431 protein-coding genes, 13 tRNA genes, 1 other RNA gene, 2 pseudogenes and 1 riboswitch (2 of these 448 running past the window's edge) are annotated in these 454,747 nt (G+C 66.1%); of the genes and pseudogenes, 221 read left to right on the top strand and 226 right to left on the bottom strand.

The features are described from left to right. From P0Y50_13495 to P0Y50_13440, 12 genes are all read left to right on the top strand, one after another. On the top strand, positions 1–97 hold the end of the coding sequence (locus P0Y50_13495) for a division plane positioning ATPase MipZ (protein WEK39539.1). Its footprint begins 740 nt before the window's first position; 97 of the gene's 837 nt are visible here — the last part of the coding sequence; its start codon lies beyond the left edge, outside the window; its stop codon occupies positions 95–97. A gap of 15 nt (positions 98–112) precedes the next feature. Beyond that, positions 113–541 (top strand): molecular chaperone DnaJ, encoded by a 429-nt coding sequence (locus P0Y50_13490; protein WEK39538.1) that lies wholly within the window; start codon positions 113–115, stop codon positions 539–541. Between the two features lie 94 nt (positions 542–635). Then, positions 636–1,337: a YceI family protein gene (locus P0Y50_13485; GenBank protein ID WEK39537.1), complete on the top strand. Its 702-nt coding sequence runs from the start codon at positions 636–638 to the stop codon at positions 1,335–1,337. A 68-nt stretch (positions 1,338–1,405) separates the two neighbouring features. After that, positions 1,406–2,719, top strand: a complete 1,314-nt coding sequence (locus P0Y50_13480; GenBank protein ID WEK39536.1) for a YceI family protein — start codon at positions 1,406–1,408, stop codon at positions 2,717–2,719. A 71-nt stretch (positions 2,720–2,790) separates the two neighbouring features. After that, positions 2,791–3,735 (top strand): ACP S-malonyltransferase, encoded by a 945-nt coding sequence (gene fabD / locus P0Y50_13475; protein WEK39535.1) that lies wholly within the window; start codon positions 2,791–2,793, stop codon positions 3,733–3,735. A 149-nt stretch (positions 3,736–3,884) separates the two neighbouring features. Beyond that, positions 3,885–4,625, top strand: a complete 741-nt coding sequence (gene fabG / locus P0Y50_13470; protein ID WEK39534.1) for a 3-oxoacyl-[acyl-carrier-protein] reductase — start codon at positions 3,885–3,887, stop codon at positions 4,623–4,625. A gap of 179 nt (positions 4,626–4,804) precedes the next feature. Further along, positions 4,805–5,044 (top strand): acyl carrier protein, encoded by a 240-nt coding sequence (locus P0Y50_13465; GenBank protein ID WEK39533.1) that lies wholly within the window; start codon positions 4,805–4,807, stop codon positions 5,042–5,044. Positions 5,045–5,197: 153 nt separating this feature from the next. Further along, positions 5,198–6,469, top strand: coding sequence for a beta-ketoacyl-ACP synthase II (gene fabF / locus P0Y50_13460; protein ID WEK39532.1), 1,272 nt, complete (start codon positions 5,198–5,200; stop codon positions 6,467–6,469). Then, a complete protein-coding gene (gene mltG, locus P0Y50_13455; protein ID WEK39531.1) occupies positions 6,470–7,624 on the top strand; it encodes an endolytic transglycosylase MltG in 1,155 nt (384 codons plus the stop codon). After that, a complete protein-coding gene (locus tag P0Y50_13450; GenBank protein WEK39530.1) occupies positions 7,621–8,505 on the top strand; it encodes a YicC family protein in 885 nt (294 codons plus the stop codon). Before mltG ends, P0Y50_13450 begins: the two co-directional genes overlap by 4 nt. After that, positions 8,495–9,136 carry a guanylate kinase gene (gene gmk / locus P0Y50_13445; GenBank protein ID WEK39529.1) on the top strand — a complete coding sequence of 214 codons (642 nt, stop codon included), beginning with the start codon at positions 8,495–8,497 and terminating at the stop codon, positions 9,134–9,136. Before P0Y50_13450 ends, gmk begins: the two co-directional genes overlap by 11 nt. A 174-nt stretch (positions 9,137–9,310) precedes the next feature. Continuing rightward, positions 9,311–11,089, top strand: a complete 1,779-nt coding sequence (locus tag P0Y50_13440) for an ATP-binding protein (protein WEK39528.1) — start codon at positions 9,311–9,313, stop codon at positions 11,087–11,089. On the opposite strand, the gene P0Y50_13435 is transcribed toward P0Y50_13440, so the two are convergent. The 7 genes from P0Y50_13435 to P0Y50_13405 all read right to left on the bottom strand — a co-directional run bounded on the left by P0Y50_13435 (position 11,051) and on the right by P0Y50_13405 (position 20,708). Beyond that, a complete protein-coding gene (locus tag P0Y50_13435) occupies positions 11,051–12,175 on the bottom strand; it encodes an aminotransferase class I/II-fold pyridoxal phosphate-dependent enzyme (GenBank protein WEK39527.1) in 1,125 nt (374 codons plus the stop codon). The genes P0Y50_13440 and P0Y50_13435 overlap by 39 nt on opposite strands. A gap of 471 nt (positions 12,176–12,646) precedes the next feature. Beyond that, a complete protein-coding gene (gene rsmA, locus P0Y50_13430; GenBank protein ID WEK39526.1) occupies positions 12,647–13,456 on the bottom strand; it encodes a 16S rRNA (adenine(1518)-N(6)/adenine(1519)-N(6))-dimethyltransferase RsmA in 810 nt (269 codons plus the stop codon). 9 nt (positions 13,457–13,465) lie between these two features. Beyond that, complete coding sequence (pdxA, locus tag P0Y50_13425) at positions 13,466–14,470, bottom strand: 4-hydroxythreonine-4-phosphate dehydrogenase PdxA (GenBank protein ID WEK39525.1); 1,005 nt, start codon at positions 14,468–14,470, stop codon at positions 13,466–13,468. Beyond that, a complete protein-coding gene (locus P0Y50_13420; protein ID WEK39524.1) occupies positions 14,467–15,864 on the bottom strand; it encodes a peptidylprolyl isomerase in 1,398 nt (465 codons plus the stop codon). Before P0Y50_13420 ends, pdxA begins: the two co-directional genes overlap by 4 nt. A gap of 72 nt (positions 15,865–15,936) precedes the next feature. Next, entirely contained in the window at positions 15,937–18,306 is a 2,370-nt protein-coding gene (gene lptD / locus P0Y50_13415; protein ID WEK39523.1) for an LPS assembly protein LptD, read from the bottom strand. A 117-nt stretch (positions 18,307–18,423) separates the two neighbouring features. Then, positions 18,424–19,575, bottom strand: a complete 1,152-nt coding sequence (gene lptG, locus P0Y50_13410) for an LPS export ABC transporter permease LptG (GenBank protein WEK39522.1) — start codon at positions 19,573–19,575, stop codon at positions 18,424–18,426. Further along, the gene (locus P0Y50_13405; GenBank protein ID WEK39521.1) at positions 19,572–20,708 is read right to left on the bottom strand and encodes an LptF/LptG family permease; all 1,137 of its coding nucleotides are present in this window, start codon (positions 20,706–20,708) and stop codon (positions 19,572–19,574) included. The genes lptG and P0Y50_13405 overlap by 4 nt, the downstream gene beginning before the upstream one ends. A gap of 143 nt (positions 20,709–20,851) precedes the next feature. On the opposite strand from P0Y50_13405, the gene P0Y50_13400 reads away from it, so the two are divergent. The 4 genes from P0Y50_13400 to P0Y50_13385 are packed head-to-tail and all read left to right on the top strand — an operon-like array spanning position 20,852 to position 23,438. Further along, positions 20,852–22,327, top strand: coding sequence for a leucyl aminopeptidase (locus P0Y50_13400; protein WEK39520.1), 1,476 nt, complete (start codon positions 20,852–20,854; stop codon positions 22,325–22,327). Between the two features lie 16 nt (positions 22,328–22,343). After that, positions 22,344–22,802: a DNA polymerase III subunit chi gene (locus tag P0Y50_13395; protein WEK39519.1), complete on the top strand. Its 459-nt coding sequence runs from the start codon at positions 22,344–22,346 to the stop codon at positions 22,800–22,802. Beyond that, positions 22,760–23,116 (top strand): hypothetical protein, encoded by a 357-nt coding sequence (locus tag P0Y50_13390; protein WEK39518.1) that lies wholly within the window; start codon positions 22,760–22,762, stop codon positions 23,114–23,116. The genes P0Y50_13395 and P0Y50_13390 overlap by 43 nt, the downstream gene beginning before the upstream one ends. A 22-nt stretch (positions 23,117–23,138) precedes the next feature. Further along, complete coding sequence (locus P0Y50_13385) at positions 23,139–23,438, top strand: hemolysin (GenBank protein ID WEK39517.1); 300 nt, start codon at positions 23,139–23,141, stop codon at positions 23,436–23,438. Positions 23,439–23,441: 3 nt separating this feature from the next. Here P0Y50_13385 and P0Y50_13380 read toward each other — a convergent pair whose 3' ends face one another. After that, positions 23,442–24,368: a LysR family transcriptional regulator gene (locus tag P0Y50_13380; protein WEK39516.1), complete on the bottom strand. Its 927-nt coding sequence runs from the start codon at positions 24,366–24,368 to the stop codon at positions 23,442–23,444. Between the two features lie 119 nt (positions 24,369–24,487). Between P0Y50_13380 and P0Y50_13375 the strand changes: the two genes are divergently transcribed. Together P0Y50_13375 and P0Y50_13370 are read left to right on the top strand one after the other, a co-directional pair. Then, positions 24,488–25,186, top strand: coding sequence for a pirin family protein (locus P0Y50_13375; GenBank protein ID WEK39515.1), 699 nt, complete (start codon positions 24,488–24,490; stop codon positions 25,184–25,186). A gap of 86 nt (positions 25,187–25,272) precedes the next feature. Continuing rightward, positions 25,273–25,671 carry a DoxX family protein gene (locus tag P0Y50_13370; protein ID WEK39514.1) on the top strand — a complete coding sequence of 133 codons (399 nt, stop codon included), beginning with the start codon at positions 25,273–25,275 and terminating at the stop codon, positions 25,669–25,671. Positions 25,672–25,723: 52 nt separating this feature from the next. Here P0Y50_13370 and pip read toward each other — a convergent pair whose 3' ends face one another. From pip to P0Y50_13345, 5 genes are all read right to left on the bottom strand, one after another. Next, on the bottom strand, positions 25,724–26,704 hold the full coding sequence (gene pip / locus P0Y50_13365; protein WEK39513.1) for a prolyl aminopeptidase: 981 nt from the start codon (positions 26,702–26,704) through the stop codon (positions 25,724–25,726). A 31-nt stretch (positions 26,705–26,735) separates the two neighbouring features. Beyond that, positions 26,736–27,092, bottom strand: coding sequence for a DUF423 domain-containing protein (locus tag P0Y50_13360; protein ID WEK39512.1), 357 nt, complete (start codon positions 27,090–27,092; stop codon positions 26,736–26,738). A gap of 43 nt (positions 27,093–27,135) precedes the next feature. Then, positions 27,136–27,744, bottom strand: coding sequence for a hypothetical protein (locus tag P0Y50_13355; GenBank protein WEK39511.1), 609 nt, complete (start codon positions 27,742–27,744; stop codon positions 27,136–27,138). Between the two features lie 84 nt (positions 27,745–27,828). Then, on the bottom strand, positions 27,829–30,396 hold the full coding sequence (locus P0Y50_13350) for a tipN (GenBank protein ID WEK39510.1): 2,568 nt from the start codon (positions 30,394–30,396) through the stop codon (positions 27,829–27,831). Positions 30,397–30,521: 125 nt separating this feature from the next. After that, positions 30,522–30,701, bottom strand: a complete 180-nt coding sequence (locus P0Y50_13345; GenBank protein ID WEK39509.1) for a hypothetical protein — start codon at positions 30,699–30,701, stop codon at positions 30,522–30,524. A gap of 172 nt (positions 30,702–30,873) precedes the next feature. On the opposite strand from P0Y50_13345, the gene P0Y50_13340 reads away from it, so the two are divergent. Beyond that, the gene (locus P0Y50_13340) at positions 30,874–32,352 is read left to right on the top strand and encodes a phospholipase D-like domain-containing protein (GenBank protein ID WEK39508.1); all 1,479 of its coding nucleotides are present in this window, start codon (positions 30,874–30,876) and stop codon (positions 32,350–32,352) included. Here the strand turns inward: P0Y50_13340 and P0Y50_13335 are convergent. From P0Y50_13335 to folD, 5 genes are all read right to left on the bottom strand, one after another. Beyond that, on the bottom strand, positions 32,337–33,074 hold the full coding sequence (locus P0Y50_13335) for an endonuclease/exonuclease/phosphatase family protein (protein WEK39507.1): 738 nt from the start codon (positions 33,072–33,074) through the stop codon (positions 32,337–32,339). The genes P0Y50_13340 and P0Y50_13335 overlap by 16 nt on opposite strands. A 74-nt stretch (positions 33,075–33,148) precedes the next feature. After that, positions 33,149–33,826, bottom strand: a complete 678-nt coding sequence (locus tag P0Y50_13330) for a TPM domain-containing protein (GenBank protein ID WEK39506.1) — start codon at positions 33,824–33,826, stop codon at positions 33,149–33,151. Continuing rightward, positions 33,826–34,551 carry a YgcG family protein gene (locus P0Y50_13325; protein ID WEK41580.1) on the bottom strand — a complete coding sequence of 242 codons (726 nt, stop codon included), beginning with the start codon at positions 34,549–34,551 and terminating at the stop codon, positions 33,826–33,828. Before P0Y50_13325 ends, P0Y50_13330 begins: the two co-directional genes overlap by 1 nt. Before the next feature lie 89 nt (positions 34,552–34,640). Further along, entirely contained in the window at positions 34,641–35,321 is a 681-nt protein-coding gene (locus P0Y50_13320) for a LemA family protein (GenBank protein WEK39505.1), read from the bottom strand. A gap of 61 nt (positions 35,322–35,382) precedes the next feature. Beyond that, complete coding sequence (gene folD / locus P0Y50_13315; GenBank protein WEK39504.1) at positions 35,383–36,303, bottom strand: bifunctional methylenetetrahydrofolate dehydrogenase/methenyltetrahydrofolate cyclohydrolase FolD; 921 nt, start codon at positions 36,301–36,303, stop codon at positions 35,383–35,385. Positions 36,304–36,397: 94 nt separating this feature from the next. Here folD and P0Y50_13310 point away from each other — a divergent pair, with 94 nt between their 5' ends. From P0Y50_13310 to P0Y50_13300, 3 genes are all read left to right on the top strand, one after another. Further along, complete coding sequence (locus P0Y50_13310) at positions 36,398–38,281, top strand: PPC domain-containing protein (protein WEK39503.1); 1,884 nt, start codon at positions 36,398–36,400, stop codon at positions 38,279–38,281. Positions 38,282–38,287: 6 nt separating this feature from the next. Beyond that, the gene (gene fni / locus P0Y50_13305) at positions 38,288–39,319 is read left to right on the top strand and encodes a type 2 isopentenyl-diphosphate Delta-isomerase (protein WEK39502.1); all 1,032 of its coding nucleotides are present in this window, start codon (positions 38,288–38,290) and stop codon (positions 39,317–39,319) included. A gap of 43 nt (positions 39,320–39,362) precedes the next feature. Beyond that, positions 39,363–39,506: riboswitch (yybP-ykoY riboswitch) on the top strand. A gap of 26 nt (positions 39,507–39,532) precedes the next feature. Then, on the top strand, positions 39,533–40,105 hold the full coding sequence (locus P0Y50_13300; protein WEK39501.1) for a manganese efflux pump MntP family protein: 573 nt from the start codon (positions 39,533–39,535) through the stop codon (positions 40,103–40,105). A gap of 2 nt (positions 40,106–40,107) precedes the next feature. Here the strand turns inward: P0Y50_13300 and hutH are convergent, their stop codons facing one another. The 3 genes from hutH to hutG are packed head-to-tail and all read right to left on the bottom strand — an operon-like array spanning position 40,108 to position 44,119. Next, entirely contained in the window at positions 40,108–41,637 is a 1,530-nt protein-coding gene (gene hutH, locus P0Y50_13295; GenBank protein WEK39500.1) for a histidine ammonia-lyase, read from the bottom strand. A 2-nt stretch (positions 41,638–41,639) separates the two neighbouring features. Then, positions 41,640–43,304 carry a urocanate hydratase gene (locus tag P0Y50_13290; GenBank protein WEK39499.1) on the bottom strand — a complete coding sequence of 555 codons (1,665 nt, stop codon included), beginning with the start codon at positions 43,302–43,304 and terminating at the stop codon, positions 41,640–41,642. Beyond that, the gene (gene hutG / locus P0Y50_13285; GenBank protein ID WEK39498.1) at positions 43,301–44,119 is read right to left on the bottom strand and encodes an N-formylglutamate deformylase; all 819 of its coding nucleotides are present in this window, start codon (positions 44,117–44,119) and stop codon (positions 43,301–43,303) included. Before hutG ends, P0Y50_13290 begins: the two co-directional genes overlap by 4 nt. Positions 44,120–44,218: 99 nt before the next feature. On the opposite strand from hutG, the gene P0Y50_13280 reads away from it, so the two are divergent. The 3 genes from P0Y50_13280 to hutI are packed head-to-tail and all read left to right on the top strand — an operon-like array spanning position 44,219 to position 47,492. Further along, positions 44,219–45,589: a formimidoylglutamate deiminase gene (locus P0Y50_13280; protein WEK39497.1), complete on the top strand. Its 1,371-nt coding sequence runs from the start codon at positions 44,219–44,221 to the stop codon at positions 45,587–45,589. Continuing rightward, entirely contained in the window at positions 45,586–46,299 is a 714-nt protein-coding gene (hutC, locus tag P0Y50_13275) for a histidine utilization repressor (protein ID WEK39496.1), read from the top strand. The genes P0Y50_13280 and hutC overlap by 4 nt, the downstream gene beginning before the upstream one ends. Beyond that, a complete protein-coding gene (hutI, locus tag P0Y50_13270) occupies positions 46,296–47,492 on the top strand; it encodes an imidazolonepropionase (GenBank protein WEK39495.1) in 1,197 nt (398 codons plus the stop codon). The genes hutC and hutI overlap by 4 nt, the downstream gene beginning before the upstream one ends. A gap of 5 nt (positions 47,493–47,497) precedes the next feature. On the opposite strand, the gene P0Y50_13265 is transcribed toward hutI, so the two are convergent. Next, positions 47,498–47,875 (bottom strand): response regulator, encoded by a 378-nt coding sequence (locus P0Y50_13265; protein ID WEK39494.1) that lies wholly within the window; start codon positions 47,873–47,875, stop codon positions 47,498–47,500. Next, positions 47,872–49,350, bottom strand: coding sequence for an HWE histidine kinase domain-containing protein (locus tag P0Y50_13260; protein ID WEK39493.1), 1,479 nt, complete (start codon positions 49,348–49,350; stop codon positions 47,872–47,874). The genes P0Y50_13265 and P0Y50_13260 overlap by 4 nt, the downstream gene beginning before the upstream one ends. Before the next feature lie 161 nt (positions 49,351–49,511). Here P0Y50_13260 and P0Y50_13255 point away from each other — a divergent pair, with 161 nt between their 5' ends. Beyond that, the gene (locus P0Y50_13255) at positions 49,512–51,032 is read left to right on the top strand and encodes a carboxylesterase family protein (protein ID WEK39492.1); all 1,521 of its coding nucleotides are present in this window, start codon (positions 49,512–49,514) and stop codon (positions 51,030–51,032) included. Between the two features lie 8 nt (positions 51,033–51,040). Here the strand turns inward: P0Y50_13255 and gor are convergent, their stop codons facing one another. Further along, positions 51,041–52,423: a glutathione-disulfide reductase gene (gene gor, locus P0Y50_13250; GenBank protein WEK41579.1), complete on the bottom strand. Its 1,383-nt coding sequence runs from the start codon at positions 52,421–52,423 to the stop codon at positions 51,041–51,043. 162 nt (positions 52,424–52,585) lie between these two features. Here gor and P0Y50_13245 point away from each other — a divergent pair, with 162 nt between their 5' ends. From P0Y50_13245 to P0Y50_13235, 3 genes are all read left to right on the top strand, one after another. Further along, entirely contained in the window at positions 52,586–53,050 is a 465-nt protein-coding gene (locus tag P0Y50_13245) for a hypothetical protein (protein WEK39491.1), read from the top strand. Positions 53,051–53,193: 143 nt separating this feature from the next. Next, entirely contained in the window at positions 53,194–55,548 is a 2,355-nt protein-coding gene (locus P0Y50_13240) for a TonB-dependent receptor (GenBank protein WEK39490.1), read from the top strand. A gap of 94 nt (positions 55,549–55,642) precedes the next feature. Continuing rightward, positions 55,643–56,806 carry a metallophosphoesterase gene (locus P0Y50_13235; protein ID WEK39489.1) on the top strand — a complete coding sequence of 388 codons (1,164 nt, stop codon included), beginning with the start codon at positions 55,643–55,645 and terminating at the stop codon, positions 56,804–56,806. Between the two features lie 211 nt (positions 56,807–57,017). On the opposite strand, the gene P0Y50_13230 is transcribed toward P0Y50_13235, so the two are convergent. The 3 genes from P0Y50_13230 to P0Y50_13220 form a co-directional block, all read right to left on the bottom strand. Next, positions 57,018–58,676 (bottom strand): TonB-dependent receptor, encoded by a 1,659-nt coding sequence (locus P0Y50_13230; GenBank protein WEK39488.1) that lies wholly within the window; start codon positions 58,674–58,676, stop codon positions 57,018–57,020. Positions 58,677–59,318: 642 nt separating this feature from the next. Continuing rightward, positions 59,319–59,795, bottom strand: coding sequence for a hypothetical protein (locus tag P0Y50_13225; GenBank protein WEK39487.1), 477 nt, complete (start codon positions 59,793–59,795; stop codon positions 59,319–59,321). Between the two features lie 215 nt (positions 59,796–60,010). Next, positions 60,011–62,989, bottom strand: coding sequence for a TonB-dependent receptor (locus P0Y50_13220; GenBank protein ID WEK39486.1), 2,979 nt, complete (start codon positions 62,987–62,989; stop codon positions 60,011–60,013). Between the two features lie 185 nt (positions 62,990–63,174). Here P0Y50_13220 and P0Y50_13215 point away from each other — a divergent pair, with 185 nt between their 5' ends. Then, positions 63,175–64,890, top strand: a complete 1,716-nt coding sequence (locus P0Y50_13215) for an FAD-binding dehydrogenase (protein WEK39485.1) — start codon at positions 63,175–63,177, stop codon at positions 64,888–64,890. Between the two features lie 29 nt (positions 64,891–64,919). Here the strand turns inward: P0Y50_13215 and P0Y50_13210 are convergent, their stop codons facing one another. Together P0Y50_13210 and P0Y50_13205 are read right to left on the bottom strand one after the other, a co-directional pair. Continuing rightward, complete coding sequence (locus P0Y50_13210; GenBank protein WEK39484.1) at positions 64,920–65,345, bottom strand: DUF2147 domain-containing protein; 426 nt, start codon at positions 65,343–65,345, stop codon at positions 64,920–64,922. Next, positions 65,345–66,130, bottom strand: a complete 786-nt coding sequence (locus P0Y50_13205; GenBank protein ID WEK39483.1) for a Coq4 family protein — start codon at positions 66,128–66,130, stop codon at positions 65,345–65,347. Before P0Y50_13205 ends, P0Y50_13210 begins: the two co-directional genes overlap by 1 nt. A 61-nt stretch (positions 66,131–66,191) precedes the next feature. On the opposite strand from P0Y50_13205, the gene P0Y50_13200 reads away from it, so the two are divergent. Then, positions 66,192–66,800, top strand: a complete 609-nt coding sequence (locus tag P0Y50_13200) for a TetR family transcriptional regulator (GenBank protein ID WEK39482.1) — start codon at positions 66,192–66,194, stop codon at positions 66,798–66,800. Positions 66,801–67,012: 212 nt separating this feature from the next. Here P0Y50_13200 and P0Y50_13195 read toward each other — a convergent pair whose 3' ends face one another. Both P0Y50_13195 and P0Y50_13190 read right to left on the bottom strand, forming a co-directional pair. Then, positions 67,013–68,068: a HAMP domain-containing sensor histidine kinase gene (locus tag P0Y50_13195; GenBank protein WEK39481.1), complete on the bottom strand. Its 1,056-nt coding sequence runs from the start codon at positions 68,066–68,068 to the stop codon at positions 67,013–67,015. After that, positions 68,068–68,754 carry a response regulator gene (locus tag P0Y50_13190; protein WEK39480.1) on the bottom strand — a complete coding sequence of 229 codons (687 nt, stop codon included), beginning with the start codon at positions 68,752–68,754 and terminating at the stop codon, positions 68,068–68,070. The genes P0Y50_13195 and P0Y50_13190 overlap by 1 nt, the downstream gene beginning before the upstream one ends. Positions 68,755–68,938: 184 nt before the next feature. Between P0Y50_13190 and P0Y50_13185 the strand changes: the two genes are divergently transcribed. The 5 genes from P0Y50_13185 (at position 68,939) to P0Y50_13165 (ending at position 76,459) form a co-directional block, all read left to right on the top strand. Continuing rightward, positions 68,939–70,057 (top strand): efflux RND transporter periplasmic adaptor subunit, encoded by a 1,119-nt coding sequence (locus P0Y50_13185; GenBank protein ID WEK39479.1) that lies wholly within the window; start codon positions 68,939–68,941, stop codon positions 70,055–70,057. Positions 70,058–70,069: 12 nt separating this feature from the next. Next, the gene (locus P0Y50_13180; GenBank protein ID WEK39478.1) at positions 70,070–73,207 is read left to right on the top strand and encodes a multidrug efflux RND transporter permease subunit; all 3,138 of its coding nucleotides are present in this window, start codon (positions 70,070–70,072) and stop codon (positions 73,205–73,207) included. Positions 73,208–73,209: 2 nt separating this feature from the next. Then, complete coding sequence (locus P0Y50_13175; protein WEK41578.1) at positions 73,210–74,610, top strand: efflux transporter outer membrane subunit; 1,401 nt, start codon at positions 73,210–73,212, stop codon at positions 74,608–74,610. Further along, positions 74,607–75,206 carry a TetR/AcrR family transcriptional regulator gene (locus P0Y50_13170; GenBank protein ID WEK39477.1) on the top strand — a complete coding sequence of 200 codons (600 nt, stop codon included), beginning with the start codon at positions 74,607–74,609 and terminating at the stop codon, positions 75,204–75,206. Before P0Y50_13175 ends, P0Y50_13170 begins: the two co-directional genes overlap by 4 nt. A gap of 434 nt (positions 75,207–75,640) precedes the next feature. Then, the gene (locus P0Y50_13165) at positions 75,641–76,459 is read left to right on the top strand and encodes a universal stress protein (protein ID WEK39476.1); all 819 of its coding nucleotides are present in this window, start codon (positions 75,641–75,643) and stop codon (positions 76,457–76,459) included. Between the two features lie 525 nt (positions 76,460–76,984). Here P0Y50_13165 and P0Y50_13160 read toward each other — a convergent pair. Beyond that, positions 76,985–77,060 (bottom strand) — tRNA-Lys (locus tag P0Y50_13160). 161 nt (positions 77,061–77,221) lie between these two features. Here P0Y50_13160 and P0Y50_13155 point away from each other — a divergent pair. After that, positions 77,222–78,634, top strand: coding sequence for an amino acid permease (locus tag P0Y50_13155; protein WEK39475.1), 1,413 nt, complete (start codon positions 77,222–77,224; stop codon positions 78,632–78,634). Then, complete coding sequence (locus tag P0Y50_13150) at positions 78,634–78,987, top strand: Hpt domain-containing protein (protein WEK39474.1); 354 nt, start codon at positions 78,634–78,636, stop codon at positions 78,985–78,987. Before P0Y50_13155 ends, P0Y50_13150 begins: the two co-directional genes overlap by 1 nt. Before the next feature lie 375 nt (positions 78,988–79,362). On the opposite strand, the gene P0Y50_13145 is transcribed toward P0Y50_13150, so the two are convergent. Beyond that, positions 79,363–79,695 carry a chorismate mutase gene (locus P0Y50_13145; GenBank protein ID WEK39473.1) on the bottom strand — a complete coding sequence of 111 codons (333 nt, stop codon included), beginning with the start codon at positions 79,693–79,695 and terminating at the stop codon, positions 79,363–79,365. Between the two features lie 41 nt (positions 79,696–79,736). Beyond that, on the bottom strand, positions 79,737–80,564 hold the full coding sequence (locus tag P0Y50_13140) for a ferredoxin--NADP reductase (protein ID WEK39472.1): 828 nt from the start codon (positions 80,562–80,564) through the stop codon (positions 79,737–79,739). Positions 80,565–80,673: 109 nt separating this feature from the next. Here P0Y50_13140 and P0Y50_13135 point away from each other — a divergent pair, with 109 nt between their 5' ends. From P0Y50_13135 to egtB, 5 genes are all read left to right on the top strand, one after another. After that, positions 80,674–82,911: a S9 family peptidase gene (locus P0Y50_13135; protein ID WEK39471.1), complete on the top strand. Its 2,238-nt coding sequence runs from the start codon at positions 80,674–80,676 to the stop codon at positions 82,909–82,911. A gap of 101 nt (positions 82,912–83,012) precedes the next feature. Beyond that, complete coding sequence (locus P0Y50_13130) at positions 83,013–83,291, top strand: SemiSWEET transporter (GenBank protein ID WEK39470.1); 279 nt, start codon at positions 83,013–83,015, stop codon at positions 83,289–83,291. 261 nt (positions 83,292–83,552) lie between these two features. Continuing rightward, on the top strand, positions 83,553–83,858 hold the full coding sequence (locus P0Y50_13125) for an SCP2 sterol-binding domain-containing protein (protein ID WEK39469.1): 306 nt from the start codon (positions 83,553–83,555) through the stop codon (positions 83,856–83,858). Between the two features lie 103 nt (positions 83,859–83,961). Beyond that, positions 83,962–85,173 (top strand): acyl-CoA dehydrogenase family protein, encoded by a 1,212-nt coding sequence (locus P0Y50_13120; protein ID WEK39468.1) that lies wholly within the window; start codon positions 83,962–83,964, stop codon positions 85,171–85,173. Positions 85,174–85,305: 132 nt separating this feature from the next. Next, positions 85,306–87,477, top strand: a complete 2,172-nt coding sequence (gene egtB, locus P0Y50_13115) for an ergothioneine biosynthesis protein EgtB (GenBank protein WEK39467.1) — start codon at positions 85,306–85,308, stop codon at positions 87,475–87,477. Positions 87,478–87,552: 75 nt separating this feature from the next. Here egtB and P0Y50_13110 read toward each other — a convergent pair whose 3' ends face one another. Then, a complete protein-coding gene (locus P0Y50_13110; protein WEK39466.1) occupies positions 87,553–87,771 on the bottom strand; it encodes a general stress protein in 219 nt (72 codons plus the stop codon). A gap of 126 nt (positions 87,772–87,897) precedes the next feature. After that, positions 87,898–88,056, bottom strand: a complete 159-nt coding sequence (locus tag P0Y50_13105) for a hypothetical protein (GenBank protein WEK39465.1) — start codon at positions 88,054–88,056, stop codon at positions 87,898–87,900. Between the two features lie 129 nt (positions 88,057–88,185). On the opposite strand from P0Y50_13105, the gene P0Y50_13100 reads away from it, so the two are divergent. Then, entirely contained in the window at positions 88,186–88,479 is a 294-nt protein-coding gene (locus tag P0Y50_13100; GenBank protein WEK39464.1) for a hypothetical protein, read from the top strand. Positions 88,480–88,482: 3 nt separating this feature from the next. Here P0Y50_13100 and P0Y50_13095 read toward each other — a convergent pair whose 3' ends face one another. After that, a complete protein-coding gene (locus P0Y50_13095) occupies positions 88,483–89,184 on the bottom strand; it encodes an MBL fold metallo-hydrolase (GenBank protein WEK39463.1) in 702 nt (233 codons plus the stop codon). Positions 89,185–89,375: 191 nt separating this feature from the next. On the opposite strand from P0Y50_13095, the gene tig reads away from it, so the two are divergent. The 4 genes from tig to P0Y50_13075 all read left to right on the top strand — a co-directional run bounded on the left by tig (position 89,376) and on the right by P0Y50_13075 (position 92,873). Then, positions 89,376–90,719, top strand: coding sequence for a trigger factor (gene tig / locus P0Y50_13090; GenBank protein WEK39462.1), 1,344 nt, complete (start codon positions 89,376–89,378; stop codon positions 90,717–90,719). A 140-nt stretch (positions 90,720–90,859) separates the two neighbouring features. Beyond that, entirely contained in the window at positions 90,860–91,735 is an 876-nt protein-coding gene (locus P0Y50_13085; GenBank protein WEK39461.1) for a hypothetical protein, read from the top strand. Positions 91,736–91,831: 96 nt separating this feature from the next. Further along, positions 91,832–92,479 (top strand): ATP-dependent Clp protease proteolytic subunit, encoded by a 648-nt coding sequence (locus P0Y50_13080; GenBank protein ID WEK39460.1) that lies wholly within the window; start codon positions 91,832–91,834, stop codon positions 92,477–92,479. Positions 92,480–92,552: 73 nt separating this feature from the next. Continuing rightward, a complete protein-coding gene (locus P0Y50_13075) occupies positions 92,553–92,873 on the top strand; it encodes a hypothetical protein (protein ID WEK39459.1) in 321 nt (106 codons plus the stop codon). 2 nt (positions 92,874–92,875) lie between these two features. Here P0Y50_13075 and P0Y50_13070 read toward each other — a convergent pair whose 3' ends face one another. Continuing rightward, complete coding sequence (locus P0Y50_13070; GenBank protein ID WEK39458.1) at positions 92,876–93,523, bottom strand: HAD-IB family hydrolase; 648 nt, start codon at positions 93,521–93,523, stop codon at positions 92,876–92,878. Positions 93,524–93,717: 194 nt separating this feature from the next. Here P0Y50_13070 and clpX point away from each other — a divergent pair, with 194 nt between their 5' ends. The 4 genes from clpX to P0Y50_13050 all read left to right on the top strand — a co-directional run bounded on the left by clpX (position 93,718) and on the right by P0Y50_13050 (position 98,217). Beyond that, a complete protein-coding gene (gene clpX, locus P0Y50_13065) occupies positions 93,718–94,986 on the top strand; it encodes an ATP-dependent Clp protease ATP-binding subunit ClpX (protein WEK39457.1) in 1,269 nt (422 codons plus the stop codon). A 345-nt stretch (positions 94,987–95,331) separates the two neighbouring features. Continuing rightward, positions 95,332–97,728 (top strand): endopeptidase La, encoded by a 2,397-nt coding sequence (lon, locus tag P0Y50_13060; protein WEK39456.1) that lies wholly within the window; start codon positions 95,332–95,334, stop codon positions 97,726–97,728. A 103-nt stretch (positions 97,729–97,831) separates the two neighbouring features. Then, positions 97,832–98,107 (top strand): HU family DNA-binding protein, encoded by a 276-nt coding sequence (locus tag P0Y50_13055; protein ID WEK39455.1) that lies wholly within the window; start codon positions 97,832–97,834, stop codon positions 98,105–98,107. Between the two features lie 33 nt (positions 98,108–98,140). Continuing rightward, positions 98,141–98,217 (top strand) — tRNA-Val (locus P0Y50_13050). A gap of 59 nt (positions 98,218–98,276) precedes the next feature. Here P0Y50_13050 and P0Y50_13045 read toward each other — a convergent pair. Further along, on the bottom strand, positions 98,277–101,576 hold the full coding sequence (locus P0Y50_13045) for an autotransporter outer membrane beta-barrel domain-containing protein (GenBank protein WEK39454.1): 3,300 nt from the start codon (positions 101,574–101,576) through the stop codon (positions 98,277–98,279). Positions 101,577–101,886: 310 nt separating this feature from the next. Between P0Y50_13045 and P0Y50_13040 the strand changes: the two genes are divergently transcribed. Next, positions 101,887–103,137, top strand: coding sequence for a glycosyltransferase (locus P0Y50_13040; GenBank protein WEK39453.1), 1,251 nt, complete (start codon positions 101,887–101,889; stop codon positions 103,135–103,137). 226 nt (positions 103,138–103,363) lie between these two features. Here the strand turns inward: P0Y50_13040 and P0Y50_13035 are convergent. The 3 genes from P0Y50_13035 to P0Y50_13025 all read right to left on the bottom strand — a co-directional run bounded on the left by P0Y50_13035 (position 103,364) and on the right by P0Y50_13025 (position 105,327). Further along, positions 103,364–103,440 (bottom strand) — tRNA-Asp (locus tag P0Y50_13035). Positions 103,441–103,522: 82 nt separating this feature from the next. Next, a tRNA-Asp gene (locus tag P0Y50_13030) sits at positions 103,523–103,599 on the bottom strand. 96 nt (positions 103,600–103,695) lie between these two features. Further along, entirely contained in the window at positions 103,696–105,327 is a 1,632-nt protein-coding gene (locus P0Y50_13025) for an AbgT family transporter (GenBank protein WEK39452.1), read from the bottom strand. A gap of 205 nt (positions 105,328–105,532) precedes the next feature. Between P0Y50_13025 and P0Y50_13020 the strand changes: the two genes are divergently transcribed. The 26 genes from P0Y50_13020 (at position 105,533) to P0Y50_12895 (ending at position 128,656) form a co-directional block, all read left to right on the top strand. Beyond that, positions 105,533–105,910: an NADH-quinone oxidoreductase subunit A gene (locus P0Y50_13020; protein ID WEK39451.1), complete on the top strand. Its 378-nt coding sequence runs from the start codon at positions 105,533–105,535 to the stop codon at positions 105,908–105,910. Next, positions 105,901–106,524, top strand: coding sequence for an NADH-quinone oxidoreductase subunit B (locus P0Y50_13015; GenBank protein WEK39450.1), 624 nt, complete (start codon positions 105,901–105,903; stop codon positions 106,522–106,524). The genes P0Y50_13020 and P0Y50_13015 overlap by 10 nt, the downstream gene beginning before the upstream one ends. Further along, positions 106,521–107,150, top strand: a complete 630-nt coding sequence (locus tag P0Y50_13010) for an NADH-quinone oxidoreductase subunit C (GenBank protein ID WEK39449.1) — start codon at positions 106,521–106,523, stop codon at positions 107,148–107,150. The genes P0Y50_13015 and P0Y50_13010 overlap by 4 nt, the downstream gene beginning before the upstream one ends. An 89-nt stretch (positions 107,151–107,239) precedes the next feature. Continuing rightward, positions 107,240–108,418: an NADH-quinone oxidoreductase subunit D gene (locus tag P0Y50_13005; GenBank protein ID WEK41577.1), complete on the top strand. Its 1,179-nt coding sequence runs from the start codon at positions 107,240–107,242 to the stop codon at positions 108,416–108,418. Then, positions 108,415–108,750: a nuclear transport factor 2 family protein gene (locus P0Y50_13000; GenBank protein ID WEK39448.1), complete on the top strand. Its 336-nt coding sequence runs from the start codon at positions 108,415–108,417 to the stop codon at positions 108,748–108,750. The genes P0Y50_13005 and P0Y50_13000 overlap by 4 nt, the downstream gene beginning before the upstream one ends. Positions 108,751–108,753: 3 nt before the next feature. After that, positions 108,754–109,431, top strand: coding sequence for an NADH-quinone oxidoreductase subunit NuoE (gene nuoE / locus P0Y50_12995; protein ID WEK39447.1), 678 nt, complete (start codon positions 108,754–108,756; stop codon positions 109,429–109,431). After that, a complete protein-coding gene (locus tag P0Y50_12990) occupies positions 109,431–109,694 on the top strand; it encodes a hypothetical protein (GenBank protein ID WEK39446.1) in 264 nt (87 codons plus the stop codon). The genes nuoE and P0Y50_12990 overlap by 1 nt, the downstream gene beginning before the upstream one ends. Positions 109,695–109,699: 5 nt before the next feature. Then, complete coding sequence (gene nuoF / locus P0Y50_12985; GenBank protein WEK39445.1) at positions 109,700–111,013, top strand: NADH-quinone oxidoreductase subunit NuoF; 1,314 nt, start codon at positions 109,700–109,702, stop codon at positions 111,011–111,013. A gap of 3 nt (positions 111,014–111,016) precedes the next feature. Then, a complete protein-coding gene (locus tag P0Y50_12980) occupies positions 111,017–111,502 on the top strand; it encodes a hypothetical protein (GenBank protein WEK39444.1) in 486 nt (161 codons plus the stop codon). Continuing rightward, positions 111,502–113,547 carry an NADH-quinone oxidoreductase subunit NuoG gene (gene nuoG, locus P0Y50_12975; protein WEK39443.1) on the top strand — a complete coding sequence of 682 codons (2,046 nt, stop codon included), beginning with the start codon at positions 111,502–111,504 and terminating at the stop codon, positions 113,545–113,547. The genes P0Y50_12980 and nuoG overlap by 1 nt, the downstream gene beginning before the upstream one ends. A 3-nt stretch (positions 113,548–113,550) precedes the next feature. Next, entirely contained in the window at positions 113,551–114,630 is a 1,080-nt protein-coding gene (gene nuoH / locus P0Y50_12970; protein WEK39442.1) for an NADH-quinone oxidoreductase subunit NuoH, read from the top strand. Then, positions 114,627–114,806, top strand: a complete 180-nt coding sequence (locus tag P0Y50_12965; GenBank protein ID WEK39441.1) for a hypothetical protein — start codon at positions 114,627–114,629, stop codon at positions 114,804–114,806. The genes nuoH and P0Y50_12965 overlap by 4 nt, the downstream gene beginning before the upstream one ends. Continuing rightward, positions 114,806–115,297, top strand: coding sequence for an NADH-quinone oxidoreductase subunit NuoI (gene nuoI / locus P0Y50_12960; protein WEK39440.1), 492 nt, complete (start codon positions 114,806–114,808; stop codon positions 115,295–115,297). The genes P0Y50_12965 and nuoI overlap by 1 nt, the downstream gene beginning before the upstream one ends. A 73-nt stretch (positions 115,298–115,370) precedes the next feature. Then, positions 115,371–115,994 (top strand): NADH-quinone oxidoreductase subunit J, encoded by a 624-nt coding sequence (locus P0Y50_12955; GenBank protein ID WEK39439.1) that lies wholly within the window; start codon positions 115,371–115,373, stop codon positions 115,992–115,994. Next, complete coding sequence (gene nuoK, locus P0Y50_12950) at positions 115,994–116,302, top strand: NADH-quinone oxidoreductase subunit NuoK (GenBank protein WEK39438.1); 309 nt, start codon at positions 115,994–115,996, stop codon at positions 116,300–116,302. Before P0Y50_12955 ends, nuoK begins: the two co-directional genes overlap by 1 nt. A gap of 8 nt (positions 116,303–116,310) precedes the next feature. Then, a complete protein-coding gene (nuoL, locus tag P0Y50_12945) occupies positions 116,311–118,398 on the top strand; it encodes an NADH-quinone oxidoreductase subunit L (protein WEK41576.1) in 2,088 nt (695 codons plus the stop codon). Between the two features lie 4 nt (positions 118,399–118,402). Continuing rightward, the gene (locus P0Y50_12940; GenBank protein ID WEK39437.1) at positions 118,403–119,887 is read left to right on the top strand and encodes an NADH-quinone oxidoreductase subunit M; all 1,485 of its coding nucleotides are present in this window, start codon (positions 118,403–118,405) and stop codon (positions 119,885–119,887) included. Between the two features lie 8 nt (positions 119,888–119,895). Beyond that, positions 119,896–121,338 carry an NADH-quinone oxidoreductase subunit NuoN gene (nuoN, locus tag P0Y50_12935; GenBank protein WEK39436.1) on the top strand — a complete coding sequence of 481 codons (1,443 nt, stop codon included), beginning with the start codon at positions 119,896–119,898 and terminating at the stop codon, positions 121,336–121,338. Positions 121,339–121,342: 4 nt separating this feature from the next. Continuing rightward, the gene (locus tag P0Y50_12930; GenBank protein WEK39435.1) at positions 121,343–122,104 is read left to right on the top strand and encodes a biotin--[acetyl-CoA-carboxylase] ligase; all 762 of its coding nucleotides are present in this window, start codon (positions 121,343–121,345) and stop codon (positions 122,102–122,104) included. Between the two features lies 1 nt (position 122,105). Further along, positions 122,106–122,882: a type III pantothenate kinase gene (locus P0Y50_12925; GenBank protein ID WEK39434.1), complete on the top strand. Its 777-nt coding sequence runs from the start codon at positions 122,106–122,108 to the stop codon at positions 122,880–122,882. Further along, positions 122,883–124,556: a ribonuclease J gene (locus tag P0Y50_12920; GenBank protein WEK39433.1), complete on the top strand. Its 1,674-nt coding sequence runs from the start codon at positions 122,883–122,885 to the stop codon at positions 124,554–124,556. A gap of 105 nt (positions 124,557–124,661) precedes the next feature. Next, a complete protein-coding gene (locus P0Y50_12915) occupies positions 124,662–125,000 on the top strand; it encodes a DUF3088 family protein (GenBank protein WEK39432.1) in 339 nt (112 codons plus the stop codon). A gap of 15 nt (positions 125,001–125,015) precedes the next feature. Then, positions 125,016–125,282 carry a DUF1467 family protein gene (locus P0Y50_12910; protein ID WEK39431.1) on the top strand — a complete coding sequence of 89 codons (267 nt, stop codon included), beginning with the start codon at positions 125,016–125,018 and terminating at the stop codon, positions 125,280–125,282. 77 nt (positions 125,283–125,359) lie between these two features. Next, a complete protein-coding gene (locus tag P0Y50_12905; protein ID WEK39430.1) occupies positions 125,360–126,676 on the top strand; it encodes a proline--tRNA ligase in 1,317 nt (438 codons plus the stop codon). Positions 126,677–126,678: 2 nt separating this feature from the next. Further along, positions 126,679–127,959, top strand: coding sequence for a lipoprotein-releasing ABC transporter permease subunit (locus P0Y50_12900; protein WEK41575.1), 1,281 nt, complete (start codon positions 126,679–126,681; stop codon positions 127,957–127,959). Then, a complete protein-coding gene (locus P0Y50_12895) occupies positions 127,952–128,656 on the top strand; it encodes an ABC transporter ATP-binding protein (GenBank protein WEK39429.1) in 705 nt (234 codons plus the stop codon). Before P0Y50_12900 ends, P0Y50_12895 begins: the two co-directional genes overlap by 8 nt. Here P0Y50_12895 and msrA read toward each other — a convergent pair whose 3' ends face one another. Then, positions 128,657–129,265 carry a peptide-methionine (S)-S-oxide reductase MsrA gene (gene msrA, locus P0Y50_12890; GenBank protein WEK39428.1) on the bottom strand — a complete coding sequence of 203 codons (609 nt, stop codon included), beginning with the start codon at positions 129,263–129,265 and terminating at the stop codon, positions 128,657–128,659. Positions 129,266–129,776: 511 nt separating this feature from the next. Between msrA and dnaE the strand changes: the two genes are divergently transcribed. The 19 genes from dnaE to P0Y50_12795 all read left to right on the top strand — a co-directional run bounded on the left by dnaE (position 129,777) and on the right by P0Y50_12795 (position 150,561). Continuing rightward, positions 129,777–133,229 carry a DNA polymerase III subunit alpha gene (gene dnaE / locus P0Y50_12885; protein ID WEK41574.1) on the top strand — a complete coding sequence of 1,151 codons (3,453 nt, stop codon included), beginning with the start codon at positions 129,777–129,779 and terminating at the stop codon, positions 133,227–133,229. Between the two features lie 89 nt (positions 133,230–133,318). Then, complete coding sequence (locus tag P0Y50_12880; protein ID WEK39427.1) at positions 133,319–133,717, top strand: DUF3224 domain-containing protein; 399 nt, start codon at positions 133,319–133,321, stop codon at positions 133,715–133,717. A gap of 129 nt (positions 133,718–133,846) precedes the next feature. Then, positions 133,847–134,443, top strand: coding sequence for a DUF4142 domain-containing protein (locus tag P0Y50_12875; GenBank protein WEK39426.1), 597 nt, complete (start codon positions 133,847–133,849; stop codon positions 134,441–134,443). Positions 134,444–134,667: 224 nt separating this feature from the next. Then, on the top strand, positions 134,668–135,576 hold the full coding sequence (gene rpsB / locus P0Y50_12870; GenBank protein ID WEK39425.1) for a 30S ribosomal protein S2: 909 nt from the start codon (positions 134,668–134,670) through the stop codon (positions 135,574–135,576). A 110-nt stretch (positions 135,577–135,686) separates the two neighbouring features. Next, the gene (gene tsf / locus P0Y50_12865) at positions 135,687–136,628 is read left to right on the top strand and encodes a translation elongation factor Ts (protein WEK39424.1); all 942 of its coding nucleotides are present in this window, start codon (positions 135,687–135,689) and stop codon (positions 136,626–136,628) included. A 127-nt stretch (positions 136,629–136,755) separates the two neighbouring features. Further along, complete coding sequence (pyrH, locus tag P0Y50_12860) at positions 136,756–137,490, top strand: UMP kinase (protein ID WEK39423.1); 735 nt, start codon at positions 136,756–136,758, stop codon at positions 137,488–137,490. 40 nt (positions 137,491–137,530) lie between these two features. Next, a complete protein-coding gene (gene frr / locus P0Y50_12855) occupies positions 137,531–138,088 on the top strand; it encodes a ribosome recycling factor (GenBank protein WEK39422.1) in 558 nt (185 codons plus the stop codon). Between the two features lie 37 nt (positions 138,089–138,125). Further along, positions 138,126–138,890 (top strand): polyprenyl diphosphate synthase, encoded by a 765-nt coding sequence (gene uppS, locus P0Y50_12850; GenBank protein WEK39421.1) that lies wholly within the window; start codon positions 138,126–138,128, stop codon positions 138,888–138,890. Continuing rightward, positions 138,890–139,708 carry a CDP-archaeol synthase gene (locus tag P0Y50_12845; protein WEK39420.1) on the top strand — a complete coding sequence of 273 codons (819 nt, stop codon included), beginning with the start codon at positions 138,890–138,892 and terminating at the stop codon, positions 139,706–139,708. Before uppS ends, P0Y50_12845 begins: the two co-directional genes overlap by 1 nt. Further along, positions 139,705–140,901, top strand: coding sequence for a 1-deoxy-D-xylulose-5-phosphate reductoisomerase (gene dxr / locus P0Y50_12840; GenBank protein ID WEK39419.1), 1,197 nt, complete (start codon positions 139,705–139,707; stop codon positions 140,899–140,901). Before P0Y50_12845 ends, dxr begins: the two co-directional genes overlap by 4 nt. Before the next feature lie 28 nt (positions 140,902–140,929). Beyond that, positions 140,930–142,147: an RIP metalloprotease gene (locus tag P0Y50_12835; GenBank protein WEK39418.1), complete on the top strand. Its 1,218-nt coding sequence runs from the start codon at positions 140,930–140,932 to the stop codon at positions 142,145–142,147. 29 nt (positions 142,148–142,176) lie between these two features. Beyond that, positions 142,177–144,627, top strand: coding sequence for an outer membrane protein assembly factor BamA (gene bamA / locus P0Y50_12830; protein WEK39417.1), 2,451 nt, complete (start codon positions 142,177–142,179; stop codon positions 144,625–144,627). A gap of 32 nt (positions 144,628–144,659) precedes the next feature. After that, positions 144,660–145,286 (top strand): OmpH family outer membrane protein, encoded by a 627-nt coding sequence (locus P0Y50_12825; GenBank protein ID WEK39416.1) that lies wholly within the window; start codon positions 144,660–144,662, stop codon positions 145,284–145,286. A gap of 6 nt (positions 145,287–145,292) precedes the next feature. Continuing rightward, the gene (lpxD, locus tag P0Y50_12820) at positions 145,293–146,306 is read left to right on the top strand and encodes a UDP-3-O-(3-hydroxymyristoyl)glucosamine N-acyltransferase (GenBank protein ID WEK39415.1); all 1,014 of its coding nucleotides are present in this window, start codon (positions 145,293–145,295) and stop codon (positions 146,304–146,306) included. 2 nt (positions 146,307–146,308) lie between these two features. Then, positions 146,309–146,773 carry a 3-hydroxyacyl-ACP dehydratase FabZ gene (fabZ, locus tag P0Y50_12815; protein WEK39414.1) on the top strand — a complete coding sequence of 155 codons (465 nt, stop codon included), beginning with the start codon at positions 146,309–146,311 and terminating at the stop codon, positions 146,771–146,773. Continuing rightward, the gene (lpxA, locus tag P0Y50_12810) at positions 146,773–147,561 is read left to right on the top strand and encodes an acyl-ACP--UDP-N-acetylglucosamine O-acyltransferase (GenBank protein WEK39413.1); all 789 of its coding nucleotides are present in this window, start codon (positions 146,773–146,775) and stop codon (positions 147,559–147,561) included. Before fabZ ends, lpxA begins: the two co-directional genes overlap by 1 nt. After that, entirely contained in the window at positions 147,558–148,391 is an 834-nt protein-coding gene (gene lpxI / locus P0Y50_12805) for a UDP-2,3-diacylglucosamine diphosphatase LpxI (GenBank protein WEK39412.1), read from the top strand. Before lpxA ends, lpxI begins: the two co-directional genes overlap by 4 nt. Further along, positions 148,388–149,566 (top strand): lipid-A-disaccharide synthase, encoded by a 1,179-nt coding sequence (lpxB, locus tag P0Y50_12800; protein ID WEK39411.1) that lies wholly within the window; start codon positions 148,388–148,390, stop codon positions 149,564–149,566. Before lpxI ends, lpxB begins: the two co-directional genes overlap by 4 nt. Before the next feature lie 2 nt (positions 149,567–149,568). Next, positions 149,569–150,561 carry an FUSC family protein gene (locus P0Y50_12795; GenBank protein WEK39410.1) on the top strand — a complete coding sequence of 331 codons (993 nt, stop codon included), beginning with the start codon at positions 149,569–149,571 and terminating at the stop codon, positions 150,559–150,561. Between the two features lie 62 nt (positions 150,562–150,623). On the opposite strand, the gene gltA is transcribed toward P0Y50_12795, so the two are convergent. Next, positions 150,624–151,925 (bottom strand): citrate synthase, encoded by a 1,302-nt coding sequence (gene gltA, locus P0Y50_12790; protein ID WEK39409.1) that lies wholly within the window; start codon positions 151,923–151,925, stop codon positions 150,624–150,626. Between the two features lie 66 nt (positions 151,926–151,991). Further along, on the bottom strand, positions 151,992–153,407 hold the full coding sequence (gene gltX / locus P0Y50_12785) for a glutamate--tRNA ligase (GenBank protein WEK39408.1): 1,416 nt from the start codon (positions 153,405–153,407) through the stop codon (positions 151,992–151,994). Between gltX and P0Y50_12780 the strand changes: the two genes are divergently transcribed. Beyond that, the gene (locus P0Y50_12780) at positions 153,379–155,580 is read left to right on the top strand and encodes a ComEC/Rec2 family competence protein (GenBank protein WEK39407.1); all 2,202 of its coding nucleotides are present in this window, start codon (positions 153,379–153,381) and stop codon (positions 155,578–155,580) included. The two genes, gltX and P0Y50_12780, sit on opposite strands and share 29 nt — an antisense overlap. On the opposite strand, the gene lexA is transcribed toward P0Y50_12780, so the two are convergent. The 4 genes from lexA to P0Y50_12760 form a co-directional block, all read right to left on the bottom strand. After that, positions 155,561–156,259, bottom strand: a complete 699-nt coding sequence (gene lexA, locus P0Y50_12775) for a transcriptional repressor LexA (protein ID WEK39406.1) — start codon at positions 156,257–156,259, stop codon at positions 155,561–155,563. The genes P0Y50_12780 and lexA overlap by 20 nt on opposite strands. A 132-nt stretch (positions 156,260–156,391) precedes the next feature. Beyond that, on the bottom strand, positions 156,392–157,186 hold the full coding sequence (gene trpC, locus P0Y50_12770) for an indole-3-glycerol phosphate synthase TrpC (GenBank protein WEK39405.1): 795 nt from the start codon (positions 157,184–157,186) through the stop codon (positions 156,392–156,394). Further along, positions 157,183–158,220: an anthranilate phosphoribosyltransferase gene (gene trpD, locus P0Y50_12765; GenBank protein ID WEK39404.1), complete on the bottom strand. Its 1,038-nt coding sequence runs from the start codon at positions 158,218–158,220 to the stop codon at positions 157,183–157,185. The genes trpC and trpD overlap by 4 nt, the downstream gene beginning before the upstream one ends. A gap of 17 nt (positions 158,221–158,237) precedes the next feature. Next, positions 158,238–158,828 (bottom strand): aminodeoxychorismate/anthranilate synthase component II, encoded by a 591-nt coding sequence (locus tag P0Y50_12760; GenBank protein ID WEK39403.1) that lies wholly within the window; start codon positions 158,826–158,828, stop codon positions 158,238–158,240. 88 nt (positions 158,829–158,916) lie between these two features. Between P0Y50_12760 and P0Y50_12755 the strand changes: the two genes are divergently transcribed. Next, positions 158,917–159,120: a peptidoglycan-binding protein gene (locus P0Y50_12755; GenBank protein ID WEK39402.1), complete on the top strand. Its 204-nt coding sequence runs from the start codon at positions 158,917–158,919 to the stop codon at positions 159,118–159,120. Here P0Y50_12755 and trpE read toward each other — a convergent pair. Then, a complete protein-coding gene (gene trpE / locus P0Y50_12750; GenBank protein ID WEK39401.1) occupies positions 159,117–160,634 on the bottom strand; it encodes an anthranilate synthase component I in 1,518 nt (505 codons plus the stop codon). The two genes, P0Y50_12755 and trpE, sit on opposite strands and share 4 nt — an antisense overlap. Next, on the bottom strand, positions 160,631–162,538 hold the full coding sequence (locus P0Y50_12745) for a SurA N-terminal domain-containing protein (GenBank protein ID WEK39400.1): 1,908 nt from the start codon (positions 162,536–162,538) through the stop codon (positions 160,631–160,633). The genes trpE and P0Y50_12745 overlap by 4 nt, the downstream gene beginning before the upstream one ends. A 139-nt stretch (positions 162,539–162,677) precedes the next feature. On the opposite strand from P0Y50_12745, the gene tpiA reads away from it, so the two are divergent. The 4 genes from tpiA to P0Y50_12725 all read left to right on the top strand — a co-directional run bounded on the left by tpiA (position 162,678) and on the right by P0Y50_12725 (position 165,985). After that, positions 162,678–163,430 (top strand): triose-phosphate isomerase, encoded by a 753-nt coding sequence (gene tpiA, locus P0Y50_12740; protein ID WEK39399.1) that lies wholly within the window; start codon positions 162,678–162,680, stop codon positions 163,428–163,430. Positions 163,431–163,498: 68 nt separating this feature from the next. Then, positions 163,499–163,945: a preprotein translocase subunit SecG gene (gene secG, locus P0Y50_12735; GenBank protein ID WEK39398.1), complete on the top strand. Its 447-nt coding sequence runs from the start codon at positions 163,499–163,501 to the stop codon at positions 163,943–163,945. A gap of 124 nt (positions 163,946–164,069) precedes the next feature. Continuing rightward, a complete protein-coding gene (locus tag P0Y50_12730; protein ID WEK39397.1) occupies positions 164,070–165,722 on the top strand; it encodes a CTP synthase in 1,653 nt (550 codons plus the stop codon). A 104-nt stretch (positions 165,723–165,826) separates the two neighbouring features. After that, the gene (locus tag P0Y50_12725) at positions 165,827–165,985 is read left to right on the top strand and encodes a hypothetical protein (GenBank protein ID WEK39396.1); all 159 of its coding nucleotides are present in this window, start codon (positions 165,827–165,829) and stop codon (positions 165,983–165,985) included. Here P0Y50_12725 and P0Y50_12720 read toward each other — a convergent pair. From P0Y50_12720 to P0Y50_12710, 3 genes are all read right to left on the bottom strand, one after another. Then, positions 165,982–166,545: a GNAT family N-acetyltransferase gene (locus tag P0Y50_12720; GenBank protein WEK39395.1), complete on the bottom strand. Its 564-nt coding sequence runs from the start codon at positions 166,543–166,545 to the stop codon at positions 165,982–165,984. The genes P0Y50_12725 and P0Y50_12720 overlap by 4 nt on opposite strands. Next, on the bottom strand, positions 166,542–168,773 hold the full coding sequence (locus P0Y50_12715) for a S9 family peptidase (GenBank protein ID WEK39394.1): 2,232 nt from the start codon (positions 168,771–168,773) through the stop codon (positions 166,542–166,544). The genes P0Y50_12720 and P0Y50_12715 overlap by 4 nt, the downstream gene beginning before the upstream one ends. Before the next feature lie 74 nt (positions 168,774–168,847). Beyond that, complete coding sequence (locus P0Y50_12710; GenBank protein ID WEK39393.1) at positions 168,848–170,632, bottom strand: acyl-CoA dehydrogenase; 1,785 nt, start codon at positions 170,630–170,632, stop codon at positions 168,848–168,850. A gap of 119 nt (positions 170,633–170,751) precedes the next feature. On the opposite strand from P0Y50_12710, the gene P0Y50_12705 reads away from it, so the two are divergent. Both P0Y50_12705 and P0Y50_12700 read left to right on the top strand, forming a co-directional pair. Then, positions 170,752–171,303, top strand: coding sequence for a cytochrome b (locus tag P0Y50_12705; GenBank protein WEK39392.1), 552 nt, complete (start codon positions 170,752–170,754; stop codon positions 171,301–171,303). Continuing rightward, entirely contained in the window at positions 171,300–172,217 is a 918-nt protein-coding gene (locus tag P0Y50_12700; GenBank protein ID WEK39391.1) for an L-threonylcarbamoyladenylate synthase, read from the top strand. The genes P0Y50_12705 and P0Y50_12700 overlap by 4 nt, the downstream gene beginning before the upstream one ends. On the opposite strand, the gene P0Y50_12695 is transcribed toward P0Y50_12700, so the two are convergent. From P0Y50_12695 to metC, 7 genes are all read right to left on the bottom strand, one after another. Further along, positions 172,214–173,278: a patatin-like phospholipase family protein gene (locus P0Y50_12695; protein WEK39390.1), complete on the bottom strand. Its 1,065-nt coding sequence runs from the start codon at positions 173,276–173,278 to the stop codon at positions 172,214–172,216. The two genes, P0Y50_12700 and P0Y50_12695, sit on opposite strands and share 4 nt — an antisense overlap. A 33-nt stretch (positions 173,279–173,311) precedes the next feature. Beyond that, the gene (locus P0Y50_12690) at positions 173,312–174,154 is read right to left on the bottom strand and encodes a 3-hydroxybutyrate dehydrogenase (GenBank protein WEK39389.1); all 843 of its coding nucleotides are present in this window, start codon (positions 174,152–174,154) and stop codon (positions 173,312–173,314) included. Between the two features lie 54 nt (positions 174,155–174,208). Then, a complete protein-coding gene (gene yaaA / locus P0Y50_12685; protein WEK39388.1) occupies positions 174,209–174,979 on the bottom strand; it encodes a peroxide stress protein YaaA in 771 nt (256 codons plus the stop codon). 187 nt (positions 174,980–175,166) lie between these two features. Then, positions 175,167–176,579: an FAD-binding oxidoreductase gene (locus P0Y50_12680; protein WEK39387.1), complete on the bottom strand. Its 1,413-nt coding sequence runs from the start codon at positions 176,577–176,579 to the stop codon at positions 175,167–175,169. Between the two features lie 49 nt (positions 176,580–176,628). Continuing rightward, complete coding sequence (locus P0Y50_12675) at positions 176,629–178,725, bottom strand: ATP-binding protein (GenBank protein ID WEK39386.1); 2,097 nt, start codon at positions 178,723–178,725, stop codon at positions 176,629–176,631. Further along, positions 178,700–180,058, bottom strand: a complete 1,359-nt coding sequence (locus tag P0Y50_12670; GenBank protein WEK39385.1) for an O-antigen ligase — start codon at positions 180,056–180,058, stop codon at positions 178,700–178,702. The genes P0Y50_12675 and P0Y50_12670 overlap by 26 nt, the downstream gene beginning before the upstream one ends. A gap of 23 nt (positions 180,059–180,081) precedes the next feature. Beyond that, a complete protein-coding gene (metC, locus tag P0Y50_12665) occupies positions 180,082–181,260 on the bottom strand; it encodes a cystathionine beta-lyase (GenBank protein ID WEK39384.1) in 1,179 nt (392 codons plus the stop codon). A gap of 91 nt (positions 181,261–181,351) precedes the next feature. Here metC and P0Y50_12660 point away from each other — a divergent pair, with 91 nt between their 5' ends. Next, positions 181,352–182,431: an amino acid ABC transporter substrate-binding protein gene (locus P0Y50_12660; GenBank protein ID WEK39383.1), complete on the top strand. Its 1,080-nt coding sequence runs from the start codon at positions 181,352–181,354 to the stop codon at positions 182,429–182,431. Between the two features lie 33 nt (positions 182,432–182,464). Further along, positions 182,465–183,823 carry a dicarboxylate/amino acid:cation symporter gene (locus tag P0Y50_12655; GenBank protein ID WEK39382.1) on the top strand — a complete coding sequence of 453 codons (1,359 nt, stop codon included), beginning with the start codon at positions 182,465–182,467 and terminating at the stop codon, positions 183,821–183,823. A 6-nt stretch (positions 183,824–183,829) separates the two neighbouring features. On the opposite strand, the gene sseA is transcribed toward P0Y50_12655, so the two are convergent. Genes sseA through P0Y50_12640 form a run of 3 tightly spaced genes read right to left on the bottom strand, consistent with a single transcriptional unit; the run spans position 183,830 to position 187,374 of the window. Further along, positions 183,830–184,657, bottom strand: coding sequence for a 3-mercaptopyruvate sulfurtransferase (gene sseA, locus P0Y50_12650; GenBank protein WEK39381.1), 828 nt, complete (start codon positions 184,655–184,657; stop codon positions 183,830–183,832). Between the two features lie 10 nt (positions 184,658–184,667). Continuing rightward, on the bottom strand, positions 184,668–185,888 hold the full coding sequence (locus tag P0Y50_12645) for a cyclopropane-fatty-acyl-phospholipid synthase (protein ID WEK39380.1): 1,221 nt from the start codon (positions 185,886–185,888) through the stop codon (positions 184,668–184,670). A 31-nt stretch (positions 185,889–185,919) separates the two neighbouring features. Then, on the bottom strand, positions 185,920–187,374 hold the full coding sequence (locus P0Y50_12640; GenBank protein ID WEK39379.1) for a deoxyribodipyrimidine photo-lyase: 1,455 nt from the start codon (positions 187,372–187,374) through the stop codon (positions 185,920–185,922). A 93-nt stretch (positions 187,375–187,467) separates the two neighbouring features. Here P0Y50_12640 and kdsA point away from each other — a divergent pair, with 93 nt between their 5' ends. The 8 genes from kdsA (at position 187,468) to P0Y50_12600 (ending at position 195,980) form a co-directional block, all read left to right on the top strand. Further along, a complete protein-coding gene (gene kdsA / locus P0Y50_12635; GenBank protein ID WEK39378.1) occupies positions 187,468–188,364 on the top strand; it encodes a 3-deoxy-8-phosphooctulonate synthase in 897 nt (298 codons plus the stop codon). An 18-nt stretch (positions 188,365–188,382) separates the two neighbouring features. Beyond that, entirely contained in the window at positions 188,383–189,864 is a 1,482-nt protein-coding gene (rfaE2, locus tag P0Y50_12630) for a D-glycero-beta-D-manno-heptose 1-phosphate adenylyltransferase (GenBank protein WEK39377.1), read from the top strand. Beyond that, positions 189,861–190,862, top strand: a complete 1,002-nt coding sequence (rfaD, locus tag P0Y50_12625) for an ADP-glyceromanno-heptose 6-epimerase (protein WEK39376.1) — start codon at positions 189,861–189,863, stop codon at positions 190,860–190,862. Before rfaE2 ends, rfaD begins: the two co-directional genes overlap by 4 nt. Then, the gene (locus P0Y50_12620; GenBank protein WEK39375.1) at positions 190,862–191,953 is read left to right on the top strand and encodes a DUF3089 domain-containing protein; all 1,092 of its coding nucleotides are present in this window, start codon (positions 190,862–190,864) and stop codon (positions 191,951–191,953) included. Before rfaD ends, P0Y50_12620 begins: the two co-directional genes overlap by 1 nt. Positions 191,954–192,027: 74 nt before the next feature. After that, positions 192,028–193,017 (top strand): SPFH/Band 7/PHB domain protein, encoded by a 990-nt coding sequence (locus tag P0Y50_12615; protein WEK39374.1) that lies wholly within the window; start codon positions 192,028–192,030, stop codon positions 193,015–193,017. Positions 193,018–193,037: 20 nt separating this feature from the next. Then, positions 193,038–193,496: an NfeD family protein gene (locus P0Y50_12610; protein WEK39373.1), complete on the top strand. Its 459-nt coding sequence runs from the start codon at positions 193,038–193,040 to the stop codon at positions 193,494–193,496. A gap of 31 nt (positions 193,497–193,527) precedes the next feature. After that, positions 193,528–194,922, top strand: a complete 1,395-nt coding sequence (locus P0Y50_12605) for an MFS transporter (protein WEK39372.1) — start codon at positions 193,528–193,530, stop codon at positions 194,920–194,922. 275 nt (positions 194,923–195,197) lie between these two features. Beyond that, entirely contained in the window at positions 195,198–195,980 is a 783-nt protein-coding gene (locus P0Y50_12600; protein WEK39371.1) for a thiazole synthase, read from the top strand. Positions 195,981–196,116: 136 nt separating this feature from the next. Here the strand turns inward: P0Y50_12600 and udk are convergent, their stop codons facing one another. After that, positions 196,117–196,770 (bottom strand): uridine kinase, encoded by a 654-nt coding sequence (udk, locus tag P0Y50_12595; GenBank protein WEK39370.1) that lies wholly within the window; start codon positions 196,768–196,770, stop codon positions 196,117–196,119. Positions 196,771–196,929: 159 nt separating this feature from the next. Here udk and P0Y50_12590 point away from each other — a divergent pair, with 159 nt between their 5' ends. Next, positions 196,930–198,558, top strand: a complete 1,629-nt coding sequence (locus P0Y50_12590) for a long-chain-fatty-acid--CoA ligase (GenBank protein ID WEK39369.1) — start codon at positions 196,930–196,932, stop codon at positions 198,556–198,558. A 19-nt stretch (positions 198,559–198,577) separates the two neighbouring features. Further along, a complete protein-coding gene (locus P0Y50_12585; protein WEK39368.1) occupies positions 198,578–199,249 on the top strand; it encodes a DUF1499 domain-containing protein in 672 nt (223 codons plus the stop codon). Positions 199,250–199,256: 7 nt separating this feature from the next. Here the strand turns inward: P0Y50_12585 and P0Y50_12580 are convergent, their stop codons facing one another. Beyond that, positions 199,257–200,159 carry an MBL fold metallo-hydrolase gene (locus P0Y50_12580; protein WEK39367.1) on the bottom strand — a complete coding sequence of 301 codons (903 nt, stop codon included), beginning with the start codon at positions 200,157–200,159 and terminating at the stop codon, positions 199,257–199,259. A gap of 72 nt (positions 200,160–200,231) precedes the next feature. Between P0Y50_12580 and P0Y50_12575 the strand changes: the two genes are divergently transcribed. The 3 genes from P0Y50_12575 to P0Y50_12565 all read left to right on the top strand — a co-directional run bounded on the left by P0Y50_12575 (position 200,232) and on the right by P0Y50_12565 (position 204,517). Next, positions 200,232–200,375, top strand: a complete 144-nt coding sequence (locus tag P0Y50_12575; GenBank protein ID WEK39366.1) for a hypothetical protein — start codon at positions 200,232–200,234, stop codon at positions 200,373–200,375. Positions 200,376–200,644: 269 nt separating this feature from the next. After that, positions 200,645–203,824, top strand: a complete 3,180-nt coding sequence (locus P0Y50_12570; protein ID WEK39365.1) for a TonB-dependent receptor — start codon at positions 200,645–200,647, stop codon at positions 203,822–203,824. Positions 203,825–203,962: 138 nt separating this feature from the next. After that, positions 203,963–204,517, top strand: coding sequence for a hypothetical protein (locus P0Y50_12565; GenBank protein ID WEK39364.1), 555 nt, complete (start codon positions 203,963–203,965; stop codon positions 204,515–204,517). Between the two features lie 49 nt (positions 204,518–204,566). On the opposite strand, the gene metH is transcribed toward P0Y50_12565, so the two are convergent. From metH to ettA, 8 genes are read right to left on the bottom strand one after another with little or no spacing between them, the layout of a single operon-like run. After that, positions 204,567–207,233, bottom strand: coding sequence for a methionine synthase (metH, locus tag P0Y50_12560; GenBank protein ID WEK39363.1), 2,667 nt, complete (start codon positions 207,231–207,233; stop codon positions 204,567–204,569). Further along, positions 207,233–208,327 (bottom strand): homocysteine S-methyltransferase family protein, encoded by a 1,095-nt coding sequence (locus P0Y50_12555; GenBank protein ID WEK39362.1) that lies wholly within the window; start codon positions 208,325–208,327, stop codon positions 207,233–207,235. Before P0Y50_12555 ends, metH begins: the two co-directional genes overlap by 1 nt. Further along, on the bottom strand, positions 208,327–209,268 hold the full coding sequence (gene metF / locus P0Y50_12550; GenBank protein ID WEK39361.1) for a methylenetetrahydrofolate reductase [NAD(P)H]: 942 nt from the start codon (positions 209,266–209,268) through the stop codon (positions 208,327–208,329). The genes P0Y50_12555 and metF overlap by 1 nt, the downstream gene beginning before the upstream one ends. Then, the gene (locus tag P0Y50_12545; protein WEK39360.1) at positions 209,268–210,227 is read right to left on the bottom strand and encodes a metalloregulator ArsR/SmtB family transcription factor; all 960 of its coding nucleotides are present in this window, start codon (positions 210,225–210,227) and stop codon (positions 209,268–209,270) included. Before P0Y50_12545 ends, metF begins: the two co-directional genes overlap by 1 nt. 47 nt (positions 210,228–210,274) lie before the next feature. Beyond that, a complete protein-coding gene (locus P0Y50_12540) occupies positions 210,275–211,201 on the bottom strand; it encodes a 2-hydroxyacid dehydrogenase (GenBank protein WEK39359.1) in 927 nt (308 codons plus the stop codon). Next, positions 211,198–211,530 (bottom strand): DUF5615 family PIN-like protein, encoded by a 333-nt coding sequence (locus P0Y50_12535; protein ID WEK39358.1) that lies wholly within the window; start codon positions 211,528–211,530, stop codon positions 211,198–211,200. The genes P0Y50_12540 and P0Y50_12535 overlap by 4 nt, the downstream gene beginning before the upstream one ends. Beyond that, positions 211,527–211,754, bottom strand: a complete 228-nt coding sequence (locus P0Y50_12530; GenBank protein ID WEK39357.1) for a DUF433 domain-containing protein — start codon at positions 211,752–211,754, stop codon at positions 211,527–211,529. Before P0Y50_12530 ends, P0Y50_12535 begins: the two co-directional genes overlap by 4 nt. Positions 211,755–211,778: 24 nt before the next feature. After that, the gene (ettA, locus tag P0Y50_12525; GenBank protein WEK39356.1) at positions 211,779–213,446 is read right to left on the bottom strand and encodes an energy-dependent translational throttle protein EttA; all 1,668 of its coding nucleotides are present in this window, start codon (positions 213,444–213,446) and stop codon (positions 211,779–211,781) included. A gap of 180 nt (positions 213,447–213,626) precedes the next feature. Here ettA and P0Y50_12520 point away from each other — a divergent pair, with 180 nt between their 5' ends. Next, a complete protein-coding gene (locus tag P0Y50_12520) occupies positions 213,627–214,937 on the top strand; it encodes a TCR/Tet family MFS transporter (GenBank protein ID WEK39355.1) in 1,311 nt (436 codons plus the stop codon). Between the two features lie 55 nt (positions 214,938–214,992). Here the strand turns inward: P0Y50_12520 and topA are convergent, their stop codons facing one another. Further along, positions 214,993–217,623, bottom strand: a complete 2,631-nt coding sequence (gene topA / locus P0Y50_12515) for a type I DNA topoisomerase (protein WEK39354.1) — start codon at positions 217,621–217,623, stop codon at positions 214,993–214,995. Positions 217,624–217,761: 138 nt separating this feature from the next. Here topA and P0Y50_12510 point away from each other — a divergent pair, with 138 nt between their 5' ends. Next, entirely contained in the window at positions 217,762–217,974 is a 213-nt protein-coding gene (locus P0Y50_12510; GenBank protein ID WEK39353.1) for a hypothetical protein, read from the top strand. Here P0Y50_12510 and dprA read toward each other — a convergent pair. Together dprA and plsY are read right to left on the bottom strand one after the other, a co-directional pair. After that, complete coding sequence (dprA, locus tag P0Y50_12505; protein WEK39352.1) at positions 217,971–219,044, bottom strand: DNA-processing protein DprA; 1,074 nt, start codon at positions 219,042–219,044, stop codon at positions 217,971–217,973. The genes P0Y50_12510 and dprA overlap by 4 nt on opposite strands. Continuing rightward, the gene (plsY, locus tag P0Y50_12500) at positions 219,041–219,679 is read right to left on the bottom strand and encodes a glycerol-3-phosphate 1-O-acyltransferase PlsY (protein WEK39351.1); all 639 of its coding nucleotides are present in this window, start codon (positions 219,677–219,679) and stop codon (positions 219,041–219,043) included. Before plsY ends, dprA begins: the two co-directional genes overlap by 4 nt. 127 nt (positions 219,680–219,806) lie before the next feature. Here plsY and P0Y50_12495 point away from each other — a divergent pair, with 127 nt between their 5' ends. Then, positions 219,807–220,739 carry a glycerophosphodiester phosphodiesterase family protein gene (locus tag P0Y50_12495; GenBank protein ID WEK39350.1) on the top strand — a complete coding sequence of 311 codons (933 nt, stop codon included), beginning with the start codon at positions 219,807–219,809 and terminating at the stop codon, positions 220,737–220,739. Positions 220,740–220,800: 61 nt separating this feature from the next. Then, the gene (gene ubiM / locus P0Y50_12490; protein ID WEK39349.1) at positions 220,801–221,982 is read left to right on the top strand and encodes a 5-demethoxyubiquinol-8 5-hydroxylase UbiM; all 1,182 of its coding nucleotides are present in this window, start codon (positions 220,801–220,803) and stop codon (positions 221,980–221,982) included. A gap of 9 nt (positions 221,983–221,991) precedes the next feature. Here the strand turns inward: ubiM and P0Y50_12485 are convergent, their stop codons facing one another. From P0Y50_12485 to ruvX, 5 genes are all read right to left on the bottom strand, one after another. Then, entirely contained in the window at positions 221,992–222,918 is a 927-nt protein-coding gene (locus P0Y50_12485; protein ID WEK39348.1) for an alpha/beta hydrolase-fold protein, read from the bottom strand. A gap of 66 nt (positions 222,919–222,984) precedes the next feature. Continuing rightward, the gene (pyrC, locus tag P0Y50_12480) at positions 222,985–224,268 is read right to left on the bottom strand and encodes a dihydroorotase (protein ID WEK39347.1); all 1,284 of its coding nucleotides are present in this window, start codon (positions 224,266–224,268) and stop codon (positions 222,985–222,987) included. Continuing rightward, positions 224,265–225,248, bottom strand: coding sequence for an aspartate carbamoyltransferase catalytic subunit (locus P0Y50_12475; protein ID WEK39346.1), 984 nt, complete (start codon positions 225,246–225,248; stop codon positions 224,265–224,267). Before P0Y50_12475 ends, pyrC begins: the two co-directional genes overlap by 4 nt. A 39-nt stretch (positions 225,249–225,287) precedes the next feature. Beyond that, a complete protein-coding gene (locus tag P0Y50_12470) occupies positions 225,288–226,211 on the bottom strand; it encodes an AEC family transporter (GenBank protein WEK39345.1) in 924 nt (307 codons plus the stop codon). Further along, complete coding sequence (gene ruvX, locus P0Y50_12465; protein ID WEK39344.1) at positions 226,208–226,687, bottom strand: Holliday junction resolvase RuvX; 480 nt, start codon at positions 226,685–226,687, stop codon at positions 226,208–226,210. Before ruvX ends, P0Y50_12470 begins: the two co-directional genes overlap by 4 nt. A 113-nt stretch (positions 226,688–226,800) precedes the next feature. On the opposite strand from ruvX, the gene gatC reads away from it, so the two are divergent. The 5 genes from gatC to adhP all read left to right on the top strand — a co-directional run bounded on the left by gatC (position 226,801) and on the right by adhP (position 232,465). Beyond that, positions 226,801–227,088: an Asp-tRNA(Asn)/Glu-tRNA(Gln) amidotransferase subunit GatC gene (gatC, locus tag P0Y50_12460; GenBank protein ID WEK39343.1), complete on the top strand. Its 288-nt coding sequence runs from the start codon at positions 226,801–226,803 to the stop codon at positions 227,086–227,088. A 2-nt stretch (positions 227,089–227,090) separates the two neighbouring features. Further along, positions 227,091–228,569, top strand: coding sequence for an Asp-tRNA(Asn)/Glu-tRNA(Gln) amidotransferase subunit GatA (gene gatA / locus P0Y50_12455; protein WEK39342.1), 1,479 nt, complete (start codon positions 227,091–227,093; stop codon positions 228,567–228,569). An 86-nt stretch (positions 228,570–228,655) separates the two neighbouring features. Further along, on the top strand, positions 228,656–229,630 hold the full coding sequence (locus P0Y50_12450) for a GAF domain-containing protein (GenBank protein WEK39341.1): 975 nt from the start codon (positions 228,656–228,658) through the stop codon (positions 229,628–229,630). A gap of 136 nt (positions 229,631–229,766) precedes the next feature. Then, positions 229,767–231,284: an aldehyde dehydrogenase gene (locus P0Y50_12445; GenBank protein WEK39340.1), complete on the top strand. Its 1,518-nt coding sequence runs from the start codon at positions 229,767–229,769 to the stop codon at positions 231,282–231,284. A 149-nt stretch (positions 231,285–231,433) separates the two neighbouring features. Further along, positions 231,434–232,465 carry an alcohol dehydrogenase AdhP gene (adhP, locus tag P0Y50_12440; protein ID WEK39339.1) on the top strand — a complete coding sequence of 344 codons (1,032 nt, stop codon included), beginning with the start codon at positions 231,434–231,436 and terminating at the stop codon, positions 232,463–232,465. Positions 232,466–232,540: 75 nt separating this feature from the next. Here adhP and P0Y50_12435 read toward each other — a convergent pair whose 3' ends face one another. Next, on the bottom strand, positions 232,541–232,906 hold the full coding sequence (locus P0Y50_12435) for a hypothetical protein (GenBank protein ID WEK39338.1): 366 nt from the start codon (positions 232,904–232,906) through the stop codon (positions 232,541–232,543). 96 nt (positions 232,907–233,002) lie between these two features. Here P0Y50_12435 and gatB point away from each other — a divergent pair, with 96 nt between their 5' ends. Beyond that, positions 233,003–234,505: an Asp-tRNA(Asn)/Glu-tRNA(Gln) amidotransferase subunit GatB gene (gatB, locus tag P0Y50_12430; protein ID WEK39337.1), complete on the top strand. Its 1,503-nt coding sequence runs from the start codon at positions 233,003–233,005 to the stop codon at positions 234,503–234,505. A gap of 66 nt (positions 234,506–234,571) precedes the next feature. Here the strand turns inward: gatB and P0Y50_12425 are convergent, their stop codons facing one another. The 3 genes from P0Y50_12425 to P0Y50_12415 all read right to left on the bottom strand — a co-directional run bounded on the left by P0Y50_12425 (position 234,572) and on the right by P0Y50_12415 (position 237,081). Continuing rightward, positions 234,572–234,895 carry a hypothetical protein gene (locus P0Y50_12425; protein WEK39336.1) on the bottom strand — a complete coding sequence of 108 codons (324 nt, stop codon included), beginning with the start codon at positions 234,893–234,895 and terminating at the stop codon, positions 234,572–234,574. Between the two features lie 349 nt (positions 234,896–235,244). Then, positions 235,245–235,613: an RcnB family protein gene (locus P0Y50_12420; protein WEK39335.1), complete on the bottom strand. Its 369-nt coding sequence runs from the start codon at positions 235,611–235,613 to the stop codon at positions 235,245–235,247. An 895-nt stretch (positions 235,614–236,508) separates the two neighbouring features. Next, on the bottom strand, positions 236,509–237,081 hold the full coding sequence (locus P0Y50_12415) for an RcnB family protein (protein WEK39334.1): 573 nt from the start codon (positions 237,079–237,081) through the stop codon (positions 236,509–236,511). A gap of 280 nt (positions 237,082–237,361) precedes the next feature. Here P0Y50_12415 and P0Y50_12410 point away from each other — a divergent pair, with 280 nt between their 5' ends. After that, complete coding sequence (locus tag P0Y50_12410; protein WEK39333.1) at positions 237,362–237,667, top strand: sel1 repeat family protein; 306 nt, start codon at positions 237,362–237,364, stop codon at positions 237,665–237,667. Positions 237,668–237,686: 19 nt separating this feature from the next. Here P0Y50_12410 and P0Y50_12405 read toward each other — a convergent pair whose 3' ends face one another. Continuing rightward, positions 237,687–238,436: a polysaccharide export protein gene (locus P0Y50_12405; GenBank protein ID WEK39332.1), complete on the bottom strand. Its 750-nt coding sequence runs from the start codon at positions 238,434–238,436 to the stop codon at positions 237,687–237,689. A 120-nt stretch (positions 238,437–238,556) separates the two neighbouring features. On the opposite strand from P0Y50_12405, the gene P0Y50_12400 reads away from it, so the two are divergent. Both P0Y50_12400 and P0Y50_12395 read left to right on the top strand, forming a co-directional pair. Beyond that, positions 238,557–239,996 (top strand): Wzz/FepE/Etk N-terminal domain-containing protein, encoded by a 1,440-nt coding sequence (locus P0Y50_12400; GenBank protein WEK39331.1) that lies wholly within the window; start codon positions 238,557–238,559, stop codon positions 239,994–239,996. A 48-nt stretch (positions 239,997–240,044) separates the two neighbouring features. Beyond that, positions 240,045–240,746 carry a hfsB gene (locus P0Y50_12395; GenBank protein WEK39330.1) on the top strand — a complete coding sequence of 234 codons (702 nt, stop codon included), beginning with the start codon at positions 240,045–240,047 and terminating at the stop codon, positions 240,744–240,746. 7 nt (positions 240,747–240,753) lie between these two features. On the opposite strand, the gene P0Y50_12390 is transcribed toward P0Y50_12395, so the two are convergent. Genes P0Y50_12390 through P0Y50_12375 form a run of 4 tightly spaced genes read right to left on the bottom strand, consistent with a single transcriptional unit; the run spans position 240,754 to position 245,580 of the window. Further along, positions 240,754–241,686: a glycosyltransferase family 2 protein gene (locus P0Y50_12390; GenBank protein WEK39329.1), complete on the bottom strand. Its 933-nt coding sequence runs from the start codon at positions 241,684–241,686 to the stop codon at positions 240,754–240,756. Next, positions 241,686–242,621: a glycosyltransferase gene (locus P0Y50_12385; protein ID WEK39328.1), complete on the bottom strand. Its 936-nt coding sequence runs from the start codon at positions 242,619–242,621 to the stop codon at positions 241,686–241,688. Before P0Y50_12385 ends, P0Y50_12390 begins: the two co-directional genes overlap by 1 nt. Beyond that, on the bottom strand, positions 242,618–244,063 hold the full coding sequence (locus P0Y50_12380; GenBank protein WEK41573.1) for a lipopolysaccharide biosynthesis protein: 1,446 nt from the start codon (positions 244,061–244,063) through the stop codon (positions 242,618–242,620). The genes P0Y50_12385 and P0Y50_12380 overlap by 4 nt, the downstream gene beginning before the upstream one ends. 11 nt (positions 244,064–244,074) lie before the next feature. Next, complete coding sequence (locus P0Y50_12375) at positions 244,075–245,580, bottom strand: exopolysaccharide biosynthesis polyprenyl glycosylphosphotransferase (GenBank protein ID WEK39327.1); 1,506 nt, start codon at positions 245,578–245,580, stop codon at positions 244,075–244,077. A 125-nt stretch (positions 245,581–245,705) separates the two neighbouring features. On the opposite strand from P0Y50_12375, the gene P0Y50_12370 reads away from it, so the two are divergent. Further along, positions 245,706–245,797: transfer RNA gene (locus tag P0Y50_12370), tRNA-Ser, on the top strand. 242 nt (positions 245,798–246,039) lie between these two features. Here the strand turns inward: P0Y50_12370 and rnhA are convergent. Further along, positions 246,040–246,492: a ribonuclease HI gene (gene rnhA, locus P0Y50_12365; protein ID WEK39326.1), complete on the bottom strand. Its 453-nt coding sequence runs from the start codon at positions 246,490–246,492 to the stop codon at positions 246,040–246,042. A gap of 111 nt (positions 246,493–246,603) precedes the next feature. On the opposite strand from rnhA, the gene P0Y50_12360 reads away from it, so the two are divergent. Genes P0Y50_12360 through tatC form a run of 3 tightly spaced genes read left to right on the top strand, consistent with a single transcriptional unit; the run spans position 246,604 to position 248,329 of the window. Continuing rightward, a complete protein-coding gene (locus P0Y50_12360) occupies positions 246,604–246,822 on the top strand; it encodes a twin-arginine translocase TatA/TatE family subunit (protein WEK39325.1) in 219 nt (72 codons plus the stop codon). A 20-nt stretch (positions 246,823–246,842) separates the two neighbouring features. Beyond that, positions 246,843–247,445: a Sec-independent protein translocase protein TatB gene (gene tatB / locus P0Y50_12355; GenBank protein WEK39324.1), complete on the top strand. Its 603-nt coding sequence runs from the start codon at positions 246,843–246,845 to the stop codon at positions 247,443–247,445. 50 nt (positions 247,446–247,495) lie between these two features. Beyond that, positions 247,496–248,329, top strand: a complete 834-nt coding sequence (gene tatC / locus P0Y50_12350; protein WEK39323.1) for a twin-arginine translocase subunit TatC — start codon at positions 247,496–247,498, stop codon at positions 248,327–248,329. A gap of 109 nt (positions 248,330–248,438) precedes the next feature. On the opposite strand, the gene glnA is transcribed toward tatC, so the two are convergent. Both glnA and P0Y50_12340 read right to left on the bottom strand, forming a co-directional pair. Further along, positions 248,439–249,845 (bottom strand): type I glutamate--ammonia ligase, encoded by a 1,407-nt coding sequence (gene glnA / locus P0Y50_12345; protein ID WEK39322.1) that lies wholly within the window; start codon positions 249,843–249,845, stop codon positions 248,439–248,441. Positions 249,846–249,929: 84 nt separating this feature from the next. Beyond that, on the bottom strand, positions 249,930–250,268 hold the full coding sequence (locus P0Y50_12340) for a P-II family nitrogen regulator (protein ID WEK39321.1): 339 nt from the start codon (positions 250,266–250,268) through the stop codon (positions 249,930–249,932). A gap of 117 nt (positions 250,269–250,385) precedes the next feature. Between P0Y50_12340 and P0Y50_12335 the strand changes: the two genes are divergently transcribed. Continuing rightward, positions 250,386–251,201 (top strand): NAD(P)H-hydrate dehydratase, encoded by an 816-nt coding sequence (locus P0Y50_12335; GenBank protein ID WEK39320.1) that lies wholly within the window; start codon positions 250,386–250,388, stop codon positions 251,199–251,201. On the opposite strand, the gene P0Y50_12330 is transcribed toward P0Y50_12335, so the two are convergent. Then, a complete protein-coding gene (locus P0Y50_12330) occupies positions 251,198–253,309 on the bottom strand; it encodes a hypothetical protein (GenBank protein ID WEK39319.1) in 2,112 nt (703 codons plus the stop codon). The genes P0Y50_12335 and P0Y50_12330 overlap by 4 nt on opposite strands. A gap of 174 nt (positions 253,310–253,483) precedes the next feature. On the opposite strand from P0Y50_12330, the gene P0Y50_12325 reads away from it, so the two are divergent. Both P0Y50_12325 and P0Y50_12320 read left to right on the top strand, forming a co-directional pair. Further along, positions 253,484–254,185 (top strand): polysaccharide export protein, encoded by a 702-nt coding sequence (locus tag P0Y50_12325; protein ID WEK39318.1) that lies wholly within the window; start codon positions 253,484–253,486, stop codon positions 254,183–254,185. After that, positions 254,182–255,441, top strand: coding sequence for a hypothetical protein (locus P0Y50_12320; protein ID WEK39317.1), 1,260 nt, complete (start codon positions 254,182–254,184; stop codon positions 255,439–255,441). The genes P0Y50_12325 and P0Y50_12320 overlap by 4 nt, the downstream gene beginning before the upstream one ends. On the opposite strand, the gene P0Y50_12315 is transcribed toward P0Y50_12320, so the two are convergent. Together P0Y50_12315 and P0Y50_12310 are read right to left on the bottom strand one after the other, a co-directional pair. Then, the gene (locus P0Y50_12315) at positions 255,428–256,771 is read right to left on the bottom strand and encodes an O-antigen ligase family protein (protein ID WEK39316.1); all 1,344 of its coding nucleotides are present in this window, start codon (positions 256,769–256,771) and stop codon (positions 255,428–255,430) included. The two genes, P0Y50_12320 and P0Y50_12315, sit on opposite strands and share 14 nt — an antisense overlap. Further along, on the bottom strand, positions 256,764–257,564 hold the full coding sequence (locus P0Y50_12310) for a WecB/TagA/CpsF family glycosyltransferase (protein ID WEK39315.1): 801 nt from the start codon (positions 257,562–257,564) through the stop codon (positions 256,764–256,766). Before P0Y50_12310 ends, P0Y50_12315 begins: the two co-directional genes overlap by 8 nt. 98 nt (positions 257,565–257,662) lie before the next feature. On the opposite strand from P0Y50_12310, the gene P0Y50_12305 reads away from it, so the two are divergent. The 8 genes from P0Y50_12305 to P0Y50_12270 all read left to right on the top strand — a co-directional run bounded on the left by P0Y50_12305 (position 257,663) and on the right by P0Y50_12270 (position 263,799). Beyond that, a complete protein-coding gene (locus P0Y50_12305; protein ID WEK39314.1) occupies positions 257,663–258,337 on the top strand; it encodes a sugar transferase in 675 nt (224 codons plus the stop codon). Continuing rightward, on the top strand, positions 258,334–259,284 hold the full coding sequence (locus tag P0Y50_12300) for a glycosyltransferase family A protein (GenBank protein WEK39313.1): 951 nt from the start codon (positions 258,334–258,336) through the stop codon (positions 259,282–259,284). The genes P0Y50_12305 and P0Y50_12300 overlap by 4 nt, the downstream gene beginning before the upstream one ends. Further along, positions 259,281–260,243, top strand: coding sequence for a glycosyltransferase family 2 protein (locus P0Y50_12295; GenBank protein WEK39312.1), 963 nt, complete (start codon positions 259,281–259,283; stop codon positions 260,241–260,243). The genes P0Y50_12300 and P0Y50_12295 overlap by 4 nt, the downstream gene beginning before the upstream one ends. A 122-nt stretch (positions 260,244–260,365) precedes the next feature. Next, the gene (locus P0Y50_12290; protein WEK39311.1) at positions 260,366–261,121 is read left to right on the top strand and encodes a transaldolase; all 756 of its coding nucleotides are present in this window, start codon (positions 260,366–260,368) and stop codon (positions 261,119–261,121) included. 2 nt (positions 261,122–261,123) lie between these two features. Beyond that, on the top strand, positions 261,124–261,681 hold the full coding sequence (locus P0Y50_12285) for an HAD family hydrolase (protein WEK39310.1): 558 nt from the start codon (positions 261,124–261,126) through the stop codon (positions 261,679–261,681). Positions 261,682–261,689: 8 nt separating this feature from the next. Then, positions 261,690–262,304: an SIS domain-containing protein gene (locus tag P0Y50_12280; protein WEK39309.1), complete on the top strand. Its 615-nt coding sequence runs from the start codon at positions 261,690–261,692 to the stop codon at positions 262,302–262,304. A gap of 11 nt (positions 262,305–262,315) precedes the next feature. Continuing rightward, entirely contained in the window at positions 262,316–263,323 is a 1,008-nt protein-coding gene (locus P0Y50_12275) for a hypothetical protein (GenBank protein ID WEK39308.1), read from the top strand. Further along, positions 263,320–263,799, top strand: a complete 480-nt coding sequence (locus tag P0Y50_12270; GenBank protein WEK39307.1) for a hypothetical protein — start codon at positions 263,320–263,322, stop codon at positions 263,797–263,799. The genes P0Y50_12275 and P0Y50_12270 overlap by 4 nt, the downstream gene beginning before the upstream one ends. Here the strand turns inward: P0Y50_12270 and P0Y50_12265 are convergent. The 6 genes and pseudogenes from P0Y50_12265 to P0Y50_12240 all read right to left on the bottom strand — a co-directional run bounded on the left by P0Y50_12265 (position 263,796) and on the right by P0Y50_12240 (position 271,119). Next, positions 263,796–264,431: pseudogene (locus P0Y50_12265) on the bottom strand (IS3 family transposase). The gene P0Y50_12270 and the pseudogene P0Y50_12265 overlap by 4 nt on opposite strands. A gap of 224 nt (positions 264,432–264,655) precedes the next feature. After that, positions 264,656–265,006: a hypothetical protein gene (locus tag P0Y50_12260; GenBank protein WEK39306.1), complete on the bottom strand. Its 351-nt coding sequence runs from the start codon at positions 265,004–265,006 to the stop codon at positions 264,656–264,658. 327 nt (positions 265,007–265,333) lie between these two features. Beyond that, complete coding sequence (locus P0Y50_12255; protein ID WEK39305.1) at positions 265,334–266,575, bottom strand: PepSY-associated TM helix domain-containing protein; 1,242 nt, start codon at positions 266,573–266,575, stop codon at positions 265,334–265,336. A gap of 9 nt (positions 266,576–266,584) precedes the next feature. Next, entirely contained in the window at positions 266,585–268,912 is a 2,328-nt protein-coding gene (locus P0Y50_12250) for a TonB-dependent siderophore receptor (protein ID WEK39304.1), read from the bottom strand. Positions 268,913–268,984: 72 nt separating this feature from the next. After that, complete coding sequence (locus tag P0Y50_12245; GenBank protein ID WEK39303.1) at positions 268,985–269,785, bottom strand: DUF1365 family protein; 801 nt, start codon at positions 269,783–269,785, stop codon at positions 268,985–268,987. Beyond that, positions 269,782–271,119, bottom strand: a complete 1,338-nt coding sequence (locus tag P0Y50_12240; GenBank protein WEK39302.1) for an FAD-dependent oxidoreductase — start codon at positions 271,117–271,119, stop codon at positions 269,782–269,784. The genes P0Y50_12245 and P0Y50_12240 overlap by 4 nt, the downstream gene beginning before the upstream one ends. 195 nt (positions 271,120–271,314) lie before the next feature. Between P0Y50_12240 and P0Y50_12235 the strand changes: the two genes are divergently transcribed. From P0Y50_12235 to P0Y50_12225, 3 genes are read left to right on the top strand one after another with little or no spacing between them, the layout of a single operon-like run. Further along, positions 271,315–271,893 (top strand): sigma-70 family RNA polymerase sigma factor, encoded by a 579-nt coding sequence (locus P0Y50_12235; protein ID WEK39301.1) that lies wholly within the window; start codon positions 271,315–271,317, stop codon positions 271,891–271,893. Then, the gene (locus tag P0Y50_12230; protein ID WEK39300.1) at positions 271,890–272,528 is read left to right on the top strand and encodes a ChrR family anti-sigma-E factor; all 639 of its coding nucleotides are present in this window, start codon (positions 271,890–271,892) and stop codon (positions 272,526–272,528) included. The genes P0Y50_12235 and P0Y50_12230 overlap by 4 nt, the downstream gene beginning before the upstream one ends. A gap of 23 nt (positions 272,529–272,551) precedes the next feature. Next, positions 272,552–273,331: a DUF1295 domain-containing protein gene (locus tag P0Y50_12225; GenBank protein ID WEK39299.1), complete on the top strand. Its 780-nt coding sequence runs from the start codon at positions 272,552–272,554 to the stop codon at positions 273,329–273,331. Here the strand turns inward: P0Y50_12225 and P0Y50_12220 are convergent. From P0Y50_12220 to P0Y50_12180, 9 genes are all read right to left on the bottom strand, one after another. After that, complete coding sequence (locus P0Y50_12220) at positions 273,328–274,284, bottom strand: rhodanese-related sulfurtransferase (GenBank protein ID WEK39298.1); 957 nt, start codon at positions 274,282–274,284, stop codon at positions 273,328–273,330. The two genes, P0Y50_12225 and P0Y50_12220, sit on opposite strands and share 4 nt — an antisense overlap. Positions 274,285–274,314: 30 nt before the next feature. Continuing rightward, a tRNA-Arg gene (locus P0Y50_12215) sits at positions 274,315–274,391 on the bottom strand. A gap of 19 nt (positions 274,392–274,410) precedes the next feature. Beyond that, complete coding sequence (locus tag P0Y50_12210; GenBank protein WEK39297.1) at positions 274,411–274,716, bottom strand: ETC complex I subunit; 306 nt, start codon at positions 274,714–274,716, stop codon at positions 274,411–274,413. A 76-nt stretch (positions 274,717–274,792) separates the two neighbouring features. Next, a tRNA-Pro gene (locus P0Y50_12205) sits at positions 274,793–274,869 on the bottom strand. 45 nt (positions 274,870–274,914) lie between these two features. Then, the gene (locus P0Y50_12200; protein ID WEK39296.1) at positions 274,915–275,394 is read right to left on the bottom strand and encodes a DUF192 domain-containing protein; all 480 of its coding nucleotides are present in this window, start codon (positions 275,392–275,394) and stop codon (positions 274,915–274,917) included. A 23-nt stretch (positions 275,395–275,417) separates the two neighbouring features. Then, positions 275,418–275,933 carry a cold-shock protein gene (locus P0Y50_12195; protein ID WEK41572.1) on the bottom strand — a complete coding sequence of 172 codons (516 nt, stop codon included), beginning with the start codon at positions 275,931–275,933 and terminating at the stop codon, positions 275,418–275,420. A gap of 249 nt (positions 275,934–276,182) precedes the next feature. Beyond that, positions 276,183–276,257: transfer RNA gene (locus tag P0Y50_12190), tRNA-Glu, on the bottom strand. Positions 276,258–276,333: 76 nt separating this feature from the next. Next, on the bottom strand, positions 276,334–278,145 hold the full coding sequence (gene recJ / locus P0Y50_12185; GenBank protein ID WEK39295.1) for a single-stranded-DNA-specific exonuclease RecJ: 1,812 nt from the start codon (positions 278,143–278,145) through the stop codon (positions 276,334–276,336). A 50-nt stretch (positions 278,146–278,195) separates the two neighbouring features. Then, positions 278,196–278,621 carry a hypothetical protein gene (locus P0Y50_12180; protein ID WEK39294.1) on the bottom strand — a complete coding sequence of 142 codons (426 nt, stop codon included), beginning with the start codon at positions 278,619–278,621 and terminating at the stop codon, positions 278,196–278,198. Positions 278,622–278,729: 108 nt separating this feature from the next. Between P0Y50_12180 and phaC the strand changes: the two genes are divergently transcribed. Next, positions 278,730–280,673, top strand: coding sequence for a class I poly(R)-hydroxyalkanoic acid synthase (phaC, locus tag P0Y50_12175; protein WEK39293.1), 1,944 nt, complete (start codon positions 278,730–278,732; stop codon positions 280,671–280,673). Beyond that, positions 280,670–281,044, top strand: coding sequence for a hypothetical protein (locus tag P0Y50_12170; GenBank protein ID WEK39292.1), 375 nt, complete (start codon positions 280,670–280,672; stop codon positions 281,042–281,044). The genes phaC and P0Y50_12170 overlap by 4 nt, the downstream gene beginning before the upstream one ends. Here the strand turns inward: P0Y50_12170 and msrB are convergent. The 4 genes from msrB to rplM form a co-directional block, all read right to left on the bottom strand. Further along, positions 281,041–281,544 carry a peptide-methionine (R)-S-oxide reductase MsrB gene (gene msrB / locus P0Y50_12165; GenBank protein WEK39291.1) on the bottom strand — a complete coding sequence of 168 codons (504 nt, stop codon included), beginning with the start codon at positions 281,542–281,544 and terminating at the stop codon, positions 281,041–281,043. The two genes, P0Y50_12170 and msrB, sit on opposite strands and share 4 nt — an antisense overlap. Before the next feature lie 40 nt (positions 281,545–281,584). Then, the gene (gene argC, locus P0Y50_12160; protein WEK39290.1) at positions 281,585–282,535 is read right to left on the bottom strand and encodes an N-acetyl-gamma-glutamyl-phosphate reductase; all 951 of its coding nucleotides are present in this window, start codon (positions 282,533–282,535) and stop codon (positions 281,585–281,587) included. 75 nt (positions 282,536–282,610) lie between these two features. Beyond that, positions 282,611–283,105 carry a 30S ribosomal protein S9 gene (gene rpsI, locus P0Y50_12155; protein WEK39289.1) on the bottom strand — a complete coding sequence of 165 codons (495 nt, stop codon included), beginning with the start codon at positions 283,103–283,105 and terminating at the stop codon, positions 282,611–282,613. Between the two features lie 2 nt (positions 283,106–283,107). After that, a complete protein-coding gene (gene rplM, locus P0Y50_12150; GenBank protein WEK39288.1) occupies positions 283,108–283,584 on the bottom strand; it encodes a 50S ribosomal protein L13 in 477 nt (158 codons plus the stop codon). Positions 283,585–283,846: 262 nt separating this feature from the next. On the opposite strand from rplM, the gene P0Y50_12145 reads away from it, so the two are divergent. Then, entirely contained in the window at positions 283,847–285,244 is a 1,398-nt protein-coding gene (locus P0Y50_12145) for a DUF839 domain-containing protein (protein WEK39287.1), read from the top strand. Here P0Y50_12145 and P0Y50_12140 read toward each other — a convergent pair. Then, positions 285,213–286,313: a COX15/CtaA family protein gene (locus tag P0Y50_12140; GenBank protein ID WEK39286.1), complete on the bottom strand. Its 1,101-nt coding sequence runs from the start codon at positions 286,311–286,313 to the stop codon at positions 285,213–285,215. The two genes, P0Y50_12145 and P0Y50_12140, sit on opposite strands and share 32 nt — an antisense overlap. Before the next feature lie 135 nt (positions 286,314–286,448). Here P0Y50_12140 and P0Y50_12135 point away from each other — a divergent pair, with 135 nt between their 5' ends. Further along, the gene (locus P0Y50_12135; protein WEK39285.1) at positions 286,449–286,700 is read left to right on the top strand and encodes a transglycosylase; all 252 of its coding nucleotides are present in this window, start codon (positions 286,449–286,451) and stop codon (positions 286,698–286,700) included. Next, a complete protein-coding gene (locus P0Y50_12130) occupies positions 286,700–286,894 on the top strand; it encodes a DUF2842 domain-containing protein (protein ID WEK39284.1) in 195 nt (64 codons plus the stop codon). Before P0Y50_12135 ends, P0Y50_12130 begins: the two co-directional genes overlap by 1 nt. Before the next feature lie 66 nt (positions 286,895–286,960). Here the strand turns inward: P0Y50_12130 and P0Y50_12125 are convergent. The 7 genes from P0Y50_12125 to P0Y50_12095 form a co-directional block, all read right to left on the bottom strand. Further along, positions 286,961–287,037: transfer RNA gene (locus P0Y50_12125), tRNA-Pro, on the bottom strand. A 59-nt stretch (positions 287,038–287,096) separates the two neighbouring features. Beyond that, a complete protein-coding gene (locus tag P0Y50_12120; protein WEK39283.1) occupies positions 287,097–287,504 on the bottom strand; it encodes a MerR family transcriptional regulator in 408 nt (135 codons plus the stop codon). Positions 287,505–287,509: 5 nt separating this feature from the next. Next, positions 287,510–287,818 (bottom strand): integration host factor subunit alpha, encoded by a 309-nt coding sequence (locus tag P0Y50_12115; GenBank protein ID WEK41571.1) that lies wholly within the window; start codon positions 287,816–287,818, stop codon positions 287,510–287,512. 77 nt (positions 287,819–287,895) lie between these two features. After that, positions 287,896–288,873: a ketoacyl-ACP synthase III gene (locus P0Y50_12110; GenBank protein WEK39282.1), complete on the bottom strand. Its 978-nt coding sequence runs from the start codon at positions 288,871–288,873 to the stop codon at positions 287,896–287,898. Then, the gene (plsX, locus tag P0Y50_12105; protein ID WEK39281.1) at positions 288,870–289,943 is read right to left on the bottom strand and encodes a phosphate acyltransferase PlsX; all 1,074 of its coding nucleotides are present in this window, start codon (positions 289,941–289,943) and stop codon (positions 288,870–288,872) included. The genes P0Y50_12110 and plsX overlap by 4 nt, the downstream gene beginning before the upstream one ends. 115 nt (positions 289,944–290,058) lie before the next feature. Next, on the bottom strand, positions 290,059–290,571 hold the full coding sequence (locus P0Y50_12100) for a DUF177 domain-containing protein (GenBank protein ID WEK39280.1): 513 nt from the start codon (positions 290,569–290,571) through the stop codon (positions 290,059–290,061). An 11-nt stretch (positions 290,572–290,582) separates the two neighbouring features. Continuing rightward, positions 290,583–291,107, bottom strand: coding sequence for a ubiquinol-cytochrome C chaperone family protein (locus P0Y50_12095; protein ID WEK39279.1), 525 nt, complete (start codon positions 291,105–291,107; stop codon positions 290,583–290,585). 91 nt (positions 291,108–291,198) lie between these two features. On the opposite strand from P0Y50_12095, the gene bamE reads away from it, so the two are divergent. Further along, a complete protein-coding gene (gene bamE / locus P0Y50_12090) occupies positions 291,199–291,678 on the top strand; it encodes an outer membrane protein assembly factor BamE (protein WEK39278.1) in 480 nt (159 codons plus the stop codon). A 72-nt stretch (positions 291,679–291,750) separates the two neighbouring features. Here the strand turns inward: bamE and P0Y50_12085 are convergent, their stop codons facing one another. The 11 genes from P0Y50_12085 to P0Y50_12035 form a co-directional block, all read right to left on the bottom strand. After that, positions 291,751–293,898 (bottom strand): sodium-translocating pyrophosphatase, encoded by a 2,148-nt coding sequence (locus P0Y50_12085; protein ID WEK39277.1) that lies wholly within the window; start codon positions 293,896–293,898, stop codon positions 291,751–291,753. A gap of 177 nt (positions 293,899–294,075) precedes the next feature. Next, positions 294,076–294,504, bottom strand: coding sequence for a hypothetical protein (locus P0Y50_12080; protein ID WEK39276.1), 429 nt, complete (start codon positions 294,502–294,504; stop codon positions 294,076–294,078). A 42-nt stretch (positions 294,505–294,546) separates the two neighbouring features. Beyond that, entirely contained in the window at positions 294,547–295,536 is a 990-nt protein-coding gene (thiL, locus tag P0Y50_12075) for a thiamine-phosphate kinase (GenBank protein WEK39275.1), read from the bottom strand. Further along, entirely contained in the window at positions 295,536–296,060 is a 525-nt protein-coding gene (gene nusB / locus P0Y50_12070; GenBank protein WEK39274.1) for a transcription antitermination factor NusB, read from the bottom strand. Before nusB ends, thiL begins: the two co-directional genes overlap by 1 nt. Then, positions 296,057–296,518 carry a 6,7-dimethyl-8-ribityllumazine synthase gene (ribH, locus tag P0Y50_12065; protein WEK39273.1) on the bottom strand — a complete coding sequence of 154 codons (462 nt, stop codon included), beginning with the start codon at positions 296,516–296,518 and terminating at the stop codon, positions 296,057–296,059. Before ribH ends, nusB begins: the two co-directional genes overlap by 4 nt. Next, positions 296,515–297,654 carry a 3,4-dihydroxy-2-butanone-4-phosphate synthase gene (ribB, locus tag P0Y50_12060; protein WEK39272.1) on the bottom strand — a complete coding sequence of 380 codons (1,140 nt, stop codon included), beginning with the start codon at positions 297,652–297,654 and terminating at the stop codon, positions 296,515–296,517. Before ribB ends, ribH begins: the two co-directional genes overlap by 4 nt. Beyond that, complete coding sequence (locus P0Y50_12055) at positions 297,651–298,241, bottom strand: riboflavin synthase (GenBank protein WEK39271.1); 591 nt, start codon at positions 298,239–298,241, stop codon at positions 297,651–297,653. The genes ribB and P0Y50_12055 overlap by 4 nt, the downstream gene beginning before the upstream one ends. Positions 298,242–298,308: 67 nt before the next feature. Further along, positions 298,309–298,929, bottom strand: a complete 621-nt coding sequence (locus tag P0Y50_12050) for a RibD family protein (GenBank protein WEK39270.1) — start codon at positions 298,927–298,929, stop codon at positions 298,309–298,311. Continuing rightward, on the bottom strand, positions 298,929–299,399 hold the full coding sequence (gene nrdR, locus P0Y50_12045) for a transcriptional regulator NrdR (protein ID WEK39269.1): 471 nt from the start codon (positions 299,397–299,399) through the stop codon (positions 298,929–298,931). Before nrdR ends, P0Y50_12050 begins: the two co-directional genes overlap by 1 nt. Before the next feature lie 7 nt (positions 299,400–299,406). Further along, a complete protein-coding gene (locus P0Y50_12040; GenBank protein ID WEK39268.1) occupies positions 299,407–300,690 on the bottom strand; it encodes a serine hydroxymethyltransferase in 1,284 nt (427 codons plus the stop codon). Between the two features lie 207 nt (positions 300,691–300,897). After that, the gene (locus tag P0Y50_12035; GenBank protein ID WEK39267.1) at positions 300,898–301,161 is read right to left on the bottom strand and encodes a hypothetical protein; all 264 of its coding nucleotides are present in this window, start codon (positions 301,159–301,161) and stop codon (positions 300,898–300,900) included. Between the two features lie 15 nt (positions 301,162–301,176). On the opposite strand from P0Y50_12035, the gene P0Y50_12030 reads away from it, so the two are divergent. Then, positions 301,177–301,749: a hypothetical protein gene (locus P0Y50_12030; protein ID WEK39266.1), complete on the top strand. Its 573-nt coding sequence runs from the start codon at positions 301,177–301,179 to the stop codon at positions 301,747–301,749. Positions 301,750–301,771: 22 nt separating this feature from the next. Further along, positions 301,772–302,827 (top strand): linear amide C-N hydrolase, encoded by a 1,056-nt coding sequence (locus tag P0Y50_12025; GenBank protein WEK39265.1) that lies wholly within the window; start codon positions 301,772–301,774, stop codon positions 302,825–302,827. Positions 302,828–302,883: 56 nt separating this feature from the next. Here the strand turns inward: P0Y50_12025 and P0Y50_12020 are convergent, their stop codons facing one another. The 3 genes from P0Y50_12020 to P0Y50_12010 form a co-directional block, all read right to left on the bottom strand. After that, positions 302,884–303,072 (bottom strand): hypothetical protein, encoded by a 189-nt coding sequence (locus P0Y50_12020; GenBank protein ID WEK39264.1) that lies wholly within the window; start codon positions 303,070–303,072, stop codon positions 302,884–302,886. After that, entirely contained in the window at positions 303,069–304,295 is a 1,227-nt protein-coding gene (gene hemA / locus P0Y50_12015) for a 5-aminolevulinate synthase (GenBank protein ID WEK39263.1), read from the bottom strand. Before hemA ends, P0Y50_12020 begins: the two co-directional genes overlap by 4 nt. Positions 304,296–304,424: 129 nt before the next feature. Next, positions 304,425–305,255 carry a hypothetical protein gene (locus P0Y50_12010; protein WEK39262.1) on the bottom strand — a complete coding sequence of 277 codons (831 nt, stop codon included), beginning with the start codon at positions 305,253–305,255 and terminating at the stop codon, positions 304,425–304,427. Between the two features lie 149 nt (positions 305,256–305,404). On the opposite strand from P0Y50_12010, the gene hemB reads away from it, so the two are divergent. Both hemB and P0Y50_12000 read left to right on the top strand, forming a co-directional pair. Beyond that, the gene (hemB, locus tag P0Y50_12005) at positions 305,405–306,406 is read left to right on the top strand and encodes a porphobilinogen synthase (GenBank protein WEK39261.1); all 1,002 of its coding nucleotides are present in this window, start codon (positions 305,405–305,407) and stop codon (positions 306,404–306,406) included. Next, positions 306,403–306,894, top strand: a complete 492-nt coding sequence (locus tag P0Y50_12000) for a GNAT family N-acetyltransferase (GenBank protein WEK39260.1) — start codon at positions 306,403–306,405, stop codon at positions 306,892–306,894. Before hemB ends, P0Y50_12000 begins: the two co-directional genes overlap by 4 nt. A gap of 4 nt (positions 306,895–306,898) precedes the next feature. On the opposite strand, the gene P0Y50_11995 is transcribed toward P0Y50_12000, so the two are convergent. After that, on the bottom strand, positions 306,899–307,759 hold the full coding sequence (locus P0Y50_11995; protein ID WEK39259.1) for an NAD(P)-dependent oxidoreductase: 861 nt from the start codon (positions 307,757–307,759) through the stop codon (positions 306,899–306,901). A gap of 117 nt (positions 307,760–307,876) precedes the next feature. On the opposite strand from P0Y50_11995, the gene P0Y50_11990 reads away from it, so the two are divergent. Next, the gene (locus tag P0Y50_11990; GenBank protein WEK39258.1) at positions 307,877–308,773 is read left to right on the top strand and encodes a flagellar motor protein MotB; all 897 of its coding nucleotides are present in this window, start codon (positions 307,877–307,879) and stop codon (positions 308,771–308,773) included. 108 nt (positions 308,774–308,881) lie between these two features. Next, a complete protein-coding gene (locus P0Y50_11985; protein WEK39257.1) occupies positions 308,882–309,619 on the top strand; it encodes an arginyltransferase in 738 nt (245 codons plus the stop codon). Between the two features lie 142 nt (positions 309,620–309,761). On the opposite strand, the gene parC is transcribed toward P0Y50_11985, so the two are convergent. After that, the gene (gene parC, locus P0Y50_11980) at positions 309,762–311,963 is read right to left on the bottom strand and encodes a DNA topoisomerase IV subunit A (protein ID WEK39256.1); all 2,202 of its coding nucleotides are present in this window, start codon (positions 311,961–311,963) and stop codon (positions 309,762–309,764) included. 134 nt (positions 311,964–312,097) lie between these two features. Between parC and P0Y50_11975 the strand changes: the two genes are divergently transcribed. Beyond that, positions 312,098–313,828, top strand: a complete 1,731-nt coding sequence (locus P0Y50_11975) for a cytochrome c biogenesis protein CcdA (protein WEK39255.1) — start codon at positions 312,098–312,100, stop codon at positions 313,826–313,828. Here P0Y50_11975 and recO read toward each other — a convergent pair. From recO to P0Y50_11960, 3 genes are all read right to left on the bottom strand, one after another. Continuing rightward, positions 313,825–314,556, bottom strand: a complete 732-nt coding sequence (gene recO / locus P0Y50_11970) for a DNA repair protein RecO (GenBank protein ID WEK39254.1) — start codon at positions 314,554–314,556, stop codon at positions 313,825–313,827. The genes P0Y50_11975 and recO overlap by 4 nt on opposite strands. 46 nt (positions 314,557–314,602) lie before the next feature. Beyond that, positions 314,603–315,085 (bottom strand): nuclear transport factor 2 family protein, encoded by a 483-nt coding sequence (locus tag P0Y50_11965; GenBank protein ID WEK39253.1) that lies wholly within the window; start codon positions 315,083–315,085, stop codon positions 314,603–314,605. A 70-nt stretch (positions 315,086–315,155) separates the two neighbouring features. After that, a complete protein-coding gene (locus tag P0Y50_11960) occupies positions 315,156–315,767 on the bottom strand; it encodes a flavodoxin family protein (GenBank protein WEK39252.1) in 612 nt (203 codons plus the stop codon). A 185-nt stretch (positions 315,768–315,952) separates the two neighbouring features. Between P0Y50_11960 and P0Y50_11955 the strand changes: the two genes are divergently transcribed. Then, a complete protein-coding gene (locus tag P0Y50_11955; GenBank protein WEK39251.1) occupies positions 315,953–317,467 on the top strand; it encodes an acetyl-CoA hydrolase/transferase family protein in 1,515 nt (504 codons plus the stop codon). Here the strand turns inward: P0Y50_11955 and P0Y50_11950 are convergent. From P0Y50_11950 to folK, 11 genes are all read right to left on the bottom strand, one after another. Further along, on the bottom strand, positions 317,464–318,702 hold the full coding sequence (locus P0Y50_11950; GenBank protein WEK39250.1) for a serine hydrolase: 1,239 nt from the start codon (positions 318,700–318,702) through the stop codon (positions 317,464–317,466). The genes P0Y50_11955 and P0Y50_11950 overlap by 4 nt on opposite strands. 15 nt (positions 318,703–318,717) lie before the next feature. Further along, positions 318,718–319,665, bottom strand: coding sequence for a GTPase Era (era, locus tag P0Y50_11945; protein WEK39249.1), 948 nt, complete (start codon positions 319,663–319,665; stop codon positions 318,718–318,720). Further along, a complete protein-coding gene (rnc, locus tag P0Y50_11940; protein ID WEK39248.1) occupies positions 319,662–320,372 on the bottom strand; it encodes a ribonuclease III in 711 nt (236 codons plus the stop codon). Before rnc ends, era begins: the two co-directional genes overlap by 4 nt. Then, positions 320,372–321,265 (bottom strand): signal peptidase I, encoded by an 894-nt coding sequence (lepB, locus tag P0Y50_11935; protein ID WEK39247.1) that lies wholly within the window; start codon positions 321,263–321,265, stop codon positions 320,372–320,374. The genes rnc and lepB overlap by 1 nt, the downstream gene beginning before the upstream one ends. 55 nt (positions 321,266–321,320) lie before the next feature. Beyond that, positions 321,321–321,722, bottom strand: a complete 402-nt coding sequence (gene acpS / locus P0Y50_11930) for a holo-ACP synthase (protein ID WEK39246.1) — start codon at positions 321,720–321,722, stop codon at positions 321,321–321,323. Then, positions 321,719–322,456, bottom strand: a complete 738-nt coding sequence (locus P0Y50_11925) for a pyridoxine 5'-phosphate synthase (GenBank protein ID WEK39245.1) — start codon at positions 322,454–322,456, stop codon at positions 321,719–321,721. Before P0Y50_11925 ends, acpS begins: the two co-directional genes overlap by 4 nt. A 3-nt stretch (positions 322,457–322,459) precedes the next feature. Further along, positions 322,460–323,044, bottom strand: a complete 585-nt coding sequence (gene pyrE, locus P0Y50_11920) for an orotate phosphoribosyltransferase (GenBank protein ID WEK39244.1) — start codon at positions 323,042–323,044, stop codon at positions 322,460–322,462. A gap of 50 nt (positions 323,045–323,094) precedes the next feature. After that, on the bottom strand, positions 323,095–323,853 hold the full coding sequence (locus tag P0Y50_11915) for a TIGR00730 family Rossman fold protein (protein ID WEK39243.1): 759 nt from the start codon (positions 323,851–323,853) through the stop codon (positions 323,095–323,097). Next, on the bottom strand, positions 323,850–326,009 hold the full coding sequence (locus P0Y50_11910) for a bifunctional (p)ppGpp synthetase/guanosine-3',5'-bis(diphosphate) 3'-pyrophosphohydrolase (GenBank protein WEK41570.1): 2,160 nt from the start codon (positions 326,007–326,009) through the stop codon (positions 323,850–323,852). The genes P0Y50_11915 and P0Y50_11910 overlap by 4 nt, the downstream gene beginning before the upstream one ends. A gap of 134 nt (positions 326,010–326,143) precedes the next feature. Beyond that, positions 326,144–326,503 carry a DNA-directed RNA polymerase subunit omega gene (gene rpoZ, locus P0Y50_11905; protein WEK39242.1) on the bottom strand — a complete coding sequence of 120 codons (360 nt, stop codon included), beginning with the start codon at positions 326,501–326,503 and terminating at the stop codon, positions 326,144–326,146. A 100-nt stretch (positions 326,504–326,603) separates the two neighbouring features. Beyond that, positions 326,604–327,185 (bottom strand): 2-amino-4-hydroxy-6-hydroxymethyldihydropteridine diphosphokinase, encoded by a 582-nt coding sequence (folK, locus tag P0Y50_11900; GenBank protein ID WEK39241.1) that lies wholly within the window; start codon positions 327,183–327,185, stop codon positions 326,604–326,606. Here folK and P0Y50_11895 point away from each other — a divergent pair. Together P0Y50_11895 and P0Y50_11890 are read left to right on the top strand one after the other, a co-directional pair. Continuing rightward, entirely contained in the window at positions 327,184–327,720 is a 537-nt protein-coding gene (locus tag P0Y50_11895) for an NYN domain-containing protein (GenBank protein WEK39240.1), read from the top strand. The two genes, folK and P0Y50_11895, sit on opposite strands and share 2 nt — an antisense overlap. Next, entirely contained in the window at positions 327,717–328,355 is a 639-nt protein-coding gene (locus P0Y50_11890; protein ID WEK39239.1) for a uracil-DNA glycosylase, read from the top strand. Before P0Y50_11895 ends, P0Y50_11890 begins: the two co-directional genes overlap by 4 nt. A 10-nt stretch (positions 328,356–328,365) precedes the next feature. Here P0Y50_11890 and smpB read toward each other — a convergent pair whose 3' ends face one another. Both smpB and dapA read right to left on the bottom strand, forming a co-directional pair. Then, complete coding sequence (smpB, locus tag P0Y50_11885) at positions 328,366–328,836, bottom strand: SsrA-binding protein SmpB (protein WEK39238.1); 471 nt, start codon at positions 328,834–328,836, stop codon at positions 328,366–328,368. Next, positions 328,836–329,720, bottom strand: coding sequence for a 4-hydroxy-tetrahydrodipicolinate synthase (gene dapA / locus P0Y50_11880; protein ID WEK39237.1), 885 nt, complete (start codon positions 329,718–329,720; stop codon positions 328,836–328,838). Before dapA ends, smpB begins: the two co-directional genes overlap by 1 nt. Before the next feature lie 125 nt (positions 329,721–329,845). Between dapA and P0Y50_11875 the strand changes: the two genes are divergently transcribed. Next, the gene (locus P0Y50_11875) at positions 329,846–331,906 is read left to right on the top strand and encodes a lytic transglycosylase domain-containing protein (GenBank protein WEK39236.1); all 2,061 of its coding nucleotides are present in this window, start codon (positions 329,846–329,848) and stop codon (positions 331,904–331,906) included. On the opposite strand, the gene P0Y50_11870 is transcribed toward P0Y50_11875, so the two are convergent. From P0Y50_11870 to P0Y50_11855, 4 genes are read right to left on the bottom strand one after another with little or no spacing between them, the layout of a single operon-like run. Continuing rightward, positions 331,900–332,655 (bottom strand): ABC transporter ATP-binding protein, encoded by a 756-nt coding sequence (locus P0Y50_11870; protein WEK39235.1) that lies wholly within the window; start codon positions 332,653–332,655, stop codon positions 331,900–331,902. The genes P0Y50_11875 and P0Y50_11870 overlap by 7 nt on opposite strands. Further along, the gene (locus P0Y50_11865; GenBank protein ID WEK39234.1) at positions 332,652–333,641 is read right to left on the bottom strand and encodes an iron ABC transporter permease; all 990 of its coding nucleotides are present in this window, start codon (positions 333,639–333,641) and stop codon (positions 332,652–332,654) included. The genes P0Y50_11870 and P0Y50_11865 overlap by 4 nt, the downstream gene beginning before the upstream one ends. After that, positions 333,638–334,444, bottom strand: coding sequence for an ABC transporter substrate-binding protein (locus P0Y50_11860; GenBank protein WEK39233.1), 807 nt, complete (start codon positions 334,442–334,444; stop codon positions 333,638–333,640). The genes P0Y50_11865 and P0Y50_11860 overlap by 4 nt, the downstream gene beginning before the upstream one ends. Then, positions 334,441–335,070: a TetR/AcrR family transcriptional regulator gene (locus P0Y50_11855; protein ID WEK39232.1), complete on the bottom strand. Its 630-nt coding sequence runs from the start codon at positions 335,068–335,070 to the stop codon at positions 334,441–334,443. Before P0Y50_11855 ends, P0Y50_11860 begins: the two co-directional genes overlap by 4 nt. Positions 335,071–335,187: 117 nt before the next feature. Between P0Y50_11855 and P0Y50_11850 the strand changes: the two genes are divergently transcribed. The 3 genes from P0Y50_11850 to P0Y50_11840 are packed head-to-tail and all read left to right on the top strand — an operon-like array spanning position 335,188 to position 338,327. Beyond that, positions 335,188–336,591: a glycosyltransferase gene (locus P0Y50_11850; GenBank protein WEK39231.1), complete on the top strand. Its 1,404-nt coding sequence runs from the start codon at positions 335,188–335,190 to the stop codon at positions 336,589–336,591. Between the two features lie 18 nt (positions 336,592–336,609). Then, the gene (locus tag P0Y50_11845; protein WEK39230.1) at positions 336,610–337,521 is read left to right on the top strand and encodes a class I SAM-dependent methyltransferase; all 912 of its coding nucleotides are present in this window, start codon (positions 336,610–336,612) and stop codon (positions 337,519–337,521) included. Next, positions 337,518–338,327, top strand: a complete 810-nt coding sequence (locus P0Y50_11840) for an RNA methyltransferase (GenBank protein ID WEK39229.1) — start codon at positions 337,518–337,520, stop codon at positions 338,325–338,327. The genes P0Y50_11845 and P0Y50_11840 overlap by 4 nt, the downstream gene beginning before the upstream one ends. Here P0Y50_11840 and P0Y50_11835 read toward each other — a convergent pair. Beyond that, a complete protein-coding gene (locus P0Y50_11835) occupies positions 338,324–339,601 on the bottom strand; it encodes an MFS transporter (GenBank protein ID WEK39228.1) in 1,278 nt (425 codons plus the stop codon). The genes P0Y50_11840 and P0Y50_11835 overlap by 4 nt on opposite strands. 59 nt (positions 339,602–339,660) lie before the next feature. Further along, a complete protein-coding gene (gene hrpB, locus P0Y50_11830; GenBank protein WEK39227.1) occupies positions 339,661–342,093 on the bottom strand; it encodes an ATP-dependent helicase HrpB in 2,433 nt (810 codons plus the stop codon). A 148-nt stretch (positions 342,094–342,241) separates the two neighbouring features. Between hrpB and P0Y50_11825 the strand changes: the two genes are divergently transcribed. Next, the gene (locus P0Y50_11825) at positions 342,242–343,786 is read left to right on the top strand and encodes an amino acid permease (GenBank protein ID WEK39226.1); all 1,545 of its coding nucleotides are present in this window, start codon (positions 342,242–342,244) and stop codon (positions 343,784–343,786) included. An 83-nt stretch (positions 343,787–343,869) separates the two neighbouring features. Here the strand turns inward: P0Y50_11825 and P0Y50_11820 are convergent. The 3 genes from P0Y50_11820 to P0Y50_11810 form a co-directional block, all read right to left on the bottom strand. Further along, positions 343,870–343,954 (bottom strand) — tRNA-Leu (locus P0Y50_11820). 49 nt (positions 343,955–344,003) lie between these two features. Further along, positions 344,004–344,330, bottom strand: a complete 327-nt coding sequence (locus tag P0Y50_11815; protein WEK39225.1) for a hypothetical protein — start codon at positions 344,328–344,330, stop codon at positions 344,004–344,006. 111 nt (positions 344,331–344,441) lie between these two features. After that, the gene (locus tag P0Y50_11810; GenBank protein ID WEK39224.1) at positions 344,442–344,957 is read right to left on the bottom strand and encodes a DNA starvation/stationary phase protection protein; all 516 of its coding nucleotides are present in this window, start codon (positions 344,955–344,957) and stop codon (positions 344,442–344,444) included. A gap of 365 nt (positions 344,958–345,322) precedes the next feature. Here P0Y50_11810 and P0Y50_11805 point away from each other — a divergent pair, with 365 nt between their 5' ends. The 11 genes from P0Y50_11805 (at position 345,323) to P0Y50_11755 (ending at position 354,951) form a co-directional block, all read left to right on the top strand. Next, entirely contained in the window at positions 345,323–346,009 is a 687-nt protein-coding gene (locus P0Y50_11805) for a response regulator (GenBank protein ID WEK39223.1), read from the top strand. Then, positions 346,006–347,052, top strand: a complete 1,047-nt coding sequence (locus P0Y50_11800; GenBank protein ID WEK39222.1) for an ATP-binding protein — start codon at positions 346,006–346,008, stop codon at positions 347,050–347,052. Before P0Y50_11805 ends, P0Y50_11800 begins: the two co-directional genes overlap by 4 nt. 173 nt (positions 347,053–347,225) lie before the next feature. Beyond that, a complete protein-coding gene (locus tag P0Y50_11795; protein WEK39221.1) occupies positions 347,226–348,587 on the top strand; it encodes a TolC family protein in 1,362 nt (453 codons plus the stop codon). Further along, positions 348,584–349,717: an ABC transporter permease gene (locus P0Y50_11790; GenBank protein ID WEK39220.1), complete on the top strand. Its 1,134-nt coding sequence runs from the start codon at positions 348,584–348,586 to the stop codon at positions 349,715–349,717. The genes P0Y50_11795 and P0Y50_11790 overlap by 4 nt, the downstream gene beginning before the upstream one ends. 4 nt (positions 349,718–349,721) lie before the next feature. Next, positions 349,722–350,486 carry an ABC transporter ATP-binding protein gene (locus tag P0Y50_11785; protein ID WEK39219.1) on the top strand — a complete coding sequence of 255 codons (765 nt, stop codon included), beginning with the start codon at positions 349,722–349,724 and terminating at the stop codon, positions 350,484–350,486. Continuing rightward, complete coding sequence (locus P0Y50_11780; protein ID WEK39218.1) at positions 350,486–351,391, top strand: HlyD family efflux transporter periplasmic adaptor subunit; 906 nt, start codon at positions 350,486–350,488, stop codon at positions 351,389–351,391. The genes P0Y50_11785 and P0Y50_11780 overlap by 1 nt, the downstream gene beginning before the upstream one ends. Continuing rightward, positions 351,384–352,091, top strand: coding sequence for an HAD-IB family phosphatase (locus P0Y50_11775; protein WEK39217.1), 708 nt, complete (start codon positions 351,384–351,386; stop codon positions 352,089–352,091). Before P0Y50_11780 ends, P0Y50_11775 begins: the two co-directional genes overlap by 8 nt. Further along, positions 352,088–352,960, top strand: coding sequence for an alpha/beta fold hydrolase (locus tag P0Y50_11770; GenBank protein ID WEK39216.1), 873 nt, complete (start codon positions 352,088–352,090; stop codon positions 352,958–352,960). Before P0Y50_11775 ends, P0Y50_11770 begins: the two co-directional genes overlap by 4 nt. Next, positions 352,957–353,316 carry an EamA family transporter gene (locus P0Y50_11765; GenBank protein WEK39215.1) on the top strand — a complete coding sequence of 120 codons (360 nt, stop codon included), beginning with the start codon at positions 352,957–352,959 and terminating at the stop codon, positions 353,314–353,316. The genes P0Y50_11770 and P0Y50_11765 overlap by 4 nt, the downstream gene beginning before the upstream one ends. Next, entirely contained in the window at positions 353,313–353,726 is a 414-nt protein-coding gene (locus P0Y50_11760; protein WEK39214.1) for an EamA family transporter, read from the top strand. The genes P0Y50_11765 and P0Y50_11760 overlap by 4 nt, the downstream gene beginning before the upstream one ends. After that, complete coding sequence (locus tag P0Y50_11755; protein WEK39213.1) at positions 353,719–354,951, top strand: DegT/DnrJ/EryC1/StrS family aminotransferase; 1,233 nt, start codon at positions 353,719–353,721, stop codon at positions 354,949–354,951. The genes P0Y50_11760 and P0Y50_11755 overlap by 8 nt, the downstream gene beginning before the upstream one ends. 131 nt (positions 354,952–355,082) lie before the next feature. Here the strand turns inward: P0Y50_11755 and P0Y50_11750 are convergent, their stop codons facing one another. From P0Y50_11750 to P0Y50_11735, 4 genes are read right to left on the bottom strand one after another with little or no spacing between them, the layout of a single operon-like run. Then, positions 355,083–356,333 carry a cyclopropane-fatty-acyl-phospholipid synthase gene (locus P0Y50_11750; protein WEK39212.1) on the bottom strand — a complete coding sequence of 417 codons (1,251 nt, stop codon included), beginning with the start codon at positions 356,331–356,333 and terminating at the stop codon, positions 355,083–355,085. A gap of 36 nt (positions 356,334–356,369) precedes the next feature. Then, positions 356,370–357,263, bottom strand: coding sequence for a hypothetical protein (locus P0Y50_11745; GenBank protein WEK39211.1), 894 nt, complete (start codon positions 357,261–357,263; stop codon positions 356,370–356,372). After that, positions 357,260–358,357 carry a GNAT family N-acetyltransferase gene (locus tag P0Y50_11740; GenBank protein ID WEK39210.1) on the bottom strand — a complete coding sequence of 366 codons (1,098 nt, stop codon included), beginning with the start codon at positions 358,355–358,357 and terminating at the stop codon, positions 357,260–357,262. The genes P0Y50_11745 and P0Y50_11740 overlap by 4 nt, the downstream gene beginning before the upstream one ends. A gap of 11 nt (positions 358,358–358,368) precedes the next feature. Next, positions 358,369–359,745, bottom strand: a complete 1,377-nt coding sequence (locus P0Y50_11735; protein ID WEK39209.1) for an aminotransferase class III-fold pyridoxal phosphate-dependent enzyme — start codon at positions 359,743–359,745, stop codon at positions 358,369–358,371. Positions 359,746–359,968: 223 nt separating this feature from the next. Between P0Y50_11735 and P0Y50_11730 the strand changes: the two genes are divergently transcribed. The 4 genes and pseudogenes from P0Y50_11730 (at position 359,969) to P0Y50_11715 (ending at position 361,911) form a co-directional block, all read left to right on the top strand. Further along, entirely contained in the window at positions 359,969–360,091 is a 123-nt protein-coding gene (locus P0Y50_11730) for a hypothetical protein (GenBank protein WEK39208.1), read from the top strand. A gap of 212 nt (positions 360,092–360,303) precedes the next feature. Next, positions 360,304–360,651, top strand: a complete 348-nt coding sequence (locus P0Y50_11725) for an IS5 family transposase (GenBank protein WEK39207.1) — start codon at positions 360,304–360,306, stop codon at positions 360,649–360,651. A gap of 35 nt (positions 360,652–360,686) precedes the next feature. Further along, positions 360,687–361,091: a transposase gene (locus P0Y50_11720; protein ID WEK39206.1), complete on the top strand. Its 405-nt coding sequence runs from the start codon at positions 360,687–360,689 to the stop codon at positions 361,089–361,091. Then, a pseudogene (locus P0Y50_11715) lies at positions 361,039–361,911 on the top strand (IS3 family transposase). Before P0Y50_11720 ends, P0Y50_11715 begins: the two are co-directional and overlap by 53 nt. A 528-nt stretch (positions 361,912–362,439) precedes the next feature. On the opposite strand, the gene P0Y50_11710 reads toward P0Y50_11715, so the two are convergent. Continuing rightward, positions 362,440–362,513 (bottom strand) — tRNA-Gln (locus tag P0Y50_11710). Between the two features lie 200 nt (positions 362,514–362,713). Here P0Y50_11710 and P0Y50_11705 point away from each other — a divergent pair. Further along, positions 362,714–362,790: transfer RNA gene (locus tag P0Y50_11705), tRNA-Pro, on the top strand. A gap of 64 nt (positions 362,791–362,854) precedes the next feature. On the opposite strand, the gene ilvC is transcribed toward P0Y50_11705, so the two are convergent. Next, on the bottom strand, positions 362,855–363,889 hold the full coding sequence (gene ilvC, locus P0Y50_11700; GenBank protein ID WEK39205.1) for a ketol-acid reductoisomerase: 1,035 nt from the start codon (positions 363,887–363,889) through the stop codon (positions 362,855–362,857). Between ilvC and P0Y50_11695 the strand changes: the two genes are divergently transcribed. From P0Y50_11695 to P0Y50_11685, 3 genes are all read left to right on the top strand, one after another. Continuing rightward, entirely contained in the window at positions 363,888–364,430 is a 543-nt protein-coding gene (locus P0Y50_11695) for a DUF924 family protein (protein WEK39204.1), read from the top strand. The genes ilvC and P0Y50_11695 overlap by 2 nt on opposite strands. Positions 364,431–364,505: 75 nt before the next feature. Further along, positions 364,506–365,363, top strand: a complete 858-nt coding sequence (locus P0Y50_11690; GenBank protein ID WEK39203.1) for a thymidylate synthase — start codon at positions 364,506–364,508, stop codon at positions 365,361–365,363. Further along, positions 365,363–365,668: a phosphoribosyl-ATP pyrophosphohydrolase gene (locus P0Y50_11685; protein WEK39202.1), complete on the top strand. Its 306-nt coding sequence runs from the start codon at positions 365,363–365,365 to the stop codon at positions 365,666–365,668. Before P0Y50_11690 ends, P0Y50_11685 begins: the two co-directional genes overlap by 1 nt. On the opposite strand, the gene P0Y50_11680 is transcribed toward P0Y50_11685, so the two are convergent. Next, positions 365,665–366,252: a hypothetical protein gene (locus P0Y50_11680; GenBank protein ID WEK39201.1), complete on the bottom strand. Its 588-nt coding sequence runs from the start codon at positions 366,250–366,252 to the stop codon at positions 365,665–365,667. The two genes, P0Y50_11685 and P0Y50_11680, sit on opposite strands and share 4 nt — an antisense overlap. Positions 366,253–366,309: 57 nt before the next feature. Between P0Y50_11680 and P0Y50_11675 the strand changes: the two genes are divergently transcribed. After that, on the top strand, positions 366,310–366,837 hold the full coding sequence (locus tag P0Y50_11675; protein WEK39200.1) for a dihydrofolate reductase: 528 nt from the start codon (positions 366,310–366,312) through the stop codon (positions 366,835–366,837). 9 nt (positions 366,838–366,846) lie between these two features. Then, positions 366,847–367,167, top strand: coding sequence for a YbjQ family protein (locus P0Y50_11670; protein ID WEK39199.1), 321 nt, complete (start codon positions 366,847–366,849; stop codon positions 367,165–367,167). 22 nt (positions 367,168–367,189) lie between these two features. Here P0Y50_11670 and P0Y50_11665 read toward each other — a convergent pair whose 3' ends face one another. Together P0Y50_11665 and P0Y50_11660 are read right to left on the bottom strand one after the other, a co-directional pair. Beyond that, a complete protein-coding gene (locus P0Y50_11665; protein WEK39198.1) occupies positions 367,190–368,287 on the bottom strand; it encodes an NADH:flavin oxidoreductase in 1,098 nt (365 codons plus the stop codon). 78 nt (positions 368,288–368,365) lie between these two features. Then, complete coding sequence (locus P0Y50_11660; protein ID WEK39197.1) at positions 368,366–369,439, bottom strand: Mrp/NBP35 family ATP-binding protein; 1,074 nt, start codon at positions 369,437–369,439, stop codon at positions 368,366–368,368. Between the two features lie 75 nt (positions 369,440–369,514). Between P0Y50_11660 and miaA the strand changes: the two genes are divergently transcribed. From miaA to P0Y50_11645, 3 genes are all read left to right on the top strand, one after another. Further along, the gene (gene miaA, locus P0Y50_11655) at positions 369,515–370,387 is read left to right on the top strand and encodes a tRNA (adenosine(37)-N6)-dimethylallyltransferase MiaA (protein WEK39196.1); all 873 of its coding nucleotides are present in this window, start codon (positions 369,515–369,517) and stop codon (positions 370,385–370,387) included. Positions 370,388–370,402: 15 nt separating this feature from the next. Beyond that, positions 370,403–370,770, top strand: a transfer-messenger RNA (tmRNA) gene (gene ssrA / locus P0Y50_11650). 104 nt (positions 370,771–370,874) lie between these two features. Next, positions 370,875–371,348, top strand: a complete 474-nt coding sequence (locus tag P0Y50_11645) for a ClpXP protease specificity-enhancing factor SspB (protein WEK39195.1) — start codon at positions 370,875–370,877, stop codon at positions 371,346–371,348. Between the two features lie 3 nt (positions 371,349–371,351). Here the strand turns inward: P0Y50_11645 and P0Y50_11640 are convergent, their stop codons facing one another. After that, entirely contained in the window at positions 371,352–371,723 is a 372-nt protein-coding gene (locus P0Y50_11640; protein WEK39194.1) for a RusA family crossover junction endodeoxyribonuclease, read from the bottom strand. 60 nt (positions 371,724–371,783) lie between these two features. On the opposite strand from P0Y50_11640, the gene fumC reads away from it, so the two are divergent. Continuing rightward, positions 371,784–373,175, top strand: coding sequence for a class II fumarate hydratase (fumC, locus tag P0Y50_11635; GenBank protein ID WEK39193.1), 1,392 nt, complete (start codon positions 371,784–371,786; stop codon positions 373,173–373,175). Between the two features lie 67 nt (positions 373,176–373,242). Here the strand turns inward: fumC and P0Y50_11630 are convergent, their stop codons facing one another. Then, positions 373,243–373,629 carry a YccF domain-containing protein gene (locus P0Y50_11630; protein WEK39192.1) on the bottom strand — a complete coding sequence of 129 codons (387 nt, stop codon included), beginning with the start codon at positions 373,627–373,629 and terminating at the stop codon, positions 373,243–373,245. 94 nt (positions 373,630–373,723) lie between these two features. After that, positions 373,724–373,963 carry a DUF2171 domain-containing protein gene (locus P0Y50_11625; protein ID WEK39191.1) on the bottom strand — a complete coding sequence of 80 codons (240 nt, stop codon included), beginning with the start codon at positions 373,961–373,963 and terminating at the stop codon, positions 373,724–373,726. Positions 373,964–374,115: 152 nt separating this feature from the next. Between P0Y50_11625 and P0Y50_11620 the strand changes: the two genes are divergently transcribed. Both P0Y50_11620 and P0Y50_11615 read left to right on the top strand, forming a co-directional pair. Beyond that, positions 374,116–375,363, top strand: coding sequence for a patatin-like phospholipase family protein (locus P0Y50_11620; protein WEK39190.1), 1,248 nt, complete (start codon positions 374,116–374,118; stop codon positions 375,361–375,363). Between the two features lie 2 nt (positions 375,364–375,365). Next, the gene (locus P0Y50_11615) at positions 375,366–375,554 is read left to right on the top strand and encodes a DUF4169 family protein (protein ID WEK39189.1); all 189 of its coding nucleotides are present in this window, start codon (positions 375,366–375,368) and stop codon (positions 375,552–375,554) included. 3 nt (positions 375,555–375,557) lie between these two features. Here P0Y50_11615 and P0Y50_11610 read toward each other — a convergent pair whose 3' ends face one another. Then, entirely contained in the window at positions 375,558–376,442 is an 885-nt protein-coding gene (locus tag P0Y50_11610; GenBank protein WEK39188.1) for an EamA family transporter, read from the bottom strand. A 79-nt stretch (positions 376,443–376,521) separates the two neighbouring features. Between P0Y50_11610 and P0Y50_11605 the strand changes: the two genes are divergently transcribed. Genes P0Y50_11605 through P0Y50_11595 form a run of 3 tightly spaced genes read left to right on the top strand, consistent with a single transcriptional unit; the run spans position 376,522 to position 377,933 of the window. Then, positions 376,522–376,968, top strand: a complete 447-nt coding sequence (locus P0Y50_11605) for a YbaY family lipoprotein (GenBank protein WEK39187.1) — start codon at positions 376,522–376,524, stop codon at positions 376,966–376,968. Then, entirely contained in the window at positions 376,965–377,189 is a 225-nt protein-coding gene (locus P0Y50_11600) for a ribbon-helix-helix domain-containing protein (protein ID WEK39186.1), read from the top strand. The genes P0Y50_11605 and P0Y50_11600 overlap by 4 nt, the downstream gene beginning before the upstream one ends. 24 nt (positions 377,190–377,213) lie before the next feature. Further along, positions 377,214–377,933 carry an SIMPL domain-containing protein gene (locus P0Y50_11595; GenBank protein WEK39185.1) on the top strand — a complete coding sequence of 240 codons (720 nt, stop codon included), beginning with the start codon at positions 377,214–377,216 and terminating at the stop codon, positions 377,931–377,933. On the opposite strand, the gene P0Y50_11590 is transcribed toward P0Y50_11595, so the two are convergent. After that, positions 377,914–378,159, bottom strand: coding sequence for a hypothetical protein (locus P0Y50_11590; GenBank protein WEK39184.1), 246 nt, complete (start codon positions 378,157–378,159; stop codon positions 377,914–377,916). The genes P0Y50_11595 and P0Y50_11590 overlap by 20 nt on opposite strands. Positions 378,160–378,276: 117 nt before the next feature. On the opposite strand from P0Y50_11590, the gene P0Y50_11585 reads away from it, so the two are divergent. After that, on the top strand, positions 378,277–380,655 hold the full coding sequence (locus P0Y50_11585; GenBank protein ID WEK39183.1) for a UvrD-helicase domain-containing protein: 2,379 nt from the start codon (positions 378,277–378,279) through the stop codon (positions 380,653–380,655). Positions 380,656–380,662: 7 nt separating this feature from the next. On the opposite strand, the gene P0Y50_11580 is transcribed toward P0Y50_11585, so the two are convergent. From P0Y50_11580 to lipA, 16 genes are all read right to left on the bottom strand, one after another. After that, complete coding sequence (locus P0Y50_11580) at positions 380,663–381,829, bottom strand: low temperature requirement protein A (protein ID WEK39182.1); 1,167 nt, start codon at positions 381,827–381,829, stop codon at positions 380,663–380,665. Between the two features lie 76 nt (positions 381,830–381,905). Beyond that, entirely contained in the window at positions 381,906–383,312 is a 1,407-nt protein-coding gene (lpdA, locus tag P0Y50_11575; protein WEK39181.1) for a dihydrolipoyl dehydrogenase, read from the bottom strand. A gap of 2 nt (positions 383,313–383,314) precedes the next feature. Next, on the bottom strand, positions 383,315–383,794 hold the full coding sequence (locus P0Y50_11570) for a glutathione peroxidase (GenBank protein WEK39180.1): 480 nt from the start codon (positions 383,792–383,794) through the stop codon (positions 383,315–383,317). Between the two features lie 15 nt (positions 383,795–383,809). Continuing rightward, positions 383,810–385,099 carry a pyruvate dehydrogenase complex dihydrolipoamide acetyltransferase gene (locus tag P0Y50_11565; protein ID WEK39179.1) on the bottom strand — a complete coding sequence of 430 codons (1,290 nt, stop codon included), beginning with the start codon at positions 385,097–385,099 and terminating at the stop codon, positions 383,810–383,812. Next, positions 385,099–385,416 (bottom strand): DUF5076 domain-containing protein, encoded by a 318-nt coding sequence (locus tag P0Y50_11560; protein ID WEK39178.1) that lies wholly within the window; start codon positions 385,414–385,416, stop codon positions 385,099–385,101. Before P0Y50_11560 ends, P0Y50_11565 begins: the two co-directional genes overlap by 1 nt. Beyond that, positions 385,413–386,780, bottom strand: coding sequence for a pyruvate dehydrogenase complex E1 component subunit beta (locus P0Y50_11555; GenBank protein WEK39177.1), 1,368 nt, complete (start codon positions 386,778–386,780; stop codon positions 385,413–385,415). The genes P0Y50_11560 and P0Y50_11555 overlap by 4 nt, the downstream gene beginning before the upstream one ends. Next, the gene (locus tag P0Y50_11550) at positions 386,777–387,292 is read right to left on the bottom strand and encodes a hypothetical protein (protein WEK39176.1); all 516 of its coding nucleotides are present in this window, start codon (positions 387,290–387,292) and stop codon (positions 386,777–386,779) included. Before P0Y50_11550 ends, P0Y50_11555 begins: the two co-directional genes overlap by 4 nt. Before the next feature lie 9 nt (positions 387,293–387,301). Beyond that, positions 387,302–388,330 (bottom strand): pyruvate dehydrogenase (acetyl-transferring) E1 component subunit alpha, encoded by a 1,029-nt coding sequence (gene pdhA, locus P0Y50_11545; protein ID WEK39175.1) that lies wholly within the window; start codon positions 388,328–388,330, stop codon positions 387,302–387,304. A gap of 135 nt (positions 388,331–388,465) precedes the next feature. After that, positions 388,466–388,777, bottom strand: a complete 312-nt coding sequence (locus P0Y50_11540; GenBank protein ID WEK39174.1) for a septum formation initiator family protein — start codon at positions 388,775–388,777, stop codon at positions 388,466–388,468. A gap of 126 nt (positions 388,778–388,903) precedes the next feature. Beyond that, the gene (gene eno / locus P0Y50_11535) at positions 388,904–390,181 is read right to left on the bottom strand and encodes a phosphopyruvate hydratase (protein WEK39173.1); all 1,278 of its coding nucleotides are present in this window, start codon (positions 390,179–390,181) and stop codon (positions 388,904–388,906) included. A gap of 89 nt (positions 390,182–390,270) precedes the next feature. Next, a complete protein-coding gene (locus tag P0Y50_11530) occupies positions 390,271–390,900 on the bottom strand; it encodes a hypothetical protein (protein ID WEK39172.1) in 630 nt (209 codons plus the stop codon). A 113-nt stretch (positions 390,901–391,013) separates the two neighbouring features. Then, positions 391,014–391,196 (bottom strand): 50S ribosomal protein L32, encoded by a 183-nt coding sequence (gene rpmF / locus P0Y50_11525; GenBank protein ID WEK39171.1) that lies wholly within the window; start codon positions 391,194–391,196, stop codon positions 391,014–391,016. Between the two features lie 153 nt (positions 391,197–391,349). Beyond that, the gene (locus P0Y50_11520; GenBank protein ID WEK39170.1) at positions 391,350–391,901 is read right to left on the bottom strand and encodes a sugar O-acetyltransferase; all 552 of its coding nucleotides are present in this window, start codon (positions 391,899–391,901) and stop codon (positions 391,350–391,352) included. Further along, positions 391,898–393,013: an NAD(P)/FAD-dependent oxidoreductase gene (locus P0Y50_11515; protein ID WEK39169.1), complete on the bottom strand. Its 1,116-nt coding sequence runs from the start codon at positions 393,011–393,013 to the stop codon at positions 391,898–391,900. Before P0Y50_11515 ends, P0Y50_11520 begins: the two co-directional genes overlap by 4 nt. Then, a complete protein-coding gene (locus P0Y50_11510) occupies positions 393,010–393,462 on the bottom strand; it encodes a type II toxin-antitoxin system RatA family toxin (protein ID WEK39168.1) in 453 nt (150 codons plus the stop codon). Before P0Y50_11510 ends, P0Y50_11515 begins: the two co-directional genes overlap by 4 nt. A gap of 7 nt (positions 393,463–393,469) precedes the next feature. Continuing rightward, entirely contained in the window at positions 393,470–394,474 is a 1,005-nt protein-coding gene (gene lipA, locus P0Y50_11505) for a lipoyl synthase (protein ID WEK41569.1), read from the bottom strand. A gap of 129 nt (positions 394,475–394,603) precedes the next feature. Here lipA and P0Y50_11500 point away from each other — a divergent pair, with 129 nt between their 5' ends. Next, complete coding sequence (locus P0Y50_11500) at positions 394,604–396,157, top strand: AMP-binding protein (GenBank protein WEK39167.1); 1,554 nt, start codon at positions 394,604–394,606, stop codon at positions 396,155–396,157. 20 nt (positions 396,158–396,177) lie between these two features. Here P0Y50_11500 and ygiD read toward each other — a convergent pair whose 3' ends face one another. Genes ygiD through P0Y50_11480 form a run of 4 tightly spaced genes read right to left on the bottom strand, consistent with a single transcriptional unit; the run spans position 396,178 to position 398,932 of the window. After that, the gene (gene ygiD / locus P0Y50_11495) at positions 396,178–396,936 is read right to left on the bottom strand and encodes a 4,5-DOPA dioxygenase extradiol (protein ID WEK39166.1); all 759 of its coding nucleotides are present in this window, start codon (positions 396,934–396,936) and stop codon (positions 396,178–396,180) included. Positions 396,937–396,940: 4 nt separating this feature from the next. Continuing rightward, a complete protein-coding gene (wrbA, locus tag P0Y50_11490) occupies positions 396,941–397,543 on the bottom strand; it encodes an NAD(P)H:quinone oxidoreductase (protein WEK39165.1) in 603 nt (200 codons plus the stop codon). Between the two features lie 52 nt (positions 397,544–397,595). Next, the gene (locus P0Y50_11485; protein WEK39164.1) at positions 397,596–398,099 is read right to left on the bottom strand and encodes a hypothetical protein; all 504 of its coding nucleotides are present in this window, start codon (positions 398,097–398,099) and stop codon (positions 397,596–397,598) included. Then, positions 398,075–398,932, bottom strand: a complete 858-nt coding sequence (locus tag P0Y50_11480) for a D-alanyl-D-alanine carboxypeptidase family protein (protein ID WEK39163.1) — start codon at positions 398,930–398,932, stop codon at positions 398,075–398,077. The genes P0Y50_11485 and P0Y50_11480 overlap by 25 nt, the downstream gene beginning before the upstream one ends. A gap of 109 nt (positions 398,933–399,041) precedes the next feature. Here P0Y50_11480 and P0Y50_11475 point away from each other — a divergent pair, with 109 nt between their 5' ends. Genes P0Y50_11475 through P0Y50_11465 form a run of 3 tightly spaced genes read left to right on the top strand, consistent with a single transcriptional unit; the run spans position 399,042 to position 401,873 of the window. Further along, positions 399,042–400,415: an MFS transporter gene (locus P0Y50_11475; protein ID WEK39162.1), complete on the top strand. Its 1,374-nt coding sequence runs from the start codon at positions 399,042–399,044 to the stop codon at positions 400,413–400,415. Further along, a complete protein-coding gene (gene mazG, locus P0Y50_11470) occupies positions 400,412–401,206 on the top strand; it encodes a nucleoside triphosphate pyrophosphohydrolase (protein ID WEK39161.1) in 795 nt (264 codons plus the stop codon). Before P0Y50_11475 ends, mazG begins: the two co-directional genes overlap by 4 nt. 7 nt (positions 401,207–401,213) lie before the next feature. Then, complete coding sequence (locus P0Y50_11465) at positions 401,214–401,873, top strand: HAD-IA family hydrolase (GenBank protein ID WEK39160.1); 660 nt, start codon at positions 401,214–401,216, stop codon at positions 401,871–401,873. A gap of 6 nt (positions 401,874–401,879) precedes the next feature. Here P0Y50_11465 and P0Y50_11460 read toward each other — a convergent pair whose 3' ends face one another. The 7 genes from P0Y50_11460 to dusB form a co-directional block, all read right to left on the bottom strand. Beyond that, complete coding sequence (locus P0Y50_11460; protein WEK39159.1) at positions 401,880–403,517, bottom strand: Na+/H+ antiporter; 1,638 nt, start codon at positions 403,515–403,517, stop codon at positions 401,880–401,882. 6 nt (positions 403,518–403,523) lie between these two features. Continuing rightward, positions 403,524–404,837 (bottom strand): GTPase HflX, encoded by a 1,314-nt coding sequence (gene hflX / locus P0Y50_11455; protein WEK39158.1) that lies wholly within the window; start codon positions 404,835–404,837, stop codon positions 403,524–403,526. Beyond that, a complete protein-coding gene (gene hfq / locus P0Y50_11450; GenBank protein WEK39157.1) occupies positions 404,838–405,083 on the bottom strand; it encodes an RNA chaperone Hfq in 246 nt (81 codons plus the stop codon). Between the two features lie 103 nt (positions 405,084–405,186). After that, complete coding sequence (locus P0Y50_11445) at positions 405,187–406,047, bottom strand: D-amino-acid transaminase (protein WEK39156.1); 861 nt, start codon at positions 406,045–406,047, stop codon at positions 405,187–405,189. Then, positions 406,047–407,453 carry a sigma-54 dependent transcriptional regulator gene (locus P0Y50_11440; GenBank protein WEK39155.1) on the bottom strand — a complete coding sequence of 469 codons (1,407 nt, stop codon included), beginning with the start codon at positions 407,451–407,453 and terminating at the stop codon, positions 406,047–406,049. Before P0Y50_11440 ends, P0Y50_11445 begins: the two co-directional genes overlap by 1 nt. Positions 407,454–407,462: 9 nt before the next feature. Then, positions 407,463–409,733, bottom strand: a complete 2,271-nt coding sequence (locus P0Y50_11435; protein WEK39154.1) for a PAS domain-containing sensor histidine kinase — start codon at positions 409,731–409,733, stop codon at positions 407,463–407,465. Beyond that, complete coding sequence (gene dusB, locus P0Y50_11430) at positions 409,730–410,785, bottom strand: tRNA dihydrouridine synthase DusB (GenBank protein WEK39153.1); 1,056 nt, start codon at positions 410,783–410,785, stop codon at positions 409,730–409,732. Before dusB ends, P0Y50_11435 begins: the two co-directional genes overlap by 4 nt. A 95-nt stretch (positions 410,786–410,880) precedes the next feature. Here dusB and P0Y50_11425 point away from each other — a divergent pair, with 95 nt between their 5' ends. Further along, positions 410,881–412,044, top strand: coding sequence for a bifunctional 2-C-methyl-D-erythritol 4-phosphate cytidylyltransferase/2-C-methyl-D-erythritol 2,4-cyclodiphosphate synthase (locus P0Y50_11425; protein ID WEK39152.1), 1,164 nt, complete (start codon positions 410,881–410,883; stop codon positions 412,042–412,044). Here P0Y50_11425 and P0Y50_11420 read toward each other — a convergent pair. Further along, positions 412,032–414,317, bottom strand: a complete 2,286-nt coding sequence (locus P0Y50_11420; protein WEK39151.1) for a fused MFS/spermidine synthase — start codon at positions 414,315–414,317, stop codon at positions 412,032–412,034. The two genes, P0Y50_11425 and P0Y50_11420, sit on opposite strands and share 13 nt — an antisense overlap. Before the next feature lie 40 nt (positions 414,318–414,357). On the opposite strand from P0Y50_11420, the gene P0Y50_11415 reads away from it, so the two are divergent. Next, entirely contained in the window at positions 414,358–414,846 is a 489-nt protein-coding gene (locus P0Y50_11415) for a CinA family protein (GenBank protein ID WEK41568.1), read from the top strand. Next, entirely contained in the window at positions 414,843–415,094 is a 252-nt protein-coding gene (locus tag P0Y50_11410) for a sulfurtransferase TusA family protein (protein ID WEK39150.1), read from the top strand. Before P0Y50_11415 ends, P0Y50_11410 begins: the two co-directional genes overlap by 4 nt. On the opposite strand, the gene P0Y50_11405 is transcribed toward P0Y50_11410, so the two are convergent. Continuing rightward, positions 415,051–415,989: a YihY/virulence factor BrkB family protein gene (locus tag P0Y50_11405; protein WEK39149.1), complete on the bottom strand. Its 939-nt coding sequence runs from the start codon at positions 415,987–415,989 to the stop codon at positions 415,051–415,053. The genes P0Y50_11410 and P0Y50_11405 overlap by 44 nt on opposite strands. Before the next feature lie 202 nt (positions 415,990–416,191). Here P0Y50_11405 and P0Y50_11400 point away from each other — a divergent pair, with 202 nt between their 5' ends. After that, on the top strand, positions 416,192–417,499 hold the full coding sequence (locus tag P0Y50_11400; protein ID WEK39148.1) for a diguanylate cyclase: 1,308 nt from the start codon (positions 416,192–416,194) through the stop codon (positions 417,497–417,499). Positions 417,500–417,631: 132 nt separating this feature from the next. Here the strand turns inward: P0Y50_11400 and mfd are convergent, their stop codons facing one another. Beyond that, complete coding sequence (gene mfd / locus P0Y50_11395) at positions 417,632–421,078, bottom strand: transcription-repair coupling factor (protein ID WEK39147.1); 3,447 nt, start codon at positions 421,076–421,078, stop codon at positions 417,632–417,634. Further along, complete coding sequence (locus P0Y50_11390; GenBank protein WEK39146.1) at positions 421,078–421,371, bottom strand: succinate dehydrogenase assembly factor 2; 294 nt, start codon at positions 421,369–421,371, stop codon at positions 421,078–421,080. The genes mfd and P0Y50_11390 overlap by 1 nt, the downstream gene beginning before the upstream one ends. Before the next feature lie 179 nt (positions 421,372–421,550). On the opposite strand from P0Y50_11390, the gene recG reads away from it, so the two are divergent. Then, on the top strand, positions 421,551–423,638 hold the full coding sequence (recG, locus tag P0Y50_11385; protein WEK39145.1) for an ATP-dependent DNA helicase RecG: 2,088 nt from the start codon (positions 421,551–421,553) through the stop codon (positions 423,636–423,638). Between the two features lie 144 nt (positions 423,639–423,782). Here recG and P0Y50_11380 read toward each other — a convergent pair whose 3' ends face one another. Genes P0Y50_11380 through P0Y50_11360 form a run of 5 tightly spaced genes read right to left on the bottom strand, consistent with a single transcriptional unit; the run spans position 423,783 to position 427,915 of the window. After that, entirely contained in the window at positions 423,783–424,577 is a 795-nt protein-coding gene (locus P0Y50_11380) for an MBL fold metallo-hydrolase (protein WEK39144.1), read from the bottom strand. Further along, positions 424,574–425,356, bottom strand: coding sequence for a TatD family hydrolase (locus P0Y50_11375; protein WEK39143.1), 783 nt, complete (start codon positions 425,354–425,356; stop codon positions 424,574–424,576). The genes P0Y50_11380 and P0Y50_11375 overlap by 4 nt, the downstream gene beginning before the upstream one ends. Next, positions 425,356–426,345 carry a DNA polymerase III subunit delta' gene (locus P0Y50_11370; GenBank protein ID WEK39142.1) on the bottom strand — a complete coding sequence of 330 codons (990 nt, stop codon included), beginning with the start codon at positions 426,343–426,345 and terminating at the stop codon, positions 425,356–425,358. The genes P0Y50_11375 and P0Y50_11370 overlap by 1 nt, the downstream gene beginning before the upstream one ends. Continuing rightward, positions 426,342–426,974, bottom strand: a complete 633-nt coding sequence (gene tmk, locus P0Y50_11365; GenBank protein ID WEK39141.1) for a dTMP kinase — start codon at positions 426,972–426,974, stop codon at positions 426,342–426,344. The genes P0Y50_11370 and tmk overlap by 4 nt, the downstream gene beginning before the upstream one ends. Before the next feature lie 38 nt (positions 426,975–427,012). Then, positions 427,013–427,915 carry a septal ring lytic transglycosylase RlpA family protein gene (locus tag P0Y50_11360; GenBank protein WEK39140.1) on the bottom strand — a complete coding sequence of 301 codons (903 nt, stop codon included), beginning with the start codon at positions 427,913–427,915 and terminating at the stop codon, positions 427,013–427,015. A 112-nt stretch (positions 427,916–428,027) separates the two neighbouring features. Between P0Y50_11360 and P0Y50_11355 the strand changes: the two genes are divergently transcribed. After that, positions 428,028–428,114: transfer RNA gene (locus P0Y50_11355), tRNA-Ser, on the top strand. A 711-nt stretch (positions 428,115–428,825) separates the two neighbouring features. Here P0Y50_11355 and P0Y50_11350 read toward each other — a convergent pair. Next, positions 428,826–431,384, bottom strand: coding sequence for a TonB-dependent receptor plug domain-containing protein (locus tag P0Y50_11350; protein ID WEK39139.1), 2,559 nt, complete (start codon positions 431,382–431,384; stop codon positions 428,826–428,828). A gap of 234 nt (positions 431,385–431,618) precedes the next feature. On the opposite strand from P0Y50_11350, the gene P0Y50_11345 reads away from it, so the two are divergent. Further along, entirely contained in the window at positions 431,619–433,916 is a 2,298-nt protein-coding gene (locus P0Y50_11345) for a TonB-dependent receptor (GenBank protein WEK39138.1), read from the top strand. A gap of 270 nt (positions 433,917–434,186) precedes the next feature. Here P0Y50_11345 and P0Y50_11340 read toward each other — a convergent pair whose 3' ends face one another. The 3 genes from P0Y50_11340 to P0Y50_11330 all read right to left on the bottom strand — a co-directional run bounded on the left by P0Y50_11340 (position 434,187) and on the right by P0Y50_11330 (position 438,495). Further along, positions 434,187–435,638 (bottom strand): aldehyde dehydrogenase family protein, encoded by a 1,452-nt coding sequence (locus P0Y50_11340; protein WEK39137.1) that lies wholly within the window; start codon positions 435,636–435,638, stop codon positions 434,187–434,189. A 90-nt stretch (positions 435,639–435,728) separates the two neighbouring features. Continuing rightward, a complete protein-coding gene (locus P0Y50_11335; GenBank protein WEK39136.1) occupies positions 435,729–437,441 on the bottom strand; it encodes a GMC family oxidoreductase N-terminal domain-containing protein in 1,713 nt (570 codons plus the stop codon). A gap of 34 nt (positions 437,442–437,475) precedes the next feature. After that, positions 437,476–438,495 (bottom strand): transporter, encoded by a 1,020-nt coding sequence (locus P0Y50_11330; GenBank protein ID WEK39135.1) that lies wholly within the window; start codon positions 438,493–438,495, stop codon positions 437,476–437,478. A 282-nt stretch (positions 438,496–438,777) separates the two neighbouring features. On the opposite strand from P0Y50_11330, the gene P0Y50_11325 reads away from it, so the two are divergent. After that, a complete protein-coding gene (locus P0Y50_11325; GenBank protein WEK39134.1) occupies positions 438,778–439,701 on the top strand; it encodes a LysR family transcriptional regulator in 924 nt (307 codons plus the stop codon). On the opposite strand, the gene P0Y50_11320 is transcribed toward P0Y50_11325, so the two are convergent. Further along, positions 439,698–440,609, bottom strand: a complete 912-nt coding sequence (locus tag P0Y50_11320; protein WEK39133.1) for a LysR family transcriptional regulator — start codon at positions 440,607–440,609, stop codon at positions 439,698–439,700. The genes P0Y50_11325 and P0Y50_11320 overlap by 4 nt on opposite strands. Positions 440,610–440,780: 171 nt before the next feature. Between P0Y50_11320 and P0Y50_11315 the strand changes: the two genes are divergently transcribed. After that, positions 440,781–442,223 (top strand): aldehyde dehydrogenase family protein, encoded by a 1,443-nt coding sequence (locus P0Y50_11315; GenBank protein ID WEK39132.1) that lies wholly within the window; start codon positions 440,781–440,783, stop codon positions 442,221–442,223. A 27-nt stretch (positions 442,224–442,250) separates the two neighbouring features. Beyond that, on the top strand, positions 442,251–442,997 hold the full coding sequence (locus tag P0Y50_11310; GenBank protein WEK39131.1) for an SDR family oxidoreductase: 747 nt from the start codon (positions 442,251–442,253) through the stop codon (positions 442,995–442,997). Here the strand turns inward: P0Y50_11310 and P0Y50_11305 are convergent. Continuing rightward, positions 442,994–443,299, bottom strand: coding sequence for a hypothetical protein (locus P0Y50_11305; protein WEK41594.1), 306 nt, complete (start codon positions 443,297–443,299; stop codon positions 442,994–442,996). The two genes, P0Y50_11310 and P0Y50_11305, sit on opposite strands and share 4 nt — an antisense overlap. Between P0Y50_11305 and P0Y50_11300 the strand changes: the two genes are divergently transcribed. After that, positions 443,228–444,742, top strand: a complete 1,515-nt coding sequence (locus P0Y50_11300) for a fumarate hydratase (protein WEK39130.1) — start codon at positions 443,228–443,230, stop codon at positions 444,740–444,742. The genes P0Y50_11305 and P0Y50_11300 overlap by 72 nt on opposite strands. Positions 444,743–444,776: 34 nt before the next feature. Continuing rightward, complete coding sequence (locus tag P0Y50_11295) at positions 444,777–446,369, top strand: CaiB/BaiF CoA-transferase family protein (GenBank protein WEK39129.1); 1,593 nt, start codon at positions 444,777–444,779, stop codon at positions 446,367–446,369. Between the two features lie 174 nt (positions 446,370–446,543). Here the strand turns inward: P0Y50_11295 and P0Y50_11290 are convergent, their stop codons facing one another. Next, positions 446,544–447,311, bottom strand: coding sequence for a CoA ester lyase (locus P0Y50_11290; GenBank protein ID WEK39128.1), 768 nt, complete (start codon positions 447,309–447,311; stop codon positions 446,544–446,546). 306 nt (positions 447,312–447,617) lie between these two features. On the opposite strand from P0Y50_11290, the gene P0Y50_11285 reads away from it, so the two are divergent. Further along, a complete protein-coding gene (locus P0Y50_11285) occupies positions 447,618–448,937 on the top strand; it encodes an Hsp70 family protein (protein ID WEK39127.1) in 1,320 nt (439 codons plus the stop codon). Positions 448,938–449,109: 172 nt separating this feature from the next. Here P0Y50_11285 and P0Y50_11280 read toward each other — a convergent pair whose 3' ends face one another. From P0Y50_11280 to mrdA, 4 genes are all read right to left on the bottom strand, one after another. Then, positions 449,110–450,228 (bottom strand): acyl-CoA dehydrogenase, encoded by a 1,119-nt coding sequence (locus tag P0Y50_11280; protein ID WEK39126.1) that lies wholly within the window; start codon positions 450,226–450,228, stop codon positions 449,110–449,112. 144 nt (positions 450,229–450,372) lie between these two features. After that, positions 450,373–451,566, bottom strand: a complete 1,194-nt coding sequence (locus P0Y50_11275; protein WEK39125.1) for an acyl-CoA dehydrogenase family protein — start codon at positions 451,564–451,566, stop codon at positions 450,373–450,375. Between the two features lie 130 nt (positions 451,567–451,696). Next, entirely contained in the window at positions 451,697–452,851 is a 1,155-nt protein-coding gene (gene rodA, locus P0Y50_11270; protein ID WEK39124.1) for a rod shape-determining protein RodA, read from the bottom strand. Continuing rightward, positions 452,848–454,747, bottom strand: the 3' portion of a protein-coding gene (mrdA, locus tag P0Y50_11265; protein WEK39123.1) for a penicillin-binding protein 2. 131 nt of this gene lie beyond the right edge of the window; 1,900 of the gene's 2,031 nt are visible here — the last part of the coding sequence; its start codon lies off the right edge, out of view; it ends in the stop codon at positions 452,848–452,850. The genes rodA and mrdA overlap by 4 nt, the downstream gene beginning before the upstream one ends.

Genomic DNA, 454,747 nt, shown 5'->3' with positions numbered 1-454,747 from the left:
GTCGCTGGCCCATGTCGCGGCGCGCCAGGAGATGCGCAACCTGATGATGGCCATGGGGCTGGAGCAGGTGATCGCCCCTTTGGACGTGGCGGCCTGACGGTTTGACCACCTGATGGGTTTGATCTGGCTGGCCCTGGCGGCCATCGCCGTCTGGGCCCTGGTCCGGCTGGGCCGCCAGACGGAGCGGCGGGGCCGGGCGCATTGGCGCGTGACGGCGACGCTGTTGGGATCGGTCCTGCTGGCGGGCGGCGCGCTTTCCGCCTTTCGCGGCGCATGGCTGACGGCGGCGGCTCTGGCGGGCGCGGGCCTCTATCTGGCCTGGTCGTCGCGAATGCGGTCCGTCGTGCGTTCCGAACCGATCAGCGAGGCCGACGCCCGCGCCGTGCTGGGCGTCCGGCCGGGTGCGGACGAGGCCGAGATCCGGGCGGCCTGGAAACGCGCCATGGCCCGCGCCCACCCCGATCAGGGCGGCACCGAAGGCCTGGCCACGCGCGTCAATGCTGCACGGGACCGGCTGTTGAACAGTCGGCGGCGACGCTGATTTCAGCCGCGCCGCAATCCGAAACAGAAGCTGTTGCGTATCAGTTTTAACTGGCCTAGATCGTCTCCATCCCCTTTTTTGGACGGAGCCGGAAATGAAGATCGCAACCCTCGCCGCCGTGTCTGCGCTGGCCCTGCTGGCCGCGTGCAATAAACCGGGCGAAGCGCCCGCCGCCGCCCCGAACGCCACGGCCGAAGCGCCCGTAACGGTGAAGGCCCCGGCCGGCGTCTATGTGCTGGACCCGACCCACGCCACGCTGCAGTGGTCGCTGCTGCACAATACGATCTCGCACTACACCGCCCGGTTCGACAAATTTGAGGCCAAGCTGACGCTTGATCCGGCGAATCTGGAAAACTCCACGATCACCGCGACCATCGACCCGACGTCGGTCGATGCGGCCTATCCCGCCGACTATGCGTCGTCTCACCCCGGTTCGGCCTATTCCGGCTGGAACGACGACATGGCCAATAATCCCACCTGGCTGAACGCCAAGGCGTTCCCGAAGATGACCTTTGTTTCGACCTCGGTGAAGAAGACGGGCGCGCGCACGGCCAAGGTGACGGGCGACCTGACCTTCCTGGGCCAGACCCGTCCGGTGACGCTGGACGCGACCTTCAACGGCGAGATCGAGCGCCATCCCTTCGCCAATGTACCGGCCATCGGCTTCGCGGCGGAGGGCCGTTTCAAGCGGTCCGATTTCGGCATGGCTGTCGGTCCCATCGGTGACGAGGTGACGATCCGCTTCGACGGCGAGTTCATCCAGGAAGTCGCTCCGGCCGCCGCGCCGGGCGCCTAGGTTCCGAGATGAGAAGGGGCGGCGATCGGTTCGCCGCCCTTTTTTGCGTCCCCAGTTCGAGTTTTTCCATGTCCAGCACCCGCAATCGCTACTCCGCCGTCGCCATCGCCCTGCACTGGGCAATCGCGCTTCTGATCGTGTCGATGATCCCGATGGGTCTCTGGATGACGTCGGCGATCGAAAACCCGGAACACCAGGCCCTGGCCTATCGGGTGTTCCAGATTCACAAGTCGATCGGTTTCCTGATCCTCGCGCTCACGGCGGTTCGGGTTCTGTGGCGGCTGACCCATCGCCCGCCGGCCCTGCCGACGACGATGAAGCGATGGGAGGCCTTTGCGGCGGGCGCGACCCATGTGGCCTTCTATGCTCTGTTGCTGGCGCTGCCGCTGACGGGGTGGCTGTATGTGTCGGCCGGCTGGGCGGTGTCGCAGGATCGCGCGCTGGAAGTGGCGACCAGTTGGTTCGGCCTCTTTCCCATTCCGCACCTGCCCGGCGTGGCCGACCTGTCGATCCAGATGCGCCGGGCACTGGCCTTCCAGGCCATGGGCGCTCATTCGCTGATGGCGTGGGGCGCGGTGGTGCTGATCGCCCTGCACGTCGGGGCGGCCTTGAAGCATCAGTTCGTCGATAATGACGGCGTGCTGGGCCATATGGTCCCCGGCCTCAAGCCCGGGCAGGTGGATGAGCCGCTCGCCCAGGCGCCGTCGCCAGTCTGGGCCGAACGCGGGGCGGGCGTCGCCCTGGTGCTGGCGGTCGCGTTCGCCGGCGCCATCGCCGCACGACCCTATGCCTTGACGGACAGCCAGCTGGCCGAGATCACGCCCAAGGTCGCCGCTCCCGCCGCCCGGCCAAACGAGGAAGCCCCCGTCACGCCCGGAACGGCCGCGGCCTGGACGATCGATCCGGCCGCCTCCAGCATCGCCTTCACCGGAACCCACGCCGGCAAGTCTTTCAAGGGCCGGTTCGACCAGTGGACGGGTCACGTCTGGTTCGACCCGTCGGACCTGGCGGGATCGAAGGCCGTGGTCCTGGTCCAGACGGCTTCGGCGCGGACGGGCGATCCGACGCAGGAAGGGTCGCTGCAGGGCGCGGAATGGTTCGACCCGGCGCAGTATCCGACCGCGCGGTTCGAGGCGACCCGCTTCCGGTCCTTAGGCGGCGACCGTTACGAGGCGGCGGGCGATCTCAGAATAAAGGCCACGACCATCCCGGTGGTCCTGCCGTTCCGGTTCAGCGAATCCGGCGGTGTGGCCAAGGTCCAAGGCGCCTTGGAGCTGGATCGAACGGCCCTGGATCTGGGCATGGCCTCGGACGCGGCGGCGGATTGGGTGTCCAAAATGATCGGAGTTCGGATCGAGGTCTCCGCGCGGCGGGGCTCGTGAACCGACGCTTGCCCTGACGGAAGCGAGGGCTTACGGCTCCGCGCCTTGATGAACGATTCAGGGAGCGGTCGATGACCCTCGCACTTCTGTTTCCGGGCCAGGGCAGCCAGGCGATCGGCATGGGCGCGCAGCTGGCGGACGCCTTCCAATCCGCCCGCGACGTCTTCGCCGAGGTGGACGAGGCCCTGGGCCAGAAGCTTTCGGTCCTGATGCGTGAAGGCCCCGAGGACCAGCTGACCCTGACCGAGAACGCCCAGCCGGCCTTGATGGCGGTGTCCATGGCGGCGATCCGGGCGCTGAAGGTCGAGTTCGGCTTCGATGTGGCGAAGGCGGCCTATGTCGCCGGTCACTCGCTGGGTGAGTATTCGGCCCTGGCGGCGGCGGGCGCGATCAGCCTGTCGGATACGGCGCGGCTGCTGAAGCTGCGCGGTCAGGCCATGCAGCGCGCCGTGCCGGTGGGGCAGGGGGCGATGGCCTCGCTGATCGGCCCCAGGACCGATCTGGCCCTGGCCGAAGCGGCCGCGGCGGCGGGCGCCGAACTGGGCGTCTGCGTGGTCGCCAACGACAACAACGCCGGCAATATCGTCATCTCGGGCGACAAGGCGGCGGTGGACCGGGCCATCGAAAAGGCCAAGGAGCTGGGCGCGCGGGCGATCCCGCTGAACGTCTCGGCGCCCTTCCACTGCCCGCTGATGCAGCCCGCCGCCGACGAAATGGCCCAGGCTCTGGCGGACGCAAAGATCGTCGCGCCAGCCGTGCCGGTGATCGCCAACGTCCTGGCGCGCCCCGAGCGCGACCCGGACGTCATCCGCCGCCTGCTGGTCGAACAGGTCACCGGCCGCGTGCGCTGGCGCGAGAGCATGGAGTGGATGGCAGGCGAAGGCGGCGTGACCCGCTTCGTCGAGATCGGCTCGGGCAAGGTGCTGACCGGCATGGCCAAACGTATCGCGCCGGACGTCGAGAGCCTGCCGCTGAACACGCCGGAAGATCTGGAAGCATTCGCCAAGGGCGTCTGAACACGCATACGCCGTCATCCTCGGGCTTGACCCGAGGATCGGACCATCCGCACTTCGGCGCTGAGAGCGAGCGCTGACATAGACATCGGCGTCGCACGGCGCCTGATCCTCGGGTCAAACCCGAGGATGACGGAAAAAGGACAGGACGAATGTTCAATCTTGCGGGCAAGACCGCGCTGGTGACTGGCGCGACGGGCGGGATCGGCGGGGCTGTGGCGCGGGCGCTGCATGCGCAAGGCGCGACGGTGGTGCTGTCGGGCACGCGCGAGGCCGTGCTGGCGAATCTGGCCAATGAGTTGGGTGAGCGCGCCCATTTCGCCACGGCGAACCTGTCGGACCCCGAGTCGGTCGATAATTTGGTGAACGCGGCCGAGACGGCGGCGGGGTCGCCGCTGGACATCCTGGTGGCCAACGCCGGCATCACCAAGGACGGCCTGCTGATGCGGATGAAGGACGAGGACTTCCAGTCGGTGATCCAGATCAATCTGGAATCCTATTTCCGCCTGACCCGCGCGGCGGTGAAGGGAATGATGAAGCGCCGTTCGGGGCGAATCATCGGCGTGACCTCGGTGGTGGGCGTGACCGGCAATCCGGGCCAGACCAACTATTCGGCGTCCAAGGCCGGGATGATCGGCTTTTCCAAGTCGCTGGCGCAGGAGGTCGGTTCCCGCGGGATCACCGTCAACTGCATCGCGCCGGGCTTCATCGCCTCGCCGATGACCGACGTGCTGAACGACCAGCAGCGCGAGGCCATCCTGGGTCGTATTCCCGCCGGCCGGCTGGGCACGGGCGACGAGATCGCCGCCGCCGCCGTCTATCTGTCGTCCAACGAAGCCGCCTATGTGACAGGCCAAACCCTGCACGTGAACGGCGGAATGGCGATGATTTAAGGCCGTCCGCCGTCATCACGACGCGCAACAGGCTATTTCCAGCCCGAAAGCCTGTGCTAAAGGGCTGGGTGCGACGGCGGTTCAGGCTTTCGAGCTTGCGTCGCCTTCGCTGCCGTGAGACGGCGATTTCCGAGCTACCCCCGCCTCTACGGCGATTTCAAACAGGCAGAGAGACACTGATGTCCGACACCCTCGAGCGCGTTCGCAAGATCGTCATCGACCATCTGGACGCCGATCCGGACAAGGTCACGGAAAAGGCCAGCTTCATCGACGACCTGGGCGCCGACTCGCTCGACAACGTCGAGCTGGTGATGGCCTTCGAAGAAGAATTCGACATCGAGATCCCGGATGACGCCGCCGAGCACATCCAGACGGTCGGCGATGCGGTCAAGTTCATCGACGAAAAGTCGGCCGGCTGATCCCAGCCCCCGACGGAAAGCCGAAAGGCTGACGGTTCAAAAGGCCGCCCGGCGCTCCTAGCGGAGAGGCCCGGCGGCCTTTACTGTTTCTGACCCAGACGAATCCTCATGTGATTCCGCAAGGGAAGGTTTGGAGCTGAAGGAGCACGCACCATGCGCCGCGTCGTCGTTACGGGCATCGGTCTGCTGACCCCCCTGGGCTGGGGCGTCGAGAAGAGCTGGCAGGGCATCGTCGAGGGGCGTTCGGGCATCGGCCCGATCACCGCCTTCGACACGGAAGGTTATGGCTGCACCATCGCCGGGGAAGTGCCCAGCGTGGACGGGCGCGGCGGGGGCGGCGAAGGCGACTTCGACCCCGACAAGATCATGTCGCCCAAGGACAGGAAGCGCGTCGACGACTTCATCCTGTACGCCATCGCAGCGGCGGACGAGGCCCTGGCCGACGCCGACTGGAAGCCCGAGACGGACGAGGACCGCGAGGCCACCGGCGTCATGGTCGGCTCGGGCATCGGCGGCCTGGGCCCCATCGCCGAGACGGCCATTGTCCTGAAGGAACAGGGCGTGCGGCGGGTCAGCCCCTTCTTCATTCCATCCGCCCTGATCAATCTGGCGTCCGGCCAGATTTCGATCCGCCACGGACTGAAGGGGCCGAACCATTCCGTCGTGACCGCCTGCGCCACCGGCGCCCACGCCATCGGCGACGCGGCGCGGATGATCGCCCTGGGCGACGCCGAGGTGATGGTGGCCGGCGGGGCCGAAAGCTCGATCGTGCCGATCGGCATCGCGGGCTTCCTGGCCTGCAAGGCGCTGTGCACCGCCTATAACGACACGCCCGAGACGGCTTCGCGTCCGTATGATCGGGGCCACGCCGGTTTCGTCATGGGCGAGGGCGCCGGGGTCATGGTGCTGGAGGAATACGAGCACGCCAAGGCGCGCGGGGCCAAGATCTACGCCGAGGTCGTGGGCTATGGCATGAGCGGCGACGCCTATCACATCACGGCCCCGTCCGAAGACGGCGAGGGCGGCCTGCGGGCGATGAAGATGGCGTTGAAGCGGGCAGGCATGGAGCCGTCCGATCTGGATTACGTCAACGCCCACGGCACCTCGACCATGGCCGACTGGATCGAGTTGAAGGCGATAGAGCGGCTGGCCGGCGACCACGCCAAGAACCTGACCGTCAGTTCGACCAAGTCGATGACCGGCCACCTGCTGGGCGCCGCCGGCGCCATCGAGGCGGCCTTCTGCGTTCTGGCCATCCGCGATCAGGTGGCGCCGCCGACGATCAATCTGAACGACCCTGAGATGGAGACGCCCATCGACCTGGCCGCGAACAAGGCCAAGCCGATGAAGATCGACGTGGCCATGTCCAACAGCTTCGGCTTCGGCGGCACCAACGCCTCGGTCATCTTCAAGAAGGTCGATTGAGTGTTCGGACGGGAACGGGTCGAAAAGTCGGACGGACGGTCGGGGTTCACGGTCTCGCTGCTGACCGCATCGGCGACCTTCGGCCTGTTCCTGCTGGTGGCGCTGATCGCGGTCTGGGCCGTCTATTACGCGCCCGGCCCGGCGGCGCGGCAGGGCGACAAGACGGTCGTGACCCTGGCCAGCGGTTCCGGCGTCTCGGCCATAGCCGCCAAGATGAAGGCCGAGGGGGTGATCCGTTCGACCGATCTGTTCCGCGCAGCGGCGACCCTGACCGGGGCGGACCGTCGTTTGAGGGCCGGAGAATACGAGGTGCCCTCGGGCATGTCCCTGGCCGGAGTGTTGAACCTGCTGGTCGAGGGGCGGGTGGTGCGCCATTTCGTGACCCTGCCCGAAGGCTGGTCGTCGCTTCAGGCCATCGACATCCTGAACAAGGAGCCGGTCCTGATCGGCACGGTCGAGAAGACCCCCGCCGAAGGCAGCCTGTGGCCTGACACCTACGAGGTCGCGCGCGGCGATACCCGCCAGTCGGTGATCGACCGGATGCAGCGTGCGGCGACCGAGAACCTGCGCCTGTTGTGGAGCCAGCGTTCGCCCGCGACCGTGGCGCGCACGGCGGAAGAGGCGGTCGTTCTGGCCTCCATCGTTGAAAAGGAAACCGCCCTTGCGGCGGAGCGGCCGCGCGTGGCGGCGGTCTTCTCCAACCGACTGCGCGCCGGAATGCGGTTGGAAAGCGATCCGACCATCGTTTACGGCATCACCAAGGGGCGGCCCCTGGGACGTGGCATCCGACGCTCTGAGCTGTTGGCTGCGACGCCGTGGAACACCTATCAGATCAACGGCCTGCCGCCGTCGCCGATCGCCAATCCCGGCGTGGATGCGCTGAAGGCCGTGCTGAATCCGCCAGCGGACCCCGCGCTCTTCTTCGTCGCGGACGGATCGGGCGGCCACGCCTTCGCCCTGACCTATGAGGAACATCAGCAGAATGTGGCCCGCTGGCGTCAGATCGAGCGCCAGAAGGCCGGTTTGCCGCCCGAAGCGCCCGCGCCGGTCGCGCCGGGCGCGAACCCGGCGCCGATGACGCCGCCGGCCGAACAACCTGCGACCGGTCAGGCGACCATCACCTTGCCGCCCGGCGCCAGTCAGGGGGCGAGATGACCGTGCTGTCGGGCATGACCGGCTTCGGCCGTGCGGAAGGCGCGGGCGAAGGCTGGACCTGGTCGGTCGAGGCGCGCTCGGTCAACGGCCGCAATCTGGAGATCCGGTTCCGCGGACCGAATGGATTCGACGCCGTCGAACGGGCGGCCAAGGCGGCCGGGCAGACGCGGTTCGCACGCGGTCAGGTCAGCATCGGTCTGCAGGGGAAACGCACCGATGACGGCGAAGCCTCGGTCGCCATCAATGCGGCGGTCCTGGCGCGCTATCTGACCCTGGCCAACGAACTGGCCGAGGACGGGGCGACGCCGCCGTCTGCGGACGGCCTGCTGGCCTTGCGCGGCGTGATCGAGGCCCCAGAAGACGTAGACGATCCCGCGGCGCGGACGGTTCTGGAAGCCGCCATGACCCGCACGGTCGAGCAGGCGCTGGACGCCCTGAAGGCGTCGCGCCGGCAGGAGGGCGCGCTTCTGGCGCCGGTGCTGGAGGCGTTCATCGCCCGGATCGAAGCCCTGACGGCCCAGGCCGAAGGCGAGGCGGCCGCTCAGGTCGAGACGATCCGCGAGCGGTTCACACGCCGCATCACGGAATTGGCGCCGGATGCGCCTGGCCTGGACGAGCGGATTTTCCTGGAGGCCGCCGTCCTGGCCGCCAAGGCCGACGTGCGCGAGGAGCTGGATCGGCTGACCGCCCATGTCGCGGCGGCGCGCCAGCTTGTGGCCTCGGCGCCAGCCGGGCGGAAACTCGACTTCCTGATGCAGGAATTCATGAGAGAGGCGAACACCCTCTGCTCGAAATCCGCTACGACCGCGCTCACCGGAATCGGCCTGGAGCTCAAGGCCGTCATCGAACAGTTGCGTGAGCAGGTCCAGAATGTCGAATGAACGCACGCCCCGCCGGGGCGTCCTCCTGATCGTCGCCAGCCCCTCGGGCGCCGGCAAGACGTCGCTGTGCCGCCGACTGATGGCGGACCACGGGGGGCTGGAGCTTTCCGTTTCCATGACCACGCGCGGCATACGTCCGGGCGAAGTGGACGGCCGCGACTATCATTTTGTGGGCCGCGACGCCTTTCAGCGACTGATCGACGAGGACGCCTTCCTGGAATGGGCCGACGTGCACGGCAATCGCTACGGCAGCCCACGCGCTCCGGTGGACCGGGCCTTGGCCGAGGGGCGCGATGTGCTGTTCGACATCGACTGGCAGGGCGCGCGCGATGTGGCGGAGAAATGCCCTGAGGACGCCGTACGCGTGTTTATCCTGCCGCCCAGCCTGGAAGAATTGCGTCGTCGTCTGGTGACGCGTTCGCAGGACGCTGAGGACGTGATCGAACGCCGCGTCGCCAATGCCAAGGGCGAGATCGAACACTGCGACGCCTTCGACTATGTGCTGGTCAACGAGGATTTCGACCGATCCTACGCCGAACTGGCCCACATCTATCATGCGGAGCGCTCGCGCCGGTTCAGGAACCTGTGGGTCGGCGATTACAAGGCCGCCCTGCTGCGCGAAGCCGTCTAAGAAAACGCCGCAGGCCGTGCGGCCTGCGGCGTTAGGGAACTCTACGCGACGCTACTGACCGTCTTTTGCCGTCACGCGACACGCCAAAGGGTAAACGCTGTCATAGGGAACAACCCCTAGGGATTTACGTCCTGTTCGTCCTCTAACCTTAAGGTTGGATATGATGGGGGCGTCATGACATTTCTGGACACTATGGGACCGGTCCTGGCGGGCAGCGCCAAGGAGCGCGTCAAACAGACGCCCGTGCGTCTGTTGTTGGCCGCCGTTATGGCCTGGGCCCTCAATAGCGGCGGCATGGCGGGGTGGATTCCGCTCTGGCTGACCGTCACGCTGATGGTCCAGGGGTTCGAGCTTTTGGCGATGGCGCCTTTTCGGCGTGCGACGCCATCGACGGATCGGCTCGCGATTCTTCTGGCGCTGAGTTCCACGACCTTGATGGCGACGTTGTTCGGCGGGATGGCATTGATCATCTGGACGACCAACCATCCCGCGCTGGTGACCCTGGCGGCTCTGACACTGGCTGGGGGGCTGCTGACCAATGTCGCTTCGGGCATCGGATCCCGCGCCCTGTTCTTCATCGGCGGCGGGCCTTATCTGCTGTTCCTGGCGCTGATGCCGGTGGTCAAGCTGATCCAGGGCGATACCCGCGGCGTGGCCGTCATGACCCTGTCCGCCGTTCTCTTCGCGGGCATGATGCTGAACATCTATTGGCGCGTCTATCATACCCGGCAGGCCGAAGTTCGGTCGCGCGCCGAGGCCGAACAACGGTTGGAACAGGCACAGGGCGCCATGGCCGACCGCGCCGCCATGGCCGCCATCGTCAGTCATGAACTGCGCACGCCGGTCAGCGCCATCCTGGCCGGGGCCCATGTCATCCGCGACGGCAAACTGCCTGAAAAGCGGGAAGAGACCGCCGAACTGATCATCGACGCCGGGCGTCTAATGACGGGCATGCTGAACGACCTGCTGGATCACTCCAAGATGGAGGCAGGGGCGATGGCGATCGAGAGCCGGGACTTCGAGCTGGGCGAATTCATGCGCGGCGCCGCCAAATTCTGGACTGCGACGGCCGCCGAAAAGGGGCTTGTGCTGGAGTCGGCGGTGGATCACAGCGAAGCCGTCTGGCTGCGGGGTGATCCCTATCGCCTGCGCCAGATCATCAACAACCTGGTGTCCAACGCCGTCAAGTTTACGCCCGCCGGCGTGATCCGCCTGGAGGCCGCTGCGCCACGCGGCGATGACGGGCATCGCCTGACCCTGACCGTCGTGGATCAGGGTCCAGGCATCACCCCGGAAGCCATGAACCGGCTGTTTTCGCCGTTCGCGCAAGGGTCCGCCGAGGTGGCGCGCACCTATGGCGGGACGGGGTTGGGGCTGACAGTGAGCCGCGAGTTGGCGCGGCTGATGGGCGGCGACCTGACGGTGCGGAGCGCGCCAGGCCAGGGTGCGGCCTTTACCCTGTGCGTCGATCTGCCGGCGGGCCAGCCCACGGAAGCTAACGACGGCTTCGAGGGCGCGGCGCCGACCCTGGCGCGGCGCATCCGCGTCCTGGCCGTCGACGACCACGAGATCAATCGCCGCACCATCGCCCTGGTTCTGCAGCCGCTGGAGGTCGATCTGGCCACCGCTTCGGACGGGAACCTGGCCTTGTCGCTGCTGGCGGAGCGGACGTTCGACGTGGTGCTGATGGACGTCAACATGCCGGGCATCGACGGCAATGAAACGACGCGCCGCCTGCGCGCCGCCGGCGGCCTGAACGCGGCCGTGCCGGTGATCGGCTTCAGCGCCGGCACCGAGGCCGAACAGGTGGACGCCTGTTACGCCGCCGGCATGACCGATTGGCTGCCGAAGCCTTTGGAGCCCAAGCGGCTGTACGACGCGCTTCACCGGGCGACATCGACGGCGGACGCAGCGTCAGCTGCGGGCGGCGAACCAGGGGCCAAGGCGGCCTAACGCATCCTCGATCTCGGGGGTCGAGACGGCGAAACTGAACCGGATGAAGCGGCGACCGTCGACGGGATCGAAATCGACGCCGGGCGCGGTGGCGACGCCAGTGTCGCGCAGCATCTGTTCGCAGAAGGCGACACTGTCGTCCGTCAGATGGCCGATGTCGGCCCAGATGTAGAAGGCGCCGTCCGGCGGGGCGATTGTCTTCAGCCCCAGCGTCGGCAGAGCCTGAAGCATCAGATCGCGATTGCGGGCATAGGTCTGGATGTGGCCTTCCAACTCGTCCACCGCATCCATGGCGACCAGACCGGCGTGCTGGCTCAGCGACGGCGGGGTCAGGAACATATTGCCGATATAGGCGCGGGCCGCCTGGACCTGTGTCTCCGGAACCAGCAGCCATCCCAGGCGCCACCCGGCCATGCTCCAGTATTTGGAGAAGCTGTTGATCACCGTGGCGTCCGGCGCGAACTGCAGCATGCAAGGCGTCGGCCCGACATAGCTGAGGCCGTGATAGATTTCGTCCGAGACGATGGCGATGCCGCGCTGGCGGCAGACATCGGCGATGGCGGCCAGTTCGGCGTCCGGGATGATGGTGCCGGTCGGATTGGCGGGGCTGGCGATGATGACCCCGGCCGGGGCGGGATCGAGCGCGCGCAGTTGATCGGCCGTCAGTTGAAACCGCGTTTCCGGCCCGCAGGCGATTTCGGCCGGCTCCAGGTGCAGGGCGCGCAGGGTGTTGCGATAGGCGACATAGCCGGGGCGGGCCAGGGCGATCCGGTCGCCGGGTTTGAACCGGGTGCTGAGCGCCAGCACCAGAGCGGGCGAGGCGCCGCAGGTCAGCAGGACGCGGTCGGGATCGACGACGACGCCATACCGCTCGTCATACAGCCGAGCGATGCGCGCGCGCAGGTCGGGGCTTTCCCAATAGCCCATGGCGTCGGCGTCCAGCACCTGATGGGCGCGGGCGATGGCGGCGGCAGGGGCGCCCGTGGACGGCTGGCCGAACTCCATATGGATGATCGACCGGCCCTCGGCTTTCAGCTGGTGGGCCAGGCGACTGACGGAGATGGCGCGGAAGGGTTCGACGGTCATGAGGCTATCTTGGTTGAAGGCGTCGAGTAATTGTGGACAAAAGCCAGACTGCCCCAATGCACAACACCCCTCCCGCAACCAGCATCAAGCCAGTCGACGTAGCATCCACATCGATCCAACCAGGATCGACGTTTAGGTAGCAACCCCGAGCGCCGTAAACCACGATACTGATCAATCCTGCGTTGATGAAGTGCAGAGAGCAGGCGTACCCGAGAGCACGCAAAGCGACACTCGCACCCCAATAGATTGTGCAGAAGAGGAGAACGACGCTCGATGTGCCAGCGAACCATGGGGCTTGCTGAATGACCGAGAGGACATTGCAGGATAGACTCATCGCGGAGACGAAGGCGGCCAGCATAAACTGCGTGAACAGGCCGAAAGCCATCACAACGCAGAAGATGATCCTCGGCCAGCGATGATCGCGGCGTGGCGGCGATAAGCTTTGTCCCATATCGCCCATTACGCTAGATTCTACTGCAGAGTATCCGCCAGACGCAGGAAGCCCGCGACGTCGATGGTCTCGGCGCGGGCATCAGGCTCGATCCCGGCCGCCTCGCACAGGGCGGCGCCGCCCAGTTGCTTCAGGCTGGAGCGCAGCATCTTGCGGCGCTGGCCGAAAGCGGCGGCGGTGACGCGCTCGAGTTTCTTCAGGCGCTCAGGGCTGGGGCGTTCGGCCAGCGGGACCAGATGCACCACGGCGGAGGCGACCTTGGGCGGCGGGGTGAAGGCGGCGGCGGGCAGGTGCATGACGATGCGGGCGGTGCAGACGGCCTGAGAAATCACCGCCAGACGGCCATAGGCGTCCTCGCCGGGACCCGCAGCGACGCGTTCGGCCACTTCCTTCTGGAACATCAGGGTCAGGCTGTGGGGCAGCCATGGCCCGGTCAGCCATTTGATCAGCAGGGCCGTCCCGACGTTATAGGGCAGGTTGGAGACCAGATGGGCGGGGCCGGAGACCAGATCAGCCTCCGTCACCTTCAGGGCGTCCGCCTCGACGAGGGTCAGGCGGCCGGAACCGTCGTCCAGTTCGGACAACAGGGGAATGAAGCGGGGATCTTTCTCGACCAGAACCACGGGACCGGCGTCGGATTCCAGCAGGGCGCGGGTCAGGCCGCCGGGGCCGGGGCCGACTTCGATCACGGCGCGGCCCTCGAACGGGCCCGCCAGTCGCACGATCTTGCGGGTGACATTCAGGTCCAGCAGGAAATGCTGGCCGAAGCTCTTCTTGGCCGAAAGGCCGTGGGCGTCGAGGGTTTCACGGAGGGAAGGAAGGTCGGTCACGACCGTCTGTTAGCGCGCGGCGCGCGCCGCCGCCATCTCCGAAGCCAGACGGATGGCCGCGATCAGACTGTCCGACCGGGCGATCCCCTTGCCCGCGATGTCGAAACCCGTGCCGTGGTCCGGCGAGGTGCGGATGACGGGCAGGCCCAGGGTGACATTGACCCCGCCCCAGAAATCCAGCGTCTTGACCGGGATCAGGGCCTGGTCGTGATACATGCAGATCGCCGCATCATAGGCGGCGCGCGCCTCGTCATGGAACATGGTGTCGGCCGACTTGGGATCGGTGATGTCGATGCCCTCGCCGCGCAGTTGCTCCGCGACCGGGATCAGGATGTCCAACTCCTGCAACCCCAGGGCGCCGCCTTCGCCTGCGTGGGGGTTCAGGGCCGCCATGGTCAGGCGCGGACGGGCGATGGCGAAATCGCGTTTCAGGCTTTCATGAACGACGCGGGCTGTGCGTGCGACGCGTTCTGCGGTGACCAGTTCGGGAACCTGATCCAGGGCGACGTGGATGGTCACCAGACAGGCGCGCAGGTCTCGCGCCGTCAGCATCATCACTGGCCCGCGCGTGCCCGCATAAGGCGCATCGGCGGTCAGTTCGGCGATGAATTCGGTATGGCCTGGAAAACGGAACCCGGAGGCGTACATGGGCGCCTTGGCGATGGGCGCGGTGACGATGCCCGAGGCGTCGCCGGACAGGGCGAAACCGACCGCCTCCTCTATGCTGTCTGCGACGGCCAGGGCGTTGGCGGGATCGGGGCGACCGACCTCGACCGGGGCGGGCAGGGGGCGGTGGATGACGGGCAGGGCGCGGGCGAAGCCGTCGACGCTGTCGCCGGGCGCGCCGACCTCCAGAACCGGAACGCCCTGTGCGCGCATCAGGTCAGCGTCGCCGATGACCGCGAAGGCCAGCGGTTCGTCTTTCAGGGCGGTCCAGGCGGCGGCGACGATCTCCGGTCCCACGCCGGCGGGTTCGCCCAGCGTCAGGACCAGAGGCGCGACCGATGACGTCACTTGAACTCGATCAGGGCGTCGCTGCGAAGATCCCGCAGATAGCGCCGCTCCAGCACCTGAAGGTTCTGCGCCCGCAGGCGATTTTCGACCTGCTGGCGGTTGGGGGCCTCGGGGCCGCCGACGCGTCGGCCGCAAACGGCGACCAGATGCAGACCCAGGGGGGTGCGAATCGGGGTGGAGACGGCGCCGAGTTCGCCGGTTCGGGCGAACTGCTGGAACTGGGGCGCCAGGTTGGCGACATCGGATTCGCCAAGGTCCGCCCCGATCACGCCCTCGGTCGCGCGGGCTTGCGACAGGATATTGTCGCAGGTCAGCCCCGTCCGCATCGCCTGAAGCTTCTGCGTCGCGGCGGCGACATCGGCTTCGGATGCGGTCTCGGGCAGCTCGACCATGACCTGACGCAGCGAGACCAGGCTGGTGGAGGCGCCGTCACGCTTGTCGCGCAGATAGAGGATATAGACCCCGCCATCGACCACGATGGGGTTGGACAGCTGGCCGGCCTGCAGCTGGTCGACCACGGTCTGGACGGCGGGTTGCAGCGAATCGCGCACGACCCAGCCGGCGTCGCCCGGCACGCGAGCATTGGCGGAGGGCGCCGAGGAGAACTGCTGGGCCACGGCCTGGAAAGGCGCGCCCTGGATGATCTGCTGCACCAGCTGGCGCGCGCCGTTCAGCGCGGCCTGGGCGCCGCCGACACGGGCGGCGTCGATATAGATTTCGCCCAGCAGGAACTGGGGCTTGGAGGCCGCCTCGTTCAGGCGACGCAGTTCCTGGTCGACCTGCAGGCTGCTGGGGCGGGCGCGGCTGTTGAAACGGCCGGGGACCAGCTGGCTCCAGCCGATCTGAGTGCGCAGGTTCTCGCGGAAGGCGGCGGGCTGGATGCCGCCCTGCTGCAGGAACTGCAGATAGTTGGCCGGCGTCGTGCCGGCGGCCCGGGCCATTTCGGCGATTTCCTGATCCACCTCTTCGTCGGTGACCTTCAGGCTCTCGAACTTGGCCATCTCCTGGATTTTCAGGCGGTCCTCGATCAGGGCGTTCAGCGCCGCCTGCTGGATCGCCGGCAGGTTCTGTTCGGTCGGCTGGACCTGCGACGAGGCGATCAGCATCAGCATCCGCTGACGCAGATCATAGCCGGTGATGATCTTGTCGTTGACGGTGGCGACGATGCCGTCGGCCATTTCGAACTTGGGCTCGGCGCGGGCGGTCGTGGGGGCTTCTTCCGCCGCCGGATTCGGCGCGCCGGCCGCAGCGCCCTGGGCCGGAGCCTGGGGCGGCGTCGCCGTCGGAGCGCGGGCCGGGCCTTGCGGCCGAGCCGCGGCCGTTTGGCCATGGGCCGAACCGGCGAGCAGGAGCGCCGCGAGCGCAGCCCCCGTCGAATAACGCATCAAACCCATTGCTCGTCCTGATTCCTCACAGCGGTCCGCCGGCCAGACGGGCAGGCGGTCGCGCCCCGTAAAGCGTCATGCTCAACGCATGTCGCCCTGTCCATAACCTGAACCTCCGAAAGTGGCGAGGTTTAGGCGCACATAGAAGCCTTCCGACGGTCCGCCGGGCCGCGCGCGGGTGTTGTCGCGGCGATAACCCAGCTCGAACCGCAGGCAATCGTCGTCGAACAGCATCCCCACCTCTGACCGGGTGATCTCGTTCTGGTCCAGATCGGCGATGCCGGCGACGGTGAAGCCCCAGTTGCGATACAGGAACTGCTGGCCCGCCAGCTGAACGAACTCGTAGTTGCGGTTCAGCGGCCCGTTCACCGGATTCGACTGGTCCAGAATGTAGCTGACGGTGGCCAGGTTGCGGCGACCCCAGCGCCCGTCCAGCGCGGCCTCTGCCCGACGAACCTCGCCGGATCCATCCACGGTGGCGTGGAACCAGCTGCGAATACGGTCTGACGGCGAAAAATCGCCCTGCACAACCCAGTCCGAGGTTTCGGACGCCAGGCCCGTGGGATCGTAGAGGCGCGCGGGCGCGTCGGGAATGGAGGTCTTGAAGTCGTCCTGCTGCTGGAAGCGATAGCTGCGGCCGATGAACAGGCTGGCCTTTCGCCCTTCGGACCAACGGATGGTGGCCCGTCCGCCGGCGGTCACGCGCGCGCCCCCCTCCAGCAGGTCGTAGCCGGAGAAGCGATCCATGCGGAACAGGGAGGATTCGTCCAGCTCAAGAACCTGCGCGTCCTCGATCGGAATGCGGGGATCCAGATCGACTTTGTTGGAGACCGAGAACTGACCCACCGGCTCCAGGATGATGTCGGCGTCGCCCGCGCGCTTGATCAGCGGATAGGACACGTCCACCCCGGCGCTGAGGCGCGAGCGGCTGATGGTGGCGTCGCTGTCGATTCCCATCATCGGCGGCAGTTCCGACATGGAATACAGATCGACGCGGGTGTCCACGAACGGCTCGACGCGCACCCCGACCGGCAGGATGACGGTGCGTCGCCATTCCAGTTGGCCGGTGATGCGGCGGCTGTCCACGCCGTTCAGGCCCGTGGTGACCGGCGGGACGATTGCGGGGTTCAGGATCGGGGCGCCGACGAAACGATCGCGATACAGCGACACCGCCGAACCCTTCAGCCGCAGCCGTCCGCCCATCACCAGCTCATGCGGCTCCCACCGCGCGTCGATCAGGGGGGCGACCAGCGGCAGGGTGTGGTCGTCTTCGAATACCTTGAAACCGTCGGCGTCGCGGAAGTCGGTGGCGGCGAAGGCCGGGTCCAGGCGCAGGCTCTGGATCGAGAAGGCCGCGACCGACACATAGGAGCGATCGGTCTGATGCTCGGCGTAGATCTGGCTGATCAGCCGGCGGCGGTCGCCGTAATAGAGGCCGTTGTCCTGATAGGGCGTGTGGACGCTGTAGCGGTCGAACAGCGTCTTGTCCGATGTCCGCTCGGCCGTAAACCCGAAGCGCCAGGGACCGGCGGGATCAAATTCTCCGTGAGACAGCAGATAGCTGCGGTTCTCGCGATCGCCGAAGCGGACGTTGCTTTCCAGTCGGCCGTCGCCGTTGATGTCGAAGTCGCCGAAGTTGCGTTCGTTGGTATAGCCGCCGCGCGCCACGATCATGCCGTTCGCGAACCGGCGGCGCCATTGCAGGTTCAGCAGCGGGGCGACCTTGGTGTTGATCTGCGGGCTGATCAGCCAGTCCTCGGAGGGCGAGACGACGTGGAGATACGGAACCTCCACCGAAACGCCACGGCCTTCATCGAAGTTGACGATCGGGACCAGGACGCCGGACGCCCGGTCGACCGAGGGATCGGGGTGGGCGAAGAAGGGCGTGTAGAAGACCGGCAGCGGGCCGATGTAGAAGACGGCGTTCCGATACAGGATGGCGCGAAGCTGCTCGTCCTGAACCACACGCTCCGCCTGGATCGAGATCGTGGGCCGGCGCGGGCCTTTGGCGTCGCACAGCGGGCAGGGGGTGAACCGTGCGTAGTTCAGCTCGTTGACGTTTTCGCTGCGGCGCACGGCGGTCGCGGCCATCAGGCTGGCGCCGTTCGGCAGCCGCGTGGCGAAATCGACCGCGACCCCTGTGGTCAGGTTCTGGTCCAGCTCAAGCTGGCTGGCATAGACCACCGTGCCGTTCGGGGCGATGGCCTCGACATCGCCTTGCCCCTTCGCCGAACCGGCGTTCAGATCGTAGGACAGGCTCTCGCCGCGCAGCACATGGCCGCGCGTGCGGACATAGGCGCGGTTCTCGGGCGTGCCGCTGACCACGATCGTATCGCCGATGCGTTGGGCGTTGTCGGCGTCCACATAGACGGCGCTCGGCGCCAGGTCGTCGGACGGCGTTGCGACCTGAACGGCCGGAGCGGTCGTCTGGGCGAGGACCGGCGTAGCCAAGGGCGCGCAGGCGGCCAAGGCGGCGCCGGCGAGAAGCCTTGCTCTGAAAGCGTTGCGGCGCCGATCGTGGCGATCACCCTGCATAGGCCATCCGTATTCTAAGAAGCGAGCGCCCGATTAGCCGTCTTCGGTATAGAACAGCAAGGTAAAGGCTGCGAGCGCCGTCAGAACGGGCGGCAGCCACGCGGCGAAGAAGGGCGCCACGACCTCGGCCGAGCCCATGGCCGATGAAAACTGGTTCAGGAAGAAGAAAGCGAATCCCAGCACCACGGCCGCCGCGCTCATCCGGGCCAGGTCGCCCAGCCGCATCAGGCGCAGCGAGAAGGCGGCCGCCAGAATCGACATGGCCGCGAACACCAGGGGCGTGGCCAGAAGCTGCTGGAAGCGGAGCCGATAGGCGGTCGAGGTGAAGCCTGCATTCTCGATTCGGCTGATCTGATTGGGCAGGGACCAGAAGGGCGTCGCCTGCGGCCGGGCGAATCGTTCGAACGCCTCTTCGTCGGCCAGGCTGGAGACCAGGGTCAGGCTGGAATAGCTGACGGCGCGCTGGCCGATCTGGGCGCCGACCGCGTCGGTCAGCCGCCAGCTGCCGGCGTTCAGCGAGGCCGACTTGGCGTCGATCCGCTCCGAGAAGGTTCGGCCGCCGCCGGGTGCGGTGGTGTAGATGAAGAAGCTGACATTCAGCAGGCGGGCGTTGGCGCGGTCCTGCCGACCGGCGCGAATGATCATCTGGCGCTGGTCGTCGCCTTCGCGCAGCCAGATCGCCGCATTGGGATCGCCGCCGGGCGCGGTGCCCGAGATGCGTGCGCGCTCGCGCTGCCAGAGGCCATCTCCCGCCGAAGCCAGCGGTCCCAGGACCGTCACCGTGAACACCCCCAGGACAAAGGCCATGCCGGCCGCCGGCAGCACGAACCGCCAGGCCGAGACGCCCGCCGCCCGCATGGCGATCAGTTCGCTGCGCCGGTTCAGGCCGATGAAGGCCGACAGGGTTCCGAACAGGAAGACGAACGGCATCAGTTGCAGGATCACCGAAGGCGATTTCAACAGCACCAGGCCGAAGATGCGTACGGCCGACAGATCCTGGTTCGAGCCCAGGCCGCGCGACACCTCCACGAAGTCGATCAGCATGACCAGGGCGGCGATCACCGCCAGCGAGACCGCCAGAGACTTGGACTGCTGCACCAGCACATAGCGTTCGATGACGCCCAGGCGCGGGATATGCGGGGATCGACGGACAGGCGTTGGCGAATGCGGGGTGACGGCGGTCATGCGAACCTCGCCTTCAGATCGCGCAGGACGCGGGCGGTGCGGCTGCGGCGCGGCTTCAGGGCGCGGAACAGGACCCGCAGGGACACCGCGATGGCGACGATCGGCACCGCATATTGCAGCATGTTCAGGCTGGCATTCCAGGCCCCGCCGGCGACCAGGCCATAGCCGATGACCCGCAGCAGCAGAAACAGACCCGCCGCCTTGGCGATCCGCAGCGTATAGCCGGTGCGGCTGAACGATCCGCCCAGTATGGCCGACAGCGCCAGGGCCATGGCGACCAGGGCGTACAGCGGCGACGACAGGCGTGAATGGGCCTCGGCCAACAGCTCGCCGCGCGAGCCGGCGATCTCCATGATCTTGGCCGTGGGGTTCAGCAACTGCCGCAGATAAAGGTCGGTCGGCTTGTAGCGCAGGGTGTCGGTCACCCCGACAAACGGCGCCAGGGAAAAGTCGTAGCGACCGAACGACAGGGTCTCCAGCACGCCGCCCGAGGAGTAACGCTGGGCCGAACCGTCGATCATGGTCAGGACGGGCGTGCCGGCGGCGTCGCGGCTGAACCGCGCCTCGGAGGCGTTCCAGGTTGTGACCTTGTCCTTGTCGTCCAGATAGACGAACAGGTTCTTCAGCAGGCCGTTCTGTTCGATCTGCTGCACATAGACGGTCAGGCCGTCAGGCCCCTGAACGAACTGACCCTCTTCGACCAGAAGGGCGGCCAGGTCGGTGCGGATGTCGAAGGCCTGACGCCGCGCTTCCTGCTGCGCCCAGGGCAGCACGAAGACATTGACCATCAGGGTGACCAGGGCGACCAGCACGGCGATGCGGGCGGCGGGGGATATCACCTGCCACCGGGTCATGCCGCCTGCGAAACTGGCGGTCAGCTCCTGTTCGCGCTGAAGCCGCGTCAGGGCGATCAGGGCGCCGACGAACAGACCGATGGGCAGAATCACCGCGAGCAGTTGCGGCAGGGCCAGCATCGTCAGCTTGATCATGACCCACACGCTCTGGCCACGCTCCACGATGACCTGGAGTTGGTCGAGGCTCTGGCTCAGAATCCCGATTCCCGCCAGCGCCGCGCAGGCGGCGACCACAGGGAACAGGATCTGACGGAAAAGGTATCTTTGAATCAGGTTCATGGGCGGATGGATCTCGCCCGGTTGCAGGCGGCGACATTGAGGCGCATCTAGTAGCACATCAGGGCGCGTCGGCGACAAGCAGGCGCGCCATTGTCTTTTAGTCTTTAGCAGACGCCGGGTGGGGCCTGGCTGGAGTTGATTGAATGAAGATCGAATTCGTCGCCGCCGTTGACGCCGCCGAGATTGTCGCGGTTCCGGTATTCGAGGATCGCGCCCTGACCTCAGCCGGTTCGGCGCTGGACGGCAAGGCGGGCGGCGCCTTGACCAAGGCGATGACCAAGGGCCGTTTCACCGGCAAGGCGGGCCAGAGCCTGCTGATCGCCGCCACGACAGGCGTGGACGCCGACGCGGTGCTGCTGATCGGCGCGGGCGACAAGGCCAAGCTGGACGATCTGGCGGTCGAGGCGTTCGGCGGTTCGGCCTATGCGGCGGTCAAGCTGTCGGGCGCCGAGGTTCTGACCATCGACGCCTCGGACCTGACGCCGGAACAGGCGGCCCGCGCCGGTTTCGCCGCCCGTCTGGCCGCCTATCGGTTCGACAAATATCGCACCACCCAAAAAGCCGACAAGATTCCGTCGATCACGGCCGTCCGCGTCGTCACCTCCGACCTGCGTGCGGCGGAAGCCGCGCTGGAGCCGCTGTCCGCCGTGGCGGACGGCGTGATCTTCGCCCGCGACCTGGTGTCCGAGCCGGCCAACGTCCTCTATCCGGCCGAGTTCGCCAAGCGCGTCAAGGCGCTGGAAAGCCTGGGCCTGGAGGTCGAAATCCTCGGCGAGGCCGAGATGGAGAAGCTGGGCATGCGCACCCTGCTGGGCGTCGGCCAGGGCAGCCGTCGCGAAAGCCAGCTGGCCGTGATCCAGTGGAAGGGCGGCGAGGCGGGCGGTCAGCCGATCGCCTTCGTCGGCAAGGGCGTCTGCTTCGACACCGGCGGCATCTCCATCAAGCCGGCCGACGGTATGGAAGACATGAAGTGGGATATGGGCGGCGCCGCCGCCGTGACCGGAACCATGATCGCCCTGGCCGGCCGCAAGGCCAAGGTCAACGCCGTGGGCGTGCTGGGTCTGGTCGAGAACATGCCTGACGGCAACGCCCAGCGTCCGGGCGACGTCGTGGTGTCCATGTCGGGCCAGACGGTCGAGGTCATCAACACCGACGCCGAGGGCCGCCTCGTCCTGGCCGACGCCCTGTGGTACACGCAAGGCCGCTTCAAGCCCAAGTTCATGATCGACCTGGCCACCCTGACGGGCGCCATGATCGTGGCGCTGGGCCTGGATTACGCGGGCGTCTTCTCTAACTCCGACGATGTGGCCGATCCGATCCTGGCGGCGGCCAAGAAGGTGGGCGAGAACTTCTGGCGCATGCCGATCCCGGCCATCTACGAACAGCACATCGATTCCAAGATCGCCGATGTGAAGAACACCGGAAACGGCCGCGCCGGCGGCTCGATCACCGCCGCCCTGTTCCTGCAACGCTTCACCAACGGCGTGCCGTGGGCGCACCTGGACATCGCCCCCACCGCCTGGACCAACAAGAGCCCCAACCCCACCGTGCCCGAGGGTGGCGTCGGCTTCGCTGTGCGCACCCTGGACCGCATGGTGGCCGACACCTACGAAGCCTGATCGCCGACAGGACCGGATGAGCGGCAAGCCTGAAATCTGGTTCTACCACCTGGAGCGGTCGACGCTGGATCAGGTGCTGCCGACCCTGCTCGAAAAGACGCTCGAGCGGGGTTGGCGGGCCATGGTCAAGTCGTCGCATTCCCATCGCCTGGACGATGTGGACGAACTGCTCTGGACGTTTCGAGACGACAGTTTCCTGCCGCACGGCCGGGCCGATCAGCCCCATGCCCAGCGTCAGCCCGTGCTGTTGAGCGAGACGGAAGAGAACCTGAACGGCGCTCAGGCGCTGTTCATTGTCGACGATGCAGACATGGGCGCAACGGAAGGGTTCGAACGATGCTTCATAATTTTCGACGGGCGGGACGAACCGGCGCTGCAACACGCGCGCGGGCGCTGGAAGGCGCTGAAGGATCAGGGCGCCAATCTGGCCTATTGGAAACAGTCGGACGAAGGGCGCTGGGAAAAGGCGGCCTGATCGCCCTGGGCCTGCTGGCGGCATGTTCGACCCCGGTGTCCGAGGCCCCCGCGCCCCGCGCGATCGAACAGGCGCAACTGAATCCACCCGTCGGCAGCCGAATGCCGACGGGACAGACCGAAGACTTCTGCAAGGCCGGTGAGATGCAATATCTGGTCGGCAAGTCGCGCACGGAAATCCCTGTGCCGGTCGAGGTGATCAACCGCCGCGTCACCTGCACCACCTGCCCCGTGACGCATGACTTCTCGGCCTATCGCCTGAACATTCTCTACAACGAGCAGACCGGCGTCATCGAACAGGTGCGCTGCGGCTAAGCTGATCGCAAAGGGACGGATCATGAAAACCATCGTCAGCACGTTGCTCGCAGCGGGTGCGCTCGCCCTGTCGGCCTGCGCCCCGACGCAATCCGCTGCGCCGCCGGCCGGGGGAGCCGAAGGCGGCTTCAAGGCCTGCAAGGTCGCGGATTATCAAAACTATGTCGGCCGCAATCGCTCGACCATACCGACGGCGCCCGCAGGCCAGACCTTCCGCGTCCTGTGCACCACCTGCGCGGCGACGATGGACTATCGCGAAAACCGGGTGAACTTCGTCTATGACCAATCGACGGACATCGTGCGCGAGGTGAAGTGCGGCTGACGCCTAGCGTCCGACCGTATCGCCGGGCCACAGCGGCCCGCTGAACCGCGCCGCCAGATAGTCCATCAGGGCCGTGACCCGCGCCGGACGCGGCCCGCTGTTGGGCGCGACCAGGTGAAGCGCGATGGGCGGCAGGCTCCAGTCGGTCATGACCGTCTCCAGATGGCCGCCCGCCACATCCCTCCAGTAGATGAAGTCCGGCTGGGGAAAAATGCCCAGGCCCGCGCACAGGGACGCCGTCAGGGCGTCAGAGTTGTTGGCGCGGAGCGGCCCCTGCGGCCGCACCACCACTTCTTCGCCTTGCGCATTGCTGAACCGCCAGATGTCCGGCGTCGGCATATAGGCGTAGCAGAGGCAGGCGTGGCGGTTCAGGTCGTCGGGGTGTGTCGGGCGGCCCCGCTGCTCCAGATAGGAGGGGGAGGCGACCAGGGCCCGTTTGACGGGCCTCAGCCTGCGCGCCGTCAGTGAGGAATCGGGCAGGGCGGCGATCCGCAGGGCGCAGTCGAACCCGCCGCCGACCAGATCGATCACCTCGTCCGCCAGATGCAGGTCGATCGACACATCGGGGTTGGTGGCCAGAAACTCGGGCAGGGCGGGGGCGACATAGGCCATGCCGAACGACATGGGCGCCGCCAGACGCACCAGCCCGCGCGGCGTCACCGACATGTCCAGCACCTCCGACACCGCACCTTCGGCCTCGGCCAGCATATGGGCGGCGCGGGCGGCCAGGTTTCGCCCGGTGTCGGTCAGGGCGAACCGGCGCGAGGTCCGGTGCAGCAGGGTGGTCTGAAGCTGTTGCTCCAACCGCGTCACCGCCTTGGACACCGTGGCCTTGGACAGGGACAGGCTGTCGGCCGCGCCTGAAAACGATTGTGTTTCCGCCACTTTCGCGAAGATGGCCAGGGCTTCCAGATCGGGCAGGCGGGGCATGGGCGACCTATGCGAAGGGAAACAATGAGTTTCGTTGGTTTCTATTTCTGTTCGGTCGCCGATCTCTATCTTGTCGTCAAGCAGATGACGCCGGGACGGCCCGGCCTGAGGACAGACCCATGATCGAACGCAGACCTTTTGAATCGCTGGGCGGCGCCAACCACGGCTGGCTGAACGCCAAGCACCACTTCTCCTTCGCCAACTATTATGATCCCAAGCGGATGAGCTGGGGCAATCTGCGCGTCTGGAACGACGACGAGATCGAGGCGGGCACGGGATTTCCGCCCCACCCCCACGCCGACATGGAGATCATCACCTATGTCCGCGACGGCGCCATCACCCACGAGGACAGCCTGGGCAACAAGGGCCGCACGGTCGCGGGCGATGTTCAGGTGATGAGCGCGGGGACCGGCATCCGCCACGCCGAATATAATGCGGAGCCGGAACTGACCCGGATCTTCCAGATCTGGATCGAGCCGACCCGACGCGGCGACGCGCCCAGCTGGGGCACCAAGCCGTTCCCGAAGGGCGAACGGTCCGGTCAGTTCGTGGTCCTTGCCTCGGGCTTCGACGGTGATGATGACGCCCTGGCCATCCGCACCGATGCGCGCATCGTCGCCGCTACCTTGCAGGCCGGAGAGAGCGCAGACTATCCGCTGGGCGCCCAGCGTCGGGGCTATCTGGTTCCGGCCAAGGGCGAGGTCGAGGTCAATGGCGTGCGCCTGAACGCCCGCGACGGCGCCGCCATCGCTCAGGAAGACGTGGTGACGGTCAAAGCCCTGTCCGACGCCGAAATCGTGCTGGTGGACGCCGCCTGATTTTTCGGATCAAGTTTCCCGGTCGGGCCTCGGTCCGGCCGGGAAATCCGAATCGCGCGCGAGCGCTTGGAATAGAGGGGAAGACAATGTCGAACCAAGCAAACGCCTGGTCGTCCCGCGCCTTGGCGGCGCTCAGGATCATCGCCGGTCTGCTGTTTCTGGCCCACGGCCTGGTCAAGCTCTTCGGCTTTCCGGCAGGGGCCGAGCCTGGTCAGCAGGAGCTTTTTTCCCTGTTCGGCATCGGCGGGGTGATCGAGCTTGTGACCGGCGTGCTGCTGGTGCTGGGTCTGTTCACGCGCCCGGCGGCCCTGATCGCCTCGGGTCAGATGGCGGTGGCCTATTGGATGTTCCACTTCCCGCGCGATCCCATGCCGGCGGTGAACGGCGGCGACGCCGCCATCCTGTTCTGCTTCATCTTCCTTTACATCTTCACCGCTGGCCCCGGCGCCTGGAGCCTGGATGATCGAGGCAGCCGTCGGTTCTGAAGCGTTACAGGACCAAAGGCCGCCAAGCCTATAGGCTTGGCGGCCCGCCCTGTCAGGCTTTGACGGTCGCGGCCCAGTCGGTGGCGCGCACCAGACTGTCGACGATGCCCGGCTCGGACGAGGCATGGCCGGCGTCGTCCACGATGTCCAGACGCGCTTCGGGCCAGGCGCGATGCAGGGCCCAGGCGCCCGAAATCGGCGTGACCACGTCGAACCGCCCTTGCGCGATCCAGCAGGGGATGTGGCGCATCCGGTCCACATTCTTCAGGATCCAGCCGTCTTCCTCGAAGAAGCCGGCGTTGGTGAAGAACCAGTTCTCGATCCGGGCGAAGGCCACGGCGAACTCTGGCTCGGCGAACTTTTCGGGCCGGGCGTTTGGGCCTTCCACGCTGACGGTCTCGCCTTCCCAGCTCGACCAGGCGACGGCGCACCGCTCGCGCTCGGCCACGTCGTCGCCGATCAACCGCTTGTAGTAGGCGGCCATGAGGTCGCCCCGCTCGGCCTCGGGGATGGGCTCCAGGAACCGTTCCCAGGCGTCGGGGAAGATCATCGAGGCCCCGTCTTGATAGAACCAGTGCAGCTCTTTCCTGGTCAGCAGAAAGATGCCGCGCAGCACCAGGGCCTGGACCCGTTCCGGGTGGGTGATGGCGTAGGCCATGGACAGGGTCGAACCCCATGATCCGCCGAACACCACCCACGTCTCGACGCCGCACAGGACGCGCAGTCGCTCGATGTCGGCGATCAGGGTCCAGGTGGTGTTGTCTTCCAGGGACGCATGGGGGCGCGACAGGCCGCAACCCCGCTGGTCGAACATGATGATGCGATAGACGGCCGGATCGAAGAAGCGGCGCATTCCCGGATTGACCGCCCCGCCCGGACCGCCGTGCAGCACGATGACCGGCACGCCCTGCGGATTGCCGGATTCCTCATAATAGATTTCATGCACGCCCTCGGTCGCCATCCAGCCCGAGGCATAGGCCTCGACCTCGGGATAGAGGATGCGACGCGGATCAGCGGGCGTGGGGAAGGCCATGGGGATGGTCTTTCTGCGAAAGGCGAAACGATCAGGAACGAACGGCGGCGAAGGCCAGGCACAGCCAGCCGGCGATCATCAGCACCCCGCCGATGGGCGCGATGGCGCCGAAGGCCGGCACGCCGAGAAAGGCGATCAGCAGCAGGGACAGGCAGAAGATCAGACCGCCGACAGACGCCAGCCACCCGGCCGTCGACGACAGCCGCCCGCCCGCCTGCCACTGGGCGGCGGCGACGGCCAGAACGGCGTGGACCAGTTGATACTGGGCGCCGGTGGTCAGGAGCGTCTTGATTTGCGGACCGGCGCCGTGGGCCGCGAAGGCGCCGACGGCGACCGCCATGGCGCCGTTCAGGGCGGCGAAGAGGATCAGGTTGCGACTCGCGATCATCCGATCAACCTAGACCGTAGATCGTCCGATGTCTTTCGCCGGTTCAATTGACGCGGGGCAGGGGCGTCAGGTGGCTGGCCATGGCCGAGGCGGCGGCCTTGACGCCCTTGCGCACGACGGCTTCGTTCGCCGGGGCAGGCGCGCGCAGCAGCCCGATGGCCGGCGTCAAGGGCCCGTCCGGCAGATCGGCCAGAACCCGGTAGAGCAGATACGAACCCGCATCCTCTTCCGCCTCGGAAGAGGCGTCTGCCTGCAGACCGGCGGCGGTCAGGGCGCGCAGGATGTCGGCGACAGGCGCGGTGGCGCGGGCGACGCCGGGGCCCGTGCTGGACAGGCGATGCTTGTGATCCAGGGTGCGGTTTTCGGCGCGCATCTGGACCCGGAAACCCTGGGCCTTGTGCGTCCGGCCGACCAGCAGCACAGCGCGGCACTCGCCGCTGCCCAGGCGCGCGGCCAGGGTCGAGGCCAGGGCGTCGGGGTCGTCGCCGGCGATGGACACGGCGCGTGCGCCGACGGGGCTCCAGATTTCGCCGGACAAGTCCTCGACCAGATCCCATCCTGCATTCTGGCCCTCATAGGCGCAGATGATGATGCCTGGCCGTCGGTCGCCGTTTCCGGCGTCGCCGCTCGCTGGGCTGTCGATTTCGCTCATCGTGCCGGCCATCGTCCCGCCCATGACAGTTCGGTGACCCGCAAGTGGAGGCAAGTTTGTCTCACCGTCAAGTGCGTGCGCTCCCTAGCCCAGATCGCCGACAGCGGCGTCCAGCAGCATGAAGGCGCGTCCGGCGTCCGAGGCCAGCGCGGTCTGCACCGCCGCCGTGTCGCCCGTGCGGGCCGATGCGGCCAGGCCGCCGGCGAAATGGCGCACGTAACGTTCGGCGTCGGCGCGCAACTCCGCGTCGCTGAGCACCCGGCGCGAGACGCTGCGAACCGCGGCCGGCGCCACCCGGCGCACGATCTGGCGGCCGCCGTCGGGGTCGCCCTTGCCGATGGCGCGCGCGGCCTCCTCGACCCGCGACCGGGGCAGGAGGGCGTTGGGGTCGACGCCCATGCGGCGAATGGCGGCGATCACGCGTTCGGACAGAGCGTCCGCCTCAGCGGGCGTGGGACCGGCGGCCGGAGCCGGCGTGTCCAGGTCCAGCGGCGGCTCATCGCCTTCATCCTGCGAGACCAGGTCGCTCCAGTCCAGGCGGTCGTCGGCGACGGCGCGCGGGGTCTCGGTCGGCTCAAGCCGCAAGCGGCTGCGCAGGCCGAATTTGCGCTCTTCGGCCGGCGGCGGGACCGGCGATCGCGGGGCGCGCTGTTCGGCGCGTTCGGCCTCGGGCGATGGTTCGCGACGACGGGCGGGCGAGGCGTCGCCGGACACCACCCCCATCAGTCGAACGGCCTCGGTCAGCATGTCGTAGTTGCGGCGCACCCGCTCCTGGAAGCCCAGGTCCAGCGCCTCGGTGTCCTCGGCGGCCTTGCGCGAGGCGGCGGACAGAGACGCCAGACCGTCCTCGACCGTGGCGCGCACGGCGTCGGCGCGGACGCGTGCCTCCTGCGGCAGGCGGGCGGCGCGCTCGTCGATGTCGGCGACGGCGGTGTCGATCTCGGACAGGGCTTCGTTCAGGCGCCCGACCAGGGTCTCCAGCCGGTTGACCATCCGCTCGCCGGCCTCCTCGACGATGCCGGAGGTTTCGCCCACGATGCGGCGCGCATCCGCGATGCGGGCGTCGGCGGCGTTGTCGGCCTTCTGCGCGGCGTCGAACAGGGTTTCGCCCAGGCGGTCGGCGCGCAGCCGGGCCTGTTCGGCGGCGTCAGCGGCGGCGGCGCGGGAATCCTCGGCCGTGGCGCGCATCTGCTCCAGGGCGCGGCGGGTTTCCTCCATCAGGGCGTCGCGGGCCTCGGCGGCCAGGGCTTCGAAACGGTCCAGGGCGACCTTGGTGGCTGAATCGAAGCCGTCGGCCTCGCGCTGCGACATGTCCACCAGGGCGCGGAACTGGTCCGCGGCGGCTTCGACCAGGTCGCGCATGGCGTCGACCGAGGTCTGGGTGGTGCGGTCCAGATCGCCGGCGGCGCTGCGGGTCGCCGACAGATGTTCGACCAGCTGGGCGCGCTGGCTCTCGACCTGGGCGGAGAAATCCTCCTGATCGGTGCGCAGCGCATAGGCGGCGGTGACCAGCGAGGCGCGTTGCTGGCCCAGCCCCTCTTCGACCGACTGAATCTGTTCGGCCACGCCCGATCCGGCGTTCTCCAGCCGGATCGTCTGGCGGGCCAGGTCTTCGGCGGCGACGCGGGCGGCGTCCTGGGCCTCTCCGGCGGCGGCGGCCAGATCGGCGGCGCGGGCGGCCAACGCGGCCTCGGCCTCGCGCAACTGGGCCTGGGCCAAGTCGGAGGCGTCGGCGACCATGCGCGACTGGCGCTCGACCGCGTCGATGACGCCGGTGGCCTGGGTGTCCAGATGCAGGCCCAGGGTCTGCATCTGATCGCGTTCACGGCCCAGGTTCTCGGCCAGGCGACGGGCGGTGCGGCCCGCGTTGTCTGCCGCCTCGTTCAGGCGCGCCGTCTCTTCGGCCAGGGCTTCGCGCAGCAGGGCCATGTCGTTGCGCGCCCGCTCGGCCGCCAGGGCGGCGTGGTCGATGTCGGATCGCAGGGATTGAAGGACATGACCGGTCTGCTGGGCGGCCAGCGCCGTCGGGGCGACCAGCGCCTCGGCCAGTTGACGCGCGCGACGGGTCTCGGCGGCCAGACCAGCCCCCTGCCGCACGGCATGGGCCAGCATGATGGCCAGGCCCGCCGGGGCCAGGGCGATCAGGGCGTAGATGGCGATCCGCAACGGATCCAGTTCCGCCCCGCCCGCACCGAACTCATAGGCGGCCCAGGAGGCCACGCCGCCGATCCAAAGGGCGGAAGCGATGCCCGCGATCAGATAGGCGTGGCGGCCCGACGGATCATTCGCCCGCTTGGCGACGACCGGCTTGACGGCGGGCGGCGACGACAGTTCGAACGGAGCGGGGGGCTTGCCGGCCGCGACGGCCAGATCGACTTCCACTGTCGATCGCGGTTCGGGTTCTGCGCTGGGCGCCAACGAGGCGGCGGCGCGCTCTTCGGCCTGGCGCTGTTCTTCCAGCAGGCGGCGACGGCGACGTTCGGACATCGGTCGTTCGAATGTGGGCTGCACGATTTCCAGATCGGCGTCGGTCAGGGGTTCCGGTTCGATCACGGTCTCCGAGACCGGCGTCTCTTCGACGGACGGCGCATCGATAGGGACGACGATGTCCTCGTCGGTCAGCTTCAGCGGCGGCCGTTTGGGAGACTTCATCAGCTCAAAAACTCGATCTCTACGCTGGCGTCCGACAGCGCCGCCAAGACCCTAGAACAGGAATGAGGCGGACGGAACCTGCTGGCGCGCCTAAGCTGTCGATCGACGCCTGAGCAAAGGCCGCGTCAGCAGTCGCGCTTGCCGTCCACCACGGCTGCAGAGGCGGCGGCGTCCTGACACTCCACGACGCGGCGCACTTCGCGGTCGGAATGGTTGGCGTTGTGGGTGTTTACGCCGAACTGCGACAGGACGGCTGCGGCCAGCAGAGCGATGAAGCCGGCGATCAGCTCGATCAGTCCCTGCATTTCACCCTCCCTCGCGGCCCGAACAGCCCAGCGCCTTATGCCTCAGATCGGCGAACGTCACAATCCCGCCTCATGGCCGGGCGCGTTCAAAGATTGACCCCGCGCCAAGCGCGTGAAACGGAGGATCAGGGCGCTCCGACACCGTGTCACGCGAATCAGGCAGAGGGGTTGCATGGGGCAAGGCGGCGACAGTTACGACGGCAGTTTGCTGGAGCCGGGGCCGGGTCTGTGGACCTCGGCGGTCGCCCATCGGTTTTCCGTGCTGATGGAGAACGAAGCCTATTTCGACGCGCTTTCCTCGGCCATTCAGAAGGCGGAACGGTCCATCGTCCTGCTGGGCTGGCAGTTCGATCCGCGCACCCATCTGGACCCCGAAACGCGGCCGGGCGACAAGAGTGCAGAGATCGGCCGGCAGCTGAGGATGCTGGTCAAGAAGAAGCCGGACCTGGACGTGCGGCTGCTGATCTGGAAGTCGCCGCTGTTGATCGCGGCGTCGCAGGGGTTTTATCCCCACCGCGCCCAGCGCTGGTTTCGCAAGCGGATGGTGGAGTTTCGGCTGGATTCGCCCGGTCCCATCGGCGCCTGCCACCATCAGAAGGTGGTGGTGATCGACGACAAGCTGGCCTTCTGCGGCGGGGGCGATGTCTCGACCGACCGCTGGGATTCCGACGAGCATCTGGATGGCGATCCGCGCCGCGCCCTGCCCAGCGGCGTGATCTGCAAGGCGCGTCATGAGGTGATGTCGGTGATGGACGGCCCGGCGGCGCGCGCCCTGGGCGATCTGGCGCGCGAACGCTGGTTCAAGGCGACCTGGGAACGCACCATCCCCGACGAGGTCGAAGCTGATCCCTGGCCTGACGGCGTCCCGGTTCAGATGACCGAAGTGCCGGTCGGCATCGCCCGGACCGAACCCAAATGGGGCGGGCGACACGAGGTGCGCGAGAGCGAGGCCCTGCACCTGGAATCGATCAGGCGCGCCAGACGCCTGATTTATATGGAAAATCAGTATTTCACCTCGCCCGTGATCGCGGCGGCGCTGGCCCAGCGTCTGGCCGAACCGGACGGGCCGCAGATCATCGTGGTCTCCACCGCCAAGAGCCCCAGTTGGTTCGACAGCCTGACGATGGACACCGCCCGCGCCGAGGTGCTGTACCGGCTGGAGCAGGCGGACAAATACAATCGGTTCTTCGCCTTCGCGCCCCTGACCGAAGACGGCGACCGGATCATCGTCCACGCCAAGATGTCGATCATCGATGATCGGCTGCTGCGGATCGGCTCGACCAATCTGAACAATCGGTCAATGGGGCTGGACACCGAATGCGACATCGCCGCCGAGCCGACCGATGCGGCGGGCCGGGCGGTCATCACCGCTCATCGCCACCGCACCATCGCCCATTGGCTAGGCGTGGCGACCGAGGACTATGCGGCGGTGGAGGGGGTGTTCGGCTCGGTCGGTCAGGCGATCTGCAGCTTCGAGACGGATCGGCTGAAGCCGTTGGGATCGGATCCGCCGACGCGCATCCAGCGGATGTTCGCCGAATGGCAGCTGGGCGACCCCACATCCTCGACGGACGCCTGGCGGCCGTGGAAACGGCTGAACCGCTCGCATCGAACGCGACCGGCGTCGGAGGGCGGTCAGTCGCCCGGCTGAACCACGTCGAAATCCACGATCAACGGCAGATGGTCCGACGCGACCCGCGCCAGAGGGGAATAGGCCGAGCGCACCGCGCGTATGCGAATGTGCGGGCTGACGAAACAGTGGTCGATGCGGATAGCGGGAAAGGCCGAGGGGAAGGTCTTCACGCTGGGCTTTAAGCCCAACTGACGCTGGCAGTCCTCAAGACTGCGGCACAGGGTCTGATAGGGGCGGGTGATCGAGGTGGCGTTGAAGTCGCCCGCCAGAAGGGTCGGCCCGGTGCAGCCCCCCAGCCAGCCCGATCCGGTCAGGGCGGCGGCCTGCAGCCGCTGCTCGCGCGGCACCAGACCCAGGTGGGTGTTTAAGACGTTAAGGGCCACGCCGTCGATCTCGATCTCGGACCAGATGGCGCCGCGCGGCTCCAGCCCCGGGATGCCGGCGACGGTCGGCAGGCTGTCGGCGCGGATCAGCCGTTCGGGGTGCGCCGTCAGAATGGCGTCGCCATACTGTTCGGCCTCGATCCGCATCGCCGGGTGAAAGCGCGAGGTCATGACCAGACCATCGGCGATGGCGCGGGCCTGATCCACGCCGTTGGTGCGCGAACGGCCGACGTCCAGTTCCTGCAGGCAGACGATGTCCGGCTCGTATTCGCCGATGACGGCGACGATGCGGTCCACGTCCAGCCGGCGGTCGGTCCCGACGCAGCGGTGGACATTATAGGTGAGAAGGCGGGGCATGGCGTTGGGATGTCGTGTGGCTTCGACCCTGGGCTAGGCCTTCTGGTCCTCGATTGCGACCCCGATACGACGATTCACAGCAGGATCAGATGATCCGGCAGCTCATTGGGGTTGTCCGCGCGGGGCGGGAAATGCCGCGCCAGCACCTGGCCGCACAGGCCGATGGCGGCGGAAAAGCCTTCCACGGGCTTGTCGGCCCGCAACTCGCGGGTCAGGGCGTCGACGGCCTGGGCCCAGGCGCTTTCCTCCACCTTGGCGTGAATGGCTTCGTCGGCGATCAACTCGACCTGGTGTTCGTCCAGGGCGGCGAAAATCAAGACGCCGGTGCGTTCGCGCGTCACATGGACGCCGTGGGCCAGGAACTGCTGCAAGGCCGCCTCTCGCACCCGCCCGCGCCGCACGCCGGCGGGGGTCGCCAGGCGACGCAACATCGGAATCCGCGTCAACAGAAAGACGCCGACGAACACCACCGCCTGCGACAGGGCGTAGAGCGCCAGGGCCTGTCCCGTGCTCGCCGCCTCGGCCGCCTGATGCGCCGCCTCCCATCCATCACTGGGCCAGCGCAGGTCCAGAACAAGGGGGACGAAGACGATCGGCGCGATCAGCGCGGCGCCCGCCGCCCAGGCCAGGCTGACATCCAGATAGGACGAGACGCGCCGCGACACGACGCAGAAAATCTCCCCCGAGGTCTGCATTTCGGCGCTGGCGATGGCCTCGGCGATACGGGTGCGGTCGCTGTCCGTGATCTTCATCACCATCCTCCTGACGCCCCGCCGCCGCCGAAACCGCCGCCGCCGCCGCCAAATCCTCCGCCGCCGCCTCCGCCGCCCCAATCGCCGCCGCCCCGGCTCGAGTTGCGCAGCGCTTCGGACGCGGCCCACAGCAGGACCGAACCGACGTCGCTGCGCCGCCCGCGACCCGACCGCGCGGCGGCCAGGAACATGAACAAGAAGATGAGCGCCACGATCACCAAGGGCGCGATGGAGCCGCCCTTTTGCGTCGCCTGTTCCTCAGCGACGGCCTTGGCGCGGGCCTGGGCTTCGGCCGGGTCCAGCGACAGCTGGGCGATCAGGGCGTCCACGCCCTTGACCACGCCTGTCTTGTAATCGCCGTCGCGGAAGGACGGCAGGATGTCGTCGCGTATGACCTGGGATGAAAAGGCGTCCGTCAGGATCGGCTCCAGCCCATAGCCGACCTCGACCCGAACCTTGCGCTCATTGGGTGCGACGATCAGCAGGGCGCCGTTGTCGTTCTCCTTCTGGCCGATGCCCCAGGCGCGACCCAGCTGATAGCCGTAGTCCTCGATTTCCTGGCCCTGAAGGCTGCTGACGGTGACGACGACCAGCTGGTCGCTGGTCGCGGCCTCAAGCGCCGCCAGCTTGTCGGTCAGCGCCTGTTCGGTCTCGGGATCGAGCAGGCCGGCCTGATCGACCACGCGGCCGGTCAGGGGCGGAAACGCGATCTTTGACTGCGCCATCGCCGGAAGGGCGAACAGCAGGACGACGGCCAGAGCGGCCAGCCAGGCGGCGACGCCGGTCGGACGCCGCCCCGGCGCGAGAAGGCGTGTCACTGGGCCGGCGGGGTGGAACCAGGCGCGACGGCGGCGGCGCCGCCGCCGGGGGCGGAGGCGTTGGACGGCGGGGCGTTCAGGTTGAAGTTCACCTGCGGCGCCGACTGGGCGGCGGCGGTCGCTGTGAACAGCTGCATGGGCTTGGAGCCGCCATGCAGCGTCTTGGCCCAGATCACCTGCGGGAAGGTGCGCAGGGTGGTGTTGTAATCGCGCACGGCCTCGTTGTAGTCGCGGCGCGCGATCTGGATGCGGTTCTCGGTGCCTTCCAGCTGCGACTGCAGCGTCAGGAAGTTCTGGTTGGCCTGAAGCTGGGGATAGGCCTCAACCGTGACCAGCAGGCGCGACAGGGCGCCGGACAGCTGGCCCTGCGCCTCCTGATACTGCTGGAAGGCCTGGGGGTTGTTCAGATCGCTGGCCGAGACGTTGACCGAGGTGGCGCGGGCGCGGGCGTTGATCACGTCCGTCAGGGTGGTGCGCTCCTGGATCGCCGCCCCCTGGACGGTGGCGACCAGATTGGGAACCAGATCGGCGCGGCGCTGATACTGGCTCTGAACATCGGCCCAGGCGGCCTCGGCGCGCTCCTGCTTGGTCGGGATGGTGTTGTAGCCGCAGCCGGCGGCCGCCGGCGTGATCATAAGGACGGCGGTGACGGCGAGCGCGCGAGCGTTGAGGACCATGACATCTCCCGATTGGCGACGATCGCCGTTAGGTCGATTATCGGCCCGCCGCCGCGATGCATCAAGCGTGCAGTGGCTCCGGTTCGATATTGTTGATGCGACAGGCGGCCGAATAGGTGTTGGCCAGCAGACAGGCGATGGTCATGGGGCCGACGCCGCCCGGAACCGGGGTGAGACGGCCGGCGACCTCCACAGCCGTCCTGGCCACGTCGCCGACCACACGGGTCTTGCCCTCGGCCGCCTTGACCGGATCGGCGGACGGCACGCGGTTGATGCCGACATCGATGACCGTGGCGCCGGGCTTGATCCAGTCGTTCCGGATCATCTCGGGCCGTCCAACCGCCGCCACCAGGATGTCGGCTTCCCGGCAGACGGCGGGCAGGTCGCGGGTTCGCGAATGGGCGATGGTGACGGTGCAGCTTTCGCCCAGCAGCAGTTGGGCCATCGGCTTGCCCACGATGTTGGACCGGCCCACCACCACGGCGTTCAGGCCCGACAGATCGCCCAACTGATCCTTCAGCAGCATCAGACAGCCCAGCGGCGTGCACGGCACCAGGCCCGGCAGGCCTACGGCCAGACGCCCGGCGTTGACGACGTGAAACCCGTCCACGTCCTTGTCCGGGTCGATGGCGTCCAGCACCACGGTCGCGTCGATGTGGGCGGGCAGGGGCAGTTGCACCAGAATGCCGTGGATGCCCGCATCGGCGTTCAACTGGCCGATCAGGGCCAGAAGCTCGGCCTGGCTGGTCGTCTCGGCCAGACGATGGGTGTCGGATCGCATACCGGCGCGCAGGGTCGTCTCGCCCTTGTTGCGGACATAGATCTGGCTGGCGGGGTCCTCGCCGACGATGACGACCGCCAGACCCGGTTTGACGCCGTGATCCGCCTCAAGGCGTTCGACGGCGGCGGCGACGCGCTGCACCAGCGTTGCGGAAAAGGCCTTGCCGTCGATCAGGGTCGCGGACTGGGGTTCGACCGACATGGCGGCTCCGTCTGGCGGGAAATTTCAGAATCGCGGCGATTTACAGCCGCGGCGGTTCGTCGTCTATGATCCCGGTCCAACGCTGGAGAAATTCATGAGCCGTCCCTGCCTCGCCGCCGCCGTCAGCCTGATCGCCCTGATCGGAGCCGCAGGTCACGCCCTGGCTCAGGAAGCCCAACCCCTGCGGATCGGCGCCAGCGTCAACGGCGCCCTGACGGACGGCGACGCCAAGGCGGCGGACGACGAATACCGTTACGACGACTATCGCTTTCAGGCCCGGGCGGGCCAGCGGCTGGAGGCCGTGCTGCGTTCCGACGCCTTCGACGCCTATTTGGCGATCTATGCGGACGGCGCTGCGGGCGAGGCTTTGGCCGAGGACGATGACGGGCTGGGCGACGGTACGAACGCCCGGTTGCGTTTCACGCCCGAGCGGGACGGCGTCTATGTGCTGAGGGCGCGCACGTACAGCGGACTGGACGGCGGCGACTATCGCCTGACGCTGCAGGAGCGCCCGCCCGCGCCGCGCGCGCCGCGCGCGACCGGCATCCGCGTCGGCTCGACCACCGGCGGCGAACTGACGGCCAGCGATCCAGAACAGGAGGATGGCGGCCGATACGACGCCTATGTCTTCCGCGCCGGTGCGGGCGACCGTTTCGTGATCACCCTGGATTCCAGCGACATCGACCCGGTGGTGCGGGTCGGGCGGATGAACGGGCCGGACTTTACCGAAATCGCCAACAACGACGACGCACCGGGCGGCGGTCTGAACTCACGCCTGACGTTCACGGCCCCTTCAGCGGGCGAATACGTCATCCGCGCCACCGGCGTGGACGAGCGCCTGGGCCGTTATGAACTGGGCCTCGCCGAGGCCCCGCCTGCTCCGCCGTCCAAACCCATAGCGGTCGGCGACGAGATCAAGGGTAAGCTGGGCGCCGACAGCGCCACCAACGATGACGGTCAGCGCGCCGACACCTACCGCTTCACCGGAACCGCCGGCCAGCGGATCGCCATCGAGATGAAGTCCAGCGAGTTCGACACCTATCTGACGCTTCGCCGCGCCTCGGACGGGACGATGGTGGCCGAAGATGACGACGGCGCGGGATCGGGCACCGATTCGCGCATCGGCCGCACGCTTGACGCCGACGGCGACTACGTCATCGAAGCCCGTGGTTTCAGCGCCGAGGCCGACGGCGACTATACGTTGAAGCTGACCGAGACCGCCCCGCCGCCGCCGCCCACGCCCGCCGTGTTTGGTCAGACCGCCGAGGGCGAGATCACCGATACGGACCCGCAAGGCGAAAACGGCAAACACTATCACGCCTATGCCTTCAGCGGGACCAAGGGGCAGCGGGTGCAGGCGATCCTGCGGTCCGGCGACTTCGACGCCTATCTGGAGATCGGCAAGGCGGGCGAGGACTTCGAGGTTCTGGCCAGCGACGACGACGGCCTGAGCGAAGGCACGGATTCGCGTCTGACCTTCACCCTGCCCGACAGCGGAGACTACATCGTGCGCGCCATGCCGCTCAGCGGCGACGGCAAGGGCCTCTATTCCTTCGAACTGTCGGATCGCGGGCCGGAGCCCAAGCCCGGCAGCCTGCTGGTCGGCTCGACCGTTCGCGGCGTGCTGAAAGAAGCCTCGGCCCTGACGGACGAGGGCGCCTATTTCGACGCCTATCGTTTCCAGGCCAAAAAGGACGAGAAACTTCGGCTGACCATGGTGTCGAACGCCTTCGATTCCTTCATCGACCTGGGCCGCCAGGACGATGACGGCGATTTCTCAAGCCTGGCGACGGATGACGACGGCCTGTCGGACGCCCACGCCAAGCTGGATTGGACCGCGCCGGACGACGGCTGGTATGTGGTTCGCGCCCGCGCCTATGGCCCGAACCAGACGGGCGCCTACGCCCTGACGGTCGAACGCCAGCCCGCCGCCAGCGCGCGGGGCGGCGAGGGACGGAGCCAGACGCCGTCCGAGTAGATCTGCATGAACGACACGGCCCCGCCCGACCGCAAGGACCAGCATCTGGACGTCGTTCTGGCGGGGCGGGGCCGTCACGCGCGCGACGCCGGTTTCGACCGCGTGCATTTCGTTCATGAGGCCCTGCCGGATCTCGACCACGACAAGATCGACCTGGGGGCCGACTTCCTGGGCAGGCGGCTGAAAGCCCCTTTGCTGATCAGCGCCATGACCGGCGGCCCGAGCCGAGCCGAGGCGATCAACGCCCGTCTGGCCGAGGCGGCCCAGCATCTGGGCGTCGCCCTGGCGGTGGGGTCTCAACGGGCCGCGATCGAGGGCGGGGCCAGCGGGGGTCTGGATCGGACCCTGCGGCGTCGCGCGCCCGATACCGTGATCCTGTCCAATATCGGCGCGGCCCAACTGACGCGCGGCTTCGGATTGGACGAGGCGCGGCGCGCGATGGACATGATCGACGCCGACGCCCTGGTCGTTCACCTGAACCCGTTGCAGGAGGCCTGTCAGCCAGAGGGGGATCGTGACTGGTGGGGCGTGGGCGCGGCGCTGGAGGCGCTGATCCTGAAACTGGAGGCGCCCGTGGTGGTCAAGGAGACCGGCGCGGGCCTATCCGGCCGCACCGCCCGGCGCTTGATCGACATGGGCGCGGCGGCGGTTGATGTTGCGGGCGCGGGCGGCACCAACTGGGCGCTGATCGAAGGCGAACGGGCGTCGAACCCGTTCGACAAGGCTCACGCCGCCGCCTTCGCAGACTGGGGCGCGCCGACCGCCCAGGCCCTCGTGGATGTGCGGCGCGCGTGCCCGGAGGCCGTCATCATCGGTTCCGGCGGCGTCCGCGACGGGGTGGATGCGGCCAAGGCGATTCGCCTGGGCGCCGATGTCGTGGGCCAGGCGGCGGGCGCTCTGGCGGCCGCCGCGACCTCTACCGAGGCGGTGGTCGCACATTTTCAGCAGGTGATGCGCCAACTGCGAACCGTCTGTTTCTGCACGGGCTCCGCCAATCTGGCGGCGTTGCGTCGCGCGCCTCTGCGACCCTTCGACTGATCGCAGGCGTTGCCAAGCGCGCGTCAGCTCGTGTAGAGCGCCTTCTCCTGTTGGGGAGTAGCTTCCGGCGTCGCATCGTCGGGATCGCGTCAACACACTCGCGCTTCGGCGCGTGGCGCGATCAGCGGACCACCGCCTAGCGAGACCAGCGCGTTCCACCGCCGCACCGGCAGGCGAGGGGACCGCTGTCGCTTGTCCGGTGGAATGATTCGCATGACCCCAGGAGCCATCGCCGTCCTGTCCCTCAGCATGTCCACGGACGCCTTCGCGGCCGCCGTGGGGCGGGGGGCGTCTCACCGACCGACCGTGCCGGCCGCCGTCAAGGCCGGACTGGTGTTCGGCGTCATCGAAGCCATCACGCCGTTGATCGGCTGGGGGCTGGGCCTCATCGCCGCCGGACTGGTCGAGAAGATCGATCACTGGATCGCCTTCACCCTGCTGCTGATCGTGGGCGGCAAGATGATCTGGGAGGGCGCCAAGCCGCGAGACGCCGACGAAGACGCCGCGCCCCGCCGCTCAGGCCCGTGGGCCTTGATCGCAACCGCCATCGGCACCAGCATCGACGCGGCGGCTGTCGGCGTGGGCCTGGCCTTCATCGGCGCCAACATCTGGGTGATCGCCGCCTCGATCGGCTTCACCACCTTCGTCCTGACCACCCTCGGCATGCTGATCGGCCGGGCCGTGGGCCTCAAGTTCGGCAAGGCGGCCGAGATCGTGGGCGGCGTGGCCCTGATCGGACTGGGCACGATGATCCTCCTGGAACACCTGGGCGTGCTGGGCGGCTGATTTCAGGCGGACGGCAGCAGCGCTTTCGCAAAGGCCCGATAACGCCCCGCCCGGACGCCATCGGTGGCGCGGGCGATGTCGGGTGCGAAATAGTGGTCGCTGGCGTAGGGGGCGGCGGCCTCTCGCACGATGGCGAAGACCTGCTCCAGCACAGGCGAACTGGTCAGGGGACGATGGAACTCGATCCCCTGCGCCGCCGCCAGAAGTTCGATGCCGACGACCGTCGCCGCATTTTCCGCCATGTCCAGCAGGCGGCGTGCGCCGTGGGTGGCCATGGAGACGTGATCCTCCTGATTGGCGCTGGTCGGGACCGTGTCCACGCTGCACGGATGGGCGACCATCCGGTTCTCGGCGATCAGGGCGGCGGCCGTGACCTGGGCGATCATGAAGCCGGAGTTCAGACCGCTCTCCTTGACCAGAAACGCTGGCAGTTCGCTCATCTTCGGATCGACCAGGATGGCGGTGCGTCGCTCGGAGATATTGCCGATCTCGCACAGGGCCATGGCGATCTGATCCGCAGCGAAAGCAACGGGTTCGGCATGGAAGTTGCCGCCGGATATGACGTCGCCGTCGTCGATGAAGACCAGGGGATTGTCGGTCACGGCGTTGGCCTCGCGCTCCAGCGTCGCGGCGGCGGTCTTCAGCACGTCCAGAACCGCACCCATGACCTGGGGCTGGCAGCGAAGCGAATAGGGATCCTGCACCTTGGCGCAGTCGTCGCGGTGGCTGTCGCGAATGGCGGAACCGTCGATCAGACCGCGCAAGGCGGCGGCCACCGCGATCTGGCCGGGCTGGCCGCGCAGGGCGTGGATGCGTGCATCGAACGGGGCGTCCGATCCCTTCAGCGCATCGACCGACAGGGCGCCCGCCGCCAGGCCCGCCGCGAACACAGCCTCGGCCGCGAACAAGCCCGCCAGCGCCAGCGCCGTCGAACACTGGGTGCCGTTCAGCAGGGCCAGACCTTCCTTGGGGCCCAGCGTCAGCGGCGTCAGGCCGACATGCGCCAGCGCCGCCTCCGCCTCCAGCGTCCGGCCGTCCGCCCGCGCTTCGCCCACGCCGATCAGGACACAGGACATATGGGCCAGGGGCGCCAGGTCGCCGGAGGCCCCGACCGACCCCTTGGATGGAATACAGGGCAGGATGTCGGCGTTGATCAGCGCGACCAGGGCCTCAAGCGTCTCGCGCCGGATGCCCGAGGCGCCGCGCGACAGGGAGGCGATCTTCAGCACCATCAACAGCCGCGTCACCCCGTCGGGCAGCAGCGGACCGACCCCGCAGGCATGGCTCAGCACCAGATTCTTCTGAAGGGTCTCAAGGTCTTGCGGCGCGATGCTGGTGTTGGCCAGCAGGCCGAAGCCCGTGTTCACCCCATAGACTGTGCGGCCCTCCGCCACGATGGCCGCCACGGTCGCCGCGCCCTTTTCGACGTCGGCCCAGGCGGCAGGCGTGATGATCACCGTCACGGGGCCGTCCAGCACGGCGCGAAGCTGGGCCAGGGTCAGGGGGGCGTCGCCGAGGGGCAGGGTGGTCATCGTCAGGCCTTCAGGCTGGGCAGGTTCAGTTCGTGTTCGCGGGCGGCGGCGCGGGCGATGTCGTATCCCGCATCGGCATGGCGCATGACGCCGGTGGCCGGGTCGTTCCACAGGACGCGCTCAAGCCGTCTGGCGGCTTCCGGCGTGCCGTCGGCGACGATGACGACGCCCGAATGCTGGGAGTATCCCATGCCGACCCCGCCGCCGTGATGCAGCGACACCCAGGAGGCGCCGGACGCCGTGTTCAGCAGGGCGTTCAGCAGGGGCCAGTCGCTGACCGCGTCCGACCCGTCCATCATCGCCTCCGTCTCGCGGTTCGGACTGGCGACCGAGCCGGAATCCAGATGGTCGCGGCCGATGACGATGGGGCCGGACAGTTCGCCGGACGCCACCATCTGATTGAACATCAGGCCCGCGCGGTGCCGATCCCCCAGGCCGATCCAGCAGATGCGGGCGGGCAGGCCCTGGAAGGCGATCCGCTCGCCGGCCATGTCCAACCACCGATGCAGACCGGCATTGTCGGGGAACAGCCGCTTCATCGCCGCGTCGGTCTTGCGAATGTCTTCGGGATCGCCGGTCAGGGCGGCCCAACGGAACGGCCCGACGCCCCGGCAGAACAGCGGGCGGATATAGGCGGGCACGAAGCCGGGGAAGTCGAAGGCATTCGTCACCCCTTCGTCGAAGGCGACCTGGCGGATGTTATTGCCGTAATCGACCACCGGGATGCCCGCAGCCTGGAAGTCCAGCATGGCCTGCACATGGGCGACGATGGACTTGCGCGCCGCCGCCGCGACCAAGGCCGGATCGCTGACGCGCCGATCCTCCCATTCCGCAACGGTCCAGCCGGTGGGCAGATAGCCGTTGACCAGGTCATGGGCGCTGGTCTGATCCGTCACTAGATCGGGGCGAACGCCGCGCTTCACCAGTTCAGGCAGAACATCGGCCGCATTGCCCAACAGGCCGACAGATATGGGCTTTCCGGTTTGCCCGGCCTGTTCGATCAGGGTCAGGGCCTCGTCCAGCGTCTCGGCCATGACGTCGAGGTAGCGGGTTTTCAGCCGCATCTCGATCCGGCTGCGCTGGCATTCGACAGCCAGACACGACGCCCCGGCGATGGTCGCCGCCAGCGTCTGGGCGCCGCCCATGCCGCCCAGGCCCGCCGTCAGAATCCATTTGCCCGACCAGTCGCCGCCATGGTGCTGGCGCCCGGCCTCCATGAAGGTCTCATAGGTGCCCTGCACGATGCCTTGGGTGCCGATATAGATCCACGACCCGGCCGTCATCTGGCCGTACATCATCAGCCCCTTGCGATCGAGTTCGCCGAAATGCTCCCAGGTCGCCCATTTGGGCACCAGGTTGGAGTTGGCGATCAGCACGCGCGGCGCATCGGCGTGGGTGCGGAAGACGCCCACCGGCTTGCCCGACTGGATCAGCAGGGTTTCGTCGGCCTCCAGAACGCGCAGGGTTTCGACGATACGGTCGAAGGCGGCCCAGTCGCGCGCCGCCTTGCCGATGCCGCCATAGACGACCAGATCCTGCGGCCGTTCGGCGACCTCGGGGTCCAGGTTGTTCATCAGCATCCGCAGGGCGGCCTCTGCGGCCCAGGTTTTGGCGGTCATGTCCGGCCCGCGCGGGCTGCGGACGATGCGGGTGTTGGGCGTATTCATCTCTGGCTTTCCGCAAAGGCGATGCAGGCGCCGAGGACGCGGCGCAGATGGTCCCGCATCGCCTCGGCGCTCTCGGGTCGATAGGGGCTGGGCCAATTTTCGGGCGACACCGGCCCGGCGGGGTCGGCCATATAGCCGCGGTCGGCCAACTCCATCTGGATGGCGTGTATCCCCGCGCTGGGTCGCCCATATTGGCGCGTGGTCCAACCGCCCTTGAACCGGCCGTTGACGATCAGGCTGGAGCCGCTGATCGCGCAGGCGGCCTCCACGCCTTGCGTCAGTTCAGGGGCGCAGGTCGACCCGTCGTTGTCGCCGATATTGAACTGGGGCAGTTCGCCCTCGAACAGGCGCGGCACGACCGAGCGGATCGAATGGGCGTCATAGAGAACGACCGGGCCGCGCGCGCTCAGCCGATCCAACTGGCCCTGCAGGGCGGCGTGATAGGGATCGAACCAGGTCGCGCGCCGCTCAGCGATCTCGTCGGCGTCGGGCGCCTGACCCTCGCGATACAGCGGCTCGCCGTCGAAGGTTTCGGTGGGGCAAAGGTCCGTCGTCGTCATGCCGGGATAGAGGGACGCGCCGGACGGGTCGCGGTTCACGTCGATGACGCTGCGCGAAATCGCCGTCCGCACCAGGGTCGCGCCCATGTCGGCGGCGAAGTCGTAGAGCCGGTCCACCCACCAGTCGGCGTCCTTGCGCGCTAGCCAGGGCGAGGTCATCCGCGCCTCGATCTCGGGCGGGATCTGGGTTCCGGTGTGCGGCAGGCCGATCACCAGCGGCGCCGAACCCTCGTGGACGGTCAGCCAGTCCTTCATCCGCTTCAGCCTCCCTCGCCAAATCGATCCATCGTGGTATGTCTAGACATATTGATCGTAGAGACGCGGACCTGTCCAGTGACCCCTGAAGCGCACCCTGTGGATCGCAGCCTCTGGTTCCAGGCCGCCCTGCTGCCGGACGGCTGGGCGAAAGGGGTGCGGATTGGGTTGGCGAACGGACGGATCGCCACGCTGGAAACCGGCGTTGAACGGGCGCCGGGAGAGGCGGACCACGGGGTCGCTCTGCCCGGCATGACCAATCTGCACAGCCACGCGTTCCAGCGGGCGATGGCGGGCCTGACCGAGGCGCGCGGGCCGTCTGACGACGACTTCTGGACCTGGCGGGCCCTGATGTACCGCTTTCTGGACCGGGGCGGGCCGGAGGAGATCGAGGCCATCACCGCGCTGGCCTTCATGGAGATGCTGGAAGGCGGTTTCACCCGCGTCTGCGAGTTCCACTATCTGCACAACGATGCGTCGGGCGCGCCCTATGCCGACATCGCCGAGATCGCCGGTCGGATCGTGGCGGCGACCCGGACGACGGGAATCGGCCTGACCCTGCTGCCGGTCTTCTACGCCCACGCCGGTTTCGGCGGCCAACCGCCCGCGCACGGCCAGCGACGGTTCGTGACCGATCTGGACGGGTTCGCCGATCTGACGGAGCGTTGCCGGGGTCTGGCCGCCGGGCTGGACGGCGCCGTGGTTGGCGTGGCGCCCCACAGCCTGCGCGCCGTCGCGCCGGATGAACTGGCGGCCATGCCTGCGCTGGCGGGCGACGAGCCGATCCATATCCACGTCGCGGAACAGACCAAGGAGGTTCAGGACTGCCTGGACTGGTCGGGCGCGCGCCCGGTGGAATGGCTGCTGGCCCATGCGCCGGTCGATCCGCGCTGGTGTCTGATCCATTCGACCCATGTGACCGCGGCGGAATGGCGCGGGATCGCGGATCGCGGCGCCGTGGTCGGCCTGTGCCCGATCACCGAGGCCAATCTGGGCGACGGCGTCTTTCCCGCCGTCGACTTCACCCAGGCCGGCGGACGGTTCGGCATCGGCACGGACTCCAATGTCCAGATCGGCGTGGCGGAAGAGCTGCGGATGCTGGAATACAGCCAGCGGCTGGCGCGGCGGGGGCGGGCGGTGATGGCCGATCCGCAGCGCTCGACGGGCCGCGCCCTCTATGACCGCGCCCTGGCGGGAGGGGCGCAGGCGGGCGGCGTCGAGGCGGGTCTGGTCATGGGCGGCTGGGCCGATATGGTGTCGCTGGATGTGGACGGGATCGCCTTCGCCGGACGTTCGGGCGATGCGGTTCTGGACAGCTGGATCTTCGGCGCGCCGCGATCCGGCGCGATCCGTTCGGTCTGGCGGGCGGGACGCGAGGTGGTGACGAACGGCCGCCATATCGCGCGCGACTCCATTCAGGCGCGTTATCGCCAGGCTCTTCTGAGGGTGCTGGGCGAGGCGGCGGCGTGACGCTGCATCAACGTATCTACGCCGATCTGGAGCGCCGCATCCTGTCCGGCGACCTGTCGCCCGGCGACCGTATTCCGTTCGAGCATGAGTTGACCGACACCTATCGCTGCTCGCGCATGACGGTGTCCAAGGCGATCTCCGAGCTGGCCGGGCGAGGGCTGGTGACGCGCCGCCGCCGCGCCGGCACCTTTGTCGCCCAACCCAAGGCCCACGCCGCTGTCCTGTCCATTCCCGACCTGCAGGCCGAGGTGGCGGCGAGGGGCCAAGCCTATGGCTATGCGCTTCTGGATCGCGCGGAGCGAAGCGCCCGCGACGACGACGAGGCCGAACTGGCCGCTGGTGAACGGCTGCTGGACCTGACCTGCCTGCACAGCGCGGACGGAATGCCCCTGGCGCTTGAGCATCGGCTGATTGCGCTGGCGGCGGCGCCTCAGGCGGTCGATGTGGATTTTCAGACGCTTGCGCCCGGCAGCTGGCTTCTGACCTCAGAGCCGTGGACCGAGGCGGAGAACCGGATTTCCGCCATCGAGGCGGACGTCACGGCCGCGCGGCTGTTGGGCCTGAAGCCGGGCGCCGCCTGTCTGTGTGTCGAGCGGCGGACATGGCGGGACGGGCAGGGGGTGACGCGGGTGTGGCAGACCTTCCCCGGCGACCGTTACGATCTGGTCGCGCGCTTTTCGCCCGGCCATATGAAGGATATCCGCCGATGAAGGCCGACCGCCTGCTGATCGACTGTCACGTCGCGACCATGGTCGAGGGCGCGGCCCCCTATGGCGCGATCACAGACGCAGCGCTGGTGATCGCGCAGGGTCGCATCGCCTGGGTGGGACCGCGCGCCGATCTGCCGGCCGTCGACGCCGCGCAGGTCGAACGCCTGGAGGGGCGCTGGATCACGCCCGGCCTGATCGACTGTCACACCCATCTGGTGTTCGGCGGGGATCGGTCGGCCGAGTTCGAACAGCGGCTGGGCGGCGCGACCTATGAGCAGATCGCCCGTGCGGGCGGCGGCATCGTCTCCTCGGTCATGGCGACGCGGTCGGCGTCGGAAGATGACCTGTTCGCCTCGGCCATGGATCGGCTGGCTGGCCTGAAGGTGACCGGCGTGACCACGGTCGAGATCAAGTCCGGTTATGGTCTGGATCGCGAAACCGAGCTGAAGATGCTGCGCGTCGCCCGCCGCATCGGCCGCGAGGGCGGAGTGCGCGTCCGCACCAGCTATCTGGGCCTGCACGCCGTGCCGCCCGAATATCGCGACGACCGCGCCGCCTATGTCGATCTGGCCATCGACGACATCTTGCCGGCAGCCCATGCCGAGGGTCTGGTCGATGCGGTCGACGCCTATTGCGAGCCCATCGCCTTTTCGACCGAGGAGGTTTCGCGCCTGTTCGACAGGGCGCGCCAACTGGGGTTGCCGGTCAAGCTGCACGCCGATCAGTTGTCGAATGGAGGCGGGGCGGCGCTGGCGGCGCGTCATCGGGCGCTGTCGGCCGATCACATCGAACACGCGACAGAACAGGGCGTCGCCGCCATGGCCGCCGCCGGCGTCGTCGCTGTTCTGTTGCCCGGCGCCTATCTGATGCTGCGCGAAACCCAGGCGCCGCCGGTCGACCTGTTGCGCCGCCACGGCGTGCGAATGGCCGTCGCCACCGACTGCAACCCCGGCACCTCGCCGGTCGCCTCCATGACCGCCGCCCTGAACCTGGCCTGCGTCCAGTTCCGCCTGACGCCGGAAGAAGCCCTGGCCGGCGCGACGCGGGAAGCGGCGCGGGCGCTAGGTCTGCTGGATGAGATCGGTACTGTGGAGACAGGCAAGGCCGCCGACCTCGCTGTCTGGAACGTCAAGCGGCCTGCGGAACTGGGCTACTGGCTTGGCAAGCCTGTGCTCCACGCCATCTATCGCTAGGCCGTTCAGGCCTCGGCGACGCCGATAGCCTTTATCAGGGCGTCGCGGATGGCGGCTTCGGTGAAGGGTTTCTGGACGGTGGGCTGGCCGCGCCATTCGTCGGGCAGGCCGCCTTCGCCATAGCCGGTGGAGAAGACAAACGGCACGCCGCGCGCCTTCAGCGCCTCGGCGACAGGGAAGACCTGCTGGCCGGCGACGTTGACGTCCAGCAAGGCGGCGTCCAGCCCCTCGGCGTCGCGCGCGAGGGCCAGACCCTCGTCGATGCTGGAGGCGGGGCCGACGGGCACGCACTCCATGTCTTCCAGAATCGTCTCGATCAGCATGGCGACCAGCGATTCATCCTCCACGATCAGGACGCGGCGGCCGTTCAGAGGATGGGTCATTGGGCTGCGGTCCTGTCGAGCGGAATCGTAAGCTCCGCGATCAATCCATCAGGGGCGTAGACCAGATCGATCTCGCCCGCCAGATCGTGGCGAATGTTTCGTTCAATCAAACGACTACCGAAACCTTTTCTGTCCGGTACCGTAACTTTCGGCCCGCCGATCTCTCGCCACGTCAGCCGCAGTTTTCGGGCCCGCTGATCGGCCAGCGCCCAGTCGATCAGGACGCGGCCATCAGGCGTGTGCAGGGCGCCGTACTTGGCGGCGTTGGTCGCCAACTCATGAAAGATCATGCCCAGCGACAGGACCACCGGCGGCTCCAGAGAGACGGGCGGGCCCACCAGACTGATCCGTGCAGGGCCATAGGCTTCGGTCTCGTGCTGCAGGATGGCGCGCAGGTCGGCGCCCTCCCAATGGCTCTGGGTCAACAGGTTGTGGGTGTGGGACAGGGACATGATCCGCGACTGGAAGGTCTCGGCGAAACCGGCGGGGTCGGCGTTGGACCGGGCGGTCTGGATGGCGATGGACTGAACGGTCGCCAGGGTGTTCTTCACCCGGTGGTTCAGTTCGTCGATCATCAGCTTTTGCCGCTGGGCCGCCAGGACGTTCGCAGTGACGTCATTGCCCTGAACGAAGATGCCGACAACAGTCCCGGACCCATCTCGGATCGGCTGATAGATGAAGTTCAGATAGACGGTTTCGAGCGGGCCGTCGGCCGTTCGTTGTAGTCGGGCGGCGCTTTCGCGGCCTTCATAGGGTTCGCCGGTCGCAAAGACGCTGTCCAAAAGATCAAAGAAGCCCTGGCCTTCAAGCTCAGGAAGGGCCTGGCGCACCGGCTTGCCGGAGATGTCGCGTCGGCCGATCAACTGGCCATAGGCGTCGTTGTGCATCTGAAACCGATGGGCCGGGCCGGACAGGATGGCAACGAAGCCTGGCGCCTGCATGAACATCTCGACCAGGCGATTGCGCTCGCGCTCCAGGCGTCGGTTGTCCTCCTGTACCGACTGGGCGCGACTTAGGACCGAGCCGCCCACGATGGCGTCCAGGGCCGTGATCGGCGCGTTCGGCCCCACAGCGGGCGACAGGTCGGTCAAGTCCATCGTGTGCTGCAACAGCAGCTCAACCTCGCCGGCCGCATTCAGCAGAGGCGTGTGCGTCGCGCTCCACACCCGTTCGACAAAGCCCATGGCGCCGTTGGGCAGGGGTTTTTCGACCGAGAAACGCACCAGCGCCAGATGATCGCGCTGGCGGGTCCGGCGCGCCTTTTCAAGCGATTCGCGGACCTGACGCACGTTTTCGGGCGCCTCTGAACCCGGGCCGGAATCGAAGGCGGCGAACAGCGGCTGGCCCACGATCTCCTGTCGCCGCGCCCCGGTCGCCTCTTCATAGGCGCGGTTGACGGCGACGATCCACAGGTCCGGCGTCAGCAGCACATAGGGGTTGGGCGAGCTTTCGAAGGCTGCGCCGAGGGCCGCCATTTGCGCGGCCGTCGGACCGTCTGATGTCTCTGGATCGTTCAACGCCTACCCCGCCTAGCTTGGCGATAACGCATGATCCGCAAAACGGTTCGCAGAAGAGATGTCGTCAACTGTGATCGCAAGGTCATTGGCCCGTCGCCAGGATTTGCTAATCAGCGGGGATGACAATCGCCGGCGTCTTCGCCACCCTCTCGCTCATGATGGCGCCCGCAGCCGACCAGCCCACAGTCCGCATTTCGCAGGGCGTCCTGACCGGACGCGCCGAGGCCGACGTGGTTGCGTTCAAGAACATCCCCTATGCCGCGCCGCCGACGGCCGCGCGGCGGTGGCGTCCGCCCGGTCCCGCGCCGACCTGGCAGGGTCAACGCGACGCCGGCGCCTATGGGCCGATCTGCATTCAGGCGCCGCCCGGCGGCGACCCCGGCGTCGGCCCGTTGCCGATGAGCGAGGACTGCCTGAACCTGAACGTCTGGCGTGCGGCGGCGACGGCTCAGCCGGCGCCGGTCATGGTCTGGATTCACGGCGGCGGGCTGGTGAACGGCTCGGGCACGGCGCGGCTCTATGACGGTTCGGCTCTGGCCCGGCGGGGCATGGTGGTCGTCACCCTGAACTATCGGCTGGGGCGGCTGGGCTTCTTCGACCATCCGGCCCTGGCGGCCGAGCGACCGGCGGGCGAGGCGGCCGGAAACTATGGTCTGATGGACGTCACGGCGGCGCTGAAATGGGTGCGCGCCAATATCGCGGCCTTCGGCGGCGACCCCGAGAACGTCACCATCTTCGGCGAATCGGCGGGCGGGGCCATCGTGACACGGCTGATGATCTCGCCGCCCGCGCGCGGCCTGTTCGATCGGGCCGTGGTCCAGTCGGGCCTGGGCCGCGAACTGCAGACGCCGCTGGATCGCAAGGGGCCGCACGGCGCCCCGTCGGCCCGGGATAGGGGCGAGGTCTGGGCCTATGGGGCGGGGCTTCGCACGGCGGCGGACCTGCGCGCCGCGCCCGCCGACCTGTTCCTGACGCCGCCGCCGCTGTTCGCCAATGGCGACCTGAGCCTGATCGACGGCCGGATCGTGCCGTCCACGGTCGAGGCCGCGTTCAAGGCCGGTCGCCAGGCGGCCGTGCCCCTGATCATCGGCTCCAACAGCGCCGAGTTCTGGTGGATGCGGCCGACGGACCGCAACGGCTATGGCCAGATCGACGACGACATGACCTGGCTGGAGCGGGCCGATGCGGTCCAGGCCTATGGCGGGCTGGAGGCGTTCGACAAGCTGGTGATCACCGACCTGGTCTTCTCCGAGCCGGCCCGGATGCTGGCGCGCCTGCACAACAAGGCCGGGCATCCGGCGTGGCTCTATCGTTTCGACGTCTCGTCGCCGCAGAACCCCGAGCCGCATGGCGGCGCCACCCATGCGATCGAGCGGCCCTATGTGTTCAGCACGCTGAACACCCTGCCGTATCCGGTCGAGGAACGGGACAAGAAGGCCTCCGACGTCATGATGGGCTACTGGACCGCCTTCGCCCGCTCGGGCGACCCGAACGGCGTCGGTCGGCCCGAATGGCCCAAGGCCAGGGCGGGGGACACCCGGCTGATGAATTTCGGCAACGGGGGGGCGACCGTGACGCCCGTGCCGTTCAGCGCGCGGCTGGACCTGCTGGAGCGGTTCCGCGAGCGGCCCCGGCCGTAACGGGCGCGTCAGCCGGCGGAGGTCGCCGGCGACTGCTTCTCCTTCAGCGTGACCAGTTCCTCGGCCATCGTCGGGTGGACGGCGCAGGTCGCGTCCCACTGGGCCTTGGTCAGCCCGGCCTTCACGGCGATGGCGGCCAGTTGGATCATCTCCGGGCTGTCGGGGCCGACGATGTGAACGCCGACGACCCGCTGGCTCTCGGCGTCGACCACCAGCTTCATCAGCACACGCTCGTCCGAGCCGGTGAAGGCATACTTCATTGGGCGGAAGCGGGTGACATAGACGTCCACCCCCTTGGCGCATGACCTCCGCGCCTCCGCCTCGCTGAGGCCCACGACCCCGACCGGCGGCTGGCTGAAGACGGCGGTGGCCACCGCCTCGTAGTCGAAGTGTTGGGGGTTGTCGCGATAGACTGTCTGATGGAAGGCGACCGCCTCGCGGATGGCGACGGGGGTCAGGTTCATCCGATCGGTCACATCGCCGATCGCCCAGATGTTGTCGGCCGTGGTCGCGGAATACTGATCGACCGTGATCGCGCCCTGGTCGTTCAGTTCGACGCCGGCCGTCTCCAGACCCAGATCCTTGACGTAGGGAATGCGGCCCGTGGCGAACATGACCACGTCCGTTTCCAGCTTCATGCCGTTTTCCAGATGATTGACCAGGCCGGTTTCGGTCTTTTCGATCTTCTCGTGCTGGCAGCCCAGGATCACCTTGACGCCGCGCTTCTCGATCTCGCCGGCCAGGTGCGCGCGCACGTCGTCGTCGAAGCCGCGCAGGATGTTGGGGCCGCGATAGATCAGGGTGGTCTCCACCCCCAGTCCGGCGAAGATGCCGGCGAACTCCACCGCGATATAGCCGCCGCCCGCGATCAGGATGCGCTTGGGCAGTTCCGGCAGATGGAAGGCGTCTTCGGAGGTGATGGCGTGTTCGATGCCGGGCAGGCTCTCCGGCTTCCACGGTCGCCCCCCGGTCGCGATCAGGATTTTCTCGGCGGTGGTGGTGCGGTCCTTGCCGAGGATTTCGACTGTGTGGGCGTCTTTCAGCACCGCCCGGCCGTGCACCAGTTCGACGCCCGCCTTGCCCAGATTGGCGGCGTAGATGCCCGACAGGCGGGCGATCTCGACATCCTTGGCCTCCAGGAACCTGGGCCAGTCGAACTTGGCATTGTCGAACGACCAGCCATAGCCCTCGGCGATCTCCAGCGCGTGGCTGACCTCGGACGCCATGACCATGAACTTCTTGGGCACGCAGCCGCGAATGACGCAGGTGCCCCCGACGCGGAACTCCTCGGCGACCGCGACCCGTTTCCCGTCCAGCGCCGTCAGCCGCGCCGCCCGCACCCCCCCGGAACCCGCGCCGATGACGAAGAGATCGTAGTCGTAGTCGGCCATTGTGCGTCCGTTCACCAGTAACCCATCCGATGGGGCCTTGGCATTTAAGCCGCCCGCCGCGAAATCCAAGCCCGCCTTATCGACCGTTCGACCGTCGGGATCGGAACAGCCGCCGCTGGTCACGGGTTCTGCATTGCCGTGAGGTCGTGAAAGGATGACGCCATGCCGCAGATAAGGATGGGATCGGTGATCGTGCTGGTCGGTCTGCTCGGTCTGGCCGGTTGCGACCGCCAGCCGGGCCAAACCCCAACCGCCGGGTCGCCCGTAACGTCGCAAGCCCCGGCGCCTAAGCCGAGCAATGGCCCTGCGCATGATCAGGCCGCGAACACGTCGCCGCAATCATTGACGCAATCCTGCTATTTGGCGGTGGATGGTCAGGTCCGGGTGCAGGGGCCGTGTCTGGTCTTTCCGTTCGGCGACGGCGGCTACACCCTGAACGCCTGGTCGAACGGCAAGCCGGCGCAGTCCCACTTCGCGGTCGTCACGACCAATGGCGACGGCACGGCGACCGCCACATGGAACGCCGATCCCGACGACACCCGCGCAGGCGATCCCCTCGGTACGGTCAAGTTCGCCAATGGATGCTGGACCAATGATCGCGTCCGGATTTGCGCGGCCAGGCTGTAGGAATGGGTGCTTCCGGTGCACCTGGCTGCAAGTCGGCGCCGTCTTGAAGTTGTTATGAAAGCGTAGCTTTATCGTATCCAGAGCAGCTTAGACGCGGCCCCATCAAGAGGGGGATATGCGTCATGGTGTCATGTTTTAAGCGTATGAGTCTGGCAAGCCTGCTGGTCGGAACGGCTTTGTCGGGGTGGGCGGGGGCCGCCATCGCGGAGACCACAGCCGCTGATCCGGCTGTCGATCAGGCCGTGCAGGGGCAAGCGGCCGATCAACTGGACGAGATCGTGGTGGTCGGCTCGGGCCAGACCCGTTCGGTTTCGACCCTGACGCCGGCCAATCTGGAAGCCCTGCCGCCGGGAACCAGCGTTCAGAAGGCGCTGAACTTCCTGCCGGGCGTCAGCGCCCAGTCGATCGACGCCCTGGGGGTGAACGAGCAGTCGCTGACCCTGCAGGTGCGCGGGTTCAACACGACCCACCTCGGCTACACGCTGGACGGGGTGCCGCTGGGCGACGGCGCATACAACAACTACAACGGCCTGACGATCAGCCGCGCGCTGATTTCAGAGAACCTGGGCCGGGCGGACCTGGCCACCGGCATCGCCGGCCTGGCCATCCCGTCGACCAGCAACCTGGGCGGCGCCCTGATCTACACCTCGCGCAATCCCAGCCGTTCGTTCGGTCTGGCGGCCAGCCAGGGCTTCGGCAGCGAGGCGTCCAAGCGCAGCTTCCTGCGTGTGGACACGGGCGAATACAACGGCTTTTCGGCCTATGTGTCCGGCCAGTACAGCGAACAGGACCTGTTCGTGAACCAGGGCGACTACAAGACCTCCTGGGGGCGGCAGTTCAACGGCAAGGCCATGTACCGCTTCGACCGCGGCGCCATCACCGCCTTCGCCGACGTGTCGCGCACCAACCAGGCGGACGACGCCTATCTGTCCAAGGACATGCTGAACCGGCTGGGCTGGGACTGGGCGGGTTATGCGCCCGACTGGCAGTCGTATCTGGGCGTCGCCTATTGCGGCGTGAGCAAACCCACGGCGACGGCCAACTGCGTCGCGGCGCCCTCGCCGCAGAAGAATTCGGACGTGACCTTCACCAACGGTCAGATCCTGCGCAACGACGAGCTCTATTATCTGGCGGGCGACTATAATCTGACGGACGATCTGAAGGTCGAGGCCAAGGTCTATCGCCACAGGAACAAGGGCGCGGGCAACAACTTCATCACCGGCTGGTCCACCCAGGGGACGACGAGCACGGCCGACGACGTGCCGGTTCAGATCCGCGACACCCGCTACACCATCGACCGCTCGGGCGTGCTGGGCGGATTGAGCTGGACCTTTGGCCCCCACCACGTCCAGGCCGGATTCTGGTTCGAGGAGAACACCTCCAGCGCGGCGCGCTACATCCGCACCGACGTGACCGGGCCCTTCAGCCTGGCGCACTATCTGGGCGGTCAACCGGAAAAGGCCCAATGGGTTCAGGAGACGGACTGGAAGACGCGCCAGTTCTATGTTCAGGACACGCTGTCGCTTCTGAACGACGCGGTGACCATCGATTTCGGCTTCAAGAGCACCTACGCCAAGTCCGACGCCCGGGCGGTGGACGGGATCGCCCTGACCCCGCCGCCCAGCTCCAGCCAGTTCGCCAGCGGCAGCCTGACGGCCAAGGACAACTTCCTGCCGGAAATCGGCGTCCACTGGCAGGTCGCCGAGGGTCATGAGCTGTACGCCAGCTACGCCGAGAACATGGCCATGTTCCAGGGCGGCTTCAAACTGGGGCCGCAATCGGTGTCGCAGACGATCTGGGACCTGCAGGGCCAATATCTGAAGCCCGAAACCTCCAAGAGCTTCGACGCCGGCTATCGCTACATCAGCGGACCGCTTCAGGTCGCCCTGGCGGCCTATCGGGTCAAGTTCGACGACCGCCTGCTGCAGTACAATCCGTGCCCGACCAACCAGCAGCAGAACCCCGGCTGCGGCAACTCCTTCCACAACGCCGGCAGCGTCACCAGCACGGGTGTCGAACTGGGCGTGCTGTGGAAGCCGACGCCCTGGTTCAACTGGTACAACTCGGCCTCTTACAGCAAGACGACCTATGACGACGATCTGGACTGGTGCACCAGCACCTGCGTGGTCAAGGCGACGGCCGGCAAGCAGCAGGTCGATACGCCCAAGGAAATGCTGTCCAGCGTCGTGACGGTGAACTGGCGTGGCTTCTCGGGTTCGCTGATGGGCAAATATACGGGCGAGCGGTTCTACACCTACACCAACGACCAGGGCTTCGGCGGCTATACGACCTTCGATCTGGGTCTGAGCTATGACCTGAGCGAGGTCGGCGCGACCGGCGTGAAGTTCGCGGTGAACGTCACCAACCTGACGAACAAGCGCTACGCCTCCAACTTGGACGGCAGCGTCTTCGCGCCGGACGATTCGACGGGCAGTGTCGTGGTGTTCCACGCCTCGGCGCCGCGTCAGGTGTTCGCCACCGTAAGCTACGCCTTCTGACGCCCTCAAGTCGGCGCCGACGGCCCCTTTTTCGCACCCGCGCGAAAAAGGGGCCGTCGTGCGTGATACAAGACCGTATTCTGGAGACGCACCGATGATGATGTCGCGCTGGATTCGAACCCTTGGAACGATGCTGGCCGCATCGTCTCTGGGGCTGGCGGGCGCCGCCTACGCCCAGGACTTCACGGTCGCGGTCGTGCCGGACACCCAGAACTATTCCGACGTGACCCTGGTCCAGCCGCGCGGCGAAGAGACTTTCGCCCAGGAGATGCAGTATCTGGCCGACCAGCGCGACGCCAAGGCCATCGTCTTCGTCACCTTCGTCGGCGACATCGTTCAGCACGGCGACGGCCGTTTCCGCGTTCCGGCCACGGACACGACCCCGGCGCGGATCATGGATGTCCGCGCAGAGTGGGACATCGCCAACCGCGCCATCTCGATCCTGAGCCGCAGCGGCCTTCCTTTCGGCATGTCGCCGGGCAACCACGATTACGACAACTATTCCTGGTGGTCGGAAGAGGGTGGTCCGGGCGCCTCGCGTCCCCTGTCCGGCGGTCGCGCCTGGGGCTTCTATTTCGGGCCGAACTCGCATCATTTCGTCGGCAGGGACTGGTATGGCGGCGCCTCGCCCAATGGGCTGAACAGCTGGCAGACCTTTATCGGCGACGGGCAGCCGTATCTGCATCTGTCGTTGGAGATGGATCCGCCCGCCAGCGTCCTGGACTGGGCGCAGGACGTTCTGGACGCCCATGCCGGCCTGCCGGTCATCGTCACCACTCACGAATGGCTGTCGCCCAGCAAGACCGGCGAAACCCAGCGGGGCGACAGCACCGCCAACAGCTTCGCCGGAACCGATCATCTATCGCCGGATCAGGTGTGGGATCGCTTCATCCGCAAGAACCCCATGATCTTCATGGTGCTGAGCGGCCACGCCTATCTGCCCGCGGTCGATGGCGTTTCGCTGGGCGAGAACCTGAGGATCGACCGCAACGACGCCGGACATCCCGTCTATCAGGTGCTTCAGGACTATCAGGCCAACACGGTCGGTCCGGACGGCCAGGCGGGGTCCGCCAACGGCGGGGCCGGGTGGCTGAGGTTCATCCGCTTCGACGTGGCGCGGCGTAAGATGCATTTCTACACCTATTCGCCGCTGCTGGACCGTTACGCCGGCCGAGACGGGCAGGCGACCTTTGGCGTGGCTCCTGGTCTGTCGGATTTCGAATTGGACTTCCCGCCGCAGATACCAGCAAGGCCCTGAGAAGCGCTTCCTGTCTCGGCGCCTGTTCCCAAGAAGACGCGCCGGATCATCGGTTCAAAGGCTTTCAAGCGACAGGGCGTCGCCATCCTACGGACGACCTCAGTCGTGCGGGCGCTTCTGTGCAGTATCTGGGCCCATAGCGCTTACTTCCATTGGAAAAGATCGCACCGTCAAATGCCGGGCCCAAACACCTGGACCGACCGCCCCGATGTCAGAAGCGGCGGCTTGCCGTGATGCGTATCGTTCGGCCTAGCGGGTCTCTGTCATTACGGCCATAGCCTGGAGCGGGGGATCCATCGCCAAGACGCGCCTCTGGTCTGGCGTCGAACAGGTTCTCGATTTCCAGTTCCAGGCGCAGACCGTCGTTTCGACGCCGGCCAGCCTCCGTCGTCGCCGTCTGCTTCGTCTCCAGCGTGGTGCTGATCTTGAGGCCGAGGGTTGTCAGGGGCGACAAGAGGAGGTCTTGCGATCCGTCCTGGCCGACATCGAGGCGAATTCGGGCGCTGCTGCGCCAGGCGGCACTGAGGTTCGCCCCCCAACGCCCCAGACGGCCGTCCATTCTCAAGGTCGCCTGATGCCGGGAGATCCCGCCGCCATCGCCGGCCAGTTGATCGAAAGCGGGAAGGTCGTCGCGGATCGTCAGACGATCCGCCAGGCGCCAGGTGTGGGTGAGCGAGACTTGGATCGAGCCTCGCCTGGATGTCGCAGTGTCGCCCAAGGGGATGTTGGCGGTCAGGCCGGATGAGAGGCTGTCGGACGCGATCTCCTGCAGATTGATCGCGCGCTGGTCGATGGCGAGCAGACGCCCGGTCCCGTCTCTGATGTATCGGTCTGGAAACGCGGCCTCGGTCGCCGGGGTCAAGGCGGGCAGGGCGCCAATGGCGTCGGTCGATCGCATGCTCTGAAGATCGACGTTGCCTTGGATGCCCCAACGACCGAACGGTCCGGCCGAGGCTCCGATCGACGCCGATTGTGTTTCCTGCGCCCGAAGGCTTGGGTTCCCGCCTAGGAGGGGCAGTATCTCCACGGCCTCGCCGGATCGGAAGTCATAGATAGTCTGCGGCGCGCCATAGAGGATCGGAGCGAACCTTTGATCGCTGGTCGGAGCGTCCGTGGCGCGAGACCATTGCCCCGTAAAGCGATACCGGCCCGTCGGTGTCCAGGCGAAGCCGACGTTAAACCCCTGACCGTCCGCGCCCGCGGTGTCCAGCGTTCTCAGCCGCCCGCCCAGCGTGACAGAGAGGTCGCCCCAACCGCCCCCTCGCTCGCCGTGTTGCGTCGACCAGACCGGCAGCGTCAGGCCAGACCTCACATCGAGCGCCGCCGATGACTGGGCCGCCGATGGCTGGGCCGCCTCCAAGCCCGAGGCGTCGGTCTCGTTTCGGGCGCGCGAGTATTGCGCATCCACTGTCATCAGCATCGGCCCCGCCGGCAGGTCGATCAGTGTCCGGTCGGCGGACAGGGTCGCCACGCCCGATAGAGTTCGGGCGGTAAGGTCCAGAATGCCTTTTTGTCGGCTTTCGCTGCCGACGACATCCAGCCCCATCCGGACTGACCAGCCATAGGCTGAACCGCTGACGCCGCCGCTCGCGTTGAGGATGCTGGTCGACTGTCGCGTATCGAGCGCGGTTCCCCCGACTTGCGATGAGAACCGGCTGCGCTGTTCCTGTGCGCTGGCGGTCAGCGATGTCGTCCATTCGCCGATGGCGCCCGTCATCGACAGGTTCGCCGCGGCTGTCCGGGTTGCGGGGCGCAACGTGGTGCCTTCACGCGCGGGATTGTCCCTGATGAGGCCCGATCGCTCGTCCGCCCTGAGCGAGGTCGTGCGCCCCGCCTCGAGGCCGAATTGGAGCGTGTCGGTGTCTTTCAACTGAGATTGGCGGGCGTCGACCGCCAGGGTCGAGGTTCCGCCGCTGGTCGGTCGCGACGCGCGGGCCAGACCGTCGCGGCTTCTGAACTCGGGAACGAGAACGATGTTGACCACTCGCCGGGAGGGGGCGGCGCCATAGGTCGCCCCCGCCTGTTGAGGCAGGATTTCGAGCCGGGACAAGGCGTCTGGCGGGAAGCCGAGGAAGTTCCGGGGATCGACCACCCGACGACCGTTGACAATAACCAAGGGCGGCTCCGGAAGGCCCAGGTTTTCGCTGATGCGATTGATGACCTCGCCGATGTCGTAGGCGCCGATATTGTCGATCTCCTCGACGCCAAGCTCGCGTTCGGGCGCCACTCTGGCGGCGCCCCGCCGTCCGACCACGACGACGTCGTCGAGCTGCGCCGGGGCGGCGACCTCAGCGTCTTGCGCGAACGCGGCCAAGGCGACGAAGGACAGGCAGGACAGCATCTACGCGATCACCCCGATCTGCTGAGCATCAAGACCGGAACATTGAGCCGGCGTAACCTTGTGCGGATCATGCGTGCTGGCATGGCGTGTCGAGAAGGCGAAAAAGGCTGGGCGTCGAAGACGCCCAGCCAAGGCTTTTCAGGTTTCCGCGAGCGCCAGACAGCGTCGGGACTAAAGGATCTGCAGGCCGGGGATACGGATGGAGCCGCTGACGATGGTGCAGTTCAGGCCGCCGGCATTCACGGGCGGCAGCACATTGTTGTTGAAGGTAGCCGTGCGGGTCGTGTTGTTCCATGCGACCACCACCGTGCCGTAGCACGGGTCGTTGGCGACCGTGTTGGCGCCGATGGTCAGCGAGATCGACGTGGTCGATCCCGGCACGACATTCGCTGACCAGGAGCCGTAGGGCGCCACTGCGATACATAGGAAATCGCCGGCGCTGATGCTGCGGGTCGGGATAGGCCGACTCGTTGCGCCCGGCGACGCCGTGATGGAGACGTTGCAGTTCACATTGGTCGTCTGTTGAAGCTGGACAACGCCGGAACCCGACAGGTTCCCCGTACTGGGTGAGAACGACTGGGCAAACGATGGCGACGCGAGGGCGACCGTCGCGAGGGCTGCAGCGGCGAAGGAAAGTGTCTTGATCATGATAGTCCTCCCTAGTGCGGGCCTTCGTCGGCCCTATGAAAATTTGGACTGTCCTAATGTTCGGACGCCTATTAACAGCGACGTAAGGACTGGCGAGTCAAGAGAAAAATTGTTACCTTTCAACGAGGTAAGAGGATTCCAGGCCGAAAATCCCGACCGCGAATGCGATCGGGTGAGGCCGATTCCGCCGGCGCGCCGACGAGGTGTTTTGCGCCTTAGAAGCTCTTGGTCAGGCGCACGGCGAACAGCCGGGGATCCAGAGTAAAGACATTGGTGGTCAGGCCTGTGTCGTCGGAGTTGGTGAAGGCGTCCACGATCGGCGCGTCATCGAAGACGTTCTTGACGTAGGCTTGCAGGGTCAGGCCCCGTCTTGTGTCTTCCAGCTTCACTGAAAGGTTGAGGTTGTCCCAGCCCTCAAGCCGATCATACTCGGTATTGTAGACTCGGAAGAAGCTTTCGCCCTGGCGATAGTAGTCGCCGCGAACTGTGAAATCCCAATCGCCCATGAACCAGGTGTATTGCGCCCCGATGTTGGCGGTCCAGTTGGGCGAGTTGGGCAGTTCGTTGCCGCTCAGGTCCGCCTCGAAACCGCGCCCGCCGTTGGGGGCTTGGGTCAGCGGATCGTAGGTGAAGCGATAGAAGTTGTAGAACGGCAGGCTGGAACTGATGGCGGGGTTGAAGGTGCCGAACCGTGACGAGCCAGAGCACAATGCGCTAAGGGCGAACGTCGTCAGTGCGTCGCCGAGGTTAGTGTCCAAAATGCGCTGCGCTAGTTCACGGGGCGCGACACAGTTCGACGGAACCTGTATCCAGGGGCGCAAGGTGATCCAGTCCTCATTCCCTTGAGTCCGGTTCATCACGTCGATGGAGCCTTCGCCGTCGGCGACACGGGTTTTCAGATACCCTAGATTGCCGTCGATCTGGAAATTGGGGGTTGGCTTGTAGACCGCTTCCAGTTCCAAGCCCCAGATCGTGGCGTCGAAGTTTTCGTTCAGCGAGATGCGATCGACGATCTGGGAAACCTGGTAGTCTTTGTAATCGTAGTAGAAACCCGTGGCGTTAAGCCTCAATGCGCCGTCCATCAGGGTGTTCTTCGTGCCGACTTCAATAGCGGTGACATATTCCGGCTCGAAGGTGCTGGCGAGGGGCTGGTATTGCACAACGGCGGGGTTCAGATCCAATCTGGGTGGATTGGTGCCGCCGCCCTTGTAGCCCCGCGAAAGCGATCCGTAGATCAAGGTGTCGTCCGTAAACGACAGCGTCGGCGACCAATCCAGAACGATACGACCCGTGACCGCCTCCCACTTCTGCTCGATGTCCGGCAGCGCGTAATAGCCCCGACGCACATAGCCGCCGGTTCCTAGACCGGGCAGACCGTTGGGCCTTGCGCCAAGCAGAAGCTGGCTGGGGTAGGGCGTCGTGTCCTTGCGGTCTTCCGTATAGCGTAGCCCGGTCGTCAATCTCAGGTCAGGAGTCAGGTCCCAATAGCCCTCGCCAAACACGGCCCACGAGCGGGTATGGACGACGTTCTTGCTGCGGAAGTAATTGTGACCCTCTTCATTGATCTCGCCCAGTGGATTGGGATCGACGTAGACGCACTCTCCCGGTCGTGTGTCAGTGCAGGGCGCGGTTCCAAGACCACCGTTAGGAAGATTGGCGAAGTTATAGAAATATTCCGCAATCAGAGAAAACGTATTGTTGAATACGAAATAATCATCCTGCGTTTTGAAATCCAGGTAGTTGGCGCCGACGCTGAAGTTGAAACGGCCGCCCATGTCGGATTGTAACCGGAACTCCTGATACCATTGGCGATTATCCGAACGGCTTAGGTCGACTGAAAGGATGCGGTCTGATGGACCGAGTTGCGGATCAGTATAGATTCCGCCCGGGGTGGCGGTTGACGGCGTTGGATTTCCATCGAAATCTACTCCCAGATTGGCATCTGTGAATGTAGGATTGGATACGTAGCGCGCATAGTCCTGTGACGCATAGTAATCGTCTTTGGCGTATGCGGTCTGGGAAAATAGAGTAAGGTTGTCGGTCAGATCGAATTCCAGATTGACCTGAGCAACGTCATTTTTGGCTCTAAAAAAAGGATCGAAATTGGTCGCGATTTCTCTCAGGTTTCTGGATTGGACGACCCCCTCATAAGGGTCGCTGCCCAAAGGAATGATGGTTCTTGATTGCAGTGTTTCGCTGTCGAAACCGATGCCTGGAGCGATGGCCAGCAGGCGGACGGGGCCGAATGATCCACCGTTCGGCGTGCCAAATGCGGCGTCGTCATACAATGAGCCGGGCAGACAACCTTGGCTCAACTGGTCCTGAAGAAATCCTTCAGGCACCGTCGCCGACCCCACCTGGGTCGGTCCCGGATCGCGCGTGCACAGCTGTTTGCCGGTGCGCGAGCGGTTGTCGTCTTCCTCGAAATGTTCCCAGATCGCATTGGCGCGGAACCGGGCGGTCGGTTCCCAGCGGGCCGACAGGCGGGTGGTGAACAGGTCGCGGTCGTTGACGTGGGTGTCGTTGAAACTGTTGTAGTCGAAGCCGTCGCGCTTGGTGAAGGCGAATGCGCCACGCATGGCGAAGGTCTCGCCCAGAGGAATGTTGACCATGGCCTGAGCGCGTTTGCTGTCATAGTTGCCCAGCTCGCCCGTCGCGAAGCCTTCCGACCGGAACACCGGCAGTTTGGGGAACATATTGACCACGCCGCCCGTGGCGTTGCGGCCGTAGAGCGTGCCCTGCGGTCCGCGCAGCACCTCTACGCGATCGACGTCCAGATACTCCTGCTCGAACAGGCGGTTGCGGATCAGCGGCGTGTTGTTGAAGCTGACGGCCACGGCCGGGTCGCTGGAGGCTGAGACGGCCTTGGTCCCGATCCCGCGGATCGAGAAGTTGTACATGCTGAAGTTGGCCTTGGAGAAGGTCACGTTTGGTACGGCGCGCAGCAGTTCGGAGCCGCCTTCGATCTGACGCGACTCCAGCGCTTCGGATGAGAGGGCCGTGACGGCGATCGGCACGTCCTGAACGGACTGCTCGCGCTTCTGCGCGGTGACGATGATGTCGTCCACGACGGCGGCCGGCGGATTGGCCTGGGGCGTCGCCGTCTGCGCGAATGCCGGTGCGCCGGTCATCAGGAGAGCGGTGGCCGATGCAGAAAGCGCAAGGCGCGTGCGAATACAGGCCGCTGAAGCCATGAAGTCCTCCCTGAGCGCGCCGTTTTTCGACGTCGCATGATGTGCGTTTCCTCCCGCCTGTATTTTCCGTTCGGCAGGGCGGGGCCACCTACGGTTGGCGTCAGCTTCGCACTACTCACTGTCATGTCAATACCTATTGACAGCGATGTTGGTTGACGGCCATCCGAAGGGAGGCTGAGTTTCAGGTGTTTTTCACCGCGAAGCGCGCGGCGCAGGAGGGCGAAATGGACTATGACGCCATAATCGTTGGGGCGGGGCTGGCCGGTCTGGTCGCCGCAAACGAACTGGTGCAGGCCGGACGTCGCGTGGCGCTGGTGGATCAGGAAAACACCGCGAACCTGGGCGGGCAGGCCTATTGGTCGTTTGGCGGCCTGTTCCTGGTCGACAGTCCTGAACAACGTCGACTAGGCGTGCGCGACGGGTTCGATCTGGCCTGGTCGGACTGGCAAGGCAGCGCCGGCTGGGACCGTCTGGACGGAAGGCTCGCGGAGGACGAATGGGCTGCGCGATGGGGCAGGGCCTATGTCGAGTTCGCGGCGGGGGAAAAGCGCAGCTGGCTGCGGCGCCACGATATCAGACTGACGCCGATGGTCGGCTGGGCCGAGCGGGGCGACGGCCGCGCCGACGGTCACGGCAATTCGGCGCCGCGGTTCCACGTCGCTTGGGGCACGGGAACAGGCGTGAGCGGCCCCTTTGCGGACCGCGTACGAGAGGCGGAAAAACGTGGCGCCCTGGTTTCCTATCCGCGTTGCCGTGTCGATGACCTGATTGTCGAAGCTGGGTGCGTGACGGGCGTTTCAGGCGTCAGGCTGGCCCCGGACGATGCGCCGCGGGGTGTGCGGTCAAACAGGGATGAGGTCGGATCCTTCACCCTGAAGGCGTCCGCCGTTCTGATCGCCACCGGCGGCATCGGCGGCGATCATGACAAGGTTCGGCGCCTTTGGCCGACACGCCTGGGCACGGCGCCGCGCGAGATGATCACGGGCGTGCCGGCCTATGTCGACGGTCGTGGTCTGGACATCGCCGAGAGGGCCGGCGCCCGGCTCGTGAACCGTGATCGCATGTGGCACTACGTCGAGGGCATCCGGAACTGGAACCCGATCTGGCCTCGGCACGGCATCCGTATCCTGCCGGGGCCGTCGTCTCTATGGCTCGACGCCTTGGGACGCCGCCTGCCGTTTCCTGCCCTGCCGGGTTACGACACCCTGTCGACCCTGCGCCATCTGCGGACCGCGCCGGGCCTGGCGGCGCACGACCACTCGTGGTTCATCCTGACCCAGGTGATCCTCGAAAAGGAGTTCGCGCTGTCGGGTTCGGAACAGAACGGCGACATCACGTCGGGCGAGTGGCTGCGCGTGCTCAAGACCCGGCTGGGCAAGGGGGCGTCCCCCGAGGTCGAGGCCTTCAAGGCCCAAGGTGCGGATTTCGTGGTCGCGGACCAGGTCGAGACGCTGGTCGAAAAGATGAACGCCCTGACGCCCACGCCGCTTCTGGATGCGGCGGCCGTTCTCAGGACGATCAAGGCGCGCGACGCCCAGATGGACAACCCCTTCGCCAAGGACCTTCAGGTTCAGGGCATCCATAACGCCCGGCGTTATCTTGGAGACCGGCTCGCGCGCGTCGCCAAGCCTTATCGCCTGCTTGATCCTGCAGCCCGGCCGATGATCGCCGTCAAGCTTCATGTCCTGACGCGAAAAAGCCTGGGCGGGATACAGACCGATCTGAGCAGCCGGGTCCTGAAGGCCGATGGATCCGTCCTGAAAGGTCTCTACGCTGCTGGCGAAGCCGCCGGGTTCGGGGGCGGCGGCGCCCACGGCTATAACGCCCTGGAGGGCACGTTCCTGGGCGGCTGCATCTTCACCGGGCGCGCTGCTGGACGAGCCATGAGCGAGCTGAGCTGAGCATTGCTCGCGCCTTTAACGCCGCAAGGCTAATCGGCGCGTGTCCAGGTCTGGGTGCGGCACAGCAACGGCGCGATACAGCCGCGCACCGACAGCCGATCGCGCGCGACCAGCGTCAGGGTTCCGCGCGGGGCGCGCTGGCCGCTGTCGGGATCATACAACGGCCCCCCATTCCAGGTCGTCGGACCGCCCGTGAAGCCGTCGAGCACGCGCAAGCCCCGCAAGGGTCGGTCACGCAGGCGCGTCTCGCGATTGCGGACGTCCTTCTGGTCAGGATTGCGACGCAGTGGCGCGGCGTCGACGATCCGGCCGCACAGGGCGGGGCCGCAGGCATGGATTTCCACCACCCCGTCCTGAGCGGTGGTGCGCCATCTGCCGATCAACGGCGCATCCTGAGCTGAAGCCGGCGCCGCCGCGATCCCGGCGACGATCAGGGCGGCCGCGACGCGTGACATCAGGCGGGCGCCAGCAAGGTGTTGCGCAATTCGACCGGGATCTGATCGTAAAGCGTGGGTCCGGCCAGGCCCAGGCGTGCGCGGGCCTGATCCAGCGGCTCGGTCATCAGCGCTTCGTAATCCAGCCCCGGCAGCCAAGCCGCCTTGCGTCCCCGACGCCAGGCCTGAAGAATGGCGCGCGCGCAGGGATAGCCCGTGCGGGCCTTCGCCGCCTCGACCGCGACGCCGGCGGCGATCAATCCAAAGCCGGCGCTCCGTGTCTGGGGCAGGGAAAAGGCGACCACGCAGGCCTCGCCCAGCGCGTCCGTGCGATAGCCGGCGAGGATGTGCCACAGGTCGTGGATGTCGCGTAGACGGCGCGCATACCAGGCATAGGGATGGGCGGCCTCGATCTCGGTGTCGGCGACCTTCTGACTCTCGCCGGCCAGGCCGTAGGCCGACAGATTGCGTTCGTCGATGAACTCGAGATAGGCGCGGCCCACCGATCCCTCCGGCATCGATTCCAGCCAAGGCCGATCATGCAGACGGTCGGCCAGTTCGACCATCTTGAAGGCCTGTCGCGAGCCTTCGGTCTGATCCAGCATCTTGTGATAGCCGTGGCGCACTGAACTGCCGGCCAAGGCGTTCATGATCTCGAACACCTGGGTGGTGTCCTCCTTGTTGGCGATCAGTCGACGCAGGGCGCGTAGAGCGCGCAGCGGCTGAACACGCCGGGGCTGAAGCCGGGTGGCTTTGCGAGCGGCGGTTTGGAATGCTCCCTCGTCGATCAATAATTCTGCTGTCACTTGCTCTATCCGCCCGCTGTGCTTAACCAATCTGCTATCTACATGGATGTAACTAACAGCAATGTCAATAGAGCGCGTTCGTCGCCGTCGACGCACCCCTGAAGAGGCCCGACAGGAGGCGCTGGTCTGCGCCCGCAAGCGTCTGCTTGCGGGTGGACCCGACTCCGTAACCCTCAAGGCCGTGGCCGACGACCTCGGCATGACCCATGCCAACCTCATTCATCATTTCGGATCCGCCGAGGGCCTTCAGTCGGCCCTGATGGGGTCCATGGTCGCTGACCTGTCTCACGCGCTTGACACCGCGATCGCTCGCTTACGGACAGATGACGGCGCGCCGCTGGAATTGGTCAACGCCGTGTTCGACGCCTTTTCAGAAGGCGGAGCGGGAAAGCTGGCGGCCTGGATCGTGCTGAAAGGCGATCTGTCGCACCTGGAGCCTGTTCGCAGCGCCGTGAACGGGCTGGTGCACGCCATCCAGGACAAGCTCGGCGATCCGTCGGACGCCAGTCAAATTAACCTGTCCTCGGCCGTTCTCTTCATCGCCCTGAGCGCCTTTGGCGAAGCTCTGATCGGAGAGCCGCTCAGAGACATGCTCGATCAGGATGAAGACGCCAGCCGCCGCGTTGTCGCGGGCCTGCTGCCCTATTTCGTCGCCCGTTCCGAGCGGTAGAGGGAAGGAGGCGTCGCCAGCCTCATCCACCCAGACCCGGTGGTCGAATGCAAGAACGAGCCGAATTTTCCCGCTCTAAACAGCCAGGTCAGACTGACGTGCTTTAACGTTTTGTGGCTAACTCTCTGAGTTCAAAGGGAGACGATGGTGGGTGATCACAGGTTCGAACTGTGGACCCGCTGATTAAGAGATGCCGTTCTGCGGCGTCCCGGTCAATATGAACGGGGCGGGACAGCGCCTTTGTCTTCAAGCGGAATGGCGAAGCTGAAAATCGAACCGCCTTGAGGCGAGGGAGCGTAGGTCACCCAACCTCCATGAGCGTCGGCGCTGATGCGCACGATCGCCAGGCCCAGCCCTGTTCCTTTTGCATGGGTGGGGCCTCTGTGGAATGGCTCGAAGATGCGGTCCGAGAAATCCCGCGGAATGCCGGGACCTGAATCCATGACCATGAACACTCCCATGCCGTCGACTTGGGACACCTCCACCGTAACTGGACCCGGGGTGGCGTGGAGACGGACGTTGGTCAGAAGGGCGAGAAGCGCCTGGTGAAGGCGGGTCCGGTCGGCCATGATCACGGCCGCACCGAGTGTCCAAGTAATCTGAAATCCAGCCGCTCTCATCGGGGCGTTGATCAGGCGGCGGAGGTCGCGCGCAACGGCAGCAAGATCGACCGGGGACACTTCCAGAAAGACATGGGCGCTGTCAGCGACCCCCATTGCACGAATGTCCTCAACAAGGCGCGTCAGGGCGTCGATCTGACCCAGAGCGCTGACCAGAAGGTCCTCGTCGAGCGGGAAGATTCCGTCGATGGCGCCCTGGATCTTGCCCCGCAGAATCATGAGTGGAGTGCGAAGCTCGTGCGCTACTGCCGCCTGGATCGTACGTTCTTCGGCCGCCAAGCTTTCCAGTCGGTCCGCCATCCGGTTGAAGTCCGTGGTTAGTTCCACAACCTCGCCTAATCGCGGGTCGCTGACCTCGGCTCTGGCGGAAAGGTCGCCATTGGCGATGCGGCGGGCGGCGCGACCGACGGAAACAACGGGTGAAAGAATTCGTCGGCTTAGGGCTGTCGCCGAGGTGACGGCCAGGATCAGGCCGCACATGCAGAAGACAGTGATGGCGACGTAGTCAATTGCTCGCAGTCGCCAGGGCTGGTCGGACAAGAGACCGTAGAACAGCGCCCCGCCGAGGAAGGTGATCGCCACCCCGCCCACCCCGACCTGGGCCATGGATGCCGCGACCGTTCGGTTGAGCCCGCGTAGGCCCAGCATCAACGAGCGTCCATTCGGTATCCGACGCCGCGGACGCCATTGATCATATCCGGAGCGCCTGCGGTTCGCAGTTTTCGGCGGAGGTTGAACATGTGGCTATCGACAGTCCGGTCCAGTACGTCTTCGCCTGGAAGGCAGGCGTCGACCAGTTCGCTGCGGCTGAACACCCTCAGGGGCTGACGCGCCATGAACTCCAGTAAGCGAAACTCCGTTAGGGAAAGCGATAGCTTGACCGTACCCCCTTCCTGAACCACGCTCGCCAAATATCCCCTTGGATCTATTTCCAGCGGGCCAATACGCAGGACGCGGTTTACGTTTCCCCCCATCGAGCGGCGCAGTATGGCCTGAGCGCGGGCGACCAGTTCGCTGGGGTTGAAGGGCTTGACCACATAGTCGTCCGCACCCATCCGCAAGGCTTGGAGCTTGTCGATGTCCTGGTCCAGCGCCGTCATCATTATGACAGGCGTATCGCTGGTTCGACGGATTTCGCTCAGAACCGCCCAACCGTCTTGGCGAGGCAGTCCAACATCCAAAAGGACGACGTCTGGGCGGAGCAGGGTGTGAAGTTCAAGTGCGTTCTGCCCGTCACCGGCCCTGGCCGTGCGGAAACCCTCGCGCTTGAGATAGCGGTCGAGAATTTCGGCGATGTCGATCTCGTCTTCGACAACCAGGGCCAACGCGCTCATGGGTCGCTCGTAAACCCTGCATTGGTGGCGAGCCACTGCTATTTCGCGACTTCCAGCCCGATTGACGAAACGTGGATCAAACGTGGATGGGCAGTGAATGGTCGAATGCGATGGGCGAGCGATCCGTGCCTCCCCGCACGTCCACGATCAGGTGAATTGAATGTCTCGCGTCCTGCGACCCGCCATGATGGCGGCGACCGCCTCCGCCGCCTTGTTGCTCAGCGCCTGCGGCGGCGGCCAATCCGAAACCGCCGCACCGCCGCCTCCCGAGGTCACCGTCGTCCAGGCCGGGCAGGGGGTCCTGCAACTGACGGACACGCTGCCGGGACGTGTCGCCGCCTTCCGCATCGCAGAAATCCGCCCGCAGGTCGGAGGGATAATCCAGCGCCGACTGTTCACCGAGGGCGCGATGGTGCGCGCCGGTCAGCCCCTTTATCAGATCAACGCCGCGCCCTTCCGTGCAGACGCTGCGAGCGCCGCAGCCGCCTTGCGACGCGCCGAGGCCGTCGCCAATCAGGCTCGTGTTCAGCGGGATCGCCTGAAGACTCTGGTCGAGACCGATGCGATCAGCCGTCAACAGTTCGACAATGCGGAAGCCGCGGTCCAACAAGCTGAGGCCGACGTGGGCGTCGCCCGCGCGACCCTTGCGCGGCGTAATCTGGACGTCGGCTTCGCCACGGTCACCGCGCCGATCAGCGGTCGCATCGGTGCTTCGGCGGTTACCGAAGGCGCTTTGGTCAGCGCCTCCGGCGGCGAGGCCATGGCGACCGTTAACCAGATCAATCAGGTCTATATCGACGTCAGTCAGCCGGCGAGCCGGATGGAAGCGCTGCGCCAGCTCGGCCAGGGCTCTCCGGAGGTCGAGCTGCTTGACGACGCCGGCAAACCGCTCGGCGTGACGGGCCGTTTGCTGTTCTCGGATGTGGCTGTCGATCCGGCCACGGGCGACATGCGGGCGCGGGTGCTGGTCGACAACGCGAGTGGGCGGCTGTTCCCCGGCATGTTCGTACGCGTGCGCATGCCTCGGGGTCCCGAGCAAACCGCGCTTCGGGTGCCGCAGCAGGCCGTCACCCATACCGGCGCGCAGGCGCAGGTTATGGTCGTCGGCGCTGACGGCAAGGTCCAGGCTCGCCCGATCAAAGTCGGGGCTGTGGTCAACAACCAGTACATCGTTGAGAGCGGTCTGCGACCAGGCGAGACGGTGATCGTCGAGGGCCAGGATCGCGCTCAGCCCGGCGTCGCCGTCAAAACCAAGCCCTGGCGCCCGCAGCCGGCTGCCCCATCCGCATCGTCCGCGTCCTAACCGGAAAAGATCATGCCTCAGTTCTTTATCGAGCGCCCGGTCTTTGCCTGGGTGCTCGCCATCTTCATCATTCTGCTCGGGGTGCTAGCGATCCCCAACTTGGCCATCGAGCGTTTCCCCTCGGTCGCGCCGCCCACCATCAGCATCCGCGCCATCTATCCCGGCGCCTCGACACAGGCCATGACCGACAACGTCGTCGCCCCGATCGAGCGGGAGCTTTCGAGCGTCAAGAACCTCCTATATTTCGAAAGCACGACCGACACCTCGGGCTTGGCGCAAATCACCGCCACCTTCAAGCCTGGCACGAATCCGGAGCTGGCCCAGGTTGACGTCCAAAACCGTCTGAAGGCGGTTGAACCCCGTCTTCCCCAGACGGTGCGCCAAACCGGTATTCAGGTCGAGGCGGCCTCTTCCGGCTTCCTGATGATGGTCGCGCTCTCGTCCACCGAAGGGCACGACGCGCAGGAACTCGGCGACTACATGTCCCGAAACTTGGTCGAGGACTTAAAGAGAGTCGATGGGGTCGGTCGGGTGCAGAGTTTTGCCTCCGAGCGCGCCATGCGTATCTGGGTTGATCCCCAAAAGATGGCCAACTTCGCCGTCACCACGGCAGATGTCGCGGCGGCGATCCAGGCCCAGAACGCCCAGATCGCGCCGGGTAGGATCGGCGGCACGCCTTCCGTCGACGGACAAACGGTCACCGTGCCTCTGCGCGCGGAAGGTCAGCTCGATACGCCCGAGGAGTTCGCCGCTATCGTGCTGCGGTCCAATCTCGACGGGTCGGAGCTGACGATCGGGGACATCGCACGTGTGGAGCTGGGCGCGCAGTCTTACGACTTCCAGGCGCTTCTAAACGGCAAGCCCGTCGCGGTGGCGGCGATCCAGATCGCGCCGGGCGGCAACGCCGTGTCCACGGCTCACGCCGTCGAAAAGCGCCTCGGGGAGCTCAAGGGAGCATTCCCGCAGGGCATGGTTTACAGCATCCCCTACAACACGGCGCCGTTCGTCGAGATTTCGATCGAGAAGGTGCTCCACACCCTGGTCGAGGCCATGGTGCTGGTGTTCCTGGTGATGTTCCTGTTCCTGCAGAACATCCGCTACACTCTGATCCCATCTATCGTCGCGCCGATCGCCCTGCTGGGCACGGTCGCGGTCTTCATGGCCACCGGCTTCTCTATCAACGTGCTGACCATGTTCGGCATGGTGCTTGCCATCGGCATCATCGTCGACGACGCCATTGTCGTGGTGGAGAACGTCGAGCGGATCATGGCCACCGAGGGCCTGTCGCCGAAGGAAGCGACCAAGAAGGCCATGAAGGAGATCACGGGCGCCGTCATCGGCATCACCATGGTTCTGTCGGCCGTCTTCATTCCCATGGCCTTCTCATCGGGGTCGGTTGGCGAAATCTATCGCCAGTTTTCGGTCTCCATGGCGGTCTCCATCCTCTTCTCGGCCCTGTTGGCCCTGTCTCTGACCCCGGCGCTCTGCGCCACGCTCCTGAAGCCGATTCCGGAGGGACATCACGAGAAGAAGGGCTTCTTCGGCTGGTTCAACCGTCGCTTCGACCGCCTGACGCATCGCTACACCAGCGGTGTCGGCAAGGTGATCGGACGCGCGGGCCGGGCCATGGTCGTGTTCGTGGCCATGGTCGCCCTGCTCGGAGTCGTCTTCGTCCGTCTGCCGTCCGCCTTCCTGCCGGACGAGGACCAGGGCGTCTTCCTGACCATGTTCACCCTGCCGGCCGACGCAACGGCCGAGCGCACACTGACTGCCCTGCGCAACTACCAGAACTTCGTCGAGAGCCGCAAAGCCCTGGGCGGCATCACCGCGATCCAGGGCTTTGGCTTCAACGGCGCAGGCCCCAACACCGGCGTCGCCTTCACCAATCTGGTCGACTGGGAAAAGCGCGATGGCGCTACGGCCCAGGGTGAGATCGCTGCAGCTAATGCCGCGATGGCCGGTCTGGACGACGGGACAGTCATGTCACTGAACCCGCCGGCCATTCCGGAGCTCGGCACCAGTTCCGGCTTCGCCATGCGGCTGAAGGATTTGCGCAACCAAGGCGAGGACGCGCTTCAGGCGGCCCAGGGGCAACTGCTCGGCCTGGCCGCTCAGAGCAAGGTGGTGACCGGCGTCTATCCCGAAAGCCTCCCGCCGGGCTCGAGCATCAAGCTGGAGATCGATCGCAAGAAGGCGGCCGCGCAAGGCGTGTCGTTCGACACGATCCAGAGCACCATCTCGGCCGCCATGGGCTCCACCTATGTCAATGACTTCCCGAATAAGGGACGTCTGCAGCAGGTGATCATCCAGGCCGACGCCAATGCCCGGATGCAGGTGGAGGACGTACTGAACCTCTATGTGCGCAGTTCTTCCGGCGGCATGGCTCCGCTGTCCAACTTCGTACGACCTGTGTGGGAAACCGCGCCGCTGCAGATGGTGCGTTACGACGGCTATCCGGCGGCCCGTATCTCGGGCAGCGCGGCGCCGGGCGTGTCGAGCGGTGAGGCGATGGCGGAGATGGAGCGGCTGGCCGCTCAACTTCCCGACGGCTTCGCGGTGGCCTGGACCGGCACCTCGTTGCAGGAACAGGAGACCGGCAATCAACAAACTGGGCTTCTGGTCCTGTCCATGCTGGTGGTCTTCCTGGTGCTGGCGGCCCTGTACGAAAGCTGGACCATCCCGCTGTCGGTCATTCTGGTGGTGCCGCTCGGCCTCATCGGCGCGGTGGCCGCCACTATGATCCGTGGCCTGCCCAACGATGTCTTCTTCAAGGTGGGCATGATCACCATCATCGGCCTGTCCGCGAAGAACGCCATCCTGATCGTCGAGTTCGCCAAGATGCTTCGCGAACAGGGCAAGGGCCTGCTCGAGGCCGCCGTCGAGGCCGCGCGCCTTCGCCTGCGCCCGATCATCATGACCTCCCTGGCCTTCACCCTCGGCGTGGTGCCCCTGGTCATCGCCAGCGGTGCGAGCTCGGCGACCCAGCACGCCATCGGCACCGGGGTTTTCGGGGGCATGATCACCGGGACCTTCTTGGCGATCATATTCGTGCCCGTCTTCTACGTCGTCGTGGTCGGCGGCACGGATTGGCTGAAGGCCCGAATTGCGAAGCTCAACCTGCGTCTGCCCAAACTTTCCAGGAAGTCCTGAACATGAAGCGTCTCCTACTTCTCGGGACTGCGGGCGCCCTTCTTTCCGCCTGCGCCTCGATCGAGCCGGTGGAGCCGGCCGCCGACGTGGTCTCCGCCGACTATCCTGTGGTCGCAGCGATCGACAGCGCCAACGCCGCCGATCTCGATTGGCGGGCCGTCTTTGTCGATCCTCAGCTGCAGCAGCTGGTGGACATCGCGCTCGATGAAAGCCGGCCCCTGCGACTGGCGTTGCTGGACGCCGAGACGGCGCGGGCCCAGCTACGCGTCCAACGCGCGTCGTTCTTCCCGATGATCGGCGCCGCGGGGTCATACTCGCGGTCGCGGTCGGCCCCGCTGCCTGGCTTTCAGGATGCTGGAGTTGTCACCCAAGCCCAGGCAACGGTCGGGGTCAGCGCCTTCGAGCTTGACCTATTCGGCCGTCTTCGCGCCCAGTCCGAAAGCGCCTTCCAAACCTATCTTGCGGCAGGGGAGAGCGCACAGGCGGCGCGTATCACGCTCAGCGCGTCGGTGGCGGACGCCTATGTCGCCACCCTGACGGCCCAGGAACGACTGGCTCTAGTCGAAGCGACGGCGCAAGACTGGCGCGCATCCCAAACCTTGACTCAACGGCTTTTCGAAGCCGGTCAGGCGGATGGGACGGAAGTTGCGGCGGCAGAGGCCCAAGTGCGAACCGCCGAAGCCGACCTTGAAGCCGCACGCCGTGAAGCCGCCGTCGCGCTCAACGCCCTGGTCCTTGTGGTGGGACGGCCTCTGCCGTTCGAGCTCGCCACGCCTTCCTCGGACGCATCGCCGGTCCTGACCCAACTTCCTGCCGGACTACCGTCAAACCTTCTGACCCGGAGGCCTGACATTCGCCAGGCCGAACGCGCTCTGCTGGCGTCGCGGGCCGATATTCGTGCAGCGCGTCGCGCCTTTCTCCCGAGCATCAGTCTGACGGGCCAGTACGGATACGCCAGTAACGATCTGGATAACCTGTTCGATGGTCCGGAAGTCTGGACCTTCGCTCCGCAGATCACCCTGCCGATCTTCCAGGGCGGACGACTTCAGGCTCAGTTGGACCTGGCCATCCTTCGCCAGAATAAGGCGGTCGCTTCGTACGAACTGGCTATTCAGCAGGCCTTCTCCGAGGTCGCGGATGGCTTGGCGGCCCGTGAGACCTTCGATCGCCAGATCGCGGCTCAGCGCTCGGCGGTCGAGGCGTCGCAGCGCAGGTCGGCCCTAGTCGAAACCCGCTACAGGGCGGGCGCAACCAGCCGTCTCGAACTTTTGGATGCGCAGCGGCAACTCTACGCGGGACAACAGGCTCTGCTCGCGGCCAAAGCGGCTCAGATGTCTGCCAGTATCGCCCTTTATCGGGCGCTGGGCGGCGGACCAGTGGCCGAGAGGATCGCTCCAGCATGACGAAAGGAGTTCGAGGGCGGCCTATTGCTTCCCGAAATGGAGGGGGCAATGAAACGCGGCAGCGTCTTCTCGAGGCCGCCCTCGAGCTCTTCGATATGCTCGGCTATCACGAGGCTAATCTGCGCCGCATCGGCGACCGGGCGGAGGTCGACCATGCCTTGGTCGTTCGCCATTTCGAGTCCAAGTCGCTGCTGTTCGCCGCCGTCGTCAACCACGCGCTCGACGTCGCCTGGTCGGCCAGCGCGTCTCATCGACCCAAGGCGCTGATGCGTGTCGCAAGATTGATGCTGGCGGCGGCCTATGCGCCACCGGAGGTGAGGGCGGGGGTGATCTCCGCCGTGTCGGCTCGGATCGGCGATGGGGACAGGCCGTGCGATCCTGCGGGCCGCGATATGGGTCGCCGCCTCGGCGACGCGGTCTGCCAGCAACTCGCTCGCCTGCTGCTCACCCTGAGGACGGAGGAGCCGGAGGAGCCGGGGGAGATTGCGGCGGTCAACGCGCGACTCTATGGGCATCTTGGCCAGTGGAGTCCCGGAAACAGCGGCGACCGCAGCGCTTCAGATGCCGATCCTGCCTGGCGCGAGAAGCGAAAATGAGCACGAGCGGGCTGACCGGATCCGAGCCGCACCAACGGAATGGTTCTCATACGCTGGGGCTGGCTATCGCCCTGCAGTGCGATCCTGGCGATCTGCGAAATCGCGTGCTGATCAAACAAGCGCGAAATCGCGTGGCTGGACACGGGGTCGGCGCGCCCGAGGCGACGGTGTCGGCGCTCGAGGTGCGATGCGGCGGCCTTGTTGGGGCAGTGGACGCTTTTGGCGACCATGTCGATCCGCGACTGAGCCCACTACCAGCTGGACCGCTTTCACCGCTAGGGCGGCTAGTAACGCGGTTAAGGCTAGGTGATCCCCTTTCGAACCTCGACGCCTGGCGGCCCTGGGAACGCCGACGCGCGGATTCGCTCTCCTGAGCGCAAGCACCACACCTTCTGCAGCAACGGGACACAGACAAAATGAGTAGTTGGCGAGACGTGGCGGTCTTTCTCGATGGGTCGCCGGCAGGGGAACGTATTGCGGGCCATGCTGCAGAGATTGCGACAAGGCATGCCGCCCACCTGATCGGTATGTTTGGCGCGGTTCATCCGCGATCCGCCGCGCCGGCCGAGAGCTTCGCGCGGGGCGCCGAGGGCATCAATCAGGTCCTTGAGCGCCATCGTCGTGAAACCGAGGTAAAGGCCGTGACGGCGGGTCGCGCCTTTGCCGCCGTGACCGAAGCGCGCGCTCTCAGCTCGGAGTTCAGAGTGGTGTGGCGTGACAGTGTTGACGACGACGCAGCCCTCCACGCCCTCCACTGCGATCTGGTCATTTGCTCGCGTCCCAAGCCCGTCGACCTTCCGCAAGGCTGGACTGGCGAGCATGTCCTTCTCGCCTCAGGGGTTCCGGTGCTTCTTGTTCCGGATACCTGGACGGGATCGTCCATCGGCGATCATGTTGCGGTGGCCTGGAACGGAAGTCGTGAAGCGCGCCGCGCTGTCGCGGATGCGTTGCCCTTCTTGAGTGCGGCTCAGTCCGTGACGATTATCTCGATTGAGCGACACAATGGACGATCTGCGCCCGGCGAGGAACTGCTTCAGCATCTGGAGCGTCACGAAATTACGGCCCAGGTCCGCACCGTCCAGGCTGCGGATGGGCCGACATCGCAAATCCTCGCCGATCAGGTCGGAGAGATCGGCGCAGATTGTCTGGTGATCGGGGCCTATAGCAGACCTCGGAGTGCGGAGATCCTGTTCGGCGGGACCACCCGAAATCTTCTGGCGCGCTGCCCCGTTCCTCTCTTCCTTTCGCGCTGAACGCTCAGGCTCATCGCGCAGATGGTTTCCTGACATCCAGGCCCCAGCCGCATACTGGATTCCACGGTCGGAGTGGTGGATCAGGCCCGGTGCAGGTCGCTGGCGTTGGACGGCTAGGTGCAGTCGTCTTGGTGTGCGGCAGTCTCCAAGGCATGGCCGCCGAGGTCGATGCAACTCTGCGCCAACTTCTGGAGGACAGCATACTCGAAGGCTTCGCTGATGAAGGACGTTATCGGCGCGATATCTACTGATGATGCGGTCATGGGTCAGAGCTGGCCGGTTCCATCCGATCGACCACTCAGGCCGCGAAGCCGATGCTCTTAGAGCTACAGCCTGTTGGCCCATTCGGATGGCTTCGGGTCCAGTCTGACAGGACTGAATTGAACGGCGATCCACGCGCTTGGCTTAAGCAAGGGCTGCCCTAAAGCCGAAGAAAATCACAGACGGACTACACCGTCCTAATCGGAGGGATGGACGACCCCGTCCTAGAAAGGGTGATCTATTCAACGAAATCAAAAGCGACGATGGTGGGTGATCACAGGTTCGAACTGTGGACCCGCTGATTAAGAGTCAGCTGCTCTACCGACTGAGCTAATCACCCACACCGATCGTCATGTCTTCGGCGGGGCGGATGCCCTTGCCGAAGGGCGCTCCTACTACCCAGCGGTTCGGGGGTTGGCAAGCGCTTTCGCAAACTTTCTTTCGCGGGCTATGGTCCCTGCGGAATCAGCCGCCGGACGAGCGGCGAGGGGAGTTCGCATCATGGCCTTCTGGAACCGGCGTCGATCCATCGACGCCATGCTGGCGCCCCACGACGGGCCGCGGCTGAAGCCGACATTGAGCTGGCCGCACCTGCTGGCGCTGGGCGTCGGGGCCATCGTCGGCACCGGCATCCTGACGCTGATCGGGGTGGGGGCGGGACTGGCGGGGCCGGCGGTGCTGATCAGCTTCGGTCTGGCGGGTCTGGTGTGCGCCTGCGCGGCCCTGGCCTATGCCGAACTGTCGACCATGATGCCGACGGCGGGCAGCGCCTATACCTATTCCTATGCGGTGCTGGGCGAGATGATCGCCTGGGTCGTGGGGTGGAGTCTGATCCTGGAATATTCGCTGGTCGTCAGCGCCGTGGCGGTGGGCTGGTCCGGTTATGCGGTCGGCTTCCTGAGCGGGCTGGGCGTCGACCTGCCCATGGCCCTGGTCGCCGGGCCGCACGCGGGCGGGATCGTCAACCTGCCGGCGGTGGCCATCATCGGCGTGGTGACGGGCCTGCTGCTGCTGGGCACCAAGGAGAGCGCGACGCTGAACGCGGTGCTGGTGCTGATCAAGATCGCGGCCCTGGTGGTGTTCGTGGCCATCGCCCTGCCGGCGTTCAAGCCCGAGCATTTCACCCCCTTCATGCCCAATGGATTCGGCGCGCCCTTCGTCCAGACCGGGGTGATGGCGGCGGCGGCGATCATCTTCTTCGCCTTCTATGGCTTCGACGCCATCTCGACGGCGGCGGAGGAGACCAAGAAGCCCGAGCGCGACCTGGCCATCGGCATCGTCGGCTCCATGCTGGTGTGCACGGCGCTGTATCTGGTGGTGGCGGCCGCCGCCATCGGCGCGCGGCCGGTCGCGACCTTCGCCGACAGTCCCGAGCCGCTGGCCCTGATCCTGCGTCAGATGGGGCAGGGGACGGCGGCCCAGTGGATCGCGGCGGCGGCGGTGATCGCGCTTCCGACCGTGCTGCTGGCCTTCCTGTTCGGCCAGAGCCGCATCTTCCTGGGCATGGCGCGCGACGGCCTGCTGCCGCGCCGCCTGGCCAAGGTGTCCAGACGGGGCGTGCCGGCGGTGGTGACGGTGTTCACCGCCATCGTGGTGGCGATCCTGGCGGGCCTGCTGCCGCTGGATGAGCTGGCGTCGCTGGCCAATGCCGGGACGCTGGCGGCCTTCTGCTCGGTCGGGGTGTGCCTGATCGTGCTGCGTATCCGCGAACCGGAGCGCAAGCGGGTGTTCAAGGCGCCGTTGTGGCCGCTGGTGGGCGCCATCAGCGTGATCGGCTGCCTGATCTTCTTCCTGAGCCTGAAGCCGGTGACGCAGATCGGATTCGTGGTCTGGAACCTGATCGGCGTGGCCATCTATCTGCTGTGGTCGTCCAGGAACTCGCGTCTGGCCAAGGGCGAGGAGACGGCGGCCTGATGGCGTTGCGCGATCTGACCGGGGCGGTGGATTTCGCCGTGCTGGACGCCATGACGGGCGGCGATGCGGCGATCGACGAAGAGGTGCTGGGCCTGTTCGTCGATCAGGCCGCCCTGTGGTCGAGCCTGCTGGACCCCAGGAACGAGGGCTGGCGCGACGGGGTCCACACCATCCGGGGCGCGGCGGCGGGCATCGGGGCGCGCGACCTGGCGGCGGTGTGCGCCGAGGCGGAAGCGGTCGACCAGACGCTGGCCGCGCCGGCGCTGGAGCGGGTGCGCGATGCGATGCAGGCGGCCCTGGCTGATGTGGCGGCCTATCGCCACGAGCTGATGCTGCGCGGGCTGAGGGGCTAGGGGTCGAAATTGCACTGCACCCGGAAAAGAGGTGCAAAGTGCAGAAAAGTGCAATTTCGGCGGGCGCGGCTCGGCGATGTCAAAGACCAGCCGACAGTATAGGGCGCCTGGACAGGGCGTTCGGTCGATTGACGCTGCTGTGAGGCAGGGTGTTGTTTTCGAAGTGACTTTTTCGGGCGGATCAGATGGCTGGCGCGCGTAGGCGCCCGATCCTTTGAGCCTCGTCCCATGATCTCTCCGCTCATCCCGGCGAAAGCCGGGACCCAGACCTTTGGGCGAAAGTCGTGTGAGATCGAGGACAGGTGGTCATCCCACGCGCCAACGATGCGAAAGCACGGGGTCCCGGCTTTCGCCGGGATGAGCGGACAAAAATAACTAGCTGCGCGTGCGGTCGTAGGTGGCGAACTCGTGGGCGATGCAGCGGTCGATCAGCAGGCGCCAGACGGGTTCGGCGATGTCGGGCGACAGATTGTGCGCCTCGGCGGCGACCAGAACCTTGGCCACCACGTCGTCGATGCGGGCCTGGTCGAAGACGGCGTCGCGGTCGGGCTTGATGCGGGCGGCGGCGTCCATGTAGCGCTGGCGTTCGGCCAGCAGGGCGACCAGGGCGCGGTCCAGGGCGTCGACGCCCTGGCGGACCTCGGCCATCGACTGGCATTCAGCGGGATCGACGCGCGGATCGACGGCGACAAGAGCAGGCTTGGACATAGCCGTGGGGTTAGCGGGTCAGACCGTTCAAGCCAAGACGTTCAACCGACGAAGGCGCGCTCCAGGACGTAGTCGGCGGGTTCGGCGTTGGAGCCTTCCTTCAGGCCGTAGGTCTCCAGCAGTTCGCCGGCTTCCTTGATCATGGCCATGGAGCCGCACAGCATGGCGCGGTCGCGGGCGGGGTCGAACCCTTCGGGCAGGCCCAGGTCGCGGAAGAAGTCGCCGGACTTGATCCGGTCGGTGATTCTGCCCGGTGTTTCGAACGTCTCGCGGGTCACGGTCGGATAATAGGTCAGCTGGCCCTTGGCCTCGTCGCCGATCAGGGGATCGTCGTGGATCTCGCGGGTGAAGAAGTCGCGATAGGCCAGGTCGGCGACGCCGCGCACCGTGTGGATCACATAGACATGGCCGAATCGGGAATAGGTTTCGGGATCGCGCGCAACGCTGAGCCAGGGGGCCAGGCCGGTGCCGGTGCCGATCAGGAACAGACGCTCGCCGCCGGTCAGGGCGTCCAGGACCAGGGTGCCGGTCGGCTTCTTGCCCATCAACACGGTGTCGCCCGGCTGAATCTTCTGCAGGCGCGAGGTCAGGGGGCCGTCGGCGACCTTGATGGAGAAGAACTCCAGTTCCTCGGCCCAGCCGGGGCTGGCGATGGAATAGGCGCGCAGGACCGGCTTTCCGCCGTCTTGGCCCGGCAGGCCGATCATCACGAACTCGCCCGAGCGGAAACGGAAATCGTCCGGTCGTTTGACGCCGAAGCTGAACAGGCTGTCGGTCCAGTGGCGGACCCACAGAACCTCAAGTTCGTTGAACGGGCTGGCCTTCACAGGCGCGGGGGCAGGGGCGGGAGAAACGGCGGCGTCTGTCATGGTGGGGCCTGTCTAATGTGAGAACCCTTCGCAGGGAAGAAAAAGCCTTTCGTTCGGCGACGACATTTCCTCGTGACGGCTTGCAGAAGCGCGGCTAGCGTCCCGCCCCATGCGCACAGTCCTTCTCGCCTCGACCATCCTCCTGTCGGCAAGCTCCGCGCTTGCGCAGGAGACGCCTTCCAATGTCCTGACGCCCGAGCGGGTGTTCGCCAGCCCCAGCCTGAACGGGCCGGTGGCCAAGGGCGTCAGCCTGTCGCCCGACGGTCAGCTGGTCGCCTTCCTGCGCTCGCGCGAGGACAATGTGGATGTGCAGGACCTGTGGGCCGCGCCCACGGGGGCGGGCGAACCCTATAAGCTGATCGATGCGAGGGCGCTGGTCCCGGATGCGGGCGAACTGTCGGAGGCCGAAAAGGCCCGGCGCGAGCGGATGCGGATCAGCGCGCGCGGCGTGGTGGAATATTCGTGGGACCAGCAGGGGCGCTATATCCTGGCGCCGCTGGAAGGCGACATCTTCCTGGCCAATCGGGCCGACGGCAAGGTGCGCCGCCTGACCGAAACGCCCGCCGACGAGATCGACGCCAAGGTGTCGCCCAAGGGCAGCTACGTCTCCTATGTCCGCGACCAGAACCTGATCGTCTATGACCTGGCCAGCGGCAAGGAGACGCCGATCACCGACGACGGCGCGGGCCTGATCAGCTGGGCCACGGCCGAGTTCATCGCCCAGGAGGAGATGGATCGCGACACCGGATACTGGTGGAGCCCCGACGAACGCTACATCGCCCTGACGCGCGTGGACGAAAGCCCCGTGGACATCGTGCCGCGATTCGAGATCACCGGCGGCGGCGCCACCATGGTCGAGCAGCGCTATCCCCGCGCGGGCCGACCCAATGCGGTGGTCGAACTGTATGTCCGCGACCTGCAGAGCGGGGCCCGGGTCAAGGTGGACCTGGGGGCTGACACCGACATCTATCTGGCGCGGGTCAACTGGTCCGGCGACGGCAAGACCCTGTATGTCCAGCGCCAGTCGCGCGACCAGAAGACGCTGGACCTGCTGAGCGTCGATCCGACGACCGGCGGCTCGCGCGTGATCCTGAGCCAGAGGGCGTCGGCCTGGGTCGATCTGAACGACGATTTCCGCGTGCTGTCGGACGGCCGCTTCATCTGGTCGAACGAGGATTCGGGCTGGCGCCACCTGTATCTGTATGACCGCAACGGGCGCCGCCTGCGGGCGATCACGCGCGGCGACTATCCGGTCAAACACCTGGACGGGGTCAACGAACAGACCGGCGACGTCTATTTCACCGCCTCGATGCGCGACGGCAAGGAACTGCCGATCGAGCAGCAGATGTTCCGCGCCAATCTGAACCGTACGGTCGATCCGGTGGCGGTGACGCCGGGCGGCGGCTGGTGGACCGTGTCGGTCAACGGCCCGGCGACGGCCTATGTCGGCAACTATTCCGACCCGGCGACGCCGACGCAATCGGCGCTGTACCGGATCGACGGGACGCGGGTGCGCTGGATCGAGGAGAACAGGCTGGACGCCAGCCATCCGTTCGCCCCCTATGTCTCGCGCCTGCGCACGCCCGAGTTCGGCACGATGCAGAGCCACGGCCAGACCCTGGTCTGGCGCATGACCACGCCGCCCGACTTCGATCCGTCCAAGAAATATCCGGTGGTGATGCAGGTCTATGGCGGCCCCGGCACCGGCGCGGGCGTGCAGAAGAGCTGGCAGCCCCTGACCAACCAGTTGCTGACCGAGGCGGGCTATATCGTCTTCCGTGTCGACAATCGCGGCGAGGGGGATCGGTCGCAGGCGTTCGAGACCAGCATCTATCGCCGCCTGGGCATCCCGGCCGTCGAGGATCAGGCCCAGGCGGCGCAATGGCTGAAGACTCTGCCTTATGTCGACGCCGATCATATCGCGGTGATGGGCTGGAGCTTCGGCGGCTTCCTCAGCTTGCTGACCTTGACGGACAAGGACGCGAACCTGGCGGCGGCCCTGGCGGGCGCGGCGCCGACGGAGTGGAGCCTGTACGACACCCACTATACCGAACGCTATATGTCCACGCCCCAGGCCAACCCGGAAGGCTATGCCGCCACCGACATCCTGCCGCGCCTGGACGACATGACCGGGCGGCTGCTGCTGCTGCACGGCATGGCCGACGACAATGTCATCTTCGGCAACGCCACGCGCGTCATCGACACGCTGCAGGCCAAGAGCGTTCCGTTCGAAATGATGCTCTACCCCGGCCAGCGCCACGGCGTGCGCGGCGACCCGCGCCAGCTGCAGCAATGGCGCACCTATCTGGACTTCCTGGACCGCACCATCGGCAAGCGGGCGCAGTAGGCGCGCGACGCATCCTTTCCCCGCGTCGCGCCTTGAATCGGGGCGGGCGCAGGGAGAGGGTGAATGTCTGGACAAGCGGATGCAGCGGCCGGGCGTCGGCGGTGAGCGACCTGATCGCCAATGTCGTCGGCTCGGCGGCGGCCGTGTGCTCCATCACCAGTTTCGCGCCCCAGGCGATCAAGATCTGGAAGGACCGCGATGCGTCGTCGGTCAGTCTGAAGACCTATTCGCTGACGGTGACCTGTTTCGTGCTGTGGGTCGTCTATGGGGTGATGACCAAGGCGTGGCCGGTGACGGTCGCCAACGCGTGCGCCCTGGTGATGGCGTCGGGCGTGCTGGCCATGAAGTGGCGGTTTCGCGACGGCGATCCCGACGGCTGAGGATTTGATCCTGGTCAAGGCGGGCCGGATCGGTCGGGCGCACAAGGCGGGCAAAGGAGATTTCCGATGCCAGAAGCCGCTGTTCCCTTCATCGCCGCCATCGTCGCGGCCTTCGTCTTCTTCATGGTCGCCATCGGCGCCGCCAGCCTTTATGCGCGCGAACCCGATCAGAAGTGATCCAACCTTTACCCGACGTGATCTTGGCGCCCCCGCAGATGCGGGCTAACCCGTAACCGCACCGTCCAACAGGGAGACGCCCCAATGCCCGATCTCGAACAAGTCACCGAACACATCCGCGGCGCCGTCGGCGACAACTCCGGCCTCGGCAAGACCGTCAAGCTCGACCTGGGCGACCAGGGCAAGATCTTCATCGACGGCGCCTCCACGCCGAACACGGTGACGAACGAGGACAAGCCCGCCGACGCCACCGTCTCGATCAAGTGGGACGACTTCATGGCCCTGTCGGAAGGCAAGCTGGACCCGATGATGGCCTTCATGCAGGGCAAGCTGAAGATCGCCGGCGACATGATGATCGCCCAGAAGCTGGCTCCGCTGCTGAAGCGCTGATGCCGGTCTGACGACCAGTTCTGGCGGCGCGGCTCCTGATCGGGGCCGCGCCGCTTTCGTATCCAGCGTCCGGCAGAGGCGCGAACGGGAAAGAGGAAACGACATGGACTTCAAACATTCCGACCGCGCCCTGGACTGGCACGCCCGCGTCCGCCGCTTCCTGGACGAGCAGGTCATCCCGCGCGAGGCCGAATATTTCGCCCAGGTGCGCCAGGATTCGACGCGCCAGCCGCCCGTCATGGAGACGATGAAGGCCGCCGCGCGCGAGGCCGGGCTGTGGAACATGTTCCTGCCCGGAGAACACGGCGCGGGCCTGACCAATCTGGACTATGCGCCCCTGGCCGAGATGATGGGCGCCCACCTGTGGTCGGCCGAGGTGTTCAACTGCAACGCCCCCGACACCGGCAATATGGAGGTCCTGCACCTGTATGGCGACGCCGCCCAGCAGGACCGCTGGCTGAAGCCGCTGATGGCCGGGGAAATCCGCTCGGCCTTCCTGATGACCGAGCCGGAGGTCGCCTCGTCGGACGCCACCAACATCCAGACGCGGATCGAGCGCGACGGCGATCACTATGTCATCAACGGCCGCAAATGGTGGTCGACCAACATGGGCCACCCGAACGTGGCCATGACCATCGTCATGGGCAAGACCGATCCGGACGCCGCCGCTCACGCCCAGCAGTCCCAGGTGATCGTCCCCGTCGACACACCCGGTTTCCGTGTCGAGCGGATGCTGTCGGTGTTCGGCTATGACGAGAAGCCCATCGGCCATGCCGAGGTGGTGCTGGAGAACGTCCGCGTGCCGGTCGAGAACCTGATCGCCGGAGAGGGACGGGGCTTCGAAATCGCGCAGGGGCGGCTGGGGCCGGGCCGCATCCACCACTGCATGCGCGTGATCGGGGCGGCGGAACGGGCGCTGGAGCTGATGGTCGTGCGGCTGTTGAACCGGACGGCGTTCAAGAAGCAGTTGGCCGAACATTCGGTGTGGGAGCAGCGCGTCGCCGACGCCCGCACCAATATCGAGATGTGCCGCCTGTTGGTGTTGAAGGCCGCGTGGATGATGGACGAGGTCGGGGCCAGGAACGCCCGCTCCGAGATCGCCCAGATCAAGGTGGCGGCGCCGAAGATGGCGTTGCAGATCATCGACGACGCCATCCAGGCGTTCGGCGGCGCGGGCGTGTCCGGCGATACGCCTCTGGCCGAGCTGTACGCCGGGGTACGGACGCTGCGGATCGCGGACGGCCCGGACGAGGTTCACAACCGCACCATCGCCCGGCTGGAATACGCCAAACATGGCGGGCGTCCGGTGCGGTGAACCGGGCGCCTTGAAAACTCGTTTCGAGCCAATCGGTTGGGAACCGTGGCCGGACGGGGGCGTTGGAACGATCAGGGAACGGCAGGGCGTTTAGTCGGGGTCGTCGAGCGGGCTCGCCACGGAACGGCTGATATGAATGCGCGCTTCGAACCCGATGCGGGGACAGCGGCCGTCGTGGCGCGTTACCGGGCGGTGCGCGCCGCCATGGTCGAGCTTGCGGCGGGTCTGTCGGTCGAGGATCTGTCGGCCCAGTCCATGCCGGACTGCAGTCCGGGCAAATGGCATCTGGCCCATACCAGCTGGTTCTTCGAGGCGATGATCCTGGGCGACGATCCGGCCTATCGGCCGGTCGATCCGCGTTTCCAGCAGTTGTTCAACTCCTACTACGAGGCGCTGGGCGAACGGGTGGCGCGTCACCAGCGCGGCCTGATGACCCGCCCCTCGGTCGAGGAGGTGCTGGCCTACCGCCGCGAGATCGACCGGCGCATGGTCGACTGGCTGGCTCAGGCGCCGTCGGGCGGTCAGCATCGCTATCTGCTGGAACTGGGCCTGCATCACGATCAGCAGCATCAGGAGCTGTTCCTGATGGACATTCTGAACCTGATGTCCTGCTCGCCGCTGGACCCGGCCGCCTATGCGGTCGAGCCGCGCGTCATGCCGGTTCAGCCCGCGCGGGGCGGGACAGTCGGTTTCGACGGCGGTCTGGTCACGATCGGTCACGATGATGCGGGCTTCGCCTTCGACAACGAAGGCCCGGCGCACCGGGTCTGGCTGGAGCCGTTCGCCCTGGCCGCCGATCTGGCGACGAACGGCGACTGGCTGCGGTTCATGGCCGACGACGGCTATGGACGCGCCGATCTTTGGCTGGCCGACGGCTGGGCGGTTGTGAAGGCTGAGGGATGGACCGCGCCGCAGTATTGGCGACGCGACGGCGACGACTGGACCGTGATGGGCCTGACCGGCCGCGCGCCGGTCGATCCGGTCGCGCCGGTGCGTCACATCAGCTTCTACGAGGCCGACGCCTATGCGCGCTGGGCCGGAAAACGGCTGCCGACCGAGGCGGAATGGGAGCACGCGGCGACGACGCGGCCCGACGCCTTCTCCAACCTGTCGGGCGAGGTGTGGCAGTGGACCGCCAGCGCCTATGCGCCCTATCCGGGGTTCCAGCCCACGCCGGGCACGGCCGCCGAATACAACGGCAAGTTCATGGCCAATCAGATGGTGCTGCGCGGCGGCGCCTTCGCCACCCCGACCGGCCATGCGCGGCCGACATACCGCAACTTCTACTATCCCCAGCAAAGGTGGGCCTTCATGGGTCTGAGACTAGCCGAAGACGCCGCCGGGCGTCGCGACGATCCGTCCACGACCCGCGTGGACGACGCCCAGACCCGGGCCTTCCGCCGCGACCTGGTCGAGGGCCTGTCGCAGCCGCAGAAGGCCGTGCCGCCCAAATGGTTCTATGACGCCGAGGGCTCGCGCCTGTTCGAGGACATCACCGCCCTGACGGAATATTATCCGACGCGGCAGGAAACGGCCCTGCTGCGTGAAAAGGCGGCGGAACTGACCGCCGATTTCGGACCCGACGCCGTTCTGGTCGAATTCGGATCGGGCGCCAGCGAGAAGACCCGCATCCTGCTGGACGCCGCGCCGCATCTGGGCGCCTATGTGCCGCTGGACATCAGCGAGAGCGCCCTGTTGGACGCCGCCCAACGGATCGGCGCCGACTATCCGGGTTTGCGGGTCCAGCCGGTGCTGGGCGATTTCGAACATCTGTCGCCCCTGCCTGACGATCTGCCCAGGGGCCGGCGGATCGGCTTCTTTCCCGGTTCGACCATCGGCAATCTGGACCCCGACGAGGCGGTGCGTTTTCTGGCGGCGGCGCGGCGGATGCTGGGGGAGGGCGGCCTGTTCATCCTGGGGACCGATCTGGTCAAGGACGCGGGCGTTCTGGTCGCCGCCTATGACGACGCGCGGGGGGTGACGGCGGCCTTCAATCGAAACCTGCTGGTGCGCGCCAATGCGGAGCTGGACGCCGATTTCGACCTGGACGCCTTCGCCCACCAGGCGATCTGGAACCCGCAGGCCTCGCGCATGGAGATGCATCTTCGCGCGGTGAGACCCACCACGGTCCACATCGACGGGCGGACATTCCGCTTCATGGAGGGCGAGACGATCCACACCGAAAGCTCGCGCAAGTTCACGCCGGACGCCATCGCCGCCATGGCCGGGGCGGCGGGCTGGACCGTGTCGCGTCTGGACGTGTCGCCCGAACCCAGCGTGGCCTTGTCGCTTCTGCGCGGCTGATCCATCCGGTCGGCGACAGCAAAAAAGGGCGGCTCATGAAAATGAGCCGCCCTTTGATTTCGTAAGGTTGAACCCTCAGTCCGGCTTTTCCGCCGGGTCCTTCTTCGTGCCATGCGACGCCTCGCCGCCCTTGCGGCCGGCCTGGGCGGCCAGGCTGCGATCCTGGGAGAAGCTGCGTTTTTCGCTGGGAACGCTGGCGCCGCCCTTGCGGGCGATTTCGCGCTGGCGTTCCGGGTCCATTGAAGCAAAGCCTCGCTTGGAAACGCCTGAGGGTCGGGTGGGTTGGCTGTCCATCGGTCTTCCTTTCAGTGTCGCCGTTGCGCTTGCTGAAGTGAACCCAGTGACTCGGTGACGGTTCCGTTCGGAACCCTGTTTTACTGTCACGGCTCTGAGCATCTCGGGGCGCCTCGACTTCGGCCGTCAGCCATAGGGTCGCGAATCACCTTCATCGCCGCCGCCGGGTTCCATTGGCGGAACTTCGTCCGGCGTATCGGACGGCTCGATTTCGGGTTGGGGCGTGGGTGCAGGCGGAATTTCCGGCTGCGGGGCGCCCGAGGGCGTGGGTTCGATATAGGTCATGACGATCTCCTTGAAGCCTGGGGAGACAACGCCCGGCGCGACCCTGCGTTCTCCGGGTTTGCGCGCCTTCATGACGCAGGGGAACCTCGAGGGTTGCGGCTGGTTTGTTCTGCGAACCCGGAGATCGACATGACCCAGAGCCCCATCGCCGCCCCGACCCCCGACGATATCGTGGTCGAAGACGACAGCCTGACACAACGGCTGGACCGTCAGGCCGACGCCATCCTGTCCTCGGGCGAGGACGACAGCTTCGCCCCGACCGCCTCGGTGCGTCAGGCCGTGAAAGACGACGCCGAGCGAGTGCGCCAAAAGGTCTCGGACCAGATCGACGATGCGCGCGACGGCATCCGCGAGGAGCCGATGCGCACGACCCTGTACGCCCTGGGCATCGGCGTCATCATCGGCCTGTGGCTGCGTCGCTGATCGTCAGGCGGGGCCGACCGGCTCGCGCGGGACCGGCGCCCGCTTCAGCGCCGCATCGGACACGAACGGATTGGTGCGGCGTTCCTCGCCGAAGGTCGAGATCGGCCCGTGGCCCGGAACGAAGGTGACGTCGTCGCCCAGCGGCCACAGCTTCTCCACCACCGAACGGATCAAGGCGGGCGGATCGCTCATGGGGAAGTCGGTGCGTCCGACCGAGCCTTTGAACAGCACATCGCCGACCTGAGCGAATCGCGCGGCGCGATTGAAGAAGATGACATGGCCGGGCGTGTGGCCCGGACAGTGACGCACCTCCCATTCGGTTTCGCCCAGGCTGACCGTATCGCCGTCGTCCAGCCAGCGGTCGGGCGTGAACGGCCGTGCGTCGGGCAGGCCGTACATCCGGCCGCTTTCGACGATGCGGTCGATCCAGAACTGATCGGCCTTCTGTGGTCCGACGATCCGGACGCCCGACTTCTCCTGCATCTCGGCGGCCCCGCCGGCGTGATCGAGGTGGCCGTGGGTGATCCAGATCTGATCCAGCGTCAGGCCGCGCCGCTCGACCTCGCCCAGAACCGCGTCCACCGACCCGCCGGGGTCTATGACGGCGGCCTTGTTGGTCGCCGTGCACCAGACGGTCGTGCAGTTCTGCTGAAGCGGAGTGACGGGCGTGACGAAGACGCCGATGGGGGAGGCGGGCTGGCTCATCGGGCCAACATAGGGCCGGTCGATGCGCGAAACCACCGGCTGCGATCACGCTCGCGTTGACCTTTGGGGCCCTTCTCGACATAAGGGCGGGCTTCGAGGCGCCGCTCCACACGGGGCGGCCTTCTTGCTTTATCCATTCCGCGCCGGCCGTCTCGACGGCTCATGCGCCCCAGAGCGTCAGAATCCCGACCATGCAAGTCGTCGAAAAGTCGAACGAAGGCCTCAGCCGCGTGATCGCGGTCACCATTCCCGTCGCGGAGCTGAACGAGAAGCTCGACGCCCGCGTCAAGGAGGTCGCCCCGCAGGTGAAGCTGAAGGGCTTCCGTCCGGGCAAGGTGCCGGTCGCCCACGTCAAGAAGACCTTCGGCCGTGAGTTCATGGGCGAGATCATCAACGCCGAGCTGAACGAAACCAGCCAGAAGGCCCTGGACGAAGCCAAGATTCGTCCCGCCGCCCCGGCCGAGATGAAGCTGACCTCCGACATGGACAAGGTCATCGCCGGTCAGGAAGACCTGGCCTATGAGATGGCCCTGGAAATCATGCCCGATTTCACCCCGGTCGATCCCAAGACGCTGAAGCTGGAACGCCCGACCTATGAGGCATCGGACGCCGATCTGGACGAGGCCCTGACGGAACTGGCCGGTCAGGCCAAGACCTACGAGGACAAGAAGGGCAAGACCGTCAAGGCCGCCGAGGGCGACCAGCTGACGATCGACTTCCTGGGCAAGCTGGACGGCGAGCCTTTCGAAGGCGGCGCGGCCGAGGACGCGGACCTGGTGATCGGCTCGGGCCGCTTCATCCCCGGCTTCGAAGAACAGCTGACCGGCGCCAAGGTCGGCGACGAGAAGACCATCGAAGTGACCTTCCCCGAGGATTATCAGGCCGCCCATCTGGCCGGTAAACTGGCCACCTTCGACATCAAGGTGAAGGCCATCAAGGCCGAGGCCGAAGCCAAGATCGACGACGAGTTCGCCACCCGCATCGGTCTGGAATCGCTGGACAAGCTGAAGGAACTGCTGAAGTCCAACCTGGACCAGCAATACGCCGGCGCCGCCCGCTTCAAGCTGAAGCGCGCCCTGCTGGATCAACTGGATGAAGCCCACGACTTCCCGCTGCCGCCCAAGATGGTGGACGCCGAGTTCGACGGCATCTGGCAGCAGGTCGAGGCCGACAAGGCCGCCGGCCGTCTGCCGGAAGACGACGCCAAGAAGTCCGACGAAGACCTGAAGGCGGAATATCGCAAGATCGCCGAGCGCCGCGTGCGCCTGGGTCTGGTGCTGGCCGAGATCGGCCGCGCCAACAACGTCCAGGTCACCGACCAGGAACTGAACGCCGCCATCCTGCAGGAAGCCCGCAACTATCCGGGTCAGGAACAGGCTGTCCTGAACTTCTATCGCCAGAACCCGAACGCCGCCGCCCAGATGCGCGCGCCGATCTACGAAGAGAAGGTCGTCGACCTGATCGTCGGCGTCGCCGACGTCACCGACAAGCCGATCACCAAGGAAGACCTGCTCAAGGAAGAAGACGAGGGCTGATCCGTGCGGATTACAATCGTTTAACTGGCGGTTGTGTCACAATCTTCTGTAAAGCTTAGAGGGTCCGCGATGCGGGCCCTTTTTGCTTTTTGAGGCTGATCCTCATGTCCCTGTCCGGCGCGGCTCTGGCTGCTATTCTCATGTCCGGCGCCCATGTTCAGGACCCTGTTTCCACGCCGCCTCCTGTGGATCTTGAGGACATTACGGTCGAGGGACGTTCGAGACGGGAGGCTGCGCGTCAGTTCGTTCAGCGCGTCGCAGCCGCTCCGGCCGGCGCCCGGTTGGGGCGGTGGAATACGCCCATCTGCGTCAGCGTGGCCAATATGAAGGCGCCCTACGGACAGATGCTGGCGGATCGGATTGGCGATGTCGCGGACGAACTTGGGGTGAGCGTCGGAGCGGCGGGGTGTTCGCCAAACGTCCTGGTCATCGCCGCCGACGATGGTCCGGCCGTCGCATCCGCCTTGGTCGAAGGCTGGCGTCGCCGATTCCGACCGCCCATCGACAATACGAACATGGGGCTTGCGGCCCTAGAGCGGTTTAAGACCAGCGCGGCGCCTGTACGCTGGTGGCATATTTCATTGCCTGTATCTGCAGATACAGGGCAGCTGGCGGCGCGGGTCGCCGGGGAAGATCCGCCGAGCATCGCCTCGCGAAACGTCAGCAGAATGCGGTCGCCGCTGCGTTACGATCTTAGCTCCGCCACCGTTGTCATCGACATGAGCAAGGCCAACGGCGTGCTTCTTCCGGCCCTGCTGGACTATACGGCCATGGTGGTGCTCGCCCAGGTCGATCCACGATCCAACTATTCAGACCAGCCCACCATACTGAACCTGTTCAATGAGCCGGAAGGGGTCACTGGCATGACAGACTGGGACCTCGCCTATCTGCATGCGCTGTATGAGGCTGAACCTGATCGTGCTTCGGCGCGCGCCCAGGAGGCGGCGGTGTCGGACCGGCTGGAAGTCCGGCGCCGTCGGGCGACCGACGCGCCGGAAGAGTCACAGCCGCGCTGACCGCGCGCTTGCATACGCAGGCGTCGAACGCGATATGCTGAGTGCAAAGCCGTCGAATCCACTGCGGCCGCAGTCTGTAAGACCAAAAAGGCATCCATGCGCGATCCGATCGAACTGATGAACATGAACCTCGTGCCGATGGTGGTGGAGCAATCCAGCCGGGGCGAGCGCTCCTTTGATATTTTCTCGCGTCTGCTGCGCGAGCGGATCATCTTCCTGACGGGGCCGTTCGAGGACGGCATGGCGTCGCTGATCTGCGCCCAGCTGCTGTTCCTGGAATCGGAAAACCCGAAGAAGGAAATCAGCATGTATATCAACAGCCCCGGCGGTCAGGTGACGTCGGCGCTCGCGATCTATGACACCATGCAATACATCAAGTCGCCCGTCTCGACCGTGGTGATGGGCATGGCGGCCTCGGCCGGTTCGCTGATCCTGACGGCGGGCGCGGCGGGTCAACGGATCGCCCTGCCGAACGCGCGGGTCATGGTTCACCAGCCGTCGGGCGGGTTCCGGGGCCAGGCGTCGGACATCGAACTGCACGCCGCCGACATCCGCTACACCAAGAAGCGCCTGAACGAGATCTACGTCCACCATACCGGCCGCACCTATGAGGAGGTCGAGAAGACGCTGGACCGCGATCACTTCATGTCGGCCGAGGAAGCCAAGGCCTGGGGCATCGTCGACCACGTCTATGATCGCCGCGAACAGGCCGACGCCGATGGGGTGAAGACCCCCGGCCACTGATCCGACCGGACTGAAACCGGCAAGGGCGCGCCCATCGCGGCGCGCCCTTTTCATTTGTGCTATCGGAACCGTCATGCAGTTCACGCGAGATCAAACCGGCCAGATCGAGGTCGATGGCGAGGCCTATGTGTGGGAGCTGCGCCGCCAACCCCGGCCCAAGGGCGGCAATGTCTGGGAGGGGATGGCCGTCTCGCTGCGCCACCTGGACTACAAGCGCGAGGCCATCGTCCAGTTTCCGCCGCCGCTGCGGCCGAACGGCCGGCCTGACGTCGAGAAGCAGCGGGTCAATGTCGACGCGGTTCGCACCGCAGTCGCCTCGATCATGGCGGCGGGCTGGGACCCGACCACGCGCGGCAAGCCGATGGTGTTCGACGTCGACGCCGACGGAAACTGAGGTCAGGGCTTTTCGGTAAAGACCCGGAACCCGGCCTCCTGGGCCATGGCCAGCATTTCCGTGTCGCCCGAAGTGTCGCCATAGGCGGCGGCGAGCGTCATCGTGTCGCCATAGGCCGCCTTCAGCCGCCGCACCTTCTCAGCCCCGCGACAGTTCGGCCCGGCGAATTCGCCGGTGATCCGGTCCTCGGCGTCGAAGACGAACTCGGTCCCCAGCAGGCCCTCGGCGCCCAGGCGCTGCGCGAACGGGGCGACCGTCGTGACGGGCGAGGCGGTCACGATGACGCGGTGGGCGCCGCGCCGTCCCCAGTCGTCCCACACCTTCAGCGCGTCCGGCCGCATGAACCGGGGCCAGACCTGATCGGCGAACTGCGCGGCCTCCGCCTCCAGCGCCTGACGGTCCACGCCGTGCAGGAACTCACGCACCGAGGCCGCCTTGATCCGGCCCCGGTCGCGATCGCGGGCATAGGCGGCCAGGGCGGGGGCCAGCTTGACCAGACCCAGCGCCCACCCGCCCGGCCCGACGCGCCAGCGCAGGAATTCGGTGAAACTGTCGCGAATCGTCAGCGTGCCGTCGAAATCGAAGGCCACGATCGGCTGGCCGGGGCGGGGGGGCTGGCGCTCAAGCCCCGGATTTCCCATGTCAGACATTCGCCTTGATCCCCGTCGACACTGATCCGTCCACGCACTGCAACAATCCCCTATCGCCTTCGGGGTTGTCGTGGAACGTGTGATGGGTGATTGTCATTTTTTGAAGACCTTCGCAGCCAGAGTGCTGGAATCAATGTGAGGGAAGCGCGTTTCGGGCCATTTCGGTCCGCGCCGCGGGAGTGAGATAAGGGTCTATGACCAAAGCAGCCGGCTCAGACGCCAAAAGCACCCTGTACTGCTCGTTCTGCGGAAAGAGCCAGCATGAGGTGCGTAAACTCATCGCAGGCCCGACCGTGTTCATCTGTGATGAATGCGTCGAACTGTGCATGGATATCATCCGCGAAGAGCACAAGATCGGCTTCAAGAAGACGACCGACGGCGTTCCGACGCCGAAGGAGATTCGCGACGTTCTGGATGACTATGTCATCGGCCAGGCCCACGCCAAGAAGGTGCTGTCGGTCGCGGTGCACAATCACTACAAGCGCCTGAACCACGCGACGAAGAACAACGACGTCGAACTGGCCAAGTCGAACATCATGCTGATCGGGCCGACCGGCTCGGGCAAGACGCTGCTGGCCCAGACGCTGGCGCGCATCATCGACGTGCCCTTCACCATGGCCGACGCCACCACCCTGACCGAAGCCGGTTATGTGGGCGAGGATGTCGAGAACATCATCCTGAAGCTGCTTCAGGCGTCCGACTACAACGTCGAGCGGGCCCAGCGCGGCATCGTCTATATCGACGAGATCGACAAGATTTCGCGCAAGTCCGACAATCCCTCGATCACCCGCGACGTCTCGGGCGAGGGCGTGCAGCAGGCCCTGCTGAAGATCATGGAAGGCACCGTCGCCTCCGTGCCGCCGCAGGGCGGGCGCAAGCATCCGCAGCAGGAGTTCCTGCAGGTCGACACCGCCAACATCCTGTTCATCGTCGGCGGCGCCTTCGCCGGCCTGGAGAAGGTGATTTCGGCGCGCGGCGCGGGGGCCTCCATCGGCTTCGGCGCCCAGGTCAAGGAGATCGACGAGCGCCGCACCGGCGACATCCTGAAGGGGGTCGAGCCGGACGACCTGATGCGTTTCGGCCTGATCCCCGAATTCATCGGCCGTCTGCCGGTCCTGGCGACGCTGGAGGACCTGGACGAAGCGGCCCTGGTCACCATCCTGACCGAGCCGAAGAACGCCCTGGTCAAACAGTACAAGCGTCTGTTCGAAATGGAGAATGTCGACCTGACCTTCACCGACGACGCCCTGACCGCCGTCGCCAAGAAGGCCATCACCCGCAAGACCGGCGCGCGCGGTCTGCGTTCGATCCTGGAAGGCATCCTGCTGGAAACCATGTTCGAACTGCCGACCTTCGAAGGCGTCGAAGAGGTGGTGGTCAACGCCGAAGTCATCGACGGCAAGGCCCAGCCCCTGCTGATCTATTCGGAAGCCTCAAAGAAAAAGGCGGACGGCGCCGCCTGATCGAGCGTTCGCTGCACGAAGACAAAGGCCGGGGAGGGCGACTTCCCCGGCCTTTTTTCATGCGGTTCCGGCGCCACCGGGTTTCTTCCTTATTTGTGGAGCGGGGCCGCGACGCGGTGAAGGGAACCGGGTCCTTCCACTGGCGCCTGCGATGCGTTGGAAGGCGCGTTGCATCAAGCAGATGTGGGCCATTCGCCCGCCACGCTTGAACCGCGGGTCTTTCGAACCACATACTCATCCGAACGCCGTCGGAATCGACGGGTCGTCACGCGCTGGCCGGGCCTGTTGTCCGGACGACCGTGACGGCGGGCCGGAGATACGCAATGGCCCGGGAGTATGTGCATCATGACTGAATCCAAGATCCTGCCCGTCCTGCCGCTGCGCGACATCGTCGTCTTTCCGCACATGGTCGTGCCGCTGTTCGTCGGCCGCGAGAAGTCGGTGAAGGCCCTCGACGAGATCATGAAGGGCGAGAAGCAGATTCTTCTGGCCACCCAGAAGAACAGCGTCGACGACGATCCGTCGCCGGACGCCATCTATCCCATCGGCGTGCTGGCGAGCGTGCTTCAACTGCTGAAACTGCCCGACGGCACGGTGAAGGTGCTGGTGGAGGGCAAGGGACGCGCGCGCCTGACCCGCTTCACTGACCGCGAGGACTATTTCGAGGCCGAGGCCGTCGAGATCGAGGACGAGCCGGGCGAAACCTCTCAGGCCGAGGCCATGCTGCGCGCCGTGGTCGAGCAGTTCGAAAACTATGTGAAGCTGAACAAAAAGGTGCCGCCCGAGGCCCTCAGCTCCATCCCCCAGATCACCGACGCCTCCAAGCTGGCGGACTCGGTCGCCGCCCATCTGTCGGTCAAGATCGCCGACAAACAGGGCCTGCTGGAAACCTTCGACGTGCCCAAGCGGCTGGAGAAGGTCTATGGCCTGATGGAGGGCGAAATCTCGGTCCTTCAGGTCGAGAAGAAGATCCGCTCGCGCGTCAAGCGGCAGATGGAGAAGACCCAGCGCGAATATTATCTGAACGAGCAGATGAAGGCGATCCAGCGCGAGCTGGGCGAGACCGACGATGCGCGCGACGAGATCATGGACCTGGAGAAGCGCATCCGTAAGACGCGCCTGTCCAAGGAGGCCCGCACCAAGGCCGAGGCCGAGGTCAAGAAGCTGCGCAACATGAGCCCGATGTCGGCGGAATCGACCGTGGTCCGCAATTACCTCGACTGGCTGCTGTCTGTGCCGTGGGGCAAGGCCAAGCAAAAGCCGATCGACCTGCAGAAGGCCGAGGACATCCTGGAAGAGGATCACTTCGGTCTGGAGAAGGTCAAGGAACGGATCATCGAATATCTGGCCGTTCAGGCCCGCACCGGCAGTCTGAAGGGTCCGATCCTGTGCCTGGTCGGCCCTCCCGGCGTCGGCAAGACCTCGCTGGCCAAGTCCATCGCCAAGGCGACGGGGCGTGAATATGTCCGCATGTCGCTGGGCGGCGTGCGCGACGAGAGCGAGATCCGCGGCCACCGCCGGACCTATATCGGCTCCATGCCCGGCAAGATCATCCAGTCGATGAAGAAGGCCAAGACCACCAACGCCTTCGTCCTGCTGGACGAGATCGACAAGCTGGGCTCCGACTGGCGCGGCGATCCGTCCTCGGCCCTGCTGGAGGTGCTGGACCCGGCCCAGAACTCGACCTTCGGCGACCACTATCTGGAGGTGGATTACGACCTGTCGCAGGTCATGTTCGTGACGACCGCGAACAGCCTGAACATGCCGCAGCCGCTGATGGACCGGATGGAGATCATCCGCGTGTCGGGCTACACCGAGGACGAGAAGGTCGAGATCGCCAAGCGCCACGTCCTGCCCAAGCAACTGGCGGATCACGGGCTGAAGGACGGCGAACTGATCGTGCCGGACGAGACGATCCGCGACCTGATCCGCTACTACACCCGCGAGGCCGGGGTGCGTTCGCTGGAGCGCGCCCTGGGCGGACTGGCGCGCAAGGCGGTTCGCGAAATGGCCAAGACCGGCGTCAAATCGATCACGGTCGACGAGGCCAAGCTGGCCGACTATGCGGGCGTCAAGAAGTTCCGCTATGGCGAGACGGACGAGGAGGATCAGGTCGGCATCGTCACCGGCCTGGCCTGGACCGAGTTCGGCGGCGACATCCTGACCATCGAGGCGATCAAGATGCCCGGTCGCGGCCGCATGACCGTGACCGGCAATCTGAAGGAGGTCATGAAGGAGTCGATCTCGGCGGCGGCCTCCTACGTCCGCTCGCGCGCCCTGGCCTTCGGCGTCAAGCCGCCGGTGTTCGAGAAGACCGACATCCACGTCCACGTGCCGGACGGCGCCACGCCCAAGGACGGCCCGTCCGCCGGCGTCGCCATGACGGTGGCCATGGTCTCGGTCCTGACCGGCATCCCGATCAGGAAGGACATCGCCATGACCGGCGAGATCACCCTGCGCGGCCGCGTCACCGCCATCGGCGGCCTGAAGGAAAAGCTGCTCGCGGCCCTGCGCTCGGGCGTCAAGACCGTGCTGATCCCGCAGGAGAACGAGAAAGACCTGGCCGATGTGCCCGACAATGTGAAGTCGGCGCTGGAGATCGTGCCGATCTCCACGGCGGACGAGGCGCTGAAATGGGCCCTGGTCGGCACCCTGACGCCGGTGGAGTGGGACGAGGCGGCCGAACCGCTGCCGACGCCCGTGCCGCCGCTGGACGGGCCGGCCGCCACCGTCAGCCACTGACGCCGGGTTGAAGCCTGACGCCGCCGGAGACACCCTCCGGCGGCGTTTTCGCTTTTGACGCAACCGCCGATCTGCCGTTTAGTGATTCGGCTCGGAGGCGACGATGACCAAGGCAGAACTGATCGGCCGCATGGCCGCAGCGGCGGACATCAGCCGCGACCAGGCGAAATCGGCTCTGGAGGCCTTTACCGACGGCGTCGCCGAGGCCTTGACGCAAGGGCGGGACGTCAAGCTGATCGGCTTCGGCAGCTTCGTCGCCGTGGATCGCAAGGCTGGCGTGGCCCGCAATCCGCAGACCGGCGCCGCCGTGGCGCGCCCCGCCTCGCGCACCGCACGCTTTCGTCCCGGCGAAGGCTTGAAAAGCGCCTTGAACGGTTGAGGCGGGAAGGGCATAAGCCCGTCTCCGATCTGAGGGCGGCTAGCTCAGCTGGTCAGAGCATCTCGTTTACACCGAGAGGGTCGGCGGTTCGAACCCGTCGCCGCCTACCATACCAAAAGGCCGCCGGAGCGATCCGGCGGCCTTTCGTGTCTCTGGATGCGGTGTCCGATCAGAAGCGGAAGCTGGCCCGCAGCAGCAGCGAGTAGCGGACGTAGTCCTCCAGCAGCTCGGCGTCGCCGGTCAGCGACAGCATGCCCAGTTCGTTGCCGAAGTTCAGGCGGAAGCCCAGGATCGGCCCGCCGCCCTCGATCGCGTCTGGCGACAGGGTGAAGTCCGGGCCGCCGCTGGCGAAGCGGGCGATGGTCTTGCCGGCGTCCACCGAGATGTTCTGGCGATAGCCGACGCGCAGTTCCGGGCGGATCCAGCCGTTGCGGCCAAAGCCGTATCCGACGTTCATCGCCGCCACGGCGGAGAAGATGTGGCTGTCGCGCGAATCGATATTCAGGTCGAAGCCGTTGCCGCCGCCCGTCTCGCTGCGCGAACCTTCGGACAGGCTGAAATACTCGCCGTAGATTTCCGGGCGGACATTCAGGCGGCCGAAGTTGCGCTCGTAGGAGGCGCCGCCCGCGACGGCGGCGGTCCAGCCGTGCCAGTCGGACTTGTTGTTCAGATAGACGCCGCTGGCCACCAGGGAGCGGTCGGCGCTGAAGCTGGCGTAGCCGCCGGCCGCGCGCGCCCATGTCGTCCAGTATTGGCCCTGGGCGCGCCAATAGAGGCCCAGCTCCAGCAGGTTGGCGGACAGGACCTCTTCGGCCTCGGCCTCGGGATCCTTGATGTCCGACGAGGTGAAGGCCGCCGAAATGCCGAGCGCGCCCAGCCCCGTGCCTTTTTCCACGCCGCCCGCGACGCCGAAGCCTTCCGAACGGAAGCCGTAGGAATCGGTCTTGTCCTTGTCGGCGTAGAAGTTGATCTCCTGCACCCAGGCGCTGGTCTCGCCCGGGGCGGCGACGGCGTTGCGGCCGGTCAGGGCGCGGGTCACGGCATCGACGCCGGCCGACAGCGACATCAGGGGGCCGCCCGAGTGGTCGGGCAGCATCTGCTCATAGGCGCCGATGAAGCCGTCGCGCGTCGTCTGCGACAGGAACAGGTTGCGCACGGCCTCGTTGGACCCCAGCGCCGCATAGACGGCGTCATAGGCCGACGCCTCGACCGGGATCAGGTTCGCCTCGGCCGCCGAGCGGCGACGGGCGTCGACATAGACGGTGTTGGCCGCCTGATCGACCCCGGCCTCGACCACATAGAGGTAGGGCGAGTTGTCGGTCAGCTGGCTCTGGTTGATCTGGCCGACATTCAGCGAACCGGCGGTGATGATGTTGAACCGCTCGGGCCCGTCCAGCAGGGACGAGAAGCGCACGCCCAGCTTCGAGCCGGTCGCCAGGGTCGCGTTGCCGCTGACGTTGAAGCCGCCGGCGCGGTCGTTGGCGGGATCGAGATTGACCAGCAGCGCGCCTTCGGCGCCCACGTTCAGGCTGGAAATGTTGACGGCGCCGGTCTGGGTCGCGTTCAGCGTGCCCTTGCCGATATTGATGTCCAGCAGGTTGTCGCCGTTCTTGATGGCGCCGGTCACGATGGCGCCGCCGCTGATGTTCAGCTTGTCCGCTCCGGCGCCGAAGTCGATGTCGCCGTTGACGATGCCGTTCTCGATGTTCAGCGTGTCGGCGCCCGAACCCAGCTTGATCGCGCCGACGATGGCCGGCTCGTTGGCGTCCGGCACGCCGTCCTTGTCGGTGTCGACAGCCGTGCTGCCGGCGGGGGCGAGGATGCCGTACTGGCGCAGGGTGACGCCCGAGGTGTTGGCCGACAGGTCAATGGCGGTGACGGTTCCGGTCACCGGGTTCGTGTCCGCGGCGTTGGGCGTCAGGGAGCCGATGATGGAGCCGGCGTTGGTCAGCTGGGTCAGGGTGCCCGACTGATCGTGGATGACCACGGCGGAGCCCTGATTTCCGCCGAAGGAGGCGACCAGGTTGCCGGTATTGGTCAGGGAGCCGACGTTGGCGCCGGCGCCGATCAGAATGCCGGTCGCGTTCTGGGTCAGCTTGCCCGAGGCCACGGCCTGGATGGCGCCGGTGTTGACGATGGCGGGCGCGGTCACGCCGGAGCCGATCCACAGGCCGGTGGCGTTGGCGTCCAAGGCCGTGGAGGACACGCCGCCTTCATTGCGCACGCCGCCGACGACGTTGACGGCCTGGCCGCCCGAGACGCCGAGCTGGACGGCGCGCGATTCGACGCCCGAATACAGGCCGGACCCCGTGATGGAGCCGCGATTGATCAGGCCGTACGCCGCATCGCCCGTGCCGACCGCGCCCAGGGTCACCGCCTGGGTGGTCGAACCCACCAGCAGGGCCGGCGCGCCGCCCAGCGAGGTGATGGAGGCGGTCGTTTCGCTGACGTCGGGGATGCCGTTGCCGTTGCGGTCGGGGTCGTCGCGGTTCTTGATGCCGTCGCCGTCGTCGTCCTCGTCGCCGTTCTTGACGCCATTGCCGTTGTCGTCGCCGTCGATGCCGGCGGCGGAATAGGCCAGCGCCTTGTCCAGCAGGACGCCGCCCGCGACGTTCGCGCCGATGCGAACCGCCGGTCCGCCCTGAAGCAGGTCGTCGGCGTCCAGTTCATCCAGGAACAGGGTGGTGGCGTTGTCGAAGGTGCCGGTCGCCGGACGCGCGGCCGGCGGGGTGGTGTAGCGATAGCCGGTGGCGACGACCGACGAATGGATCTTCACCGCCCCGCCCACATCGCCCTCGATCGACACGCCGGTCGCGTTCGCGCCCAGGGCCGCGATCGAGCCGGACAGCTCGACATTGCCGGAGATCGGCCCCGTCGTGCGGATGCCGGCCGTGTTGTCGCCCGTCACGCGGATCGTGCCCAGGCTCTGCAACTTGCCGTTCAGGCCCGTCTCGACCGCCAGGCCGTAGGAGTTGTTGCCCTCGACCGTGATCGCCCCAGTACCTTCGACCAGGACATTGCCGGTGAAGGGCGACGGACCGACCACGCGCACGCCATAGCGGCCGGTTCCGGTTGCGAAGGGACCGTCCAGGTCGCCGTCGCCGTCGGTGTCCTTCACATCGGCCGTTTCCTGGGTGTCGTTGACTGTGATGGCGCCGCCGACGGTCACCGATCCGGTATTGCCGCCGTTGACAAGGAGGCCGGTCGACCCGTCGGCCGACTTGTCCATGATGATGGAGCTGCCGCTGTCCAGATCGACGGAGTGGTTCGAGTCCAGCGTCACCGCCGCACCCGAGGCCACCGCGACGCTGCCGCCGCTGGCCAGGCGAATGTTGTCAGGGCCGGTTCCGGTCGCATTGGACGTCTGGATCGGCGTGGTGCGGGCGTTCGAGATCACGATCTCGGCCTGTGATCCGGTGGCGGCCATCAAGGGGGCGATCGCCACGGCGGTCGCGAGCAGAATACGCATTCGGTAGAAACCCCTGGTGGTCACGCACAACGGTACAGGCGACCCCTTAGCAGGGTCTGCGCCAGCCTTCCTCAAGTTTATCGAATTTGAGGCGAATACAAGGCCACAACCGTCGGCGGCCCTGTCTATGACGAGACTGGCGTTCTGTGAAACTCAAGCTTTGCGGCGAATACGGAGCGATTTGACAAGGCCGCTATTGAGCTTTGCCACGGCCGGGTTTAGGGGCCACGAAAGGCTCGGCGCCGCGTCCCCAGGACGCATCCAACGAACCCCTTCGGCGTTCGACAGCCCAAGCCGCACGAGAACGCCCATGAGCATGACCGACCTCGATGTCCAGGAAAGCGAACTCCGGTTGATTCCGGGGCTGGATGTAGAGGTCGCCGACACGCTGCGCGCCCTGAAGGCGGCGGCGATGGACGAGCGTCCCCGTCTGGTGGACACCACCATGCTGTATGCGCCGCGTTCGGGCGGCGTGAAACGCTACCTCCTGTCCAAGAAGGCGTGGATCGAGGCCAATCGCCCGGGGGTCAGCCATTCGCTGATCGTGCCGGGCGCTCGGCACAAGGCGGGCGCGGACGGGGTGGTGCGGCTGCGCGCCACCAAGCTGCCGTTCGGCGACGGATATCGCTGGCCGACGTCGGTCAAGCGCTGGAGCGCCTGGGTGGCGGCCATGAAGCCGTCGATCATCGAGGCCGGCGATCCCTATACGCCGGGGCAGGGCGCCCTGGAGGCCGGCCAGCGCGTCGGATGCCCCGTCGTCGGCTTCTGCCATTCCGACCCGGCGGGCCTGGCGGCGCTGCACTTCGGCGAATGGGCCAAGAAGCCGGTCGAGAAGCGCTGGGCGCGGCTGTTCTCCCAGTTCGACCGCGTGGTGTCGCCCAGCCGTTTCATCGCCCGGCGGCTGGAAGAAGCGGGCGTCGACAATATCGTGGTGCGTCCCCTGGGCGTCGAGATCGATACCTTCCGGCCCGAGCGCCGCGACCGGCAATGGCTGCTGGACCGGCTGGGCCTGGATGAGGACGCGCGGCTGCTGTGCTTCGCCGGCCGACCCGCAAAGGAAAAGAACGTCGATGTGCTGATCGAGGCGGTCCAGAAGCTGGGCGCGCCCTATCATCTGGTGCTGGTCGGCGCAGGATCGGGCATGCCGGACGAGGACCGGGTCATCTCCCTGCCTTATGAGACCGATCCCCGCGCCGTGGCCAAGATCATCGCCAGCTGCGACGCCTTTGTTCACGCCAACGACAAGGAGCCGTTCGGCCTGATCGTGCTTGAGGCCATGGCCTGTGGACGGCCGGTCGTGGGCGTCAACGCCGGCGGCGTGGCCGAGACCGTGGACGATACGGTGGGGCAGCTGGCCGTGCGGGCCGATGCGGCGGACTACGCCGAGGCGGTCGAAGCCCTGTTCGCGCGCGACATCGAGGCCATCGGCCGCGCCGCCCGCGAGAAGGCGGTCAGCCAGTTCGCCTGGAACCGCGTGTTCGAGGACCTGTGCGCCGTCTATGGCCAGCTGACCGGCGAGGCGGCCTTCATGACGCCTGACGCGGAACTGCATCTGCACTAGGCGATAAAGCCTCTCGTGTCGTCATTCCGGGGCTGAACGCAGCGAAGAAGCCGGACGCAGGGCTACGGTCAGCGCTGCTGAACGCATCTAACGCCGGATGCCCGCAGCCTGGGTTCCGGGTTCGTCGTGCGGACGCCCCGGGATGACGGGATGGCCCAGGCTTGGCGTGATCCGCCCGCCCAGGCGGGAGCGCGCCACTTCTTTATAACGATGTCTGGAAAAGAAGTGGCGCGAGTGACGGGGCTCGAACCCGCGACCTCCGGCGTGACAGGCCGGCACTCTAACCAACTGAGCTACACCCGCGTATCAGGTCGAAACTTTTGAGCTGTTTCGAAAGCTATGATGGGAAGGCGGTGTGCGCCACTCTTTCTATCTCTAGAGAGAGTGGCGCGAGTGACGGGGCTCGAACCCGCGACCTCCGGCGTGACAGGCCGGCACTCTAACCAACTGAGCTACACCCGCGTTTCCCGGCCGAAGCGGCTGTGCGCCCCGGCGAGGGGCGTCGTTTAGGCGGCCCGACCCAGCGCGTCAAGCGACCTTTTCGGAGAAACACGCCGCTCAGCGCGACGGGGCTGTGGACGGCGCCACGACCGCCGCCTGGGGCGGGCTGTGCGGGCCGGCCAGGCCGCCCGCCGCAGGCTCCTGAGCGGCGACCGCGGGCGCGGGCGGCTCGTAGTGGACGCCGACGCCCGGTCCCAACGGCAGGTCGAACGCGACCCAGGCCGCGACCATGCACAGCCCCGCGATCAGGAAGGCCCCGGCATAGGGCAGCATGTTCGCCATCAACGACCCCAGGCCGAATCGCGGGTCCCAGCGCTGGGCGAAGGTCAGGATCAGGGGAAAATAGCTCATCAGGGGCGTGGCGATGTTGGTCACCGAATCGCCCATGCGATAGGCGGCGGTCGTCATCTCGGGCGAAATGCCCAAGAGCATGAACATGGGCACCACGATCGGCGCCAGGGCCGACCATTTCGCCGAGGCCGATCCGATGAACAGGTCGAAGAAGCAGGAGACGAAGACCACGCAGATCAGCAGCAGCGGGGCGGGCAGGGCGATGCTCTTCAATCCGGCCGCCGCATGGACCGCCAGGATCGGCCCCAGTCCCGACCAGTTGAACATGGCCACGAAATGGGCGGCGAAGAAGGCCAGCACGATATAGGGCGCCAACTGAGCGATGCCGTCGCGCATCATCCCCACCAGGTCGCGGTGCGACTGGATCGCGCCCGACCCTGTCCCATAGGCGCCGCCCGCCACGAAGAAGGTGACGGCGAAAAAGGCGACCAGCGAACGGTACAGCGGATTGAACCGCTGCTCCGGATCGGCGTCGGGGTCCACGAAGGGCGAGCCGGGCAGCACGGTGATCAGCGCCCACAGCGCGATCATGCCCAGCACCGCCAGACCGGCGAAGGCCAGGCCGCGTCTTTCGGCCGGGGTCAGGGGCTGTTTCTCGTTGGCGGCGGGCGCCGCGACGCCTCCGGCGGGCTTCCAGACACCCAGACGCGGCTCGATGACCCGGTCGGTCAGGACCCAGATGATGGGGGTGAAGACGAAGACGACGCCGACGATGAAGAACCAGTTGCCGGCGATGTTGACCGAATAGGACGGGTCGATCAGTCGCGCGGCGGGCTCGGTGATCCCCAGGATCAGGGCGTCGCTGGCGCCGGGAAACAGATTGCCGGCGTATCCGCCCGAAACGGCGGCGAAACCGGCGGCCAGTCCCGCCAGCGGATGCCGCCCCGCTGCGGCGAAGATCACCGCCGCCAGTGGGATGACCACCACATAGGAGGCGTCCGACGCATGGTGGGACACCATGCCGGTGATCGCCACGACGGGCGTCAACATCGCGCGCGGCGCATTCAGCAGGGCGCCGCGGATGGCGGTGGCGAACAGGCCGGTCCGCTCGGCGACCGAGGCGCCGTATATGATGGTGATGACGATCCCCAGCGGCGGGAAATCGGCCAGGGTGCGCGGCATGCCGATGATCAGCCGCTCCAGGTTCTCGCCCGACAGCAGGCTTTGCGCCGCCAGACGGTCGCCGGTGACCGGGTTGACCGCCGACCAGCCCAGGCCCGCCCCGACCATGCTCAGCACGATCAGCCCGCCGATCAGCCACAGGAACAGGAAGACCGGGTCTGGCAGGCGATTGCCGATCCGTTCCACGGCGTTCAGGGCGCGGCTGGCGACGCTCATTCTGATGACTTTCGGTTACGCGATAGAGGCCGCAATAGGGCTTTGGCGGCGCAAGACGCGCAAGCGCCGGGCCTGCGACATATGGCGCGGAAACTTGCGATCCATTCTCAATGAAAAGCCTGTGGCCGCAGGGGTTTGAACCCCGGCGACGATGGGTCTAAGAAGCGCCGAATCCGCTTCTCCCCGGCGGCCGAGGTTCTTTCGCATGAACGCATTTCTGCTCGAATATCTGCCTGTGTTGATCTTCGGCGGCATCGCCGCGGTGATCGGCATCCTCTTCATCGCCCTGCCCATGCTGCTGGCGCCCAAGAGCCCCGATAGTGAGAAGCTGTCGGCCTATGAGTGCGGGTTCAACGCATTCGACGACGCCCGCATGAAGTTCGACGTGCGATTCTATCTGGTGTCGATCCTGTTCATCATCTTCGACCTGGAAGTCGCCTTCCTGTTCCCGTGGGCCGTGTCGATCTTCGACCTGTCGCACGCCGGAATGGTCTTCGCCTTCTGGTCCATGATGGTCTTCCTGGGGATTCTCACCATCGGCTTCATCTACGAGTGGAAGAAGGGAGCCCTGGAATGGGAGTAGTCGCCACGTCCGTGCCTTCGGGAACGGGGACGCCGTCGCTGGTCACCCCCTCGGGCGCGCCTCTGGTCGCCGCCGGCTCCGCCGCGCGTTCGACGGTCGAGGGGTATGACCCCAAGATCCACGACAAATTCTTTGAAGCCGTGAACATGGAGCTGGGCGAGCGCGGCTATCTGGTCGCCGCCGCCGACGACGTCATCAACTGGGCGCGCACCGGCTCGCTGATGTGGATGACCTTCGGCCTGGCCTGCTGCGCCGTCGAGATGATTCAGATGTCGATGCCGCGTTTCGACGTCGAGCGTTTCGGCATGGCGCCGCGCGGCAGCCCGCGTCACTCGGACCTGATGATCGTCGCCGGCACCCTGACCAACAAGATGGCCCCCGCCATCCGCAAGGTTTACGACCAGATGCCCGATCCGCGCTATGTCGTGTCGATGGGCAGCTGCGCCAACGGCGGCGGCTATTATCACTACAGCTACAGCGTCGTGCGCGGCTGCGACCGCGTCGTGCCGGTGGACGTCTATGTGCCGGGCTGCCCGCCGACGGCCGAAGCCCTGCTTTACGGCCTGTTGCAGTTGCAGAAGAAGATTCGTCGCACGGGGACCATCGACCGATGAGCTCCTTGGTTGTTCAGGCCCAGCATGAGGCCGCTCTGACCCCTCTGGGCGCCGAGATGGTGGGCGCTCTGGGCGTCGAGGCGCAGGTCGCGTTCGGCGAACTGACGCTGGTGGCGCCGCGCGAGCGGATCGTCGAGGTGATGACGGCGCTGCGCGATCAGTTCGGCTTCCAGCAGCTGCTGGATGTCTGCGGCGCCGACTATCCGGACCGCGAAGAGCGGTTCGAGGTTGTCTATCATCTGCTGTCGCTGACCCGGAACGCGCGCGTGCGCGTCAAGGTGGCGACGGACGAGGTGCAGCCGGTTCCGACCGTGGTCGAGGTCTATCCGTCCGCAAACTGGTTCGAGCGCGAGACGTTCGACATGTATGGCGTGCTGTTCTCGGGCCACCCGGACATGCGGCGTCTGCTGACCGACTATGGTTTCGAAGGGCACCCCCTTCGCAAGGACTTCCCGATGACGGGCTATGTCGAGGTCCGCTACGATGAGGAGCAGCGCCGCGTGGTCTATGAACCCGTCAAGCTGACGCAGGAGTTCCGCACGTTCGACTTCCTGTCGCCGTGGGAAGGCGCCGAATATCCCGCGCCGGTCCTGCCGGGCGACGAAAAGGCCGGAGGCAATGGCTGATGGCTGACGGAACCCACAACCACGCCGCCCTGGGCGCGACCGACGTGTTCGACGACGACCTCGACACGCGCACCGCTCATGCGCGCGAGATGGAAGACCGCAAGTTCACGATCAACTTCGGCCCGCAACACCCGGCCGCCCACGGCGTGCTGCGCCTGGTGCTGGAGCTGGACGGGGAAATCGTCGAACGCGTCGATCCGCACATCGGCCTGCTGCATCGCGGCACCGAGAAGCTGATGGAGGCGCGCACCTATCTCCAGAACGTGCCGTATCTGGATCGCCTCGACTACGTCTCGCCGATGAACCAGGAACACGCCTTCTGCCTGGCCATCGAAAAACTGCTGGGGGTCGAGGTTCCGTACCGCGCCCAGCTGATCCGGGTTCTGTATTCCGAGATCGGCCGGATCGGGAACCACCTGCTGAACGCGACCATGCAGGCCATGGACGTGGGCGCCCTGACGCCGCCGCTGTGGGGGCACGAAGAGCGCGAAAAGCTGATGGTGTTCTACGAGCGCGCCTGCGGCGCCCGTCTGCACGCCAATTATTTCCGTCCCGGCGGCGTCCACCAGGACCTGCCGATGGACCTGATCGACGACATCGGTCGCTGGTGCCAGGAGTTCCCGAAGGCCCTGGCCGACATCGAAAAACTGGTCACCGAGAACCGCATCTTCAAGCAGCGCAACGTCGACATCGGCGTCGTGACCAAGGAAGAGGCCCTGGCCTGGGGCTTCACCGGCGTGATGCTGCGCGGTTCGGACATCGCCTGGGACCTGCGCAAGTCGCAGCCGTACGAGTGCTATGCCGAACTGGAGTTCGACATCGCCGTCGGCAAGAACGGCGACTGCTGGGACCGTTATCTGGTCCGCGTCGAAGAGATGAAGCAGTCCGTGCGGATCATGGAGCAGTGCATCCATAAGCTTCGCAACTGTCCCGGCGAACCGGTGATGATCGAGGACAACAAGATCGTTCCGCCGCGTCGTGGCGAAATGAAGCGGTCGATGGAATCCCTGATCCACCACTTCAAGCTCTACACCGAAGGCTTCAAGACGCCGGAAGGCGAAGTCTACGCCTCGGTCGAGGCGCCCAAGGGCGAGTTCGGCATCTATCTGGTCTCGGACGGCACCAACAAGCCGTACCGCGTGAAGATTTCGGCGCCGGGCTTCCGTCACCTGGCGCAGATGGGTCCGATGAACCAGGGACACCAGCTGGCCGACGTTTCGGCCATCCTGGGCTCGCTCGACATCGTGTTCGGCGAGGTGGACCGATGAGCCGCGAAGCCGTGGTGCAGGGCCAGCTCGACGCCTACAACACCCAGGATCTGGCGACCTTCGTCACCTTCTTCGACGACGGGATCACCATTTCCGACCTGAACGCCGAGCCCAACCTGAAGGGGCTGGACGCCTATCGCGAACGCCACGAGGGCCTGTTCGCCCAGTTCCCGCAGAACCGTGCGGAACTGCTGTCACGAATCGTCGTCGGAAACACGGTAATCGACCACGAGCGTGTGTTCCGGTCGCCCGATGCAGCGCCTTTCGAAGTCGCCGCAATCTATTCGTTCGCCGGCGACAAGATCGCTCGCGTTGATTATGTGAAGGCCTAGCGGATGTCCGTTCGTCGTCTCGCCAAGGAACAGCCTGCCTCGTTCGCCTTCTCGGAAGCGACGATGGAAAAGGCCGAATGGTGGATCAAGAAATACCCGGAATCGCGCCGTCAGTCGGCGGTGATCCCGGTCCTGTGGCTGGTGCAGAAGCAGGAGGGCTGGGTTTCCGAACCCGCCATCCGCGCCATCGCCGAGCTGTTGGGCATGGCCTATATCCGGGTGCTGGAGGTCGCGACCTTCTACACCATGTTCATGCTGGAGCCGGTCGGCAGGACCGCGCTGATCCAGGTGTGCGGCACTACGCCGTGCGCGCTGCGCGGCGCCAACGAACTGATGCGTGTCTGCAAGGAGAAGATCGGTCCCAAGGATCATCTGTCCGCGGACGGTCGCTTCACCTGGCAGGAAGTCGAATGCCTGGGCGCCTGTTCGAACGCGCCGATGGCCCAGATCAACGACTACTATTATGAAGACCTGACGCCCGAGACGATGGCCCAGATCATCGACGACTTCGCCGCCGGCAAGTCGCCGGAACGGGGATCCTACATCGGTCGCACCAATGCCGCGCCGCAAGGCGGGGCCAAGACCCTGCTGGACGCAAAGCTGTACGACGGCTCGGCCGCCAAGCCGATCAAGAAGCTGCCCAACAGCGATCCGGCCCCGGCTGAAAAGGCTCCGGCCTGATGTCGCCGCCTGATCTGAACACCGATGAGGGCCGCGCGGCCTATCGCAAGGAGCTGCGGGGCGTGGGACGTCCGCTGCGGGCCGGTGGCCTGGCCATGGTCGTGGGCGCCGCGCTTCTGATCCTGATCTCGCGCCAGGGCGCCGTCGGGCCGTGGGCGGTCAACGCCTCCTACTTCATGCTGGCGGCGGGCTGGGTGATGGTCATCGCGGCCATCTGGATGCGCACGCGCCACCACAAGCGCCGTCTGGCGGAAGGACTCTGAGGGCCATGGTCGGCATTCTCGAAGACAAGGATCGCATCTTCACCAACCTGTACGGCTTCCATGACTGGGGCGTCGAGGGGGCGAAGTCGCGCGGCGCGTGGAACGCCACCAAGGACATGCTGGACCTTGGGCGCGACTGGATCATCAACAACGTCAAGGCCTCGGGCCTGCGCGGCCGTGGCGGCGCCGGTTTCTCGACCGGCCTGAAGTGGTCCTTCATGCCCAAGGAAGTGAAGGATCGGCCGCACTATCTGGTCATCAACGCCGATGAGTCAGAGCCCGCGACCTGCAAGGACCGCGAGATCATGCGTCATGATCCGCACCTGCTGATCGAAGGCGCGCTGATCGCCAGCTTCGCGATGCAGGCCCACGCCTGCTACATCTATCTGCGCGGCGAATACGTGCTGGAGCGCGAGCGGATGGAAGCCGCCGTCAAGCAGGCCTATGAGGCCCGGCTGATCGGCGACGACAATGTCCACGGCTGGGATTTCCACGTCTATATCCACCATGGCGGCGGGGCCTATATCTGCGGCGAAGAGACGGCGCTGCTGGAATCGCTGGAAGGCAAGAAGGGCCAGCCGCGCCTGAAGCCGCCGTTCCCGGCCGGTGCAGGCCTGTATGGTTGCCCGACGACCGTGAACAACGTCGAGTCGATCGCCGTCGTCGGCACGATCCTGCGTCGCGGGGCCGACTGGTTCGCCGGCTTCGGTCGTCCGAACAACACCGGCACCAAGCTGATGTCGCTGTCGGGCCATGTGAACACGCCCTGCGTGGTCGAGGAGGCCATGTCGATCCCGCTGCGTCAGTTGATCGAGGATCACGGCGGCGGCGTGCGCGGCGGCTGGAACAATCTGAAGGCCATCATCCCCGGCGGGGCGTCCTGCCCGGTCATCACGCGCGAACAGGCCGAGACGGTCCTGATGGACTTCGATTCCATGCGTGAGATGCGCTCGTCCCTCGGGACGGCGGGCGTCACGGTGATGGATCAGTCCACCGACATCGTGAAGGCGATCGCCCGCATCAGCTACTTCTTCAAGCACGAGAGCTGCGGCCAGTGCACGCCGTGCCGCGAAGGCACCGGCTGGATGTGGCGGGTTCTGGAGCGGATGGCCGTGGGCGAGGCCGATCCGTCAGAGATCGACCTGCTGCTGGAAGTGTCGACCCAGATCGAGGGTCACACCATCTGCGCCCTGGGCGACGCGGCCGCCTGGCCGGTTCAGGGCCTGATCCGTCACTTCCGTCACGAAATCGAAGACCGCATCGCCAACTACCGCAGCCGCCGCGCGAACTTCGCCGGCCACGCGATCGCTGCGGAATAGATCATGCGCCTTTCGCCCGCCATCGTCATCGGAGCCCTGGCTCTCGCCGCTTGCGGCGAGCGCGCGGCTGCGCCGAAGCCGACGGAAACGGCTTCGGCCGAGGTGAAGGCGCCTGAAACCGCCGCTGCGGCCGTGTTGGCGGAAACTGATCTGCGCCGGGTCTGCCGCGCCGGACTGGCCGCTGTTCACGGTCAGCAGCCGTCAGCCATCGATATCGACGGTGTCGAAGGCGGCGTGGTTCACGCCTCGTGGCGCGCGCCGGTCGATGGCGGCCGGATGCGAGCCGACTGCCGCGTTCAGAATGATGCGATCGAGTGGAAGCCGCTCGATCTTGCCGATGAAACGCTCGTTCGCTGGATGAACCAGCCGGGCGATCCGGTGATCCGTTACGTCATGAATGGCGGCGCGATCACCATCACACAGACGCTCCCTGACGGGACGACGGAACAGGCCGATCTGGCCGTTCCCGCTGAAGAAGAGGCCCGCTGATGCCAGTCGCCAAGGTCAACGGCGTCGAAACCGAGTTCGAGCCCGGCATGACCGTGCTCCAGGTCGCCGAGCGCGCGGGGCAGGAAATCCCGCGCTTCTGCTACCACGAACGCCTGTCCATCGCCGGCAACTGCCGCATGTGCCTGGTCGAGGTGAAGCCCGGACCGCCCAAGCCCCAGGCTTCGTGCGCGCTTCCGGCCGCCGACGGCCAGGAAATCTTCACCGACACGCCGATGGTCAAGAAGGCGCGCGAAGGGGTGATGGAGTTCCTGCTCATCAACCACCCGCTGGACTGCCCGATCTGCGATCAGGGCGGCGAATGCGACCTGCAGGACCAGTCGGTCGGCTATGGCCGTGACGGCTCGCGCTATTCGGAGAACAAACGCGCGGTCGAAGAAAAGCACATGGGGCCGACGATCAAGACCTTCATGACGCGCTGCATCCAGTGCACGCGTTGCGTCCGCTTCATCACCGAGGTTGCGGGCGTGCCGGACATCGGCATGATCTCGCGCGGCGAAGATGCCGAAATCACGACCTATCTGGAAAAGTCGGTCGCTTCGGAACTGTCGGGCAACGTCAATGACCTGTGCCCGGTCGGCGCCCTGACGCACCGTCCGTGGCAGTACCACTATCGTCCGTGGGAACTGAAGAAGACCGAAACCATCGACGTCATGGACGCTTTGGGATCGAACATCCGCGCCGACTATCGCGGGTCCGAGGTCATGCGCGTGCTGCCGCGCGTCAACGAGGGCGTCAACGAAGAGTGGCTGTCGGACAAGAGCCGCTATGTCGTCGACGGCCTGACCGCGCGCCGCCTGGACCGTCCGTGGATCCGAGAGAACGGCAAGCTGCGCGCCGCCACCTGGAACGAGGCGCTGGACGCCGTCGCCGCCAGGCTGAAGGCCGCGTCGGCCAACCGCATCGGCGTGATCGCAGGCGACCTGCAGGACGCCGAGTCGATGAAGGCGACGCTGGACCTGTTCCGCGCCCTGGGTTCGGCCAACACTGACTGCCGCCAGGACGGCGCTGCATTGGGTTATGGTCCGCGCGAAGGCTGGCTGTTCAACTCCGGCCTGGAAGGCATTGAAAAGGCGGACGCCGTTCTGATCGTCGGCGCCAATCCGCGCACCGAGGCGCCGCTGCTGAACGCCCGCCTGCGCAAGGCCTGGCTGAAGGGCGACATGGAGATCGGTCTGATCGGCGAACAGGCCGACCTGACCTTCGATTACGCCTATCTGGGCGCGGGTTCGAAGACGCTGGGCAAACTGCCCAAGTCGGCGCTGGACGTCCTGACCAAGGCCGAACGCCCGGCGATCATCGTCGGTTCGGGCGCATTGGGCGGGGAGGGCGGCGCGGCTGTCCTGAACGCCCTGGGCGCCCTGGCCAAAAAGGTCGGGGTCGTCACCGACAGCTGGAATGGTTTCAACGTCCTGCACCACGCCGCGGCGCGCGTCGCCGGTCTGGACATGGGCTTCGTGCCGGCAGAGGGCGGCCTGACGGCGGCTGAAATGCTGAAGCCCGATGCGCTGGACGTCCTGTTCCTGCTGGGCGCCGACGAGGTCGATCCGACCGGATCGAACGCCTTCCGCGTCTATCTGGGCAGCCACGGGGATCGCGGCGCCCATGGCGCCGACGTCATCCTGCCGGGCGCGGCCTACACCGAGAAGTCGGGCCTGTACGTCAACACCGAAGGCCGGGTGCAGATGGCCGAACGCGTCGTCTTCCCCAAGGGTGAGGCCAAGGAGGACTGGGCCATCATCCGCGCCCTGTCGGCCCGCGTCGACCAGACCCTGGCTTACGACACGCTGGAGCAGCTGCGCGCCAGGCTGATGGGCGATCACCCGACCTTCGGACGGATCGACTATCTGCCCGCCCCGGTCGCCTTCGACGTGGCCTCGCTGGGCGCCAAGGGCGATCTTGGCGACACCGTCTTCACCTCGGTCGTCACCGACCCCTATCTTTCAAACCCGATTGCGCGCGCCAGCGCGACGATGGCCGAACTGTCCGCCTTGCGGATCGCCCCGGTCGCGATGGCGGCGGAGTAGACCATGGACCCCGTTTCTTTCTGGGCCACGCCCGTTGGCTGGACGCTGATCACGGTCGGTCAGATTCTGCTGATCACCGTCGGCGTGCTTGTCGGCGTCGCCTTCCTGCTGCTGGCCGACCGCAAGGTCTGGGCCTCGGTGCAGATGCGCAAGGGCCCGAACGTGGTCGGCCCCTTCGGCCTGCTGCAGTCCTTTGCGGACATGATCAAGTTCGTGCTGAAGGAGGTCGTGGTTCCGTCCGGCGCCGACAAGGCGGTCTTCCTTCTGGCGCCGATCATCACGGTCATCCTGGCCTTCATGGCCTGGGCGGTCATCCCCTTCGCCCCCGGCTGGGTGGTGTCGGACCTGAACGTCGGCATCCTCTACATCTTCGCGGTGTCGTCGCTGGGCGTGTACGGCATCATCATGGGCGGCTGGGCTTCGAACTCGAAGTATCCGTTCCTGGGTTCGCTGCGTTCCGCGGCGCAGATGGTGTCCTATGAGGTGTCGCTGGGTCTGATCATCATCAACGTCATCCTGCTGGCCGGCACGATGAACCTGTCCAAGATCGTCGAAGCCCAGAGCGGCTATTTCTGGAACTGGTTCGCCTTCGGCGGCGGCGCCGGGACCTGGCCGCTGATCGTCGTGCTGTTCCCGATGATGATCATCTTCTTCATCTCGGCCCTGGCGGAAACCAACCGCCCGCCGTTCGACCTGCCGGAGTCGGAGTCGGATCTGGTCGCCGGTTATCAGGTCGAATACAGCTCGACGACCTACCTGCTGTTCATGATGGGCGAGTACGTCAACATCGTCTTCATGTCGGCGTTCATCAGCATCATGTTCTTCGGCGGCTGGAATCCCGGCTTCCTGTCGCAAGGTTTTCTGGACAGCCTGCCGGCCTGGATCGCCTATACGATCTATCTGCTGACCTTCGTCACCAAGACCGTCGTCTGGTTCCTGGCCTTCGCCCTGGTTAAGGCGTTCGTGCCGCGCTACCGCTACGACCAGCTGATGCGGCTGGGCTGGAAGGTGTTCCTGCCGACCTCGCTGGTCGCGGTCGTGATCGTCTCGGCCTGGCGCGTATTCGTGATGGGGGCGTCATGAGGACCCTCTTTGTGTCCATCGGGCTTCTGACCCTGACGTCGGCGTGCGCACCCGATCCGCGCATGCCCGAGACCAGCTATCAATGGCAGCGCCGTCAGGAGCGGATCGAACAGGAATTCCGCGCCAGCCAGCCTGCAACGCCTCCGAAGACGTCTGCCTCCAAGGATAAGCCCTGATGTTCAATCGTATCGCCCAGGCGGCCAAGGGCGCGATGATGCTGGACGTCATCGGCGCCATCGGTCTGACGCTGAAATACATGACGCGGCCCAAGGTGACCGTGAACTATCCGTTCGAGCGGAACCCGCAGTCGCCGCGTTTCCGCGGCGAGCATGCGCTGCGCCGCTACGCCAATGGCGAGGAACGCTGCATCGCCTGCAAGCTGTGCGAGGCGATCTGCCCGGCCCAGGCCATCACCATCGAGGCTGAACCGCGCGCCGACGGCAGCCGCCGCACCACGCGCTACGACATCGACATGGTCAAATGCATCTACTGCGGCCTGTGCCAGGAGGCCTGCCCGGTGGATGCGATCGTCGAAGGGCCCAACTCTGAATTCGCCGTCGAAACGCGCGAGGAGCTGCTCTACGACAAGCAACGTCTGCTTGATAACGGCGACCGCTGGGAACGGCAGATCGCCAAGAATCTGGAACTCGACGCGCCTTACCGCTAAGGCGCACACGCTTGAACGGGTCGGCGATTCCTGAACGGGGTCGCGGCCGATACGAAAGGGGCTTCGTCCCGAGATGCTGCAAAGCATAGCCTTCTTCCTGCTGGCGACGGTCGCTACGGTTTCCGGCCTTCTGGTCGTGACCGCGCGCAACCCGGTGCACAGCGTTCTCTGGCTGATCCTGACCTTCTTCTCGGCGGCCGGACTGTTCGTCCTGATCGGGGCCGAGTTCCTGGCGATGCTGCTGGTCGTCGTCTACGTCGGCGCCGTGGCGGTCCTGTTCCTGTTCGTCGTCATGATGCTGGATGTCGACTTCCTCAAGCTGCGCGAGGGCTACGCCCGGTATCTGCCGTTCGGGGCCATCATCGCCGCCGTGCTGCTGGTCGAGATGATCATGGTTTCGGCCGCCGTCGTGAACGGCGGGGCCGGCAAGGGCGCCGTCATCGCCGAGCCGTCGATGGCTGTGACCAACATCCAGTCCATCGGACGCGTGCTCTATACCGACTACGTCTACTTCTTCCAGGCCGCGGGCATCGTGCTGCTGGTCGCCATGATCGGCGCCATCACCCTGACCCTGCGTCACAAGCCGCATATCAAGCGCCAGAACATCGGCGATCAGGTCAACCGCGACCGCAAGAAGTCGGTCGAGGTCAAGTCGGCCCAGACCGGGCAGGGCGTCAGCGCCGAGGAGCTTCTCTGATGGTCATTGGATTGACCCATTATCTGACGGTCGCCGCCATCCTGTTCACCATCGGGGTGTTCGGCATCTTCGTGAACCGCAAGAACGTGATCATCATCCTGATGTCCATCGAGCTGATCCTCTTGGCCGTGAACATCAACTTCGTCGCCTTCTCGGCCTATCTGAACGAAATCAGCGGACAGATCATGGCGATGTTCGTCCTGACCGTCGCCGCCGCAGAGGCCGCTGTGGGCCTGGCGATCCTGGTGACCTTCTTCCGTAACCGCGGCGACATCGCGGTTGACGACGCTTCCGTGATGAAGGGTTGAGCGTGACTATTCAGACCCTTGTCATTCTGGGCGTCTTCGCTCCGCTGCTGGGCGCCGCGATCGCGGGCTTCTTCGGGCGGCGGATCGGCAACATCCCGTCGCAGGCGGTGACGACCGGCCTGCTGTTCTTCTCGTGCGCCGTCGCCTGGACGGTGTTCGGACAATGGACATGGGGGCACCTGGAGCCCTTCACCATCCGCCTGGCGCCCTTCATCAATGTGGGTGAGTTCCAGTCGGCCTGGTCGATCCGCATCGACGCCCTGTCGGCGACCATGCTGATCGTGGTCACCAGCGTCTCGTCGCTGGTCCACCTGTATTCCTGGGGCTACATGGCCGACGACGACAGTCGTCCGCGCTTCTTCGCCTATCTGTCGCTGTTCACCTTTATGATGCTGGCGCTGGTGACGGCGGCGGACTTCATGCAGATCTTCTTCGGCTGGGAAGGCGTGGGCCTGGCATCCTATCTGCTGATCGGCTTCTGGTTCAAGAAACCGACGGCCAGCGCCGCCGCCATCAAGGCCTTTGTCGTCAACCGCGTCGGCGACTTCGGCTTCGTTCTGGGGATCATGACGATCTTCTGGATGTACGGCACCATCAACTTCGCCGAACTGTTCCCCCTGATCGGAACCAAGGCCGGCACGACCTGGGAGTTCCTGGGCGTGCAATGGTCCGCGCTCGATCTGGCGGGCTTCCTGTTGTTCATCGGCGCGATGGGCAAGTCGGCGCAGTTCTTCCTGCACACCTGGCTGCCGGACGCGATGGAAGGCCCGACGCCTGTGTCGGCCCTGATCCACGCGGCGACCATGGTCACCGCAGGCGTCTATATGGTCTGCCTGTTGTCGCCGATCTATGAATATGCGCCGGGCGCGTCGCAGATCATCGCCATCATCGGCGCGATCACGGCCCTGTTCGCCGCCACGGTCGGCCTGACCCAGAACGACATCAAGCGGGTCATCGCCTATTCGACCTGTTCGCAGCTGGGCTATATGTTCTTCGCGGCGGGCGTCGGCGCCTATCAGGCCGCCATGTTCCACCTGTTCACGCACGCCTTCTTCAAGGCCCTGCTGTTCCTGGGCGCCGGTTCGGTGATCCACGGCATGCACCACGAGCAGGACATGCGGAAGATGGGTGGTCTGTGGAAGCTGTTGCCCGTCACCTATGCGGTGATGACCATCGGCACCATCGCCATCACCGGCCTGGGCATCCCTGGCGTCGGCGGCTTCGCGGGCTTTTATTCCAAGGACTCGATCATCGAGAGCGCCTATGCGTCGGCGGCCTCGGGTCACTCGGCCATCGGTCTGTTCGCCTTCTTCGTCGGCATCATCGCCGCCGGCCTGACGGCCTACTACTCGTGGCGCCTGGTCTTCATGACCTTCCACAACAAGCCGGTGTGGAAGGAAGAGGGCGATGCGCACCATGCCGACGATCACGCCTCGCATGCCCAGCGCGAAACCCATTCCGAGCCGGTCACGGATGCCCATGCGCATGACGACCACGCCCATGACGATCATGGCCACCACGGCCCGCTGAAGCCCCACGAGAGCCCGCTGGTCATGCTGGTTCCGCTGATCCTGCTGTCGGTCGGCGCCGTCGCCGCCGGCTTCGTCTTCGCGCCGCACTTCATCGGCCACCACGAGGGCGAGTTCTGGCGCGGAGCCATCTTCACAGGCGAGCACAACCACGTCCTGCACGAAAGCCACTCGGTCCCGACCTGGGTGAAGTGGTCGCCGCTGATCCTGACCCTGATCGGCACGGCCTTCGCCTACTGGATCTATGTCGCCCGCGAGGGGATGGGGCGTCGCATGGCCGAGCGGAACGGGATCGTTTACCGGTTCCTGTACAACAAGTGGTACTTCGACGAGCTGTACGACTTCGTCTTCGTGCGGGGCTTCAAGGCTGTCGGCGACGTCTTCTGGAAGGTCGTCGATGTGAATCTGATCGACGGGCTTGGGCCCAACGGCGCCGCCTGGGCCTCGCTGAAATCCGCCGCGCGACTGGGCAAGATCCAGTCCGGCTATGTCTATCATTATGCCTTCGTGATGCTGCTCGGGGTGGCTGGTCTGCTCACCTTCGCCATCCTCGCGTGGGGAGCCTGAGCCCGTGCCCTACATTCTGAGCCTCGTTACATTCCTGCCGCTGGTCGGCGCGCTGGTCATCCTTGGCGCGAGACTGGCGTCCAAGACCCAGGAGGCCGCCGCCCCGGCGGCGCGCTGGATCGCCCTGATCACCACCCTGGTCGTGCTGGGCGTGGCCGTTGTCCTGGTCGCCGGTTTCGATCCGTCGAACACCAGCTATCAGTTCGTCGAGTTCGCACCGTGGTTCGCGGGCGCCAGCTATCATCTGGGCGTGGACGGGGTTTCGATCCTGTTCGTGCTGCTGACTGCCTTCCTGATGCCGATCTGCATCCTGGCCAGCTGGAAGTCGATTTCGACGCGCGTCGTCGAATATATGGCCGCCTTCCTGATCCTGGAGACGCTGGTCATCGGCGTCTTCACGTCGCTGGACCTGTTCCTGTTCTACATCTTCTTCGAAGGCACCCTCGTGCCGATGTTCCTGATCATCGGCATCTGGGGCGGGGCGAACCGGATCTACGCGGCCTACAAGTTCTTCCTCTACACCCTGCTGGGGTCGGTGCTGATGCTGCTGGCCATGCTGTGGATGGCGCATACCGCCGGAACCACCAGTATTCCGGAACTGAAGCGGTTCGCCTTCAGCCCGGTCGTCCAGCCGATCCTGTGGCTGGCCTTCTTCGCCTCGTTCGCGGTCAAGATGCCGATGTGGCCCGTCCACACCTGGCTGCCTGACGCCCACGTCCAGGCGCCGACGGCCGGTTCGGTCATCCTGGCCGGGATATTGCTGAAGCTGGGCGGGTACGGCTTCATCCTGTTCAACGTGCCGATGTTCCCCCAGGCGTCCGAGATGTTCCGCCCGCTGGTCTTCACCCTGTCGGTGATCGCCATCGTCTATACGTCGCTGGTCGCCTGGCGTCAGACGGACATGAAGAAGCTGATCGCCTATTCTTCGATCGCCCACATGGGTTTTGTGACGCTGGGCATCTTCTCCGGCAACGACCAGGGCATGCAGGGCGCCGTGTTCCAGATGATCAGCCACGGTCTGATCTCGGGTGCGCTGTTCCTGTGCGTTGGCGTCGTCTATGACCGGATGCACACCCGCGAGATCGCCTTCTACGGCGGCCTGACGGCGCGGATGCCGTGGTTCGCCGCCATCTTCCTGATGTTCACCATGGCCAATGTCGGCCTGCCGGGCACCTCGGGCTTCATCGGTGAAATCCTGACGATGACGGGGACCTATCACGCCTCGACCTGGGCGGCACTGGTTGCGGCCTCGGGCGTGATCTTCTCGGCGATCTATGCGCTGACGCTGTACCGCGCGGTCATGTTCGGCGAGATCACCAATCCGAAGCTTCAGACCATCGCCGATATCGACAAGCGCGAACTGCTGCTGTTCGTGCCGCTGATCATCGGCACCATCTGGCTGGGGGTCTATCCGGCCGCCGTCCTCGATTACACCGGGCCTGCCGTTGAGGCCCTGACCAGCGCCTATCGCGCCGCGATCGGCGGGTGAGACCATAAATGCCTGATCTGTCCTCCGCCCTGCACCTTGCCGCCTCGGAGCTGACCCTTTCGGTCGGCGCCCTGGTCCTGCTGATGGTCGGCGCCTTCATCGGCGAAAAGAGCGCCCGCCTGGTGTCGATCCTGTCGGTTCTGCTGCTGCTGGCCGCCGCCGTCATCGCCGTCATCGGGCCCTGGGGTGCGGCCTTCAACGGCGCCTATGTGGTCGATCCGCTGGCCATCTACGGCAAGAGCGTCATCTATCTGTCGGCCGCCGTGGCCATCATCCTCGGCGACGGCTGGATGAAGCGTACGCGTATCGCCAAGTTCGAGTATCCGGTCCTGATCGTGCTGGCCGCCGTCGGCATGGGCATGATGGCGTCCTCGGGCGACCTGATCTCCATGTATGTCGGGATCGAGCTGCATTCGCTGGCCCTGTATGTCCTGGCCGCCTTCCACCGCAACGACGTCAAGGCGTCGGAAGCGGGGCTGAAGTATTTCGTCCTGGGCGCGCTGTCGTCGGGCCTGCTGCTGTATGGCGCCAGCCTGATCTACGGCTTCGCCGGGTCGATGAAGTTCGATGACATCGCCGCCTTCGCCGTCGATCATCCGTCGACGGGTCTGCTGTTCGGTCTGGTCTTCCTGATCTGCGGTCTGGCGTTCAAGGTTTCGGCGGCGCCGTTCCACATGTGGACGCCCGACGTTTACGAAGGCGCGCCGACGCCGGTCGTCGCCCTGTTCGCGACCGCGCCCAAGGTGGCGGCCATGGTCCTGATCGCACGCGCGCTGGAAGGCGGGTTCGGTGAATCCCACGCCCAGTGGTCGCAGGTTCTGATCGCCATTTCGCTGATCAGCTTCGTCGTCGGCGCGTTCGGCGGTCTGGTGCAGAAGGACATCCAGCGCCTGCTGGCCTATTCGTCGATCATCAACATCGGCTACGCCCTGTTGGGCATCGCCGCCGGCACGGCCGCCGGTCTGCAGGCGATGCTGATGTTCATGACCCTGTACGTCATTGACCAGCTGGGCTTCTTCGCCATCCTGCTCAGCCTGTCCAAATCGGGTCGTCCGATCCGGCGGATCGCCGATCTGGCGGGGCTGAAGCGGGATCGTCCCCTGACGGCCGTGGCCCTGACCATCCTGTCGCTGTCGGTTCTGGGCATGCCGCCGTTCTCGGGCTTCTGGGGCAAGTATTATGTCTTCGGCGCCGCGGCGAATGCCGGTCTGTGGCCCTTTGCGGCCATCGGTCTGGTCGCCTCGGTCGTGGCCGCCTTCTACTATCTGCGCATCATCAAGCTGATGTGGTTCGATGCGCCGGTGGATGAGGTTGCGACCGACCGGGCGCCGGTCGAGGCCAAGTGGATCGGCTGGGCCTGCGCGGCCTTCGCCTTCCCCCTGGTGCTCGTGGGTCTGACCTGGCTGGAGCCGCTGACCAAGGCTGCGAGCGCCGGTTTCGGGAACGGGTAGGGCGTTGACGCCCGCCCCCCTGGTCATCCACGACGAGATCGACTCGACCAACGCCGAAGCCCGTCGTCTGGCTGAGGCCGGAGAAACCGGTCCGCGCTGGATCGTGGCGCGCCGTCAGACCGCGGGTCGCGGGCGGCGCGGCCGCAGATGGGAAAGCGAACAGGGCAATCTGGCCGCCACCCTGCTGATCACCACGCCGAAGTCTGCGGCGGAGGCGGCCCAGGCCACCTTTGTAGCGGCGCTGGCGGTGGCGGATCTGCTGGACGTCTTTGTCTCGCCCGCCCTGGTGTCGATCAAATGGCCCAACGACGTGCTGTTGGGCGGCGTGAAGGTGTCGGGGATTCTGGTCGAATCCGGCGCCCATGCGAACGGCGGTCTTTGGCTGGCCGTGGGCATCGGGGTCAATCTGGCGCACGCGCCGGAAGGGACCGAACGGGGGGCCGCCGCCGTCGCCGACAGCCTGAGGGCCGACCTGACCTATGTGCCGCCGATAGAGGCGGCGGCCGAGATCCTGGCCGAGACCTTCGCCGTCTGGTGGGGACGCTGGCAGACGCTGGGATTCGAACCCGTGCTGGACGCCTGGACCAGTCGTCTCAAGGGGCTGAAGGGGGCGTGCGTGGCGCGGCTGGACAACGAAACCCTGGAAGGCGTGGCCGAGGGTGTGGAGCCGGACGGCGCGCTTCGATTGCGTCTGGCCGATGGCTCGGTGCGGTTGATCTCGGCCGGCGATGTCTTCTTCGGCCCAGACGCCGGCAAGGCGTCCTGAGATGCTGCTGGCGATTGAACAGGGCAACACCAATACGCTGTTTGCGGTCCATGACGGATCGGAATGGATCGCCCAGTGGCGCGCCGCGACCGAGGCCACGCGGACGGCGGACGAATATGCAGTCTGGCTGAACCAGCTGATGCTGATGAAGGGGCTGGCGGTCGCGGGCCTGACCGGCTGCATCATCTCCAGCGTGGTGCCGCAGTCGATCTTCAACCTGCGTAATCTGGCGCGGCGGTATCTGAACATCGAGCCGCTGGTGATCGGCGAGAACGTCAATCTGGGCATCGACGTGCGGATCGCCAAGCCCAGCGAGGCGGGGGCCGACCGACTGGTCAACGCCATCGGCGCCAAGCTGGTCTATCCCGGCGACCTGATCGTGATCGACAGCGGCACGGCGACCACCTTCGATATCGTGGCGGACGACGGCGCCTTCGAGGGCGGCCTGATCGCGCCGGGCATCAATCTGTCGCTGCAGGCGTTGCACGAGGCGGCGGCGAAACTGCCGCGCATCGCCATCCAGCGGCCCGAACACGTCATCGGCAAGGGCACGGTCGAGGCCATGCAATCCGGCGTCTTCTGGGGCTATATTTCGTTGATCGAGGGACTGGTCGGGCGCATCAAGGCCGAATGGGGTCGACCCATGACGGTCATCGGCACCGGCGGCGTCGCCAGCCTGTTCGAAGGCGCGACCGACAGCATCGACCATTTCGATTCCGACCTGACTATTCGCGGCCTCCTCGCAATCTGGCGTCGTAACGCCCATTTGACTGACTGAATGAAAAAGCAAAACCAAGACGAACTCGTTTTCCTGCCGCTGGGCGGCTCGGACGAGGTCGGTATGAACCTGAACGCCTATGGCTTCGGCCCAGAGGCGAACCGTGAATGGTTGATCGTCGACGTCGGCGTCACCTTCGGCGACCTGTCGACGCCCGGCGTGGACGTGATCGTGCCCGATCCCACCTATCTGCAGGGCGAGACGATCAAGGGCATCGTGCTGACCCACGCGCACGAGGACCATATCGGCGCCCTGGGCTGGCTGTGGCCGCGCATCAAGGCGCCGATCTACGCCACCCCCTTCACCGCCTATCTGATCCGCGACAAGCTGCGCGAGCGCGGGATCCTGGATCAGGTCGAACTGATCGAGGTGCCGCTGGGCGGCACGGTCGACATCGGGTCGTTCGGCGTCACCTTCGTCAACATGACCCACTCGATCGCCGAGCCCAGCGGCCTGGCCATTGATACGCCTCTGGGCATGGTGTTCCACACCGGCGACTGGAAGATCGACGACCAGCCGGTGATCGGGACCAAGACCGACGCCCCCGCCATTCGCGCCCTGGGCGACGAGGGCGTGCTGGCCATGGTGTGCGATTCCACCAATGTCTTCGTGCCGGGCGTGGCCGGGTCGGAAGGCGATGTCGCCGTCGCCATCTCCAAGCTGATCGCCAGCCTGAAGGGCCGCGTCGCCGTGGGCTGTTTCGCCTCCAACGTCGCCCGGATGGACAGCGTGATCCGCGCGGCCGAGGCCTGCGGCCGTCGCGTCGCCCTGGCCGGCCGCTCGATGCACCGCATCACGGCGGCGGCGAAACACGTCGGCATGTTGCAGGACGTCAAACCCTTCCTGTCGGACGAGGAAGCCCGCGTCTGGCCCGCCGATCAGATCCTGTATCTGTGCACCGGCAGCCAGGGCGAGGCGAGGGCGGCCTTGTCGCGCGTCGCAGACGGCACGCACCCCACCGTCAAACTGGGCATGGGCGACCACTGCATCTTCTCGTCGCGCCAGATACCGGGCAACGAACTGGCCATCGGCAATCTGCAGGATCGCCTCGCGGATCGGGGCGTGCGCCTCTACACCGAGAAGGATCACCCAGGCATCCACGTCTCGGGCCATCCCTGCCGTGACGAGCTGAAGCAGATGTACGAATGGGCGCGGCCGCAGATCGCGGTGCCGACCCACGGCGTGCGGCGCTTCCTGCTGGAACACGCCAATCTGGCCAAGGAGGTCGGGGTCAAGGAAACGGTCACGCCGCGCAATGGCGACATGGTGCGCCTGGCGCCCGGGCCGGCCCAGATCGTCGACGAGGTGCCGAACGGCCGCCTCTACGTCGACGGCGGGATGCTGGTCACGGAACAGGGCGAGGCGCTGAAGGAGCGTCGCCATGCCTCGACCAATGGCGTGCTGATCGTCAGCTTCGCCCTGGACAAGCGCGGGCGGATCGTCAGCGACATCGACATCCGCAGCGTGGGCCTGCCCGGCGATCTGCAAAAGCCGCTGGGCGACGTGCTGGACGATCTGGCCGAGCGCGTCGAACAGGTGGTCAAGAACCTGAAGGGCGAGGCGTTGGAGGACGAGATGGTGGTCGAACAGGCCATCGCCCGCGTTCTGAAAAAGGCCAGTCAGCAGGTCTGGGACCGTCGTCCCATCGTCGAGACGGTCGTCCTGCGCGTCTGATTGGACCTCGGCTGTTCGGGCGCCGGTTCGGCGCTCGAACGGCTTGGCCGCCGAAAAGCGATTAGCGGTCGCGACACGGCGTGCGCATCGGCTATAGGCTGGGGCATGGCCGAGACGCTCTTTCTGCTGAATCCCGACTGGCATGACGATCAGGGCGGACCGTGGTTCTGCCCGCCCGGCGCCTATATCGAGGGCGTCCTGGCCTTCTATCCGCAACTGCGCGACGCGCTGGACGTGGTCTATCTGGATCACGCCAAGCCGCGCCCGCCGGTGATCGCACAGGTGGGCGAGGCGCATCAGAGCTGTCCGATCCTGATCCTGGACGATGAACTGGACTGGCCCCAGGCCGAGATCAGCGCGGAGACCGGGCGGCGTTTCCTGCAGGACCACGCCATCGCCCCCTATCTGGCGGCCCGCTACGGCGTCGGCCGGCCGCATCCTTAAAAAAAGAGGCCCGTCATGCCTATCGGCCCCCTGACCATGATCGGCATCTATATCATCGTCTGGTGGACGGTGCTGTTCGCCGTCCTGCCGCTGGGCACGTCGCAGGAAACGCACGAGCCGCCGACCGACGGCGCCCAATGGGGCGCGCCCCGCACGCCGAACCTGAAGCGGAAGTTCCTGACCACCACCTGGGTCTCGGCCATCGTCTGGGCTTTCGTCATGGTGCTGATCTTCACCGGCTGGCTGCCCTTGCCGGACTTCTCGCAGGCCCCGGCGGTCTAAACCACAAGCCGGTCTAGCTTTCGCCCTGGTCCAGCGGCTAAAGCCTTGTTCTGTCTCTACGCCTAGGATTCCCGATCATGCGCCTGTCGCGCTTTTTCCTGCCCACGCTGAAGGAAGCCCCTTCGGACGCCCAGATCGTCTCGCATCAGCTGATGTTGCGCGCCGGCATGATCAAGCAGGAGGCCGCCGGCATCTATGCCTGGCTGCCGCTGGGCCTGAAGGTGCTGCGCAAGATCGAGCAGATCGTCCGCGAGGAGCAGATGCGGGCAGGGGCCGTCGAACTGCTGATGCCGACGCTGCAACTGGCCGACCTGTGGCGCGAGTCCGGGCGGTACGACGCCTACGGCCCCGAGATGCTGCGCATCACCGACCGGCACGAGCGCGAGCTGCTGTACGGCCCGACCAATGAGGAGATGATCACCGACATCTTCCGGGCCTATGTGAAGTCCTACAAGTCGCTGCCGCTGAACCTGTTTCACATCCAGTGGAAGTTCCGCGACGAGCGTCGTCCCCGCTTCGGCGTGATGCGCGGGCGCGAGTTCCTGATGAAGGACGCCTATTCGTTCGACGTGGATGAGGCGGCGGCGCGCGTCGCCTATAACCGCATGTTCACCGCCTATCTGAACACCTTCGCCCGCATGGGGCTGAAGGCCGTGCCGATGCGCGCCGACACCGGCCCCATCGGCGGCGACCTGAGCCACGAGTTCATCGTCCTGGCCGAAACGGGCGAGAGCGAAGTCTTCTGCGACCGCAAGCTGGTGGAAATGCCCGCGCCCGGCGACGATTTCAGCCCGGAGGCCGTGCAGGCCGTGTTCGATGAGCGCACCGCCCTGTACGCCGCCACCGAAGAAATGCACGATCAGGCCCAGTTCGAGGCGCAGACCGCCGAAGGCGACCGTCTGTCCGCCCGCGGCATCGAGGTGGGCCACATCTTCTACTTCGGCACGAAATATTCGGCGCCGATGAAGGCCAAGGTCGCCGGACCGGACGGTCAGGACGCCGAGGTCCATATGGGCAGCTATGGGGTCGGGGTGTCGCGTCTGCTGGGCGCCATCATCGAGGCCAGCCACGACGAGGGCGGCATCATCTGGCCGGACGCCGTGGCGCCGTTCGACGTGGTCGTCATCAATCTGCGCGCCAATGACGAGGCCGTCTCGGCGGCCTGCGAAGACGCGGTGGCCCAGTTGGAGAAGCTGGGTAAGGATGTGCTGTACGACGACACCGACGAGCGTCCGGGCGGCAAGTTCGCCACCGCCGACCTGATCGGCGTGCCGTGGCAGCTGACCATCGGCCCGAAAGGTCTGGCCGATGGCGTGGTCGAGCTGAAGCGCCGCGCCACCGGCGAAAAGGTTTCCGTTCCGCTGGCCGAAGCCATCGAAAGGCTGACCGTTTGAGCCTGCCGTCCCGCCCGTCCGGCGCCTTCTCCTCGTGGGAGATCGGCCTGGCCCTTCGCTACCTGCGCGCCAAGCGCAAGGAGGGCGGGGTGGCGACCATCGCCGTCATCAGCTTCATCGGCATCATGCTGGCCGTCGCCGTGCTGATCAGCGTGATGAGCATCATGTCCGGTTTCCGCAGCGAACTGCTGGGCCGGATGCTGGCCTTCAACGGCCATATGTATGTGCAGGGGCCGGTGCTGACCTCGCCGGATCGCGATGCGGTCCTCAAGAAGATCGAGGCGATCCCGGGCGTCCATAGCGTCAATCCGCTGAACGAGGCGCAAAGCCTGATCCGCGTCGGCAGCTATACGACCGGCGTGATGGTCAAGGGCATCCGTCCCCAGGACCTGGCCAAGACCCAGTATGTGTTCGACAGCCTGTCGCCGCAGGAGCGCGACAGCTTCGGCAAGGGCGCCTATGGCGGCGACCGGGTGCTGATCGGCGCGGCCTTGGCGAATGCGCTGGGCATCAGGGTCGGCGACGCGATCACCGTCTATTCGCCGACCGGCGCCGACAGCGCCTTCGGCAATCTGGGCGGTCTGGAGAAGACCTATTTCGTCGGCGGCCTGTTCCGATCCGGCGCCGCCGATTACGACCGCGCCTTCATGTTCATGCCGCTGGAGCAGCAGCAGCTGTTCTTCGGCAAGGAGGGCGTCTGGGACGCCATCGAGATCAAGGTGGACGATCCCGATCAGGTCGGCGCCCTGACCCCCGCGATCCGCGCCGCCGCCGGTCCCGGCTCGATCGTCAGCGACTGGCGCGAACGGCTCGCCGCCTTCTATGGCGCGCTGAAGGTCGAGCGGGTGGCCATGAGCATCATCCTGGGCCTGGTTGTGGCCATCGCCGCCATGAACATCATCTCGGGCATCGTCATGCTGGTGAAGAACAAGGGCCGCGACATCGCCATCCTGCGCACCATCGGCGCCAGCCCCTCGGCGATCCTTCGCGTCTTCTTCATGGCCGGCGCCATGATCGGCGTGGCGGGCACCTTGGCGGGTCTGCTGCTGGGCCTGTTGTTCTGCTGGAACATCGGCGCGATCCAGCATTTCCTGGAATGGGTGCTGCAGACCAAGCTGTTCGATTCCGACGTCTATATGCTGGACGCCATCCCGGCCTTGGTCGATCCGGTCGACGTGACCTGGGTCGCCTTCTGGTCGTTGCTGATGAGCTGCATCGCCAGCCTGCCGCCGTCGTGGAATGCGTCGCGCATCGATCCCGTGGAGGCGCTCCGCTATGAGTAAGGCTCCCATCCTGTCGGTGCGCGGTCTGACCCGCACCTATGACACCGCCCAGGGCGGCCTGACCGTGCTGAGGGGCGTGGATCTGGACGTCTATCCGGGCGAACTGGTCGGTCTGATCGGCCCGTCGGGCTCGGGCAAGTCGTCGCTGCTACACGCCGCCGGCCTGTTGGAAAAGCCGACCGGCGGGACGGTGGCCATCGACGGCGAACAGGTCGGAAACCTGGACGAACGCGCCCGCACCCGGCTGCGTCTGGGACGGATCGGCTTCGTCTATCAATTCCACCATCTGCTGGCCGAGTTCGATGCCCGCGACAACGTGGCCCTGCCGATGCGGATCGCCGGCGTGGGCCAGGACGAGGCCCGCAAACGCGCCGAAGTCACCCTGACGGCCCTGGGTCTGGGCCAGCGACTGAGCCACCAGCCGGCGCAACTGTCGGGCGGGGAGCAGCAGCGCGTCGCCATCGCCCGCGCCCTGGCCAATGGTCCGCGTCTGCTGCTGGCCGACGAACCGACCGGCAATCTGGACCCGGCCACCAGCCAGTCGGTGTTCGAATCCCTGCGCGATCTGGCCAAGACCACGGGCGTCGCCGCCCTGATCGCCACGCACAACATGGAGTTGGCCGGCCATATGGACCGGGTCTTCGCCCTGCGCGATGGGCATCTGGAAGAACGCGCGGCCGAAAGCCACGCCTATTGATCAACTGACGGCGGCGTCGCCCCAGATGGCGCGCAGCCGTTCCGGCCGCCGACAGCCCAGCCGATAGGCCTGATAGCTGGCGGCGTGCCGCTTGGCGTAATCCTGATGCTCCGCGCCCGCCGGCCAGAAGCGCTGGACGCCGACGACCGGGGTGGTGAAGCTCTTTCTCAGCACCCGCATGGCTGCGTCGCGTGAGGCGACGGCGTCGGCCCGCTGCTCGCCCGTGGCGAACACGGCCGACCGATAGGACGGACCCTGATCGCAGAACTGGCCGTTCGGATCGGTCGGATCGATGGTGCGCCAATAGCGATCGACCAAGGCGCGATAGCTGACCACGCGCGGATCGAACGTGACCTGGACCGCCTCCATATGGCCGGTTCCGCCGCGCACGACCTGCTCATAGGTCGGGTTGGCCGTGTGTCCGCCGACGAAGCCTGAAATGGCGGACCGCACCCCGGGCACATCGTCGAACGCCTTCTCCTCGGACCAGAAACAGCCGCCTGCGAAAACGGCGGTTTGCAGCGCCGGAGCACGCGCCTGGGCGTAAACAGCCGGCGCGGTCAGCAAGGCCGCCGCCGTCACAATGGAAACCCCGAACCGCATCGCCATGACCCTCTATTGTCTGGTCAGGAATACGTCGGCCGAAGCCGTTCGGTTTCAGACGTGCGCTTCAGCATCAACCTCGGCCATGCCCCGCCCCAGCGTCGCGACGGGCGAGGCTTGACGAGAACGCAAGCAGAACATAGAACAGACGAAGAACATTTACGAGGTCAGGAAATCCATGCCGCGTTTGATGAGGGATATGTTGTCGTTGGCCAGCTGCGGCGGCTTCGTCTGGATGGTTTGGACCGTGGCGTTAAGCGTCACCGCCGTCTGAGATTTCAGACTTGGACCGACACCGTCTGAAATCTGCGTAGGGAAATCAAGCCTCTAGGCGAAGTTCAGACTATTCAGACCCTTTTTTTGCAATCCGGCGATCGTCGTTTCGCCGGTCTTCTGGGGATGATGAAGCCGGGCCTCTGGTTTGGGATGCTGGCCCGGAGCAAGATGTGAGACTCGCAACAGGGTGATGCGGCGCAGAGTCTGCGTCGCCCGAGACGGAGATCCAGTGAGCCAGCCGATGACCAGTCAGGGTTTCGTCCATCTGCGGGTTCGTTCAGCCTATTCGCTGCTGGAAGGCGCGATCAAGGCCAGCAAGGTCGGCAAGCTGGCCGCGGACGCCGGAATGCCCGCCGTCGCCGTGGCGGACCGCGCCAATCTGTTCGGGGCGCTGGAGTTCAGTCAGACGGCCAAGGATGCGGGCGTCCAGCCTATCGTCGCCTGCGCCCTGCCGGTTGTGGGGATCGGGGGGCAGATCAATACGCGCTGGGCCAAGACGCCGACCGTGGTGCTGCTGGCCCAGGATGCGAAGGGCTGGCTGAACCTGTGCGCGCTATCGTCCTCGGCCTATCTGGACGCGGGCGAAATGGCCGAGCCGGGCGTGGCCTGGGAGCAGGTCGTGGCGCGCTCCGAAGGCTTGATCCTGCTGTCTGGCGGTCCCGACGGCCCGGTCGATCCGCTGTTCGCCCAGGGCAAGACGGCAGAGGGCGTCAAGACTTTGGCCGAGATGAAGGGGGCGTTCGGCGACCGCTTCTATGTCGAGCTTCAGCGTCACGGCCTGGACGACGAGCGGCGGGCCGAGCCGGGGCTGGTCGAATGGGCCTATGCCAATGACGTCCCGCTGGTGGCGACCAACGACGTCTATTACGCCAAGGCGGCCCAGGCGAAGTCGCACGACGCCCTGCTGTGCATCGCCGACGGCGCCTTCACCGGCCAGGAGGATCGTCGTCGCATCACCGGCGAACACTGGTTCAAATCCGCCGAGGCGATGCGGGACCTGTTCGCCGACCTGCCCGAGGCCTGCGACAACACCATCGATATCGCCCGACGCTGCGCCTTCCTGGTGCAGACCCATGCGCCGATCCTGCCGCGTTTCGACACCGGGGCCGGGCGCTCCGAGGCCGACGAACTGGCCCACCAGGCGCGCGAGGGGCTGAAGGTCCGCCTGACCCAGGTCGACCCCGCCGTGCCGGAGGCCGACTATTGGACCCGGCTGGAATGGGAGGTCGGGATCATCCAGCAGATGGGGTTCCCGGGCTATTTCCTGATCGTTTCCGACTTCATCAAATGGGCCAAGGAACATGGCATTCCGGTCGGGCCGGGGCGGGGGTCCGGCGCCGGGTCGCTGGTCGCCTGGTCCTTGACCATCACCGATCTGGACCCGCTGCGGTTCGGCCTGCTGTTCGAGCGGTTCCTGAACCCAGAACGGGTCTCCATGCCCGACTTCGACATCGACTTCTGCCAGGAGCGGCGCGAAGAGGTCATCGACTATGTTCAGGCCCACTACGGCAAGGACCGGGTGGCCCAGATCATCACCTTCGGCACCCTGCAGGCGCGGGCGGTTCTGCGCGACGTGGGGCGGGTGCTGCAGATGCCGCTGGGCCAGGTGGACCGGCTCTGCAAGATGGTGCCGAACAATCCGGCCAATCCCGTCACCCTGGCCCAGGCCATCGAGCTGGAACCGCGCCTGAAAGAGGCCAGGGACGCCGAGCCGGCGGTCAAGACCCTGCTGGAGACGGCGCTGGAGCTGGAGGGGCTTTACCGCAACGCCTCGACCCACGCGGCGGGCATCGTCATCGGCGACCGTCCGCTGACCGAGCTGGTGCCGCTGTATCAGGACCCGCGCTCGACCATCCCGGCCAGCCAGTTCAACATGAAGTGGGTCGAACCGGCGGGTCTGGTGAAGTTCGACTTCCTGGGCCTGAAGACCCTGACCGTGCTGGACCGGGCGCGGGGCTATCTGGAGCGGCGCGGCGCGGCGCCGGAATGGAACCAGCTGCCGCTGGATGATGCGCGCACCTATGAATTGATGGCATCGGGCCAGACGGTCGGGGTGTTCCAGCTGGAATCGCAAGGGATGCGCGACACCCTGCGCAAGATGCGTTGCGGCTCCATCGAGGAGATAACCGCCCTGATCTCTCTCTATCGGCCGGGGCCGATGGAGATGATCGACACCTATATCGACCGCAAGTTCGGCCGGGCCGAGGTCGACTATCTGCACCCCAGCCTGAAGGAGGTGCTGACCGAGACCTATGGGGTCATCATCTACCAGGAACAGGTGATGAAGATCGCCCAGATCCTGGCGGGCTACAGCCTGGGCGAGGCCGACCTGCTGCGTCGCGCCATGGGCAAGAAGAAGAAGGAGGAGATGGATTTCCAGCGGGCGCGCTTCGTCAAGGGCGCCCTGGAAAAGACCGTGCCGGAAAGCCAGTCAGGCTCCATCTTCGACCTGGTGGCCAAGTTCGCGGGCTATGGGTTCAACAAGTCCCACGCCGCCGCCTACGCCCTGATCTCGTTCCAGACGGGGTGGCTGAAGGCCAATCAGCCGGTCGAGTTCTTCGCCGCGTCCATGAGCCTGGACCTGTCGAACACCGACAAGCTGGCGGTCTTCTATCAGGATGCGCGCCGGTTCGAGGTGCCCGTGCTCTCGCCCGACATCAACCGCTCGTCCGCCGACTTCGACGTGGCGTGGGACGATGCGAAGGGCGCAGTCCTCTACGCCTTGGGCGCCATCCGCAACGTGGGCCTGGAGGCGATGAAACACGTCATCGAGGTGCGCGAGACCGGCGGCCGGTTCGCCGACATCTTCGACTTTCTGGAGCGGGTCGATCCGCGCAGCGTCAACAAGCGCGCGCTGGAGGGACTGGCCAAGGCCGGGGCCTTCGACAGCATCCATCCCAACCGTCGCCAACTGGTCGAACAGGCCGATGTGCTGATGGCCTATTGCCAGAGTGTGGCGGCCGAACGCGCCTCGTCGCAGGTGTCGCTGTTCGGGGGCGACCAGGCCCATGCGGCCCGCCCGCGCCTGAAGACGGTCGATCCCTGGGTCGGGCCGGAACGGCTGGATCACGAACTGGCCGCCGTCGGTTTCTATCTGTCGGGCCACCCGCTGGACGAGATGACCTCGGCCCTGAAACGCAAACGCGTCACCTTCGTCGCCGAGGCCATTCCCCTGGCCGAAGGCGGGCACGAGGCGTTCCAGATGGCCGGGGTGGTCCGCCGCAAGCAGGAGCGCGCCAGCGCGCGCACGGGCGAGAAGTTCGCCTTCGTCACCTTCTCGGACCCGACGGGCGAGTTCGAATGCCTGTTCCCGCCCGAACAACTGCGCAAATGCCGGGAGGTGCTGGAGCCGGGCGCGTCGGTCATGGTGCGGGTCCGCGCCAAGGCGTCCGAGGGCGAGGTGCGGTTCTTCGGCGATGACGCGTCGCGCATGGACAATCTGCTGGACGACGCCAACATCGGCCTGCGCATCCACGTATCGGCCCGAACGGCTGAAGCCGAGGCGCTGAAGGGCCGGCTGGAGCGCGCCCGCTCCGGCGCCATCGGCAAGGGGGGCGAGATTTCGCTGATGATCGCCGGGCTGGAGCAGGGGCGGGAGGTCGAGATCAAACTGCCCGGCCGCTATCGCCTGGACGGCGCCTTGCGCGGCGCGCTGAAGTCCGCGCCCGGCGTCGTGATGTTGGAGGACGCCTGATGCTCGGCGCTCTTCTCGTTTTGAGCCTTGGCCTTAATGGGGCCCTTGCCGTCTATCCTGCGCCGCCCCTCATTCAGGAGAAAGTCGTCATGTCGCACGCCGCCGGAACCTTCCAGGTCTCCATAACGCCCGCGCCTCCGGCCTCGGAAGCCGCTCCCGACCTGCCGGGCCGCATGATCCTGGCCAAGACCTTTCACGGCGGGATCGAGGGGATCGGCGCGGGGGAGATGCTGGCCGTTCGCGAAGGTCAGTCCGGCGCCTATGTCGCCATGGAGCGGGTGACGGGCGTGGTGAACGGTCGCAACGGCAGTTTCGCGCTTGTCCATCGCGGCGTCATGACTGCGGAGGGACAGGAGTTGCTGATCACCATCGTTCCCGGTTCAGGCACCGGCGATCTGGCGGGCATAGGCGGCGTCTTCCACCTGACGATCGACAAGGGCGAACACCGCTACGATCTGGAATACAGCCTTCCCGACCTTGCCTCATGAGCCGGTGTGGCGACCATCGGGTTCGGCTCGTCTGGCTTCGATCCCTGCAACCTTATAGCTAAGCTTTTGATTTTTCGGAACCTCACGGCCGCGTGATGGGTTTGGTCAGTCCATAGGGAGACTGTTCCAATGAAATATCTCGCCATCGCCAGCGTCGCCTCGCTGGCTCTGCTCGCTGCCTGTAACCAGGGCGGCGACAGCGCGGCCAAGAACGCCAGCGAAGCCGTCAACGCCACCCAGGACGCGACCTCGGGTGTCGTCGGCCAGACCTCGGCCATGACCATGGGCGCCAATACCGTCGACGGTTTCGTCACGGGTCTTGGCACAGGCAATATGTACGAGCTGGAATCCGCCAGGATCGCCGCCGCCAAATCGACCAACGCCGACGTGAAGGCGCTGGCCGCCATGATCACCAAGGATCACACCGCCGCGGGTGAGAAGCTGGGCGCGGCCGTCGCGACCGCTGGTCCGAACGTGACCGTGCCGACCGCGCTGGATGAACGCCGCAAGGGGCTGATCGACAATCTGAACGCCGCGACGCCGGGCGATTTCGACAAGGTCTATCTGAACCAGCAGGTGGCCGCCCATAACGAGACCCTGACCCTGCTGAACGGCTTCGCTGGCAATACCGATGCGCCGGCCCTGTCGACCCTGGCCCGCGAACTGGTCGCCCCCGTGACCGCGCACCGCGACCGCGCCCAGGCGCTGCTGGACGCGATGAAGTAGATTCCCGCCAAAGGCATGAATGCAAAGGCGGTCTCGAAAGAGGCCGCCTTTCTGCTGTGTGACGCACACGCTTGCTATTTGGGGCCGTTGCGCCTACATGGCCCCCGCATTTCGCAACGCGGGTGAGGCGCGATTCGGGGAGAAATCCCGGTTCGCACCATTCCGAGGGTCATTCGACCTTTAATCCCCCGCGCCACGTTGATCGGAAAAAGGAACGAACGATCATGGCTCTGCCTGAATTCTCGATGCGCACCCTGCTGGAAGCGGGCGCCCACTTCGGCCACCAGACGCACCGCTGGAACCCGAAGATGGACCGCTACATCTTCGGTTCGCGCTCGAACATCCACATCATCGACCTGTCGCAGACGATGCCGCTGTTCCACCAGGCTCTGGTGGCCGTGCGCGACGTCGCCGCCAAGGGCGGTCGCGTCCTGTTCGTCGGCACCAAGCGCCAGGCCTCGGAGCCGGTCGCCGAAGCGGCCAAGCGCTGCGCCCAGTACTATATGAACAACCGTTGGCTCGGCGGCACGCTGACCAACTGGCGCACCGTCTCGGGCTCGATCGCCCGTCTGCGCGAACTGGAAGGCATCCTCGAGAACGGCGGCGAAGGCCGCGTCAAGAAGGAGCTGCTGACGCTGCAACGCGAGAAGGACAAGCTGGAACTGTCGCTGGGCGGCATCAAGGACATGGGTTCGATCCCGGACATCATGTTCGTGATCGACACCAACAAGGAAGCGATCGCGATCCAGGAAGCCCGCAAGCTGAACATCCCGATCATCGCCATCCTGGACACCAACTCGGACCCGGACGGCATCACCTATCCGGTCCCCGGGAACGACGACGCCGCCCGCGCCATCCAGACCTACTGCGACCTGGTCGCCGACGCCGTTCTGGACGGTCTGGCTGCGGGCGCTTCGGCCTCGGGCATCGATCTGGGCGCTTCGGAAGCCCCGGTCGAGCCGATGCTGCGCGAAGCCTCGGCTCCGGTCGCCGCTGACGCCGCTCCGGCCGGCACGGAAGGCGCCGCCGCCGAACTGGAAGCCGCTGCTCAACCGGCCGTCGCCGATGAAGCCGCTCAGGCCGCCACGTCGGAAGCCAACGACGCGGTTGAAACCGAGAAGGCTGCGGGCTGATCGCCCGGACGGCGGTGTTCGCGATCGTGAACGCCGCCTGACGAACTGACACACGGCCGGGCTAAGTCAGTCCGGCCGTTCCCACATACGAATCCCCCAAGGAGAAGAACATGGCCGAGATCACTGCCGCCCTCGTGAAGGAGCTTCGCGAGCGTTCGGGCGTCGGCATGATGGACTGCAAGAAGGCCTTGCAGGAAAACGACGGCAACATCGACGCCGCCATCGACTGGCTGCGCGCCAAGGGCCTGTCCAAGGCCGCCAAGAAGGCTGACCGCGTCGCCGCCGAAGGCCTGGTCGCCGTGGCGTCCAAGGAAGACGGCAAGGGCGAAGTCGCCGCCGCCATCGAGTTCAACGCGGAAACCGACTTCGTCGCCCGTAACGACCTGTTCCAGAACGCCGCCAAGTCGTTCGCCCAACTGGGCCTGGAACACCATACGGTCGAGGCGCTGCACGGCGCCGAGCTGGAATCCGGCAAGACGGTCCAGGATGAAGTGACCAACATGATCGCCACCATCGGCGAGAACATGCAGCTGCGCCGCGCCGCCCGCCTGTCGGTGTCGGAAGGCGTCGTCTCGACCTACGTCCACAATGCGGTCTCGCCGGGCGTGGGCCGCATCGGCGTGCTGGTGGCTCTGGAAGGCGAGGGCGACAAGACCGCACTGCGCGAACTGGGCCGCAAGATCGCCATGCACGTCGCCGCCACCGCGCCGCTGTCGCTGAACACCGACGACCTGGACCCCGCCGCCATCGAAAAGGAACGCGCCGTTCTGACCGAAAAGGCCAAGGAAGAAGGCCGCCCGGAAAACATGATCGCCAAGATCGTGGAAGGTCAGATCAACAAGTTCCAGAAGGACGTGGTGCTGTCCAAGCAGCCGTTCGTCATGGACCCGGACGTGACCATCGAACAGCTGGTCGCCAACTCGGCCAAGGAACTGGGCTCCTCCAACCTGCACCTGGCCGGCTTCGTCCGCCTGGCGCTGGGTGAAGGCGTCGAGAAGGTGGAAGGCCCCGACTTCGCGTCGGAAGTCGCCTCCATGATGGGCGGCGCCTAAGCCCCTATCCCCTCATTCGTGAGGGTTTTGTATCAGAAGGGCGCGTTCGGCTTTGATGGCCGGCGCGCCCTTCGTCTATAATAAGCCGCCTGATTCAAGGGCGCAGCAGCCAACGGACCCTCCGCCCATGCCCGACGCCCCCACAACCTTCCGCTACAAACGCGTCCTGCTGAAGGTCTCCGGCGAGGTGCTGATGGGGGATCAGTCGTTCGGCGTGGACATGAAGACGGTCGACACGGTCGCCAAGGCCGTCGCCGACGTGGCCGCCGAAGGGATCGAAATCTGCCTGGTCATCGGCGGCGGCAACATCTTCCGTGGTCTGTCCAAGGCGGCGGCGGGCATGGAGCGTGCCCAGGCCGACTATATGGGCATGCTGGCCACCATCATGAACGCCCTGGCCATGCAGTCGGCCCTGGAGAAGATCGGGGTCTCGACCCGCGTGCAGAGCGCCATTCCGATGGCCGCCATCGCCGAACCCTACATCCGCCGCCGCGCCCTGCGTCATCTGGAAAAGGGGCGGGTGGTGATCTTCGCCGCCGGCGTCGGCGCGCCCTTCTTCACGACGGACTCGGGCGCCGCCCTGCGCGCCGCCGAAATGGGGTGCGACGCCCTGCTGAAGGGCACCAGCGTCGACGGCGTCTATACCGCCGACCCCAAGAAAGACCCGACCGCGACCCGCTACGAGACCCTGACCTATCAGGACGTGCTGGCCAAGGATCTGCGGGTCATGGACGCCTCGGCCATCGCCATGATGCGCGACACGGGCATCCCCATCGTGGTCTTCTCGATCCGGGAAGACAATTCGCTGCGCCGGACCCTGACCGGCGAAGGCACGTTCACGGTCATTCAGGACGTCGCATAGTCGTTCGCGCGACCAGGAAAAACGAAGAGAGACCAAGATCATGGCAAAACCCGAGCTGAAGACCTATCGCGACCGGATGGACCGTTCCGTCGCCGCCCTGAAGGAAGAGTTCAGCGGCCTGCGCACCGGACGCGCCAATGCCGGGCTTCTGGAGCCGGTGCGGGTCGAGGCCTATGGCGCGGCCTCGCCGCTGACCGCCGTCGCCGCCATCAGCGTGCCCGAACCGCGCATGATCAGCGTCAGCGTCTGGGACAAGGGCATGGTCACGGCGGTCGAAAAGGCCATCCGCAACGCCAACCTTGGGCTGAACCCCATCGTCGACGGTCAGACCCTGCGCATTCCCGTGCCGCCGCTGACCGAGGAACGCCGTAAGGATCTGGTCAAGCTGGCCGGGAAATACGCCGAACAGCAGAAGATTTCGGTCCGCAACGTCCGTCGCGACGCCAATGATGATCTGAAGAAGGCCGAAAAGGCTGGAGAGATCAGCCAGGACGAGCAGAAGAAGATGGAAACCGAGGTCCAGAAGGACACGGACGCGGCCATCAAGCGCATCGACGAGGCCTTGAAGACCAAGGAACAAGAGATCATGCAGGTCTGAGGCGAAACGGCTTGGGCCCGAAGGGATCGCACGACATATGACGGCAGACCGCGCCGCGCCTTCGGGCCATGGCCCACGTTCCGATGGGCCGCGCCATGTCGCCATCATCATGGACGGCAACGGCCGCTGGGCGAAGGCTCGCGGGCTGCCGCGCGCCCTGGGCCACCGCGAGGGCGTTCAGGCCCTGAAACGGACCATCCAGGCGGCGCCCGACCTGGGCATCGAATGCCTGACTGTCTTCGGCTTCTCGACCGAGAACTGGAGCCGGCCGGAGGACGAGGTGTCGGACCTGATGGGTCTGGTGCGGACCTATGTCGCCAGCGATCTGGCGCGGCTGGAGAAGGCGGGCGTCCGTCTGAGAATACTGGGCCGTCGCGAGGGTCTGCCCGCCGACATCGCCGCCATCATCGACAAGGCCGAGGCGCAGACGGCCCACAACGCCCGTTTCCTGTTGCAGGTCGCCTTCAACTATGGCGGCCGGGCCGATCTGGTGGACGCGGCGCGTCGGCACATGGCGCGCCTGGCGTCGGGCGAGACGACTGAACCGTTGACCGAACGGACGTTCGAGGCCGGACTGGCCACAGCCGGGTCGCCGCCGCTGGATCTGATCGTGCGGACGTCCGGCGAGCAGCGGCTGTCGAACTTCCTGTTGTGGGAAGCCGCCTACGCCGAACTGGTGTTCCAGGACATCCTGTGGCCCGACTACGGACCCAAGGCCCTGGCCGAAGCGGTCGACGCCTTTGGCCGGCGCGACCGACGTTACGGCGGTCGCGACGCCGCGTCCGTGCGCGAAACAGCCTGATGGCGGTCAAGGCCCGCGACATCGCGCTGCGCGCCGCATCCGCCGTCGTTCTGGCGCCGGCCGCCGTCGCCGCGACCTGGGCGGGGGGCGTCTGGTTCCTGGCGCTGATGGTGGCGGCCAGCATCGTTCTGGCGTTCGAATGGGCGGCGATGAGCGCGCCGCACGCCCGACGCGTGATCGGCGGGGCCGTCGGCTTCGGCGTCGTGGCGGCCGTGATCAGCGCCCATTTCGGCGTGATGTCGGTGTCCTTCATCATGCTGGTGTTCGGCGCCGCCGCCGCCGGCGTCTATGCCCGCGGCCGGGGGCAGGAGGCGCTGGATGCCGCCTATGGCGTTCTTTATCTGGGCTGGCCCGCGGTCCTGCTGATCTGGTTGCGCGGGGTGGACAGCCCCATCGGATTGCACTGGACCGTGCTGGTCTTCGCCGTGGCCTGGTCGGCCGATATCGTCGCCTATCTGGCGGGATCGACGTTCGGCGGGCCAAAGCTCTGGCCCCGCTTTTCGCCCAACAAGACCTGGTCGGGCTTTATCGGCGGCATCGTCGCGGGCGCGGCGGCCGGGGCCCTGATGACGGCCTGGGTCGACATGGGCGCCCTGACCGTGATCTGGGGCGCGTTCCTGGGGCTGGCGGCGGCGTCGGCGACGATGGCGGGCGACCTGTGGGAATCGGCGTTGAAGCGGCGGTTCGGCGTCAAGGACGCCGGCAACACCATACCGGGTCACGGCGGCCTGCTGGATCGGGTCGACGGGCTGATGTTCGCCGTGGTCGTGGTGGCGGCCGGGCGATTGCTGGTTCTGATTCTGGAGCGCGGCGCATGATCCGTCGCCGCGTCACCGTGCTGGGCTCGACCGGATCGGTCGGCTCGTCAACCCTTGACCTGATGGCTCAGGCTGAGGCTTCGGGAACCGGGACGTTCGAGGTCGAGGCCCTGACGGGCGGCGCCAATATCGCCAAATTGGCCGAACAGGCCCGACGCTGGAAGCCGCGCGTGGCGGTCACCGCCGATCCGACGCGCCTGGACGATTTACGGGCTGCTCTGGTTGGATCGGGGATCGCGGCGGCGGCGGGCGAGGCCGCGATCGTCGAGGCGGCGACCCGTCCCGCCGACTGGATCATGGCGTCGATCGTGGGGGCCGCGGGGCTGAAGTCGGCCTGGGCGGCAGCGGGAACGGGCGCGACCCTGGCCCTGGCCAACAAGGAAAGCCTGGTCTGCTGCGGCCCCGCCCTGATCGAGCGGGTCAGACGGGCAGGGGGGCGGCTGATACCGGTTGATTCCGAACATTCCGCCATCTTCCAGGTTTTCCCGGCCGAGGCGCCCGAGCGGGTGTCGAAGCTGATCCTGACCGCCTCCGGCGGGCCGTTCCGCCAGACGCCGCGAGAGCGGATGGGCGCGATCACCCCGGAGCAGGCCGTGGCCCACCCGAACTGGAGCATGGGCGCCAAGATTTCGGTCGACAGCGCCACTATGGCCAACAAGGGTCTGGAGATGATCGAGGCGGCCTATCTGTTCGATATGCCCGAGGATCGGATCGACGTGGTCGTCCACCCCGAATCGATCATCCACAGCCTTGTGGAATATGTGGACGGATCGACCCTGGCGCAGATGGGGCCGCCGGACATGCGCACGCCGATCGCCTGCGCCCTGGCCTGGCCGGACCGCATCGCCTGGCCCGCGCCCCGGCTGGATTTGGCTGTGTTGGGCCGACTGACGTTCGAGACGCCTGATCTGGCGCGCTTCCCCGCCTTGAATCTGGCGCGTCAGGCGCTGAAGAGCGGGGGGGCCGCGCCGGCCGTGTTCAACGCCGCGAACGAGGTCGCCGCCTTCGCCTTCCTTGACCGCAAGCTGGCCTTTCTCAATATTGCCGCAGTCGTCGCCGAAACCCTTGAGCGTGCGACGAAAGCGGGGATGGTTTTCGGTTCTGGAGACGCCTGCGGCGCGGCCTTGTCGGTCGACGCCGAAACGCGTCGAATGGCTGGATCCGTCATCGCCGGTCTTGCGAACGCGGCCTGAATAGCAGGCCAGGGGAGACGATTTTCGAATGCTGGGCGTCCTGGGTCAGGTCCTGATCTCCATCGCCTCGTTCCTGCTGGTGCTGACCTTCATCGTCACCATCCATGAACTGGGTCACTTTCTGGTCGCGCGCGCCTTTGGCGTGAAGGTGGATCGCTTCGCGGTCGGCTTCGGCAAGGCCGTGTTCAGCCGCACGGACCGCCACGGCATCGAATGGCGGCTGGGTTGGCTGCCGCTGGGGGGCTATGTGAAGTTCTCCGGCGATCTGGATGCGTCCAGCGTGCCGGACCAGGCAGGGCTGGACAAGCTGCGTCAGCGCGTCGTCGCCGAGCGCGGTCCGGGCGCCGAGCGCGACTATTTCCATTTCAAGCCGGTGTGGCAGCGCGCCCTTGTGGTGGCCGCGGGACCGATCGCCAACTTCATTCTGGCCATCACCATCTTCGCCGTGGTCTTCATGGCGGTCGGCGTGGAACTGCGCCCGGCGCGCGTGGCCCAGGTTCAGGCGGGCTCACCCGCCGCCGCCGCCGGCTTCCAGGTCGGCGATCTGATCACCGGCGTGAACGGCAAGGCGATCAAGGACGGCGGCGCGGTGACGCGCACCGTCATGCTGTCGACCGGCGATCCGGTCCAGTTCACGGTCGAGCGCGGGGCGCAGACGTTGAATTTGACGGCGGTTCCCGAGCGGCGCGAGGAGAACGATCCCGTCGCCGGTCGCGTCAAGGTCGGCCGCATCGGCCTGGGCCTGGGGTCGACCGCCGCCGACGTCCGTCACGTGCGATACGGGCCGGTGGGCGCCGTGGTCGAGGGCGTGCGCCAGACCGGCGACGTGATCGGCTCGACTCTGACCTATCTGGGGCGGCTGGCGACAGGCCGCGAGTCTGGCGATCAGTTCAGCGGCCCGCTGGGCATCGCCAAGGCCACCGGCTCGCTGACGACCGCTGCGGTCGAGGCCAGCCCGGCGCCCGGTCAGATGGCGATCAATCTGGTCCTGACGCTGACGACCTTGGCCGCCATACTTTCGATCGGAATCGGCTTTCTAAATCTGCTTCCCATTCCGATCCTCGACGGCGGGCATCTGCTTTTCTACGGCTATGAAGCCGTGGCCAGGCGACCTGTGTCGGCGCGGTTCCAGGAGATGGGCTATCGCGCAGGTCTTGCGCTTTTGGCGGGATTTATGTTGTTCGCGACGTGGAACGACCTACAGAAGCTCAACCTCTTCCAATTCCTCGGCGGGCTCGTCTCGTGAGCCGACGCCAGCCCCCGATGGTTTCCCGAATGAATGACATGACCTCTCGCGCCGCCGTCCGACTGAGCGCCCGTTCCAGCCTGCTGGCGCTGGCCGTCGCCGCCGGCCTGGGCGCGCCCGCCCTGGCCCAGACCGCGCCGGCGCAAACCACGCCCGCAACGCCCGCTCCGACGCCTGCGCCCGCCGCCGGGGGCGCCGCCGCCGAGCAGACCCCGCACGTCGAGATCGCCGCGCCGCAGACGATCACGATCAACCGCATCATCGTTCAGGGCGCGCAGCGGATCGACCAGACGACGGTCCTGTCCTATCTGCCCATCCGCCCCGGCGACGCCGTGGACGCCTCGGTGCTGGACGTGGCGGTGCGCACCCTGTCGCGCACCGGCCTGTTCGCCGACGTGCAACTGGGCGTGCAGAACGGCGACCTGATCGTTCAGATCAAGGAAAACCCGATCATCAACCAGGTGGTGTTCGAGGGGAACAAGGCGCTGTCCCAGGACAAGCTGACCAAGGAGGTCACCCTGGCTCCGCGCGGCATCTATACCCGCGCCAAGGTGCAGGAAGACGTCGGCTCCATCGTCGAACTGTACCGCCTGCAGGGCCGCATCTCCGCGACCGTCACGCCCAAGCTGGTCCAACTGGATCAGAACCGCGTCGACGTGATCTTCGAGATCAACGAAGGTCCGCAGACCGGCATCAGCGCGATCAACATCCTGGGCAACCACGCCTTCTCCGACCGGGATGTGCGCGGCGTGATGGTGACCGAGAAGTCGACCTGGTGGAAGTTCTTCTCCAACAACGACAACTATGATCCCAACCGCCTGGAGTATGACCAGGAGCAGTTGCGCAAGTTTTACACCAACCGCGGCTATTACGACTTCCGCGTCGTGTCCTCGATCGCCGAACTCCAGCCCGATGATCAGGCCTTCCAGCTGACCCTGACGCTGAACGAGGGCGACAAGTACAACTTCGGCGACGTCAAGGTCGTCACCCAGAACGACCGTCTGAACGCCGACTTCCTGCAGCGCCTGATCCCGATCCGCTCGGGCGACCTGTACGAAAGCGACAAGATCGAACAGGCGGTCGACGCCCTGACCTTCGCGGCGGGGTCGGCCGGTTACGCCTTCGTCGAGATCAATCCGACCTATCGGGCCAATCCCGACACCGACACGGTGGACGTCACCTTCAACGTTTCCGAGGGCCAGCGCGTCTATATCGACCGCATCAATGTGGTCGGCAACACCCGCACCATCGACCCGGTGATCCGCCGCGAACTGATGCTGACGGAAGGCGACGCCTTCAACCGCGCCCTGATGGAGCGGTCGCGCAACAACCTGCGCGCCCTGGGCTTCTTCAAGGACGTGAAGGTCGAGGAAACGCGCGGCAGCGCGCCGGACCGTTCGATCATCAACGTCAATGTTCAGGAGCAGCCCACCGGCGAACTGTCGGTCGGCGCGGGCTTCAGCTCGGTCGACTCCTTCACCGTCAACCTGGGCATTTCCGAGCGGAACTTCCGCGGCCGCGGCCAGAACGTGGTGGCGCGTCTGGAATGGGGCTCGCTGCGTCAGCAGGTCGATTTCCGGTTCACCGAGCCGAAGTTCCTGGGCCGCGACCTGCGCGCGGGCTTCGACCTGTTCCACTCGCGTTACGACCTCAGCAAATATTCGTCGTACGACTATCGTTCGACCGGCGGCGGCCTGAGGCTGTCCTACCCGCTGAACGGCAATATGCTGCTCAGCACACGCTACTTCCTAAAGTCGGACGAGATCATCGTACCGACCGGCTATTGCACCGGCGTCGGCCGGGGTTCGTCGGCGCTGTGCGATCAGGTCGGCAGCTTCATCAACTCGTCCGTCGGCTATACCCTGCAGATGAACTACACCAACGATCCGGTGCGCCCCACGCGCGGCTGGGCCGGCTCGTTGCGTCAGGACCTCGCCGGTCTGGGCGGCGACGTGAACTATGTGAAGACCGAGGCGGACGCCAGCTGGTACTATGGCATCACCCCGGCCTGGGTGGTCAGCGTGCAGGGTTCGGCCGGTTACGTCAGCGGCTGGAACGGTGATCCGATCCGCATCAACGATCGCTTCTTCAAGGGCGGCAACAGCTTCCGCGGCTTCGAGACCGCCGGCATGGGGCCGCGCGATCTGAACACGACCGACGCCTTGGGCGGCAACTTCTACGCCATCGGCACGGTCGAGCTGACATTGCCGAATTATCTGCCCGAGCAGTACGGCATCAAGACCTCGCTGTTCGCAGATGTCGGCACGCTGGGCGTGCTGGATGACCGCTACAAGCTGACGTCAAACGGCACGGTGAACACCAACATCGCCGACGAACTGTCGCTGCGGGCGTCCGCTGGCGTCAGCATCCACTGGAAGTCGCCGATGGGTCCGATCCGTTTCGACATTTCCAAGGTCCTGTCCAAGGAAGACTACGACAAGACCGAATCGTTCCGCTTCTCAACCTCCACCCAGTTCTAATCGCGGCGTTTTCGACCGCACGAGGGAATCCCATGAAAGCTCTTATCATCGCGGCGACCGCCGCCGCCTCGCTTCTCGCCTCGGCCGCTTCGGCCGCTTCGGCCGCCACGGCCCAGCAAGCTTCCGCCGCTCCGGCCAACCCCGGCCCGGTGATCCCCGGCGTCTGCGTCTATTATAACGCCCGTCTGCTGGCTCAATCGTCGGCCGGCCAGGCGGTCGAAGCCCGGATGCAGCAACTGGCCCAGGAAGTTCAGGGCGAACTGCAACCGTACGCCACGGCCATTCAGACCGAAGCCCAGCAACTGCAGACCTCGGGCGCCAGCCTGCCGGCTGACCAGATGCAACAGCGCCGTCAGGCCCTGCAGCAGCGCGCGCAAGAAGCCCAGCAGCTGGAAGCCACCCGCGAGAACGAGCTGCGCTACACCCTGGCCATGCAGCGCCAGGCGATCACCGAGGCCGTCTCGCCGATCCTGACCGCCCTGTATCAGGAAAAGGGCTGCGGCCTGCTGCTGGACCGCGAAAGCGTCTTCATGATGAACCCGGCCATGGACGTCACCGACCTGGCCATCCAGCGCCTGAACACCGCCCTGCCGACGCTCAGCTTCAACCGCATGACCGTGCCGGCTCAGACGCAGGCCCAACCGGCCGCCGCGCGCTAAGTCTTCATGCCTGATCCCCGCTTCTTCGAGACCCTGCCGTCCCTAAGCGTCGCCGATCTGGCGGCCAAGATCGGCGGGGAGGTCGAACGGGCCGGGGATCGCATGATCGCCTCTGTCGCGCCCCTGTCCTCAGCGGACGGGGGCGCGATCGCGTTTCTGGGCGACCGCAAGTTCGTCGAGGCGCTGAAGCAGACCCGCGCCAGCTGTGTGATCGTGCCGCCCGAAGCCGTGGAAGCGGTTCCGGCCGACGCCGCCGTCATGGTTTCCCGCACGCCCCAGGCCGCCTGGGCCAAGGCGTCGATCCTGCTGCATCGGCCCATCCTGCTGGACGCCGCCCTCGCGCGCGACGAGGCGGCCGAGGACGACAGCGTGGTGATCGAGCCGGGGGCCGTGCTGGGAGCGGGCGTCCGCATCGGTCGCGGTTCTCGCATCGGGGCCAACAGTGTCATCGCCCCCGGCGTCCAGATCGGGCGCGACTGCGTGATCGGCGCCAATGTCAGCGTCGGCTTCGCCCTGATCGGCGACCGGGTGAAGCTCTACGCCGGTGCGCGGATCGGCGAGGCGGGTTTTGGCGCGACCGGAACCCAGGCTGGGGTCATGGACATTCCGCAGCTGGGCCGAGTGATCCTGCAGGACGGGGTGACGGTGGGCGCCAACAGCTGCATCGATCGCGGCGCCTATGACGACACCATCATCGGCGAGAACACCAAGATCGATAATCTGGTCATGGTGGGCCATAACTGCGTCATCGGGCGCAACTGCCTGCTGGTCGCCAACACAGGCATTTCCGGCTCGGTCACCGTCGGCGACAACGTCATCTTCGGCGGCAAGGCGGGGATCGGCGATCACATCACCATCGGGGAGGGCGCGCGCGTCGCGGCCGGCGCCGGGGTGTTGGCCGATGTTCCTGCGGGCGAAACCTGGTCGGGCTATCCGGCCCGTCCGATCCGACAGTTCTTGCGCGAGACCGTCTGGCTCGCCAAACAGGCCTCATCCAAGAAGGCCCCGAAGGAATCATAGGGATGAGCGAAGACGGCAAGATCGATTACGCCGAGGTGATGCGGCGGCTGCCGCACCGCTATCCCTTCCTGCTGGTGGACAAGGCCGAGGACTTCGTCCCGCGCACCTCCGTCGTGGGCATCAAGAACGTCACCCACAACGAGCCCTTCTTCCCTGGCCATTTCCCGATCGATCCGGTCATGCCGGGCGTGCTGATCGTCGAGGCTATGGCCCAGACCGGCGCCCTGCTGATGTCCAAGACGCTGGATGTCGCGGTGGCGGACAAGGTCATCATGTTCATGTCCATCGACGGCGTGCGCTTCCGCAAGCCCGCCCGGCCCGGCGACCAGCTGCGCATGGAGGTCAAGGTGATCAAGGCGCGCGGCGACGCCTACAAGTTCCGGGGCGAGACCTTTATCGACGGCAAGCTGGCCGCCGAGGCCGAGTTCATGGCCATGGTGGTGACCGTGCCGGAGCCGGCCGCCTGATGAGCATTCACCCGACCGCCATCGTCGACGCCTCCGCCACCCTGGCCGACGGGGTGCAGGTCGGGCCGTGGTGCACGGTCGGGCCGAACGTGACGCTGGGCGAAAACGTGCGTCTGATCAGTCACGTCGTGATCCAGCAGGACACGGCGGTCGGGTCGGACACGACCATCCACCCCTTCGCCGTGATCGGCGGCGACCCGCAGCACAATGGCTACAAGGGCGAGCCTGTGCGTCTGGAAATCGGGCGCAACAATCTGATCCGCGAACACTGCACCTTCAACCGCGGCACGCCGCAGGGAACGGGCATAACCGTGGTGGGGTCGAACAATCTGTTCATGACCGGCGCCCACGTCGGCCATGACTGCGTGGTGGGCGACAATGTCGTCATGGCCAACAACGCCACCCTGGGCGGCCATGCCCGGGTCGGGGACAAGGTGTTTCTAGGCGGTCTGTGTGCGGTTCACCAGAACGGCCGGGTGGGGCAGGGCGCCATCATCGGCGGGCTGGCGGCGGTGACGCGCGACGTCATCCCGTATGGCTCGGCCTGGGGCAATCATGCGCGGCTGCGCGGGCTGAATCTGATCGGCCTGAAGCGCAAGGGCTATGGCAAGGATCAGGTGCGGCGGCTGCTGGCCGCCTATCGCGAACTGTTCGAAGGCGGGGGCGAGTTCGCCGGACGGGTCGAAAGGGTCGAGGCCGACTATGCCGACCTGCCCGAGATCGTCGAAATTCTGACCTTCATCCGCGAGGGCGGCAAGCGGCCGCTGTGCCTGCCGAACGCGGAATGAGCGTCAAGCTCGGCCTGATCGCGGGCGGGGGAGACCTGCCCCAGGCGGTGGCCCAGCGCTGCGAAGCCGAGGGGCGGGCGGTCTATGTCGTGCGGCTGGACGGGTTCGCCGATCCGCATCTGGCGCGCTGGCCCGGCGGCGACTTCGGCATGGCCCAGATCGGCGCGATCCTGAAGGCGTTGAAGGCTCAAGGTTGTGGGGCGGTCTGTCTGGCGGGCATCGTCAGCCGCCCGGATTTCAAGACGTTGAAGCCGGACTTCAAGGGCGCGACCCTTCTGCCCGGCATCGTGGCGGCGGCCGCCAAGGGCGACGACGCCCTGTTGCGAAAGATACTGTCGGTGTTCGAGGCCGAGGGGTTCGCGGTCGAGGGCGCCGACGACATTCTGGGCGGCGAGACGCTGGGCGCCGGCGCTCTGGGCGCCGTAACGCCGAACGGCGAGCAGTTATCGGACCTGAAGAAGGCGCTGCATGTCGCTGAAAGATCGGGCGAACTGGATATCGGACAAGGGGCGGTCGTCTGCGAAGGCCTGGTGCTGGCGGTTGAGGCGCAAGAAGGCACCGACGCTATGCTGGGGCGTGTCGGGGGCCTGCCCGCCGACCTGCGCGGCTCACCCTCCGACAGAAAGGGCGTGCTGGCCAAGGCGCCCAAGCCGATCCAGGATTTGCGCGTCGATATGCCGGTGATCGGACCCAGAACCGTCGAGATGGCGGCAGCGGCGGGACTGGCGGGCATCGGCGGGGTCGCGGGTCGGCTGATCCTGATTGATCGCCACGCTATCGTTGCGGCGGCGGACCGGCTGGGTCTGTTCGTCTGGGGCGAAGACCAATGAGCCGGCCGCTGAAGATCATGCTGGTGGCGGCCGAGGCGTCGGGCGACGCTCTCGGCGCGGGTCTGGCCAATGCGCTGAGGGCGCGGCTGGGGGACGACGTGACCTTCGTCGGCGTCGGCGGCCCGCGCATGGCGGCGGAGGGCGTGGTCAGCCCGTTCGACATCGCCGAATTGTCGATCCTGGGCTGGATCGAAGGCTTGCGCGCCTATGGCAAGGTCAAGCGCCGGGTGGCCGAGACGGCGACGCTGGCCGAGCGCGAAAGGCCGGACGCCGTCGTCCTGATCGACAGCTGGGGCTTCACGATCCGCGTCGCCAAGGCCATCCGCGCCGCGCGGCCCGATGTGCCTCTGATCAAATATGTCGGCCCGCAGGTCTGGGCCTCTCGCCCTGGTCGGGCCAGGACGCTGGCCGGCGCGGTCGATCACTTGCTGGCTCTGTATGGCTTCGACGCGCCCTGGTTTGAACGCGAGGGGTTGGCGACGACCGTGGTCGGCTCGTCCGCGCTGCACATCGACATGGACCATGCGGATGGCGCCGCGTTTCGCGCGCGACGCGGCATCGCGGCGAAGGCAAAGCTGCTGCTGGTTTTGCCTGGCAGCCGGCCCAGCGAGATCGCGCGCATGACGCCCGTCTATGAGGAGACGGTGCGAAAGCTTAAGGCCGTCGACCCCGCACTGGAGATCGCCGTCATCGCCGCTGGCACGGTCGCCGGCGATGTGGCCGGCCGAATCGCGACCTGGCCGTTCCGCGTGCATCTGGTGGACGAGGGCGAGAAATACGACGCCATGCGCGCCGCCGACGCAGCCCTGGCCACCAGCGGTACGGTCTCGACGGAGCTGGCCCTGGCCGGCGCGCCCATGGTCATCGCCTACAAAATCGACGCCCTGTCATATCCGTTGATGAAGCGAATGGTGACGGCCAAGCACATCACCCTGTTCAACGTGGCCGCCGACGAGCGGATCGCTCCGGAATATATTCAACAGGAGGCGACGCCCGCCCTGCTGGCGTCCGCTGTCGGCCGCCTGCTGGCCGATCCCGAACTGGCCCAGGCGCAGGCGCGGCGTCAGACGGCGGCGCTGGACCTGATGGGGCGCGGCGGACCCGATCCTTCAGAACTGGCGGTTGACGCCGTCTTGCGCGTCATCGCCGCCAAGGCTGGCACGGAGCCAGGCTGACCGTGGCCCGCGCCCTCAGCCCCCGTCGTGCGGCCGAGGTGCGGGCGGCCTTGCAGATGGCGGTGGCCGCGACAGCGGCGCTGTATCTGGCCACGCTTCTGGGGTTGCCCCATCCCTATTGGAGCGTGATCTCGGCCATCGTGGTGGTCCAGGCCAGCGTTACGGGCGGGGTGGTCGCCATCGCCCGTGACCGCGCCATCGGGACCATGACCGGCGCGCTTGTGGGGGCGGGGGTTGCGTTCATCCGGTCGCCGGGGATGGAAAGCCTGGCCTTGAGCATCGCGATTTCCACGGCGGTTCTGGCCTTCCTGGGCGCCGGGCGGCCATGGTTGAAGATCGCGCCGGTCACGGCGACAATCGTCATTGCGGGCGGTGCGGGATCGGAAGGGCCTGCGTCCCTGGCGCTGGACCGGGTGATGGAAATCCTGGTCGGCAGCGGCGTCGGCGTGATCGCCATCCTGGCCCTGTTCCCCCGCCATGCCCACCAGGCCTTCACCCTGAATGCGCGCGAAGCGGCCGGTGAGGCGGCCGTGCTGCTGGCCCTGGTCGCGAAGGGCGATGCTGGGGATGCGGCCGAGATCTCCCGTCGTCACGCCGACCTTAAGCGCCGGCTGGACGCCCTGGCCCAGACCGCCAAGAACGTGGTCGACTTCCCCGGTTTACAGCGCGAGACAGCCGATCGCGCCGCCCTGGCCCGCGCCTTCTGGCGGGTGCGCAGCGACATCGTCATCTTGGGGCGCGGTTTTCATGACGAGGGCGCGGATGGCCGGCTGGCGCCCTGGTCCGAGGACGCCGCGCGCGCGGTCGAACGGCTCGAGGCGCTGTCGCGGGGCAAGGCCGCCGATCCCATGGGGCCGATCGACCAGAGCCTGGCCCTGTCCATCGCGGTCGAGGGCGACGACATGGCCCTGGGCGCCGCCGCCATCGGCGTGGCCCATATGCATCGTGACCTGGACGACCTGGCCGCGCGTTTCCGCGACCTGCGGCTGGTCTGAACCCCAAAAGAAAACGCCGGGGAGGTCCCCGGCGTTCTGCATTTCAGAGTCCTGGCCGACGATCAGCCGCGCTGATCGATCGATACATAATCGCGTTCGGTCGGGCCGGTGTACAGCTGACGCGGACGGCCGATCTTCTGCGAAGGATCGGACATCATCTCCTGCCACTGAGCGATCCAGCCGACGGTGCGGGCCAGGGCGAACAGGACCGTGAACATGGTGGTGGGGAAGCCCATCGCCGACAGGGTGATGCCCGAATAGAAGTCGACGTTCGGGAACAGCTTGCGCGAGGTGAAATATTCGTCCGACAGGGCGACCTTTTCCAGCTCCTTGGCGACCTGGAACAGCGGATCGTTCTCGCGGCCGGTGGCGGCCAGCACTTCATAGGCCGACTGCTGCATGACCTTGGCGCGCGGATCGTAGTTCTTGTACACGCGGTGACCGAAGCCCATCAGCTTGTACTTGCGGTCCTTCACGCCCTGAATGAACTCAGGAATCTTGTCGGGCGTGCCGATCTCCTTGAGCATGTTCAGCGCTTCTTCGTTGGCGCCGCCGTGCGACGGGCCCCACAGGCAGGCGATGCCGGCGGCGATACAGGCGAACGGATTGGCGCCCGACGAACCGGCCAGGCGGACGGTCGAGGTCGAGGCGTTCTGCTCGTGGTCGGCATGCAGGGTGAAGATGCGGTCCATGGCGCGGACCAGGGCCGGATCGACGTGATAGTCCTCGGCCGGCACGGCGAAGCACATGCGCAGGAAGTTCTCGGCGTAGGACAGATCGTTGCGCGGCGAGATGAACGGCTGACCGACGTGATATTTGTAGGCGCGCGCCGCGATGGTCGGCATCTTGGCGATCAGGCGGATGGCCGAGATGTCGCGCTGCACCGGATCATGGATGTCCAGGCTGTCGTGATAGAAGGCCGACAGGGCGCCGACGGTGCCGACCATGATCGACATCGGATGGGCGTCGCGGCGGAAGCCTTCGAAGAAACGATCGAACTGGGCGTGCAGCATGGTGTGCCGCGTCACGTTCTCTTCGAACTTCTCGAACTCGGCGGCGGTCGGCAGTTCGCCGTGCAGCAGCAGGTGGCAGACTTCGAGGAAGTTCGATTTCGACGCCAGCTGGTCGATCGGATAGCCGCGGTGCAGAAGCACGCCCGCGTCGCCGTCGATATAGGTCAGGGCCGATTCACAGGCCGCCGTGGAGGTGAAGCCGGGATCGAAGGTGAAGGCGCCCGTTCCCGCATAGAGTTTGCGGATGTCGATGACGTCCGGGCCGGTGGAGCCCGAAAGGACCGGCAACTCGATGGTCTTGTCCTCGAAGGACAGGGTCGCCGAGCCGGCGGTTTTGGCTTGTTCAGTCATGAATGCCCCTTTGAATCATACGTCCAGGCGCAGGGAGGCGTCGGGCGCTTTTCGGTTTGTGGGTGATCACTTAGTCTGTTGCAGCGCATCATCCAAGCGCCCGAGGCTTTCGTCGCGCCCCAGAGCGGATAAAGTTCGTGCGATGTCGGGCGAAGCTGACCCTGCGGTAAGCGCCGCGCGCATCGGCGGGCCGATCTTGCCGAAGCCCACGCCCTCGGATTCGGCGAAGGCCTTCAGCTCCGCCTCAAGGGCGAAGACGTCCCAGGACTGAAACAGGGCCAGACGGTCGCGCAGGCGCGACAGGCGGTCCAGCGTCTCGCCCGACAACAGGGCGCGGCCCTTGTCGTCCAGCGTCAGGGGGCGGTTCTTCAGCACGAAGGCGGTTTGATCGGCCAGGTCCAGCACCGTCTTGGCGCGATCCTTGACGAAGGGCATGGCGCGCTGAAGCCGCGCCTCGTCCGCCTCGGCCAGGGCGTGGCCCTTCTGCAGGTGGGCGTCCAGCGCCAGCTTGGCCAGGCGTTCGTCGTCGGCCAGGCGCAGCCAGTGGGCGTTGACGTGGGCCAGCTTATCGAAATCCAGCCGCGCCGGCGCCTTGCCGATGCCGGCCAGATCGAACCACTCGATGGCCTGGGCGTCGCTGAACAGTTCGTCGTCGCCATGCGCCCAGCCCAACCGGGCCAGATAATTGCGCATCGCCTCGGGCAGATAGCCCATCTCGGCGTATTCGTGCACCGCCTGAGCGCCGTGCCGCTTGGACAGTTTCGCGCCGTCCGGTCCGTGGATCAGCGGGATGTGGGCGAAGACGGGGCGGGTCCAGCCCAGGGCGTCGTAGATCAGGCTCTGACGCGCGGCGTTGTTCAGATGGTCGTCGCCGCGAATGACGTGGGTCACGCCCATGTCGTGGTCGTCCACCACGACGGCCAGATTATAGGTCGGCGCCCCGTCCGAACGCAGCAGGACAAGGTCGTCCAGATCGTCGGTCGACCAGCTGACCGCGCCCTGAACCTCATCGGGCACCGTCACCGTGGTCGATTGCGGCCGGCGGAAACGCACGACGTGGGGCAGGGCCAGATCGTCCACGGAGGGTTCGCGGTCGCGCCACGGCGATTCGAAACTGCGTTTCTCGGCCTTGGCCGCATCGCGCAGACGGCCGGTTTCCTCGGCCGAGGTGAAGTCGCGATAGGCATGACCTGTTTCGAGCAACTGATCGACCACCTCACGGTGCCGGTCGGCGCGGCTGAACTGGAACACCGGCTCCTCGTCTGCGAACAGCTCCAGCCAGCTCAGGCCATCGAAGATCGCCTTGACCGCGGCGTCGGTGGAGCGTTCGCGATCCGTGTCTTCGACGCGGATCAGGAAACGTCCTGCGTGTCTTTTGGCGTACAGCCAGTTGAACAAGGCGGTTCTCGCCCCGCCGATATGCAGATAGCCTGTCGGCGAGGGGGCGAAGCGGGTGACGACAGTCGAGGAAGGCAAGGTCATGGGGGAGGGGTCCGTAGGCGACGCCCTTATACGCCCCGATGCGGCAAAGCCTACCCCCGGCGCGCGATTGCGAGCCTGGCTGGCCGATCAGGTCGCGGCCCAGGCCTTGCGATGGCGGCTGTGGGGACCGGTGGCGTTCGGCTGCGGTTGCGCCCTCTATTTCGCCTTGCAGTTCGAACCGGCCTTCTGGCCGCTGGGACTGGCGGCGATCACAGGCTTTGCGGTCTGGGGCCTGGCCAAGACGCGCGGGCGGACCCGCCGCATCACATGGCCCCTGCTGATGATCGCCTGCCTGGCGGCGGGTCTGGCGTCGGCCAAGGCGCGCACCCTCTTCGTCGCCGCCCCCATCGCCCCGACACTCAGCGCGCCCACCGTGATCGAGGCCTGGGTGGTCGATGTGGACAGTCCCGGCCAGCGCGGCGCGCGCGTGATGATCGCGCCGGTGTGGATTCGCGGCCTGACCCCGGATCAGACGCCGGTTCGACTTCGCGCCACGCTTCGGGGCGATCCGCCTGAACCCGGCCAGGCGATCCGGCTGTTCGCCATACTCAATCCGCCGCCCGCGCCGGCCAGTCCCGGCGCCTATGACTTCGGACGCAACGCCTTCTTTCAAGGCATGGGCGGGGTGGCCTTCGCGCTGGGCGAGACGCGCGCCGCTGACTTGCCGCGCGCGCCGTGGCGGTTGCGGCTGGAGATGGCGGTCAACGGCGCGCGCTATGCCCTGGCGAAGCGGATCGTGGCGCGACTGGGCGAACGGACGGGCGGGATCGCGGCCGCCATGACCACCAGTCACGAGACCTGGATCAGCCAGGCGGACCTGGACGTGATGCGCGATTCGGGCCTGGCGCACATTCTGTCGGTCTCTGGGCTGCACATGGCGATCGTCGGCGGGTTCGTGTTCTTCGCCGTGCGGCTGGGCGTCGCCGCATGGCCCTGGCTGGCGCTGCGCGTTCCGGGAAAGAAAGTCGCGGCGATGGCGGGCCTGGTCGCCGTCGGGGTCTATCTGGTGGTGTCCGGCGCGCCGCCGCCGGCCGAACGAGCGGCCATCACCGCCTCCATCGCCTTTCTCGCCATCCTGCTGGATCGACAGGCGGTGACCATGCATGGCCTGGCGGTGGCCGCCTTCGTCGTGCTGGCCATCCAGCCAGAGGCCGTCGTGACGCCCGGTTTCCAGATGTCGTTCGCGGCGACGGCGGCGCTGGTGGCCCTCGTCGAAGCATGGCCCAAGACGCCGCGCGAGATTTCCGCGCCCTGGCCGATCCTGGCGATCCAGCGGTTCGCGGGTTGGGTCACGGCGGCTGCGGCCGCCAGCCTGGTCGCAGGCCTGGCGACCGGTCCCTTCTCGATGCAGCATTTCAACCGCACCGCCATGTATGGCCTGCTGGCCAATCTGGGGACATCGCCGGTGGCGGACTTCATCCTGATGCCGGCCCTGGCGCTGGGCGCGGCGATGGAGCCCTTGGGGCTTGGGGGACCTTTCCTGGCCGTGGCGGGATGGGGCGTGGATCTGATGCTGGCGATCGGAGCGTGGACGGCCGGCTTGCCCGGCGCCGTCCAAACCATACCCAGCGCGCCCGATTTCATTCTGCCCATCGCCTTTGTGGGCGTGGTGTTCATTTGCCTCTGGCGCGGACGGTTACGCTGGCTGGGCCTGCCTCTGGCGGCGGCGGTGATGATCTGGCCCCGTCCGCCGGCGCCGGATCTCTGGATCGGGGATGGGGGAACGAATGCGGCCTTCAACCGGCAGGGCGAGGCGGTCGTGGTCCGCCCGGGCGTACGAGAGTTCGCGGCCGACCTGTGGTCCCGACGAAGGGGGCTGGTCCTGACCGCGCGCGACGTGGACGGCTGGACCTACGACCGCTTCTCGTGCCGACCAGAAAGTCCGGCTGCAGGACCGATCGCCCTGTGGTGGGGAAGGAGGGCTCCGGATTTGGAGCACCTGGCATCCCTGTGCGACACGGCCGAGGTCGTGGGCGTCCGGGCCGTCGTCACCAACCTGCCCGCGTCTTGCAGCGGCCGTCTGGTTCTGGACGGCGTGGATTTCGCCCGGGGCGGGGCGGTCGAACTATGGCGCGATGACGCTGGCTGGCGCGCGGTCTGGACGACCGAGGTGCGCGGAAACCGTCCCTGGACGCGCCAGCCCGACCCCGACGTCAGTGATAGCGGCGCATGAGGCCGACCAGCTTGCCTTGGACCTCGACCTGGTCGGGGCCGAAAATGCGGGTCTCATAGTTGCGATTGGCCGGCTCCAGCGCAATGGAGCCGCCCTTGCGGCGAAAGCGTTTCAAGGTGGCTTCCTCGCCCTCGACCAGGGCCACGACGATCTCGCCGTTGGTTGCGGTGTCGCCGCGCCGGATCACGACCAGATCGCCGTTCAAAATGCCCGCCTCGATCATCGAATCGCCTTCGATCTCGAGAACATAATGGTCGCCCTTGCCGAGCATGGATTCCGGCACGGGCAGGCGGTCCTGCTCGTGCTGAATGGCGGCGATGGGCGTGCCGGCGGCGATCTTGCCCAGCAGCGGCAGTTCGCGCGTGTCGTTGGCGGCCGTAGATACGGCCTGCCGGACGGGGGCGCCGCCTTCGATCACGTCGGGCTTGAACCCCGCCCGACCGCGCGGCGCACCGGCGGTGGCTTGTTCCGGCAGCTTCGTCACTTCCAGGGCGCGCGCCCGATGGGCCAGGCGGCGGATGAAGCCGCGCTCCTCCAGCGCCGTGATCAGCCGGTGGATGCCGGATTTAGAGGCAAGGTCCAGCGCCTCCTTCATCTCGTCGAACGAGGGGGAGACGCCCGTCTCCTGAATCCGTTCGTGGATGAACATCAGCAGTTCGTGCTGTTTGCGCGTGAGCATCGCCAAGCCCTCAAGCGCCCCCTCCACAGAATCGGAACGGGCCGTGAACATTGACGATGTTCTGTAAGTGTTCCTTCCTAATGTCAACTTAACGGCCGCGCTCCGCCGTCGTTTGATCGGGAAGGCTGGGGTTCAGGCCGCCAGCAAGGCCCGCGTCGCAGCCTCGACATCGGCCTGCCGCATCAGGCTTTCGCCGACCAGTATGGCCTGGGCGTGGGCGGCGGAGACGCGCGCGACATCGTCCGGCGTGAAGATGCCGCTTTCCGCGACCAGAAGCGCGCGAACGGGACTGAGCATCGACAGCCGTTCGGTGACCTCCAGGTCGACCTCGAAGGTCCGCAGCGAACGGTTGTTGACGCCCACTAGGTCGCCGCCCAGGGCGCAGGCCCGGGCCATTTCGGTTTCGTCGTGCGTTTCGATCAAGGCGTCCATGCCGAACCGTTCGGCCTCCGCCAGCAGTTCGGCGGCAAGCCTGTCGTCGATCATGGCCAGGATGATCAGGATGCAGTCGGCCCCCAGGGCGCGGCTTTCGGCCACCTGCCACGGATCGACCAGGAAATCCTTGCGCAGGCAGGGCAGGGCGACGGCGTCGCGCGCGGCCGCCAGATAGGCGTCATCGCCCTGGAAGCTGGGACCGTCGGTCAACACCGAAAGACAGGCCGCGCCCCCCGCCTGATAAGCGCGGGCCAGGGCGGGCGGATCGAAGTCGGGGCGAATCAAACCCTTGGACGGACTGGCCTTCTTGATCTCGGCGATCAGGGCCGGGCGGCCGGTTTCCTCGCCGACAAGCTCCAAAGCGGCGCGAAAGCCGCGCGGCGCCGAGGCGGTCTTGGCCAGGGCCTCGATCGCGTCCTGGGACGCAGCCGTCTTTCGGGCGGCGACGTCCTCGCGCTTATAGGCGGCGATGCGGTCGAGAACGTCGGTCATGCGTCGGCTTCTGGGTCCAGCGGTGTCGTGGTGATGCGGGCCAGACGCTCCAACGCCTCGGCGGCCCGGCCATCGTCGATGGCGGCGGCGGCCACGGCGGCGCCCTGAGCCAGATCGACCGCCTTGTCCGCCACGACCAAGGCCGCGGCGGCGTTCAGCAGGACGATGTCCCGATAGGCCCCGGTCTGGCCCGCAAGTAAGGCGCGCAGAGCCTCGGCGTTCTCTTCCGCGTCGCCGCCGCGAATGGCGGCGATGGGGCTGCGCGGCAGACCGGCGTCTTCGGGCGTAACCTGGAACCGTCGAACGGCGCCGTTCTTCCACTCGGCCACTTCGGTCGGGCCGGAGGTCGCCAGTTCGTCCAGACCCTGGCCGTGGACCGTCCAGGCGCGCGTGGCGCCCAGCCTTCCCAGCACTTCGGCCAGCGGTTCCAGCAGGCGCGGATCATAGACGCCCATGACCTGGCGTTTTGCAGACGCAGGGTTCGAAAGCGGTCCCAGAAGATTGAATACGGTGCGGAAACCAATCTCGGCCCGGACAGGTCCGACGTGACGCATGGCCCCGTGATAGGCGGGGGCGAACAGGAAACAGATGCCCGCCTCGTCCAGCGCCTTCCTCTGCTGCGCCTGATCGGCCATCAGGTTCACACCCAAGATCGACAGAACGTCGGAAGAGCCTGATTTGGAAGACATCGCCCGGTTGCCATGCTTGGCGACCTTCAAGCCCGCGCCGGCCAACACCAGGGCGGCGGCGGTGGAGATATTATAGGTATGCTGGCCGTCGCCGCCCGTGCCGCAGGTGTCGATGACCTCATACGGGTGATCCAGCGTCAGGGCCGCCTCACGCATGGCGGCGGCGAAGGCGGCGATCTCGTCCACGGTTTCGCCGCGCATACGCATGGCGGTAACGGCGGCCGCCACCTGAGACGGGGTCGGCTCGCCGCGAAGGCAGGCGGCGAAGAAATCATGCGCCTGTTCGGACGTCAGCGGCCGGCCCTCGACGAGCCGGGCCAGGATCGGCTTGAACCCTTCCGCCATGATTCAGTCCGCCACGATCAGGCGGCCGCGAGGCGCTTCACGCCGGCGATGTCGAGGAAGTTGGCCAGCATGTCGTGGCCGTGTTCAGTGGCGATCGATTCCGGGTGGAACTGTACGCCGTGGATTGGGCGGCTGCGGTGCCGCAGACCCATGATCTCGCCGTCGGCGGTCCAGGCGGTGATCTCCAGCTCATCAGGCAGGGTTTCGCGCCTGACGGCCAGCGAATGATAACGGGTGGCGGTGAAGGGCGACGGCAGACCGGCGAAGACGCTCTGGCCGTCATGTAGGATGGGCGAGGTCTTGCCGTGCATCAGGGTCTTGGCGCGGATCACTTCGCCGCCGAATGCCTGGCCGATGGCCTGATGGCCCAGGCAGACGCCCAAAATCGGCATGGAGGCCGGCGCTGTCTCGATCAAGGACAGGCAGATGCCGGCCTGATCCGGCGCGCAGGGGCCGGGCGACAGCAGGACGGCGGCGGGGTTCAGCGCCCACGCCTGGTCCACGCTCAGGTCGTCGTTGCGCACCACATGCGTCGGCGCGCCCAACTCCGCGAGGTAGTGGACGAGGTTGTAGGTGAAGCTGTCGTAGTTATCGACGACGAGGATCATGTTCTGGCTTCTAGGCGCGACGCGCGTCCACGCCAAGCCAGCGCGGCGGTAAAGCGCATTTTAACCCGTGCGAACGCAGGATGCGGGCGTGAAACTGACCGCCGAAAAAGACATTGCCGCCAAGATCGCCGCTGCAAAGGCGCGGCTGGTCATGGTCGAAACCCGCCCCAGCGCGGCCGCCGCCCTGGGCGCCGCCGCCCTGGCGGCGATGGCGGCGCTGCTGATGGCCGGGGTGGTCATCGTCGGGCCGGGCGTCCAGTTCAACGATGCGACGACGACAATGACCCGTTAGCGATTGCCGGTGCGAAAGCGCCAGGCTTCCTCGGCCGCCCGCATCGGCGCACGCGCCTTGTGCTGGGTTTCGGCGTATTCGGCGACCGGATCGCTGTCGGCGACCACGCCGGCCCCCGCCTGGACGAAGATGCGGTCGTCCGCGAACAGGGCGGTGCGCAGGGTGATGCAGATGTCCGCCTCGCCGCCCGCCGAGATATAGCCGACGCCCCCGCCGTATCCGATGCCGCGCTTCTCGCTCTCCAACTCGTCGATGATCTCCATCGCGCGAACCTTGGGCGCGCCCGACAGGGTGCCTGCGGGCAGGGCCGCCAGCAGGGTGTCGACCGCGTCCAGACGGGGATCGGCCTTGCCCCGCACGTTCGAGACGATGTGCATGACCTGGCTGTAGCGTTCGACGACGAAGCTTTCCGTCACTTCCACCGTGCCGGGCGCCGCCACGCGACCCACGTCGTTGCGGCCCAGATCCAGCAGCATCAGATGCTCGGCCCGCTCCTTCGGGTCGGCCAGAAGTTCGACTTCCAGCGCCTTGTCCGCCTCTGGCGTCTCGCCGCGCTTGCGGGTGCCGGCCAAGGGCCGAATGGTCACTTCGCCGTCCTTCAGCCGAACCAGGATTTCCGGGCTGGATCCCGCCAACTGGAAGCCGTCGAAGTTCAGATAGAACAGATAGGGCGACGGGTTCTGGCGACGCAGGGACCGATAGAAGGCGAAGGGATCGGCCGACCATGGCGCGGAGAATCGGTGGCTCAGCACCACCTGGAAGATATCGCCGGCGGCGATATAGTCCTTGGCGCGGGCCACCATCTCGCCGAATCCGGCTTCGTTCACCGGAGAGGCGAAGGCCGGCGCCGCCGCTTCTTGAGGCGCGGCGCGGACCGGCAGGGGATCGCGCAAGGCGGCTTCGAAGGCGTCTAGCCGCGCGACCGCCGCGTCATGCGCCGGCTCCGCATCACGTCCCGCGTCCGGATAGGCGGCGGAGATCAGGACGATCTCATGACGCACTGAATCGAAGATTGCGACCAGGGACGGCCGGGTCAGGACCGCATCCGGCAGGTCCAGCGGATCGGGGTTGGGCGCGCCCAAGGGCTCCAGCAGCCGCACCATGTCATAGCCGAACACGCCGAACAGGCCCGCCGCCATGGGCGGAAGGTCGTCGGGCAGATCGAACCGTGAGGCCGCGATCAGGGCGCGCAGCGACTGAAGCGCCGGCTGGCCTTCGGGCGTGAAGACGCCCTGGGCGATGGCGGGACCGCGCGCCAACTCGGCCGCGTGCCCCCGGCAGCGCCAGACCACGTCGGGGTCCAGCGTCAGGATCGAATAGCGGCCGTTGACCGCGCCGCCTTCCACCGATTCCAGCAGGCAGGCGTAGGGCCGGTTCAGGCCCAGCTTCAGATAGGCCGAGACCGGCGTTTCCAGATCATCGATGATCCGGCGCACGATCACCTGCGGCCGACCGGCCCGAAGACCGGCGGCGAAGGCGTCGAAATCGGCGGCGGCGGGCGTCGCCGTCGTCATTGCGCCGGTGCGGCGGGCTTGGCGTCGGCCGACAGGCCCAGCGCAGACAGCGCCTGGGCCGGGTCGTTCTTGGCCTTGGAGCGCTGGGCGCCGGCGGCGAAGGACGATTGCACCATGGCCTGCACCAGTTCCTGTGTCAGACGCGGGCGAACCTGTTCGGCCAGCGGGCCGGCGGCGGCCGGATTGGCGGCGTGGATGTTGTCCACGCGGCCGACCACATAGGCGGTCTGAGACGCCGGCTGCGAGAAGGCCTGACCCTTGGACTGGCCAAACAGACCCTGGAGCACGCCCTGTCCCAGCGACTGCTGGGTTTCCTGATTGCGCACGACGCCGGTGCGGACGGTCAGGGGCGCGTTCACCGAGCGGGCCACGACGGCGATGTCCTCGCCGTTGCGAACGCGGCCGGTCAGCTCTTCCGCCTTGGTGGACAGGCGGCGCATCGTCTCGCGCTGGATCCACTGTTCAGCCAACGGCGCGCGAACTTCGGCCAGGGTCGGCAGGGCCGAAGGGCGGATGTCGTTGACGCGGATGGCGAAATATTGGCCCTGGCCGGCGTCGACCACGTCGCTTTCGCCGCCCTTGGTCAGGCTCCAGGCCGTCTCGAAGATCTGCGGCGGGGCGTTCAGCGCCTGACCGTTCGGCAGCTTGCCGTCCTTGGTGAAGGGCGGCAGGTCGACCACACGGCCCCCGGCTTCGCGCGCGGCGTCGGCCAGGGATTTGCCGGCCGTGCGGGCGGCTTCATACTTCTCGACCTTGGCGTAGGTCTGGGTCTTGACGTCCTCGGCGCGCAGTTCCTGCACCAGTTCCTGGCGGGCGCTTTCCAGCGAGGCTGGGGCGGCGGGCTGGATGGCCGTCACCTTGGCGACGGCGAAACCGACGCCGGCCTGGACCGGGTCCGACACCTGATTGGCCTGCAGGCCGAAGACGGCGCCGGCCGTGGCGGCGTCGCCGATGGCGGCGCGCGGCGTGGCGTCGAAGCTGGCGGGGGCGATGTTGTTGGCGCGACCCACGTCGGCCGGCGACTGACCGGCGCGCAGGGCGGCGGCGATCTTCTGGGCCGTCTCGCGGTTCGGGGCCGTCAGGGTGACGAAGGTGCGGGTCTCGGGCTTGCCCAGCGTGTCCTTCTTGAACTCGAAACGCTCGCGGATGCGATCTTCAGAGATGGGCGCATTGCCCGCGTTATCGGGCGTGAACAGCACGACCGAAACCATGCGGAACTCGGGCGCGCGCAGACGTTCGGCGTTTTCCTGGATGAAGGCGTTCAGCTGGGCGTCGGTCGGGGCGGGAACCTGGCCCGCTATGGCCGAGGTCACTTCGAACCAGCGACCATCGCGCGTTTCCAGCGCCGAACCGGCCAGCAGGGCGCCGTAGATGCGGGGCACGCGGGCGCCGGCGAAGACGGCGGCGCCGAAATGCTCGGTGGCGTATTGGTCGCGCAGATCCTGCTCCAGCATGGCCGGGGTCAGGTTCTGCTGGGCCAGGGCGGCCTGATAGGCCTGCTGGTCGAACTGGCCGGTGACCGAGTTGAAGAAGGCCGGGATCTTGCGGATCTGTTTGACGACCAGCTCCTGGCCCGGGCGGATGCCCGCCTTCCAGGCCCAGTTCAGGAAGCCCAGCTGTTCGGTTTGTTCCGCCAGGAAACGGGTGTGGATGTTCTCGGCGACCAGGTCCTGATTGGTCAGGGGGCGGCCGACCTGCTGCTGCAGCCGCTCGCGCACCTGATCGAAGGCCGTCTTGAACTCCGCCTCGTTCATCGAACGCTCGCCGGCGTCGATCACGTGTTTCGGCCCCAGGTTCGAGAACACGTCCATGCGCGCGCCGACGATGACGAAACTGATCGCGATCAGAACAAGCAGGGCGGCCGCCCATTTGGATCGAGAGAAGGCGCGGAAGGCGGTGAGCATTCGAAAACCCGGGACAGGCCGATATTGGCGTCAGCTGTCGCGTATAGTCGCGCCGGGCACGCCCCCGCAAGGATGGCATGATGTCCAGATTGCGGCGCGCCTCTTGGCTTCGCGGTTTGCGCCCCCTAGACAGGCGACCATGAAACAATCCGTGAAGATGATCGTCGGCAATTGGAAGATGAACGGCCTGTCCGTGGCCTTGGTTGAGGCGCAGGCGATCGGCGAGGCCGCGAAGGCGGTCGATGGCGTCTGCCGGGTCGCCCTGTGTCCGCCCGCTACGCTGGTCGAACGTATGGCGACGACGTTGAATGGTGGCGCGGCGGCGGTCGGCGGACAGGACTGCCACGCCAAGCCGTCGGGAGCCTTCACCGGATCGGTGTCGGCCGAGATGCTGGCGGACGCCGGGGCGACCCTGGTGATCCTGGGCCACTCCGAACGTCGCTCCGGGTTCGGCGAGACGGACGCCGAGGTGGCCGCCAAGGTCGAGGCGGCCGTGGCCGCAGGGCTTGAGCCCATCGTCTGCGTCGGCGAAACCCTGGCGCAGCGCGAGGCGGGCGAAGCCATCGCCGTCGTGTCGGCCCAGGTCGAGGGCTCGCTGGCCGACAGTCTGTCGGAGCGGACTTTCGCCGTGGCCTACGAGCCGGTGTGGGCGATCGGCACGGGTCTGACGCCAACGCTGGAGCAGATCGCCGAAGTGCATGCGGCCATCCGCGCCGCCATCGTCAAGCGGTTGGGGGAGGGCGCGCGAACCGCGCCCATCCTGTACGGCGGTTCGGTCAAGCCGGACAACGCCCGCGACATCCTGGCTGCGCCCGAGGTCGGCGGGGCCCTGGTCGGCGGCGCTTCGCTGAAGGCGGCGGATTTCATTCCGATCATTCAAGCCGCCGTCTGAGGATGGTTTGCCCCCGGCGCGCTTCGATGATAGAGGCCGCCGCTTGATCGGCGCAGATCCGCGCCCACATGATTGACGCCATGCTCCAGACCATTCTGCTCGTCGCCATTATCATCGTCGCCGTCTCCCTGACGGGGGTCGTGCTGCTTCAACGGTCCGAGGGCGGCGCCCTGGGCATGGGCGGCGGTCCATCGGGCTTCATGACGGCGCGGGGAGCGGGCAATCTGTTGACGCAGATCACCTGGATTCTGGCCGCCATGCTGTTCGGCCTGACCATTGTGCTGACCGTGGTCGGCAATATGGACCGTGCCTCGGTTTCGGGCATCGACGCCGACGCCGTCGGATCGCTGGCCACCACGCCCCAGACCCAAAACCAGACGCCGCAACAACCCGCACAGCAACAGCCTGCCGCACCGGCCCAGCCGGCGGCTCCGTCGCTGGACGATCTGGAAGCCAGCCTTCCGTCGCCGGCCGCCCGGCCCGCCTCCGCCCCGGCGCAGCAACCCGCCCGCTAAAGGTCGAAGGCCCGACCCGAGTTTTGGAAAGCGCGCCTCAGGGCGCGCTTTCTTCTTTTGATCAACAGTTCGATTCGCCGCGGGCCATGCGCCGTTCGCGAATCATGGAGTAAGGTGTCCGCCCATGGCTCGCTATGTGTTCATCACCGGCGGCGTGGTTTCCTCGCTAGGAAAAGGCCTCGCCTCCGCCGCTCTCGGCGCTCTTCTGCAGGCTCGCGGCTATAAGGTCCGCCTGCGCAAGCTCGACCCCTATCTGAACGTCGATCCGGGCACGATGAGCCCGTATCAGCACGGCGAGGTCTTCGTGACCGACGACGGCGCCGAGACCGACCTGGACCTGGGCCACTATGAGCGGTTCACCGGCGTTTCGGCGGCCAAGTCCGACAACGTGACGACCGGCCGCATCTATTCGACGATCCTGGAGAAGGAGCGGCGGGGCGACTATCTGGGCGCGACGGTTCAGGTCATTCCGCACGTCACCGACCAGATCAAATCCTTCTGCCTGACGCCCGCCCTGACCGATCAGGGCGAAGACGTCGATTTCGTGCTGGTCGAGATCGGGGGCACGGTCGGCGACATCGAGGGGTTGCCCTTCTTCGAGGCTATCCGGCAACTGGGCCAGAACCTGCCGCGCGGCCAGTCCTGCTTCGTCCACCTGACCCTGCTGCCCTTCATCAAGACCGCCGGTGAGATGAAGACCAAGCCGACCCAGCACTCGGTCAAGGAACTGCGCTCCATCGGCATCCAGCCGGACATCCTGCTGTGCCGCTGCGAACAGCCCATTCCGGCCGAGGAAAAGCGCAAGATCGGGCAGTTCTGCAATGTGCGCGAAAGCGGCGTGATCCAGGCGATGGATTCCGCGGACATCTACGCCGTGCCGCTGGACTATCACCGCGAGGGATTGGATCGCGAAGTTCTGGCCCATTTCGGCATCGCCGACGCGCCGGAACCCGACCTGACCCGCTGGCAGGAAATCTCGCGCCGACGTCTGCACCCGGACGGCGAAGTGACCATCGCCGTGGTCGGCAAATATACGGTCCTGAAGGACGCCTATAAGTCGCTGATCGAAGCCCTGCATCACGGCGGCGTGGCCAACAACGTCAAGGTCAACATCGACTGGGTCGAGGCCGACACCTTCGAAGGCGACCCGCAGGCGTGTGAGGAAAGGCTGCAGGGCGCGCACGCGGTTCTGGTGCCGGGCGGCTTTGGCGAGCGCGGCTCGGAAGGCAAGATCGAGGCGGCGCGTTTCGCCCGCGAGCGCAATATCCCCTATTTCGGCATCTGCTTCGGCATGCAGATGGCGGTGATCGAGGCGGCGCGGAACCTGGCGGGCTATCCCAAGGCGTCCTCGACCGAGTTCGGTCCGACGGATGAGCCGGTCGTGGGACTGATGACCGAATGGACGCAAGGCAACCAGCGCGTTCTGCGTCAGCAGGGCGGGGACCTGGGCGGCACCATGCGTCTTGGCGCCTATGATTCGACCCTGACGGCGGGATCCAAGATCGCCGAGATCTATGGCTCGACCGCGATCAGCGAACGCCACCGTCACCGCTACGAAGTGAACATCAACTATCGCGATGCGATAGAGGAAAAGGCGGGCCTGGTCTTTGCCGGGTTGTCACCCGACGGAGTGCTGCCCGAGACGGTCGAACGTCCGGACCATCCATGGTTCATCGGCGTTCAATACCATCCGGAGCTGAAGAGCCGCCCATTCGCGCCGCACCCGCTGTTCGCCAGCTTCATCGGCGCGGCCGTGGTCCAAAGCCGACTGATGTGATGTAACACTGTTCACGGACCTGCGATTCCGTCAGGCGCGGCTTTTGCGCTAGGATGGTCGGAACGGATCGATTTGGCACGATCCGAGATGTCGCGGGGCCGTCGATGATCGGCGAGTTGCTCTATCACTTGCATCGACACGTGCGTCTGGTGCTGATCGCCGGCGGTCTGATGGTCGTCATCGGCGCGGCCCTGCTTGGCTATGAGGCCGTGCGGCATAGGAACGATCAGCCAAGCCGGCCCGCGCCGTCGTCGCCGGTCTAGCCGCGCTTCTTGTCGACCAGCGGCAGTCCCGGCGCATCGGGCGATGCATCGCCGCCCTGGCCCAGGGTCCGCTGCATGAAGATCACGTCGCGCCAGTCGTCATGCTTCCATCCTGCGGCCTTGAACATGCCGGCGTCGGTGAAGCCGCGCGTGCGATGCAGGGCGATGGAGCCGATGTTTTCCGAATCGCCGATGACGGCGACCATCTGACGAAGCCCCATTGCTTCGCAGCGCCGGATAAGAACATCGAGCAGAGCCCCCGCTACGCCCTGTCCGCGCGCCCATGAAGCGACATAGATCGAATCCTCGACCATGTAGCGATAGGCTTGGCGCGTGCGAAATGGCGCGGCGTAGGCGTATCCGGCGACCCTGTCGTCGATCTCGACGACCAGGCGGGGCAGGCCCAAGCCTTCCACAGCCGCCAGACGGGACGCCATCTCGGCTTCGTCAGGCGGCTCCAGCTCGAACGTGCCGCGACCATTGGCGACACTCTCGGCATAGATGGCGGTGATGGCCGCGATATCGTCGGGCCGGGCGTCGCGAACCGCAGGCGCCGTCACGCGGTCTCCCAACCCTTGTCGACAGCCCAGATCGCGAAGGCGTAGTCGTGGGCGACTTCCTTCAGATAGTCGAACCGCCCGGCCGCGCCGCCGTGTCCGGCCTCCATGTTGATCTTGAGCAGGACCGGCTTGCCAGAGGTGGTGGCGGGCCGCAGCTTGGCGACCCACTTCTCCGGCTCCCAATAGGTGACGCGCGGATCGGACAGGCCGCCGGTGGCCAGGACCGCCGGATAGGCTTTCGGCGCAACCTGATCGTAGGGGCTGTAGCTGAGCATATAGTCGTAGGCGGCCGGGTCCTCGATGGGGTTGCCCCACTCGGGCCATTCGGGCGGCGTCAACGGCAGGGAGGTGTCGCTCATGGTGTTGATCACGTCCACGAACGGCACCTGACCGATGACGCCGGCCCACAGGTCGGGCCGCATATTGGTGACGGCGCCCATCAGCAGCCCGCCCGCCGACCCGCCCTGGGCGACGATATGTCCGGTCGTCGCGTATTTGCGGTCGATCAGATGTTCAGCGGCGGCGATGAAGTCGGTGAAGGTGTTCTTCTTCGTCATCTTCCGGGCGTCGAGGAACCAGCCCCAGCCCTTGTCGGAGCCGCCGCGAATATGGGCGATGGCGTAGATCCAGCCGCGATCCACCAGCGACAACCGGTTGGTCGAGAAGCTGGCGGGCATGGGAATGCCATAGGAGCCATAGCCGTAGAGCAGCAGCGGGGCCGAACCGTCGGTCGGCGTCGACTTGCGGCGCAGCACCGTGACCGGCACCAGTTGCCCATCGGACGCCGGCGCGTTCAGCCGCTCGACGACATAGTCCTCGACGTTGTGACCGGACGGAATCTGCTGGGTCTTGCGCAGAGTGCGCTCGCGCGTCGCCATGTCGTAGTCGAAGGTCTGGGTCGGGGTGGACGGCGAGTTATAGGCGTAGCGGGTCGTCGTGGTGTCGAACTCCGAAGCCCCCGCCAGCGACAGGGCGAAGGCGGGCTCGTCCACGGCGATCTCATGCTCGGCGCCGGACCGGTCGCGGATGATGATCCGGGTGTTGGCGTCGGCGCGCTCCTGACGGGCCAGGTGGCCGCTGGTCAGATCGAGACCCTCGATGAAGCGGCCGGGCGTGTGGGCCACCAGATCGGTCCAGTGAGCCTTGGATGGCGTCTCGGTCGGGGCCTCGACGATCTTGAAGTCGATGGCGTCGTCCGCATTCGTGCGGATCACCCAACGGTCGCCCCAGTGGTCGGCGTCGTAGCGAACCGCGACCACGCGCGGCTCCAGCACCACTGGCTCGGCCGTGGGCGTGGCGGCGGAGATGTAGCGGGCCTCGGACGTTTCCTGGTTCTGGATGCCGATGATGATGAACCGGTCGTCGGCCGTGCGGCCCACGCCGATGAACATGCCGTCGTCGGCCTCCTCATAGACCAGGGTGGTATCGCCGCCGCGCGCCGGGCGACGGAAGATCTTGTCCGGGCGGCCGTTGTCGTCGCGGTTGGTCCAGAAAATCCACTGGCTGTCGGGCGAGAAGACGAAGTCGCCGGTGGCGCTGTCGATCACATCAGGCAGAACCTCGTCCGTGGCGATGTCCTTGACGTAGATCTTGTGAACCTCGGACCCCTGAGCATCCTCGGCATAGGCGAACAGGGCGTGGTCGGGGCTGTGCGAGGCGGCCGAAACCTCGGAATAGGCCTTGCCCTCGGCCAGGACATTGGCGTCCAGCAGCAGCTGCGGCGTCGGGGCCATGACGAAGTTTTTCGTCACCGGCTGACCGTCCACAATCCACGTGCCCTGACGCTCGACCCGCATGTAGCGGGGATGCTGATCGCCGGTCTTGTATTCGATATAATAGTTCCAGCCGCCGTCAGGGGCGGGAACGGAGCTGTCGTCTTCCTTGATGCGACCGCGCATCTCCGCGAACATCGTCTGCTGCAGCGGCAGGGTGGAGGCCATCATGGCCTCGCGATAGGCGTTCTCGGCCGTCAGATGGTCCTTGACCTCGGCCTTGATCAGGGTCGGGTCGCGCAGCACGGCCTGCCAGTTGTCGTCCTTCATCCATTGATAGTCATCAGTGCGGGTGCGACCCAGTTGTTCGATGACGACGGGAATCTTCTTGGCGACGGGCGGTTGAGGCATCGAGGCTCCGGCGGGTTGGCGGTCAAGGCCGAGGGTGGGGGCAGGGGCGGCCGAGGCGGCGAGGGCCGTCGCCGCAGTGGACATGATCACTTGCCGACGGTTCATCGGTCGCTCCCGCATTTTGAAGTCGGCCGTACCTTGCGGGCGACCGACGACGAAGGTCAATGACGCGCGGGCGCTCAGCCGGCCAGCGCCTCGACCGACAGGCGTTGCAGCAAGACGCCGCCCTGACCCACGGCCGCCAGGCGGCTGGAGACATGGCCCAGCACATTGGCGGCGTAGATTTCGTAGAGGTCGATCTTGCCCTGCAGCCAGGCCGGATCGCCGTCATTGGCGCTCAGCCTGGCCTTCGCCGCCATCGCGCCCTTGGCCAGCATCCAGCCGCCGACGACGTCGCCCAGCAGTTTCAGATAGGCGTCCGCGGCGGCCAGAACGTCGGCGGCCGCATTCGCATCGGCCTTCTGGTCCAGGAGCCACAGCGTCGCGTCCTCGACCGCCTCGATAGCCGTGGCGAACCGTTCGACCGGCTTGCCGGAATAGAGGGCGCCGAGATCGGCCAGGGTCGCCTTCATGTCGACGATCAGGGCCTTGGCCGATTCGCCGCCGTCCATCGACAGCTTGCGCCCGACCAGATCCATCGCCTGGATGCCGTTGGTGCCTTCGTAGATCGGGGCGATGCGCGCGTCGCGATAGTATTGGGCCGCGCCGGTCTCCTCGATGAAGCCCATGCCGCCGTGAACCTGGACGCCCATGGAGGCGACCTCGCAGCCGACATCGGTGGACCAGGCCTTGGCGATGGGGGTGAACAAATCTTCCCGACCCTTCCAGCGGCGACGCTTCTCTTCCGTCCCGGCGTGTTTCGCCAAATCGGCGGCGACGCCGGTGGACAGACAGATGGCGCGGGCGGCCGAGATCTTGGCCTTCATCACGCCCAGCATCCGGCGCACGTCCGGATGATCGAAGATCGGCGCATTGGCCTCGCCCGTCCAGACCGAACGGCCCTGGCGACGCTCCAGCGCATAGGCGAGGGCGTGCTGGTATGCCCGTTCCGCAATGCCGACGCCCTCCACCCCGACCGCCAGACGCGCGGCGTTCATCATGACGAACATATGGGCCAGGCCCTGGTTCGGCTGGCCGACCAGTTCGGCGCGCGCGCCCTCATAGCTCATGACGCAGGTGGGCGAGGCGTGGATGCCCAGCTTGTGCTCGATGCCGACGGGACGGAAGGCGTTGCGGTCGCCCAGGCTTCCATCATCCTTGAGCGCGAACTTGGGCGTCAAAAACAGGCTGATCCCTTTCGGCCCCTTAGGGGCGTCGGGCAGGCGGGCCAGAACCAGATGGACGATGTTGTCCGTCGCATCGTGGTCGCCCCAGGTGATGAAAATCTTCTGGCCGTTCAGCGCATAGGTCCCGTCGCCGTTCGGCGTCGCGGTGGCGGTCAGGGCGCCCAGGTCCGAACCGGCGCCCGGCTCGGTCAGGACCATGGCCCCGGTCCACTCGCCGCTGACCAGCTTGGTCAGATACCTGGATTTCTGTTCGGGCGTGCCGACCTGCTCCAGCGCCTCGATGGCGGCCAGTGACAGCATCGGGCACAGGCCAAAGGCCATGTTGGCGGCGTGAACGGTCTCATAGGCGGCCAGTTCCAGCGCCTTGGGGAGGGCCTGACCTCCGGCCTCGGTCGGGGCGGACAGGCCGGTCCAGCCGCCTGCGGCGAACTGGCGGTAGGCATCGGCGAACCCCGGCGCGGCGGTGACGGCGCCATTGGCGTAGGTCGAGCCCTGCTGGTCGCCAATCCGGTTCAGCGGCGCCAGAACCTCTTCGGAAAACTGGCCGGCGGCCTCGATCACGGCGGCGGCGACATCGACGTCATAGTCGGGAAAGGCGCCGGTCGCGGCGACGTCCGCCATGCCGGCGACGGCCTCAAGGGTGAAGGCCAGATCTCGAACGGGCGCGCGGTAGGTCATGGGTTTCCTCAATCGTCGTTGCGGCCTAAGTGCCGCGTCGAGGCAGGGTGTCGCAAGCATCTTGGCGACGCGCCCCGTCTCTGCGCAAGGTGACGTAGTGCCGTCACGGAAGGGAAGCCATGGGCGAACCGCGAAATCGATATTCGACCGTTTCCCTGGTCCTGCACTGGGGGATCGCGGCGGCGGTCCTGATTCAGGTGCTGCTGATCACGGCGCACGAGAATACCGAGGGGCCGATCTCGGGCCAGTTCGTCATGTTGCACAAGTCGCTGGGTCTGACGATCCTGGTCGCGACCCTGGCGCGCATCGGCTGGCGTCTGGCCCATCCCGCCATCGCCCTGCCGTCGCACCTGCCACGCTGGCAAAAGGCGGCGGCGCGGGCGACCCATGTGCTGTTCTATCTGGCGCTGATCCTCATTCCGATGACCGGATGGCTGGCGTCCTCGGCCGGCGAGCGGGCCATTCTGTGGTTCGGCCTGTTTGAATGGCCGCTGCTGCCCATCGGCGGCGGTCGTGACATGGCGCGCAGTTTGATGGCCGTCCACGTTCTGGCGGTGAAGGGGCTTTACGTCCTGATCGCGCTGCACGTTCTGGCGGCGCTGAAGCATCAGTTCGTCGACCGGGACAATGTGCTGCACCGGATGATCCCGCTGATCCCGCGCCGACCGTGAGCGCGACGCCGCAAGAGGCGGCGGCGGCCCTGAGAAACGGGTCGCTGATCCTGCTGCCGACCGAGACGGTCTATGGCCTGGGCGCCGACGCCGGTGATCCAAAGGCGGTCGCGTCCATCTTCGACGCCAAGGGCCGGCCGCGGTTCAATCCGCTGATCTCGCATGTCGCGGATGCCGCAGCGGCGTCCGAGATCGCGGTGTTCGACGCCGCCGCCCGGGCGTTGGCCGACGCCTTCTGGCCGGGACCGCTGACCCTGGTGGCGCCCGTTCGCGACGCCGGCCGGGTCTGCGATCTGGCCCGCGCCGGCCTGGACAGCGTGGCGATCAGGGTTCCCGCCCATCCGATAGCCCGGGCGGTTCTGGCGGCGTTCGGCGGCCCGGTCGTCGCGCCCTCGGCCAACCGTTCAGGACGACCCAGTCCGACGACGTTCGACGATGCCGTGGAAGAGACCGGATTCGCCGTCGCCGCCGCCGTGGATGGCGGGCCGTGTCAGGTGGGGCTGGAGAGCACGGTCGTCTCGGTGCTGGAGGGGCGTGTCGCCCTGCTCAGGCCCGGCGCGGTGACCCGGGCCCAGATCGAGGCCGTGGTCGGACCGCTGGCTGACAGCGGGGAGGGGCATCGCTCTCCGGGACGGCTGACGCTGCATTACGCGCCGGACGCGCCGGTGCGGATCGAGGCGACGGCGGCGCGGCCGGGCGAAGTCCTGCTGGGGTTCGGCCCCGGCGTGGGCGAGGCGCGCTGGAGCCTGAGCCCCACGGGCGATCTGAGCGAGGCCGCGGCCAATCTGTTCCGCCTGCTGCGCGAAGCGGATCGCACCCGACCGTTCGGCATCGCCGTTTCGCCGATCCCGACGACGGGCCTGGGGGAAGCCATCAACGACCGCCTGCGCCGCGCCGCCGGCTTCGTCGGCTAGCCGAAGCGCGCCTGCATATCGACGCTGGCGTGACGCCCGACGGCGTCCAGGCAACTGCCCAGCCATTCATCGGCGGCGGCGCGACCGCGCGCCTTCAGGTCGTTCAGGAAGCTCCACTCGGTGTTGAACTTGGTCCGCAGGGACAGGTCCGACAGCCAGCGATCCGCCTCGATGGCGTGCATCCGAACGTGGCGGTACGGCCCCTGGCCTCCCACCTCGATCTGGCCTTGACCGATCATCTCGCCGGCGATGGCGATGGCGCGCAGTTCCGCGACCAGAGGCGCGTTGAAGACGATTTCGTTCAGCCGATCCATAATGTCGGCGGCGCTGCGCGGTGTCTCGTCACGAGCCATCGGGTTCAGGGTGACCAGAAGCACATCGTCCGGCGTATCCTCACCCGTCAGCGGCCACAGCGGCGGATTGGTCAGATAGCCGCCGTCCCAATAGGGCTCGCCTTCGATCTCGACCGCCTGAAACAGGTGGGGCAGACAGGCGGAGGCCATCAGGACGTCGGCATTGATCTCGGCGGAGGTGAAGACCCGCGCTCTGGCCTGGCGCACCGCCGTCGCGGCGACGAACAGTTTGATGTCGGACCCCTGCACCGCGCCGAAATCGACGGCGGCCTTCAGAACGCGTTTGAGAGGATTATGGTTGAGTGGATTGAATTCATAGGGGCTCATGGACATGGCCAAGGTTTCGCCAGCCCGCCAGAACGGGTTGTCCTTGACCCAGTCCGGCGGCTGGGCGGCGTTCCAGATGGCGCTGTCGCCGAAGACGTTGCGGCCGCCCGACTGATTGACCTCGCGCCATAGCTTGTCCAGAGCGGCGCGACCGTCGCCGGCGGCCAGGCCAGACACCAGGGCGGCGGCGTTCATCGCGCCGGCCGAGACGCCCGAAACCGCGCGGACGTCGAGCCGGTCATCCTCCAGCAGCCGGTCCAGCACGCCCCACTGGAAGGCGCCGTGTGCGCCCCCGCCCTGAAGCGCCAGGCAGATCGGCCGCCTGCCCGGAGGCGGGGCCGTGTCGGCCGGCTGAGCGGTCTTGCGTCTGAAGATCGCCATGTCGCCCCTTCGTCCGCCCGTGTCGGAGCGGCCCTATTGCGCGGTCCAGCCGCCGTCGATGGAGAAGCTGGCGCCATTGGCCGAGGCGCCCAGGTCGCTGACCAGATAGAGGAAGATGCCGGTCAGTTCCTCGGTCGTGACGAACCGCTTGGTCGGCTGGGCGGCCAGGATCACGTCTGTCAGCACCTGATCCTCGCTCATGTTGCGGGTGCGGGCCTGGTCGGCGATCTGTTTCGCCACGATCGGCGTCTCGACGAAGCCGGGGCATATGGCGTTGCAGGTGATATCATCGCGCGCCAGTTCCAAGGCCACGGTCTTGGTGAAGCCGATAATTCCGTGCTTGGCCGCAACATAGGCCGACTTGAACGGGCTGGCGACCAGGCCGTGGGCCGAGGCCATGTTGACGATCCGGCCGCGCCCCTGCGCCTTCATGATCGGAATGGCGGCGCGCGTGGCGTAGAAGGCCGAGGACAGGTTGATGGCGATGATCTTCTCCCACTGGTCGGTGGGGAAGTTCTCGACGGATTCGACGTGCTGGATGCCGGCGTTGTTGACCAGGATGTCCAGCCGGCCCAGCTCGCGCCGGGCGAAGGCGACCATGTCGGCGATCTGATCGCCGTGAGTCATGTCCGCCGGATGATAAAGGATGCGCCGGCCGGACGCGGCCTCCAGTTCGGCGCGCGTGCGCTCGATCTCGGCTGGATCGCCCAAACCGTTCAACACCACGTCGCCGCCGCCCGCCGCCACCGCACGCGCCAGAGCCAGGCCGATGCCGGAGGTCGAGCCGGTGACGACCGCGACCTGACCGGACAGATCGCCGATCTGACGAAGCGGCGAGGCCGGGTCTTGGGTCGTGGAATGAGGCCGTTCTGACATGTGTCCGCCCTTTATGATCTTCCGGTCGAGACTAGCGGCATCACACGCCGGGGATCAAGAATTTCCCGACCTGATGAATATCCAGTCGCTGTCGGTCGATACGGCCTTGTCGAAACGATAGCCGTCGCGATCGAAAGCCTTCAGGTCGTCGACCCGTTCCACCCGCTCGTCGATGGCGAAACGAGTCATGGCGCCGCGCGCCTTCTTGGCGAAGAAGGAGACGATGCGGGTCTCGCCGTTCTTTTCCTCGCGGAACTGGGGTGTGACGACCGGCAGTTTCAGGGCCTTGGCGTCCACGGCGCCGAAATATTCCTGGCTGGCCAGGTTCACCAGGGTCGGATCGAGCTGGCCTTCGGCGTCCTCGTTCAACTGTCTGGAGATGCGGTCCCCCCAGAAGTCGTAAAGGCTGGCGCCGCGCCGGGTCTTCAACCGCGTGCCCATTTCCAACCGATAGGGTTGAATACGGTCCAGCGGCCGCAGCAGGCCGTAGAAGCCCGACAGGATGCGGACATGGGCCTGGGCGAAGTCCAGCGCCTGGGGCGCCAGTTCCCGCGCCTTCAGGCCCTCATAGACATCGCCGGCGAAGGCGAAGGCGGCCTGGACGCCGTCGGTCGATTCGGGATCGAAAGCCTTGAACCGCTCGACGTTCAGCGTCGCCAGATCGTCGGAAATCCCCATCAGCCGACGCAGATCGGCCTTGGTCTGACGGCGCGCCGTCCTGGCCAGGCTGTCGGTGTCTTCCAGAAAGCGGCGGTCGGAGCCGGGCAGGGCCGGGTCCGCCTGGGTGAAGTCCAGTCGCTTGGCGGGGGAAAGAACGATCAGCAAGACGAGGCTCCGTGTCGAAGCCGCCCACATAGTCCGCTTCGACGACGATTTGAACCGGGTGCGGCGATGGGCGTGCCGGCAGGCCTCATCAGCCTCTTGCTTATCAGCAGGGCTTGGAGCGCCGGGCCTTCGCCCGGAGTGTGGTTGGAGATTACCGTTTCGGCGAAGGGATGACGCTTCGTCGGGGTTAGAACAGGACAGCCGGGTTCATGATGCGGTTCGGGTCGATGGCGCGGCGGATGGCGGCCATGGTTTCGATTTCGAGGGGCGACTTGTAGCGGCGCACCTCCTCGGTCTTCAGACGCCCCAGGCCGTGTTCGGCCGAGATCGAGCCGTCGTATCGGGCGACGACGTCGTGGACGACCTGAGAGCCTTCCTTCCAGCGGCCGATGAAGGCCGGGATGTCCTGACCGACGCCCGGCAGGATGTCGTAGTGCAGATTGCCGTCGCCGACGTGGCCGAAGACCGAGATGCGCGCGCCGGGATGGAAGCGGTCGACGGCGGCGGAGGCCTCGTCGATGAAGTCGGCGATGCGGCTGATGGGGACCGAGACATCGTGTTTCCAGCCCCCGCCCTCGGGTTTCAGCGCCGCGGAATGCTCCTCGCGCAGGCGCCAGAAGGCGGCGCGCTGGGCATCATTCTGGGCGATGGCGGCGTCGGTGATCAAGCCTTGCTCGAAAGCGACCTCCAGCAGGGCCTCCATCTGGGCCTCGGCGCCGCCGGACGTGCCGGAGGCGATCTCGATCAGCACATACCAGTTCGGTGTTGAATCGAGCGGCTCGCGCGTGTCGGGGATGTTCTTGAGCACCAGTTCCATGCCTAGGCGCTTCATCAGTTCGAAGGCCTCCACGCCGCCGCCGGTTTCGGCCTTGGCGCGGGCGAGCAATTCGACCGAGGCGGCGGCGGTCTCCAGCCCGACGATGGCCACGGCGCGTGAACGCATGACCGGGAACAGCTTCAGGGTAGCGGCGGTGACGACGCCCAGGGTGCCTTCGGCGCCGATCAATAACTGCTTCAGGTCGTAGCCGGTGTTGTCCTTGCGCAGGCGCTTCAGGCCGTTGAAGACCTCGCCGTTTGGCAGCACGGCCTCGATGCCCAGCACCAGATCGCGCATCATGCCGTAGCGCAGAACCTGTGTGCCGCCCGCATTGGTCGAGATGACGCCGCCGATGGTGGCCGAACCTTCGGCCGCAAGGCTGAGCGGGAAATAGCGGCCCGCCGCCGTCGCCGCCTGTTGCGCCTCCAGCAGGGTCAGACCGGCCTCCACCGTCATGGCGTCGTCCAGCGGGGTCACGTCACGGATGGCGCGCATCTTCTTCAGCGACAGCAGGACTTCGCCGAAGGGCACCTGACCGCCCACCAGCCCGGTGCCGCCGCCCTGAGGGGTGATGGCCACGCGTTCGCGCGCGCAGATCGCCACGGCGCGCGCAACCTCTTGCGTCGAACGGGGGGTCAGCAGGATCGGCGTATTTCCGGCCCAGCGATTGCGCCATTCGGTCAGGAACGGCGCGACAACGTCCGGGTCCTGGGTCCAGCCGCCGGGACCCAGGGCGGCTTTCAACGCGTCGAGAACGGCGGAGGCGGGGGCGATCATGCTCATGGCCCCCTTGTGTCAGGCGTCGCCGTTCGTTGGAAGGGCCGCGATGGCGTCAGACGTCCAGTTCTTCTTTCACGAACTGCGCATTTTCCTGGATGAACTGGAACCGGGCGTCGGCGCGCTTGCCCATCAGGCGTTCGACCAGATCCTCGACGCTGGATTCGGCGTCGGGGACGGTGATCCGCGCCAGGGTCCGTTTCTTCGGGTCCATGGTGGTTTCCTTCAACTGGGACGCCATCATTTCGCCAAGGCCCTTGAACCGGCCGATCTCGGTCTTCTTGCCTTTGAATATCGTGGTCAGCAGTTCGTCGCGGTGGGCGTCGTCGCGGGCGTATTCGCTCAAGGGGCCGGCCGAAATCCGGTAGAGCGGCGGCAGGGCCATGAAGACGCGACCCTGACGGATCGTCTCGGGCATGACGCGATAGAAGAAGGTGATCAGCAGGGCTGCGATGTGGGCGCCGTCCACGTCGGCGTCGGTCATGATGACGATCCGCTCGTAGCGTAGGTCGTCGATGTTGAAACGATTGCCGGGCTGAACGCCCAGGGCCAGGGCCAGGTCCGACAGTTCGACGTTCTGGCGCAGCTTGTCGGCGGTGGCGGAGGCGACGTTCAGGATTTTGCCGCGCAGGGGCAGAATGGCCTGGGTCGTGCGGTCGCGCGCCTGTTTGGCCGAACCGCCGGCCGAATCGCCTTCGACGATGAACAGTTCGGTGCCCTCGGCGGCCTGTCGCGAACAGTCTGACAGCTTGCCCGGCAGGCGCAGCTTGCGGGTGGCGGCGGCGCGCTGGACCTCCTTGTCCTTGCGGCGGCGCAGGCGGTCCTCGGCGCGGTCGACCACGAAGCCGAGCAGGGCATTGGCCTGTTTGGGGCTTTCGGTCAGCCAGTGGTCCAGCGGGTCGCGCAGCAGTTGCTCGACCAGACGGGCGCCCTCGGGCGAGGACAGGCGGTCCTTGGTCTGGCCCTGGAACTCGGGGTTCCTGATGAAGACGCTGATCAGGGCGCCGGCGTTGGCGATGACGTCTTCCGCCGTGATGATGCCGGCACGCTTTTCGTTGGTCAGTTCGCCATAGGCCTTCAGGCCTTTGACCAGGGCGGCGCGGAAACCGGCCTCGTGCGTCCCGCCATCGGGGGTCGAGACCGTGTTGCAGTAGGACTGTATGAAGCCGTCGGACTCGCCAAACCCGATGGGCGACCAGGTGACCGCCCACTCAAAGGCGCCCGCCTCGCCCTGACGCTCGGCGCGACCGGCGAAAGTGGGGGTGACGGTGTCCAACTGGCCGATGCGGTCGGCCAGGGCGTCGGCCAGACCTCCGGGGAAGTGCAGCAGGGCCTGAGCCGGGGTCGCGTCGGTGATCCGCTCGGGCGCGCAGGTCCATTTGATCTCGACGCCGCGGAACAGATAGGCCTTGGACCGCGCCATGCGGAACAGGCGGGCGGGCTTGAACGCCGCCCCCATGCCGAAGATTTCGTCGTCCGGCTTGAACCGGATCAGGGTGCCCTTCTTCTTGGACGGCTGGACCTGCTGGATGGGGCCGAGGACGTGGCCGCGCGAGAAGGACTGTTTCCATTCGAACCCGTCGCGCCAGACCGTGACGTCCAGATGTTCCGACAAGGCGTTGACGACCGAGACGCCGACGCCGTGCAGACCGCCTGAGGTTTCATAGGCCTTGCCCGAGAACTTGCCGCCCGAGTGGAGCACGGTCATGACCACCTCCAGCGCCGACTTGCCGGGGTGTTTCGGGTGCGGATCGACCGGGATGCCCCGTCCGTCGTCGCGGACGGACAGATAGCCCTCGGCGTCCAGATCGACGGTGATCAGCTTGGCGTGGCGGGCCACGGCCTCGTCCATCGCATTGTCGAGGACTTCGGCGAACAGGTGGTGCAGGGCGCGTTCGTCGGTGCCGCCGATATACATGCCGGGGCGTTTGCGGACAGGCTCCAGCCCCTCCAGCACCTCGATGGACGAGGCGGAATAGCCGGTGGAGGCGGCCGTGGTTGCGGCGGCCTGGACGGGTTTGGGCGCGGCCGGCTGCACGGCCGGCTGAGCGACAGGAGGCGCGACCTGGGGCGGGATCACCGCAGCGGGCTTGGGCGGCTCGGGTTTGCGAGCTTCGGGTTCGTCGTCAAAAGCGAAGAGGTCGGCGGCCATTCACATAGTCTGAGGCGATTCGGGGCCGGTTCTGGTAGGCCCGTGCGGCCGGTCGGGCAAGCGGCGCACGCCTGGGCGCGCGGATGGGCGCCGGATCGAAGGTCACGGCGCGCGTCAGAATGGCCAGCATCAGCGACCACGGCAGGCTGGCGTGGTTCAGCAGCACGCTTTCCGACAGGCTGAGGGCGACGAAGACCGACAGATAGCCGATGCTCCAATAGCCTTCGCGCGCGCCCAGACCGTTTGTGCGGGCCAGGATCATGATGGCGGCGATGGCGATCAGGGCCCCGACCGCGACCGCGCCCGGCCAGCCCAACTGCACCAGAAGGTCGATCCAGCCATTGTGCGCCGAGGGCACGGGCCATTGGGTCTGGATGCGGATTTCGCGCGCCGGGATCGAGTCCACGCCCCAGAAGGCGCTGAAGCCGTAGCCGGTCCAGGGACGCTCGGCCACCTTGCGCATCAGGGCCTCCCAGATCAGGGTGCGCCCGGTCAGCGACGGGTCCTTGCCCAGGGCCTGGAGGATGGAGGCCGAGGCGATGTGCCAGGTCCAGGCGCCGCCGACGATCCCGACCACCGCGGCCCATAGGGAGACGATGGTCACGGCCGCGCCGCCTTGCTTCAAGACCCACCATCCGCCAACCATGCCGACCCCGATCATCAGGCTCAGCAGCGAGGTTTTGGACTGGGTCGCCAGGATCAGAACGGTCGTCAGGGCCAGGGTGAGAAGCGCGGCCCAGGGTTTCCTGCCGACGCCGGCGATATGGTCAGCCGCCAGACAGGCCGCCGCCGAGACGGCGCCCACCACCATGACAAGACCCATCTGGTTCTTCTCGTACCACAGGCCGCGCCACAGGCCGGCGTTGTCGAACTGGTGCACCCCGACCTTGGGATAGGCGAACACCATGATCAGGCTGCCCACCGCCATGACCAGACAGGTGTGCATCAGCACGCGCGGCAGGGCCGCCCCCCGAAACACCGCGCCAAGATAGACGGCGAAGGCGCTGTTGATCGCCATGGCGATGACGCGGCGGTCGGTGACTTCGGGGTCGATCGACCAGTATTGGGAAACATAGGCCAGGGCGACCAGGGCGCCGACCATCAGCCAGGCGGGCCAGGCGCGGATCACCTTGTCGAAACGGAAGACGAGAAGGCCGGCCGTGACCGCATAGACCGGCAGCCAGATCAGCCGCAGAATGGGCGTTTCGGCCTGATCCGGCGCGATGACGGGGGCGATCAGGGCGCCGGTCAGCATGAAGACGACAAAGCCGGCCGCCAACTGCTCCCACAGCGGCGGCGAATCATCCGGAACCTGAACTGGCGATGCGCGCACGGTCGAACAGTCCGCCGGGTCGCTTAAGGAAGGGTGAGCGCGGCGCGGAAGGCGGCCAGACCTGTGTCCAGATCCGCGATCAGATCGGCGGGGTCTTCCAGGCCGATGTGCAGCCTGATCAACTCACCCTCCAGCGCCGGGGAATGGGCGCGATAGGCCATCTGGTGCGTCTCGTGCGTGGCCAGGCTTTCGAACCCGCCCCAGGAATAGCCCAGGCCGAACAGGCTCAGCGCATCGAGCATGGCCTCGCCCGCCGCCGCGTCGCCGCCCTTCATCACCACCCCCATCAGGGAAGCGGCGCCGGTGAAGTCGCGGGCCCAGAGGTCGTGACCCGCCGCGCCGGGCAGGGGCGGATAGAGGACGCGCGAGACCTCCGGTCGGGCCTGAAGCCACGGCGCGACCGTCAGCGCCGACCGCGCCTGTTCGGCATAGCGCAGCGGCAGGGTGCGCAGGCCCCGCAGAGCCAGCCAGGCGTCGTCGGGCGAGACGTGCCAGCCCAGATCCTCGATGGCGTCGGCGATGGCGCGGCGGCAGGCGGGGACGTTGACGGCGATGCCGCCCATCAGGACGTCGGAGTGGCCGCCGACATATTTCGTAACCGCCTGTACGCTGACATCGACGCCGTGGGCGAGGGGACGATAGGCCAGGCCCGCCGCCCAGGTGTTATCCATGACGGTCAGCACGCCGCGCGCGCGGCAAGCGTCCGCCACCGCCGCCGCGTCCACCATCTCGAACGTCAGGGAGGCGGGCGATTCCATCAGCACCAGCCGCGTCCGGTCGCCGAGCGCTGCAACGATCGCCGCCGCATCGGCTTCGGCGGGCAGGAAACGGGTCGTGACGCCGCGCGAGGCCTGATAGCGGCTGAGGAAGCGGCGCGTCGGGCCATAGACGGCGTCGGTCGTCACCACCTCGTCGCCGGGCCGCAGCAGGGCCAGCAAAGGGACCGTGACGGCCGCGAGACCCGAGGGGACCAGAAAGACGTCGTCCGCGCCTTCCAGGTCGGCCAGGGCGCGCCGCAGCTCCCGCGCCGCGCTGGTCCCCGACAGGCCGTAAGTCGGACCATCCGTCTCGTCGCGCATGACGCCGGCGGCATCGCTGAGCATGGTCGAGGCGCGCTCCAGCGGCGGGTTGACCGGGCGGCGCCCCTGGCCCCTGCGGGTGGCGGAGGCGATCAGGCGAGTGCGGTCCGAAGGCGTCGGCATGGGCGATCCATGGGTTGCGGTTCAGGCCCTAAAGGCCTCTAAAGCCTGCGTGGGCGCAAGCGGCGAGGGACCAAACGCGATGCGGTGCTGGATGATCGGGACGATGGCCCTGGCGCTGCTGGTCGCCGGTTGCGGACGCCGGGACGCGCCGCCTGCCGCGCCCGAACCCTCGGCCACGCCGACCAAGAGCGGACCGGTCGCCCTGCCGGAAAGCCCCACCGTGGCGGCGATCAAGCGGCGCGGGCGTCTGAACTGCGGCGTGAACCAGGGGCTGGTGGGGTTCGCCTATACCGACAATCGCGGTCAGTGGCGCGGCTTCGACGTCGACTTCTGCCGCGCCACGGCGGCGGCGGTGCTGGGCGACGCCGATGCGGTGCGCTTCGTGCCGCTGTCGACGACGGACCGGTTCGACGCCCTGAACGACGGGCGGATCGACGTGCTGTGGCGCAACTCGTCCTGGACGATGACGCGCGACGCAGGGGAGGGCTTCGTGTTCGCGGGCGTCAACTATTACGACGGCCAGGGTTTTCTGGTGCGGCGTTCGCTGAACCTGAACAGCGCGACGGAGCTGACCGGCGCGCGGGTCTGCGTCCAGTCCGGCTCGACTTCGCAAGCCAACGCCGCCGACTACTTCCGGGCGCGCGGCATCGAATACCGGCCCGTGGTCTTCGACACCGAAGAGGCGGCGCGCGACGCCTATAACCGCGAGGACTGCGACGCGTTCAGCGCGGACATCTCGGCCCTAGCGGCGGCGCGCACGGTGCTGAGCAATCCGAATGAGCATGTGATCCTGTCGGACGTCGCGTCCAAGGAGCCGCTGGGCCCGGTGTTGAAGGCGGGCGATGAACGCTGGGCCGCGACCGTGCGCTGGACGCTGAACGCCCTGATGCTGGCGGAAGAACTGGGAGTGACGCGCGAGGGCGCCGCCGATCTGGCCAAGACGGCGACCGACCCCCGCGTGCGGCGGCTGTTGGGCGCGGAGGGCGATTTCGGCCCCATGCTGGGCCTGTCAAAGACCTGGGCCCGGGATGCGGTCTCAGCGGTCGGAAACTATGGGGAGATTTTCGAGCGGAATCTGGGTTCGCAATCGGCGCTCGACCTCGATCGCGGTTTGAACGCACAATGGAACGCGCGCCCGGCCGGCTTGATCTATGGGCTGCCGATCCGATAAGCGCGAAAGCAGTACTGCGTCCTTGGGGGAAAGATGACCGAAACGAAACGCGGCCTCGCGCTGCATTGGCTGATGCTGATCGGCTTTTCCGTGGGGCTTGTGGGGGGGCTTCTTGTCAATCTGGCTGTGGGCGCCGATACGGCCTGGGTCGTGTGGCTGACGGACAATGTCACCGGGCCGATCGGTCAGATCTTCCTGCGTCTGCTGTTCATGATGGTGATCCCCCTGCTGTTTTCGGCCCTGGTCGTCGGGGTGGCGGAGATGGGCGATCTCAGCGCCCTGGGTCGCGCGGGCATCAAGACCCTGCTGCTGACGATCGTGGTGTCCAGCATCGCCGTTGTCATTGGTCTGGTGATGGTCAACGTCTTCCAGCCGGGTCGAGGGGTCGATCCGGCGGTGGCGCAGCAGTTGCTGGCCCAGGGCAAGGACGGGGCGGCCAGCATCGTCCAGACCGGGCGTGACAGCTCGATCCAGCTGGGCGACTTCTTCCTGGACCTGGTGCCGTCCAATGCGATCACGGCGGCGGCGGACAACGCCATCCTGCCGCTGATGATCTTCGCCCTGTTCTTCGGCATCGGCCTGGTCATGGCCAAGAGCCCGGCGACGGATCGGCTGCAGGAAGTGATCCAGGGGATTTTCGAGGTCTCCATGACCCTGATCAACCTGTTCATCAAACTGGCCCCGCTGGCCATCGCCTGCCTGATGTTCAATCTGGCGGCCCTGTTCGGATGGGATCTGCTGGTCCGGCTGGCGGCCTTCGTCGGCGTGGCCGTGGGCGCCATGGCGATTCATATGTTCGTGGTCTATCCGCTGGTGATCTGGCTGTTGGCCGGGCGTTCGCCCATCGCCTTCTTCAAGGGCGTGCGCGAGCCGATGGTCGTGGCCTTCTCGACCGCGTCGTCCAACGCCTCGCTGCCGGTGTCGCTGAAGGCGGCGGAAGAGCAGCTGAAGCTGCCGCGCAAGATCGCCCGGTTCGTTCTGACCGTCGGGGCGACCGCCAATCAGAACGGCACGGCCCTGTTCGAAGGGGTGACGGTGCTGTTCCTGGCCCAGTTCTTCGGCGTCGACCTGTCGATCACCCAGCAGGTGGTGGTGATGCTGGTCTGCATCCTGGGCGGCGTGGGCACGGCGGGCGTGCCGGCCGGCTCCCTGCCGGTGGTGGCCATGATCCTGGTGATGGTGAAGGTGCCGCCCGAAGGCATCGGCCTGATCCTGGGCGTCGACCGCTTCCTGGACATGTGCCGCACCACGCTGAACGTCACCGGCGATCTGGTCCTCGCGACCGTGGTGTCGCGCGGTGAGAAGGACGATGGGCCGGCGGCGCCCGATCCGGTTGTTTCAGAAGAACTCCCTGGCACGGCGCGTCGCGGGTTGAAGCACGGAACGGCCTAGGCGGCATCAGGGGGAGACGGCGACCGGCGTGTCCTGACGGCTCCCCCATTCCGACCAGGAACCGTCATAGAGGCGAGACGACCGGCCCAACTCGGCCAGTCCCAGGGTCAATATGGCGGCGGTGACGCCTGAGCCGCAGGTGGTGATGGCGGGCTTGTCCACATCAACGCCAGCATCCGCAAAAGCCTGTGCCAGAGCGTCACCGCGCTTCATTCTTCCGTCGGGATCGAGCAACCGGCCGAACGGCACGTTGAGCGCGCCCGGCATATGGCCGCCGCGAACGCCGGGGCGCGGTTCGGCCGCCTGGCCCGTGAAACGGGCAGCGCCGCGCGCGTCTATCACCTGGTCGCCTCCGTCCAGAGCGGCGCGAACGTCGTCCAGGGCGGCGACGGCGCCGGGCGCCGCGAGGGCGTCGAACACGGCCGGTTCAGGACTGGCCGCCCCTTGCTCGACGCCAAGCCCGCGCGCCCGCCACAAGGGAAGGCCGCCGTCAAGGACACGAACGTCGCGCGCACCCATCGTCCTGAACATCCACCAGACGCGGGCCGCCGAGAACAGGCCGACTGTGTCATAGACCACGATCCGGTCGTCCGCCGCGACGCCCAGCGCGCCGACCGCCTCTGCGAAGGCCGCTGGTGTGGGCATCATGTGGGGCAGGGGGCTCTCGCGGTCGGAGACGGCGTCCAGATCGAAGAAGACGGCGCCCGGAATATGCGCCTGCTCGAAATCGGCGCGGGCGTCGCGTCCGTCCAGATGCCAGCTGGCGTCGACGATGCGCAGGTTTGGCTGGTCGAGCTGGGCCGCCAGGTCTTCGACAGAGATCAGAAAGCTCATGTGCGCGCCGTCATCCTCGCGAAAGGGTCAGTTGGATCACATCGGTGCGGGCCGAACGGAAGCCCGCCTCGCAATAGGCCAGGTAGAAGCGCCACAAACGGCGGAATCGCTCGTCGAAACCACCCATCCGGCTGATGTCGCCCCAGGCCGACTGGAACCGCTCGTCCCAGAGCTTCAGGGTCTCGGCATAGTCCTGGCCGAACCGCTCGACCGCCCGCCAGGTCAAACCGGCCGCTTTCGTCACCGGCGCCAGCCGCTGTTCGGACGGCAGCATGCCGCCGGGGAAGACGTATTTCTGGATGAAGTCGGTGCGGGCGTTGTATTCGTCGAACAGAACGTCCTGGATGGTGATGATTTGCAGGCCCGCCACGCCGCCGGGCGTCAGGACGTCGTGGATCTTGCCGAAATAGGCGGGCCAGTATTCCTTGCCCACGGCCTCGAACATCTCGATGGAAGCGACGCGGTCGAACCGGCCCTGGACGTCGCGATAGTCGATCAACCGGATGTCGGCCCGCTCCGACAGTCCCGCGCTGAACAACCGGGCCTTTGCGAAATCGTGCTGTTCCTTTGAGATGGTGATGCCGGTGACATGGGCGCCGATGTCGCGCGCCACGAACTCGGCGAAGCCGCCCCAGCCGCAGCCGATCTCCAGCACGGTCATGCCGGGCTTCAGGTCCATCATACGGGCGAGGTCGGCGTATTTCCGGCGCTGGGCCGCTTCCAGTGGTTCACCTGCACGGCCGAAACGGGCCGAAGAATAGGTCATCGAGCCGTCCAGCCAACTGGCGTAGAAGGCGTTGCCCAGGTCGTAGTGGGCATGGATGTTCTTTTTCGAACCGTTGCGGCTGTTGCGGTTGCGGCGATGAGACAGCCAGTTGACGGCCATCATCAGCCAATTGCCGTCGAACAGGCGGCGGATGTGGTCATAGTTGTCGACCAGCGTCTCCAACAGCACGGCCAGATGCGGGCTGTCCCATTCGCCGGCCATATAGGCCTCGGCGAAACCGATGTCGCCGGCGGCCAGGACGCGACGCGCAAAGCGGTAGTCCTTGACGTCGAGAACGCCGCTGGGGCCGGGGCGGTCGCCCTGCAAGACATGAACTTCGCCGTTCGGCAGTTGGACCGTCAACTGCCCAAAGGTCCAGTTCCGGGCCAGCAGACGCAGCATCATCGCAAAGACCCGAGGGGTCTGGCGGGCGACGGTTTCGAGATCGGCGCTGGCGACGCTCATGCTCGGACTCTCGGCTCTGATGGCGGGGCGGTCAATCGCGATCACTATGATCATCGCCGCGACCGGAGACGGCTTTCAGGGCGTCGAGCGCGCGGGCGCGGGCCTTGTCATGCTCGACGATGGGGCGGGGATAGTCGTGGCCCAGGCGCACGCCCGCGTCACGCAGCGCCTCGGCCGGGGCGGTCCACGGCGTGTGGAGCCAGCGGTCGGGCAGGCGGGCCAGTTCGGGAACCCAGCGGCGCACATAGCCGCCATGCGAATCGAACTTCTCGCCCTGGGCGATGGGGTTGAAGATGCGGAAATAGGGCGAGGCGTCGGCCCCCGAACCGGCGACCCACTGCCAGTTCTGCACATTGCTGGCCAGATCGGCGTCGACCAGCGTGTCCCAGAACCAGGCCTCGCCCTCGCGCCAGTCGATCAGCAGATGTTTGATCAGGAAGGAGGCGACGATCATGCGCACGCGATTGTGCATCCAACCCGTGGCCCACAGCTGGCGCATCCCGGCGTCCACCAGAGGATAGCCTGTTCGTCCGCGCTTCCAGGCTTCAAGACCCCCTGGATCATCGCGCCAGGGCATGGCGTCATATTCGGGACGGAAGGCGTGATCGACGATGTAGGGAAACTGGTGCAGCAGGTGGGCCGAAAACTCGCGCCAGCCGATCTCGGCGACGAATTTTTCGGCCTCGGTGGGGGCGACCTTGCCCGCCTCGGCGGCCTGGCGGGCGCGTTCGATGGCGCGCCACGGACTGATCTCGCCCCAGTGCAGATGCGGTGACAGGCGGCTGGAGGCAGGCCGGTCGGGGAAATCCCGGTCCTTCCCATAGGTCGCCAGTCCATCGGCGAGGAAGGTCGCCAGCGCCTGGGCCGCACCCGCTTCGCCCGGCGTCCAGTCGAACCCGCCGGACCAGTCGGGGGCGGCGGGATGCAGGCCCCAGTCGTCCAGATCGTCGCTGGCTGTTTGAGGCGGCGTTTCCATACGGCGCGGGCCGGTCGTGTGTGAAGGCGCCTCCGCAATCGAAAGCAACGCCTTAAGAAAGGGCGTAAAAACCCTGTATGGATTGCCCGACCCATTGAGCACGGCGCCGGGTCGGCACATCAGGCTTCCATTGAACCCTCGACAATCGACACCTTCGGCTTTCAGGGCGTGGGCGATCTCCGCATCCTGTTCAAAGGCTTTCGGCTCGAACAAACGGTTCATGAAGACGGCGTCGGCGCCGGTCTCCGCGATCAGCGCTTGCAGACAGGCATGGGCGTCGCCTCGCCGCAGGATCAGACGCGCGCCGCGATCCTCCAGCGCGGCGCCCAGGGCGCGCAGGGACTTGTCCAGCCACCACCTCGACGCCGCGCCGATCGGGCGGTCGTAATGGTCGTCCAAGATGAAGACCGGCAGGATGGGCCGCCCCGTCTCGGCCGCATGGTTCAGGGCCGGATTGTCGTGAAGTCGCAGATCGCGCCTGAACCAGAGAATGACGGGCGTATTGGTCAAGCAGGCGAACTCCGTGATAACTTGCGCTCATCGCCGACGAGCGCCAACTGATGGCCTCAAGCTTGCGGCATTCCCGCTCGCCAGACCCAATAAATGCAGAAAGCCGTACCCGTGAGCCGACCCAACGCTGTCATTACGTTGTCCGAAGGTCTTCGGACGCCTGTCGTCATCGGCGGCGGCGCGCGAATCGCCTTCATCGCCGGCCCCTGCCAGATGGAAAGCCGCCAGCACGCGCTGGAAACCGCGCATCAGCTGAAGGAAATCGGCGAACGGCTGAACGCGGGCATCATCTACAAGACCAGCTTCGACAAGGCGAACCGCACCAGCGCCAGCGCGGCGCGCGGGATCGGCCTGAAGGAGGCCCTGCCCATCTTCGCGGAAATCCGCGAGGTCACCGGCCTGCCGACCCTGACCGACGTCCATTCCGAGGCCCAGTGCGGGCCGGTGGGCGAAGTCGTCGATGTGTTGCAGATTCCCGCCTTCCTCAGCCGCCAGACCGACCTGCTGCTGGCCGCCGCCGCCACAGGCAAGGCCATCAACATCAAGAAGGGCCAGTTCCTGGCCCCGTGGGACATGAAGAATGTCATCGCCAAGGTGGTCGGCGCCGGCAATCCGAACGTCATGGCCTGCGAACGGGGCGCCAGTTTCGGCTATAACACGCTGGTCAGCGACATGCGGGCGCTGCCGGTGTTGCGCGACATCGGCTGCCCGGTCGTGTTCGACGCCACCCACAGCGTCCAGCAGCCGGGCGGGCAGGGCACGTCGTCGGGCGGCCAGCGCGAATTCGTGCCGGTCCTGGCGCGCGCCGCCGTTTCGGTCGGCGTGGACGCCGTCTTCATCGAGACCCATCCCGATCCCGACCACGCCCCGTCGGATGGCCCGAACATGGTGCCGCTGGGCCAGTTCGAGGCCCTGGCCGCGCAGCTGATCGCCTTCGATGATCTGGCCATCAAACTGGGCGCCAAGGCGCCGGTGGCGCAGGCGGCGTGAATCCTCTAGGTCGGGCGAATGTCTGACACCCTGGATCTGGGCGCCCTGCAAAGCCTGCTGGAGCGCGTGCGCGGCCTGAAGATCGCCTGCGTCGGCGACCTGATGCTGGATCGCTACGTCTACGGCGAGGTCAGCCGGATTTCGCCTGAGGCGCCCATACCCGTGCTGCGCGCCGCGCGCACCGTCGCCATGCCCGGCGGCGTGGGTAATGTGGCGCGCAATATCGCGGCCCTGGGCGGTGTCGCGCGACTGGGCGCCGTGGTCGGAGACGATGCGGCGGGTGCGGAACTGACCGCTCTGATCGCCGCGGAACCCGGCATTGAGGATGTGCTGGTCCGGCCTGCGGGCGCGGCCACCATCGTCAAGACGCGCTTCGTCTCTGCGGGGCAGCAGTTGTTGCGATTGGATGACGAAGCGGCGCCTGTGACCGTCGAGTCTTCAGACGCTTTTTCAGGCGCTTCGGTCTATCTTCTGTCAGATTACGCTAAGGGCGTGGTCGGCGATGATTTGATCGCTGCGGCTCTGGCGGCGGCCAAGGCGTCGGGCGCGCCGATGGTGGTCGATCCCAAGGGGCGCGATTTCGCCCGCTATGGCGCCGTGGACGTCATCAAGCCCAATGCGTCGGAACTGGCGGCGGCGACCGGCCTCCCGGTCGGAACGGACGCGGAGGTCGAGATGGCGCTGGGCGCCCTGCTGGCCGCCACGACAACCAAAGCCGTCATCGTCACGCGCGCCGGCAAAGGCATGAGCCTGGCCCGGCGAGACGCGCCGGTGAAGCATTTCCCCGGCCGGGCGCGAGAAGTGTTCGACGTATCGGGCGCCGGCGACACGGGCCTGGCCGCCATCGGCCTGGCGCTTGGCGCGGGGGTGTCGCTGGAAACGGCGGTGCAGTTCGCCATCCTGGCCTCCGGCGTAGTGGTGGGCAAGGCCGGGACAGCCGTCGTCACGCCCGCCGAACTGATAGAGGCCGAGGTCAGCCAGCACGCCAGCGCCGCCGTGGCCAAGGTGACGCCTCTGGAGGAGTTGGCCGCCGACGTGGAGACCTGGCGGCGTCAGGGCCTGAAGGTCGGCTTCACCAATGGCTGTTTCGACATCCTGCACCGTGGCCACGTCGCCTATCTGGCCCAGGCGCGCAGTTGGTGCGACCGGCTTGTCGTGGCGCTCAACACCGACGCCTCGGTCCGGCGACTGAAAGGCGAGGGGCGGCCGGTCAACGATCTGGACAGCCGTGCGGTCGTCATCGGCGGCTTGGCCAGCGTGGATCGCGTGACCAGTTTCGACGATCCGACGCCGCTGGCCCTGATCGAACGGCTGAAGCCCGACGTGCTGATCAAGGGATCGGACTATACCCGCGAAGGGGTGGTGGGTGGCGATCTGGTGGAAAGCTGGGGCGGCGAGGTGAAGCTGGCTGATTTCAAGGACGGCTTTTCAACCACCCGGACCATCGAAAAGATGACGGCTGGTCCGCAAACGACGCCAGCGAAAGGACAAGAGCCATGACCCCGCGCATCATCGTGGTGACCGGCGGGGCCGGTTTCATCGGCTCCAACATCGTGGCGCGGCTGACGGCCGAAACGGCCTATGACGTCGTGGTCTGCGACCGTCTGGAAACGGCCGACCTGGCCAAGTGGAAGAACCTGGCCAAACACCCCATCGCGGACTTCTGGTCGCCCGGGGAACTGTTCGAACAGTTGGAACGCCACGCCGAACGGATCGAGGCCGTGGTTCATATGGGGGCGATCTCTGCGACGACCGAGCCGGATGCGGACCTGATCCTGCGGACCAACTTCACCCTGTCGCGCGACCTGTGGGACTGGTGCGCGCTTCGAGACGCGCGGATGATCTATGCTTCGTCGGCGGCGACCTATGGCGATGGCGAGGCGGGTTTCGATGACGATGACGATGCGAAGTCTCTGGCGCAGCTTCGTCCGCTAAACGCCTACGGCTATTCGAAAATGCTGTTCGATCAATATGCGGTACGGCAGGCGGATCGGGGCCAGGCGCCGCGTCAGTGGGCGGGGCTGAAGTTCTTCAACGTCTATGGTCCGAACGAGGGCCATAAGGGAAGCATGAAGTCGGTCGTGGCCCAAATCTGGCCCAAGGTGCAGGCGGGCGAGACCGTGACCCTGTTCCGCTCGCATAACCCCAACTATGCCGACGGCGGGCAAATGCGCGATTTCGTCTATGTCGACGACGTGGTCGACATCATCGAGTTCCTGCTGCAATCGCCCGAGGTGTCTGGGGTATTCAACGCCGGGTCCGGCCAGGCGCGGTCGTTCGTCGAGCTGGCCAAGGCGACCTTCGCGGCCGCCGGAAAAAACCCCTCCATCGACTATGTCGACACGCCGGTCTCGATCCGGGATCGTTATCAGTATTTCACCCAGGCGCGCATGGACCGCATTCGCGCAGCGGGCTTTGAGGGGCAGTCGACGCCGCTGGAAGAGGGTGTGCGCCGCTACGTGCAGGACTTCCTGTCCACGGCCGATCCCTACCGCTGATGCGCCGGCTGACCTTCAGACAGTGGGTCGGATATGCGGGGTTCGTCGCCGTCTTCGTGGTGACCGCCGCCGTCGCCGTGTGGAGCGGCGACATTCTGAGAGCCGGTCTGGATCCGCAGGTCCCGTTCCAGACGTACAAGCCGCCGCCCGCGCCCGATTACCGCTCGGCTCTATCCTGGGCGTTGCAGGACGACGGACGGTCGGATCAGGCGTCGGTCTTCTTCGTCATGCCCACCACTTTCGACGGCGGATCGGGCTGGAACGGCGCCATCGATGACGCCCGGGCCAACGCCTATATGAGCCGCGTGGTCCTGCCCAACTACGCCTCGCCATTCGCGCGCGAGGCCAAGGTCAGCGCGCCCCTGTATCGGCAGGCCAGTCTCTATACCCGGCTGACGCTGCGCGACGATGCGCGTGAGGCCAGGGCCTTCGCGTATGAAGACGTCAAACGGGCCTTCGATCTATGGCTGACCAACCACCCGAACGGTCCCATCGTCATCGCCGGGGTCGAGCAGGGGGGCGAACTGGCCGCCCGGTTGGTGCGCGAGGAGCTGAACACTCACCCGGCGTTGAAGGCGCGCCTGGCCGCCGCCTATCTGATCGAGACCCTGGTCAGCCGCGAGATGTTCGATGGCCGCATCGCGCCCTGCGACACAGCCGACCAGACCGGATGCCTGGTGGCCTGGATGTCTGTCCAGGACGGCGACGACTCGGCCGCGCACAGGGCGCTTCGTCGCGCGCTGGAATGGAATGACCGGGGCGAACTGGTGGGACTGGAGACTGCGCCGATCTGCGTCAATCCCGTCACCGGGGCGACCGATCAACCCCGTGCTGAGGCCCGCCAGCACAGCGGCGCGACCAACGCCACCGGCCTGGAATGGGGCGCGAGGCCGGCCCTGACCGGGCGGCTGATCTCCACCGAATGTCGCGGCGGATTGTTGTGGCACAGCGCGCCGGACGCCGACTTCCTGACGGCTGGCGGAAGCTGGGCGGATCGACGCAAGATCGTGCCCTACAACCTGTTCTACGGCGACATCGAGCGGGATGTTGCGACGCGCGTCAACGCCTGGCGCAGGCGAAACGGCGCCTGAGACAAGACCGCCGCCGGTTTCTGTGGCGCCGCTCGCGCGCAGCGGGTAGGGTCGCCGCCTCAGGGAGGATCTGAATGGACGTCACCACCATATTCGCCGGCGTCGTGCTGTTGCTCGCCATCGTGCTCTTGATCAGCGTGATCAAGATCGTGCCGCAAGGGCGTGAATTCACGGTCGAACGCTTCGGCAAATACACCAAGACCCTCAGCCCCGGCATCGGCTTCCTGACCCCGTTCGTGGAGCGGATCGGCCGGCGCATGAACATGATGGAACAGGTGCTGGACGTCCCGACCCAGGAAGTCATCACCAAGGACAACGCCATGGTGAAGGTGGACGGCATCGTCTTCATCCAGGTGATGGATTCCGCCCGCGCAGCCTATCGCGTCGACGATCTGCCCTATGCGATCTCGCAACTCTGCATGACCAATCTGCGGACCGTGGTCGGTTCGATGGAACTGGACGAGGTGCTGAGCCAGCGCGACAGCATTAACACCCGGCTGCTGCACGTCATCGACGCGGCGACCGAGCCGTGGGGCGTGAAGGTCAACCGGATCGAGATCAAGGATCTGACCCCGCCGACCGACATCACCAACGCCATGGCCCGCCAGATGAAGGCCGAGCGTGAGCGTCGCGCCGTCATCACCGAAGCCGACGGCGAGAAATCCGCCGCCATCGCCCGCGCCGAAGGCGCCAAACAGGCCGCCATCCTTCAGGCCGAAGGCCGCAAGGAAGCCGCTTTCCGCGACGCCGAGGCCCGCGAGCGGGAGGCTGAGGCCGAGGCGCGCGCCACGTCCATGGTGTCCGAAGCCATCGCGCGCGGCGACGTGAACGCCATCAACTATTTCGTGGCCCAGAAATACGTCGAGGCCTTCGCCGAACTGGCCCGCAGCCCACAGCAGCGTACGGTTATCGTACCCGCTGAAATGGGCGCCTTGGTCGGCACCATCGCCGGAATCGGCGAGATGGTCGGTCTGGCCAAGCAGCAGAGCGGATCGGCGGTCGCGCCGACCCGTCCAGCCCCGCCGCGCCGTCCGGCGCCCGGCAGCGTCCCGCCCTCGGCCTGATATAGAGAGGGGGCTGATCGATGACCACGCTCGCCGACTTCTACGCGGCCCAGCCGTTCTGGATCTGGCTGGCCGTAGGTGTGCTGCTGCTGGCGATCGAGGCGATGTTCTCGACCGAATGGCTGCTGTGGCCCGCCGTTTCAGCCGGGGTCGTGGCGGTGATGACGGCTGCGGGCGTGCGGCTGGGGCTCACGGGCGAGGTGGCGGTGTTCGCTCTGTTGACGGTGATTTCCACCCTGTTGTCGCGCCGCCTGATCGCCAGGGCCAATCCCGTCGGCCCCGACATCAATGATCGCGACAGCCGTCTGATCGGCCAAAGGGCCAGGGTGGTGCAAGCGTTCGTCGACGGGCGCGGTCGGGTCTTCGTCTCCGGCGCAGAATGGTCGGCCGAGATCGAGGGCGAGGCCCCGGGCGAGGGCCAGGATGTGGTGGTCATGCGTGTCGATGGCTCGCGCCTGACGGTCCAGGCCGGCGTCTGAACCGTTACGCTATCGAGGGCGTTGACGTGGCATGACCAGCCAGATTGTCGCAGCCGACGGCTTGCCCACGCCCCGGCGTTACTGGGCGATCGTCTCCATCGGTCTGGGCACCACCTTGTCCGTGCTGGACGGGGCCATCGCCAATGTGGCCCTGCCGTCCATCGCACAGGATCTGCAGGCGTCGGCGGCGGCGTCGATCTGGATCGTCAACGCCTATCAGATCGCCATCGTCGTCGCCCTGCTGCCACTGGCTTCGCTGGGCGAGATCGTCGGTTACCGCCGCGTGTCGCAGGTGGGGCTGGCGGTCTTTACCTTGGCGTCAATCGCTTGCGCCCTTTCAGATTCGATCCTGACGCTCAGCCTGGCGCGCGTGCTTCAGGGGTTTGGCGCGGCCGGCATAATGAGTGTGAATGGCGCTTTGGTGCGCTTCACCTATCCGCAGCGAATGCTGGGCAAGGCGGTCGGAATCAATGCGGTAGTCGTGTCGATGGCGGCCGCAGCCGGTCCAACCGTAGCCAGCGCTATCCTGAGCGTCGGCGAATGGCGCTGGCTGTTCGCGCTAAATATTCCTCTAGGCATTCTGGCGGTGTCGATGGCGGGGTTTACCCTGCCGCATAATCCGCTGCAGAAGCGACGGCTGAACATCGTCGGCGCCGTATTGAGCGCGGCCACATTCGGTTTCGTGATCACCGGATTGCAGGCTCTGGCGCACGGCGAGGCGGCCATCTTTGGTTTCGGCCTGACCGGATTGGGGCTGGCGGCAGCCGTGCTTCTGGTGCGACACGAGAAGCCCAGCAAGACGCCGTTGATCCCGTTGGACCTGCTGGCGCGGCCTATGTTCGCCCTGTCGGTGGCGACATCGATCATTTCCTTCAGCGCCCAGATGATGGCCTTCGTGGCCTTGCCCTTCTTCCTACAGGGACCGCTGGGCCTGAGCGCGGTCCAGACGGGGCTTCTGATGACGCCGTGGCCGCTGGGGACCATGTTTGCCGCTCCGCTGGCCGGCGCCTTGTCGGACCGGTATTCGGCCGGAGTGCTGGGCGCATTGGGCCTGACGCTGTTCGCCTGCGGGCTGATGGCGTTGAGCCTGCTGAACGCCGATTCATCGCATTTCGACATTGTCTGGCGCATGGCTCTGTGCGGGGCGGGGTTCGGCTTCTTCCAGTCCCCGAACAACCGCGCATTGCTGTCCGAGGCTCCCCGCGAGCGGGCAGGTGCGGCGGGCGGCTCCTTGGGAATGGCGCGCGTTCTGGGCCAGTCGATGGGCGCCGTGGTGGTGGCCTTTCTGCTGTCGGCCGCGCCGCAAAGCGGCGTGCGGCACGGATTCCAGATCGCCGCCGTCGCGGCCCTGTTCGGCGCAGTGATGAGCGGATCGCGCATCCGCCGCCGCCCGTCGGAACCGGAAAAGGAAGTCGAGGCCGTCTAGCCGTCTTTTCCAGGGTTGTCGTCCGCACGGCGCCCACCGTCGATCGGGGCGCCGGCCTCCGTGCCATCACCAGTCCGCCGCGTTGCGATCCGCATGGCTGCTGCAGCGCCTCGCCCGTCCTTATCGATCCGATCCGTCCGCAAGGCTCGACCCGAAGGCGTCAGCCGGGCATTCTTGTGAAGAGTCATCCGAGCGGCGCCGTTGAGGGTGGGTCGGCTTCGCAATCCCCCCTCGCAACACCCAACCTTAATAGCTTCGACACTTAGGTCACCCTCATGATCGATACAGCCTCCGAAACCTGGTCCGTTGCGGGCCGCACCTTCACTTCGCGTCTGATCGTGGGAACCGGCAAATATGCCGATTACGCGCAGAACGCCGCCGCCGCCGAGGCTGCGGGGGCCGAGATCGTGACAGTGGCCGTGCGTCGGGTGAATCTGTCGGACCCGAGCCAGCCGATGCTGGTGGATTATGTGAAGCCCGACCGCTTCACCTTCCTGCCCAACACCGCCGGCTGTTTCACTGGCGAGGATGCGGTGCGCACCCTGCGCCTGGCGCGCGAGGCGGGGGGCTGGAGCCTGGTCAAGCTGGAGGTCCTGTCCAACACCGCCCACCTCTATCCCGACATGATCGAGACGCTGCGGGCGCTGGACCTGCTGATCAAGGACGGGTTCGACGTCATGGTCTATTGCACCGACGACGTGGTGATGGCCAAGCGGCTGGAGGACGCCGGCGCCGCCGCCATCATGCCCGCCGCCGCGCCCATCGGCTCGGGCCTGGGCATCCAGAATCCGATCAACGTCCGCCTGATCGTTGAACAGGCCAGGGTGCCTGTGCTGGTGGACGCCGGCGTCGGCACGGCGTCGGACGCCACCCTGGCGATGGAACTGGGCTGCGACGCCGTCCTGATGAACACCGCCATCGCCGGGGCCAAAGACCCCATCCGCATGGCCCGCGCCATGAAACACGCCGTCATCGCCGGCCGCGACGCCTATCTGGCCGGTCGGATGCCGAAACGGATGTACGCCGACCCGTCGTCGCCGTTGGCGGGACTGATCTAAGGCTGACCGAAGCCAGAGCGGAGAAGCCAGGGCCGCATCGCTCAGGTCGGATGCACTCCAGGTCGGATGCGCACCGCCTGGGTTCCGAGTTCGGCCGTTGGACGTCCCGGAATGACGGTCGCACACCGAATATCGATCAACCCTGATCGCCCAGCAGCGCCTGCAACAACGGATGCGCCAGCACGGGCGCAGCGAGACGCACCACGGCCTGCGGGTCTTCCAGCCGCACCGCCGCCGTGGCGTCGGCGACGATGAAGTCGGCGTGGGTGCGTGACGGCTCGGTCAGGCGCTCATGGCCCGGTCGCACGGTCGTCAGATATTGGGCCACGACCGAATCCGCCGACCGGCCGCGTTCGGTCTGGTCGCGCAGCAGACGGCGGATGAAGCGGATGTCGGAGGGGGTGTCCACGAACACCCGGATGTCGAACAGGGCGGTCAGGTCGGGGGTGCAAAGGACGTGGGTGCCCTCCACGATCACCACCTGCGACGCCGGGATCGGCTCGCCGCCCGGCTCGCGCCCATGATGGATGAAGGAATAAACCGGCGCCGTCACCGCGCGCCCGGCCTTCAGTTCCTTCAGGTCCGCGATCATCAACGCGTGATCGCGCGCCGACACATCGTCGAAGTCGAAGGTCGCCGCGTCGAAGCCGGGCAGGGCGGCCGCGTCCTTGTAATAGCTGTCCTCGCGCACCAGCACCGCCGCGCCATGGGGCAGGGCAGACACCAGCGCCTCCGCCAGCGTGCTCTTGCCCGAGCCGGAGCCGCCCGTGATCGCGATCAATATGGTCATGCGCCGCCTTCTAGAGAGGTCGCGCGGCCGGCGCCACGGGGGACGATCCGTCGCGCCGGGCTTACGTCGCGTCACGTTGCTTATCGGCGATAACCAATGTTAGCGTCGGGCCAAGCGTCGCGTTCCCAAGCAGACGCACTCAAAGGAACAGGAAACGACATGCTGGGCTTGATGCAGGACTGGCCGCTGACGGTCGACAAGATCATCGATCACGCCAAAAACTGGCACGGCGAGCGCGAAGTGGTGACCCGTTCGGTCGAGGGGCCCATCGTCCGCACCACCTACGCCCAGATCCACGACCGCGCCAAACGCGTTTCGAACGCCCTGAAGGATTGGGGGATCAAGCCGGGCGACCGCGTGGCCACCTTGGCCTGGAACACCGCCAACCATATCGAGGCCTGGTACGGCATCATGGGCATCGGGGCGGTCTGCCACACCCTGAACCCGCGCCTGTTCCCCGAACAACTGGTCTATATCATCAACCACGCCGAAGACCGGATCATCTTCGTCGATCTGACCTTCGTGCCGCTGCTGAACGCCATCCTGCCGCACATCCCCAAGGTCGAGCGCGTCGTCATCATGACCGACGCCGCCCATATGCCCCAGACCCAGCTGCCCAGGGCTGTGGCCTATGAGGACGCCATCGCTGGCCAGTCCCCCGACGTCGTCTGGGGCGACTTCGAGGAAAACACCGCCTGCGGCCTGTGCTACACCTCGGGCACGACGGGCAATCCCAAGGGGGTGCTGTATTCGCACCGCTCCAACTTCCTGCACACCTTCATGGGGCTGCAGGCCACCGTCATGGGCGCGACGCCCAAGGAGGTGATCCTGCCGGTCGTGCCGATGTTCCACGCCAACGCCTGGGGCATCGCCTTCGCAGGCCCAGCCGCGGGGACCAAGCTGGTCATGCCGGGCGCCAAGATGGATGGCGCCTCGATCTACGAGTTGATCGAGCAGGAGGGCGTGACCTTCTCGGCCGCCGTGCCCACCGTCTGGCAGGGGTTATTCGCCCACATGAAACAGAACGGTCTGGGCTTCTCGACCCTGAAACGGGTGCTGATCGGGGGGGCGGCCTGCCCGGAAAGCCTGATTCGCGGCTTCCAGGACGAGTTCGGCGTGGAGGTCACCCATGCCTGGGGCATGACCGAGACCTCGCCCATCGGCACGATCGCCAATCTGCCGCCGGAAATCCTGAAGCTGTCCTATGACGAGCAGATGAAATACCGCCTGAAACAGGGCGTGCCGCCGCTGGGCATCGAACTGAAGCTGAAGGACGAGGCCGGGGCCGAGCTGCCGCACGACGGCGCCACCTTCGGCCGACTGATGGTCAGGGGGCCGACGATCAGCAAGGGCTATTTCAAGGAGGAAGGCTCGATCCTGGACGACGAGGGCTTCTTCGACACGGGCGACGTGGCCACGGTGGACGAGATCGGCTTCATGCAGATCACCGACCGCGCCAAGGACGTCATCAAGTCGGGCGGCGAATGGATCAGCTCCATCGAGATCGAGAACATCGCCGTGGGCCACCCCAAGGTGGAGATCGCCGCCGTGATTGGCGCGGCCCACCCGAAATGGGACGAACGCCCCGTGCTGATCCTGAAGTTGAAGCCGGACCAGACGCTGGACCGTCAGGAACACCTGGACTTCCTGCAGGGCAAGATCGCCAAATGGTGGATGCCTGACGACGTCGTCGCGGTGGATGAAATCCCCCTGGGCGCCACGGGCAAGATCGACAAGAAACTGTTGCGCGAACGGTTCAAGGACTACCGTCTGCCGACCGCCGCCTGAACCGCAACCCGGAGCCTGAATGCCGATCCGAAAGCCTGTCCCCGCCGTTCTGCCCTGGCTGACGGCGCTCGCGGCGGCGCCGGCGGTGCTGATCGTGGCGGCCATCGCGGCGACCCGATTCGGCGGCGTCGATCTGTCGGTCAGCTATGACCTGCTGACCTGGACCGTGGCGCGCATCCTGGCCTGGATCGGCCTGGCGGGCGCCTTGGTCGCGATGGTGCTGGCGCTGCGCGACATTCGGGGCAGGGGGCTCTATGCGTTGGCGGCCCTGATGCTGGCAGGCGTGACGGTCGCGGGCTTTGTGGAACGGCAGGCCCGGGACGCCGTCCCGACGCCACGCGATGTCACCACCAATATCACGGAGCCGCCGGCTTTCTCGCGCGCCGCCGGCCAGCATCGCGGATCGACCCCTGCCGCCTGTGATGCGGTGGTCGCCATCCCCAGCCAGGTCCTGGCCCAGCAGGCGACCTCCGCCTTGGTCGACGCCGGATTCGTCGTCACCCGCGCCACAACCTTCGAGGTCGAGGCCGTGCATGAGGGGGCCTGGTTCGGCTTCGTCAACGACGCGGTCGTGCGCATCCGCCCCGGCCGCACCGACATTCGCGTCGCTGCCCGCGACGCCCGACCAGATGGCGGCGCGACCTGCCGCCTGGCGGCGCGCATAGCCGAGAAACTGGCCGCCGCCCGTTAGCCTCTGATCAAATGGGCCGGAACCGCGCCGCCAGACCGGGTTCCCCATCGCCGGCCGCCCGCCCGTCCTCGACCAGCTTGATCAGATGGGCCAGCACCGACAGCGACGCCGCCGGCCACAGGCGCGAATCGACGGCGGCATAAAGCGCGGGCACCATCTCGGCGACGGTCTGGTCGCCCGCCGCCAACCGCGCCGCAATCTGCGCCTCCCGGTCCAGCCGATGCGCGCGATACGCCTCCAAAAATGGCCGCACCTCGCTGATCGGCGCCCCGTGCGTCGGCCACAGCACGTCAAAGTCCCGCTCGATCACCGCGTCCAGACTGGCCATATAGCGCCGCATGTTCCCGTCCGGCGGCGCCACGACAGTCGTGGACCAGCCCATGACATGGTCGCCGCAGAACAGGCCGTTCTCCTCGCGCAGGACGAAACCCATATGGTTCGACGCATGGCCGGGCGTAAACATCGCCTCCAGCGTCCAGCCATCACCAGCGATGACTTCACCGCCGCTCAGCACGACGTCTGGCGCGAAATCGCCGTCCTCTTCCTCGTCCAACGCGCCGGACGCATGGGTCTCGTGCATCGGCGGACGCGCCGCCAGAATCGACGCGCCGGTCACCTCGGCGAACGGCTTGGCCAGCGGCGCATGGTCCCGATGCGTATGCGTCACCAGCACATGGCTGACCCTTCGCCCCGCCGTCGCCGCCTTCAGCGCCTCCAGATGCGTCAGGTCCATCGGCCCCGGATCGATCACCGCCACCGCCGATCCCGCCTCGGGCCGCCCCACGATATAGGTCCCCGTGCCCGTGAAGGTGAACGGCCCCGGATTGTCCGCCACCACCCGTTGCACCAAGGGGGAGACCTGGTCTGATCGTCCATAGGCGAAGTCGAACTGACGCACATAGGGGATCATGCGTGTGCGCCATCGCCGCTCTGGCGCGACCCTTGCGTTAGGATTTCAGTCATCATTGCTGGAGCGCCCGCCATGGCCCGTTCGATCCTCACCATTGTATCAAATCGGCCCGCCCTCGTCGCCGCCGCCATGCTGTGTCTCGCCGCGATCCCAATCGCCGCCTCCTGCACCCCCGAACCGGCGCCCTATGCCTCGCGTGCAGCGATCGAACGGTGAATTACACAACCAGTTAGAGTTATCCATTTTTATTGTGATGTATTGGGACTCAAGGGTGCCAGCGCGATAGCGCGCATTCCTAATGCAGGAGCTATTTGTGTGGCGATATTGAGACAGATAGGCGACTACGGCGTGGCGGTGCAGTTTAATGTCTGGCGCGCATTTAGGGAGTCGTTATCCTTCCCCCTAATCTACGCGCAATGGGGGCGTAGACATTTCATGCTGCCGCGACATTTGAGGTCGTTGGTCAGCGCTCGGAGGGTCGAGTTTTGAACATCCAAACCATTCGTGAACGCCTGTTAGCAGGCACGATGATCGGCGGTATGGCCTTGACTGCAGCTGTTGCGCTGCCAGCAGGGGCTATAGTCTTTTCGGCAGTTCCCGCTTTCGCGCAAGACTACACAAGCGGCGTGTTAACCGGTACAGTAACCAATGAGGCGGGTGAGCCAATTTCTGGGGCCACTGTAAGCGCTACGTCAGGTCAAGGTGCGGTGCGGTCTGCGACTACTGATGCTAATGGCGCGTTTCGGATGCCTGCTCTACCAGTTGGTTCCTACCAGATCGGCATTAACCATCCGTCCTACGCATCGATCTCCCAGCGAGCGTCAGTGAGTTCGGGCAGTTCTTCTTATGCTTTTGTGCTTGGATCCGACGGTTCGTCGCAGGCTTCCGACCTGGGCGATATTGTCGTCACCGCCGCAAGACGCGTTCAGGACTTCAATGCGACGGACACTGGTTTGAGAGTTGATGTTCAGGATTTGGCGAACAAAGTTCCCATCGGACGTAGCATCAACGCCGTCACTCTTTTGGCTCCTGGCGCTAGTCTTCCGGATGCCACGATCGGCGCAGGCTCAAGACGGAACCAGGGCTTGGCCTCCTTTGCTGGCACCTCGGCTGCTGAAAGCGCCTACTATGTTAATGGTCTCAATCTTACCGACCAACGTACTTTCCTTGGCTATGGTGAAGTACCGTTCGATTTCATCCAGTCGATAGACGTTAAGACGGGCGGTTACCAGGCTGAGTACGGCAGAGCAACTGGAGGTATCGTCAATATCGTCACTCGATCCGGCACTAACGAGTTTACTGGCGGCCTAAGCGTATACTATACACCGGATAAACTGCGCAGCTCGCGCGGAACTTCATATCAACAAGGCGGAAACAATGTTGCTGGTATAGAAGTCTATAATCAGTATAATTACGCCGAAACTACTGATTATTCAGCATTCCTTGGCGGTCCAATTATTAAAGATCACCTGTTCTTCTTTGGTGTTTACAACATCCGTGACGTTAAGAGCGAGGGGGCTCTTTCCCGTTCGTTTGCTTACAATTCCGCGAATGGAGCGATCACGCCAGGCGCTACTTACAGCCAAGGCATTTCGTCGTACGACGATCCGCGGTGGGCTTTGAAGCTGGACTTCGTCATCAATCCGAACCACCGCATCGAAGCGACGTGGTTGAACGACGAAACGACGACGGAAAGCCAAACGCGCACCTATAGTGCAACAAACTCGGCCGGCCTCACTGCGATCACAGATCCGCTTTCGTCCGACGCTGGCGGTTTGACGCAGATTTATAAGTACACTGGTGTATTTACGGACTGGTTTACGTTGTCAGCCTTATATGGCCGAAATGAAGCTAGCTATCTTGACTATGGGAATTCGATCAGCTTGCCTGGAGTTTACGACTACGCTCGTCCAGGCGGAGCGGGGTATGTAGGGGTCGGCCGCCAGGCGGGGCCTTACAACTTGGCGGGTGAGGATATTCGTGAAACCTATCGTATCGATGCGGACTTCTATTTTAATCTTCTGGGCGAACACCATGTTCGCGTGGGTTATGATCGCGAGGATCTGACGACATCAGTGACAAGCGCCTATTCCGGTGGCGCTCTATACAATGTCCTAACGCCGGCTCAGTGCGCAGGTATCGCTCCCGCAGGACAAGGTTGCTTGAATATCGTTACGTTCGCCAACGACGGTTCGTTTACCGGCGAACAATCGGCCTTCTACATTCAAGATTCGTGGGACATCACTGATAATCTGAGCGTTCAATTGGGTGTCCGCAATGATCAGTACGTTTATAATAACGTTTCTGGAGAGCCCTACATTGATTTGAAAGATCAATGGGCTCCGCGCATAGGATTTAACTGGGATCCGTTTGGCAACAAGGTTGACCGTGTTTATGGATCGATGGGTGACTATTACCTGCCTATCGCTACGAATACGTCGATCCGCGCCTCTTCTGGTGAAGTCTACACTGACGCCTATTACGCTGGCCCAACACGCGACAGCTCTGGCAATGTCGTTCTGAACGCTGGCGGTTATCCGACTTATGGTGCGCTATATGAATTCGATTATTTGAGTCCTCCAGGCGCCCCTGATCCACGTTCGGTCATCGAAGCCGATTTGAAGCCAATGTATGAGCGCGAGTTCATTCTAGGTTACGAGCACACCTTCACTGATGGGCGCTTCGCAGACTGGTCAATTGGTTTGCGCGGTATCTATCGCAATCTGGAAAGTGCGATTGAAGATACAGCCATCGGCGACGCGGTCATTCGTTATTGCGTGCGTAACAATATCGCTTGCGGTCAGTCTGGGCCGGGCGACGCGGCCTTCTCGTCGTTGTTCCCTTACGTCTTGATAAACCCCGGCGACGGGGCGACGGTCTATGTCGATCTGCAAGGTGACACTCGCACGGATGGGGCAGGCAACCCAAATCCTGCCTATAACCCTCAGACGATCGAACTGACCGCCGCAGACTTGGGCTTTGATAAGGTCGAACGCACCTATAAGGCTTTGGAGTTCACATTCCGTCGTGAATTTGATGGTAAGTGGGGCCTGGCGGGGTCCTATACGCTCGCCAAGTCCGAGGGTAACTACGAAGGCGCAGTCAAGTCGGATATCGGTCAAACTGATACATCGCTGACCCAAGACTATGACCACGTTGCGAACCAACTCGGCTCGTTCGGGTATCTGCCGAACCACCATGCTCATACGATCAAACTTTACGGTAACTGGGCGTTGACTGATAGGTTCAATGTGGGCGCCAACTTCACTGCGCAGTCTGGCCGTAAGTATGGCTGCATTGGGCGCGTCCCTCTGTCGGTTGATCCGCTCGCGCCGCAATCTGGTACGCCTTCGGGCTGGTATTGCCCGTTCGGCCCAGGCAACACGACCATTCAAACGCCGCGCGGATCGCAAGGTGAGACCGACTGGACCTTCCAGACTGACCTGAATCTATCCTACACTGTCGTTGAATCTGCTCGCGGCAATGTCACTGCTTCGGTGGATGTGTTCAATCTCTTTGACAATGACGCGACGACTCGTGTTGTTGAGCAAGGTCTGATCCGTACGTCGAGTAACGTTCTTACCGCTCGGTCGCCTTACTATGGCATGCCGCGTGGCTATCAGGCTCCGCGCTCGCTTCGCTTTGGTCTGAAGTACACCTTTTAAGTCCTAACAGGATCGAGGAAGGAGGGCGGCGGGGCAACGCTCCGCCGCCTTTTTCGTTTGAGCGTCGCCGTAGAAAAACCATCAGGGCGGGCGAGCGTTAGTGATCGGCGCTCGTTTGCGTCGCATTGAAGGAAGATCATGCTGAAACTGCTCGCTCCCGCTCTCTCCGTTCTGTCCGTGCTGGCCGCCGGGCCGGTCATGGCGCAATCGCAGGACGGTCCGATCGTCACGGGCAATCGCTCGGCGGAAAGCGCAGATGCGCTGAAGACGCGCGAGGCGATCGCCTATGCGCGCCCGCTGCCCCGCGGGGCGCCCAGCGCCGACTATCCGTTGGTGGCGTGGTGCGACGCGCTGGTCAGCGGTCATGCTGATCTAGGCGACACCCTGCCGGCGCATGCGCCGGAGGATGTTGAACTGGTGCGTCTGGGGCGGCTAGAGGCGCAGGATTTCCGCACGGCTCTTGCCGTCGCCGCGCCGCGTCAATCGGCCGCCAGCAAGGCCGAGGCGGAGCGCGCCGTCGCTGCGGTCAAGGCCCAGTGGGCCACTCTGATCGACAACCCGGACGCCGAAGCGCGCAGCCAGTCGTTCGGCCTGTTCTTCGGCCTGCCGGGCCGTTGTGAACACGCCGCGCGTCGTATTCGCGAGAACATCACCACGCCGCCCGCCACGCTGGAAAGCGTCGGCATCAACTAAGGCTGTGTAAGCTCTGCCGAGCTGACGGCGAACGGCGGTCTGGCCTCAGTCAGGCCGCCGTTTCGCGTTTCAGGGCGTAGGGGTCGTAGTTCAGGATCGGGGCCAGCCAGCGTTCGACCTCGGCGACATCCATGCCCTTGCGTCGGGCGTAGTCCTCGACCTGATCGCGGTCGATCTTGCCGACGCCGAAATAATGGCTGCCGGGATGGCCGAAATAGAGGCCGGACACCGAAGCCGGGGGCGTCATGGCGAAGCTTTCGGTCAGGGCCATGCCGGCGTTTTCGCCCGCGTTCAGCAGGCGGAACAGCGAAGCCTTTTCCGTGTGGTCGGGTTGGGCCGGATAGCCGGGGGCAGGGCGGATGCCTTGGTACTGTTCAGCGATCAGGTCGTCGACGCTGGTAGCCTCGTCCGCCCTGTAGCCCCACAACTGGGTGCGGACTTCCTTGTGCAGGCGTTCGGCGAAGGCCTCGGCCAGACGGTCGGCCAGGGCGGTGGCCATGATGGAGGAATAGTCGTCGCCTGCGTCCTTGAAGCGTTTGGCGATCTCCAGTTCGCCGTGCCCGGCGGTGACGGCGAAGGCGCCGATATAGTCGTCGCCATCCTCGGCGATGAAGTCGGACAGGGCCAGGTTTGGCTTGCCGTTCGACTTCTTGATCTGCTGGCGCAGGGTGTGGAAGCGGGCGATCTCCTGCGAGCGGCTTTCGTCCGAGAAGACGGCGATGTCGTCGCCGACGGCGCGAGCGGGCCAGAAGCCGACGACGCCTTTCGCCGTGAACCACTTCTCGTCGACAATCCGCTTCAGCATGGTCTGGGCGTCGTTGAACAGGTCGCGGGCGGCCGAACCAACGATCTCGTCGTCCAGGATCAGAGGATAGCGGCCGATCAGCTCCCAACTGGCGAAGAATGGAGTCCAGTCGATGTGGTCGGCCAGATCCTGAAGATCCCAGGCGTCGAACGCCTTCACGCCGATGAAGGACGGGGCGCCGGGCATGGGCTGGTCGGGATCGGGGCGGAATCGGTTGTCGCGCGCCTGTTGCAGGGTGGCGCGGGCCTTGACCTCTTGCCCCCGCGCATATTGCTCGCGGATGCGGATATATTCGTCGCGGGTGGCGGCTTCGTTTCGCGTTTTTTCAGTGGGCGACAACAGGCCCGAGACCACGCCCACCGCGCGGCTGGCGTCGATGACATAGGTGGTCGAGCCGCGCCGATAGGCGGGCTCGATCTTGACCGCCGTATGGGTGCGGCTGGTCGTGGCGCCCCCGATCAGCAGGGGGATGTCGAAGCCGCGTCGCTCCATCTCCGCGGCGACGAAAACCATTTCGTCCAGTGAGGGGGTGATCAGGCCGGACAGGCCGATGATATCGACGTTGTGCGCCTTGGCCTCATCCAGGATACGGTCGGCCGGGACCATGACGCCGAGGTCGATGACGTCGTAATTATTGCACTGGAGCACCACGCCGACGATGTTCTTGCCGATGTCGTGGACGTCGCCCTTGACCGTGGCCATCAGGATGCGGCCCGCCTGTTCGCGCGGCTTGCCAGCCTTTTCCGCCTCCATATAGGGTTCAAGCCAGGCGACGGCCTGTTTCATCACGCGGGCCGATTTCACCACCTGCGGCAGGAACATCTTGCCCGAACCGAACAGGTCGCCGACCACGTTCATCCCGTCCATCAGCGGGCCTTCGATGACGTGCAGGGGGCGTTCGACCGACAGGCGGGCTTCTTCGGTGTCGGCGTCGATGAATTCGGTGATGCCATTGACCAGGGCGTGGGCGATCCGGGCCGCGACCGGCTGATCGCGCCATTTCAGGTCGACCACGCGGGCGGCGCCCTTTTCGCCCTTGAAGCCGGGCGCCATGTCCACCAGCCGCTCGGTGTTGGACACATTGGTCCGCTGGCGCCGGTTCAGGATGACGTCCTCGACAGCTTCCCTCAGCACCGGGTCGATGTCGTCATAGACGGGCAGGTCGCCGGCGTTGACGATGCCCATGTCCATGCCCGCGTTGATGGCGTGGTACAGGAAGACGCTGTGGATCGCACGGCGCACCGGCTCGTTGCCGCGGAAGCTGAACGAGACGTTGGACACCCCGCCTGAAATGCGGGCGTAGGGCAGCGTAGCCTTGATGACCCTGACCGCCTCGATGAAATCGACGGCGTAGTTGTCGTGCTCCTCGATCCCCGTCGCCACGGCGAAGATATTGGGGTCGAAGATGATGTCCTCGGGCGGGAAGCCGACCTCGTTGACCAGGATGTTGTAGGCGCGGGTGCAGATCTCGATCTTGCGCGCGGCGGTGTCGGCCTGACCCGCCTCGTCAAAGGCCATGACCACGACGGCGGCGCCATAGCGCAGGCATTTCACCGCCTGTTCGCGGAACTTGGCCTCGCCCTCTTTCATGCTGATCGAATTGACGATCGGCTTGCCCTGAACGCACTTCAGCCCCGCCTCGATCACCTCCCATTTGGAGCTGTCGATCATGATCGGTACGCGGGCGATGTCGGGCTCGGCCGCGATCAGGTTCAGGAAGGTCCGCATGGCGACGACGCCGTCCAGCAGGCCCTCGTCCATATTGATGTCGATGATCTGGGCGCCGGCCTCGACCTGCTGTCGGGCGACGTCCAGGGCGGCGGAATAGTTTCCTTCGACCACCAATTTGCGGAATTTGGCCGAGCCGGTGACATTGGTCCGTTCGCCGACATTGATGAAGGTGGGGCGCATCAGGAAGCCAACTCGAAGGGTTCCAACCCCGACAGGCGCATGGCCACCGGGCGTTCGGGGATGGCGCGCGGTTTCAGCGGGGCGACTTCCTCGGCGACGTGGCGAATGTGCTCCGGCGTCGTGCCGCAGCAGCCGCCGACGATGTTGACCAGGCCCGAGGCGGCCCATTCCTCGATGAAATGGGCGGTCTCGTGGGGTTGTTCGTCGTACTGGCCCATGGCGTTGGGCAGGCCCGCGTTGGGATAGGCGGCGACCAGGGTGTCGGCGACGCGGCTGAGTTCGGCGATGAAGGGCCGCATCAGGTCGGCCCCCAGGGCGCAGTTGAAACCGACCGCGAAAGGTTTGGCGTGGCGCACGCTGTTCCAGAACCCCTCTGCCGTTTGACCCGACAGGGTGCGGCCCGAACGGTCGGTAATGGTGCCGGAAATCCAGATGGGCAGGGGCTCCAGCCCCTCGTCCTCCAAGTCCTTGATCGCCTTGATGCAGGCCTTGCAGTTCAGCGTGTCGGTGATGGTTTCAATCAGATACAGGTCCACGCCGCCTTCGTTCAGCGCCTTCACCTGATGGCGATAGGCTTCATAGACCTGATCGAAGGTCACGCTGCGGGCGCCGGGATCGTTCACGTCGGACGACATGGACAGCATCTTGTTTAACGGGCCGATGGAACCGGCGGCGAAGCGCGGCTTGTGCGGCTCCTTTTCGGTCCATCGGTCGGCGGCGGCGCGGGCCAGCCGGGCGCCTTGCAGATTGATGTCCCACACGGCTTGCGCGTCCAGCCGATAGTCTTCCTGGGCGATGGTGGTGCCGGAGAAGGTGTTGGTCTCCGATATGTCGGCGCCCGCCCCGTAATACTGGTCGTGCAGGTCTGAGATGACGTCGGGTCGGGTGATGCAGAGGATGTCGTTGTTCCCCTTCATCTGGTGCTTTTCGTCATAGCCGTTGGCGGCGACGAAGCGGTCGGCGCGGAAATCGGCCTCGTCCAGCCCGCGCCGCTGGATCATGACGCCCCACGATCCGTCGAGGACCAGAATGCGGTCCTTGGCCGCCGCGTGCAGGGCGGCGATCCGTTCTGGCCGGGTCAGGGGGGAGGTCATTACGCGACTGCCTTGGTTTCACGAACACCCAGCACGCGACAGATCGCATAGACCAGATCGGCGCGGTTCAGGGTGTAGAAGTGGAAGTCCGAGAACCCCTCTTCCTGCAGCCGGGCGCAGGTTTCGGCGGCGACGGAGGCCGCCAGAAGCTTGCGGGTCTCAGGGTCATCATCAAGCCCGTCGAAGTGTCCCGCCAGCCAGTCCGGTACGGACGTGCCGCACGATCCGCACATCCGCCTCAGGCCATTGAAGTTGGACACCGGCATGACGCCGGGGATCAGGGGAATGGTCACGCCCGCCGCCCGCACCCGGTCGCGGAAACGCAGGAAGGCGTCGATGTCGAAGAAGAACTGGCTGACCGCGCGGGTGGCGCCCGCATCCACCTTGGCCTTCAACACCTCGATGTCGTGGTCGATGGACGGGCTTTCGGGGTGGCGTTCGGGATAGGCGCCGACGGTGATGTCGAAGCCGCCGATGCGGTCGATGGCGGCGGTCAGTTCGGTGGCGTTTGCGTAGCCGTCCGCGCGAGGCTGATAGGCGCCGCCGATGCCTGATGCGCCCGGCGGATCGCCGCGCAGGGCGACGATGTGATCGACGCCGATGGTCTTGTAGCCTTCGATGACCTCATCGACCTCGTCGCGGCTGGCGTCGACGCAGGTCAGATGGGCGGCGGGGCGAAGGCTGGTTTCGGTGATGATGCGCTGGACCGTGCGGTGCGTCCTCTCACGCGTCGATCCGCCAGCGCCGTAGGTGACCGAGACGAATGCGGGGTTCAGCGGCTCCAGCCGACGGATCGCCTTCCACAGATTGGCCTCTGCCTCATCCGATTTGGGCGGGAAGAACTCGAACGAGACGCGCACCTCGTCGCGGTTCGAACCCGCACGGGCGACGGGGCCCAAAGGGGAGAGCAGCAGGGCGCGGGCTTCAGCAAGCGATGCCATCAGGCGGTCTTTCTGTCCTGGAGGCGACGTTCCGCCGTCCAGATGGTCACGGTCAGGCCCTCGGCGTCATGCGGCAGGGCGATGGGGGCGGAAGGCGTCAAGCCGCCGTCAAGCAGCCAGCCGTTGATCTCGCTGTCCGCGAAGCCGAGGCGGCGATGCTGGTGCGCCTCGCGCATGTGTTCAAAGTCGTGCGGGGCGAAGTCGATGATGACCAGACGCCCGTTCGGGCTGACCAGGCGAGCGGCCTCGGCGACGGCGGCGGACGGATCGGACAGGTAGTGCAGCACCTGATGCACGATCACCAGATCGGCGCTGGCAGCGGGCAGGCGGGTGGCGAAGATGTCGCCGTGGCGCAGTTCGACCTGCTCCACGCCCGCCTTTGTGACGTTGGTGCGGGCGATGTTGAGCATGTTCTGGCTGAGATCCAGCCCGACCGACATCTTCGCCTTCTTGCCGAACAGGGTCAGCATCCGGCCCGAGCCTGTGCCCAGATCGACGACGCGCTCGAACGGGCCGGGGCCGACAGCCTTCTCCAGCGCGGCCTCGACGGCGCTTTCGCTGACATAGAGGCTGCGCAGGCGGTCCCACTGGGGCGCGACCTGTTCGAAATAGCTGACGGCGGCTTCCTCGCGGTCCTTGCGGACCTCATCGAGGCGGCGATGGTCCGCCTCGCCCGCATCCTCGGCCAGAATGTCCAGCACCGTGTCGATCAGGCGGCGGGCCTGGGCGTCATGCGACAGGCGGTAATAGACGCGGGCGCCGTCCGGGAAGCGTTCGATCAGGCCGGCGTCTGTCATCAGTTTCAGATGGCGCGAGACGCGGGGCTGGCTCTGATCCAGAATCCGCGACATCTCCATGACCGACAGCTCTTCGCCCGCCAGCAGGGAAAGGACGCGCAAACGGGTGGGCTCGCCAGCGGCGCGCAGGGCTTCGACGGTCTGATCGGCGGACAGGCTCATATAATCACATAAGGATATCCTTATGTGATTTGGCAAGCAAAATCCGACTAGGAAACCGGCGTCTTCAAGGGCTCGCCTGCGAAATAGGCCTGAAGGTTCTCGATCATAAGCACCAACATGCCCTGAACCCCGGCGGTCGTGGCGCCGCCGGTGTGGGGCGTCAGCAGGGTGTTGGGCACGTCGGTCCAGCGGGCCGGATCGGTCGGTTCCTCGACGAAGACGTCCAGCGCGGCCTGGCCAAGCGTGCCTGACTTCAGGGCGGCGATCAGGGCGTCTTCGTCCACCACCTGGCCGCGCGAGACATTGACCAGCAGGCCGTCCGGGCCAAGCGCGTCAAGAACTTGGCGCGAAATCAGGCCGCGATTGGTCTCGTCCGCCTTGCACGCGACCACCAGAATGTCGCTGGCCTTGGCGAGAGCCAGCAGCGTGTCGGCGCGCGGCCATTCGGCCTCGTGCGGACGCGGACCCCACCAGCTGACAGCCATGCGGAAGGCCTCGGCGCGCCGGGCGACGGCCTTGCCGATATGGCCCAGACCGACGACGCCCAGCTTCTGCTCGCCGATGGAGGCGGTGATGGTGCGGGTTTCGATCGTCCAGCCGCCTGACCGGACCTGACGGTCACCCGTGGCGATCTGGCGCCGGGCGGCCAGGATCAGACCCAGGGCGTGATCGGCGACGTCCTCGTGATTGACGCCCGGCGCATGGGTGACGGGCAGGCCGCGCGCCCGGCACCATTCGATGTCGATGCCGTCATAGCCGGAGGTGAAACAGGCGATCAGGCCGAGATTGGGCAGTTTCTCGATCAGCGCCTTGTCGAGCGGATATTCCCCGGCGACGACCATGACGCGGATATCGTGGGCGGCCTCGACCGGCGGCCCCTCCCAGAAGCGGTAGACGTCATAGGCGCTCTCCAGAAAGCCGGAAAGCGGCGCCAGATGCCGCTGCATGATGAGAACGGCGGGGCGTTGGGTCATGCGCGCACCTCGATCAGATGAACATCCTCGTTCAGCCGATCCTGAATCAGAGACCACTTTGGCGTCAGCCACGTCAACAGCGAGGGGGTCGTCGCATTACCGATGCGAAGCCAGACGACCTGGGGGCCTTCACGTCGGTCCGAGGCCCACAGAGCGAAATCCCGGTCCTTGGTGACGATAATGCGGTGCTCCGTCCTGGCCAGACGCCAGATGTCATCATCGGACGCATCAAGTGCAAGCAGGGTGGAAACATGGTCTGCATCGTGCCCCTGCGTCTTCAGCCAGTCGGCGAGCGATGGCGGCAACTGGGCGTCGACGACGAACTTCATGCGGCGATGACAATCGTGTCGCCAATCGATGCGGCCGCATAGGCCAGGCTGGCGCGGATGTCGTCCGGCTCAAGATAGGGATAATCAGTCAGGATGTCTTCGTGACTGGCCCCGCCCGCGAGCATGTCCAGCACATCCTGAACCCGAATGCGCATTCCACGAATGCAGGGGCGGCCCCCGCACTGGTTTGCGTCGATAGTGATGCGGGACAGAAGATCGCTCATGTCCCGCATCCTATCATGGTTTGATCAGCGACCGAACTTCTGGTGCTGGATGCGTTTGGGGATGATGCTGTCGGCGCCGAGGCGGCGCATCTTGTCCTGTTCGTAGGCTTCGAAATTGCCCTCGAACCATTCCACGTGGCCGTCGCCCTCGAAAGCGAGAATGTGGGTGGCCAGACGGTCTAGGAACCAGCGGTCGTGGGAGATGACCACGGCGCAGCCCGCGAACTCTTCCAGCGCCTCTTCGAGGTTCTGAAGGGTCTCGATATCCAGGTCGTTGGTCGGTTCGTCGAGGAGGATCAGGTTGCCGCCAGAGGCCAGGGTCTTGGCCAGGTGGACGCGGTTGCGCTCACCGCCCGACAACTGGCCGACCTTCTTCTGCTGGTCGCCGCCCTTGAAGTTGAAGCTGCCGACATAGGCGCGGGTGTTAATCTCGCGCTTGCCCACCATCATCACGTCGGTGCCGCCGCTGATCGCCTGCCAGATGGTTTCTTCCGGCTTCAGATCGTCGCGCGACTGGTCGACATAGGCCAGCTTGACCGTTTCGCCGACCTTGATCGTGCCGCCGTCGGGTTGCTCCTGGCCGGTGATCAGCTTGAACATGGTCGACTTGCCGGCGCCGTTGGGACCGATGACGCCGACGATGCCGTTGGGCGGCAGTTTGAAGGTCAGGTTGTCGAACAGGTTTTTGTCGCCATAGGATTTTTGCAGGCCTTCGACTTCCAGCACGACATTGCCGAGACGCGGGCCAGGCGGGATCTGGATGTGGGCGTGGGTCTGGGCGCCGCGCATCGATTCCTGCTCGTCCACCATCCGCTCATAGGCGGCCAGACGGGCCTTGGACTTGGCCTGGCGGGCCTTGGCGCCCGAACGGACCCATTCCAGTTCGCGGGTGAGGGCGCGCTGGCGGGCTTCGGATTCCGAGTTCTCCTGAACGACGCGCTTCTGCTTGGCTTCCAGCCACGAGGAGTAGTTGCCCTCGTGCGGGTGGCCCTTGCCGCGGTCCAGCTCCAGCGTCCATTTGGTGACGAGGTCCAGGAAGTAGCGGTCGTGGGTCACCAGGATGACGCAGCCGGGGAAGTTTTCCAGGTGGTGCTGCAGCCAGGCGACGGACTCGGCGTCCAGGTGGTTGGTCGGTTCGTCGAGCAGCAGCATGTCAGGCTTGGACAGCAGCAGGCGGGCCAGGGCCACGCGGCGCTTCTCACCGCCTGACAGGTTGGTGACTTCCCAGTCGTCGGGCGGGCAGCGCAGGGCGCCCATGGCCTGATCAATACGGCTGTCGATGTCCCAGACGTCGCCGGCGTCGATCTTTTCCTGAAGAGACGTCATCTCCTCCATCAGGTCGTCGGTGTAGTTTTCGCCCAGTTCGGCGGCGACCTCGTTGAAGCGGTTGACCCACTGTTTTTCTTCGCACCAGGCCTCGACGTTCTGGCGGACGTTCAGGGCGGGATCGAGCTGGGGCTCCTGTTCCAGATAGCCGCGCTTGACGCCGTCGGCCGCGCGGGCCTCGCCCGTGAACTCGTTGTCGAGGCCGGCCATGATCTTCAGCAGGGTGGACTTACCCGAGCCGTTGACGCCGACGACGCCGATCTTGGCGTCGTTGTAGAAGCTGAGCCAGATGTTCTCGAAGATCTTGCGGCCGCCGGGGAAGGTCTTGGTCAGACCCTGCATCTGGAAAATATATTGCTGCGCCATGAGGTGCGGTTTCGCCCTTCGGGTTCGTCTTGACGTGGGAGGTTCGGGCGGATGTAGCGACCCGGAGCGCGAAGGGCAAATAGGGCGAGGGTCGGGCAGGCCGCCGACGACCGCAATCGGCCCTGTGCGAAACCCGGGCGCGCGGCTAATGAGCCTGACCGAAACAGTCGAGACCACGCCATGACCGCCATTTCAGAACGACGATTGAAGGCGGCTATCGGCTTCATCTTCGTGACGGCGGTGCTCGACATCGTGGCGATGGGCATCATCATCCCCGTCCTGCCGCAGTTGATCGAAGATTTCGTCGGCTCGAACGCTCAGGCCGGGATCATCAACGGGGTTTTCGTGGCGCTGTGGGCGGGGATGCAGTTTGTCGCCTCGCCGATCATCGGCTCCCTGTCGGATCAATATGGGCGGCGGCCGGTGATCCTGCTCAGCTGCGCCGGCCTGGCCATCGACTATGTGCTGATGGCGGTTGCGCCGAACCTGTGGTGGCTGGCGGTCGGGCGGATCGTGGCCGGCGTCACCTCGTCCAGTTTCACCACCATTTACGCCTATATGGCCGACGTCACTCCGGTCGAGGGGCGGGCAAAGGCCTATGGCCTGATCGGCGCGGCCTTTTCCGGCGGCTTCGTGCTGGGGCCGGTCATCGGCGGCTTCCTGGGCGAGATCAGCCCGCGCGCGCCCTTCTGGGCCGCCGCCCTGATGTCGGGGATCGCCTTCTTCTATGGCCTGATCATCCTGCCCGAGAGCCTGACGGTCGAGAAGCGGATGAAGTTCAGCTGGCGGCGCGCCAATCCGGTCGGGGCGATGGTGCTGCTGGGCCGTCACCCGGAGTTGACGGGCCTGGCCGGCGTGACCTTCCTGCTGCACTTCGCCCACCACGTCTTTTCGGCGGTGTTCGTGCTCTATGCTCAATACCGCTACGGTTGGGGGCCGCGCGAGGTGGGGCTGCTGCTGGCGATGGTCGGGGCGTTGGACATGACCGTTCAGGGGCTTGTGGTCGGACCTGTGACCAAGGCGCTGGGCGATCGAAAGACCATGCTGCTGGGCCTGGTCGGGGGAAGCTGCGGCATCGCCATGATGGGCTGGGCGCCGACGGGCTGGATGTTCGTGATGGCCATGCTTCCGAACGCGCTGTGGGGCCTGGCCATGCCGACGCTGCAGTCGCTGATGACCCGGCAGGTATCCGAAAGCGAGCAGGGGCAGTTGCAGGGCGCCACCATGAGCGTGGCGTCGATCGCCGGCGTCGCCTCGCCCCTGTTCTTCGGCTGGATCTATTCGCTGTCGGTCGGGGGCGGGTTCGCGCCTCTGACCACCTGGCTGGACCGGCACGGGCTGGCCGTCATCGACGCGATCGTCCATGCGCCGGGGCTTAGCTTCTATATCTCGGCCCTGGTCCTGGCGCTGGCCGGCGTGATCGCCTGGATCACCGCGCGCCGCGCAGAACGCGCCGAACGGGTTTTGGCGCAGGACGCGAGCCTGACCTGATCCAAAGGGCCGAGTTCGCCCTTCCGTCACGGCGCGACGGAAAGGCGATGACGGATCAGTCTTCGGTCCTGGGCTTGGCGGCCTTTTTGGCTGGCGACTTCTTGGCGGCAGGCTTCTTCGCCGCAGCCTTTTTCGGCGCGGCGGCCTTCTTGGCGGCCGGAGCCTTCTTCTTGGGCGCGGCGCCGGCCTTGGCGGCCAGCAGGGGCAGGGCGTCTTCCAGCGTCAGGTCTTCCGGCGCGGTTCCCTTGGGCAGGGTGGCGTTGATCTTGCCGGACTTGACGTAGGGGCCGAAGCGGCCGGCCATGACGTGGATCGGCTCGCCCGTTTCCGGGTGGGCCCCCAGGTCCTTCAGCGGGGCGGCGGCGGAACCGCGACCGGAGCGACCGGCGCGTTTTTCGGCCAGCAGGGCGACGGCGCGGTTCAGGCCGACCTCGAACACTTCGTCGATGTCCGAGACGTTGGCGTAGGTGCCGGCGTGCAGGACGAAGGGTCCGTAACGGCCCAGGCCGGCCGTGATCATCTTGCCGTCCTCGGGGTGGACCCCGACCTCGCGCGGCAGGGCCAGAAGGCGCAGAGCCTGATCCAGAGTAAGCGAGGCGGGCGACCAGCCCTTGGGCAGGGACGAGCGTTTGGGCTTTTCCCCGTCCGGCGGGGTGATTTCGATATAGGGGCCGAAGCGGCCGATCTTCAGCTGCACCGGCTGGCCGGTCGCCGGGTCGACGCCCAGTTCGCGGTCGCCGCTTTCCGCCGATCCATCCTCGGCCGAAGGGCTCGCGACGGGGCGGGTGTATTTGCACTCAGGATAGCGCGAGCAACCGATGAAGGCGCCGAAACGGCTGGTCTTCAGGCTGAGCTGGCCCTGATGGCACAGGGGGCATTTGCGCGGGTCCGAACCGTCGCCCTTGTCCGGGAAGATGTGGGCGCCCAGGCTTTCGTTCAGGGCGTCCAGAATGGCGGTAGTGCGCAGTTCCCCTGCGGCCTGCGTCGCGGCGTGGAAGTCCTGCCAGAACTCGCGCAGCAGCACCTTCCAGTTCAGGTCGCCGGCCGACACCTCATCCAGACGTGTCTCCAACGCGGCGGTGAAGTCGTATTCGACCCATTTGGCGAAGAACTGCTCCAGGAAGGCCGTGACCAGCCGTCCCTTATCCTCGGGATAGAAGCGGTTCTTGTCGACGCGGACATATTCGCGGTCGCGTAGCGTCGACAGGGTCGAGGCATAGGTCGACGGGCGGCCGATGCCCAGTTCTTCCAGCTTCTTGACCAGGGTTGCTTCGGAATAGCGCGGGGGCGGTTCGGTGAAATGCTGGTCGGTGCGGATGGCGTCGACCTTGGCCTTGGCGCCTTCCTTCAGGGCGGGCAGGCGGCTGGCGTCGTCCTCGCCCTCGTCGCCTTCAGCGCCCTTCTGGTTCTCGTCGCGGCCTTCCTCATAGACGGCCAGGAAGCCGTCGAAGGTGACCACCTGGCCGGTGGCGCGCAGGCCGGTCTGGCCGTCGGGGGTTTCGATCTCGACCGTGGTGCGGTCCAGACGCGCGGCCTCCATCTGCGAAGCGACCATCCGCTTCCAGATCAGCTCGTACAGACGCTGTAGGTCCGAATCGAGCCGCACGGATTCAGGCAGACGGGCGATATTGGTGGGCCGGATCGCTTCGTGCGCTTCCTGAGCGTTCTTGGCCTTGACCTTGTAGAAGCGCGGCTCGGACGGGACATAGGCGGGGCCATATTCCTTGCCGATGACCTCACGGGCCTGAGCCAGGCCCTCGGGGCTGACCGAGACGCCGTCGGTCCGCATATAGGTGATCAGGCCGCCGGTCTCGTCGACGCCCTCATACAGTTTCTGCGCCGCCTGCATGGTGCGCTGGGCGGTGAAACCCAGCTTGCGCGAGGCTTCCTGTTGCAGGGTCGAGGTGGTGAAGGGCGGCGCCGGATTGCGCCGGACCGGCTTCTTCTCGACCGAGTTGATGGTGAAGTCGCCGGCCTTGATGGCGGCGCGGGCGGCGTCGGCGGTCGCCTCGTCCTTGATGTCCAGACGCTGCACGCGCTTGCCGGCGTGCTTGACCAGACGGGCGGTGAAGGGCGGGCTGTCGGCGTTCAGGTCGGCCTCGATGGACCAGTATTCCTGAGGCTTGAACTTCTCGATCTCCATTTCGCGATCGACGACGATGCGAAGGGCGACCGACTGCACCCGCCCGGCCGAGCGCGCGCCAGGCAGCTTGCGCCACAGCACAGGCGACAGAGTGAAGCCCACCAGATAGTCCAGCGCGCGACGGGCCAGGTAAGCCTCGACCAACTCCATGTCGATCTGGCGCGGGTTGGCCATGGCGTCCAGCACGGCGGATTTGGTGATGGCGTTGAAGGTGACACGCTCGACGTGCGTGTCCTTCAGCACCTTCTTCTTGTTCAGCACTTCCAGAACGTGCCAGCTGATCGCTTCACCTTCGCGGTCGGGGTCGGTCGCCAGGATGACGCGGTCGGCGCGCTTGGCGGCCTCGGCGATTTCGGACAGGCGTTTGGCGCCCTTGGCGTCCGCCTCCCAGTGCATGGAGAAGTCGTCGTCGGGCAGGACCGAGCCATCCTTGGACGGCAGGTCGCGGACGTGGCCGTACGAGGCCAGGACCTCATAGCCCGTGCCCAGATACTTGTTGATGGTCTTGGCCTTTGCGGGGCTCTCGACGATGACGAGGTTCATATCGGTCCGGTCTCGGGAAGGGGCGCGAACGTGGTTGGAGCGGAGCCGTGAGTCAATCGGCCTGATCGCCTTACAGCCATAGGTAGTTGTATTTTGTCTTCGCTCGGTTAGATTGTGGTCGGTTTAACGGAGGCGATCATGGCCAGCGCGAGAGAAACGGCGGCTGCGCCGGATGATCAGAACGACATCGAGGCGGGCGCCTTCCCGACGCGGGAATACATCGGGGCCATGGCGCTGGAAATGGCGCGGATGGCGCGTGAGGAAGGCGACGGCCGCCTGGCGGGATTGTTGGAGGAAGCCGCCGACGCGGCGGCCCTGCCGACCTCCTTGGGCGATATCAGGCAGGCTTAAAGCGACGCCAGGCCGCCGGGCAGCAATTCGGCGCGGCCGACAAGGCTGAGTTCCAGAAGGGCGGCGGCGACCTGGGCCGCCGGGGCGTTCAGGGCGCGGGCGATCTCGTCGCGCGGCGCGGGCGTGGGCGAAAGCAGGGCGGCGACCCGCTCCAGGAAGGCCTGATCCAACTCGTCGTCGAAGCGCAGGGGTTCGGAAGGCGGCTCGCGCAGGGTGCGCAAGGTGTTGAACGCGCGTTCGATGTCCTCAATCCCCTCGCAGAGGATGGCGCCCTGACGCAGCAGTTCATTGGGCCCGCGGGCGCGGGGGTCCAGCGGCGAGCCGGGCACCGCGAAGACGTCGCGACCCTGTTCGGCGGCAAGACGCGCGGTGATCAGAGAGCCGGAGCGAATCTCGGCCTCCACCACCACCACGCCGCGCGACAGACCCGAGATGATCCGGTTTCGGCGGGGGAAGTCGCGCGCCTGGGCGCGGGCGCCGACAGGGCTTTCGGAGACGACGCAGCCGCGCTCGGTCAGGCGGGCATAGAGGTCGGCGTGTTCGGATGGGTAGATGTCGTTCACCCCGCCGCCCAAGACTGCGACGGTCCCCGTCGACAGGCTGCCCTCGTGGGCTGCGGCGTCGATCCCGCGGGCCATGCCGGAGACCACGACATGGCCCGCCAAACCCAACTGTTGGGCCAGGCCGCGCGCGATCCGTTGGCCGCCCGCCGAGGCGATGCGCGCCCCCACGATGGCGACGCAGGGGCGGCTCAGCAGTCCGGCGTCGCCGCGCGTCCACAGGATCGGCGGCGGCAGATCGAGCGCCGCCAGCATTTCGGGGTAGTCGGCATCACCAAGAACCAACAGGCGCGCGCCGAGCACGTCGCCGGCGGCCAGTTCGCGCTCGACCGCCTCGACGGGCGGCGGCGCAGAGGCGGCGCCGGACTTGCGAACCAGGCCGGGCAGGACGTCGAGGGCGGCGAGGGCCGAGCCGTAGCGCGCCATAAGCTGCGTGAAGGCGACGGGGCCGATGCGGTCGGTGCGGGCCAGCCGCAGCCGAGCGAACCGTTCGGCCGGCGCCAGGCTCACGCCTTCTTGGCCCCGATGCGTGGTTCCTCGCCCTTCAACAGCCGCGCGATGTTCTGGTGGTGGCGCACCCAGATCAGCACGGCGGCGAAGACGGTGAGAAATAGGACCGGCGCGCCGACCGGCAGGCCCACAGCCGCCAGGGGCAGAAGAGCCAGCAGCGGCGCGCTGGCCGACGAGATCAGGGCGGCCAGCGACGAATAACGGAAAAGAAAGGCCGAGAGCAGCCAGACGGCTCCGGCCATCAGCCCCAGGGGCCAGGCGGCGGCGAGCAACAGGCCATAGAACGTCGCGACGCCCTTTCCGCCCTTGAAGCCCAGCCAGACAGGAAACAGGTGACCCAGGAAGGCCGCGCCGCCGGCGATGGCGCCGGCCAGTTCGCTATCGAACAGATGCCGGGCGATCAGCAAGGCGGCGGCGCCCTTGCCCGCATCCAGCAACAGGGTGGCCAGGGCCAGGTCCTTGCGGCCGGTGCGCAGCACGTTCGTCGCGCCGATATTGCCCGACCCAATATTGCGCACGTCGCCGGCGCCGGCCGCGCGGGTGATCACCACGCCGAACGGAATGGAGCCGAGCAGATATCCGCCCAAGGCGACCAGCGCCAAGGTTCCCACCGCTGGGCTCGCCAGATCGTGCACTTTGATTCGCTCCCCGCGTGTCGTTGCGGCAAAATGCGTCGGCGGCCGGCGCGGAGCAAGGGCGATCCGACCTCTTGACCCGACGATCTGCGCCGCGTCTGGTCCGCCCGCCTTGCCGGAGAGTTCGATGCGCCAAATCCCGACTGTCGCCGCCGTCGTCATGCTGATGTCCACGACCGCCTGCGTCGGCGCGCCGGCGCCGGCCGCGCCGTCGGTCGCAGAGCCAGCCATGGCGGCCTATTTCGACTGTGTGCGCGACGGCGGCGTGGCGATCTCGGCGCACCGGGCGGTTTCGGCGCCGGATCAGCCGGAAAACTCCATCGCCGCCATCGAGGCGACAGGACGAGCGATCCCCAATGCGATCCTGGAGCTGGACGCGGCGCTGACGAAGGACGGCCATCTTGTGTTGATGCATGACGAGACCATGGACCGAACGACCACAGGGCGCGGGCGGGTCATGGACCTGACGCTATCCCAGGTGAAACGGGCGAGACTGAAGGCGTCGAACGGCGCCCTGACCCGCGCAGCGCCGCCGACCCTGGGCGAGGCGCTGGACGCCGCCGGTCGCGTGGGCGCCATCGCCAGCATCGACCTGAAACCGGCAGAGGGCGGCGCGACTGTCGATCTGGCGCGTGCGGTGATCGACCAAGTGCGGCGGTCAGGCGCCGCGAACCGCGTCATCCTGATTACGTACAATGACGCCGACGCGCGCGCGGTGGCGGCGATGGCGCCCGAGATGATGATTTCAGCGGGCCTCAGCAGCGTGTCGGACTTGCGCGGGCTGAACGCACCGCAAATCCTGGCCTGGACCGGCACGCGCGAGGAAAGGCCGGCGCTGTGGCGGGCCTTGCGCGAGGCTGGGGTTGAGGTTCAGTTCGGGACCCTGGGCGCCGAGGGCGTGCGGCGCGACGACCGATATGCGGCCGACGGCGACGTGTCGGAATATCGCGACCTGGCGCGCCAGGGGGTGACGGTGATCGCCACCGACACGCCGCTGGCGGTTAAGTCGGTCTTGGGCGCCGAGGTGGCCAAGGCGGCGACCTGTCCGCGCCCGCGCTGACGTCGATGGGGTTTGCGCTGCATCAAGGGCGAGGGCTTCGCAATCGGGCAGGAACGCAGGGATGAGCCAGGATCTGACGTTCGATATCGCGGTAGTCGGAGCGGGACCTGCGGGCCTGGCCTTCGTCCGGTCTCTGGCGGGGGCGGGATTTTCCGTCGCCCTGATCGAGGGGCAGGACGAGGCGAGCCTGCGCGATCCGGCGTTCGACGGGCGGGAGATCGCCCTGACGCATCATTCGATGCGCCTGCTGAAGACGATGGGCGTGTGGGACCGGATACCGGCGGATCACATCTCGGACCTGCGTCAGGCGCGGGTGCTGGACGGCGGTTCGCCCTTCGCCCTGACGTTTGGCGCGGGCGATGTGGATCGGCTGGGCGTGCTGATCCCCAATCACCTGATCCGGCGGGCGCTGTTCGAGATCGTCTGTGGGCAGGCGGGCGTGCGCCTGCTGGCCGGGCGACGGGTGGCGGACTGTCGCATCCAGCCGTCGCGACCGCGCGGGCGGCTGACGCTGGACGATGGGACGACGATCCGGGCCGATCTGATCGTGGCGGCCGATTCGCGCTTCTCCTTTATGCGCGAACAGCTGGGCGTGGGGGCCGAGATCAATCGACTGGGGCGGGCGATGATGGTCTGTCGGATGCGGCACGATCAGGCGCACGGTCATGTGGCGACCGAATGGTTCGACCACGGCCAGACCATCGCCCTGTTGCCCGTTTCGGACCCCGAACAGCGGACGTCATCGGTGGTCACGACCCTGGCGGCGCCGGCCATCGCCGACCTGATGACGCAATCGCCCGAGGCTTTTGCAGCGACCATGGAGCGACGTTTGAAGGGGCGGTTGACCGGACTGGCCCTGATCGGCGCCCGCCACGCCTATCCGCTGGCCACGACCTGGAGCCACCAGTTCGCTGGCGAAGGCTTCGCCCTGATCGGGGATGCGGCGGTGGGGATGCATCCGGTCACCGCCCACGGCTTCAACCTGGGTCTGCGCGGGCAGGAGACCCTGGCCCAGGTGGTGCGCGGGGCGCCGGGCGGGGACATCGGTTCGGCACGGCTGCTGGCGCGCTATCAACACCAACACCGGCTCGCCGGTTGGCCGCTCTATCAAGGCACAAACGCCCTGGTGCGCCTGTTCACCCAGGAGACTCCGCCGGCCAGACTGGCGCGCGGCGCGATGCTGCGCGCCGGTCAGGCGACAGCGCCGTTCAAGGCGGTGGTGAAGCGGATGCTGACCGCCTAAGGCGGCGCGTCAGGGACGGGCGGGTAGAACCGCCGTCAGGGCGCGCGTGAAACCGACCGGGGCGACGGTCAGATGGTCCTCGTCCTGCAGGACCAGGGATTGCACTGTCAGGTGCGGATAGTTCCGCGATTTCAACATTCGCTCCATGGCGCGGACATCGGCGACCATATCGGCGCCGGACGTGTTGCGCCGGTCGGGACCGGGGACCTCCCAGTCGCCGATATACATGAAGATGTCGGCGGGCAGGTCGCGGTGGGTGCGGGCGTAGTCCGCCTCCATCCTCATCATGTGGCGCTTGTCGTACCAGAAGGACGGACTGCCCAGGACATAGGCGTGGAACAGGCCAGGGTCCGTGAACAGAATCTGGGCGCCCAGCAGCCCGCCATAGGAGTGGCCCATCAGCACGCGGCGCGCGGGATCGACGCGGAAGCGGCTTTCGACGAAGGGCAGGGCCTGGGTCTTCAAATAGGTCTGATAGGCAGGACCTTGGCCGTGGAGTGTTGAACTGGCGCTATGGGGGCCGTTCAATGTCGGTGTGTAGTCGCGGTTTCGACTGACCGTACCGCTGTCGCCGCGCGAATAGGACAGGCCCACCAGGATGAACTCCTCAATCACCGGGCCATCCAGATTTACGCGCCGCGCGATCTGGCGGATGATCGGAAAGGCGTAATCGGCGTCGGTGACATAGACGACCGGATAGCGGCGTTGGGGATGGGTCTCGTAGCTGGCGGGCAGACTGACGAACACCTCGTAATCTCGACCGGAGACCGGGTCGGGCACGGTCCAGACCTGGGTGCCCTTCAACACATAGGGCGCGCCTTCGGCCGCGGCGTCGGGAGCGGGCGAAGATTGGGCGTCTGCGCGTTCCGAACAGCCCGCCACGGCGGCGGCGACAAGAACCAGCCCAAGGCCGATGCTGCGTTTCCAGATCTTCATGACCGATTCCACGATAAGCTTCACTGTCGTTCAAGCTAGGGTGGAATGTGGCGGAAAGCCGGCGGATCAGTGAACCTTGCGGCCGCCAACCCAGGTTCCGATCACCTTGCCCTGAAGCCTGCGTCCGTCGAACGGCGAGTTCTTGGATTTGGAATACAGGGCGTCGGCGTCGATGACGACGGGGGCGCCGGGGTCGAACAGGATCAGGTCGGCGGGCGCCCCTTCGCTCAGCACGCCAGCGTCCAGGCCCAGCAGGGCGGCGGGGCCTTGCGTCAAGGGACGCAGCACGTCCAGCAGGTCCAGACCGTCTTCGTGGTGCAGGGTCAGGGCGGCGGGCAGCAGGGTCTCCAGCCCCACGGCGCCGGGCGCGGCCTCGGCGAAGGGGCGGCGTTTGTCCTCGGCGGGGGCAGGGGCGTGGGCCGAGGTGATGACGTCGATCAGGCCGTCGCGCACGGCCTCGATCAGGGCCTGCCGATCGGCTTCGGACCGCAGCGGCGGGTCCAGCCGGTAGAAGGTGCGATAGTCTCCGATGTCCACCTCGTTGAAGCACAGGTGGTTGATCGAGACGCTGACGGCCACCTCCAGCCCCTTGGCGCGGGCGCGGGCCAGAGTCTCCAGCGCGCCTTCGGTCGAGATCTGATCGACCAGAAAACGGGCGCCGGTCTGTTCGACCAGGGCCAGATCGCGCTCCAGACCGATGCGCTCGGCGATGGCGGGACTGCCGGACAGGCCCAGGCGCGTGGCCAGTTCGCCGGATGCGACGACCGCGCCTTCGGTCAGCCAGGGGTCGGACGGGCGGCAGGCGATCAGGGCGTTGAAGGCGGCGGCGTAGCTCATCACCCGCTGCAGGGTGCGGCTGTTGACGATGATCTTGTCGACATCGGTGAAATAGAGGGCGCCGGCCTCGTCCATCAGGCCGATCTCGGCCATGCGTTCGCCGCCCAGCCCCTTGGTCGCCGCGCCCGCCGCACGGACGTTGACAAGGTTCAGGGCCGCGCCGCGCCGCTGCACGAATTCGATCACCGCCGGGTCGTCGATGGCGGGGTCGGTGTCGGGCTGGACGACGATGGTGGTCACGCCCCCGGCGGCGGCGGCCAGACTGGCCGATTTCAGGGTCTCGCGCGGTTCGGCGCCGGGTTCTCCGGTCTTGACGCGAATATCGATCAGGCCGGGCGACAAGCACAGGCCGTCCGCGTCGATGATCTGGTCGGCGTCGAAGTCGGGGGCGGAGCCGTGGACAACGCGGACGAGGCGGCCGTCGCGAACCAGAACGGCGCCCGGACCGTCATAGTCACGGGCGGGGTCCAGGAGGCGGGCGTTGACGATGGCGAGCGTAGCGGCGGCGGTCATCGGGCGTCTCCCCAACGGGCGGAGAGGGAGGCCAGGACGGCCATGCGAGCGGCGACGCCCATCTCGACCTGATCCTGGATCAGCGAGACGGACAGGTCGTCGGCGACGTCGGAATCGATCTCGACGCCCCGGTTCATCGGGCCGGGGTGCATGACCTTGGCGCCGGGCTTGGCCCAGGCCAGCTTCTCGCGGTCCAGACCCCAGAAACGGAAATATTCGCGTGTCGAGGGGACCAGGGCGCCGGCCATCCGCTCAAGCTGAAGGCGCAGCATCATCACCACGTCACAGCCTTGCAGCCCCTCGCGCATGTCGTGGAAGACCTCGCAGCCCCAGCGGTCGGCGTCGCCCGGCACCAGGGTCGGCGGGCCGATCAGGCGCACCCGCGCGCCCATCATCTGAAGCAGGGCGACGTTGGAGCGGGCCACGCGGCTATGGGTAATGTCGCCACAGATGGCGACGGTCAGGCTGGTCACGTCGCCGAAGGCGCGGTGCAGGGACAACAGGTCCAGCAGGGCCTGGGTCGGGTGTTCGTGGCGGCCATCCCCGGCGTTGACCACGGCGCAACCGACCTTCTGGCTGAGCAGTTCCGCCGCGCCCGAGGCCGAGTGACGGATGACCAGGATGTCCGGCTTCATGGCGTTCAGGGTGACCGCCGTGTCGATCAGCGTCTCGCCCTTCTTCACCGAGGAGGAGGCGACGGGCATGGTCACCACATCGGCGCCCAGACGTTTGGCCGCGATCTCGAAGGATGAACTGGTGCGGGTCGAGTTCTCGAAGAACAGGTTCACCACCGTGCGGCCATGCAGCACGTCCAGCGCCTTGGAGGATTGCCGGTTGAAGTCGACGAAGGCGTCGCCCAGATCCAGCAACTGCGGCGTCACGAACGGGTTCAGGTCCGATGCGGCCAGGAAGTGGGATTTCGGGAACGGGACCAACCGGTCGTGGATGGTCTGATCGGTGACTTGAGCGGGCTGGGTCATCGAGACGCGGCTATAGGCGCGAGTCGACTCGAACGCCAGTCAGGTGAAGTGGAACAGGGCCAGCAGGATGGGGATGACCACGGCGCTGCCCACGGTGGTCAGGGCGATGACGCCGGCGATCAGGGGCGCGTCGCCGCCCATCTGCCGAGCCAGGATATAGGAGGCGGCCGAGCCGGGCGCCGCGCCGCAGATCAGGGCTATGCCTTGCGCCAGACTGTCGCCGCCCAGGGCCCAGGCGATGAACCACATCAGCGGCGGCATGACGCCCAGTTTGACCAGGGTGACGGCCGCGATGGTGGCGCGACGACGCTTGATCTCGGCGAAAGACAGACCAGCCCCGGCGACGATCAGGCCCAGCGGCAGGGCGGCGGCGCCCAGCAGGTCCATGGCGTCCGAAAGGCCGGGGATGAGCGGCACGCGCAACAGGTTCAGCGCCAGACCGATCAGACAGGCCAGCAGAATCGGATTGGCCAGCATCGACTTGATCAGGCCGACGACCGACGGCTCGCGGTGCAGCGCGCCCCATTTGGCCAGCACGGCGACGCAGGTGATGTTGGTGACGGGAATGATGAAGGCGATGGCCACGGCGGCCAGGGCCGTGCCTTCCGAGCCGTAAACCGACTGAATCACCGGCACGAAGACGAAGCTGTTCCAGCGGATCACGCCCTGGAAAACGCTGGTGTAGGCCGGGCCGTCCAGGGTGATCAGGGGCTTGGCCGCCAGCGTCGCCGCCGCCACGATCAGGGTCGCCCCGACCGCCGCCGCGCCTGCCACAGTCGCCCCGCCACCCGCCAGATCGGCGTGCCAGATCGCGGGGATCAGGAAGCTGGGATAGAAGATGTTGATCGACAGCTTCTCGATCGGTCGCCAAGCCTCGTCGGGCAGGAAGCCGGATTTTCTGAGCCCATAGCCCAGGGCGATCATCAGAAAGACCGGCAGGACGCCGGCGACCAGGGCCGTCAAATCCAGGTCGCCTGATCCCGCACCCGGTCCAGCGCCCCTTGCAGAATCCAGGCGGCGGCGGTGCGGTCCACGACCTGGGCGCGGCGCTTGCGATTCAGGTCCAGGTCCTCGATCAGGAAGCGTTCGACGGCGCTGGTGGACAGGCGCTCGTCCCAGAAAGCGACGTTGACGGGCCGCAGCCGCTCCAGATTACGGGCGAAGGCGCGGCAGGACTGAGCGCGCGGACCCTCCGTGCCGTCCATATTGACCGGCAGGCCGATGACCAGGGCCGACACCTTGCGGTGGGCCATCAGTTTGAACAGCTGTTCGGCCTCCAACGAGAATTTGGATTTGCGGATCAGCTCCAGCGGCGAGGCGATCAGGCGCGTGGCGTCCGACACCGCGACCCCAATGGTCTTCTCGCCCAGATCCAGCCCCATCCACGGCGTGTTGGGCGAGCAGGCGGCGGGCAGGTCGAGAAGATCGAGAACGGGCACGGCCGGGCGGTAGGCCGCAAACCGCTGGAAGTCAAAGCCGTCGCCTTGTGAATCCGAGGTCGGAAGGCTAATCCCGCCGATACATCCCCTATCGACGTGCATTGGAGGGCCGCATGGCCATCGACGCTGCGACGGTGCGCAAGGTTGCGCATCTCGCCCGCATCAAGACCCCCGAGGACCGGCTGGAGCCGCTGGCGCAGGAGCTGAACGGCATCCTGGCCTGGATCGAGCAGTTGGATCAGGTCGATGTCGATGGCGTCGAGCCCATGACCTCGAACGTCGCCCAGCCCTTGCGTCTGCGTGAGGACGTGGTGACGGATGGCGGCAAGCGCGACGCGGTCCTGTCGAACGCTCCGAAATCGGCCGACGGCTTCTTTGTCGTGCCCAAGGTGGTCGACTGATCATGAGCGACCTGACCAAACTGACCCTGAAGGCGGCCGTCGACGGCCTGAAGGCCAAGGAATTCTCCTCGGCCGAAATCACCCAGGCCTTTCTCACCAATATCCAAGCCTCGAACCCGACCCTGAACGCCTATGTCGAGGTGACGGCGGACAAGGCGATGGACATGGCCCGCGCCTCCGACGCCCGCATCGCCGCAGGCGAGGGCGGGGCGCTGGAAGGCGCGCCGCTGGGGATCAAGGACCTGTTCTGCACCGAGGGCGTGCAGACGACGGCAGGGTCCAACATGCTGCGCGGCTTCGTGCCGCCCTATGAATCGACCGTGACCGCCAATCTGTGGCGCGACGGGGCGGTGATGCTTGGCAAGCTTAACATGGACGAGTTCGCCATGGGCTCGTCCAACGAGACCTCGGCTTTTGGTCCGGTGAAGAACCCGTGGAAGTCGAACGGCTCCAGCGCCGAACTGACGCCGGGCGGTTCGTCGGGCGGTTCGGCCTGCGCCGTCGCGGCGGACCTTTGTCTGGCCGCGACCGCGTCGGACACTGGCGGCTCGATCCGACAGCCCGCCGCCTTCACCGGCACGGTGGGCATCAAGCCGACCTATGGCCGCGCCAGCCGGTTCGGCATGGTGGCCTTCGCCTCGTCGCTGGATCAGGCCGGGCCGATCACCAAGACGGTCGAGGATGCGGCCCTGCTGCTGCAATCCATGTGCTCGTTCGACGCCAAGGATTCGACCAGCCTCGACGTCTCGACGCCGGATTGGACGAAATCAGTCGGTCAGTCGGTCAAGGGCTTGCGCATCGGCGTGCCGCGCGAATATGTCGTGGACGGGATGCCGGCCGAGATTCAGGCCCTGTGGGACCAGGGCGTGGCCTGGCTGAAGGACGCCGGTTGCGAGATCGTCGAGATCAGCCTGCCGCACACCAAATACGCCCTGCCGACCTATTATATCGTGGCGCCCGCAGAGGCCTCGTCCAACCTGGCCCGGTATGACGGGATGCGGTTCGGACACCGGGCGGACGACTTCAAGTCGCTGGATGATCTTTACGCCACCTCGCGCGCGGAAGGCTTCGGCAAGGAAGTCCAGCGTCGTCTGACCATTGGCGCCTATGTGCTGTCGGCCGGTTTCTACGACGCCTATTACGTCAAAGCGCTGAAGGTACGTCGCCGCATCGCCGAGGACTTCGACAATGTCTGGGGTCAGGTGGACGCCATACTGACGCCGTCGACGCCGTCGGCCGCCTTCGCGCTGGGCGACAAGCAGATCGACCCCCTGACCATGTATCTGAACGACGTCTTCACGGTGACGACCAATCTGGCCGGTCTGCCGGGGATTTCGGTGCCGGCGGGCGTGGATTCCGGCGGTCTGCCGCTGGGTCTTCAGGTTATCGGCAAGGCGTTGGACGAGGCCACGGTGTTTCAGGTCGGTGCGGCGCTGGAACGTGCGGCGGGGTTCACCGCCAAGCCGGGCCGCTGGTGGTAGGTCGTCCAGCGTAGGAAGGTCGCATTGACGCCCGCGCCCGGCGGGCGTCTGATGGCTCCCAAAGACGAGGCCTTTGGGAGCCGAGCATGGGCGAGCGCGCAGGAAACGACCACCGCAGCCTGATCAAACAGGTGCTGGACGATGGGGCCGGGCCGGCCCGCTCCGCCCTGGCGGCGTCGTGGCGGCGGTCGATGACCCTGTATGGTCTGGACCCTGAAAACCAGGGTCAGGTCGTCACCGTGACGGACGGCCAGCTTCGCGCCGCCCGCGAGGCGATGCAGCCGGTGACGCAGGCGGCGCAGGGCGTGCTGGACCGGTTGTTCCTGGCCGTGGGCGACGCCGGATGCTGCGTCCTGCTGTGCGACGCCTCGGGCGTGCCGGTCGAGCGCCGGGGCATGGCCAGCGACGACGACACCTTTCATCGCTGGGGCCTGTGGCCCGGCGCCGTCTGGTCCGAGGCGGTCGAGGGCACCAACGGCATCGGCACGGCCCTGGCCGAAAAGCGGCCGGTGACCATCCACCGCGACCAGCATTTCCATGCGCGCAACATCGGTTTGAGCTGTTCCAGCCATCCGATCTACGACCATCTGGGGCGACTGGCCGGCGCCTTGGACGTATCCTCGTGCCGGGCGGATCAGACCGAGGCCATGCTGGGCCTGATCACCGCCGCCGTAGCCGATGCGGCGCGCGCCATCGAGGCCCAGGCCTTCCGCAAGGCTTTTGCCGAAGCCAGGATCGTCCTGGCCGGCGATGTGGTCGAGCGCAACACGGCGGCCCTTCTGGCGGTGGATCGCGACGACCTGGTGGTCGGGGCCACGCGGGCGGCGCGACTGGCCCTGTCGATCACGGACGAGCGGATCGCGGGACAACTGGCGGCGTCGGAGGTTCTGGGCGGCGGCTCAATCGAGGCGGACCTTCTGGAGGCCGAACGCGGGGCGGTCCGGCGGGCGCTGGCGCTGAACAACGGCAATGTGTCGGCGGCGGCGCGGGGCCTGGGCGTCAGCCGCGCGACCCTGCATCGCAAACTGCATCGACTGGGCCTGGCGGGCGCCGCCCACTGAGCCGACCTGTCGCAAACCTGCGACAGGTTTGCAACGCACCATGAGCCGCCGGTCTGGCGCGCGCGTCCTTCGAGGACGAGCTTCCGGTCCCAACGACGTCGACAAGCGACGCCCGAGGAACACGTCAGGAAGCATCATGACCAAGCCCGAATTCATCCGCGCCGCGACCCCCAAATACAAGGCGCGCTATGACAACTTCATCGGCGGCCAATGGGTCGCCCCCGTCAACGGCCGCTATTTCGAGAACACCTCCCCGGTGAACGGCCGCGTCCTGTGCGAAGTCGCACGTTCGGACGCGGCCGACGTCGAACTGGCGCTGGACGCCGCCCACGCCGCCAAGGACGCCTGGGGCAAGACCAGCCCCGCCCAGCGCGCCCTGATCCTGAACCGCGTCGCCGACCGGATCGAAGCCAATCTTCAGGCCGTCGCCGAAGCCGAGACCTGGGACAACGGCAAGCCGGTCCGTGAGACCCTGGCCGCCGACATCCCCTTGGCCGTTGACCATTTCCGCTATTTCGCCGGATGCATCCGTGCGCAGGAAGGCGGGATTTCGGAACTGGATAACGACACCGTCGCCTACCACTTCCACGAGCCGCTGGGCGTGGTCGGCCAGATCATTCCGTGGAACTTCCCGATCCTGATGGCCGCTTGGAAGATCGCCCCGGCCCTGGCGGCGGGCAACTGCATCGTGATGAAGCCGGCCGAACAGACCCCGGCATCGATCCTGCTGGTCATGGAACTGATCCAGGACATCCTGCCTGCGGGCGTGCTGAACATCGTGTCCGGCACCGGCGCCGAGGTCGGCGAGCCGCTGGCCACCAATCCGCGCATCGCCAAGATCGCCTTCACCGGCTCGACCGCCGTTGGCCAGAAGATCATGGAATATGCGACCAAGAACATCATTCCGGTGACGCTGGAGCTGGGCGGCAAGTCGCCGAACATCTTCTTCAAGGATGTGATGGATCACGACGACGCCTTCCTGGACAAGGCGCTGGAAGGCTTCGCCATGTTCGCGCTGAACCAGGGCGAGGTCTGCACCTGCCCCAGCCGGGCCCTGGTGCATGAGGACATCTATGACGCCTTCATCGAGAAGGCGATCGCGCGGGTGAAGGCGATCAAGCAGGGCGATCCGCTGGACCCCGAAACCCAAGTCGGCGCCCAGGCGTCGGACCAGCAACTCAAGAAAATCCTGGGCTATCTGGACATCGGCAAGGCCGAGGGCGCCGAGGTCCTGACGGGCGGCGAGCAGGCGGTGCTGAAGGACGATCTGTCCGGCGGCTTCTATGTCGAGCCGACCGTGTTCAAGGGCACGAACAATATGCGGATTTTCCAGGAGGAAATCTTCGGCCCGGTCCTGGCCGTGACCACCTTCAAGACGCTGGAAGAAGCCATCGAAATCGCCAACGACACCGAATACGGCCTGGGTGCGGGCGTCTGGTCGCGCGACATGAACACCGCCTATCGCGCTGGCCGCGCCATTCAGGCCGGACGGGTCTGGACCAACTGCTATCACCAGTATCCGGCCCACGCGGCCTTCGGCGGCTACAAGAAGTCGGGCATCGGGCGTGAGAACCACCGGATGATGCTGGATCACTATCAGCAGACCAAGAACCTGCTGGTCAGCTACAGCCCCGACAAGCTGGGCTTCTTCTGATCTGAATCAAGGATGGCCGATACCGGATCGGCCATCCTCGTCCTGCACGTCGAACCACTCCCACGACGCGCAAAACTCCCCGGCGGACGGGCCGGTGTCCTGCTTTCGGCCTGTCCGTCGCCTTCCCTTTGAAATCGAGGAGACGTTCCATGCCCAAGACCATGAAGGCCGCTGTCGTGCGTGAGTTCGGCAAGCCGTTGACCATCGAGGAAGTCGCCGTGCCCCAGCCGGGACCCGGCCAGATCCAGGTCAAGATCGAAGCGTCCGGCGTGTGCCACACCGATCTGCACGCCGCTGAAGGCGACTGGCCCGTCAAACCCAACCCGCCGTTCATCCCCGGCCATGAAGGCGTCGGCTACGTCTCGGCCGTGGGGGCGGGGGTCAAGCTGGTCAAGGAAGGCGACCGGGTGGGCGTGCCCTGGCTTTATTCGTCGTGCGGCCATTGCAAACACTGCCTGGGCGGTTGGGAAACCCTGTGCCACGAGCAGGAGAACACCGGCTATTCCGTCAATGGCGGTTTCGCCGAATACGCCATCGCCGATCCGAACTACGTCGGCCACCTGCCGGCCAATGTCAGCTTCAACGACATCGCCCCGATCCTGTGCGCGGGGGTGACGGTCTACAAAGGCCTGAAGATGACCGAGACCAAGCCGGGGGATTGGGTGGTCATCTCGGGCATCGGCGGTCTGGGCCATGTCGCGGTTCAATACGCCAAGGCCATGGGCATGAATGTCGCAGCGGTTGATGTGGACGACGCCAAGCTGGACCTGGCCCGGCGTCTGGGCGCGACCGTGACGGTCAACGCCAAGACCTCCAACGATCCCGCCGCCGACATCAAGGCCCAGACGGACGGGGGCGCCCAAGGCGTGCTGGTCACCGCCGTCTCGCCCAAGGCGTTCGAGCAGGCGGTCAACATGACCTCGCGCGGGGCGACCATCGCGCTGAACGGTCTTCCGCCCGGCGACTTCCCGCTGTCAATCTTCGACATGGTGCTGAACGGCACGACGGTGCGTGGCTCCATCGTGGGCACGCGGCTGGACCTGCAGGAGGCGCTTCAGTTCGCCGCCGACGAAAAGGTCAAGGCGACGGTTTCCGTCGAGCCGCTGGAGAACATCAACGACATCTTCCAGCGGATGCACAAGGGCCAGATCGAGGGCCGGGTGGTGATGACCATCAACTGATCTGATATCGATCAGCCATTGAAAGGGGCGGCCGGACGATCCGGCCGCCCCTGTTCTTTGTCCATAGCCCCTAAATCAGGCGGCCGGGATGGCCTTCAGATCGGCGTCGATGGCTGCGATCTTTTCGTCGGTGATGTTGCCCTGAGAGAAGGGCGCGACCTGACGCAGGGTCATGCCCTTGAACTGGGCGTAGGCGGCGTGACGGTCGATACCCGGCAGGTGTTTGTCCAGCACGGCCTTGGTCGCCGGATCGGCCACCAGCGCCTCGATGGTGCTGTCGATGGTGGGATGGGCGCCCTGATGGCCGGCGGCGTGATGGCCGGCGGCGTGATGCTCGTGTCCGGTCGACGGGGCGGTAGCGGGGGCGGGGGTGGTCTGGGCCGAGGCGGCGCCGACCGCCAGAAGGGAGGCCGCGGCGGCGGCGAACAGGGTCTTGGTCATCGAAATCTCCGTTGAGAAGCGGAAGTTGATCCCCTTTCGCGACATCATCAAGACAGCCCCCTTTCTCGGCGCCGACGAGGGCGCTAGGACGAACCCATGACCGACACTGTTTCGAATGCGAAAACCATCAAGGGCCGCACCGGCGATTGGGAAATCGTCATGGGGCTGGAAATCCACGCCCAGGTGGCGTCCAGGGCCAAGCTGTTCTCAGGGGCCGCCGTCGGCTTTGGCGCGGGGCCGAACGAGCAGGTGTCGCTGGTGGATGCGGGTTTCCCCGGCATGTTGCCGACCCTGAACAAACACTGCGTCGAACAGGCGGTGAAGACGGGTCTGGGCCTGCGCGCGCAGATCAATCGCCGCAGCCAGTTCGACCGCAAGAACTATTTCTATCCCGACCTGCCGACCGGCTATCAGATCAGCCAGCTCTATTACCCCATCGTGGGCGAGGGCGTGGTCGAGGTGGAGGCCGAGGACGGCAGCTTCTTCAATGTGGGCATCGAGCGCCTGCACCTGGAGCAGGACGCCGGCAAGTTGATCCACGATCTGTCGCCGACCGAAAGCTATGTCGATCTGAACCGGGCGGGCACGGCGCTGATGGAAATCGTGTCGCGACCCGACCTGCGCACGCCCGAAGAGGCGGTGGCCTATGTCAAGAAAATCCGCACCATCCTGATCTATCTGGGCACCTGCGACGGCGACATGGAGAAGGGCAATCTGCGCGCCGATGTGAACGTGTCCGTCTGCCGCGCGGGCAACTACGACAAGTTCAAGGAAACGGGCGATTTCAGCTTCCTGGGCACGCGCTGCGAGATCAAGAACGTCAACAGCTTCCGCTTCATTTCTCAAGCGATCCAGTATGAGGCGCGCCGCCAGATCGAGATTCTAGAAGACGGCGGTTCGATCACGCAGGAAACCCGCCTGTACGACGCGACCGCAGGCGAAACCCGTTCGATGCGCTCCAAGGAAGAAGCTCAGGATTACCGCTATTTCCCCGATCCCGACCTGCTGCCGCTGGACTTGGAACAGGCCTGGATCGACGACATCAAGGCGTCTCTGCCTGAACTGCCCGACGACAAGCGCAAGCGTCTGATGGCCGACTATGGCCTGTCGCAATACGACGCCATCGTGCTGATCTCGGAACAGGCCAAGGCGGATTATTTCGAAGAGGCCGCCAAGGGGCGAGACGCCAAGCTGGTGTCCAACTGGGTCACGAACGAGGTTTCGGCCCGTCTGGCGGCTGACGGCAAGGATTTCAGCGACAATCCGTTGCCCGCCGCCCATGTGGCGCAACTGGTCGAGCTGATCGAGACGAAAGTCATCTCGTCCAAGATCGCCAAGGAGGTGTTCGATCACGTCTGGAACGAAGAGGGTTCGCCGGCCGAGGTGGTCGAGAAGCACGGCTTGAAACAGGTGACGGATACTGGCGCCATCGAGAAGGCCGTCGATGACATCATCGCCGCCAACCCGGACAAGGCGGCGGCGGTGGCCGAAAAGCCCCAGGCTATCGGCTGGTTCGTCGGTCAGGTCATGAAGGCCACGGGCGGCAAGGCCAATCCGGCCGCCGTCAACGACATCCTGAAGGCTAAACTGGGCCTCTGAGGTCTGAGCCGCGACAAAAGATAAGGCCCCCGCAGATCGCTCTGCGGGGGCCTTTTCGATACCGGCTCAGGTCGTGGGCGGGATCGTCGGGGCGGGCGGAGCCGGAGGCGCGGGCGGGGCGGACGGTTCGGGGAATTCCGGCGGTGCAGATGGCGCGTTCGGATCGACCGGCGGCGGGGGAGGCGGCGCAGGCTCTTCGACCGGCGGTTCCGGCGGCGCGGGCGGAATGGACGCGTCCGGCTGCGAAGGCGGCTGGGGCGAGGGGGGGTGCGGTCCCGTGTGATCCACGGGCGGGGGAGGAGGGGCTGACGGTGCGGTGGGCGCTTCCTGCGCCATCGCGGCGCCGGTCAGCAACAGGCTGGAAGCCATGGCGGTCAAGGCGATCTTCATCTGAATATCCTTCCGTGAGGGGCGTCTTGAAAAGTCATGCGTCGCCGGGGATGCGACAACAGTAAGATCGTCGTCCATCACGGCCGTTTTTGGCCCTCACCATTTCAAGACTATAGGGAGCGCGTTGCTGTTTGTATTGCGCACCCAAGACGAAGATCACAAAACCGGCGGCGTCGAACACTGATCAAGGCATCATATATTCAGTGTCCCGCGCCGCGTCGGCAGGTCAAGAGATCGACATGGTTGGCATCCTGGCGACATCTAAACGGCGCAGGATTAGCCTCCAGCGCAAGAAAAAGGCCCGACAGCCAGGGGTGTCGGGCCTGAAGGACAAAAATATTGCCGACGATCACCAGCGCCAGGCGTCTCGGACAACATCGATAATATAGCCGTCGTATTCGTCGATCAGATACAGGCCGTTATCGACAGACACCCAGCGCGTTCCAGGCGGTGGATAGCCCAGGCCGTAGGTGCGCCAGTCCTGAAGCTGATAGCGCCAGAAGGCTTGAGGCAGATATTGGCCCACGGACCAGTTGCGACCCCAGTAGGACCGAGGGACGCTGTAGTAGCCCCAGCCCGGCGCGAAATAGAAGCCCGCACGAAAGCCGTCATAGCTGCTGAAGCGATTGTCGTTGCGCCACCAGTCGGTGCGACGGTCCCGATAGAAGTCGCGCCGCCAGCGCTCGGCGTCGAACCGCTGACGGAACTCGCGGCGCATACGTTCGCGTTCGCGGTCGTTGTTCCAATCCGGACGGGGCCGATCCGGTCGATTCCAGCCGTCTGGCCGATCAGGCCGGTTCCAGCCCCCGTCGGGACGTCCAGGACGCGGGCCGCCGGTATTCGGGCGATCCGGCCGGTTCCAGCCGCCTTCCGGCCGGTCAGGGCGCGGGCCGCCTGTGTTCGGTCGATCGGGTCGGTTCCAACCGCCTTCTGGCCGGTCAGGACGCGGGCCGCCTGTGTTCGGTCGATCGGGTCGGTTCCAACCGCCTTCTGGCCGGTCAGGACGCGGGCCGCCGGTGTTCGGTCGATCAGGCCGGTTCCAACCGCCTTCGGGCCGCTCAGGACGCGGACCGCCGGTGTTCGGTCGATCAGGCCGGTTCCAACCGCCTTCGGGCCGCTCAGGACGCGGACCGCCAGTGTTTGGGCGATCGGGCCGGTTCCAGCCGTCTTCGGGCCGGTCAGGACGCGGGCCGCCAGTGTTTGGGCGATCGGGTCGGTTCCAGCCGCTCGGCCGGTCGGGGCGCGCGGCGTCGGTGTCGGGACGCGCAGGGCGGTCAAAGCGGGGTTGGCTCTCTCGCGTCGTCGCGGGACGGTCTGGTCGATCAGCACCGTGCGCCGGACGTTCCCGACGCGGCGCAGGCTGTTCCGTGGCGTCCTGGGCCAGGGCTTGAAGCGGGGCAGACAGAGGGCCGCCGACAGCGGCGATGGCGGTGAAAGCCATCAGGAGGCGTTTCATGGTCTTCGTGTTCCTGCACGCCGGTTGTCCGGCGGCTTGGGATGACGATGCGGCCGTGTCGATGAACCCAGACTGAACATGGTTTTCAGCGGCACTAGCTCATGAGAAAGGCTCCGCAGAGATCTGCGGAGACTCTCAAAACCGGCGTGGCAAGGGCTTAATAGACGCCGGACATGACGCTGGCGATCAGCCCTGTGGCCACGGCGACCAGCAGGATGTCATTGTCGGCATGGACGTAGCGATAGCCGCGTGGAGCCTCGCGCAGACCGTAAACATACGGATCGCGGACATAGTAGCTGCGGTATTGGGACGGCAGATATCCGCCGGTGCGCCAGCGATAACCGGCGTAACGCGGCTCGACGCGATAATAGCCGTAGCTGGGCGCATACCAATAGCCGGCGCGCGGCCCATTGTAGCCGCGGAAGTCCGCACGGCCACGCCACCAGTCCCGATTGTTGCGGTCCCAACGGTCGTTGCGCCAATCGCGGCGGTCGTCGCGACGCTCGTCCCAATAGTCGCGGCGATCATCGCGGCGGTCACGACGGTAATCGCCGCGATCGGCGTAACGACCCTCGCGCCAGTCGCGACGATCATCGCGGCGTTCGTGGCGGAAGTCGCGGCGGTCCTGACGATATTCGCGGCGGTCGCGCTCCTGCGCCTGAACGAGCATCGGCACGGCGGACGTCGAAAGGGCCAGGGCGACGATGGCGGCCTTGGTGAGGCGATTCATCTAGGTGCTCCATTTCTGGGCGGCCGACGACGACGCCGGATCAACCCGTTGATGACGATCAGGTTCGCGCCCGGCGGCTGAATGCCCGCTGAATGGCGCGGTCAGGTTCCCGGCCCCGGCACCGGCTTTTCGAGTCGTGGATCATCGGCGAGTATTCATTTTTGCTTTACTCAAAATCCGGCCAGCCAGCGTTCGCTGTTAACTTTAACTTCAAACCGCCGGTATTTGATGAGGTCTCATAAGGCGGGGCCAGAACGGCGCCCGTTCAGGAGATACGGTGATGAACGCGCAAGAACTGGCGCACGATCTGCAGGCTCAGGACGAGGGGCTGCCGCTGCCGACGCCGGATATGTCCGGCGACGACCTGTTCAAGTTGGGCATGATGTATTCGGCCGGATCGGGCGGTTGTCCAATGGACCGGGTGTCGGCCCATATGATCTTCAACCTGGCGGCCATGAAAGGCTCGGTCGAGGCGCGCGTCTATCGTCGCGAGATGAGTATGGAGATGGAGCGCGAGGAGATCGCCGAGGCTCAGAAGGCCGCGCGGCGCTACATCGATCAGGGCGTGGTGCAATTGGTCGCCTGACCGACGTACCTGGGCGCCGTCAGAACTGAGCTAGGCCGTTGCCGCGCGTGCCGTTGATCGAATAGCTGAAGCCGACGGGCAGGGCGGCGCGAACCTGTGTGAAGAAGGCCGCCAGTTCGCCCAGTGTCGAGCGCGGCACGAACAGGATATCGCTGCGCCTCAAAGGCACGACCTCGCCGCGCCTCGGCCGCAGATCGACGACCCGCATCATGCGTGACCCGCCCGGACCACGGCGGATCAGGGCCACCTGATCCGGCCGAGAGGTGGGCGCGAAGCCGCCGGCCTGAATGATCGCCTGATAGGCCTCCAGGTCGCCGACCATCTCGAAGACGCCGGGCGTCCTGACCTCGCCATCGACCCAGACGCGGATCGGCCCGGCCTGGCGCAGGGCGACCTCGACAACAGGCCGGATCAGTTGGGACGCATAGGCGCCCGAAAGGGTCTGTTGCAGTTGGGGCAGGGTTTGATCCGCCGCCATCACTGAACCGATCAGGGGCAGGGCGATGCGACCATCCGGTCCGATCTTGACCGTGCGCGTCAACTCCGCCGCCGTCGGCGTGGCCACCTCGATCTCGTCGCCCGGATAGAGCAGATACTCCGGCTCTCGATCCGTCCATTGCGCGAAGGGGACGCCCGCGAGGTCGCTGTCCCGGCGCGGTCCGTCGAAGGAGGAACGCGATGCGCCCGCGCCGCCGCCGCACGCCGCCAGCGAGGCCGCGAGGGAGGCTGAACCCAGGGTCAGCAAAAACAGGCGGCGATCAGACAGCATGGGAATCGGTCGGCCCTTGAGCGGCGGTTGGATGCAGCGTCGTCCGTTATGGGTAATCATCGGTTAACGCCGGTGGGCGAAGGGTGCGGCAACAGGCTTCTAAGGGATTCGGGTCGCCCGATGCGTTCCACGGCATACGTCACGGCAAGACCGCGCTACGGCGTGCTGGACGTGATCGGCCTGCTGTTTCGCGAACTGCTACTGATGATCCTGGTTTTCGTGGTGATCCTGGGGTTGGGCTTCGCGGCGGCGATGACGCTGAAGAAGAGCTACACCGCCACCGGATCTGTCTTCGCCGGCGTCGGCCAGGAATATGTCTATCAGCCGCGGGTCGGCACGGCGGAACGGGGCCAGGCGCCGCAAGGCGATGAAGTCGCCAACTCCGAAGCCGCCATCCTGGGTTCCAGCGCCGTGCGTCAGAAGGTCGTGCAGGCCTTGGGCCCGGCGGCCATCCTGGGCGAGCCCCCGAAGGGCGGGCCGCAGCGGGCGCAGGTCGCCGCAATCAAGGCGGTGGGCAGCAGCCTGGGCGTCGCCACGGCGCCCGGCAGCGCGGTGATCCATCTGACCTACAAGGCCGACGATCCCGAGCGCGCAGCGCGGGTGCTGAACGCCATCATCGAACAATATCTGATCTATCGCCGCGAAGTCTTTCAGGACAAGACGCCGGCCATCGCCAGCCAGCGCGTCGCCTTCGAGGACGAACTGGGCGACGCGGACCGGGCGTACGAGAGTTTCCTGACCTCCAACCAGATCGGCGACTTCGCAGCGGCCAAGGCCACTTTGGCGGCGACCTATCAGAGCGTCTTCACCGACCGGATGTCGACACAGAGCCAGTTGAACCAGACCAGCCAGCGGTTGAACACCCTGGTCGCGCAACAGGCGGGGACGCCGGCCGAAGTGGCGTTGCAACAGGATCTGAACATCTCGGCCCAGGACCAGGTGCTGCAACTGCGGACAGAGCGCGAGCAGTTGTTGTCGCGCTATCAGCCCGACGCCCAGCCGGTGAGGGACATCGAGGCGCGCATCAGCCAGCTCCAGGCCTATGTCTCGACCGGGACGGCGGTGGGGGCCAAGGAGGTCCGCACCGGTCCCAATCCCGTCTGGACCGAGTTGGAGACCAACCGCATCAACACGCGGGCCGAGCGGGATTCGCTGGCGGCGCGCCTGTCGGTTCTGGATCGGCAGTTGAACGACATTCGCGCCCGTCAGGCGCGGCTGACCGCGCTTGAATCCGAGAACACGACACTGGCTGGCAATCGCGAGGTGCTGAGCGCCTCGATCCGCGAATTCCAGCAACGCGAGACCCAAAGCCGAGCCGACAACGCCCTGGTCGCCGCCGGCGCCGACAATGTCACCGTCATCGAACGCGCCCAACCGCCCTCGACAGGCAAGAGCCTGAAAATCCCGCTGCTGGCGGCAGTCTTCCTGTTCGCGGGCTTCACGGCCCTGTGCATCGGCTTGCTGCGGGTGTTCACGCGGCGAGGCTTCACCACCCCGGCATCGGTCGGCCGGACGCTGGACATGCCGGTCCTGGCCGTCGCGCCGGCGAAGGCGGCCTGATCGCAGCCGTGCTAGGCTAGGGGTTCGAGGGAGCGCCTTGGCGATTCGATGGTCGATCTGACTTCAGAAATGGCGGGTCTGTGGGCGGCGCTGGGACCGGCGCCGGCCTATCGTGCGCGCGTGATCCAGTTCGCCGCCGCCGCGACCGGAGAGGGCGTCTCGACCGTAGCGCGCGAGTTCGCCCGACTGGCGGCTGTGCGGGCCAGGAAACCGGTGTGGCTGATCGACGGCGATCTGGCCCAGCAGGGACAGATGGAGGCCGTGTCGGCAGAGCCGGATCGGTTCGGCCAGATCGGCAAGGCGGCCCAGGCGTCGCCCGACGGCTCCAGTTTCTACGCTGTGACGCCGCGCGTCACGGGCCGCGACGGCAAGCCGGTGCCGGATGCGCGCCTTCTGACCGCCCGGTCCTGCCTGGGCGGCCGGCTGTGGGTGACGCATTTCCATATGGAAGCCCTGCGATCCGGGCATCGGGTCGAGGCGCTGGGCGATCCGCGCTATTGGGAAGCGCTGCGTCCCCACGCGGACACCATCGTCATCGATGCGCCAGCCGCTGACCGGAACGACATGGCCATCATCCTGGCCCCCTTCGTCGACACCACCGTCCTGGTGGTCGCAGCCGAAAGCACGGCGGCAAGCGCGCCGGTGATCCTGCGCGACGAGATCGAGGCGGTGGGGGGACGTATGGCCGGGGTGGTGATGAACCGCTCGACCTACCGCCCGCCGGGATTCCTGCAGCGTCTTGCGGGCTGAGACCAAATCACGCGGCGCCGGATAACATCGCCGCACCATACAGTTTCGGCTCGAACGCCTTGGTCCAGAAGACCTTGCCGAGGCCCCGGGCGCAGCGATCATAGGTATGGGCGCGATCCGGGCGTCGCAGGATGGCGGACAGCAGCGACAGGGCGCCCCAGAAGCCGGTCTGAGCCAGGCCGACCAGCATCCATTTGACGACGCCGGGCCAATCGCCCCGGTCGGCCGCCATCTGACTGGGGCTCTGGCCATAGGCGAAGGCGCGGGTCAGGGCGTAGCGCAGGGTGGCGCGGTGCGTGGGCGCAAACTCGTCGACCCAGGCTCCGGCCGCCCAGCCGAAGCGGCCGCCGCGCATCATCAGGCTGGTGAACAGACGGTCGTCCTCGCCGCCTGTCTCGTTCATCGCCACGTCGAACGGCGCGTCGCCGGGAAGGGCGGCGGTGCGCACCATCAGGCTATTGCCGCAGCCGTGGATGTCGTCGGTCAGACCGGTGGTGTCCGGTCCGTCTCGGCCAAAAAACCGCTCCAGATAGGCCGTGGTCCAGCCGGTGTTTTCCGGCACGCGGCCGCGAATGGGACCGAACACGACATCCGCGCCGGTTTGGGCCTGCGCATCCAGCAGGGCCGCCAGCCAGCCGGGCGAGGCCGCCTCGTCGTCGTCCAGAAAGGCGATCAGGGGCGCATCCGTCGCGGCCAAACCGACATTGCGCGCGGTCGCCACGCCTGGAACCGGCGCATGGGTATAGATCAACGGGACCGGCGCCTGGACCTCCAGTCTTTTGATAAGGGGCGCGGCCGAACCCTCGGGGTCGTTGTCGGCGACAACCACGGCGCCGATGCGATCCAGCGACCCGACCTGACCAAAGACCGAGCGCAGGGCGCGCTCCAGACTCTCCGGGCGGCGCAGGGTGGGGATGATGACGGCGACGTCTGCGGCCATCAGATCGCGTCCGCATAGACGGCGGCGCGATAGAGCCTCAGCGCAAAGGCGCGCGTTTTGATCGGCAGCACGGTCGTCAACGCGGCCTGTTTCATCAGACGGCGTGCGGCGGGCAGCAGGGGCAGGCGCTTCAGCGTCCGCGCGGCGCGATAGCTGGGATAGGTCTGGACGATGGCGGGGTGCAGGGTGACGACGCGGGCGAAGTTGGCCGCGCCCTGATCGAACTTGCGCGCCAGATCCTGAACCGTATCCAGGCCCATGTGCGTCGCCGAATTGTCGATGTGGACCACGGAGAAACGGCGAGAGACCCGCATGGCCCATTCCACATCCTCCCACCCCCAGCCGGTGAAGCCGGGATCGAAGGATTCGGCGGCGAAGACGTCGCGGCGAACCAGCAGATTGGACGTATAGACGTATTTCTCGGGCGTCAGGGCGCGGGTCGCGGCGGGCACGCACTCTGACGCCGCCGACAGGGCGCGATGAACGGCGAAACGCGCGTCTGTCGGGGCCTGATCCAGGGAAAAGCCGCCAAAGGCCGCCGCCGGATCGGTCTCGGAGACCAGAGCGAGCCAGGTCTGGAGGAAGCGCGGCGTGTCCGGCCGCATGTCGCTGTCCAAAAACAGATAGGCGTGTCCCCGGGCGGCCAGGGTCAGGCGGTTTCGACCGCGCGCACGACCTTCATTGGCGGGCAGGCTGATCAGGCGGGCGGGCAGGCGCAGGGCATCGGCCGTGGCCCGAAGCCGCTCGGTCAAGGCTGCGTCAGCCGTGCCGTCGTCCAACAGGATCAGTTCGACCGCACCGTCCAAGGCTTTGGCCTCTCGATCCAGCAAATCCATCAGCGCCTGCGGATCGTCGCGCAGGAAGGGAACCAGGACCGAGATCGTCGGTTTGGCGCCCGCCCAGGCGGCGTTGTCGTGGATGGCGGCCCCGGTCATGCGGTCACACGGCGTCGGGCCTGGATCAGGCGGTTCAACACGTCGCGCACCCCAGCGGCGTTCAGCGTCAGCGCCGCGGCGGCATAGACCAGCCCGCCCACGCCGGCGTCCATGACCAGCTCGATCAGCCCCCCCAACGGCGGCAGAACCAACACCACAGCCCCCATGACGGCCGACGCCAGGCCGCAACGGACCAGAGCGTCCCACGGCACGGGCAGGGCGATGGCGCGGCGGCTGAGCAGCAGACAGGCGACCAGGCCGATGGCGAAGCTCGCGGCCGTGGCTATGGCGGCCCCGACGACGCCCAGACGCGGGATCAGCACAAGGTTCAGCACCACGTTGCACAGCGCCGGGACGGCCATCGTCACCAGCAGCAGCCCGGTCTTCTTGCCCAGGGTGAAGCCGAAGCCGAAATAATAGGCGATCAGGCCCGACAGGAAGGACGAGGCCGCGATCCAGGGCGTAACCAGGGCGGCGGCGTCCCTCAGATCGCGCCCGATCATCAGTTCCGCCATCGGTCGCGCGACCAGCGACAGGCCGACCGCGGCCGGCAGGCCGACGAGTATCAGGGTCGAACCCTGCTCCAGCGCGGTCTTGCGAAGCGCCTCGCGCCCCCCGCGCTCCAGCGCCATGACCATGGCCGGCGCCCCTGCCGCGCCCAGCCAGATGAAGATGACGTCCAGCGTCCGGTTCGCCAGACTATAGCTGGCGTGATAGGCGCCGACCGCCGCCGCATCCATAAAGCCGGCCAGCAGGAAACGGTCGGTCGAGGCCAAGACAAGGGCCAAGGTCAACGAGGCCGCGATCGGATAGCCATAGGCGGCATAGGCCCGCAGCCGCGCGCGATCGACCGTTCCACCCCTCGTCTGGCGCAACTCGCCGGGCAGGATGAAGGGCAGGGCGAACAGGGGGGCGATGGCCAGGCCCAACAACGGCGAAGCCGCGCCCGCCCCCGCCACGGCGAACGCGGCCCCGACCAGGAAGCCCAGCACGGCGAGCAGAATATCGACCCCCGCGGCCTTGGACACTTCGCCCGCCGCGCGGAACCGCTCCTGCGCCAGCTTGGCCAGGTTGCGCACAGGCACGCCCGCCAGTCCGACGGCGACCGCGACCTTGAACGCCGGCGTCAGGGGCGCCAGCCAAACGACCAGGGCCGCGACGGGGATGAAGACGGCGATGATGGCGAAGGAGGTGCGATACAGGCTGGCGAAATGGACGGCCAGGCCCTCCGGCGTCCGCTCCGCCGCCCAGAACCGCGCCATCGACGCCTCCAGCCAGCTGAAGGTCACCGTATGGGCCAGGGTCGTCACCGAAAACGCCAGGGCGTAATGCCCGAAGTCGGCGGGGCTGAGCAGGCGCGTGAAGACATAGAGGGTCAGGAATCCAACCACCCCCTGGACGATCTGGGCGGGCAGATAGCCCCAGACGCCGCGCCAGAACATGCGTTGCTCGCTCAACGCACGGCCGCCCGGTCGCCCAGCAGGACGGGGATGGTCACCGCGATGATCCAAAGATCCAGCCAGAAGGACTGACGCTCGACATATTCGATGTCCAGTTGCACGCGCTCACGCACCTGGGCCTCGGTGTCCACCGGGCCGCGCGACCCCTTGATGGCGGCCCAGCCGGTCATGCCGGGCTTGATGCGACAGCGGTGAGCGTATTCGGCCACCAGCAGGGCGGATTCGGTTTCGCCGGTCTTCATGCCGATGGCGTGCGGACGGGGGCCGACCAGAGACATTTCACCCGACAGGACGTTGAAGATCTGAGGCAGCTCGTCCAGGCTGGTGGCGCGGATGAAACGGCCCACGCGGGTCACGCGGTCGTCGTGGGGGCAGACTTGGCGCGATGCGGTGGCGTCGGCGGCCTCATGGCGCATTGAGCGGAACTTCCACACCACGATGCTCTCGTGATTGAAGCCGTGTCGACGCTGGCGGAAAAGGATGGGGCCTGGGCTGTCCAGACGCACGGCCACGGCGACAATGGCCATGATCGGCGCGGCCGCGACCAGGGCCAGCGCGCCGACCAACAGATCCTGCATGCGCTTGTTGAACGCACGGCGATCACGATCGATGGGTCCGTCCAGCGCAGCCAGGGGCGCATTGGCCAGGCGGTTCAGCACCCCGTCGCGGCCCAATTCCGAGTCGACCAAAACCGTCAGCGGATTGGGCAGGGTCTGCAGCCGCTGTGTAAGGTCGCGCACCCTTTGGCCAGCCTCGGGATCGATGGCCAGCACGATTCGGTCGATATAGGGCATAATCCGGTGGGTCATCAGGGCGTTGGCGTCGCCCAGAACCGGCACGCCGGCGACACTTTGCGGAGCGCGGGCCAGCCGGTCGTCGAACACGCCCAACACGTTCATGTCCCGACGTTCCAGCGCCTGTTCGATCAGGGTCTGTGCGTTTCGGGTCGCGCCGACCACGACGATATTGGGCGACAGGGCGCCCTGTCGCCGCCACCTGGCGATCAACCCCAGCCAGACGCCATGAAGACAGACCAGGATGACGGCGAGCGCCGCTGCCCAGGCGCCGACCCTGTCCAGATCGTCTGCGCTCAAAGCCCAGCACGCCAGCAGAGCGCCGCCCCCGGCGATCAGTCCACACGCGGCGACGCCGGCCAGATGCAGCGGCCAGGTCTGGTCGCGTGCGAATCGATAGAGCTGAAACGCCCGTAACGCGGCAAGCGCCGCGGCCGCGCCCAACACCAGCGGCGCAACCTCGGCCATCGTCAGCGCGCCCAGTGTGGAGGGGCGAACCGCAAAGACCGCCGCCAGGGTCACCCCGATCACGGCCAACACGTCGATCAGTCGGAAATAGTGGGCCGACAGCCGCACCGCCGAACGCTGGCGCGCGTTCAGCCAGACCTCGGGCCGGAATGGTCCCCGGGCGGCGCGAGCCTTGTCCGGCGCGGCGCCATCCTGGCCCGGTGCGCGGGCGGTGGGACTGTCGGGGCGGTCGAGCATCGGGGTCCGGGGCCGTTTGACGAAACGCCATTATGCCGCGTGGGCCTCTATGTCGCGTTAACATGCGGGCTTTCGCGCGAACCGGATTGCGCGACGCATCAGCCTCCGCTATCGACGCCCTCGCAGGAGACGTGGCCGAGTGGCTGAAGGCAACGGTTTGCTAAATCGTCGTACCGGGTAACCGGTACCGAGGGTTCGAATCCCTCCGTCTCCGCCATTGCCTGTCGCCTTCCCGTTTCGCGAGAACAGGTCTTACAGCGTCGTCCTTAGCGCGAGATACTTCCAACTATTGCGCATAGTCCCGTAACTCCGTGGGCTTTTGGGCGCCGCGGTTCGGACGCGTCAATTTAACACGACGCTTCATGGCTTTGATCCGGCTTTGTCCGGGCGCAGGTGGTCGCCAACCTGCGAAGGTGAGGAAGGCAAAGCCGTCGCCCCGGGCCCGGCGTGATTCGACAACTAGCGCGTCTTCAGCTCCGCCACACCGCGATTAGCCAGTTGGTCCGCGCGTTCGTTCAGTTCGTGGCCGGCATGGCCCTTGACCCAGCGCCACTTGACGTCGTGACGCGAACGGGCGGCGTCCAGCCTCTGCCACAGGTCGGCGTTCTTGACCGGCTTCTTGTCGGCGGTCAGCCAGCCGCGCGCCTTCCAGCCGCGCATCCATTCTGTGATTCCCTGCATGACATATTTGCTGTCGGTGTGCAGCTCAACCTTGCAGGGGCGTTTCAGGGCCTCGAGCGCCATGATGGCGGCCATCAGCTCCATGCGATTGTTGGTGGTGTTGGCCTCGCCGCCCCACAATTCCTTTTCATGACCGCCGCCCGTCTGGAGCACAGCGCCCCAGCCGCCGGGGCCGGGATTGCCCTTGCAGGCGCCGTCGGTGTGGATGATGACGTGATCGGAGGGACTCATGGTCGCGCAGGCCTACAGCCTCCCTTGGCGGGACGCCATGACTGCGCCTATATGCGGTTCGAATAAGAGTGGATGGGATCGGATGACCGGTCCCCGCGAGGAGAATACGCCATGGGCTCCATGAGCATCTGGCATTGGGCCATCGTCATCGTCGTGGTCGCGCTGCTGTTCGGCGGGCGCGGCAAGCTGTCGGGCATCATGGGCGACGCCGCCAAGGGCATCCGCGCCTTCAAGGACGGCCTGAAGGACGAGGACAAGAAGGACGGTCCGCACGAGGGCGTCAGCTCGCTGCCGCGCACCGAGACGGAAAAGGAAGAGCTGAAGCGCTAGTCGTCTGTAAGGGTTGACGCATGGGCGGGCTCGCCCCCGGAGTGGGGGGTTTCGAATTAGTGGTGATCGGCATCGTGGCCCTGCTTGTGGTGGGGCCAAAGGATTTGCCGATCCTGATGCGACGGGTGGGCCAGATGGTGGCCAAGGCGCGCGCGATGGCCAATGAATTCCGCACCAGTTTCGACGAAATGGCGCGCCAATCCGAACTGGACGAACTGCGCAAGGAGGTCGAGGCGCTGAGAACGGGGCAGGGGGCCATGTATCCCCTGGGCGCCGAGGCTGACGCGGCCTTCAAGGACATTCACGCCGGACTGAACGCCCCGGCGTCATCGACGCCGTTGCCGGCGCCCGCGCCTGAAGCGCCGGTGATGACGCCGGCTGCGGATGAATGGCCCGATACAGGCGCGGCGTCGGACGCCGAACCCGCCGTGGCGTCTGCCGCCAAACGTAAGCCGACCGTGAAAAAGGCTGCGGCCAAGACAGCGACCGTCGCCAAGGCCAAGGCGCCAAAGACACCTTCGACAAAGCCGAAGGTGGCAAAGCCAGTTGCGACACAGGCCAAGACATCCTCGGCCAACGCCGCCAAACCTAGGGTCGCGCGCAAGAAGGCTGTCGATCTTTGACCTTTTCCGATCGTGACGAAGCCGAAATCGAGGCGTCGCGCGCCCCTTTGATGGACCATTTGATCGAGCTGCGTCGGCGGCTGCTCATCTGCGTCGTGGCCTTTGCGGTCGGCTTCATCGGCTGTTTCGCCTTTTCCGAGCCGATCTATCTGTTTCTGGTCAAGCCGTTCGTGGCGGCCCAGGCCTTCTATTCGTCGGTCGGACCGCATGGTCATGTGTCGCCGCTGGACCTGATCCTGGGGACGGCGGGGCTAAAGGCCTTGCCCCACGTCAACGGCCATACGGTCAATCTGATCTATACGGCGCCGCTGGAAATCCTGTTCACCAAGATGAAGCTGGCGGGCTTCGGCGCGGTCTTCGTGGCCTTCCCCGTGCTGGCCTGGCAGCTGTATCGTTTCGTCGCGCCGGGGCTTTACCGCAACGAGCGGGGCGCCTTCCTGCCGTTCCTGGTGGCGGCGCCGGTGTTGTTCCTGCTGGGCGCGGCGCTGGTCTATTTCGTCATGCTGCCCTTCGTCATGTGGTTCTCGCTGAGCCAGCAGATCATCGGCGACGGGGTGGCGGCCAATCTGCTGCCCAAGGTGTCGGACTATCTGAATCTGGTGACGGCGCTGCTGCTGGCGTTCGGCCTGTGCTTCCAGCTGCCGGTCGTGATGACGCTGTTGGGCATGGCGGGGCTGATCAATTCCAAACTGATGTCGTCCGGCCGTCGCTACGCCATCGTCGCGGTTGTGGTGGTCGCCGCCGTCGTGACCCCGCCCGATCCGATCAGCCAACTGATGCTAGCCGTGCCCATGGTGCTGCTCTACGAGGTGTCGATCTGGTGCGTGCGGCTGATCGAACTGCGTCGCCGGAAAGCCGATGCGCTGGAAGCCGAGATCGCCTGATCGTTTGATCGCAAGGCGGCCGGGACGCGCCAACGCCAGGCCGGTGCAAGACATGAAAAAGGGCCGGGGAGCGATCCCCGGCCCTTCGTCCTTCAGACCGATCTGACGATCAGCAGCTGTAGTACATGTCGAACTCGACAGGGTGCGGGTGCAGTTGCAGGCGCATCACCTCTTCCATCTTCAGCTCGATGTAGCTGTCGATGAAATCGTCATCCATTACGCCGCCCTTCTTGAGGAAGGCGCGGTCCTTGTCGAGGTTTTCCAGCGCTTCACGCAGGGAGCCGCAGACCTCGGGGATCGAGCCGCGCTCTTCCGGCGGCAGGTCGTAGAGGTTCTTGTCGGCGGGCGCGCCCGGATCGATGCGGTTCTCGATGCCGTCCAGACCAGCCATCAGCAGGGCCACGAACGTCAGATAGGGGTTGCCCATCGGATCGGGGAAGCGGGCTTCCAGACGCTTGGCCTTGGGCGACGAGACGTGCGGGATGCGGATGGAGGCCGAACGGTTGCGGGCCGAATAGGCCAGCTTCACCGGGGCTTCGTAACCGGGCACCAGACGCTTGTAGGAGTTGGTGGTCGAGTTGGCGAAGGCGTTGATGGCCTTGGCGTGTTTGATGATGCCACCGATGTACCACAGGCATTCCTGCGACAGGCCGGCGTACTGGTCGCCGGCGAACTGGGGCTTGCCGTCCTTCCAGATCGACATATGGACGTGCATGCCCGAGCCGTTGTCGGCGAACATGGGCTTGGCCATGAAGGTCGCGGACTTGCCGTAGGCGTGGGCCACGTTGTGGATCACATACTTATAGAGCTGGAGGCGGTCGGCCATGGTCAGCAGGTCGGAGAACTTCAGACCCAGTTCGTGCTGGGCCGGCGCCACCTCGTGGTGGTGCTTCTCAGGCTGCAGTCCCATGTCGCGCATGACGCCCAGCATCTCGCCGCGCAGGTCCTGGCCGGAATCGACCGGGTTGACCGGGAAATAGCCGCCCTTGGGTCCAGGGCGGTGGCCCAGGTTGCCCTCGGAATATTCAGCGCCGGTGTTGGCAGGCAGTTCGGTCGAATCGTAGCTGTAGCCGGTGTCGTGCGGCTGGGTGGACCAACGCACGTCGTCGAAGACGAAGAACTCGGCCTCCGGGCCGAAGAAGACCTGATCGCCCACGCCCGACGACTGCACATAGGACAGCGCCTTCTTGGCCATCGAACGGCTGTCGCGATTGTAGGGTTCGCCGGTGTCCGGGTTCAGCACGTCGCAGAACAGGAACATCGTGGTCTGCTGGTAGAAGGGGTCGATATAGGCCGTGGTCAGGTCCGGCTTCAGCAGCATGTCGGACTCGTTGATGGCCTTCCAGCCGGCGATGGACGAGCCGTCGAACATCGTGCCTTCGGTCAGGAAGTCCTCGTCGACCAAGTCGATGTCGAAGGTGACGTGTTGCAGTCGGCCGCGCGTGTCGGTGAAGCGGACGTCGACGTATTGGACGTCCTTATCCTGGATCTCCTTAAGGATCTTGCTGGCGCTCATTCTCGGAAGTCCTGTTTTCTTGTCGTTTTGGGGAGGAGACGGGACCACGACCCTAAGGGCCGAGGCCGGGAGGGGTAGTCGAAGTCAGACGGCCTGTGCGCCCGTTTCGCCGGTTCGGATGCGGATCACCTCGGCGACGTCGGATACAAAGATCTTGCCGTCGCCGATCTTGCCCGTGCGCGCCGAGGACTGGATAGCCTCGACCACGGCGGGCGCCATGTCATCGGCGACCACGACCTCGATCTTGATCTTGGGCAGGAAGTCGATGACGTATTCGGCGCCGCGATACAGTTCGGAATGACCCTTCTGGCGGCCATATCCCTTGGCCTCCAGCACAGTCATGCCTTGCACGCCCACATCCTGGAGCGCCTCTTTGACGTCATCCAGCTTGAAGGGCTTGATGATGGCTTCGATTTTCTTCATGGCGACCCCGGAGCAACGCACGGAATGCTGCGGCGCTCGGGCGTGAATGGGACACACCAAGGGCGCTGAAAGCAAGCGGTTTTCGTCGAAAATACACGGATAATCGGAAGGCGGACAATGCAGACCAACGACCCTGCTTTATGGCGCAGTTTTCTGCCCTGGCCGAGCGCCGAAACGCACAAACATGCTCGGGGTCGTTTAGTGGTGGTGTCGGGACGGGCGCACCAGACGGGGGCCGCGCGTCTGGCGGCGCGCGCGGGTCTGCGGATAGGGGCCGGCGTGGTGCGAATCCTTTGTCCGCCCGACGCCGCAGCGGTGATTGCGCCGGCGGTCCAGGCCATCATGCTGACGCCCTTCGCCTCCGCAGAAGCGCTGGGGCGGGAGGCGAGCAGCGCGGATGCCGTCGTCATAGGCCCGGCGGCTGGCGTCGACGAGGCGACCGTGGCCAACATCCAGGCGCTGGCCTCGACCGGCGCGGTGCTGGTGATCGACGCCGATGGCCTGACGGTGTTCAAGGGGCGGACGGCGGAACTGATTGCTCTACTCGACCGCGACGACATATTGACGCCGCACGAGGGCGAGTTTGAACGAATGTTTCCGGGACTGCTGAGCCAGGGACGCGAGGCGGCTGTCGTGGAGGCGTCGCGTCGGGTGCAGGCGGTCGTCGTGCTGAAAGGGCCCGAGACCCTGATCGCAGCGCCGGACGGACGCATGCGGCGCAATCCGAATGGCTCGCCCTGGCTGGCCACCGCCGGCAGCGGCGACGTTCTGGCCGGCATGATCGGCGGCCTGACGGCACAGAGGATGGAAAGCTTCGAGGCGGCCTGTGCGGCGGTTTGGATTCACAGCGACGCAGCGGAGCGTTTCGGGCCGGGCCTGATCGCCGACGACCTTAGCGAAATACTGCCGCGCGCCTTGGCGGCGTTGCGCTAGATACGGCTGTAGATGAAGCGAGGGATGTGGAAGCGGCGCATGTTCAGAATGACGCCGGCCACCGTCCCACCCGCCGCCGTGACCCGTTCGATCAGATTGGCGGCGACTGCTGTGCGGGTTTCCTCGGCTTCGATCACCCCCACCGACAGGTCGGCGAGCGGCGCGAGCAACAGGGCCGCAGACGATCGTTGAAGCGACGGCGTGTCGACGATGACCACGGGGAATCGCGCCTTCATTCCATCGATGAAGGTGCGCCAGCGCGCCTCGGAAATGTTCGAGCCGGTGCGCGTCATCGGCGTGGTGACGTAAAGATTGCTGTCCTCGACACGCAGCACATAAGGGCTGTCGGGTATGTTGGTCAGCCGCCCGCCCAGGCCGTGGATGGCCATGGCGATGCTGGCGTCCTCGCGGGGCTCTGCGTCGATCAATAGCGTCTCCGAGCCCGACCGGAAGGCCGAGGCCATGGCCAGGTCCAGAGCGATGCTGGTGACGCCCACGCCGTCCTCCGGCCCGATCACCGCAAGCGCGGCCCGGGCGTCGGCGGTCTCGCGCAGACGACGCAGGATCAGCGCCGCCTGATCCGCCGTCAGGCGCGACGTCAGCGGTCGCCAGCGCGGCAAAGGGCTGTCATCGTCCTCGCCGAGCGGCACGGTAGCCAGAACTGGCGCGCGCAGCCGCACCTCCGCATCGCGCGGGGTCAGCATCACAGGCGACGCGGCGGCGGAGACGATAATGACGGCCAGCGCCGCCAGGGTTCCAACGACGACACCGGCGGCCAGGATCAGCAGGCGGCCGGTGCGGGCCTTGGTCGGCGGTTGCGCCGCCTCGATCACGCGCACATTGGCGTTGGCCCCGGCGATGGAGCTTTGCAGCCGCGAGTCTTCGGCGTTCTCGGCCACGCTGCGATAGGCGGTTTCGGTCAGGGTGCGCTGACGTGTCAGTTCGCGATAACGCGGCCCGATCTCGACCAGGCTGGCCAGCCGGCTGCGCGCGGCCCCCAAGGCATCGGACAGCTGGGCGCGGCCGGACTGCAGGCCCGCCAGTTCGCCCCGCGTCGTGGCCAGCTGGGTCTCGATCTGCTGAGCGACGGGATTGGGACCGCTGCGGACCAGCGTCGTCTGCGACTGCGGGGCGGCGGCGATCTGATTTTCCAGATCGGCGATCTGGCGATCCAGCTCGATCACCAGCGGATAGCCGTCGGCGTATCGCGCGGCGGCGACGCGGCGGCGCTCGCGCAACAGCATCAGATTGTCGGTCAGGGCCGTGACCTGTTGCGAGCGGGTATCGTCGGTGTTCAGAGAGATGACGCCTGCGCTGTTGTGCAACTGCGAGGCCAGGCGGTTGGCGCGGGCAGCTGCGGTGGCGATCAACTGATCCTGGGCCGCCAGCTGGGCCGTGAGCGTGGTCTGCTGCGACTGAACGCCCTGGACCTCCTGGTCGTAGTCGCCGATGGCGTAGCGGTTCGACAGGTCGGCGATCTGGGCCTCTGTGGCGGCGAGTTGATCGGACAAACCGCGCTGCTGGTCGGTGACGGCCGCACTGTCGGCGCGCTGGAAGATTTCGCGTCGGCTGGCGATGTAGTTCTGGACCAGGCGATTGACGAAGTCCGCCGCCACCCGGGGATCGCGATGACGCAGCCGCACCTCAATCGTGTTGGATTGGGGAACATTCTCGATCGTCAGGTCGCGACCCAGTTGTTCCAAGGCCGCATTCATGCCCGCCGGGCCGGGCCTCGCCTTGGGATAGACGCGCGACAGGCCGATATCGGTCAGGGTCTTCTCGCGAATTTCGCGCGAGCCCAGAATTTCCATTTCGGCATGAACAATCTGGGCGCGGTCGAAGGTCTGCGGATTGCCCGTCGCGTCCTCGCCCACGGAACGGCGGAACACATAGTCGTCTCCCAACAGGATCAGCAGGCGCGACTGCGCCGTGTAGATCGGCTGGGCCAGGGTCGCGGCGGCCAGAGCCAGCAGAACCGGGATCAGAAAGGCGATCAACGCCTTGCGCCAGTGGTAGAAGACCGGCGTCGCCAACTCGCGAATGGTGATCGCCGCCCCGGCGTTTCTGGGGCGTTGATCGTCTTCGGATTTCAGCGTCTGGTCGGTCAATACGCGGCTCTGAGCAGGACGATCCCGCCGACGGGGGGCGAGGCTGCCGGTCAGCCTGTCTCATAAAGCCCTGAGTCGGAGCCGCAACGCCAGACCGGCCTTGGCATTGTCGGTGAAAAACAGAAAGATGGCGCGGACGGCGACGTGCGAGTCGGCCCGCGACGAGGAAACCCGATGGCCGTCTGGCGCACGATCGCGATCGCCCTGGTGCTGTTTTCGGCCGCCTGCGCTTCCGGCGGCGGCGTGCGCGGACAGGCCCAGCCCTATGATTTCGCCCCCTGGGGGCAGGACGACTATCAATACCGGCTGGCGGCTGGCGACGCCCTGAGGCTGGGTTTTCTGGTCGAGGACGGGCTGAACGCGGACGTCGTGCTGGGGCCGGACGGGCAGGGCGTGTTCCCCGTGATTGGGCCGGTTCCGGTCGGCGGCCTGACCGTGCGCGACGCCAGTCAGAGGCTGACGGAAACCTATGCCGGCGTGCTGCGCAATCCGCAGGTTCAGATCAGCGTGACGACCTATGGCGCGTCGCAGCTGTATGTCGGCGGCGAGGTCAAGACGCCGGGCGTCGTGCAGATTCGCGGCGAGATGAATACGGCCCAGGCGATCTTTGCGGCCGGCGGATTCGCCGAGACGGCCGGAACGGGCAAGGTCGTGGTGCTGCGACGCGTGGCCGACGGGCGGCTGGCCTCGCGCATCGTGGACGCCAAGGCGTTGTTGAACAGCGACCCGCAGCAGGACTTCCTGCTGCACCCTGGCGATCTGATCTTCGTACCGCGCAGCGCCATCGCCGAGGTCAATCTGTTCGTGCGTCAGTATCTGAACGGCATCCTGCCCTTCAACTTCGGCTTCAGCTACGACCTGAATCGCTTCCGATGAGAGCGCTGGCGGGGCGGATCGGCCGCGCGTCGCCCTATCTGACGGCCATCGTCGAACAGGGCCTGTTTTCGCTGCTGAACCTGGGCGTTGTGCTGATCCTGGGGCGGATCATGACGCCCGAGCAGTTCGGGGCCTGCGTCCTGTGGTTCTCGGTCGCCTATGTGCTGGCCAGCGTCCAGAACGCGGTCAGCGTGGCGCATCTGCAGGTTTTGCCCAACGGTCGGGGCGTCGATCCGGCGCGGCTTTCCACCGAGCGGTTGATGCTGGGCGCGACGGTGTGTTTCTGGCTGGTGGTCGCGGTGGCCGCCGCCGCCGCAGTTTGGCTGATGACCGGCGATGGACCCTTCGGGGTCTGGGCGGCCGTGCTTTTCACGCCCGCCTATCTGATGCAGCAGTATGTTCGGCTGACCCTGTTCAGTCGGGGAGAACCGGGGGCGGCGACGATCCAGACGGGGGCGGTGCTGGTCGTCGCCGCGGGGTTTCTGGTTCTGGGGACGATAGCCTTCCACCCCTTGCAGGCCGAGGCCGTCCTGGCCCTGATGGGCGCGGCCTACGCCATCGTAGGCTTGGCGGGGTTGGCGCGCGCCAGCAAAGGCTTATGGCGCGGCATGATCGACGCCTTGCCGGGCTATGTCGCCTATGGCCGACAGTCCGGCTGGCTGTTCCTCGGCGTGTCGAGCACCGAAATCCTGGCGCGGTTCTATGTGTTCGCCGTGGGGGCGGCCTATGGGCCAGGCGTGCTGGCGGCCCTGTCGTTCAGTCAGACCTTCCTTCGGCCGGCCCCGCTGTTGGCCTCGTCCTGGAGCATGGCGGCGAGAAGCGATCTGGTGGCGCGGCGCGAGGCCGGCGACTGGGGGGGCTATGTGCGTCTGCTGACGATGTCGGGCGCGGCCGGCGTAGTCTTCGCACTGGTCTGGGCGGGCCTGGTCTGGGCGGCCTGGCCCGCGATCACCGGCCTGGCGTTCGACGGCAAATACGCTGACGCCCGGTGGATGCTGCCTCTGTGGGGCGTCAGCGTGGCGTTCGGCTTCATTCAGGTGGTGGTCAGCACGGGATTGCAGATCCTGAAGGCGTTCAAGGCCCTGGCCATCGCCAACGCCTCGGCCTCCGCCGTGGCGGCGGCCGGGGTGCTGTGGGGCATCAGCCGGTTAGGACCGGGCGGCGCGATCCTGGGCACGGCGGCGGGGCAGGCGCTGGAGGCGGCGGCCATGCTGGCGGTGCTGGTCGTGTTGATCCGCCGCCTCAGGCGCGGATGAAGCGCCGCTCGATCTCCACCCCCAACAGCAGCAGCACCGTGCCGAAGATGGAGTTGGCGGTGAAATAGCTGCTTTCCATGAAGTTGTGACCGAACACCATCAGCGGAAAAACGCCCAGCAGAATGGCGGCGCCCAGCCGTCCGCGATCCCCGCCCACGGCGTCGCGGATCAGGGTCAAACCCCCGAAAATCCAACGCATAAGAACGATGACGGCCCCTGTCAGTCCAATCAGGCCCGTGGTGACCGCCAGATCCAGGAAGCCGTTGTGCGCCTCGTTGGTGTAGGCGTCGGGCTGGGCGAACCAGGCGTCGGTCTGCAGGCTGGGCTGCACCTTCGGGTCGATGTCCCAGAACGCGCCGAAGCCCCAGCCCTGGATCGGACGCTTGACGAACTCGTCCCGGACGAAGGCCCAGACCTCGGTGCGCTGGGTGAAGGTGATGCCGGCGAAGGGCGCCCAGGGATCGGCGCCGATCACCAGACAATAGGCCAGCCAGCCGAAGACGATGCTCGCGACGATCAGAGCGGCGATGGCGATCAGACCCAGCCGCACCATGCGTCGCTGGGCCATAAGGGAAACGATGATCGGCGTGGCGCAGGCGAGGGCGGCGAACAGCCCCATGCTGGTCTTGGACAGGCTGGCGACCAGAAGCACCAGGGCCAGGACGGTGACGCTCCACCAGAAGGTCCGTCGTCGCCAGTCGGTCTGCGACCAGGCGTAGGTCCCGCAGACGAAACCGGCCAATAGCATCACCGCCCCCAGGGTGTTCTTGTGAGAATGGATGGCGGCCAGACCCAGCGGGGTCATCGACACGCCGGGCGCCGCGATCCAGGACAGGACGTCGATGCCCACCAGCAGGGCGCACCCCGTCGCCATCGCCAGATGCAATCGACGGCTGTCGCCCAGACCGACCGCGACCGCCACGCAGATCGCCAGATTGACCGCATAGAGGATCAGCCGGCGCGTCGAGACCGCGGGGTCCAGGGCCCAGCGGGTCGTCAAGGCGAACCAGGCGAACAAAACCAGCAGCGGCAGCAGCCTCAACATCATGGCCGGCAAAGCCTGGCGACGGAACCACAGCAAGGGCGCCGAAAGGCCGAACAGACCCAGCCAGACAATCCGGTTAACCGGCGACGCCTCGGCCCCGCCGGTCAGGGGATCGACCACGATCTCGTGCTGATAGGGGTTGGGGCCGATACAGATATACAGCAGCATCAGAACCAGCACCGCACCGGCCCACAGGGCGATCAGGCGGTCGCCCTGCACGCCGCGCGAGCGCGTCTCCTGGTCCAGGCGGCCCTGCCAGTCCTGAAGGCGTCCGACCTCAGCCACGCAGGTCGGGCGATTTGAGCCGCAGACGGAAGGCGATGGAATCGATCAGACCGAGGCCCAATCCATAAAGACCGCGAACCAGATAGCGCCGCCACAAGCGGCTCGGTTCGCGCGCCAGACGATACAGCCAGACCAGCCCCCGATCTTCCATCCATTGAGGCGCAGGCGGGGTGCGGCCGATCAGGGTGGTGATCGAACTGCCGATACACAGACCGAGGCCGGTCGCGCGCCCGCCGTCGATGATCCTTTGGCAGAACTTCTCGGACTGGGGCGGACCCATGGCCACGAAAACGAACCGGGCAGGGTGTTCGACGACGAAATCGACGGCGATCTGCACGGCGGCAGCGTCATGGATGAAACCCATCGGAGGATTGTGGTGGGCGATGCGGTTCAGATTGAATGTGCGGGCCAGTTCAGCGATGACCGAGGCGTCGCCGCCGATGACGGTCAGGGAATCGTCAGGGCAGATGACGGCCTTGAAAAGCTGTTCGACGACATGAGAACCGGGGGCGAAGCCCAGTTCAACGCCCCCGATGGCGGCGGTCTTGCGCAACACCCGGCTGTCGTTGGTGCTGAGCCAGGCGCGGGCGCTGATGCGGTCGAACTCCGCGTCCTTGCGGCGCAGCCAGGCGTGTTCGGCGTTCGGGGTGATCAATATGTCGAAGGGCAGGTCCGCCGGGCGGGCGGCCAATGCCGCGACCGTCTGGTCCGTCGTCATCGGATGGAAGCGCAGGCCAGCGAAACGCAACTCGGGCTGGGGCTGAAGACGGCTGTTGGGCGACAGGCTGTTCATGATCCGACCGTTCTGCGTTGCGTTGCGGCAAACTGCAATTCGCTTGCCGCCGCAACCCGCGACGCGCGGGATGGCGTGGTTCTTGATATAGGGGCCGCATGAGTGACGCCGCCTTGCCATTGTCGAACGATAAACCCGCCCTGCCGCGTCTGGCGGGCGGACGCGACGTCCGCCTGGGGTTGGCGTTGAAACGGCTGATGGACATCGCGATCTCCACCGTCCTGCTGGTCGTGTTGTCGCCGTTGTGGCTGGTCATCGCCATCCTGGTCCGCGCCACGTCGGCGGGGCGGGCGCTTTATGGCGTGGACTGGGTAGGCGAGGGCGGCCGCCAATTCCGAGGCTATAAGTTCCGAACCATGGTGGTGGATGCGGATCGCCAGGAAGAGGCGCTGCAGTCCCACAACGAGATGCGCGGCCCGGCCTTCAAGATGGAGAACGATCCGCGCATCACCCCGCTGGGCCGCGTGCTGCGCCGATATAGCCTGGATGAATTCCCTCAGTTGTGGAGCGTGCTTAAGGGCGATCTGAGCCTGGTCGGCCCGCGTCCGCCGCGCGTCCATGAATATGTACGCTTCACCCCGTTCCAGATGAGCAAGATGGCGGTCAAGCCCGGCATCACCTGTCTGTGGCAGGTCGAGGGACGGCACAGAATCAACGACTTCGACGAATGGGTCCGCTTGGATATCCGCTACATCGAAACCTGGTCGCTGGGCTTGGATATCTGGATCCTGATCCGCACGGCCGGCGTGGTGCTGCGGGGGACCGGCGCATGAGTGTGGACATCAGCGTCGTCATCCTGAGCTATGACCGGGTCCATCTGCTGGAACGGACGCTGCGAGGGTGCGCGGTTCAGGGCGGCGGCTGGGGCGGGTTCGAGATCATCGTGGTGGACAACCATCCCGATCGACTGGCGCAGGGACTGGTCGAACGGTTGACGGTCGAGACGGGCGTGGACATGACCTATCTGTCCGATCCGCGACGCAACATCTCCATCGTCCGAAACAAGGGCATCGCCGCCGCGAACGGCCGCTACGTCGCCTTCATAGACGATGACGAAGAACCGCAGGCCGGCTGGCTGGCGGCCCTGACCACCTGTCTGGACCGAACCGGCGCCGATGCGGCCTTCGGCCCCAAACTGCCCGAGTTCGAAGGTGGACGCGCGCCGGATTGGGACCCGCAGGGCTGGCGCTATACGCTGGATTTCCAGATGCCGGCGGATGAGCCGATCCACATGTTCGGGCGGCTGCGCAAACGGGGCAAGGGGTTGGGCAGCGGCAACGCCGCCTTCCGCGTCGCGACCTGTCTGGACGGGCCTGAGCCTTTCAGCGTCGCCTTCGGAGACGCCAATGGCGAGGATACGCAGTTGCTGTTTCGTCTGGCGATGGCCGGGCGGCGCTTCGTCTGGTGCCCCGACGCCGTGGTGCGCGAGTTCATCGAGACCAGTCGCGCACGGCCGGACTATATGATCACGCGCATGAAGCGCGGCTCGCAGCACTATGCTGTATGCCGAATCGACACCAGCGAAAACAAGCCCTTGACCACGGCCAAGGTGGCCCTGCTTGGTCTGGCCCAGACGGCGGTGCACGCAGCTCTCTATGTCGCAACGGGAGAGTTTCTGGACCGCAGGCATCGCTACGATCACCGGATCGGCATGGCCAAGGGGCTGGGCAAGCTGACGTGGCGCGCGCCCATAGGTTTCATTGCGGAGACGTCGGCGTGAGCGAACCGGCGCCTGACCTGACGCTGGCCATATTGACCTACGACCGGCCCAAGGGTCTGGAAGCGACGCTGCGATCCTGCCTCGCCCAGGCGAACAGTCTTGGCCTGACGATAGAGATCGTGGTGGTGGACAACCATCCGGCAGGGGCGGGACGGGGCGTGGTCGAAGCTCTGTCGCCCGGCTCGCCCTGGCCCATCCGTTATGTTCCGGACCTGACCCGTAATATGGCCGCCTTGCGCAATCGCGGTTTCACAGAGGCGCGCGGGCGCTGGCTGGCGATCATCGACGACGACGAGACGGCCGATCCCGACTGGACCGACGCTCTGGTCGGCGCGCTGAAGGCCACGAACGCCGACATCGCCGTGGGGCCGCGTTTTGCGGTGTTCGAGGACGGCGCGCCGCCGGACTATGACCCTGACGGTCGCCAGTTTGTGCGCGATCTGGGCCTGGTCGATCTGGCGGAAATCGAACTGACCGAACCGTCCGGGCGGCCGCGCTATGGCTTGGGCACCGGCAACTCCATCTTCGATATGAAGCGGTGCTTTCCTGAGGGCGAGCCCGCCATGCGCGAGGCGTTCGGCGATGCCGGCGGAGAGGACGCGGAACTGTTCGTGCGCCTGCATCGCCAGGGGCGCCGCATCGTTTGGGCGGCGCGCGCGCGCGTCACCGAAACGGTGTTCCGAAATCGGACGGCGATACCGTATCGGTTGATCCGCACCCGTCGCGAAACGCAACATTATGTCTCCATCTACGTCGACGGCGCGCAGCATCCGGCGCTGGCGCGGACGGAATTATTCGTCAAAGGGTTAATCCAGGCGGCCGTCGGCGGCGTACTGACTTGGCTAACCTTGGAGCATGGTTCCACCTCTCGTCTCAGGTGGCGACTGCTGACACAGCATGGGCTGGGCAAGCTGACGTGGCGCAGGCCGGTCGGCTTTATCGACGAAACAATCGTTTAACGACCATGGCGAGCCTTAACCTTTTCCGTTAAGGCGGCGGCCTTTAGCGCCCAATAAACTCGGCCCACGGCACGCATCTTGGAGGATGCGGAGCCAATCATCTATCCGAAGGATTTCCATTCATGCTGACCCAGGTCGATCGACCCATCGTCTCGGCGGCGCCGTCCAAGCCTTCGATCGAAGGGCTGAAGCTCTTTGGCGACGGCGCCAGCCTGGCCGAATTCTCGCGGCTGCATGCCCAGGGGATGGTCACGGGCTTCACCACCAATCCGACCCTGATGTTCAAGGCGGGGATCACCGACTACGCGGACTTCGCGCGCCAGCTGATCGCCCTGATCCCCGACATGCCGCTGTCGTTCGAAGTTTTTTCCGACGACTTCGCCGAGATGGAGCGTCAGGCCCGTCTGATCGCCGGCTGGGGCCGCAATGTCTATGTGAAAATCCCGATCACCAACACCAAGGGCCAGTCCAGCCTGCCGATGGCCAAGGCTCTGGCTGCTGACGGGGTCAAGCTGAACATCACCGCCATGCTGACGCTGGAGCAGGTCGCCGAGGCGATCGAGGTTCTGGCCGACGACACACCCGCCATCCTGTCGGTCTTCGCCGGCCGCATCGCCGACACCGGCGTCGATCCGGCGCCGGTCATGCGGGCCGCGGTGGCCATGGCGGCGCGCAAGCCGCTGGCCGAAGTGCTGTGGGCCTCGACCCGCGAGGTGCTGAACGTCTATCAGGCCGCCGAATGCGGCTGCCACATCATCACCGCCACCCCGGACATCCTCAAGAAGCTGGATATGGCGGGCAGGGACCTGGGCGATCTGTCGCTGGACACCGTGGCCATGTTCCGCAAGGACGCCGTCGCCGCCGGATTCAGCCTGTAGTCATGTCCGGCCGTCCCGCCATATTCCTCGACCGCGACGGCGTGCTGAACGACGTCGTCTGGCGCGACGGCAGGCCGGCCTCGCCGCGAACCGTGGACGAACTACGGATCGCGGACGGGGCGGTGGAGGCGGTGCAGGCGTTCAACGCGGCGGGCTATCTGACCTTCGTGGTCACCAACCAGCCCGACGTGCGGCGCGGCAAGATGACGGCTGAGGCTCTGGACGCCATCCATGCCGCCCTGATCCAGACGGTTCCGGTCGATGAGGTGCGGGCCTGCCTGCACGACAATGACGACGGCTGCGACTGCCGCAAGCCAAAGGCCGGCATGTTGCTGGACCTCGCGGCCCGCTGGAACATCGATCTGGGCGCCAGTTGGATGATCGGCGACATGGATCGCGACACCCAATGCGGCAGGTCGGCGGGGGTTCATACCGTGCTGCTGGGTCGTGACTATAACAGCGGGAGCGGCGCCGACGTCGTGATCCCCGATCTTCGTCAGGCTGCGGCCTGGATTCTTCACACTTCGCTGGCGGCCCTCGCGCCAGACCCTCAGGACTGATCAAGACCATGTTCGCCGACCATTTCTTCGCCGCCGCCGAAAAGGCGATGGCCGCCATCGACCGCAACGCCGTGGAGGCCATGGCTCAGCGTCTGGCCGAGGTGCGCGAGCGCGGCGGCCGCCTGTTCCTGATCGGCGTCGGCGGCAGCGCCGGTCACGCCAGCCACGCCACCAACGACTTCCGCAAGATCTGCGGTTTCGAAGCCTATTGTCCGACCGACAACGTCTCGGAGCTGACCGCCCGCGTCAATGACGAGGGCTGGGAAGGCACCTTCTCCACCTGGCTGGAAACCAGCCGCCTGAAGGCTGAAGACGGTCTGCTGATCTTCTCGGTCGGAGGCGGCAGCGTCGAACCGCCCGTCAGCGCCAACATCGTACGCGCCATCCAACTGGCCAAGTCGCGCGGCGCGACCGTGACCGGCATTGTCGGTCGCAACGGCGGCTATACGGCCGAGGCGGCGGACGCCTGCGTCATCGTGCCCACGGTCGATCCGCAACTGATCACACCATTGGTCGAGGGTTTGGCCGCCGTGGTCTGGCACCTGCTGGTGTCCCACCCGGCTCTCGCCCTGCACAAGGGGCACTGGGAGCAGATCGCACCCGTCGCCGCTCCCACCGCCTGAACGGCCGCATCATGATCACCACACGCACGCCGCTGCGCGTCACCCTGGGCGGCGGCGGCACGGACCTGGAAAGCTATTATCGGCACGACGGCGGCTTCATCTTCGCGATGGCGCTGGACAAATACATCCGCGTCGTCGCCCACCGACCCGCCTTCGATGACCGCGTGGTGGTCTATGGTCCCCAGCCCGAGGTGTCGTCGCGCGCCACCGAGGTTCAGCATGAACTGGTGCGCGCCGCCCTGATGTCGCACGGCTTCGACGACCGGGTCGAGACGGCGTCCCTGGCCGACATCGCGGGCGGCACCGGGCTGGGCTCGTCGTCCAGCTTCATGGTCGGCTTCCTGAACGCCCTGCATGGACTGAAGGGCGACAGGCCGTCGCCTCAGGCCCTGGCCGAAGAGGCCTGCGACCTGGAAATCCGCGTCCTGAACAAGGGCATCGGCAAGCAGGATCAGTATATGGCGGCCTATGGCGGCCTGACCACGCTGGACATCGCGCCGGATGGACAGGTCACGGTCAAGCGCGTCGATCTGGACGCCGAGGTCGAGGCGGCATTCATCGAACACACCCACATCTATTACACTGGCCTACGGCGCGACGCCGCCGTGGTTCTGGCCGACCAGCACACGGCCATGCTGTCCGAGGCGGCCCCACGCCGCGAGACGGTCAGCGACAGCCTGGGCTTCATCAAGGACCTGGGTTACCGCATCCGCGACGCCTGGACGGCGGGTGATCTGGACGGTTGGGGGCGAATGCTGGACGAGCACTGGACCCAGAAGAAAAGGCTGTCGGGCAAGATCAGCTGGTCCGCCGTCGACGACCTCTATGACCATGTGAAGCGCGACATGGGCGTCACCGGCGGTAAGGTGATCGGGGCCGGGGGCGGGGGCTTCCTGATGCTTTTCCAGCCCGGCCACGGCGCCGAGCTTGAGGCCTATATGGCCAGTCAGAACATGCCGCGACTGCGCTACGGTATCGACCGCGCAGGCTCCTGCCAGATGGCGGAAACGCCGCCATGATGGTTCGGGCAGGGCAGACGCCGAACTGGGGCGTGCGTGCGCGTGCGCCGCTGCGGCTTGGTCTGGCGGGAGGCGACACGGACCTGTCGCCCTATTGCGACCAGTTCGGCGGCGCGGTTCTGAACGCCACCATCGACCGCTTCGCCTTCGCCCACATCGACCTCAATCCCGAAGGACGCCTGGCCTTCCGCGCCCGCGACATCGGCGTGGAGGAGGTGATGGACCCCATTCTGCCTGCGCCGGATCATGGCGACCTTGGTCTTCACCGGGCCGCCTATCGTCATGTGGCCCAGACCTGGCTGGGCGGCGAGACCCCGGCCCTGACCGTCTCGACCACATCGGATGCCCCGGCCGGGTCGGGGCTGGGGTCGTCCTCGGCTCTTGTCGTCGCCCTGGTCGAGGCGTTCCGGGTCGCGCTGGACCTGCCTCTTGGCCCCTATGACGTGATCTTCCCCCACAAAAGTGGACGGGGTTAAGCCGCTCTGCGTTCGGCCTCGGCGGGGCTGATATAGCCCAGTGACGAGTGCAGGCGGCGGGGGTTGTAGAAGCCCTCGATGTATCCGAACAGGTCTCTGCGGGCCTGGTCGCGGGTGGCGTAGACACGGTGATGGACCCGCTCGGTTTTGAGGGTGTGGAAGAAGCTCTCCATGGGCGCATTGTCCCAGCAATCACCCTTGCGGCTCATGGATGGGGTGATGCCTGATCGGGCCAGAGCTGATCGATAGGCTTCGGCTGCGTATTGGATTCCACGGTCGGAATGGTGCATCAGGCCGGGTGCGGGTCGCTGGCGTTCAACGGCCATGTTGAGCGCGTCCAGAGCGATCTCGGTGTGCAGGGTCTGACGCATCGACCAGCCCACGATCTTGCGGGTGTGCATATCGAGGATGGCGGCGAGGTAGAGCCAGCCTTCGCCCGTCGGTATGTAGGTAAGGTCGGCGAGCCAGACCTGGTTGGGCGCCGCCGCCTCGAAGTTGCGGGTGAGCCTGTTGGGCGCGATCGGATAGCCGTGGCGGCTGTTCGTCGTTCGGGCGCGACGCGGCAGGGCCGCCAATCCCCGCAGGCCGGCGCGGCGCATCAGCCGCTCCACGCGGGATCGACCGACCCGACGCTCAGCCCACTGCTGGCGACCCGATCAACAGCCTCCCGCTTGAACGAATCCGGAAACACCCGGCATATGAAAACCTATATCGCCTAATATATATTATGTGAAGGCCGCACATATTCGTTTTTGTTGCAGATGTCAGTGTTCCGGGTTCCTGAGACTCCGGCCACTTCCAGCGTTTTGGTTCCAGGTTCGTGGGATTCCGGTTCCAGGTTCGTTGGACTCACTCTCTAGGCCGCTTCGGCATTCGCGCTTTCCAGCACGTGGCTGACGGCTGTGAATACGAGTTCGTTCGGTGTCACGCGCCGACCAAGCGCGACGTCTCTGACTTTAAAGGCGAACCGGACGGGAACGTTGACGCTTATATGCACAGCGTCATTTTCGATCGCAAACAGATACCGATACCTCGCCATATGTTCGCGAATGAATATCTCGACGGTCTCGACGTAGAAGTCGGCGGCTTTTACCCCACGCTGGGCTGCCAGCGCCTTCATTGCTTCGTGCATAGGCCTGGGCAGCCGAATACTCATCGACCGATGGCCGCTTTCCTCGGCCGGCGGAACATCGTTGTGGGTATTCACTCTCGCTCCCATAGGCAGTTTGTCCGAGGAGATTCGCAAACCCGGACTCCGGCGTCTAGCGCTCCAAATTATATACTATTGTATATAAAGTGCGGGGGCTCAGCAGCAGATCGACGAGAGCTATTAGAGACGTTCTCGCCCGAGACCAGTCAGACCCCAAGCACCAGAGTCCGGGAAGCCGACGCCCCTTGAGGGCAACAACGCCGCAACGACAGCCCGGTACTGTAGTCGAGCTCTTCACCGTCGGTTCGTCGCCAGAACTATACAAGCGCGGTGCAGTGTCGTTCGCACCGGTTAAGCTTTTCTACAAGCATCCGGTCAGGCCACTCAGCCTCCGGCGGCCGCGATAACCGCGCCTGGCGTCAAGGCGATGCTGATCAGAATCAGCCCCAAAGCGGGATAGGCGGCCGGGCCAAAGCTGGCCCACAGGCCTGCGATCCCATGACGAGGACCTCCTTCACTCTCGGCGCGCGTCATACGCAGGCTGTAGATCATGACCCCGGTCACGGATAGGCCTGTCATCACCACGCCGAAGACAAACCAAATCAGTCGCGTCGCAAGGCCGCCGAAAGTCCCGAAATGCAGCGGATCCGCCGCCTCCGAGATGCGCTGGTGAAGGTTCAGATCCTCCCCGCGGGTCGCGAGCAGAACCTCTCCGTTACGAGGATCAACCCAGACCGCGTTGGCGCGATCTCGCACCAGGATCGCCCGCGACTGCCCGGCGACCAAGACGCCACGTCCGTTGTCGTCGGGAAAGCTGACGCCCGAGATACGAAGGGCCGGATCGGCGGCCTGAGCGCGGACGATGAGCGCGTCAAGAGCAGCGCCGGCCGGTTGGGCGGCCCCGGTTATGATCTCGGGCCGCGGCCCGGGCGGCGCCCGCCCCCCGAACACCTCGACCACATACCAGACGCCCGTGACGATGATGATGGCGAGAAACCAGATCGACCACAGGCCGGCGAAACGGTGCAGGTCGCCAGTAAACCGCCGCGCCTCTCCCTGACGACCTTTGCGCCATTGGGGCGGGCGGGTGAACCCGCGCCAGAACTTCTTGTAGGTCACCAATCCCGTGATCATGGAGACCAGAAGGACAAGGGCCATCGAACCGACGATCGGAACCCCGATGGCCACCGGCATCATCAGGTGCCGGTGGGTGTTGCGCAGGAACCGATTGACATTGAACCAGCCGTGCACGCCCCGAACCTCGGACGTCCAAGGGTCGACATAGGCGATCCGTAGCGCCCCGTCTGGCCGTTCGATAACCACGCGGGCCGCGAACCAGGGGTCAAGTGGGGCCGAGAGGTACTGTATCGTTGCTTCAGGCTCGGCCGCCTTCACCGCCGCCGCCCAGTCGCCCCATGACGCGGTCGGAGCGCCTCTCGGCGTCACCCTCTGGGCGGGGTCGATCAGCCAGTCGATTTCGTTGGAGAGCGTCGCAAGCGTACCAGTCGCCAGGACGAAGGTCATAAAGATCGCAAGCTTAAGCCCCAGCCAGTGATGGACCCACCACCAGGCCGATCGGCCTTTTCGGAGCTTTTTTTTGCCGGCCAGAACGGGCGTGAGCGCCATGCGACCCGCTCAGAAGCTGTGGCTGACTTCTACAAACACGCTACGCGGCTCGCCAGGGAAGGACCCCTGAAGACCGAAGCCGGATGCTGCGTACGTCTTGTCGAACAGATTGTCGACGCGCAAACGGACCTTGGCGATATCGAACACCGTGGTGATCGAGGCGTCAAAGACCGTGTAGGGTTTGACCCGTTCGTTGTTGAAGCCGACCCGTTCGGACACATACTCACCGCCAAACGCGAAGGCTGTCCGCAGCTTGGGCACTTGATAGCGCGTCCAGAAGCCCGCCTGGTGTCGTGGCGCATTGGCGAAGCGATCGCCGACGGCATTAGTGATGGACTGTCCCGGCGACGTGCCGGTGATACGCGTGTCGTTGTAGCCGTAATTGGCGGTCAAGACCCAGTTTGCCGTCAGGTCTATCGAGGCATCAAGCTCGAAGCCCTCGGAAGTCACTTCACCGATCGGACGAAGCTGGTCTTTGCCGTTGACCGGAGGCAGGCTCTGATCGACCTGCAAAATGTTCTCGCGGATGATCTGATAGACGGCGGCATTGACCTGAACACGACCGCCGTAGAGGGCGGTCTTGACCCCCGCTTCAACCTGGGCCCCGGTCACCGGGGCGAATGGGCCGCCGACATCGGCGTTCTGACTGCCTGCCTCCTGGGGCTCAAACGTGTCGGACCAGCTTAGATAGGTTGAGATATCCTGGCGCGGCTTGAAGATCAGACCCAGGCGGTAGGTGACTTGAGAGTCCTCGAAGTCGACATCGCTCAGGCGGTTGTCGTCCTCAAACCGGTCCCAGCGAACCCCGGCCAAGGCTATCCAGTGATCTCCGAAGCGAACCTGATCCTGCAGATAAACGCCTCCCCGAATAGAGCGGTCGTCCGACCTTGAAAGCGGCAAGGCGTCCAGATTGTAGTTGGCGGCCCCGGTCAGGCCGTAGACGGGGTTGAACAGCGAAAGGTTCGGCACGGGTCCGCCCTGGCTGGCTTGTGCGACGACGCGGCTCTTGAACAGCAAGTCCTCCTGCGCCCAGTCACCCCCGAACAGAATGCGGTGATCAAGCCCCATCGCCCGGACGTCGGTGACCAGATTGGCCGCCAAGGACAGGCTGTCGGCATCACGGTATTGATCTCGAAACTGACGCCGCACGGCGTCCAGCCGACCGTCGCCGTCGGTGTCGATGGCGCCGCGCGGCTCATGATAGTTTTGACGTTCAGAGGATTCCGAATAACGGGCCGTTGCGTCGAACCTCACATTGTCGGTCAACTGGGACGCCAGCCGCGCCTGATAGACCTGGGCCTTCAGCGTGGCGAAATCCGTCGGCTCGTTGTGGTTCCAGGTGATGTCGGTCAGGAAATTTCCGTCCAAATCGACTGGGACGCCCCGCAGGCGATTGGCGGGCAGTTTCTGATCATAGACGCTGGCCTGTAACGTCAGGTCGGTGTGGTCGTTCAGCGCGAAACCCAGGCCCAGATCGCCGATCAGATTTTTAAAGCCGGCATTGACCCGAAAATTGTCGCGCTCTTCATAAAAGCCGCCCGCTCGGATGGTGACCCGCCCCGCTGCATCGACCGGGCCGGTGACTTCGCCCGAGACACCGACCCGATCATAGTCGCCGATCACCCCGGTGATTTCGCCGGCGCGCACATCGCTCGGAGTCTTGGTGACATAGTTGATCGTGCCGCCGGGCGATCCAGGACCATAGAGCATGCCCGACGGTCCCTTCAGGACCTCGACCCGTTCTATGTTGAACAACTGCGGCACGGCGAAGCCGATGAAGGGATTGCCCCTTACACCATCGAAATAGGCCTGATCCTGGCGGAAGCCTCTGAACGTCACGCCAGCATAAGAAAACAGGGTGACGCCGGAGATGTTTCTATACAGATCGGTGATATCTCGCGCGCCCTGATCCTCGATCAGTTCTGCGTTCAGGATCTGCAGAGCCTGGGGGATGTCGAGTGGGTTCTCTGCCGTCTTGCCGATCGTCGTCCTATCGGTGCGATAGAGGCGTTGGGCCCTGCCGGTGACCACTATTTCGTCCACTGTCGTCGGCTCGTTTTGCGGCGTGTCAGGCACGGTCTGAGCGGCAGCCATGACCGGCGCCATCAAACCGAAGACCGCCCCCCCGCAAATGGCGCTGGATGAAACGAACAAGTGGCGGAGGCGCATTATGACCCAGGATATATTTGAGAACGCGTCGCAGTTACTATTGAGGTGATGGGAAAGCAAGCGCGTTGAAAGAACTGCCACAAAGTATTCTGACGGCGCACGAGGCCGTGAGCCGCACGATCGGCCAGCATCCGACCGCGCGGACCAACCGGTAGTCAGCGGCTCCAAGTCGGCAACCCGCTTTTGCAACCTGCCGGGCGAGCTAGAGCCTTACGAAGCAGGAGCGTTCCAGGCGCCTATTCAACGGCCTAGCCGGCTTTCCTCAGACGTCTCTTGGTATGTGATCGGTGTTTGAGCCGGCGGCGGTTGGTGCGTCAGGCCAACGCCTTTGAACCAGAGTTTGAACGCTTCCCAGTGGATTGCGGCCATGACCTTGAGCGTCATGAGAGGGATCGCAGCCGTGACCGTTGCGATGGCGCGGTCGGTCAGCGGTTGGCGTTGAGCCTGTATGGCGGCGGTGATCAGAACGCCTTCGGCGTCCAGGCCGTCGATAGTCATGTTGAGCTGATCATCGGGCGTATGGCCGCGAAACCGATAGTCCATCTCCATGCCCATGAATGGCGAGACATAGAGCGCCTTGGCGGCGCCCTGTCGGATCACGCCCTTCGCCTGATCGGCGGTCGGCACGGGAATGACATAGGCGTGACGCACACCGAATGTGCTGGTGACCTCATAGACCATGGCCGCCAACCGGCCGTCTGTATGATGGCAGTAGTAGAGGCTGATCGGATTGAAGACGTAGCCCAGGACCCGAGGCATGGTTAACAGGCGGACCGGCCCGTCGCCGATGTCGATCCCGGCCCGCGCCAGCCACGCCAGAACCTGGGGTCTAAGATCGCCGGATCCGTCGCCATAATCATGGTCGTTGAAAGACAGCAGGTTGAAGCGATTGCGCGAGAAAAGACGCAGTCGTCGGGCAATGGCGTCGATCTCGACCAGGTCCAGAAAAAGCCAGAAGACGCGGTAGTCCAACTGGTGGACTTTCGGCCGCAGCCGACGGTGCATGACCCGCCCGCGATAGAGGGCTGAAGCCTGGCTCATGCCGCGTAATCCAGACGCGGGGCCGGGTTGGCGGTCAACGAGATGCGGCCGCTCTCGTTTTCGACCGTCCAGGGCCGGCGCACACCGCCAAGCTGTTCGGCCACGGCGAGGCCGGACTGCAGGCCGTCCTCATGGAAACCGGCGCCGAAGTGCGCGCCGCAGAACCAGACGCCCCCCTGCCCTTGCAGGCTCCACAACTGCTTTTGGGCGGCGACCGCGGCCGGATCGAAGATTGGATGCTCGTAAATCTCGCTACGCAACAGGGTGTCGGGGCGCGGCGGGCGCGGCGGATTGAGGGTGACGAACAGGTCGTCGCCCGTCAGGCCCTGCAGCCTGTTCATCCAATAGGTGACGCACAGACCGTCATCCGCCCCGATGTAGTTCCAGCTGGCCCAGGCGCGGCGTCGGCGTGGCATCAAGGAGGCGTCTGTATGCAGCACGGTCAGATTGCGGCTGTAGCGGAAAGCCCCCAGCAGTGATTGCTCGGCGGACGTGGGCTGATCCAGCATGGCCAGCGCCTGGTCCCCGTGGGCGCCGATGATGACGTGGTCGAACCTTTCCACGCCGCCGTGGGCATCATGAACGATCACGCCCTCGTGGGTGCGGCGGATCGAGACGACGCCATGGTCCAGCCGAATGTCCTTAAGCGCGCGGGCCAAGTGTTCCACATAGACCCGGCTGCCGCCCTCGACCGTACGCCACATCGGGCGGCCCACCAGCTTCAGCAGGCCGTGATTGCCGCAGAAGCGGATAAAGGACTCAGCCGGATAATCCATCAATGTATGGGCCGGGGAAGACCAGATGGCGGCCGCCATCGGCAGCAGGTGGTCGTCGCGAAACGCCTCGCTGAAGCCCTCACGTTTCAAATAGTCGCCCAGTGTCAGGGATGGATCGTTCAACCCGGCCAGATCACGCGGCGCTTCGCGATAGAAACGCAGGATTTCGGTCAGCATCGACCAGAATCGTGGTCTCAGCGCATTGCGACGCTGGGCGAACAGCCCTGGGGCGGCATATTCGAACTGTCCATCGTCCAGCGACACGGCGAAGGACATATCGGTGGCGCGGGCCTCGATCCCCAAATGCGCGAACAGCGCGATCAGATTGGGATAGGTGGCGTCGTTGAAACAGATGAAGCCGGTGTCCACCGCAATCTCGCCTGACGGCACGGCCGCCGTGACCGTATTGGTATGACCGCCCAGTCGATCCGCCTTCTCGAACACCGTGACGCGGTGTTTCTGTGACAGCAGCCAGGCGCAGGACAAGGCGGCGACGCCCGAGCCGACCACGGCGATCTTCAACGGTTCGAACGGCGATCTTGCGGGCGGAAAGGACATGGAGGCTCCGTGGCGCGACCGCGAACATGGCGACGACGCATGGAGGATTTACGGGACTGGATCATGATCGGATCGCGATTGATCCAGACATTTCCACCAGCCGTATTAGGGTTCATGCATGGCGAACCCCAATCCTTCGCGCCGACACGGCCTGGCCCGACCGATCTTCGATCCGGCGTTCCGCGGGTGGGTCGAATGACCCGCTCCGACGCTCCGCTGGATCCCCGGCTGCATGATCAGATGATTGAGGCCATCGCGCTTCGTCGCGACCGGGCGGCCTTCGCCTGTTTGTTCGAATATTTCGCGCCGCGCCTTAAGGCCTGGCTGATCAAGTCCGGGGCCACGCCAGGCGCGGCTGAGGACTTCGCCCAGGACGCCATGCTGACGGTGTGGCGCAAGGCCGACCTGTTTGATGGGCGCAAGGCGCGGGCGGCGACCTGGATCTTCACCATCGCGCGCAATCGCCGCCTGGACATTCTGCGCCGCGACGCCCGGCCGCTGCCGACGCCGGAGATCGAGCTGGCCGGCGACGACGTGCTGCGGCCGGACGAGCTTTTGTCGATGTCGCAGGATGCGGATCGGGTGCGTGACGCCCTGGCGCGCCTGAGCCCCGAACATGTGGAGGTGCTGCGTCTGGCCTTCTTCGTCGACAGTTCTCACTCCGAAATCGCGCGCCAGCTGGATTTGCCGCTGGGCACCGTGAAATCCCGCATTCGAAACGCCATGACCAAGCTTCGCCTGATCCTTGCCCCGTCCGAGGAGGCGTCGCGATGAACGCGCGCCGCAATCCGTCCGAAGAGCGGCTATTGGCCTATGCGTCGGGGGCGTTGAGCGCGCCAGAGGCCGTCGTGGTGGCCGCCCATCTGGCCCTGCGCCCCGCCAACGACGCCTGGGTGCGAGAGTTGCAGGCGGTCGGTGGCGCATTCCTGGACGACGCCTCGCCCGCCGCCCTGTCCCCGGATGCGCTGGCGCACGCCCTGGCGCGGATCGAGACGGATGCGGGCGCGGTCAGGTCGCCCGCTCCCCTGAACGACATGCCCGAACTGCCCGAGCCGCTTCGCCGCTATGCGCTCGGCCCCTGGCGCTGGATCGGGCTGGGAATGCGGGTTCGCGACGTCCATGCGCCGCGCGACGGCGACTGCCGCGTCATTCTGTTGCGGATCGAACCGGGGCGCGAGACGCCGAAACACACCCACGGCGGGGTCGAACTGACCTGCGTCATCTCCGGCGCCTACGCCACTGAGACGCAGCGGTTCGATGTCGGCGATCTTGAAGAAGCGAACGACGACGTGCTGCACCAGCCGCGTGTCGTGTCAGACGAGGCCTGTCTGTGCGTGGTCGCCCTGGACGGACAGATCAAGCTGGACGGCTGGTTGGGCAGGCTGATGCAGCCTTTCGTTCGCCTGTGACGGGTTTGGCAAGCCTTTGGGCCGTGGCGGCTGTCTTTATGGTCGTGGTTATGTCGGCCGCCTGGGCGGTTCAGCGCCGAACAGGCCAGGGCGGCTGGGCCGACGCCTTCTGGTCGTTGGGATTGGGAGCCGCCGGCGTGGGCGTTGCCTTGTTTCCCATCGACGGCGCCGCCCCCTCCCCCCGGCAATGGCTGGCGGCTCTTCTGATCGGCGCATGGGGCCTGCGCCTGGGCCTCCACATCGCCAAGCGCGCGGCTGGCGAAGGCGAAGACGCTCGATACGCGCGGCTGCGCAAGGATTGGGGGCGTGGTTTCCAAGCAAAGATGTTTGGTTTTCTGATGTTGCAAGCCGGAGCTGCGGCCTTGCTTTCGCTCAGCATTCTGGTTGGCGCGCGCAATCCGACGCCGGGTTTGACGCTTCAGGACGCCTTAGCGGCGTTGATCTTCGCTGGCGCCCTGTTTGGCGAAGGCATGGCCGACCGACAGTTAGCGGCGTTCAAGCGGAACACCGCCAACAGGGCCAAGGTGTGCGACATAGGGATGTGGGCCTGGTCGCGGCACCCGAACTATTTTTTCGAATGGCTGGGCTGGTGCGCCTGGCCCGTGTTCGCCATCAACCTTGGCGGCGAATGGCCCTGGGGCTGGCTGGCGCTGACGGGGCCGGCCTATATGTATTGGCTGCTGACCCAGGTGTCGGGCGTGCCGCTGCTTGAGGCCCATATGAAGCGGTCGCGACCCGCCGCCTTCGCCGTCTATGTCGAGAAGACGCCCAGCGCCTTCTTTCCGCGAGCGCCGCGTCGCTAGGGCTTCGGCGCGACGCCGATGTGGGTCAATCCCCGCTGCTGGGCGATTTCGATCTGGCGATGCCGTTCTGCATATCGGGCGCGCTGGCTCTCGTCGCGCGTGCTGTCGCAGCGCGCGCAACAGACGCCCTCGATATAGCGGGGTGACGCGCGCCCCGCCTCATCCACGGGCAGTCGGCATCCCCGGCACAGGGTATGCGGCCCCTGGCTCAGCCCGTGACCGACCGACACCCGCTCGTCGAAGACGAAGCAGTCTCCGCGCCATAGGCTGTCATGCTCATCCACCGTCTCAAGATAACGCAGGATGCCGCCTTCTAAATGGTGAACATTCTCGACACCCTCAGCCTTGAGAAAGGCGGTGGACTTTTCGCAGCGGATTCCGCCGGTGCAATACATGGCGACACGCCGCGCGCCGGTCTGCGCCAGCAAGGCGCGGCCCTCGGTGCGGAACCAGTCGGGGAAATCGCGAAAGCTTTCGGTATTGGGCTGCACGGCGCCTTCAAACGCGCCGATCTCGCCCTCATAGGCGTTACGGGTGTCGATCACCAAGGTCTGGGGATCGGCGATCAGGGCGTTCCAGTCGGCGGGCGAGACATAGACGCCAGCATCGCGCGACGGGTCCAGATTCGGTTGGCCCATGGTGACGATCTCGGGCTTCACCCGCACCTTCATGCGATGAAACGGCAACACGTCCGTCCAGGCGTATTTCAGTTCCAGCCTATCGAAGCCCGGCATGGCGTGGATCGTGTTCAGCACCGCCTCCACGCCGTCGACCGGCCCGGCGATGGTGCCGTTCAGACCCTCGTGGGCGATCAACAGCGTGCCCCTCACCTGCCCGGCGTCGCAGACCGCGTGCAGCCTATCGCGAACCGCCGCCGGATCGGCGACCGGCGCGAACCGATACAGCGCCGCCACGCGGACGGTCTGTTCGGGCAAGGTGGAGATGTCGCTCATGTGCGGACCCAATACGCGCCGCGCCGGGAATGGCGCGCCCAGCAGGACTCGAACCTGCAACATCCCGCTTAGAAGGCGGGTGCTCTATCCGGTTGAGCTATGGGCGCTTATGGCCAGACGCTGGCGTCAGTGCGTCCAGGATTGCTTGCGGTTGGTGGCGAAGTTGTCGGCATAGGCCTTGATGATCATCGGGGGATCGTTCGGCTCATGCAGCCGGAAGGCGATGCCGTGGCGCTCGGCGTATTCCACCGCGTCTTCTTTCGAATCGAAGTTCAGGCGGACCTGACCGTTCATGTCGCTGGAACTGGTCCAGCCCATCAGCGGATCGATGGTCCGCGCCGAGGCAGGTTCGAACTCCAGCCGCCAATCGCGGCTCTTGGCCTTGCCCGATTGCATCGCGGTCTTGGCCGGGCGGTAGATGCGAGCGAGCATGGACGGGTCCTCAATAACGGCGAGCTTTCGCCCCTGCCATAACGCGCGCCGGATGCGGAATCCAGCGGCCTTCCGTTGGTCGGGGCGAGAGGATTCGAACCTCCGACCCTCTGGTCCCAAACCAGATGCGCTACCAGGCTGCGCTACACCCCGGACCTAACGGAGCGCCCTATTGGCACTTCGCGCGGCAAACCGCAATCAAGGCTTGAAATAAGGGTGTAAAACTTTGTCACCGGGCTGGGCGTTGATCTCGGCGGCGCGGCCTGCACGCAATTCCAGCACCCCGTTCGCCGCCCCATTGGAGGGAATCGGCGCCTCGGAAAACGGCGTGGCGTGCGAGGCGATCGAGACGATGCGCCCCTGCGGGTCGATATAGAGAATGTCCAGAGAACTGGGGGTGTTGCGCATCCAGAAGCTCTGCTCGCGCGGCGCTTCGCCGGGCCATTGGAACAGCATTCCGCGATCCGCATCCAGCGGCGGCCGGAACATCAGGCCGCGCTGGCGCTCCTGTTCGTCGTCGGCGATTTCGACCCAGAACGGATGTTCGCCCGAGGTGGTGACGATGGCCAGGCGCTGCAGCAGCTCGCCATTCGGGCCGGTCGGGGCCTTGGCCGCACAGCCCGCGACGGCCAGCATCAGCATTCCCGCCAGAATCAGTCGTCTGGTCGCGTCGATCATGCGCCTCTCCTGGGCGCCTGACCTCAGCCGCCCGTTTTGATGTCCGCGACCACCAGCCCCTTGGGGCCATTGGCGAATCGCACCCGCACCGTGTCGCCGGGGATCAGGTCTTCCAGGCCGCAGCGACGCAGCGTCTCGATATGGACGAAGATATCGCCTGGCTCGCGATCACGCACGACGAATCCGTAGCCCTTGGTGCGATTGAACCATTTGACCAGCGCAGTCTCCAGCGCGTCGTCCGACACGATGTCCAGCGCCGCAGGCGGGGGCGTGCGACGAACCGGAAGCGCCGCTTCACCTTCGCCCAGATCATGGATCGCCACCGTCTGCCATCCTTTGATCCGCTTGACGCAATCGCAGGTGATCGGCGCGCCTTCATCCGCGGCGTCCCGGCCGTGGTCGCGAAGGCTGCTGATGTGCAGCAGCACGTCACGCATTTCCGTCAGCGTCGGATCGTCTGGGACGATGAAGCCATAGCCCTTTACCGCATCGAACCATTTCACCCGGCCGATGACTCGAACGGTCTGCGCCGTCTCCATCTCGCTGTAGTCAGACAACTTAAGACCCCCGTCCGCGCCTTTAGCGGACTCGGCCTATATTTAACACCGTTCCGCGAAATTTTGAAAAGCGGAAAATGCACGCGAGGGGCGAAGATTGCCGTTATTGGTTAACAATGGTTAGCCAAGAAGCGGCGGCGACATAGTCCACAATGTGGAACTTCACATAGATCGCCAACTGGAAGCTATAGGGTCGCCAGAGCCGTTCGCTCGATGGTCGTCCTGCCCGCGTGGCAGTCCCTAGGGGAGTCGAACCCCTCTTTTCAGGTTGAAAACCTGACGTCCTAACCGATAGACGAAGGGACCGCTGCGCGGGAGAGCCGGCGATATAGCCGCGCCCTCGAAGCGGTGCAAGCTTGGATTTCCAGTTTTTTGGACGGGATCAGACCATCCGGGGATCGGACACGTCCTCGATCTCGAACTGCACGCCCTTGCGGCCATTCCAGTCGTCGGCCTTCAGTCGCCCGACCACGCTCAAGCCTCCCTGCCCCGCCAGAAGCGCCTGTCCAGTCGGCAGATCGGCGCAGCGCCAGGCGATGGCCCGGACCGAGGCGCCGTCCGGCCCGACCAGACGGCACCGCACATGGCCGCCGTTCATCGCGACCGGCTCGCGCGCCTGAACGCCGCTGAGCGCAAAGGTCGGCTCAGGATTGGCGGGACCGAAGGGCGCCAGGCGCTCGAAAGAGTCGAACAGGGCACGGGTCGCGGCGGACGGATCGATCAGAGCGTCGATCTCCAACACATCCTGGGCCATCGCCTCCACACGTTCCTGCGCCAGTTGGTCGTTCAGAAAGGCGGTCAGTTCCGCCAGACGCGCGCCGTCCATCGTCAGACCCGCCGCCATGGCATGACCGCCGCCGGCCATCAGGACGCCGCCTTCCCACGCCGCCTGGATGGCGCGGCCCAGGTTCATGCCGGGTTGCGACCGGCCCGAGCCTTTTCCGATCCCGGTCACGGGATCGACGCCGACGACGATGACCGGTTTGCGCCACCGTTCACGCAGTCGCCCCGCGACGATGCCGACCACGCCGGGATGCCAGTCGTCGCCAGCGACCACGATCACGGCGCTGTCGTCGGCGTGGGCGCCGGTCGCCTCGACGCGACGCACGGCCGCTTCGGTAACCGCCCGCTCGACCTCGCGCCGCGACAGGTTCAGAGCATCCAGTTCGACGGCCAGGGCCTCGGCCTCGACAGGGTCGTCGGTCGATAGCAACCGCGCGCCCAGATCCGATCGGCCGATCCGTCCGCCAGCGTTGATTCGCGGCCCCAGGATGAAGCCCGCGTGATTGGTTTTGGCTGGTCCCGGCTCGGCGCCGGCCGCCGCCAGCAAAGCGCGCAGACCCGGATTGCGCCAATCGCTCATCACCTTCAGACCCAGGCCGGTCAGGGCGCGGTTGAAGCCCGTCAGGCCGGTGACGTCGCAGATCGCACCCAGGGCCGCCAGGTCCAGCCACTGGCGGATGTCGGGCTCGGGTCTGTCGGCGAACAGGCCGCGCCTGCGCGCCTCGCGGTTCAGGGCGGCCAGAAGCACGAAGACCACGCCCGCGGCCGCCAGATTGCCCTGGCCCGAATTGCAGCCGGGTCGATTTGGATTGACGACCGCCAGAGCCGTGGGCGGCTCGCTGCGCATCATGTGGTGGTCGATGACCACGACGTTCAGGGCGATGGCGGCGGCATGGGCCAGGGCTTCGTTCGCCGCCGCGCCGCAATCGACCGTGATGACCAGATCCGCGCCCGCGGCCTTAAGGGTGTCGAAGGCCCTGGCGCTTGGGCCGTAACCCTCGGTCAGCCGGTCGGGCACATAGATGGGCAGTCCACGCCCCATGGCCCGGAACCAGCGCACCAGCAAGGCCGCGCTGGAGGCGCCGTCGACATCGTAATCGGCGAACACATGGATGCTGGCCTCAGCCTGGAGCGCGTCGAGGATGGCTTCGGCGGCCGCATCCATGTCCATGAAGCTGGATGGATCGGGAAACAGAGCCCGCAGGGTCGGCGTCAGAAAGTCCGCCCCCTGATCGGCCCGCACGCCACGCGACGCCAGGGCGCGAGCCAAAACCTCGTCCAGACCCAAGGTCTGCATATGGGCGCGCACGACCGCCGCCTCGGCCGGCCGCTGTCGCCAGGCGCGGCCGGACAGGGAACGGGACACGCCTAGAAAGGCGTTCAGGGTCTTTGCGGCGCTGTCGTCAGCCATCGGCGCAAGATCGGCGGATTCTGCCGCCAAGGCGACCGCTTGTATGGATTTCACCGCACCGGGCGACGGTCGAGGGGCGGCGGCGCCTTGGCCCGATCACGCAGGCTCTGGGCGAACGCTTCTATTTCCGCCTGAGTGCGCGCGGCGTCGGGCGACACAGGCACGGCCGCGACCTTGGCGGAAATCTGCGCAGCCAGGGCCTCGGGCTCGTTCACGGTCCAATCGATCCGTGCGATTTCGCCGCTCAGGGTCGCATTGTCGGCCTGAAGCCGCTGAGCATTGGTCGCGACCTGACGCACATCCGGCAGGCCTGTCGGCGCGGCGGGGAAATCCTGCCAGCGCGGATAGTGGCGGTTAGCGTCGACCAGTTCCTGCACGCGCGGCGCCAGCGGCGACGTCGCATCCGTCTTGGCGGCCAGGCCGCTGGAACAGGCGCCCAGGCCCCCCGTGATCGCAACTGCGGCGATCGGGATCATCTTTTTCGAAAGCGGCGCGTTCATTTCCCGGTCGGTCTTATGCCATCATGGCGTCGCGCGGAAGGGCGGATCAACCAGCCTGTGGCGCAGGAAGCGCGAAGGACGATCATGGCCAAGCCTCCCCCGCCCCCGAAACACACGACCGCGCAGCCCGCACGCAAAGCCGGCCGCCCCACCTCCGCAAAGCCGCGCCCGCCGCGTCAGACCAAGGACAAGCCGCAATCGCCGCCCGAGGCGCCGCCGCCGGCCGATGAGCCCCAGCCCGCCTTTGCGGGTGCCGAGCAGGCCGCGCTGATCGAGACGCTGTCGCTCAATCTGGCCAAGGCGGCGATGATGGCGCAGGGCGCGATGGCCGAGGCGGCTCTGAGCCAGGCCGCAAAAAACCCGGAGGGTCCGCCGGCGCTGACGTCCGATCCGTTCAATGTCGGTCCGGCCATGACGTCGGTGATGACCAGCCTGGCCGCGCGTCCCGACAAGTTGTTCCAGGCCCAGGCCGATCTGTTCGGCCGCTACATGGATCTGTGGAGCAGCACCGCACGTCAGGCGGCGGGCGAGGCGCCCGCGCCCGCGCCGGCCGACAAGCGGTTCAAGGACCCGGCCTGGTCGGAAAACCCGATGTTCGACATGATGCGGCGGTCCTATCTGCTGACATCGGACTGGATGAACGGGCTGGTCGCGGGCGTCGAGGACGTCGATCCAGCGGTGAAACGCCGCGCCCAGTTCTTCACCCGCCTGCTGACCGACGCCTTCTCGCCCTCGAACTTCCTGGCCTCCAACCCGGTGGCGCTGAAGGCCCTGGCCGAGACCAGCGGCGAATCCCTGGTGAAGGGAATGCAGAACTTCGCCGCCGATCTGGAACGGGGCGGGGGATCGCTGCGCATCAGCCAGGCCGATTACGGCAAGTTCGTCGTGGGCGAGAATGTCGCCACCGCCCCCGGCCAGGTCGTCTGGCGCGATGCGTTGTTCGAGCTGATCCAGTACGCGCCGACCGGCGAGACCCAGCACGAGATTCCGCTGCTGATCTTCCCGCCGTGGATCAACAAATTCTACATCATGGACCTGCAGCCCGCGAACTCGCTGATCCGCTGGCTGTCGGGGCAAGGGTTCACGGTGTTCGTCTGTTCCTGGGTGAACCCGGATCGCGACAAGGCCTGGTTCGGCTTCGACGACTATCTGGAAAAGGGCGTCTATCGCGCCGTCGAAAAGACGCTGGAGCAGGCGGGAACGAAGCAACTGAACGCCGTCGGCTACTGCATCGGCGGCACCCTTCTGGGCGCGAGCCTCGCCCATATGGCGGCGAAGGGCGATAAGCGCATCGCCGCCGCCACCTTCTTCGCCGCCCAGCACGATTTCGCCGAGGCGGGCGACCTACTCCTGTTCACCGACGACCACTGGATCGCCGAGATCGAGCGTCAGATGGATGCGGCGGGCGGCGTCCTGCCCGGGGCGGCGATGGCGGAAACCTTCAACGCCTTGCGATCCAACGACCTGATCTGGTCCTTTTTCATCAGCAACTATCTGCTGGGCAAGGACCCGCCGGCCTTCGACCTGTTGTTCTGGAACGCCGACCAGACGCGGATGCCCAAGGCGCTGCACCTGGCCTATCTGCGCCAGATGTATGGGGCGAACGCCCTGGCCAAGGGGGAGTTCGAGATCGGCGGACTGAAGGCCGATCTGTCGAAGGTGAAAATCCCGCTGTATTTTCAGGCCAGCCGCGAAGACCATATCGCACCGATGAACTCCGTCTATCGCTCGGCGCGGCTGTTCGGCGGTTCCGACGTGACCTTCACCCTGGCGGGATCGGGCCATATCGCCGGCGTCATCAACGCTCCGGCGGCGCGCAAATATCAGCACTGGACCAACCCTGCCCTGCCCGACACCCTGGGCGAATGGCAGGCGGGCGCCGTGGAGCATCCTGGCAGTTGGTGGGAGCATTGGGCGGCGTGGCTCGGCGCGCGGTCCGGAAAATCGATCCCCGCGCGTGATCCGTCCAAGGGTCCGTTGAAGCCCATCGAACCTGCGCCCGGCAGCTATGTGAAAGTGAAGTCTTGAACCGTATCGAACCGAACGCCCTCCTGGCGCTCAGCACCGGCGTGGCCCTGGCGCTTCTGGTCATGACCGCCAGCGTCTTCGGCGCGCCGGGCAATACGCTGAAATACGTCCTATCGGCGGTGATCTGCGCCGGGGCCTTCGTGCTGCTGAACGGCCGGATGGCGCGGATGATGAAACGTCCTGCGGTCCGGCCGATGATCGATGCGGACGCGCCGGGCACGGCCGTCTGGTCGGGACTGTTTCCGCTGATAGTCATCGCCATGGCCTGCGCGCCGGTCTTCTTCGCCGGTCACGACTATGGCCTGCTGGTCATCATCGCCTCGGTCGTCTTCGGCGCGACGGTGGAGTCCGCTGTCAGGGCGAATCGCTAGGCGGCCACGAACTTCAGCGCCAGGCCGTTGTTGCAGTACCGCAGGCCGGTCGGACGTGGTCCATCCGGGAAGACATGACCCTGATGCGCCAGGCAGCGGGCGCAGTGGTACTCGGTGCGCGGAACGCCGATCGCCAGGTCCCGCTTCCGGCCGATATTGGCCCCGATCACGTCATAGAAACTGGGCCAGCCGGTGTGGGAATCGAACTTCCACTCCGATCGAAACAGCGGCAGGTCACATCCCTTGCATATGAAGGCGCCGCGCGCGTGCTGGTCGTTCAAGGCGCTGGAATAGGGACGTTCGGTCGCCTCGTGCCGCATGATGCGCCAGGAGGCGTCGCCCAGGCGTCGTCGCCAGTCCGCATCCGACACCCGGCGATAGGGCGAGGCGGCGTAGCCCCCCTGTCCGGCCTCGGACGTCTCGGGCGAACAGGCGGAAAGGGCGAGCGCGCCGGCGCCCATCAGAACGCCCCGGCGATGCTGGATCAGGGACTGGGTCATGTCCCTGATACGACGGGCGCCGCCAAATGGTTTCAGCGGCTCAGATCAGGCCCGTCGCCTCGTCCAGACCCAGCATGATGTTCAGGTTCTGCACCGCCGCGCCCGAGGCGCCCTTGCCCAGATTGTCGAGCAGGGCGACCAGCCGCGCCTGTTCGCCATTGCGATCACCGAACACATGCAGCCGCAGACGGTTGGAGCCGTTCAGGCCTTCGGGCTCGATGCCCGTCATGGCCTCGGTCTCCTCCAGGTCCGCGACCTCGACGAAGCGTTGACCGTCATAGGCCTCGACCAGTGCGCCATGCAGCCGTTCGACCGAGGGCGTTTCCGGCAGCGCCCCCAGATGCAGCGGAACCTCGACCAGCATCCCCTGGCGATAGGCGCCGACGGCGGGCGTGAACAGAACGTCGCGGCTCAGACCCGCGTGCTTCGTCATTTCCGGCACATGCTTGTGCTTCAGCGTCAGACCATAGGCGCGATAGGCGGTCGCGGCGCCCCCGCTGTTTTTTGGGGCCGTTTCGAACTCGGCGATCATGGCCTTGCCGCCCCCGGAATAGCCCGAAACCGCATTGACCGTGACGGGATAGTTGGACGGAACCAGCCCCGCCTTCACCAGCGGCCGCATCAGGCCGATGAAGCCGGTGGGATAGCAGCCGGGGTTCGACACGAACTGAGAGCGGGCGATCAGGTCGCGCTGCCCCGCATCCATCTCGGGAAACCCATAGGCCCAGCCCGGCGCGACGCGATAGGCGGTTGAGGCGTCGATCACCTTGACCGAAGGATTCTCGACCATGGCCACGGCCTCCCGCGCCGCATCGTCGGGCAGGCACAGGATCACGGCGTCCGCGCCGTTCAGGGCCTCGCGCCGCGCCTCCACTTCGCGACGACGGTCGCCCAGCAGGACCAGTTCCAGATCCGGGCGCGCTTCCAGCCGCTCGCGAATCTCGAGCCCCGTGGTCCCGGCCTCGCCGTCGATGAAGATTGTGTGGGTCATGACTGCCTCGAAAAAAGAAAAAGGGCGCTCCGGGTCTCCCCGAAGCGCCCCAAATCCAAAACCGCGTGAACGCGATCAGCGCTTCGAGAACTGGAAGCTGCGGCGCGCCTTGGCGCGGCCGTACTTCTTGCGCTCGACGACGCGGCTGTCGCGGGTCAGGAAGCCGTGCGGCTTCAGGACCTTGCGCAGTTCCGGTTCGAAGTGCGTCAGGGCGTGCGACAGGCCGTGGCGGATGGCGCCGGCCTGGCCCGACAGGCCCGAACCTTCTACGGTGCAGACGACGTCATACTGGGTGGCGCGGTCGGCGACGTTCAGCGGCTGGGCCACCATCATCTGCAGGACCGGACGGGCGAAATAGGCGGCCACGTCCTTGCCGTTCACGGTGATCTTGCCGGCGCCGGGCTTCACCCACACGCGGGCGATGGCGTTCTTGCGCTTGCCGGTCGAATAGGCGCGGCCCTGGGCGTCCAGCTTCTGGACATAGACGGGCGCGTCGTTCTCGGCCGAGGCCGACAGGCCCTTCAGGGCGTCGAAGCCGGTCGCGGTTTCGGTGTTGGTCACGTCGGTCATGCTCAGACGCTCCGGGTGTTCTTGGGCGACGCCGACTTGAAGTCGATCGTTTCCGGTTGCTGGGCTTCGTGTTCGTGCTGGCTGCCGGCGAACAGGCGCAGGTGCGTCATCTGCTTGCGGGCCAGGGGGCTTTCCTTGGGCAGCATGCGCTCGACGGCCTTTTCAAGGACGCGCTCGGGGAAGCGACCGCCCAGGACCTTTTCCGGGGTCGTCGACTTGACGCCGCCGGGGTGGCCGGTGTGGCGATAGTAGATCTTGTCGGTGTTCTTCTTGCCGGTGAACACCACCTTGTCGACGTTGGTGACGACGACATAGTCGCCGCAATCGACGTGGGGGGTGTAGTCGCCGCGGTGCTTGCCGCGCAGACGGTTGGCGATGAAGGTCGCGAGGCGGCCCACGACGACGCCTTCGGCGTCGATGTGAATCCACTTCTTCTCGACCTCGGCCGGCTTCAACGAAGCCGTAGTGCTCTTCAGCATGAGGGGGTTCCTGGAGACGAAAATCGGGTCCGGCCCCCGAAGGAACCGAATGAAGGCGCGCTGATACCGGAGACGATCGGTCGCGTCAATGCGCAAAGCCCGCGCCAAATTGAGATAAGATACTGATTTAACAAATTATTTCAAACGCGGTATTAAAATACCCACTCCACTGAACAGCGTGAACGTTACGAAATAACAGATTTCGTCATCAAACCATGACGTTTCCCAGCCATCCGGGGCGTGAAGCCTTTCGGAGCGTCCCATGCATCTTCATCGCCGCAGCCTGATCTCCTCCAGCGCCGCCCTCGCCTTTTCGGGCCTCGCCCGCAACGTTCAGGCGGCCGAGGAGACCTATCTGAACGAGGTCGAAGCCTATGGCCCGCTGAAGCGAGACCCGAATGGCCTGCTGGATCTGCCTGAGGGCTTTTCCTATCGTATCGTGTCCCAGGGCGGCGAGACGATGGCCGACGGCCTGCTGGTGCCCGGCCAGTTTGACGGCATGGGCTGTTTCGGCCTGGGCGGAACCCGCGTCGCCCTGGTGCGCAACCATGAACTGAAGGGATCGTCCGCCGCGCACCGCAACTGGGGACCGGGCGGCTATAATCAGCAGCGGATCGGCCTGCTGGACGCGACGCGCGCCTATGACACCTACAAGGACGGTCGGCCCCTGCCCGGCGGCACGACGACGGTGATCTATGACCTGTCGACCGGCAGGACCGAGCGTCAGCAGCTCAGCCTGGCGGGCACCAGCACCAACTGCTGCGGTGGGCAGACGCCGTGGGGATCGTGGCTGACCTGCGAAGAGACGGAGGAGACGCCCGCCGACGCCGACGTGACCAAGGCGCACGGCTATGTCTTCGAAGTTCCGGCGCGCGCCGAGGGGCTGGTCGATCCCGTCCCCCTGACCGCCATGGGCCGTTTCGATCACGAGGCCGTCTGCGTCGATCCGCGCACCGGCATCGTCTATCTGACCGAAGATCGGCCGGACGGCCTGTTTTATCGCTTCATTCCTGATGCGCCGGGCGAACTGGTCAAGGGCGGACGGTTGCAGGCCATGGTCCTGCGCGGACACAAGGGGGCGGACACCACCAACCACCAAGATCGGCTGTGGTCCGTCGGCGACTGGCTGGATGTCGACTGGATCGACATGGCTGAGGTCGAAAGCCCGAAGGCGGACTTGCGCCAGCGTGGACATGTCGACGGCGCCGCCCTGGTGGCACGGGGCGAAGGCATCTGGTGGGGCGACGGAGAGCTCTATCTGACCGCCACATCGGGCGGGCCGATCCAGAGGGGGCAGATCCTGCGCTACGTCCCCTCGCCCGACGAAGGTCGCGCGGGCGAGGCGCGTCGTCCGGGACGTCTTCAGCTCTTTGTCGAAAGCACCAACGAGAAGACGCTGAACATGGGCGACAACATCACGATCGCGCCCTGGGGCCACCTGATCGTGTGCGAGGACAACTATTCCAGCGACATCAAGAACCACCTGAAGGGCGTCACGCCGGATGGAAAAATCTACACCCTGGGCCGCAACGTGTTTCAGGGAAACTCGGAGTTCGCCGGGGCGGTCTTCTCACCGGACGGATCGACCCTGTTCGTCAACATCCAGTATCCGGGCATGACCCTGGCCATCAACGGCCCATGGCGCGCGGCCCGGACATGAAGATGCGGGGCTGAGCGCGCAACACCACCCATAGGTTCGCCGTCGCCGCCGCCAGCACCAGGGCGGCGCCGCCCTGGTGCAGCACGCCCAGCCAGACCGGCACGGCATGCATCAGGGTGACGACGCCAAGCAGAGCCTGGGCCCAGATCAGGCCGGCCAGGGTAAAGGCCGCAAACCCCATGCCTTCGGCCACGCGCCAGCGCCAAGCCTGGAAGGCGTAGATGCTGACGGCGAGCAGCAGACCATAGGCGATCAGCCGGTGATTGAACTGGGTCAGCGCCTGGTCATGCAGAAAGGCGCCCGCCCCCAGGCTCCAGTCGGCCGGCGGCAGAACCTGACCGTTCATCAGAGGCCAGTCGGTATAGACAAGCCCGGCATGCCCCCCTGCGACGAGCGCGCCCAAGAGGCATTGCAGGAAGACCAGCCCCAGCAACAGACCCGCGCCTCGCGCCCAGCCGACGGGCGGACGACCGTGATCTTCTCCGTTCCAGGCTTCCAGCCCGGTCCAGATCAGGGCGGCGAACAGGACGAAGGCCAGGCCCAGATGCGTGGCCAGTCGCTCGGGCGCCACGCTGACCCGCTCGGACAGGCCGCTAGACACCATCCACCACCCGATCAGCCCCTGCAGCCCGCCCAGCGCCAACAGCACCACGCAACGCCAGATCAGCCGATCCGGCATGGCCCACAGGCGAAACACAGAGCGCGGCGGCGCGACACGGCATAGCAGGAAGAAGGCCAGCGGCAGGGCGAACACCCCGCCGACCAGCCGCCCGATCAGCCGATGCAGCCACTCCCACCAGAAGATGCCCTGAAACTCCCCCAGGCTCATCCCGGCGTTGATCTGGGCGTACTGGGGAATCTGCTTGTACTTGTCGAACGCCTCGTTCCACTGGGCGTCGTTCAGCGGCGGGATCGCGCCCATGATAGGCTTCCATTCGGTGATCGACAGGCCCGAACCCGTCAGGCGCGTGATGCCGCCGACGACGACCATCAGGAACACGATGGCCGCCGTGGCGAACAGCCACACGGCCACCGCGCGATTGCGATCTGGATTTCCGAAACGGTTCATTCGACGCCCGACGCTGACCCGGATATGCTGTCGCGCTCGACCATGACCAAATCGCGACCGTGGCGGTATGCCCCGCTCTTGACGGAAGATCGAGTCGGATTGAGTTAACGGCGCTGACGCCGCAGGAGATCAGGGTTGCAATACGCCGATATCGCCGCCGCCCTCGTAGGCGGACTGCTTCTGGCCTGGATCGCCGACCTATCGACGGGGCGTCGCGGCTTCGGCGGGACGTCGCTGGTGTCTGGGGTCGGCCTGGCCTGCGGCTGGTTCCTGGCGGTGCGGGTCTTTGCGATCAGCACGACGGATAGCTGGGTCTGGGTTCCTTGGGCCCTGGTCGGATCGGGCGTCTGCCTGGTCGCCTTCTTCCTGTTCCGGACCAAGCGCTGATGCCGCCGCGCGCGCGTCGATTCGTCGCCTCTATCGGCGTGCTGGCCTTTCTTGTCTTGTGGGTCTGGGGGCTGATCGCGCTGCGCGGACTGTTGCCGCCTTCCGCCTGGATCGACTTCGCCTTCTTCGGCGTGGGCGGCACGGCCTGGGGCTTGCCGCTGATCCCGCTGCTGAAGTGGGCCGAACGCGGCTGAGACCAGATATGGCGATGGGGCCGCCCGAAAGGACGACCCCACCATCATCATTCTATTTTTCAAGAATGGTCGGAGCGACAGGATTCGAACCTGCGACCCCTTGACCCCCAGTCAAGTGCGCTACCAGGCTGCGCCACGCTCCGAAGGCGCTCCCTATAGACGCGGGCTTCTGGGATCGCAAACCCTAAAACGACTTATCCACCTACCGGATGAGAACGGCGTCCAGACGCGCTTTCGCCTGCTCAAGATCGGCCAGAAGTCGCTGCAAACCCGAGGTTTCATATCGCATTGTATCGGCGACCACGGATATCTGTTCGTCCGAGACGTCCGGGATCAGATCGGCGGTTTCGGTCCCGACCAGCTTCCTCAGCCCCTGCTCCTTGTGCAGACGCTGGACGCCGCGAATGGTCAGGCCGTCCTCGTGCAGCAGGCGCTTGACCGCCTTCAGCACCAGGATGTCCTGCGGTCGGTAGAATCGACGCCCGCCGGCGCGTTTGACCGGCGTGACGAAGTCGAACTTGGTTTCCCAGAAACGCAGAACGTGCTGCGGCGCCCCGACCTCTTCAGCCGCTTCGGAAATGCTGCGAAAGGCGCCGGCGCTCTTGGCCACCGGAATCAGGCCTCGACGACGGCGTCGTGAACCCGGCTTTTCATGATCTGGGAGGCGCGGAAGCTGATGACCCGGCGTGGATTGATGGCCGCCGGCTCGCCGGTCTTGGGGTTGCGCCCCATGCGGGCGCGTTTTTCGCGAACCTGAAAGACGCCGAAGCCCGACAGCTTCACCGTCTCGCCGCGTTCCAGCGATTCGACGATCAGCTCCAACGTCCGCTCGACCAGGGCCGAGCATTCCTGACGCGACAGGCCGACCTCGTCATGAACCGCCTCGCACAGATCCGCCCGGGTCACAGTCTGTTGGCCTGTCATCATATCCCCCGCTCGCGCGATCAAGTCGGTGTCATAGGGCCGCAAAGGCCCCGAAAAATCAATGCCGCCGGGCGACTTTAGAGTCTCAGGGCGCAGGCGCCCCAGGTCAGGCCGCCGCCCATGGCCTCCAGCAGCACCATGTCGCCCTTCTTGATCCGTCCGTCCTGGATCGCAGCGTCCAGCGCCAGCGGGATGGAGGCGGCCGAGGTGTTGGCATGCGTGGCGACGGTGGAGATCACCTTGTTCTCGTCCAGGCCCAGACGGTCGCCCACGCCCTTGATGATCCGCTGATTGGCCTGGTGCGGCACGAACCAGTCGACGTCGGAAATCTGGATGTTCGCGGCGGCGCAGGCGGCGGTGATGCCTTCGGCGATGTTGACGACGGCATGGCGGAAGACCTGATTTCCGGCCATGCGCAGATGGCCGACCGTTCCCGTCGTCGCCGGCCCGCCGTCGACATAAAGAAGGTCGGTCTTGGAGCCGTCGGCGCGCAGGGCGAAGCCGAGCATCCCCTGGTCATCCGACGTCCCCTGCCCTTCGCGCGGCTCAAGCACGACCGCGCCGGCGCCGTCGCCGAACAGGACGCAGGTGGTCCGGTCGGTCCAGTCCATCAGCCGGGTCATCTCTTCGGCCCCGATCACCAGGGCGCACTTCGACAGGCCGCGCGCCACAAAGCCGTCCGCGACGCTCAGGGCATAGACGAAGCCGGAACAGACGGCCTGAACATCGAAGGCCACGCCAACGCCGGCCCCCAGCTTGTTCTGAACGATGGAGGCCACCGCGGGGAAGGTCATGTCCGGCGTCGTGGTCGCCACGATGATCAGGTCGACGTCCGTCGGCGCCCTGCCTGCATCGGCCAGGGCCTTCCGAGCCGCCTCGACGGCCAGATCGCTGGTCGGCTGGTCGTCACGCGCCCTGTGGCGCTGCTTGATGCCGGTGCGCTCCTGAATCCATTCGTCGGAGGTGTCGACGATCTTGGCCAGATCGGCGTTGGTGACGATCTGCTCCGGCAGGAAGGAGCCGACGCCGGTGACGACGCTGCGTGTGACGCTCACTGGACGGTATCTCCCACGGGGGCGGCGGCCTTGGCGTGATCGAACACCGCGTCCAGCTTGCCCAGGTTGTCCCCCACCTTGCTCATATAGTCGCTGCGCGCCAGATCGACGGCGATGCGGATGGCGTTGCCGAAACCCTTGGCGTCCGCGCCGCCATGGCTCTTGACCACGATGCCGTTCAGACCGAGCAGAGGTCCGCCGTTGATGGCGCTGGGGTCGATCTTCTGACGCATCTTCTTCAAAGCCGGCATGGCGATGGCGGCGCCCAGCTTGGACTGCAGGTTGGAGGTCAGGGCCTCCTTCAGCAGGGCGGAGATATAGCGGGCCGTGCCTTCGGCGGTCTTCAGGGCGATGTTGCCGGTGAAGCCGTCGGTGACGACCACGTCCACCGTGCCCTTGGCGATGTCGTCGCCCTCGACGAAGCCGTGATAGTTCAGGTCGAATGGGCCGTCGCGCAGGATGGCGTGCGCCTCCTTGACCTGTTCGTTGCCCTTCATGTCCTCGGAGCCGACGTTGAGCAGACCGATGGTCGGGCGGGCGACGCCGCGCACCGCCGCCTGAAAAGCCTCGCCCATGATGGCGAACTCGACCAGTTGTTCCGCATCGCTGCCGATGTTGGCGCCTACGTCGAGAACGGCGGTATGGCCCTTGAACGTGGGCCAGCTGGCGACGATGGCCGGTCGCTCCAGACCGGGCGCTGACATCCGCAGGATCAGTTTGGCGATGGCCATCAGGGCGCCGGTGTTGCCGGCCGAGACCACGCCGCCCGCCTCGCCGGTCTTCACGGCCTCGATGGCGTTCCACAGGCTGGAGCCCTTGCCGCGCCGCATGGCCTGGGCCGGTTTTTCGTCCATGGCCACGACCTTTTCGGTGTGACGGATATCGATGATGTCGGCCGGCAGGTTGCAGCGCGCCAGATGCGCCCGGATCTGGGTCTCGTCGCCATGCAGCAGGAACCGCACGCCCTCGCCGTCATGGGCGGCGAGATAGCTGCGGATGCCGGGAACGACCACGGAGGGCCCGTGATCACCGCCCATGGCGTCAAGCGAGATCGTAACTGGGGTGGGCAAATGGACCTCGTGTGGCCGCGTCGTCTTGTCGCGGCGCTTCGGATTGGGCGCTGGACGATAGCGCCGACGCCGGGGGATGCAACCACCCGATCCCTACGTCAACCTCGGCCGCGCCTCAGGCCGGATCTTCGCGATTCTTTAGCGCCTTCAGGGCGGCGAACGGCGAAATCTCGTTGGGCTCTTCCGGTTGCACGAAGGCCGCGCCCGGCTTGCGAGGGAAGGGGTCCAGCGACAGCACCAGCTGTTCGACAGCGTATTGGCCCAGGTCGATCTTGCCGTCCTCGATCAGGTCGGCGCCCTCCTCGTCCAGCGTGATCTCGATCTCGTCGGTTTCCTCAGCCGCCGCCTCAGCCAATTGGATCGAGAAGCGCCGGTCCACATCGACCGGCAAAGGCTCCAACGTCAGACCGCAGGTCTGGACGGCGTGGGCGACGACCCGCCCCTTCATGGTCCATTCGCTGGAAGACGGCGTCGGCTTGATCTCCAGATCGACCACGAAATCCTCAAGCCCCTGCAGGTCCAGGGATCGTGCGATTCGTCTGCGCGCCTCGGCGTCCGGCTCCAGCCGACGGTTCAGACCGGCGCCGATCTGATTGATGCGAACCACGTCGCTGAAGGGGTGCGTCATGCTCATCTCGTTCAAACCTCGGCCCAGGCCGGGATCGCCAGCACGGCCTTGAAATCCTGTTCGCCCAGCGCCGATCGGCTGGCCAGAGCGTAATCCGCCAGGGCGGCGGCGTGTTCAGCCTGCGGATCGGCATAGATGTTGCGAGCCATCGCCTCAGCGAGTGCAACGGCGTCCCCGTTCCGAAGCGGCGTTTCATAAGCGTTCATGCGACCGTAAACCGCCTCGCCCAGCTTGCGCATCTTCTTGCCGACAGAAACATCACCCACCCCTTCCTCGCGCAGGGCATGATCCAGCGCCGACACATAGACGTCGAACACCGCCTGGGCCGCATCGCTCCCTTGAGCCGTGTTTTCATCGCGAAAACGCAGCACCAGCAGCAGCACGTGCAGCGTATAGAGTTCGAATCGGGCGTCGATGCGGTCGGCGACGTTCAGGCGCGTATAGAAGTCGGGATTACGCGCCTGGGCCACGGCCTTGGCGTACAGATTATCGCCGATGCGCGGCCCGGATCGGGGTTTGAACAGGTTTTTCAGCATGGGTTCCTACGGCCCCTTTTCCGCCGCGCCGTTGAACTAGGACGCAGGTCCGTCTAGGTCAAAGACCTTGTTCTCTCGCAGGCGCCCGACCATGTCCCGTTTCGTCCCGCTTCTCGCCGCTGTTTCGCTGGCCGGTTTCAGCGCCGCCTGCGCGCCCGTCATCGGCTCCAACGGCTTCCAGGCCATCGACGCCAAGCCCCAGGACGTGGTCGCCGGGACGGACACCAAGGAAACGGTGCTGGCCAAGCTGGGCTCGCCCTCGACGACATCCACCTTCGAACCGAACCAAGTCTGGTACTACATCAGCCAGACGACCGAGAAATACACCTACAACCTGCCCAAGGTCTCCAGCCGCACGGTGACGGAAATCACCTTCGCGCCCGGCGGCGATCAGGTGGCGGCGGTGCGGACGCTGGGTCTGACGGACGGTGAGAACGTCGCCATGAACCGCAACGAGACGCCGACCCGCGGCCGCTCGCTGACGGTGCTGGAGCAATTGCTGGGCAACGTCGGCCGTGGCCAGCTGCCACGCACGGAAGACAATACGCCTGGCCAGCGCCGCCCCGACTGAGGCCGGCACGCCTTACAGGCAAGCGAACGGCCCGGAGATGGCTCTCCGGGCCGTTTTCCTGTCAGGAGGGTCTTAGCCGACCGATCCGCTGGCCAGCACCGCCAGCAGAAGCAGGGCGACGATGTTGGTGATCTTGATCATCGGGTTCACCGCCGGACCGGATGTGTCCTTGTAGGGATCGCCGACCGTATCGCCGGTCACGGCCGCCTTGTGGGCTTCCGAGCCCTTGCCATGGACGACGCCGTTCTTGTCGGTGAACCCTTCCTCGATCACCTTCTTGGCGTTGTCCCAGGCGCCCCCGCCTGAGGTCATCGAGATGGCCACGAACAGGCCGGTCACGATCACCCCCATCAGCATGGCGCCCAGCGCGGCGAAGGCGTTGGCCTTGTCCGAAATGCCCAGAACCGCGACGAACAGGACGATGGGCGACAGCACCGGCAGCAGCGACGGCACGATCATCTCGCGTATCGCGGCCCGGGTCAGGATGTCGACCGCACGGCCGTATTCCGGCTTGACCTGATAGGTCATGATGCCGGGGTTCTCGCGGAACTGACGCCGCACCTCGGCGACGACCGATTCAGCCGCCCGTCCGACCGCCATCATCGACATGCCGCCGAACAGGAAGGGCAGCAGCCCGCCGAACAACAGACCGACCACGACATAGGGGTTGGTCAGGTCGAAGGCGATCGGCCCCATATTGGCGAAGAACGGATAATCCGCCGGATTGGCCGAGAAATACTGCAGGTCCGACGTGTAGGCGGCGAACAGGACAAGGGCGCCCAGGCCGGCCGAGCCGATGGCGTAGCCCTTGGTCACGGCCTTGGTGGTGTTGCCCACCGCATCCAGTGCATCGGTCGAATGCCGCACGTCGCTGGGCAGACCCGCCATTTCGGCGATGCCGCCCGCGTTGTCGGTGACGGGACCAAACGCGTCCAGAGCCACGATCATTCCCGCCACGCCCAGCATGGTCGTGGTGGCGATGGCGATGCCGAACAGGCCGGCCAGTTGGAAGCTGACCACGATGCCGACGATGATCGTCAACGCCGGCAGGGCCGTGGCCTCCAGCGACACCGCCAGCCCCTGGATGACATTGGTGCCGTGACCGGAAACCGAGGCGTTGGCCACGGACCGCACCGGCCGGAAGCCCGAGCCGGTATAGTATTCGGTCACGACGACGATGGCCGCCGTGACCGCCAGTCCGACCATGCCGGACCAGAACAGGGCCATGGGCTGGATTTCCAATCCGCCCGCCGTCACGATCGGCCCCGTCACCATCTGGTTGATGACCCACCAGACCGCGCCGATGGACAGGACGCCCGTCACGATCAGACCCTGATACAGCGCCCCCATGATGTTGCGGCTCTTGCCCAGCCGCACGAAGAAGCTGCCGATGATGGAGGTGACGACGCAGACCGCGCAGATCGCCAGCGGCAGGACCATCATCACATCCACATAGGGCTGCCCCCGGAAGAAGATGGCGGCCAGCACCATGGTCGCCACCGTCGTCACCGCATAGGTTTCGAACAGGTCGGCGGCCATGCCGGCGCAGTCCCCGACATTGTCGCCGACGTTATCGGCTATGGTCGCGGCGTTTCGGGGATCGTCCTCGGGGATGCCCGCCTCGACCTTGCCCACCATGTCGCCGCCCACGTCGGCGCCCTTGGTGAAGATGCCGCCGCCCAGACGCGCGAAGATGGAGATCAGCGAGGCGCCGAAGCCCAGCGCCACAAGGCCGTCGATGACTTCGCGCCCGGTCGACGCCAGTCCCAGATGCTGGGTCAGCAAGATATAATAGCCGGACACCCCGATCAGGGCGCCGCCCGCCACGAACATGCCGGTGATGGCGCCCGATCGGAACGCCAGGTCCAGCCCCTTGGCCAGACCTTCGGATGCGGCCTGCGCCGTGCGGACATTGGCCCGCACGGAAATCAGCATTCCCGCATAGCCGGCCGCGCCGGACAGGACTGCGCCGATCAGGAAGCCGACGGCGGCATAGACGCCGATCAGGACATAGGCGGCGATCAGGATCACGACCCCGACCAGGCCGATGGTCAGATATTGCCGCTTCAGATAGGCCGAGGCGCCTTCCTGAATCGCGGCTGCGATCTCTCGCATCTTGTCGTTTCCGGTGCTCGCCTTCATCAGCACGGCGGTCTGAGCGGCGCCGTAAAGCACCGCCAGAACGCCGGCCGCGAAGACCAGCGTGAGTGAATTCGTCATTGGCGTTTCCATGCCCTTGCAAACAGGCGCGCAGGCCTTTGCGCGGTCGGGCGTTATCGCCTCTGTCCGCCTTCCGGTCCCCCCGCACGCGGCGAACGCGTCAGTGCGTCCCTTGGGATTTGCAGGAGGAGCGTGTCATGCGTTGGAAACTGGCGCAACGGGGGTCGCCAAACTGGGTCAGCGCGGCTGCTGCATCCCGGTGCGACGACGCGGGGATTGGCTGACCACCTCCACCCGCCGGATGGAGCCACGGCCCGAGATGCCGACCGAGGCCGAAACCAGGGCGGCGGACAGGGCGCGTTCGTCCAGACGGGTCCAGTCGCCCGGGACGGTGAAGGGCGTGCGATGGGCGGCGCGGACCAGGGCGTCGCGGAAGAAGGCTTCCTTGGGCTTGATCTGCTCCATGGTCTTGCCCGCGCCCAACTCCAGTCGAAGGGCGACGAAGACATAGTTGCGCAGCCGCCCGCCCTCGATGACCGGCAGGCCCAGTCCGGCAATGCTCAACGAGGCTGGCGCGGCGGGCGCGTCGCTGGAGGCGACGGCGGCGCGCGGCAGGCCGTTCGTCAGGGCGATAGTCCCGGCGGCGATCAGGGTTCTGCGATCCATGGCGGTTCGATAGCCGATGGGCGTTAGGATTCCCTTGCCGCCTCAGCCGTGGGTCCAGCCGCACCGCGCCATTTCGACGGGACGGCCGTCATGGATCGCGGTCAGGCCGGCGCCGGGCACGACCTCCCCTATTCGCGTCAGCCGAACCAGTCGCCTGTCGGCTTCGCGGCGCAGGGCCTCCTCGTGGCGGGGATGGGCGGTGAAGGCGATCTCATAGTCGTCGCCGCCGCTGGCCAGGTCTTCCAGCGCCAGCTGGGCGTCCACGCGGTCGTCGAACCACGCCTGGGCGGCGGCCGACAGCGGCAGGACATTCAGATTCAGGGTGATCCCGACGCCGCTGGCGCGGGCGATATGGCCCAGGTCGGCGGCCAGACCATCGGACACATCCACCGAGGCGGTGGCGAACTCGCGGATCGCCGGGGCGAAATCCAGACGCGGTGTCGGCGTGCGGTAATGGTCGACCAGGGCGGCGATCCGCTCCTCGTCCAGCGATAGTTCACCCCTCGCGGCCCTGAGACCCAACAGTCCGTCGCCGATCGCTCCCGTGACGAACACCAGGTCACCGACCTGCGCTCCCGCTCGCGACACCGCCGCGCCTGTCGGCGCCCACCCCAGCGCGGTCAGGGAAAAGCTGGCCGGCCCCGGCGTCTTGACGGTGTCGCCGCCCAACAGGGCCACGCCGAACCGCGACTGATCCTCCGCCAGACCCGCCGCAAAGGCCTCGCGTTCGGGCCAGCCGCACCTTTCGGACCAAAAGCAGGACAGCAGGTACCCAAACGGCTCGGCGCCCTTGGCCGCCAGGTCCGACAGGTTCACCCGCAACAGCTTGCGGGCCACCGTACCCAGCGGATCGTCAGGCAGAAAATGCACCCCCTCGACCATGGCGTCCTTGGTCAGGATCAGGTCGTGGCCGGGTCGCGACGGCAGCACCGCCACGTCGTCCATCAGGCCCCCCGCCCACTCGGGGTGGGCCAGGGGCTTCAGCAGCCTCTCGATCGTCTCGAACTCGCCCGCGACGTCGAGCGCCGGCATTATTTGCGCGTGTCTTTGGCCACGCCGTCCAACGCGGCGTTGACGAAGCGCGCCTCGGCGTCGTCGAAGAAGGCCTTGGCCAGTTCGACATATTCGTCGATCACGACCTCGCGCGGCGTCTCCGGGTGTTTCATCAGCTCCCAGGCGCCGGACCGCAGCAGGGCGCGCAGGGTGGCGTCGATCCGCTCGAGCTTCCAGTTGGAGGCCAGGCGCGCCTTGATGGCGGCGTCGATGTCGCGCTGGCTTTCGATCACGCCGCGCACGATGTCGGCGAAATAGGCCTCGTCGGCCTCGGCCAGGGCCTCGCCCTCGATGTCGCCGTCGAAACGGAATTTGGAGAATTCGGTAATCACCGTCTCCACGCCCTCACCCGCCAGCTCCATCTGGTACAGGGCCTGCACGGCGGCCAGGCGCGAAACAGTGCGGGCGCGACGCTGTTTGGACGTCAGATTCGGTTCGGCGCGCTGCCTTTCGGCTTCGGCGAGTTGTTCTAGGACGGCTTTTACGCTGTTCGGTTCAGTCATGCGCCGACGCCTACGCGCAATCGCTTCTTCAAGGCAATGAGGTCCAGGCAGGCTTTCGCCGCCCCGCCCCCCTTATCCCCTTCCGAAAGCCGCGCGCGATACCAGGCCTGATCCTCATCCTCGGTCGTCAGCACGCCGTTGCCGATGGCCAGACCCTTGACGCCCAAGGCCATGATGCCCGCCGCAGACTGATCCGACACGATCTCGAAATGATAGGTCTCGCCGCGGATGACCGTGCCCAGGGCGACATAACCATCATAGCGGGGCGCGGTCGGGAACCGGCCCGCCTCTTCGGCCATGGCGATGGCGGGCGGGATTTCCAGCGCGCCGGGCACGGTGACGACGTCGAAATCGGCGCCGCGCGCCTTCAGCGTCTCCTTGGCGCCTTCCAACAGGGCGTCGGCCAGGGCGTCGTAGAACCGCGCTTCGACGATCAGAATACGGGGGGTCTCGCTCACGCCTTCGTCTCTCCATCCATGTCGCGCCAGCCGACGATGCGCAGGCCATAGCCCTCCAGCGCCATCGGTTCGGGTCGCGTCGAACTCATCACGATCATGTCCCTGACGCCCAGGTCCAGCAGGATCTGCGCCCCGACGCCATAGGCGCGCAGCGAACGGTCCATCGCCGCCGGCCGATCCGCCCCCGCCAGACGTTCGGCCAGCGACGTCAGCGACGGATCGCGCAGGAAGACGACCACACCCGGCCCGTCATGATCGGTGATCTGGCGCAGGGCGCTGGGCACATAGTCCTGGCGCGCCTCGACATGACCCAGCAGATCGCAGGCGAAGTCCACCTGGTGCATCCGCACCAGGGTCGGCTTGGACGGGTCGATCCGGCCGTGAACCAGGGCGACATGCTCGGCGCCCTCGATGGTGTTCTTATACAGCATCAGCCGGAAGGGGCCGCCGTGGACGCTTTCGAACGGGGTATCCATGATCCGCTCGACGAACCGTTCGGTGCGACGGCGATAGGCGATCAGATCGGCGATGGTGCCGATCTTCAGCCCATGCATCTGTGCGAAGGCGATCAGATCGGGCATCCGCGCCATCTCACCGTCGTCCTTGATGATCTCGCAGATCACCCCGGCGGGGGTCAGGCCGGCCATGCGGCTGATATCCACCGCCGCCTCGGTATGGCCGGCACGGACCAGGACGCCGCCGTCACGCGCCACCAAAGGAAAGATGTGGCCGGGCGAGACGATGTCGTCCATGCCCTTGGACGCATCGGTGGCCACATGGATGGTGCGCGAGCGGTCGGCGGCGGAGATGCCGGTGGTGACGCCTTCCTTCGCCTCGATCGAGACGGTGAAGGCGGTCTTCATGCTCTCGCGATTGTCGGCGGCCATCGGCGGCAGACGCAGCTGCTGGGCTCGCTCGGCCGTCAGGGCCAGACAGACCAGGCCGCGCGCCTGGCGGATCATGAAGTTGATCTGGTCCGGGGTGGCGAATTGGGCTGGGATGATGATGTCCCCTTCGTTCTCTCGGTCCTCGGCGTCCACCAGGATGTAGGGGCGGCCGTTGCGGGCGTCCTCCAGGATATCCTCGATCGGACTGATCGGGCTGTCGTTCAGATTGGCGGCCGGGACTTGCATCATGCCGTCTCCTGCCACCGCGCGAGGTAACGCGCCAGCATGTCGATCTCCAGATTGACCGGATCGCCGACTTTCAGCCCGCCCAGTGTCGTCACCGCCCAGGTGTGGGGGATGATGTTCAGCCAGAAGACGCGCCCCTCGACCGCATTCACGGTCAGGGACACGCCATCGACGGTGATCGATCCCTTGGCGGCGATATAGCGGTGCAACGGCGCCGGCGCCTCGACCGCCACCCGGTGCGATCCGCCTTCGGGCGTGATGGAGACGATGCGCCCCAGCCCGTCGACATGGCCCGAAACCACGTGGCCGCCCATCTCGTCGCCCAGTTTTGCCGCCCGTTCCAGATTGACGCCGTCGCCGGCCGTCCAGGCGCCCAGGGTGGTCTTGGACAGGGTTTCGCTGGAGACCTCGACCGCGAACCAACCCGCCCCCTTCTCCGTCACGGTCAGGCAGCAACCCGCGTGGCTGATCGAGGCGCCCAGGTCGATGTCGGCGGTGTCCCAGACCGTCTGGATCTCATAGCGCCGGTCGCGATCGGTCTGGCGAACCTCGCGGACGCGGCCGATGTCGGTGACGATGCCGGTGAACATTTGGACGCTGGCCCCTTTCGGACCCGAAAAACACAGTCTGAATAGTCTCAATCGTCTGAAATCGACGTCACAGACGGACGTAGCGTTCCCACAGATCGTCCCCGACAGCCTCGACGCCCAGGCGACGGAACTTGGGGGCGTCGGACAGCTTTGCAAGGGCCAGGGCGGCGACGCAGGGCCGCCCCTCCCCGCCCAGCAGGATCGGGGCGCGAAACCATTCCAGCGCATCGACGGCGTCGGCGCGCAGGAACGACGACGCGACCTGCCCTCCGCCCTCAATGAGGACGGATTCCGCCCCGGCGGCGGCCAGGGCCTTCATGACCGCCGCGACGGCGGGACGGCCTTCCTCCACCTCGACCCGGCGAACGGTCGCGGCGCCCACGGCATGGGGCTCGACGGCGGTCAGGATCAGGGTGTTCTCACCAGCCAGTTTCGCGCTGACGGGGGTGCGGAGCCGACTGTCCAGCACGACCCGCAGCGGCTGATCCACCGCGCGGCCCGGCAGGCGGGCGGTCAATTCAGGGTCGTCGTGCAGGACCGTCTGGACCCCGACCAGGATGGCGTCGTGCGCGGCGCGCAGACGATGCCCTTCCAGCCGCGCCGCATCTCCGGTGATCCACTGGCTCTCGCCCGATGCCGTGGCGATCCGCCCATCCAGCGAGGTCGCCAGTTTCAGCGTGACCCGCATCAGACCTTGCCGGTCGGCTCGTCCAGGCCTTCGTCGCCCAGGAATTTGGCGAAGTCGCCGGTGTGGCGGAAGTCCTTGTAAACCGAGGCGTAGCGGACATAGGCGACCTCATCGACGCCCTTCAGCGCCTTCATGATGAAGTCGCCGACCGTGCTGGACGGGATTTCCGTCTCGCCCAGGCTCTCCAGCTGACGCACGATCCGGTTGACCATCTGCTCGACCTGATCGGCCTGGACCGGGCGTTTTCGCAGCGCCACACCCAGCGACCGTTCCAGCTTGTCGCGCTCAAACGGCGTGCGCCGGCCGTTGCGCTTCAGGATGACCAGTTCGCGCAACTGGACGCGCTCGAAGGTGGTGAAGCGCCCGTTGCAGTTGGGGCAGGACCGGCGGCGGCGAATGGCCGAACCGTCGTCCGACGGTCGGCTATCCTTGACCTGCGTATCCTGATGACCGCAAAAAGGGCACTTCATCAGGCGGTTATCCGTAGATCGGGAAGCGGTGCGTCAACTCGCGCACCTGGGCCGCCACGCCCGCCACCACGGCCGGATCGGCCTCGTCGCCGCCGTTCATCGAAGAGACGACATCGGCGATCCAGTGGCCGATCTGCTTGAACTCGTCCTCGCCGAAGCCGCGCGTGGTGCCGGCCGGCGTGCCCAGGCGAACGCCCGAGGTGACGGTGAAGGGCGACGTATCGAACGGCACGCCGTTCTTGTTGCAAGTCATCAGCGCCTTTTCCAACTCGTGCTCGGTCGCCTTGCCGGTCACGCCCTTGGGCCGCAGATCGACCAGCATCAGGTGGCTGTCGGTGCCGCCCGAAACGATGGCCAGACCACGTTCGACCAGCACGGCGGCCAGGGCCTGGGCGTTCTTGACCACCTGTTGGGCATAGAGCTTGAACTCAGGCTTCAGCGCCTCGCCGAAGGCCACGGCCTTGCCGGCGATGACGTGTTCCAGCGGGCCGCCCTGCAGGCCGGGGAAGACCGCCGAGTTGATCTTCTTGCCCAGGTCCGCGTCGTTGGACAGGATCATGCCGCCGCGCGGGCCGCGCAGGGTCTTGTGGGTCGTGGTGGTGACGACATGGGCGTGCGGGATCGGGTCGGGATAGGCGCCGCCCGCGACCAGACCGGCATAGTGGGCCATGTCGACCATCAGATAGGCGCCCACGCTGTCGGCGATCTCGCGGAAGCGTTTGAAGTCGATGTGGCGCGAATAGGCGCTGGCGCCGGCCAGGATCAGCTTAGGCTTCTCGCGCTCGGCCATTTCGGCGACGTGGTCATAATCGATCAGGTGGGTGTCTTCGCGCACCTTATAGGTGACGGGGCGGAACCACTTGCCCGACTGGTTGGCCGGCGAGCCGTGCGTCAGGTGCCCGCCGCAGGCCAGATCCATGCCCAGGAAGGTGTCGCCGGGCTGCAGCAGGGTAAAGAAGACCGCCTGGTTGGCCTGGGCGCCCGAGTGCGGCTGGACGTTGGCGAAGGCCGCGCCGAACAGCTTTTTCGCCCGCTCGCGCGCCAGGTCTTCGGTGACGTCCACGAACTCGCAGCCGCCGTAATAGCGACGACCGGGATAGCCCTCGGCGTATTTGTTGGTCAGGACCGACCCTTGCGCGTCCAGCACCGCCTGGGAGACGATGTTCTCGGACGCGATCAGTTCGATCTGTTCGCGCTGACGCCCCAGTTCGCCCTGAATGCCCTTGAAGACATCCGGATCGGCGTCGGCCAAGGTCTTGGTGAAATAGGAGTCGTGGGTGAAGGCCGTCACGCTGAAATCCCCGCAAATCAGAAGCTGGCCTATCTAGGCCCGCCAGCGCAAGACCACAACATCTTGTGGTGAAGCTGGCGTGGCGCATTCGATCTGCGCCCTAATGAGGCCGGCCGCCAAGCCAGCGGAACTGGACGCGCAGCCTCCAGGAGAAAAACAGGCTCATTATACACGTAAAACGTGTTAACTATGGAAATCCAAGATTGTTTAAAGCCTGATCGGTTTTATCAACGCCAGCACTTTGATCGTTGTGGGCTGATAGTCATGAGATTTGTTCGTCTTGTCTCCCTTCACGCCAGTCTTTTGACGCTTGCCGCAGCAGGCGCCGCAACTGCTCAGGACCGTGACGAAGCCAACGGCTGGCGTGTCACGGTCAGCCCCTATGTCTGGGCGACGTCCCTCGACGGTCACGTCAAATTGGCAGGGCGCAGGGCGCCGGTCGATGTCCCCTTCTCCGATGCTTTCAAGCATCTGGAGTCCATCGCCATGGGCGATATTGAGGTCCGCAAGGGGCGCTGGGCCGGATTTGTCGATTATCAATACGCCCGCACCAAGGAGGGCATGTCCCTGATGGGGCTGCCTTCGGAACTGGGCACGCGGTCGACCACGGTTGCGGGCGGCCTGGCGTATCGGTTGGTCGACAGTCCTCTGGGCGGCCGAACCGTCTTCGGCGACCCGCGCAGTTTCCGCGTCCAGCCCATCGTCGGCGCGCGCTGGAGCAAGCTGCGGGCTGACCTGAACACCCCGCTCGGCGCAACCAGCAAGGGTGTGGACTGGACCGACATGCTGGTCGGCCTGCGCGTCGAGGCGGACGCCACCGACCGATGGACCCTGCGCGGCCAGGTGGATGCGGGCGGACTGGACGGCAACAACCGCAGCAGCCGATCATGGCAGGCGCTGGCCACATACCACACCCCGCTGGCTGGCGGCGCCGTGGCGGTCAATCTGGGCTACCGCCTGCTTGAGCAGAACTATCAACAGAATGACTTCACCGGCCAGCGTTTCGACTGGAGCGTAACGCGCCACGGCCCGGTCGTCGGCCTGTCCCTGACCTACTGATCCCCCACCCCGAGGAGACGACATGCGTAGTCAAGTGAAGAAGGGCGTCGCCGCCCTGGCCGCCGCCTTCATGCTGGCGGTTCCAGCGGCGGAGGCCTGCACCCGCCTTGTCTATCACGGCCACGACGGGGCGGTGATCACCGCACGATCGATGGACTGGAAGGACGAGATCCTGACCAACCTCTGGATCTTCCCCCGGGGGCTTGAGCGCGATGGCGCGGGCGGCGTCAACTCGCTGAAATGGACGTCCAAATACGGCAGCGTCATCGCCAGCGGCTATGATGTCTCGACCGTCGACGGTGTCAATGAGGTCGGCCTGGCCGCCAATGTCCTGTGGCTGGTCGAGTCTCAGTATCCGGCCCCCAATCCGAACAAGCCCAGCCTCAGCATCGCCGCCTGGGCGCAATATGCTCTGGACAACTACGCCACCGTCGCGGAAGCGGTCGACGCCTTGAAGGACGAGCCCTTTGTGCTGGTCACCGACAATGTGCCGGGCCAGCAGCGGCTGACGACCCTGCACCTGTCCCTGTCGGACGCCAGCGGCGACAGCGCCATCTTCGAATATATCGACGGCAAACTGGTTGTGCATCACAGCCGCGACTATCAGGTGATGACCAACTCGCCCACCTTCGACCAGCAGCTGGCGCTGAACAGCTATTGGCGGACGATTGGCGGCACGGTCTTCCTGCCGGGCACGAACCGCGCGGCCGACCGCTTCGCCCGCGCCTCCTTCTACGTCAACGCCGTGCCCAAGTTCGAAGACCCCAACCTGGCGCTGGCCAGCGTGTTCAGCGTGATCCGCAATGCGTCCGTGCCCTTCGGCATCTCGACGCCGGATCAGCCGAACATCTCCTCGACGCGCTGGCGCACGGTCGTGGACCACAAACGCAAACTCTATTTCTTCGAGTCCGCCCTGACGCCGAACACCTTCTGGGTGGACCTGAAGAAGATCGACTTCTCGCCGCGCTCACGGGTCAAGCGGCTGGTGTTGGGCGAGAACCAGATCAACACCCATGCCGGCGACACCACCGCCGGCTTCAGCGACGCCGCCCCCTTCCCCTTCCTGGGGCCGCAGTAGGGTTCGGAGATGAGCGGCCGCCGGATGATCCGATCCGGCGGCCGTCGCAATACGGATCAGGCGCGATTCTGCAGCGTCCGCCTCAGCTTGGCGATCGCCACCCGCTCTACAGACCTGGGTTCGTTGACCGGACCCATGGCGCTGACTTCACGACCAGTGGCGACGTGGATAGCCGAACATTTGACGTAGGGGCCGTTGCGGGTGAACTCGACGATGACCTCGCCGAGGTCGTCGCCCGTCGTCACGCGGCGACGGGACGGCGCGCCACGTTGCAGTGCGCGAACAGCTTGTCCATCGCCTGGACCAGATGATCCATCATGGCGTCGGTGTGGTTCGGCGAGGGGGTGAAGCGCAGACGCTCTGTCCCCTTGGGCACGGTGGGATAGTTGATCGGCTGAACATAGACGCCGTAATCGTCCAGCAGCATGTCCGATATCATCTTGCAGTGGATCGGATCGCCGACGTGCACGGGCACGATGTGGCTCTCGCTTTCCATCACCGGAATACCGGCGGCTGCGAAACGGGCCTTAAGCGTCGCGGCGCGTTCCTGATGTTTTTCACGCAGTTCGGGGTGGCTCTTCAGATGCCGTACCGAGGCCAGAGCCCCCGCCGTCAGGGCGGGCGGCAGGCTGGTGGTGAAGATGAAGCCCGAGGCCCAGCTGCGCACCGCGTCCACGATCACCGCGTCGGCGGCGATATAGCCGCCCATCACGCCGATGGCCTTGCCCAGGGTGCATTCGATGATGTCGATCTGGTCCAGGACGCCGTCGCGTTCGGCCACGCCCGCGCCGGTATCGCCATACAGGCCGACGGCATGGACCTCGTCCAGATAGGTCATTGCGCCGTATTTCCTGGCCAGGGCGATGGTGCCGGCCAGGTCGGCGATGTCGCCGTCCATCGAATAGACGCTTTCAAAGGCGATCAGCTTGGGCGCGTCGGCGGGCGCGGCGGCCAGCAGGCTTTCCAGATGCGCCAGGTCGTTGTGCATGAACACGTGACGCTCGCCCCCGCCGTGGCGAATGCCGGCGATCATCGAGGCGTGGTTCAGCGAATCGGAAAAGACGATCAGGCCGGGCAATATCGTCTGAAGCGTCGAGAGCGTCGCCTCGTTGCCCACATAGCCCGATGTGAACAGCAGCGCCGCTTCCTTCTGGTGCCAGTCGGCCAGCTCGGCTTCCAGGTCTACCGCCGAACGGGTCGTGCCGGAAATGTTGCGGGTGCCGCCGGCGCCTGCGCCTACGGCGTCGATCTCTTCGTGCATGGCCGCCAGGACTTCATCATGCTGGCCCATGCCGAGGTAGTCGTTGGAGCACCAGATCACGACATCCTGCTGGGACCCGTCCTCGCGGCGGCGCACGGCGAGCGGGAACTGTCCGCGCACACGCTTGAGATCGGCGAAGACGCGATAGCGTCCTTCGCTGCGAACCTGCTCCACGGAGCGGCTGAAGGCGGCCTTGTAATCGAACAACGCGGGGTCTTTCGCTTATGGCGACGGCTGAGCGTTTTCTGCTCTTCCAGCGACGCCTTGTCCATGTCCCCGACATGGACAAAACGACCCAAACCCTTAATTGATAACGGTTCTCACTAAGCGGTTAGATCAGCCCGGTTTGCGGAAGCGATAGACGAACTGATCGGTCCGGCCGCGAATCTTCTCATCGAAGACGTTCAGGCTGTGATCGTCGGCAGGGTTGGCGACAGCGGTGCTTTCCCTTTCATAGACGAATCCGGCCGCCTCGACTTCGCGTTTCAGATAGTCGCCTTCGATCCTATGCAGGGTCTGGACCGCCGAAATCCCGCCCCCTCGCGCCGCCTGGTGATCGATCAGGATGTAGCGGCCGCCCGGCTTCAGGGCGGCGAAGGCGGCGGCGTTCATCCGGGCGACATCGGTGTTGAAGCCGGGGATGTGGAAGTCATGGTATTCCTGGCTCATGAAGATCATGTCCAGCGGCTCGGCGAAGGTCATGGCGTCCAGCAGGCCGTTGACGCGCGTCACGTTCGGATAGGCCGCGACCAAAGCGTCGGCCCCTGCGTTTTCGCGCGCCATCGTGCGCTCCGGCACGAAGGCGTAGACCCGACCGGTCGGGCCGACCACGTCGGAAAACAGGCGGGTGAAATAGCCGGCGCCGGGGCGGATGTCGGCGACCTTGTCGCCCGGCGCAAGTTGGGCGAAGGCCAGGATTTCGGCCGGATGACGCAGCGCATCGCGCGCGACCTCTTCGGCTGGACGCTTCGGATCGGCGATGGCCTCGGCGTAGAGAGCGGCGTATCCTGCCGGCTCTGCATCAGCCGCTGCCGGATCAGCCAGCACGGCGTAATCTGAAGATCTGACGACTGTCCGCTTCCCGCCGTCCGAGTCGATGATAATGCAGCCGGACAGGCCCGCCGCAAGAGCCAGGGCCGCCGCGCCCGCCGCCAATTTCCCGATCATCGCCGTCTCCCTGGATTTGTCGGCGATAGGCCCGCATTTCACCGATCCGCGCAAGCGGCGATCACGGGCGAAATGATCCGACGCATCTCGCGATTTGCGCCGCCCGCCCCGCAGCGCTAGTCCCACGCCAGATTTCCCAAGGTCACGCCATGCTTCCCTATCAGCCCGCTCCCTTCCCGCTCGCCCGGCCGCGCCGCCTGCGCGCCAGCCCGTGGGTGCGCCGCCTGGTCGCCGAGACGACCCTGACGCCGGCCGACCTGATCTGGCCCCTGATCGTGCATGACGGAGCCGAGGATCGTGTTCCGGTCGCCTCCATGCCCGGCGTGTTCCGCCTGTCGCCCAAGGCCGCAGCGGCGGCGGCCGTCGAGGCCCGCGACCTGGGCATTCCGATGATCGCCCTGTTCCCCAATGTCGATGGCGCGATCAAGGACGCGGTCGGCACAGGCGCGACCGACCCCGACGGCCTGATCCCCGAGGCCATCCGGGCCATCAAGGACGCCGCGCCCGAGATCGGCGTCATGACCGACGTGGCGCTGGACTGCTATACCGACCACGGGCACGACGGGGTGATGGAGGGCGAGCGGATCGCCAACGACGCCTCGTTGGACCGGCTGGCCGAACAGGCTTTCATCCACGCCCACGCGGGCGCCGACGTCGTGGCGCCCTCCGACATGATGGACGGCCGCATCCAGGCGGTGCGCGAGGCGCTGGAGGCCAATGGGTTTCAGGACACGCTGATCCTGTCCTATGCCGCCAAGTTCGCCTCGGCCTTCTACGGGCCCTATCGTGACGCCGTGGGATCTTCGATCATGTTGAAGGGCGACAAGAAGACCTATCAGATGGACTACGCCAACTCCGACGAGGCGCTGAAAGAGGTGGCCATGGACCTGTCGGAAGGCGCCGACGCGGTGATGGTCAAGCCGGGAATGCCCTATCTGGACATCGTGCGGCGGGTTTCAGAGACGTTCCGCGTACCCACCTTCGCCTATCAGGTGTCGGGCGAATACGCGATGATGCAGGCCTCTATCGCCAACGGCTGGCTGGACCAGGACCGCGCCATTCTGGAGACGCTGCATGGGTTCAAGCGGGCCGGCTGCGCCGGCGTCCTGACCTATTTCGCGCCCCAGGCTGCGCGGCTGCTGGGCCGATGACCGTCGAAATCCGCCCCGTCACGGACAACGATTGGCCGGGGCTGTGGCCGATCATCGAGACCGTCACGCGCGCCGGCGAGACCTATGCCTATCCGCTGGACATGACCGAGGCGCAGGCCCGAACGATGTGGACGCCGCACGCGCCCGGCGGAACCCTGGTCGCCGTTGAGGACGGCCGAGTGCTGGGGGCCGCCAAGATCATCGCCAACCAGCAGGGAAACGGCGCCCACGTCGCCAACGGCAGTTTTATGGTCGCCCCCGAGGCGCGCGGACGCGGCGTGGCCCGCGCGCTGGGCGAGGCCGCCCTGGCCTTCGCCCGCGACGCCGGGTTCAGGGCGATGCAGTTCAATGCGGTCGTGGAAACCAATGGGGTCGCCGTCGCCCTGTGGCGGAAGCTGGGCTTCGACATCATCGGCACGGTTCCAGAGGCGTTCGATCATCCGACGCACGGACCGGTCGGCCTGCACGTCATGTATCGGAAGCTCTGAGGCGTCAGTCGCGCGTTTGGAGCCGCGCCGCCAGGCTGGACGTGTCCCAACGGTTCCCGCCCATGGCCTGGACCTCGGCGTAAAACTGATCGACGAGGGCCGTCAGGCTGAGCCGCGCGCCGTTCGAGCGCGCTTCGTCCAGCACCAGCCCCAGGTCCTTGCGCATCCAGTCGACGGCGAAGCCGAAGTCGAACTGGCCCTTGGCGGCCGTTTTCCAGCGGTTGTCCATCTGCCAACTCTGGGCCGCGCCCTTGGAGACCGCCTCATAGGCGGCGTCGGTGTCCAGACCCGCGATCTGGGCGAAATGCACCGCCTCGGCCAGGCCCTGGACCACGCCGGCGATGGCGATCTGATTGACCATCTTGGTCAGCTGGCCCGATCCGGCCGGTCCCATGTGTTTGATCGCCTTGGAATAGGCGTTCAGCGCGGGTTCTGCCTTGGCCAGGGCCTCGGCGTCGCCGCCCGCCATGACGCTGAGTTGGCCGTTCTCCGCCCCGGCCTGCCCCCCCGACACGGGCGCGTCGATGAAACTGCGCCCCTGCCCCGCCGCCAGTTCAGCCATCTCGCGCGCCAGTTTGGCCGAGGTCGTGGTGTGATCGACCACGACGGCGCCATCAGCCAGGTGCGGCGCAGCCTCGGTCACGACCGTCCGCACGTCGTCGTCATTGCCGACGCACAGGATGAACAGGTCCACGCCCTGGGCCGCCTCGGCCACGGTCGCCGCCGTCCGTCCGCCGGTCGCGGCGGCCCAGGCCTCGGCCTTGGCGACCGTGCGGTTGAAGCCGGTCACGTCGTGGCCTGCCCGCACCAGGTGACCCGCCATCGGGGCGCCCATGACGCCCAGGCCGGCGAAAGCGATCTTCATGTCAGGCTCCTCAAACGTTTGCGTCGCACTAGGCCGCGACGCGTCGCCGTTCAAGGTCAACGCCCGGTTAACCTTGGCCAGGCCAGAATGGGACACCACTCCTCGGGATGCGCATCCATGTCCGTGAGCGATCGTCCGATCCTCATCAAGAAGGTCAAGAAGGTCTCCGGCGGGGGCCACCATGGCGGCGCGTGGAAAGTGGCCTATGCGGACTTCGTGACCGCCATGATGGCCTTCTTCCTGCTGATGTGGCTGATCAATACGACCGACCCGGAACAGAAGCGCGGCATCGCCGAATATTTCGCCCCGGCCAGCGTATCGGAAACCACATCGGGCTCGGGCGGGATTCTGGGCGGCACGGCGCTGGGGGACGACGGGGCCAAGAGTTCAGGTTCGCAATCCGTGCTTCAGGAACTGGCGCCCGAGGCGCCGGCGACGGATCAGAACGGCGCCAGCGCCAACCTGTCGTCGGCCAGCGACGCCGCGCTCCAGGCCGAAATGCAGAAGCGTGAAGCGGCCGAGTTCGCCAGCGCCGCCGAATCCCTTCGCCAGGCCATGCAGTCGATGCCGGAACTGGCCGAACTGTCCAAACAGTTGATCGTGGATCAGACGCCCGAAGGACTGCGTATCCAGCTGGTCGATCAGGAGGGCCGGTCGATGTTCGACAACAACTCGGCCCGTCCCAACGCCCGCGCCCAGGTGCTGCTGAGGGCGGTGTCCAAGGTCATCAATCAACTGCCCAATCGCATCTCCGTCACCGGCCACACCAGCGCGACGGCCGGCTCCAACCGCGCCAGCGCGCCTGCGGACTGGACCCTGTCGTCCGAACGCGCCAACGCCTCGCGACTGGTGCTGCAATCGGCCGGGGTGGACGCCGACCGCATCTATTCCGTGGCGGGCAAGGCAGGGTCCGATCCCCTCTATCCCGACGACCCCAGCCTGGCCGGCAACCGCCGCATCGCCATCGTCCTGCTGCGCGAAGCGCCTGTCCTGCCGACGGACACCTCGCTGTGACCCGCCCTGCTGCAACGCCGACGCTTGCAGCCCGCGCGCGAATGACGGCAAATCGCGCCATGACCCCCGTGTCGCAAAATCGGCAAGATCGGATGCGGACCTGAGGCCGTGACCCAGCACGTTCCGACACGACAGCTTCGCTTCTTCATGACCTCGGTGGCGCCCTGCCCCTATCTGCCCGGAAAGACCGAGCGGAAGGTGTTCGCCAACCTGCCCTTTTCCGACGGCGCCCACGTCAACGACGAACTGACCCTGGCCGGATTTCGGCGCAGCCAGAACATCGCCTATCGCCCCGCGTGCGAGGCCTGCGACGCCTGTGTGTCGGTGCGCCTGCCCGTGCCGGCCTTCACCTTTAGCCGGTCGCAGCGCAAGGTTCTGGCGCGTAACGACGACCTGTCGCGCAGCCTGGTCGAGGCCGAGGCCACGACCGAGCAATTCCAGTTGTTGCGCCGCTATCTGACCACCCGTCATCCGACCGGCGGGATGAGCGACATGGGCTGGATGGATTATGTGGCCATGGTCGAGGACACGGCCGTCCGCACCCATCTGATCGAATACCGCCTGCCTTCGACCGACGGCGGGCCGGGCGATCTGGTCGCCGTGACCCTGACCGACCTGCTGAACGACGGTCTGTCGATGGTGTACAGCTTCTATGACCCGACGATGGAACGGCGAAGCCTGGGCCGGTTCGCCATCCTGGACCACGTCCGCCAGGCCGCCATCGTGGGCCTGCCCTACGTCTATCTGGGCTATTGGGTCAGAGGGTCGGCCAAGATGGACTACAAGGCCGATTTCCGCCCGATGGAGATGCTGGGCAAGCTGGGCTGGACGCCGCTGGAGGATTAGGTTCAGCCGCTAATCGTCATTCCAGGGCAGAGCGTAGCGAAGAACCCGGAACCCAGGGCCGGATTTGTCCCGCCAGACGCATTCGACGCCGATCCCAGCCGCCTGGGTTCCGGGTTCGTTCGGACGCCTCGGAATGACGCCCTTATCTGAACTTCCTTAAACCCCGCGGCCCTTGCCGTCCGGCCCCGGCGCGTTTGCCCAGCCAGTCCTTCCAGTCAGGCCAGTTGCGGCGACGCCCGCCGCCGTCCGCCCATTCCGGCCCCTGTTCGGCATTGAACACGGTCACATCGGCCAGACCGCCCTGTTTGAAATTCTGTAGGCGCACGCCCTTGCCGCGTCCCATTTCGGGCAGTTCGACCAGGGGGAAGATCAGCGTCTTGATGTTCTCGCCTATGGTGGCGATGTGGTCCCCATTAACCCGCTGCATGGCCAGCATCTCGCCGTTCAGCACCTGTTTGCCGCCGCGCTTCTGGGCTAGGGTGTCGTCTTCCGGCGCGATGAAGCCGTAACCCGCCTTGGACGCGATCAGCAGTTTTCCGCCCGGCTGGTGCGCCAGGACGGCGATGATGTCCGCCTTCTCGTCCAGATCAATCATCAGGCGCAGCGGCTCCCCGTGTCCGCGCCCGGACGCCAGCTTGTCCGCGCCGATGGTGAAGATGCGCCCGTCCGAGGCTCCGACCAGCAGTTTGTCGGTCGTATAGGCCGGGACCAGATAGGCCAGTTGGTCGCCTTCCTTGAACTTCAGCTCCGACGGGTCCTCGACCTTGCCCTTGGCGGCGCGAATCCAGCCGCGCTCCGACAGTATGACGGTGATGGCTTCACGCGGGATGAAGGCTTCAGGCGCGACGAAGGCCGAGGCGTCCACGGCGTCGGCGATTGTGGTCCGGCGCGGCGAGATCAGGGCCTTGCGAACGGCCTCCAGCTCCTTCGAAATCGCCTTCCACTGCTTGCCTTCCGAAGACGTCAACGCCTTCAGGCTGGCAAGTTCCTCCGCCAATGCGTTGTATTCCTTATCGATCGCCATTTCCTCGATCCGCGCCAGTTGGCGCAGACGGGTGTCGAGGATGTAGTCGGCCTGAGGCTCAGTCAGGCCGAAGCGTGCGATCAGGACCGCCTTGGGCTGTTCTTCCTCGCGGACGATGCGGATCACCTCGTCCAGGTTCAGGAAGACGATCCGCAGACCTTCCAACAGGTGCAGACGCTTCTCGACCCGTTCGATCCGCCATTGCGAACGCCGGTTCAGCACCTCACGACGGTGATCCAGGAAGGCCCGCAGGCAGTCCTTCAGCCCCATGACGCGCGGCGTGCCGCTGGCGTCCAGCACGTTCATGTTGATCGGGAAGCGGACCTCCAGATCGGACAGTTTGAACAGGCTTTCCATCAGCATCTCAGGCTCGATGGTGCGGTTCTTGGGCTCCAGGATCAGGCGGATGTCTTCCGCCGACTCGTCGCGCACATCCCCCAGCAGCGGGGCCTTCTTGTGCTCGATCAAATCCGCCAGAGCCTCGATCAGGCGCGACTTCTGCACCTGATACGGCATTTCGGTGACGACGATCTGATAGGCGCCGCGATCCAGCTTTTCCTCGCGCCATTTTGCGCGCAGCCGTACTCCGCCCCGGCCCGTCTCATAGGCGTCAAGGATCGAGGCCTGACCTTCCACCGACACCCCGCCGGTGGGGAAGTCCGGGCCGGGGACCAGTTGCACCAGCTCGGCGGTCGTCGCGTCCGGCCGCTCCAGCAACAGCTGGCAGGCGTCGATCAGCTCGCCGACATTATGCGGCGGGATCGAGGTGGCCATGCCGACCGCGATGCCGGACGATCCATTGGCCAACAGGTTCGGGAAACCGGCCGGCAGGACGACCGGCTCCTCGTCATGGTCGTCATAGGTGGCGCGGAAATCGACCGCGTCCTGGTCGATGCCGTCCAGCAGCAGGACGGCGGCGGGCGTCAGCTTGCACTCGGTATAGCGCATGGCCGCCGCGCTATCGCCGTCGATGTTGCCGAAGTTGCCCTGACCATCGACCAGCGGATATCGCTGGGCGAAATCCTGGGCCAGACGCACCAGGGCCTCATAGATCGAGGCGTCGCCGTGCGGGTGGTATCCGCCCATGACCTCGCCGACGACCTTGGCGCATTTGCGCGCCGCCGCCTGCGGGTTCAGCCGCATCTGGTGCATCGCGTACAGGATGCGGCGGTGCACGGGCTTGAAGCCGTCGCGCACGTCCGGCAGGGCGCGGTTGGTGATGGTCGACAGGGCGTAGGCCAGATAACGGCGGCTGAGCGCCGTCTCCATCGGCTCGTCGATGATGCGGCCGCCTTCCGGCGGCGGGGCGTGGATCGTCATGGCTCTGCGAATCGGGGATCGGAAGCGATAAGTCTAGCCCGCCCCGCCTCAGTTTGGGGGATAAGCCGATGCCGAGGGTGACCGAAAGCCTCCGCCGTTCGTATTAAGGCGCACATACTGCGTCAGGCCGTCCGATGATCCTGTTCCTGCTGTCCTATCTCGCCGGGGTTCTGACCATCGTCAGCCCCTGCATACTGCCCGTCCTGCCGTTCGTCTTCGCGCGCGCGGATCGGCCGTTCGTCCGCAACGGCCTGCCGTTGCTGGTCGGCATGGCCATTACCTTCGCGGGTGTCGCCACCTTGGCGGCCCTGGGCGGCGGCTGGGCCGTTCAGGCCAATGCGGTGGGACGTTGGATCGCCCTGGCGGTGATGGCCGTGCTGGGCCTCAGCCTGTTGTTTCCGGCGGTCGGCGACCGGCTGATGCGCCCGTTCGTGGCGGCAGGGTCGTGGCTGACCGACAAGGCCGAGCGGCATGGCGGCGACCAGGGCGACGTGCGCGCCTCCCTGTTGCTGGGTGCGGCCACCGGCCTGCTGTGGGCGCCGTGCGCGGGGCCGATCCTGGGAGTGATCCTGACCGGCGCCGCGCTTCAGGGGGCAGGCGTCGGCACGACGGTTCTGCTGCTGGCCTATGCGGCGGGTGCGGCCACGTCTCTGGCGCTGGCCTTGCTGGTCGGGGGCCGGGTGTTCAAGGCGATGAAGGGCGCGCTGGGCGTCGGCGAATGGGTGCGGCGGGGTCTGGGCGTTCTTGTGCTCATCGGCGTCGTCGCAATCGGCCTGGGCGCCGACACCGGCCTGTTGACCCGCATTTCGGCGGCCAGCACCAGCCGGATCGAACAGGCCCTGTTGAGCGGGATCGGTCGCGGCGTGCCGACGAACGCGGCGCCGACCGATCTGGCCGATCTGCCGGTAGAGGGCGCGATGCCGCCGCTGACCGGCGCCACGACCTGGATCAACACCCCGCCCCTGACGACCGAGCAGTTGCGCGGCAAGGTGGTGGTGGTCGATTTCTGGACCTATTCCTGCATCAACTGCATCCGCTCCATCCCCTACGTCCGGGCCTGGGCCGAGAAATACAAGGATCAAGGGCTGGTCGTGATCGGCGTCCATACGCCCGAGTTCGCCTTCGAGAAGTCCGAGGCCAATGTGCGTCAGAACATCCAGCGGCTGGGCATCGCCTATCCGGTGGCGATGGACAACGACTTCGCCATCTGGCGCGCGTTCAGGAACCAGTATTGGCCCGCCCACTATTTCATCGACCCCAAGGGTCAGATCCGCCACCACCACTTCGGCGAGGGCGATTACGCCGGTTCCGAGCGCGTCATTCAGCAACTGTTGAAGGAGGCGGGCGCGGCCAGTGTCGCCAGCGACGTGGTCAGGGTTCAAGCCAGCGGCGCCGAAGCCGCCGCCGACATGGGGCAGGTCGCGTCTCCAGAAACCTATGTCGGCTATGCACGCGCCGAGAATTTCCGTTCGCCCGGAGGCCTGGCTCGCGACAGCCTCAAGACCTATGCGGGCGCGCCGTTGCAACTGAACGACTGGAGCCTGGCGGGCGACTGGCGGGTCACGCCAGAACACGCCGATCTGCAGAAGGCGGGCGGGCGCATCGCCTTCCGGTTCCGGGCGCGCGACCTGCATCTGGTCATGGGGCCCAGCCAGACGGGCGCCGCTCCGCGCTTTCGCGTCACCATCGACGGGGTCGCGCCAGGCGGCGACGCCGGGTCGGATATCGACGCCCGGGGTCTGGGCCGCATCCAGGGCGAAAGGCTTTATCAGCTGATCCGCCAGACGGGGCCGGTGCGCGAACGCACCTTCGAGATCGAGTTCCTGGACCCCGGCGTCCAGGTCTTCGCCTTCACCTTCGGCTAGAGGCGACCGGCCTCGGCCAGCTTGTCCAGCATCCAGACGCGGGCGGGCGGCAAGGGCCGGTTCTGGGGGTGGAAGACGAACTGCTCCAGGAAATGGCCGGTCAGATCGAATCCGGCCCGGACGTCGCCTTCGATCAGGCCCGCCTGAGCGCCCAGCATGAAGGGCGGCAGGGTCAGCATCTTGTCCGCATAGGGGGCGCCGGCCGCGCGACTGACCGCCCGGCCGGTGCGGGGGCTGACGTAGATCAGGTCGTCCGCCGTGCCCGTCGCCGCGCATTTCGACAGGTCCAGACCAAAGCCCAGGTCCTCCAGAAGCCCGGCCTCGAACCGCACGAAGATCGCCGGCCACACATCCGGCAGGACGAAGGCCGCCATCAGCGCCTCGAACGCCAGGAAGACGCCCGGGTGCGGCTCCCGTTCCGGCAAGGCGCCCTGGGCCACGCCGGCCGCCGCCGCCAATCCGGTCAGGGCCAGAGCGTGATCGAACAGGGCGCTGGGCCCCTCGCCCACCGGCTCCAGCCGCGCGGCGCCCAGATGATCCGAAGTGCGCGCCCGATAGTCCGCCACGACCCGCGCCCCGGCCTGCAGAAAGGGCCGCATCTTGCGCGACGCCCCGCCCGCCACATAGGCCGAACGCCGCCCGTGTCCTTCGGTCAGCAGATCGACGACCGCGCCCGTGTCGCCGTGCGCCCGCGCCGACAGAACAAAGGCCTCTTCGTGAAAATCCATCTTCACGGCTTAGCGCGGCGCCGCGAAGTTGGCCATACGTTCCGCCTCAATGGGCGGACGCCGCCTCGCCCTTGATCGCCGCCACGACCGCATCGGCCCTGTCGTTGGGCACCGCGAAGCTCAGCACATATTGTTCGATCTTCCAGCCGTCGTCGGTCAGACGCATGACGCCCGAACCCCGCGTTTCGCCATAGGACGGACTGGCCAGCTTTTCCTCGAACCAGGCGATGCAGCGGCAGTCGATCGGGGCGATGGTGATGGCACGGGACGTCGCGGGGAACGACCAGGCGGTGTCCTTCTTGAACCATGGCTCGGCGAAGGCCCGGAACTGCGCCATGGTCCAGTGTTCGTTGGCGTCCGTGCCGACGAAACGCGCGTCGGGGGCGAACAGGCTGAAATAGGTCGCCTCGTCGGCCGTGGACGACGCCTGATTCAGCCGATCCAGAACCGAGGCGACCTGTGCCTCGGCGGTCGGGGCGGCGGTCGCGGATTGCGACAGGGCCAGGGCGGCGATGAGGGCGGTCAGCATGGCGATCTTCCTTCGATGATCGGGAATGGTGAAGCCGAGACCGCCCCGTCACAAGCCGCAATCGCCAAGCCTAGTCCGCGCTTTCCGGCACGGGATAGGTTTCGGGTTTCAGCACCTTGGCCAGGGCCAGCATGTTGCGCGCGGCGTTGCGGCCCACACGGTCGGCGTAGTCGTGGCCCTGATCCGTCTCGACATAGTCCGGCCCCGGTCCCGGTCCGAGGTGCCAATAGGTCCAGCTTTGCCCCGGCATGGTGAAACCCATGTCGATCAGGGCCTGGGACACGGTCGCGACGATGTGGTGCGCGCCGTCCTCATTGCCGGTGATGATTATGCCGCCCACCTTGCCGAAGGCGACAGGCCGACCGCTGTCGTCCGTTTCCTCAAACAGGGCGTCCATCCGCTCCAGCGCGCGCATGCAGACGCTGGACATCTGACCGACCCAGGTCGGCGTGGCGAAGACGACGATATCAGCCGCCATGATCTTTTCGTGGACCGCAGGCCAGTCGTCGCCTTCGCCCTGGTCGGTCTTCACGCCGGGTTTGATGTTCAGATCGACCAGGCGAATCAGTTCGGTCTCCGCACCGCCCTTCTCCAGTTCGCCGATCACCACATTGGCCAGGGCTTCGGTGCTGGACGTCTCGGGCGACGGTTTCAGCGTGCAGTTCAGGATCAGGGCTTTCATCGGCGAGTCCTTTCGTCAGTTTCCAGCTAACCGACGGCCGCGTCCGGCGTTCCCGCCTTGATAAAGATCATGGACGGCGGGCCTTACCTCGACCAAGGTCGAATGGATCACCGTCGCCGCCCGGCCTAGCCCGACGAGAAATCGCGTCGCCCCAGGCCCTCCCCGGCCGCAACCCACCTCCGTCCATGTCATCGCGTATCCGCAGCCAGGCGCTGAAATCCAAGGTCATGTCGGCCCACGACGCCGCCGCTCTGATTCCCGCCGGCTCCACGGTCGGGATGAGCGGCTTCACCGGTTCGGGCTATCCCAAGGCCGTGCCGCCCCAACTGGCCCAGCGGATCGAGGACGCCCACGCCGCCGGCGACGCCTTTCGCCTGAACCTGTGGACCGGCGCCTCAACAGGGCCTGAGCTGGACGGCGCCCTGGCCAAGGCCGACGGGATCGAACTGCGCCTGCCCTACAACTCCGATCCCATCGCGCGCGAGAAGATCAACTCGGGCCAGATGGACTATCTGGACATGCACCTCAGCCAGCTGGCCCCCGCCGTGTGGCAGGGCGTGCTGGGACCGCTGGATACGGCGGTGATCGAGGTGTCGGCCGTCAACGAAGACGGTTCGCTGGTCCCGTCGTCGTCCATCGGCAACAACAAGACCTGGCTGGATCGCGCCAACCGCGTGATCCTGGAGGTCAACCGCTGGCAGAATGCGGCGCTGGAGGGGATGCACGACGTCTATTACGGCACGGCCCTGCCGCCGAACCGCGTGCCCATCCCGCTGACGCGGCCGGATCAGTTGATCGGCCAGCCCAGCCTGCGTTGCGACCCAGACAAGATTGTCGCCATCGTCGAGACCGATGCGCCTGACCGCAACCTGCCCTTCGCCGCGCCCGACGCCACGGCCCGCGCCATCGCCGGCCACCTGATCGAGTTCCTGAAGCATGAGGTCAAGGTCGGCCGCCTGCCCGCCGGCCTGCTGCCGCTGCAATCCGGCGTCGGCAATGTCGCCAATGCGGTTCTGGCGGGCCTGATGGACAGTTCGTTCGAACGGATGGCCGCCTATACCGAGGTGATCCAGGACGGGATGCTGGACCTGCTGGACGCGGGCAAGCTGACGGTCGCCTCGGCCACCGCCTTTTCCCTCAGCCCGGAGGCGGCGGCGGACCTGAATGGCCGGATGGCCCAGTTCCAGGGCAAGATCATCCTGCGCCCGCAGGAAATCTCGAACCATCCCGAGCTGATCCGCCGCCTGGGCTGTATCGCCATGAACGGACTGATCGAGGCCGACATCTACGGCAACGTCAACTCGACCCAGGTCATGGGGTCGCGCATACAGAACGGCATCGGCGGGTCGGGCGATTTCGCGCGCAACGCCTTCATTTCCTGCTTTGTGACGCCCTCGACGGCCAAGGGCGGCAAGATTTCCGCCATCGTGCCGATGGCCAGCCACGTCGATCACATCACTCAGGACGTGCAGGTTCTGGTCACCGAACAGGGGCTGGCCGACCTGCGCGGCCTGTCGCCCAAACAGCGCGCCAGCGTCATCATCGCCAACTGCGCCCACCCCGACTATCGCGACGCACTGGTGGACTATTATGCGCGGGCGCTGAAGGGGTCATACGGCCTGCAGTCGCCGCACCTGCTGGACGAGGCCCTGTCCTGGCACCAGCGGTTCATCGAAACGGGTTCGATGAAGCCGGCCTAGCGCGCCAGCCTCGTGGGGAAGTCGCGCCCAAGGGCCTCGGCCATCCCCTGTTCCGCGATCAGGAACACCTGGTCGCGCAGATGATAGTTGTTGGACAGGACGATCACGATCACGTCCTGATCCGGCTGATAGAGCATCAGGTTGCGAAACCCGCCCCAGCTGCCGGTGTGATAGATCTGGCGGTCCTGGAAGCTGGGCTGAACCTGGTCGCCCAGACGGTTCGAGAAGATGCCATAGCCCCAGTCGCGGCGGGGATGGCTACGCTCGTTCGGTTTGGTGTCAGCAGGCGCGTGGTCGGCCAGCATCTGCTGATAGCTGGCGGGCGTCAGCAGCGATCCGCGATGCAGGGCCCGTTGCCAGACCAACAGGTCGTCCAGCGTGGAATAGACTGCGCCCGCCCCCGCCACGATGGAGGTGTTGGCGTTCGGCTGGGCCGCCAGACCGCCGGGGAAGTTGGCATAGCCCATGATGACGCCGTGATCGCCGCCGTCCAGATCCAGCCCCGTCTCCTTCATGCCCAGCGGCTTGAAGAAGGTGTCGCGCATATAGGTCTGGAACGGCTTGCCGCTGGCCTTCTCCACAATCGCGGCGGCCAGGTTGAAGCCGGCATTGTCGTATCGAACCTCGGTCCCCGGCTCGAACTGAAGGCCGAACCGCTTGGAATCCTCGGTCAGCTCGTCCAGCGTGGCGTGGGTCGTGCGACGCATCCCCCAGCCGGGCCGCGCCATCAGGTCGGGAATACCCGAGGTGTGCGACAACAGATGACGAATGCGGATGTCCTGCCACGCCGCCGGGCATGGCTGCATCCATTTGCACACCGGATCAGTGACATTCAGCTTGCCTTCGTCCTGAAGCTTCAGGATCGCCGTGGCGGTGAACTGTTTGGAGATGGAGGCCAGGCGGAAGCGGGAATCCAGCTTCAGCGGCTGATCGCGCTCATAGTTCGCCTTGCCATATACCTGACGAAACAGGACCTTATCGCCTCTGGCCACGAGAACGGCGCCCATGAAGCGTCCAGCCGCCGCCTCACGATCCAGGCGCGCGGCCAGTTGCGGCAAATCCTCGACGACCACGACCGGCGGACGTGGCGGCGCGTCCGCCCGTTCGGCGATCAGATCCGCGTCGCTTTTCGGAGCGACGGTCGTGGCCACGCCCGCCCAGAGGGCGCCGCCAATGATCAGCGCCCCCAGGACGCCCAGAATGAGCCGGGGATGTCCCCCGGCGGTACGCGGCACTTCAAACACGGGAACTCAGACGTCGAAATCCAGACCGAACTGGGCATACAGGGCGCGGCTATCCTGCCACTTAGGATCGACCTTGACGGTCAGGAACAGATGGACCTGACGTCCCAGGATCTCGTTCAGTTCCTCGCGCGCCTTCTGGCCGATCCATTTCAGCGTCTGGCCGCCCTTGCCCAGCACGATGGGGCGTTGGCTCTCGCGCTCGACATAGATGGTCTGTTCGATGCGGGCCGAACCGTCGGCGCGATCCTCGAAACTGGTCGTCTCGACCGCGGCCGAATAGGGCAGTTCCTCATGGACGCGCAGATAGACCTTCTCGCGCGTGATCTCGGCGGCCAGCACGCGCACCGGCACATCGGCCGCCTGATCCTCTGGATACAGCCACGGCCCCTTGGGCATCGACCGGGCCAGCCGCTGTTTCAGGTCATCCACGCCGTCGCCGTTGGCGGCCGAGATCATATAGACCTCGTCATAGACGCCGCTCTCGAACAGCTTTTGCGACAGGGCCAACAGGGTGTCGCGGCGCATGCCGTCGATCTTGTTCAGCGCCAGGATGACCTTGGTTCCGGTCGCCTGAAGATTGGAAATGATGGTTTCGGTATCCTCGGCCGAGCGGCGGTCGGCCGCCGTGCCCTCGCGACCTTCGGAATCGATGTGCGACTGGGCGTCGATCAGATGGACCACCACATCGGCGTCTTCCGCGCCGCCCCAGGCCGAGGCGACCATGGCCCGATCCAGCCGTCGGCGCGGGGTGAAGATGCCCGGCGTGTCCACCAGGACGATCTGGGCGTCGCCCTCCATGGCGATGCCACGGACAGGAAAGCGCGTCGTCTGCACCTTCTGGGTGACGATGGAGACCTTGGCCCCGGTCAGCCGGTTGACCAGCGTGGACTTGCCGGCGTTTGGCGCGCCGATGATGGCGGCGAAGCCCGCGCGCTGGTTTTCGATATCGGTCAAATGACGCCTTCACGTTTGAGCAGGGCCGTCGCGGCCGCCTTCTCCGCCTCCTGACGCGAACGCCCTTGCGCGGTCAAGGGCTGCACGTCCTGCACGGAAACTTCGACGGTGAATGTCGGCGCATGATCCGAACCCGTCCGATCCGCCACGCGATAGGTCGGCAGCGGCCGTCCCTGGCCTTGCGCCCATTCCTGCAGGGCGGACTTGGGATTGGTCACCGTGCGTGACGGCGGCGCCGACAGTTCCTCGGCCCAGGCATGCTGGAAGACGGTGCGCGCCGCATCCAGGCCGCCATCCAGATAGACCGCCGCCAAGAGCGCCTCGACCGCATCGGCGATGACGCCCGCCTTGCGCCGTCCGCCGGTCTTGGTCTCGCCGGGCGACAGTCTGAGCGCGGGGCCGACGCCCAGCGCCTCGCCCACGCGGGCGCAGGCGCTCTTGTCGACCAGGGCGTGCAGGCTGGACGACAGTTGGCCCTCGTCGGCCGTGGGAAAGTCGCTGGACAGCCGCTCGGCGACCAGCAACCCCAGCACCCGGTCGCCCAGAAACTCCAGCCGCTCGTTGTCGCGCGGGCCGTGGATGCCTGTCGGCGCCCCCTCGCCCACGCTGGCGTGCGTCAGGGCGCGTTCCAGCAGCGCCTTGTCCTTGAACGGATGACCGATCCGCCGCTCAAGCGCGACGACCGCCTCGGCCCGCAGATTGGCCATCAGTGCAGGACGTTGAAGAACCGGTCCAGACGCACGTTGAACCAGCTGACCGGGTTCCACAGCGACGAACCGGGCTTCCACGAGAACAGGATGATCTGCGCCTTGCCGACCAGGTTCTCGGCCGGGACCATGCCCACGCCGCTGGACTGTTCGACACGGCTGTCGATGGAGTTGTCGCGGTTGTCGCCCATCATGAAGTAATGGCCAGCCGGCACCTCATAGACGGGCGTGTCATCCAGATCGTTTCCGGGACCGAAGTCCTGGGTCATGAAGCTCTTGCCCTCAGGCAGGGTCTCGCGGACCTCCGTGACCGGGCGGGGCCCGAAGATGTCTTCGATCTCGGTGCGGCTGACGATCACGTCCTGGACGGGCTTGTCGTTGATATACAGCTTGTTGGCGATCATCTGGATGCGGTCGCCGGGCAGGCCGATCACGCGCTTGATGAAATCGGTCTTGTTGTCGCGCGGCAGTTTGAACACCACGATGTCGCCGCGCTTGGGCGCCGAGCCCATGATGCGACCATCGAACAGCGGCGGGCTGAACGGGATGGAGTGTTTCGAGAAGCCGTACGACCATTTCGACACGACGATATAGTCGCCTTCGTACAGGTTGGGCTCCATCGAGGCGGACGGAATGGTGAAGGGCTGGAACAGGAAGATCCGCAGCACCATGGCGATCAACAGCGCAAAGACGATGGTCTTGAAGATTTCGCCGGTCTCGTTGGCCGCCGATGTCTTCTTGCCGCGGTCGCCCGGCGTATTGGCATAGACCTTCTGGTTCGCCGTCGTCGGTTCCCGAACCGACCTGACCGGAGCGTCGGCTTCCGACGCCGCAAACCGTTCCTCGGGGCTGGCGTCGCGCTGGGCGTCGTCGGGCTTTTGGTCTTCGCTCATGCGATCAGGCATCCTCGCCGCGTCCGCGCGGTCATCGCGCACGCCTATAACCTGATTACGACTGCGGCAAGGCTTCGATCACCACGAAGGCCAGCGCATAGGGATGTTCGTCGCTCAGCGTCAGGTGGATTTTCGCTGTATGTCCGGGCGGCGTCAGACGCGCCAGATGCTCGGCCGCATGACCCGTGAGCTTCAGTGTGGGCTGCCCGGACGGCAGGTTCACCACCCCCATATCGCGCCAATAGACATCGGCCCGCATACCGGTGCCCAAGGCCTTGGCGCAGGCCTCCTTGGCCGCGAACCGCTTGGCGTAGCTCCAGGCCGGGTCCGGCTTTCGGTCCGATCGCGCGCGCTCCAGATCGGTGAAGCAACGCTGCTTGAACCGTTCGCCGAACCGATCCAGCGACGTCTGGATGCGCCGGATGTCGGACAGGTCCGCGCCGACGCCGATGATCATGCCGCGTCCATCGCCGCGCGCATCCGGCGGATGGCGGCGTCCAGGCCGATGAAGATCGATTCGCCGATCAGGAAATGGCCGATGTTCAGTTCGCGGATTTCCGGGATGGCCAACATGCGCGGCGCCGTGTCGTAATCCAGCCCATGACCGGCATGGACCTCCAACCCCAGGATGTCGGCCTGGGCGGCGGCGGCGACCAGACGTTCAAACTCGACCTCGCGTTCGGCGGGATCGGTCAGATGGCAGTAGCGGCCGGTGTGGAATTCCACCACCTGGGCGCCGACGGCGGCGGCGGCCTCGACCTGCTCTTCCGCCGGTTCGATGAACAATGAGACCCGGACGCCGGCCTCCGCCAGCGTCTTCACGACCGGCGCGATCCGCGCTTCATGACCAGCGACGGCCAGACCGCCCTCGGTCGTCACCTCCTCGCGCCGTTCGGGCACCAGGCAGGCAGCGTGCGGCCGATGCCGCAGGGCGATGGCCAGCATCTCCTCCGTCACAGCCATCTCGAAGTTCAACGGCTTGCCGGCGCGGGCGCACAGGGCGCTCAGCACGTCGATGTCGGGGTCGGTGATGTGACGGCGATCTTCGCGCAGATGGGCGGTGATGCCGTCGGCGCCGGCGGCCAGGGCCGCCTCGGCCGCACGGGCCGGATCGGGATGCGCCCCGCCGCGCGCATTCCGCACCGTGGCGACGTGGTCGATATTGACGCCCAGTCTGACCCGTTCGCGCATCGTCTATTTCGCCAATCTGCGGCTGCCGGGATCTTCGACCGGAAGCGCGGCCAATTCCGGCGGCAGGGCGTCAGCCGGATAGGCCGGCACGTCCAGCGAGGCCAGGGCGATCAGCGGCACGCCGACATCGGCCTTGCCACCCGACCGATCCACGATACAGGCCGCCGCGATCACCTCGCCGCCCGCCGCCTGGATGGCGGCGATGCATTCGCGTGACGACAGACCGGTCGTGACGATGTCCTCGACCATGACGACCTTCTCGCCCGGTTCGACCGAGAAGCCGCGACGCAGTCTGAAGGCGCCGCCCTCGCGCTCGACATACATCGAACGGACCTTCAGGTGTTTGGCCGTCTCGTAACCGGGAATGATGCCGCCCACGGCCGGCGAGATGGCGACGTCCACCGGGCCGACCGTCGCCACGATCTTCTCGGCCAGCGCCTTGCACAGCCGCTCGCAACGCGCGCCATCCATGAAGACCAGGTTCTTCTGCAGGAAGACCGGGCTATGCAGACCCGAGGACAGGACGAAATGGCCTTCGCGCAGGGCGCCGGCGTTGCGAAACTCGTTGAGGACATCTTGGGTGTTCATGTCGGCGTTCTAGACCCGGATCGCGCGCGGATGAACCCTCTGGCTGCGCTTCAGTCGATGTTTTCGTTCGGTCGCAGACCGCGCGCCAGCAGTTCGGCCCACACGCCCTCGGCGTCTTCGGCGAAACCGATCAGGTCCAGGTCGGAGGGCGCGATCATCCCATGTTCGACCAGGGCGTCGAAACCGATGACGGAGGTCCAATAGGCCTTGTCCACCAGGACAACCGGAACCGGCGGCGCCTTGCCCGTCTGGCGCAGGGTCAGGATCTCGAACATCTCGTCGAAGGTGCCGAACCCGCCCGGAAACACCACCAGCGCATTGGCCCGCATCGCCAGATGCATCTTCCGCATCGCGAAATAGTGGAACAGGAAGGTCAGTTCCGGCGTGGAATAGGCGTTCGGCTCCTGCTCATGCGGCAGGGTGATGTTGAAGCCGACCGACGGCGCGCCCGCGTCGACGGCGCCGCGATTGGCCGCCTCCATTATGCCCGGACCGCCGCCAGTGGCGATGACGTTGTCGCGCGGTTCGCCGACCGCGCCCCGGAACGCCCCGCCCCGCTCGGACGCCAGCCGCCCGAAGGCTCGCGCCTGTTCGTACCAGCGATGGCCCTCGCGGATTCGCGCGCTGCCGAAGACGACGAGGGTGGAGCGCACGCCCCAGGCTCTCAGCGCCTCCTCGGCCTTGGCGTATTCCATCAGGAAGCGAACGCCGCGCATGGAATCGCCAAGCAGGAAATCCTGATCCATCGCCGCCATGCGATAGGACGGCGCGGCCATCTGGGCGGCGTTCGGCCTGATCGTCTCGGTCATTCGCCCCTCGCGCGTTCCACGGAATCGACGGACGGATTGGCGCGCAGGGCGGCGATGATCATGGTCGCGTGCTTGGCGTCCTCGACTTCCACGTCCACGTCCACGTCGAAGAAGTCCTGCTGGCGGTGCGCCATCGACAGGTTGATGATGTTGCCGCCGGCCTCGCCGATCAGGGTCGTGACCTGGCCCAGCACGCCTGGGGCATTGCGGATCGTCGCACGGATGCGGGCGGCGGCGACTGCGTCCGTCTCGGCCTGCGGCGTCCACTGCAGATCGTGCCAGACCGAATCGTCATCGGCGAAGGCGGCCAGGGTCTGGCAGTCGATGGTGTGAACGGTCAGACCGGATTCCGGCTCCAGGATTCCCACGATCCGGTCGCCCGGCACCGGGGTGCAGCACTGGCCGAAATGGACCGACACGCCAGGCGTCAGACCGCCGCCGCGCACGAACAGCCGCGCCTTGTCGCCCTCGATCCGTTGCTTCTCCGGCCCGGCCTTCAGCCGCCCCTTCAACGCGGGGAACAGGATCTCGGCCGTCGCCGTCGGCGACAGGCGCCCCCGGCCCAGGCCTTCGAACAGATCGTCCTCGCCCGCCGCCGCCAGGGTTTCCAGCACCGGCTTCAGCGACACGTCGGCCAGCGACTTTTCGATGCGAGCCAGCGTCTGATCCAGCGCGACGCGGCCCAGCTTGATGAACTCCTCCCGCTCCGACGTGCGGATATGGCGACGGATGGCGGATCGGGCGCGGCCGGTCACGGTCAGGCTGCGCCAGTCGGCGGGCACCTCGCGCTTGGAGCCGCGAATGATCTCGACCACGTCGCCGTTCTGCAGCGCGGTGCGCATCGGCTTCAGTTCGCCGTTGACCTTGACCCCGACGGCCGTGTCCCCGACCTCGGTGTGGACGGCGTAGGCGAAGTCCAGCGGCATCCCCCCGCGCGGCAGCGTCACCAGCTGTCCCTTCGGCGTGAAGACGAACACCTGGTCCAGATACATTTCCAGCTTGGCGTGTTCGACCCAGTCCTCGCCGCCCTCGCCGTGCTCGATCACCTGAACCAGGTGGCGCAGGTTCTGCAGCGGGTCGCGGCCGCCGCCCTGCTCCATGGCTTCGCGGTCGAAGCCATAGGACTGGTTCTTGTAGCGCCAGTGGGCGGCGACCCCGTCCTCGGCGACGCGGTCCATCTCCTCGGTGCGAATCTGCATCTCGATCCGCAGACCGCGCGGCCCGACCACCGTCGTGTGCAACGAGCGATAGTTGTTCGATTTCGGCGTGGAGATGAAGTCCTTGAATCGCTCGGGCACCATCGGCCATTCGCGGTGGATGACGCCCAGTGCACGGTAGCAGTCGTCCTCGGCCTCCACGATGACGCGGAAGCCGTAGATGTCCGACAGGGACGAAAACCCAACCGACTTGCGCTGAAGTTTGCGCCAGATCGAATAGGGCGTCTTCTGCCGGCCATAGACGTTCGCCTTCAGACCGGCCTCGGAGAGCACCCGCTCCACCTCACCCGCCACGCCTTCAATGGCGCGGCCATGCTCCAGCTTCAGCGCCTCCAGCCGCCGCTCGATGGCGGTCTTGGCGGTCGGGTTCAGGTGGGTGAAGGCCAGTTCTTCCAGTTCGGACGCGATGGAGTGGATGCCGATGGACCGACCGAGCGGCGCATAGACTTCCAGCGTCTCACGGCTGATCCGCTCGCGCTTCTCGGGCTTCACGTATTGAAGCGTGCGCATATTGTGCAGCCGGTCAGCCAGCTTGACCAACAGCACCCGCACGTCCCGGCTGATGGCCAGGATGAATTTGCGCAGGTTCTCAGCCTGGCGCGTGTGCTCGGCCTGAAGCTCCAGCCGCGACAGCTTGGTCACGCCCTCGACCAGCACCGCAACCTCCTCGCCGAACATGCCGGCGATGTCGTCGCGCGTGGCCGAGGTATCCTCGACCACATCGTGCAGCAGGGCCGTTACGATGGTGGCGGTGTCGAGCTTGTAGTCGGTCAGTATGCCCGCGACCTGGATCGGGTGGGCGAAATAGGGATCGCCCGAGGCCCGCAGCTGCGAGCCGTGCATCTTCATCGCATAGACATAGGCGCGGTTCAGCAGCGCTTCGTCGGCGGTGGGGTCATAGGCCTTTACGGCCTCGATCAGCTCGAACTGGCGCAGGATGGGCGCGCGTTTCCGCTGCGGCGCCGAGTCGGCGGGCGCGGTCTGGAGGTCGTTTTTGTTTGCAGCTTGGGGCGCCGGCGGAACCGCATCGGTCCGCGCCGGCAGGATAGTGACGCCAGGGGCTCCTTCGGGCGTCAGTACCGCTCCTCCTGACCGCCGTCGCGGTCGCTTTGCAGCGCGCGGATCAGCTCGGCCTCGGCCATGTTCATGTGCTGCGGCTCGGCCAGCAGGGCGACGACCTCGGCCTCGTCCTCGGCTTCCGTGCGCTCATCCACCCGCTGCAGCGTGGTGATGATGGTTTCACGCAGTTCGTCGGGAATGACGGTGTCGTCGGCGATCTCGCGCAGGGCGACGACCGGGTTCTTGTCGTTGTCGCGGTCGATGGTCAGGGCGGCGCCGTTGGCGATGCTGCGGGCGCGATGGCCGGCCATCAGCACCAGGCCAAAGCGGTTCGGAACCTTCTCGATGCAGTCTTCGACGGTGACGCGGGCCATGAAATTCCTCGAACGCGGGGGAGAACCGCGTCAAATACAGATACAGACTGGTCTTTGCAACGCCACAGGGGCGGAAGTTAGGCGCGGCGCCTTCCCCTGTTCACCGCGTTGGCCGTGCGTCCGCCCCGACCGAGGCCGACGCCGCGAGATCAAACGCCGTTCGTCCGTTCGTCGGATGCACCCAGTCGGGCATGATTTCGGCGAGCGGAGCCATGACGAACCGCCGCTCGGCCGCGCGGGGGTGCGGCAGGATCAGGCCCTCCAGGTCACCACTCAGCCGCCCATAGGCGATCAGGTCCAGATCCAGCGTGCGCGGGGCGTTGCGGACCGATCGCCGACGCCCGAAGGCGTCCTCGATCCGCCCCAGGGTCGCCATCAGGGCATGCGGATCGTGGTCGGTGCGAACGATCGCGACGCCGTTCAGGAAGGGCGGATCGGACGGATCGGGCCAGGCGAGCGACGACCACCAGCCCGAGCGGGCGATCACGTCGATCCCCTCGCTGCGGAACCGCGCCAGCGCCGCCTCCAGCGCCTCGCGGCACGTGGTCCATGCCCCCTTGTCATTACAGCCCAGCGCAACGATGACTGCCTGGTCCAGGTTCATCGCGCCGTCGATTCCCACATCGACGGGCGCGCGCGCCGGGGCGTCATTTTCTTCATTCCTTTTGTCGGCTTCGACCATGTTTCATTCCACCGACCGCCTGGCGATCTTCATCGACGGGTCCAACCTCTATTCCGCCGCCCGTGCGTTGCAGCACGACATGGATTTTCGGCGGATGCTGGACTGGTTCCGCGAGAAATCGGTCCTGACCCGCGCCTATTATTACACGGCCATCGTCGAGGGCGAAGAATTCTCGCCGGTGAAACCGCTGGTGGACTGGCTGGACTACAACGGCTTTTCGGTCGTGACCAAGCCGGTGAAACGCTTCACCGACGGCGCGGGTCACAGCCGGATCAAAGGCAATATGGACATCGAGATCGCGGTGGACATGCTGGAACTGGCCCCACACATCGACCATGCCGTTCTGTTTTCCGGCGACGGGGATTTCCGCCGTGCGGTTCAGGCGATCCAGGCCAAGGGGGTGCGGGTCACGGTGATCTCGACCCAGAAGACCCAGCCGCCGCATATCGCCGACGAACTGCGCCGCCAGGCCGACAGCTTCCTGGACCTGAACGACCTGATGGCCGACTTCGGCCGCCCCAAGGCCGCGCAATGAGCCTGACGCCCGAACCGCCCCGCGACTGCCCGCTGTGCCCGCGCCTGGTCGAGTATCGGCGCGAGAATGCGCGTCAGAACCCCGACTGGTGGAACGGACCCGCCGCCTCCTTCGGCGATCAGAAGGCGCGTCTGCTGATCGCCGGTCTGGCGCCCGGCCGCACCGGCGCCAACCGCACGGGCCGCCCCTTCACCGGGGACCATGCCGGTTGGCTGCTGTACGAGACCCTGAAGAAGGCCGGGTTCGCCCATGGCCATTACGATCCGAACGGCCACGACGACCTGACGCTGACGGACTGCATGATCACCAACGCGGTGCGCTGCGCCCCGCCCGGCAACAAGCCCCTGCCGATCGAGGAGACGACCTGCCGGCCCTTCCTGATCGACCGGCTGAAGCTGCTGCCCAATCTGAAGGTGATCGTGACCTTGGGCGACGTGTCGCGCCGCAATATCCTGAAGGCCTTCGGACGGCCCGCCTCCGCCATGCCGGCGGGCCACGGCGCGCAGGGGGAAGCCGGCGGCTACGTCATCCTGAACAGCTATCACTGCTCGCGTCTGAACACGAACACCGGGCGCCTGACGCCCGAGATGTTCGAAGACATCTTCGCCCGCGTCCGCAAACTGATCGAGGACTGATCCCCGCGGATCAGCCCTTGTCGCGCAACAGTCGGGCCTTGTCGCGCGCCCAGTCGCGGTCCGCGCTGGCCTGACGTTTGTCGTGCAGCTTCTTGCCTTTGGCCATGGCGATCTCGATCTTGGCCTTGCCCGCCTCGTTCAGATACAGCCGCACCGGGATGATGGTCTGGCCGTCGCGCTGGACCGCCCCGATCATCCGGTCGATCTGCTTGCGGTGCAGCAGCAGGCGGCGCGGACGGCGCGGCTCGTGGTTAAAGCGGTTGGCCTGTTTGTAGGGCGGGATGTCGGCGTTGATCAGCACCAGGTCGCGCCCCTCGGGCGAGACATAACTCTCGGCGATGTTGGCGCGGCCGTCACGCAGCGCCTTGATCTCCGTACCCAGAAGTTGAATGCCGGCCTCGACGAAATCTTCCAGGAAATAGTCGAACCGCGCCCGCCGATTTTCCGCCAGCAGCTTGGTCTTCGGTTTATCGGACGCCATCAACCGACGCCCGCATCCGCCATGGCGCGGTCGATGATCGGCTTGACCGCATCCGAGGTCGGCGACAGCGGAAGACGCGCCTCCTCTTCACACAGGCCCAGTCTGGCGAGGGCGTATTTGGTTGGCGCCGGCGAATTGTCCAGGAACAGCGCCTTGCACAGGCCGATCAGCCGGCCCTGCCACTCGCGCGCCGTGGCGTAGTCGCCGGCCGTCATCGCATTATGCAGGGCGACCATGGCCTCGGGCGCGACATTCGACGCCACCGAAATCAACCCGACGCCGCCATGGGCGTGATAGCCCAGATAGCTGGGGTCATCGCCCGAGATCAGATCGAACTGGCCCGTGATATTGGCGCGCATCCAGCTGGCCCGGCTCATATCGCCCGTGGCATCCTTGATGCCGACGATGTTCGGATGGGCCGCCAGGCGCGCGACGGTATCATTGGCCAGATCGGACCCCGTCCGGCCCGGCACATTGTACAGCAGGATCGGCAGTTGGACCGCGTCGGCCACGGCCTCGAAATGCGCCGCCATGCCCGCCTGAGACGGACGGATATAATAGGGGGTGACGATCAGCGCGCCGTCCGCGCCCACCGTCTTGGCGTGACGGGTCAGGTCGATGGCTTCCTTGGTGTAGGGCGATCCCGTGCCGGCGATGACGCTGACGCGACCCGCCGCCAAACGCACACACAGTTCGATGACGTGCTTGTGCTCGTCCAGGTCCATGCTGGCGCCCTCGCCCGTCGTGCCCATCGGCACGACGCCGTGCACGCCTGCGGCGATCTGACGCTCAAGCAGTTTGGCGAATGCGGCTTCGTCCACGTTTCCGTCACGAAGTGGTGTGATCAGGGCGGTGATCACGCCCTTGAACAAGGGGGCGTTCATGAGACTAAGCTGGCCTGCGTGGGGAGTGACGATGGACGGATGTTCATCGCCTTTGCAATGAGCGCGGGACGTTAGGTCGCCAGCGGCTTCGCCGCAACCGGGATTGAATGGGAACAGGACAGATCATGATCGCGACCAGTCTGGCGGCGGCCCTCGCCGTCCTTGCGCCGAACCCGCAGGACGCCCTGCCCTCCCAGCCTGTGCCGTACGCCTCGGCGTCCTCGTCCGTACCCGGTTATTCCGCCACCTATCAGGGCCGCGTGCTGAACGATCAGGATACGGCGCTGTTTCGCCAGGGGCTGGCGGCGGCCCGCGCGCGTGATGTGTTCGGCGCTCAGTCCGCCATGTCCCAGATTCGGGACGCCTCGGCCCGCAAGCTGGTCGAATGGGCGCTGATCGACACATCGGGCGAACAACTGCCCTATACCGATCTGGCGCGGGGCCAGACCGACCTGGCCAACTGGCCGCGCGGCGAATCACGTCGCGCGGCCGCCGAAAAGGTTCTGGATCGATCGGGTCTGGGCGCCGATGCGGCCCTGGCTCTGATGTCGGACGGCAAGCCCACGACGGTCGAAGGCGCCATCGCCTACGCCTCGGCGCTGGAGCAACGCGGCCGCCAGGATCAGGCCCGCGATCTGGTGCGTGACTGGTGGCGCACCCGGTCGTTCGACGACGGCCCGCAGTCGCGCATCCTCGGCCGCTGGGGCGCCTGGTTGACGCCGGCGGATCACGAGGCGCGGCTGAACATGCTGTTGCTCGGTCCGCACGGCCCGGCGACGCGCAGCATGATCAATCTGGTGTCGCCCGACCGCGCCGCCATCGCCAATACGGTGATGACCCTGCGCTCGGCCTACAGCCCCGACGCCGTCATCGCCAATCTGACGCCCGCCCAGGCGGCCGATCCGGCCGTGGTGCTGGAGCGTGTGCGTCTTCTGCGGTCCCAGAGCCGCCAGTCGGAAGGGTTCGCCCTCCTGGCCAGTCTGCCGCCCGCACCGGCCCACACGACCGGCGACAACACCCTGTGGAGCGAGCGCCGCAACTATTTCCTGGACGCCCTGCAACAGGGCAACTGGCGCGCCGCCTATGACGCCATGAACGGCCACGGTTTCACCTCGGGCGACCGGATGGTGGACGCCGAGTTCTTCGCCGGCTGGGTCGCCTTGACCAAGTTGAATCAGCCCGAGGTCGCCGCCCGCCACTTCGAGGCGCTGCGCACCGCCTCCTCCACCCCCATCACCCAGGGCCGCGCCTACTATTGGCTGGGCCGTGCGGCGGAGGCGCGTGGCGAACGCGACGCGGCGCTGGGCTATTATCGCAATGGCGCCCAGCACTGGCAGACCTTCTATGGCCAGTTGGCGGCCGAGAAGGCGGGGATGACCACGCTTCAACTGCCGGGCGAACCTGTGCCGTCCCAGGCCGATATCGCGCGGTTTGAGGGCAACGAGATCGTCCGCGCCACCCGCATCCTGGGCGAGACCGGCGAGATGAGCCTGCTGCGCGTCTTCGCCTATCAGCTGGACAACGACCTGCCGACGATCAACGACCTGGCCTTGCTGATGGACCTGTCGCGCGGCTATGGCGAGGGCTTCACCGCCATGATGGTGGGTCGCGCCGCCAGCCAGCGCGGCTTCGTCATGCCCGAACGGATGTATCCGGTGCGCGTGCCGCCCCAGGTCGCCGGCGCCGCGCCGCTGGAGTTCACCCAGGCCATCACCCGCCAGGAATCCAGCTTCGACCCGCGCGCCCGATCCGGCGCCGACGCACGCGGCATGATGCAGTTCCTGCCGTCCACGGCATCGGGCGTCGCCCGTCGTCTGGGCATGGGCTATTCGGCCGAGCAGTTGTGGAACCCCGACTACAACATGACCCTGGGCAGCTATCACCTGGGCGAGCTGATGGCGGCCAACAACGGCTCCATGCTGCTGGCCACGGTGGGCTACAACGCCGGCCCTGCCCGGCCCAGCCAATGGATCGCACGCTGCGGCGACCCGCGCGGCGATGCGATCAAGACCATCGACTTCATCGAATGCGCGCCCTTCACTGAGACGCGCAACTATATGATGCGGGTGATGGAGAATATGGCGGTCTACAAGGCCCGTCTGAACGGCGGCACGGCCCCCCTGACCCCCTCGGCCGACATATCGCGCGGCGCGGCCGCCGGCCCCAGACCCTACGCGGGCTATTGAGCGCGGCGGGCCGCCAACAGCGGCCCGTTCGGCCCCTCGATCCAGCCGCCGTCCAGTCCGAACACCCGACGCAGCACGTCCGGCGCCAACGCCTGCATCGGCGCGGCATCGGCGATCTTCCGACCCTGGTCCAGCACCACGACACGATCCGCGACCGTCGCGGCCAAAGTCAGGTCGTGCAGGCTGACCAGCACGCCCGCTCCGGCGTCGGCGCGCGCCCTCAATCGCTCCAGCACCAGCCGCTGGGCGTCCGGGTCCAGCCCCGCGATCGGTTCGTCGGCCAGCAGCAGCGGCGCATCGACCACCAGGGCTCGGGCCAGCAGCACGCGCGCCCGTTCGCCGCCCGACATCTCCGCCACGCCGCGATCCGCCAGATGACCGGCCCCCACCTCGTCCAGCGCCGCCCGCGCCCGCGTCAGGGCCTCCGCGCCCGACAGGAAAGGCGCGCCCAACGCCGCAACCTCGACCGCCGGCAGGTTCCAGGCGATCCGACGCTCCTGCGGCAGATAGGCCGTCCGCTCCGCCCGCTGACGGTGGGAAAGGGCCTCAATCCGCACGCCACCCAACATCACCCGACCATGCGCGATCCCCAGAAGCCCCACGGCGGCGCGAATGGCGCTGCTCTTGCCAGCGCCATTCGGCCCGCACAGCGCAACCACCTCGCCAGCCGAGACCGACAAATCGACACCGTCCAGCACGACGGCCTTGCCCATCCGCGCCTCGACACGCTCCAGCGACAAAAGGCTCACAGCCGCCACTCCCGCGCCGCGCGCCAGGCGATCAGGGCGAACAGGGGGGCGCCGATCAGGGCGGTGAACACGCCCAGCTTCAACTCCTGATCCGTCGGCGTCAAACGGGCCAGCAGGTCCGCCACGATCAGCATCAGCCCGCCCGCCAGCGCCGAGGGCGCCAATATCTGCTTGGCGTCGCCTCGCACCGCCGCCCGCACCAGATGCGGCGCGGCCAGACCCACGAAGCCGATCACGCCTGCCACCGCGACTGCTGCTCCCGTGGCCACCGCTGCCGCGACGAGGGCGAACCCCCGAAGACGCCCCATATTCAGACCGGACGCTGCCGCGCCCTCGTCCCCCAGGGTCAACATTCTCAGGCCGCTGCCGGAAAGGAGGGCGAAGACCCCCGCGGCGATCACCGCCGGCGTGACCCAGGCCACGTCGATCCAGCTTCGGTTCTGCACCGACCCCAATAGCCACGACATGACCTCCGCCTGCGCGATGGGCGACGGCGACAGGTTGAAGATCAGGGCGGTGGCCGCGCCGGCGAAGCTGGACAGGGCCACGCCGAACAGGATCAACGCCTCCGGCGCCCGCAACGCTTTGGACGCGACGATCAGCAGTCCGCCAGCCAGCGCCGCCCCCGCCAGGGCGGAAACCTCGACCAGGCCCGGCACAGCCGCCGCCCCCAGCACGATGCCCAGCGCCGCCCCAAGCGCCGCCGTCGCCGATACGCCAAGCACGCCCGGATCGGCGAGCGGATTGCGCAGCAACCCCTGCATCACCGCCCCCGCCAGACCCAATGCCACGCCGACGACCAGGGCGCAGACCGCGCGCGGCGCGCGCACCTGCCACAACACTTCCGCAGGTCCCGACCTGGGATCGCCAAAGGCGTCGGCATATTGCGCCCCGCTGAACGGCGTCTCGCCCATCAGGATCGCCAGCGTCAGGGCCGCCACGATCAGCAGCCCCAGGATCAGGCACAACCGCACCGTCCCGGTCATGGCCGTCCCTCGGCCATCATCGCTACCGCATCGGCCGCGAACCAGCCCGGACAGGTCAGGGTCGCCGCCGGCAGGCGCGCCGCCGTTCGCCCCTCGGCCGCTCGACGAACGACCGGATGTCGGCCGGGGCCGCGCAGGTCGGCGCGCAACTGGTCGAAGAAGCCCAGGATGAAGCGGGCCGGAGGGTTCATCGCGATCTGCTCCACGCTGATCGCGCCAAAGCCCGGATTCTTGGTCAGATTGCGGAACCCCGCCGCGCGCATCATCGCGTCCATCAGCGTGCCCGGCCCCGACGTGAAACCGCCAGAGGTCAGATAGACCGCCCCCGGCGCCTGGGTCGAACCTCGCGCAGGCGCGGCCCGAGCCAGTTTGGCGTCCATCTGCTGTTCCAGCCTTTGTCCACGCTCGACCTGGCCCAGCTCATCAGCCACCGTGCGAATATTGCGCCGAACGCCTTGCATATCCACAGCGTCCTCGATCGCGATCACCTTGACACCGCGCTGTTCAAGCGCCGTCAGGAGCCGAGGTTCGCCGCCCCAGTAGCGCACCACGACATCCGGCCGGAACCCGACGGCCGCTTCCAGCGTCGGCCGCAGACGCAGCCGCCCGGCCGCCTCGCGCCGCAGCCAGGCGTCCGGATCATCGGCGCGGGGCGACAGCGCCAGTTGCGCATCCGGGGCGAGCGCCAGGACATATTGATCCGCACACTGATCGAGCGCCATGACGCGCAAGGGCTCTGCCTCGACGACGCCGGCGCCGCCAATCAGGATCAGGCCCGCCACCGCCCCCACGGTCCGCCTCATGGTCGGGGCAGACCGGCGAACAGGGCGTCCAGCATCGTGTCGACAAGCACTTGACGATCCGCCCACGGAAAATACGGCTTGGTGATCATCAAAGAAACAACCCCATGCGCCGTCGCCCACATGGCCTGGGCCAGAACGCTGGGATCCCCCTTCACGTCGCCCGCAGTCACCGCATCGGCCACCGTCGCCCGCAGTGTCGTGAACAGACCGACACCCAGTTCGCGCGCCATGTCCTGCGCGCCCTCGCGCGCCTCGCTCGGCCGCGTCAGATAGATCAGGCGATAGGCGTTGGGATGGGCGAAGCCGAATGCGACATAGCCGTTGATCATACGGCGCAACCGCTGGATCGGCGGCGCATCTTCGTCGGCGACCGCTGCATTGGCGGCGATCAGGCGGGCGAAGGCGTCGCGGCAGATTTCCTGCAGGATCGCGCCCTTGTCGGGGAAATGCATATACAGGGCCGTGGACGACAGGCCCACCTCGTCCGCGATCTTGCGGATTGTGGCGCCCTCATAGCCGTGCTCGACGAAGATCCGTTCGGCCGCCGCCAGGATTTCGCCGCGCCGCGAATGGCCCTCGCCCTTGGGCTTTCGTGTCGTGCGCGAGGATGTCGAGGGGTCGGACAAACATCTGCTCCAGATCGGACGCCCTGAATAGCGACAATCCGTCCACGGCGCCAACCGGCTTGCCGAGAGCGGTTGGTTGTCATAGCGATCTAAGGTTGAATACGACACGGAGGCGATGTGGCGAAGAACTGGACACATCCGGGCATTACGCCGCGCACCAGCGGCGCATGGCGGCGTGCGCCCAGCGGATTTCAGGTGCTGGCGGCGACGGTGATCGCCGGCGGTTGCGCCTTCGCGATGATCCGATGGCCCGGGACCGCCTTTCCGGCCGGACTTCTGGTCGTCCAGGCGGCCTTCGTCATGTCCGCCGTGTGGAAGACGGTTGTCGCCGCCGCCAGTCTGAGACGCCCCCAGCCGGCGCCCGCGCCCATCGAATGGCCGCGCTACACCATCCTGGCGGCCCTGCATGACGAAGCGGCGGCGGCGCCGGACCTGATCGCAAACCTGGCGCGCATCGACTATCCCGCCCATAGGCTGGAGGCCTTCATCGTGCTGGAGGCGCACGACGCCGCGACCCTGGCGGCGGTCGAAGCCACGCCCCGGCCAGCATGGCTGAAGACCTGTATCGTGCCGCCTGGACATCCTTTGACCAAGCCGCGTGCGTTGAACCATGCGCTGGCTCAGGCGCGCGGCGACCTGCTCACCATTTACGATGCGGAAGACAGACCTCATCCGCAGCAGTTGCGACGCGCCGCCGCGCGTTTCGTCGCCCAGCCTCGGCTGGGCTGTCTACAGGCGCCGCTGCGGATCAGGCGGTCGGGACGCGCGGGTTCGGCGTTTCTCGACCGACAGTTCGCCTTCGAATACGCCGCCCTGTTCGAGGTGACGCTGCCCGGCATGGCGCGGCTGGGTCTGCCCTTTCCGCTGGGCGGCACCAGCAACCACATCCGCATGACGGCGCTGCGCGCGGCGGGCGGCTGGGACGCGCACAACGTGACCGAGGACGCCGACCTGGGCTTTCGCCTTTGGTCGCTGGGCTGGAGGCTGGATGTCATCGACTGCCCGACATGGGAGACGCCGCCCGGTGCCCTTGACCGCTGGCTGCCCCAGCGTACGCGCTGGCTGAAAGGCTATATGCAGACCTGGGGCGTTCACACGCGCCGCCCGCGCCGGCTGGGGCGGCGGGGGCTGTTGTCGCTGATCATGACCTTGGGCGCGGCGATCCTGTCGGCGGGGGCTCATGCGCCGACGCTGGCCTGGCTGGCCTCTGCGGTGCTGGTCGGACTGCACGCAGGGATTTCGCCGGCGACGCCGCTGGCGTCCATCGGCGTTCTGGCGGCGGGGGTGATCGCCGCGTGGATGGGATGCGCGGTCGGGGCGCGGCGCGCCGGGCTGGAGTATCGACCGGGCGACATGCTGGCGGCGCCCGCCTATTGGTCCCTGCTCAGTTTGGCCTTCGTCCACGCCGCGTGGCGGCTGATCGTCGAGCCCTATGTCTGGGACAAGACCCCGCACGACAGCGAGGTCCGGCCGCCGGAACTGGTCGTGATCGCTGACGACGCTGGACGCGAGGCCGCCTGAGCGCCTATCAGCCCGACGATGGCTCCTGTCCTTTCCAAGACCCCCGAAATCCTGGTGACCCGCGGCTGGTCCGACTATGCGCTGCTGGATTCGGGTGACGGCAAGAAGCTGGAACGCTATGGCCGCTACACGGTCGTGCGGCCCGAGCCGCAGTGTTTCTGGTCCCCGCGCGATCCCGCCGCTTTCGAAGCCGCGACCGCCCTGTTCGATCCCCAACAGGAGGAAGAGGACGCCGGCCGCTGGAAGTTCGACAAACACGGCCCCATCGACGCCTTCCCGCTGAAATGGCGCGACGTGAAGTTCACGGGCCGCTTCACTCCCTTCCGTCACCTGGCCTTCTTCCCGGAACAGGCCGCCAACTGGGAATGGCTGGACAAGCGGGTGCGTGATTTCTCGGGTGCGGCAGGCAGGGCGCCCAGGATTCTGAATCTGTTCGGATACACCGGCGTCGCCAGTCTGGCCGCTGCTGCTGCGGGCGCCGAGGTGACCCACGTCGACGCCTCCAAGAAATCGGTCGCCTACGCCCGCGAAAACGCCGAACAGTCGGGCCTGGCCCAGCATCCGATCCGCTGGATCGTCGAGGACGCCCGCAAATACGTCGCGCGCGAAGTTCGGCGCGGTTCGAAGTACGACGGCATCATCCTGGACCCGCCCAAATACGGACGCGGCCCAACGGGCGAGGTCTGGCGCCTGTTCGAGGACATGCCGGGCCTGCTGAAGGACTGCGCCGCCCTGTTGTCCGACGACGCCGACTTCCTGTTGCTGAACGCCTATGCCGCGCGCGTGTCCGGCCTGTCGCTGGCGCATTTGATGATGGAGGCGACCCTGGGGCGCGGCGGGCGCATCGACTGGGGCGAACTGGCCCTGTCCGAGGACGGCCCGGACGCCCGCGCCATCGGCCTGTCCTTCTTCGCGCGGTGGTCGCGATGAGCGCGCGCGACGACTACCGCGTCATCACCTCCCTGACGAACGACACCATCAAGGCCGTCCGCGCCCTGCACATGCGCAAGGAACGCGACCTGACCGGGACCTTCCTGGCCGAGGGCCTGAAGTTCATCGGCGAGGCGCTGGATCAGGGCCGCGCGCCCAGAATGCTGCTGGTCGGCGAGGACGCCCGCCCCCACCCGCTGCTGGACCGCGCCAAGGCCGAAACGCGCAAGGCGGGCGCCGACATCATCATCGTCACCCACGCCATCCTGGAAAAGATCAGCCGCCGCGACAATCCGCAGACGGTGCTGGGCGTGTTCGAACAGGCCTATGCGCCGCTGGACAGCCTGAACCCCGCCTCGGCGCCCTGCTGGGTCGCGCTGGAGCAGGTGCGCGATCCCGGCAACCTCGGCACCATCATCCGCACGGCGGATGCGGCGGGGTGCGGCGGGGTGATCCTGATCGGCGACTGCGTCGATCCCTATTCGGTCGAGGCCGTGCGCGCGACCATGGGCTCGGTCTTCGCCGTCTCGATCACCAGGACGACGCCGGAGGCCTTCGTGGCGTGGCGCAAGGCCTGGCCCGGCAGCGTCGTCGGCACCCGCCTGGACGCCACGGTCAGCCATCGTTCGGCGGTGATGCAGAAGCCGTCGCTGATCCTGATGGGCAATGAGCAGGCAGGCCTGACCGACCAGCTGGCCGCCGCCTGCGACGTCAACGTCAAGATTCCGATGCGCGGCCGGGCCGACAGCCTGAACCTGGCCATCGCCACCGGCATCATGGTCTATGCCGCGACGGACGACGCCTAACGCTTCGCTTCCGGCGCCACCCGGCCCATGCCCCACAGGGCCGCGATGGTGATCAGGGCCGACACGGCCAGATAGCCGCCCACCGCCGCAGGCCCGAAACGCTCGGCCAGTTTCAGCGCGATATAGGGCGCCAGCGACGCGCCCAGGATGCCCGCCAGATTGAAGGCCATCGACGCGCCGGTATAGCGAACCGCCGTCGGGAATGGCCGCGCCATGGCGGCGCCGATCGGCCCATAGGTGCAGCCCATCAGGGCGAACCCCAGCGCAAAGAAGATCAGCAGTCCGGTCAGCCCCCCGCCGAACAACGGCGCGAACAGGAATCCGAACAGGCCGATCCCGACGGACGACCCGATCAACACCCTCACCTGCCCGTACCGATCCGCCAGCAGGGCCGTCACCGGAATGAAGGCGGCGAAGAACAGCACCCCGATCAACTGGATCGGCAGGACGTCGGCCCGCGCCATCCCCATCCCCGTCGTCGCCCACCCCAGGGCGAAGACCGTCATCAGATAGAACAGGGTGAAGGTCGTCACCCCGCTGAACGTGCCCAGAATCAGCGCGGCCTTATGGTGCGAAAACAGGGTCACGGCCGGCGCCTTGACCCGCTCGTCGCGATCCACGGCCTTCTGGAACTCGGGCGTCTCGGTGATCTTCAGCCGCACCCACAGTCCGACAAACACCAGAATGGCGCTGGCCAGGAAGGGGATGCGCCAGCCCCAGCTTTCGAAAGCGGTTTCGGTCAGGGTCCCCGTCAGGACGATGAAGGCCGTGGTGGACAGGATGAAGCCGATGGGGGCGCCCAGTTGCGGGAACATGCCGAACCAGGCCTTCTTGCCCGGCGGCGCATTCTCGGTCGCCAGCAGCACCGCGCCGCCCCATTCGCCGCCCAGGCCCAGCCCCTGACCGAACCGGCACAGCGCCAGCAGCAGGGGCGCCAACAGGCCGACCTGCTGATGCGTCGGCAACAGGCCGATGGCCACGGTCGACAGCCCCATGGTCATCAGGGCCGCGACCAGGGTGGCCTTGCGCCCCACCCGGTCGCCGAAATGGCCGAACGCCAGGGCGCCGACGGGTCGTGCGAAAAAGGCGATGGAGAAGGTGGCGAACGACGACAACAGGGCCGTGCCCGGATCCTCGCCCGGGAAGAACAGCGTCGGAAACACCAGAACCGCCGCCGTGGCGTAGATGTAGAAGTCGAAGAATTCGATGGTCGTGCCGATCACGCTGGCGAACAGCACGCGGCCTGTGGAGTTCTTCGGCAGGACTTCGGACATGGTTTCGGGCTCCCAGCAGTCCCTGCGATGCCCGCAAGGCGGCCATGCCGTCAAGCCGATCAGGTCCCGCGCGGCTTCACCCGGTTCGTCGGTTGCGCCTCGGCCGGATTCTCGGGCCAGGGATGGCGCGGATAGCGGCCCCGCATCTCGGCCCGCACCGCCGCCCACGACCCGGACCAAAAGCGTGGCAAATCCTTGGTCACCTGCACCGGCCGGCGCGCGGGCGACAGCAACGCCAAGGTCAGAGGCACGCCGTTCGCCACCGTGGGATGCGCCGTCACTCCGAACAGTTCCTGCACGCGAATGTCCACGCGCGGCCCGCCCTCGGCCGCATAGTCTATGGCCGCCGACCCCAGCGGCGTGGTCAATCGAATGGGCGCCAGTTCGTCCAGCCGCCGCTGGAAGTCCCACGAAATCAGTCCGCGCAGGGCCTCCGCCAGACGGCTGTCACTGACTGCGTCCAGCGCCTTCGCCCCGTCCAGCAGCGGCCACAGCCAGTCTTCGCGCGCCGCCAGCAAGGCCGCGTCCGATACATCCGGCCAGGCCGAATCCCGCTCATTCAGAAAGGCCAGACGCGCCCGCAGCGCCATCGCCTGTTCGCCCCAGCGGAGCGCGCCCAGCCCCTCGGCCTCGACCTCGGCGCGCAGGGCGTCGGACAGCATCGTTGCATCGGGCGCCCCCACCACCTTTTCGTCCAAGACGATGGCGCCGATCCGTCGCGACCGCCGGATCACCACCCGACCCGACGGTTCGCGCGCCAACCGGTCCTCGGACGTGATCAGGTGCGCCAGGTCGGATTCCACCTCCCCCGGCTGCAGCGCCGCCGCCAGGCGCACCCGGTCGCGCACGTCCTCGCCGCCCAGTTCCGCCACCGCCAGCCACGACGCGCGCGCCAGATGATCGGACGCCTCCAATACCGCGCCCCGTCCGTTGGCCAGCAGAAACTCGCCAGCCTTGCCCCGCGCCCGTGCAATCCGTTCTGGGAAGGCCTCGGCCAGCAACAGACCCGGATCAACCACCTCGCCCGATCCGCCTCCCGCCGCCCTGGCCCAGCGATCCGCCAGTTTAAGCGCATCGCGCGCCCGCGGCGCCCGATCGCGCACAAGGCCGGTCAGCCGGTCCGACAGATCGATCCCCGAACCGCCCAGGCCCGGCTCGCTCAACACCGCCGCGATGCGCGCGCCCGTCAGGGCGTCGCCGCGATCCGAGGCCACCGCGACCATATGGGCCAGTCGCGGCGACAGCGGAATTCTGGTCAACCGCATTCCATGTTTCGACAATCCGCCGTCCGCCTGCAGCGCGCCCAACCGGGTCAGCACCTTGCGCGCCTCGGCCATCGCCCCGGCCGGCGGCGGGTCCAGCAGCGCCAGTCCCTCCACCGACCGCGCGCCCCACCGCGCCAGGTCCAGCGCTAGGCCGGTCAGGTCCGCCTCCTGGATCTCCGGTCGCTGATGCGCGACCAGCCCCCGCGTCTGTTCTTCGTCCCACAGACGATAGCAGACGCCGGGCGCCGTCCGCCCCGCTCGCCCGCGCCGCTGTTCCGCCGAGGACCGGCTGACCTTGACCGTCACCAGTCGCGTCAGGCCGCTGGAAGGTTCGAAACGCGGCACGCGCGACAGACCGCCGTCGATCACCACGCGCACCCCCTCGATGGTCAGGCTGGTTTCCGCCACCGAGGTCGCCAGCACCAGTTTGCGCCGCCCCGGCGCCGCCGGTTCGATGGCGCGGTCCTGTTCGGCGCGATCCAGCCCGCCGTAAAGCGGCGTCACGTCCACGTCCGCCAGCCTTAGGCGCTCCTTGACCAGCCGCGCGACGCGGTGGATTTCCCCCTGCCCCGGCAGAAAGGCGAGGATCGAACCGCTCTCTTCGCCCAGAGCGGTCAGACAGGCGCGCGCCGCCGCCTCCTCGAACCGCTCCGCCGGATTGCGGCCCAGGTAACGGGTCTCGACCGGAAACACGCGCCCCTCGGCCTCGATCACCGGCGCCCCGTCCAGCAGGCGCGAAACGCCCGCCACGTCCAGCGTCGCCGACATGACCAGCAGGCGCAGGTCGTCGCGCAGCAGACCTTGCGTTTCGCGCGCCAGGGCCAGGCCCAGATCGGCGTCCAGACTGCGTTCGTGGAACTCGTCAAACAGAACCGCTCCCACGCCCTCCAGCCCCGGATCGTCCAGAATCATGCGCGTGAACACACCCTCGGTGATCACTTCGATGCGGGTGGTCGCGCCGATCCGGCTTTGCAGGCGCGTCCGATAGCCGACCGTCCCGCCCGCCTCCTGGCCCAGCGTCGCGGCCATCCGATCCGCCGCGGCCCGCGCCGCCAGCCGTCTCGGCTCCAGCACCAGGATCTTTGCGTCGCCCAGCCAGGCCTGATCCAGCAGCGCCAACGGCACGACCGTCGTCTTGCCCGCGCCCGGCGGCGCCGCCAGCACGGCCGTATTTCCGGCGCTCAAGGCGGCCTTCAGCGGTTCCAGAACAGCATGGATCGGCAACATATCCGGCCTGTAGCCGACCACAGGGCGATCACGAAAGCGTCGTCCGCCCTTTACTGCGCCGTCATGCGCGTTGCGCGCCGTCCCATCCGTCGCTAGCGTCCGCCCAAATCCAGCCGAGGGGCTGGCTAATAGAGTGGGGAATAAATCTATGTGGCGCGTCAAATCGTTGGATGCGATTCTCGCATCCGCGGAGAAAAAATCGCTAACCCGAACGCTGGGCCCCGTGCAGCTGACCTTGCTGGGCGTGGGCGCGATTATCGGCACCGGCATCTTCGTTCTGACTTCGGAAGCGGCCCAGAAAGCCGGTCCGGGCATGATGTGGAGCTTCGTCATCGCCGCTGCGGTCTGCGCCGTGGCGGCGCTTTGCTATTCAGAGATCGCTTCGATGGTGCCGGTGTCCGGCTCCGCCTACACCTATACCTATGCGGTGATGGGCGAACTTCTGGCCTGGATGGTGGGCTGGGCGCTTATCCTTGAATATGCCGTCGCCGCCTCGGCGGTGTCCGTCGGCTGGTCGGGCTATTTCATCGGACTTCTGCAGAGTTGGGGGGTCACATTACCCCAGTCGCTCGCTGTCGGGCCGTATGCCGGCGGGATCGTCAACCTGCCGGCCCTTCTGATCGCCCTTCTGATTACGGGCCTGCTCATGATCGGCACCAGCGAGAGCGCGCGCGTGAACGCCGTTCTAGTGGCCATCAAGGTCACGGCCCTGACCGTCTTCATCGTTCTGACCGTGCCCGTGCTGAAGGGCGCAAACTTCACGCCCTTCACTCCGAACGGCTGGTTCGGCGACGGCCACGGCGCCGGTCTGGGCGTCGTCGGCGCGGCGGCGTCGATCTTCTTCGCCTATGTCGGCTTCGACGCCGTTTCGACGGCGGCGGAAGAGACCAAGAACCCGCAACGCAACGTGCCCATCGGCTTGATCGCCTCGCTCGGCATCTGCACCATCTTCTATCTGCTGGTCGCGGCGGGTGCGATCGGCGCTATCGGCGCCCAGCCCCTGGTCGGCCCTGGCGGCGAAGTGCTGCATGCGGGCTCGTCGGCCCTGGCCGCCCAGTGCGCCACCTTCTCTTCGATGCAGGAACCGCTTGTCTGCTCGCGTGAAGCCCTGGCGCACGTCCTGCGCGTCGTCGGCCACGAACGGGTCGGCGACCTGATCGGCATCGCCGCCTTCCTGGCCCTGCCCTCGGTCATCCTGATCATGTTGTTCGGTCAGACGCGCATCTTCTTCGTGATGGCGCGCGATGGTCTGCTGCCCAACTTCCTGGCCTCGATCCACCCCAAGTGGAAGACGCCGCACATCGTCACCATGATCACCGGCGTCGCGGTGGCCATCTTCGCCGCCTTCCTGCCGGTCGGCAAACTGGCCGACATCTCGAACTCGGGCACTTTGTTCGCCTTCTTCATGGTGGCGATCGCCGTCATGATCCTGCGTGTGACCCAACCGAACCGTCACCGCCCGTTCAAGACGCCGCTGATCTGGGTCGTCGCGCCTCTGGCCGTGATCGGAACCCTGGGTCTGTTCTTCAATCTGCCGACGGAATCCCAGCTGGTTCTGCCGATCTGGGGCGCGATCGGCCTGGTGGTCTATTTCGCCTACGGCTATCGCAAGAGCCACGTCGGACGCGGCCTCGTCGAGGTTCACGAAACGGACAGCGACGCGCCGCCGCCGCCGGTTCCGCCGATCAAATAGGCAAACGGCCTCAAGCAGTCCGTCAGGACGGCAGGCCAGACAAAAAGATAAGGCCCCGGATCGCTCCGGGGCCTTTATTACTTTGGTGCGGATGAGAGGACTCGAACCTCCACGCCTCTCGGCGCTGGAACCTAAATCCAGTGCGTCTACCAGTTCCGCCACATCCGCCTTCAGGTAGGCCGTCGCCTCTAGAGGCTGGCGACCGCCAGGGCAAGGGTCAACGACGCCCGGCGACCAGTTCGTTGCGGATATTGCGCCCCAGGGGATCGCGCGCCTGCCAGCTGTCGCCCACGCTCGCCTCCACCATGCGGCTGCAGAAGCGAGGCAGGATCTGGCGTGGCGCGAAATCGCTCAGGCAGATTTTCCCGTTCTCGGCGGTCCAACGCGCGTTCAACCGCCGACCGTCCGAAAACTGCGACGTATAATGCCCGTCAGGATCAAAGAAATGCTTCACCCACTGTCCGTTCGGATAGTGGGACACGATGGTGTTGCCGAACGCATTTGACATGTCGGCGCTAGCCGACGATGCCGCGCCGACAGCCATCAACGCCAAGGCGCCGATCCAGACCCTGCTTCTCAACCCGTCCCTCCTGCACCGTCCCGGTACCGACTATCGACGATACATAAGACGGCGCAAGCAGGACGGTTCCGGGCGTCAGACGTTGCCGCGTCGGCCCGATTCAAACAGGAACCAGACGCGCTTCTCGCTTTCGTCGATCCAGTTCTCCAGCAGGCTGGCGGTGGCGATGTCGTTATGTTCGTCGCAGAGGTCGTGCACCTCGCGCATCCGGCTGATCAGATCGCCGTTGTCATCGCGAAGCTCGGCCAACATATCCAACGGATCGACATAGTCGGCGTCGTTGTCGGCGACGCGTGATTCCTTGGCGATCTGACCGATGGAGCGCAACGTCGTGCCGCCGATCTTGCGCGCCCGCTCGGCGATCGGATCGGTCATGGCCAGGATTTCGGCCGACTGGTCGTCCAGCAGCAGGTGATAATCTCGGAAATGCGGTCCCGACACATGCCAGTGGAAGTTCTTCGTCTTGATGTAGAGCGCGAACGTATCCGCCAACAGCGTGGTCAACGCAGCGGAAATATCCCGCGTCGCCTCTTCCGACAGGCTGGTGGGCGTTCTCAGCGGCGCCAAACGTTTCTCGCGGGCGGTGACCATTCTCGTTCTCCTTAGCAACGACCTGTCGTCAAGCTAGGAAGCGAACAGGCCGAACGGAAGTCCCGAAAGAGATCATAATCCTGAAGCTGTGGAGGCGTTCGGCGTGGACCTGCGCCTTCTACAAGGTCGGCGCAGATCGCGGGAGGCGCAGGCGGCGGTTAAAACGAGCGGAATCGGGTCGGCAGGCGGTCAAACCGACTTAAAATGTCATCGCCCGCTCATGACGATTTCCGCACCACGGAGAGAAATCACGATCGAATATGAAGACTTGATGGACTTATGATGGACACGGTGATCTCGGCTTGGACATGGATCCGCCCCATGCGAGATTGTTCGCATGAACATGAGATCTTGACGTCAAACCCATGACACCCCTAGCCCTCATCGTTGAAGATGAAGTCGCGATCGCGGAAATTCTGGATCGTTATCTGGTCCGTGAAGGATTTCGCACCGCCCGCGCCTACGATGGGCAGGTGGGTCTCGACCTGTATGCTTCGCTGAAGCCGGATGTGGTGCTGCTGGACGTCATGCTGCCGCGCATCAATGGCTGGGGCGTGCTGTCCGAACTGCGTCGTCGCGGCGATACGCCGGTTCTCATCATGACCGCGCTGGATCAGGATGTGGACAAGCTTCAGGCGCTGCGCACCGGCGCGGACGACTATGTGGTCAAACCCTTCAGCGCCGTCGAGGTGGTCGCTCGCGTTCAGGCCATACTGAGACGCACCGCTGGCATGGCGCCTGACCGACTGATCCGCGTCGGCGCGCTGGAGATCGACCCGGAAAGCTATATCGCCACCGTGCGAAGCGGCGACCAGATCAACCACCTGGACACCACACTGACCGAATTCCGTCTTTTGGAGTTCATGGCCCGCCATCCGATGCGGGTCTTCTCACGCGGGGAATTGGCTGACGCCTGTCTGCCGAATGAAGACGCGCTGGATCGCACGGTCGACAGCCACATCAGTAAGTTGCGCCGCAAGCTGACCGCCGCTGGAATGGAAAAAGCGCTCAAGGGCGTCAGAGGCGTCGGATATCGCCTGAACGCGCGATGATCCAACGTTCGCCCAGCCTCCAGCGGAAATTTTCCCTCTATATGGCTGCGGTCGCGGTCAGCGGTCTGCTTTCGGCGTTCGTGTTCTGGGGCATTCTCGATGTGGTGTTCATCGACCCGCGCAGCGAGTATCTTGAGAGCTATATAAACGCCGTCGACATGGCGGCTCTGGTGTTGTCGCTGCTGTGGGGTCTGATGGTGTCCCTCATCGCGGGACGCATCCTGTCGCAGCGGATCGCCGCGCCACTGTCTCAGGTCGCGCTGGTCGCGCGAAACATGACGGCCGGCGACCTGTCGGCCCGTGTGGAATACAAGGATGGGAGCCTAGGCGAAATCTCGCAACTCATATCCGATTTCAACACCTTGGCGGCGCATCTGCAAAAATCCACCAACGAATCCATCCAGTGGAACGCCGCCATCGCTCATGAACTCAGGACCCCCCTGACCATCATGAACGGCATGATGGAAGGCGTCGCCGACGAAGTGTTCGATCTGGACGACGAATGGATGGCCCTGATGAAGTTTCAGTTGGAGGGCCTGACCCGGATTGTCGAAGATCTGCGGGTCATCAGCCTTTACGAAAGCGGCCGTATGTCGCTGAAGACTGAAAAACTGGCGCTGGACCAGGTCATCCAGCCGTTGAGAAGCCTGTACGAGCCGCTGCTCAACAAACTTGGCTTCACGATCGAATGGGAGGTGAGGCCCGTACGGGTGTTCGGGGACAGCACGCGCATCCGGCAGGCCCTTCATGCCCTGCTGGAAAATGTCCGCGTCCATGCCGATCCAGGCGTCGTCAGGGTCGCCATCGAAGAAAACGCCGGATTCGCTGTCCTCAGCGTCGCGGATTCGGGCCCGGGAATTCCCCATGACATCGCGCCCCAGATGTTCGATCCTTTCCGCAGCGCGCGCTCTGACGCAAAGGGATCTGGCCTGGGCCTGACCGTCGTGAAGTATATCGCCGAAGCCCATGGCGGATACGCCCTGCTGGGACGGTCTGATGCCGGCGGGCTCCGGGCTGAGTTCGAACTGCCGCTCGCCGACTGACGCTGCAGTCGGCGGTATCGTCAAACCAACAGGCGCGACATGGCCTCCACATTCCGTCCGCAAAGCCGCAACACGTGATGGGTAAGGGCTTCAAAAGTTCCCGCCGCCTTGCTCCATGAGGATTGTCCTTGCCCCGGCCCAAACGAAGACTTCTGTTGGGTGCGCCAAGTGCGATGCTGCTTGTCGTTGCAGGCGGGGCGGTCGCGCAGGCGCGTGAGACGGCTGCTCCTGTCTCGCCAAGACCAGCCGATGCGCCGGCCGTCATCGTCAAGGACGTGCAGACGGGCGCGCCCCTGGCGGCTGACTGGGTCGCCGACGACTGGCGCGAGGTTTTCGACGACCCCGACCTGATGGCCCTGCTGACCGAGGCCCTGGACCGCAACCTGACGATCGAGAGCGCGCGGCAGCGGCTGCAACAGGCGCAGGCGCTGCAACGCCGGACAAACAACGCCGAACGTCCCGGCCTGGACCTGCTTGGGCTTCCGCTACAGGATGTTCCGACCGGCGACGGCTATTATCAGCTGGGCCTCGCCACACGGTGGGAGGTCGACTTCTTCGGCGCCAACGCCGCACGGGATCAGGAAGCCGAAGCTCGCACCGCCGCGCAGGCCGCACAGTTGCGGGCAGCGCGCCTGATGATCGCGACATCGCTTATTCAAGCCTATTACGAACGCCACGAAGCGCAGGTCCGGCTGGCGCTGTCGCGACAATCGCACGAACTGTCCCTGCGCGCCCTCGACCTGGTGCAGGTGCGGGTCGATACGGGGTTGGCCGATGCGCGCGAGCGGCGCGCGGCCTCCATCGAAGAGAACCGTCACCGCATCGAACAGGCTCGCCTGCAGTACCAGATCGAGCGTGCGTCACGGACGTTGGACGCTCTGCTCAGTCGATCCGACCCGGCCTCACAGGATCAGGCCGCCGGCCATTTCGCGTCCGTGCGGTTTCCGGCCGAACTGAAGGCCAACGACCTGCGTCGTCGCCCCGACGTGATGACTGCCGAAGCAGAGGTTCTGGAAGCCGCCGCCCGCGTGAGGATCGCCCGGGCCGCCCTCTATCCCAGCCTGTCGTTGAGCGGGTCGATCAGCTATACGCGCAGCCTGTCGTCAGCGCCTTCACCCGGCGGGCTGATGCCGGTGATCGGGCCTACGATCGACATTCCGCTGTGGGACTGGGGCCGGCGCCGCGCCATGGTCAACAGCGAGGACCACGCCCTGTCCAGCGCCCTGGCGCTTTATCACCAGGCGGTCATCGAAGCGGCCGGCGAAGTTCAGACCGCCTTCAGCGCCCTGGAGCAGCAGCAGGCCATTGTCACGGCGCGTCGCGAGACGGTCGAAACCCTGCGCCGATCCCTGGACGCCTGGACCACGCGCCATGACCTGGGTCTGGCCAGCGATCTGGATATGATCCAGCCGCAAACCGACCTGCTGGAGGCCCGTTCGGCCCTGGTCGACGCCCGGTTGGACAGCATAACGGCCCTGCTCCATATCTTTAAGGCGGCGGGCGGACCGCTGCTGGCGGAGGGGACGACGCCGTGATCTCCCTCGCCCGCAAGACCCTGATCCACGAGTGGGTTCGCTTCGTGCCCGTGGTGCTGGCGGTGACGTTCGCCGGGCTGCTGCTGATCGTGCAGGCCGCCCTGGTGCTGGGCATCTTCAGCAGCGCCGCCATCTACATCAAGGCGTCATCGGCCGACGTCTGGGTCGGCTATCCCGGTTCGCAAAGCTTCAACTACGGTCGCCCGCTGGGACCGGACGTCGAGATGCGTCTGCGCGCCGATGAAGCCGTTTCGACCGTCGAACCCTGGCGCTGGGTCGATGCCGACTGGCATTCGGCGTCGGACGACCATGGGGCGGTCACGGTCTATCTGTCCGGCCTCTCTGTTGAAAAGGACGCCATGGCGTTTTCCAGGCTGCTGCCGGACGCCTTGCGCCAGCGGCTGCGCGATCCGGGCGCGGTGATCGTCGATAGCGCGGACCTGACCACCCTTGGGGTCGCTGAGGGCGGCCTGGCCTGGATCAACAGGCACCCGGTGCGCGTTGTCGGCGTCATAAAGGGCATGCGCGGCCTGGGGGGCGTCAACGTCCTGTCATCGCTGGACACCGCACGCGAGATCGGCGGGGCGGAGACATCCAGGGACACCTATTATCTGGCGCGATTGAAGAACGGCGCCGCACCGGGTGTCGTGCGCCAACGGTTGATGCAGGACCGCGCGGCCTTTTCACCCTATGAGGCCTGGACCGCGAACGAATTCGCCGCCCGTTCGCAGAACTACTGGCTGCTGGACACCGGGGCGGGCATCGCCGTCCTGTTCATGGCCATCATCGTCAGTCTGGTGGGGGCCATGGTGACCAGCCAGTCGCTGGCCGGAACCATCTCCGCCTCGCGCCGGGAGTATGCGGCCCTCAGCGCGCTTGGCGTGGGGCGCTGGTCGCTGACCCGCGTGGTGCTTGAGCAGAGCGCCTGGATCGGCGGGGTCGGCCTGGTGCTGGCGGCGCTGATCAGCACGCCCTTGCTGATGCTGGCGGCCGGACAGGATGTGCCGGTGGCCATGAGCCTGCCCGTCGCGACCGGATGCGGCCTGTTGATCTTCGCCATGGCCATGCTGGCCAGTCTGGCTGCGGTGCGGACGATGCTGAAGACCGATCCCGCCATGTTGTTGAGATAAGGCCATGGCTGATTCCGCGCACATCCTGACGCTCGCCAGATCGCCCGCCCCGACGGTCATCGCCGCCGGGCTGGTGAAAAGCTTCACCACCGGCGCGGTCCAGACACAGGTGCTGACCCATCTGGATCTGGACCTTCATCCCGGCGAGATGACCCTGATCTCCGGCCCTTCGGGCTGCGGCAAGAGCACGCTGCTGTCGCTGTTGTCCGGCCTGCAGAAGCCGGACAGCGGTTCCGTCACGGCGCTGGGTGAGCGGCTGGACCGGCTCGGTCGCAGCCGGCTGGAGGCCTTCCGCCTGCAACACACCGGCTTTGTGTTCCAGGGATTCAACCTGTTCCCGGCGCTGACCGCCGTGGAGCAGGTGCAGCTTCCGCTGGGCTATCTGGGCATGGACCACCGTCAAAGCGAGGTCCTGGCCCTGGATGCGTTGAAGGAGGTAGGACTGAGCCACCGCCTGGATATGCGCCCGGCGCAACTCTCCGGCGGTGAGAAACAGAGGGTCGCCATCGCCCGCGCCATCGCCAAGTCGCCCGCCCTGCTGTTCGCCGACGAACCCACCAGCGCGCTGGACGCGGAGAATGGTCAGCGGGTCAGCGAAATGCTGCGCCAGATTGCTCATAATCGAGGCGCGACGGTGGTGTGCGTCAGCCATGATCCACGCCTGATCCGCTTCGCCGACCGCCTGCTGACCATGGAGGACGGCGTCATCAAGAGCGATGTTCGCCCCGGCCTGTCTTCCAGCCCACAACTCTATTCGGAAGCTCGGTGATGAAAGCCACAATCCTGCCGCCCGTACCCCGCCCTTCCGTCGTCGCCGTTCTGGCGATTGTCGGCCTTTCCGCCCTGTCCGCCTGCCAGAAGCCCGAACCGCCGACGCAAACCGCGCCGATGCACGCCGTGGCGCGCGGCCGCATCGAGGTGCAGGGCGGGCTGGTCGCCGTGACCGCGCCGCTGGAAGGCGAACTGCGCGCGCTGGAGGTCGTCGAAGGTCAGACCGTGCATAAGGGCGACGTGCTGGCACGCTTCGACGACGGCGCGCTTGCAGACGAAACCCGCCTGATCGAAGCCCAGGCCGATCAGTCGCGCCAACGCCAGCAGGCGGCGCAACTCAAGGTCCGCGCGCTCAGCGAAACCCTCAATCGAAACCAGCAGGCTGAAAAAGCGGGCGCCGTCTCGGCCCAGGCTCTGGCCGATGTTCAGCTTTCCCTTGCCGACGCCCAGGCTGAATCCGCCGCCGCCGCCGCCGACATCGTCGTCTATCATCAACGGCTGGCCCAGGCGCGCAATCGCCTGAAGAAGACCCAGGTGATCGCCCCGACCGACGGCGTCGTCCTTCGCATCGTCGTGCCGGCCGGAGAGCGGTTGTCGCAGGGCGCAGCCCTGATGACCCTTCTGCCGGAGCGCCCGCTGATCGTCCGCGCCGAGATCAACGAGAGCTTCATCGGACGCGTGCGTCCCGGCATGAAGGCGAGCGTGACCATTGATCCGACACCTTTGGGCGGCAAGCCGCTGCCCGCCGCTCATCTGACCTATCTCAGCCCCGTTTACACCCATGCCCGTCAGGGCGACGACGTTGAACGCGGCCCCAGCCGCGTCGTCGAAGGCCTGCTCGAATTCGACACCCGCCCCGACGTGCGCGTCGGCCAAACCGTTCGGGTCAATTTCAATGACTAAACACCGCTACAGCCTCAGCCCTTCACGCAGCGAATGGGCCATTCACTGCGATTTCGACGGCACCATCAGCGATCGCGATGCGACCGACAGCCTGCTTCAGGCCTTCGGCCGTCCCGGCTGGACGGACCTGGAGAACGCCTGGGAACAAGGACAGATCGGCTCTAAGGCCTGCATGACCGGCCAGATCGCCCTGCTGGACATGACCGATCAGGCTTTTGATCAAGCCCTGTCCGCGATTCAGGTGGACCCCGCCTTCCCCGCCTTCGTCCGGGCGGCCCAGGGTTTCGGCGCGCCGATCAGCATTGTCAGCGATGGTCTGGATCTGGCCATCGAACGCATCCTGGCCCCGCTGAACCTAGGCGCCCTGCCCGTCATGGCCAATCAGATGGAACAGGCCTCGGCCAACCGCTGGCGGCTGAACACGCCATTGAGTTCCGCGGCCTGCGTCAAGGACAGCGCCAACTGCAAATGCGCCCGGCTGGCCGAAGCGCGGCGCACGGCGAACCGCATCCTCTATATCGGCGACAGCACCTCGGACTTCTGCGTGTCAGGCAAGGCGGATTTCGTTCTGGCGAAGCGTCGGCTGATCGATCATTGCCGGGCCAACGCCATTCCCCACGCCCCTATTGACGACTTCACCGACGCCCTGGCCCTGTTGCCGGAAATCCTGAGCCGTCCTTCGCTTCAGGATGCCGTATGACGCCGCCTTCGACCTCTGTGTTGAAAGACCATGCCTATCTTCTGCCCGGCCAGGGCACGAATGCGCGGATCGGCGTCCTGTTGATCCATGGCCTGACCGGAACACCCAATGAGATGCGGCTGATCGCGCGCGGTCTGCAGAAGGAGGGGTTCACCGTCTATGCCCTGCAACTGGCCGGCCACTGCGGCGACGTCGACGACCTGCTGGCGACGGGCTGGCGCGACTGGATGAACAGCGTGCAGGAAGGCGCGCGTCATCTGGCCGCCGACACCGACCGGATCATCGCCGTCGGTCTGTCGATGGGGGCGCTTCTGGCCCTGGGTCTGGCTGAGGACGGCACGGCGAAACTGGCGGGCGTGGTCGCCCTGTCCACCACCTTCCGCCATGACGGCTGGAGCATGCCCTTCTACACGCGGTTTTCCTTCCTGCTGCCGCTGTGCCGCGCCTTGGGGATCGGGGCCAAGCGCGTCTTCTTTGAAATGCCGCCCTACGGCATCAAGGACGAAGCGATCCGCGCCCGCATCGTGGCCCAGATGCAGTCGGGCGACAGTTCCCAGGCCGGCCTGCCCGGCAATCCGTGGTGGTCGATCGGCGAGCTTCAGGCCCTGGCGCGCCATGTGCGGCGCCGGCTGTCCCTGATCGACGTCCCCTGTCTGGTCATTCACGCGCGGCACGACGACGTCGCTGCCCTGTCCAACGCGCAGGACATCAGGAACCGCGTCCACAAGGCGCCAGTCGAACTGGTGGTGCTGGAAGACAGCTATCACATGGTCACGATCGACCGGGAGCGTCGCCGCGTCATCGCCTGTGTCACCGACTTCGCCAAGCGGATCGCCCGCCAGCCTGAGACGATGGAGGCCGCCGCGTGAGCGCGCTGGTCGTGGGGCTGTGGACAGCCAACATCGTGGTCGACTGCGCCGGTCAACTGGCGTTCAAGGCCGCCGCCTCCGACCCGCGCGCGGGTGACGGCCTGGCGCGCTGGCTCTACATGGCCCGCCGTCCGTGGATATGGATCGGCATCAGCAGCTATGTGGCGGAGTTTCTGATCTGGCTGGCCTTCCTGTCGCTTGTGCCCCTGTCTGACGGGGTCCTGCTGGGCTCGATCAACATCGTCGCCATTCTGCTGCTGGGGCGCCTGTTGTTCCGTGAAAAGCTGACGCCCTTGCGGATCATCGGTGTGACGCTGATTTCCCTCGGGGTCGCGGTCGTGGGGCTGAAGGGATGAAATCGTCTTCAAAAGCCTTCTATATCATCGGCTTTCTGTCGCTGATGGCGTTCGACACCCTGGCCCAGCTCTGTTTCAAACAGGCGGGCAGCAGCGCCCTGCCGCTGGAGTTCTCATCGTCCTGGCTGGCCAGGGTGTTCAGCCAGCCGTGGATCTATGGCGCCATGGCCGGCTATATCGGCGCCTTCTTCACCTGGATGACCCTGCTGCAGCGGGCGCCGGTCGGTCCTGCATTCGCCGCGTCTCACCTCGAGATCGTGTCCGTGCTGGCCCTGTCGGCGGTCCTGTTCCGCGAGGTCATCGGCTGGCCCCAGCTTTTGGGCACGGCGCTGATCCTTGGCGGCATAGTGTTCCTGGCGGTCGGTGAAGGCCGGCTCAGCCGCGAGGCGGAGCCTGAACCCCTTGGCTAGGGCGGCGGGTTTCGCGCCGCCCACGGCTGGCCTGCCCCTGCTGGGCCGCGACCTGTTCCCCGACAGATATTCAGAGTTGGAGACCGATCTGGCGGCGTTTCTGGGCGCGCCAGGGGTCCAGATCGAATGTTCGGGCACGGCGGCCTTCATCGTCGCCCTGCGCACCCTGGCTGACCGCGCGCCCGACAGAGACGAGGTGGTGGTCCCGGCCTATACCTGCCCGCTGGTCGCCCAGGCCGTCGCCGCCAGTGGGCTGAAGCTGAAACTGGCCGATCTCAGCCCCGACACCCTGGACATGGCGCCCGAGGCGCTGGATGGGCTTTGCGGCGCTCGCACCCTGGCCGTCGTGCCCACCCATCTGGGCGGGCGGGTCAGCGACATCCGCCCCGCCGTCGAGGCCGCCCACCGGGTCGGCGCCTGGGTGATCGAGGATGCCGCACAGGCCTTGGGCGCGCGTCTCGGCGCCGCCTCGGTCGGCCAGCAGGGCGACATCGGCTTCTACAGCCTGGCCGTGGGCAAGGGGCTCAGCATCTATGAGGGCGGCGTCCTGACCGCGCGCGACGCGCCGCTTCGGCGCGCCCTTCAGGAAACCAGCCGCCGTCTGATCCCCGACAGCCGGACGATGGAGGCCCGGCGCATCGCCGAACTGATCGGCTATGCCCTTCTCTATCGGCCGGGCGCCCTGCGATGGAGCTATGGCGCACCGCTGCGTCAGGCGCTGGCGCGCGGGGACTGGAGCGCTGCGGCGGGCGACGATTTTCCCGACCGGATTCCCCTTCACCGGCCGGGGCGATGGCGCAAGAAGGTCGGGGCCATGGCCCTGAAACGCCTGCCGGAGTTTCTGGCCGCCGCCGAGGTGCAGGCGTCGTCGCGCGTCGAGACGCTGGCGCAGATTGCGGGCGTGGATGTGGTCCGGGACAGCGCCCCCGGCGCGCGCGGCGTCTGGCCGATCCTGATGGTGCGCCTGCCGGATCAGGCGGCGCGGGACGCCGTCCTGGCGCAAGGCTGGGACAAGGGGCTGGGCCTCAGCCCGCCCTTCCTTCGCGCCCTGCCGGATTATCGGCGCTACACCTCGGTCGTGCCAACCAGCGCGCCTGACGCCCTGCCCAACGCCCGGAGCTGGGCCGGGCGGCTGCTGGCGATCAGCAACAGTCCATGGCTGGGCGATGCGGACTTCGCGCGGGTCTGCGAGATGCTGCGCCGCGCGACCTCAGCACGGGGCTAGAGCATGATCGTTTTAGACGGAACCGCGTAGCGGTTCCGACAGAAGCGTGAATCATGCTCTCGCTCATATCTGGAGCCTGATTCACGGCATCGATGAAATCGCGAAGCGATTCCATCTCAACCGATCAGGCTCTAAGCCCGCGCCTGTTCCCTGCGTTTCAGCTCCGCCTCGCGCTCGGCGATATAGTTGCGGGTCAGGGGCACGGCCTCCTGGCGACGCGCCAACTGGACCTGAAACACCGCAATCTCCTGATAGCGGAAGGCCGTCTCGGACATGGCCAGATAGAACTCCCACATCAGGCAGAACCGCTCGTCATACAGCGCCTTGGCCTCGTCGCGCCGCGCCATGAAACGCTCGCGCCAGATCCGCAGGGTCTGCGCGTAATGCAGACGAACGACCTCGATGTCGGTGATGATCAGGCCCGACCGCTCGATCGCCGGCGTGAACTCGGACATGGAGGGCAGACTGCCGCCGGGGAAGATGTACCGCTCCAGCCACGGATTGTTGAAGTCCGGCACGTCGCTGTTGCCGATGAAGTGCAGCAGCATGACGCCGTCCTCGGTCAACAGGTCGCGGCACTGGGTGAAGAAGGCGTCGAAGTTGACGATGCCGACATGCTCGAACATGCCCACCGAGACAATGCGGTCGAACGGGCCGGGCACGTCGCGATAGTCCTGCAGCCGGAACTCCACATCCCCGCCACGCGGCGACCTCGTCGCCCGCGCCGTCGCCGCCGCCTGTTGCTCGGTCGACAGGGTCACGCCCACCGCCTGACCGGCGCCCGCCACCTCGGCCAGATAAAGCGCCATCCCGCCCCAGCCGCAGCCGATATCCAGAACGCGCTGACCCGGTTCGATCAGCAGCTTGGCCGCGATATGGCGTTTCTTGGCCAGTTGGGCCTCTTCCAGGGTTTCGTCGCCTGTCTCGAAATAGGCGCAGGAATACTGGCGGTCCTCGTCCAGAAACAGCCGATAGAGCCGGTCGTCGAGGTCGTAGTGATGGGCCACGTTGCGACGCGATTGCCGCCGCCTGTTGCGTTGAACGACGGGACGCAGCGCCGACCGCAGCGAATCCAGAAACCGCACCGTGGCGCCCACCGCCACGTCGCGGTCGTCACGCAGCACCAGCTCCAGAAAATCATAGACTGTGCCGCGTTCGACGATCAGTCGCTGCTGCATGAACATCTCGCCCATGTTCAGGTCGGGATCGCGCACCAGATTCAGGATCGCCCGGCGATCCTTGAAACGCACCCGCACGCTCGGCGTCCCGCCGTCGCCCAGCCGCAGCACGGCCCCGTCCGGCATGACGATCTCAAGATCGCCGCGCTGGATCAGGGGGGTGAAGACCCGCTTCACCAGTTGCAGCATCAATCCATCCAGCATGTCGTGCGCCTCCCCAGGAGTTGGTGTGATGGCGCCCTAGGCGCGCCAGGCGGCTTGAAGCGCCTGGACCAGTTGCAGGTTGAACGGGTGGTTCTCGCTCTGCCAGCGGGCCACGACCTCGGCGGACGGTTCCTCCGTCTGACCGTCCATCCGGCTCAGCCAGCGCTTCCACCAGGTGCGATAGCGGTGCAGCGACACCTCGCCCGTGATGTCGGCGCCGACCAGGGCGCCTTTCAGGGCCGCCACGATGTCCAGCCCCTGCGCCGCCGTCATTTGACCCTGGTCCCAGTTGGTGCGGACCACGTCGGGGGCGAAGACATCCTTATCGATGCTCAGATAGGTCGGCGCCGGATCATCGCCCAGATAGCGGCTGAGGGCCGCCGTCAGCGCGCCCGTGTCGTCAAAGGATCGGAACCGTTCGCCAAGGCCGCGACGATGCGCCCAGTCCACATCGACCCCCGTGCTCCAATAGGTCGCCTTGCCGCCCTTGACCGCACGCAGATCATGCTCCCACGCATGGGCGCCGCCCAGGTCTTCGGACGTCACGCCGACGACATGAACCTCGGACACGCGCGGGTCCATCGCCATGCGGCCGATCCATGATCCGCAATGCACGCCCCAGGGAAAGACCATGCTGTCCGGGTGGTTGTCCAGAACCACCACCTGCACCGGCGCCTCGGCCCGATCCAGACACCGCAGGATCAGGGGCCAGCTGAGATGGTGGAAATCCCCGCTGCCCATCAGCACCGGACCATGCGCCTGATAGGGCGGGACCAGGGCCGTCAGGGCGGCGCTTGCCCGACGGAACCTCTTCGCCCCACAGCCGAAACGCAGGGTCTCGCTCCATTCGGGCGGCAGGGTCGGGCGGATTTCGTCCGGCAAAGGCAGGACCGAGCCGTCCATATCCAGCACCAGGGGCGGGCGCGTCATGGCTCAGCGTTTCCTGTCATCGCATTTCCGGCCTTGTCGCTCCACGTCCTGTCGCTTTCGAACGACCCGGCCATGCGGCGCCCCAAGGCCCTCAGCAGGGGGTTGCGGATGAAGACCAGATGCCGCGTGAAGGTGAAGCGCGCGCCCAGCAGGGCCTTGACCTCAGGGTCCGTCCATCCGGCGACATAGTGGTTCAGGCCGCGTTCCAGCGCATAGTCCAGGTTCACGAACCAGCTGACGAAATACAGGTTCGCCTCGCGGGCCTGCGGATAGACGAAGCCGATGTATTTATCGATCAGCATGCCCTGATGCTCGAAGCACAGGTTCCAGCCGATGAAGGCACCATCCTGATTGCGATACTCGAACACCACGCCGTTCTGCGCCGGATCGGTCAGAACGGCAGCGAAAAACTCATAGGTCAACTTATCGAAGTGGATTTCGCTCTGAGCGTATACCTGTTCGTACATCGCATAATAGCGGCGCACCGTCGTCTCATCGAAACAGGCGTCGCCGGTACGAACCACGCTCACCGTCAACCCGGCGCGGGCCGCCAGTTTCTTGCGGATGTATTTGGCGTCCCGGCGCTTCAGGCGGGCGATGTAGTCATCGACGTTGTTGAAATCGATCGGCACATAGGCCAGCGCCTGCCCGGCCAGCTGAATGAAATCGCGCGCTTCGCACGCCCGCGCCAGTTCATCGGCGAAAACATTGTCCTGCGGCGACAACAGGGGCGAGGCCTGCGGCAGGTCCTTCAGTATGGTCAGGGCGGCTCCGCCCCCCAGACGCTCGCGCAGGGAGGCAGCCAGGTCGGCCGCCGCCTGCGCATCGCCCGCCCCGGTCTCCGGCACGGGCGCATATTCCGTCACCGTCGTCCCGATGAAGGTCGTGCGCAGGCGCAGGAACCGCCGCCATGTGCGGAAACCCGGCCATTGCGACAGCCGCGCGACGAAGTCGGCGTCCGCCGTCGTCAACAGGTCGAACGGCGCCAGAAACGCCGGCGCCGGCGCATCGCCGATGACCGAAAACCCTTCCGGCGGACAGGCCGCCCACCGGTCGATCAGGGTTTTCGGCTCCAGCAGATTGCGCCAGCGCATCGGCGCCTCCGTCACGCCGCCTTGGCGCGGTTCAGCAGTTGCTCCAGCAGCACCATGGCCTCATCGATCTCGGAACGCGAGATCATCAGCGACGGCGCGAAGGTGATGACGTTCTTGTAGTAGCCGCCCACGTCCAGAACCAGGCCGCGCTTCTCGCCCTGATAGTCCAGACCACCGGCCAGGCCGATGTCCACCATCTTGTCCAGCAGTTCGCGGTTCGGCGTGAAGCCGTCCTCGGTGCAGATTTCGGCGCGCAGGGCCAGGCCCAGGCCGTCGACGTCGCCGATCTCCTTGTGACGCGATTGCAGATCGCGCAGGCCTTCCAGGAAGTAGGCGCCCGACTCGCGCACCTGGCGCCCGAAATCGACCTCGTGCGTCATCTTCAGCACTTCCAGACCGACCGCCGTGCCCAGGGGATTGGAGGCGAAGGTCGAGTGGGTCGAACCGGGCGGGAAGGTCGTCGGATTGATCAGTTCTTCGCGCGCCCAGATGCCGGACAGCGGGTTCAGGCCGTTGGTCAGCGCCTTGCCGAAGACCAGGACATCCGGCGTCACGCCGAAGTTCTCGACCGACCACAGCTTGCCCGTCCGCCAGAAGCCCATCTGGATTTCGTCGACCACCATCAGGACGCCGTGCTGATCCAGCACCGACTTCAGGCCGGTGAAGAAGTTGGCCGGCGGCACCACATAGCCGCCCGTGCCCTGGATCGGCTCGACATAGAAGGCCGCATATTCGCACTGGTTCGTCTTGGGGTCCCAGACGGCGTGATATTCGTTCTCGAACTTGCGGGCGAAGTCACGCACGATGACGTCGGCGTATTCCTCTGCCGTCATGCCGCGCGGGCGGCGGAACGGATAGGGGAAGGGAATGAACTGGGCGCGGTCGCTGAAGTGACCGAAGCGACGACGATAGCGATAGCTGGACGTGATGCTGGACGCGCCCAGAGTGCGGCCGTGATAGCCGCCTTCAAAGGCGAACATCAGCGTCTTGCCGTTGCTGGCGTTCCGCACGACCTTCAGCGAATCCTCGACGGCCTGCGCCCCGCCGACGTTGAAATGGACCCGGCCCGGCAGGCCCCATTTCTTCTGCGCGTCCTCGGCGATGAACTTGGCCAGTTCGATCTTGGTGGGGTGCAGATACTGGCTGGCGACCTGTGGCAGTTCGTGAATCTGCCGGATCAGGGTGTCGTCCAGGCGCTTGTTCTTATAGCCGAAATTGACGGCCGAATACCACATCTGGAGGTCCAGGAAGGCGGTGCCGTCGTTGTCGAACATATAGCTGCCGTCGCAGCCGGTGAAAATCTTGGGCGGATCGACATAGTGAACCGTGTCGCCGAAGGAGCAGTAGCGTGCTTCCTGCTCCAGAAGTTCCTGCACATTAATGCTCAAGGCACATCTCCATCTGGGTCGCGGCCTCTTTCCGACAGATCGGTGCAACCTCTGTCGACGGCAGGTGGAGGATTTGTGGACGCAGCAAGGCCCTATTGGGACCAGACACGCGATGGCGCCCCCGACGCCTTTGACGCGCCCCTGTATCCAGTCGCGCAGTGCTGAGCAGCAACATCCAGATTCGCCAGATTGACAGCGACTGTCCGACCGGCAGGCCAGACCCATGTTCCCACGATCTGCGAGCACGGCTGCGACCAGCTATATCCTGGCGGCGCTGCCGCCAGATGACCTGGCGACGATTCCAGGCTGGAAGCTGAAGCGATTGCAGGAGATCGCCCGCCGCTAAGTCACAGGGTGAGCCATCAAACTGGGCATGATCGCGCGGCTCGAAGAGGGCCGGAACAGACGGTCAACTGTAAAACCCGCCGCTCGCGTAGGAGGCAAACGCGCTCAAATGCAGGGAAGGCGGTGGCTGGGGAACTAGGACTCGAACCTAGGGCCTGTACTCAATTGAGTTGATCTGTCTGTTATGATTCAAGTCTCTCAGGAGGCTTGATCATGACGGATCATTTTTGGTTGTCGGACGCACAGTGGGCGGTGCTCGAGCCACACATTCCCAAGGTCTACACGGGCAAGCGGCGTGTGGATGATCGGCGTGTGATCTCCGGCATCGTGCACCGTCTACGCGAGGGCTGTCGCTGGCGGGCCCTGCCGGACGTGTATGGGCCGTATACGACGGTGTTCAACCGCTACAATCGCTGGAGTAAGCGAGGGCTGTGGCAGCGGATCCTGACCGCGCTCAATGAAGCGGCCGACCCGACGGTGACGGCGATGATCGACTCGACTTCCGTCAAGGCGCACCGCTCGGCGGCCGGCGCAAAAGGGCGGCCTCGGCTCACGCCATAGGTCAGTCCCGTGGCGGTCGAACGACTAAAGTCCACATGCTGACGGACGAAGCTGGAAGGCCTCGTGTCCTGCAACTCTCGCCCGGCCAGGCCTCCGATATCGTAGCCGCCCACGACCTGATCGTCGCCAGCCGACCCAGCCTGCGCCTGCTCGCAGACAGGGCCTACGACGGCGACGCCCTGCGTCGCATGCTGAAGGAGCGCGGCACGACCCCGGTGATCCCCAACAAGATCAATCGCGTGAACCGACACCCCTTCGACGCTGTCACCTACAGGCTCAGCAACGCCGTCGAACGCGCCTTCTGCCGCCTCAAGGACTTCCGCGCTGATCCTCCCTCGTTTGAGTGGACACCCATGCTAGCTTTTCGGAGCTGGAGAGGCGTGTCTGATGAGTGTTCAAGGCCGGGTGTTTCCGGATTCGTTCAAGCGGGAGGCTGTTGATCGGGTCGCCAGCAGTGGGCTGAGCGTCGGTGCTGTGGCCAGAGAGTTGGGATTGCATGAGACGGTGCTGCGTCGATGGATGACGCAGTTCGGGGTGCAGGCGGCGGGGACGTCGCGGGCCCCACAACGCAGGCGTCGTCCCCGTCGCCGTCGGATCTGGCGGCGGAGTTGGCCCGGTTACGACGGGAGAACACGCGGCTCCGGATGGAGCGGGATATATTAAAAAAAGCCGCGCTCATCTTCGGAGCGGCCTCCCGATGAAGTTCGGGTTCGTCGATGGGCATCGTCAGGTCTGGCCGGTTCGCGTGATGTGCGCGGTTCTCGGGTTGTCGACCAGCGGATACTACGCCTGGCGCGGTCGCCCCGAGAGCGCGAGGTCTGTCGCCAATCGCGAACTGACCGAGGACATCCGCCTGATCCATGCCGAGAGCAGCGGCTGCTACGGCTCGCCCCGCGTCCACGCCACCCTGCGGCGGCATGGGCGTCGGGTCGGTCGATCCCGCGTGGAGCGGCTGATGCGCCGCGCCGGCCTGCGGGGATTGGCGGCCCTGCCGCGTCGCGCCTAAACGACGAACAGCCGCCACGGCTATCCGATCGCGCCCAACAGGCTCACCCGCAACTTCGAGGCGGCGGCGCCCAACCAGGTCTGGCTCGCCGACCTTACCTACATACCGACGGGCGAAGGCTGGCTCTACCTCGCCGCCATCCTCGATATGCACACCCGCAAGATCGTGGGCTGGTCGATGCGTCAGACCCTGCACACCGAGATCGCTCTGGACCGCTCAACATGGCCGTTGAACGCCAGCGGCCTGCGCCCGGTCCTCCGTAAAAGAGAACGCGATCGTGTGGCAGACCGGCAAGAGCCGAGGGCGGAAGAGCGTCGTCCTGCCCATTACCGACGCCGTTCGCGAAGTGCTCGATACCCTCGAGCGTTGATCCTGCCCGACCGTGCTGGCGAGCTCGGAGGGAGAACCGTGGACGCCGCCGGGCCGCGGCCTCGACAGCGGCGTGCAGCGCGCACGAGATGGTGCGGACGAGGCGGCGCGCAAACGGGCCGGGCCGGGCGTCACAGCCGGCCTCGACGGCTTGCGCTTCCACGACCTGCGAGGCACGGCTGCGACCAGCTACATCCTGGCGGGTCTGCCGCTCGACGATGTGGCGACGATTCTCGGGTGGGAGCTGAAGCGGGTGAAGGAGATCGCCCGCCGCTACGTCACCGGCGAAGCGATCGGACTCGGCATGATCGCGCGGCTCCAGGAGACCCAGAACAGAACAGCAACTGTAAAACCCAGTGTAAAACCCACGTCCCTCAGGAGGGGTCAAAAGCGCTCAAATGCAGTGAGGGCGGTGGCTGGGGAACTAGGACTCGAACCTAGAATGACGGTACCAAAAACCGTAGTGTTACCATTACACCATTCCCCAGCAGGACCGGCGTTTCCGCAGCGCTCTGTGCGGCGGAGGCGGTCAGATAGGCCAAACCGATTTGGGATGCAACACCCTCTTTCAGGACTATTTTCGGTGTGCGCGACGAAGGTCGAAATGGGTGCTTGCGGCCTGTCGAAGCCATGGCTATAAGCCGCGTCCTCACTTCGGGGCGACGCTTTGCGGCCCGCCCCCACGGTCGGAGTGTGGCTCAGCCTGGTAGAGCACTGCGTTCGGGACGCAGGGGTCGGAGGTTCGAATCCTCTCACTCCGACCATCTTCTCCTTCGAGACATTTGGCGATCAGGCGGCGGATCGCCTCCGCCGCACCGACGTGCACGGTCAGTCGTCGTTCGCCGCGGTCTCCATGGCCTGGCGGGCCACCGCGTTCAGATGCGCTCCGACCGATTCAATCGTCCTTAGGCCCAGCGCCTTTCGCCGCGCAGTCAGGTCCGGCGACCCGGCGTCGTAGTCGGCCATCAGCCGCCGCACGAAGTCGCCGCCCTGCACCTCCGCCAGCACATCGTCCATCGCCTGGCGCGCCTCGGGCCCGATCACGCGCGGCCCGGTCAGATAGGCGCCGTATTCCGCCGTATTCGAAATCTTGGCGAAGGCCCCGGCGATGCCGCGTTCGTACATCAGGTCGGTCACCAGCTTGGTCTCGTAGAAGCACTCGAACCACGCGACCTCGGGCGGATAGCCGGCATTCACCAGCTTCATGAAGGCGGCGTCGATCAGTTCGGCGATCCCGCCACACAGCACCACCTGCTCGCCGAACAGATCGCTCTCGCATTCGTCGCGCATGGTGGTCTCCAGGATGCCCTTGCGGCCGCAGCCCAGGGCGGCCGCATAGGACAGGCCCAGGGCATGCGCGTCGCCCGTCGCGTCCTGCTGCACGCCGAACAGGCAAAAGACCCCCTCCCCGGCCTCGTACAGGTCGCGAATGCGCGGCCCGATGCCCTTGGGCGAGGCCAGGATCACGTCCAGATCGGCGCGCGGCTGGACCAGGCCGAACCGAACCGACAGGCCGTGGGCGAAAACCAGGGCCGCGCCCGGCCGCACGTTCGGCTCCAGTTCGTCGCGCCACAGATCGCGATGCGCCTCGTCCGAGGTCATCACGGCGATGACATCCGCGCCCGTTGCGGCCTGCCCGGCCGTCATGACCTCAAATCCGTCGGCGCGCGCCAGGTCGCGCGTCTTCGAACCTGCTTTCAGCCCGACAACGATGTCGATCACGCCCGAATCGCGCAGGTTCAGCGCATGGGTGCGGCCCTGACTGCCATAACCGATCATGGCGACGCGCTTGCCGCGAATGATCGAAAGGTCGCAGTCGCGGTCATGGAATACGGGCAGCGGATTGGATAAGGTCTGGGTCATGGCCGTCTTCATAACCCCTTCCTCCGTCGTCGCCTTCTGGAAAGAGGTCGGGCCCGAAAAGTGGTTCGCCAAGGACGAGGCGTTCGACACCCTTTTCCGCGACCGGGGCCGAGCCGTCCACTGGGCCGCCGCACGACGCGAACTGGACGACTGGATGGACACGGCGGAGGGCGCCCTGGCCCTGCTGATCCTGCTGGACCAGTATCCCCGGAACAGCTTCCGCGGCACGGCGCATCAGTTCGCCACCGACCCGCTGGCCCTGATGTTCGCCAATCAGGCGGTGGCGCGCGACCGGCATCGGCAGGTCGAACCTGAACTGAAAAACTTTCTATTGCTGCCGTTCGAGCATTCCGAGCGGATCGAGGATCAAGACCGCTACATGGCGCTGATCGCCGGCGACGAGGATTTGGAAAAATGGGGCAGGATACACCGCGACATCATCGTCCGCTTCGGCCGCTTCCCTCACCGCAACGCCGCCCTGGGCCGCGAGACGACGGCCGAAGAACAAGCCTTCCTCGACGAAGGCGGTTTCGGCGGCTGATTCGATCCACAACGATCCGGTATCGACCGTCTGCGGTTGTTTGGCGAAAGGCCGATTCGGGTGGAAGCTGACGCCATGAACGCTCAGGTCGCTATCGCCCAACTTCAGGCCCGCATCGCCGCCGCGCCCGCCGATCATCCCGAAAGGCAATATCTGCACCTGATGCGCGACATTCTGGACAATGGCGTGCGGCGCGAAGATCGCACCGGCACTGGCACCCTGGGCGTATTCGGCCGCCAGATGCGGTTCGACCTGGCCAAGGGCTTTCCGGTCCTGACGACCAAGAAGCTGCATCTGCGATCCATCATCGTCGAACTATTGTGGTTCCTGCGCGGCGAAACCAACATCCGCTATCTGAAGGACAACGGCGTCCGCATCTGGGACGAATGGGCCGACGCCGAGGGCGAACTGGGCCCGGTCTATGGCAAACAGTGGCGGTCATGGGCCGCGCCGGACGGCCGCGTCGTCGATCAGATCGAGAAGCTGGTTCACGGACTGAAAGCCAACCCCAACAGCCGCCGTCACATCGTCACCGCCTGGAACCCGGCCGACGTGGACGACATGGCCCTGCCGCCCTGCCATTGCCTGTTCCAGTTCTTCGTCGCCGACGGGAAGCTGAGCTGCCAGCTGTATCAGCGCAGCGCCGACGTCTTCCTGGGCGTGCCGTTCAACATCGCCTCCTATGCTCTGCTGACCATAATGCTGGCTCAGGTCGTGGGATTGGAGCCGGGCGACTTCGTCCACACCTTCGGCGACGCCCACCTGTATCTGAACCATCTGGAACAGGCCGAGCTTCAGCTGACGCGCGAACCGCTGCCGCTGCCGAAGATGCGGATCGCGCCCAAGACCGACCTGTTCGCCTTTGAGCTCAGCGACTTCACGCTGGAGGGCTATGAGGCCTGGCCGCACATCAAGGCGGATGTCGCCGTCTGATGGATTTGAAGGCTCTGCAGGCCGATGTCCTGAAAATCTCCGACATCTACGCCGCCGAACACGACATCGACCGGGATCGGGATTGGGCGCTGTTGAAGCTGCAGGAGGAGCTGGGCGAACTAACGGCCGAGCATCTGCGTCTTACCCGCCGCGCACGCGGAACGCCCGACACCCAGGCGCTGGGCGACGAGGCGGCGGACGTCCTGGGCATGCTGTTGATCTATTGCGCCCGCTCAGGCGTCGATCTGGAACAGGCGATGCAGCGCAAATGGTTGAAGTGGCTGGAGCCTCGGCCCGCGCCCTAAACCTCGGGCGCGATCATGATCATCGGCTTCAGTCGCTGCACCAGATCCTGGTCGGCGGAGATTCGCTCAACGACGATGCGGTTCTGCGTCATGCCCATCTGCATCGTGGCCCGAAACACCACTATCTCGCCGGGGGCGGCGATGAAGCCCTCCAGCGTCGGCTTGTTCTGCTTGCCCGCCAGACCGCTGAACGCCATCGACAGCTGGTGGCCGCCGGGCGCGACGGACAGGGCGGTGAAACGCGGGCTTTTCAGTTGGGCCACATACTGATCGTCCAGGGCCAGGGCCAGACCGACCGCCTTGCCCACGAAACCTTCACGATAGACGATCAACAGGGCCTGATTAGGGACCTGTGGATGTAAATCCAGCGCCGCCTGCTTCTGCTCCGGCGTCGCCGTCTTGCCCAGTTTCGTCCCGACCAGATTGGCCATGATATAGGCTGTGAAGATGCCCAGGAATGCGCCCGCGAGCGTCGGCAGATAGCCCGCATCCGCCCCAAGGCCGGAAAACAGGAACGACAGGCCGAAGCTGACGGCCAGGGCGACCACGAAACCAACGACGATGGAGGGGATGTACTTGCTCATGGCGGGTCTCGCGTTCATGGGATGGAGCAACTCAACGCAGCAATACGGTCAAGGTTCTTGCCACAACCCATCATTTCTCTGGTCGTCGCCCGCGCAAGCAATGGCGTCATCGGCCGGGACGGCGACCTGCCCTGGCGGCTGCGCAGCGATCTGCAGCGCTTCAAGGCCATCACCGTGGGCAAGCCCTGCCTGATGGGCCGCAAGACCTGGGAGAGCCTGCCGCTGAAGCCCCTGCCCGGCCGGCTGAACCTGGTGATGACGCGTGACGAATCCTACGAGGCGGACGGCATGGCCAAGGGCGCCCTGGTCTGCGCCACTCTTGATGAGGCGATCGAGATCGGGCGCGAAACGGCCGAGGAGGACGGCGTGGACGAAATCTGCGTCATCGGCGGCACGGCCCTGTTCGAGGCCGCCCTGCCCCGCGCCAGACGACTTTATATCACCGAGGTCGACGCCGCTCCCGATGGCGACGCCGTCTTTCCCGCATTCGACGAAACGGCCTGGATCGAGGTATCGTCGGAATCGCATCCGGCAGGCGAGAAGGACGATCATGCCTTCACCTTCCGCGTTCTCGAACGTCGCTAGGAGATTCTTATGTATGTGACCACGACCAACGACCTGCCCGGCTTTCGCGTGACCCGCCATATCGGCCTGGTGCGCGGCGTGACGGTGCGTTCGCGCAACGCCATCTCTGACGCGATCGGCGGCGTTCAGTCGATGCTGGGCGGGCGCGTCGGCGCCTATGTCAAACTGGCCGAGGCTGGTCGGCAGGAGGCCTATGACGAGTTGGTCAAACATGCCGAGGCCCACGGCGCCAACGCCATCCTGGCCGTGCGCTACGACGCCACCGAGATCATGCCCGGCGTGACCGAGGTGCTGGCCTATGGCACAGGGGTCATCGTCGAGCCGGCCTGACCGGCTCGACGACGCGCGGGCGTCAGGACAGGCTCATCAGGGCCGAACGCTCGAAGTTCTGAAGCTCGTCGGCGCGGCCGTCGCGCACCTTGGCGGCCCATTGCGGATCGGCCAGCAGGGCGCGACCCACGGCGACCAGATCGAACTCTTCCGCCTCCAGCCGTCGCAGCAGGCCGTCCAGCGACGCGGGCTGGGACGCCTCGCCCCCGAAGGCCGCGATGAAATCGCCGTCAAGGCCGACCGACCCCACGGTGATGGTCGGCTTGCCGGTCAGCTTCTTGGCCCAGCCGGCGAAGTTCAGATCGGACCCTTCGAACTCCGGCTCCCAGAACCGGCGTTGCGAACAGTGGAAGACGTCGACCCCGGCCTCGGACAAGAGCGACAGCCATTCGGCCATTTGATCCGGCGTCTCGGCGATGCGGGCGGCGTAGTCCTGCAGCTTCCATTGCGACAGACGCAGGATGACGGGAATGTCGTCGCCCACGCCTTCGCGCACCGCCTTGATGACTTCGACGCCGAACCGGGAGCGATCGGCAATGGTCGCCCCGCCCCAGCGGTCGTCGCGCGAATTCAATCGGCCCCAAAAGAACTGATCGATCAGATAGCCGTGGGCGCCGTGGATTTCGACGGCGTCGAAGCCCAGATCACGCGCGGCGCGGGCCGAGCGCGCGAAGGCGCCGATCACGTCGGCGACATCCTCTTCGGTCATCGGTTCGAACCTGGTGTTGCCCGGCGCGGTCATGCCCGACGGGCTGTCGACCTTGCCCAGCGGCTCCCAATCCGCGCCCTGGCCGCGCGCCGAACCGACGTGCCAGATCTGCGGCGCGATCAGCCCTCCGGCGGCATGGACCTCGTCCACCACCGTCTTCCACTGCGGCAGGGCCTCGCCATGAAAGACCGGCACATTGGCGTCATTGCGCGCAGCGGGCCGCTCGATCACCGTCCCTTCGGTCACGATCAGGCCAACGCCTCCCTCGGCCCGCCGACGATAATAGCCGGCGACGTCCGAGGTCGGCACGCCGTTCGGCGAGAAGGACCGCGTCATGGGCGCCATGACGATGCGGTTGGGCAGGGTCAGCCCCTTGACGGTGAAGGGGCGGAACAGGGCGTCGGCGCTCATTGGATATCCTTGGAGATTGGCAACCCCCAAGGTGGCTAACAGGGTTGCCTTTTGAAACCCCCGCTCCTGCGGATTCTTCTAAAGGCCAAGCGCAGAGGCCGTCGCAGCGGCGATGGCGTCGAAACGCCCGGCCACCTCGCTCGACGGTTCGGCCGCAGCCAACGGCGTCCCGGCATCGCCGGCCTCGCGCAAGGCGGCATCCAGCGGCAGGTCGCCCAGGAAGGGGATGGACAGACGTTCGGCCTCGGCCTTGCCGCCGCCGCGTCCGAAGACGTCGCCGCTCATGTTCTCGATCAGGCCCAAGGTCGGCACGCCGACCTTATGGAACAGCGTATGCGCCCGCCGGGCATCGGCCAGGGCGACCTCCTGCGGGGTAGAGACGATCACCGCCCCGTCCAGCGGCGTCTTCTGGATCAGGGTCAGTTGAACGTCGCCCGTGCCCGGCGGCAGGTCGAGGATCAGGACGTCCAGGGGGGCCTCGGCCGCGCCCCAGCGCGTCTGGCTCAACATCTGGGTGATGGCCTGCGACGCCATCGGACCGCGCCAGATCATGGCGTCGTCCATCCTGGTCAACAGTCCGACCGACATGACCTTCAGACCGTGCGCGCTGTGAGGGATGATGGCGCCGTCCTCATAGGCCGGCTGACCGGACACGCCCAACATGGTGGGCAGAGACGGCCCATAGACGTCGGCGTCCAGAACGCCGACCGACAGGCCGCGCCTGGCCAGGGCGACGGCCAGATTGACCGCGACGGTCGACTTGCCGACCCCGCCCTTGCCGCTGGCCACCGCCAGGACGCGGCGCACATGGGCGGGACGGTCGGTCGGGACCGGCGCCTTGGGCCGTCCCTGATCGACGGCCGCTCTCGACAGCCCCGCCTTGCGCGGCGAAGGCGCCGACGCCGACGCCGCCTCTGCGGTCAGGATGACCGAGACCCGCGCCATGCCGGGAATCGCCTTCAACGCGGCTTCCGCCGCATCGCGGACCGGGGCGTAGGCGGCCGCCTGGCGACGATCGACCTCCAGCGCGAAACCCGCGCGGTCCTCGGCCACGACGAGGCCCTGCACCAGACCGGCGGCGACCAGCCCCTGGCCCGACACGGGGTCGATGACGGCGTCCAGCGCGGCGATGACGGCGGTGCGTTCGACCAAGGCGGCCTCCCGGAAGACTTGCAGGCGATGAGGTGGGCGTTCTATCGCCGTCCCAGCCCTGCCGCGAGCCTCGATTTGTCCAAACCGCCATCAGTCACCCTGCTCGCCGGCCCCACCGCCTCCGGCAAGTCCGCGCTGGCTCTGAAGATGGCGCGTGAAACCGGGGCGGTGATCATCAACGCCGACAGCCAGCAACTGTACGCCGACCTGCGCATCCTGACCGCCCGCCCGTCGCCAGAGGATGAGGCCATGGCCGAGCATCGGCTTTACGGCGTGGTCGACGCGGCCGAGGTCTGGTCCGTCGGCAAATGGAGCCGCGCCTTCCTCAACCTGCTGTCCGAACTGCGCGTGGAAGGTCGCCCAGCCATTCTGGTCGGCGGCACCGGCCTCTATTTCATGGCTCTGACACGCGGTCTGGCCGACATCCCGCCCGTGCCGCCGTCGGTGCGCGATACGGTCGAAGCGGAATATCTGCAGGACGGCGAGGCCGCCTTCCGCCGACGGCTGGCCCAGATCGACCCGGCCTCGGCGCACGCCATCGAACAGGGCGACCGCCAGCGGCTGGTGCGGGCCACGAGCGTCCATGCCGCCACCGGCCGCACGCTTAGCGCCTGGAAGGCTGAAACCCGACCGCTGCTGCCGCCGTCTGAGTGGACCGGCCTGGTGATCGAACCGGACCGCGCCCGGCTGTATGACAACTGCGACCAGCGTGTGGACCAGATGATGGATCAGGGCGTGCTGACCGAGGTTCAGGCCTTGGTGCAGCGGAACCTGGACCCGGCGCTCCCTGCGATGAAAGCTTTCGGCCTGCGGGAACTGGCCGCCCATCTGTCCGGCGAAACGGACCTTTCCGCTGCTGTCGCCGCCTTAAAACAAACGACGCGCAACTACGCCAAGCGCCAGCTGACCTGGTTCAGAAACCAGACCGCCGACTGGCCTCGCGTCTGACGCCTTTTCGACAACGCGCTTGGAAAGCGTCGGTCGTCGCCCTATATTCCAACCGTCCGGTTTCGGCCGGACTATGGCGATAAACGCGCTTGTAATAAGCGGACCGGACCCGGGTGCGATTCCCGGCGGCTCCACCAACTTTCTCCCCGCGTTATCGGCGGAGGAGGCATGGGGCCGACTAGCATCGACGGACGTGTAAAGAGGATTGCTTTCGCTCGTCCTGGCCCACCGTATCGGGCCATTTTCTAACTGCGAACGATAACTTCGCTGGAGAAGTCGCTCTCGCCGCGTAATGCGGTTCGAGTGATTTCGAATCTTAAGTCCTAGGGGTTCAGATCCTTGGGCGGGGCCTGTCGGGAGCCTGGCAACAGAATCCCGGCGCTTTCGCCAAATCATCGGTACGGCGACAAATCTCGCGCTAACCTTCAAAGCGCCTTTCGCCATCGCGTCCGCCCGTCTATCAGTCGCGCTCTGTTGCGAGGTGACGATGAGCGACCAGACCCCTCCGGTCGATGAGATGCAGTACGAGCGGCTGGCGCACGAGGCCCTTCGCGGCGTCATGCGCGGGGCGCTGGAACGAGTGCTTGCCGAGGGCCTGCCCGGCGCGCACCATTTCTATATCACCTTCAAGACGCGGGCTGCGGGCGTCAGCGTCGCGCCCGACATCCTGGCGAAATATCCCGACGAGATGACCGTCGTGCTGCAGCACCAGTACGATGACCTGCGCGTCGAGACGGACCGATTCTCGGTCAAGCTGCGCTTCGGCGGCATGCCCAAGAGCCTGGCCATCCCCTATTCGGCCGTCACCCGATTCTATGATCCCAGCGTGCAGTTCCTGCTGCAGTTCGAGGAGCCTGAGATCGTCGAGCCGATCGAGGAAACACCCGATCCGTCCCACGACCCGTCGCCCGCCTCGGACGGCCCCAAGGTCGTCTCGCTGGATCAGTTCCGCAAGAAATAGGCGTCAGGGACGACGCGGATAGGAGCGGATCACAATCCGCTCTCTTTCGCCCTCGTGCCGCTCGACCAGCAGCCGCGCGACCTGGGCGTCGTCGTGGAACAGATAGCCCTTGATCGAATCCAGCAGGGCCTTGGCCAGATTGTCCAGGTCCATCCACGGCGGTTCGCCGACGTGCTCCATGCGGATTTCCACGACATGGTCTCCCCATGACGGACGGGCGCCGCGCCATTCCTTACGCATGAACTCATAGACCAGCGGCTTGTAGTATTTCGCCTGGGTCGTCAGGCCGTCGATAACGATCTCGACAGCGTCGCCATCCTCGCGCGCCCGGACCTTGCCGGTGCCGATCCAATCGCCGTTCATCTTGCCCTGCATGAGTTGCGTGCTACACCGCCGCGCAACCCATCGCCACGCCTGAGAGACGAGATTCCGCGCATGAGCAACGTCCGCATTGAAACCGACACCTTCGGTCCCATCGAAGTCGCCGCCGATCGTTACTGGGGCGCCCAGGCGCAGCGTTCGCTGGGCAACTTCAAGATCGGCTGGGAGAAACAGCCCCTGCCGGTCGTACGCGCCCTGGGCATCGTCAAGCGCGCCGCCGCCGAGACCAACCGCGATCTGGGCAAGTTGGACCCCACCCTGGCCGACGCCATCATCAAGGCCGCCAACGAGGTGATCGAAGGCAAGCTGAACGATCATTTCCCGCTGGTCGTCTGGCAGACGGGTTCGGGCACCCAGTCGAACATGAACGCCAACGAGGTGATCTCGAACCGCGCCATCGAGATTCTGGGCGGTGAAATGGGCTCCAAGAAGCCGGTCCACCCGAACGACCACGTCAACATGAGCCAGTCGTCCAACGACACCTATCCCACGGCCATGCACGTCGCCTGCGCCGAACAGGTGGCGGGCGACCTGATCCCGGCGCTGAAGCATCTGCACGCCGCGCTGGAGGCCAAGGCCAAGGCCTGGGCCCACATCATCAAGATCGGCCGCACCCACACCCAGGACGCCACGCCTCTGACCCTGGGTCAGGAGTTTGGCGGCTACGCCCAGCAGGTCGCCAACGGCATCGAGCGGATCGAACAGACCCTGCCCAAGCTGATGGAACTGGCCCAGGGCGGCACCGCCGTCGGCACCGGCCTGAACGCCCCCATCGGTTTCGCCGAAAAGGTCGCGGCCCAGATCGCCGAGATCACCGGCCTGCCCTTCACCACGGCGCCGAACAAGTTCGAGGCCCTGGCCGCCCACGACGCCATGGTCTTCAGCCACGGCGCCATCAACACGGTCGCCGCCTCGCTGTTCAAGATCGCCAACGACATCCGCTTCCTGGGCTCCGGCCCGCGTTCGGGTCTGGGCGAACTGGCCCTGCCGGAGAACGAGCCGGGCTCGTCCATCATGCCGGGCAAGGTCAATCCGACCCAGTGCGAAGCCCTGACCCAGGTCTGCGTCCAGGTGTTCGGCAACAACGCGGCCATCACCTTCGCGGGGTCGCAGGGCCACTTTGAGCTGAACGTCTATAATCCGGTGATGGCCTACAACTTCCTGCAGTCGGTGCGTCTGGTCGCCGATGCGGCCATCAGCTTCACCGACAACTGCGTCGTCGGCATCGAGGCCCGCGAGGACAATATCGCGCGCGGCCTGAACAACTCGCTGATGCTGGTCACGGCGCTGAACGGCAAGCTGGGCTACGACATCTGCGCCAAGATCGCCAAGACCGCGCACAAGAACGGCACCACCCTGCGCGAAGAAGCCGTCGGCGGCGGTTATCTGACGGACGCCGAGTTCGACGAGGCCGTCCGCCCCGAAAAGATGATCTCGCCGGGCTGATCGACCAGACGGTCCCGAAATCAGAAAGCGCCGATGTCGGATGCGACATCGGCGCTTTTTCTTTGGCTCAGGCCTTGTCGCGGATCGTGCGTCCGACGGGCGCCAGCGCCAGCTTGGCCAGTTCCAGATCCTTCAAGGCGAAGGGGATGCCGATGATGGAGACGAACTCCGCCACCGCGATCGCCAGATGCGACAGGGCGATGTACCAACCGGCGACCACAAACCAGACCACATTGAGAACCACGCCCAAACAGCCGGCCACGGGGTGCGCCTCCTGCCAGACGATCTCGCGGCCGAACGGCCAGAAAGAATAGCTGGCGATGCGCCACGCCGCGAAGGTCCACGGCAGACCGACGACAGTCAGCGCCAGTATCGCGCCGCCCAACAGCCACAGCAGGCCCGAAAGCCACCCCCCGAACACGAACCACAGGACATTCAGGATCAGTCGGATCACGGTCGGCTCCGCAGGGTCGGTTTTTGCCACCGGAATACACAAAAGGCCCCGCCTGCGACAGCGGGGCCTTCATCCAGAAATGGCAGTCTGGGACTTAGTGAGGCTTTTCCGACCAGCGCGCCTTGGCGTCCTCTTGCGTCAGGCTCAGGTGGACATGCTTGTCATCGACCCGCGAAACCCAGCTGACCGGGATCATATGGTGTTTGAACCCGCCGGCGAGGTCCAGCTTGGCCAGTTCGATCTGGTCGCCCAGGACGTGGTCGACGCGACCGACGTGACCGCCGTCCGAACCGACGACTTCCAAATGTTCCTTGATAAGCGAAACGTCGACCATGGTATCTCCAATACAGGGTTGTTCCTGTCGCTGAGAACGTGACCCTGCGCCTGGGGTTTCAAACAGCGCCGCTTCGAAATCGGGATTGCGTCTGGCGGTCGCACCCGCAAGTCTGTATGTGACGATCGTTCATACACACTGGAACTCTGCGAATGCGGTGGATCGGGTCGGGTCTTTTCGGCGTCGTCATGGCCTTGACGCTGACGGCGTGCGGTACGCTGGAGCGGCCGACGGGTCCGCTCAGGATCGTCGAAGGCACATTGGTCAAGGCCGAGGATCCTCGCATCCGCAGCAACGACCAGGCGCAGTTGCAGGCGTTCACCCAGGAAATCGCCAGTCGTCTGAGACCCGATCATCCCACCACGATTCTGGCCTTGTCGGGCGGCGGGGCCAACGGCGCCTATGGGGCGGGGTTGCTGACGGGCTGGAGCGAGCATGGAGACCGCCCCACCTTCGACGTCGTGACCGGCGTCAGCACCGGCGCCCTGGCCGCCCCCTTCGCCTTCCTGGGCTCGGACTGGGACGACGAACTGCGCCAAGCCTATACCAGCGGCGGAGCCAGCAATATCCTGAGCTGGCGCAGCTTCGCCGCCTTTCTGAACCCCAGCCTGTTCTCGTCCCAGGTCCTGCGCAAACTGGTTGACGACAATGTCACGCCCGAACTGCTGCGTGCGGTGGCGCGCGAACACGCCAAGGGCCGCCGCCTGCTGGTCGCCACCACAGACCTCGACAGCGAACAGACCGTCATCTGGGACATGGGCCTGCTGGCCAGCCAGGGCGACGAGAATGCCCGCGAGCTGTTCAAGGAGGTGCTGGTCGCCTCGGCCAGCATCCCCGGCGTTTTCCCGCCGGTCCTGATCGCCGGACTTCAGGACGACGACAAGGTGGTGCTGGAGATGCACGTCGACGGCGGGGTCAACACGCCCTTCCTGGCCATTCCCGAAGACCTGATGTTATGGACCCGCTCCCGGGACGCCGGGCGGGTGGGCGCCCTCTACGTCATCGTCAACGGACAGACGGGTCGCAACGACGGCGTCACGCCCGGCCGCCTGTCGGGCATACTGGCGCGCACCTATGACAGCATGAGCAAGGCCTCGCTACGCACCCATCTGGCGATCACCACGGCCTTCGCCCAGCGGAACGGCCTGGACATGTCGCTGTCGGCCATTCCCGACAATGTGGAAGCCTCAAGCCTGAAGTTCGATCAGGAAACCATGTCCGCCATGTTCGAACTGGGCCGCCAGCGCGGTCGCGGACCGGACGCCTGGACCCGCCTGGATCAGAAACAGTCTGACCAGCCCTTCATTCCACAGACCCACGTCGATGAAAGCGAGGTGCCGGCCGTCCTCGCGCCGGCCCCATCCGCCACGCCATCCAAGCCGGAAACTCCGAAAACCTGACCATGGGCGAGATCGTCAATCTGAACCGCGCCCGGAAGTCCCGCGTCAAGGCGGATCAGAAGGCCGATGCCATCGCCAATCGCGTTGCTCACGGTCGAACCAAGGCCGAGAAACAGTCCGCCGATATGGCGCAGGCCCGCGCCGCCCGACTGCTTGACGGCAAGAAGCGGGACACGCGCGGCGGCGACTGATCTTCAGATCTTGGGCGCGCGGATCAGCATCACCTGCCCCGCCAGCACCAGGGCGAGGCCGACCAGGGCGCTCCAGCCGAAACGCGCCCCCTCGAACAACACGGACACCAGCATGGCGATGGGCGGGGTCAGCGCCGAGATATAGCTGGCCAGCGCATATCCCCTCTGGCGGGCGATGGTGAAATACAGGCCGAACGCGATCACCGAGCCGAACAGCGACAAATGCAGCAGCGACAACAGATAGGCCGGCGTCGGCTCGATCCGCCATGTCACCCCCGTCGCAAGGCCATACAGGGCCAGCATGGCCGCGCCGTACGCCATCGCCCATGCCGTCGCCGGCAGAACCGGCGCGCCTGCCTGCTGCGAACGCCAGGCGAACCAGTTGCCCAAGGCCGAAGCCATCACCGCCGTCATGGCGAAGGCCACGCCCAGTCCCGGATTCAGTCCCGCCCCGTTCGCGGTCATCTGCCCGTATGACAGGACGCCGACCCCGATTACGCCGCACACCGCGCCCAGCCAGGCCCCCGGCGCCGCCTTCTGCCCCGCCAGGACCCGGAACAGGATCAGGTTCACGAAGGCCAGGGCCGCGAAGATGACCGCCACGACCGCCGACGCCATCTGTTCTTCCGCCGCATAGACAAATCCGTAGCTGATCGCGAAGACAAAGGCGCCCTGGCCGATGGCCGCCATATGCTGGCGCCGCGTCAGGCGCAGCGGCCGACGCGTCAGGGCGCAGAAGCCGAACAGGACCACCGCGGCCAGACCAAAGCGCCACACGATGGAGACGACCGGATCCACGGGCCCCAGTTGCAGGGTGATCGCATACCAGGTCGTGCCCCAGATAAGAGCGCAGGCGGCGATGGCGGCGATGGCGAAGGGTCGGCTCAAGCGCGGTCTCCAGGCAGGCGCGATCCGCTTATCACCCCCAAGGCCCTCTGGCCCCTCACGTCTTGCGCCCGAGTGTGACATGCTGGACCTTCAACAGGAGATCGCCATGCGAAACGCCGCCTTCGTTCTTCCCGCCGCCCTGGTTCTGGCCGCCTGCGCCACGCCGGGCGAAGCCCCCCCGCCCGTCGCAACCGGCACGACCGTCGTCACCGTCACCGCCCTGTATCGCGAGCGGATCATGCTGCCGCCCGGTCATGTGCTGACGGTGCGGGTCGAGGACGTCAGCCTGGCGGACGCCCCCGCCAAGGTTCTGGCTGAAACGCGAGAGACCCTGACGGGCGGGCCTCCCTATTCCGTGACGCTGGGTTTCCCGACGTCGCAAATCGATCCGCGTCACACCTATGCGGTCCGCGCCGAGATCCGTGATCCGTCCGGCGCCCTGGTCTTCACGACCGACACCCGTCATTCCATCCTGACCCATGGCGCGCCGACATCGGCGGAGATCGTGTTGAAGTCCGTGCGTTGAGCGGCTTGGCCAAGCGTTCCGTCGCCCTGGCGGGCCATGCGACGTCGGTGGCGCTCGAGCCAGAGTTCTGGGCCGTGCTGGATCGGATCGCAGCGGCGCGCAGCCTCAGCAAGGCCCAGCTTCTGGCCGAGATCGACGCCGGGCGCGGGCGACGCCCTCTGGCCTCGGCCTGTCGTCTGCTGGCGCTGGACTGGGTGGCGGACAACGGCCGGGCGGCCTAATCTCCGACGGATGGAGATGCGATCATGAGCGACAATCGACTGGTTCCCGCCGCCCTGTTCGGCGGACTGCTCGCCCTGGGCTTCATCGGGGCGGGCGCCCTGATCGGTCAGGGCGTGATCCATGCGCGCGCCGGCGACCGCACGGTGACTGTGCGCGGCCTGTCCGAACGGAACGTGAAGGCCGATCTGGCGGTCCTGCCGCTTCGGTTCACCGCCTCAGGCGATGTCTTGTCCGAAGTGCAGGGCAAGATCGACAATGACCTGGGGCTTGTCCGCCGCTTTCTCGCCGGCCAGGGCTATCCGACATCGGCCATCGAACTGGGGCGGCTGGAAGTCGCCGATACCCGGTCGCGCGAATACGCCTCGCAGAATGGCGGCCCGCGCTTCATCCTGGCCCAGACCGTGGTGGTGCGAACGAACGATGTGACCCGCGTCCAGGCCACGACCCGCGCCCTGAACGACCTGGTTTGCCAGGACGTGGTGCTGCAGGACTTCCAGGGTCCGTCCTACATCTTCACCAAGCTGAACGACGTGCGGCCGCAGATGATCGCCGAAGGCACAGCCGCCGCCCGCACCGGCGCCGAACAGTTCGCCAAGGACAGCGGCACGCCGCTGGGGCCGATCCGTCAGGCGACGCAGGGATCGTTCGAAATCCTGCCCCGTGACGGCTCTGGCGACAATGAAGCCGCCTCCATCGACAAGAAGGTCCGTGTGGTGACGACGATCACCTACAGTCTGAAATAGCCCCGTCCTGACAGGCGTTTTGCGAGTTCAGCGCGCTGGCCTGCGCCCGTTGCGCCATGAGGCCCGTCTCCGAACGGCGCTCCCCGCCCATCTCGACCAGCACGACCCAGATCGTCAGCAAGGCGAACATGGCCGTCATTCCGACTGCGAAAGCGATCCAGCCTCTGTGACCCGCCGTTCGCGGCCGGTGCGGCGTCGCCTTGTTGATCTTGGTCGTGGTTTGCATCGCAATGGGGGAACCGGCCGTCGAACCGGCAGGTTCCGTGTTTTCATTGCGGCGACGGCCCTGACATTGCCTCGCGGTCCCCTTATGTTCCGCTCTCGATTCTGCCAGATACCCTGAATGACGGATAGTTCTTCACCTGTGACCGACCTTCCCGCCCCCCGTATTTCCGACCTGGCCCGCGCTCGCGCGCCCGAGGGGGCGCAGGCTAGCTACTATCTGGCCGGGTTGAACCCGGAACAGCGCGAGGCGGTCGAGACGACTGAGGGGCCTGTGCTGGTGCTGGCGGGCGCCGGCACGGGCAAGACGCGCGTCCTGACCACCCGTCTGGCCCATATACTGGCGACGGATCGCGCCAAGCCGTGGGAACTGCTGGCCGTCACCTTCACCAACAAGGCCGCGCGCGAGATGCGCGAGCGGATCACCCATTTGATCGGCCCGTCAGCGGAAGGGTTGCGCTGGCTGGGCACCTTCCATTCCATCGCCGCCCAGATTTTGCGTCGCCATGCCGAACTGGTCGGGCTGAAATCCAGCTTCACCATCCTGGACACCGACGACCAGGAACGGGTGCTGAAGCAGCTGCTGGAAGCGGCCAATATCGACACCAAACGCTGGACGCCCAAGTCGCTGTCGGGCCTGATCGACCACTGGAAGAACCGGGGCTGGACGCCTGAAAAGTTGCCGGCCGGCGAGGACTTCGCCAACGGCAAGGGCCAGGGGCTGTACGCCGCCTATCAGGCGCGGCTGCGGTCGCTGAACGCCTGCGACTTCGGCGACCTTCTGCTGCATAATATCACCATCCTGTCGCAGCACGCGGATCTGGCCGAGGAATATCGCCGCCGGTTCCGCTATATCCTGGTGGACGAATATCAGGACACCAACGTCGCCCAGTATCTGTGGCTGCGGCTGCTGACGGCCTCGACAGGCAACGTCTGCTGCGTCGGCGACGACGACCAGTCGATCTATGGCTGGCGCGGGGCCGAAGTTGACAACATCCTGCGGTTCGAACGCGACTTCCCCGGCGCCAAGATCGTCAAGCTGGAGCGGAACTATCGCTCGACCCGCCACATCCTGGGCGCCGCGTCCGGCCTGATCGCCGCGAACCGCGACCGGCTGGGCAAGACCCTGTGGACCGAGGACGACGGCGGCGACAAGGTGCGGGTGCGCGGCGTTTGGGACGGCGAGGCCGAGGCCCGGCTGATCGGCGACGAGATCGAGACCGCGCGGCGTCCCCATGCGGGCGAGCCGGGTCTGAAATACAAGGACATGGCCATTCTGGTCCGCGCCTCGTTCCAGATGCGGGCGTTCGAGGAACGGCTGGTCATGCTGGCCATCCCCTATACCGTCATCGGCGGGCCGCGCTTCTTCGAACGGGCCGAAATCCGCGACGCCCACGCCTATCTGCGGCTGATCCTGTCCGAGGACGACGATCTGGCGTTCGAGCGGATCGTCAATACGCCCAAGCGCGGTATCGGCGACACGTCGGTGCAGAAAATCCTGCAACTGGCCCGCCAGCACGATCTGTCGGCCCTGACCGCTGTGCGCGGCCTGATCAATACCGACGAGCTTCAGGCCCGCACCCGCACGGCCCTGTCCAACTTCGTGCGCGACATCGACCGCTGGCGACAGTTGTCGGAGACCACGCCGCACTGGCAGGTCATGGAGACCGTACTGGAAGAGAGCGGCTATGCCGACATGCAGAAGGCCGACCGGACCAGCGGCCAGACCCGGTTGGAAAACCTGAAGGAATTGGTTCAGTCGATGCAGCAATTCGAGACGCTTCAGGCCTATCTGGAGCATGTCTCGCTGGTCATGGACCTGGACCGCGGCGCGGGCGACGATCCGAACGGCGACGGGGCGGTGCAGATCATGACCCTGCACGGCGCCAAGGGGCTGGAGTTCCCGCTGGTCTTCCTGCCCGGCTGGGAGGAAGGCGTCTTCCCCTCCCAACGCAGCATCGACGAAAAAGGCGAAAAGGGTCTGGAGGAGGAACGCCGCCTGGCCTACGTCGGCGTAACCCGGGCCAAGCAGGACGCGCGGATTTCGTTTGCGGCCAACCGTCTGGTCTATGGCCGCTGGACCTCGCAACTACCCAGCCGCTTCGTCGATGAACTGCCCATCGCCCACGTCGATCCGCAGTCCGACACCGGCTATTACGGCGCCTCGACCGGCATGAAGGAGGCCAAGAGCCGCTGGGACGACGCGCCCTCTTTCGGCAGCGGCTATTCCTCGCCCGGCTGGAAACGCGCCCAGAGCTTCACCGCCGCCCAGACGCCCGCGCGCGTGCCCGCCCGCAAGGCCGTCATCGAGGGCGACGGCCGCCTGATCGCCACCGCCGATCCCAAATCCAGCTCGGGCTGGACGAAGGGTCAACGCGTCTTCCACCAGAAGTTCGGCTATGGAAACATCCGCGTCATCGAAGGCAACAAGCTGCTGGTGGATTTCGAAAAGGCTGGGGAAAAGCGGGTGATCGACAGCTTCGTGGAAAAGGCGGACTGACGAAGGCTCAGACGGGCGTCTTGGCGTCGCCCAGCCGCACGGTCTCCCAAAGGCCCACCGCGATCAGCACGACGGTCGTGGCGATGCTGAGGATCAGCGGCGTCACCCACGGCAGGACCAGCCAGCCGGTCGCCAGGACAACGCAACCGACCAGCCGGGTCCAGGCCACCGTGCGCCAGATCGCCCAACTGGCCACCGCAGTCCCCAACAGGAACAGGATCGGCCCGCCCAGCAAGGTCAGGGCTGTCGCTGTCGCGACGTTTCCGCTCGGATGGGCCAGCACAAGCTCGTCGCTGACCGCCACCACGATGATGCCCGCAATCACCAGGATCGGCGAATAGGTATAGGCGCGCCGCGCCATCCGACCAGGGTCGTCGGAATGCATGATGGCGTCCGAAGCGGATTCGTGCGCCTGACTGAAGAACAGCCGCCACATGGCGACCGTGGACAGAACCGCCGAGACGAAGGCCGCCCAGACCGCGCCCGACGACCAGTCCAGACCGCCGAAGGTGGCGCCGGAGATCAGAAGCGTCTCGCCCAGGCAGATGATGACGAACAGGCCCACCCGCTCGGCCATGTGGCCGCCCTCGATGGTCCAGTCGTCGGTCCGCGAACGCCCAAGCCCCGGAACATAGAAATAGAGCGCCGGCGACGCATATTCGACCGTCAGGGCCGCCAACCAGAACCACAGCCGCTGATCAGGCTCCGCCAGACCGCCCGCGATCCACAGCGCGGCCGAGGCGACCAGCCAGATCAGGATACGAAGGGCGTTCAGACGCAGGCTGGGATCGTCGCGCATCGCCCACGTCATGAAGGCGGTGCGCCCAACCTGGATTCCGGCAAACGCCAGAGCGAACACCAGGCCGTTTTCCTGAAAGGCGTGCGGCAAGGCCGCCGACATCACCAGGCCGATCCCCATCAGAACGAACAGCGCGATCTGCACCGGCTCGCGTTCGGGGTCCAACCAGTTGGTCGCCCAGGAGGTGAAGACCCAGGCCCACCAGACGGCCGCCAGGAGCATCGCCGCCTGTAGAGCGCCCAGCAGCGTCAGATGTGCCAGCAGGCCATGGCTGACCTGAGTGATGGCGAAGACGAAGACCAGGTCGAAAAACAGTTCGACGAACCCGACGCGGGCGTGTTCGCCCGCCACGCGGCTTCTCAACAACGATCGCATCGACGCCCTCCTCGCTAGGTTGCGAGGCTAGCGCGACAATCCGCCGCTGTCCTGCCCGATCAGCGTCCGGCCAAGCCTACAGGTGCAGGACACGTCCGTAGGCGTCCATCGCCGCCTCGTGCATGGCTTCCGACATGGTCGGGTGCGGATAGACGATGCCCTGAATGTCCTCCTCCGTCGCCTCCATGGTGATGGCGGTGACGAAGCCCTGGATCATCTCGGTGACTTCGTGCCCCATCATATGAGCGCCGATCAGGGCGCCGGTCTTTGCGTCGAAGATCACCTTGACGAAACCGTCGACCTCGCCCGCCGCCACGGCCTTACCATTCACGCGGAACGGGAAGCGGCCGATCTTGACCTCGCGCTTCTCGGCGCGGGCGGCCTGTTCGGTCATGCCGACCGAGGCGACCTGCGGCTGGGCGTATGTGCAGCCGGCGATGGGCGAATGGACGTTCGGCGTCTTGTAGCCGGCGATGTGTTCGGCGGCGTGGATGCCTTCGTGCGACGCCTTGTGCGCCAACCAGGGCGCCCCGGCGCAGTCGCCGATGGCATAGAGACCGGGCAGATTGGTCTGGCAGTGGCTGTCGGTCTTGATGTGGCCGCGGTCCAGCTCGACGCCCAGCGCCTCCAGGCCGATGCCGTCGGTGTTGGCGGTGATGCCGACGGCCGAGATGCAGACCTCGGCCTCCAGCGTCTCGGCCTTGCCGCCGATCTCGACGTCGACCTTGACGCCAGACGCGCTCTTGGAAACCTTCGTCACCTTGGCGCCGACCTTGAACTTGATCCCGCGCTTCTCGAACGACTTCTGCGCCGCCTTGGAGACCTCTTCGTCCTCGACCGGCATGATGCGTTCGACCGCCTCGACGACCGTCACCTCGGCGCCCAGGGCGCGATAGAAGCTGGCGAACTCGATGCCGATGGCGCCCGAGCCGATGACGACGAACGACTTGGGTAGTTTTTTCGGGGCCAGGGCGTCGCGATAGGCCCAGATCTTGTCCCCATCCGCTTCCAGTCCGATCTGCGGCAGGGCGCGGGCGCGGGCGCCGACGGCCAGCATGACCGACTTGGCCTCGACCGTGCGCGAACCGCCGGCCGTCAGCGCGATGACGACCTTGGGCGCAGCGGCCCCCTTCTCCAGCTTGGCCGAGCCCTCGATCACCTCGATCTTGTTCTTCTTCATCAGGAAGGCGACGCCCTTGTTCATCGTCGCCGCGACGCCGCGCGAGCGCTGGATGATGGCGTCGAAGTCGAACGACGCGCCGGACGCCGACAGGCCGTATTCCTTCAGGTGCGACAGGCTCTCGAACTTCTCGCCCGACTTCAGCAGGGCCTTGGTCGGGATGCAGCCCCAGTTCAGGCAGATGCCGCCCAGATTCTCGCGCTCGACGATGGCGACCTTCTGGCCCAGTTGGCTGGCGCGGATGGCGGCGACATAACCGCCGGGGCCCGAGCCGATGACGACGAGATCGAATTCAGCAGCCATGATCAGATCAACTTCTCGATGTCGGCCTTGATGGCCGAGGGTTCAGTCTGCGGGGCGTAGCGGGCGACCACCCTGCCCTCGCGGTCGGTCAGGAACTTGGTGAAGTTCCACTTGATGGCCTGGGAGCCCAGAAAGCCGCGCTTCTGGCTGGTGAGCCAGGCATAGAGCGGATGCCGGTTCGGCCCGTTGACCTCCACCTTGTCGAACAGGGGGAATGTCACGTCGAAGCTGGTGGCGCAGAAGGCGGCGATTTCAGCCGCCCTGCCCGGTTCCTGATTGCCGAACTGGTTGCAGGGAAAACCCAGCACCTCGAACGGCGCACCCACGAAATCCCGATGCAGCGCCTCCAGACCGTCGTACTGGCCGGTGAAACCGCATTTGGACGCCGTGTTGACGATCAGCAGCGCCTGCCCGCGATAGCGGTCCAGCGAGACGTCCGTGCCGTCGATGGCGCGGGCGGAGAAGTCATAAACCGAAGTCATGACCCCTCTCCTCCCTTAAGCCAGCATCGCGACGGGATCTTCGATCAGCGGCTTGAACGCCTGCAGGAAGCGGGCGCCGGTCGCCCCGTCCACCACGCGGTGATCGCAGGTCAGGGTCACGGTCATCACGGTGGCCGCAACGATCTGGCCGTCCTTGACGACCGCGCGCTGCTCGCCCGCGCCCACGCTCATGATGCAGCCCTGCGGCTCATTGATGATCGAGGTGAACTGCTTGATGCCGAACATGCCCAGATTGGACACCGAGAAGGTGCCGCCCTGGAACTCTTCCGGCTTCAGCTTGCGCTCGCGGGCGCGCTTGGCCAGGTCCTTGGATTCGGTGGCGATCTGCGCCAGCCCCTTGGTCTCGGCCTTCTTGATGATCGGCGTAATCAGACCGCCGTCGATGGCCACGGCCATGGAGACGTCGGCGTTGTGGTGCATGGCGATGCCCTCGGGCGTGTAGGAGGCGTTCGCCTCCGGCACGGCCTTCAGGGCCAGGGCCGCCGCCTTGATGACGAAGTCGTTGACGGAGACCTTGATCCCCTGCGGCTCCAGCATCTTGTTGACCTTGGCGCGCACAGCCATCAGCTGATCGATCTCGACATCGATGAACAGCGGGAAGTGCGGCACGTTCTGGATGCTGTCGACCATGCGACGCGCGACGGCCTTTCTCATGCCGTCCAGCGGAATCAGGTCGTAGCTGCCGTCCGGAATGCCCATCTGCGCCAGCGACTGGGCCTTGCGCGGTTCGGCTGCGGCGCTGGCGGCCGTCGATGCGGATGCGGCCGCGGCAGGCTGGGTCGAACCCTTGCCGGCAGCCTCGACATCGCGCTTGACGATGCGGCCGTGCGGGCCTGTGCCCTTGATCGACTTCAGATCGACGCCGTTCTGGGCGGCGATGCGACGGGCCAGGGGCGAAGAGAAGATGCGTTCGCCGCTGTCGGCTTTCGGCGCGGCGGACGCTGGCGCAGGCTTCGCAGCCTCGGCGGCGGGCGCGGGCTCGACCTTGGCGGCCTCTTGCGGCTTGGACGCAGGCGCCTCTGCAGCCTTGGGCGCAGCGGCACCGCCTTCGTCCTTCAGGCGGGCGATGGGCGTGTTGACCTTCACGCCTTCCGTGCCCTCGGCGACCAGAATGTCGGTGACTTCGCCTTCGTCCACAGCCTCGACTTCCATCGTGGCCTTGTCGGTTTCGATCTCGGCGATCACGTCTCCGGCGGACACGACGTCCCCGACCTTGACGTGCCACTTGGCCAGAACGCCCTCCTCCATGGTCGGAGACAGGGCCGGCATCAGGATATCGGTCATCAGGCGTTCCCCCCGGTTTGCGTTGTCGGCTCGGCGACGGAGCGAACGTCGTTCGCCTTCACCACTTCGCTGAGGCCTTCGAGGATGCGGTGGTAGGCCGCAGTTTCATCGTGGTTGTGGCGCACGGCGTAGCCGTGAGCCATGTGGCGCGCTGCATACGCCAACAGACGGCCGAACTGGATCGGATCGTTGAAGGCGGGCTTTACCGCCATCACTGGCTCTTCCTTCGACCACCACATCCGCAGCAGTTCGATAGCCTCGGGATCAGCCGCGACGCTGTCCGGCGTCTTCAGCATGAACTCCGACGCCTCGGTCATGCCATCACCTGTTTCACGGCCGCGATGATCTTGTCCACGCCCGGCAGCGACAGAACTTCCAGATTGGCGGCGTAGGGCAGCGGCACGTCTTCCTGGTGCACGCGCAGCGGCGGGGCGTCCAGATAGTCGAAGGCGTGTTCGATCACGCGGGCCACGACCTCGGCGCCGACGCCCATCGGCCCCCAGCCCTCTTCGGCCGAGACCAGACGGTTGGTCTTCTTGACGCTCTCGACGATGGTTTCATGGTCCAGCGGACGCAGGGTGCGCAAGTCGATGACCTCGGCCTCGATGCCCTCCTCGGCCAGCTTCTCGGCGGCCTGGAGCGCGAAGCCGACCATGCGGGCGTGGGCCGTAATGGTGACGTCCTTGCCTTCGCGACGCACCTTGGCCTTGCCGATGGCCAGGACGTAGTCGTCGACTTCCGGCACGTCGAACTCGGTGCCGTACAGCATTTCGTGTTCGAGGAAGACGACCGGGTTCGGGTCGCGAATGGCGGCCTTCAGCAGGCCCTTAGCGTCAGCCGCGTCATAGGGCGCGATGACCTTCAGGCCCGGAACCTGAGCGTACCAGGCGGAATAGTCCTGGCTGTGCTGGGCGCCGACGCGGCTGGCGGCGCCGTTGGGGCCACGGAAGACGATGGACGCCTTGATCTGACCACCCGACATATAGAGCGTCTTGGCGGCCGAGTTGATGATGTGGTCGATCGCCTGCATGGCGAAGTTGAACGTCATGAACTCGACGATCGGCTTCAGACCCGACATGGCCGCCCCAACACCCAGGCCGGCGAACCCGTGCTCGGTGATCGGGGTGTCGACGACGCGCTGGTCGCCGAACTCCTGCAACAGGTCGCGGCTGACCTTATAGGCGCCCTGGTATTGGGCCACTTCCTCGCCGATCAGGAAAACGCGGTCGTCGCGACGCATTTCCTCGGCCATGGCGTCGCGCAGGGCGTCGCGCACAGTCGTCTTGACCAGTTTGGCGTCCGACGGGATTTCCGGGTCGCGCAGCTCGACCTTGGGCGTCGCGGTCTGGGCCGGGGCCTTTTCAGGATCACCGGTCTTGCCTTCTACAGCGGCCTTGGGCGCGTCGGTTTCAGCGGCCTTGGGCGCGGGCGCGGCAGCGCCGTCTTCTCCCGCCAGACGCGCGATAGGCGTATTGACCTTCACGTTCTCGGAACCCTCGGGCACCAGGATTTCCAGCACTTCACCTTCGTCGACAGCTTCGACTTCCATCGTGGCTTTGTCGGTTTCGATCTCGGCGATCACCTGGCCGGCCGACACGGCGTCGCCCGCCTTGATGTGCCATTTGGTCAGCGTGCCCTCTTCCATCGTGGGGGACAGCGCCGGCATCAGAATGTCGGTCATTGAACGGGCTCTCCATTCAGCGGTTGCCGCTGTTCCAGGGTGTTCGCCCAGGTTTTCAGTGAGGTTATGTAGTTGGCTGGTATTTCGCCGCGACCGCTGCATGCCGGGCCGTCGCCCTCAATCTTGAAAACGATTGGCTGGTCGTCCGTAGCATAGATGCCGGGAAAGAAGCTGGTCGAGTATGACTCGGAGCGCTCGTACAGCGGAATTTCGCTGTTGGACTCACCCATGAAGAGTTTAACCGAGTCTGGGGACTGGCAACCAACGAGCTTAAACTGGAAAATCAGATCAATGCTGCTCCATGGCGGGTCGACGCGCCCCCTCTCATAACTCACCTGATAGGCTAGTTCGGGAGTAGATTGAGATGGGTTGTAAATAACCTGGGTCAATGCTTGCCCGGTACAGACCTGTGGATCGCAACGCTCTAGGGTCTCCAATTCTACACCCTCTACAACGACATATGTTGGCTCGGCCTGATTTGAAGTGGCAATCTGGCCGAGGAGAAGAGCCAATAAGATCACCTACGCCTCCACGTAGACGTCGGTATAGAGCTCGGACGGATCCGGCTCAGGGCTTTCCTGCGCGAACTGCACAGCCTCGGCGACAATCGCCTTGATCTCGTTATCGATGACCTTCAGCTCCTCTTCGGTCGCCTTGGCGGCCGACAGCAGCATTTTCAGGTGATCGATCGGGTCGCGGGTCTTCTTGACCTCGTCGACCTCTTCCTTCGTGCGGTATTTCGCCGGGTCGGACATCGAGTGACCGCGATAGCGATAGGTCTTCACTTCCAGAATGAAGGGGCCGCCGCCTTCACGCGCGCGCTTGACCGCGCGGGCGGTGGCGTCGCGCACGGCCAGAACATCCATGCCGTCCACCTGTTCGCCCGGAATGCCGAAGCTGGCGCCGCGCTGGTACAGTTCCGTGGTCGAGGACGAGCGTTCGATGCTCGTGCCCATGGCGTACTGATTGTTCTCGATGATGTAGATGGCCGGCAGCTTCCACAGCTGCGCCATGTTGAAGCTCTCGTACACCTGCCCCTGGTTCGAGGCGCCGTCGCCGAAATAGACGAAGGCCACCGAATCGTCGCCGCGATACTTACCGGCGAAGGCCAGGCCGGTGCCCAGCGCCACCTGGGCGCCGACGATGCCGTGACCGCCATAGAACCCGGTCGGCACGTCGAACATGTGCATCGAGCCGCCCTTGCCCTTGGACGAGCCGCCGCTGCGGCCGGTCAGCTCGGCCATGACTTCCTTCGGATCCATGCCCGCGGCCAGCATGTGGCCATGGTCGCGATAGCCGGTGATGATCTTGTCGTGGCCCTGTTTGACGCTCTCCTGAACGCCCACCGCCACGGCCTCCTGGCCGATATACAGGTGGCAGAAGCCGCCGATCAGACCCATGCCGTACAGTTGACCCGCGCGTTCCTCGAAGCGGCGGATCAGAACCATTTCGCGATAGAAGCGAAGCAGGTCTTCCTTGGACGCCGTGGGCGTATTGGGCAGTTTGTCAGGCGTGGTCGTCTGAGCGGATTTGGCTGGGGCTTTCGCCATCCGGTATCTCCCGGCTAGGCGCCGGGAAGCGACGCCTTCTTATCGTTACGGAAACGGGCTTTAGCAGCCTTCCTTCCCGGAACGCAAAGGGGTGCGGGCCGGGCTGTAACAATAGTTCAAGTGGCCTGGGCGGGTTCAGCCCTGCGTAGGCGGAGCCGACACGCGGATCACATAGTCGCGCGGGTCGGAAAAGCCCAACACGGCCCGCGCGCGTTCCTCCAGCAGATCGCGCGACAGGCTGTCAGTACGCAGATATCGGACCCTGGTCTCCAGGTCGCGCCGCTGTTCGGCCAGGTGCGCGAGCTGAGTCTCGCGCTGATCCAGAAGCGCATCGCGCGAGGCGCCGCTCAGCAGCCCGCGCTCGCCCGTCAAAGCCTGCACGCCGAGATAGGCGAGCAAAAGCATCAGGGCACAGGATACGCGGTAAGGTTTCATCCGTTCGGGCACTTATGACGCTCCTTCTGAGCGCAAGAACACAGTTCATGGACCGTGCCCGAAAATGCCTAACGAAATGTAGCTTGACCGTAAGAAAGTCGGCGAAGAACGCTGATTCTCCGCCGATATTTCCAACGCCTACTTCAACAGCATGCCGTCGCCGAAATAGACGCCCTGGTCGCCCAGCATCTCTTCGATGCGCAGCAGCTGATTATATTTGGCCACCCGGTCGGAACGGGCCAGCGAGCCGGTCTTGATCTGCCCGCAGTTGGTGGCCACGGCCAGGTCGGCGATGGTCGAGTCCTCGGTTTCACCCGACCGATGGCTCATCACCGCCGTATAGCCCGCGCGTTGGGCCATATCGACCGCATCCAGCGTCTCCGACAGCGTGCCGATCTGGTTGACCTTGATCAGGATCGAGTTGGCCAGCCCCTCGCCGATGCCGGCGGCCAGACGCGCGGGATTGGTCACGAACAGATCGTCGCCGACCAGTTGAACCCGGTCGCCCAGGCGCTCGGTCAGCAGTCGCCAGCCATCGAAATCGTCCTCGGCCATCCCGTCCTCGATGGAGACGATGGGGAAGCGCTCGCACAGATCGACCAGATAGGCGGCCATGCCGTCGGCATCGACGGTCTTGCCCTCGCCGGTCATCAGGTATTTGCCGTCCTTGAAGAACTCGGTCGAGGCGACGTCCAGACCCAGGTGGAAGTCCTCGCCCGCCAGATAGCCGGCGGCCTGACCCGCCTTGGTGATGAAGCTCAGCGCCTCTTCCGCCGAGGCCAGATTGGGGGCGAATCCGCCTTCGTCGCCGACGTTGGTGTTGTGGCCCGCGTCCTTCAGCTGCGTCTTCAGCGCATGGAAGATTTCCGTGCCCATCCGCAGGGCGTCGGTGAAGGTCTCTGCGCCCGTCGGCAGGATCATGAACTCTTGGATGTCGATCGGATTGTCGGCATGGGCGCCGCCGTTGATGATGTTCATCATCGGGGTGGGCAGCACGCGGGCCGAGACGCCGCCGATGTAGCGATACAGCGGCAGGCCCGACGAAATCGCGCTGGCCTTGGCCGCCGCCAACGACACGCCCAGGATGGCGTTGGCGCCTAGACGGCCCTTGTTGGGCGTACCATCCAATTCGATCATCGCCTCATCCAGGCGGCGCTGGTCTTCGGCGTCCATGCCGGACAGGGCGTCGAAAATCTCGCCATTCACGGCGTCGACGGCCTTCTGAACGCCCTTGCCGCCCCAGACCTCCTTGTCGCCGTCGCGCAGTTCGACGGCTTCGTGCGCGCCGGTCGAGGCGCCCGAGGGCACGGCGGCCCGGCCGAACGAGCCGTCGTCCAGAATCACATCCACTTCGACCGTCGGATTGCCTCGGCTGTCGAGGATCTGGCGGGCGACGATGTCGGCGATGTCGGTCATGGCTCGGCTCTTTGGCTCAAGGCGGAAGTGAAGTCAGACGGGTTTAGCCGCCCGTCCGCCAAAGGCCAATGCCGCCGTGCGCCGTCAGGTCAGGAACAACCCTCGACCAGCTGGATCGTCGGATCGCCCGCATGGATCATGATGACCTTGCCGTCCGTGCCGATCTCATAGCGGACACCGCGCGCGGATGGATCTGTGACGTAGCTGGCCGAGCCGCCGCGGGTCCAGGCGAACAAATCCTCGGCCGGCGCGGCTTGATATTTGTGCGGCTCGGCGAAGATCGAACCGCCATAGGCCTGTTTGATCGCCATGGCCGTATCGCCCAAGCCGAATCCCCGGTCGGTCTTGATCCTGGCGTCGCGCATCAGGGTGATTCGCGTCAGCTTGCCGTCCTGGATCATCACATTGACGCCTTCGGGCGCGCGCGATGGATGGAACTGGTCGCAGACTTCTGGCTCGGCTCCGCTGACAGACTTCGGATTCGCCCGGTCGCCCCAGGCCGCGATCAGATCGGCCTTGCTCATGCCGATCCGCGCCGCGCCAAGCCCCTCGGCGGTCAGGATATTGGGATCGGCGGCAGGGGCCGCCGGCGCCTGAGCCGCCGGCGCCATCGCGACAGGGGCTGCATCCGTTGGAGCCTGCGCGGCCGGGCGGTCGTCGCGCCCACAGGCGGCGAGGGTCAAAAGCGCGCAGGCGCTGACGGCGGTGAGACGAATCATAATGCAGCGATCTCCAAATGAAGCTTCACTGCCGGGAACGCACGAAAACGGCGCGCGGATCACCGCGCGCCGTATATATTCTCGTTCGGCCCATGGCCGCTGTCGGTGAAGACCTAGTCTTCCTTGGGCGTGATGACCTGGCGACCGCGATAGGTGCCGGTCTTCAGGTCGATGTGGTGCGGGCGCTTCAGCTCGCCGGTGTCCTTGTCCTCAACATAGACGTTGGAGGTCAGGGCATCGTGGGCGCGGCGCATGTTGCGACGCGAGGGGGATACTTTGCGCTTCGGAACGGCCATGTCCGTCTCAATCTTCTAAGTCGGGCGCCGCCTAGAGCCTAAGCCTGTCTGGCGCGAAAACGATAGCGGCGGCCCCCAACCCTCATCAGAAGGATGCCGAGCCGCCACGCGAGGCGCGGCTTATGCATGAACCGCGCGACGATTTCAAGGCGTTTAAACAGGCGTCAGACGACGCACGATCTTCGCGGGATTGCCGACCACCACGACGTCCGGCGGCACATCCTTCGTCACCACCGAACCGGCCCCGATGACCGAGCGATCCCCAACCGTAACGCCCGCCAGAACAATGGCGCCGCCGCCGATCCACACGTCGTCGCCGATAGTGATGGATCGGGCCGTCTCCTCGCCCCGACGCGCCACCGCGTCCAGCGGATGCTCGGGCGTCAGAAGCTGCACCCCCGGCCCGGCCTGGAAATTGTCTCCGATTCGAATCTCGGCGCAGTCCAAGAACACGCAGTTGGCGTTGGCGAAGGCGCGTTGGCCAAGATGGATGTTGACGCCATAGTCGCAGAAGAAGCCCGGCATGATGACCGCCTTGTTGTCCGCAGCGTTCACCAACTGGTTCACCAGGGCGCTGCGGCGGTCCCGATCCGGCTCGGCGTTGATGGCGACCGTCAGGCCCACGGCGCGGGCGCGTCCGTCCCTCAGGTCTGCGTCGCCCGGATCATAGGGCAGGCCCGCCAGCATCTTTTCACGCTCGGTCATTGGGTCTCCGTCAAGGCGTGCGCCACCGCCTCGCCGATGGCCAGTGAGCTGGTCAGGCCGGGGCTCTCGATGCCGAACAGGGCCATCAGACCGTCGATGCCGTGATGCTCGCGCCCATGCAGTTGAAAGTCCGGCTGCGGCTCGCCCGGCCCATGCAGTTTCGGCCGAATACCGGCGTAGTCGGGCGTCAGGGCGCCGTCGGGCAGGCCGGGCCAGAAGCGGCGGATATAGGTCGCGAACCCTTCCGCCTTGGCCGGATCGACCGAATAGTCCTCGACCTCCACATAGGCCAGATCAGGCCCAAACACCCCCTGCCCGCCCAGGTCCTTGCGATAGTGGGTGCCCAAAGCGCCGGGGATCGGCGGCGGATAGATCAATCGGTCGAACGGCGCCTTGCCGACCAGCCGGAAATAGACCCCCTTGCCGAAATGGCCCGGCGGAATGTTGGTCGCGGGATAGCCCGTGACGCTGGCCGCCACGCTCTGCGCCGACAGACCCGGCGCGGTGATCAAAAGGCGGCTGGAGACAGTCATCGCCCCCTGCCCGCCCACACGAACGGAAAAACCGCCGCCTGACATTGGCTCGGCGCCTTCGAACGGCGCCGACACCACCACCGAGCCGCCCGCATCCTCGATCTCGCCCTGCAGGGCCAGCATATAGCCGTGGCTGTCAAACAGGCCGCTCTCCGGCGACAGGATGGCCGCATGGGCGTTCAGGGCCGGCTCCAGCGCCCGCGCCTGGGCGCCGGTCAGATGCGCCAGCCCCTCCACCCCGTTCGCCGTCGCCTGTTCGAAGATGGCTTCGATTCGCCCGACCTCGGCCTCTTCGGTCGCCACGACCAGCTTGCCGCACTTCCAATGGTCGATCTTGCGACTGGCCAGGAAATCATACAGCGCCCGCCGCCCCTCGACGCAGAACTGCGCCTTCAAGGAGCCGCTCGGATAATAGAGCCCGCCGTGGATCACCTCGGAATTGCGGGAAGAAACGCCCTGGCCGATGTGGCCTTCCTTCTCCAGCACCAGAACCGTCAGGCCCCGCTTCGACAACGCCCGACCGCAGGCCAGGCCCACAGCCCCGGCGCCCACGACAGTTGCGTCGAAATCGAAGCTCATGATCCGCCATACCTCCGCCTGGCCTCGGCCTCGAAACAGCCGATCAGCTTTTCCACCGCCCGGTCGAAATTGGCCTGGAGCATCAGGTCCAGCACCCGGGACTTGAAGGCGAAGTCGATCATGAACTCCAACCGCGTTCCTTCGGGATGCGGGAAAAACTCCCAGCGGTTCTTCAGATGCTTGAACGGCCCGCGCAGCAGACCGACCTCGACCTTTGGCGCATTGTGGTCGTGGCGCACCCAGGTCGAAAACCGCTCTTTCAGCACCGCGAATCCGACGCCCGCCTCGGCGTCCACCACGGTCACGCCGTCAGCCTCGACGCGGTCGTTCCAGACCCGCATCGACGTGACCCAGGGCACGAAGTCGGGATAGGTCCGCACATCGGCGACCAGACCGGCAAGCTGTTCGGGCGCATAAGGAAGAATGCGCGTGACGCGATGGACCGCCATTCCAGGCTTAGCGCTTCAACTGCGCCTCGCGCGCCGCCTTCAGCCGGGCGAAGTCGTCGCCGGCATGGTGAGACGAACGCGTCAGCGGCGACGAAGACACCATCAGGAAGCCCTTGGCGCGCGCGATCGCCTCATAGGCCTTGAATTCTTCCGGCGTGACGAAGCGGTCGATGGCGGCGTGTTTGCGCGTCGGCTGTAGATATTGGCCGATGGTGATGAAGTCGACGCCTGCGGACCGCATGTCGTCCATCACCTGCATGACCTCTTCCTTGGTCTCGCCCAGACCAACCATGATGCCGGACTTGGTGAACTGCTCGGGGTCGCGCTCCTTGACCATCTGCAACAGACGCAGGGAATGGAAGTAGCGGGCGCCGGGCCGGATCTTCAGATACAGGCGCGGCACGGTTTCCAGGTTGTGATTGAAGACGTCGGGCTTGGCGTCGATCATCACAGCGGCCGCGCCATCCTTACGCAGGAAGTCGGGCGTCAGAATTTCGATGGTGGTGTTGGGCGCCTGGATGCGGATCTGGCGCACCACCTCGGCGAAGTGGGCCGCGCCGCCGTCCGACACGTCGTCGCGGTCGACCGAGGTGATGACGACGTGGTTCAGACCCATCTGGGACACGGCCAGACCCACCTTGCCCGGCTCCTCCGGATCCAGCGGCTGGGGCAGGCCCGTCTTTACGTTGCAGAAGGCGCAGGCCCGCGTGCAGGTGTCGCCCATGATCATCAGGGTGGCGTGCTTCTGGCTCCAGCACTCGCCAATATTGGGGCAGGCCGCCTCTTCACAGACGGTATGCAGCCCCTTGGAGCGGACGATGTCCTTGGTGGCGTTGTACTGGCCCGAACCGGGGGCCTTGACCCGCAGCCAGTCAGGCTTTTTCAGCACGACCGATTCCGGCCGGTTCTGCTTTTCCGGGTGACGCAGTTCCGACGGCTTGCGCTGCAGGGTGTCGATCAGGGTGACCATGGCCGGTATTTCGGCTTTCCGCGCCCGGAAGGCAAGGCACAGCGCGTTACAGACCGCGACCGCTCGGGAACTCACGCGACGTAACGCATCTTTTCAAGATGACGCGGCGGCATTAATGACAAACGCCCGAACAGCAGAGAGGGCGTCTCGCGCCCTTCGTAGGAGACGCGTTTGCGCCAGGCCCTGGATCCGTCGCTTTACCAACAAACCCTGATCGACGCCCTGATCGAGGCGCGCGCGCGGTTCGGCGACAAGGAAATCCTGGAAGACCAGGATCGTCATCCCCTGACCTACACCGGCCTGATCCGGGCGGCTTTCGTGCTGGGCCGCAAGATCGCGCAGATGACGGAACGGGTCGAGCGGGTCGCCATTCTGCTGCCGTCCTCGATGGGGGTTGTCGTCACCTTCTTCGGTCTGCACGCCCACGGCCGCGTGCCGGTGATGCTGAACTTCACCGCCGGCGAGGCCAATCTTAAGGCGGCCATCAAGGCGTCAGGCGTCAAGAAGGTGCTGACCGCCAAACGCTTCATAGATCAGGCCAAGCTGGACGACCTGATTGTTGAGCTGAAAACGGTCGCCGATGTCGTCTGGCTGGACGACGTGCGAAAGACCATCGGCCTGGCCGACAAATTGTATGGCCTGGCCGCCGGCGCCGCGCCAAAGCGGTTCCGCGTCAGGACAGACCCCGACGCGCCGGGCGTCGTCCTGTTCACCTCGGGCAGTTTCGGTACGCCGAAGGGCGTGGTGTTGAGCCAGCAGAATCTTGTGGCCAATGCGCGTCAGGTGGCCGCCCACATCGACCTCGATCCGTCCTGGGTCATGTTCAACCCCCTGCCGACCTTCCACTGTTTCGGCCTGACCGGCGGCGTCATCCTGCCGTTGCTGCAGGGATTGAAGGCGTTCGAATATCCGTCGCCGCTGCACGCCAAACAGATCACCGACCTGCTGCCCCAGGTGAACGCCTCGATCCTGTTCGCGACCGACACCTTCCTGAGCCAATACGCGCGTGTGGCCGAGCCGAACGACTTCGCCACCCTGAAGTTCGCCGTCGCCGGCGCCGAGAAGGTGCGCGACGAAACCCGCGCCCTGTTCAACACCAAGTTCGGCGGCGTGGAACTGCTGGAAGGCTATGGCGCGACAGAAGCCTCGCCCGTCATCGCCGTGAACCACCCCGACCGCAACGCGCCGGGCACGGTGGGCCAGATGCTGCCGGGCATCGACTGGAAGCTGGAACCCGTCGAGGGGATCGACGGCGGCGGCCGCCTGTTCCTCAAGGGTCCGAACGTCATGAGCGGCTATGTCACTTCGGCCGAGCCGCTGACCTGGGACGCCATTGGCGACGACTGGCTGGATACCGGCGACATCGTCGACGTGGACGCCGACGGCTATGTCACCATAAAGGGGCGCGCCAAACGCTTCGCCAAGATCGGCGGCGAGATGGTCTCACTGACGGCGGTCGAGGGCATCGCCGGCGCGGTCTGGCCCGAACGTCGTCACGCCGTCGTCGCGATCCCCGACAGCCGAAAGGGCGAAAAATTGGTCCTGGTCACCGACCACGACGCCGCCGAGGTCGCGCCCCTGGCCGAATGGGCGCGCACCAACGGCGCGCCGGAACTGATCGTGCCCAAGAAGATCGTCAAGGTCTCCGAGGTGCCGGTCCTGGGCACCGGCAAGACGGACTATGTCGCCATCCAGAAAATGGTCGAGGCGGAAAAAGCGGCCTGATCGGGCCGCTTTTTCCGGCGTCAGCCGATCCGAACGCCGGTCATCGAGATCGATCCGCCATCGATGCGATCGTTGAAGAAGTGGACGGGTTCGCCCGGCTGTTGCTGGGCGGCGATATAGAGCACCGGCAGATAGTGTTCGTCGGTCGGCACGCTTAGCTGCGCGTCCTCGGCCAGGCCCACCCAGTCGATCAGGGCCTTGTGGTCGCCCCGCTCGAACGCGGCCTTGACCGCCGTGTTGAAGCCCGTCGCCCAGGCGTAGGGCTCGGCCCCGTCCTCACGCTTCCAGGTCCGCAAATTATGGACGAAGTCGCCCGATCCGGCGATGACGATCCCCTCGTCGCGCAGAGGCGTCAGCCCCTTGGCAAGGTCGTAATGCTGGCGCGCCGTCAGGTCGCGGTTAAGCGACAACTGCACAACCGGCACGTCGGCCTCGGGCCAGACATGACACAGCACCGACCAGGTCCCATGGTCCAGCCCCCACTGTTGCGTTTCGATGGCGCCCGTCAAGGCCGACACCCGGGCCGCCAATTCGGGCGATCCGGGCGCGGGATACTGCATGTCATGAAGTTCACGCGGGAAATTCCCGAAATCATGGATGGTCTCGGGCCTTTTCTGCGCCGTGACGCCCAGCCCACGCGTCTCCCAATGGGCGGACACCATGACCACGCCCTTGGGTTTGCCTATGGCCCGGCCCAGGTCGCGCCAGGCGGCCCCATAGGGACCGCCCAGTGCATTCATGGGCGAACCGTGACCGAAGAAGACGGCGGGCTGGCGCATCGGATCAGCCGTGCAGCTTCTTGGCCAGTTCGGCGATATGCTTGCCCTGGAAGCGAGCGCCGCCCAGGTCGATATCGCTGGGCTGACGCGAGCCGTCGCCGCCCGTGATGGTGGAGGCGCCATAGGGCGAACCGCCGTGGATCGCATCCAGCGTCATCTGCGCCTGATACGAATAGGGCAGACCGACCACCGGCATCCCGTGGTGCATGAAGAAGTTATGCAGGCCCTGGAAGGTGGATTCCTGGCCGCCATGCTGGGTCGCCGTGGCGGTGAAGGCGCCGCCGATCTTGCCGATCAGCGCGCCCGAGAACCACAGGCCGCCGGCCTGGTCCAGAAAGGCGCGCATCTGCGACGCGGCCGAGCCGAAGCGGGTGCCCGCGCCGATGATGATGGCGTCATAGTCCTTCAGGTCGTCGATCTTGGCGATCGGAGCCTTCTGGTCCAGCTTGTAGTGCGAGGCCTTGGCCAGGTCTTCCGGCACGGTTTCGGGCACGCGCTTGATGTCCACGACTGCGCCTTCGACCTCGCGCGCGCCTTCGGCGACGGCTTCGGCCATGGTTTCCAGGTGACCATAGGTCGAGTGATAAAGGACCAGAACTTTAGGCATCGGGGAGGCTCCGTTGAATGACTGGGGCCGTCATTCGCAACAACGACCGTTGCTAACTTGGCGCGTCCCTGCTCGGCGCGCAAGTCCCAGGCTCTGATTTCGGCTCGAACGGGCAAAGCGCCGCGTAGAAGGCGGGCGATCCCGGCGTGGATCGGCCCCGCAGGCCATGGAAGCGATGTTCCATCACCATGGCCTGCTGCTCGATATTCAGCGCCTCCCAACGGTGCATCGCAAAGGGGTCGTAGGCATAGGACGCGGCCGTGTCGCCAGCCTTCAGCTTGGCCCACAACAGGTTGACGCCCTGCTGGGCCTGCCAGACGTGGGTCAGTTCGTGGATCAGCACGCCCTGCACCTGGGCCGATGCTGCGGCGAAATCCGCGACTAGGCTGCGGTGCGGCCAGACGATCCAGTCGCGCCCGAACCAGCGCCCGGCCACGAAGGCGCGTCGGAACGGCCAGGCGATCAGCCGCACCATATCCAGCCGCAGCGCCCCGCCGAACGCCTCGCGCGCCAGCCCCGCCTCGGCCTGTGTCAGGGCGCGAACGATGGGTCCCACGGCCTCACATACTCCCAGTGCCAGGGTTCAAAGACGTAAGGCGTGAAACCGAAACGCCCGGCGTTTTCCACCAGCCAGCGATAGGTCTCCGTCCGCGCCATATATTCGCGGCTGGCGGGGGACGTGGAGTCCACGCCCAGACCCGGCGCCTGCCCCACATAGAGATCGACGGCCGTTCCGGTCCGATGCGGCGAACAGACCGCCCGTCTCAGACCATCGCAATTGCCTTGCTGGGCGCAGCGCGCCGCATCCGCCTCCGGGTCGCGAAAGCCCGAGAAGATCTGCAGCAGTTCGGGATTGGCCGCGACCTCGGGAACCTCGGCGCGGGCGGCGGCGACCAGTCGGCGATAGGCGTCCAGCACGTCGCGTCGCAACAGCCGGGTCAGCCGGTCGGCATGTTCTTCCTCGGCGACCAGATAGCCCAGTTGGTTGATCGGCGGCGGCTCGGGGCACAGGCCGCCGACGCGCGCCATCACGAAGGGCCGCCGCTCCTGCCACACGCCGCGGAACACCTGAAAGGTCGCGGCGTCCAACAGGCCGGTCGGCGCCAGCCCATGCGTCTGCTGAAAACCCGCCAGCTGCGAGGCGAAGATCGGCGTGCCGGCCCCACAGCGGGTGTGCAGCTCCTGCTGGATCAACGGCAGATAGGGCCGCCAACCCCATTCGGTCGATCCGAACGGGGTCCACGGCATGGCATAGGCCGCCTCGGCGTTGGCCAGTCCTTGCGCGCCCCAGACATCGGCATTGGTGTGGCATGGTCCCGCCGCTCTGGCCTGCCCGGCGAAAAGCGTTCCCAGCATCAGACCGAACAGGGCGAACAGACGAAGCGACATGACCGCAGCAAGCCCCAAGCGGGCGGCGAAGTCCACCATACCGCTGACGCGCCAAAGCTGCGATGGTGCCGCAGGTCCGACTCATCCGGGCCGTTTCGGACCCTCTTTCATGACCGCCCGATCCGCGTCCGCCGCCAAGACGCCCCGCCGTTCGAACGCCGTTCTGGCCGCCTTTTCCGGCCCCTGCCTGCCGCTGGCGGCGTTCGGCGTCGCCCTGCCCGTCACCCTGCCAGAGTTCTACGCCACCTTCGTCGGGCTGAAGTTGGGGGTGGTGGCGACCGTCTTCATGGCGGTGCGCCTGATCGACATCGTCTTCGACCCCTTCATCGGCTGGGGCATGGACCGGACGAAGACGCGGTTCGGCCGCTATCGGCCGTGGATGGCGCTGTCGACGCCCATGCTGATGCTGGCCGCCTATATGATGTTCGTCATGGTCCAGCCGGGCGCGCCGCCTGTCTATCTGTTTGGCTGGCTGCTGTTTCTCTATCTCGGCTTTTCCATCGGCACCCTGGGCCAGCTGGGCTGGGCAGCCGTCCTGGCGCCGCAGTATGACCAGCGCAGCCGCGTCTATGGCTGGTGGCAAGTGTTCAACATCATCGGCGTGGTGCTGATCCTGGTGCTGCCGACCGTGGTGGTCCAGACGGGGATCGGGACCTATGCCGACGGGGTGCGGATCATGGGCTGGGCCATCGTGATCGCTCTGCCCGTCACCATCGGCCTGGCCATGATCGCCGTGCCCGAGCCAGTCACGTCCGGCGGTCAACCGCATGGCAGCTTGGGCGCCTATATCAGCCTGTTCAAGAAGCCGGTGGTCAGGAAGCTGCTGCTGTCGGACCTGCTGCTGGGCGTGGCGCCGGGCATCACCGGCTCGCTGCTGTTCTTCTTCTTCGGCCAGATCCGGGGCTACGACCACACCCAGGCCGGGCTGTTCATGCTGTTCTATTTCGTCGCGGGGCTGTGCGGCGCGCCTTTCTGGGCCTGGTACGCGACCCGCGTCGGCAAGGATCGCGGTCTGGCCGTGGCCAGCGTCGTTTCGGCCGTTCTCTATGTCGGCGCGACCCTGGTTCCGGGCAACAACTTCGTCCTGACGGCGGTGGTCATGTTCATCGCCGGCCTGCCCTATGCGGCGGGCCTGTTCCTGACCCGCGCCATGATGGCCGACGCCGGCGACGAGAAGCGGTTCGAGACCGGCGTGGACCGCACCGGCCTGATGCTGTCGATCCTGTCGGCCACCACCAAGATCGGCCATGTCGTCGCCCTGATCCCATACTTCATTCTGGATAGGGTGGGCTTCCGCGCCCTGCCCGGTTCGGCCGGCAACAGTGACGCGGCCCTTTTGACGCTGCAGATCCTGTTCATCGCCGTGCCGGGCGTTCTGCTGATCCTGGCGGGCGTGGTGTTGAGGAACTATCCGCTGACCGCGAAACGGCATGACGAAATCCGTGCGGCCCTCGATGCGCGCGACGCCGGAGCCGCGGCATGAGGCCGATCGACCGTCTGTTGGGCGTGATGGAGCGGCTGCGCGACCCGGACGGCGGCTGTCCGTGGGACGTGGAGCAGACCTTCGCCACCATCGCCCCCTATACGATCGAAGAAGCCTATGAGGTCGCCGACGCCATCGAGCGCAACGACCTGGCCGAACTGAAGGGCGAACTGGGCGACCTGTTGTTCCAGGTCGTCTTCCACGCGCGCATGGCCGAGGAACAGGGGCTGTTCGCGTTCGACGATGTCGTCACGGCCATCGCCGACAAGTTGGAACGCCGCCACCCCCATGTCTTCGGGAATGAAGCCCAGCGCTCGTCCAGAGAACAGACCGTCGCCTGGGAGGTCATCAAGGCCGCCGAACGCAAGGACCGCAAGAAGCCCGGCGTTCTGGACGACGTGCCTGTCGGCCTGCCCGCCCTGACCCGCGCCGCCAAGCTGACCAAACGCGCTGGTCGCGTCGGCTTCGACTGGCCCTCAACCGACGAGGTGTTCGACAAGCTGGCGGAAGAGGTCGAGGAACTGCGCGTCGAAATCGCAGCGGGCGACAAGGCCAAGGCGCGCGAGGAGCTAGGCGACCTGCTGTTCGTCGTCGCCAACCTGGCCCGAAAACTGGACGTCGAACCCGAAGACGCCCTGCGCGCCGCCAACGCCAAGTTCGTGCGCCGCTTCGGCTTCATCGAAACAGAACTGGCCAAGGACGGCCGCACGCCCGACCAATCGACGCTGGAGGAGATGGATCGCCTGTGGGACGCCGCAAAGGCGGCGGAAAAGGCCGCCCCCAACGAGTGAGCGCCGCATGACCTATGATCTGATCATTTTCGACTACGACGGCGTGGTCGCTGACAGCGAACTGCTGACCAGCGCCATCATGGCGGAAGAATTGACCGCGCTGGGCCTGCCCACCACGCTGGACGAAGTTCTGACGGACTATGTCGGACGGCGTTGGCGGGACAACCGCGCCCTGGTCGAAGCCCGCCATGGCCGCCCCTGTCCTGAGGATTTCCATCCCAACTACAGCCGGATTTCCAGGGCCCGCGCCCAGGCTGAGCTTGAGCCTGTCGCCGGCCTTGTGGATTTTCTGCATCGCCGCACCGAAGCCCGCTGCATCGCCTCGTCCAGCGGCCCGGACTGGCTGGCGCTGGGACTTGACCGCTTCGGCTTGGCGGAGATGTTTGCCGATCGGGTCTATAGCGCGGCCCTGCACGTTGAGCGCGGCAAGCCCCATCCGGATGTCTTCCTCTACGCCGCAAAGATTCAGGGCGTTGATCCGGCGCGGGCCCTGGTGATCGAGGACAGCGAGGCCGGCGTCATGGCGGGCGTCAGCGCCGGGATGACCGTGGTGGGTCTGACCGCCGGAAGCCACATTCGCGAAGGTCACGCCGCCCGCCTGCGCCAGCGGGGCGCCCACCACATCGCCGAAAGCTACGACGATGTCGCCGCCTTCATGGATCGCTGATCCGCCTCAGGAGTAGCGCAACTCCTGCAGGTCCACCTCGCGGATCAGCTTCTTGGCCGTCTCTTCATCCAGCCGACGAAGGCGCGCCAGCCGTCCAAGTTCTTCCCGCTCGGCCGCCAGACCGGCCAGCCGCAGATGCCGTTCGATGGTGTCGCTCAGACGGGCGGCCTCGACATCGTCTTCGTCTGTGCGGGTGCGGCTTTCGATCCGCTGGCGATACAGTTCCATGATCCGGCTGGCCACGTCGGAATAGAGGTCGGGATTGACCTTCCCCTCGGCCATGACGTGCGACGCATCCTCCACGGCCCGCAGGGCGGCGGAAGCCGCGGCGACCCGGCCTCGATCCTCCTCGCGCTCGTGCGACGGTTCAGGCGGCAGCTCCACCCCCTTCAGCAGTCGGGGCAAGGCGAAGGTCGCCACCAGCAGCGACACGATGATGACCGCCGCCGCCAGGAAGATCGCCAGGTTTCGCGACGGCATGGGCGAGCCGTCGCCCAGAACGAACGGCAGCGTCAGAATGCCCGCCAGTGTAATCGCGCCCCGCACCCCCGCCAGCGACATCACCAGCGTCAGGCGCAGGCCCACGCGCGCGGGCGGCTGGCGATTGCGCCGCCGATACAGGGTCAGCTTCAGCGAGGTCCACACCCAGATGAACCGCAGCGCCGCCAGGGCCGCCACGATGGCGACCACATAGACCGCCAGCCACCAGACCTCGGGCCGGCTGGTTCCGCGCACCACCTCGGCCGCGCGCGACAGGATCGAGGGCATCTGTTCGCCCAGGATCACGAAGATGATGCCGTTGGCGACGAACTGCACGGTGTCCCACACAACGCTGCGCCGGATGCGGGTCATGGCCATGGACTGGCCGGGAATGGCGCCGCGCTCGGTGAAGCTCATGGTGATGCCGGCGGCGACCGCGGCCAGGATGCCGGACGCTTTCAGCTCTTCAGCAATCAGATAGGCGGCGAACGGGATCAGCAGACTGACCAAGATCTGCGCGCCGACATCCTCGCCCCAGCGTCGGCTGATCATCGTCTTGGCGTAGCTGATGGCCATGGCGCTGGCCACGCCGACCGCCACCCCGACCAGGGCCAGCCACAGGAAGGCGCCGATGGCGTGGCCGACGGAAAAGGCTCCCGTCGTCGCCGCGATCACCGCGATCCGCATACAGGTCAGGCCCGTCGCGTCGTTGAGCAGCGATTCGCCCTCCAGAATATGCATCAGCCGCTTGGGGATCGGCGCGCGGGCCGCGATGGCCTGAACAGCGATGGGGTCTGTCGGCGACAGAATGGCCGCCAGGGCGAAGGCCACCGGCATTGGCATTTCCGGGATCATCCACCACAGCAGGAAACCCAGTCCCAGAACGGTGAACAGCACCAGGCCCAGCGCCAGCTCCAGGATCACCGCCCGGTCGCGGAACAGGTCTTCCTTGGGAATACGCCATCCGTCCAGAAACAGCAGCGGCGGCAGGAACAGCAGGAAGAAAATGTCCGGTTTCAGATCGACCGTGGAGCCGGTGATCAGCACAAGCCCGGCCCCCAGCGCGATCTGCACCAGCGGCAGGGCGATCCGCGTGATCCGAGCGATCGAACCCGACACCACGACAGCCAGAAGCAGCAGCAGTATGGTTTCGATCAGATGCATTGCAACTTAGCCGCCAAGGTCGGGATACAGACGCTCGAATCGTCCGAGCGCCCCAGGATGCAACCGCACCGTGACATGAGTGCGGCCAAGCTCATCCGCATCGCGCGACGTCACCCGGCCGTGTTCATAAAGCCAAGCCAGCGCCTCGCCCTGATGCGGCGCCAACGTCACCTGGGTTTCCGGATCGTCGTCGATCAGGCCGGCGATGGTCTGGCGCAACGGCTCGATCCCGTCGCCCGTCCAGGCCGACACCGCGACCGCCTCGCCTTCCTTGGCCAGACGTTCGGCCTGGCCCAGCACAGCCTCGCGCGCCTCGTCGTCCAACAGGTCGATCTTGTTCCAGACTTCCAGCACCCGGCGCGTCTTGCCCTCGGGCGTCTCGATCTGTTTCAGCACCGCCTCGACATCCCTGGCCTGGGCGTCGCTGTCGGCCGAGGCGATGTCGCGGACATGCAGGATCAGATCGGCCTCTCCGACTTCTTCCAGCGTCGCGCGGAAGCTCTCGACCAGTTCGTGCGGCAGGTCCGAGATGAAGCCGACCGTGTCCGCCACAATGGCCGGTCGGCCCTGCGGCAAACGGATGGTGCGCTGGGTCGTGTCCAGCGTGGCGAACAGCAGATCCTTGGCGAAAACCTCTGATCCCGTCAGCCGGTTGAACAGCGTCGACTTGCCCGCATTGGTGTAGCCCACCAGGGCGATGGTGGGGAACGGAACCTTCTGACGCTGTTTGCGGTGCAGGCCGCGCGTGCGGCGCACCTCTTCCAGTTCAGCCTTCAGCTTGACGATCCGGTCGGCGATCAGACGCCGGTCTAGTTCGATCTGGGTTTCGCCGGGCCCGCCGGTCGAGCCTGTGCCGCCACGCTGGCGTTCCAGGTGGGTCCAGGTCCGAACCAGCCGCGAACGCTCGTAATCCAGACGCGCCAGTTCGACCTGCAGCCGCCCTTCCTTGGTCCGCGCGCGACGCCCAAAGATTTCAAGGATCAGGCCGGTGCGGTCGATGACCTTTACCTCCCACGCCTTTTCCAGATTGCGCTGCTGCACAGGCGTCAAAGCGTCGTCAACGATGACCGCCTCAGCATCCGCGGCGCGGATCAGGGCGGCCAGTTCCTCGACCTTGCCGCTTCCGAACAGGGTGGCGGGCGTGGTTCCGCGCAGTCGCACGACCTCGTCGGCGCGCACGTCGAGGTCCAGCGCGCGGGCCAGGCCTACGGCCTCCTCAAGCCGTTCGCTCGCCAGCCGAGGACTGTCGGCGCGCCGGTCGGGATGGATGACGACCGCCCGGATCAGAGGGACGGCGTGGTCAATCAGTTTTTGGGTCAATCAATCTTCTTCGGCGTCGGGCTCGTACAGTTGCACGGGCGCGGACGGCATGATGGTGGAGATGGCGTGCTTGTACACCAGCTGGGACTGGCCATCGCGGCGCAGCAGCACACAGAAGTTGTCGAACCACGTCACGATTCCCTGCAACTTGACCCCATTGACCAGGAAGATGGTCAGCGGCGTCTTGGTCTTGCGGACCGAGTTGAGGAAGGTGTCCTGAAGGTTCTGACGCTTGTCTTGCGACATGGCAGGTTTTTCCTGTTCTTCGTTGTTCGTCGCCGATGTGTCGGCGTGGGGCCGATGCGGCCGAAGGCGACCTTAGCCGCCGCCCGCCTACAGGGGCAACGGCCTAAATGGCCTCTCTGCGCGCCTGTTCAAGATAGACGTCGCGCAAACGTGTGGCGACGGGACCTGGCGTTCCGTCGCCGATCCTGACGCCATCCAGCGAGATCAGCGGCATGACGAAGGCGCTGGCGGCCGTGACGAAGACCTCGCGCGCGCGTTTGGCCTCCTCGACCGAAAACGGGCGTTCGTCCAGCGCGATCCCTTCGGCGACGACCAGTTTCAGAACCGCCTCGCGGGTGACGCCACGCAGGATGTTGGCTTGGACGTCGCGCGTTCTCAGCCGCCCCTCCTCGTCCACGATCCAGGCGTTGGTCGAGGCCCCCTCGGTCACCAGGCCCATGTCGTCGTACATCAGACATTCATAGGCGCCGCGTTCGCGTGCGGCCTGTTTGGCCAGAACGTTCGGCAGCAGGCCCACCGTCTTGATGTCGCATCGCCCCCAGCGGATGTCGGGCTGGGTCACGCCCGCCGCGCCCTTTGCCGCCATCGCCTGTCCGCGCGCACGATCGACCCGCTTGGCCGTCACGATCACGCTGGGCGCCGCGTCGGCCGGAAAGGCGTGGTCGCGCGCCGCCGTGCCCCGCGTGACCTGCAGATAGACCATGCCCTCGCGCACCCGATTGCGCCGCACCGTCTCACGCAATACGAGGCCCAGCGCCGCCGACGTCATCGGGATATCGATCTTCAGCGCATCCAGGCTGCGGTTCAGGCGCGTCATATGGCCGTCGAAGTCGGCCAGCCGACTCTCCATCACCGACCAGACCTCATAGACCCCGTCGGCGAATTGAAAGCCGCGATCCTCGATATGAACCACCGCCTGCCCATGCGGACTATAGGCGCCGTTGACGTAGGCGACGCGCGACATCAGGCCGGCTCGTCCTCTTCGCCGCCGCGCGCGGGCGATACGCCCAGCGACTTCAGCTTGCGGTGCAGGGCCGACCGCTCCATGCCGATGAAGGCGGCGGTGCGTGAAATATTGCCCCCGAACCGCATGATCTGCGCCGCCAGATATTCACGCTCGAACACCTCGCGCGCCTCGCGCAGCGGCAGGGCGATGGTCCGCTCCCCGCCCAGGTTCGCGCCGCCGCCGTTCGAGGTCGCCACCTCCTGGGGCAGCATGTCGGCCGTGATGGTCTCGGCCGGATCGCCTGTCGCCAAAATCAGCAGCCGCTCGATATTGTTGCGCAGTTGCCGAATGTTGCCGGGCCAAGGGTGAACCTGCAGCACCGCCACCGCATCGTCGCCGACGATCCGCTTGGGCAGACCTTGCGAGGCGCTGATCGTATCGACGAAATACTCGACCAGTTCGGCGATGTCCTCGCGCCGTTCCGACAGGGCCGGCACGCGGATCGGCACGACGTTCAGGCGGTGGAACAGGTCTTCGCGGAACCGGCCCTCTGCGATTTCCGACTTCAGGTCGCGCGAGGTCGAGGTGACGACGCGGACATCGACCTGAACATCCTGCTCGCCGCCGACGCGACGGAACCGCTGATCGACCAGAACGCGAAGGATGCGGCTCTGGCTCTCGCGCGGCATGTCGCTGATTTCGTCCAGATAGAGCGTGCCGTTGTGGGCGCGTTCGAACACGCCGATCTTGCGCGGGCGCCCATCCTGTCCCTCTTCGCCGAACAGCTCGACGTCCAGCCGTTCCGGCGTCATGCCGGCGGCCGATATGGCGACGAACTCGGCGCGGGCGCGCGGGCTGCCTTCGTGGATCTGGCGCGCCACCAGTTCCTTGCCCGATCCGGCGGGGCCAGAGATCAGGACACGGCTGTTGGCCTGGGCCACCTTGGCGATGGTGCTGCGCAGCGCCTGGGCCGCCTGCGACCGGCCGATCAGGCCGGAAGGCGTCATGGTCTGGGCGCGCAAGCGGCGGTTTTCACGCCTCAGGGTCGCCGCCTCGATGGCCCGTTCGACCACCACCACCAGCCGGTCCGACTTGAATGGCTTCTCGATGAAGTCATAGGCGCCGCGTTTCAACGCCGTGACCGCCGTCTCGATATTGCCGTGGCCCGAGATCATCACCACCGGCAGGTCTGGATCGAGTTCCTTGACCACCTCCAGCAGTTCCAGCCCGTCCAGGCCGCCGCCCTGCATCCAGATGTCCAGGATCGCCAGCGACGGCTTTCTGGCGCGGATCGCGGCCAGCGCTTCGTCGGAGTTGGCGGCGACGCGCACGGCGTGCCCCTCGTCCTCCAGAAGGCCGGAGACCAGGTCGCGGATGTCGGCTTCGTCGTCGACGACCAGAATGTCGGAACCGGTAGGTCGCATCTTGCCTCGCTATTCGGCGGCGACGGTCTGAAGCCTGCGCTCCACGCCGTCGACGGCCTTGCCGTGGGGTTTCAGGGGGAAGATCATGCACACGCGCGCCCCGCGCAGCGTCTGGGCGTCGGCCAGCTTCAGTTCGCCGCCGTGGTCCTCGCAGATGCGTTTGACGATGGCCAGGCCCAGGCCCGTGCCCTTCTCGCGCGTGGTGACATAGGGTTCGGTCAGCCGGTCGCGGTCGCGTGCAGGCAGGCCCACGCCGTCGTCCTCGATGACGAAGGTGGCGTTTCCGTCCTCTATGGACAGCGAGGCGATCACGGCGGGATCGTCCGACGCCGCATCCTCGCCCGCCGCCGCCCGGCGGGCCGCGACCGATTCCCCGGCGTTCTTCAGGATGTTCAGCAAGGCCTGGCCCACCATCCGCCCGTCGCTTTCCAGCACGGCCTCGGGCAGGGGGTCGACCATGTCCACAACGATATCGGGGGCCGCCACCCGCTGGGCGAACACCGCTTCGCGCAGCATCTCCGCCGGATTCGACGGGGCGAACCTCGGCGCCGGCATCCGGGCGAAGGACGAGAACTCGTCCACCATCCGGCCGATGTCTCCGACCTGACGGATAATGGTGTCGGTGCAGCGGTCGAAGATCTCGACATCCTCTCCGATCCGCGCCCGGTACTTGCGTTTCAACCGCTCGGCCGACAACTGGATCGGCGTCAGGGGGTTCTTGATCTCATGGGCGATGCGGCGCGCCACATCGCGCCAGGCGGCGTTGCGCTGGGCCGTCACCAGGCGGGTGATGTCGTCGAACGTCAGGACCATCTCGCCGCCCTGCCCGCCCTCGATGCGGACGCGCAGACGGCGGGTGTCGCCGCCCCGGCTGACGTCGATATCCTCCTCGATATGGGCTTCGGCCCGGCGCACCAGATCGCTCAACTCTGGCGACAGGGCCGCCAGTTCATGCCCCAGCACCTCAGCCTCTTCGATATGCAGCAATTGCAGGGCGCTGTCGTTGATGGCGGACACGCGGCCGCGCCGATCCAGCCCGATCACGCCTGCGCTGACGCCCGACAGCACGGTTTCGATGAAACGACTGCGGTCCTGGGCTTCGTCGCTAGCCGCCTTCAGCGCGCTTTGCTGATCCTGCAGATCGCCGGTCATGCGATTGAAGGCGTCGGACAGGGTGGCGATCTCGGCCGGAGCGCCGGCGCTGTCGACCCTCGCGGTCAGGTCGCCGCCCGCGATCTGACCCGCCGCCTTGACCAACCGCCCGATAGGGGCGGAAATACTGCTGGCCGCCGACATCCCCAGCCAGACCGCGCCCACCAGCACCAGCAGCGCCGTCTCCAGGTAGCTGAGAATAAAGGCCGACTGGATGCGCGCCCGGCTTTCCTGCGCCTCGCGATAACTGTCGATGGACTGCACCGCCGAACGCATTTGCGCCACCAAGCCCGGAGCCAGCGGTCGCACCACATAGAGGAATGCGTCGCCATAGCCCGGCAAAGGATAAAGCGCCCGGACCGTGTCTGGGTTTTCGGTGACCTCGACCGGGGCCTCCTGCCCTTCGCCCGCGATTTCCAGAGCCGAGCGCGGTGGCGATATATAGGGTGGCGCGTCGGGTAAAGCGCCCGTCGCCAAGACTTCACCCTGGCTGTTCAAAACATAGACCGCAGGATAGCCGAAGAATTCAGCGATCTGCGTCAGCGCGTCCGTAAACTGGATACGATTGTCAAACACCTGACGCGCGCCGCCGAGTTCGCTGGCCATGGTGCGGAGATCACGCGTCATGTCATTGCTGACATCCGCGATATAGGCCTTGCCGATCGACGCGCCGTTATCGACCGAGGCGCTGACATTCGCGCTGAACCACTGATCCACACCACGGTTGACCAATACCCCGAACACCAGGGCGATCAGTACGGACGGGATCAGGGCCACCATCGAGAACAGGGCCACGAACCGCAGATGCAGGCGCGAACCCGCCTCTTCCTTGCTGCGCGCCAGGGCCAGAACGCGGCGGCCCACAATGAAGGCCAGTCCGGCGATCAGCGCCAGATTGGCGATCAGCACGATCAGGGCGATCTCGCTGCTGGACCCGCGCGCGGCCCCGCCCCCGGAGCCGGGGGCCACGGCGACCAGCCAGATCGCCGCCGCCGTAATCGCCACCGCCAGGAAATAGGCGACGCCGAAACCGGTTCGCGCCCGTTCCGTATCGACCCAGCCCCAGAACGACTCATCGTCCGGCGTACGGCCGGGCGCAGGGGTCGTTGCTGAAGGCGTATCCGTCATGCCACAGCACTCTCCATCAGCTGTGGCTCATTTTCAACAACGGACTTGTTGATCTGCGGCAAATCCGATCGCCAAAGATCGCTCATGGCCGCCTCGACGCCCTGCGGATCATCCAGACGGCAAATTCTTGCCTTGGCCTCACGGCGGTGTTGCGGATCGGCGGGCCATGGTGCCTGTTCGATGTACCAACCCAGATGCTTGCGGAACATCTTCAGACCCAGAGGCATCCCATAAAATGCGATGGACGCCCGCAGGTGTTCGATGACAATGCCCAGGCGCGCCTCCGGACCCGGCTCGGCCAGATCGACGCCGTCGGTCAGCGCCCGCTCCAGATGCGCCGCCAGCCATGGGCGTCCGTAGACGCCCCGCCCCAGCATCAGCCCATCGGCCCCCGACTGCGCCAGGGCCTGCCGCGCCGCCTCGGCCGTAATGATATCGCCATTGACGATGACGGGAATGGCCACCGCCGCCTTGACCGCCCCCACCGCATCCCAGTCGGCATGGCCGGTGTAGAACTGTTTGCGGGTGCGGCCGTGGACCGTCACCGCCTTGACCCCGACCTGTTCGGCGCGCCGCGCCAAGTCGGCGGCGTTTCGACTGTCGTCGTCCCAGCCCAGACGCATCTTGACCGTTACCGGTCGCGCCGTCGCCTGGACCACCGCCTCCATGATCCGACACGCCAGATCCGGCGTCCGCATCAGGGCCGAGCCGGCGGCCGACCCTGTGACCTCCTTGGCCGGACAGCCGAAGTTCAGATCGACGATATCGGCCCCGGCCTTCTCGGCCATGCGCGCCCCCTCGGCCATCTGTTCGGGATCGCGCCCGACCAGTTGAATCACCGTCAGCGGCAGGCCCGCCCCGACCGCCGCGCGCCGCACGACATCGGGCCTGGCGCGCGCCAGTTCCTTGGCCGCCACCATCTCGGTCGCGACATAGGCGGCGCCTAGTCGCGACGCCAGCACGCGGAACGGCAGGTCGGTCACGCCCGTCATCGGCGCCATCAGCACCTGGCCGGGCACGATCACGTCGCCGATCTGAAGGGTCTTGGGCATCCGCGCCTTTCGCAGCATCACGCCCCCCTTCGTCAAGCATGACCGGGGCCGATTGATGGTTTCGCCGCGTCGCGGGGCGCACTATCAAGGCCGCCATGACTTTTTCGGGCATCATCGTGGCGGCCGGCTCCGGCTCGCGCGCCGGCGGCGACAAACAGTGGCGACTGCTGGGCGGCAAGCCGGTGTTGCGCTGGTCGGCCGAGGCGATGCTGAACGCCGGCGCCGCCGAACTGATCGTGGTCGTGGCGCCTGGCGCCGAAGACCGCGCTGCTGCGGTCCTGGACGGCCTGACCGGCTGGCGCGTCGTCGCCGGCGGCGACAACCGCGCCGATTCGGTGCGGGCGGGTCTGGCCGCGCTGACCTGCGCGCCGGAGCAACCCGTCCTGATCCATGACGCGGCGCGGCCCCTGTTGAGCGCCGAAATCATCGGCCGCCTGGTCGCGGCTCTTGAGACGGCGGACGGCGCCCTGCCCGCCGTGGCCGTCGCCGACAGCCTGCGCAAAGCCCAGGATGGCGCCATGACCCAGGTGGTGGCCCGCGAGGATCTGTGGCGCGCCCAGACGCCCCAGGCCTTCCGGCGCGACGTGATCGAGGGCGCCTATTCCGACTGGCCGGACGCCGAGCCCCCTGCCGACGAGGCCATGGTGGTCCAGCGCGCGGGCGGGCGCGTGATCCTGGTCCCCGGCGATCCCCGCTTGTTGAAACTGACCTTCCCCGAGGATTTCGCCATGGCCGAGGCCCTGCTGACGCAAGACGCCCCCCGCTATCAGACCCGCATCGGCTCGGGTTACGATGTGCACCGCTGGGGGCCGGGCGGGTCGGTCTGGCTGTGCGGGATCGAGGTGCCGCATGATCGGACGCTGATCGGCCATTCCGACGCCGACGCCGGGCTTCACGCCCTGACAGACGCCATCCTGGGCGCCATCGCGGCCGGCGACATCGGCGACCACTTCCCGCCGACCGATCCGAAATGGAGGGGCGCGTCGTCAGATCAGTTCCTGATCCATGCCGCCGAACTGACGGCCCAGCGCGGCGGGCGAATCGTCAATGTGGACGTCACCCTGATCTGCGAACATCCCAAGGTGAAACCGCACCGCCAGGCGATGCGCGACCGCATCGCCGCCCTGCTGGACCTGCCGCTGGACGCCGTCAGCGTCAAGGCGACCACGACCGAGGGACTGGGCTTCACCGGCCGTGGCGAGGGGCTGGCCGCCCAGGCCGTGGTCGCCGTCGAAATGCCTGTCCGTCAGCGCGAATAGCGCATCTGACGCACCAGCGAACCGAACAGATTGACGTAATCATCCGTCCACGGACGAACGTCAGTCTTGTCCAGCGCGCGCCAGCGGCCGTCGTCGCGATAGGGCTGAACGGCAGCCTCGCTCTTGCCGATCAGCAGGGCTTCGGTCGAGGCTTCGGCCATTTGTCCCTGCCCGGATTTCTCCAGATAGACCTGATGCAGGTTCGGAACCGCCAACGCCTGCGCCGCCGCCTCGGCGGGCCGGGTGATTTCCAGATTGCGGTTCGACAGATGCAGCACCACCACCCCGTCCGGCGACAGCAGCCGCAGATAGCCTCTGACCGCCTCCACCGTCAGCAGATGGGTCGGAACGGCGTCGGATGAGAAGGCGTCGATGATCAGCAGGTCATAGGATCCCGCCGGCTCCCGGTCCATCGTCAGTCGGGCGTCGCCGATCACGGTCCGCACCGGCCCATCGGCGCATCCGTCGATGAAGCTGAACCAGCGCGGGTCGCGCGACAAACGATCCACCATCGGATCGATCTCGAAGAAGGTCAGCCGATCCTGCTGACGTTTATAGGCGGCCATGGCGCCCGATCCCTGACCCACCACCCCGACCCGCGCCCCGTCCAGATGACGCGCCTGCGTCTGCAGCATCGCCTGACCCAGCGGCGTGGCGGTGGCGTAATACAGGGTCGGCTGACAACGCCGCGCCGGACCTTGCGCCTGCGCCCCGTGCAAGGTGGTGCCGTGCATCAACACATGGACCGGACCGCCCATCAGCGGATCGTCGATCCGGGCCACCCGCATGACCCCGAAGAAACTGCGTTCCGACAGCTCCCAGTCGTAGCCCCTGGCCAGATGATATCCCGACCAGACAATGGCCCCCAGCACAACGGCGAACAGCACCGCCCGATCCCGCACCAGGAAGGCGAACAGGGCCGCGACGCCCAGGACGCCCTGCGCGATGCGGATCAGTTGCGCATCCGGCACGGCCGCGCGGATATCGGGCGCATAGCGCACCGCCTCCATCGACACCGGCCCCAGGAAGGCGATCACCACCCCCGCGACGCCGCACATGATCTCCCAAGGCCGAATCTCGCGCCGGCTCCAGGGCCTGAGCAGGGCCGCCGCGACAAGGACCAGCGGATATTCCCAGACCATGTTGAACACCATGGGTGCGACCAGACCGTTGAAGGCCCCGCCGACCACCCCGCCCAACGACAGCAGCAGATAGAACTCCGTCAGCCGATCCGGCGGCGGCCGCCTGGCCGCCAGCCGCTGGTGACACATCAGGGCCGTGAAGAAGAAGGCCGCCAGATTGACCGTGAACACCAGCAGCCACTCGCCGGTGCGGAAAGCGATCAGGGCCGCGCACGCCGCCGCCATGGCGCCCTGCAACACCAATGCGACGACCGGCGGAACGGCCGGCCGCGTCTGGAAGGCGATCACGAAGGTCAGCAGATACAGCGCCAGCGGGATCACCCACAGGAAGGGCGCCGACGCCACATCGGTCGTCAGATGCGCCGTCACCCCCAGCATCAGGCTGGACGGCGCGGCGGCCAGCAGCACCAGCATCCCTTTTTCGCGCCAGGCGATGGGCGCGCTGACGGCGAGAGGCGCCGGCTCGGCCGCCCCCACCTCGCGCCGACGCCAGACCAGCAGCCCCAGGCCGATCACCATGGCCACGAACAGACCATAGCCCAGACTCCACCCCAGCCGCTGGCCCGACAGGCTGGCCAGGGGTTCGATCAGGACCGGATAGGCCAACAGCGCCAGAAAACTGCCCAGGTTGGACGCGGCGTAGAGGACGTAGGGATTGGCCCCGTCCGCCTGACCGGCCCGCACCCGGGCGTACCAAGCCTGCAACAGCGGCGCGGTCGCCGACAGCACGGCGAACGGCGCTCCGATCGAAACCGCCAATGTGGCCAGGAGCCACAGGGCCGGCTGCCCCGCATCGGGATCGCCGAACACCCCGCTGATCCTCAGCGGCAGGAACAGCGCCGCCAGCGCCAGCAGGGCCAGATGCGCCGCCACCTGCGCCCTCAGACTGGCCAGACGCTGCAGCAGATGGGCGTAGGCGTATCCCGCCAGCAGCGCGGTCTGGAAAAAGACCATCGAGGCGTTCCACACCGACGGCGACCCGCCCAGCGTCGGCAGGATCAGCTTGGTCGCCATCGGCTGAACCACGAAGACCAGACAGGCCGAGGTGAAGATGGCCACGGCGAACAGGATAGGCGCCAGGGGATCGGCCGTCCGGCCGACGGGGCGCAACGGTTCGAGGGCCTCGGTCATGCCTCTGGTTAGAGCCGGGTTCGCGGCCTATGAAAAGACCATGTTCCCCGAAGACATCCAGCGCCTGGCGCAACAGATCGTCGCAACCGCGGCCGAACGCGGCCTGATGGCGGCGACCGCCGAAAGCTGCACCGGCGGCCTGGTCGCCGCCGCCCTGACCGCCGTTCCCGGATCGTCCGCCGCCCTGGATCGCGGCTTCGTCACCTACAGCAACGCCGCCAAGATGCAGATGCTGGGCGTGCCCGAAGAGACGCTGTCCCGCCACGGCGCGGTGTCGGAGGCGACGGCCCGCGCCATGGCGGCGGGCGCTGTCGCGCATTCCAGGGCGCAGGTGTCGGTCTCGGTCACAGGCGTTGCCGGTCCCGGCGGCGGATCGGCTGAGAAGCCCGTCGGCCTGGTCCATTTCGCGGCTTACGGCCCATCGGGCGTCGTCCACCGAGAGATGCGGTTCGGCGACATCGGCCGCGACGCCGTGCGCCTGGCCAGTGTGCGCGTGGCGCTGGACCTGCTGGCGGATCGACTGGGGTGAGCGTCCCCGTCGTCGTCGATGCGCGCGGCCATCGCTGCCCCGTCCCCAGCCTGAAATTGATGAAGGCGATGCAGGAGGCGGCCCCCGCCGCCCGCTTCGTCCTGCTGGCGACCGACCCGATGGCCCGAATCGACGTGCCTTTTCTGATGTCTCAGAAGGGCGGAAAGGTCGTCGCCATCGAAGAGGCGGACGGGTTTTTGCGTCTTATGATCGAGACCGGCGGCTGGCCCGGCGCTCCGACAGATTGACCACGCTGGCCGGCGCCGTCTCCTGCTCCGCCTGTTTCTTGGCGGCCAGCTCCATCTCGGTGGCGAAGGCGCCGCCGTAAAAGATGGCGTTGACGTTCCACGACAGCCAGATCAGCAGCACCACCACCGCGCCGACCGATCCATAGGTGGCCCCCAGCGGCGCGATCTGCTCGACATAGATGGCGCACAGCCAGGACGACACCACCGACATCAGCGTCGCCACCAGACCACCAACAGACGCCGGCAACCAGGCGACGGGCGTGCGGTGGCTCATGGCGTAGCGATAGAGCAGCGTCATCCCGATCATCAGGCCGATGGCGGGCAGGAAGGCGTCCAGCGGCGCCAGGGCGCGTTCCTGCGCCGCCGCTGCGGACGACGCATGGGCCAGGATACGCACCGTCACCACCGCGCCCGACACCACGGTGAACAGGGCGAAGGCGAAGACGGCGACGAAGAAGGCCAGCAGATTGAATTTGAAGAAGCCGTGCGGCTCCGTCTCATCATGGATCAGGTTCAACCCCGCCAGCAAGGCCTTGAACCCACGATGCGCGGCATAGGCGCCGACGAACAACGCAAAGGCGCTCTGGGCCGAGACGGTCCGCGCCGAGGCGTTGCTCAACCGGGCGATCTCATCCTGAAAGATGGTCTGCGCCGCGTTGGGCAACAGGTCGGAAAGCGCCGCCGCCTGGGCGCTGACCTCGCTGATCGACAGACCCAGCTTGTAGAAACCGATCAGGATGGCGATGGCCGGGAACACCGCCAGCAGGGCGAAGAACGACACCCCGCCAGTATAGAGCATGACATCGCGCCCCCAACTGCGGGTGAAGGCCCTGACGGCCAGCCCCCCCCAGAATCCGGGCGCCTTCAGCACCGATCGTGTCAGTTGGTCGCTCAAGCCGGTCCCCACAACCGTTACTGCAAGCGGCGGAACCTAGCGGATTCCGTCGTCGACGAAAGTCTCATCCGCGTGAGGACGGTCTTTCCACGATCACGCCGCGCTCCGACGGATCACGACATTGCATCCTTAACACCCTGCTCGTTATGGTCCGCCCGCGCCGCGCCCGGCTGGGGTGCGACGGCTTACGGAGACGAACGGCTTGGCTTTCGACGCGCGCGTATTGATCCTGGCGGCTGATGACGGCCGGATCGGGCCGCTCGCCGCCGGGCTGGACGCCTTGGGATGGCGCACGGTGACGGCGCGCGACGTCGTCTCAGGCGAGATGACGCTGAAGGACTTCCCGCTGGAGGCGGCCGTCATCGACATCCAGGGCCTGGACGAGGACGTCGCCCTTCGCCTGCGCGCGGCGGCCGAACCGCGTCGGCTGCCCATTCTGGTGATCGGGGCTCGGCCCGACAGCATCGGCGGCGCCGACATGACCATGTCCGTTCCGCCCCACCCGGCCCAGGCGGCGCTTCGGCTGGAGCAGCTGGGCCGCGCGGCCATCGCCGAGGAAGAGTTCCGCCTGCGGGTCGCCACCTTCGCCACGCGCGGCGTGGCGCTGGACGCCCGCCCCCGTGACGACGGCCCCTTGCGCGTTCTGGCCGCCGGGGTGGCCGATCGCCGCTTCCTGGCCCTGTCCAACGCGCTGACCGCCGCGGGCGTCGAGGTGATCGCCGCCCCTACCCCCTACACCGCCTTCGACTATCTGCACGAAAGCCCCTTCGACGCCGCCGTCCTGTGGGGCGCCCAGGATCACGCCCCCGCCCTGTCCATCGCGGCGGGCATGAAGCGCAACACCCGCCTCTATCATATCCCGCTGATGCTCTATCTGCGGGGCAAGAACGAGATCAGCCTGTCGGAACTGTTCAATCGCGGCTTCGCCGACGTCGCCTCGGTCGATACGCCGGAAGGCGAGACGGCCGAACGGATCCTGGCCCTGGCCGGCGCCCACCGCACCCACCTGGGCATCCGCAAGACGCTGGATTCGGTCCGCAGCCTGGAACTGATGGACCCCGAGACGGGCCTGTTCACCCCCGAACTGTTCGCCGGCCATCTGGCGCGTGTGGCCGAGGCGTCGCGGGCGCGCAAACGCCCCCTGTCGGTGTGCGTCCTGCGGGTGCGGGAAACCGAGGCCGTCACCTGGGCGCGCCAGGGCGGCTGGCTGGACCGCGCCATGCCCCAGATCGGGGCCATGGTCTCGCGCCTGGTCCGCGTTGAGGACACGCCGGCGCGGCTGGCCAAGGAGGTCTTCGCCCTGGCCCTGCCCGCCACCCATGCCGAGCCGGCGCGCCTGGCGGCCGAGCGAATCGCCGCCGTCATCGGCTGCACGGCCTTCGACGCCGGGTCGGATCGTTCGCCGTTCGTCGCCGAATTCGACGTGGGCGCCGCCGAGATGCGGCCGGACGAGAGCGCCGCCGTCCTGCTGGAACGCGCCTCCGCCGACCTGTACGAAAAGACGCGCTAGGAACAGGGGCCGTCACCCTCGGGCTTGACCCGAGGGCCGGATGGTCCGCCGCATTGCGTTTGGGGCGACGCACGGCAAGCCCCATAACACGATCCCCGGGTCGAGCCCGAGGATGACGGCAGTTGCGGAGGCCTACGCCCCCGCCACCCGCGCCAGATCGGCGGTGATCCGCTCGGCCACCTTCAGCCGATCCTCGGCCGTCGGCCAGTCGCCCGACACCACGATCTTCTGATCCGGCCTGATCTTCCAGAAAGCCTGGTTCTTCTGGATCAGCCCCACCAGCCCGACCGGGTTGGGGAAGCTGTTGTCACGCAGAGTCAGCACCGCCCCGCGCGGCCCGATGTCGATCTTCTCGATACAGGCGCGGCGGCAGTTCGACTTGATGCCGACGATCTTCAGCAGTTGCTGCGCCTCGTCCGGCAGCGGCCCGAAGCGGTCGATCAATTCTGCGGCCAGGGCTTCGCGATCCTCGCTCTGCTCGGCGTCCGACAGACGGCGATAAAGACTCAGACGCACGTTCAAGTCCGGCACGTAATCCTCTGGAATTAGGACCGAAGCGCCGACATTGATCGACGGCGACCAGCCGCGATCCACAGCAACGCCCTCGCCCTTCTCCTTCAGCTCGGCGACCGCATCCTCCAGCATCTGCTGATACAGTTCGACGCCGACCTCGCGGATGTGGCCCGACTGTTCGTCGCCCAGCAGATTGCCGCCGCCCCGCTGGTCCAGGTCGTGGCTGGCCAGTTGGAAACCCGCCCCCAGATTGTCGAGCGACTGCAGCACCTGCAACCGCCGTTCGGCCGACAGGGTCATCGGCTTGATCGGATCGGTGGTCAGATAGGCGAAGGCCCGCGCCTTGGACCGCCCGACCCGGCCCCGGATCTGATACAGTTGCGCCAGGCCGAACATGTCGGCGCGGTGGACGACCAGCGTATTGGCCGTCGGAATATCCAGCCCGCTCTCGACGATGGTGGTCGAGACCAGCACATCGTATTCCCCGTCGTAGAAGGCGCTCATCACCTCCTCCAGCTGGGTCGCGCTCATCTGGCCGTGGCCGACGACGAACTTCACCTCCGGGACCTGCTCGCGCAGGAACTTCTCGATGTCCGGCAGGTCCTTCAGGCGCGGCGCGACATAATAGGCCTGACCCCCGCGATATTTCTCGCGCAGCAGGGCCTCGCGCACCAGCACCGGGTCCCACGGCGTCACATAGGTCCGCACCGCCAGACGATCGACCGGCGGCGTGGCGATGATCGACATTTCGCGAATACCGGTCAGGGCCATCTGCAGCGTGCGCGGGATCGGCGTGGCGGTCAGGGTCAGCAGATGCACGTCGGCGCGCAGCGTCTTCAGCTTCTCCTTGTGCTTGACGCCGAAATGCTGCTCCTCGTCCACGATCACCAGGCCCAGATCGCGGAAGCCGACCTGTTCGGCCAGAACCGCATGGGTGCCGACCACGATCTCGACCGAGCCGTCCTTCAGGCCCGCGCGCGTCTCCGTCGCCTCCTTGCCCGTCACCATCCGCGACAGTTGCCGCACCTTGACCGGCCAGCCAGCGAACCGTTCGGTGAAGGTCTTGTAGTGCTGACGCGCCAACAGGGTCGTCGGGGCCACGATGGCCACCTGTTGCCCCGTCATAGCCACGACGAAGGCCGCCCGCAGCGCCACCTCGGTCTTGCCGAACCCGACATCGCCGCAGATCAGGCGGTCCATCGGCACGCCCTTGCCCAGGTCCTCCAGCACGTCGCCGATGGCGTTCAGCTGGTCATCGGTTTCCTCATACGGGAAGCGCGCGCAGAATTCGGCGAACAGGCCCGGCGGCGGGGTGACGGCCTCCGTCTCGCGCAGCGCCCGTTTGGCGGCCAGGGCGATCAGCCCCTCGGCCATGGCGCGCAGCCGCTCCTTGGCCTTGGCCTTGCGCGCCTGCCAGCCCGCCCCGCCCAGCCGATCCAGCTGCGCCCCTTCGGAATCGGAGCCATAGCGGGTCAGAAGATCGATGTTCTCGACCGGCAGATACAGTTTACTCTCCCCGGCGTACATCAACTCCAGACAGTCGTGGGGCGCCTGCTGGATATCCAGCGTCTTCAACCCCTCGTACCTACCGATGCCGTGATCCAGGTGGACCACCAGGTCGCCAGTCGTCAGGGCCGAAGCCTCGGCCAGGAAGTTCGAGGCGCGGCGTTTCTTGCGCGGCCGCGCCAGCCGGTCGCCCAGGATGTCGGTCTCGGAGATCACCGCGACGTCGTCGGTGACGAAGCCGTGCTCGACCGGCAGGACTCCGCGCAGATACAGGTCCTTTGGCGCGTTCTGGACGTCGTTCCAGTCGCGCACGGCGACGATGTGATCCAGACCGTGATCGGACAGCATGGTCGCCAGCCGCTCGGACGAGCCTTCGGTCCAGCTGGCGAACAGCACGCGCCGCCCGTCCGCCTTCAACGCCTGGGCGTGATCGGCCACCGCCTGGAACAGGTTGACGCTGTCCTGCGCCCGCTCGGCCGCAAAGGTCCGGCCCAACCGCCCGCCGGCGTCCTCTCCACCGTTGGAGAACGGCGTGAACCGCCGCACGGCGCGGCCCGCCAGCGCCTGGTTCCAGTCGCCCGCGTCCATATAGAGCTGTTTCGGCGGCAAGGCCCGATTGGCCACCGCGCCGCCCTTGGCCTTCGCCGCCTCGGCCCGCGCCTCATAGGCGTCGGCGATCAGGTCCCACCGCTCGCCGCGCGCCGTCTCGACCTGATTGTCCAGAAAGACCTGCGCCTGATCCGGCAGATAGTCGAACAGGGTGTCCAGCGTCTCGTAAAACAGCGGCAGCCACTGCTCCATCCCCTGACGCCGCGCACCCTCGCTGATCGTTGCATATAGCGGGTCATCGCCCGGCGCGCCGAACAGGTTCAGATAGCCGGTGCGGAACCGCGAGATGGCCTCGGCGTCCAACAGGGCCTCCGACACCGGCGCCAGCGAAACAGCCTTCATCTGGCCCGTCGACCGCTGGGTTTCGGGATCGAAGGTGCGGATCGATTCCAGCTCGGAGCCGAACATGTCCAGCCGGACCGGCTCGGCGAAGCCCGGCGGATAGACATCCACCACCCCGCCGCGCACCGCAAACTCTCCGCGTTCCGAAACGGTGGAGGCGCGGACATAGCCGTTGGCGGCGAAATACCGCTCCAGCGCCTGGATATCCAGGTCGCGTCCGACCTTGGTGTCGAACCCGGCCTGCATCGTCACGGCCTTAGGCGGCGTCCGCTGCATGGCCGCCGAAATCGTCGTGACGACCAGCACGGGGGCGTCGCCCGACTTGCGCTGAGCCAGTCGCGTCAGGGTCGCCATCCGCTGCGCCGCGATGCCCGCCGTCGGGCTCAGCCGGTCATAGGGCAGGCAGTCCCACGCCGGATATTCCAGCACTTCAATATCTTGAGAGAAGAACTGAAACGCCTGAACAAAGGCGCCGAACCGCTGATAATCCCGCGCGACGAACAGGCCGACGCCGCCCGCCGCCGTCAACCGCCCGGCCGTGATCAGGGCGTCCAGGCCCTCAGGCGCGCCGCCCAGGTCGGCGTCGGTCCGCATCACCTGCTGATCCATCAACCGATGCCCTTGCTGACTTCGGCAGAGACATGGGCGCGCATGAAGGCGCGGACCTTGGCCATCACCGGGGTTTCGAACTCCGGCGGCGTTGGATCACGTTCGATGATCCAGCCATAGAGCCACTGGTCCTCCTCTGCGATCAGCCGCTCATACTCGTCCAACTCCGCGTCGCTGAGGGTCGGCGCCACCTGGTCCGAGAACGGCCCAAGCACCATATCGGCTTCGCGGAAGCCGCGCCGCCATGAGCGGAACTGGATCCGGCCCAGCCGCTGGCGGCGTTCCGGGGTCATTTCGCCTTCGGGGCGTGCGTCGATTTCGGCCACAAGAATCCTTGCCCGTTGAATATGCCGGTGCGCTCAAGCAGCGATCCGCCGCGCGGCGAGCGATAACGCACCCGAAATGGAAGAAGCGCAGATAGCGTTCCTCGCCCTGTTTCGCCACCCGTCATGGTCACGCTATGTTCACGGCGATGCGCCCGCCGAGTCTCTTTCCCCTGTTCGCTGAGGTTTCGACCCTGAAGGGCGTGGGCCCGCGCGCCCTGCCCCTGGTGCAGAAGGTCGCCGGTCCGCTGGTGCGCGATCTGGTCTTCCTGTCGCCATCGGGCGTCATCGTCCGCCGACCGATGCAGGCCGCAAACGCCGTGGACGGCGAGGTCGGCGTATTCGAAGTCGCCATCGACCGGCTGTTTGTGCCCAGCCGCCCCGGCGCCCCGCTGAAAGTGCGGGCGACGGACCCCACCGGTTTCGTCCATCTGGTCTGGTTCGGCGGCTCGGCCCAGCATATCGACCGTCTGTTGCCGCGCGGCGAAACGCGGCTGGTCTCGGGCAAGGTCGAACGGTTCAACGGCGAGGTCCAGATCGTCCATCCGGACATCGTCACAGCGGATAAGGCGGCCGATATCCCCGCCTCCGAGCCCGTCTATCCGGCGACGCAGGGCCTGACCTCGCGCCAGTTGCGAAAACTGGTCCAGGCCGCCCTGCCCGCCGCCCCCGATCTGGCCGAATGGCAGGACGCCGCCTGGCTGAAGAAACAGGGCTGGCTGTCCTGGCGCGCCGCGCTGGATTCGCTTCACGCCCCCGTCGGCGAACCGGATCTGTCGCCGGATGCCCCCGCCCGTCAGCGTTTGGCCTATGACGAGTTCCTGGCCCATCAACTGGCCCTGGCCCGCCGTCGCCGCGCGCGTGAGATCAAGCCCGCGCCCGTCATCGCGCCCGGCGCGGCGTCCGACCATCTGCTTGAGGCATTGCCCTTCCAACTGACCAACGCCCAAGCCCAGGCCATCGCGGAAATCCGTCGCGATCTGGCCGGCGGCAAACAGATGGGCCGCCTGCTTCAGGGCGACGTCGGCTCGGGCAAGACCGCTGTCGCCGCCATGGCCCTGGCCGACGCCGCCGCCAGCGGTTTCCAGTCCGCCCTGATGGCCCCGACCGAAATCCTGGCGCGCCAGCATTATGAAAAGCTTGGCCCGTTGCTGGAGATCGCCGGCGTGACGTCGGTGCTTCTGACCGGCCGCGACACCAACGGCCAGCGGCGCGAGAAACTGGCCGCACTCTCTTCGGGTCAGACCCAGGTCGCCATCGGCACCCACGCCCTATTCCAGGACGCCGTCCGCTTCGACCGGCTGGCCCTGGCGGTCATCGACGAACAGCACCGCTTCGGCGTCAATGAGCGCCAGCGACTTCAGGCCAAGGGCGACCCTCGCCTGGGCGCCGTCCACCTGCTGACCATGTCGGCCACCCCCATTCCCCGCACGCTGGAGCTGACGCAGTACGGCGAGCTGGAGGTCAGTCGCCTGATGGAAAAGCCGCCCGGCCGCACGCCGGTCACGACCGCTGTCCTGCCGCTGGCCCGCATCGGCGAGGTGGCCGCCCGGCTGAAGACCGCCATCGACGGCGGCGCCCAGGCCTATTGGATCTGCCCCCTGGTCGCCGAATCCGAAGCCATCGACCTGGCCGCCGCCGTCGACCGCGCCAACGATCTGCGCCGCCTGCTGGGCGTCGAGGTCGGCCTGGCCCACGGCCAGATGCCCGGCGCCGAGCGCGAAGCCGTCATGGCCGACTTCGCCGACGGCCGCATCCCCGTTCTGGTCGCCACCACGGTTGTGGAAGTCGGCGTCGATGTGCCCGACGCCTCGATCATGGTCATCGAACACGCCGACCGTTTCGGCCTGGCCCAGCTTCACCAGCTCCGGGGCCGCGTCGGTCGCGGATCGAAGGCCAGTTCCTGCATCCTGCTTTATGGCGGCCAGGACGGGGCCCTCGGGGAGACGGCCAAGGAACGTCTGGAGACCCTGCGGCGCACCGAAGACGGTTTCGTCATCGCCGAAGAGGATTTCCGCCTGCGCGGCGGCGGCGACCCGCTGGGTCTGAAACAGAGCGGCTTTCCCGCCTACCGCTTCGCGGACCCCATCCGCCATCGCATCCTGATGCTGGCCGCTGCCGACGACGCCCGCCTAATCCTGAATCGCGACCCCGACCTGACCTCCGAACGCGGCCAGGCGGTTCAGGTGCTGGAAGAGTTGTTCGACTGGAAGGGCCATAAGGCGGGAAGCGACTGAACCCGGCCTACTCGCCCCTTCCGTCATCCTCGGGCTTGACCCGAGGATCAGGCGTCGCTCGCGCTGTGCCTGTCTAGATACGCTGGCTGCGGATCATTCGATCCTCGAGTCAAGCCCGAGGATGACGGCTGTAGAGACAAACCGTCAGCCGACGACCGCGCTCCAGCCATCGAACCCGACCTCGACATTCGACGGAACAAGCGCCGACAACACCTTGTAATCCATGTCGATATGCAGGTTTGTCAGCACAGCCCGCTCTACATGAGCGGCGGCGATCCATTCCAGCGCCTGATCCAGATGGGCATGGGTCGGATGGGGCGCATAACGCAGGGCGTCCACGATCCAAAGCTGGCAGCCCGCCACCGCTTTCAGAGCCGCCTCGTCAAGGTCCGACACATCGCTGGAATAGGCCATGTCGCCCAGCCGGTATCCGACCGAGCGGATCGGTCCGTGCGTCTGATCGAAGGTCGTGACCGGAATCGTTCCGCCCGCCCCCTCGACCGACCACTGCACGCCGTGCGGCGGAATGGTCCGCGCGTCCAGCAGCGGCGGATAGCCCAGCTTGGTCTCGAAGATATAGTCGAACCGATGCGTCAGCGACGTCCGCGTCGCCTCATCCATCCAGGCCGGAATCCGCGTTCGCGCCCGTGCGGCGAAGGTCCGCAGATCGTCGATCCCGTGGGTCTGGTCGGCGTGGTCATGGGTGTAGAGCACGGCGTCGACGTGTCTGGTCCCGCTCGACAGCATCTGTTCGCGCAGGTCCGGCGAGGTGTCGATCAGGATGTTGGTCACACCGTCCGGCCCAGCCTTGCGCGCCAGCATCGAACAGCGCGTGCGCCGGTTCTTCGGTTCGGCCGGATCACAGACGCCCCAGTCGCCGTCGCCGCGCGGCACTCCGCCCGACGACCCGCTGCCCAGAATGACGACCTCGAAACTCATGCCGGTCTCGGTATCCGGTCAAAAAGGCCGAAGAAGGCCTCGGTCGTGCGCCTGTCCGCCTCATCGGCGCTCCAGCCCCGGATTTCGGCCAGCTTGTCCAGCACATGGCCGACATAGGCCGGCTCGTTGCGCCGCCCCCGGTGCGGTATGGGCGCCAGATAGGGGCAGTCGGTCTCCACGATGATCCGGTCGCCCGGCATGTCGCGGATGACGGCCCGCACATCCTCGGCCGCCTTGAAGGTGGCGATGCCCGACACCGAGAACCACGCTCCCATTTCCGCAGCGATTTTCGCCAGTTCAGCCCCGCTTGTGTAGCAGTGCATCAACATCTTGAACGGCCCGGCCGCGTATTCCTCGCGCAGGATATCCACCATCGTCTGATCCGCCTCGCGCGTGTGGATCACCAGCGGAAGGCCCGTTTCCCGCGCCGCCGCGACGTGCTGGCGAAACACCGCCGCCTGAACGTCGCGCGGGCTGAGATCATAGTGGAAATCCAGCCCGCATTCGCCGATCCCGACCACCTTTGGTCGCTGCGCCAGTTCGACCAGCGTCGCCGATTTCAGGTCCGCCGCATCCTTCGCCTCGTGCGGATGGACCCCGACCGTGCACCAGATGTCGTCATGAGCCATGGCGATCCCGTGCGTCGCCTCGAAGGTCGTCAGCCTGTCCGAGATTTCGACCATCAGGCCGACCCCCGCCGCCCGCGCCCGCGCGATCACCTCGTCGCGGTCTTCGTCGAACTGGGGGGCGTGCAGGTTCACATGGCTGTCGATCAGCATCAGCCCATCCGCTCCTGCTGCGCCTGAACCCGCCGAATGTCGGCCAGGGCGCCCGCCAGCACGTCGCCACGATCCAGGTTCAGACCCGCCGTCCGCTCCGGCAGGGGTTGCAGCCGCTCCCACAGATCGGCCCAGCGATGGCCGCCCGACCCGCCGTCCAGCGCGCGCATCTTCACCGCCGAAATCAGCCGATCCATCAACACCTCGAACCGTTCCTGCCCCTCGGCGCCCCGGAACTTGTCCGCGACGGCCAGGGCCTCGGCGCGGTCGATGTCGCCCTCGACCCAACGCCGCGCCAGTTGATCCATTTCGAAGGTCGCCCCAGACGCCAGCGCCAGGGCCGCGCCGGGCGATCCCCCCGCCATGGCCGCCGCATGTTCCGCGTCCTCGCGCTCCACCCCCGTCCGGTTGCGCACCAGGGTCTCCAGCCGATCCGGCGTCCAGATCGGAAAGCTCAACCGCCGACAGCGCGAGCGGATCGTGGCCAGCAGCCGCCCCGGCGCATGGGTCACCAGGAACAGAACGCCCCGCTCAGGCGGTTCCTCAAGAACCTTCAGCAAGGCGTTGGCAGCATTGATGTTCAGGTCGTCGGCGGCGTCGATGATCGCCACCCGATGCTGGGCCTGCGACGGGCTCTTGGAGAAAAACTCGGGCAGCTCGCGCGACTGATCGACCGAGATCGACTTCTTGATCTTGCCACCCTCGACCAGCCGTTCCAGCACCAGCAGATCGGGATGGGCCTGGGCCGATATCAGCCGGCTGACCGGGTCGTCCCGCCGTGCCCCCAACGGCCCCCGCCCCGGATCCGCCGCCGCCCCCAGCAGCCGTCGCGCCGCGCGATAGGCGAAGGTCGCCTTTCCCACGCCCTCAACCCCGCACAGCAGCCAGGCGTGGTGAAGCCGTCCGCGCTCCCAGGCGTCCAGAAACGCGGCCTCGGCCGCCGTATCGGGGACCAGGTCGAACCGGTCGCGCGGATGATCCTCGCTCACAACAGCCGATCCTGAACCGCCCGCCAGACTCGGTCTTCGACCTCATCCAGCGATCCGACCGCATCGATCAGCACGCACCGTTCGGGATGGGCTTCGACGATCTTCAGGAACCCCTCCCGCAGCCGCTGATGAAACGCCAGCCCCTTGGTTTCGAACCGCGTCTCGAACAGCCCGCGCCCGAAGGCCCGCTCCAGCCCGACCTCGACGGGCAGATCGAACACCAGGGTCAGGTCCGGCTGATCGGTCCCGACCACGCCCGCATCGATCTGTTCGATGAAGCTCTGGGCCACGCCGCCGCCCGCCCCCTGATAGGCGCGGCTGGAATCGGCGAACCGATCGCACACCACCCAGTCGCCCGCCGCCAGGGCCGGTCGCACCGTATGCTCCAGATGATCGGACCTGGCCGCATACATCAGCAGGGTCTCGGTCATGGCAGACCACGGCTCGGCCTCGTTGGCTACCACCAGATTGCGGATCACCTCGGCGCCCTTCGACCCGCCCGGTTCGCGCGTGCGCACCACCTGCCGGTCGCCGAGCACAGGGTTCAGCCGCTCGACCAGCCGCCCGACCTGGGTCGACTTGCCGGCGCCCTCGCCGCCCTCGAAAGTGATGAAACGTCCACGGGTCACGGGCGCACTAATGGCGTCCGCAGCGCGGGTGGCAAGCCTTAGCCGCCGGATATCAACAGGGCGTCGGCATATCCGCGCGCCATGACCGCCTGACGCGCGCTCTCGGCCGTCGCCTGATCGATCCAGGGTCCGACCAGAACGCGGTATCCGCCGCCCGCCTCGTCCACCTTGGCCCGCGCGCCCAGCCGGTCCGCGATTCGCCGCGCCGCGCCCGGATCGCGGAACGCGCCTGCCTGCACCCAATAAGACCCGCCGATCGGGACGACCGGCGCCGTTGCGACCTGCGGCGTCGGCGCATAAGCCGGTTGCGGCGTATAGGCGGGTTGCGGCGCATAATAGGGCCTTGGCGTCGTCTGGATCGGCGCCGGCTGGACCGCCGCCATCTGCACCGACTGCGGTTCGGCCGCCCGCGTCGCCTCGGCCCTCAGCACCGTCCCGCCGCCCAGGCGCGGCGCCTGGCCCAGATAGCGCACCCGCACGCGCGCCACGCCGTCACGTCGCATATCCAGCTCATCCGCCGCCTCCCGCGACAGATCGATGATCCGTCCATCCACAAACGGCCCCCGGTCGTTGACCCGCGCCACGATGCGCCGCCCGTTCGTCAGATTGGTCACCTCCACCAGGCCAGGCAGCGGCAGGGTCTTATGCGCCGCCGTCAGGGCGTGCATGTCGAAACGCTCGCCGGTCGAGGTCGGCCGACCGTTGAAGGCGTCTCCGTACCAGGACGCCATCCCCACCTCGTCATAGTTCGGCTGTTCCTTGGGCGTGTACCATCGTCCCCGCACCTGATAGGGCCGCATCGTGCCCGACACGATGGGCGCGGGGTCCTTGACGACAGGGATGCCCCCCGTACCGCGCCCGCCGCCCAGGCTGGAACAGGCCGCCAGCAGCGAGAACAACCCCAGCACCAGCGCGCCGCGCATCCACCGTCCAGCCGTCATCCGTCTCGCCTTCATCTCCGTCGTTGTAAAAACAGGATGAACGAAGACATTTCCGCTTTGGTTAACGCCCCCATCCCCTGCTATGGCGTCCCGCTGTCGCTCGATGCGGCGAGGAAGTGTGGCCGAGTGGTTTAAGGCACTGGTCTTGAAAACCAGCGACGGTGTGAGCCGTCCGTGGGTTCGAATCCCACCGCTTCCGCCGCGCTGGTGGTGAAGACCCATGAGCTCCCACGCTTTGTGGTATTCGTCTTGGTGACAAGTGCGAAGGTTGCGCTACCAGGCGTCATCATTGAAGTCTTTCTGCGCGGCAGTTCTCCTTTATGAAAGGGCCGCTGCCGTACGCTCTAACATTCTATTTATAGCTGCCTCGCGATAGTCGGCGATACTGCGTCATGACAGTACCTGAAGGACGCAGACCGCCACCCCGGCCGTTCGAATATCCAGGCGCGAGATCATGGGATGGACCGATAGTCGATGTTCACCGTAAATTGGCCGTGCCGGGCGGGGGGCGTGGACACGGCTGGCTATTGCGAATCTGGTCGACGACGGTCGTATCAGGAGGCCGGGAGCCGCTGCTGCGTATCAACAGAATGTCGCGCACCCCGCCGCTGTGATCAAGAATGAGCCGAAGCGTTACAACCCCTGTTCGAACCTCGGAGATCATACGCTTGTGGCGCTTGATCCAGGCGAGAACCGTGACGACGTAACGCTCCTCTGTTGGGGCGGCGCCCGCGCCCAGCACCTGGCCGCTGCCGTCCTGAGATACGCGCGCCCGGCTGTTCCAGTCGCTGGATACTGCACCTGCTCCACCAAACATCTGCCGACCGTGTATACGACGATCAGCGACGAGTTGCTCAGGGGTCGTGAGCGCCGGAGTGGAAGACCGGCCCGCCGACCAATGAGGCGCTCATCAGTAACGGACACGTACGCCGACCCAAGCGCTCCGGCCCAGTTGCCAGGGTTGACTGGAATAGGTCGCATCGCGGTCTGGTATCTTGTCTAGCAGATTGGCAATCCGCGCTTCCAGCGTCACCCCGTAGTCGCCGCTGAGCAGGGCATAGGAGATGTTCGCGTTCAGATCGATCGAAGAATGGTATTGGACGACGTCGTAGATTCGGTACCTTGTCCCTTCGACCGTTTGATAGGCGCCGGACGCCTCGATCCGATTGAAGTCGCCGCGATAGCGACCACCGACCGTGATGCTCAGTCGGTTGTCGATCCATTTTGACTGCCAGTCCGCGTTAAACATGAACGGCGCGGCGAAGTCCCGGCGCTGGTTATCCTGATACAGATCGGCCAGGCTCATGATCTGGCCTTCGAAAAGAACCATCGTCGAGCCGGCGAGGTCGTCGTCGGGGGTATCGAAAAATGTGCTGGCGCTGCTCTTGGTGTCAGACCAGTTGGTGCTGAAGCTGAAGGTATGGCGATTCAACGGCAAGACATACTCAAGACTGCCGCTTTCGTAGGTGCTCGAGCCACCATTGGTCATCTTATAGCTGTTGACATTTCGTGAGGCGCCGAGGGCGTCGATCAGCACGTATGTCGATACCAGCGAGCGTGAAAACTGGTCGTGGCTATCGCGATAGACGCCTCTAACCCGCCATTGGCCGCCGAACAGGTCGCCAGTCAGGGCCAATGAGACCTCGTCACTGTAGGGCGTATCGAGATCCTGGCCGCTATATTTGGTCGTCGGCGTCACCGAGGACAGCACCCAGTCCGGCGACCACACCCGGCGTCCGCTCACCGTTGTGAACGTGCGGCTGTACTGCATGGTGTCGGTGAGTTTTTCGCGGATCGCATAGCCCAGATAGCTGCGACCATAATAACGGTTCACGCCCAGGGTGGCGTTGATCCCCCACCACGGCAACTCGCGGGCGATAGACAGGCGCGGCGACAAGGTATGGTTGCCGAGGAAGCTTTCATAATCGTAGCGCAAGCCTGCCCTGACGTCGAAGCCGCGCCAGTCCCTGACGTACTCCGCCCACATTCCATAGGTCTGCAGGGACACCTGGGCATGGTAGGCTGGATAGACGGTCTTGCGGTTGTAGGCGTATCGCCCCTCGACGCAGCTGGGGTCAGTCGCCGAAAGGCAGAACGTCAACGGTCCGGTCGCCTGGTTTATGACTGCGGTCGTTCCTGTGAAGGCATAGACCCCGCCGTCGCGGCGCGACTTTTCCGCATCCACGTCCGAAATCGCGAATCCGAGCCGCAGATCACCGCCGCGGAACGGCTGGCTCCAAGAGCCGTCGAGCGCCAGGTCGTTCTGGCGCTGCTTGATGGCGCCTACATAACCGTTAGTGCAGGTCACCGTAATGGCGCCCCCGCACCAGGGCTCCAGCCCGCCACGGACATCATAGCGCCAGTCGGCGGCGTCCTTATCGGCATCCGACATGGCGTAGCTCAGATTCAGGCCCCAGTCGGCGGCACCGCGCCCCCCACTCGCGCCCAGTCGAGCGGTCGTTCCGCCGCCGTGATTGTCTTGTAGGGTATTGATGCCGGAGGAGCTAACGATGACATTCGAATAGGGCGCGTGGGTGACCTGGGCCGTCAGCTTGAGGTCGCCATGCGGTTCCCAGGCGAATTTCAACAGATAGCTCTCGCTGACATTGGTCTGGTCAAACTGCTCATCTCCAATATCGGTCAGATTGGCCGACCAGTTGTTGTAGGTCGTCGCCTGAGACCGGGAATAGGAGGCGAGCAGGCCCATGGTCTCGTTGATCGGCAAGTCCGCCGACACGTTCCAGCGCCTTCGATCGAAACGCGGTTGCTCCCGTACGATCGTGCTCGTGTAGCTGGGCGATAGATGATAGCGGGCCATGTCGTCAGAGGTCATGCTGTATCCGACCTGCATGCCGAAACGTCGCGAGGGTTCGCGCGTCTTGATCTCGACAACCCCGCCTCCGAAGCGACCGAACTCAGCGGAGACATTCGAATCCAGCACCGTCAGCGATCCGATCAGATCGGCATCGACCCAGATCGTCTGGGGGCTGGCGCTGCGGACCCAGTCGAAGTCGAGCGTACTATTGCTCGTTCCGGTCTCCATCAGGTTGTTCACTCCAACTCCGTCGAGGATGAAGAAGTTTTCCGTCGGGCGGCCGCCGGAGATCGAAATCTCGCTGGGCAGCAGGTCCCGCAGAGTGTCGCGGGTAGCGTGACCTTCCTCAGTGGTGAATTGCACGCCCGGGTTCAACTTAAGCAGTTGCAGGACGTCGCCCGTACCCGGCGCGCGGTCCCTGATGCTAACCTCGTCAAATACGCTCGCACCCGTATTCAGGCGATCACCCAATCGATAGGCGGGCGTCGCCTGTGATGAGGTTACGACGACGGTCGGCGTCGTGTCTTTCCATGCAGCATCGGCGTCAACAGTCGGATCGGGCGAGGTTTGCGCCAGGGACTGCACGACCCCGAACGAGAAGTTGATCGCCAACGCGGATACACCTGCGGCGAGCAGTCGGGGAGAACGGCCCATATTCGATACTCCTATAAGAAGCGCCGCAGTAAAGCTATTGCGACTCAATATCAACTATTTCGCCGTGTAGGATTTGCCTATGCCAAAGCGCCTTGGGCTTTTTCCTCTTCCGCCCGGATGTGAGAACCGTCAGCCTTCCCTCTGCAGTCCAGGGTCTGGGCCAACCACATATTGCGATTGACTTGCATTCCTACCCCCTCTAACGCCGCCTCCGGGATACTCGGGGAAGACAAAATGTCGCGTAATCGTTTGCTGACGTCGTCGGCCGCACTCTTTGTCGTCGTGGCAGGCGGAGGCGCTGCCGTTGCTCAGACGCGAGATCAGACGCAAGGGCAGACGGCCTCGCTTGAGGAGATCATCGTCACCGGCGAGAAGACCGACCGATCGCTGCAGGACACCCCGACCAGCGTCCGGGTCGTGACCGCCCGGCAAGTCGAGCAGGAAGCCATCCAGACGCTGGGCGAAATCTTCCAGCGAACCGCCAACCTGTCCGAGACCTACGGCCACGCCGGATTCACCATCCGCGGCGTCAATAACCAGGGCGTTTCGGGAGGCGGCGATGCAGCCCTAACCACCATCTATGTCGACGGCGCCCCCCTGCCCCCTTCGGTCACCTTCTCGGGACCGACCGACGCCTGGGACATGCGCCAGATCGAAATCTTCCGCGGGCCGCAATCCACTCTTCAGGGGCTGAACGCCTTGGCCGGCGCGGTCGTGATGCGAACGATCGACCCGACATTCGATTGGGATCTGCGCGGCCGCGCCATCGTCGCCGATCCGCAGGAGACGGCCTTCGCAGTCGCGGGCGGCGGCCCTCTGATCGCGGATGAACTGGCCTTCCGCCTCTCGGCCGAAAAGCGCGACAGCGATGGCTACACGCACAACGAGACCCTCAACGCGCCCGAAGATCCGACTGACAGTCTGACAGTTCGCGGCCGGCTGCTGTGGACGCCCAAGAGCCTGCCCGGGTTCGAGGCCCGACTGGGTTACACCCGGTTCGAAAGCGATGGCGGCTATCTGTTCTCCTACACCAATACTGACGTGCCGGACTTCTACGACAAGCGCCGCGCCTATTCCGACACTCCCAATCTGAGCCATGTGGAAACCGACATGGCGACCTTGGAACTCAATCAGGTCCTGTCCGACACTCTGACCCTGTCCGGCGTCACCTCGTGGAGCGACATCCAGCAGTTCCAGCAATACGACGGCGACGGCACGGCCGCGGCCATCGGCTACGGCTATAATGACTACGACTATGACACCCTGACGCAGGAAGTGCGGCTGAACTATCGGGGCGAACGTCTCCACGGCCTGCTCGGGGCCTTCTATTACAACCGCGATCAACAGGCGAACTCGGCCAGCCGCACCAACGTGCAGACGCCGGTCAACACCATCTCAGCCCTGCTGCAGTCGAACGGCCTGGATGCCACGACGGCAGGCTTCGTCGCCAACCTCTATAGCCAGGCGCTTCCCGTCATTCCCGTCAACTATGCGGCAGACTTCCCGACCCAGGTGACCACCTACGCCCTGTTCGGCGACGGCGAATGGAACCTGACCGATCGCCTGTCGGTCGTGGGCGGTTTCCGATGGGACCACGAGGAGAACACGACCCAGGTCACCCAGTCGGCCGTCTTTGCCGGGACCTATCCCGACCCCGCCGGCTATGGCGCAGTCGGCTCGCCCCTCTACCTGGCTGTCGCAGGCATCAACGCCGGGGTCGCGAGCCTTGTGTCCCAGGCCGGCTCGGCCACGCCCGAGGCCAGGCGCGAGTTCGACGCCTTCCTGCCGAAACTCGGCCTGCTGTACGACCTGACGCCAGACATGAAGGCCGGTTTCGTGGTGCAGCGCGGATATCGCTCCGGCGGTTCCAGCGCCAACACCGCGCGGTCCCAGGTATTCGCTTATGATCCGGAGTATACCTGGAACTACGAGGCGTCGCTGCGATCGACATGGCTGGACGGCGCTCTGACCGTCAACGCCAACGCCTATTATGTTGATTGGAAGGACCAGCAGGTGTCCGTCAATTTCGGCCTAAACCTGTACGATTACAATACCGTCAACGCTGGAAAATCGCACCTCTACGGATTTGAAGTCGAGACCTCGCACCGCCTGAACTCTGCCTTCGACTGGTACACGTCGGTCGGTTTCTCGCGCACCAAGTTCGACGAGTTCGTCACCAATGTGGGCGGCGCCTCCAGCAACCTCAGCGGCTCAGAGTTCTCTTATGCCCCACGCTGGACCCTGGCCCTGGGCGGAAACTACCGCTGGGGCGCGGGTTTCGTGGCCAACTTCAACGCCAACTATCGCTCGGAAGTCTTCACCAATACCGGCTTCACCCAGGAAAGCAGCAAGGTCAGCGGTCGCACGCTGGTCAACGGCCGCGTCGGCTACGAGACCGAACGCTGGGGCGCCTATATCTATGGCAAGAACCTGCTGGACGAGCAGTATCTGAGCTACAATCGCGAAGAGACCAATCAGGCCGTGCTGGGCGATCCGCGCGTCATCGGCCTGATGCTTCAGGCGCGCTGGTGAACCCCGCCTTCATCACACTGTCGTTGACGACGGCGTCCTGTTGATCGCGGGCGTCTGCGCGGCCTCGCCGCTGCGTAAGGACATGGGGCTACCACATGCCGCGCGCCCCTCTCCCGACGGCCCAGAGCCCTCAACGGCTTGGGCTTCGCTTGCATCGTTTCGAAACGGCGCCTTTTGGCAGCGTCGGCTGCTTTACGGCTTCAAGAAACGGCCAAAGAAGGATGAGCCGCAGCGACGGCTGCGGCTCGATGATCCTCCCGATTCGATGCCCTATTTGTGGAACATATAGGTCTTGGTGTTGGTGAACTCGGCCAGACCTTCCTGGCCGTTCTCGACCCCCATGCCGGACTGTTTGTGCCCGCCGAACGGAATGTCGACGCCATGGATATGGATCTCGTTGACCCAGACCGTGCCGGTCTCAAGACGTTTCGCGACCGCGATGGCGGCGTTGCGATCCCGTCCCCAAACCGAGCCGGCCAAGCCGAAAGGACTGTCGTTGGCCTTGGCAACCGCCTCATCGACATCCTGGAATGACAGGATCGGCAGGATCGGGCCGAACGGCTCTTCCTGAACGATGCGGCTGTCCTCCGGGGGGTTGTCGATGATGGTTACGGGCACGAAGTTGCCGGCGAGGCTCTCGTCGATCGTCCCGCCCAACGCCACCTGATAGCCCTTCTCCTTGACGTCGCGGAACAGGTCGAGAAGCTTGCCGTACTGCATCCGATTCTGGATCGGTCCAAGGTCGGTGTCCGCAGACATGCCGTCACCAACCTTCTGCGTCTTGGCGAAGGCGACGAAGGCCTTGACGAACGCCGCGTGAATGCTCTCGTGGACGTAGATGCGTTTGGTGGCGATGCACCACTGGCCCGAGTTGCCGAAAGCCGCCCAGAAGAGCACCGGGATGATCGCTTCCCAGTCGGCGTCGGCCAATACGATGGCGGCGTCGTTGCCGCCGAGTTCCAGGGTGATCCGCTTCAGATTGCCCGAGCCTGACGCCATCACCTTCTTGCCGGTCGCCGTCGAACCCGTGAAGCTGATCTTGGCGACATCGGCGTGTTCGGTCATCTGCTGCCCGAGATCATTGCCGCCAGCCACGACGTTCAACACGCCGGCAGGGAATATCTGCTGGGCGATTTCGCCGAAGCGCAGCGTGCAGAGCGGCGTGTACGGAGAGGGCTTCATCACCAGGGTGTTGCCGGTGATCAGGCATGGCGCGACCTTCCACAGCCCCAGGAGCACCGGGAAATTCCAAGGCGTGATCGCGCCCACCACGCCTAGCGGGGTATGGTGGACCTCCACGACGTGTTCGATCGTATCCTCGATCACCTCGATGTCCAGGCGACGTTTGGCGGTTTCCCGCACCCAGAAGATGGCGGCTTCGACCTCCCCGGTCGCCATGCTGTGACGCGGCTTGCCCTGTTCAAGCGTAAGCAGCGTGATCAGCTCGTCCTTGTGCGCGTCCAGAGCATCGGCATAGCGCGCAATATAGCCGGCGCGTTCGTCCCAGCTCATGGCGGACCAGGCGGGAAAAGCGGCCTTGGCCGCCGCAATCGCGCGTTCCATATGGTCCGCCGTCCCCAGGGGCGCCTTGGCCAGGACGGCGTTGGTGGCGGGATTGAAGACGTCGAAGGTGCTGTCGGTCCCCACGAGACGACCGTCGATCGATAGGGTGTAAGGCCCGGAGAAGTCGATATTGACGCCGAGGTCTGCGGTCATATCCATGGGAGATACTCCATTTCAGAGACAGGATCGCCCCGGCGACCACATCGTCGCCGAGGCTTAGGGGAGAGACAATCGTTCCTGATCACACGGTCATGCGGCGGCCGCGGCCATCTTGGCGGCGCGCCAACCGATAAGGATGGATGGCGCATTCGTATTGCCGGTGGTGATCGACGGCATGACCGAGGCGTCCGCCACGCGCAGGCCTTCGACACCATAGACCTTCAGATGCGGATCGACGACTGATCCGACGTCTGTTCCCATCTTGGCGGTGCCCACCGGATGGAAATAGGTCGAGACGGACTTGCGCAGGAAAGCGCGATACGCCTCGGGCGATGCGGCTGAATGCGCGGGCATCAGTTCCGCCTTTCGAATGTCGCGATAGGCGTCGCTGTTGCCGATCGCGCGCGCCAGGTCGGTGGCCGCTTTCAGAGCGACGAAATCCTGGCCGACCTGAAGATAGTTCGGATCAATCAGGGGATCGACGCGCGGATCGGACGACGTGAGGGTGACGCTGCCCCGCGACTTGGGCCGCATGACCCCGCAGAGGATGGCGTAGCCGTGTTGCTGCTGGAGATTCAGCTCCTGAGTGGCGAACGGCAGGCTGACGTAGAGCGCGTTGATATCCGGGACCGGCTGCGAAGGATCGGACTTCCACCACATATAGACTTCGGAGGCGTTGTAGCGCGTCGGCGGCACCGGCCCTTTCGCTTCGTAGTTCACCCCGGCGCCGAGAACATGATCCTGTAGATTGGCTCCAACTCCCGGCAGATCGACAACGGGCGTCAGGCCAAGCGCGCGCAGGGCGGCGGCGTCGCCGATGCCCGACAGCATCAGAAGCTTGGGGGTGATCAAGGCGCCGGCGGAGAGGATGACCTCCTTGTTCGCCTTCACGATCGTCGGGCGACCATTGTGCAGATATTCGACGCCGGTGCAGCGTCCCCTTTCGATGATCAGACGCAGGACGGGCGCTTCGGTCAGGACTGTCAGCTTTCGGCCCGCTTCCTGCGCCGGACGCAGGAAGGCGACCGCCGAAGACTGGCGCTTTCCGCCATAGACCGTGAAGTTGACCCAGGCCGGGCCTTCCAGCGTGCCGCCGTTGAAGTCCGCCGTCTCCGGATACCCCAGGGACTTGGCGCCCTCCATGAACGCGCGGGCGCCCTCGTGGCCGAGGGCCGGGTTCGGACGCGTCACATGGAGCGGACCGCCTGCGCCGCGCAGTTCAGAGGCGCCGCCTTCCCAGTCCTCTAACGCCTTGTATTCCGGCAGGACCTCTTTCCAGCCCCAGCCTGTGGCTCCGTTGTAGGCCCAGTCGTCGTAGTCGCTGGCGGCGCCGCGGCAGTAGATCATGCAGTTTACGCTGCTGCATCCGCCCAACCCTTCGCCGCGGGGATAGGGAATCACGCGGTTGTCGGCGTGAATCTGGGGGACTGTCGCGTAGTTCTTCGTGAAGGGCGAGCCCAGCGCCGCCGGCCATTGCGCCGGATCGCTGATGGAGTCCTGGGCGTCAGACAGGCCGCCCTCCAGCAGCAGGACCGAGGCCTCCGTCGTGCGGGCCAATTGCCCTGCGGCCGTCGCCCCGGCGGAACCTGCGCCAATGACGATATAGTCGGCGGCGCGCGGCGCTTCCACCGAACGCGTGGACTGCGCCCACGCCTTGCCGCCGCTGAGGGACAGGGCTTGGGCGACCCCGACGCTGGCGCCCGCCAGGACGGCGCCGCGCAGGAAGCCGCGTCGATCGACACGCCCCCTGTTGTAATCTTCAAGCGCCTTGCCGAGGCGGATCGGGTCGATGTCGTCGGTCATGGAATGATGCCTCCCTGATTATGTCTTTGCGCGCTCAGAACACCCGCAACAGGCGAAACTGGACACGGCCGGCCTCCTTGAAGCCGTTCTCGACCGAGAGGTCCCTGCCCGCCTGGCTTAGCAACTGCCATTGCGGACTGAAGGTATGCCGCCATGTCGCGAGGGCCGACAGCGTGCCGGTCTTGTTGTCCTGAGCGACGCCGTTGATCTCGGTTTCGCCGCCGCCGACATACATCAGGCGCAGGTTCGCCTCGTTGGCGTCATCGACCATGTAGCGCGCGAAGGCCTGGACCCGCCATGTAGGGTCCTGTTCAAGCTTTTGGCCGCCAGCATAATCGTCGTTGGAGCCGTACACCATCACGTCTCCGGCGACCTCGCCCACCCAGCGTTCTCCTATCCCCTTGGACCAGACGGCCTGCAGTGAGCCTTTCCATCGGTTTTCACCGGGATTCAGCGCCTTTGCGCCGTCATATTCCCCAGTCGGGACATACACATAGGGGGTGATCCCGAAATAGGATTTGCGAGCAGCGTCTTCGTGCAGCCACAGCGTGCTGACAAGGATCGTGTCGCCCATGCCGCGCGTGCTGCCCAGCGCCGATGTCGATCCGCCCGCATCGATCTCCACGAACGGCAGAAGCACCTGATAGTCGAGGGTCATGCCGCCGACCTTGGTGAAGCCCACGTAACGCGGCATCACGACGCTGACGTCGAGCTTTGCATCGCCGTCGATCTTGTCGCCCTTGGCGTAAAGACCCTTGGCGTGGCTGAATTGGGTGTAGAGCAGACCCAGTTGGGTGCCTGGGGGCGCAGGGACGTAGTCGCCTGCGTCGATGGCTTGAGATGAAGCGCTGGAGCCAAACGCGCCAACGGTCATGATCGACAGCGCCGCTGTCGCAGCCAGACGCAAATATGACTTCGCCATCATCTCGATATCCCTGTATCTGTCGTTTCCGAACGCTCTCTCTGAAGCGGAGCGTTGCTGCCTGATTAGGCCGATCGCGGAGCGAGTAAATCGCCGATGCGGCAATGTTGATTTCGCATTCTGCGAATTCAAAACCAACGCTATCCCAGATTGCAGCCGCCTCGTGCGCCGAGCGTTCGGGGACGGAGGATCGGGATTCACCGGCGACTGCGCCGATGTCTGCTACAAGAGCCCGACGGCGGATCGGCGCGCGGCCCATCTTCGAGATTCTGAGCCCTCTATCGACGAGGACGACATGAGGCGCCCGCCTTCGCCTGAGGGGCCATAACGCCCGATTATCGCGCACGTCGCTCAACCGACTTGCCAGCGACCGGCCGTGCGACCCAATAGGGCGTCACATTGAGGAGTCGTCGCGTGCAGGATCTGGTCAGCTTGCGCCTATTCGTCAGGGCCGCTGAGACCGGAAAGCTGGGCGACGCGGCCAGACAGTCGAATCTCGCCGTCGCCGCGGCGTCGCGCCGGATCACCCATCTCGAAGACCGGCTTGGGGTTCGTCTCTTCTACCGCAGCCGCCACGGCGTCAGCCTGACGCCTGCTGGAGAGGCGCTGCTGCTCGGCGCCCGCGCGCTGCTTGAACAGGCCCGCGCCCTGGACAGCGAGATGGCCGACTACGCCGGCGGATTGAAGGGGCAGGTCAGGGTTCTGGCCAATACGTCGGCGGTCACGCAGTTTCTGCCGTCCGACCTCGCGGCCTATGCGCGATCCGCGCCGGATGTCCGGATCGATCTCGAAGAGGCGTGGAGCTTCGAGGTCGTTGCGGCGGTTCAGACCGATCGCGCCGATCTCGGCGTCATCGTAGAGGGGACCGACGCTCCGGGCCTGGACCTTCTTCCCTACAGGACGGACCGGCTCGCCTTGATGGCTCCATCAGAGGTTTTCGCAGAGGCCGGCGCCCTGGAGGACGCTCCGGTCGCCTTCGCGCGTTTTCTCAAGCACGACTTCGTCGGCCTGCTCGAGGCGACGGCCATCACGCGCCGAATGCAGGCCGAAGCGGCCGCTGAGGAACAGCCCTTTCGCCTCAGAATCCAGGTCCGCAGCTTTGAGGGCGTCTTTCGCATGGTCGAGGCCGGTTTCGGCCTCGGCGTGCTGCCCGAAACTGCAGCGCGACGATTTGCGGCGGGTTCCGGCATCGAGGTTCGTTCCCTCGACGACGCATGGGCTCACCGCCGGATGTTGCTTTGCCTCTCGCCGAAGGCGCGACAGGGCGGATTGGCCCGCGGCGTGGCTGAACTCCTGGCCCGGCGCGCGGCAGAGGCCTGCCCGGATCCTGCGGCCTAGGCGGCCACCTCGATGCGTAAATCCTCGAGGCAACGCAGAAGATGACGGATGGCCGGATTCAACCCGGCGTCAGGAGCCTGGACCAGGCTGAGGGCCGCGACGGGCGGCGTGCCGCTCAACTGGGTGTAAGCCACGCCCGGCGCCTTGATCTGGCGCATCGAGGCCGGGACCAGGGCCACGCCGACGCCTGCAGCGACCAGGTTCACCGTCGAGGCCATCTGCGGGGCTTCCTGTGCGATGCGCGGGCTGAACCCCGATCGCCCGCAGGCCGCGATGATGGCGTCGTACAGAAGCCGGCCATTCGCGCGCGGATAGAGGATGAACGGGTCGCCCGCCAGGTCCGCCAGGGATATCCGGCCTTGGCCGGCTAGACGATGCCTTACCGGCAGCGCCGCCCATAACGGCTCATCGGGAAGGGGCGTGCGACGCAACCCGACCAGTTCGTCGTCCGCCGCTCGCAGAAAGGCCAGATGCAGGTCCCCCGCCCGCAGCGACTCGATGAGCCGCGACGTGGCTTGCTCATGCAGATCAAGCTCGAGATCCGGATAGGCATCCCGGAATCGGCCGATGACGGCTGTGACCAGCGGGTTGAACGACGCCGAACTGGTGAAACCGATCGCGATGCGGCCCAGTTCGCCTCGGGCGGCGCGTCTGGCGACGATCATGGCCTGGTCGGCCGCCTGCAGGGACGCCCGGGCGAAGGGCAGAAAGGCGCGCCCGGCCTCGGTCAGTTCGACGCCTCTGGTGAGGCGGTGGAACAGTCGCGCGCCGATTTCGTCCTCGAGGCGCCGGATTTGCTGGCTCAACGCAGGTTGAGCGATGTCGAGCCGATGGGCCGCGCGGGTGAAATGCAACTCCTCGGCGGCGGCGATGACATAGCGGAGATGCCGAAGATCCATAATCACCATGCATGAGGTTGAGCCATTTGGCTTATTAGACCTTATCGATGTCAGGCGCTACGTCCTCAGACAACGAGAGCCGTGATCGGCGGCCGATGCGCCACGTCAACCTCGCCGTCCCGCGGGGCGTCGGGCGGCCGCGTCGCCGTTCGGTCGGTCGAGGAGAGAGAAGACAAAGCGATGACCCAGGCCTGCAATTTCATCGACGGCGAGTGGCGCGCGTCGACAGGACCCGATCAGATCGACGTCTTGGAGCCCGCGACGGGGGCGATCATCGGCAAGATCGCCGACAGCACGCTGGATGATGTCGACGCGGCCGTGAAGGCGGCTCGCGCGGCGTTCGACGAGGGCCCCTGGGGGCGGACGACAGCGCTGGAACGCGGCCGTCTCCTGCATCGCTTCTCCGAACTGGTTCTCCGCGATATAGACCGCCTCGCCGATTGTGAGGCCCGCGACACAGGCAAGCCCGCGACGGTCGCCCGCAACGACATCGTCGCCCTGGCCCGCTATTTTGAGTTCTATGGCGGGGCCGCCGACAAGCTTCACGGCGAGACCCTGCCCTATCTCGCAGGCTACACCGTGACGGTTACGCCAGAGCCGCATGGCGTGACGGGCCACATACTGCCCTGGAACTACCCCGCCCAGATGTTCGGGCGGACACTGGCTCCGGCTCTGGCCGTCGGCAACGCCGCCGTTCTGAAGCCGGCCGAGGACGCCTGCGCCACCGCCCTCGCGCTCGCGGACCTGATCGTAGAGGCGGGGTTCCCGGCGGGGTCTGTGAACATCATCACCGGACGGGGCGCAGTCTCGGGCGCCGGGCTGGCGTCCCATGAAGGCGTCGACTTCATGTCCTTCACGGGGTCGCCGGAAGTCGGCCAGATCATCCAGAAGCTCTGCGCCGACCACTACATCAGTTGCACGCTCGAACTCGGCGGCAAGTCGCCGCAGATTGTCTTCGCCGACGCTGACTTCGACACAGCCATCCCAGTGATCGTCAAGGCCATCATCCAGAACAGCGGCCAAACCTGTTCCGCAGGCAGCCGGCTGCTCATCGAACGCCGCTCATACGACGAGGTCGTCGATCGCTTGTCGCAGGCGTTCGCCAAGGTGCGCGTCGGGCGCCCGGAAGCCGATCTGGACGCGGGCCCGATCATCACCGCCAAGCAGCAGAAACGCGTCCAGGGCTTCATCGACCGGGCCGTGTCCGCAGGAATCCCGGTCCTGGCCGAAGGCGTCGTCGTCGAGAGCGCGCCAGCCGGCGGCTTCTACGTCAAGCCGACGCTGTTCGGTCCTGCGCCGCGCGATAGCGAGATCGCCCGTGAAGAGGTGTTCGGCCCGGTTCTGGTGGCCCTGCCGTTCGATGACGAGGACGACGCCGTCCGCCTGGCCAACGACACCGACTATGGACTGGTCGCCGCCGTCTGGACGCGGGATGGCGCCCGTCAGATGCGATTGGGCCGAAAGATCCGCACCGGCCAGTTCTTCGTGAACTGCTACGGCGCCGGCGCCGGCATCGAGCTGCCGTTCGGGGGCGCCGGAAAGAGCGGTCATGGTCGCGAGAAAGGGTTCGCGGCCATGTATGATTTCAGCAAGACCAAGACGACCGTGTTCAATCACGGCTGATCCGGCGCATTACAGGTAGGACCAACCATGACCCTCGACAACAAGACCGCCATCGTCACGGGCGCCGCCAGCGGCTTCGGCGAGGCCATCGCCCGCCGCTATGTTGAACACGGCGCCCGCGTGGTGATCGCCGACCTTCATCTCGAAAAGGCGCAGGCCGTCGCCGAAAGCCTTGGAGAAGGTCGGGCGATCGCGGTGCGCGCCGACATCTCACAGCGGGCGGACACCGACGCCCTGATCTCCGCGACCGTCGAGGCGTTCGGCGTGCCGGACATTATCGTCAACAACGCGGGCTTCACCCACAAGAACAGACCGTTGCTCGAGGTCGACGAGGACACGTTTGATCGCGTGTTCGCCGTCAACGTCAAGGCGCTCTATCACATGGTTCACGCTGCGGTGCCGGCGATGCGCGACAATGGCGGAGGCGTCATGCTGAATGTCGGTTCCGTCGCCGGCATTCGCCCCCGGCCCGGCCTGACATGGTACAACGCCTCCAAAGGCGCGGCGAACATGTTGTCCAAGTCGTTGGCGGTCGAACTGGCGCCTTGGAAAATCCGCGTCAACGCCATCTGTCCAGTGATGGGCGTCACCGGCATGCTGGAAGATTTCATGGGCATGGCCGACACCCCGGAAAATCGCGCCAAATTCCTTGGAAGCATCCCCCTGGGCCGCTTCTGCGAACCGGAGGATGTCGCCCAGGCGGCGCTCTATCTCGCGACGGCGGACTACATCACCGGCGTCGAGCTTCCTGTCGATGGAGGTCGAACCGTCTAAAACCCGCCCGAGCGTCTCACCGGGCGGGGGGACTGCTGAACGAGGCTGCGCCGCGTACATACGACGCCTTGATCCTGCAGACGGTCGGCGCCGGCCGCATGGGACGAAGCGATTGACCCGTCCCGCCTGCGCTGGATTAGTCGCGACAGGGGATCGACGAGGCGTCGATCGTCGAGACCTCCCGCCGCCACGAAGATTTCAACCCGCCGCGAGAGGCGCAGGATCACGCCATGCCCGTCATACAGGCCGACGATCTCATCGTCAGCATCGCCGACGCCCTGCAACACATCAGCGTCTTCCATCCCGTGGACTATATTCGGTCCCTGGGCGACGCCTACAGGCTGGAGAAGTCGCCGGCCGCGCGCGACGCCATTGCACAGATTTTGACCAACAGCCGCATGTCCGCTGAGGGCCGGCGTCCGATTTGTCAGGACACCGGCATCGTGACGGTCTTTGTGAAATGGGGTCAGAACTGCACCTTGTCAGGCGACCGCAGTCTTCAGTCGGTGATCGATGAAGGCGTCAGACACGCCTATCTCGCGCCCGACAACCCACTCCGCGCCTCGATTGTCGCCGACCCCGCCTTCACGCGACGCAACACCGGCGACAACACGCCAAGCGTCATTCACGTCGAGCTGGCGCCGGGCGACACGGTCGAGGTTGTCGTCGCGGCCAAGGGCGGCGGCTCCGAGAACAAGGCCAGGTTCAAGATGCTGAACCCGTCCGATTCAATCATCGACTGGGTTCTCGAAACCGTTCCCGCCATGGGCGCTGGATGGTGTCCGCCCGGCATGTTGGGCATCGGCATCGGCGGCACCGCCGAGAAGGCGCTGGTGATGGCCAAGGAATCGCTCATGTCGCCGATCGACATGTCGCAACTGAAGGCCAGAGGCGCGCAGACCCCGATCGAAGCGCTGAGGATCGAACTGCACGACCGGGTCAACGCCCTCGGCATCGGAGCCCAGGGATTGGGCGGGCTCACCACTGTGCTCGACGTCAAGATTTTGGATTGGCCGACCCATGCCGCATCCAAGCCGGTCGCCATGATCCCGAACTGCGCCGCGACCCGACACGCGCATTTCAGGCTCGACGGACGCGGTCCGGCCTATTTGGCTCCGCCCGATCTCGAGGCGTGGCCCGATGTGGCGTGGGCGCCGGATGATCGGGCTCTGCGCATCGATCTGGATACGCTGACGCCTGAGATGATGACCGACTGGAAACCGGGCGACCGGTTGCTGCTGAGCGGCAAGATGCTCACAGGCCGCGACGCCGCTCACAAGCGGATCCAGGAAATGCTGGCGCGGGGCGAGGAGCTTCCGGTGAGCTTCCAGAACCGCGTGATCTATTACGTCGGTCCGGTCGATCCGGTAGGCGACGAGGTCGTAGGTCCTGCCGGGCCGACGACCGCAACTCGAATGGACAAATTCACCGATATGATGCTCGGCCTCGGCCTGACGGCCATGGTGGGCAAGGCTGAACGCGGACCGGAAGCGATCGCGTCGATCAAGGCGCACGGCCGAGCCTATTTATCAGCCGTCGGCGGAGCGGCCTATTTGGTCGCGCGCGCCATTCGGGAAAGCCGCGTCGTGGCTTTCGAGGATCTCGGCATGGAGGCTATCTACGAATTCGAGGTGCGCGACATGCCGGTGACTGTCGCCGTGACGCCAAAGGGCGAGAGCATCCACGTCCTGGGCCCCGCGCAATGGAAGCGCCCTGTCATCACCCTGCCCTCGCCCGCAGTTTGAGCGCGCCCGAGTTGTCGCGGCATGCGCCAGGCCCGTGGCGGCTGAGGTGGTCCGCCACCATCATGACAGGCGTCTTCTTTTCGCAATACGCGAATCCATCCTTGCCGCATCGGCGATTTACATCGTCCCGGCCGATCTTACCGTCGTCTGTAAAAGGGCTGCCGGAAGCGCTGTCAGAGACGCAGACCGGAACAGTGGCCAGGAAAGTGACTTTCATGATCTGCCTCGCATCAGCCGCCCTTCGCGGCTTCGTACAGGGCGCTTGCGCGTCGAATCTTGCCTCTCGCCTGCAAAGCGCCCTCTGGGTTCAATATCCCTTGGTCAACCGGATTGCGGCTGCGCGGGTCGGCGCCGTGGACGCGCCTGCCTTCCTCCTCCCCGACCTCGTGACGTCGAGGGGGCGGATGATCAAAGGGCCGACGACATCGGTCCATTCCATCAACGCTGGAGCACGCCGATCATGAGACCGCTTGAAGGCATCACCGTCGTCTCGCTCGAACACGCAATCGCGGCGCCCTTCTGCACCCGACAGCTTGCCGACCTCGGCGCGCGAGTGATCAAGATCGAACGCCCCGGCGCCGGCGACTTCGCTCGTGGGTACGACGAGCGGGTTCGCGGGCAGGCGTCACACTTCGTATGGACCAATCGCTCCAAAGAGAGCCTGGCCTTGGATATCAAGACCCCTGAGGGACACGGCGTTCTGATGGCCCTGCTGAGCAAGGCCGATGTCCTGATCCAGAACCTCGCGCCCGGCGCTGCGGATCGTCTCGGTCTGGACTATGCGGCGCTGGAGACGCAATTCCCTCAACTGATCGTATGCGGGATTTCGGGCTATGGACCCGACGGCCCCTACAGGGACAAAAAGGCATATGATCTGCTGATTCAGAGCGAGGGCGGCTTCCTGTCCGTTACCGGGAACGGCGACGCCCCGGCGAAGGCCGGCTGCTCGATCGCCGACATCGCCGCCGGCATGTACGCCTATACCAATATCCTCGCGGCCCTGTTCGCGCGCCAGCAGACCGGCAAAGGCCGCCGCATCGACGTGTCCATGCTTGAATGCATGGTCGAATGGATGAGCTTCCCGCTGTACTACGCCTTCGAGGGCGCAGAGCCGCCTGCCCGCGTCGGCGCTGCGCACGCAACAATCTTCCCCTACGGTCCCTTCAGGGCGGGGGATGGCGCTATGGTCATGCTGGGCGTTCAGAACGACCGTGAGTGGACGGCCTTCTGCGATGTCGCGCTCAAACGGCCGGAACTGGCGGAAGACGAGCGTTTCGCCCGCAATTCCGGTCGACATGCGCATCGTGATCTGTTGACCCGCCTGATTGAGGAGGCTTTCGCCGGCTCCACAGCGGAAGAGGTCATCGGCCTCTTGGACAGGGCGGGGGTCGCCAATGCGCGCGTCAACGACATGAAGCAGGTCTGGAACCATCCCCAACTGCAAGCCCGAAATCGCTGGACCTCCGTCGAGACGCCCGGCGGCCCGATTCCAGCCTTGCTGCCGCCCGGCCAGTCTGCGGCGGACAACCCCCGAATGGACGCCGTCCCATCGGTGGGCCAACACAATGAGGCGATCCTACGCGAACTCGGACTGTGGTCCGAGACCGCACGTACCGACGCCGCCTGACCTTGTCGACCGGCGCATCGGGCTGATGGGTGGTCTTCGGTGTGGGATCGCGGCTAGGGAATCCGGCGAGCGTCACGGCCTGCGTGCATCGCGTTTGATACGGACCCCCATGCGGCGCGAGACGTGGCCGGGGTCGTAAAGTGCGACCACAGCGTCCGCCGATACATCGATCCGCTACGACGTCGACGTTCTGATCCGCGCGAGAAGCCGAAGCGCGCGTTCGCGAACCGGCCGGTCGATCATCTCACCGTCCAGGGCTGCGACACTCTCGCCCAAGCCCACGACACGCTGCGCCCAGGCGAGTTCTTCGCTGCTCGGCGCGAAGCCCTGTTCGACCCAGGTCACCTGGGCGGGATGAATACAAAGCTTGGCGCTGAAACCCAGGCCCCGCACGCGCCGCGTTGTTTCGGTCAGACGCGTGGCGTTTCGGAAGTCCGCCAGCACGCCATCGATCGGCGGCGCGAGACCAGCTAGACGCGAGGCGAGCGTCAGCCTCAGTCTGAAGCCGTCCAGCGCCTCGTCGGGGGCGTCAAGCCCGAGATCGAGCGAGAGATCGATCGACCCGAAGGCGAGACGCACGACCCCTGGGGTGGCCGCGATTGCATTCGCAGCATTGAGGCCCGCGGCGGTTTCAATCAGGGCGATGATCGGCTTGCCCGTTCGATGGCCGATCGCTGCCAGCCGTTCGGGGTGTTCGGCCTTCGGCGCCATGATGGCGTCAAGGCTCGGCGCGATGCAGGACGCAACGTCCGCCTCATGCCAAGGGGTATCGGCGGCATTGATGCGAACCACGCCTCGGCGCCCCGTCTCAAACCATTTGGCGGCGCAGTCACGCGCCGTGTCCTTCATATCCGCCGCGACCGCATCCTCGAGATCGATGATGACCTGACCCGACCCGCTGGCCTCGGCCTTGCCGAAGCGCTCGGGCCGATCGCCCGGCACGAACAGAAAACTGGCGGCCTCTGCGACGGGAACGAGGGCTGAAGTCCTGGACATCGACGTTCCTGGTCAAAAATCACGCGTTGCACATTACAGGCGTTGCGGCGCACTTCTGCGACCAGGCTGGAGATGCATCAATCCTAGCGACGTCCACATCCTATAACCTTCGCTTATGAAGCGACCGTTCGTATCGATCGCAACGCGTTGCGCGAGCGCCATTCGCGCCGGTTCATTCTCATGTTCTGCTCTTAATCCTTGCGTCTGCGCGCCCGGACGTTAGGAACCGGCTCCCCTTCCAGGAGCGCGGCCATGACGGCGATGACACCGACGACCATCGGCATCGACTTCGGCACGACCAATACGGTCGTGGCGTTGAGCGATGGGGACGGCGTGGCGCATCTGGCGACCTTCGATGCGGTGGAGGGTCGGACGACCACCTTCCGGTCGGCGCTCAGCTTCCAGACCCATCCCAGCGTCGACGGCCAGCCGCCCGAACGGGTGGTCGAGGCCGGACCCTGGGCCATCGCCGCCTATGTCGAGGACCCGTTGGAGACGCGGTTCATCCAGTCCTTCAAGACCTTCGCCGCCAGCGCCGCCTTCACCGAAACCCGCATCGACAACCGGCGATACGCCTTCGAGGATCTGCTGGCGGCCTTCCTGTTGCGGCTGCGCCACCACGCGGGCGAGGCGCTTGACGCCATGCCGCCGGCGGTGATCGTCGGTCGTCCGGTCACCTTCGCGGGCGGCAATCCCGACGAGGCTCTGGCGCTGGGCCGTTATCAGACGGCGTTTCAGCGGCTGGGCTTCACCGACATCCGCTACGCGCACGAGCCGGTGGGCGCGGCCTTCTATTTCGCGCGCCAGCTGACGCAGGACGCCACGGTCCTGGTCGCCGACTTCGGCGGCGGTACCAGCGACTTCTCGATCATCCGGTTCGAGCGGACAGACGATGGCTTGCGTTCGACGCCCCTGGCCCGGTCGGGCGTGGGTGTGGCCGGCGACGCCTTCGACTATCGGATCATCGATCAGCTGGTGTCGCCCGAACTGGGCAAGGGCGGCCTCTACAGCTCGGTCGGCAAGCAGTTGCCGATCCCTCAACGCTACTATTCCGCCTTCGCCCGCTGGGACCAGTTGGCCCTGCTACGCGCATCGCGGGACATGCGCGACATCCGGGCGCTGGCCCGCACGGCGCTGGAGCCGGAGAAGATCGAACGCCTGATCGAGGTGCTGGACGACAACCACGGCCACGACCTGTATCGCGCCGTTTCGGCCCTGAAGATGGCCCTGTCCGCCAGCGAGACGGCGACCTTCCATTTCCACGCGGGCGACGTCCATATCGAAAAGCCGGTCGCACGCGCCGAGTTCGAGGGCTGGATCGCGCCGGAACTGGCCGCCATCGAAGGGGCGGTGGATCAGGCGATGGACCGCGCGGGCCTGGCGCCGGACGGGATCGACCGCGTCTTCCTGACCGGCGGCACCTCCTTTGTGCCAGCGGTGCGCGCCATCTTCCAGAACCGTTTCGGCCAGGACCGGATCGAAACCGGCGGCGAGTTCGAGTCCATCGCCGCGGGCCTGGCCCTGATCGGACGCGAACCCGACCTGGACCTGTGGAGCGAAAAGGTCGGTTAGATCAAAAACGAGTCCTCTTTCATCGTCATTCCGGGGCTGAGCGCAGCGAAGAACCCGAAAGCCAGGGCCGCGTCACTAATCTTACCGCGTCAGGCGTCGGTGATGTACCCCTGGGTTCCGGGTTCATCCTACGGACGCCCCGGAATGACGGCGTCTTCGGCGAGAACCGAACCTAGAACCCCTGCGCCCGCGCCAAGCGTTCGGCGTGGAATCCGGCGTCGCCCAGCAGTTCGTTCAGCACCCGCACCCGCTTCATGAACAGGCTGACGTCGAACTCGTCGGTCATGCCGACGCCGCCGTGCATCTGAACCGCCTCCTGCACCGCCAGTTCGGCGACGCGGCCGGCCTTGGCCTTTGCGATCGAGGCGGCCAGAGACGCATTCTCGCGCCCCTCGTCGATGGCCAGTTGCGCACCCAGCGTCGCCGCCCGCGCCAGCTCCAGTTCGGAAAACAGATGCGCCGCCCGGTGCTGCAACGCCTGGAACTCGCCGATCAGCTTGCCGAACTGCTTGCGGGTCCGCAGATAGTCCATCGTGATCTTGAACGCCTGATCGCCCGCCCCGGTTAGGGTCGAGGCCGCGCAGGCCCGCCCTAGCGTCAGGGCGCCGTCCAGCAGCGCCCCGCCCTGCCCCACGTCGCCGATCACCGCATCGGCGTCGACCGCAACGTCGCTCAGGGTGATGCGCGCTGCATTATGGGCGTCCACCATGGCCGTGCGTTCGACCGTGACACCCGCCGTCGCCGGATCGACCAGGAACAGGGTCACCCCCTCCTCGGCCCTGGCGACCACGATCAGGGCGTCCGCCACATGGCCGTCCAGCACGAAGCCCTTGGCCCCGTTCAGCCTGAAGCCGTTTCCGGCGCGCTCAGCCTGCGTCGCGATGCGCGACGGTGCGTGTTTGGCGCCTTCGTCGACGGCCAGGGCCAGGATCGCCTCGCCCGCCGCGATCCGAGGCAGCCAGGCCTGCTGCGCCTCCGATCCGCCGTCGATCAGCACCTTGGCCGACAGGACCGACGATCCCATGAAGGGCGACGGCGTCAAGGTCCGCCCCAGGCTCTCGGCGATCACCCCGGCCTCGACGGCGCCCAGCCCCATGCCGCCCATCGCCTCGGGGATTATGACGCCGGCGAAACCCATTTCGCCGAACGCCCGCCACAGGTCGCGCGACACGCCATCGGGATCGCCCTCGTCCCGCAGCTTGCGCAGATGTGAAATCGGCGCCTGTTCGTTCAGAAAGCCGTCGGCGGCGTCCCGCAGCATCATCTGTTCTTCGGTCAGGATCAGGGGCATTTCGGTTACCGTTCTTTCCTCGTCATCCTCGGGCTTGACCCGAGGATCGAGCGTTGTGCGAGCCGTGCGCCAACATCGTCGCACAAGCATTGGAGCCGTCCGATCCTCGGGTCGAGCCCGAGGATGACGGAGCGTAAGAGCGTCTTACGCCCCCGGCAGTTGCAGCAGGTGTTTGGCGATGATGTTCAGTTGAACCTCGCTGGTCCCGCCCTCGATGGAGTTGGCCTTGGTCCGCAGCCAGTCGCGCGCCGTCTTGCCGTCGTGCGACCGTTCGCCTTCCCATTCCAGTGCGTCCGCTCCGCCCGCCGCCATCAGCAGTTCGTGCCGCCGCTTGTTCAGCTCCGACCCATAGTATTTCAGCATGGAGGCGATGGCCGGGTGCGCCTGTTTGGCCTTCACCTGATCGCCCACCCGCTCCATCGCCAGACGGAAGGCGGCGGCGTCGATCTCCAGCTCGGCGATCCGGGCGCGCAGCATCGGCTCGTCCAGCCGCCCGTCGTCATCCGCCCCGATGGCGTCAAGCGCCACCTGCCCGACCGGCCGACCGCCCCCGACCTCGCCCATGGCGCCGATCATAGTCCGTTCGTGGGCCAGCAGATATTTGGCCACATCCCAGCCCCGGTTCAGCGTGCCGACCAGGTTCGCCTTTTCCACACGCACGTCGTCGAAGAAGGTCTCGCAGAAGGGCGACTTGCCGCTGATCAGGGTGATCGGCCGCGTCGTCACCCCCGGCGTGGTCATATCGAACAGGACGAAGCTGATACCTAGGTGTTTCGGCGCCTCCGGGTCCGTCCGCACCAGACAGAATATCCAGTCGGCCTTGTCGGCGTAGGAGGTCCAGATCTTCTGGCCGTTGACGATCCAGTGGTCTCCCCCAGAATCAGAAGTGTCTTCGGCCCGCGTCTGGATCGCGGCCAGGTCCGACCCCGCCCCCGGCTCGGAATAGCCCTGGCACCAGCGCACCTCGCCGCGCACGATTTCGGGCAGGAACCGCTGCTTCTGCTCTTCCGTGCCGAAGGCCAGCAGCGCCGGGCCCAGCATCCAGACGCCGAAGCTGGCCAGGGCCGGTTGCGCCTCGATGCGCCGCAGTTCGGAGGCCAGGACCTTGGCCTCCTCACGGCTCAGCCCCCCGCCGCCATATTCCTTGGGCCATTCGGGCGCGGTCCAGCCTCGCGCGCCCATCCGCTCCAGCCACAGTTTATGCGCCGGCGTCTTGAACGTTGGGTTTCGCCCTCCCCAGATCATCTCGTCGTCGGCCATAGGTCCGCGACATTCGGTCGGACAGTTGTCGGCCAGCCAGGCGCGCGTCTCGGCGCGGAACGGCTCCAGATCGCTCATGCGTCATCTCCCATATCGTCCGCCGCTGACGGCCGGGCCGTCGCGAAAGGATCGTTGGAAACGAGCTTATCTTCGAAATCGTCCGCTTAGGAAGCGAAACATGAATGCCGATCACTTAGCTGACGTAACGTCAGATCAGCCCATGACCCTTGGGCAGTTCGGCATAGCGGTGGACGCGCGTGGCCATCACCAGGCCAAAGCCGATCATTACGGTCAGCATCACCGTGCCGCCATAGGACAGCAGCGGCATCGGCACCCCCACCACGGGCGCCAGCCCCATCACCATCGCCCCGTTGATCAGCACATACAGGGCGAAGGTCGCCGTCACGCCCGAGGCCGCCAATCGCCCGAAGTGACTGTGCGACAACGACGCGATCCTCAGCGAGATCAGGATGATGGCGGCGTAACAGGCCAGGAGGGTGAAGGTGCCCACGAAGCCGAACTCCTCGGCGAAGGCGGCGAAGATGAAGTCGGTCTGACGCTCAGGCAGGAACTCCAGCTGGCTCTGACTGCCCAGGCCGAACCCACGGCCCAGCGGGCCGCCCGATCCCATGGCGATCTTGGACTGCACGATCTGATAGCCCTTGTCCGCCATATCGGCCTCGGGGCTCAGGAAGGTCAGCACGCGGTGGCGCTGATAGTCGTGCATGCCGAACATCACATAGGGCGGAACCAGCACCGCCGCCGCCACGATCAGCGGCACGATGACACGCCAGCTCAGCCCCGCCACGAACATCATCGCGGCGCCTGTCAGGCCGATCAGCATGGCCGAACCCAGGTCCGGCTGGTGCGCGACCAGCAGGAACGGCAGGCCGATGATCCCGACGGGGAAGATCAGCTTCCAGTGGAAACTCGCCTCCTTGGCCGTCGCGCCATGATACCAGCGGGCCAGGGCCAGAACGACGCCGATCTTCATGATCTCCGACGGCTGGATGCGGGTGAACCCCAGGTCCAGCCAGCGCGTCGCTCCCAGGGCGTGATACCCCAGCGGCGTCTCCACCAGCGCCAGCAGGAACAGCGCCAGCCCATAGATCGGATAGGCCAGGGAGAACCAGTAGCGAATACTGATCAGCGACAGCGCCAGCATCAAGGCCAGGCACATGCCGAAGCGGATCAGGTGTTTGGCCGCCCACGGCGACCACGATCCGCCCGCCACCGAATACAGCATCATCGCCCCCGTGCCGGCCACCACGCACAGCAGGGCCGTCAGCCGCCAGTCGATCTGACCCAGCTTGGTCGAGATGCGTTCGCGCTCGCCCGGACGCGACAGGGCGGATGCGGTCATCGGCCCGGCTCGGGCAGATAGGGGCGCGGGCCGCTGGTCGGGCCGGGGGCCGCGCGGGTCGGCTCCGGCGCGGCGACCACGTCCGGCTCGGGGGCCGCGCCGACCACGCCGTCCTCAACGATGGCGTCGCCGGTCGGCTCGGGCGGCGGGGGCCGTTCGATGCGCGCGCGCATGTCCGGGTCCTTCAGCAGGACGGTGCGCATGACTTCGCGCGCGCGGGGCGCGCCTGCGGTGGCTCCGCCCTTGCCGCCATGCTCGACGATGACGGCGACCGCATAACGCGGCGCATCCACCGGGGCGAAGGCGATAAACAGGTTGTGGTCCTTCAGCGCCCATATGTCGCTCTTGCGCGAACCGGAGCCGTAGTTGCGCACCTGGGCCGTGCCGGTCTTGCCGGCCATCTGGATGTCGCCCAGGCCCAGTTGGCTCTGGCGATAGGCCGTGCCGGACCGGTCGTTGGCCACCGCGATCATGCCCTGACGCACATATTCGACGTGCGCGGGATCGAACGGCAGGTCGGGCGCCTCCGCCCCGCTGGGCTGTTCGATCCCGCCGATGGATTTGATCAGCCGCGGATGCAGCGCCTTCTTGCCGTTGGCCAGGCGCGACGTCATCACCGCCAGTTGCAGCGCATTGACCGTGACCGCGCCCTGACCGATCGCCACCGAGGTCGTTTCGCCCGGATGCCAGACGGGATCGCGTGGGAAGGTGCGCGCCTTCCATTCGGTGGACGGCAGCAGGCCCTTCTTCTGATTATCGACGCCGATATCGAAGATGTGCTCGAAACCCAAAGCCATCCCGGCCTTGCGGATATTGTCCACCCCCGCGCGATTGGACATGGTGTAGAAATAGACGTCGCACGAGTTCTTGATGGCGTTGTGCATATTCTGCGCGCCATGCCGGCCCCAACACCGCTGGATCCGATTGCCGTTTCGGAAGGCGCCCGTGCAGACGACGGTCTGGTTAGGGTCGACTCCCGCTTCCAGCAAGGCCAGCGCCGTCGTGGGCTTGAAGGTCGAACCCGGCGCGAAGGTGCCGTTGATCGTCTTGTCGAGCAAAGGCTTGCGCTCATAATCCGCCAGGGCGCGATAGGTCTTGGTCGGCACCCCGCCCACGAACAGGTTCGGGTCGAACGATGGCGCGGAGACCATGCATAGAATGTCGCCGTTGCGCACGTCCATGACCACGCAGGCCCCGGATTCGTCGCCTAACACCTCCAGCGCCCGGTTCTGCACGTCGGCGTCCAGCGTCAGCACGACCTCCTTGCCGGGCACGGCCGGGCGCGATCCGCCGACGTCCTCGGCCACCACACGGCCGCGCGCATCGACCTCGACCCGGTTGCCGCCCGGCACGCCGCGCAGCGACAGGTCCAGCGCCTTTTCCACGCCCTGACGGCCGATGCGGAAGCTGGGGTTGAACAGCAACGGCGGCGGCTGCTGGCCCTTGTCTCGCAACGCCTTGACGTCCCGGTCCGACACCTTGGCTACATAGCCGACGACGTGGGCGAAGGCCCCGCCGAACGGATAGTAACGGGCCTCGTTCATATCCACCATCACGCCCGGCAGTTCGTTCGCGTACTGATTGACCTTGGCGAACTCCTCCCACGTCAGGTCGCTCTTGACCGGCACCGGATTGAACTTGGACGCCGCATTGACGTCGCGGATGATGGCCCGGCGCCGTTCCAACGTGTCCGGCAGCACCCGGCCCAGCAGATCCAGCGTCTCGTCCAGATCCTTGGTCTCGTCGCGCACGACCAGCACGCGGAAACTGGGCCGGTTGCCGGCGATGACGACGCCGTTGCGATCCTTGATCAGGCCGCGCGGCGGCGGGACCATGCGGAAGTTGAACTGGTTTTGCGACGACAGCGCCGCATATTCCTGGGCCTGCACGACCTGC

The sequence above is a fragment of the Candidatus Brevundimonas colombiensis genome (assembly GCA_029202665.1).
GTDB classification, from domain to species: domain Bacteria; phylum Pseudomonadota; class Alphaproteobacteria; order Caulobacterales; family Caulobacteraceae; genus Brevundimonas; species Brevundimonas colombiensis.
The sequence above is the reverse complement of the archived record's forward strand: the minus strand, read 5'-3'. Positions and strand labels throughout refer to the sequence as shown.

Bases quoted from the DNA above. Each gene is read 5' to 3' on its own strand.
- rpsB (WEK39425.1), top strand. From the start codon at position 134,668: ATGGCTCTGCCTGAATTCTCGATGCGCACCCTGCTGGAAGCGGGCGCC.
- P0Y50_12320 (WEK39317.1), top strand. From the start codon at position 254,182: ATGAGAGCGCTGGCGGGGCGGATCGGCCGCGCGTCGCCCTATCTGACG.
- gatC (WEK39343.1), top strand. From the start codon at position 226,801: ATGGCCATCGACGCTGCGACGGTGCGCAAGGTTGCGCATCTCGCCCGC.
- P0Y50_11915 (WEK39243.1), bottom strand. From the start codon at position 323,853: ATGACCGAGACGATCAGGCCGAACGCCGCCCAGATGGCCGCGCCGTCC.
- msrB (WEK39291.1), bottom strand. From the start codon at position 281,544: ATGACCCAGTCCCTGATCCAGCATCGCCGGGGCGTTCTGATGGGCGCC.
- tsf (WEK39424.1), top strand. From the start codon at position 135,687: ATGGCCGAGATCACTGCCGCCCTCGTGAAGGAGCTTCGCGAGCGTTCG.
- P0Y50_11280 (WEK39126.1), bottom strand. From the start codon at position 450,228: ATGCCCCTGATCCTGACCGAAGAACAGATGATGCTGCGGGACGCCGCC.
- recJ (WEK39295.1), bottom strand. From the start codon at position 278,145: ATGGCTGACGACAGCGCCGCAAAGACCCTGAACGCCTTTCTAGGCGTG.
- P0Y50_11440 (WEK39155.1), bottom strand. From the start codon at position 407,453: ATGCGACCTACCGGTTCCGACATTCTGGTCGTCGACGACGAAGCCGAC.
- P0Y50_13265 (WEK39494.1), bottom strand. From the start codon at position 47,875: ATGACCCATCCTCTGAACGGCCGCCGCGTCCTGATCGTGGAGGATGAA.
- smpB (WEK39238.1), bottom strand. From the start codon at position 328,836: ATGGCGTCCGATAAACCGAAGACCAAGCTGCTGGCGGAAAATCGGCGG.
- P0Y50_12235 (WEK39301.1), top strand. From the start codon at position 271,315: ATGACCCGCTCCGACGCTCCGCTGGATCCCCGGCTGCATGATCAGATG.
- P0Y50_12710 (WEK39393.1), bottom strand. From the start codon at position 170,632: ATGACCTACCGCGCGCCCGTTCGAGATCTGGCCTTCACCCTTGAGGCC.
- P0Y50_13450 (WEK39530.1), top strand. From the start codon at position 7,621: ATGACCGTGCTGTCGGGCATGACCGGCTTCGGCCGTGCGGAAGGCGCG.
- P0Y50_12530 (WEK39357.1), bottom strand. From the start codon at position 211,754: ATGAGCGATCTTCTGTCCCGCATCACTATCGACGCAAACCAGTGCGGG.
- P0Y50_12195 (WEK41572.1), bottom strand. From the start codon at position 275,933: ATGGAGACGGCGCAGACCGTTCGAGTCATCGGCCGGGTGAAATGGTTC.
- P0Y50_13320 (WEK39505.1), bottom strand. From the start codon at position 35,321: ATGGTCCTCAACGCTCGCGCGCTCGCCGTCACCGCCGTCCTTATGATC.
- P0Y50_11995 (WEK39259.1), bottom strand. From the start codon at position 307,759: ATGAAGATCGCTTTCGCCGGCCTGGGCGTCATGGGCGCCCCGATGGCG.
- metH (WEK39363.1), bottom strand. From the start codon at position 207,233: ATGCGCCCCACCTTCATCAATGTCGGCGAACGGACCAATGTCACCGGC.
- P0Y50_11795 (WEK39221.1), top strand. From the start codon at position 347,226: ATGCTGCTTGTCGTTGCAGGCGGGGCGGTCGCGCAGGCGCGTGAGACG.
- nuoG (WEK39443.1), top strand. From the start codon at position 111,502: ATGCCAGTCGCCAAGGTCAACGGCGTCGAAACCGAGTTCGAGCCCGGC.
- folK (WEK39241.1), bottom strand. From the start codon at position 327,185: ATGGTCGAAGCCGACAAAAGGAATGAAGAAAATGACGCCCCGGCGCGC.
- lon (WEK39456.1), top strand. From the start codon at position 95,332: ATGACTGAATCCAAGATCCTGCCCGTCCTGCCGCTGCGCGACATCGTC.
- fni (WEK39502.1), top strand. From the start codon at position 38,288: ATGAACGACACGGCCCCGCCCGACCGCAAGGACCAGCATCTGGACGTC.
- P0Y50_11690 (WEK39203.1), top strand. From the start codon at position 364,506: ATGAACGCTCAGGTCGCTATCGCCCAACTTCAGGCCCGCATCGCCGCC.
- P0Y50_11770 (WEK39216.1), top strand. From the start codon at position 352,088: ATGACGCCGCCTTCGACCTCTGTGTTGAAAGACCATGCCTATCTTCTG.
- P0Y50_12385 (WEK39328.1), bottom strand. From the start codon at position 242,621: ATGACCGGGGCCGCCATCCACGACAACGCCGCCTGGGCGGGCGCCAAA.
- hutH (WEK39500.1), bottom strand. From the start codon at position 41,637: ATGACCACCCTGCCCCTCGGCGACGCCCCCCTGACCCTGGCCCAGCTT.
- P0Y50_13240 (WEK39490.1), top strand. From the start codon at position 53,194: ATGAGTCTGGCAAGCCTGCTGGTCGGAACGGCTTTGTCGGGGTGGGCG.
- P0Y50_12360 (WEK39325.1), top strand. From the start codon at position 246,604: ATGGGCTCCATGAGCATCTGGCATTGGGCCATCGTCATCGTCGTGGTC.
- P0Y50_12655 (WEK39382.1), top strand. From the start codon at position 182,465: ATGACCGAAACGAAACGCGGCCTCGCGCTGCATTGGCTGATGCTGATC.
- dxr (WEK39419.1), top strand. From the start codon at position 139,705: ATGATCCGTCGCCGCGTCACCGTGCTGGGCTCGACCGGATCGGTCGGC.
- P0Y50_13055 (WEK39455.1), top strand. From the start codon at position 97,832: ATGACCAAGGCAGAACTGATCGGCCGCATGGCCGCAGCGGCGGACATC.
- rnhA (WEK39326.1), bottom strand. From the start codon at position 246,492: ATGAGTCCCTCCGATCACGTCATCATCCACACCGACGGCGCCTGCAAG.
- P0Y50_12085 (WEK39277.1), bottom strand. From the start codon at position 293,898: ATGACGAATTCACTCACGCTGGTCTTCGCGGCCGGCGTTCTGGCGGTG.
- P0Y50_12925 (WEK39434.1), top strand. From the start codon at position 122,106: ATGCTGCTGGCGATTGAACAGGGCAACACCAATACGCTGTTTGCGGTC.
- sseA (WEK39381.1), bottom strand. From the start codon at position 184,657: ATGAGCTTTCTGATCTCTGTCGAAGACCTGGCGGCCCAGCTCGACCAG.
- P0Y50_11425 (WEK39152.1), top strand. From the start codon at position 410,881: ATGACTTTTTCGGGCATCATCGTGGCGGCCGGCTCCGGCTCGCGCGCC.
- P0Y50_11860 (WEK39233.1), bottom strand. From the start codon at position 334,444: ATGAGGCGGACCGTGGGGGCGGTGGCGGGCCTGATCCTGATTGGCGGC.
- P0Y50_13245 (WEK39491.1), top strand. From the start codon at position 52,586: ATGCCGCAGATAAGGATGGGATCGGTGATCGTGCTGGTCGGTCTGCTC.
- pip (WEK39513.1), bottom strand. From the start codon at position 26,704: ATGGCCTTCCCCACGCCCGCTGATCCGCGTCGCATCCTCTATCCCGAG.
- P0Y50_11960 (WEK39252.1), bottom strand. From the start codon at position 315,767: ATGAAAGCCCTGATCCTGAACTGCACGCTGAAACCGTCGCCCGAGACG.
- P0Y50_13070 (WEK39458.1), bottom strand. From the start codon at position 93,523: ATGTCTGACATGGGAAATCCGGGGCTTGAGCGCCAGCCCCCCCGCCCC.
- P0Y50_12035 (WEK39267.1), bottom strand. From the start codon at position 301,161: ATGCTTGAAAGCATCGGAGAAGGGGACATCGACCGGCGCCCTGCGCCC.
- P0Y50_12895 (WEK39429.1), top strand. From the start codon at position 127,952: ATGAGTAAGGCTCCCATCCTGTCGGTGCGCGGTCTGACCCGCACCTAT.
- P0Y50_12415 (WEK39334.1), bottom strand. From the start codon at position 237,081: ATGAATCGCCTCACCAAGGCCGCCATCGTCGCCCTGGCCCTTTCGACG.
- P0Y50_13185 (WEK39479.1), top strand. From the start codon at position 68,939: ATGATGGCGGCGACCGCCTCCGCCGCCTTGTTGCTCAGCGCCTGCGGC.
- P0Y50_12485 (WEK39348.1), bottom strand. From the start codon at position 222,918: ATGAAGATCTGGAAACGCAGCATCGGCCTTGGGCTGGTTCTTGTCGCC.
- P0Y50_12240 (WEK39302.1), bottom strand. From the start codon at position 271,119: ATGTCCTTTCCGCCCGCAAGATCGCCGTTCGAACCGTTGAAGATCGCC.
- P0Y50_11420 (WEK39151.1), bottom strand. From the start codon at position 414,317: ATGACCGAGGCCCTCGAACCGTTGCGCCCCGTCGGCCGGACGGCCGAT.
- P0Y50_12180 (WEK39294.1), bottom strand. From the start codon at position 278,621: ATGATCCCGATCGCCGCAGTTGCGATCACGGGGGGCCTGGGCGCCTGT.
- P0Y50_11875 (WEK39236.1), top strand. From the start codon at position 329,846: ATGATCGCGACCAGTCTGGCGGCGGCCCTCGCCGTCCTTGCGCCGAAC.
- P0Y50_11805 (WEK39223.1), top strand. From the start codon at position 345,323: ATGACACCCCTAGCCCTCATCGTTGAAGATGAAGTCGCGATCGCGGAA.
- P0Y50_13120 (WEK39468.1), top strand. From the start codon at position 83,962: ATGGACTTCAAACATTCCGACCGCGCCCTGGACTGGCACGCCCGCGTC.
- bamA (WEK39417.1), top strand. From the start codon at position 142,177: ATGAATGACATGACCTCTCGCGCCGCCGTCCGACTGAGCGCCCGTTCC.
- P0Y50_13025 (WEK39452.1), bottom strand. From the start codon at position 105,327: ATGAGCGTCGCCAGCCGCGCCCTGAACGCCGTGGAACGGATCGGCAAT.
- P0Y50_13040 (WEK39453.1), top strand. From the start codon at position 101,887: ATGAGCATGACCGACCTCGATGTCCAGGAAAGCGAACTCCGGTTGATT.
- P0Y50_12695 (WEK39390.1), bottom strand. From the start codon at position 173,278: ATGGCGATCTTCAGACGCAAGACCGCTCAGCCGGCCGACACGGCCCCG.
- P0Y50_11445 (WEK39156.1), bottom strand. From the start codon at position 406,047: ATGTCGCGCGTCGCCTACGTCAACGGCGCCTATAGTCCGCATGGGCAG.
- P0Y50_13020 (WEK39451.1), top strand. From the start codon at position 105,533: ATGAACGCATTTCTGCTCGAATATCTGCCTGTGTTGATCTTCGGCGGC.
- mfd (WEK39147.1), bottom strand. From the start codon at position 421,078: ATGGATCAGCAGGTGATGCGGACCGACGCCGACCTGGGCGGCGCGCCT.
- dusB (WEK39153.1), bottom strand. From the start codon at position 410,785: ATGCCCAAGACCCTTCAGATCGGCGACGTGATCGTGCCCGGCCAGGTG.
- P0Y50_12435 (WEK39338.1), bottom strand. From the start codon at position 232,906: ATGACCAAGACCCTGTTCGCCGCCGCCGCGGCCTCCCTTCTGGCGGTC.
- P0Y50_13175 (WEK41578.1), top strand. From the start codon at position 73,210: ATGAAGCGTCTCCTACTTCTCGGGACTGCGGGCGCCCTTCTTTCCGCC.
- P0Y50_13110 (WEK39466.1), bottom strand. From the start codon at position 87,771: ATGGACAGCCAACCCACCCGACCCTCAGGCGTTTCCAAGCGAGGCTTT.
- P0Y50_12955 (WEK39439.1), top strand. From the start codon at position 115,371: ATGCTGCAAAGCATAGCCTTCTTCCTGCTGGCGACGGTCGCTACGGTT.
- P0Y50_11335 (WEK39136.1), bottom strand. From the start codon at position 437,441: ATGACCGACGACATCGACCCGATCCGCCTCGGCAAGGCGCTTGAAGAT.
- P0Y50_12145 (WEK39287.1), top strand. From the start codon at position 283,847: ATGCATCTTCATCGCCGCAGCCTGATCTCCTCCAGCGCCGCCCTCGCC.
- P0Y50_11640 (WEK39194.1), bottom strand. From the start codon at position 371,723: ATGCAGGGCAAGATGAACGGCGATTGGATCGGCACCGGCAAGGTCCGG.
- P0Y50_11780 (WEK39218.1), top strand. From the start codon at position 350,486: ATGAAAGCCACAATCCTGCCGCCCGTACCCCGCCCTTCCGTCGTCGCC.
- P0Y50_12575 (WEK39366.1), top strand. From the start codon at position 200,232: ATGGCCCGTTCGATCCTCACCATTGTATCAAATCGGCCCGCCCTCGTC.
- P0Y50_12055 (WEK39271.1), bottom strand. From the start codon at position 298,241: ATGTTCACCGGCATCGTCACCGACATCGGCCGCGTCCGCGAGGTTCGC.
- P0Y50_11285 (WEK39127.1), top strand. From the start codon at position 447,618: ATGACGGCGATGACACCGACGACCATCGGCATCGACTTCGGCACGACC.
- nuoH (WEK39442.1), top strand. From the start codon at position 113,551: ATGGACCCCGTTTCTTTCTGGGCCACGCCCGTTGGCTGGACGCTGATC.
- tatB (WEK39324.1), top strand. From the start codon at position 246,843: ATGGGCGGGCTCGCCCCCGGAGTGGGGGGTTTCGAATTAGTGGTGATC.
- P0Y50_12200 (WEK39296.1), bottom strand. From the start codon at position 275,394: ATGATCGACGCGACCAGACGACTGATTCTGGCGGGAATGCTGATGCTG.
- P0Y50_11895 (WEK39240.1), top strand. From the start codon at position 327,184: ATGTTTCATTCCACCGACCGCCTGGCGATCTTCATCGACGGGTCCAAC.
- P0Y50_11565 (WEK39179.1), bottom strand. From the start codon at position 385,099: ATGACCGATATCCTGATGCCGGCCCTGTCTCCGACCATGGAGGAGGGC.
- P0Y50_11925 (WEK39245.1), bottom strand. From the start codon at position 322,456: ATGCGCGAACGGGTCAGACTGGGCGTCAATATCGACCACGTCGCCACG.
- nuoK (WEK39438.1), top strand. From the start codon at position 115,994: ATGGTCATTGGATTGACCCATTATCTGACGGTCGCCGCCATCCTGTTC.
- P0Y50_11695 (WEK39204.1), top strand. From the start codon at position 363,888: ATGGCCGTCTTCATAACCCCTTCCTCCGTCGTCGCCTTCTGGAAAGAG.
- pdhA (WEK39175.1), bottom strand. From the start codon at position 388,330: ATGGCGAAAGCCCCAGCCAAATCCGCTCAGACGACCACGCCTGACAAA.
- P0Y50_11375 (WEK39143.1), bottom strand. From the start codon at position 425,356: ATGCTGATCGACAGCCATGTGAACCTGCACGCCCCCCAGTTCGACGAA.
- adhP (WEK39339.1), top strand. From the start codon at position 231,434: ATGCCCAAGACCATGAAGGCCGCTGTCGTGCGTGAGTTCGGCAAGCCG.
- P0Y50_13260 (WEK39493.1), bottom strand. From the start codon at position 49,350: ATGGCGGCCCTCGGCGCAGCCTTCGAAAGCTCGCCCAACCCCTATGTG.
- P0Y50_12520 (WEK39355.1), top strand. From the start codon at position 213,627: ATGACCGCCATTTCAGAACGACGATTGAAGGCGGCTATCGGCTTCATC.
- P0Y50_12130 (WEK39284.1), top strand. From the start codon at position 286,700: ATGCCGCCGCGCGCGCGTCGATTCGTCGCCTCTATCGGCGTGCTGGCC.
- P0Y50_13195 (WEK39481.1), bottom strand. From the start codon at position 68,068: ATGCTGGGCCTACGCGGGCTCAACCGAACGGTCGCGGCATCCATGGCC.
- P0Y50_11785 (WEK39219.1), top strand. From the start codon at position 349,722: ATGGCTGATTCCGCGCACATCCTGACGCTCGCCAGATCGCCCGCCCCG.
- P0Y50_11530 (WEK39172.1), bottom strand. From the start codon at position 390,900: ATGATTCGTCTCACCGCCGTCAGCGCCTGCGCGCTTTTGACCCTCGCC.
- P0Y50_13220 (WEK39486.1), bottom strand. From the start codon at position 62,989: ATGGCTTCAGCGGCCTGTATTCGCACGCGCCTTGCGCTTTCTGCATCG.
- P0Y50_12400 (WEK39331.1), top strand. From the start codon at position 238,557: ATGCGTTCCACGGCATACGTCACGGCAAGACCGCGCTACGGCGTGCTG.
- P0Y50_12845 (WEK39420.1), top strand. From the start codon at position 138,890: ATGGCGGTCAAGGCCCGCGACATCGCGCTGCGCGCCGCATCCGCCGTC.
- P0Y50_13015 (WEK39450.1), top strand. From the start codon at position 105,901: ATGGGAGTAGTCGCCACGTCCGTGCCTTCGGGAACGGGGACGCCGTCG.
- tpiA (WEK39399.1), top strand. From the start codon at position 162,678: ATGAAACAATCCGTGAAGATGATCGTCGGCAATTGGAAGATGAACGGC.
- P0Y50_13405 (WEK39521.1), bottom strand. From the start codon at position 20,708: ATGAACCTGATTCAAAGATACCTTTTCCGTCAGATCCTGTTCCCTGTG.
- P0Y50_13375 (WEK39515.1), top strand. From the start codon at position 24,488: ATGATCGAACGCAGACCTTTTGAATCGCTGGGCGGCGCCAACCACGGC.
- P0Y50_12565 (WEK39364.1), top strand. From the start codon at position 203,963: ATGCTGAAACTGCTCGCTCCCGCTCTCTCCGTTCTGTCCGTGCTGGCC.
- glnA (WEK39322.1), bottom strand. From the start codon at position 249,845: ATGAGCGCCAGCAAGATCCTTAAGGAGATCCAGGATAAGGACGTCCAA.
- P0Y50_13465 (WEK39533.1), top strand. From the start codon at position 4,805: ATGTCCGACACCCTCGAGCGCGTTCGCAAGATCGTCATCGACCATCTG.
- P0Y50_12325 (WEK39318.1), top strand. From the start codon at position 253,484: ATGGCCGTCTGGCGCACGATCGCGATCGCCCTGGTGCTGTTTTCGGCC.
- P0Y50_11645 (WEK39195.1), top strand. From the start codon at position 370,875: ATGAGCGACCAGACCCCTCCGGTCGATGAGATGCAGTACGAGCGGCTG.
- P0Y50_11725 (WEK39207.1), top strand. From the start codon at position 360,304: ATGACGGATCATTTTTGGTTGTCGGACGCACAGTGGGCGGTGCTCGAG.
- P0Y50_12910 (WEK39431.1), top strand. From the start codon at position 125,016: ATGCCTATCGGCCCCCTGACCATGATCGGCATCTATATCATCGTCTGG.
- P0Y50_13155 (WEK39475.1), top strand. From the start codon at position 77,222: ATGGCCTTCTGGAACCGGCGTCGATCCATCGACGCCATGCTGGCGCCC.
- P0Y50_12140 (WEK39286.1), bottom strand. From the start codon at position 286,313: ATGAACCGTTTCGGAAATCCAGATCGCAATCGCGCGGTGGCCGTGTGG.
- ribB (WEK39272.1), bottom strand. From the start codon at position 297,654: ATGATGCAAGTCCCGGCCGCCAATCTGAACGACAGCCCGATCAGTCCG.
- gor (WEK41579.1), bottom strand. From the start codon at position 52,423: ATGGCCGACTACGACTACGATCTCTTCGTCATCGGCGCGGGTTCCGGG.
- P0Y50_13395 (WEK39519.1), top strand. From the start codon at position 22,344: ATGAGCGGCAAGCCTGAAATCTGGTTCTACCACCTGGAGCGGTCGACG.
- P0Y50_13360 (WEK39512.1), bottom strand. From the start codon at position 27,092: ATGATCGCGAGTCGCAACCTGATCCTCTTCGCCGCCCTGAACGGCGCC.
- P0Y50_12000 (WEK39260.1), top strand. From the start codon at position 306,403: ATGACCGTCGAAATCCGCCCCGTCACGGACAACGATTGGCCGGGGCTG.
- P0Y50_13290 (WEK39499.1), bottom strand. From the start codon at position 43,304: ATGAATACGCCCAACACCCGCATCGTCCGCAGCCCGCGCGGGCCGGAC.
- P0Y50_11815 (WEK39225.1), bottom strand. From the start codon at position 344,330: ATGGCTGTCGGCGCGGCATCGTCGGCTAGCGCCGACATGTCAAATGCG.
- ettA (WEK39356.1), bottom strand. From the start codon at position 213,446: ATGGCGCAGCAATATATTTTCCAGATGCAGGGTCTGACCAAGACCTTC.
- thiL (WEK39275.1), bottom strand. From the start codon at position 295,536: ATGCCGGCGCTCGACGTCGCGGGCGAGTTCGAGACGATCGAGAGGCTG.
- P0Y50_12280 (WEK39309.1), top strand. From the start codon at position 261,690: ATGTTCGCCGACCATTTCTTCGCCGCCGCCGAAAAGGCGATGGCCGCC.
- P0Y50_11605 (WEK39187.1), top strand. From the start codon at position 376,522: ATGCTGGACCTTCAACAGGAGATCGCCATGCGAAACGCCGCCTTCGTT.
- lptG (WEK39522.1), bottom strand. From the start codon at position 19,575: ATGACCGCCGTCACCCCGCATTCGCCAACGCCTGTCCGTCGATCCCCG.
- P0Y50_13480 (WEK39536.1), top strand. From the start codon at position 1,406: ATGTCCAGCACCCGCAATCGCTACTCCGCCGTCGCCATCGCCCTGCAC.
- trpE (WEK39401.1), bottom strand. From the start codon at position 160,634: ATGACGACGGCGACGCCCGCCGCCGCCGATTTCGACGCCTTCGCCGCC.
- P0Y50_11740 (WEK39210.1), bottom strand. From the start codon at position 358,357: ATGCGCTGGCGCAATCTGCTGGAGCCGAAAACCCTGATCGACCGGTGG.
- P0Y50_12610 (WEK39373.1), top strand. From the start codon at position 193,038: ATGACCACGCTCGCCGACTTCTACGCGGCCCAGCCGTTCTGGATCTGG.
- P0Y50_12725 (WEK39396.1), top strand. From the start codon at position 165,827: ATGATCGGCGAGTTGCTCTATCACTTGCATCGACACGTGCGTCTGGTG.
- P0Y50_11615 (WEK39189.1), top strand. From the start codon at position 375,366: ATGGGCGAGATCGTCAATCTGAACCGCGCCCGGAAGTCCCGCGTCAAG.
- P0Y50_12095 (WEK39279.1), bottom strand. From the start codon at position 291,107: ATGCTGAAAAACCTGTTCAAACCCCGATCCGGGCCGCGCATCGGCGAT.
- rodA (WEK39124.1), bottom strand. From the start codon at position 452,851: ATGACCGCATCCGCCCTGTCGCGTCCGGGCGAGCGCGAACGCATCTCG.
- P0Y50_13300 (WEK39501.1), top strand. From the start codon at position 39,533: ATGACCCCAGGAGCCATCGCCGTCCTGTCCCTCAGCATGTCCACGGAC.
- P0Y50_13330 (WEK39506.1), bottom strand. From the start codon at position 33,826: ATGAAGATCACGGACAGCGACCGCACCCGTATCGCCGAGGCCATCGCC.
- P0Y50_12825 (WEK39416.1), top strand. From the start codon at position 144,660: ATGAAAGCTCTTATCATCGCGGCGACCGCCGCCGCCTCGCTTCTCGCC.
- P0Y50_13490 (WEK39538.1), top strand. From the start codon at position 113: ATGGGTTTGATCTGGCTGGCCCTGGCGGCCATCGCCGTCTGGGCCCTG.
- P0Y50_11555 (WEK39177.1), bottom strand. From the start codon at position 386,780: ATGACCGACATTCTGATGCCGGCGCTGTCCCCCACGATGGAAGAGGGC.
- lpxA (WEK39413.1), top strand. From the start codon at position 146,773: ATGAGCATTCACCCGACCGCCATCGTCGACGCCTCCGCCACCCTGGCC.
- ubiM (WEK39349.1), top strand. From the start codon at position 220,801: ATGAGCCAGGATCTGACGTTCGATATCGCGGTAGTCGGAGCGGGACCT.
- fabD (WEK39535.1), top strand. From the start codon at position 2,791: ATGACCCTCGCACTTCTGTTTCCGGGCCAGGGCAGCCAGGCGATCGGC.
- P0Y50_13350 (WEK39510.1), bottom strand. From the start codon at position 30,396: ATGAAGTCTCCCAAACGGCCGCCGCTGAAGCTGACCGACGAGGACATC.
- P0Y50_12980 (WEK39444.1), top strand. From the start codon at position 111,017: ATGCGCCTTTCGCCCGCCATCGTCATCGGAGCCCTGGCTCTCGCCGCT.
- P0Y50_11955 (WEK39251.1), top strand. From the start codon at position 315,953: ATGTCATCGCGTATCCGCAGCCAGGCGCTGAAATCCAAGGTCATGTCG.
- P0Y50_11845 (WEK39230.1), top strand. From the start codon at position 336,610: ATGGCTCCTGTCCTTTCCAAGACCCCCGAAATCCTGGTGACCCGCGGC.
- P0Y50_12010 (WEK39262.1), bottom strand. From the start codon at position 305,255: ATGATCGGGAAATTGGCGGCGGGCGCGGCGGCCCTGGCTCTTGCGGCG.
- P0Y50_13385 (WEK39517.1), top strand. From the start codon at position 23,139: ATGAAAACCATCGTCAGCACGTTGCTCGCAGCGGGTGCGCTCGCCCTG.
- P0Y50_12475 (WEK39346.1), bottom strand. From the start codon at position 225,248: ATGACCCAGCCCGCTCAAGTCACCGATCAGACCATCCACGACCGGTTG.
- P0Y50_11310 (WEK39131.1), top strand. From the start codon at position 442,251: ATGACCCTCGACAACAAGACCGCCATCGTCACGGGCGCCGCCAGCGGC.
- mazG (WEK39161.1), top strand. From the start codon at position 400,412: ATGAGGCCGATCGACCGTCTGTTGGGCGTGATGGAGCGGCTGCGCGAC.
- P0Y50_12605 (WEK39372.1), top strand. From the start codon at position 193,528: ATGACCAGCCAGATTGTCGCAGCCGACGGCTTGCCCACGCCCCGGCGT.
- P0Y50_13190 (WEK39480.1), bottom strand. From the start codon at position 68,754: ATGAGCGCGTTGGCCCTGGTTGTCGAAGACGAGATCGACATCGCCGAA.
- P0Y50_12745 (WEK39400.1), bottom strand. From the start codon at position 162,538: ATGCTCACCGCCTTCCGCGCCTTCTCTCGATCCAAATGGGCGGCCGCC.
- P0Y50_12585 (WEK39368.1), top strand. From the start codon at position 198,578: ATGCCGATCCGAAAGCCTGTCCCCGCCGTTCTGCCCTGGCTGACGGCG.
- P0Y50_13080 (WEK39460.1), top strand. From the start codon at position 91,832: ATGCGCGATCCGATCGAACTGATGAACATGAACCTCGTGCCGATGGTG.
- hrpB (WEK39227.1), bottom strand. From the start codon at position 342,093: ATGTTGCCGATCCATGCTGTTCTGGAACCGCTGAAGGCCGCCTTGAGC.
- P0Y50_12285 (WEK39310.1), top strand. From the start codon at position 261,124: ATGTCCGGCCGTCCCGCCATATTCCTCGACCGCGACGGCGTGCTGAAC.
- rnc (WEK39248.1), bottom strand. From the start codon at position 320,372: ATGGCCAATCTGCGGGCCGAGGCGGTCGTCGCGCTTGAGCGGCGGATC.
- pyrH (WEK39423.1), top strand. From the start codon at position 136,756: ATGCCCGACGCCCCCACAACCTTCCGCTACAAACGCGTCCTGCTGAAG.
- P0Y50_11745 (WEK39211.1), bottom strand. From the start codon at position 357,263: ATGACGCGCCCGCCCCTGGTGCTGGATATGGACGGCTCGGTCCTGCCT.
- P0Y50_12915 (WEK39432.1), top strand. From the start codon at position 124,662: ATGGCCGAGACGCTCTTTCTGCTGAATCCCGACTGGCATGACGATCAG.
- P0Y50_13085 (WEK39461.1), top strand. From the start codon at position 90,860: ATGTCCGGCGCCCATGTTCAGGACCCTGTTTCCACGCCGCCTCCTGTG.
- P0Y50_13125 (WEK39469.1), top strand. From the start codon at position 83,553: ATGCCCGATCTCGAACAAGTCACCGAACACATCCGCGGCGCCGTCGGC.
- P0Y50_13400 (WEK39520.1), top strand. From the start codon at position 20,852: ATGAAGATCGAATTCGTCGCCGCCGTTGACGCCGCCGAGATTGTCGCG.
- lexA (WEK39406.1), bottom strand. From the start codon at position 156,259: ATGCTCACGCGCAAACAGCACGAACTGCTGATGTTCATCCACGAACGG.
- pyrC (WEK39347.1), bottom strand. From the start codon at position 224,268: ATGACCGCCGCCGCTACGCTCGCCATCGTCAACGCCCGCCTCCTGGAC.
- P0Y50_11800 (WEK39222.1), top strand. From the start codon at position 346,006: ATGATCCAACGTTCGCCCAGCCTCCAGCGGAAATTTTCCCTCTATATG.
- P0Y50_12545 (WEK39360.1), bottom strand. From the start codon at position 210,227: ATGAGCCTGTCCGCCGATCAGACCGTCGAAGCCCTGCGCGCCGCTGGC.
- folD (WEK39504.1), bottom strand. From the start codon at position 36,303: ATGTCGGTCGAACCCCAGTCCGCGACCCTGATCGACGGCAAGGCCTTT.
- P0Y50_11360 (WEK39140.1), bottom strand. From the start codon at position 427,915: ATGACGGCTGGACGGTGGATGCGCGGCGCGCTGGTGCTGGGGTTGTTC.
- P0Y50_12380 (WEK41573.1), bottom strand. From the start codon at position 244,063: ATGTTCTGGCGCGGCGTCTGGGGCTATCTGCCCGCCCAGATCGTCCAG.
- egtB (WEK39467.1), top strand. From the start codon at position 85,306: ATGAATGCGCGCTTCGAACCCGATGCGGGGACAGCGGCCGTCGTGGCG.
- frr (WEK39422.1), top strand. From the start codon at position 137,531: ATGGCAAAACCCGAGCTGAAGACCTATCGCGACCGGATGGACCGTTCC.
- nrdR (WEK39269.1), bottom strand. From the start codon at position 299,399: ATGAAGTGCCCTTTTTGCGGTCATCAGGATACGCAGGTCAAGGATAGC.
- eno (WEK39173.1), bottom strand. From the start codon at position 390,181: ATGACCGACATCGCCGACATCGTCGCCCGCCAGATCCTCGACAGCCGA.
- fabG (WEK39534.1), top strand. From the start codon at position 3,885: ATGTTCAATCTTGCGGGCAAGACCGCGCTGGTGACTGGCGCGACGGGC.
- P0Y50_11435 (WEK39154.1), bottom strand. From the start codon at position 409,733: ATGACGGATACGCCTTCAGCAACGACCCCTGCGCCCGGCCGTACGCCG.
- gltX (WEK39408.1), bottom strand. From the start codon at position 153,407: ATGACCTTGCCTTCCTCGACTGTCGTCACCCGCTTCGCCCCCTCGCCG.
- P0Y50_13135 (WEK39471.1), top strand. From the start codon at position 80,674: ATGCGCACAGTCCTTCTCGCCTCGACCATCCTCCTGTCGGCAAGCTCC.
- P0Y50_13485 (WEK39537.1), top strand. From the start codon at position 636: ATGAAGATCGCAACCCTCGCCGCCGTGTCTGCGCTGGCCCTGCTGGCC.
- P0Y50_13345 (WEK39509.1), bottom strand. From the start codon at position 30,701: ATGCAGGGACTGATCGAGCTGATCGCCGGCTTCATCGCTCTGCTGGCC.
- P0Y50_12580 (WEK39367.1), bottom strand. From the start codon at position 200,159: ATGATCCCCTATGTGCGTCAGTTCGACTTCGCCTATGGACGATCAGAC.
- argC (WEK39290.1), bottom strand. From the start codon at position 282,535: ATGACCCACACAATCTTCATCGACGGCGAGGCCGGGACCACGGGGCTC.
- rpsI (WEK39289.1), bottom strand. From the start codon at position 283,105: ATGACCGACGTGACCAACACCGAAACCGCGACCGGCTTCGACGCCCTG.
- gatB (WEK39337.1), top strand. From the start codon at position 233,003: ATGACCGACACTGTTTCGAATGCGAAAACCATCAAGGGCCGCACCGGC.
- P0Y50_11595 (WEK39185.1), top strand. From the start codon at position 377,214: ATGAGCGACAATCGACTGGTTCCCGCCGCCCTGTTCGGCGGACTGCTC.
- P0Y50_13170 (WEK39477.1), top strand. From the start codon at position 74,607: ATGACGAAAGGAGTTCGAGGGCGGCCTATTGCTTCCCGAAATGGAGGG.
- P0Y50_12495 (WEK39350.1), top strand. From the start codon at position 219,807: ATGCGCCAAATCCCGACTGTCGCCGCCGTCGTCATGCTGATGTCCACG.
- P0Y50_12080 (WEK39276.1), bottom strand. From the start codon at position 294,504: ATGGATCGCAGAACCCTGATCGCCGCCGGGACTATCGCCCTGACGAAC.
- phaC (WEK39293.1), top strand. From the start codon at position 278,730: ATGGCCAAGCCTCCCCCGCCCCCGAAACACACGACCGCGCAGCCCGCA.
- P0Y50_11590 (WEK39184.1), bottom strand. From the start codon at position 378,159: ATGCAAACCACGACCAAGATCAACAAGGCGACGCCGCACCGGCCGCGA.
- P0Y50_11480 (WEK39163.1), bottom strand. From the start codon at position 398,932: ATGTCGCTTCGTCTGTTCGCCCTGTTCGGTCTGATGCTGGGAACGCTT.
- P0Y50_13095 (WEK39463.1), bottom strand. From the start codon at position 89,184: ATGAGCCAGCCCGCCTCCCCCATCGGCGTCTTCGTCACGCCCGTCACT.
- P0Y50_11750 (WEK39212.1), bottom strand. From the start codon at position 356,333: ATGCTGGATGGATTGATGCTGCAACTGGTGAAGCGGGTCTTCACCCCC.
- gatA (WEK39342.1), top strand. From the start codon at position 227,091: ATGAGCGACCTGACCAAACTGACCCTGAAGGCGGCCGTCGACGGCCTG.
- P0Y50_11460 (WEK39159.1), bottom strand. From the start codon at position 403,517: ATGCATCTGATCGAAACCATACTGCTGCTGCTTCTGGCTGTCGTGGTG.
- lpxD (WEK39415.1), top strand. From the start codon at position 145,293: ATGCCTGATCCCCGCTTCTTCGAGACCCTGCCGTCCCTAAGCGTCGCC.
- fabZ (WEK39414.1), top strand. From the start codon at position 146,309: ATGAGCGAAGACGGCAAGATCGATTACGCCGAGGTGATGCGGCGGCTG.
- P0Y50_11620 (WEK39190.1), top strand. From the start codon at position 374,116: ATGCGGTGGATCGGGTCGGGTCTTTTCGGCGTCGTCATGGCCTTGACG.
- P0Y50_13355 (WEK39511.1), bottom strand. From the start codon at position 27,744: ATGAGCGAAATCGACAGCCCAGCGAGCGGCGACGCCGGAAACGGCGAC.
- metC (WEK39384.1), bottom strand. From the start codon at position 181,260: ATGCCGACGCCTTCGGACCGCACTCGCCTGATCGCCTCCGCCACCCGC.
- P0Y50_12835 (WEK39418.1), top strand. From the start codon at position 140,930: ATGCTGGGCGTCCTGGGTCAGGTCCTGATCTCCATCGCCTCGTTCCTG.
- metF (WEK39361.1), bottom strand. From the start codon at position 209,268: ATGGCATCGCTTGCTGAAGCCCGCGCCCTGCTGCTCTCCCCTTTGGGC.
- P0Y50_11520 (WEK39170.1), bottom strand. From the start codon at position 391,901: ATGACCGAGCGTGAAAAGATGCTGGCGGGCCTGCCCTATGATCCGGGC.
- P0Y50_12405 (WEK39332.1), bottom strand. From the start codon at position 238,436: ATGCTGTCTGATCGCCGCCTGTTTTTGCTGACCCTGGGTTCAGCCTCC.
- parC (WEK39256.1), bottom strand. From the start codon at position 311,963: ATGACGATCCACGCCCCGCCGCCGGAAGGCGGCCGCATCATCGACGAG.
- P0Y50_12965 (WEK39441.1), top strand. From the start codon at position 114,627: ATGAGGACCCTCTTTGTGTCCATCGGGCTTCTGACCCTGACGTCGGCG.
- P0Y50_11320 (WEK39133.1), bottom strand. From the start codon at position 440,609: ATGGTGATTATGGATCTTCGGCATCTCCGCTATGTCATCGCCGCCGCC.
- P0Y50_11580 (WEK39182.1), bottom strand. From the start codon at position 381,829: ATGCGATCGTTGTTGAGAAGCCGCGTGGCGGGCGAACACGCCCGCGTC.
- P0Y50_11465 (WEK39160.1), top strand. From the start codon at position 401,214: ATGACCTATGATCTGATCATTTTCGACTACGACGGCGTGGTCGCTGAC.
- P0Y50_13435 (WEK39527.1), bottom strand. From the start codon at position 12,175: ATGACCGTCGAACCCTTCCGCGCCATCTCCGTCAGTCGCCTGGCCCAC.
- dnaE (WEK41574.1), top strand. From the start codon at position 129,777: ATGACCAGTCAGGGTTTCGTCCATCTGCGGGTTCGTTCAGCCTATTCG.
- P0Y50_12555 (WEK39362.1), bottom strand. From the start codon at position 208,327: ATGACCTCCCCCCTGACCCGGCCAGAACGGATCGCCGCCCTGCACGCG.
- tig (WEK39462.1), top strand. From the start codon at position 89,376: ATGCAAGTCGTCGAAAAGTCGAACGAAGGCCTCAGCCGCGTGATCGCG.
- msrA (WEK39428.1), bottom strand. From the start codon at position 129,265: ATGGCGATGCGGTTCGGGGTTTCCATTGTGACGGCGGCGGCCTTGCTG.
- trpD (WEK39404.1), bottom strand. From the start codon at position 158,220: ATGGCGGAAGGGTTCAAGCCGATCCTGGCCCGGCTCGTCGAGGGCCGG.
- wrbA (WEK39165.1), bottom strand. From the start codon at position 397,543: ATGCCTAAAGTTCTGGTCCTTTATCACTCGACCTATGGTCACCTGGAA.
- P0Y50_12445 (WEK39340.1), top strand. From the start codon at position 229,767: ATGACCAAGCCCGAATTCATCCGCGCCGCGACCCCCAAATACAAGGCG.
- P0Y50_11810 (WEK39224.1), bottom strand. From the start codon at position 344,957: ATGGTCACCGCCCGCGAGAAACGTTTGGCGCCGCTGAGAACGCCCACC.
- P0Y50_12535 (WEK39358.1), bottom strand. From the start codon at position 211,530: ATGAAGTTCGTCGTCGACGCCCAGTTGCCGCCATCGCTCGCCGACTGG.
- P0Y50_12880 (WEK39427.1), top strand. From the start codon at position 133,319: ATGTCGCACGCCGCCGGAACCTTCCAGGTCTCCATAACGCCCGCGCCT.
- nuoI (WEK39440.1), top strand. From the start codon at position 114,806: ATGTTCAATCGTATCGCCCAGGCGGCCAAGGGCGCGATGATGCTGGAC.
- P0Y50_11380 (WEK39144.1), bottom strand. From the start codon at position 424,577: ATGAGTTTCGAGGTCGTCATTCTGGGCAGCGGGTCGTCGGGCGGAGTG.
- P0Y50_13370 (WEK39514.1), top strand. From the start codon at position 25,273: ATGTCGAACCAAGCAAACGCCTGGTCGTCCCGCGCCTTGGCGGCGCTC.
- P0Y50_11665 (WEK39198.1), bottom strand. From the start codon at position 368,287: ATGAGCGCCGACGCCCTGTTCCGCCCCTTCACCGTCAAGGGGCTGACC.
- P0Y50_12990 (WEK39446.1), top strand. From the start codon at position 109,431: ATGTCGCCGCCTGATCTGAACACCGATGAGGGCCGCGCGGCCTATCGC.
- P0Y50_13380 (WEK39516.1), bottom strand. From the start codon at position 24,368: ATGCCCCGCCTGCCCGATCTGGAAGCCCTGGCCATCTTCGCGAAAGTG.
- P0Y50_11685 (WEK39202.1), top strand. From the start codon at position 365,363: ATGGATTTGAAGGCTCTGCAGGCCGATGTCCTGAAAATCTCCGACATC.
- topA (WEK39354.1), bottom strand. From the start codon at position 217,623: ATGAACCTCGTCATCGTCGAGAGCCCCGCAAAGGCCAAGACCATCAAC.
- P0Y50_13325 (WEK41580.1), bottom strand. From the start codon at position 34,551: ATGGCGCAGTCAAAGATCGCGTTTCCGCCCCTGACCGGCCGCGTGGTC.
- P0Y50_11345 (WEK39138.1), top strand. From the start codon at position 431,619: ATGTCGCGTAATCGTTTGCTGACGTCGTCGGCCGCACTCTTTGTCGTC.
- nuoE (WEK39447.1), top strand. From the start codon at position 108,754: ATGTCCGTTCGTCGTCTCGCCAAGGAACAGCCTGCCTCGTTCGCCTTC.
- P0Y50_12220 (WEK39298.1), bottom strand. From the start codon at position 274,284: ATGAGCGACATCTCCACCTTGCCCGAACAGACCGTCCGCGTGGCGGCG.
- P0Y50_12540 (WEK39359.1), bottom strand. From the start codon at position 211,201: ATGACCCAACGCCCCGCCGTTCTCATCATGCAGCGGCATCTGGCGCCG.
- P0Y50_13440 (WEK39528.1), top strand. From the start codon at position 9,311: ATGACATTTCTGGACACTATGGGACCGGTCCTGGCGGGCAGCGCCAAG.
- P0Y50_12875 (WEK39426.1), top strand. From the start codon at position 133,847: ATGAAATATCTCGCCATCGCCAGCGTCGCCTCGCTGGCTCTGCTCGCT.
- P0Y50_12245 (WEK39303.1), bottom strand. From the start codon at position 269,785: ATGAGCCAGGCTTCAGCCCTCTATCGCGGGCGGGTCATGCACCGTCGG.
- P0Y50_12270 (WEK39307.1), top strand. From the start codon at position 263,320: ATGATGGTTCGGGCAGGGCAGACGCCGAACTGGGGCGTGCGTGCGCGT.
- P0Y50_11515 (WEK39169.1), bottom strand. From the start codon at position 393,013: ATGAGCTTCGATTTCGACGCAACTGTCGTGGGCGCCGGGGCTGTGGGC.
- P0Y50_12420 (WEK39335.1), bottom strand. From the start codon at position 235,613: ATGCGCCGCGAGTTCCGTCAGCGGTTCGACGCCGAGCGCTGGCGGCGC.
- P0Y50_12510 (WEK39353.1), top strand. From the start codon at position 217,762: ATGGCCAGCGCGAGAGAAACGGCGGCTGCGCCGGATGATCAGAACGAC.
- P0Y50_13335 (WEK39507.1), bottom strand. From the start codon at position 33,074: ATGCCCCGCCTTCTCACCTATAATGTCCACCGCTGCGTCGGGACCGAC.
- P0Y50_11300 (WEK39130.1), top strand. From the start codon at position 443,228: ATGCCCGTCATACAGGCCGACGATCTCATCGTCAGCATCGCCGACGCC.
- P0Y50_13225 (WEK39487.1), bottom strand. From the start codon at position 59,795: ATGATCAAGACACTTTCCTTCGCCGCTGCAGCCCTCGCGACGGTCGCC.
- lepB (WEK39247.1), bottom strand. From the start codon at position 321,265: ATGAGCGAAGACCAAAAGCCCGACGACGCCCAGCGCGACGCCAGCCCC.
- P0Y50_12275 (WEK39308.1), top strand. From the start codon at position 262,316: ATGATCACCACACGCACGCCGCTGCGCGTCACCCTGGGCGGCGGCGGC.
- P0Y50_11340 (WEK39137.1), bottom strand. From the start codon at position 435,638: ATGGATATGACCGCAGACCTCGGCGTCAATATCGACTTCTCCGGGCCT.
- hfq (WEK39157.1), bottom strand. From the start codon at position 405,083: ATGTCGCAAGACAAGCGTCAGAACCTTCAGGACACCTTCCTCAACTCG.
- P0Y50_12290 (WEK39311.1), top strand. From the start codon at position 260,366: ATGCTGACCCAGGTCGATCGACCCATCGTCTCGGCGGCGCCGTCCAAG.
- P0Y50_11305 (WEK41594.1), bottom strand. From the start codon at position 443,299: ATGGAAGACGCTGATGTGTTGCAGGGCGTCGGCGATGCTGACGATGAG.
- P0Y50_11510 (WEK39168.1), bottom strand. From the start codon at position 393,462: ATGGCGGTCCATCGCGTCACGCGCATTCTTCCTTATGCGCCCGAACAG.
- P0Y50_12620 (WEK39375.1), top strand. From the start codon at position 190,862: ATGCGCCGGCTGACCTTCAGACAGTGGGTCGGATATGCGGGGTTCGTC.
- P0Y50_13075 (WEK39459.1), top strand. From the start codon at position 92,553: ATGCAGTTCACGCGAGATCAAACCGGCCAGATCGAGGTCGATGGCGAG.
- rpoZ (WEK39242.1), bottom strand. From the start codon at position 326,503: ATGGCCCGCGTCACCGTCGAAGACTGCATCGAGAAGGTTCCGAACCGC.
- P0Y50_12425 (WEK39336.1), bottom strand. From the start codon at position 234,895: ATGAAGATCGCCTTGACCGCCATGGCTTCCAGCCTGTTGCTGACCGGC.
- P0Y50_12390 (WEK39329.1), bottom strand. From the start codon at position 241,686: ATGGCCGCAGACGTCGCCGTCATCATCCCCACCCTGCGCCGCCCGGAG.
- kdsA (WEK39378.1), top strand. From the start codon at position 187,468: ATGCAGAAAGCCGTACCCGTGAGCCGACCCAACGCTGTCATTACGTTG.
- P0Y50_13005 (WEK41577.1), top strand. From the start codon at position 107,240: ATGGAAGACCGCAAGTTCACGATCAACTTCGGCCCGCAACACCCGGCC.
- P0Y50_12600 (WEK39371.1), top strand. From the start codon at position 195,198: ATGATCGATACAGCCTCCGAAACCTGGTCCGTTGCGGGCCGCACCTTC.
- P0Y50_11990 (WEK39258.1), top strand. From the start codon at position 307,877: ATGTCCGTGAGCGATCGTCCGATCCTCATCAAGAAGGTCAAGAAGGTC.
- P0Y50_12730 (WEK39397.1), top strand. From the start codon at position 164,070: ATGGCTCGCTATGTGTTCATCACCGGCGGCGTGGTTTCCTCGCTAGGA.
- clpX (WEK39457.1), top strand. From the start codon at position 93,718: ATGACCAAAGCAGCCGGCTCAGACGCCAAAAGCACCCTGTACTGCTCG.
- P0Y50_13210 (WEK39484.1), bottom strand. From the start codon at position 65,345: ATGTCACGCGTCGCGGCCGCCCTGATCGTCGCCGGGATCGCGGCGGCG.
- lpxI (WEK39412.1), top strand. From the start codon at position 147,558: ATGAGCGTCAAGCTCGGCCTGATCGCGGGCGGGGGAGACCTGCCCCAG.
- P0Y50_12675 (WEK39386.1), bottom strand. From the start codon at position 178,725: ATGGCCGCCGACCTCTTCGCTTTTGACGACGAACCCGAAGCTCGCAAA.
- P0Y50_11890 (WEK39239.1), top strand. From the start codon at position 327,717: ATGAGCCTGACGCCCGAACCGCCCCGCGACTGCCCGCTGTGCCCGCGC.
- P0Y50_12615 (WEK39374.1), top strand. From the start codon at position 192,028: ATGGACGTCACCACCATATTCGCCGGCGTCGTGCTGTTGCTCGCCATC.
- P0Y50_12335 (WEK39320.1), top strand. From the start codon at position 250,386: ATGCAGACCAACGACCCTGCTTTATGGCGCAGTTTTCTGCCCTGGCCG.
- P0Y50_12705 (WEK39392.1), top strand. From the start codon at position 170,752: ATGGGCGAACCGCGAAATCGATATTCGACCGTTTCCCTGGTCCTGCAC.
- P0Y50_12905 (WEK39430.1), top strand. From the start codon at position 125,360: ATGCGCCTGTCGCGCTTTTTCCTGCCCACGCTGAAGGAAGCCCCTTCG.
- tatC (WEK39323.1), top strand. From the start codon at position 247,496: ATGGACCATTTGATCGAGCTGCGTCGGCGGCTGCTCATCTGCGTCGTG.
- P0Y50_13145 (WEK39473.1), bottom strand. From the start codon at position 79,695: ATGTCCAAGCCTGCTCTTGTCGCCGTCGATCCGCGCGTCGATCCCGCT.
- rfaE2 (WEK39377.1), top strand. From the start codon at position 188,383: ATGTCTGACACCCTGGATCTGGGCGCCCTGCAAAGCCTGCTGGAGCGC.
- P0Y50_13010 (WEK39449.1), top strand. From the start codon at position 106,521: ATGAGCTCCTTGGTTGTTCAGGCCCAGCATGAGGCCGCTCTGACCCCT.
- acpS (WEK39246.1), bottom strand. From the start codon at position 321,722: ATGATCATCGGCGTCGGCGCGGACCTGTCCGACATCCGGCGCATCCAG.
- P0Y50_11975 (WEK39255.1), top strand. From the start codon at position 312,098: ATGATCCTGTTCCTGCTGTCCTATCTCGCCGGGGTTCTGACCATCGTC.
- gmk (WEK39529.1), top strand. From the start codon at position 8,495: ATGTCGAATGAACGCACGCCCCGCCGGGGCGTCCTCCTGATCGTCGCC.
- P0Y50_12410 (WEK39333.1), top strand. From the start codon at position 237,362: ATGAACGCGCAAGAACTGGCGCACGATCTGCAGGCTCAGGACGAGGGG.
- lpdA (WEK39181.1), bottom strand. From the start codon at position 383,312: ATGGCTGCTGAATTCGATCTCGTCGTCATCGGCTCGGGCCCCGGCGGT.
- P0Y50_11865 (WEK39234.1), bottom strand. From the start codon at position 333,641: ATGACCGGGACGGTGCGGTTGTGCCTGATCCTGGGGCTGCTGATCGTG.
- P0Y50_13105 (WEK39465.1), bottom strand. From the start codon at position 88,056: ATGACCTATATCGAACCCACGCCCTCGGGCGCCCCGCAGCCGGAAATT.
- P0Y50_12340 (WEK39321.1), bottom strand. From the start codon at position 250,268: ATGAAGAAAATCGAAGCCATCATCAAGCCCTTCAAGCTGGATGACGTC.
- P0Y50_13340 (WEK39508.1), top strand. From the start codon at position 30,874: ATGGGGCAAGGCGGCGACAGTTACGACGGCAGTTTGCTGGAGCCGGGG.
- P0Y50_11475 (WEK39162.1), top strand. From the start codon at position 399,042: ATGACCGCCCGATCCGCGTCCGCCGCCAAGACGCCCCGCCGTTCGAAC.
- P0Y50_11840 (WEK39229.1), top strand. From the start codon at position 337,518: ATGAGCGCGCGCGACGACTACCGCGTCATCACCTCCCTGACGAACGAC.
- nuoN (WEK39436.1), top strand. From the start codon at position 119,896: ATGCCTGATCTGTCCTCCGCCCTGCACCTTGCCGCCTCGGAGCTGACC.
- nuoF (WEK39445.1), top strand. From the start codon at position 109,700: ATGGTCGGCATTCTCGAAGACAAGGATCGCATCTTCACCAACCTGTAC.
- bamE (WEK39278.1), top strand. From the start codon at position 291,199: ATGTCCCGTTTCGTCCCGCTTCTCGCCGCTGTTTCGCTGGCCGGTTTC.
- P0Y50_11825 (WEK39226.1), top strand. From the start codon at position 342,242: ATGTGGCGCGTCAAATCGTTGGATGCGATTCTCGCATCCGCGGAGAAA.
- P0Y50_12025 (WEK39265.1), top strand. From the start codon at position 301,772: ATGCGTAGTCAAGTGAAGAAGGGCGTCGCCGCCCTGGCCGCCGCCTTC.
- gltA (WEK39409.1), bottom strand. From the start codon at position 151,925: ATGACTGAACAAGCCAAAACCGCCGGCTCGGCGACCCTGTCCTTCGAG.
- P0Y50_12660 (WEK39383.1), top strand. From the start codon at position 181,352: ATGATCGGGACGATGGCCCTGGCGCTGCTGGTCGCCGGTTGCGGACGC.
- nusB (WEK39274.1), bottom strand. From the start codon at position 296,060: ATGACTGAACCGAACAGCGTAAAAGCCGTCCTAGAACAACTCGCCGAA.
- hutG (WEK39498.1), bottom strand. From the start codon at position 44,119: ATGAAGGACTGGCTGACCGTCCACGAGGGTTCGGCGCCGCTGGTGATC.
- P0Y50_13100 (WEK39464.1), top strand. From the start codon at position 88,186: ATGACCCAGAGCCCCATCGCCGCCCCGACCCCCGACGATATCGTGGTC.
- rpmF (WEK39171.1), bottom strand. From the start codon at position 391,196: ATGGCCGTTCCGAAGCGCAAAGTATCCCCCTCGCGTCGCAACATGCGC.
- P0Y50_13310 (WEK39503.1), top strand. From the start codon at position 36,398: ATGAGCCGTCCCTGCCTCGCCGCCGCCGTCAGCCTGATCGCCCTGATC.
- udk (WEK39370.1), bottom strand. From the start codon at position 196,770: ATGACCATATTGATCGCGATCACGGGCGGCTCCGGCTCGGGCAAGAGC.
- P0Y50_11390 (WEK39146.1), bottom strand. From the start codon at position 421,371: ATGACCCCGGAACGCCGCCAGCGGCTGGGCCGGATCCAGTTCCGCTCA.
- ygiD (WEK39166.1), bottom strand. From the start codon at position 396,936: ATGCGCCAGCCCGCCGTCTTCTTCGGTCACGGTTCGCCCATGAATGCA.
- P0Y50_12255 (WEK39305.1), bottom strand. From the start codon at position 266,575: ATGGCGCTCACGCCCGTTCTGGCCGGCAAAAAAAAGCTCCGAAAAGGC.
- P0Y50_11275 (WEK39125.1), bottom strand. From the start codon at position 451,566: ATGAGCGATCTGGAGCCGTTCCGCGCCGAGACGCGCGCCTGGCTGGCC.
- P0Y50_11585 (WEK39183.1), top strand. From the start codon at position 378,277: ATGACGGATAGTTCTTCACCTGTGACCGACCTTCCCGCCCCCCGTATT.
- P0Y50_11730 (WEK39208.1), top strand. From the start codon at position 359,969: ATGTTCCCACGATCTGCGAGCACGGCTGCGACCAGCTATATCCTGGCG.
- P0Y50_13255 (WEK39492.1), top strand. From the start codon at position 49,512: ATGACAATCGCCGGCGTCTTCGCCACCCTCTCGCTCATGATGGCGCCC.
- rfaD (WEK39376.1), top strand. From the start codon at position 189,861: ATGACCCCGCGCATCATCGTGGTGACCGGCGGGGCCGGTTTCATCGGC.
- P0Y50_12115 (WEK41571.1), bottom strand. From the start codon at position 287,818: ATGACAGGCCAACAGACTGTGACCCGGGCGGATCTGTGCGAGGCGGTT.
- P0Y50_12920 (WEK39433.1), top strand. From the start codon at position 122,883: ATGAAAAAGCAAAACCAAGACGAACTCGTTTTCCTGCCGCTGGGCGGC.
- P0Y50_12680 (WEK39387.1), bottom strand. From the start codon at position 176,579: ATGAGCATGATCGCCCCCGCCTCCGCCGTTCTCGACGCGTTGAAAGCC.
- dapA (WEK39237.1), bottom strand. From the start codon at position 329,720: ATGAACGCCCCCTTGTTCAAGGGCGTGATCACCGCCCTGATCACACCA.
- lpxB (WEK39411.1), top strand. From the start codon at position 148,388: ATGAGCCGGCCGCTGAAGATCATGCTGGTGGCGGCCGAGGCGTCGGGC.
- P0Y50_12645 (WEK39380.1), bottom strand. From the start codon at position 185,888: ATGAGCGTCGCCAGCGCCGATCTCGAAACCGTCGCCCGCCAGACCCCT.
- P0Y50_13140 (WEK39472.1), bottom strand. From the start codon at position 80,564: ATGACAGACGCCGCCGTTTCTCCCGCCCCTGCCCCCGCGCCTGTGAAG.
- P0Y50_13000 (WEK39448.1), top strand. From the start codon at position 108,415: ATGAGCCGCGAAGCCGTGGTGCAGGGCCAGCTCGACGCCTACAACACC.
- P0Y50_11670 (WEK39199.1), top strand. From the start codon at position 366,847: ATGTATGTGACCACGACCAACGACCTGCCCGGCTTTCGCGTGACCCGC.
- P0Y50_12030 (WEK39266.1), top strand. From the start codon at position 301,177: ATGGGCGATATTGAGGTCCGCAAGGGGCGCTGGGCCGGATTTGTCGAT.
- P0Y50_13180 (WEK39478.1), top strand. From the start codon at position 70,070: ATGCCTCAGTTCTTTATCGAGCGCCCGGTCTTTGCCTGGGTGCTCGCC.
- uppS (WEK39421.1), top strand. From the start codon at position 138,126: ATGACGGCAGACCGCGCCGCGCCTTCGGGCCATGGCCCACGTTCCGAT.
- P0Y50_13420 (WEK39524.1), bottom strand. From the start codon at position 15,864: ATGGGTTTGATGCGTTATTCGACGGGGGCTGCGCTCGCGGCGCTCCTG.
- P0Y50_11775 (WEK39217.1), top strand. From the start codon at position 351,384: ATGACTAAACACCGCTACAGCCTCAGCCCTTCACGCAGCGAATGGGCC.
- P0Y50_13200 (WEK39482.1), top strand. From the start codon at position 66,192: ATGTCAATAGAGCGCGTTCGTCGCCGTCGACGCACCCCTGAAGAGGCC.
- fabF (WEK39532.1), top strand. From the start codon at position 5,198: ATGCGCCGCGTCGTCGTTACGGGCATCGGTCTGCTGACCCCCCTGGGC.
- P0Y50_11415 (WEK41568.1), top strand. From the start codon at position 414,358: ATGTTCCCCGAAGACATCCAGCGCCTGGCGCAACAGATCGTCGCAACC.
- P0Y50_11570 (WEK39180.1), bottom strand. From the start codon at position 383,794: ATGACTTCGGTTTATGACTTCTCCGCCCGCGCCATCGACGGCACGGAC.
- P0Y50_11315 (WEK39132.1), top strand. From the start codon at position 440,781: ATGACCCAGGCCTGCAATTTCATCGACGGCGAGTGGCGCGCGTCGACA.
- P0Y50_12690 (WEK39389.1), bottom strand. From the start codon at position 174,154: ATGTCAGAACGGCCTCATTCCACGACCCAAGACCCGGCCTCGCCGCTT.
- hemB (WEK39261.1), top strand. From the start codon at position 305,405: ATGCTTCCCTATCAGCCCGCTCCCTTCCCGCTCGCCCGGCCGCGCCGC.
- pyrE (WEK39244.1), bottom strand. From the start codon at position 323,044: ATGAACACCCAAGATGTCCTCAACGAGTTTCGCAACGCCGGCGCCCTG.
- P0Y50_13150 (WEK39474.1), top strand. From the start codon at position 78,634: ATGGCGTTGCGCGATCTGACCGGGGCGGTGGATTTCGCCGTGCTGGAC.
- P0Y50_12230 (WEK39300.1), top strand. From the start codon at position 271,890: ATGAACGCGCGCCGCAATCCGTCCGAAGAGCGGCTATTGGCCTATGCG.
- P0Y50_11835 (WEK39228.1), bottom strand. From the start codon at position 339,601: ATGTCCGAAGTCCTGCCGAAGAACTCCACAGGCCGCGTGCTGTTCGCC.
- P0Y50_12310 (WEK39315.1), bottom strand. From the start codon at position 257,564: ATGAACAGCCTGTCGCCCAACAGCCGTCTTCAGCCCCAGCCCGAGTTG.
- P0Y50_11720 (WEK39206.1), top strand. From the start codon at position 360,687: ATGCTGACGGACGAAGCTGGAAGGCCTCGTGTCCTGCAACTCTCGCCC.
- P0Y50_12305 (WEK39314.1), top strand. From the start codon at position 257,663: ATGAGTGACGCCGCCTTGCCATTGTCGAACGATAAACCCGCCCTGCCG.
- rplM (WEK39288.1), bottom strand. From the start codon at position 283,584: ATGCTGAAGAGCACTACGGCTTCGTTGAAGCCGGCCGAGGTCGAGAAG.
- P0Y50_12300 (WEK39313.1), top strand. From the start codon at position 258,334: ATGAGTGTGGACATCAGCGTCGTCATCCTGAGCTATGACCGGGTCCAT.
- secG (WEK39398.1), top strand. From the start codon at position 163,499: ATGATTGACGCCATGCTCCAGACCATTCTGCTCGTCGCCATTATCATC.
- P0Y50_12375 (WEK39327.1), bottom strand. From the start codon at position 245,580: ATGCTCGACCGCCCCGACAGTCCCACCGCCCGCGCACCGGGCCAGGAT.
- P0Y50_11965 (WEK39253.1), bottom strand. From the start codon at position 315,085: ATGCTGACCGCCCTCATCGCCGCCCTGGCCCTGTCGCAATCCGCGACC.
- P0Y50_11625 (WEK39191.1), bottom strand. From the start codon at position 373,963: ATGGTCGACGTTTCGCTTATCAAGGAACATTTGGAAGTCGTCGGTTCG.
- fumC (WEK39193.1), top strand. From the start codon at position 371,784: ATGAGCAACGTCCGCATTGAAACCGACACCTTCGGTCCCATCGAAGTC.
- P0Y50_11560 (WEK39178.1), bottom strand. From the start codon at position 385,416: ATGACCGAGGCGTCGGAGTTCATGCTGAAGACGCCGGACAGCGTCGCG.
- P0Y50_11760 (WEK39214.1), top strand. From the start codon at position 353,313: ATGAAATCGTCTTCAAAAGCCTTCTATATCATCGGCTTTCTGTCGCTG.
- hutI (WEK39495.1), top strand. From the start codon at position 46,296: ATGAAGGCCGACCGCCTGCTGATCGACTGTCACGTCGCGACCATGGTC.
- P0Y50_12100 (WEK39280.1), bottom strand. From the start codon at position 290,571: ATGACGCACCCCTTCAGCGACGTGGTTCGCATCAATCAGATCGGCGCC.
- ilvC (WEK39205.1), bottom strand. From the start codon at position 363,889: ATGACCCAGACCTTATCCAATCCGCTGCCCGTATTCCATGACCGCGAC.
- P0Y50_12450 (WEK39341.1), top strand. From the start codon at position 228,656: ATGGGCGAGCGCGCAGGAAACGACCACCGCAGCCTGATCAAACAGGTG.
- P0Y50_12760 (WEK39403.1), bottom strand. From the start codon at position 158,828: ATGATCCTCGTCGTCGATAACTACGACAGCTTCACCTACAACCTCGTC.
- P0Y50_13045 (WEK39454.1), bottom strand. From the start codon at position 101,576: ATGCGTATTCTGCTCGCGACCGCCGTGGCGATCGCCCCCTTGATGGCC.
- P0Y50_11680 (WEK39201.1), bottom strand. From the start codon at position 366,252: ATGAGCAAGTACATCCCCTCCATCGTCGTTGGTTTCGTGGTCGCCCTG.
- P0Y50_11350 (WEK39139.1), bottom strand. From the start codon at position 431,384: ATGGGCCGTTCTCCCCGACTGCTCGCCGCAGGTGTATCCGCGTTGGCG.
- trpC (WEK39405.1), bottom strand. From the start codon at position 157,186: ATGACCGACGTTCTCGACCGCATCGCCGCCTATAAGCGCGAGGACGTC.
- P0Y50_13235 (WEK39489.1), top strand. From the start codon at position 55,643: ATGATGATGTCGCGCTGGATTCGAACCCTTGGAACGATGCTGGCCGCA.
- P0Y50_12590 (WEK39369.1), top strand. From the start codon at position 196,930: ATGCTGGGCTTGATGCAGGACTGGCCGCTGACGGTCGACAAGATCATC.
- recG (WEK39145.1), top strand. From the start codon at position 421,551: ATGCGCCCGCCGAGTCTCTTTCCCCTGTTCGCTGAGGTTTCGACCCTG.
- P0Y50_12050 (WEK39270.1), bottom strand. From the start codon at position 298,929: ATGCGGGTCACGCTGAAACTGGCGACCTCGCTGGATGGGCGGATCGCC.
- P0Y50_12395 (WEK39330.1), top strand. From the start codon at position 240,045: ATGGTCGATCTGACTTCAGAAATGGCGGGTCTGTGGGCGGCGCTGGGA.
- P0Y50_12715 (WEK39394.1), bottom strand. From the start codon at position 168,773: ATGAACCGTCGGCAAGTGATCATGTCCACTGCGGCGACGGCCCTCGCC.
- recO (WEK39254.1), bottom strand. From the start codon at position 314,556: ATGGATTTTCACGAAGAGGCCTTTGTTCTGTCGGCGCGGGCGCACGGC.
- P0Y50_12210 (WEK39297.1), bottom strand. From the start codon at position 274,716: ATGCTCGCTCGCATCTACCGCCCGGCCAAGACCGCGATGCAATCGGGC.